The sequence below is a fragment of the Vibrio salinus genome (assembly GCF_021272385.1).
GTDB classification, from domain to species: Bacteria; Pseudomonadota; Gammaproteobacteria; order Enterobacterales; family Vibrionaceae; genus Vibrio; species Vibrio salinus.
In genome coordinates this window covers 403,440-864,812 of sequence record NZ_JAJSDZ010000010.1, presented here as the reverse complement: position 1 = coordinate 864,812, position 461,373 = coordinate 403,440, and the positions used below count along the sequence as shown (strand labels likewise).

The window sequence follows — 461,373 nt, the reverse complement described above, 5'->3', positions numbered from 1 at the left end:
TATACTGACTTCCGGAATCATAAGAAGATCTAATATCAATACAGGTTGTATCATTGGCACACGAAATTACGGATTAGGAAGAATTTTTAACAAACTGCAGGATGGCGACGGTACCGTTACCTATAAAGATGCTCATGCGAACTGGGCTACTGACGAAACGTTCGTTCGGTCATCTCATATGGGGCTACTGATGTCTCCAAAAGTCATAAAACTTACGGATCGCTTTTTTAAATTCAGCCATTTCTGATGTCACCCACTTTGATTTCACATTTTTATTTTATCCACTACAGAAAACAGTGCTGTCAAGCGGTTTTAAATTTAGTATAAAAAACTACTTTGATTCAGTACAGCAGGAGTGGATATAGTCAATAAATGCCTCTCCTGACATGGGCTTAGAAATGTAATATCCCTGAGCTTCATCACATCTATACAACTTCAATAATTCTAAAATTTCTTTACTTTCTATGCCTTCTGCAATTGTCTTCAATCCAAGATTTTTTGCCATTTGAATAATAGTACGAACAATTACAGCATCATCCTGATTTTCATTTAAATCACGGACAAATGCCTGATCAATTTTTAATTTATCAACGGCAAACCGTTTCAAATAAGCAAGGCTGGAATAACCTGTACCAAAGTCATCAATTGACAGTTTACATCCCATCAACTGCAGGCGTTTAACCTTAGCTAACACATTTTCAGCATCACGGATAATAATTGATTCAGTCAGTTCCAACTCCAGCATTTCCGGACTGATATCGGCCTGTTTAATGGCCTGATAAGCCGTTTTTTCAATGTCTCCATGAGTAAACTGAATGGCTGATAGATTAACGGCAATAACTGGATTAATAAGTCCATTTTTCTGCCATTTTTTAACTTCCTTACAAGCTTCCTGAATAACCCATTCACCAATAGGAATTATCATGCCTGTATTTTCAGCAACCGGGATAAATTTATTGGGGGAAATCATGCCAAATTCAGGATGATTCCAACGGATCAATGCTTCACCACCAAGTAGGCGTTCTGTATTAATATCAATCTGCGGTTGATAATGCAGTTGAAACTGCCCAAATTCCAAAGCCTTGTGAAGGCCAAACGCTATCATTAATGTTTCTTCAGCCACTTTATTCATTTCAGAACTAAAAAAACAATAGGTATTCCGCCCCGCATCTTTTGCCTGATACATTGCGATGTTTGCTTTATTCAGAAGGGTCTCAAAATCCTCACCATCATGAGGAAAAGAAGAGATACCAAGAGAACAGGAAAGCGTCAACTCCTGACCACCAATCTTAAAATCTTCTCGGAATATAGAAAAAATCTGACTTAACACCGGAAGACAACTTTCCTTATCGGTCAAACAGCCCAAAACGACCAGAAATTCGTCACCGCTATGTCTACATACGATTCCCTGTTCTCCTACACTCTTTTGAAGGCGTTTTGCCACTTTTTTTAACAAATCATTACCACAGTTATAACCAATTACGTCATTAACATTTTTGAATCGGTCAAGGTCTAGATTAAGCAATGTCGCAACTTTATTTTCTTTACGGCACTGATTAATAATATGATTAAGCTGGTCTTCAAGAAAACGTAGGTTTGGTAACCCGGTTAAGGTGTCGTGTTGTGACAAAAATCGAGCTTTTTCCTCAATAAGCATATGCTCATGGATATCATTAAATATCCAGACACTGCTATTCTGAGGATTAGAAGGATCAATCGCATTTCCCGTCAGTTGACACCACATGTGTTCACCACCTAATTTTGCCAACTTAATGGTGCCGGTATAAGTTTTTCCAGAGGCAAGAGCCTGATAGGCCTCCTGTCCGAAATCATTAAATGCCTCATCACTCTCGTAAAGTATACGGGTTGAACATCCCACTATACTCTCTTCCCGATAGCCAAGCATTTCTTCCAGTTTCTTATTACAGGACACGATAATTCTGTCTTTTATCCACGCCAGTCCAACCAAAGCATTATCCAGCAGGGCTTCTTTTTCTTTAATCAGACTATTCAAAACTTCTTCATGCTGTTTTCGGTCAGTAATATTTCTACCAACCACCGTCATGTAATACTCACCTTCAACCCTTGCCTGTCGGCTCGACAATTCAAGCCACTGACGTGAAAACTTACCACTATCTTTTAGGTCATCTTTCTCATCATAATGAACCTCACATGTGACATTGTCTCTTTCAGTTTCCAACAATAAGTTTTTCAATCTCGACAACACAACCTGAACCACATTGTTGTGGTGTTCTTCCAATATAACATCAATAGGCTTACCAACTAACGTATCTTCGTCGAGATTTAATAATGTTAATGTCGCTTTGTTAACGTCACAGATTTCCTGGTTCTGTATATTAATCAATAGAACAAAATCAGAAGTAAATTCAAGTAACGCTCTGAACCGTTCAATTCTCTCCACATTTCTCTTCAGTTGTGGATAATAATTTTTCCTGACCGAACGTTCTCCAAGACCGATAGTCTGTCGGCGTTGATTTGCCCATTTATCATCACATTGCTTCGCCATACAGAGCCTTAATATCTCCTATCGTCGCATAACGTGGATTGGTAACAAGACAGGCATCATTAAACGCATGCGACGCCAGAAATGGAATATCAGAAGAATTCACACCAACAAGAGAAAGCTTGCTTACAATTCCCACTCTCTTGCGTAACTCATTAATCATTGATGTAATGTGTTTAGAACACTCAGATGAAGTCATCCCTTTCGTATTTAACCCAAGAGCTTCTGCAATCTGATGATAACGCCCCCCTGCATTCGGCATGTTAAAACGAATAATATGATCTAAGAGGAGTGCATTACACTCGCCATGAGGTAACCCCAAGTATCCCCCCAAAGAATGAGCCATTGCATGTACAGCACCAAGACTGGCATTCGAAAACGCCAAACCGGCTTGCAAGCTTCCTAACAACATATTCTCCCGGGCTTCTATTTTGGTTGGGTTTACTACGGCAGTTTCAATATTGTCCCAGATAAGTTTCATTGCAGTGAGAGCATGAATATCAACAATTGGCGAACTGGCTGTAGAGACATAAGCTTCAATGGCATGGGTCAAAGCATCGATTCCTGTACAGGCTGTTAAGTGCTTGTCCAATGTCACCGTTGTTTCCGGGTCAATCAATGCAACATCGGGAACCACCGTTTTGCTTATAATTGAAGCTTTATACTTTTCTTCTGTATTCAAAATAATACAGAACTGAGATATGTCCGCAGAGGTTCCGGCAGTAGTTGGTATACATATCAACGGAGGTCCTGGAAGATCAACAGCATCAACACCTTCAAAATCGAGAATGTGCCGGCCATTAGTAATCACAATACCAATGGCTTTCGCACAATCTATGACACTGCCACCTCCAACGGCAACGATGACATCACACTCATGTTCAGTATAAAAATCAACACCACACATCACTTCATGATCTTTTGGATTAGGTGTCAGACTGGTAAAAACAACGGATTCAATTCCCATGTCTGACAAATCACGTTCAGCGGCGGCCACCCATCCAGCATTCAATACCCCCGGGTCGCTCACGATTAGAACCCGTTTTGCTGCCATATTCCGGGCATAATGCCCAACCTTGTGTCTTGCTCCCACACCAAATATAAATTCCGGAGCCACAAATTTTCTCATTTCATATAGCGCCATACATCCCCACAAAAAATATAAATCAAAGTTCTGGTATACAATTTGGTATGTAAACTAATACTGCTATCAATAAGTTTAGCTGAGTTTTCCTTTACTGCATGTAAGGGGAAGCATAATAGGAATGTGCTGGTAAAAGGCACCGCCGATAAAAATCGCGCGGCGCCACCAGCAATATTTAGAAGGTAAAAGCCAGATTCGCGGCTGCGCCAAGCTGGTGTTCATCTGCCCCACTGATCGAGATATCAAAACTCACCACATCTCCCGGACTGATACCGAGACCGAGTGTCACATTGTTATCAATCGAGTTTTCCATATCGATTTCATAACCCGCCCGAAGTTGTGCCCAGCCCCAGGCATTCCCCTCCACACCAAAACGGAGGAACTGAGTATCATCATCACTGCCACTAAACCGTTCTTGCTTGGTTGCATCAACATCGATAGCAGCGGTAAAGAAATCGGTAACATACGATCCTGATAACGTAACCTGCGTGTCCAGCTTATAGCTGTTTGCGTTACTTTGAGTTTTAAGCGTCTGACTGAATAAATCCTTAACGGCTAAACCAACCCGAAATTCATTCATTAGCCATACAGCTCCAAGATCAAGGTTCGCTCTGTTTTTCTTAACTTCACTTTTGTCATAATCATCCAGATCATAATTCTCTACGTTGGCAGTATCTTCATAAGTTTTCATCTGCTGGAATTTCGGGCTGATTCCCAATGAAAACTCCTGGCCGCTATACGCAAAGCGTTTTGCCAGAGCCACACCAAGTTCACTGTATCCAAATGCAACTACACTAATAGAAGAATTTTGATAACGGGTAGCCGTTACACCGGAACTGGAAATATTTGTTGATGCCTCTACCTCCGCAAACCCACGCCCAAAGACATTCACCGAAATTGTTTCATTTGGAATTGCAAACGCCATCCCAATACCGGCATTGGCATTTAGAGGTTCATTATTGGCAAGATCATCCAAATAACTGTTAATATGGCTCTCATTGCCGGCTCCGTTTTCAAAAGCAGAAATGGCGTCCTGCAGATCATCAACGGTATTTAATGTATCGTCTTTGTCTCGAACATTAATATTAGCCGCAGGAAGTAATAAACCGAAATCATCTTGCTTTCGGTAAACTGCCACCAACGCCGGATTGTAAAATGGCGCAAGTAAGTAGTCTGCCGATGACACACCGGTATTACCCATACCGCCCCCCCGGGCATCTGATACCCAATTCGCCGCAAATACGGGCATGGATAACGCTGTAGAAATGGCCACTGCTGATATTGTAAGTTTTTTCATTATATTGTCCTTATGTACCTACGAACCTTTTAAGCTTAGCAGATAAAACAAAGACAACGACAAAGAGCTATCCTCCATTTTTGCAATGACATACTCCCTTTTTAAAGCGTATGATAGAGGGCTTATTGATGGAGAAATTGTATGTTGAAATCACCGGAAACGTCGACCTGGCGTAATCCAACCACCTTTTTAATTATGGTATCCATTGTTGTTCCAATTGCTTTTTCAAGCTGGATGGCTTTATTAAATAATTTTGCAATTGAAAAAGCCGGGTTTACCGGTGCCGATATGGGATTACTCCAAAGTGTGAGAGAAATTCCCGGCTTTCTTGCCTTTACGGCGATTTTCATCCTTATGTTTATAAGAGAACAACGGTTTCTGCTTATTTCTCTGGCAATGCTGAGTCTGGGCACAGCAATTACCGGATTCTTTCCTTCTCTGTTCGGTTTATTATTCACAACACTTCTAATGTCTTCAGGGTTTCACTACTTTGAAACATTAAAACAATCCCTGTCGTTACAATGGTTGAATAAAGATGAAGCTCCAGAAATGCTGGGGAAAATGCTTTCAATCGGGGCTTTTGCCTCTCTGATTACTTACGGTGTATTGTGGGTGCTACTGGATTTAATAAAACTGGACTATAAGTGGATTTATCTGGTCACCGGCGGAACCGGCTTCTGTATTGTTATTGTTCTTGCTTTTATCTTTCCTGAGTTTTCATCAAAGACCCCTCAAAATAAAAAATTAATCCTGCGTAAGCGCTATTGGCTCTATTACGCGTTAACATTTCTCAGTGGAGCCCGCAGACAGATTTTCACCGTTTTTGCCGGTTTTCTTATGGTAGAAAAATTCGGCTATTCCGCTTCAGATATTACTCTGCTCTTTCTGGTTAACTATGTCTTTAATTTTCTATTTGCTAAAAAAATTGGAAAACTGATTGGCTCAATCGGAGAACGAAAAGTTCTCATGTTTGAATATACCGGGCTGACCCTTATTTTCCTTAGCTACGGGATCGTCACAAATGCTCATATTGCCGCCGGTTTGTATATTATCGACCACTTGTTCTTCGCTTTGGCACTGGCGATTAAAACCTATTTCCAGAAAATAGCCGACCCGGCAGATATGGCATCCACAGCCGGAGTTTCCTTCACAATTAACCACATTGCAGCCATTGTCATTCCGGTAACATTTGGCTTAATCTGGATGTATTCACCTCCAACGGTCTTTTTCCTGGGTGCCGGCATTGCCGTTATTTCTCTGCTCTTATCGTTCAATATTCCTCTACAGCCCCAGAACGGCAACGAAACCGTATTAGGAGCTGTAAAATAGACGATAATAAAAGCCATTAGACGAAAATCAGCTTTATAACAACTTAATTACGGAATATCAGTCAGTTAACCAAATAATAGCTGACTGATAATTATGGAAAGACTTAGTTTCACCACTGATAAACCAATCCATCACTTTTACGGCCCCATCCTGCCAGTTTTTATGTCCGAAGAGCGCAATTCTGTCAAATTTTGCATTGTATTTGACACCCAGTTTAAAATCGTCCCAGGCAGCCCGAATTTCCCACCCATCAAAATCTTCCAAATCGACTAACATTCGGACACCTTTTCCCTGAAACTTTTCTACTGCACTATCAAATAAAGGTGTAATTTCCTGATAATCCTCGTGCGTTAGTTTCCCTTTTAATGTTAATAACATAACTAATGTATCGTCAAAACGTTCCATGCCAATTGAAGCGATGTGTCTTTTATTCTCAGTCATTACCTTACCCTCCGCATATGCAAAGTGTTTATAGTAAGGATATGTCACTACGCAGGTAAAAGTGTGACACACATTCAGAAGCTGAATGTCTTATCGACTACATAACGTAGAATAGTTTAGCGCTTATTATTAAACACAACTTATCGGGTCACTTTCGTAATTTTAATATTAGACAGGCCATGAATGTCTTTGGCTGATAACCACAAATTTCCGTTTGAAGCACCAAAAACGACATCAAGTGTTGTTCTTCCATTTTCTGCAGGGACTAAACCCGATATACGGTAAGTCCCGAGATATGTCCCATCTTTGACTTCTTTCGACTTGCCACGAACCAATTTAATACTCATATCAATTTGCTGCTCGTCAGCCGTACTGAAAACCTGATTTTGTTCGCAGGGAAGCTCACACCCCATAAAAATGATAGGATTAAGCGTTCCACCCCACATTTCGATACCAACATCTTCCGATAGTGCCTTTCCCTGAGTCACCGGAGAATTTTTTTCAATAATCACACGTGCTTCATCACCAGCCACCGAAGAAAAAGCAAAAAAAGAAACCAGAAGTAGAAGATATTTCAATTTAACAGCCAACAATACTTTCCCTCAGCAATATTCTTTATGTCAAACATCTTTCGACACAATCTCATGTGCATATAAGTACAATAGTTTTACTACCAGCTCATTAAAGAAGTAACGTTTTGTCAATTGGATGAAAATGACCGGCAGAATTGATCAAGGACGCAGATGTTAACTGAGGCACACCGTAAACTTCCGTTTTCACACCATATTTTTCAGACAGTGTATCAAGAAGAATACTGAAATCACCATCCCCTGACACTAATATAACTGTATCAGCTTCCTTACCACACTCTAAGGCATCAATGGTAATTCCTACGTCCCAATCCCCTTTTGCCGTTCCGTCAGAGCGTTGGATAAAAGGTTTCAATTTAACTTCAAAACCGATCGCTCTTAGAATATTCTGAAACTGCCTTTGCTTTTCATCTCCACGATCAATGGCATAAGCAAACGCATTAACAACTTCCCTGTTTTCAGTCACCAGCCTCCAGAACGCATTGTAATCAAAATTATGCTGATATGCTTCTCTGGCGGTGTAATACACATTTTGCACATCGACTAAAATAACTATTTTTTCCATGAATACCGAAACCATAACGACCAGAAAACCAGAATAACACAATTCAGCAGCCACAGACTATTTCAGGCTGCCACAGAAATATTTAAGAAATAACAAGTATATGTTAGCTTGTAGTGATAAGTACATAATACGAATAGGGATATGGAGATAATGTATAATTTCGATGAAATCATTAACCGTAACAATACTAACAGCCTGAGTGTCGATGGATGGAGACAGTCTATTCTCGGTAACGATGACGAAATGGTAGAAAATGAAGAAGATCTGCTGCGCTTCTGGATTGCCGATATGGATTTTGCAACACCACCGGAAATCAGAGAAGCAATAAAAAGACGTTTAGACGACAAAATTCTTGGTTATACAGAAACTTATGATCCAGAGTATTACATAACACTTTATAAATGGTTTAAACGTCGCTACAACGTCACAATAAATACCAACAATATCGTTTTTTCTCCCGGAGTCGTGCCTGCATTAAATCGTTTGGTGCCATTATTAACTCAACCGAACGAAAATATTTTAATTGCTACTCCCTCTTATACCCCATTCAAAAAGGCCGGAGACAACAACTGCCGAAAAGTTTTTACTTCAAAATTAAAAAATACTGATGGTTACTACATAAATGATTTTGAAGATATTGAACGGCAACTCTCTGATCCTGACAAAAACATTAAACTTTTCATTCTTTGTAACCCACACAATCCTACCGGACGGGTATGGACAAAAGAAGAGTTACAACAACTGATAAAATTGTGTTTCAGGTACGATGTATGGGTTATTGCCGATGAAATCCACTGCGACTTACTGCGTCAGGATGAAATCTTCACCTCGGTATTATCGCTCTACCCGGATCACCCCAAAATTATCACCTGCACTGCACCAAGTAAGACTTTTAATATGGCCGGCTGCTTAATTTCACACGTTTATATCCCGAATGATGTTATTAGGAAACAATGGATAGAAAAGCATTCTGAGATTCTGTCGCCACTTAGCATTGCTGGAACTCAGGCTGCTTATACGCATTGCGATAACTGGCTAGATCAACTTAAAATTTATTTAGATGCGAATTTTAGCTTTTTACAAAATTACCTGAGAACCCATCTTCCTTTGGCTAAATTCGAAATTCCTCAGTCGACATATTTGGCGTGGATTGATCTGTCTGAATATTTAAAGAACACACCTCATATGAACAGAACCGGAGCCTATTTGGCTAAGCAATGTGGTGTGCTTGTTGAGGGAGGAGATATGTTCGTAGATAATGGTGACGGATTTATCCGAATGAATATCGCTTGCCCACGAAGTCTGTTACATAAAGGGTTAGCGAGAATAACCAAAACATTAAGTAACTAAGTTTAATCGTTCTGGTATCATACGCTCTAAAATTATCTAGCCAGATCATTAGTTAAAAAAGATATTTCAATAATCCCAATTACGACAAATGAGATCTGGCTGGATAACTTCATTTTGCATATTTTTATAATCATAATGCCCGCTTAACTGAGCCATCATCATCTGCAATGCATGCTCAGCAACTTTTTCGCTATTCTGTTTTATACACAAAATCTTATTTGGTAAAAAACCCAGCATAGAATGATCATCAAAAGTCGCAAAAATAATTTGACTTGGAATACGTGTATGTTTTTCCCGTAGATATAACAGAGCACCTTCCAAAATTGGTAACGATGAAAAAACCAGCGCAGCCGGTAAATGCTCTCCAATTTGTTGGTGTAACTTCTCCATCGCTAAATATCCGTATTCTTTAGTATTCAGGGGAACATCGAATCCCCAGAGAAACGAGGGGGCCCTGTCATGATTTCGATAAGCTTCCCAAAAACCCTGTACACGCTGATGAATAGATGGTAAATCTGGGTCTCCATATAAGAAATAAATATCTTCTTTACATACCTCAAGTAATTTATTAATCATCATAAAACTTCCCTTAAAATTATCGGAAGTCACAGAAGGAAAAGAATTTTCACCAAAATCACGGTCAAGAAAAACCAGTGGTTTCTTTTTTACTTCTGTTTGGATTAACTTCTGTCGTTCTGATGTTGTCGAAACGATAAACATACCATCAACACCTCGGCCTAATAAAACATCAGTCAGTTCCTTTTCCCGTGCCGGATCACTCTTGCTGGAAACTGTAATAAGTTGATATCCATGCCCCTGACATAAGTCGCCCAAATGTTCAGCCATTTGTATAAAATATGGGTTACTAAGGTTGGGCAAAACAAGTCCCAATGTTTCACTTTTTTTAAGTCTTAAACTTCTTGCGGCCTGATTAACCCGACAACCATGTTCGGCAATATAACATTCAATTCTTGATTGTGTTTTTTTTGCGATACGATATTTTCTTGCTTTACCATTAATTACTAACTTAACAGTAGTAACAGACACACCCAGATCAGACGCGATTTCATCGATAGTTTTACTCATAACTTGATTTATTAAGATCCTGCAAAGATGACGTGTACCTCTCGACCAACGAATGAGACACAACTTATATTCATATGACTGTATTTATTTATGACTAATTTTCCACCGCTGATAGATAATCGTTTCACGATTACTCGTATAAGTAATATGAATAACGCCCTCTCTGTATACAATAGCAGGATAAGAAAACTCACCTTTTTCGGTTTCCAGATGAGTTGGCGAGCTCCATGAGACACCATTATCAAATGAGATACTTATAGATAAAGGAGTACGTGCTCCCCAATTAGATGCCACAGGATTATAAACTAAAAATAACCGTTTTGAATCCGAAGCCAGATCAAGTCCACTATTATTATTTGGCAACGAGGTTGCGTAAGCCTCACACCAACTCCGCCCATAGTCATCAGAATCACTTCGATAAATCGCTCCCCGGGTGCTTCTCATTAACATATGAACATTCCCAGGTTTTGATTCCCATAATGTTGGTTGAATCACACCATCCCAGGAAAAAACGGTTTCTTCTTCCGTTTCCCAGAGCGCTCCTGTTTCTAACCCCTGCCAGGTATCTTTTTGTAGTTCCCTTTGTGGTGTTATGTGCTGTAAAGGAACCGGAACCTGATGCCAGGTTTGACCATTATCTGTGGAATAATCGGCAAATGCATCCCAAAGCAGCCCTGCCTCTATTGAATTAGGGGCAATCCAATTACCATTACTCAGAAGAATCAATTTGTTTTTTACTGGTCCCCGTGGGAGCTTTTCACCGGCAACCAAATCCACTGGGGAAGACCAGCTTTTCCCATAATCTTCAGAGATGATGACTTTCGTTATCCACGTTTGAACATTTTCACCTGACTTATAAAAAAGCCAAACGACATTGTCCTGAGTATAAAGAACCGGATTCCATAATGCAGAAAATTCGTCATCAACAGCTTTATAAGGTTCCGACCAGACGCCATCTGTTTCTTTAACAAGCCAGATAGCTGTATCCAAAGCGCCTTCCTTCTCACCGGCAAAAAATGTGATTAATTTGTCCTGATTTGGTAACACGACTATAGAAGAAGCGTGACATTGTTTAAAAAAAACTTCTCCGGTAGAAAACAAAGTATACTGAGCTTCTTTATGTATAAGATTATTCATGCATTATCTCCAGTTCTGTATTTGCTTTTTTTCTTTTTAAGAACCAGCGCTTAACCAATGGGCTGGTAAAAGAGACTAGCGTCAGCAAGAATAAAACCAATGAAATAGGGTGAGAAAAGAAAACACTATAATCGCCATCAGAAAGAATTAAGGCCCGTCTCAGATTACTTTCAAGCATCGGCCCTAATATGATGCCCAAAATAATAGGAGCAACACCAAACTTTTCTCGAATGAGAAAATACCCAACGAAACCTGATGCAATCATAACAATCACATCGATCATATTATTGTTAATGCTATAGGAACCAATAACACATAAAACCAGAATCAATGTATTAAGTAATGATTTAGGAATGGTTGTAATTTTAGTGAAATACCGGACACCAAAAATACCTAATACAAACATCATTATGTTGACCAATAATAATCCGGCAAAAATCATATACATATCACTGGCATGTTCAGAAAATAATAATGGCCCTGGTTGAAGCCCCTGAATCATAAAGGCACCAAGAATAATGGCTGAAACTGAATCACCAGGAATACCTAAAGTCAGCAATGGCACCATTGCCCCACCGGTAACCGCATTATTAGCAGATTCAGGAGATACTAAACCTCGCAAATTACCATTCTCAAATGTTTCACCTTTTTTAGCAGAACGGCGAGTTTCATTGTAAGCAATAAAGGCTGCGACATCACCTCCTGTTCCAGGAACCGAACCAATAAAAGTACCAATAAGCCCCGAACGCAATACAGTCCATTTTAACTTACGAAATTCTTTCAGGTGAGAGAGTGTCCTTTTAAACGAAGTTTGGAATTTTTTTGTTTCCTGAGCCTGATTATCGCCTTCAAGCATATTAAAAATGATTTGCGAAAAAGCAAACAATCCAATCAGGATAGGAACAAAACTGATACCGCCCATTAAATAAATTGAACCGAAAGTAAACCGGGAATACCCGGTAAAATTATCAATACCCACGGTCGCAATCATTAACCCAAGAACACCACCGATTAGCCCTTTAGCCAAATTTTCCGAACTGATTGAAATAATGACACTCAACCCAAAGGCAGCCAGCATAAAATATTCTGGTGCAGAAAAGTTTAATGCGAATTTAGCCAATAAAGGAGATAAGAAAGTCAAAACAAGGGCACTGGTTAACCCACCGATAAATGATGCAGTTGTGGATAAAGTAAGCGCTTTATCACCTTCCCCTCGCTTGGTTAAAGGATATCCTTCCATCGTTGTCACCATGGATGCAGGTGTGCCAGGAGTATTTAACAAAATAGCAGAGATTGAACCACCATAAACGGCTCCTACATAAATACCCAATAGCATCATAATGCCACCAGTACCCGGAAATACTAATGTTAATGGGAAAAGAACGGCAACCCCCATCGTCACCGAAAAACCGGGTAAAGCCCCTATTGCAATCCCGACTGACACGCCAAACAGTGCGGGCAATAAATTTGCCCACGATACAGCAGACAAAAATGCCTGAACAATGATATCCATGACTCACATCCCCCCATCAGTCAATGCAAACAACGGCAATGGAATATGAAGAATATGGATAAACACTCCCCATACCAGAGCAATAAGAAAAGCAACAAGTAGATAAATACCGGGACTTTTCAGCCATATTCCCACTGAATGACAGTATTCAGCGATAGAAAACCGGTTTGCATGCTGGAAATAAGGTGTAATTAACAAACAAAACACAATTGTTGAAATCAAAAAGCCAATATTGAACAGTGCTAAAACATAAATGATGCTTAATACAGGCAGTGAAAAAACACCTGTTTTAACCTCTGTTTTTATATCACCTTCTTTTAATTTTTGAACAATCACGATGACAGAAAGAATCATCAAAATACACGATAACATTTCAGGGAAAAACATCGGTCCCAACGGATCTGTAGCCGTATATTCAAACTGACCCGCATAAATAAGTACCGATGAGCTAAACACCAAAAATATGACGGCAAGAATGATACTAATCATAACAAAACCCTGTATTTCCATTCCGGTAACCCCACTCACGGGTACGGGTTACCGGAAAAATATGAATTACAATTTAATTTTCTTAACCAGCTTTTTGTAGTAGTCGTTGTCTTCACGAACCATCTGATTCACTTGTTTAACCGTCATCTTATTAACTTCGATTCCCTGATTATTCATAAACTTAACAAACCCGGGATCATTGACCGCTTTAGTAAAAATACCTGAAAGAGTTTTAAAACGTGATTCTGATACTTTTGACGGTACAGCAAGAGCAGCCCATGCACGAACTACAAACTCATGACCAAGTTCTTTAAACGTGGGGACATCCGGAAATAATGGAGAACGTTTATCACTCATAATACCCAGCAACTTCAATTCTCCAGACGCAATTTGACTACTGGCATTTCCGGGGCCAACAGTTATCGCATCTAAATGCTTACCGACAAGAGCAGCAACAGCAGGGGCACTCCCTCCAGAATATGGAACATCAATATAATCAATACCATAATTTTGTTTAATTGCCACCGATGCTAAATGCCAGATAGAGCCAACGCCAGAATTACCTACCCGCAATTTTCCAGGATGCGATTTTGCATAAGCAACAAAGTCGTTAACGCTGTTAAAAGGGCTGTCTTTCGGAACAATCAAGCCGGCAGGTTCAGAAATTGGGGCAACGATAAATTTAAATGCCTTATAATCTATCGGTGAACGATTAAGATGGGGTAAAATATCCAGCTCAACGGTTGTCATAACCATTGTATACCCATCCGGGCGAGCTGCCGCTGCCTGAGCCATTCCAGTTACACCACCAGCTCCAGGTTTATTCACCGCAATAATATTTTTATCGGTATAGTGTTTCGCGTACTCGATTAACCCCCTGGTAGTAATATCAGTCCCTCCTCCGGGGGACTTCGGAACAATAATTGTCATATCTTTAGCCGGGAATGAAGCGGCCATGGAAATACCAGACATTAACAGACATCCGGTACTAAAGAGTGCGGTAAGTATGTTCTTTGCTTTCATTGTGTAAAGCTCCATTTTGTCTTGTAGGGTACTCTATTTTTATAAGCTATTGTTTCAATTGTTATTAATAATGAATTATAGTTTCACGATTTTCTGCCGATAACTATCAGCAAGTGCCTGTAAGTGTTCCAAAAGCAGGAGGTTTGCACTGGTATAAAATTGTGCCTCATCAATTGACCGACTAAATGTCGAATCAAAAGTCCCAAGCAGCTTTTGAATGTACTTCGCAGAAGTAGGATAATTTACAAATTCATATAGTGAAGTGGCAGAAAGAAAGCGTGCCATTTCTTCTACCAGCAATGTTTGCTGAGCAAAATGGCTACATAGCCAGACATACAAATCGCAATGATAATTAGCCATCACGCCACTGTAACCGGCAGCACCAGCTTTCAATGAACTCAGTAATGTAGGCCCATTGGCATTGTAAATTTTAAAATTGCTGTTTTGCGTTAATGCTAACCGGTCGTTTAACATTTCTGTGTCACAACAGGTATCTTTAAGAAACGTAAACCTTCCGGAATCAACACACCATTTAAGAATGTCTCTATTTAATAATCTTTTCCAGGGCGAAGGACATTCATATAACCCCATAGGAATATTTTCTGGAAGCTCCGACATGATCTCTTCCATCCGGTGTATCACCGCTTGATCAGTAAAATTTTGATCGCCTAACCGATTAGTAATCAATACAACACCATCGGCTCCGGCTTCGACCATTGATTGTAGTTGTCGGATCTGCTGCGCAGGCTTATCCGCAGTATGTCCGGAAGCAACAACAGGAACACGCCCATCGACATGCTTGACAATAAACTTAACAATGTCGTGCATTTCCTGATCAGAAAGGTAATTGATTTCACTTGACTGACAAGCAGCAAATAAACCTGCTGCACCGGATTCAATATACCATTCAACCAATTTTGCTAAACTTAAATAGTCCACCTCATTGTTCTTAAAGGGTGTCAGCATTACCGGAAAAACACCATTAGGGAGTATGTTTTTTTCATTCATCTTTATGTCCTTTCCCAGCTAAAAATACCCGCATATTTTGCGCTAATGCCTGAGAAACAAACGCATCAACGACATCATCAATGTACTGTTCGTCCACATATGCAACCGTAATATGGTTGCTTTGATGACCAGCCATCAGTTCATCACGAGAAACGCCGTCTAAAACACAATTCATTAGTGGCCATTCAGAAGTAGTCGCATTCAAGCGCCGTTGAAACTCCGCTTCAGGTAGTTCAACGGCGTGTCCGGTCCCAACATGCAAAATAACATCATCATTCTGATAGTTAGCCCTTGCCCAGATAAACCTGCCCGATTTACACTGACCTGAAATAGTTGAACCTCCTTTAGGGAAGTACATGGCGGGTTGTCGGTAACCTTTAGCTCCTCGAATTCCGCCTTTTAAGTGCTCAAATGGAACTGCTCCGGAGATTTCGAAGTCCCAATAGAAGATCCCTTCAAATTCACTTCCCCAACGAATATCGTGCAACGTAGTTTCAGAAGGTAAATTTAAACTATCTAATAATCGATACAGCATTGTTTGTGGTATCGCTGTTCCCATATCAACTTCATTAATACATGGAATCGGTTTATCAGGACGTATAATTTGTCCATCTTCGTCAGGGATAGGGAAACGTGTAGCCGAACCTATTGCCCCCTCTGCAAAATCAGAAGCAGGACACAAATCTTTCAACCCTTGCTGATACTGAACCCCGACACTTGTTAGGCCAAAACGTTTTGAAATCCTTGCCATTGCAATCAACATTGCACACTGTTTCAAAACCTGGGATCTGGTCAATTCTGTCTTCTCATCTGTTCCGAAGTTAAATTTCATTCCCTGATTTTCGTACCAGTTCAAACATTCTTCGCAAAGATCATCCGGTACCTGACTCATTTCATAAAACAATGCGGACTGAGATAGACTTTCTATAGGCATCCCGATATTAACCATCATTTTTAGAGGGAAAACGCCATTCATCATGCCCATACAGTAACTATCAAATAACCCGATTATTTCTTTATTTCGCAGTATATATTTCCCGACATCCCATCCAATCCGGGCGGCTTCTGTTTTTGTCATCGGATGGGTTAATGTAATTTCTTTGAGGTAACTAATATCATGTATGATCTGACCTTCATGAAGCCAAGTACCTAAACTCTCAAGGAAGAATGCATCGTCAAAATTTTCAGACCATAAACGTGAATAATTGGTTCCTAATCCTGTTAATGTCCCAGCCATACACAATGTTCCAACGAGTCCTGGCCAGGTTCCGTCAAAATTCGCTAATAACAAGATAGGCCCCTGATGGTGTGCCAGACTTGAGGCTAAGTGATGAGAATATTGCCATGCAGTTAAAAGAACAATAACTGGCGCATTAGGATCAATACCAGAAAAAACATCACATCCTTCACGCTGACTGGCAATAAAACCATGTTTTCTTATACGATTAATATCATGAGCTCTAATCAGGGTATAACCGAATTGTTCTTTTAAAACCTGACTAAGTTTTTGTTCATATTTCTCCTGAACCGGCCAGCAATTGGTGTTAGCCGATTCACGTAAATCACCGTTAGTAACCATTAATATTTCCTTTGGTCCAACAGCTTTGGTATCTTTCTCTTCCGGTAATGAGAGCATTAAGTCCGTCATTCGGGATACTCCTTTCATGTGATTTTTCATCGTATTATTAATACAATTACCATTTGATGCTTCTTATATTTCTCCTATGAAAACATCCGGTAAAATCTGCCGTCACTTATAACTGTGTTGACACAAAGTTGTACATCCAGTTGGATGTTTAATCATTCAGCCTTCTGAAAACCCATGTCCTTATATGCTCTGAATTAACATTTTCTACAGCAAATTTTTTTCTGGTAATTGTTATCATCAAATATGCTAACTCGAGTTAGCATATTTATAACAAACTAGTAGACGAACAAACAATGAACAAAATAGCGGACTGTGAATACGGTCAATAAACAAGCAAGCAAGTTGCTAACACGTGATAGCCAGATCACGATTCTGACAAGTTATCATTTTAGAGAATATTTAAGACTGGACTTTAAATTGGAGTGATCACCTGAACGCTGTATTTATATATATTTGAGCCTACTTTCATACTTATTCGTGATTAAATAAAACGATTATCAGGTGATACAAAAGAAATACGACACACTAAAAGAATTTAATTTCAGCACGATTTTCTCTGCTATTCTTCTTATTTTTCACTTCCCCCAATGGTTTTTCTGATTTGGGTAATATTTCTTTTTCGCGGCTAACGGGGCGCTCAGCTACCGGATTATCACAAATAAGCAAATAAAATTCCTGGTTAAATTCAATAAGATCGCCATCGTATATTTTGCGACGTTTTCTTAATTCAATTTCCCCATTAACCGCAACGTAACCTTCGGAAATAGCATATTTGGCCTCACCACCACCACTGACCGCATTTGCGATTTTCAGTACCTTATACAATTCTATTGGCTGAGAATCGACTTCAATACCAATAGCTTCTATTTCAATTTCATCTGCGGAGTTTTCGTGGCTATTATCATCCTGCATGGCATCATTATCTCAAAAATACATTTAATCTGAGTGTACCTCGTTATAGAACAATATCACACAAGATATTTATCCATTTCCTGTTTTGGAACCATTCCTCCCCCTGTTGCCCAGATAACATGGGTACTTTGAGCCAATGTCGCAGGCGAGATTCCCAACGGGCGTAAATAACGGCTATGCTGACTGACAACCTGAGGACCATAAATTGCGGCAGCAGCAGAAGGTTCAACCTGAATATTTTCACATTCATTCAATAGCTTCAGCCACTCCAACATGCGTTCATCATTAATGGTATAAAAACCATCAATCATCCGTTCCATCGCCCGGCCGACAAAACCGGACGGTCGCCCAACGGCCAACCCATCTGCCGCTGTTTTATTATCAACACCAATGTCCTGAACACTGATACCATCATGCAGTCCGCTGTAGACACCGAGGAACATACTTGGAGAATGAGTGGGCTCGGCAAAAATACAATGAACATGGTCGCCAAAAGCAAGTTTGAGCCCAAAAGCCACCCCTCCAGGCCCGCCACCAACACCGCACGGTAAGTACACAAACAGAGGATGCGCTTTATCAACCACAATCCCCTGTTGGCTGAACTGCATCTTTAACCGTTCTCCGGCCACCGAATAGCCAAGAAATAAAGTCTTAGAATTCTCATCATCAATAAAAAAGCACCCAGGGTCGCACTCCGCTTGTTTTCTTCCCTGAGCAACCGCAACACCATAATCCTGCTCATATTCAATCACATCGACGCCATGTTCGCGCAATTTCGCTTTTTTCCATTCTCTTGCATCTGCCGACATGTGTACCGACACTCTGAAGCCAAGCTGAGCCCCCATTATTCCAATCGATAATCCCAGATTCCCGGTCGAACCAACAGCAATACGGTATTGAGAGAAAAAATGCCGGAATGGTTCACTGAAGAATTTAGTATAATCTTCTCCGGGCGTGAGCAGCCCTGAGTTCAGCGCCAGTGTTTCTGCATGTGTCAGTACTTCATAAATACCGCCACGAGCTTTTATCGAACCAGAAACCGGTAAATGACTATCCAGCTTTATAAACACATTCCCTAATGGCCCGTTACTACCTTGCTGAGCCAGCGCCTCACCAAGAATAGGCACACGGACCAGTGGAGATTCAATGATTCCGCCATTTTTCTCAGTGTCAGGAAATGCTTTTTTGATATAAGGAGCAAACCGGAGTAAACGTGCACTGGCATCCCGAACATCCTGCTGACTTAAACCAACGTATGGTAATGCGGTTGCCACATTGGTTTCATCCGGATTAAACCAACTCACTTCTGTCATTTTTTGCAATTCCCGGATAAGAGGCCGGGAAGAAATAAGCTGAACAAGATCCTTCTGTTTCATTTACATTTCCTTGTGTAAACTTAATTGATAAAACGATAGCTAAACTAAACAACAAAAGTGCTGGCCGATGTTGCTCTCTGTGGTTACATCAGTTAACCAGAAACGAAATCAACTGTCGTGTGTATTCTTCTCTGGGATTGACAAACATCGATTCCGTCTCCCCCTGCTCAACTATCTGACCATTCCGCATCACAATGGTATAGTGACACAGAGACTTAACAACATTTAAATCATGGCTGATAAATAAATACGTCAGCTTTCTTTTCTGCTGTAGCGACTTCAGAAGATTCAAAACCTGTGCCTGAATGGTCCGGTCAAGCGATGACGTCGGCTCATCAAGTAAAATGAATTCAGGCTCAAGTATCAGTGCCCGTGCAATGGCGATTCTCTGTCTTTGACCACCGGAAAACTCATTGGGATACCGAAACCGGGTTGTTGGATCCAGTTCCACTTCCTTCATGACACAACAAATGCGTTTATCCACCTCTTCACCGGGCAATTTCACATGAACATTCAATCCTTCACCAATCACTTCAGCGACAGACATTCTGGGATTTAATGCTGAAAACGGGTCCTGAAAAACAACCTGCATTTTGCTCCGGTAAGGCAACATTTCTTTCCGGTTCAGATTTTGTAATTCATGGTTGTTATAACGAATACTTCCCTGAGACGCCAATAACCGAAGAATAGCCATACCGGTTGTCGATTTACCGGAACCACTTTCACCGACAACACCAATGGTATGCCCTTTTTTCAGAACAAACTTCATATCCGTTACTGCTTTCACATAACCTGTTGTACGCTTAAACAACCCACCAGTGATTGGAAACCAGACTTTCAGCTTATCCACCTGAATCAAAGGTTCTGCTGCTGCACTCACTTCAACAGGGCTTCCCTTCGGATCGGAATCAATCAGTTGTCTGGTATAAGGATGCTGAGGTGCAGAAAATAAATTATGGGTTGAGTTTTCTTCAACCAGACAACCATTTTTCATCACCGCCACTCTGTCGGCTATTCGCTGAACAATACTCAAATCATGTGTGATAAAGAGCATTGCCATACCTAATTCAGTCTGCAACTGCTTAAGTAATGCCAGAATTTGCGCCTGAACGGAAACATCAAGAGCAGTTGTCGGTTCATCGGCAATCAATAATTCAGGTTCATTGATAAGAGCCATTGCAATCATGACTCTTTGCCTTTCTCCACCGGAAAGTTCATGGGGATACGCCGTCACTTTCAGCTCTGGGTTATTTATCCCAACTTTGCTCAGCCACTGGACAGCAATCTCTTCAGCTTGCCGGGGCCTGACTCCCTTATGGATAGACAATGTCTCAACTAATTGTTTTCCGACACGGTGCAAAGGATTCAGTGAAACCATCGGTTCCTGAAAGATCATGCCGATCTTTCCACCACGAATTCCTCTTAACTGCCGTTCGGAGCAGGTCAGAGTATCAACTCCATCGAACTCAACGGAGCCGGAAAGATAATGAGCGGCTCCTTTCGGCAATAATTTTAAAATAGAATTCGCTGTCACGGATTTACCAGAGCCGCTTTCGCCAACCAAGGCAAGTGTTTCCCCCTTCGAAATAGAAAACGACACGTTTTCAGTAACAGGCTGAATACCGCCATCCCGTTCAAATCCAACCGATAATTGACTGACATTAATCACTTGCGTCATAGTTATCTCCGGTTCTGGTGAGGGTCAAAGGCATCGCGCACCGCTTCGCCGATAAAAACAAGCAGTGTCAGCATCAGTGAAAGTACAACAAAAGCCGACAAACCAAGCCATGGTGCCTGTAAATTGGATTTACCCTGAGCAAGCAGTTCCCCAAGAGATGGAGATCCGACCGGTAAACCAAAACCAAGAAAATCCAGAGAAGTCAGCGTGGTTACCGACCCGGAAAGAATAAATGGCATCATGGTTAATGATGCGACCATCGCATTGGGAAGCATATGCCTCATCATGATACGCCGGTCTGAAACCCCCATCGCATGGGCCGCTTTGACATAATCAAAATTCCGGCAACGTAAAAATTCCGCCCGGACCACACCAACCAGACTCATCCAGCTAAAAAGCACCATAATCCCCAGTAGCCACCAAAAATTGGGCTCGACAAAACTGGACAAAATGATCAAAAGAAAGAGCGTTGGCATACCAGACCAGATTTCAATAAACCGTTGACCTAATAAATCAAGCCACCCGCCGTAGTATCCCTGAGTTGCCCCGACAAAAACGCCCACCGCTGAAGAGATCATCGTCAGAACAAAACCAAACAGAACAGATATCCTGAATCCGTAGATAACCCGTGATAACACATCACGACCTTTATCATCAGTACCAAGCCAGTTTACCGAATCAGGAGCAGAGGGAACCGCACCTCCGGGGATATTCAAATTGATGGTATCGTAATGAAACCGGATCAATGGCCATATCATATAGCCATGAGCATTGATCTGCTTTACCACATAAGGGTCGGTGTAATCCGCTTCAGTCTGAAACTCACCACCAAACTGAGTTTCAGGATAAGAAGTCATAACAGGAAAGTACCAGTGATTGTTGTACGAAACCAACAAAGGCTCATCGTTAGCAATAATTTCGGCAAACAGGCTGATCGTAAACAGCACCAGAAAAATCCACAAAGACCAGAACCCTCTCCGGTTCGCTTTGAAACGAGACCACCTTTCCTGATGAACAGGATGTTTAAAACGCATTCATTACCTCGCTTCAAAGTCGATACGGGGGTCAACCCACGTATAAGTCAAATCAGAAATGATGCTAAGCAGTAATCCTAATAAGGTCATAATGTATAATGTACTGAAAACAACCGGATAGTCCCTCTGAATGGTCGACTCAAATCCCAACAATCCAATACCATTCAGGGAAAACATCACCTCAATCAACATTGACCCGGTAAAAAATATACTGATAAATGCGCTGGGGAATCCTGCAATAATAATCAACATCGCATTTCTGAATACATGCCGGTAGAGAATACGATTTTCATCCAGTCCTTTTGCCCGTGCCGTTACAACATACTGCTTGTTGATTTCATCTAAGAAAGAGTTTTTAGTTAACATACTCAATGTTGCAAAACCACCAATAACCATGGCAAAAATTGGCAAAGCCAGATGCCAGAAATAATCAATAATCTGCTGGTACCAATTCAATTGCTCAAAATTATCAGACACTAATCCACGAAGAGGAAACCAACTGAAATAATTACCGCTCGCAAAGAAAAGAATCAGAATAATCGCAAATAAAAACCCGGGGATCGCATAACCAACAATAACAACGGCGCTGGTCCAGATATCGAACCGGGAACCATGATGTATCGCTTTAGTAATACCAAGAGGTATGGAGACAATATAAATAATCAACGTACTCCATAGTCCAAGAGAAATTGAAACAGGAAGCCGCTCTGTAATTAAATCAATCACATTCCCCCCTTTGAACAAACTTTGCCCAAAGTTAAACGTAATGTAATTTTTCAGCATGTCGAAATAACGTTCAGACAGTGGCTTGTCGAAACCAAACTGTTTTTTAATAGCTGCAACCACCTCCGGATCGAGTCCCCGGGAGCCTTTGTAGCCCGATTTCTCTTCCATAGAGAAATCCGTCTTTATCTCAGAACCACCACCTGAAAAACGATCCATAATACCACTGGAGTGCCCTTCCATTTGAGCAATGGCCTGCTCTACCGGACCTCCGGGTGCTATCTGAATGACAAAAAAATTAATCGTTATAATTGCCCATAACGTAGGAATCACAAGCAATAAACGTCTGAATATATATGCGGCCATCGAATCTCTCTTTATTGCCTTCTGGGGGGTAATCTTGACGCTTTAGTTTTCGATATCCACCAGGTATCCAGACCCAAATCATACTTAGGCATGATTTCAGGTCTTTCAAATTTATCCCATACAGCGACCCGGTATTCACTAAGATACCATTGTGGAATCATGTAAAAATTCCACTGAAGTACACGATCCAGTGCACGACCTAAGTATAATAGCCTGTCGCTATTCTGTTGATTTTTAACAATCCGCTGAGTGAGATAATCCACCACCGGGTCCGTTACCCCCGCGATATTGTAGGTTGAATCAAGATAATGAGAATTCCAGATGATCATCAGATCCGGACTGGGATAGGCATTTGCAGAATACCGGGAAGAGACCATGTCAAAATCTCTGTCTCTCAGACGTTTAATATACTGCGTCGTATCCACCATTCTGATTTTCATTGTGATACCAAGGCGTTTCAGATTTCGCTGCAGCGGAATGGCAATGCGTTCTGTCACCGGGCTATAGGCCAGCAATTCAAAAACAAATGGCCGTCCGGTCTTTACGTTCGTCATCACCATATTTCTGACTTCCCATCCGGCCTCTTTCAATAATTGAAAAGCCCGGCGTAACTGAGGGCGAATATGACCGCTGCCATCACTGACCGGAGGTGCAAATTCTTCACTAAACACTCTCCGTGGAATTTTATCTTTAAAAGGAGTAAGAATGTTTTTTTCTTCCTGGGACGGCAAACCTTTTGCTTCAAACTCCGTATTTTGAAAATAGCTACGGGTTCTGGCGTACTGATCAAAAAACAAAGTTTTATTCATCCATTCAAAATCCAGCGCATAAGATAGCGCTTCCCTGACCTTAGGGTTATGAAACAACGATGTTCTTGTATTAAAAACGAAACCGTTAGCTGCAGCGGGTTTCTGATGAGGGATATCTTCTTTTATAATATACCCTTTATCAAAATTAATTCCGTTATAAGAGTTGGCCCAGAGTTTTGCATTCCCCTCCTGCCGGAGATCGTATTCTCCAGCTTTGAAGGCTTCCAGCATCACCGTATCATCCCGGTAATAATCATACTGCACCTGTTTAAAGTTATGCCTGCCGACATTGACCGGTAAATCTTTAGCCCAGTAATCATTAAGAAGCTCATAAGTAACGCTTTGCCCCATTTTATAACTCATCACTTTATAAGGGCCACTGCCAACAGGTGGGACTATCAGGGGTTCATTGAATTTCTTATCTTTCCAGAAATGTTCCGGAAGTACTTTTGTATTCTCGGCCAGACTGAACAATTTATCCCGGTTGGGTGTTTTCATCTCAATCCGTACAGTCTTATCATTCAGAGCCTTCACCGATTTAACATCCTTATAATAAACTCGGTACTGAGGCACCCCCTCCGCCATAAATTTCTGAAAGCTGAACGACACATCATGAGCTGTAATCGGAACCCCATCCTGAAAACGGGCGTTCGGATTAATATCAACCTCCAACCACATATAATCATCCGAATACCGGATTACTTCCGCAATCAACGGATAATAAGTGTCGATTTCATCGTTGGGAGAGTACATCAGGGAGTCATAAAGCTCTCCGGTAGCCGCTGCCGCGACACCTCTGGATGCATAACGGTTAAAGTTATCAAATGTACCGACTAATGCGTAAGTTACTTTTCCGTATTTTGGTGCATCCGGATTAACATAATCAAAATGCCGGAACGTTTCAGAATATTTAGCTTTACCGTACCCGACTAACCGGGTGGTTTCTATCACCTTCGCAGAACACAATGAACTGATAATGAGGAGTATCATGCCAAGGGTAAGAAAACGAAATTTACGCATAAACAACCTTTGTGTCCGTTCCTGCCGATAATAGATTACCGTCACCCTTTATTAATTGGTCCGATTCCCTCTGAGATATAACACCCGATATACTGAGAACCATTTTGTTTTTCATACTCTTCCACCATTGTTTTTTCTGGCTCTTTATCCACATTACATACATAACAATAGGAGATCATATTCATGATTTCAGCTTTGTACTCAGACCAGGGACGAAATTCTTCATAAATACCAAAATTATCAATATTTCTTATTCTTTTCGCACTAGTTTCTTCTTTTAACGTTCATATCATATCCACAAAATGAAATCTTCACCCTCATTTAACCCTTCTGCCAGTAGAGTGAAGTCATCGCATCTTTCTGTATAGAGAAAAAGAAAGCGATCAACATTAATGGTAATAGCCTGTGATGCTTTTAGCGTCACAGATTTCATTGAATCAATGGAATGTAAATCAGGATGAATGGACATTCTTACATGTCTTATTAACTTTTTGATTTCCAATTAAACATAACGGTCAATACTAACACATCATAAATGTAAATAATGTGGTCATTGCGACTCATTTACTAACCACATCTATGATGAAGTGTTTTATTTTTCCTGTCGCTACGGTGACAGACATGAAGAGGACACGACATGCAAACAAATAACAACATTAATCAGCTTAAACAAACTAATGCCGTCGTACTTAGTATTAAGGATAAGCAGATGATCCTAAGAAGCATACTTTATAGCGGAATCATAATTGTCATCAGTCTGCTTACTATTCTTTGTCTCAGGTTAGACTGCTATTTCTTTGGACCGGTGATCAATGAAGCCTCCATCACCGAATGTACACAACAAATCCTTCTTGCCATCAGCACCATTGCTTTCTTTCGGGTAGCCATTGAAAATCCACAACTCAAACATGCTGCTTTGCTAATCAGCGGCTTTTTTTTAGTGCTGTCAATACGTGAACTGGATTTTCTGTTTGATTACATAAAACACGGATTTTGGGTCTACCCGGCTCTGTTGGTCACCGCGATTGCCATTTATTATGCGGCAAAAGGGGGAATGAATACCATTCACCAACTTGCCCGAATCCTTGCTTATCCCGATATGAAAGTACTGATTGTCGGTGTTATGTTATTGCTGGTTTTTTCCCGTTTATATGGCATGGAAAACTACTGGCAATCGCTCATGGGCGACGATTACATCCGGGCCGTCAAAAACACCGCCGAGGAAGGGATCGAATTGTTATGCTACTTTTTAATTACGGTGTCGGCGGTATTAACCCAATTTGGCTTAAAACGTCTTAACCAACTAAATAAAGAGAAATGCTAATGAGACTTTTTCTCATTGATTTTATACATCAGTATCTCTAGCATATGCCTCTATATCAACAAATAAAGACAAAGTAAATTATGACTAAACCAAAACGAATTCCTTATGAAGCGACGGTCACGAACGTCATGACCGTTTCACCTTCCATTCGGCGGGTAACTCTGAAAAGCAGCAATACCGAACAATTTACGTCAGAATCCAAAGGCGGCTATTTCAAGTTCGTTTTCACAGAAAGTGGTGAAACCGATATAACAGGATTAACCGAAGAGCAAAAAACCGTTCTTCGCACCTATACCATTCGAGACTACGAAGATACAACGGGAGAAATCACCGTTGATCTGGTTTTGCATCTGACGAACGATCATAACTGTGGATTTGCCTCCCGCTGGGCCGAGTCTGTGTCCGTTGGTGATACCATTTCACTGGTCGGCCCGGGGAAAAGTCCCTATCCGGATTTTACCCACGATGCCGTCTTTTTTGTTGCCGATATGACCGCGTTACCGGCACTGTCTGTTGCACTGGCCCAGATTCCATCAGACGCAAGGGGCCATGCCGTCATAGAAGTGGCAACCGAAAAAGACATTCAGTCGCTCAACCATCCTGATGGCGTAAAACTCTCCTGGGTGATATCGGATCAGAATCAATCCTTAACCAGTACTGTCAGACAGATGCCCTGGCCAGAGGGTATCGTTGATGTTTGGTGCGCCTGTGAGTTCGATATGATGAAATCGTTGCGACAGTATTTCAGAAATGAGAGGCAGGTCGGAAAAGATCACATCTACATCAGCAGCTATTGGAAAAATGGCGTATCAGAAGATGGGCACAAAGTCATTAAGAGACAGGATTTGCAAAACGAAAGCAGCTAGTCCCCTCAACTCATTCTACAGCATGAATAAACAGAGTCCTCTGAATGTGTCTGTCGGAGCAAACATACAAGGGCTGAATGCCCTTGTATGAGAGAACATAGATGTCTTTCGGCAAACATTTTTCTAACCCGAAAGCTTTACCAGAGAAGATGACCGAGAAAGGGAGCCACTAAAACAGTAACCATTCCGGCAATCATCATCACTGCGCTGGAAACGACCCCTTCAGAATCACCCAGCTGATAGGCTTTCGCTGTTCCGGCAGCATGGGCTGAAGCGCCCAGACTTGCCCCTTTACCCAGGCGGGAACGGATTGACAGGATCGTCAGAACCACTTCTCCTATCACCATACCGATGACCCCCGTCATGACCACAAACAAAGCTGTCAGATCAGCTTCTCCGCCCACGGATTTTGTCGCTTCAACGGCAAAAGGCGTTGTGATGGAACGCATTGCCAGACTGCGCTGAAGAATTTCCGGTAAGTGAAAGAGCTTTGCTAATAACACCGTACTTCCGATGGCGATAATTACTGAAACGGACACACCCACAGAAATAGACAACCAATGGCGACGAATCATATGGCGGTTATCATAAACCGGAATCGCAAATGCAACGGTAGCCGGGCCAAGCATCCACAGTAACCAATGAGAATCTGCAATGTAAGATTGATAAGGTATCTGAAAATAAACAACAATAAAAACCAGTAACACCGGAGCTAATAGCAATGGCATCAATAAAATGTTTTTTTTCTTTTTATACAGATATTTACTCAAATAATAAAACAGGATTGTCATAAGAAGACAGGACATGCTTAACCCGTAATTCGACCAGAACATAACGTCGTTACTCCATATTCTTAGCCAGAGCATGTTGATGACGGCTACTTTTACGACGGGATAACCTGATTTCAAGCAAATACACTTTATCAACGACCAAACTTGTCACCGCAATAACGGTAACGGTACTGAGAATCAGAACAGCAAGAATCCTTACACCATCCTGTTCCATCAAAGACTTATGGTTAACAACTGCCACCACAGCCGGTATAAAAAACAACAGCATTTCTGCGACCAACCAGTTTGCTCCCCGACGCAACCAGTTGACATTAATCACTTTACCAAACACAAGAATCAGCAAAATAAGCATTCCGGCCAAATTCGCAGGAATCGGCAGGTGAAAAGACTTCACCAAATAATCAGCAAAAAGCCAAATGACTGACAGAATGCCTACCTGAAGCAAAGTAGCAAACCCAATTTCTATTTTTCTCATTAGTATACGTTCCCTTTGTGAAGCTGGTCACAGTATAAATAGCCTCCAAACCATCACAAAATGAATTTTTATTATCAATTTTATGCCAAAATGGAATACCAGAATATACTGCTTTCACAGGCCATAAAATGGATATCAAAGCGCTGCGTTATTTTGTCGAACTGGTTGATCAACAGAGCTTTACACGTGCTTCAGAGAAATTATTTGTAACACAGCCAACTATCAGCAAAATGATCAGAAACCTCGAACAAACTTTTGATCATCAACTCATTCACCGGGAAGGAAGACGAATATGGCTTACGGATGCAGGCGAAATCGTGTATATCCGGGCACAGCAGATCCTTGAAATCATGGGACAACTGCATTCTGAAATGGTTGATCTGAACAAACTGGAACGGGGGCAACTTCGTTTGGGGATTCCGCCCATGGTCGGTCACCTCTACGCCGGACTCATTCGCCGGTATAAACAACTCTACCCAAATGTGGAACTCACCATTGTTGAATGCGGTGGTAGAAAAATTCAGGAAGAAGTCACGAACGGAAACTTAGACGTGGCAATAACAATGCTGACTACCGACAATAACCATTGTTTGGATAATCTGCCTCTGGAAGGATATCATGTGCATGCAATCCTTCCCGACACAAAAAAATGGCAGCAAAAAGAATCCATATCCTGGCTCGATCTTATTGATGAGCCTTTTTATATGTATACCGAAGAGTTTACTCTTAGTGATTATATTCCTCATATGTGCCATGAAGCAGGCTTTAAACCGCAAATATCAGCCCGCAGCAGTCAATGGGACTTTTTGGTCGCACTGGTCAAAAGTGGTATCGGAGCAACCTTTCTCCCTGAGCCACTTTGCCACCGTATCAGAGAAGACGGCGTACTGGTAAGACCTATCACCCCTTCCATTGACTGGCAGCTTGGAGTTATCTGGCATTCTGAACGGTATATTTCCAAAACAGCAGAGGCCTGGATACAATTGTGCAGAGAATATAACCAGAATAAAAAATAAATATACGGATTATGGCGTTTTCTGGGACAGACATTTCCTAAGGCTTATCTGACAGGCTTTCATAGCAGCACTGCCAATCAGTTCACCTAAAAGAGTATGTTTTCCGCAATAAACCACATCCGGCTTACCACGGGGACAAATTACGGCGTGACTGTCTGTTCCGGTGCCGCTTGCCGGCAAGCCGGAAACCGGACTGATAATATTTTCATCCCGGATAGCAGTCACTTTACTCTCAGTCAGCATGATCAGCGCCTCTGCCATAGCCGTATCCGACATTGGTTTGTTAATAAACAGCCAAATATTAATAGTCCCCGGTACAAACCGGTCATCCGCTTCATCTCCGACCCGGCGGACATTACTCAGCCCACAGGTAACCCAGCACTCAACCTGCACATCCGGGGCACTTGCCACACCATAGCCCAGAGACTTCATAGAAGCCGCAGTCATCATTGCGGTCACCGATCCGGGTAACCGCAACTCTCTGGCTTTCAGCCTCAAAGTTTCCTCAGGAGGAAGCCAGGGAGGAGGTGTCTGTTTGTCTACACGCAGATTCAGAAAAGAGGAGGCTTCACAAAGTCCTCCATTCAGCACAGCTGAACTTAACACCCGGCAATTTCCCTGGGGTAACAATATCAGGTAATCGTTATGGTGAATAACTTTAATCTTCAATATGTCCTCTTCGGATTCGGTTATTCTCAGGCTGAGAATCATAAAATAATAGGTACGATATGGCCTTTTATACCAAAAACTTACGAGCTCTTTCGTATTTCATCACCTCCGGATATTCATAAGAAAACACGATTATCAGCAAAAGCAGCTAACATCATTTACAATTAATAAATACACATTAAACGGCCCGGTACAGGAGAATTCAAACCGTGCACATTGCGGGTAAATACATAAAATTATTGCTACTTTTTTTTCCTGTATCCGTTGTCGCGCTGATTATCTGCCTTTTTTCAGGGCATCCGGCCGTTGAAAATAAAATGGCATCACCACAACAAGTCAGAAATGCCGTCAAACATTATTACTACATGACAAATTTGCTGTTCGCTCCTCACCCTTATATCGAATTAAAAATCAGCCAAAATAATCTGAATGATCTGACAGCGTCGGTATCGCATTTATTTCCGGATATCAATGTTGAGGGACACTTATCCGACCGTAAAGCCATACTCAGAGCCACGTATAATATCCGTAACCGCTGGTATGATTTCTATATCAATATCCAGTGTACCCTGATTCAGGAAGCAGAAAGCAGAAATCTGGATCATTGCCAGATTGGGAACTTACGAATACCCGGAATCGTATTACACCACGTACTGAATTTGTCACTGTCTGCTTATTTTGATGATTCTACAAAGAAAACCATTAATCAGTTAATTAGTAACGTGCAAATCAACAAACATTTAATACTATTAACGGCAGATAAGCATGTCCACTTTGAGCAGAGAATCAAAAATGGATTCAAAAATGCGGCATCAGCAGTAAAAGTATTCAATGCAGAAACGATAAATAGCTATGATCCCCGCCTGATTAATAATTATCTCAGAGTAATGTTGTATCCCGACTGGCCTGAACATACTGAATCTTTATCGCTCTCATTTGTGGTCCACCGGGCCTTCAGATACGCAAAGTTACGTAGTCAGAATAATGACCCCAGAATTGAAAACGATACGGCGTTGTGGGCAATCGCTATCGCATTTGCAAACCCGGATTTTGCTAAATATATCAGTGTGAATACACCAGAGCTAAGAAAAACATTGTCTGAATATCCTGATAATGTATTAACACTGAGTGGACGACCTGATTTGGTCAAGCACTTTTTGTACTCAGCGATTATAGAAAGTTTAGGAAGCCACACATTAAGTGTTCATGCGGGAGAACTAAAAGAGTTGTACGATACGAATCCTAAAGGCTCCGGATTTGACTTTTCTGACTTAGCCGCTGATATCGCCGGAGCTACATTTTCCCGGTTTATTTCCAGCACCATTGACAATGCAAATTACAGTCAGAAATTACTGGCATCAAACACCGGCGAATCCATATTTTTCCCAGATATAAACCAATTACCCATTCCTTTAAAAAGCAAAGACTTTGATATTCTGATAGGCTCAACAAAGACAAAACAGTATCAGGTCGTACTCAAAAAAATCGATTTTGATATTAACAGCTTACTTTTGTATCAGGCAGCAGGCTCATCAGCAAAGTGAATGAAAAACCTGCTAACCATTGCAGCCGGCACAATATAAAACTAATCATGATTCAAATGCGCTGAGAATCCGCCACATCCGGGATTAACACGATCCTTTAAAGTTAAGGAAGGGATATCATAATCACCCTGGCAGCAAAACGCCTGCACCTGTCCCAACCGTCGGCAAGCATTCATTTATCCAGACTGAGAGAGTTATTTAATGACCCCATTCTTATTCCCAGCTCAAGAGGAATGAAACCCACCGCCTTCGCAGAAGAAATCCGTGAACCACTAAGAAATGCTTTGTTCTCTCTGGAAACCGCAATAGATTCTCCGGAATCACTGATGACGTTCTGAAATCATTAGGTTTAGCAAGGAATGTCATCCTTTCTGTACCAGATTTTCAGTTTCTGATTGCGTCATTAAAACAGTCTGATTTAGTTGCCATGGTTCCGGCCCGTTTAGCGTTGAATGACGGCGACTTAACAATAGTTGAGTCACCGGTTAACCTGCCGGATTTCGAACTTGTTATGCTCTGGCACGAACGTTCCCACCGAGACCCGGCACATCAGTGGTTAAGAACGCAGTTCGTTCTCAGTACAGCAAACATTTAACACCATTCTGAAAAACACCTCTCCCGAAAAAAATAGTACCAGTGAAATCACTGGTACGGTTCCAGGAAGAAACAAAATAATATGGTCAAAACAGTAAACTAAGCAACTTCGTATTTTCCGATAGTATCGGTTTCAGTAGCCGCCTGCCCGAACCATAACCTGACCGCCTGACTACTCAGGACCTTCCTCTGATATTCTTGTGCTTTTTCAGATAATTCAATGCCATAAGTCTGAAAACGAATAGCCAGAGGAGCATACATCGCATCGGCAATTGACCATTCACCGAATAACCATCGGCCGGGATGCAGCGACATTTGCTCAGACCACATTTGATCGACCCTCTCAATCTCTTTCAGTGTATCCTCACTTGGCACTACTGTTTTACGTACAGCGTTACAGTTCATTGACAATTCATTACGCATACCGGGAAAGCCTGAATGCATTTCAGCCGAAACGGCTCTGGCCTTTGCTTTGTCCTCTTTATTTTCTGGCCAGGCACTGCCATTCAGGTATTCATCATTGATGTATTCCAATATTGCCAGAGAATCCCAGACAACGACTTCGTCATCCACCAGAGCAGGTACTTTCCCGACAGGAGAAATCTTTTTAATGTCCTGATAAAAATCGTCGGTAAACAATTTCAGTTTTATAACGTCCGTTTGAACATTGCATTGAAAAAAAATCAGCCACGCTCTCATTGACCAGCTTGAGTAATTTTGATTTCCGATATATAGCTTCATCAGGTTTTCCTTACTGTCATCCTATGTGATTTATGACAGAGTAAGGTATAGTAGGCGTGAAAACTAACAGATAGTTTTGATGATATACATTAATAAAAACGATGAGTAAACCGACATAAATGGATATTGAAGCCCTACGAAGTTTTCTGGCATTTGTTGAAACCGGCAGTTTTACCCGCGCAGCAAAACAAATAAACCGGACTCAGTCTGCATTCAGTGCTCAGATGAAAAAACTGGAAGAAGAACTTGGCGTAAGTCTGTTTAACCGGGAAGGTCGTTATCTGGTTTTAAGTGAAGCTGGAATGTCTCTTCGCACACACGCCGATCAACTGGTCACGTTACACAATCAGGCCCTCAAACAAGTTAAACGTTATGAAAACAAACGACCTTTCCGTCTGGGTTGTCCTGAAGACTATAACGAAATCATCTTACCTGAAGTTATAAGAGTTCTTAAACAGGCAGAGCCAACCTGTTCCATTCAGGTATTTAGCGAGCCCAGTGTCACTCTCCGAAACTTGCTCGATGACGATAAACTGGATGCAGCAATCCTCAGCCGGGCTGAAAACAGTGAAGAAGGCTACTGGTTAGCCAGAGATCAGGGAGTCTGGATTAGCAGCAAAGATTATCAGATCGATCATTCAAATCCCCTACCTTTAGCCTTATTTCAAAATGACTGTAAATATCATGCGGCGGCTGTAGACGGACTGACAAAAAATGGCACTCCCTACCAACTTCTTGCCTGTTGCAATACCTCATCGGCACAAAGAGCACTGGTAAGGTCCGGAATGGCAGTGGGTGCAATGGGAAGAATTAGTGTCACTCCTGATTTAAAAATTCTGACCGGAATGCCGCCCCTGCCAATGGTTGATATTGTTCTGGTTTCAGCCGCAGGGTCTCATCCATTACTCGATAAGGCCTGTCTGGAACGTCTGGGGGAAGCAGACTTTTCTGCAAAGTAAAATCCGGAAGTCATCACTTGAAATGTTCAATACTCTTGTGTAATTTCGATTACAAAGGGGAAAACAATGAAAGATATTGAAATTAAAGAGTATTTTGAGCAGTATATTCAGAAAATAAATATTCCTTATTATTCTTTATTTTTCATCGATGAGCTGTCTGCCACCCATATCTACGCCAATCTTCCTGAAACATGGATTCAAGATTTTCTTTCTCTGAAAATGGATATTAACAGTGATATAATAATAAAGTCTCATAAAAAACTGACACCGTTCATATGGACTGATAAAGACTTATCCAATAATAAATTAAAACATCTGGCATTAAAATATAATATCAAATCAGGGGCCACATTTATTGTAAAACTAGGCACAATTACCATTCTGTTTACTATCTATCCCAGTGACACCCCTGAATTATTCAGTAAATTTTTTGATTCTCAAAAATCTAAAATACAGTTTGATCTCCTAAATTATTTTGAACATTTCTACCGTACAAATACCAAAATAACATTTACCCTTCGGGAAAAAGAAGTTATAAATTTATTAAAAATTGGCAAAACTTATGACGAAATTTCTTTAATATTAAACATTAAAGAAAGAACCGTCCGATTTCATGCTAATAACATTACCAATAAGCTTAATACCTCATCAATAAAATACGCTATTTATAAAGCAACAAAGATGGGGCTTATTTAATTTTTCTCTTATTTCTTCTATAAAATATTACAACCTGTCAAATCTGACAGTACTTCTCACCATTAATTCGTAGCAAACTATTTCTATTCCATAACGAAATGAGTTTATTCATAATGAGAAGACAAATCTTAACCGTTATTCTGCCTGTTATTTGTGGGTTGACAGTCGCCAACATGTATTACGTTCAGTCCATTTTTCCCTGCTTTATGCACTCATTAAATATCAACTATCAGATGGCCTCGATGATATATACCATTTCCTTGCTAGGTAACCTTTGCTCTCTACTCTTTATTACTCCTCTTGGTGACTTTACAAATAGAAAGAAAATTATTGGTATCTTATACCTATTACTTATCTTATCCAGCTTTGAAGGCTATCTGACCAAAAATATTTATATGATGTATATATCGGCGTTCTTTCTCGGGGTTGGTGTAGCAATCATCCCTATCACTATCTCTTATTTGAGCCGAAAAAAAGAATATGGGGCAACTTATATTGGTAAGATTATGTCAGGAGTTCTCCTAGGTGCTTTAATGTCAAGGTTTCTATCAAGTGAGTTTGCTGCCCATTGGGGATGGCACAGTATTTATCTGTTCTCATCAGTCATGATGGTGATGTCACTTCTCTTCGTGTTGATACTTATGCCCAATGACTCGGAAGCAAAAGAAAACAACCTAAACTATATAAGTATCATAATGAGTACCTTTTCATTGATGAAAAGTAATCGAATGGTTTTAAAATACAGTATCTATGGGTTTTCAGTGATGGCAGTTTTTGCGGCATTCTGGAATAATATAACGGCCAATTTATACGATAACTTCCATCTTTCGCAAACCTATATTGGTTTATTTTCATTAACCGGGGTAGCCGGAGCGTCCGTTGCTCTCTTTTCCGATAAAATTTTGAACAAATTAAATTACAGCAGTAAGCTTTTATTCTCTGTTATGTTCCTATCATTTGTTTTTCTCATTCTATTTCCACACAACATAATTGCATTATGCATCGGCTCTGTTTTTATTGATGCCATGATACAGTTAATACATATAAATAATCAGACGAACATGTATAAACACTGCATTGGTAACGAATCCAGAGCGGCCAGTTGTTATATGACGGCATTTATTATTGGTGGTATTTTCGGAGCAAAACTATCTGCTTTACTTTATATTTTATATGGTTGGAGTTCTATCTGCTTTATATGTTTAGCTATTATATTTGTTATTTTATTATCTTTATATTCAAGTATTAAAACTTCAACACCTCAAAGAAATAACGTATAGCAATAAATCAGAAAATATCATAACCATGATATAAATAGTAATTATTTTTATATCATGGTTATACCTTCAACGTCATTTCATCATATATAAACAATGCTCTAAAGGTAAATGTTCCGGATATTCCATTACTCTGAACCCAAATTTCTCATAGGCCTTTCTGGCACTGACATTGTGATCGTAAACAAATAAAGAATTCTCTGTAGCATGCAACTCTGCCATGCCGAGATCGCTGAGATGTTTTATTAGGATAGCTACTAGCCCTTTTCCACGTTGTTCAGGGTTAACAACCAGCCTGCCTAAATGGCACCTTCCTAAACGTAAATAAAACTGCCCGAAAGCCTGTAACTCTCCCTGATCAGAGATAAGAACATAAGACTCTAATTCATCAAGCTGTATATCTTCCTGAAAGCTCTGTCTGTCATAGGGATACCGGAAATGTGGGCCTCCCCAGTCCTGCGTTTCTTTTTCATTCTGAAACCATTTCATCATTGTATTAATATGATTTTGACCCGCTTTTACAAGTTTCATTAATTCATCACCTTTGGTTGGTAAAACACTGAATCAGATTTTTTCTTCCAGACCGGCTTTACATTCCTGCGACTTTCCGGCTATGTTATATAGACCGAGAGCGACCACAATAAAAACAGCAAAAGAAGAAAATAAAACAGAATAACCGAATGATTTAAGGATCAGACTTCCCACATATGTTCCACTCCCCCCACCGCAAAAATACCAACCCCAATAATGCCTGCTGCAAAAAATCCGGTAACGAATCGCAAAGCTGTAAGCCATTTAATATCCGGAGCTTTTGCACAAAGAAATGTTGCGACAGCCAGACAAATCATAAGAATTTTCAGCACTTTCGTTTTTCCCCGGCGATCACTGAAAAAACCATAAACCGGCTGCATTACACCATATGGAATTAAATACGCAGTTAAAACTATACTGGCGGTTGCAACCGTCACTCCAAACGAATTAGATATACCCGGCAAAAGCAGTGAGGCAACCCAGTTATCAGCAGCGGAAATAAATCCGGCGAAACCCACAATGAAAAGAACGAAATAGTTGTTCATAAATATCCCACATAAATACAATTAGAAGACATGGAAAATTGAATAGCACTGCCAGAACAGACAACTGAATGTCGCTATTTTTATCCGGATATCAAATCGTTACGATTCAGATAAACAGTGATCACTATTCCGAGAATATTCCTCATTGCACTAAAAGACAATACATAACAATGACGTTTTCCAACAGAAAACCAGTTAACAGAAGAATTTTATAAAATTGGCAGTTGTAACTTGTTTTTTTGGAAAAGTAATACGGCCATTAAAACGAAAACGTCACTCAAGATTAATGATTGATAATAAACTCGTTTGTTATACCCAGGCTGAAAAATTTGACTTTCGTCACATTAATTACTAATATATGCGGAGTCGGAAAGATTTTTGACTGGTCCGGTTATTCCAGTCCTCGAATATTCGAGATTTAGTTGCTCCACGCAAACCCACGGCACTAACCTTTTATCAGGGTGGTGCTCGTCTATAGTTTTCGTGCACCATTCACATTTGGATGGAACAATGCAGAAAAAACAAACCTTAATTATCGCACAAATCTTTATCTCTCTTATGATGGCATTCCTTATGACCGGCATTTTTAGCTTACTCGAGCTCGGAATGACTCAGGCATGGTTATATACATGGATAAAACACTTCATTTTGGCTTGGCCCATAGCTTATGTGCTATCTATTTTTGTTGGTAACGTGAGCTTTAAACTTGCAAATAAAGTTACCTCATAAGGCATACTGTGCACGCTGACTGCAGCCCGACATGTAGTCAGCATTAGTACATAGCAACACTATGCCGTAGCGTTTTCCGGAAGGTAATAATGCGGTGCAATAAAAAAGCGACCTCAGTACAAGATCGCTTATTATCATCAAAATATAAAATTCACTCAGTTACCAGCACAGAGATAAACCGTCAGCGGATGATTTCGATTCAATACCGGCAACCGGAGAGTCGGTGATCAATTCAACGCCCGTATTAAGAAAATCCAGCCCTTTCGTATTTTGGGGTTTTTTACCGGTCTTAACAAATTCATCCACAGCCTCAACCCCCATGGCTGCCATTCTTAGAGGGAATTGCATTGACGTTGCGCCAATCACGCCGGACTGAACGTTTTTAACCCCTTCGCAACCTCCATCAACGGAAACAATTAAAGCATCTTTCATACCAAAACCACTCAGTGCTTCATAAGCGCCGATGGCGGCTGGCTCATTAATCGTATACACGACATTAATTCCGGTGTCTTTTTGCAACAAAGTTTCAATGGCTTTGCGTCCGCCTTCGACGGAGCCCTGAGTTACCTCATTACCGACAATACGGGAGTCCGATTCATCGCCGATATCCATCGCATTCTTAACATCAATACCAAACCCTTTCAAAAAACCCTGGTTACGGGCCACATCAACACTAATTTCATTGGCATTCAGATCAAGTAACGCAATTTTTGCGGAAGCCGCTTTATCTCCCAGTTTCGCTTTTGCCCACTCACCGATTAACTCACCCGCTTTAAAATTATCGGTAGCAAACGTAGCATCCGCAGCATCTGCCGGGCTGAGCGGCGTATCCAAAGCGATCACCAACACACCCGCTGAACGGGCCATTTCAACGACCGGAACAATTTCTGCCGGATTGCTTGGAGTAATGAGAATCCCTTTTGCTCCGGCAACCACCAAATTTTCAATCGCCTGAGCCTGTGATTGATTATCGCCATCAAAACGGCCTGCATAAGTTTTAAGTTCCAAGCCCAATTCGTCGGCTTTTTTCTGAGCCCCTTCTTTCATTTTCACAAAAAATGGGTTGCTATCTGTTTTTATAACTAATCCGACAATCGGTTTATCTGCCGCCGAAACCACTCCGCTAAACGCCAAACACAAAATAAAACTGAGTAACTTGATGAACTTATTCATATCATTTTTCTCCGGTACCAGTATGTTTATCGTTTTTAAATATAGTGTATGGCTATGGGATTTGTTTCTTTTATAAAAAATATGATTATTAATTTCGATATTAGAGTAATAAATTTGAGAGAGGTAGCACTTTTGGTGGTATTTATCGACATTTATTATCAATCAGCTAATGTTATGAAGACACTTGGCGATAACTGACATAATAAAGCCACCGGAAGTTTGTATAAGAGTATAAGATTCTGTCTCAAATGACCGAATCAATTTAACATTTCAATCAGTTGAATAAGCATACTATTATGTTAAGTGAGGAGCTTAGTAAACGATGAATATTGGTTCAAAATTCATTCTCAGTATCGTCTCTATCGCAACCCTGGCCGTTGCCAGTACCGCCATCGTCATCGCTTCTCTTTCATCAGACAAAACAGAAGATGTCCTGTTAGATGCTCGACGCGATCAGATGATTTCATTACGAAATGTTGCGACTGAAATTCTCCAACAATACTTTACGTCGCTGGAAAACCAAATCCTGAGTATTTCACAGCAACAGGCCGTAATTGATGCCACAAGAAATCTTTCATCTTCATACAAACCTTTTGCTTTCTTTGTAGGACGAAATGATCGTCAGGGACAAAAAAACAAGCTTCGCCAATATTACTCAAAAGATGTCGCAACCGAATTCAACCGCCTAAATCCTGGAACCAATCTGGATTTTAACGCAATAATAAACTCAATGGGTGATCCGGCAATAGCTCTGCAAACTCAATACATTGCAAAAAATCCAAATGCACTGAATAACAAAGACAACATGTTAGTGTCGTCGGATAAGACCTCTTATACTGCGAACCACAAACGCTATCACCCCTATTTTCAAGCATCTTTAAAACGATTTAACCTGCAGGATATTTTCCTGTTAGATGACAATGGGCATGTTGTCTATTCTGTTAAGAAACACATTGATTTTGGTATTTCCGTATCCAGTCCTCTTTTTGCTAAATCCGGTTTAGCAAAAGCCTTTCATCAGGCAAATAAACTGAAGGAATCACATTACGCCTTTGTTGACTATGAGCCATACCTTGGTTTCTTAGGACTCCCTACAGGTTTCCTGTCTGCACCTATTTACGAAAAAGAAAAACGTATCGGAGTGGTTGTATTTGCCCTCTCATCGGCAAAACTCACCGAACTGATGACCTATGGATACAACTGGAAAGCATCGGGGTTAGGACAAACCGGAGAAACGTATTTAATCAGCCGGGATCATACTCCCCGTAGTGCAAGCCGCCTCTTACTGGAAAAACCAGATGAATTTGCCAGTCAGGTACGGAAACTGAATTACCCTCAACAGGAAATTAATAAAATACTGGCTACTAAAACCAATGTTGCTTTTCATACCATCAAGTCTCAGGCAATAAATGATGCATTGAATGGTAACTCCGGTACGATCATCGAAAATAACTATCTGAATAAAAGAGTATTAACGGCTTATACCCCTGTCAATATAATGGGAGAGAAATGGGCATTATTAAATGAAATAGAGATGGTCGAGGTTACATCCAAACTTTCGGCTATACAGAAATTTATTCTGGCTTATGCCGGTCTGACAGCCGTAGTCGTTATTGTTCTTGGTGGTATTGCCGGATTAATCATTACCCGAACCATCGTTCGTCCAATCCGGGAAACAAGCCACTCTCTGATTGATATTGCAGAAGGCGAAGGTGATCTCACCAGCCGACTAAACGACCAACGAAAAGATGAACTTGGAGAACTGGCAACTGGCTTTAACCAGTTCGTCGGAAAAATCCATCAGTTGGTACAGGGGATCAAGGGAACTGTCGAAAGCCTGACAACAACTGTTGACAATATGAAGCAGGTTGCCGAAGAAGGCAGCGACAACGTCAATGCTCAACAGAAAGAAACGGAAATGGTTGTCACTGCCATCAACCAAATGGCTGCCTCTGCACAGGAAATCGCAGGTAATGCGATTAACGCGGCGGAAGTTGCCAATAATGCGGATACGGAAGGGAAACATGTCCAGACAGTAGTACAAAATGCCATTACGTCCATCGAAAACTTATCTGAAGAGATTGATCAGGCCTCCGTTGTCATTAGTGAACTGGAAGGCAATGTGGGCAACATTGTGTCCATTCTCGATGTCATAAGAGGCATTGCAGACCAGACCAACCTGCTGGCACTCAACGCTGCAATTGAGTCGGCACGGGCTGGAGAACACGGACGAGGTTTCGCCGTTGTCGCGGATGAAGTCAGGGCTCTGGCGAAAAAAACCCAAGACAGCACTGAAGAAATTCAGGAAATGATAGAGAGGCTGCAAAAAGACTCAGTTGATGCCGTCCGGGTGATGGATTCGAGCAAAGCCAATGGAGAAAAAAGTGCCGATATTGCCAGGACTGTTGGTACATCACTGCTGAAAATAGCCGAAGCCATTTCAATGATCAGCGACATGAACACCCAAATTGCCAGCGCTTCAGACGAGCAGAAAGTCGCCATTGAAGAGATAAACCGAAGCATGGTTGAAATATCACACAGTGGTAAGAAAACGCTGTCCGGTGTGAATTCCATTACCGAAAACAGCTCTGATCTGCGAGAACTGTCCAATAATCTTGAGGAAAAAATCAAACAGTTCAAAGTGTAACAAGGCAATTGTCAATGACCCGCCTCCGACATGATTGCGATAAAACACCAGTAACATGACCATTACTGGTGTTTTTTATTTGTTCAGAATACGTTCCAAACGTTCGTAGTCAGAATCATCAACCGGGTGATAAATTGTAATTCGTCCACTGCTTTCACCACTACCATGAAATAATATCTGTTTAAAAAATTTCATTTTCTTTTTCAGAGAAGCATGACAAATTTCATGATCCAATTGAGGTTTATGCACTGTATTTTTTTTCCAGGCATCATGAAATAAAGTAGATGATAATAAAAACCGCTCTATCAAATCCCGCATCTTTTTATCTGTGTACCTTGATGCCTGATTACTCCGCATTACACCTGCCAGTCGCTCGAAGAGAACGGACAATGATTGTTCGTCAGTAATATTAAGAAATTTACGCCATTTTGAACTGGTAATAGTAAGATGAATATAGTTTCTTTCCTGCACAGACAGTTCATTAACATCAACACCACACATTTTAACAAACGCCGAGTTTGCATAAATGATGTCTAAATAATCGTTCAGAACCATTGCCGGTAACGGATTGACTAAATCCAGAATACGTTGGGAATACGGAGATAGCCGCATGCAGGGAGACACCGGACAAGCTATGTTTTCTGATGCTATCAGGCGATTGACGTACTCCACTTCGTCTTTTGTTAATTGCAATGCACTATTCAATAATTCAATGGTCGTAGCGGAGATCCCTTTTGTCTTTCCTCTTTCGATCTTGCTGTACCAGACGGAACTGACGCCGGCAAGGTAAGCCACATCCTCCCGGCGTAACCCGGGAGTCCGGCTTCGTCTGGCTGACTTTGGTAAGCCCATCGATTCCGGTAAAAGGGACTCTCTTTTCCGGCGGTAGAATTCACCTAACACTTTTAGATTGTCTTCACTCATGATTATCCTGATACATCTTATACGAGTCTAAACAGATTCTTGTACGATGTTAAAAGGTTATCATAATACATGGCTATTGTTAGTATTTCATAGAGTTCTATATATGAACAGTATTCATAAGCCTTTGTCGTTATTCGGATTGTTATTACTTGTTGCCGGGCAACTTTTACCTCAAATTGATTTCTCCGTCGTTAATGTCGCTTTAAAATTGATGGGCCAAACATTACACACTGCAGAAACCGGATTAATTTTAATTGTCGCGTTATACGCTTTATGTTTTTCGACGTTAATTGCGACAGGAGCCAGATTGGGAGACCGATACGGTCGGAAACGAATTTTCCTACTGGGAATTTTAGGCTTTAGCTTTGCATCGGTCATCTGTGGGGCATCTCATCATATTCTGGCTATGTTAGCAGGACGGGCTCTGCAAGGGTTGTTTGCGGCTCTGTTAACGCCTCAGATTTTAAGCACCATTCACGCGACCCTCTCAGGGGAAAGACACAGCAGAGCCGTCAGTATTTACATATCGGTAGCCGGGTTATCCGTTGCTTTCGGACAAATGATGGGAGGATGGATCGTTTCTGCCAATCTATTTAATCTCAGTTGGCGTACAGCCTTTTTCATTAACATCCCTATCTGTCTGATTATTCTGTTTGTTGGCTATTTTTTCATCCCGGAAACGAAAGCCGATATTAAACCCAAAATGGATATTCCCGGCATTTTTCTGTTTGCCGGAGCAATGCTATGTTTACTGATCCCCATTACACTGGGGCATCACTGGCCTGTTTTATTCCTGTTATTACCGTGCCTGATTCCGTTTTCGGTATATCTGATCCGATATGAAAAACGGCTGGAAAAACAAGGAGGAAACCCTCTGATTCCTCCTTCCTTATTTATGACAAACAATGCCAGAACCGGATTACTAACCGAAATTGCAGTAACATTAACCTATTCGGGATATCTGTTTGTGACTGCGGTCTATTTGCAAAAAGCTCTCAACTTTACCCCTTTGCAATCCGGCAATACTTTTATGTACCTCGGCATAACAGGGTTTATCGGTTCACTCCTGAGCGAACGCGTTAGTCAACGCTGGGGTGACCGCCGGACATTTATTCTTGGAGCAATAGCAACTTCTCTGGGCTTTTTAACGACCATTGGTCTGTTCTGGATTTGTAAACAAACGATTACAATCCCCTACATAATGATCGGAACCGGACTTATCGGCTTAGGTAACCTCTTCATGCTAAATTCAGCATTTAAACTCACATTATCAAATGTCAATAAACATCACGCCAGCGAAGCCAGCGGCGCTCTGGTTACCGTTCAGCAAGGATTCTTTGCACTTGGCACCGCACTCACAGGAACCATCTACTCAATCATGAGTTCTTACGGACATTTAATCGCTGTGACCACGGCCATCAGCGTCCTCGTGATTATCGTGTTTTCCGTCGCAATCATTGTATTGCGACAAATCCTTCGTGAAAAAAAACAGAAAATACAGATAAACTCTGATATACCATGCACCGAAAATATTCATTAATCTGCCGGGCTTACCAGCCACAGCCCGCACACATTACGTTCTCTGAATATAGCAATCGCTTATGGGATCAAAACCTGTGATACTGGTGAATACTCTACCGGTATCAGAACCCGACCTGTCGCTTTGATCACCGGCTCACCGGTTTCTGATGCCATTTGTCTTTTAATCTCTATCCACTCTTTATCGGCAAGAAAAACAGCCCACTGACGCTCCATCGTGCCCTTATCCGGCCACTCTAACATATAGACGAATTCCATATCGTCATCGGTAAAGGACTCCCACACCGCCAAAGGACAAAAATGGTATTTTTTCATAATACGTATCGCATGATTCTTAAATCTCTCATGAAATGCTTCACGTTTATCTTTATTTACCTTGTAAATTCTTAACTGATACATGAATCGATAGTCTCCATTGAGTGTATTGCAAACTGGAACAATCCGATTATGTCTCTGTTGACACTAATAATTAATACTTCAAAATATTAACGTATTAGTTAGATTAAGATGGATAATTAAATGCGAAACGGAGAATATACCGAATTAAAAGCCTTTCAGGTTCTTGCGGAACTCAATAGCTTTTCGGCAGCAGCGAAACAACTGAGAATCACGCCATCCGCCTTAAGCCAGCTAATCAAACGAATGGAAACGAATATCGGAACCCGGCTATTTAACCGTACCACCCGAAGTGTATGTCTCACTCTGGCTGGCAAAGATTTGTATACCAGAACACGACCTGCAATGTCAGAGCTTGAATCAGCTTTAGAAGATACAAAAATGCAATCCGGAAAAATCAGCGGACTTGTAAAAATTCACTGTGCAGGAATGGCCGCCAATTCCGTACTTTTACCCATTTTGAGTGATTTTTACCAGCAATATCCAGATATCGTTCTGGACATAGTGACGGAAGATATCGTCGCCGATATCATTCCCGATGGCTATGATGTCGGAATAACACTGGGAGAAAATATTAAACAGGATATGATTGCTTACCCTCTTGGTGATGAACTCAGAATGGTGGTCGCAGCGACACCAACATATCTTGCTAAATTCGGCACACCAATAACACCGGACGATTTAGCCAGTCACCAGTGCATAAACTGGAAATATATGTCAGAAAAGATCATCTACCGATGGGAGTTTTTCCAAAATGAACGATGGCGCTCAGTTTCAGTAAACGGCCCGTTAATCACTACCAACATTGATCTGGCCATTCAGGCCGCCCTTCAACACATTGGTATTGTTTTATGGACCGAAGACAAATTAGAACGCTACTTTTCAGACGGTACGTTAGTTCCGTTATTAAGAAAATACTGTAAAAATTTTCCTGGCTGGTATCTGTATTACCCTCAGCAACACAGTAATTCCGGAGCAATAAAAACTTTTATTCAATTTATGCACAATGCCTTTCCGGTTAAATATTAATAACACGCTACTACGTACCTTTTATGGAATGCTTTAAGCACCTGTCACCACCAGATCTGACCTTTTATTCAGATGCATCATGATCAATACCGCGATAGCCATCACTCCGGCGGCGAAGAAAAAGCCCAGTTGGGTAATGCCAAAATGACTTAAAAAAGCAATAACAACATAGCTGATGCTTTGAGCTAACGTCGTAAACATTTTTAACCCACCCTCAGCCCGTCCCCGTTGGTCGATACTGATACAGTGATGCATCCAGTTAATACGGGCAATACGGTTTAATGAATTAAATGTGCCAAAGAAAAAAGTGAAGGCCAGTAACAATTGTGGACCTGGTGACAAGCTCATGCCAACAAGCATGATTGCCGCCAGCCCCATGGATCCGATCATAATAATTTGATGTGAGGCTAAACCAAGCAGCCGTCCCACTAGTAATCCGGTAACTAACGATCCCATACCAAAGGCAATATTATAGCCGGCGAACCAGTCACCAGAGATACCAGATTCAGAAAACCAGATAGGCACCAGCTTAACCAGAAAAGTTAATATTGGATAACTTAGAGCAGACAACATTAAGAAAGCATAAAAGTGTGGATTCTTAGTGAAAATTTTCCTGCTCTCCCTGATTTGAGCCATAAACGTAACGGAAAAAGACTGACGCAATTGTCTCCGATAAGACATCAAAGTATAACTGATACCAGAGATTCCTGAAGCAACGGCTGCAAAACAGGAAAACTCAAACATTCCCCATGACTCCAGTAGAACAACACCCAATGCTCCCGCACCTAATGTCGTTCCCTGCATAATCACTTCCTGTTTTCCTGAAATAGTTGCATATTCGTGCTGATGGAAATTCTCCTGAGTAAATGCATTGTTGGTCAGCCAGGCCAGATTACCAGATGTCCAAAACACCATTTGTGCAGCCGCTAACAGCCATTGAGAGGCATATCCCGCATCATAAAAAAGTGCAACCAAAGCCGCCGTACCAGACTGGCAAATCTGAACCAATATCAGTAGTTTTTTTCTCGAAATCCGGTCAATTAACGTTGAAAAAACAGGTGTCAAAACAAAAGAAACAACGGTACAGGCCAGGGCTGCCATAGCAACAAAAGCCCCCATATCAGGCGTTGATAACATTATCCAGGGAATAGCCATCAAAAAAAGACCAGACGAAATCCCATCAAAGAACAATCCCGTCAAATAAGGTTTTGTGTTGCTTTTCCGATTCAATTCCATATTTGTGTTCCCTTTATTAACCATTTGATGTTACGTTAAGACCTCAAGTTAACTTGAGGTAAAGCTTTTTTTTACTAAATTGGGAAAAGGTAAAATGAACCGGAGGATAAAACATGGAAATGACGGTTGGTGAAGTTGCTAAAAGAGCCGGTGTTAAGATCTCCACCTTACATTTTTATGAACAAAAAGGATTGATTTACAGTTGGCGGAATCAGAGTAATCAGCGTCGTTATCATCGCAATGTATTACGCAGAATTGCGGTGATCAAAGCCGCCCAAACCGTTGGACTCACTCTGGAAGAAATATCAGATTCACTTTCTGATTTACCAAAACATCAGGCCCCGACCCGTCAGCATTGGGAGCAAATGGCCTCAAACTGGAGTGCAATGCTTGAACATCGTATTAAACAGTTACAGGCACTGAAAGATGATCTGGGGGGCTGCATCGGCTGCGGTTGTTTATCGATGGAATCCTGTGCTATCTACAATCCACAAGATATCCGGGCCGAAACTTTTGCGAACAAAACACGACTAACTCATCCAGAAGACTGGTCTAAATAAGCTGCACACTGTCGTGGCGCCAGTATGTTGTTTCAACAAAAGCAACCTGCTCTTCCTGATAAAGAATTCGTCGTTCAAAAAGACACGGCGTACCTGCCGTCGCTCTCAATTTAACGGCAATTTCGCCTTCCAACCCTTTGACCATAACGGAAATCTGCTTGCTGTGTTCCAGAAGATCAAGCACAGGACTCATAATATTAAGAAGATCACAACGCGTTTCCAATTGCCTGATGAGGTCAGTACAGACGGCTTCCGCAATCCAATAAGTAACAAAACCAACAGGACGGTCATTGATTTTATGAATCAGGTCGACAGAATGAATTTTGCTGAATGGAGGCAATGCCATTATGTCATTAATGGCTTTACTTGCCATCGTGGTATCTGCTGATACCAGTTCACACTGATAACTTAACGAATCCGGTATAAACTCCGAAAGCTCTCGGAACTGATTAACAGGCACACAAACTCTGGGAGATGCGATGAACCACCCTCTCCGGTCTTCCCGGAAAATCATACCATTGGCTTCAAGAATGGATAATGCTTCCCGCAACGTCACCCTTGTGGTACCGAATGACTCAGAAAGCTGTCTTTCTGAAGGTAGTTTTTGGCCGGCTTTTAATACTCCGGAACCAATTTGTTCTACAATACTGTCTTTAATTTCAATGTACTGCATAAAAGCTCGTCATTGCACTGATATTCAGAGCCTTCACTTTACCGAAAACCGTTTGAAATACAAACACCACAATCGCAATTAATTCAGAAAACAATACCGGCCTCATTCCCCTGGCATTCAGTCCTGTACAAAAACTGGTGAGGGGGAATGGCTAATTATGATTTATGTTCACTTTAGTCTCTGAATTATGAGCACTTTTGCCAACCCTCGTCTATATTTAGAAAATGATTATAAAAAGCACCAGAGAGACAGGCTAGTCAAGATGAGAATTAATAAGCCCATCACCGATACCGAGCAAAAATTTCCAACAACAGAGACCAAATTAATTTCTGTTACTGACACACACGGAAACATTACGGATTGTAATGACGATTTTGTATTAATGAGTGGATTTACAAGAGACGAGCTCATCGGACAACCTCATAATATCATCCGGCATCCGGACATGCCGCCTCAGGCATTTGAAACCATGTGGGCGAATTTAAAAAACGGTGGCTCATGGATGGGACTGGTAAAAAATCGTTGTAAAAATGGCGACTATTATTGGGTAGATGCTTACGTTACTTCAATAAAAGAAAACGGCACAGTCGTTGGCTATGAATCCGTCCGCTCTTGTCCAAAACCTGAAGATGTTCAGAGAGCCCAAACGCTCTACAAAAGAATCAATTCGCAAAAGCGATTCAAACCCCGCAAGCCACTCGCTCCCGAAAACGTGCTTTTAATCGCTGCTCTTGTTATCACGCTCATTGTTTTTTGTCTTGGATATCAACGGGCTTCAGAGTTGATCCTACTTATCTCAGTCGTAGTTTACGCAATCTTGTCATCTCTCTACAAAAATCAAAGATTCAATTTAATTTTATCATCACTCGAACATCATTTTTCTGATGCTCTGTCGGCGGCAAGCTATACCGATTCTCCCGGCACGTTAGGTGAAATTTTAGTTTCCATCAGAAGCCAGGCCTCACATTTAAATACGGTTACCTCACGAATCAAACATGATGCAACCCGTGTCAATGAGCAAACCATCCAAGGTAAGCAGCAAACTGATGCGATGATGTCTCATTTCAATCAACAGCAGCAGGAAACTGAGCAGGCGGTCACAGCAATGAATGAGATGGCCTCAACCATCGCCGAGGTTTCCCAGCACATCAATGCCACATCAGACAATGCACAAAATGTAAATGAACTGGTATCGAACGGCAACCAAGTCGCAAATGATGCCAAAAATGCGATTGTGAAACTGAAGAGCACAGTCGATCAGATCGTGTCATCTGTAACCTCACTTTCCGGTCATACCCAAAACATTGCCACTTCAGCCCAACTGATAGAACAAATAACCGAACAGACAAACCTGTTAGCACTGAATGCCGCAATCGAAGCTGCCCGGGCAGGTGAACACGGACGGGGATTCGCGGTTGTCGCCGACGAAGTAAGGAATTTGTCCAAGCGGACACAAGAATCAACCAAAGAGATTTATTCCATTATTGACAAGTTAAAAACAGAATCCGCCCACGCCGTCGACATTGCCAGCCAGGGATTATCCGATGCCGAATCGAGCACAGAGAAAGTAGAAGCAACTTCACATACTCTACAAGAAATCACATCTGCGATACACAGTATTGCCGATATGTCATTCCAAATGGCGTCAGCGGTCGAAGAACAAAGCCATGTAGCCGAGGATGTGAATGCTCAGATCCACCGGATATCATCACATACCAATGACAGCAGTGAGGCCGCTAACCAAACAGTGGACTGTATGAGTGAACTCAAATCTATTTCAGATGATTTACATGAATTAGTTATCCGGTTTCAACAAAGCTAATTCATCTTATTAGGGTCTGTTGACCTTTTGTGGCCGATTTTTGTTCACTCTGAACGGGTTTTGATCGCGGCGCAGGGCATGTAGCTTAGTTATTCTAAGCAAATGGACTGCAACAAAGCGATGGGAAAGTTACAATCAAACTTTAAACCGACCAACCAGATTAGACAGTTCACCAGCCTTACCGTTAAGGTGCTCACTGGCAGTACGGTTATCATTAGCCAGTGAAGCTGAACTGGCACTGTGATCCGATATCACCACGATCCGGTGTGATATGTCCTGTCCAACTTGGCTCTGTTCCTCAGTTGCCGTCGCGATTAAGCTGTTCATGTCCATGATATCATTGATTGAAAGTAATACTTTCTGAAGAGCATCATGTGCTTTATTCGCTTTTTCAACCGTATCCACACTTAAATCCTCACTGGATTTCATCGCATTTACCGCCTCGTTTGAAGCAGCATTGAGATGCTCGATCATGTTATGAATTTCTTCAGTACTATCCTGAGTCCGGCTGGCCAACTTGCGCACTTCGTCAGCAACAACCGCAAAACCCCGTCCCTGCTCTCCGGCCCTGGCCGCTTCAATCGCGGCATTCAAAGCCAGTAAATTTGTTTGCTCCGCGATATCCTGAATCACTTCCAGAGATTTCGAAATATCCTGAACGTTTCCTTCCAGGTTAGCAATCACACGGCCGGCTTCCGAAATTTCCTGAGCTAATGACTGAACGGATGTCGCAGCAGACTCAACAATACCATTAGCCTCTATCGTATTCTTATCCGCTTCCGATGCCGATGCCGCTGCCTGATTAGCATTATTAGAAATTTCTGTCGCGGTTGTCGTCATTTCTGTCATTGCTGCAGCAACCTGTTCTGTTTCTTCACTCTGCTCAGCAGCAAGTTTATCGACCTGAGATGCTCTTTCGGCCATCATTTGCGTTTCACTGACAACACTCTGGCTTACACCGGAAACACTGGATATCAACGTATGTAATGTTTTAATAAATGAATTGAAATGCCCACTCAGTTCATTAAATTCCGGAATTTTAAAGTTTTCCATACGGGCAGTGAGATCGGCCTCTCCCGAAGCAAAAGAACGGATGGAGGAATCAAAGCGTTCTAAAGGATTCAAAATACTGCGGTTGACAAAGAAGACCAAAAAAAATACTAAGACAATAATGACACCACCAATCAACGCAATGTTCATCATGGCTTTATTCACCTGCTTATTGGCCTGCTTTCTTATAGTGTCAATTGCCGTGTCTATATTATCAATATAAAACCCGGTACCAATAGTCAGGTCCCACTGAGGGAAATAAGTAGATAAACTCAGCTTCGGTAGCGGCTTATCTCCCCCCGGTTTCGGGAAATAATACGTTGAAAAATCATCCGTTTTCGCATTCCGGATCAGATCACGAATCAGATAATTACCCAAACTATCCTGAAGATCCCAAAAACTGGTGCCGATGCCTTTTTCCAAAGCCCCCATAAAAATCCGGATACCCCGTGAATCATAACCAAAAATATACCCATTATCACCAAAACTTATCGCCCTGAGGATTTCCAGAGCCTCCTCTTTGCTCCCGTTTCTCTGAATAATCGGCCGCAATGCGTTTTTGGTAATATCGATATAAGATCTTAACTCTTTCTTCTTCATTTCCATCATGCTGGAACGGGTTTGATTCATCTGCAAATCACTTAGCTCATGTATTTTCTGGTTGGTAATAAACATGAGACTCATTGCAATGATAATAAGAGGAAGAATCGATAATACGTATAAACGGCTTTTGATTGTGAGCTTCATAGATCACACCCTTTCATATAACTAAGATGATCGCTCTCTATTTGCTAAAACAATATTTTTATCGAGAATCTCATCAAAAAAAGATTAGCCATCTGAATCAACACTTACTGTTTAAGTGTGGTATAGCCACGATGATTGTCAATGAAGATAACGGGTTAGCTTCGTAAAAATATCCTCATATATCATGATCAAAGTCAGGTAATTGGACATTCACCGAATTTCATGTAATGAATAAATACAATACATGCCTCATATATTGAACTAGTCTTATAATTGTTTAATAAATCAATAAATATGACAACAGGGATGAACAATGAAAAAAATTGCAGTTATCTTAGCCGGAAGCGGTGTCTTTGATGGTTCAGAAATCCATGAAGCCGTTCTAACTCTGCTCGCTATTGAACAAAATCAGGCTCAGTGGTTTTGTTTTGCTCCCAACATAGAGCAACTTCATGTTGTAAACCATAAAACCGGTGAAGTCACAGACGAAACACGTAACGTTTTAATTGAATCCGCCCGAATAGCCCGGGGGAATATCAAAGATTTGGAATATTTAAATCCGGACGACTATGATGCTCTCATCATTCCCGGAGGATTTGGGGTTGCAAAAAATCTCACAGATTTCGCAATCAATGGTCAGAACTGCACCATCAATACTCATGTCGCCACAGCCTGCCGGGCTTTCTACCATGCTCAGAAACCAGCCGGCTATATCTGCATCGCGCCAACAATTATTCCAATGATTTATGCTAATGGCGTAAAAGGAACCATTGGTTACGACAAAGATACTGCCGAAGCATTTAATGCCATGGGCGGACAACATGTTGAATGCGATGTAAATGATATTGTTTATGATGAGAAATATAACGTTTACTCAACCCCTGCCTATATGCTGGCAAACTCGGTAAGTGAAGCCGCTTCAGGAATCAATAAACTGGTCAGTACATTAATTACCAGTTTATCTTAAGCGTTATCTTATTTTTACTGGCGATTTTTTAAGGGCAATGGCTACGTGGCTGTATTTACTGGCACGTAGCATTGTTTGTGTTGGGGTTTCACCGAATAACTGCTTATAGTGTTCGTTAAATGTGCTGATATGGTAAAAACCGTATTCCATTGCCAGATCTGCAATAACCAATGGTTCCTGCGATTCGATTAGAAGACGGCGAATTTCATTCAAACGACAGTCTCTTAAATATTGTATTGGCGAAACGCCAAGCTCGTGCTCAAAACAATATTGAAGAGTCCGCCGACTGACATAGGCAATGCTGCATAATTCGGAAACGGTCAGAGGGTACCGGCCGGTTTCCTGAATATGTTGTCTGACCCGATCCAAAACCAGCCGCTTTTCCGGCCGGCTTATATTTACCTCTTGCATACCGCGTTCAACCCGCATCAATAAATCGGCGATACGGGATGCGACAATGGGTCTTAACCTTTCTATCCGTATACTTTTATCTTGCCTGGAAAGCCCCTCTGTCAGCGGACTGTTATCGTCCAGCATAAGAGATATGGTTTTCGCCAATTCATAGGAAACATAACCATCAGGCCGGGTGACCAGCCAGTTACTACAGTTTCTGAGCCAGAGTTCTTTATCTAACCCCTGTAATTCATCAGCTATCGTGTTTTTTTCCAGTACCAGTCCAAAAATATGAAAATCCGGTGGTGTTAAAAGCTCGAACTCAACACCAGAAGGACGAACCATAAGTTGTCCCTGTTCTATCTCATTGCCATTTATTTTTGGCCTTTGATCCTGAAGAGAAAAGCCTAACCAGACACTATCTTCATTAACACAACACTTCTGAAACAAGCGCCGACTGGTAAATTCTTCAAATAAATGCAAGCCACCGAGCTTTAATTCATCCAGATAACCGTAAAATGCACCACGACTGTGTTGATCATATCGTTGTTCCCAGCGAACCAAACTTTCGGCCTGCTGATTCACATCATAAGCAAAAGATTTGCACCTTTGAGGTGCATTTGAATTTCCTTCATGATGCACTTGTAAAAAATTCATAATCAGCCTTGCTCCCACATGATGCGCCCCAACTGTGCAACCCATAATTAACTAATTGTTTAAAAAGGATTAATTAATTTTGCACAAATTCGTTAATGAGTTGGAACATAACTAGCTTAGTTAATTGTTAATAACTAAGCAAACAACACGCCTAACGATTTCGAGGTGTCTATGGCATCGAATTATAAATATCAACTCGGCTCGCAAGTATACCATTTTAAAAATCTTGCGGAAGTAATGGCCAAAGCGTCGCCATTACGATCTGGTGATCAATTAGCCGGCGTTGCCGCAACCTCAGCAGAAGAACGAGTAATAGCACAAATGTTGCTGGCGGATCTTCCGCTGAAAACCTTTTTGAATGATGTGTTGATACCCTATGAAAAAGACGAAATAACCCGCCTGATTTTAGATACACACGATTTAAGTGCATTTAGCGAAATCAGTCATTTTACAGTCGGCGACTTCAGAAACTGGCTGCTGCAGGAAACCACAACTCCACTGGAACTGGAACGGGTCCGTTCGGGTATCACTCCGGAAATGGCCGCTGCCGTCAGCAAAATCATGCGTAATCAGGATCTGATTCTGGTTGCCAAAAAATGTCACGTTGTAAGCAAATTCCGCAATACGATAGGTCTGCCGGGGCATTTATCAACCCGGCTGCAACCAAACCATCCGACCGATGACCTAAATGGCATAGCCGCCTGTATATTTGACGGACTGATGTACGGTAATGGCGATGCCGTTATCGGAATCAACCCGGCGACGGACAGTGTCTCTCAGGCCGGGAAACTCATGCACCTGATGGATGAAGTCATCCAACATTATGACATTCCGACTCAGTCCTGTGTATTGACTCACGTAACCAACACCATCGAATGCATTGAAAAAGGGGCACCGGTTGATCTTGTTTTCCAGTCTATAGGGGGAACAGAAGCGACCAATACCGGCTTTGGTGTTAACCTGAATGTTCTGAACGAAGGGTATCAGGCAGCGTTGGAACTGAAACGTGGAACGGTCGGAAATAATGTCATGTATTTCGAAACCGGTCAGGGTAGCGCATTATCCGCGAACGGACATCATGGTGTCGATCAACAGACCTGCGAAGCGAGGGCTTATGCCGTAGCTCGTCATTTCAATCCATTACTCGTGAATACAGTAGTTGGATTTATCGGCCCCGAATACCTGTTTGACGGTAAACAGATTATCCGGGCTGGTCTGGAAGATCACTTCTGTGGCAAATTGCTCGGACTGCCAATGGGATGCGATATCTGTTATACCAATCACGCCTATGCTGATCAGAACGACATGGATATTCTTCTTACTTTACTTGGCGTTGCTAACTGCTCATTTATTATGGGGATCCCCGGTTCTGATGACATCATGCTTAACTATCAGACCACGTCATTTCATGATGCTTTGTACGCCCGTCAGGTTTTAGGCAGCCGCCCGGCACCGGAATTTGACCAGTGGCTGAAAGACATGCAAATCGCCCCGACTAACGGACAGAGACAGTTAAACGATGAATTGCCCTCTTCCTTTGCGCTTCCTCTTCAGAGCATTCAGGAGGCATCATGAGCAAATCAAATGTTACACCAATCAAAAAACAGTTAGTTCATGAAGATCCATGGGCAACACTAAAACAATTTACTAATGCTCGAATTGGTATTGGCCGGGTAGGAACAAGCATTCCGACAGAGGAACTTCTCCGTTTCCAGTTATCACATGCGCGAGCCATGGATGCCGTTCATGTTCCATTGGATGTGGATGCTCTGTGCGAACAGTTTTCTCAGGCACCTATTCTGCAGCCATTACTTCCTGCAGTCCGGCTTCACAGTGAAGCCAGAGATAGAATGGAATATCTGCAACGCCCGGATCTTGGCCGTAAACTCGACGAAGCTTCCATTTACAAAGTTCAGCAACTCAGAGACGACACCCGTTCACAATATGATGTGGCGTTCGTGATTGCTGACGGGCTATCGTCCTATGCCATTTCCAACCACGCCAAACCTTTTTTGGAGTTAATGGTAAAAACACTCAATGACGACCCTAAACGTGACTGGAATATAGCTCCGGTATTCATCGTTGAACAAGGCCGTGTTGCTGTCGGAGATGACGTTTGTGAGACCTTAAATGCAAAAGAAGTGGTGCTAATGGTCGGAGAAAGACCCGGTCTCAGTTCTCCGGACAGTATGGGGTTATATATCACCTGGCAAGCCGTTCGCGGCAATGAAGAATCCTTGCGTAACTGTATTTCAAACATTCGGCCAGAAGGGCTTAAGTACCCTAACGCGGTACATAAATGTTTCTATCTTTTATCAGAATCTCAACGAATTGAACTGACCGGCGTCGGATTAAAAGATCGCTCAGATGACGTTCAGTTAGAAGACACATCATCAAAACAATTTTGCTTAACCGCATCTAATTAACATTTTAAATGGACATAAAAAGAGGTAACTAATATGGAACATGAAAATCAACCGGGTCTGAAAAGGACCTTAGGAAAATTTCACCTCTGGGGGATCGCCGTAGGGCTGGTGATTTCCGGGGAATACTTTGGCTGGAGTTACGGGTGGGCTCAGGCAGGGACACTAGGATTCCTGATCACCACATTCATTATTGCCACAATGTACACGGCCTTCATTTTCAGCTTTACTGAGCTTTCAACATCTATCCCCCATGCAGGTGGACCGTTTGCGTACGCCTATCGCGCATTTGGACCTCTTGGTGGCTACATAGCCGGGTTTGCGACTCTGGTTGAGTTTGTTTTCGCGCCACCGGCAATCGCAATGGCAATCGGTGCCTATCTGAATGTTCAGTTCCCAACATTGGATCCTAAATTAGTTGCTGTCGTTGCCTACCTGATCTTTATGGGCTTAAACCTTATCGGCGTTAGTATTGCTGCTACTTTTGAACTGTTTGTAACCATTCTGGCAATCGTTGAGCTGTTAGTATTTATGGGCGTTGTCGCTCCCGGGTTCTCCGTTGAACACTTCGTAGCAAACGGCTGGGCCGGCAGCAACGAATTCTCTGGTGCCGCAGTATCCGGTATTTTTGCTGCGATTCCTTTTGCCATCTGGTTCTTCCTGGCAATTGAAGGCGCGTCAATGGCAGCTGAAGAAGCAAAAGATCCAAAACGAACCATTCCTGTTGCGTTCATTGCAGGCATTCTGACATTGGTTGTTCTGGCTGTCGGCGTTATGTTCTTTGCCGGTGGTGCCGGTGACTGGCGTGCTCTTGCAAACATCAATGACCCACTACCTCAGGCAATGAAAATGATCGTCGGCAACTCAAGTGGTTGGTTACATATGCTGGTCTGGCTTGGTCTGTTTGGTCTGATTGCATCATTCCACGGCATTATCATGGGTTATTCCCGTCAGATTTTTGCTTTGGCACGTGCGGGCTTCCTGCCTAAATCTCTGGCCGCAGTAAACAGCCGTTACCAAACACCACACTGGGCTATCATTGCCGGTGGTGTTGTTGGTATTGCTGCTATTTTCTCAGACAATCTGATTGTTATTGCCGGTCAGCCATTAACAGCAAACATTGTAACGATGGCGGTATTCGGTGCCATTGTTATGTACATCATTTCAATGCTGGCTCTGTTTAAACTTCGTCGTAGCGAACCCAATCTGGAACGTCCTTTTATGGCTCCGCTTTACCCATTTGCTCCAGCAGTTGCACTGGCACTTGCAGCGCTTGCTCTGGTTGCCATGATCTACTACAACTTCCTGATTGCAGTCATCTTTGTGGTACTGTTTGGTTTAGGTTTCATCTATTTCAAAAGCACTTACCACACTGATAATATCGGTGAAGGTAATGAAATGCTGAAAGTACAAAATGATGCGGCTTAAGGTTCTTCCTTAAATAAAATTTCATTAATAAAAAAACAAGAAGAGGACATCTAAGATGTCCTCTTCTTTTGTTATAAACGTCACTACACGGCGTCAGTACAGGACTTTAACGCAAACCGTGTAAAAACTCAGACCGGGTTAATGAATTCGATTTAAAAATCCCGCCTAATGCCGTTGTCGTTGTCGCACTGGTTGCATCCATAACACCACGAGATTTCACACAATAGTGCGTGGCATCAATCGTTACGGCAACATCGTCGGATTCTAATAACGTTTGCAGGGCAACCAATATTTGCTGAGTCATTCTTTCCTGCACCTGTGGACGCTGTGCAAAGAAACGGACAATCCGGTTGATCTTAGACAACCCAATAATTTTTCCACGAGGAATGTAAGCAACCGCTGCTTTGCCATCAATGGTTACCAAATGGTGCTCACAAGTGCTGGTGACGGTAATATCTTTTACCTTCACCATTTCACTCACATTCATTTTATTTTCGATAACGGTAATTTTCGGGAAGTTATGATAATCAAGACCTGAAAACACCTCATCAACATACATTTTTGCAATACGGTGTGGCGTTTCTTCCAGGCTGTCATCAGTCAAATCAAGCCCCAGAAGATTCAGAACTTCTCGCATGTGATGCTCAATGCTTTCTTTTTTCTCCTGCTGACTAAAATGATTCGGATTCATTGGCGTTTCCAAACCACGACGTTCGAGTGCATTTTTAACTAACAGTGCTGACTCGCTTAGATTTGACATGACTCAATATACCTCTCAATTGCAATCTGGCATTCTCTCGAATGGAGGTCAAGGATACTCGTAATTTAAAATAAATACATCCACATTTTTAAATGGGAATTAATTCTTTAAATAATTTGTTATCAATTGAAAGAATAAGGAAAGAGTCTCAATATTTACTCACAATATTCAAACCCTTTTTATTTTTCATAGGTCATTTGTTCATCAAGGTTCAAAATAGTTAAAGCGTTACTGACACTGGTGGCCAGCACGTCGATTGTCCCGGTACGTAGCGCACCTAGCAAAGCCAGAGGTTTACTACTTTCAGATGCAATAGCAACCACTTCTGCAATAGGACGAAATTCTTCAAGACCTAATCCAATAATCCGGTCGCTCATAACCGTTTTTGCTATGTCCCCCTGAATATCAAAAAAGTCGTAACCGGCAAAATCACCGATCACACCATTCTGTAATCTGGATTGAACGACTTCCTGAGGAGTAAACCATCCCAGATCAACCATATAACTGTTTTCGCTCATATCACCGATACCAACCAAAGCAACATCCGCTTTACGGGCAAGATCCAAAGTCTGTTTAACCGTTTCATTTTGCATAAATGCTAATTTTTGCTCACGGTTAACAGCATAAGCGGGCGCATATAATGTTTCCGATGAACTTCCATACTTTTTCGCAAACTGACGGCAGATATGGTCAGCATTAAATTGTCCCCCCCTAGGGTGAATACCACCAATACTGCAAACAAATTTGACATCCCGCTGAGTAATAACACCGTTATGATGAGCAACGGCAGAAACATTTCTCCCCTGCCCGATGGCGACGACCATGCCATCTTTAAGTGTATTGGATAAATAATTAGCAACCAGGCTGGCTACCTGTAATCTCTGAAGATCTTCGTTTGGCTGATCCAAAGCAATCAACGCCCGCTTAATATTAAACCGTTCAATCAGGCGCTGTTCAACTTTAGCACTGAATACAGGGTGGTATTTCACGGTAATTTCAACAATCCCTTCATCTCTGGCTTGCTTCAGAAGTCGTCCGACCTTTGCCCGGGAAATGGCAAATTTTTTTGAAATTTCTTCTTGTGTCGCCCCATCCTGATAATACGCTACCGAAATTTCAGTAAGTAAATTGGTTTCTTCAACAGAGATGTCCTGACTCATTGTATTCATAAACAGACCATAATTAGACGATGCAATAACGATATAGAAAACAGAACTAATGCTCATTGACCTAGCATATGTAATTAATCTTACGTGGCAAGTCATTTGCTCACAAGCATTACAAATAATCAAGCACTGTTAAATTTCTCATTTTCCATATTAAAAGCCAATTACACGTTTTTTCAACTAGAAATACTTGTCCAATCTTTATAATTGCGTATATCACAGCAACAACTATAAATTGATATTGACTTTTCTTCAGTTGATGCTAATTATTTATTCATCAATTACTCACATTGTGAACATATGCTCAAGTCAAGATACTCACAAGTGTTTTAATGCAGTTCATATGCTCAGAATCTGACTGAGTTCATTCTGAGCCAAATATTAAATAACGAACAAATGCCCACGAAATAGGATGAACGGATATGAGTACTAAACTAGCTCAGCTACGCAAACTTACGACTGTCGTTGCCGATACTGGTGAAATCGATGCAATCAAAAAATACCAGCCAGAAGACGCCACGACCAACCCTTCACTCATTCTAAAAGCCGCGCAACTTCCTGAATATGCAAAATTCATCGATGAAGCCATTGCCTGGGCGAAAACTCAGAGTGATGACAAAGACCAACAACTGGAAGACACAGGTGACATGCTGGCGGTTACCATTGGTAAAGAAATCCTGAAAACGATTCCTGGCCGGATTTCAACGGAAGTCGATGCAAGGCTGTCATTTGATACGACTAAGACCATTGCGAAAGCCAGAAAACTGATCAAAATGTACAACGATGCCGGCATTTCTAATGATCGGATTCTGATTAAAGTGGCTTCCACATGGGAAGGTATCCGGGCAGCAGAAACGCTGGAAAAAGAAGGCATTAACTGTAACCTGACACTCTTGTTTTCCTTTGCTCAGGCCAGAGCCTGTGCCGAAGCTGGTGCCTTTCTGATTTCGCCGTTTGTAGGCCGTATTATGGACTGGTACAAAGCGAAAGAAGGCAAAACATTTGAAGCAGCGGAAGATCCCGGAGTGAAGTCCGTTACCCGAATTTATAACTACTATAAGCAGCATGGTTATAAAACGGTGGTCATGGGAGCCAGCTTCCGTAATACCGGTGAAATTCTCGAACTTGCAGGTTGCGACCGTTTAACCATCAGCCCACAGTTACTTCAGGAATTAGAAGAAGCAGAAGGTATTGTTGAACAGAAATTAAGTGCAATAACTGATGTAAAACAAGAGCCGAAACCGATGACTCATCAGGAATTCTTGTGGGAACACAACGCTGATGCAATGGCGGTGGAAAAACTGGCAGAAGGCATTCGTAACTTCGCTGCCGACCAGGGCAAGCTGGAAGAAATGATAAAAACCAAGCTGTAAATAACCAATATCAAAAATGGGCGAACCTACGCCCATATACCCTATTTCAACGAAACAATCGGAAGACATCATGAGTCATAAACATCTTGCTAATGCGATCCGTGCCCTAAGCATGGATGGAGTGCAAAAAGCCAATTCTGGTCATCCCGGAGCACCAATGGGAATGGCAGACATTGCTGAAGTACTCTGGCGTACCCATTTAAACCATAATCCGAATAACCCATCCTGGGCAGACAGAGATCGTTTCGTCCTGTCTAACGGCCACGGTTCAATGCTTATTTATTCGCTCCTGCATTTAACCGGCTACGACCTGCCAATGGAAGAGCTCAAACAATTCCGTCAATTGCACTCCAAAACACCCGGCCATCCGGAATACGGTTATACCGCAGGCGTAGAAACCACCACAGGCCCTCTCGGTCAGGGTCTGTCCAATGCCGTCGGCATGGCCATCGCTGAAAAAACACTGGCGGCTCAGTTTAATAAACAGGGACATGACATTGTCGACCATTATACGTACGCGTTTATGGGCGATGGCTGTATGATGGAAGGGATCTCTCATGAAGTCTCATCCCTTGCCGGAACACTTGGTCTGGGCAAACTGATCGTTTTCTGGGACGATAACGGCATTTCCATCGATGGACATGTTACCGGATGGTTTAACGATGATACGCCACAACGCTTTGAAGCTTATGGCTGGCAGGTTATCCGTGACGTGGATGGGCACGATGCTGACGCCATTGATAACGCCATTCAGGCCGCCAAAGCCGACACTCAACGTCCAACTCTGATTTGCACTAAAACCATCATCGGGTTTGGTTCTCCAAATAAAGCCGGTACTCACAATTCACACGGCGCGCCACTTGGTACAGACGAAGTCGTTGCAACCAAAAAAGCCTTAGGCTGGAATTATGGCCCATTCGAAATCCCTGACGACGTTTATCAGGAATGGGATGCAAGAGAAAGTGGTGCGGCGAAAGAAACCGAGTGGAATGCCAAATTTGCTAAGTATGAAGCGGAATATCCGGCGCTTGCGGCAGAATTTAAACGTCGTATCAATGGAGACCTGCCACAAAACTGGGAACAGGAAGCCTCTAAAATCATTGAAGGTTTGCAGGCGAATCCGGCAACGATTGCTTCACGTAAAGCCTCACAAAATGCTCTGGAAGCATTCGGTACTATCCTTCCTGAGCTGATGGGTGGTTCAGCCGACCTTGCACCCTCAAACCTGACAATGTGGTCTGGATCTAAATCACTGACGAATGAAGATGCCTCAGGCAACTATATTCACTATGGTGTCAGAGAGTTTGGTATGACTGGCATTATCAATGGCATCAAACTTCATGGTGGTTTCATCCCTTATGGTGGCACATTCCTGATGTTTATGGAGTATGCGCGCAATGCAATGCGAATGGCCGCATTGATGAAGGTACAAAACATTCAGGTCTACACCCATGATTCCATTGGTCTCGGTGAAGATGGCCCAACCCACCAACCGGTTGAACAGATGGCCTCTTTGCGGACAACACCAAACATGAGCATGTGGCGACCTTGTGATCAGGTTGAATCTGCCGTTGCATGGAAATCTGCAATCGAAAGAAATGACGGTCCGAGTGCTCTTGTATTCTCTCGTCAAAATCTGACACAGCAACCCAGAACGGCTCAGCAGTTAACCGATATTTCCAAAGGTGGGTATATCATCAAGGATTGCCAGACAGCTCCTGAACTGATTTTAATCGCAACCGGTTCAGAAGTGGAACTGGCCGTCAATGCCGCTGAGGAATTAACAAAACAGGGCAAAGCCGTACGCGTTGTGTCAATGCCGTCAACGGATACATTCGACAAGCAGGATCCGGCTTACCGGGAATCCGTATTACCGTCAGAAGTCACTGCCCGGATTGCCATTGAAGCAGGCATTGCCGATTACTGGTTTAAATACACGGGACTGAACGGCAAAATTATCGGAATGCATGGTTTTGGAGAGTCAGCACCGGCAGGTGAACTGTTTAAACAATTTGGTTTTACAGTAGAAAACGTTGTCAGTATAGCAAACGAACTGATTAGTTAATTTAATACTCCAGATTTAGAGTAAACAAACAAAGCGCCACTACATGTGGCGTTTTTCCTTCCTGTATAAAAAACCAATGTCTGAATTTAAGAGCCCACGATGAAGAAAATGTCCACGCGGCGATTACATGAACGACCATATTGACTAACATTACTGCAAGCCGGCAACGCATCCGCATATCCTCTGGCATAGATAGAATCAACAGAAATGTTCGGAGCGTCAGCCAGTAAAGCCCTGACAGAATTAGCCCGGTCCCGGGACAGTTTATCGTTTAATTTCTGCCCACCGGTCTTATCTGCATGTCCATCAATCACGACTTCGATGTTATGGGATTTCACTTTTGAAAGATAATCACTCAATTTGTACAGCCATGCCCGGCTTTCATAAGAGACATCATCTGAGCCGGCTTCAAATGGAACACCTCGTTTTACTCTGACAATGGAAAAGTTGCCCGGAAGAATATCATACTCAATTCGCTGTCCTTTAAGAAAACGGGTAAGAGAATCGAGTGTCTTTTCATGATTCTGAGTTGCAGAAACGGAGGAGCGATGTGTGCTTGCTTTATTTGTGGTTGTTTCAGATGGACTGACATATTGCATTTTGGGGGCTTCTCCCCAGTCCGGATACTTAACATCCATTCGGTCTTTCGGTGCAGTATCCAACAAATTTTGGTTGAAATAGCGATCTTTCACCATATCCATCGTTCCGCACCCGGACAGTGTTAACATTAAAACATAGACAAAATATTTCATATCGATATCTCAGCACACAAGCATATTAATATTATCGGCAACTTTTGGATTTCTTTACTAAATTTTATAGACTAACAACCCGGCAGGCATCAAATTAATTTCCATCAGATACCTTTATGATTTGCCAGATAATATAAATACCCAATCAGGATACAAATATGGATAAAAATTATTTAGTTTCACTCATTCTTTTCGTCATCGCAGCACTCTTTCTCATGAGAAACATTCGTGCATCTAAACAGGCAAAGGAACATATTTTAGAAGGTGAAGCATTCCTGAAGGAAAATGGTCAGCGTGAAGGCGTGATAACCACCTCTTCGGGGTTGCAATATGAAATTTTAGAAGAAGGGAACGGGACCGGACACCCAACATTAAACAGTCAGGTAAAAGTCCATTACCACGGCACATTATTGAATGGAAAAGTCTTTAACAGCTCAGTAGAAAGCAAACAAGCAATAACTTTCCGGCTCAAACAAGTCATTAAAGGTTGGCAGGAAGGCGTCCAGACAATGGTCGTCGGACAGAAGACGCGCTTCTATATTCCTTATAATCTTGCATACGGCAAACGCCGGACAGGAATGATTCCTCCAGGCTCCCTTCTGATATTTGAAATCTCACTGTTAGAAATCAAATAGGGAAATACTCTAACCCGGCAGAGGTCACCATAATACAATCCATACCTCCAGAGTGCGCCGCCTGTTTACCCAGTTCAGTATCTTCAAATACAACGCACTCTGCAGGTCTTAACTGCATCAATTCGCAAGCTTTTAGAAATGTTTCAGGATGTGGCTTATGATTAGTTACATCACTGGCAGTGACTAACGCATCGAGTCCATCCAATAAAGCATTCTTTTCCAGCAGTTTAACTGCATTCTCCCGTTTGCTACCGGTTCCAACGGCTATCTTCTTACTCGCTTTATAACGTTCAAGAATGTCACATGTGGCCTCAATTCTGGCATTCTCATAACCTAATTCGAGAAAGGTTTTCTGCTTATATTCAGACACAAGCTTTGAATTTAACGACAAACCATACAGTAAATTAATATCATCAACAATTTTTCTGCTGGGTTTGCCCCCTCTGGAATAAAACCACTCAGAATCAAACGGGAAATGAAAAAAATGAGCAGTACAACGCCATGATTCAATATGCGTAGGCATAGAATCGATCAACGTACCATCCATATCAAAAATCAGGCCCTTATAAGGGGTAAGATTGATGGTCATTAAGAACCTTAAATATCGTCGTTTTATTTACAAAAATAAAAAAGAAAAAGTGTTAAACATTAACAGCACTCAGAATATCTTTAGGGCTATTCCAGGTATATACCCATTCATTAATGTCAATACCGCAAGGTGAATGCCATGTTCTGTCCGATTGGTGCATACCACCTAAGTCATCGTAGAATTCAATTGCCTGCTTATTTTTCGCCAATACTTCAATATAGACGCCGCTGTCAGCGAAATAGTGCTCAATCCATTTCACCATTTCTTTAATCAGCAGCCTTCCAAGTCCCTGTCCCTGATAAGCTTTAGCAACATGTAAGGACTCGATAATTGAACCTTTCTCAAAGTCATGATTTCCAAAAGCACAAATAAAGCCACACATTTCCCCGCCTTCTTCAAGGATCAAAACATGTTGGTTCATCGGTGGGTTAATCAGACGGGTTTGCCAGATTAGCATTCTTTCTTCCAGAACTTCGTCCTTCAGATACAACGGATTCATGACACCCTTATAATTCTCTTGCCAGCTGATAGCATGTAATTCTGCTATTCTCTTATAATCATTATATTCCGCTACTTTGATTTCCATTATACAGCCCTTCTAACTTCCTGTTAGTCTATTAATCCAATATTATACCATGCATTAAGGTGCCTCATAGAATAACATTTCAATTACATTTTCTTCAAATTTATTTGATAATTGCTACTAAAATTAACTATTCAGCACACAAATAATGTCGGAAAGCGAACAAAATGATCGTATAAAAGTCTCAAATTAAGAAAGAATAAAATAAAGACTGCCACTCTCACTGGTTATCACTTAACGCAGGTTCAGAACTGCAAAAAGCCTACCAGAAAGCAGGCATCAGAATGGGAAGCGATCTTTCAGATTCAATTATGATATATCGTATAAAGCGAATTATGCTCCCGGAGTGGTAACCCAGGCAGTTAATTCACGACGTTCAAGATTATAGCCGGTATCAAGATTCCAATTACAAAACATCTGATCATCGCCACCATCAAAAACAGCATACCAAAGCTTAATCAGATAATAACGGATAAAACTTACTGCCCGGTCAAACACATCATCGTATGCCATTTTACCCAATGGCGTATCCAAGCTGTTGATGTATGAATAATCCAGTTCATTCTCTCCCGGATAAATTAATCCCTGGCTTATTCCAATATGACGAGACAAGGGAAACAGATCATGGCTTTCTTTCGGAATATTAACAATCGATAAATAACTGGCATGCCATTGATTGATCTTAGGTAAACAGGCGTTAGCATAACCAGAATATACTTCCGTTAAAGCAATAGACCAGAGACTCCGGATGGTATCATCCAGTAAGTCACAAACTCGTTGGTCAGAACATAAACTAATATTTTTTTTCAGTCTTTCAGATAGCTCCGCCTGATCTAAACCAAGCCTTGACCAAATATATGTATCCTGGTTCATTTCGCATATTCGGTGCTCTTGCTTATTTTCTTTATATGGGCCAACCCGCCTTTCAACCACAGGATGTACTGTAATATCCATTATCACATGTGAAACAAAGCCAACCAGCCAGGCGAATCCTTTCTCTTTCTGAGAATCAGGTAGCATTTTTACCCTGAAAATCAAAGATCGAACCAACACTCCTACCCGTTCTGAATGCATTAAGTCAGCCCAATTCCTTTGATCCATACCTATGGATAAATAGGGATAATCTGGGCTTATTGAACCTAACTCAGCAAAGGGCAAATTAGAGACAAGATTCCGTTTGGCATGGGTTGGAAGCTCTGATAAATCATCCAGAAAATCAGACGATAGGGCTAAATTAATCGCTGTAATATGAGCAAAAGCACCAGGCATAACGTTCTCTTAAAAATACATAGGGTATTTGTTATTAATAATTATTACCGATGGTATGTAAATTATCCATTCATAGAAAGAGTACAATGAATGAATCAGCATTCAGTCTCATATTAGCTACAAAACTAGAATCTCTACGACACTGAAAGAATGGATTAGCGAAAGGAGGGAGTAATGAAAATAAGAATAGAAGGCAATAAAGAAAGTAATAGAAAGAAAAAAAGGAGAGCTAATGCTCTCCTTTTAAAAATTATTCATAAGTGTGCTATTAAAGCGCTGCTTTTGCTTTTTCAACAAGAACAGTGAATGCTGCTTTATCAAATACAGCGATATCAGCAAGGATCTTACGATCGATTTCGATTGATGCTTTCTTAAGACCATTAATGAAACGACTGTAAGACATACCATTCTGACGAGATGCGGCGTTGATACGTGCAATCCAAAGTTGACGGAATTGACGTTTCTTCGCACGACGGTCACGGTATGCATATTGACCGGCTTTAGTTACAGCCTGGAACGCTACACGATAAACACGAGAACGTGCTCCGTAGTAACCTTTAGCTTGCTTTAGAACTTTCTTATGACGTGCACGAGCTTGTACACCACGTTTTACGCGAGGCATTATGCTTCTCCTAAACTAAACAAATTAAAAACTAAAAAGAATTATGCGTATGGCAACATACGTGCAACACCAGCTAATTCACATTTTGGAAGTAGCGAGTTTGGACGTAGCTGACGCTTGTTCTTAGTAGTACGCTTAGTCAGGATGTGACGTTTAGTCGCGTGCTTAACTTTAATACCACCAGCAGTTTTTTTGAAACGCTTAGCAGCACCTTTATTGTTTTTCATCTTAGGCATGATGAATAACTCCGCATTGTTATCAATGTTAAAATTAATGTAATTAGGGCGAATAAAACCCTACCGCATAAACGGCAGGGCTGTATTACTTGCAAGCCGTTAATTACTTCTTCTTAGGGGCAAGTACCATGATCATCTGACGCCCTTCAATACGATTAGGGAAAGACTCAACAACTGCTAACTCAGCAGTGTCCTCTTTCAAACGATTGAGAACATCAACACCGATGTCTTGGTGTGCCATTTCTCGGCCACGAAAGCGAATAGTAACTTTCACTTTGTTGCCTTCTTCAAGGAAACGAGTCAGGTTGCGTAGTTTTACCTGATAGTCTCCGATATCAGTTCCAGGTCGGAATTTAACTTCCTTAATCTGGACCTGTTTTTGCTTTTTCTTCTGCTCTTTTGCAGCTTTACTCTTTTCAAAGAGGAATTTACCGTAGTCCATCACTCGACAGACTGGTGGTTCAGCGTTTGGGCTGATCTCTACTAAGTCCATTCCAGCTTCTTCTGCAATGTTTAGTGCCTCGTTAAAAGAGACAATCCGAGAATCTTCGCCTTCTGCGCCACTTAAACGAACTTCACGTACACCGCGAATTTCTGCATTGATGCGGTGCGGGTTTTGTTTGGCCGGTACTTGGCCGCGTCTTCCACCTTTAATAGTTTATTCCTCCAAATTGAGCTTACGGTCAGACACTTCGGTTTGGATATGTGAAATAAAATCATCCAATTTAAATTTACCGAGGTCTTTCCCTTTACGTGTACGCACTGCAATCTCGCCTGCTTCCATTTCCTGATCACCACAGACCAGCATGTACGGAACACGTTTCAAAGTATGTTCGCGGATTTTAAAGCCAATTTTCTCATTTCTCAAGTCCGCTTTTGCACGAATTCCACATTTTTGCAGTTTTTGCGCAACTTCTTGAGCATAATCAGCCTGTTTATCGGTAATATTGAGGATTACAGCTTGTTCCGGAGCCAGCCAGGTAGGGAAGAAGCCAGCATAGTCTTCGATAAGAATACCAATAAAACGTTCCAGAGAACCCAATATTGCACGGTGAATCATTACCGGCACCAAACGTTCGTTGTTTTCACCAACGTACGTTGCACCCAAACGATTCGGTAAGTTAAAGTCTAGCTGAACAGTACCACATTGCCATGCACGGTCTAAGCAATCATATAAAGTAAACTCAATCTTAGGTCCATAAAACGCCCCTTCCCCTTCCTGAATCTCATAAGAAATATCCATGGATTCAAGAGAAATCTTCAGTGCTTCTTCTGACTTATCCCAGATTTCGTCGCTGCCAACACGCATTTCAGGACGGGTAGACAGTTTTACTTCAATGTTATCAAACCCAAAAGTGTTGTATGTGTCATACACCATCTTGATACAGGATGTGACTTCTTGCTGGATCTGATCTTCTGTACAGAAGATATGCGCATCATCCTGAGTAAATCCACGAACACGCATAATGCCATGTAAAGAACCAGATGGCTCGTTACGGTGACAAGAGCCAAACTCAGCCATACGCAGTGGTAAATCACGATAGGATTTCAGCCCCTGGTTAAAAATCTGAACGTGACCCGGACAGTTCATTGGTTTAATGGCATAATCGCGGTTTTCTGAACTGGTCGTAAACATCGCATCTGCGTATTTATCCCAGTGACCGGAGCGTTCCCACAAGACACGGTCCATCATCAGGGGACCTTTCACTTCCTGATAATCGTATTCAGTTAATTTATCCCGGATAAACATTTCCAGATTGCGGAAGATGGTCCAGCCATTATGATGCCAGAAAACCATCCCCGGCGCTTCCTGTTGCATGTGGAACAAGTCTAACTGTTTACCAATTTTACGATGGTCACGTTTTGCAGCTTCTTCTAAACGGGTCAGGTGCGCTTTCAGAGCTTTCTTATCATGAAACGCTGTACCATAGATACGCTGCAACATTTTATTATCACTATTACCACGCCAGTAAGCACCCGCAACATTTAACAATTTAAAATGTTGGCAGAAACCCATATTTGGAACGTGAGGACCGCGACACATATCAATGTATTCAAGATGGTGGTAAAGGCCCGGATGGTCATCTTTAGAGACGTTTTCATCCAGAATTTCCATCTTATAAGTTTCGCCACGGGATTCAAAGGTATCACGCGCTTCCTGCCAGCTTACTTTTTCCTTGATAACCTGATATTTCGTTTTCGCCAGCTCTTTCATACGAGCTTCAATTTTTTCCAGGTCATCTTGAGAAAGAGGGTGATCGATATCGATGTCGTAGTAAAAACCACTATCAATAGTCGGACCAATCGCCATTTTCGCTTCAGGATAAAGCTGTTTCAGGGCATGACCAAGCAAATGAGCACAAGAGTGACGTACGATCTCTAATCCATCCACTTCGTCTTTGCTGGTAATAATTTCCAGAGAAGCATCATTTTCAATCAAATCACATGCATCAACACGTTGACCATCAACACGGCCAGCGATCGTCGCTTTTGCTAAACCAGGGCCAATGGACTGGGCCACTTCTAATACAGAAACAGAGTTATCAAATTGACGTTGGCTACCGTCAGGAAGAGTAATAATAGGCATGATATATCCTTTACAGTGGTGTTGCATACCAGGCAACACATGATTTTTTTAATTTTTCTCTAAGTTTCAAAAACTTAAAGTTATTAAATTCATTCATCCAGCCAATTTGGTACAAAATTTGGTACAAATACGGATGCATGCAAATTAAGTCCATTGTAATTAACTGAATACTTACCCTAAATTGCAGGGTTCGCGCATTGTACCCGACAAATTTACATTCGACTACCTGAAATATGTGTTTGTACCAAATAAAAAATTGACACATTTTTCTAAGCTGATACGAACCAGAGAAAAATATGATACTAAAATGAATTTTCTCCTTTGGCATACTATGCATAAGACGAAATTATAAAATTATCAACATAAAACGTAAAACGATGTCAACAAGTACGTTACTTTATGAATAACATGTCTCTCGTTCCTAGCGATAATAATGGTTTGATAGAAGTGTATCGTAATGAAGCTCAGTTAATTAGATTGAATGGAATGCCTCATGAATCAAAAATATTAATTACTATCTCGGTAAAAACTTCAGAATCAATATTTCCTTCCTTTATTTTTAAAAAATTTTCAAATTCTATTTGTTTTCTTTTAGTAGGGAATGATTTTGTTTCGGTCCAATGAGAAAATTCATTTTCTGAAGCATCTTTACATTCATAAACCTTTACATCACATAATAATACGTTGTGTGATTTATATATTTTACCATCCAATAATTCAAAATTATCTCCTTTTATAAATTTGACATCGCTTCGATTTGGAAAAATTCTTATCTCAGAATTCACTTCATTTTTTGCTAAGTAATATTTTTCAAAAAACTTGTATATAGTTTGAACTTCAAATGAAGCAAATGTTGGCCAATATGATGAAAAAGAATGTATTATAGATTTAAATTTATCTTTGCTATATTTGTCTAAAATCATATCTGCATCCCACTTACAAATATAAGAATAGCTACATTTTGAAGCACACCAGTTATAGTAATAAGATAATGAGTGAATAGATTTCTCTTCTGTACTATTATGTTCACTTCCACACTTGGACACTTGTACATTATACGAATATACAGATATTCTTGGGTGGTGTTCACTATACTCTTTCACCAATTTTAATGTATTATCATCGCTGCCATTATCTATAAATATAATCTCATCAAAAACATCTTCTATAGATATTAAACAATCAATGATTTTCTTCTCTTCATTTTTTGCTCTAATCATACATGAAACACCTTCCTGTCTATGAATACGTTCTCTTCTGAAATTATACTCAGTTCTTGCTTCAAGGTTTTCATACAAAGTGGAAAATATGGGACCCAAAACCCTAACAGGAAGTTCTATTAATGAATTAATTTTTGAAAAAACTGTCATAATTAGCTGACTCTCCTATACATAAAGTGAATAGACACCGACTCAGTAGACACTAGAGTTTGTATGCGTTCAAATTAGCCTTTTCTCATATTGATTTTCATACTCTACAGGTGATAAAAGATTATTGAAACCATGCCTGCGTTTACGTTGTAACACACTCCAATCTCTTCGAAAAGATTAATACAAGTTGCTTCATAAATCCGTTTTCCTTTTGTCCGTTGACGATAGAAAGTGAATACGGAGGCAGGAATTGCCTTCTTTTCTTTCTAATGATTATTTAACATCTGGACTACGGTATCATTCACTTATTTAATAACTACCACCAAACTCTCATTTTTTATGGCACAAGCTACTTTCTGATCGTTTACCCATATGAAACTTTTGAAAATACTTTCGTAATTTTATAAACACCATGACTCAATTCAGGTGAGAGATTAATCACATAAACGTCTTCATTAAACAGATAAAGTTCACCTCAGAATAAATGTTACTGTGTTTATTCTCGATAAAATTCATTGTGAATTGTTGTTAGGTTTATCAATTAACAGGAGTTTTATCCTTTAACCTACTTTGACATAGTTTATAGTCGAACCACAAAAGAACCTCTCAACTTTTTGGACGTTCGACACCTTAACTGAGCCCCACCAGTTTTTGGCTGGGGCTATTTTTTTACCTGAAAGATAAAAAAACCCGCGTATCGAAATACACGGGTTTTAACATCATTTAAGCAGAAACGGGATTTTTATGTCGCTTATGCTTCTGAACTTCGGTGTGAACGTCCTCCATGGCCCCGCTCTCCACGGTATGCACCACGGTTATCGCCACCACGGTTCCGGTCAAAACGACGTTCACCACGACGATTACCATTATCACCACGGAAATTACGACCACCATCACGATGTCCACGTCCATCACGACGGCCACCATCTCTGCGGCCTCTTGACTCGCGGAAATCATCAAAATCACAAACCACGGCACCAACTTCTTTCTGGCGAATACGCAATTTACGAAGCTTACGTGTTACGTCACTGGACATGGATTTTGGAAGCTGAACGAATGTATGCTCAGGCGCAAGTTTAATGGCACCAATTGAACCTTTAGTCAGACCCAGTTCATTAGCAAGTGCACCAACGATATCTTTAACCTGAACACCTTGCTCACGACCAACCTGCAACTGGTAAGTTTCCCAGTCCTGATGTTGACGGTTACCATCGCGGCGACCACCATTTTCACGGCGTTCACGACGACGCTGTTTATCACGTTCAAGCTCTGCAATCATCGGATCTTCGCCAACATAAAACAGCGGGCGTTTACCTTGCTGGCGTTTCAACAAAATAGCAGCCAGAGTAGTCGCATCGATTTCCAAAGAAGTCTGCAGTTTTTCAACCAGCTCAGAGAACTTCTCCAGTGCTTTATGTTCTTTCTCTGCTTCCAGTTCCTGACCTAATTTAATCAGTCGGGCTTCTGCCACTTTATCACGGACGGGAAGCTTAATTTCTTCCATAGAAGAGCGGGTAACGCGCTCGATAGTACGGAGCATACGAAGCTGATTCGTTCTTACCAACAGAATCGCCTTACCTTTACGTCCTGCACGGCCTGTACGTCCAATCCGGTGAATATAAGATTCAACATCGAAAGGGATATCGTAGTTAAACACGTGAGTAATACGAGGAACATCCAGACCACGGGCAACAACGTCGGTTGCAACCAACACATCAATATGACCATCTTTAATATGATCAACTGTTCTTTCACGTAAAGACTGAGGAATATCGCCGTGAAGAGCAGAAGCTTTAAATCCTCTCGCACTTAACCAGTCGGCAAGACGTTCTGTATCCTGACGAGTACGGACAAAAACAATCGAAGCATCGGTTTCTTCTGTTTCAAGAAGACGCATCATTGCTTCGTCTTTTTCAACACCTTTCACAACCCAGAACTGCTGTTCTACTTTTTCAACAGTCTGGTTAGAACCGGCTACATCAATCCGGGCAGGATCACGCAGATATTTATCCACGATGTTTTTTACCATTGGAGGCATGGTTGCTGAGAAAAGAACACGCTGGGCGGTTTCAGGAGCCTGTTCCATGATCCAGGTTACGTCATCAACAAAGCCCATTTTTAGCATTTCATCCGCTTCATCCAGAACGAACGTGTGACATTCATCCAACTGAAGACGATCACGGGTGATCAAATCTTTAACACGACCAGGCGTTCCGACAACAATGTGAGCACCGGATTTCAGTGCGCGCATCTGATCGACAATAGAAGCTCCACCGTAGATTTCCAACACTTTCAGACCATAGATGTTCTGACCAAGTGTTTTTATTTCCGCTGCGACCTGAATGGCCAACTCACGGGTCGGTGCCATAACAATAGCCTGAGGCTTATGCTGTTTGAGATTAAGTTTATTAAGTAATGGTAAGGAGAACGCCGCTGTTTTACCTGTACCTGTCTGGGCTTTACCCAACGCGTCACGTCCGTCAAGCAAATAAGGGATAGCTGCGGCCTGTATTGGCGTTGGAGAGACAAATCCCATTTCGTCCAGAGAAGAAAGAATAGCGTCATTAAGCTCTAATTCATCGAATTGAGTTACATTTTCTTGCATGGGGGTTTCCATTTTAGAGTTGTTTAACGATGGCCCCACGCGCTTTACCACTTCCAATCTAATTCTTACAGCTTCCTTTCTGATGCAGATATCTTTTAGACATCTTTCAAACGCACCAAAGCGACCAGGGACTTAACAAAGGTGGCGGATTATTCCCTAAATAGACAAGAAAAGCCAGAGAAAATTGAATTTCATCACAAATTTATTGTAACTGTAATTGGTAAGACATCAATTTATTCAATGAAATACCTCCTATTTTTGATCCTCATACGCAATAAGTTTTATAATTATCAACAAAAAATTTGACATTATCCTTAAAATCATCGCTAACCTTTTTGTTAACCTGATTACCGGAACTGTTGGTGCTGTCACTCTAAAATCTTATCAGGCTTTCCTTTCATGAAAAGCTTATCACCAAGACTCTTCCTTATATTCAGGAGGTAAATAATGCGTTGTTTTTTATCATCAATTTCATTAGCTAATCTACTCAAAAACTCTTTTATCCGAAATGATAATCAAAAAGGTGGAGAATGCATGCAGCTCTACTTTGACCTTTGCTCAAAATGCGGACTGCACAAACAATATTCACCTAATGATTACGGCTGGTACTGGATTTATGTTGGTGATTCTGAATACATACAGCAGGCGCCCGAAAAAAGATTCATCCGTGGAAAACAAGAACTCACAAAAGAAAGTCTTATGAAATTACAAACCATCACCAACTGACTTCTCAGAAAACGGGAACATCTTCTATAAGTATCTCTAACGATAAAAAACCGGCTCAGTAATTCCCACGGGATGAAGAATATACTTTCCTGATTTTACCTTGTACAATGCGATCTAATACCCGTTTTACTGAGACATTTCCTCAAAAACTATTCCCATAATGACTCCTTTTACACTTATGTTACGGGGATGGGTTTTAAGGATTTAGTTTGGAATCAACAGTTCCCATAAAAATCATAGGTTTGTAAATTTACAATGTTCCAAGATAACCCTTTACTTGCTCAGCTCAAGCAACAGATTCAGGAAAATCTTCCGAAAAAAGAAGGTTTTATTAAAGCTACCGACAGAGGTTTTGGCTTCTTAGAAGTAGACAATAAAACCAGTTTTTTCATCCCACCTCCGTATATGAAGAAATGCATGCACGGTGATAAAGTCATGGCAATCATCCGTACCGAAAAAGAAAGGGAAGTTGCTGAGCCAGAACAGCTGTTAGAGCCTTCATTAACCCGTTTTATTGGCCGGGTTGTTATGAATAAAGGGAAAATAAGCATTGCACCAGACCATCCGCAATTAAAAAAACAACCTATTAAAGCCCGAGCCAGAAAGGGACTGGATGAAAAATCACTTAAAGAAGGTGACTGGGTTGTAGCAAACTTAACCCGTCATCCACTAAAAGGTGACAACACTTTTTTCTCAGAAATCACTCAGAAAATCACTGATGCCGATGACAAAATTGCGCCATGGTGGGTCACTTTGGCACAAAATGACCTTCCAAACAAAGAGCCGGAAGGCATTGAAAACTGGGAGCAGAAAGACGATCCGGACCTGAACCGGATTGACATGACGGATACTCCATTTGTTACTATTGATGGTGACTCCACCAAAGATATGGACGATGCACTGTATGCTCATAAAAACGAAACCGGGGATTTTGAACTGATCATAGCGATCGCAGACCCGACAGCTTACATCACACCGGATGATAAAATGGATAAAGTAGCTCGTGAACGGGGTTACACTATCTATCTTCCCGGCCGTAACATTCCGATGTTACCCCGTGATTTAGCCGACGATCTGTGTTCACTGATTGAAGGTGAAGTCCGCCCAGCTCTGTGTTGTCAGGTAACAGTCAGTAAAGATGGCGTGATTAATGATGATATCCGGTTCTTTGCTGCTAATATCAAATCTCACGGACGTCTGGTATACGATCAGGTTTCTGACTTTATTGAAAACGGTAACTGTGACAGTTGGACACCAAACGACACTATTTCGGCTGTTGTTAATGATTTACAAGCCTTTGCCGCCTCCCGGGCTAAATGGCGTGAAGAAAATGCCGTGGTGTTCCCGGATCGCCCGGATTACCGGTTTGAGTTGAGTGAAGATAATGACGTGGTTGCCATTCATGCTGATATGCGCCGGAGCGCCAATCGGTTAGTTGAAGAAGCCATGATAACGGCAAACATCTGTGCTGGTAAAACGCTGAAAAAAGCATTTGGTACTGGAGTTTTCAATACTCATGCCGGTTTTAAAACCGATAAAATTGCCGATGTTCTGGAGTTAATAACCGAACATGGAATGACATCGCAGACTGCTGAAACACTTGCAACAGTTGAAGGTTTCTCAGCGCTACGTCGCTGGCTTTCTGCACAGGATACCACTTATCTTGATAACCGGATTCGTAAGTTCCAAAGCTACAGTGAAACCGGAAACCAACCTCTTCCCCATTTTGCGATGGGTCTTGAAGAATATGCTACCTGGACATCGCCTATTCGTAAATATGGGGATATGATTAACCATAGAATGCTGAAAGCACACATATTAAGTAAAGAACCGGTGCAGGTTCCTGATGATCTGGTTGGCGAAGAACTGGCTGTTCACCGTAAACACCATAAGATTGCAGAGCGTACAGTCGGTGATTGGTTATATGCACGAACTTTAGCAAATGAACCAGAGAAAGGGACAACCTATACGGCAGAAATTTTTGATATTAACCGTGCTGGTATGCGGGTCAGACTTCTGGAAAACGGAGCCTGTGCATTTATTCCTGGTCCGCTTATCGTCGATAACAAAGCCCGTATTGACTGCAACGCCGACGCTGGTACGATATCTATCGATAAAGAAGTCGTCTACAAATTAGGTGACTCTCTGGAAATCGTACTCACAGAAGTTAATCAGGAAAACAGAAACATCGTTGCAAAACCAACTCAGGTTTTCGCAGAACCACCAAAAGAAGCAGAAGAAACTTCCGCAGAAAACTCATAGTAATAAGAAATGAGTATGATATAAAAAGGGAGCAATTGCTCCCTTTTTATAACGAAAATACAAGTCAGAAAAATAACCTGATTATTACCTATTCCAAAACATTGATTTTGGATCTTTCTCTATTTCTCTGATTATTGCAGTCAAATCATCACTTTGAGACAAAAAAGGATATGGAATCCATTCTCCCTCTTTCTCATGTGGAACATTCAGACACCACGATTTCAGGGGCTCATCCCAGATGATCCGAGCCACCAAAGTAGAATAATCAGAATGACTGGAATCTAATTTATAATGATGCTTTATAAACTGAACACCGTTTTTAACTGGCTCATAACAACACTTTCCAATACCGACAGGCAATCCTTTATTCCTGTTCTGGCATAACAGCTCAGCCCTATGCTCAATTTGGCGTTGCATCAAATTAATGACGGTCATTCGAACCTCAATTAACTAAGATATTAAAAAGACTGTATCTCCACCTTCGGGAAAAAACAATCTTTTGATTCTTTCAAAATTAATCTGAGTATAAGGCATATAACGGATTAATCTCAATACAAAATATGAAATGTCTCTCATAATAATTGATGTTAAATGATTTTTATATCTGTAAAGATTTCACAAAAATGTCATCAAAATCTCATAAACTGCGACTTCCCTTAATTATATGGAGCGAATGATGATTCGTGCAGCCCTTACCCTTTTATTTGGGTCCCAACTGCTCTTTACCTTAATGTCCGCCCCTGCTCAAGCTCAGGATGAAATTATAGTCTCTGGTTCTACGTCCGTTGCCCGGATAATGGATGTTATTGCCGAGGAGTATAACAATACGCACCCAAACACCTACATAGCCGTGCAAGGTGTCGGCTCTACCGCCGGCATTACTCTGCTGAGAAAGGGAATTTCCGATATTGCCATGAGCTCCCGTTATCTTACTGAAGAAGAGCTGTCTGATGACTTAAAAATTGACCTGCTTGCCTATGATGGAATCGCAGTTGTCGTCAACCGTTCTAACCCGGTTGTCAACCTGACCCGTGAGCAGCTATTTAATATCTATAAAGGAAAAATCAGGAACTGGAAAGAGCTTGGTGGAAAAGATCAGAAAATTGCAGTGGTCACACGCGAAGCATCGTCCGGTACCCGGTTCAGCTTTGAAAGCCTGTTAGGGCTGACCAAAGTTGTCAATGATCATTTGGTTTCCGATATCAGTCCGAATATCCTGGTGGTAAACAGCAACAGTATGGTAAAAACATTAGTCAACCATAACCCGCAAGCCATTGGCTTCATTTCGACTGGCTCGGTAGATTTGTCCATTAAACCGGTGACATTTGACGGCACAGAAGCGAGCGTTGAAAATATAGCCAACGGTAAATACCAGTTATCCCGCCCTTTTCTGACACTTTACTATAAGCATAAAATTAATAAGAGCGAAAAATCGTTTATTCAATTTTTGACATCGGAAAGAGTTAGACAACTGGTTACCGAATACGGTTATATACCACGGATTGAACAATAAAGACCTTAATAAAAATCAGTTGAAATAAGGGAAGTCAACACTTCCCTTCTCCTTTTTACAGTCCCTTCCTATGGTCCACCAGAACCGGGCAATCAATGGTACTGATGAGCACTGACAGGCATAACATTCTGAAATAATTTAAATTATTCATAAAAATTTCATTGCATCTGCCGTTAGCTTACTGTTAATTTTAAGTAAAAATAATTCTAATGGAATGTAAGTATATGACACGGATCTCGTTTAAATTAAAACTATTATTGATGTCTGCACTAATGATAGTGGTCACTATCGTCACAGCTTTTTTTGCTTCCCGGTACGTTATAAGTGATTATATTGCATCGACAGACAGGCAATACATCCAAACTCAGATGAACTCGGTTAAATCGTTAGTCATCAAGTCTATCGACTCAGATATCCGGCTGGCAAACTCATCAAACTTTGGCCTTACTGATGTCAAAAAGACCATCCAAAAAACCGGTTTCTACGATGTCTATAAAGTAGCTTTCGGAATGTTAATCAATAAAACTGGAGCAGTTAATGATACCAAACTGACTGCCCCATATTTAGCCCTTGCCAAAAAAGCGCAGAAAAAAACATTGATCAGTGATGTTTTCATCAAAAATAAAAAACCTATGGTCACAATCACTGTCGGTCAGGATAAAGGCAATGCCAATATTTTCTTTGTCAATCTGGCGTCAATGCAAACCTTACTTCAGGAAATGACTGTTGATGGCTCTGCATGGAAACTGACTGACTCTGCCGGTCACGTTATTTTTTCGAACAGACCAGATAAAAAAGATTTAATACCCACATCTATGGACATTAACGTCGGCAAAAAAAACTGGAAGCTGACTGGTTACATCGATCCACAGGTCATTGCCCGGAATACTCAGGAACTCAACCACAGAATTACTCTCTTCCTGCTTATTCTTACGGTTATCATTCTGCCACTGTCACTTGTTACGATAAACCGCCTGTTCAGGCCGGTTGTTCTCCTGCGTTCCCTGATCAGCGAACTGTCGAAAGGCTCCGGAGATTTAACTCAAAGGCTGACCGTATCTTCAGAAGATGAATTAGGGGATATGGCAAATGGAATCAATAAATTTATCGAACACCTGCAGCAACTTTTAATAAAAATTCAGTTATCGACAACAAACATCGCAACAGAAATTCAGGAGCTGGAATCACAAACATTGCAAAACAGCGACGCTCTGCTTTCGTTTAAAGAGCAGGTTAATTCATCGGTATCATCGATCATTGAAATGGCAAACTCGGCTAACACCGTATTTGCCGATGCCTCCAATACCGCACAACAAACAGAATTAACCAATCGTGAAGCAACCGGCTCGATTCAGGTTGTTGAAGAAGCATTACAAAGTGTACAAACCCTATCCGATTCAATCGAAGAAACATCCGATTCCGTTAGTCAAATGACGTCTTACGCCGATAATATTGAAAAAGTGCTGAATGAAATTACCGGTATTGCAGAACAGACCAATCTGCTGGCACTGAATGCAGCAATAGAAGCTGCCAGAGCAGGAGAACAAGGCCGGGGATTTGCCGTTGTAGCCGATGAGGTCAGAGCCCTTGCCTCCCGGACGCATAAAAGTACGGAAGAAATTGTAGAAATGCTGGGACAACTCAAAAGTGGCTCTCAACAGGTTGCCAGCCAAATGTCGGCTACAAAAGATCGCTGTTCGATAACATCGGGTACCACAACCCGTGTCGTTCAATCCCTTAATACCATGGTGGAATCCATCGAAATCATCAACAATCTGGTCGCTCAGATTGCCGATTCAGCCAATAACCAGAAAGAAATTGGAGAATCGGTAGAAGGCACAATGAATGACATTGCCGAGATGGTTGGTAAACTGAGTCAGAACACACAAAACACCTCGGAAAGTACTCAGCATCTTACCCATACCAACTCAGAACTTCTTAATATAGTCGGTCAGTTTAAGATTCGTTAGCCATAAAAAAGGGGGTGAATAAATCACCCCCTTTTTTATTCTGTCGGTTAAATCAAAAATGAAGTTGTATCACGGAAATAGCAACACATCCCGGCCTTCTTACACCATCAATTTCAACCCGAATCTCACGCTCTACTTCCAATCCTTTTCTGATTGGAGTCACTTTAGTCAGGATACTTTTCGCTCTGACTCTGTCTCCACTTTTAATCGGATACGGAAAACGAACCTGATTCAAACCAATATTAACAACCATTTTCGCTGTCGGAAAAAGTGAATTATCAGGATCAACACTATCCGTTAATTTGGGTAACAAAGCCAGCGTTAAGAAGCCATGAGCAACGGTTGTTTTAAATGGTGACTCTTTTGCCGCTCTGTCCGGGTCGATGTGTATCCACTGAGTATCTTCCGTTACCTGAGCAAACTGGTTTATACGGTCCTGACTAACATCCAGCCATTCACCGGTATGAATGACTTCTCCAACTTTTTCCTCAAGCTCATCGTATAATTCCTGAGCCGCAGGTTTAAGTTCCAGAGGTTCCTCAATGTGAATATCTTCATTTACCGCAGTCTGATAAAAATCTTTACTCCACGAAAATAGATGGAAGCTAGTTGTTCTCGTCAACAGGTCTTCCCAGTACTCACGCACTGCCGGAGACATTTTCTCAACAAGAGCAGCTTGATGCTTACTTATAATTTCGCCACGTTGTTTGAAAAGTTCAACGACTTTCATCTAGACCTCTTTCTTACACATAAGAAAAGTTATGCTTTTAATTTTGAAGCAGTTCACAACTTTGTGCAATCACTTTCGAGCGTACATACGTTAACTGAAAGTAGTATTTTTATTAAAAATCATATAGTTAAAAATAAAACACCATTTTCTATTCTTTTATAAAAATAGCTCAAATTAACTATAAAACCACAAAAACAAATCATATTTATAAAAATATTGTGAAAAATAATGCGTAATTTGAGCATAAATTCATCAATTAGTTCCGGTACGACAAATTCACCCTTTACAACGTAGGGATATATAAATACTATATCGGCCTCACGGAGAGATGGCTGAGTGGTTGAAAGCACCGGTCTTGAAAACCGGCATACGTTTGTAGCGTATCTAGGGTTCAAATCCCTATCTCTCCGCCACTTCCAATTAAAATAAGCCGTTAATTATCAACGGCTTTTTTATTTTCTCATTTACAGTAACATCACCTAAACCATAAAGGTGATACGTATGTATCCACGAAAATAGCCATCTGGTATAAATTACACGCACATCCTATACCAACTCCCTCCATCAGTTAGGGTTCCAGGTGAATTGTGTGACTTATCAAAAACGAATACTGTGGTTCAGACATAACAACAATCAAAATTTAACTCTCAAAACCTTTTATTAGTCTGCAAAATTCAATTAACTACAATTTGCTTATCTATTTTTCCATAACCTTTAAAATATATATGCGATATTATTTATATCCTGGCAGAGATGAGATACCGGATAAATAAGGATCATAATAATGCCTATCACTTATATTTCTTTGCTCTCAGCAGTGCCGAGGCATTCAGCATGGCATCTCTGGTCCTGACATCCAACACTTTCATGTTTTTGAAACGCTCGGGATCTTTAATTGCAACATCATGAGCCAGAATGGCAAATTTTGCTTTTTCGATGTCTTTCTCCGTAATCCGGTTAATAACCCCATTCGCTCCCTGTGTTTCAACCTTAATTTTAATGCCGAGCGTACCGGCTGCTTTTTCTAAGGATTTAGCAGCCAGAAAGGTATGCGCCACACCGGAAGGACAGGACGTCACCGCTAAAACATCCGCCTCGCCTTCTCCCTGAACGGAAGTGCACACCTGAGAATGACCGTGATAATAATCGTTTTCGGTCACCGTTTTCTTAAGGGCAATGACAATTAATGCCGTAGTAACTGACCCGGCGATTGTACCGATGATATAACCAATTTTACCTTCAACTACCGGCAGAACAATCCAGCCTCCCCATGGCGCATGGTTTATAACGTGAAACATAAAACCAACCACATTGCCCACAACACCACCGGCGACAATAGCCGGAAGTACCCGAACCGGATCACCTGATGCGAATGGTATTGCCCCTTCGCTAATGCCAATCATCCCCATAATACCCGCGGCTTTCCCTGCCTCCCGCTCATCACGTTTAAATTTGCCGGGGGCTAAAAACGTTGCCAGAGCCATACCCAGTGGTGGCGTACATATTGCGATACCAACACCTCCCATTAACCAGGGTTGTGTATTTATCTGAGTCTGAGCAAACAAGGTGGCAACTTTATTAATCGGCCCTCCCATATCAAACGCCGTCATCGCACCAAGAACCATACCAAGCAGAGCCCTGCCTGATCCCGCCATTCCGGTCAAAAGGTCGTTCATTCCTGTCATTGCACTGGCGATTGGCTCACCAATCACCCACATCACGACACCACAGGTGACAAAGGAACCAACGAGGGGATAAATAAAAATCGAACCAAGCGAACTCATATTGTCCGGCAACTGAATTTTTTTCAGTAGCCAAACAATAAAGCCGGCAAAAAAACCGACGACAATCGCTCCCAAAAATCCCGTATTGTAATGGGTGACGGCAATCCAGGAACCAATCATACCCGGCGCCAGGCCCGGCTTATCGGCGATCGAAAAAGCAATATAACCACCCAGTACCACAGTAAACAGGGTAAGGCCGGCAATCCCCATCTGCGCAATGTCAGCCAGAACTCCGTCTTGCGGGACACCACCATGACCAGAGAACATTACGGATAACGACAATAAGACACCACCGGCCACAATAAAGGGAATCATATGAGATGTACCATACAGCAAATGCTCTTTAATCCTCCCAAAACGCTGTGCCCAGGGACCTAACGGTTCGGAAGTAAACTCAGTAAGATTGGATTGAAATGTTTCCGGACCGGGTTGGACATCAGTAAGCATCTCAAGAGCGTCTTCTTTCGATTCTGCTAATTTCAGCTTTTCAACAAAACCATCTTCAATAATTTTGGTCGAAATTTGAGCCAGTACTTCAATATGATGGTGATCGTCCCCATTAGGCGAAGCAAGCATAAAAAACACATCTGACAGTTCGTCGTCTTCTGCGCCATAGTCAATACCTTTACGACTAATTCCAACCGCAACGGTTGGCTTAACAACCGCGCTACTTTTGGCGTGTGGAATAGCAATACCATCGTCAAACCCTGTGTTACCGATAGCTTCCCGTTTCCAGATATCCGCTAAAAACTGACTTTTGCTATTGAGTTTGCCAGCGGACTCAAGCATATCAACCAACTCAATCAGCACGCCATTTTTAGTTTGAGCTTTCAAGTCCAGACATATTGTTTCCAGACCAATCAGGTTTTTGATATCCATCACTGCTTTCCAATCTTTATGCTCGAATATATGCCCACATATGCTACCAACTTATTAAGTCTGAGTGCGTATGACCGGATCAAAAATACCCAAGATATCAGCTCTGTTCCTGAAATATCCTGACCCGGTAATTATTTGCGTATCAGACCTGAATAATATGATTTGAGTCTAGATTAACCAGAGCCCACCCTTTCATATATAGGACTAAAAGTGCATTGACTAGATTAATGTAACATGAAATTTAAACTGTGATAGAGCTCTTGCGTTTATGCGGCTTAAATCAATCCAATGCGTTGTGGCTGTGTTAATATCCTCAAAAACAAAATGGATAGAATATGAAGATAGTAGCAGTAACAGCATGCCCTACCGGGATTGCTCATACATACATGGCAGCAGATGCACTCGTAAAAGCTGCACCGAAACATAACGTACAGATTAAAGTAGAAACACAAGGCGCTATGGGAATTGAAAACCAGCTCACTCCTCATGATATTGCTCAGGCAGACAGAGTTCTGATCGTATCCGATATGGAGATTGAGCAACCAGCCCGATTCGAAGGTACCCGGAAAATACAGGTTTCAATTGAAGATGTTTTGCTCAATGTAGACAAAGTCTTTCTGGTACATTGCCGCGACTAAACCGACGAATGAACGAATATCAAATTACCTTCTTTGTTGACGATACCAATGCCAGCGCTTATGTAACCCAACCACTGAACCGCGTCGTCAAAAAATTCAAAAGTTCGTTATATATTATAAATATAACTCAAAACCGTATTGCCGAGCTAACCAGGTCTCTGGCAATTATGCAGGCGAAACTTCAGCACGGCGACCTATGCCAAATTACGGCAATTGGAGTCGATGCCGAGCTGGCCTGCTTCGTTATCAAAGACATCATTACTGAGCACTTCAGAGTAGTCGGTTCTCATATCAACTATGAGTTTTCCAGCCAGTTAGCAGAACGTTTACCACAAATCTGCCCACCATGTGAGATTAAATGGCATTATGCCAAAGCGTATACTGAGCTCACAAAGTTTGACTGTTTGAAGGGATTGGCTCAGCTAATTCACCCTAAAGATCCTGATGAACTGGTTCTTGCATTCATAAAACGGGAGGAGCGCTCCTCAACTTGCATCACCCCGGGAATCGCCCTTCCTCATGTCATGTTTTCCGGAGTTAACCATATTGTTGTTGCTGTTATCGTTAATGAAAAACCGGTTGACTGGGGATCGCAAATGGGAGAGGTTAATCTTGCAATAGCACTGGTGATGCCTGATCTGTCAACCAGAGATCAAATCATTGCAGCAACAAATTTAACCCGCAACTTACTTACCGGCCAACTGGCAGAACGCTTACTTTTAACCAAGAACAGCGTAGACTTACAGGCACTTCTAATGTACGCAATGTCGAGACTGATTGCCTGATGTTCAGGCTTATGGTTAGTTTGAACCACGATATTCTGTAGGCGTTCTACCTGTACGGTTCTTAAACACCCGGCAGAAATAATTCACATCTTTAAAACCGCACCGCACCGACACATCACTAAGCTTAAAATTGTATTTTTTTAACATAAACTTAGCCCGATCGACCCTTACCCAGGTAATATAATCGGCCAATGTCATATGCCCCTGCTGACGAAAAAGACGGGATAAATGGTTAGATGAAATACTGAATCTTGACGCAATACTATCCCGCGTAAGTGGACGGTGAAAATTTTCCTGAATATAAATGCAAATACCCTGATAAAGATCCTGAACACGGCTGTGCGATTCATGTCCGGAGGAAGAATACAACATCGTTTTGGTGTACTGTAGCAACGCCTGCAGCAACAGTTTATCGATAGGCTTTTTAGTATTTTCTCTGGCTAGTGAACTAAGTGCTTCTAAGATATTATCAATAGCGAACCCGGAACGGGTCTGGATGCTGTGTTTCTGGATATCGTAAAAATTGTCTTCACCTTTATGCTTGCTCACCAAACTTAATCCGAGCTGACGGCGTCCAAAAAGAATACTTAATACAGAACAATCCGCATCCCAGTCCGGCTTATTCCAGCAGTTAGGTGGAATAAATATCGCGTCGCCTTTCTTAGCAATAATATGCGTCACTTTTCTTTCATGACTTTCAATTTCGTTGATGTATTCCCCATCAAGAACTAATTCTAAACGAGGAAAATTGACTTGATAGCTAAATTCAGGCGGTATGTGAAAGTCCCCGGCAAACCAAATATTATGAAATGGTTCCTCTTTATTTAATACTGCAGAAATTAAATCATCAAAAATCATTCAATCACACTCTGTATATACCTATATAATGCTATTTACTATAGATATACACCGGGCTGAAATTTTATGCTATTGAGCAAAATCACACTTCCATTTTAAGGTTACAAAAATCCAGCTAACGCACCAATTTTCCAGATGCTCCATCTCTTAAACAAACACCAAATTCCGATAAAACACGTCAGAAAAGCACATTTCATTCACTAAGCAGATTATTTTTAACTTTGTCAAAGAGCATCGTTTCGATACCACCAGTAGACGATCTGAATCACACTACAACTAAGCCGATACAATCTTCCAGTAAATGCATTTTTTCTTCACTACAGACTCTCCCCGGCTAATTTCAAAATACCTATGAGATAAGAATTATATTTACAGGGGTCGACACTATGTCTGATTTAACCATATCCGAGGCACAAACATTCCAAACCCAAACAGCTCATCCGGTATTCTTTTGCATGCACAATGTGATTCAGAATTACCCCTGGGGTAGTCCTACAGCTGTTAACCAGCTGTTTGGTATTCAAAATCCAACGGGTGAACCTCAGGCCGAAATCTGGATGGGCACTCATCCTAACGGATGCTCAAAAGTGGTAATCAACGGTAAAGAAACTGAACTTTCTTCCCTTATTTCCGAAGATATTAATGCCTTTCTGAGTAAAAAAATAGCAACACGTTTCGGTGCATTACCCTACCTATTTAAAGTCCTTGCAGCTGAAAAAGCCCTTTCTGTTCAGGTTCACCCAAATAAACTGCAAGCAGAGCTGGGATTTGATTTGGAAGAAAAACAAGGTATCCCCCGCACGGCTGCCAATCGCAACTACAAAGATCCAAACCACAAACCAGAATTGGTATACGCACTAACCCAGTACCATGCAATGAATGGCTTTCGGCCTATCACCGAAATTATCAGCTTCTTCTCTGACCTTGCTATCCCTGAATTGCAAGAATTAGTAGACAATTTAATAGACAACCGGACACCGGGCGGTCTGGCAGCGTTCTTTTCTGGCATACTGTCACTTCGGGGCGAACAAAAAGAAATGGCACTCGCTACTCTACTGGCAATGGCCAAGATCTCGGACCAGCCTCTTTTAAATCTAATCCTTGAGCTGGAAAAACAATACCCTGCCGATATTGGCCTGTTCGCACCACTGATGCTAAACATAATCACTCTGCAACCCGGACAGGCAATGTTTCTGGATGCAGAGACACCTCATGCTTACCTGAAAGGTACGGCTCTTGAGATCATGGCAAACTCAGACAACGTTTTGCGCGCAGGCCTGACCCCAAAATACATTGATGTGGATGAACTGGTTTCATGTACTCACTTCGACGAGAAGCCATACGACAGTCTTTTACTGGCTCCTATCAAGATCAACGAAATGTTAGAGTATCCTACCCCGGTTGATGATTTTAAATTCTCCATCGTACCGCACTCAAATCAGCTGATAGTCAGTGTCCGGACGGCAGAAATTTTATTACCGCTGGATTCAGATTTGGTTTTAACTCACACGAATGGTGAAACTTGCAAAGTAGCCAAAGGACAGTCCGTTTTCATCCCTGCCTACGCAAAAAAGTACACGATGAATTGCAAAGGCCGGGTAGCCAGAGCGTATAACTAACAATCAATACTTCTGAACTAAAAATACAAACGATGCCGCTAAACCAGTAGTTCTGCTACTGGTTATTTTATGTCGGTTAATATCAGTTCATTTATTTAAAAATACTGATTAGAGACCTATGTCACAATTAAAAACTGATGATACAAAAGTATAGTTATTGTGTTTTTTTTACTATTTATGAAAGCTTTAATATTAATTAAATTTAACCATCACTTTTAATTATAACGAGTAAAAATATGATTACGGAATTAACAAATATCGATTTAATTAAAGATAACCTTCAGGCGAATAATAAAAATGAAGTTTTTGAAGAATTAGCTCAAATGTTATTTGATAACAATCGAATCAGCAACAAAGCAGAATTTTTAACCGACATCCGTGAACGTGAAATATTGAGTGTAACGTCAATGGATGGCATCGCTTATCCACATTCGAAAAGTAAAGCGGTAAAAATACCTGCAATTGCCGTAGGCGTTAAGCGGGAAGGCATCGAATACGGCGATGAAGAAGGCATCAAACCAACAGTATTTTTTATGATCGCTTCACCAGATAACGATGCTGATCATCACATTTATGCTCTTCAGGAATTATTCGGAAAATTTAGTGAGGAGTTTATTTCAGATATTCATAACTCAAAAGACAAACACCAAATATTAAATGTTTTAATTAATTCATAAGGTACAAAATTATGAGTACACTCACAGCTCAAAATACGAGTAACAGCGATTTAAAAAAACGCCTCAGCACAATGAAAGGCCACCTTTTATTTGGTACTTCTCACATGCTTCCATTTATTGTTGCAGGGGGAGTACTATTGGCTCTGGCTGTTATGGCATCGGGTAAAGGCGCCGTTCCCGCTCACGGTTTATTAGCAGATATCTCGGCTATCGGTATTAAGGGACTGGTGTTATTCCCCATTATTCTCGGTGGGTTCATCGGTTATTCCATTGCAGATAAACCCGCTCTGGCTCCGGCGATGATATCCTCTGGTATCATGGCAGATATGGGCGGCGGTTTCCTGGGTTGTATTGTTGCGGGTTTCATTGCTGGTGGCGTGGTATTTCAACTGAAAAAGACCCCGCTTTCTGCCAACATGACAGCGCTTGGAGCATACTTTATCTACCCTCTTGTCGGCACCATTATATCCGCAGGTATTGTTTTGTGGGGCATCGGCGAACCGGTCAAAATTTTCATGGCATCGATGAACGAGTTCCTTGCATCTATGGCAGGAGCCTCTAAAGTCGTACTTGGAACCATTCTTGGTGGCATGACCGCATTTGATATGGGTGGACCAATCAACAAAGTAGCAACGCTGTTCGCTCAAACTCAGGTAGATACTCAACCCTGGCTGATGGGCGGTGTTGGTATTGCAATCTGTACACCACCTCTGGGTATGGCTCTGGCAACCTTCTTATTCAAGAAAAAATTCACAAAACAAGAACAGGAAGCAGGAAAAGCAGCAGCCATCATGGGCTCTATTGGTATCTCAGAAGGTGCCATTCCATTTGCAGCGAACGATCCTGTACGAGTTCTTCCTTCCATTGTTGCAGGTGGTATCGTCGGATGCGTATTTGGTTTTCTGACTAACGTATTGCTCCATGCCCCATGGGGTGGTCTGATTACTGCTCCCGTATCAAGCAACATACCGATGTACGTTGTTGGTATCATACTTGGATCGCTCACAACAGCTCTAATCGTCGGCTTCTGGAAACCTGTAGTAGAAGAAGATAAGGAAGCAGAACTGACCAATGCGCCTCAGCCTACAGCCGCTCCGATAGCACCATTAGCAAGTGGAGATGGCGAATACGATATCGTTGCTGTTACCTGCTGTCCGTCTGGTGTTGCGCACACATTTATGGCAGCAAAAGCACTGGAAAAAGCAGGCGCCGCGGCCGGCATCCGGGTCAAAGTAGAAACACAGGGCCAAAATGGTATTCAGAACCGCATCAGCGATCAGGATGTAGCCAATGCGAGACTGGTTATTCTGGCTCACGATATTCAGGTCAAAGATGCTCAACGCTTTGCAAACTCAAACATTATTGAATGCTCAACCAAAGAGGCAATGCGTAATGCAGCAACGCTGATTGAAGCATAAACATCCGGCGCCGTTCAGAGCCCTCTACCAAAGGGGCTCTGAATCTACCTAAGTTTCAGTCATATCATAACAAGCCGGGCTTATTTTACATTCTGAAAAACAAACTGGTTTAACTCAAAAACACTTTTGATTATGTACACCTCTTTATGTCTGGCTTGTGCTTCTAATCCGGACATAAATTCGTCATTCCAGAATTTCGGACAGAGCTTTAAGGTCTTATAGCTTTGTAACGAACCTTTTAAAACAGAACATCCTTCAGGCCAGCCTTCCGGCTTTATAAAGAACCCTTTTAGCAGACGTTTCGTCACAAACCAATAACTCGTCAGATAAGGGAGATCGATATAAACTAATGTATCAGCTGCTGCCAGACGTCGATTAAATGACTCTAAAGATCCCATTCCATCAATGATCCAGCATTCAGAAGATAAAATGGCGTTGTGTGCTTCATCGTATATCTCATGTTCAACTAACTCACTGTTCTTCTTGTAAACAATAGAATCCAACTGATGTAGTTGTATACCAGTTGCTGCAGCTAACGCTTTACTGACAGTCGACTTTCCGCTGCCCGGCTTGCCAAAAACTGCAATTCTTTTCATGTAACCTCCTTCAGTTGAGATAATTCCCACGAAGCAGATACAAAAAACCCACCTCTATGGGGTGGGTTCGGCAAATACGTCACTCAGCACAAATCCCACCATTCCTAAGGAATGATGATAATTCGGGATTGATGGTGTTTTATATTCGTATTCATACCATCATCTTCATATGTTAAAAACAGATTGTCAACGACATACTGTCTAAAAATCACTCGGCGCAATCAGAATCATAGCTCTTACCCATCAACCAGGAAATCCATCGTCTTCTTGAATTGAGAACAAACTCTTCATCTGTCTTTATACCTTCAATAACCACCCCATCTGCATTGGTATCCTGCTCACGAGTGGAAAAATGCCAGTCTTCGCTGTTAATACGCTTCCCATGAATAAGCGCATCACTAAGAGATTTACTCATAACGAATATGGTTAAGCCTTTGGTCTCGCTAATACCCAGACCTGTGTCCGATTTACTTCCGACGGCAACGGGTATTTTTACAGTACAGGTTTCTTTCCCTCCCTTGATCAGAGTATAAGTTGCATCGCCAATCCGCCCCTTAAGCCACAAAAGCTCACCTTGTGTCATTTTCTCTACAGTAAGAATACCCTGAGTTCCTGCAGGTAAAGCAACCGTGACCTGACTAAACAAAGAAAGCAAAATCAATAAGAATACTTTAAAATAACGTCGTATTTTCATAGCTGTATTTCCCCATTTCCGTACATTTTTGTCGGTTGCATTAACAGATAAAGCAACCAGAACGGCCCGATTACCGGAAGAAGAAAGATAAAGCCCCAATAGCCGGATTTATTGATATCGTGTAACCGGCGAACAATAGCAGCAAGCATTGGGATAAAACTCACGATGCTGTAAGCCATATCCGGCATCTCCACATTAAAAACAATATCGACGGCAATAAAGACGAATGTTATAAACAAATTCACCAGCATAAACATCCAGAACTCCCGGCGGCAGGAACACCCCGAGAAGTCAAAACCACGCTTAAAGGCAAGAAAATAGAACCTCATAAATGTATCTCCGTAACAAATACAATACGTGGTAATATTTTGAGAGAAAATGAAGTAACAAGCGTCCTAAAACGGGTTTCAGGTCGTCCCGGAACCGGTTTTTGTCTAAACTTTATTTTTTATTGTTTTTCATGTGGTTATCATTATCTTTAATAAGATGATCATTCTATTGTTAACATAGGACACATTATGCTCGCAATTCCAGTCCCATTTATTGTCTCTATGCTGTTTGGATTACTGGCAATAACGCTTTATTTCCGGTTTTCACATCAGGCAAAAATGGCCTGTCTTTTTTTGGGACTATGTGCCTTAACGACAGCAATGGTCGGGTTACGCTGGACTTTCCAGCTCAGCATTTTCACCATTGCACAACCCATCCTGGCCTCCATGATTCCCATCGTCGCCTGGTATACATTTGCTCATGTCAGCCGTTCACATAAACGTTTCCCTATTAAACATTACATTGTTCCGTTTTATGTCATTATCAGTGCCAGTACTCAATTCTGGCTGAAATTACCATTAGATGAAGCACTTACCTTAATTTATGTCGGATACGGTATTGCACTCATCCGCATCTCCGCAAAAGAAACACCACTGCTCAATGTATCTCTGGGTAACTGGGAGGGCGTTAAAAAAGCGGAAAATATTGCCGGATGGATGCTGATATTTTCAGCACTGACTGATACGTGCATGTCTCTGGATTTTGCCTTTAACCAGGGAACATGGTCATTGTACATTCTGACAATTGCGCACCTGATTCTTTTACCGGTATTGTCCATAGCTGTTATCATCGCGGGCATTAACATACCAGAACAAGAACAAGATCAGACAAACGAGAACAGCTTCGAAGACAAAGAGTTTAACGTACCACCGATCATGACCGTGGAACGGGCTAAGGAAATTACCGAGCTCTTAGATTCAAAAATTCGTCAGGATTCATTGTACTTAGATCCGGAGCTGACACTCGCTAAACTGACTCGTAAACTTGGAGTTCCGGCAAAGCAGATTTCAATCGCGGTCAATCAAACCCACGGACAAAACATTTCCAGATTTATCAATGCTTACCGGGTTAAACATGCAAAGCAAGCTTTGGTAACATCCCGTGCACCTGTTACTCAGATTTTCATGAACTCAGGTTTTCAAACAAAATCTAACTTCAACCGGGAATTTTCCAGAGTGACCGGCATGACGCCGACAGACTACCGAAAACACAATTTAAAACCGGATAATCACTAATATGCCTACCGGTAGTAGTGTCCGGTATGATTCAGGCAATCAAAAATTACCAGATTGCCTGATTTAAAAACACAATGGTTTAGGGTCGGTTTCTCTTCTGTTTCATTCTCACAACAGACCATATTGCCAGAGACATCCCAATGAGGTGAAACACCGTAAACTGCTCATCCAGAATTAAAATTGCAAATATTGTTGTGACAACCGGTCCAATGTTTCCGGTAAGGCTAAGTAGTGACGGCGTTAACTTTGCCATTGCCGCCCCCATAAAATAAGACGGGAGCACCGTACAAAATAGTCCGGTCGCAACACCAATCCAAATTAATTCACCGGACATGGATGAAAAGGGCATTCCCTGAAGGCTGTACTGAAACATGATAGCAGCTGCAGCACTACTCATCCCAATACTGGTAAATAAGTCACTCCCCAGTCGGGTTATCACTTTCTTGCTCAAAATCAGATATATTGAGAATATCACCGCCGAACTGACCGCTAAACCACTGCCAACCCATACCAACTGCCCTGTTTCTCTGAAATCATGTGCAATGATTAAAATTACGCCAAGATAGCCAATCAAAATAGAAGTTATCATGCGTGGAGTTGGTCGTTCTCTGAAAAAAAACCAGCTAAATATAATCACAAAAGAGGGATATAAAAAAATCAGCAGCCGCTCTAACTGAGCTGAAATAAAATCCAGAGCATAAATATCTAATGCGGACGCAAAATAATAGCCGAGAATACCCACTAACATAGCCTGCCATGCATACTGACGAACCTTAATACGGGCCTGACGCCGTCTGCACAACCAAACGAGAATAAATAAATAAAATGGCAATGAACTGGCCGCTCTCAAGCTCATAATCGCTGTTGCATCCCCCCCTGCCTGGTAAGCCAGTTTAATCAGGATGGGCTTAATAGAAAAAAGTCCGACACTAACCGAAGCATATAAAATGCCCAGTTGATACTGTCGATAAGAAGATGACGAAGAGGTGATACTGGTGTCGCTCATTTCTCTGTTCCTTATAAAAATGGCTACGAGAGAAATGACGTTCCGGCTGCATTCACTCGCAGCCGGGCACAACAATGTCTACCGACCACAGGGCATAAGAAGGAGCCAGAGGTAAGTAGTCATATACTGTGTCATGCGTTATATCCTTGAAATAGTGAGTAATCAGGCTAACAGAGTCAATTTATTGATGCAAGTCTACTTTTAACGACGCTCTCCAACACAATAAGCTAATCTAAAAGGGAGCAATCTGGCAATAATGGCTTTCTTAAACTTATTCTTTTATGGTATCTCAAAATATGGAGGTAAGTCCGGTAATTTAGCATGGCAAACGTATGAATATGACTGGCCTTTTATTGTCCCAACCATGACCGTACCACCGTTATCACACTTTTGCTTTATCTCCCGGTAAAGTGAATACGAACCGATAGATTGTCTGTCTAGCTGAGTAACTTTCCCTTCTTTAAAAGTATGACAATCCGAAGTATTCATTAACTGAAAGGTCATGTCTGACTGCATAGTATATGCAAAACTGCCACTACAGTCTGAATTCATCAAGTGATACAACATCTTAAAGGAAGAAAAGAAACGCTTTTTATTTTCAGGAAACGGCTTCTTAAGTAAATTCCAGCCAAGTCCCCGGTATACATTCTCAATATCCGAGACTTTGACCGGTTCCTGAATAAAATCAGATACCTTTTTGTAAAACTTATCATTTTGTACTGCTGATTTAAATGCACGTAACCATGATTTCTGGTCATAGTTTTTTTCAAAGGAACGGTTTGCAAATAACGTTTTCCACAAACGAGCCGAACAGCCAAAGCCACAGTAGTTATCAACCGAATAGTGGACAACCGCACCACAACCATAGACCATATCATTAACATCAGATTCAGACAGGGAATGCTGACCAGCCTGACTGGCGCAGGTATTTAATGCACCGGATACAATACGATTGTATGTCGACGCATTAATCAGATTCAGCTTGCGTAATAAATATGTGGAAAAATAATCGGCGCTGCCTTCATGAAGCCAGCCAGGACCACGGTTTGTATATAAGTCAGCATTCCACAAGTGAGACAATTCATGGGCAATAAGATGAAGAAACTTACTATTAAATGGTTTATCGGCATTAAACTCTCCGGTCATCTTCAGATTAACCTGATAATTCGTGACCTCTCCGTCTAAATCCAGATCAGTGTTGCCGGACTCCAACATCAAAAAGACCAGTACATTCTGACCCAGTTTCTGACCCAGAATTTTTGAATACTGACTGATAACACGACTGATTACATTTTCCAGCTTATTTTGTACTGATGCAGAAACTCCCGAATCGACAATGTAATCAACATCACCAACGCTCTGCAGTTTCTTTTCACCAAAATAAATATAGATATCCTTTTTTAGATGAATATTCCGAAGGCTTCTCCCCTGTTTCTCCCTGCTAAGAATGACCTTCTGCCCTTTTACTGAATTATATAAATTCAGATAACCATCCGCCTTTAATGTGTTGCCACCAGCACCAACAATCACATCTGGCCGGAAATAACCACTAAAAACTTCCCTCCCTCCATTTTTAAACAGGAAAAACAGAGGATACCAATTGGTATCCTGATAAATAACAGGCACAGTAATGGTTAATTTACGAAAAAACGCCAAATCTTTTTTGCGGTATGTATCGTAAGGACCGCTTTTCTCATGGACAAATTTTTTCTCTGTCACCCATGAGTCCCGTACAAACATTTTTCCAAATTTCACACTCTTTACCGGTATATTAAATCTATAGGTAACACTGAGCGTATCTGGCCGATTAACAATATCCACTGTGTAATTTTCTGCACAGCTTACCTCAAATGAACAAAATAAAAGCAACAACAAAGAAAAAACTCTCACCAGCCAGCTCCGGCATCTTTTAAAATCAACAACATGCCATTTTAGATTTTTTAGGTACACTCTGACCAGTTATTTATTCAACCACTTTCATTTAAGACCGGACCATTCATTAATTTAGCCATCAGACCTCCCACCCTTTTTCTCATCTCCCGCCGGTCTACAATCATATCAATGGCACCATGTTCCAGAAGAAACTCACTTTGCTGAAACTCATCCGGCAGTTTTTCCCGAACAGTTTGTTCAATGACGCGACGCCCGGCAAACCCAATCTTCGCCTTCGGCTCACCGATGTTAATATCCCCAAGCATTGCCAGACTTGCCGAAACGCCACCGAAAGTCTGATCGGTCAGTACCGAAATATAAGGCAAACCGACATTTGATAAACGATCTAAAGCGGCACTGGTCTTTGACATTTGCATAAGAGACAACAAAGATTCTTGCATGCGTGCTCCGCCACAGGCAGAAAAACACACTAAGCCACAATTGGCTTCAATCGCGGCCTCCACTGCCCTGACAAAACGAGCCCCGACAACTGACCCCATCGAACCGGCCATAAAAGCAAATTCAAATGCACAGGCAACAATCGGCAAACCAGATAACGTTCCTTTCATCACGATTAGTGCGTCCTTTTCACACGTACTCTTCTGAGCAAGAGCAAGGCGCTCCCTGTAGCGTTTTCGATCTTTAAAATCCAACAAATCCCTTGGCTCAAGTTCACTGGCAATCTCAATTCTCTCTGTAGTCACATCCAAAAACGTTTCCAGCCTACGCCGCGCTGCCATTCTCATGTGGTAATCACATTTCGGACAGACTTCTAAATTCTCTTCAAGTGTTATACGGTAAAGAATTTGGCGGCAGGATGGACACTTGGTCCAGACCCCTTCCGGAATCGGACTCTTACGTGTACTTAATCCGTTTTTTTTCTCTAGCAGCCTCTCAAGCCAGTTCATACAAAACCTTTAATAATATCCATAGTCTGATAGCGTTTGTACATTGAGTATCAGTCAATGTACTTTTTGCTCACAAACAGGCACATTTGAATGAACAACATTGTATAAACCCGATTTTGATAATAAAGTGGTAAAAATGGATTTAAAAATCCAATAATATGGGATAAAAGACGTGCTTGAGAAAATCGACCAACAATGGCTGACAACATTTCACTGTATCTATGAAAACAACAGCTTCAAAAGGGCAGCCGAATTCCTGAATTTACCGACATCCAATATCAGCAGACACATTGCATTATTAGAAGAAGCACTCGATACAAGACTTTTTGACCGCACGACACGCCGAATAGCCCCAACCGACGCCGGGGAACAGCTATATTCCCGGACACAACCGCTTATGGGAAAACTAAATGACGCACTGGAAGAAGTCACCCAACACTCACACAAAGTGACGGGACAACTCAGAATTCTGATGCCTGATTCTCCCGTTCTTGCTCAGGCAGTGGTGTCGTTTTGCCTTCGGCACCCTTCTGTTTCATTATGCTGCGATACCAGCATAAACCCCAAAGAAGACTTACTTGACGGCTTTGATGTCATCCTAAGCTTTCACCGGGGAAAATTATCAGACAGTAATTGGATCGCCAGAGAAATAAAGCGCTGGCCAAGCGCTGTTGTTGCATCCCCAAAACTCATTGAAACCTGTAAACGCCCCGTTCGGATCACAGATTTAAACCATGTCCCGTGTATCAGTAGTTTTACAGTACTTAACGGAACGCCCTGGATTTTCAAAAACACAAAAGGTGATTTGGTTACACAGAAAGTGAGGTCATCTTTTAAAGTTAATAGCGGATGTCTTGCCAAAACAGGTGCACTGGCAGGACTCGGGTTTGCCATACTTCCGGTCGAATCCTGTCAAGCTGAAATCAGTATCGGTTCTCTGGAAATCATCAAACTGGAGTTCGAACCAGCCGATTTGGTGTTGTACGCTTTTTATTCTTCCCGCAAACATTTAGCTAAAAAAATTTCAACGTTTGTTGAGCACTTACAGCAGCAAGGAAATATCAAATAAAACGAGCTTATCCACGTAATTTTCCCTAGAAAAGGGAAAGCGTCAGGCAACACACTAAAAAATAACAACATATACAGAATGACACATCCCAACTCAAAGATTAAGCAAACGTTTGCCATTTACTGACAGATAACTACAATAGCGTCATTACTTCATATATGGCCACATCATCATGAAAAAAATCATAACGTTAATATTAACTACTCTTCTCTCGGTTTCAGCCTATGCTCAGGAACGCATTGCCATTATCGGAGCGATGGATGTTGAAATTGAAGCATTGGTTCCTCAATTAAAAAACAAAGAAGACGTTACCATTGCCAATCATAAATTCTATCAGGGAGAACTTGCCGGCAAGCCTGTTGTTATAACGAAAAGTGGTGTCGGGAAAGTCAATACAGCAATCACAGCGACTCTGTTAGCAACAAAATACGACTTAAAAGACATTATATTTACCGGTATTGCCGGTGCCTGTTCTCCGGAAGTTGAACCGATGGATGTCGTGATATCTACGGCATTGGTTCAACACGACGTTGACTTAACAGCTTTTAACCGGCCAAAAGGATTACTGCCGGGCTATACATCCCGAGAATTTCTGCCAGGTAAAGCGTTGCTGAAAAAAGCCTATCAGGCATCTATCAGTGTATTGCCAAATAACAAGGTGCATGAAGGTATTATTGCTTCTGGTGACCAGTTTATTGCCAGCAAACAAAAAGTGAGTGATATTCATAAAGAATTCAATGCCATGGCCGTCGAAATGGAAGGGGCCGCCCTTGGTCAGGTCGCACAGAAATTTAAAATTCCTTATATTGTCATCCGCACCATCTCAGATAAAGCGGATGGCTCTGCCGAAGTGACATACAGTGAGTTGAAAAAAGCAACCGCGGACAATTCAGCAAAAATCACTCTGGCCTTGCTTAAAGAACTTTAAGTCTCGCCCTACCCGGATGGAACCGGTATATGGCTTAGTCTTTTCTAAGCCATATATCCTAAAAGCATTTGGTGAGAACGCTTTCTATTCTGTTGAGCATCAATCAGAAACCATATCCAGTGCCATCGGGATATCCACCATTCCACGTCGGTTTCTTACCCCTGCTGTGCGTTTAAACCCAAAACGCGCATAGACACTTTCTGCGTTCATTGCTGAGTTCACGGTAAAGCGGCCACAATTACCGTTTCTGAGAGATTCCATCTTAATGGCTTCCCATAGCCGTCGGGAGAGTCCCTCACCCTGATAATCATCATTGACAAACAAATGATACAAATGTGAATAGGCCCGAATACCGGCAACACCAATCACATCATTTTCCGGGGTAACCGCCACGACATACGCATAATTTTCAGACAAATACCTTTCTATGCTCTCCTCAGACATTGAGCCCAGCAAAACACGATGAACGGCGACATCACAAGACGGGCAAACGTACTTTTCCGTTAAAGGTACAATCAGTTCACTGATCGCTTTCGCATCATTTATTACGGCTTGTCTGATGTTGATAAGCATCATTTCTCCCGATCTATCATGAGGTTTTCTCATTCGACTGTGATTCTTCCTTTATCCAGTTTATAAAACACTGCACCGCTTTGCTACTCATCCCTAAAGGTTCAGGAAGCACCGCACAAAATGTTTTTATCACGGTCTGGCTGTCCTTCCAGGGACTCAGCAATAACCCATTTTTCAGCTCTCTTTCGACATAAACGGCAGGCACTAACGCCACTCCTAAACCAGCCAGTGCAGCCTCAATCGTCATAGAATGCAAATCATAGTAAGACCCGACGGATGGGTTGGCAATTAACACTCCGGTTTCTCTTGCATAGAGTTGCCAGGCATTGGGGTTCTGCCTTCGGTGTAAAAGAGGCATGTCATTTAAATCATGAGATGGATAAGACTGAAGTAAACAAGGACTGCATACCGGTATTAACCTCTCATCAAACAGTTCCTGAGTATGCATACCCGCCCATGCCGGATGAACATAGTGGATAGCCGCATCAAAATTGCTTTGGCTTAACACAAAGGGCTCCAGCTTTTCCGTAAGGTGGACCGAAATATTGGGGTACAAGGCTTTAAACGTTTTCAATCTGGGGAGTAGCCACCGGACGGCAAACGTAGGAATGATTGCCAGATTAAGGCTGGCACCGTCGTTGGTTTGCCCCATCATAAATTGCGAATCTCTTTCTAAACGATCCAGAATCTCTGCCACCTGGGAGGCATACCGTTGACCATTAGGAAGAAGCCGTACCCGATTCCCGGTTCTTTCAAAAAGTGAGACACCCAGAAAAGATTCTAATCGTGCAATTTGTCGGCTGATGGCACCTTCGGTTAAAGCTAATTCATCGGCTGCACGAGAAAAACTGCCATGTCGTGCTGCCGCATCAAAAGCAATAAGAGAAGCATTACTGGGGAGTTTTCTTCTCATCATGTCCTCCTGTGACAGGTTCAAATCAGTATTACATTTCATCACTAACAAGTGAATAAATTTCGATTTATAGGCGCATTTATTTCTTTACTATTACTTATAGTCATAATTTCTAAAATCATACTCAGGAGAAACCAAATGATTTATACCGTTGAATGTGATTATTCTTCAGCTGAAACGGAAGCGGCATGGAATGATTTTTATACTTTAAACAAACTTCCGGCGCTGATTCATGTCAATGGGTTTCTGACCTCACAGCGGTTTATCACGGAAAACGAGGCACACCCCGCTTATCTTGCGGTACATTCCATCCGAAACGCAGACATTTTAATCAGTGACGATTATCGCCGTAAAGGCGGGGGAAATTTTGCAAAATGGCAGGACTGTATTACGAACTGGCGACGAAATACTTACTGTGGTATTCAATTCGCGCCACCGGTGAATAACAATGAATACCTGTTGTTAAGCACAAAAAACGAACCCATTTTATCTGAATTAGGGATCAACAGTTATTTGTTACAGGCAACCTCGTTAGATAAAAACCCGGAGAAGAGGTGGCTTGCAAAAATCCATCATTCACAATGGCAAAGTGTAAACTCTTTATTTTCACAGGACACTTGTGTTTACCGGCCTTTGACAACACAACTTACCGCTGCATAACCCCGTATTATTTCGGGTAAGGAAACGATTTATGCCAAATATATCAATCATGATTCCTGAATCAGAAATGACATCCGGCATGCAGTTGGATCAGTTTGTATCAGAATGCACCAAGCTCTGCACACATGTGTTAAAAGCAAAACGAAATAACGTAAATATACAATTCATCAAAACGACGCCCGGTTTTGGACTGCCGGTAAGTATAGAAATTAAATATCGTCTGGAACCTTTTCGAACCGCTGAAATAATGACGTCATTTTTACTCGGGCTGAATTCCTGTGTTGCTAAGACGATTCAGTTACCCGCCAGAATTCGGTGTTTCGGATACGATGCCTCAAATATATATGCACTTAATTAAGGAGTATTTTGACTATGTTAGATTATTCACAAATGATGGTTGGGGATTATACGATCAGTGCATTAAGTGACGGGGGCTTAACCGCGGATGTAGCGTGCCTTTCCAATATTGAAATACAGGAAGCACACCGCATACTGGAACGCTCAGGAAAAAGTGACCCTGGCAAATTAAATATCAACTGCTTCTTAATTCAGGGAAAAGGAAAAACAATCTTAGTCGACAGTGGCGCCGGGGGTATTAATCAATGGGGCGGACAACTCCCAGATCAGTTACGGTTACAAAACATCCATCCGGATGAGATAGATATAATTCTTTTAACGCATGCTCACCCCGATCATATAGGCGGACTTTTAACTCATGAAGACAATGTCATGTTCCCAAATGCAATGTTATACATTCACCAGAATGAGTATGATTTTTGGTTAAGTGAATTTGAGTTTGATCAGGCCAATGAGAGAGCGAAGCGAAACTTCACACTGGCTCGCAAAGTTCTTGCTAACTATGCAGGCAAAATTAACACCTTTCAGAAGGGTGAAATAATTTCTGGAATAAACGCGGTTCCCCTACCCGGACATACGCCTGGTCATAGCGGTTTTTTGATTGAATCTGCAGAACAACGTTTACTGATCTGGGGGGATATAGTTCATTTCCCTGAGATTCAGATTGCCCATCCAGAGGTCACGATTGCGTTCGACTATGATAAACAGGAAGCCTCTTTAACACGAAAACAATTATTACATGAAGTGAGTCAACAACAACTCACCATTACCGGCATGCATTTGGTTCAGTCATGCTTTGCAAAAATTCATCACATTAACGGGGAATTTGTTATTGATTATCCGGTAAATGGGTAATCTGCTGACTTTCTTATCCTATTTTAAACGTATTTCTATGAGGCAGATTTGTTTCCCTCTGCCTCATAACGTCCGGATATTTAGCGGATACACAATGTCACGTTACCAAACCTGCGGTGCAATATCACACACCAGACGGATTTTGTTCCATTGCTCTTCTTCTGTCAGTTTATTGCCTTCTTCCGTTGATGCAAACCCACATTGCGGGCTGAGACATAAATTATCCAGAGGCACATATTGCGTGGCTTCTTCAATTCGGGCTTTGATCTCAGCGGTATCTTCCAACTGCGGGAATTTTGACGTGATAAGGCCAAGAACGACTTGGCTTTCTTTATTCGTCCAGTGACGAAGTGGTGAAAAATCACCGGAACGGTCATTATCGTATTCCAGGAAAAAACCATCGTAGTGACAAGCGAAAAGCGGCTTCGCTACTGACTCATAACCTCCGGAAAACAGCCAGGATGACGCATGGTTGCCCCGGCAGATATGGGTTGTAATCACCATATCGTCCGGTTTGCCCTGCAAAGCGTTGTTGATAATGTCTGAACATTTCCACGCAATCTCCCCGGCATTGATGCCTTTTTGATCAAGTTCGCGTTGTTTATCCGCATCACCAAGAAAAGCCCAGTTCGTGTCATCAAATTGCAGATAGCGACAACCAACAGCATAAAATGCCTGAATGACCTCCCGGTAAACACGTGCCAGATCCTGATAAAAATCGTCAATCGACGGATAAATATCGTGCACTCGGGATGAGCCATCATTGGCCAGAATTTCCTGCCGGACAATCATGGTTGGACTCGGAATGGTGGCCTTCGCGACATACGACTCATCGTCACCGATAAGGTTCTGTAAAAAGGTAAAGTGACCAAGAAACGGGTGATCATCATTAAAAGACAGCTGATCCACCACCCGGATATTATACGACGGGGCGGCTTTCCCATGGAAAGTCTGGTTGTATCCACTTTGCGGCACGTACCCTTCGATACCATTCAGGTTTTCAAGAAAATCGATGTGCCAGAAGCTCCGACGAAACTCACCATCGGTAACCACATGCAGGCCGGCTGATTTCTGTTTCTCTACCAGCTCCCGGATCGCCTTATCTTCGACCTGAGTCAACTGCTCTTTTGAAATACTGCCTGAAGCATAATCGCGTCGGGCCTGATGAAGATAATCAGGACGAAGATAACTGCCAACAATATCAGCGCGGAAAGGGGGACGAACAGCCATGATAGATACCTCTGAATTCATTTCAATGCCCCTTATATTAATAGACGTCTAGACATCTTTAAAATGGATATTATTTCATATTGATCATGAAATTTTTTCATCAGAAAACCGTGCCTGATACGGATCTAATTCTCTCCCGGTGGCAATACAAAGGTCGCCGTATAATTCAGGCCGTCGTCCACGAATCCACCGCCGTCCCGTGCACATCTCAAGTTCAGCGCCCTTAAGATCCGCTATCACCATGTCGTCTTCAATACTGTCCGTTTCGGCAACCCTTTCACCATACGGGCTCAAAATCATAGCATGCCCGGTACGTACTTCATTCCAATCCAGACCCACTCCATTACTGAAAATGACAAACATACCGTTATCGTGTGCCCGGGCCGGAAGCCACCGAAGCACCCACTCCTTTCCTTTCGGCCCCTGCATTTCCTTTCGCAACGCTTCCGGATTTGTATGACGGTTTATCCATAGCTCAGAATCGATCAACCCCATTGCGTTAGGACTACGGGAGTGGCACCCTCCGGTCTGATGAGGGGCAATAAGTATCTCGGCCCCTTTTAACGCCGTGATACGAGCATTTTCAACAAGATTATTATCCCAGCAGGTCAACACACCGACCCGACAACCATGCGGAGTATCAAATACAGTATAAGTGTCACCACTGCTCATATGTCGGCTCACAAACGTATGCAGTTTACGATGCGCCTTAATACGGCCATCCGGCATGGCAAACACATACGTGTTGAACAGGTTTCCGTGCTCGTCAATTTCAATAAGCCCGGCTCCGATACTTATCTTCAGATCATTTGACAGCTTCAGTAAGTATTGTGAACTCCTACCCGAAGGAACCGGTTCAGCAAGCGCTTCAATTTCGTTTTTGTTTAATACAGACACATGCCAGTAGCCGGTTATGCACATTTCCGGGAAAGCAATAATTTCAACACGGCTTGCTGCGGCTTTCCGGGCAAACTTTTCGATGACGGATAAATTGTAATGCTTGTCTCCGGCCCGATGAGTAAACTGAACGGATGCTACTCTTACGTCTTTCATTTTGCTACTCCTGTTAAAAAATGAACATCAACAGTCTAAACAGCACTTTTTATTCCGTATAATGACAAATTATCTGTTATCAATGAGCATATGGAATGAATATCGATCGGATTCAGGCATTTTGTCAGTTAGCCAAAGACGGTAATTACAGGGTTGCCGCCGACAATCTTTGCATTACTCAGTCGGCTTTAACAAAAAAAATCAAACGACTGGAAGAAGAAACCAATACCCTTTTGTTTGAACGAGGAAGGCAGGGAGCCGTCATCACGCAGGCCGGACAAGCGTTACTGTCTGACGCGCAACATCTGATAAACCGGTTTTCAGATTTTCAGAAACTTTCAGCCTGTGTATCGGAAGGATCTCGCGGTCATCTGAACATTGGATTCGGCATATCAACGTACCGGCAGGCGCCTGACGCTATCGCCCGGTTTAAAAACCGTTATCCGAACATTCATATCACGTTGAATGATATTCCATCCCTGGTTCAGAGAGAAAAACTGCTTTCCGGCGAGCTCCATCTGAGTTTCAACCGTTTGCACAATATCGAAAAGCCGCTAATGGGTATCAAGCTCTTTTCCGACCGGTTAGCGATTGCCGTTCATAAAAGCGAACAAATTGACCGGAATAACATCTGGTCATCCTTGTCTCACCTGAACTACCTGCAGCTAACCCCTTCCCGTGGACCGGGACTTCACCAGCAAATACACGCTTATCTGGCTGACAAAAAACAGCCGCTCACTGCCACACAAGAAGCCAATGACATCCTGACATTACTTGCTCTGGTTTCATCAAAACTGGGATTTACATTGATTCCGTCCAGTGCCAAAGAAATCGGCCGCCCCGACATTAAACTGATTCCTCTGAATGAAGAGCCGGCATGTTGGGATGTCGGATTAATCTGGAATACCGATAAAATCAATCCGGCCAGAGACCGGTTTATTGATAATGTAAAAACAATAAAACCAACAAATTGTTAAACACGCATGCTAAGGGTCAACAGACCCTAATGTTTGATTGAAAACTTACTAACGTGCTTCAGCAATTCTTTTGATAAAACATCCAGCTCAAGCACGGTATCGTTACAGGAAGAAACCGATTTCGCGGTATCTCTGACCATTTCAGAAATCAGCTCAACATTCCGAGCAAGCTCATCCGATGCCACCTGCTGCTCACCGGTTGCACTCGATACTTCGCGGGTCATTGATAGCGTTTTGTTGGTGCTTGTACTGATTTCCTGGAAAACATCACTCACCGAGCCAGAAATGGCCTTGTTTTCTTCAACCATAGGTAAAACTGACGAAAGTGCATGTGCAACAGCATCTGTATCTTTTTGAATAATATCAATCGTACTGGTAATTTCATCCGTTGCGGAGGCCGTCCGGGAAGCAAGAGTCCGAACTTCATCGGCAACAACCGCAAATCCTCTGCCCTGTTCTCCAGCCCGTGCCGCTTCTATTGCTGCATTTAAGGCAAGCAGATTTGTCTGACCCGCTATATCATTAATCACTTCAACAATATTTCCAATCGAATCAATTTTATCCTGTAGCTTCTTAAAATCACTGACAGAATATTCTATCTTTTCAGACATACTCTCAATCGTCTGATTTGAATCATGAATCAGAGCTACGCCTGAATTACTGGTATTATAAGAATCCTGAGAATTATTTTCGGTTTCCTGTGCATTCAGAGAGATTTCTTGAATGCAATTTGAAAGCTCCTGGATCGCTGCAGAGGTTGAAATCGATGCATCAGAAGACTTTTGAGACGATTCATTTATCACCGTAAATTCTGACATCAACTGTTTTGAAGATACATGCAAACTGGAAGAAGCCTTTTGTATACTCTCCACCATTTCCTTCAGGGATGTTTGCATAAGGTTAATGGATCCTAATAAACTGTCTTTTTTAAACGAACCTTCAATGATTTCATTTAGGCTGCCCTTAGCAATCTTGCTGGTGATTGCCACCGCATAGTCTGGTTCTCCACCTAACTTAGTCAATATCGATCTCGAAATATAAACAACAGTAAAGGCTATAATCACAATCATTGATATCGATATAAGGATAAATTTGATTGCAAAATCCCAATAAGCATTGGAGAGATCATCCATATAAACACCAATTCCCATCACCCAATTCCATTTCGGAATTTTAGCCACCGCATTAATTTTCAAAATCTGTTCTTGAGTACCGGGCTTTAAGCTTTTACTGACAGCAAAAATAAATTTCTTGTTTTGCAACTCATCCAGATATTTTTTATTAGAACTCTGAAACTGACCTATTTTCTCTTTTTTTATATGTACTCTTGCAATTGCATGCTCGTCATTTGACCATATATACGAATCACCGTATTGATACTGAGATAGAATCTGCGTAACTTTTTCTTCTGCGTTCTTTCGGGATATTTCCCCCAGACTTTCTGCCTTAATAACCGGCTCGACCTGCTTTTCAGCAAACGTTAATGTGGTTTCTAACTCATGTTTTCGGGCATCAATCAAACTTGTCCGTATTGAATAAAGCCCATAGCTTCCAAGAGAAGCCAACCCCAGAATGACAACCACAACCAGCATAATTAATTGCTGAGATAATTTCATATAAGCACCTACCACCTGATTAGTTAGGACCGTCTATGTCTAAACTGACAAATTTAACTTAGTAGTCAAAAGAATGACACAAGTCAATAATTAGGACAAGGCAATGAGTTTATTACTTTTTTATTCTTAAGAGAGGATTTATTGATAAATTAGTCAAAAATAGTGATGTATACTCCCTTTTTCAGCCAATTCAGATGAAACACCAAAAATACCCGCCACAAACAAAGTTAAAAACTTAGGTGTCGGGTTAAAAAAGTGACGTTGTATCTTATATTGAGAGCAACCCTGACGATTGTTATGCTCCACACTGAATAAAAATTCTGATGTCATAAACAGTTAACGAAAATTAACTTTCGTTAACCAAAGCGATACCATCATGACATGCCTTAGTTTTATATTCCTAACCGTGAACAAAAGTTACATAAAGTAAACCAAAATGTGTATTTACCATATATTTAATGTTCTAAATCACATAAAGTTAACTATATTGAACTTTATAATTGACCGATGTACTTATATATAGTCTTATACACACCGTAAAAACACGGTGAAAATGATACATGCAACGGTATGCAATCGATAAAAGTTACATAAAGTAAACTAAAAGGAGACAAAGGATGGTCGTATCAGAATATCAGTCATTTAATATCAATTTTACAAAACAAGATCGGGATTATTTAACTTCAAACTTTCGACTGGCAGAGACCATTGCTGATTTAATTGGTCCTCATTGTGAAGTGGTTGTTCATTCATTTGAGAGTTTTGAACACTCTGTTGTGAAAATAGTTAACGGACATCATACCGGCAGAAAAGTGGGATCTCCAATTACGGATATGGGGCTCAAAATGCTTAGTCAGTTTGAGAAAACCGGCGATATGACGCCGAAAAGCTACTTTACAACAGCAAGAGATGGCTCTCAGTTAAAATCAACGACATGTGTGCTAACAGGAGAAAACGAGAAACCAATTGGGTTATTTTGCATCAACATTAATTTATCCTTCCCGATGGCGGACATTTTAAAAACATTGGTACCCGATACTACTAACCTGATTCCGGGAACCCATGAAACATTCAGTGCTTCACCAAAAGAAGTCATCGAGAACGCAATAAACAAAGCGATTAATGATGTTGAAAATGATCAGAAAATATCTCTGAAAGGAAAAAATAAAGCCATAACTAAAATTCTGTTTAATAACGGCATTTTTGAATTGAAAGAAGCAACAACACAAGTTGCCGACCAGCTTGGTATTACACGCCATGCAATATACAAATATATTCGTGAGTTCAGAGCGTAATTTTCAGTTCATAAAAATAAGGACATACACAAGGACGACATAAATAATCAGGACATTATCAGGGATCACACTCATGAATAAGCCCGGTTTAATCCGGGGATGCCTCCACGGTTATAAAGCTGATGTGAGGCACATATAAAAAAATTATTAACACTTTTGAGTATTAAAGCTTAAAAAATACGAGCGAGCCTGATATGAACTCTACAATAACATCCATATTATCCACCCCCACCCCAAAAACTGAAAAAAAGTTTACTTATAAGGACTTCACCTGGTGCCTGTCATTATTTGGTACAGCCGTCGGTGCCGGGGTATTGTTTCTTCCAATCAAAGCCGGTTCCGGAGGATTCTGGCCTCTGGTCATTCTGGCCTTAATTGCTGCACCGATGACCTGGTTCTCACATAAATCTCTGGCCAGATTTGTCCTGTCCGCAAAAAATAATAATGCCGATATAACCGATACTGTTGAAGAACATTTCGGTAAAACCGGAGCAAATCTGATCACTTTTGCCTACTTTTTTGCCATCTATCCTATTGTCCTTATCTATGGTGTAGGAATCACAAATACGGTCGATTCATTTTTAGTTAATCAGTTAGGCATGGAATCTATACCCAGATGGTTATTGTCCGGAGGTTTGATTCTGGCGATGACTGCCGGCGTGGTGTTTGGTAAAGAACTGATGCTCAAAGCTACCTCAGCCGTTGTCTATCCACTGGTTTTCATTCTGCTGGCACTTTCTTTTTATCTGATTCCTGAGTGGAATACCTCTATGATAGAAATCAAGCCCGACTGGGCTGCAATGCCATCCGTTATCTGGCTGGCGATTCCTATCATCGTTTTCTCCTTCAACCACAGCCCGGTCATTAGCCAGTTTACCAAAGCGCAACGTCTTGAACACAAAGAGCTTGCGGTTCACAAAACAGACGCAATCACTGGTGGTTCAGCATTGATGCTAATGGGATTTGTCATGTTCTTTGTTTTCTCCGTTGTACTGTCTCTTTCTCCGGCACAACTGGCACAAGCACAGGAACAAAACATCTCCGTCCTTTCTTATCTTGCTAATGTTCAGGAATCTCCGGTTATTTCTTACCTTGGCCCTATCGTTGCTTTTGCCGCTATTACCTCTAGTTATTTCGGTCATTTCCTGGGAGCTCATGAAGGTTTAGTCGGTTTAATAAAAAGTCGTTCTGATGTTCCTGTCGGTAAAATAGAAAAAATATCCTTAATATTTATTGTTCTTACAACATGGATTGTTTCAATCGTTAACCCAAGTATTCTGGGAATGATAGAGACAATGGGAGCACCCATGATTGCAGCAATCCTATTCCTGTTGCCTATCTATGCCATGCTACGGGTACCGGCCATGGCAAAATACAAAACATCACTACCAGTACAGATTTTTACAGCCGTCTGTGGTCTGGCAGCAATCTCATCCGTTATTTATGGCGCACTTTAAGCCAGATTAAGCACCAAAAAAAGGTCAGGTTCCTTAGATGGGCACCTGACCGGGGAAGTTAAATGATTAGTGTATTTGATATTTATAAAATCGGAGTTGGTCCTTCCAGCTCACACACCGTAGGCCCGATGAAAGCCGGAAAACAGTTTATCGATGACTTACGTTCCATGGGAAAGCTTCGGGATGTAACAAAAGTTACTGTTGATATCTATGGCTCTCTGTCACTGACAGGTAAAGGACACCATACTGATATTGCCATTATCATGGGACTTGCTGGTAATACCCCGGAAAAAGTCGACATAGATGCGATTCCCGGCTTCGTTTCCCGGGTACAGGAAACCGAGCGGCTACCGGTTGGAATGCACTGTCATACCGTTGATTTTCCTAAAGAGTCCGGAATCACTTTTCACAAAACCAATCTGGAACTGCATGAGAACGGCATGAAAATTCATGCATGGCGAGATACTCAGAAGATCTATTCTAAAACCTATTACTCCATCGGCGGGGGATTTATTGTCGATGAAGAACACTTCGGTGAAAAACCCCGGTCCACAATACAGGTTCCTTATCCATTTACCTCGGCTGAAGAACTGATCACACAATGTAAATTGAGTGGTTATTCTATCAGTACGCTGATCATGGAAAATGAGCGAGCTCTGCGTTCCGACGAAGAAATCTATACCAGCTATGCTCAAATCTGGAAAACGATGCGGGAATGTATGGAACGGGGAATGAATACTGAGGGTCTGTTACCCGGACCAATGCGGGTTCCACGCCGTGCTGCAGCACTCCGCCAACAATTATTTACATCCGAAGGTACATCCAACGATCCTATGTCTGTTATCGACTGGGTCAACATGTTCGCTTTTGCTGTCAATGAAGAAAATGCAGCCGGGGGACGTGTTGTTACCGCTCCAACCAATGGTGCATGCGGTATTGTCCCTGCCGTACTCGCCTATTATGATAAATTCATTCAAACAGTTACTGAGAAAGACTATATCCATTATTTTGCAGCCTCCGGTGCCATTGGAGGATTATACAAACGTAATGCGTCAATTTCCGGGGCTGAAGTAGGATGCCAGGGAGAAGTTGGCGTTGCCTGCTCAATGGCAGCAGCCGGTCTCGCGGCTTTATTTGGCGGCAGCCCGGAACAGATTTGCATTGCAGCGGAAATTGCCATGGAACACAATCTTGGGCTCACCTGTGATCCGATCGCCGGTCAGGTGCAAATTCCATGTATTGAACGAAATGGCATCGCAGCCGTAAAATCCATTAACGCTGCCCGCATGGCACTCCGACGCTCTTCTGACCCCAGAGTTTCTCTGGATAAAATTATTGAAACCATGCTCGAAACCGGTAAAGACATGAACAAAAAATACCGGGAAACCTCTCAGGGAGGACTGGCTATCAAAGTGATATGCTGACGTCTGTGTTAACCTGAAAACAGAGCAAAAAAACCGGCTTACCTGTCTCTTATATCCGTTGATGTAAGAGACTTTTCAGAGTCAGAAAAAAACGTTTCATAAATCATTTTTGCCGCAATCTCATCACCATTGCACGCAACTTGCTTTTTCAACGGTTGATTCATCAATTCAGCTAAATAGTCGCCGAACTCTCCGGATAACCATTCATTTTTACTGATTTGTCTGCAACATGAGTGAGCCTCTAACCACTCAACAATCGACGGCTCGTCAGGGAAATCTCCACGGCAGGTAAAGACAAATGGTAACTGATATCTTACCGCCTCGACGGCCGTTCCATAGCCGGGTTTACTCACAATAGCATCAACGCATGCAACCAGATCCCGGTAGCGAATTCCTTTCAGTCGGGGAATAGCATGTAAATGGTCAGATTCAGACATAAATTCAGCGTTGATTAACCAGTGAAACCGCTCATCCCGGGAGAGTGCATCAATAGGAAGATTATCCGTTTTCATTCCCCCGAGACTAACCAGCACTATTTTCCTTTCATCCGCTTTTGTTATACCCATCTTTTCTCTTAAATCTGCCACCGGTTTTCCCTCCAACAGAATAGGAGGAATCGATTGTCCTTCCGGGAAACTGTCTAACTTCATGGAAGGCGAAGGATGCAACGTCAGATTCGTTTTAGCTTGTGAAGTACAAATCATATCGACAAATTCTCTGACTTCCTGCTGGCTATCATCCAGACATCTCTGAATCACCTTGTCCCAGGATAAAGACGCAATCGCCACAGAAGGAATCGAAGACTGAGAAGCGGCTTCAATAGCAAGGAAAGGAATATCGGCAATAACAAGATCAATATTCGATTCACTGAAAAATTCACACAGTTTGCTGACTCTCTCTGAATATGTCGAGTAAAGCGCCTGATAAGCTTTAAACGTCGCCTGAACATCATACTCAAGTGGGGTTATCTGCACCAAACCGATATCAAGATTGACTTTGTTATGAACAAAGTTACCGGTATTTAATCTCTCTTCAATAACTTCTGTCGGCAAATTACAGTGAATGTAAAATCTGGCATCAGGTAAATAAGTTAATAGCTTATTCGCAACCGGTACCACCTGAGATAAATGACCGTAACCATGTCCGGAGACACCTAAAAAAATATTTGTCATAAGCGATTATATTCACTCCCGCCAACACTCTCTGCTGCTCGGCGATGAATCCCCATCCGGTAGTCGGTTCCAGTTACCGCTTACTCATCGCCAGAGCAACCCCGGACCCGATAAATGTCACTCCCATTGTTCGCTGAATGTATTTACCGGCACGGGTACTTGAAAATAATGAAACCACTTTCTGCCCACCAAGGGCATAGATCATAAAACATGCAAACGCAATCACACAGCACACCACAACCAATACCACCGACTGAAGCAGAAAAAATTCGTCCGGTTTAATAAATTGAGGAAAAACGGCACTAAAAAAAATAATGGCTTTAGGATTTCCGGCTGTCGTCAACGCGGATTGCAAAAACATTTTAGACAAAGAAATACCCTGCAGTTTCTCATCTGAATTATCCGCCAACGGAGAAGGGGCAGACGAAAATAACATACTTAATCCAATGTACAACAGATAAGCAGCACCGCACCATTTAACTATCTGGAATGCTGTTTCCGAAGTCACTAATACCGCTCCTAATCCGGCGATTGAAATCAATGCCTGAATCAAGGTAACAGATACGTTACCCATTGCTGATGCCAGCGTCCGCTTCACTCCGTAGCACATACCATGAGTCAATGCGAGCAGCATGCTCGGGCCGGGAATAATTGAAGCAACAAATACAGTTAATGCGAAAATAAGAATAAAACTAAACGTCATGTCATCTGTTCCTTAGATGCTAAAATGAAAGTGGGAAAATAAAGGGTCTCTCCAAAAGTTTTATACTCAAACTACCTGAATCATACCTCTTCAGATAATCTGGGTACATCAGATATAAACAAAAACGCATAAAAAATCCGAATCAAATATCGGGTGATACCGCTATAGTGTTTTTTATAACGTTTCTTCTACAAGCCCTATCTGTTTTCTTTTCCTGTCCGGTGACATCACAATAATAATACCGATTAAAAATGTGCTGCATGAAAACCACTGGGCAATTGATAGTTGTTCTCCGTAAATGAAATACCCACTGACTAATGCAAAGACCGTCACCAGAAGCGTTAATGGAGCCAATTGAGTCATCGGGTATTTCATAACCATCTTATTCCACATCCAGTAACCGAAAAGAGTGGTTGGGTATGCCTGAAAAAGCACAGACAGCCACGCATCCTTATTCCATAAATTAATGGTCTCAGAAATCACTTCAGGGCCATGAATCAAAAGACTCAGAGCGATTAACGGTATGGGTGCAAACAACATTCCCCACACATTAAACGCAAATGCTTTTTGGGTTCCTGATGCCCGGACAATAGCTCCGGCTAATGGCCAGCAAACTGCCGAAATCATAATAAAAATGACACCAGCCAATGTCACATTACCATTGGTCGACAAAACGGATACGACCAATCCGGAAAGAGCAACAGCCATCCCCAGAAAAATTTTTCCGGATATAGCTTCTTTATAAAGTAGCACCCCCACCAACACAGTTGTTAATACATCCGTGTTGAGCAGTACCGAAGCCATCCCTGAAGAGAGGCCGAAGGTAATGGAACAGGAAGCCATCCCCCAAACACCGGTTCCGAAAATGATACCGTACCCAACAAGGTATCGCCATTTAACCTGAGGCCTGCGAATAAAAAATATAATTGGAAATGTTGCACAGAAAAATCTGGCAGCAGCAATTAATAAAGGATCAATTTCCGTCACGCCCAGTTTGATCATGGTGAAATTCACGCCCCATATCACCATAACACTAATCATGATAAATAAATCTTTTCCGTTCAAAACTCTTCTCCATACACTTTCATCGGCTGGCTTCAGTATCAGTTGCGAAAGAAAAACAGTACAGATACAATTTATAAAAAATAAACCAGTACAGTTTAGAATGGCAAAATACAAACAACTGACAGATAAGTTCATCAACGACATCAATTCAGGCAAATTATCGGTAGGAGAGAAAATGCCTTCCCTGCGCAAACTCGCTAAACAGCACAATATCAGTGTTTCTACAGCAGTGCGGTGTTATGAAGAACTGGAATCTCAGGGATGGCTGGTATCCCGCCCTCAGTCTGGATACTTTATTTCGTCAGGGTCGACAAATATTCAGACTCCGGAATGGCAAACATTCACAACCCAAATTCAATCCTGTAAACGGGTTCGCAAAAAACCAAGAGCCCAACCCGGACCTCTGGGAATATCAAGAATGGAACTGGATGGGAAAAGCATCACCGCACTTGATGCCAGTCTGCGCAGGGCCGCCAGAAAGGTGCAGTCTAAATTAACACTATACCCTGAAGCGCAAGGAGAACTAACACTGAGAAATGCACTGGCCTCACATTTCAGCCAGTACGGATTTCCGTTAGGAAGTGAAGAACTGGTTATCACTAACGGCTGCATAGAAGCCGTTAAATCGGCACTCAAAGCCTGCACTGAACCCGGTGATACGGTCGCAATCAGCTCTCCATGCTATAATGGCCTTCTTGAGCTTCTGTCGGAACTGTCTCTTAATATTCTCGAAATTCCTTCTTTAAACGACGGCATTGATCTTGATCAGCTAGAACAGCATCTGATCACCGGACACATTTCAGCCGGGCTTTTCTGTACCACTCATATGAACCCTCAGGGAATTACGATGTCGATGATACAGAAGAAACGACTGGCTTATCTGGCCAATCATTTTCAGATTCCAATGATTGAAGATGATGTCTATCTGGAGTTAGCGCATCATCAGAATCAACCACTCCCCGCCGCCTATTATGATACCGAGGGATACATCATATGGTGCGGGTCGGTTTCAAAAAGTCTTTCTCCCAGTTACCGGCTGGGATGGGTCAGACCGGGGCGGTATTTCCAGCAATATTTAACCCACACTGCAGAAGTTTCAACGTTAATCCAGTATCTGGTCGCAGACTTTATCCACTCCGGCGCCTATACAAAACACCTTCGCCGAAGCCAATACCAACTGATGCTGAATAAACGTGATTATATTAGCTATCTGAGTCACCACCTCCCATCCGGAAGCCGGATAACGCAACCGGAAGGCGGTCTAGTACTATGGGTTCAGATTCCAGACTTTGACGCCGATCTTTTTGGCAGGAAAGCATTTGAATCGAAATTATGCATACGGATAGGAACTCTGTTTACCGTTTCAGACCGGTACCGGGATTGTGTACGGATCAACATTGGTTTTTCTATGACCCATAACGTCAAAGAACAGTTAGATCTGCTTATCATGCTGATTGATCAAACCATCAATGCAAATCACTCGACTTAATATCTCCGGTAGCGTTAAGATAAAAACAACCAATAAAACCCAAAGAAGTATCCGGTTTTTACATTAAGAGGCATGGTGTCAACTATGAGCAAAAGCCCCACTACTCCATTTATTGAACCCGTTCCACTGTCTTTCAACGATTTCCCGGAAAGTCAATTGACGGCGGACGAAATGAACATTATAGAAGCGGATAACTCCGGACTTTATTGCCAGACAGAAAAAATCCGGTACGCAGTAAAATCCGATATGCCTCTGCATCTGAACCTCATCAGCCCCCTGCAGGATGAAGAAAACAAACAAAAGATGCCTCTCATTTTATATGTACAAGGCTCGGCATGGTTATCACAGAATCTTGAGTCGAAAATTGTTCAGCTTGGTAAAATGAGTGAACGTGGATTTATTGTTGCCATTGTACAATACCGGCCTTCAGAAGTGGCTGCATTCCCAGCCCAGATAAAAGATGTGAAAACCGCTTACCGGTTTCTTACTGAGCACGCCGACAGATACAATATCGATTCTGAACAGATCGTACTTTGGGGAGATTCCTCCGGCGGACATACCGTTACAATGATGGCGCTAACAGCTGATAACCCGGAATTTAACGATGAATGTCACGGAAAACAACCAATAAAAATCAAAGCTGTAATAGACTATTATGGTCCGGTTGACATCAGTAAAATGAATGAAGAACCGTCAACAGTTAATCACACGCAGCCAGAATCTCCGGAAGGATTACTAATAGGTGGCCTTGATGTCATTGACCACCCCGAAACAGCTCAAAAGACAAATCCGTTAAATTATATAAACAAGGAGATCAATATTCCGCCATTTCTTATTTTTCATGGTAATAAAGACAGACTTGTCCCATTCGGTCAAAGCGTAATGCTCTATAACGCATTAAAACAAGCAGAAAAAGCAGCGAAATTTTACCAGATAAAAGGAGCAGATCATGGACGTATGCCATTCTGGTCATCGTCAGTACTCAATATCGTTGAGCGGTTTATTCGAAATAACCTTCAAAATAGCCATAAAAATGACAAATCGTGAATATCGTCACAACCAATCAATTAAAATTGTTAAATATCAATCAGTTAAATATAAATCCAATGAATTATCAGCATGAAAAGACCGAATTAAAAACATAAACGTCATAACCTGACTAGACTACATATCATTCGATGACTCCCTTCACACTTAAATAACTGACAAACACATACATTACTCCCTGTAACCTCTACACCTAACATGGAATAATGACAATGAATCAAAAAACCTTAACAATCGATCATAACCGGAGTCCCGGGTTAAGTACTCTTACAAGCTTAAGAATATTTGGCCTGCCGTTGCCAATATATTGTCTATTACTGGCTACATTGCTTGTCGTTCATGCAACAAACACATTGCCTAAGAATATTGTTGGCGGTTTTGGATTTATGTTTGTTATTGGAGCTCTTTTTGGTGAAATAGGTAAACGTCTGCCTATATTTAATAAATACATCGGCGGAGCACCAGTTATGATCTTCCTGGTTGCGGCCTGGTTTGTTCATGCAGGCCTGCTGACACAGAGAGAAATTTCAGTCGTTTCTGATGTGATGAAAAAAACAGACTTTCTTGATCTGTTTATTGCGGTTTTAATTACAGGGTCAATTCTGGCTGTTAACCGTAAATTACTTCTTAAATCACTAATTGGTTATATACCAACCATACTGGCGGCAGTTTTAGGTGCTTCTATACTGGGAATAATTGGTGGACTAATATTTGGCATTCCCCTTAAAAATATTATGATGCTGTATGTCCTGCCAATCATGGGCGGTGGTAACGGTGCTGGAGCAATCCCTCTATCAGAAATCTATGCTGCTGTTACCGGAGGCTCTAAAGAACAATATTATTCTATCGCTATTGCCATCTTAACCATTGCAAATATTGTCGCAATCGTTGCCGCTGCAGTCCTGAACGGTATTGGCGATAAAGTTCCCTCAATGACCGGAAATGGTGAACTGTTACGTAAATCATCCTTTGATGTCAATGAACAAGAGGCACCTCAGATCTCATTACGTGATATTGCTGGGGGATTAATGTTAACTGCATGTGTATACACATTCTCCTCTGCCTTATCTAAGCACATTCTTCCAGGGTTTGGGGATGTTAAAATCCATACCTTTGCCTATATGGTTATTCTGGTTGCTATTCTGAATGGCTGTGGTATCTGTTCTGATGAAATGAAAGAAGGTGCCAAACGTCTGGCTAATTTCTTCTCAAAACACATGCTATGGATGTTAATGGTTGGTGTTGGTATTGCTTACACTGATTTAGGTGAAATTGTTAACGCACTGACGTTTACCAATCTGATTGTTGCAACTTTAATTGTACTGGGTGCCATTTTTGGTGCTGCACTTGGTGGCTGGATCATGGGTTTCTATCCAATTGAATCGTCAATCACTGCCGGATTATGTATGGCAAACCGCGGCGGTTCCGGTGACCTGGAAGTTCTGGCGGCCTCTAACCGAATGAGTCTGTTATCTTATGCTCAGATATCTTCCCGTCTTGGGGGCGGTATCGTGCTTGTTATTGCCAGTGTCGTATTTGGCATGCTGAGCTAAAAAATCTTACTTAAAAACCGGAGAGTAGTCAGTCATGACTGATTACTCTCCTTTCATGTATATGGTAGTAAAAATTGTAAACCATGGCATGATAAGAGGAATAGTTCGCCCCTTTATAAAAGATATGATAGTTTACTCAAAAAGCGATTTAAAAATATGGGAGGATCTTATTTTAATTACATAACAGACATTCTTCCTTCCTGAAACTTTACTAACAATATTGGATTTCAGACTTGCGAATTCTAAACTCAGTATCCCCGGTATTTAACCAATTACATCGAAATCTTTCATTTCGTCAGCGAGTTTGGCTTCTGCTTTTCATTGCTGTTATTTCTCAACTACTTCTTATTGCCGGCTATTTTCAACACATCATTACCAACGCTTTGGATCATCAGGTCAGTACACGAGCCGTTGTTCAGGCCAGAGAAATTGCCAGCGACCCACAATTAATAGAGCAAATAGAAAAACGCAATATCGCAGGCATCAGACAACAAATTAAGCGATTACAGAAAATATCTGACGCCAGTTTTATTGTGGTTGGTGATAAAAATGGAATCCGCCTGGCTCATCCAATAGCCTCCCGTGTTGGTCACCCAATGATTGGAGGTGATAACGACAAAGCATTGAAACAAGGCCTTCATTATTATTCGATTCGTAAAGGAAGTCTGGGATTTGCAATTAGGGGAAAATCTCCCGTCTTTTCACATGATGGAAAAATCATAGGTATCGTCTCCGTTGGATATCTTCTCGAAACAGTCAGCAATTGGCTCATACTATATTCCCACCCTTTTTTCTTTGCCTTATTATTTGTTCTGACATGTTCATCGGTTGGTGCATGGTTTTTTTCCAGACACATTAAAAGCCAAATGTATGGGATGGAACCAAAAGAAATTGCGCTATCACTCCGGGTACAAAATTCTGTCTTCAGCGCAGTTTATGAGGGGATCATCGCGGTAAATCAGGAAGGGTGCATTTTGTCTGCGAATCAACGGGCATTAAAAATTCTGGGGATTGCCCGGCATGCCGACAATCTTCAGGGACAACATATTAACCAATTCATTACTCCTCCGAATTTTTTTATTGGCCTAAGTGTAAATGGTGAAACGGACACATCAGAACGCTTCCATCAGGAAATTACCTGTAATGGTGAGACGTTGATAGCATCCCGGGTTCAAATCCAGAAAAATGACTCTCAGACGGGATGGGTCATCAGCTTTCTTCCTCGTAATGATCGTAACTTATTAACAACCCAACTTGAGCAAGTTCAACATCAGACAGACACCCTTCGGGTGCTGAGTCATGAGTACGCAAACAAACTTTCTACAGTTAGTGGGCTAATTCAAATCGGGGCTTATGATCAGGCACTCAACGCTATCCGCAAAGAGACCGAAACCCACCAGCGCCTGATTGATTTCATCTCAACTACGTTTCGCTCCCGTGTAGTCGCCGGACTCTTATTAGGGAAATACAGCCGGGCTAAAGAACTGGGTATCACACTTTCTTTTGACCCTTATTGTCAGCTTCACAGGGTTCCGTCTCAGTTAACAGAAGAAGAGTTGGCCGCGATTCTGGGGAACCTTCTTGATAATGCTTACGAAGCCACCTTAAAAAATCCGGACAGTAACAAACACGTATCCCTCCTCTTGACGGATGACAACGAAAATGAAATGGTTATCGAAGTAACAGATAACGGGATCGGTATCCCTCAAAAAATTTCAGAATCCCTGTTTGATAAAGGGATCAGTAGCAAAAAACAACCTGGTCATGGCATCGGACTCTATCTGGTACATCAGTATGTTAACCGCATCGGTGGCACCATTCTGATTGATCAAGCCGAACCAGCTGGCACTATTTTTTCATTATTTCTTCCAAACAAAGGTTTGAACAATGGTAATTTATAATGTGTTAATTGTTGAGGATGAATCCAGCATTGCTGAATTTCACGCAGACTACTTGCATCAAACCCGACGATTCAATCCCGTGGGTATTGCACGAACACTCGCAGAAACTCGCAAAATGATTCAATTGCTAAAACCCCATTTAATTTTGTTGGATAATTATCTGCCAGATGGGAAAGGTATTGATCTTTTAAAGGAAATGGCAGTTGCAAAGCATGTGCCTGATGTTATTTTTATCACTGCCGCCAACGATATGGAAACTGTTCGTGAAGGAATGCGATGTGGTGTATTTGACTACCTTTTAAAACCTATTTCTTATGATCGTCTATCCGACTCTCTAGATCGCTATCTAAAATATACAAGTTCAATAAAAGCCAGTGACAATATCAATCAACGACATGTGGATGAATTATTTAATTTTCAATCCAAATCAGCTCACCTACAACAATTACCAAAAGGAATTGATGAACTGACAGTTGAAAAAGTTACGCAGGCTTTTAATCAGGAGCAAATGGTTCATACTGCTGAAACTCTGGGACATGAGCTTGGGATCAGCAAAACAACCGCCCGGCGATATCTTGAATTTCTAACGGCAAGAGGCTTTTTAAATGCCATTATTCAACACGGAAAAGTTGGCCGTCCCGAACGGGTTTATCAGAAAAAATAAGGGTCAGGGTCTGTTGACCTTTTAGTGGCTGATTTTCGGTTATTATTAATTCTTTTTTGTTTTGCACATATGTGCAATCATTTCACTTTATTGTAACAAAACCTCTTTAGAGTTTATTTATAAACTTAATAGAGGAAAGCGTTGTGCAAGCCACTCATCTAGATCCAACAACAATGAAAGTAAGTGCATCTAAACGAATCCAGCATTTACTTGTTGTTGCCAGGCACGAACCGGCGAATGTATTAGCGGTTCTTCTGCTGACATTTTTTGCTTACTTAATTGTTGTTCCCGTTCTGTCCATCGCTATGGACTCTTTCACAGTTCAGTCCGGTGACAGCATGCATACGCACAGTGCGGAAGGAGAATTCACCGGCTATTATCTGACCCGTACACTCACCTCCAGAATGTCAGAATTTCTTCTTTGGGAACCCTTAAGAAATACGCTCAGTATTGCCTGTGTAACGGTTCTGGTCGCCGTGTTACTGGGGGTCACTCTGGCCTGGCTGGTCAACCGGACAGACATGGCGGGACGAAAATGGTTTGCCACCGCATTAATTGTCCCCTTCATGCTTCCTTCCTGGACATTTGCACTGGCATGGACCACCATTTTTAAAAACCGAACCGTTGGCGGTCAACCGGGCTGGCTGGAAGTGTTAGGAATTTCGACGCCCGACTGGGTTGCATACGGATTTTTCCCAATGGTCGTCATTCTGGTGATACATTACACGCCGCTGGTTATTCTCATTGTTGGTAATGCGCTGCGTCGTTTTGACTCACAATTAGAAGACTGCGCCCGCGTTCTGGGCGCCCCGCGCCGAACTATCGCTTTTTCAATCATTTTACCGCTAATGAGACCGGCACTTCTGTCCTCTGCGTTACTGATTTTTGCTGATTGTATCGGAGAATTTGCGATACCTTATATTCTGGGTTTGCCGGTGAAATTTGATACCTTATCCACCAGCCTTTACCGCTCATTAGATTCCCGCCAGAACGGCGTTGCGGCAGTCATCGCCATCGTCATTATGACGATTGGAATGATCACGCTGCTTGTGGATATGAGAATGATGAAAGAAGCCCGGCGTTTTGTGACGGTCGGAGGAAAAGGCCACATGGATCGGTGCCGGGCACTGGGTTCAATGCGCATTCCTGCCGCCGCCTTTTCTATGGCATTCGTCCTGATCGGTGTGATTCTTCCGTTAGTCACCTTATTCCTGTCGACCGTCATGGTCTTACCGGGACGCTTCACTGCAGATAACTTTACGCTCGATTACTGGATTGGCGAAAACCTCGATACACTGGCAATGCACAGCGGCATTTTGCTCACCCGTGATTTTTGGGATGCGGCATGGAATACCATCATGATCGTTGGCAGTGCCTCGGTTGTCTCCGGAATATTGGGATTGCTGGTCGGCTACTCCGTACTCCGCTGTACCATCCCATGGATTGGCCAGTGTCTTCGTCAAATCACATTCATGCCCTATCTGGTCCCGGGGATTGCCTTTGCTGCGGCTTTCTTATCCCTTTTCGCCGTATCTCACGGCCCGGTGCCGGCTTTGTATGGATTACCAATTCTGCTCATTATTGCTCTGATCGCTGAACAAATGCCTTTTGCCAGCCGGTCAGGTATTTCAGCGATGACTCAACTGGGAAAAGAACCGGAAGAAGCCGCCCGTATTGCCGGGGCTAACTGGTTCAGCCGCATCAGCCGTATTGTCGTTCCCATTCAGGCAGCGCCGTTAGCCACAGGGATTCTGCTGCCATTTATTTCCGGTATCAAAGGCGTCAGTCTGTTTATCATTCTGGCAATACCGGCAACGGATGTATTAACCACTTATTCACTTCGCCTTATTGACTACAACTATGATCAGGCCGCTAACGCTGTCGTACTGATGATTGCTCTGGTTGCATGGCTGGGAACCATTTTAATTCAGCGCATTTCCGGAACCGGTCTGGCACAAGGATTGGAGAGCTAAATATGCCAACTATTACTCTGAATCAATTACAGAAAACGTACCCCGGTGCCAAAACGGCCGCGGTCAAAGGAATCGATCTGACCGTGAAAGATGGCGAATTCATGTGTCTTTTAGGGCCGTCCGGATGTGGAAAAACGACGATTCTGCGTATGATCGCGGGCATCGAACATGCGACCGGTGGTGAAATCGCCATTGACGATAAAGTCATGGATTCCGTAGCCAAATCCCGCTTTGTCCCGCCGGAGCAGCGAGGCATCGGTCTGGTGTTCCAAAACTATGCGCTGTGGCCACACATGACGGTGGAACAAAATGTTGAGTTTGGTTTAAAACTCAAAAAGATCCCCAAGGAAGAACGCCACGCGCTTTCTCAGGACGTCATGGAAAAACTTCGGATAGCCGATTACGCTAACCGTTATCCCTCTCAGTTATCCGGCGGACAACAGCAACGCGTCGCTCTGGCGCGCATGCTGGCAGTCAATCCGGGGGTACTGCTTCTTGACGAACCCTTGTCCAATCTCGATGCCGCATTACGGCTGGAAATGCGGGCGGAATTACGCCGGCTTCATCAAACCTTCGGTACGACCATCATTTTCGTCAGCCACGACCAGTGGGAAGCCATGACACTCGCCACCACTATTGCCGTGATGAGCAATGGCGAATTGCAACAGGTTGGCACTCCGGATGACATATATGCCACACCGGGAAACCGCTTTGTGGCCGAATTCATCGGCACTCCGAAACTCAACATGATGGAACTGCATCGCTTTCAGCCACAAAACCAACTGGCGGCGCAAATCTGCCATCGCTTTGAGGATGCGCATCGGGCCCGGGTCTGCGGCATCCGTCCGGAATCGATCATTCTTCATACCACCCCAGCTCCCGGCACAACGCCCATGGTCGTCGATAACATCATGCCAACCGGCGGAAGTTGGGTTGTGGAAATCAGACAAGGTCAGACACAGTTGTTCCACTCAACTCAGATAAAACCGGATTATCAGGCTGGTGATCCGGTTTTCTGTGAATTACCCGGTGCTACCCTGCACTTTTTTGACGAAGAGGGAGAACGGTTATCGCTTTCTGAAATCCATTTTACCAAGACCTCAGCGGGGTTTCCCGGAGTGACGTCTACGCAACCTCATCAGTCGTTATCACACGTGATGTGATGTTACTGATATTCATGATTAATTAAGGACATCGTTATGAAAATGAAACATAGCCTGCTTGCGTTATCTGTTGCAGTCACAGGCTTTTCCCCCGTTTTACACGCAAGCGAGCCGTTTGATTTACAAACCCTTGTTAATGCAGCAAAACAGGAACCGGCTATCACCATTTATGCCCCTACCGGGAAAATCGTTCAACAGGCGAGAGACTTCACCAAAAAGTATGGTGTTAAGGCGGTCGGGATCAAAGCCAAAGCGCCAAATATTATTGAAATCATCAGCCGGGAATCTCAGGCAAATAACGTCAAAGCGGACGTTGCCCTGATTGAAGATGCGCCGGCCGCTCAGGTACAGCTACTGGATAAAGGGTACGTAAAAAGCTGGGTTCCGGGTGATATGACCAAAGATATCCGTCACCAGTATCAGCAACCACTGACGGTGGTCCTGGCTCCGAATGTCTGGTCTTACAATACCGCTCAGTATGACAAATGCCCGATCACCAATATCTGGCAGCTGACCGAACCGAAGTGGAAACACAAAATTGCCATGCAGGACCCTCTGATTAAGCCCCTGTATTCAGACTCCTTTAATCAAATGGCGACGCATTACGATAAACAAATGGCGGACGCTTACCAGAAGCTGTACGGCAAACCGCTCAAAACCGATGAAAGCTCTGCGACCGCCGAATTTGTCAAACGTCTGGCACAAAATGGGCCTCTGTTAACCAAATCTGACGGCGACGCCGCACAGGCCATTGGCGCGCCGGATGTCAAAGACAGCTTTGTCGGCTTAATCAGTACCGCCAAATATCGCGAAAACAAACATGGAATGAAACTGGGTATCTGTCATGACATGACCCCCTTCATTGGTGTGAGCTACCCGACCATTGGCGTGATTACCACCAAAACCAACAGCCCAAATGCCTCTAAATTATTTATCCATTACCTGATGACTTCAGAGGGGATCAAACTTCAGGGCATTGATGGCAAAATGTCAACCAACGTTAAGGTTCCCCTTCCGAAAGAAGAAGCCTCAGGTATCGAGCAATATCGTGACGAGCTGATGAAATACCAGACCGGCACATCGGTTTCCGACTGGCAAAGCCGGCAGGACTGGATGGATCTCTGGAGCATGAATTACCAACGATAAACCCATTTTTTCGCGGCGCGGAGCTTTGCTCTGCGCTGCTTAATGTAAGGAAACCCTTTTGAACTCAACAGAACTAAAAAAAAGAGAAGATGCACTAAAAAGCGTATTAACTCAGGCTGGCAACATTGCGTTAAGACATTTCCAAACCCGCCAACCCGGCAGCTATACCTTAAAAGGCAATCAGGATTTTCTCACCGAAGCCGATGCGCTGGTTGAGCAATACATCCGCAGTGAACTGCTGAAACAATTTCCGGAAGACGGATTGCTCGGCGAAGAAACCGGCGGCGCGGTTAACACTCCGCAGTTATGGGTGGTCGACCCCATTGATGGTACCGCAAACTTTGCCCGGGGCATCGCACATTTTTGTGTCTCTATCGCGTTTGTGGAAGATGGCGTGACATTACTGGGCGGCATATACAATCCGGCCACAGACGAAATTTATCTGGCCCGCAAAAACGCCTATGCACAAAAAAACGGTCTGCCACTGACAGTGGCTGACACCGGACGTTTGCAGGAAGCGACCTTTGAGCTGGGCTGGTCAAACCGGGTCACGCAGCAGCGCTATCTGGACGCATACAAGTCAGTTTTACTGATGGGTGCCAATGTCCGGCGAGGCGCCTCCGGTGCTCTGGCTCTGGCATGGGTCGCAGAAGGACGGACCGACGGTTATGCCGAACTGCATATGAATGCGTGGGACTGCTTAGCCGGCTTATTGCTGGTTGAAGAAGCGGGCGGACGAATCGGAACATTTCCGTCCAGTCACGCAGAAATCGCGCAAGGTGGTGCCATTCTGGCTTCTGCCCCCAACATTGCAGAACCGTTTGCTTCTTCGGTTTCCATCTCACTTAAGTAACACCGTATTATCAGGAACTCAACATGTCAGGAATAAAACCCGTACCTCACTATCCCCGTCCACCAATCAGTCTGATTGACAGTGACATCCCGGGCTGGGGCGTTGATATCTATATTGGTGGTTCTTCCGGCGTTGCGGACATCAGTCTGCTAAAAGAACACAACATCAAAGTCGTCATCAACTGCGCCGTCAATTTAGATATCGACTTTGTCGAAATTCCGGAAAAAACGATGTCTGATGGTTTAAATAACCACGGTGCCGCCTCCATTCGTTACTACAAACTGGGACTGATTGACGGCCCCGGAAACCCGGAATCCATGATCTTCACAGGTTACCATCTGATGCGGTCAAGTTTAAGTCAGCAAATACCGGAAAAGCCCTCTTATAAAGTGCGCGAAAAAGGCAATATCCTGGTTAACTGCCGCGGCGGACGCAGCCGCTCGGTTACTGTGGTTGCCTTATTTCTTCATCTCGAATGTCCGGAACGCTACCCAACCCTGAATGATGCCATCGCCCATATCCGGGATAAACGGCAATTACACCCGGACGAATGGTTTGAAGCGCCCAAACCGGAATTAATTCAACTTGCAGAGCGGGCCATAAAAATGGAAACTCTACTTCGTAAGGCCGGATTAGGGAAAACAGATAGCGATTAAACGGATATGAAAGATGAAAAAGAAAAAAACGTTGCCAGTGCCGCAGAAGTAGCCCGGCTGGCCGGCGTTTCCAGATCGGCGGTATCACGAACATTCACACCCGGTGCCAGTGTTTCTGAAGAAACCCGGAAACGGGTAATGAAAGCGGCAAATGCGTTAAATTACCATGTAAATCATCTTGCCCGTGGGTTATCCAATAAGAAAAGCCGACCTGTTTGCCTGTTGGGCGCGAATTTAAACGCACCCTATCAGGCCGCTCTTCTGGATGCGTTAACGCGCAAACTCCAGAAAGCCGGCAGAGCGGTCATGGTGATCAATACCTCCGGAGGTAAGGATTATGCCGATGCCGCATTGCGTCAAACGCTGAATTACCGCGCGTCAGCAACCATTGTTTTATCCGGGACACCTCAGGAATCTCTGGTGGATATCTGTGTCAACAGCGGCCAACACGTCATACTGGTAAACCGTGCCGGTCAGTTTGAAGGTGCAGATCATATATCTATTGACTACTCGGCAATCATGGCCGACGCGTTGTACATGCTGACTCAGGCCGGCTGCAAAGAACTGGCGGTGGTATCGTCTACGATTCAGTCTCCGAGTTTACTTGCAAGGGAAAATGGCTTTCTGCAAGCCGCCAGTGAAGCCGGAGTTCACTGTACGGTTCACCGCATGGGGCCAACCAGTTATGAAACAGGGGTGGAAACCGCCCGCCAGTTACTGGCGGCCCGCAACCGTCCGGATGGCGTATTTTGTGTCACGGATTTGATAGCCTGCGGGTTCATGGACTCTGCACGTCAGGAGTTTGATCTGACCATTCCCGATGACTTATGCGTCATTGGTTTTGATAACATCGAACAAGGCAGTTGGCTAAGCTACCAGCTCACCACATTCAGGCAACCTTTGGATGATATGACCAACGCCATTGTCAATTTATTAGAAAAAGAAGATGGGGACTTTCCGAGAAAAAATAAATTATTTACCGCTCCCGTTGTCTGGCGTCAGTCTGTACGTCCACCCAAAATAGAAGACAAATAACCAGAAATAGGTCTTTACCCTTTATTTTTCACCTGCTCGGTATCAAAATCCAGCAGTTGCTCAAAACTAATGGGATCAGAGATATAAAATCCCTGAAAGACCTCACACCCCATCACTATCAATGTATCCATTTGTTCCCGGGTTTCTATTCCTTCTGCCGCTAATTCATAATTATAAGCTTTCGCAATATTAATTAATGAACTTACAACCACAGTCATCGTTTTATCACTTAAACTGTTCACATAACTATGGTCAATTTTAATCTGGTCTGCCGGGATATGAGTCAGATTGGTAAATGCCGTATAACCAGTACCAAAATTATCAAGCCCGATTGAAAATCCAAGTTTTTTAATCTCAACTAAATTTGTTGACTCCAGTTCTTCAATATTCACAAAAAACGTTTCTTTCAATTCTAAACAAATCAGAGACGGATCGACTTTATGTTGTAAGAGCAATTTCCTTAGCTCATCGACAAAGGTATGATCCAGCATTTGCCTTGGCGAAATATTAATGGACAACATGAAGTCGTCATCCAATTTATCCTGATATTGTTTTAACGTCACAAACGCCTGATTAATCACCCATAAGTCAATGTTTCGTATGAGCCCATGTTGTTCGGCGACTTTGACATACACTTCCGGTGAATAACGATACAAGGTAGGAGCGGAGCAACGCAGTAAGGCTTCCGCCCCCACTATTTTCCCTGTGTTGCTGTTATAGTAGGGCAAATAGACCAGATAAAATTCATTGGCTCCTAACACCGTTCTCAGACATTGCCTGATATAGATTTCTTCTTCGTGTTTATGAAAATGTCCGAGAGAGAATTCCGCATAATGTTCCTGATGCTCCCGGCAATACTGAGCCGTGACCTGACACCGTTCAATAAATTGCTCGATCGTCGGTGTCTGATAGTGTTTTGGAATATACACAATGGTTTTATCGATAATAAACGAATCGTTTTCGGGCCGGATCAGCGCATAATTCACTTCATTTTCGGATAACTTGCACTTAACGGAATTCACGACGAATTCAGATTCACCGAGACGGTAAATCACGATCGGTGTGTCATCCCACCGCTGAGTCAGAAATTGCCAGTGTTTGTTTAATACCATTAACGCCGCCGTTGGGCCCAGTATTTTTTTTAGCTGCTCATAATTATTCAACCGGAAATAATACAGGTTGCTGGTATTGTCTTCTTCGATAATTTTTTCGTAATCTTTAATCAATCCGTTTTTATTAAAAAAATGAGTTTCCGCATCTAAATATAATGTATCGTCCGTTGACACTTTCTGATTTAAACGGCGGTCAGAACGGCGACAGAACCAAATCGCGTGCGCAAAGCACCCGAGAATCAACACAGGAAACAACACCGACATAGAATACCAGAGCAACGCCTGGGGGATGACTTTACCCTGAAACTTCAATTCTCTGACTTCAACGGTATACTGACCGTAATTTCTGACCGGAACTTCATTAGCAAGAACTTCGATAGATAATACTTTCGTAAAATCAACTTCCGTATCTTTTAAAGAACGTCCGAATTTATCAATCCACCACGAATCCACTTTAAAGTCGTTCATTGATATTGAGTGATCGTTACCGGCTCTCAGACGAACACTTTGTGACTTAATCTGCCGGGTGTCGGCCTGCGTATTTTCATTGTCTACCTTAAGGCCGGATGTGGTTTTGACCGTTACCCGGATTCGATTATCAAACCCCGGATTCGAGGAATACGCCTTGGCATCTAAAAACATCCGATGATACGGCGCGAGAGAAACGTAGGAAGCTTCCTGCGCATCATAAGGCAAGTGAAATTGAATACCGCACTTTGACTTCGTTTCAGCCCGGATATCGCAATGCAAAATGATCGGCCGGACTGCCGAATTCAGTTTTTTCTGCTTACTCCCTTCGCCAGACATCGAAAACCCGATACCGGGAGTGTCAAAAAGATCATATTCTTTCGTGTTTAAACCAGAATCAATAAAAAGTTCTGCCACAGAAAAAAATATCCCAGTAATCAGTGCGATAGAGAAGTAGAGTTTGATTAAATTTTTCGGTATTGAAACCATATTAAACACAATTACTTCTATAACTGATTATTAATAAAAGATTAGCATCGTTTATTGATAATATCGATGAATCAGAAACACATTATTCAGTTAAGACTGTGATAACCATTAAAAATACATCACAGAAACAGTCAAGCAACCGGCATTTAATTCCTGTATCACAGCCCTTTCGAGTGTAAACATCATTCCCTGCTATAATTCAGGTACGTCTTATGTAAAAACCAAATGGTCAGAGGGCTATGCAGTATATGACGATTGAGCTAACGGTATTTTACAACTACTACTTACCTAACATGGTGCTTTCATGTTAAAACGCATTCATTACATTATTTACTCTTTAATTCTCGTAGCGCTTGGGTTTGTGGTTATCGCTGAAAATATTGAGCCCGGCGTCAGGCTGGCAATTGTGATTTTGGTTTTTAGTGGCGTATGTGGCGGTTTTTTACAGGGAAATGCCATTCGTTTTAGTCTTTCTCAGAGACAGCTATCATCCTTTAAACACGAAGTACAAAATATCTTGCTCTCTTTATCCAACCGAAATGATAAAGGCAATGAAATCAAATACGGTCAGTTTTTACGTTTCAAAGAATCCATCCTGCTTTTTCAGATAGAAAGCAAGGGGGTCTGGCATAATAAAACCTTTTGGAACGTGAAAGACCTTATCCAGTCAACCTTAGACGAATACAAAGAATACGCAGAAACCGTTAACGTCAAACTCAACTATGAACTCAATGTCACTGCGCCGGTTTCAGTGAGTCCGGAAGCCTTAAATATTGCTCTGATGATTCTGTTATCGAATGCAATTGGCGTCACCCCAAGAGGGGCCTCGATTGAAATAAAAGGCGGGCCCAGTAAAGACAAATCGTCTTATCTCATTATTATTTCTGACGGAGGAAGCGGTATTCCCCGCTCTGTCGTCAACACATTTGGTAAAAAAGTGATTAACCGTTCTTCAAGTCTGATTGATTTGCATGGAATGCGTCGCTATGGAAACGGCCTCAATTTTCTCGCACGGTTGCAGAAGAAAGTGAACTTCAATATTCAACTTTATGCCGATAAAAACTATTCAGTCGCAATATCGATTCCGACTTCCAATGCAATTTCGCCGAATGAGTGATCACTGGTATGACAAATGATGTATCAAAGCAATTAGACAAACTGATCAATAAGATACAAGAAACCAGCACCTATTATCTGATGCAGGATAACCAAATTTCGTCTTCCCATAAGCTGAAAATTGCTGTTGTTATTTCTCTGTTACTCATTGCAGGTTCGCTGATATTTATGAGTTCCATGCTGACCAATCAATCGCAAACAAACCTGAGAATGATCGCCAGATATCAAATCATTTTATTGTATTCAGAAAATACGGTAAGTGTTCAAGCCGACTATAAAAAAACCACCAATACCAAGCTAGGCTGGCCGGAATTTGCCAAAAAAAATGGAGGCGTTGATAATGTCGTTTTGCTGACCCAACAATGTGATGATTCGTATCTGCCCTGGAAACCAGTAACATGTAACTTTATTTACCAGACTATTTTTAATAACGGAAAAGCCTCCGAACGCTATGGCATCGAGTTGAAGGAAAAAGGTAATGATACGATACTAGAATTGCATAATGCTTCAGCCGGTGCAACACACGGGAAACCCACTTTTTAAGTTTTCTCCCATCTCATATATTCAAGCACTATAAACCACTTGAATATATGAAATTACGATAAATATTTTTTAATAAAATCATTAATCGGTATTGGCTTACCTAATAAGAACCCCTGAAAACAATTAATATTTTTCTTCAAAAGAAAATTATATTGCGTTTCTGTTTCAATACCTTCCGCAATTAATTTTACATTTAATCGATCACTCAAATCAATAATATTTTCGAGAACATCATTATTATTTCCACTAACAATTAGGCTAATATAGCTCTTATCTATTTTAATGGTATCTACATTAACCTGATGTAAATATTTTAAAGAGCAATGACCGGTTCCAAAGTCGTCCAATGATATGACTACATCCATCTCTTTCAGCTTATCAATGGAAGCAATATAATGTTCATCACTTGCAAATTCCTGACGTTCAGTAATTTCAATAGCAGTCTGAATGTTGTTTCTCTTTAATTTTGATATCAACCGGTTGATATCATCAAATAATTGATTATCTTCAAACTGAATAGGGCAAACATTCAAACCAATGATAAACTGACGTTCGGGGGGTATCCTTACTTCTTTCAGAGATTGAATACATTTATCAACAAGTTGTGAAGTAATATCTTTAACCAATCCATTAACTTCAGCTTCATGAATAAATTCTGCAGGAGAAATGACATTTCCTTTTTCATCAATCCATCTGGCAAGCACTTCAGCGGCACAAACCTGACCATTTTTATCAAATAAAGGCTGAAGATATGGATAAAACTGAGAACGCTTTAAACCACTGCGAATTTTTCTCGCTTTTCTATCAAATAAAAATAATACCATATACAAGTAATGAGAAGAAAGTATAGAGGTTAATATCCAGAGAATAATAATTCCATCATAATTTCTTATTGTATAAGTAATAAACCTTGATAAAGATGTTTTATAATAAACTTTAAATAAACCATCTCCATCGACACTACCATCTATAAAATCCTGAATAAATTTAGTATTACTTGGACCGGCAGAAGAGAAAAAACCATTGCTGACTTTTAAATATAATTCAAAATAATCATCTTCTGTAAAATGCAGTAATTTGTAGAGATTTTCTGCGTAAATAGAAAAAGCGGCGGTCACTGAATCTTTCGTTTTAAATTGTAATAGGAAGACTTTTCTATCACCAAGACTCAGCCTTGTATTAGTTGGGGCGTAATTGGAAAATATAAATTGTTTATTTTTTTCTATCAGAAACCAACTTGGCGTTTCCACCTGTCTTGTCTGAAAAAAGGTACTGCAAAAAATAAACTTTGGATTGCTGATATTAATACTCTTTAGAGGAGGAACTAACATCACAAAATCATTCAGTGATCTTAGTTTTTTCTGACAGCTTTTAGTATCAATGACATGAGTTAATTCGCTGTTATAATAACTACTCAGTAAATAAATTATTGACGTTACCTCTTCCTTAACATGAGAGGCCGCTTTAATTTGTTCTGTCCTTATATTGCACAATGCAAAAAAAACGATTATCAGGGCACCCAATACCTGTAAAGTAGCAATAAATAATAATTTACGAAAGTTCACATGACCGTACGCTTTAATAAACCTGACTAAACGCTAACACACCGTCTTTTTTTCAACAACCAAATTTATGACAAAAATTTGTAATGAGTAATGTTTTACTTATAGATGAAATTATTACATAGAAAAACCAGCGACAAATGCCACTGGTTCCATATTTAATTCTTTTTTAATAAAGATTACAGTGGGATAGTAATATTACAATCCCATCTCAGCTTTAATTTGTTCCAACCATCCCGCAATTCGTTGTTCTGTCATTGTGGATTGATTATCTTTGTCAATTACCAGTCCAACAAACTCACCTTCATCCACCGCATTGGAAGCATTAAAATCATATCCTTCAACAGGCCAGAAACCATAAATTTCAGCGCCACAGTTAACGACATAATCGTATAGCTCACCTAAACCATCAACAAATTCATCCGGATAATTCACCTGATCCCCTAAACCAAACAATGCTACTTTTTTTCCGGACAGATCCAAACCATCGAAATTAGGTAAAAATTCTTCCCAACTCGCTTCCTGACAATCCACCGATAATCCCGGCAGCTTTCCTTCCCCCAGCGTGGGTGTTCCGAGAATCAGGTATTCATAGGCTTCCAAATCCGATGCTTCACTGCGATTTATATTTTTCGGCTTATCGGCGATGTCACCTAATGACTTTGCGATCATTTTTGCAATTTTACGGGTACTGCCTGTATCCGTACCAAAAAAAATACCAACCTTTGCCATAATCCTTCACTCCTTGAAATTCATTGTTCACTATCTATGAAGCAATCTCTGTGCCTTATGTAACATATTGATATTTAATGCTTCTTATATTTTATGTCCGATAATACCAACATTTTGTCACAAAGCTTACAAATCAATCATCGTCTTCGTCGTCATCGGGAACCCATGTCGTCGGACGGTAAATTTCAACACGATCCCCGGCACTCAACTGACTGTCCAGTGGTTTCACTTTCCCGAAAACCCCGACTTTCTGTTTATCCAGTTCAATATCGGGAAATACATTCAAAATATCTGATTTATGAATGGCAGACAGCAAAGTGGCCTCTTCTTCAACGTCAACCGGAACCCAGACTTGCTCAGACGGTAAAGCATAAACAACACTTACTTTCATGACTGCTCTCCTTCTACCGTTATTGATACTGTCTCTGCAGACTGTTTTATCATTACTTCTGCTTTCTGTTTAATCGCTAAAACCGCCCCAATAATTAAAAATCCTCCCGGTGGTAAAATAATCAGGAGCAAACCCCGGTAATCCGGTATCACCGTGACTTCAAGAAATGAAAAATAATGCCCGAGTAACAAACTTGCGTTTGAAAATAGGGTACCACTACCTAAAATTTCACGAATACCCCCCAATACCGTCAGCACCCATGTAAAGCCGATCCCCATAAAAATGCCATCAACAACAGACGGCAATATCGCATTTTTACTGGCAAATGATTCAACTCGTCCGAGAATAGCGCAGTTCGTTACAATAAGCGGAATAAACAGACCCAGCACTTTATGAAGAGGATGAAGCCATGCATTCAGAATGGCATCAATAAGCGTCACTAATGTGGCAATAATAATAACATTAACAGGAATACGGACGGCTTTACTGATAATCCCACTGGCAAGAGCACTCATCAGGTTTGCCATTATCATTACTGCTGTTGTAGCCAGCCCAAGACCTAATCCGTTTGTCGCACTGCTTGTCACAGCAAGTAACGGGCACAAAGCCAGCGACTGTTTCAGAACAATATTATTGTCCCATAACCCATTTCTGATGATCGGGGAATAACGATGTTTTTTTTCTTCAGTCATGGCTCTCTCCTTGATCTTTTTTCAGGGCTAACATTGCCTTATGAATCCCCCGGACCACACTCCTTGGTGTAATAGTTGCGCCACTAAACTGGTCAAAATCGCCACCATCTTTTTTAACGGCCCACACCGGTGTGTTTTTCAGAGAACGGTGATTAAAACTTAAAATCCAGGGACTTTTCGCCAGCTCAATCTTGTCACCCAACCCGGGCGTTTCTGAATGGCTGATAATACGGACTCCCTGAATAACGCCATCCAGATTAACACCAATAAGATAAGTGATCAGACCGCTGTATCCTTCTTCCGCCCCTTTAATGACATGATAAGTCACCTGCCCCTGTTCATTTTTAACATTATAAATATGATATTTTTGCCCTTTAAAAGACACAATATGACCGTCGTTAAAGACATCATTCGCGTAAACTTTCCCACCGAGAACCTGATCGAGTAATGCGTTCTGATCTTCAGCCAGACGTAATTCGATAACCGGTCGGGTAACGATTTCCGTCGACACCAGTAATAAGGCGGCTAAACCACATGTGGCTGCCAGTAATGCCGTCTGATATCCGATTTTATCCTTCCACTTCTCAACATATGTCATCATGACTTATTTCTCCGGAACTGAGTGACTGCCAAAGACACTTGGGCGCAGATAATGATCGATCAGCGGACTGGCTGAATTCATGATTAACACGGCAAACGCCACCCCTTCCGGATAGCTGCCAAACGATCGAATTAACCAAACCAGAAATCCACATCCGGCACCATAGACCATTTGCCCTTTTACGCTGGTTGGTGACGTAACTAAATCCGTAGCAATATAAAATGCCCCAATCATGGCTCCGCCACTTAACAAATGAACCCAAACCGGTAAAGTCGTCTGAGGATGAACGAGATGCGCAATAGTCGCCGGAATAAGAAGACCGCCAAAAAAGGTAAGAGGGATAGCCCAGTGAATGATTCCTCTGTAAATAAGATATAAGCCACCTATAAGAATCAAAATACTGCTGGTTTCTCCTAAACTGCCAGCCTGATGCCCCCAGAAAATATTGGCAAATAAAATGGGATCAGTTCTTTCTGAACTTAACGCTGTTGCTGACGTCATGCCATCAAAATGAAGCCAGCCGGAAGCCACGTTTACCAGATTATGGCTAAAATCAATTGGTGTCGGTGTCGCCCACCGGGTCATCTCTACCGGGAAACAGACAATTAACATCACTCTGGCCAGCATCGCCGGATTAAATAAATTCTGTCCCAATCCACCATAGATTTGTTTTCCGACAAGGACGGCAAAGGCACTGCCAAAAATGCACATCCAGACAGGCATAGTAGAAGGCAGGCTCATTGCCAGTAACAAACCAGTCAACGCCGACGAACCATCCATACAAGCTTTAAGGCTTTTTCTCATCACGGCCAGACACATCCACTCTGTTATTATCGCCGCAATAACACAAGACACAATCACGGTCAGACAACCCAGACCGAACTGGTAAATACCGAACAACACGGCCGGAATCAGAGTGACTATCACGGTATACATTATCCGGACACTGCTATTCTGATTATGAGCAAACGGCCCTACTGCGGATTCATAATTAATCATTTTCGGCCTCCGTACCGGTGACAATTTTCACAACTGTGTTTCTGGGTTTTCTTGGTGGCCGGGTAGGTCTGACCGGATTATCCAAAGAGACACTGGTTTCAGATTTAACCGGCACTTCTTTATCTGACATCGCACCAACAGGTCTCCGGGCAGGACGGGAAGGTCTTGCCGGACGCAGAGAAGATGTAACCTCGGGGGAAGCATCTTCAGCAACCTTATTACGCCCGGGCCTTCCAGGTCGGGCCGGACGAGCCGATTTTTTCGCTTTGGCTGCCAGTTTTTCAGCCTGCTCTTTCTCCAGACGCACTTTTTTTGCTTCTGTCAGTGCTTTCGCCCGGACTGATTTTTTCTCCTGTTGTTTTTTGGACCATATTGCTCCTTTGGCATGCATAAAATACTGAACCAGAGGAATGTGCGATGGACAAACGTAACTACAGGCGCCACATGACAAACAACTCAGAACCCCCATTTCTTCAGCAAGCGCCAGATTTGAAACCCGGGTGTGAGCCGCTAGCTGAAAGGGCATCAGGCCCATAGGACATGCTCTGACACACTGACCACACCGGATACATTCCTGATGTTTGTTCCTGTCTACTACTTCCTCCTCAGTCAGAGCCAGTATGCCACCAACGGTTTTATCAATCGGAACCTGAGGCGAAGAAATCACCTGTCCCATCATCGGTCCACCGAATATCAGCCTCTCCGTATCCGGAGAAAAGCCACCACAGTATGAAATCAATTCATTAACAGGTGTACCAACCGGGACTTCAACATTGCGAGGTTCACTAATCCCTTTCCCTGAAACGGTTACCACCCGGGTAACCAGAGGACGACGGAACCGGACTGCCTGATACACAGAACGGGCCGTAGCAATATTATTCACCAGCACACCGATCTGATTCGAACTGCCACCTTTTGGCACCTCCTTCCCGGTTAATGTTTTGATCAGTTGTTTTGCTGACCCCATCGGATAAATACTCGGGACTTTCCGGACATGGATATTCGGATCTTCTGTTGCCGCATAAAACATTTCTTCAAATGCCAAGGGTTTATTATCTTCAATTCCAATCAACACCCGTTTTGCTCCGGAAGCCTGTAAAATTAACCGGGCACCGACAATAATTTCCGAGGCGTACTCCTGCATCGTCAGATCGTCACTGGTTAGATAGGGTTCACATTCCCCGCCATTCAAAATGACCGTTTCAACCTGATTTTTTCTGGCCGACTTTAATTTCAGACCGGTGGGAAAACCGGCACCCCCCAGTCCGACAATTCCGGCTTCTCTGACTCTTTCAATAATAGCTTCAGCATCAAGACTGGCCATATTTGAAACCGGGGTGACTTCCCCCCAGGAACGATCATCGTTAGCCCGAATAACGATGGTTTCACTCCTTACTTTTGCTGGGTGGGAAGTAATATGCTCGGTAATCGCCGTAACGATGCCATTAACAGAACTGTGAACCGGAGCAACTCGCTCTGAACGGCTGACCGCAACCAACTGGCCTCTGACCACTTTGTCACCGACAGAAACCAGCGGAGTCAGCTTCGCACCATTTCTGAGTTGAAGAGAAAGATAAATGTTCCTGGGCCAGAACCCTTTATCTATGTGTTTATTGCTGGTAAGGGACTTAAAAGATTCAGGGTGAACTCCCCCGGAAAACGGCCGGTGCAATTGAAATAAAATCATAATATTGACTCCTGATAACTACACGACTGCCGTTTGTTTTGGCTTAGGCCAATACCAGGTAGACGAATCCGGTTTAACTTCTTTCATCGTCAAACCGTCCTGAGAACAGGTGGCACTGCATAACTGACAACCGGTACATATGTCTTTAATAACGGTATGCATCTGTTTAGGCGCACCGACAATGGCATCAAACGGACAGGCTTTTGCACAACGGCCACACCCGGTACACACAGACTCATCAATAAAAGCAACGTATTGTTTGTCTTCTTCGCTCATTTCAATTGACACACCGAGTAAATCTGCAACGTTCATCGCCAGTGACGAACCTCCTGGAGGACAACAATCCGGGCTTAATTCTCCTGATACCATTTTTTCAGCAGCCTGACGGCAGCCTGCCTCACCACACTGCCCGCACTGCCCGCCAGGTAAAAGCCCTTCAATCTGGTCAACAAGCGGATTACTTTCAACCCTGAAGAATATCGCTGCGAATCCAAGTGCAGCCCCCAGAACTGAGCCCATTACAATAAAAAAGATTACTGATGCCAGAATCATTGCAGCCTCCTTATGCCATTCCGGAAAAGCCCATAAAGGCCATGGATAGAATGCCCGCGGTAATAAAAGCGATTGGAGTTCCTTTAAATGCAGCCGGAACATTACTGAGTGAAAGTTGACTACGCAATCCGGCGAATAAGGTAATCACAACCATAAATCCGAATGCAGAGCCGACACTAAACATAATGGTGGATAAAAAAGATAGCTTTTGCTGAACGGCTAAAAGAGCCACCCCAAGAACCGCGCAATTGGTGGTTATCAATGGCAGATAGACACCTAATGCCTGATAAAGAGAAGGAAACGATTTTTTTACATACAATTCTGTAAACTGAACAACGGCAGCAATCACCAGAATGAAGGTGATTATCCTCATAAACTCCAGTCCGAGAGGTTGTAAAATAAAATACTCAATTATCCATGTGGTAGCGGCAGCCAAAGTCAGTACGAATGTCGTAGCGATCCCCATACCAACAGCGCTGCTAATTTTCCCTGATACCCCCATAAATGGGCATAACCCAAGAAACTTTGCCAGAACCACGTTATTCACAAACGCCGCACTTAGCAAAATAATCATTCCGTCTGTCATACACTTCATCCCTAAAATGTGCCTTTTCAGGTCTAAATGCATGAGGTATGCCAGTGTGCAACTCTGCACCAGAAAGTGACGTTAACCGCCTAATGCCATTATCAGAACATCGTTTATCAATGGTTTTCTCCTCGTTTTTCTCTTGTCACATAGTGAACAAAACCCAAATTGTCGGATTTATTTGTCCTGAATCAAACAAAACTCAATGAATATCGCCTGAAAATCTGAATGCATATTATGGAATGAGAAATGCATAGCAGTATTTACCCAAGAAACTTGCTAGGGAAAGCTAACATGGGACAACTTGATGCAATTATGCCAAACACATCCACCCCTTCTTCTTTTGGTGGGGAAGTCTTTGAACAAATTGTTTCCAACGCACCATTTGCAATTAGCATTACCGATGAATCGGGAAATATTCTCTTTGTAAATGATACGTTCTGCCGGATCACCGGATATACAGTCAACGAGTTAATTGGTCAGCATTCTTCAATGCTGTCGTACAAAGCCACACCAAGAACGGTATACGAAAACCTATGGTCTGCCATCACCTCAGGACAACACTGGCAGGGACAGCTAATAAACCGGAAAAAGTGTGGAGAACCATACATTGCCGATATGTCGATATCAAAAGTAGATGACGACAAAGGGCAGACCCGCTACTACGCCATCCATAAAGATATTACCGAAAAACATCATTTACAGACCCATCAACAAAATCAATCGATCATGTTTCAGGCGGTTTTGAATGCCGCCCCACTCGCCATTGCGTTGGTCGATCAATCTCACAACGCCATCTTTAAAAATGACCGTTTTGAAAGAATGAACCTCAGTTTGGATGAGTCTCCTGTTCAGCTTCTTTTAGATACCATTCAAATGGATTACGGCTACGACACACTCGAAGAGTTCATGGGAAATAAAACTCAAAAATACAAAGGCATCCATATCGAGAGTAAAGGACCAATGCGTGAACGTTGGTTTGATTTCGTACTGGTCAGAATTCCGGTATCCGACACAACAGCAGAAACCTATTTCAACCGCGAGCAGGGATATTACATTGTGGTTGCAATTAATGAACGGACAAGAGAAAAACTGCTCGTAGAAGAAAGAAGAATCAATGCTGTTAAGCTGATGACTCACGACAACAAATATGTTCACGCTATGCAAGAAGCCTTAATGGCAACACTTCATCAGCTTCAGGGCCCATTTAATATGATTGAGTCTGCTATAAATATTCTGAAGCGCACTAATGCAACCTGCCCGGGATTGCTTGCTATGGATGAAGCGATGAACACGGCAGTTCAGGCAATGGATGACATCAAACAGGCCGTCCCGGAAAGAACATCCGAAGCCTTCCAGCCTGTAAACCTTAACCTCGTTGTTAAAGATGCTACATCCATCAGTACGGATGAACTTCTGCTCTCTTCCATTGACTTAAATTTAAGTCTTGATGCACAGCTTCCGGTATTAAACGGTATGCCACACAGGTTGGTTTTAGCTTTAAAACAACTTCTCGATAACGCCATTGATTCCATTCAGGCATCGAAAGCAAAAGACAGAACCATACAGGTCTCAACTTATGCTGACGAACATTATGTTCACCTTGTAGTTGAAGATACCGGACAGGGTGTCGATGAATCTATTCAGTTAAAAATATTCCAGCCTTTTTTCAGTACCAAACCGAAGCATAAATCCGGTTGTCGCGGAATCGGACTCTCTATCGTTCAGCAGGTATTGAATGAACACGCCGCTACTATCGAAGTAGCCCGTAGTTATCAGCTCAAAGGAGCAAGAGTTCTTATCTCATTTCCAATGAACGAATGGTAAACAATTATGACAGTCGCTTATTCATCAATCGATTTAGAGCGTGAACTTCTTGCTGCCATGTACAACATCAGTTGCGTTCTTAACAGTAGCTTAGACTACTGCGATACCACAGATAATGTTTTAAAAATACTGCATGAAGAATGTCAGTTAAGATGCGGAATGTTAAGCATTTTAGATCAGACACGAGACATTTTATTAGTCAAATCGGTTCATTCACCTGAGCCGAATATTAATATTGAACAAAAACAGATTCATTACAAAATGGGAGAAGGAATCGTAGGAGAAGTCCTCCGTCAGGGTAGCTCAATGGTCATTCGCAATCTTGGTAAAGATATGCGCTTCGCCGATAAACTTGCGCTGTACGACTACGATAAACCTTTTATTTGTGTTCCGCTGAAAGACACCACATCCAAAGTCATCGGAGCGTTGTCTGCTCAGCCACCCAATCTGGATGACTCATCCATCACCCAGTTAACCCGGTTTCTGGATATGATCGCTAACCTGATCGCACAAAATATCCAGTTGGCGCACCAGATTGAAACCAAACAGAAGCAACTGGTTGATGAGCGGGATGGATTGCGCCGTAAAGTCCGCAACAACTATAGCTTCAAAAATCTGGTGGGTCACACGAAATCCATGCGACAGATTTTCGAGCAAATCCGGCTGGTATCGCGTTGGGACTCAACCGTGTTAGTCCGGGGTGAATCCGGCACCGGTAAAGAACTGGTTGCCAACGCCATCCATTACAATTCACCAAGAGCGGCAAATCCATTTGTTAAATTAAACTGTGCAGCGCTTCCTGATAATTTACTGGAGTCAGAACTGTTCGGGCATGAAAAAGGCGCCTTTACGGGAGCAGTAAAACAACGTAAAGGCCGCTTTGAAATGGCCAACAACGGTACCATATTTCTTGATGAAATAGGTGAAACCAGCCCGGCATTTCAGGCAAAGCTACTGCGTGTCCTGCAGGAAAAAGAATTTGAGCGGGTCGGTGGATCGTCCACCATTTCTGTTGACGTAAGGATTGTTGCAGCAACAAACCGGAATCTGGAGGAAGAAGTCGCCAACGGACATTTTCGGGAAGATCTCTACTACCGGTTAAACGTCATGCCAATGCACCTCCCAGCATTAAGGGAAAGGATTCAGGACATTCCCGAACTCACTGAATTCATGCTGCAAAAAATCGGTAAAGCTCAACAGAGAAAGTTAACCATTACAGACAGCGCTATACGTTCAATGATGGGGTATCTCTGGCCGGGAAACGTCCGGGAGCTGGAAAATACACTTGAGAGAGCTTCCGTATTATGTGAGTCCGGCGAGATTGGTGACGAGCTGATTATTTTTAATCAGGTTGATCCATTATCATTCTCAGACAAAGTGCACCCGGTCTCTCACACCCAACAACATGCGGTTGCTCCTTCTCTTTCTTCTGCTACGCCATCATCAGGAGCACCACTAGGTGAGCTTCCAAGCGTCAGCAAAGAAAAACAATTCAATGACGAACGGGAAATGGTCATCGATGCCCTCGAACGTTCAGGCTGGGTCAAAGCCAAAGCTGCCCGTCTGCTGAATATGACCCCCCGTCAGATTGCTTACCGAATCCAGATCATGAATATTGAAATGAAGCAAATCTAACAAATGCGCACGGTCACTTTTGTCGGTTTCTGAACAATTGTTGATACGTGCTCATTCTTTATTTTTATAAAAAACAAATAAAACAAATAGTTACACTCAGGTATAAGGCTTGCAGGAAGATCTGTTAATTATTTTGCGACATGGATACGTTACCGAGGTGTTTATGGAAAAAAGCACACTGAACCAATCATCAAAGCAGGAAGAGACATCCAATATTCATCATTTTTTTTCTAAACAGGTACAGGACAAAATCGCCCGGCATCCCTGTTATTCAAAAGATGCTCATCAGTATGCCCGTATGCACTTACCCGTTGCTCCGGCCTGTAACATTCAGTGTAATTACTGCAACCGGAAATACGACTGCAGCAACGAATCCCGTCCCGGAGTGGTATCCCGTGTTGCCTCTCCGGACATCGCCCTCAAACAGTTTATGGCGGTGAAAAAACGCGCACCAAATCTAAGTGTTGTCGGCATCGCGGGACCTGGCGATGCCCTGGCAAATCCTCAGGCGACATTTAAAACACTCAATGATATCCGTAATGCGGATCCTTCAGTTCAATTGTGTATCTCGACAAATGGTTTGATGTTAGAGCCGTACGTCAACGACCTGATTCAATCCGGAGTCAATCATCTGACCATTACCATTAACTGCACGGATCCCGAAATCGGTGCCCAAATATACCCCTGGGTTTATTTTGATCACAAGAGGCTAAGAGGAATCGAAGCGGCTAAAACACTCATCGGCCGTCAATTCGCCGGTCTGAAATCAGCGGCCGATGCAGGAATGCTGGTAAAAGTGAATACGGTTTTGATTCCGGGAATCAATGATCACCATATACAGGAAGTATCGAAAGCCGTAAAGGCCCACGGAGCACTACTTCACAACATTATGCCTCTGATATCCGATCCAGCTCACGGAACCTATTTTGGACTGACACATCAACGGGGACCTTCTGAAGCCGAACTGGAAAAAGCACGGGCTGATTCTGGAAATAACATGCCTCAAATGACCCATTGTCAGCAATGCCGCGCAGATGCAGTCGGAACACTGGGCGGCTGTTCCGCTACTGAGCCGGATAACAGCTCCCAACCGTCACCGGATGCCAGTCGCTACCGGATTGCTATCGCTAATAACTCAGACTCAGACATCATTCAGGTTCATTTTGGCCATGCCCGCTGGTTTGAAATTTATGAATATTCTGAAAAAGAAAAAAGATTCCACTTTACCGAGAAACGGTTTATTACTCAGTACTGTCAGGGAACTAACGAATGTAACGATGCTTTGGACGAAAAAGAACAAATTATTCGCTCGGTCTCTGATTGTGACATGGTGCTATGTGCCCGCATCGGTATTGCACCATGGCGAGATTTAGAACGGCTGGGAGTCATTCCAAATGTCGACTATGCCATGCAACCTATTAACAAAGCATTGCAGCACATAAAACAAATACACATCAAAACTCAGCCCAAAACACAGGAAGCCGCACAAGCAGGAGGCCCCCATGAAGTATGCCATAACAGATAAATGCGTTGGCTGTCATGCCTGCTTACTGGCCTGCCCTAATCAGGCCGTATATCAGGACGCCGATGATATGAATCAGTTTCACATTCATGAAAAACGCTGCACAGGATGTGCAGAACAGTTCGAGACCCCTCAATGTGCAACCATCTGTCCGGTTGAAGAAGCGATTATCGATAACCATTTCCGACCGGTAAACCCAATTGGCAGTCTGACCGGAATCAGCGCAGAACTTCGTTTTTCCGATTAAACCTCAAAAGGCTCTTTCGCACAGGTCACGGAAAACACATCCACCTGAACAGACGCTGACCAGTATCCTTCTGGCCAGCCTCCTTTCTGTTTTAGATGGCGCAGGAACTCTTTTGTGTCAGGAAGCTGATCCCATACCTGAGGTAAAAAAACCGCCCGGTGAGACGAATCGCTCAGAATCACCCCGACCCGGTTCTCACTCAGATACCGTTCCAGCGCAGCTTCCGTCTCGATATCTAACCTATGTAATGGCGAGAGTACAGAAACCTCAACCGACAAATCTTTTAATTGCGATTTTCGCAAAGGGGGAAACCGAGGGTCCTGACAGGCAGCAGAACGGGCCTTATTATAAACGTCTTCAGCTAAAGGCTGATGCGCAGCAATGCTCCCTAAACAACCCTGTAGCTGATGGTTAACTTCAAGGGTAACAAAACAGGCACCATTACGGGTGAAATCTTCTTTTAGTGAACTGGTTTCCGGTGGACGGACATATCCCCCGAAATAATCATGAATTGCCTGCCTGGCAATATTAACCAACTGATGCATATCCTGTTGGCTATAGTTCTGTTGTAATGTAACTGACATAACCCACCACCCTGGATAAATCACCGGAAGTATCCCCGGAATTATTATGTTGTAATTGTTCTAACTGGTAACCATTCTTTTTCGCAAGCAATAACAAGGCATTAATACCGGTGCAACCACATGCTTCCTGAGGGGTTATCTCTGCCTGAAAATGCGCGATTTTATGACAGGTGTGACGATCAATTCTGTTGGCCTCGGTGTAGGTATGAAAATGGCTGAGATCACTACTGATAACCAGTAATGTCTCCTCATCCCACAAGGCATCGATTATCGTTGCCAGCTCACTTGCCGAAATATCACAGACCAAAAGTGGCATTAACCGGATTTCCGGATTAAGGCACACCTGCAAAAAAGGAAGCTGAACTTCCAGACTGTGCTCCTGCTGATGTAACGAATCTGAAAACGTCACCAACGTATTCTCCTTAAGCAACTTCAGGGTATCCTGAGCAATGTCGAGATTTCCCAGAGGAGAACAAAACTGGTCACACGCCGGCACCGCACACCCTTTGAAATAAACCCGGTGAGAAGGCCCGACCAATAATACTTTCTTAATTTTATCTTTCTGCTGTCTGACTAATGCATAAGCTCTGGCTGCTGTCTGCCCTGAATAAATATACCCTGCATGAGGAACAATAACCGCACGTATTGCCCGGCATTCATCCAATACATCTTCAGATAACCAATACTCAATCTGGGCCCTGAGTATCGTAGGGTTATTATTGTAAAACTGCCCTGCTACTGCAGGTGAACGAATCGTCATAGCTCGGTCTTTTCCCATTTTCGCACTATGATTAAGTATAGAACCGACAAAGAGATGTATTGTGGAATCAGAAATAAAAAAATATAAAACAAAGCATTGGCACCTGCTTGATGATGGAAGAGTTGTCTGTGATGTTTGTCCACGGCATTGCTCTCTGAGGGATGGGAAAAAAGGCGCATGTTTTATTCGTGAAGCTTTTGAAGGTGAAATTGTCCTCACCAGTTACGGGTATGCAACCGGATTTGCCATCGATCCGGTTGAGAAAAAACCACTAAACCACTTTTATCCGGGAACCCGTGTCTACTCTTTCGGAACAGCCGGCTGTAATCTGGGTTGCAAATACTGTCAGAACTGGCACATCAGCAAATCCCGTGACCATTCAATATTAAGTGCTCAGGCCAGCCCGGAAGACGTAGCCGGTATGGCGGTTGCCCATCAGTGCAAAAGTGTCGCTTTTACCTACAATGATCCGGTTATTTTCTGGGAATATGCCCGTGATACCGCGATCGAATGCCATAATCTGGGGCTGAAAACGATCGCAGTTAGTGCAGGCTACATGTGCGAAACACCTCGTGAGGAATTCTATGCTCACATTGATGCCGCCAACATTGATCTCAAATCTATCTCTGATCATTTTTACCGAAAACTGTGCTCTGGCTCTTTGGCTCCGGTTCTGGATACCCTGCTCTATCTAAAACAGGAAACCGATGTATGGCTTGAAATCACGACTCTCCTTATCCCCGGCTGGAATGACAATCCCCGGGAAATCGAGCAATTATCCCGTTGGATTTCTGACAACCTTGGAGATAACGTTCCTCTTCATTTCAGTGGCTTCCATCCGGATTTTAAGTTGACCAACATAGACAGAACCCCGCTTGACACCTTGTTACAGGCCAGAGACATCGCATTAAAGACCGGACTGAACTACGTCTACACTGGCAACATTCTGAATGAAAATTCCGAAAGTACCTATTGCCCTCATTGCCATAACATTGTTTTGCACCGTCATCGTTACCAGCTCAGGCATAATCACATTACCCCTCAGGGAGAATGCATGCATTGCCATTCCCCAATTCCCGGACGATTCTGAATTCCTTCAGAAACCCCGAATCTTAAGATCGATAGCCTGACTGGTATGTTTTTTGATACAGCTTTAAACATTCATCGATCCGAAAGCCCAACAGACAATCTGACATAATACGGCGGTTACTTATGAATACATTTCCCTCAGGTACTGACTCCTTCGATCATCAACCCCATTCCGGAACATTCTGGATAGCGATTCTTGACGCTTATCTTGCCGGTAAAAACTTTCTCCCCCCCTATATGGGTCTGGACCCCAAAACATTTGCCCAAATTTGCACTCATTTTAACATCACCGTTCCTGAACACTTCCAACATAATACAGAGAAACGTCAGGTCATTTCCGATCTGGCTGGTCTTCGTCTCTCAGAACAGCAGGACCTGATCAATCTTTTGAACCACCACCTGCATAATAATGAACGCTTTTCAGAAAACATGTCTTCTGTTTTAAGTGCAGCCTGTATGGGAACGCAGCATTTATGGAAAGATTTAGGCATGCCGGAACGGCCATTACTAACTCAGTTATTTGACTGTTTTTATCCTGGACTTAGCACCATGAACAAGCGGAATATGCGCTGGAAACGATTTCTATATCGCCAGTTATGTGCTTCTGGTGGTGACTATGTATGCCGGGCTCCGAGTTGTGAAACGTGCACCAGCTTCAATGAATGTTTTACTCTTGAATAAGAGTAAATAAAAATCAACCGCTGGATAAATACATAAGAGAAAAGTAAAATATTAACTTACAAAACAAATAGTTAAATTAAAAATAAAACAAAAAAGTCTATAAACTACAGCTTATCACTGTCTTTGAGTTCCGTATTCATTTCATAAAATCTCATGATGATTTCCCTTACTGTGAACACTCTCAATGTCTCATTATGCAACATTATATATATTAAATGATACATTGTTTTTTTGAAGGTACCTGTAATGAGTTCTGATTATAAACTGCATGAATATTTAGATGTAACAAGACTTCAGACACTACAGGATAACTTCAGCAAATCAATGATGGTCGCGTTGGTTGTCGTCGACGAAAATGGCGTTCCGGTGACAAGGCCCAGTGGCTTTTGCAGCATGTGTGCCGAAGCCAGAAAAAACCCGGATATTGCCAAATATTGTTACGAAAGCGACAATGCCGGCGGAAGGGAAGCCATGAAATTCAGTAAACCGGTCGTTTACCGTTGCTATTGTGGGTTTATCGAATGTGCGGTTCCCATCATGGTGAACGGACGCTACCTTGGTGCTTTTATCTCCGGTCAGGTGAAAGTAGAACAAGAAAAAGAAAGCAGCATTGCCTACATTCTGGATAACCATCAGGTCTGGGAAGAGAACCCAGCACTGGTCAACAGTTTCAAAGACTGCCAGAGAATGCCATACGAACGCTTTTCCTCAATAGCCTACACACTATTAAACGTCTCTTCCTATCTGTTGGAACAGGCTCATGCGAATAACATCCAACGTGAATTACACGAAAAAGAAATTGAACTAACCGCTGAACTCAGAAAAAGTATGGCGATGGAACGCTCACTCCATGAAGCCGAATTCAAGGCATTATCTTACCAGATAAATCCGCATTTTCTTTTTAATGTTCTTAACACTATCGGACGGCTGGCTTATCTCGAAGAAGCACAAAGAACCGAAACCATGGTTCATGACTTCTCCGACATGATGCGCTATCTGCTACGCAAAAGTAATAATGGGGTCATTACATTAAGCAGAGAAATCAACTATGTGAAGAGTTATATGTCTATCCAGAAAGTCAGAATGAATGACCGCTTTGACTATTCATGTGAGATCCCGGAAAAGTACCTCAATATCGAATGTCCGTTTCTTGTTTTGCAGCCACTGGTGGAGAACTTTTTTAACTACGTTGTAGAACCAAGAGAAACAAAAAGTCTGCTTTCTATTCAGGCTACCGATGATGGCGAAAATGTGATCATTGAATTAAAAGACAATGGTGATGGAATTCCACCGGAAACCATTAACAACATATTATCCGGCCATCAGAACCGTCAGAAAGGCGGTATCGGTATCAATAATATCATGAATCGGCTGCAACTTTTATTTGGCGAACGCTCCAGTCTGGAGATCACCAGCCCGTATAAACCAGGAATGGGAACAACAATAAAACTTACATTCCCAATAGAAAAACCATAAATTATTTAATCCAATACACAGAGAAAAGTTATGTACAATATCGTCATTGTAGAAGATGAACCGATAGAGCTGGAGTCCTTACACAGCATTATTTCGCAATGTGTAGACAACGTTGTACTCTACGAAGCATCAACTGGGAAAAAAGCCATCCAGTTAATTAATGAATTACAACAGATTGACATGATGTTAGTTGATATCAATATTCCTCTGCCTAACGGTAAAGAAGTCATTGAATATCTGAAAACTAAAAATCAGGATACCAAAGTTGTCGTGACAACCGCGAATGACGATTTCGATATCGTTCACAGCATGTTCAATCTGCGCGTAGAAGATTACCTTCTGAAACCAGTTAAAAAAGATACACTTACTGATACGATCAAAAAAACACTTGGCTGTAGTGACCACGATATTGCTACGTCCAAAGCGCTAAAAAATGAAACCATATCCCTCATCGAAAACTGTGATTACACCGGGTGGCATCAATTTCTTTTTTCACATATTGACAGCGCCTGTGAACAACAAAATAAAGGGGAGGAAATCTCTGGTGAGATTGTCGATATATTGGAAATTATTAATTATCATATCTCAACGTGGGAAGGGAAATTCACTCAAATCAGCAACCACAAAATCAATCCGTTAATTCTTGAAATTAACCGTTACGGTATCAATGAAGATATATACTCCCGTTTGGTCACAACACTACTCAATATAAGCCGTCCTATTTTTGATTTCACTTTTAAATCTAAACAAAGCAATATGGATTTTATCGAACGGGCAAAATTCCATATAGAAAAGAACATCATGTCCAATATCACTCTCGATGATATTGCAGAAAAATCGTATGTCAGTTCCTGTTACTTGAGCCGTGCATTCAAGAAAAATACCGGCGTTGGTTTTTCTAATTACGTCACCGAAAGAAAAATTGCTATCGCACGCTCATTACTCCAATACAGCGATTTAAAAGTAAATACTATTGCTTTAGAGCTTTCATGGCAGGACTCAAATTATTTTTGCCGCATCTTTAAAAAAGAAACCGGCATGGCACCCTCGGATTATCGCCAGATAAAAAATAAGCCTCTCAATTAAACGTTAGGAAAAAACTCAAACCCCTTTTGTGCTCTTCCTGTGAAACAGGGCAAAAAAGTCCACCAGCCTAACAAGATAGTTTATGTCTCCGGATGGTTTCCTTAGTTATGATTAAGGAAACCATTAACCTAAGCGACGTACAGTGGACTCTTACCTTTTTAGTTCTGAATCCGTTGCCGAAGGGCACCCGGATAAAATAGCCGATCAAATTTCGGATGCGGTTTTAGATGCATTTTTACTGCGCGATGCATCGGCAAAAGTCGCTTGTGAATGCCTGTTAAAATCCGGAATGGTGATTATCGCCGGAGAAATTAATTCATCTGTAACAATCAATACCGAATCCATTGTCCGGAGCACCATCAAACAAATCGGTTATAACAGCCAAAATACCGGATTTGACGGCAATACGTGCGGTATTATTAACATGCTGGGAAAACAATCTGACAATATTTCTGAAGGCATACAAGGTAATACACCGGAACAACAGGGCGCCGGAGATCAGGGAATAACATTTGGCTATGCCTGTGATGAAACCCCTGAATACATGCCAGCCACCATTTTTTACGCGCACCGGTTAATGGAACGGCAGGCACTGGTTCGCAAAACAGGCTGTTTACCATTTTTGCTTCCGGATGCCAAAAGCCAATTAACGCTATGTTACCGGGATCATCAGGTACAACACGCCGGAACAATTGTGATATCAACCCAGCACAGGGAAACCGTCCCTCCCGAACAACTCCGCGAAGCGGTTATCGAAGAGATCATAAAACCAGTTATCCCAACCACGTGGCTGTCCGGCGACACACACTATTTGATTAACCCGGCAGGAAAATTTGTTACCGGTGGTCCCGTTGCCGATTGTGGACTGACAGGAAGAAAAATCATTGTCGATACCTACGGCGGAGCCGCCCGTCATGGCGGAGGGGCGTTTTCGGGGAAAGATCCATCCAAAGTTGACCGTTCGGCCGCTTACGCGGCCAGATACATTGCTAAAAATCTGGTTGCCGCCGGTTTAGCCTCCCGCTGTGAAATTCAACTGGCCTGGGCTATCGGTCATCCACGCCCGGTATCCATCAACATTAACACTTATGGTACGGAAAAAATCTCGCTTCAGCGTATAAACCAATTAATCACTCATCATTTTGATCTCAGCGTGTATAACATCATCCAACAGCTGGATTTACTTGCGCCTATTTACCGGCAAACAGCCTGCTACGGCCATTTTGGTCGTAATATCTTCCCCTGGGAAAGAACCGATAAAGCAGCTGAACTTCGTGAAGACGCACGAATGAACCATTATGTAACCAATACACGCCAGTAACCTAACAGGAGAAAAACTATGTCTGGACAAAGTTTGGGCTTAATAGAAACCATCGGACTGACAGCAGCAGTTGAAGCAGCAGATGCAGCAGTAAAATCCGCAAACGTCAATCTTGCAGGCTACGAAATAACTAAAGGTAGTGGCCTGATTGTCGTAAAACTGGAAGGGGAAGTCGGTGCCATCAATGCCGCCGTCTCCGCCGGTGTGGCCGCCGCGAATCAGGTTGGCAAAGTATGGGCTCACAAAGTGATTGCACGAACTGCGGACGGTATTGATACCATCATCCACTCATCAGACACCGTTCATTCGGAAAAAAACGAACAGCCTGTCATAGAAACCTCTCCGGCACCTGACATGAAAACAGACGTCATTGATAGTGTTGATATCACAGAAAAAAGCACACCTACGGCAGCTAGAAAACCGGCGACCAGATCACGACGAAAACCGGCGGCCGACGCCAAAGCGCCATCCAAACCAAACGAAGCGCAAGAAAACAAAGATACAAAGCCAGCTCCGGACAAAGACAATCAGTAATCGCTCTGATTCCTGTCGGTATATTCCTAACCCCGTCAAAACACCGGCTTCCTGTGGAGCCGGTAGATTTTTTTGATTGAAACGGATGTAATCCTAGCCCGGGACAAAAGATAAAAGGGCATTCGAAAAATAGTGAGTATCAACAAATCCAATCCGCGTTTTCCCTCAAAGTCCCAGACCGTCTATGATATGCTGTCCAACACGGCACTAATCCGTGATGTGTGTTTTTCTGGTAATTATCGAGGTAAAACACATGCGAAAGGCAAGATCTCTTATACCCTCCCAAATAAAGAAAGTTCTAAAGAAATGTTTACTCATGCAAGAGCCAGAGCTTAAACGTGCTGCGTTAGTTTTGTCTTTATCCACACTCCGGGTTAGTGAACTGGTTCAAATCACCATATCCGATCTATTACTACCTACTGGCGAGATAAAAACAGAATTACATTTAAGGGCTGCTTTATGTAAGCGAAGACGCTCAAGAACTGTATGGCTCAGTCGGCAAACAAAATTGATACTCCAAGAATGGTTAGATTGTCGCAAACGTAAAAAGTGGGCTATTACCTTTGATAATGAGTATCAGGGTTTAAACCCCAAAAGTAAGGTATTGCTGAATAATCGGGGACGAAGTTTTTCTATGAAAAGGAAAACCCGTTATAACAAAAATAATGAGCGAGTCGGTTACTTAGCTTGTGATGTTCTTGAATTATCCCTTAGAAACATTTATCAGCGTTATGGCTTTCGTGGTGCCTCTTCGCATTCTGGAAGACGTAGTTATACCAGTAATATGAATGCCGCAGGTGTACCACTGGAAACCATACAACGAGCTTTGGGACACAAAGAGCCGTCTATGTCGATTGAATATATAGATGTTTATGAGAGCCAATTAATCAAAGCGAGTAAACTAGCATTTTAAGACTGGTTAACAGGTCTTTTTGATTGACATAAAGCCATTAAAGACTTATTATTAACACTGTTAAATGGTCATTAAGGATTTAGTTATGGCAACAATTCGTCCAATTCTCGCTGATAACTCAACAAGCATCAGCGAACTTAAAAAGAACCCTATGGCAGTCATAGAACAAGCTGACGGGTTCCCTGTTGCGGTACTGAACCGTAATCAACCTGCATTTTACTGCGTCCCTGCGGATGCCTATGAAATGCTCATGGATAAACTGGAAGATATTGAGCTTGCTCAGATAGTTAAAGAGCGTGAGCATTCAGAAGAAATAGAGATCAGCATCGATGACTTATAAGTTAGTTTTCAAGGTTGAGGCAGAGAAAGAATGGCGCAAGTTGGACAGCACCATTAAATCTCAGTTTAAGAAGAAGCTGATTGAACGTTTAGAAAATCCGCATGTACCAGCGGCAAAATTAAGCAGCATGCAGAACTGCTACAAAATAAAACTGAGAAGTGCAGGATACCGGCTTGTTTATCAAGTAAGGGATCAGGAAGTAGTTATTTCAGTTGTGACAGTTGGTAAGCGTGAACGTAATCAGGTTTATAAAATCGCTGCAAAGCGAGTGTAGAGAGGGAAAATTCGTGAATGAATATGTGATTGGTTTGTTCGTGCTTCTGCTCATTCAAGCTTACCTGATGGATAGATATACTAAATCTCAACGTAAAATCAATGAGCGTTTCGAAGCTCAAATTAAAGCACTCGAAAAGCGCCTTAATGATAGTGTAGAGAATTAGGGGGAAAATGGGTATTAGGTTTTCTAATGGTATTTCGTTAAATACTCACTATTTTCCGAATACCCAGATAAACTAAATTCAGCCACCAATATGGCAATGGAAACCTAAAGACTCGACAACCTGTTTAAGCGATTCGATTTTGTCTTCTCTATTTACAGGCATGTCCCCCATCGGGTATTCACGGCCTAATAACTGGTATTTGTTCTCACCATAGGTGTGGTATGGCAATAAATGAATGGTATCCACATTTAACATTAACCTGGCAAATTCACAAATCGCCCGGATTTCGTCGGGGTTGTCGTTCACACCGGGAATCACCGGCACACGAACAATCACTTTGGTTATAAATGAAATCCGAATCAGATTTTCTAAAATAACCGTGTTATCCACACCGGTATTTTCTTTATGTATATAAGGATTTATTGCTTTGATATCAGTCAGAGCCAGATCCACCCACGGAAAAACATCTTCAATAATCTCTTTCGATGTATATCCCGTGGTTTCTATTGCTGTATGCCAGCCTTTTTCTTTGCATGCTTTGAGCAATTCTCTGGCAAATTCAGGTTGAGCAAGCGGTTCTCCCCCGGACAAGGTAACACCACCTCCGGAACGCCTGAATAAGTTCTCTTCTTTGTTTAATTCAAGAATCACCTGTTCAACCGACATGCGTTTCCCTTTCATTTCCAACGCGTTCGTCGGACAAATATCAGTGCATTCGCCACACTGAATACAGCGTTCCCGGTCAATAAAAAATGGATTATTCGGTGAAAGCGCCTGTTGTTTACATGCCGAAACACACTTACCACAGTGAATACAATCGGTTTTTTTATAGATTAATTCTGGTTGTGGCTGGTGGGATTCCGGATTACTGCACCATTTACATGATAAAGGACAACCTTTAAAAAACGGAATCGTTCTGATTCCCGGCCCATCATGCAATGAATATCGCTGAATATTAAAAAGAACACCTTCTGCATTATAATTCACGTCGTTATTCATAACACTGCTCTTTTACTGGTGAAAGGAAGAACAGGCCGTCTGACAGAGACGGCCTGTCAGGGGCTCAAATTAGAAATGCTGTTCGGTACGACTGATAATATCGTCCTGAACCTCTTTCGCTAACACGATAAACTGAGCACTGTAACCCGCAACCCTAACCACCAGATCCTGATGTTGCTGAGGATTTTTCTGGGCATCAATTAAGGTTTCCCGGTCAATAACATTGAACTGAACGTGCATACCTTTTTTATCAAAGTAGCTTCTGACCAAACCACTGAAATTACGTAATCCGGTTTCACCAGCTAACGCCGATGGCAAGAATTTCTGGTTGTATAACGTACCGTTTGACGCAATGAAATGATCCAGTTTTGCTACTGAGTTGGCGGCGGCTGTCGGGCCTTGCGTATCTTTACCCTGACGGGGTGAGACACCATCCGCTAAAGGTTCTTTAGCCAAACGTCCGTCCGGAAGGGCAGCAACATCCTTACCAAACAACACATTCGCCGATACCGGATAAACACCAGCCTGGAACTGTCCACCACGGGTATTGGTGTATTTTTCCACCTCTTTACAGTATACAAGGGCACAACGACGGGCAACATAGTCCACATCATCGATGTCGTTACCAAAGCATGGCGTATTTTCCAGAATATGACGAATTTCTTCATGCCGGGAAAGATTACCGCTGCCGGTTGCAACAGTAGCCGGTACAGAATTAAGCTGCTGATATACTTCGTTTTTAATCATCGCCGGATCCAACGAACCATTCTGGTCAATGATCCGTTTTACAACATTATAAATGTCCTGCTCACTGAGAGAGGCATTTCCACCAACGGCTTTATCACCGATCGTATGGCCAAAGTTTGCATCCAGTGCACCTTTGAGTTCACTTAATGAAATTTTACCTTCATCAAAAACATGTTTCTGCATGGCATAAACAGAATCACCACTGTCGGCGACACCAAAAGCCTGAGGACCGGTGAAATTGTATATTGCTCCACCGTCCTGAAGCGATTTGCCCCGCCCGATACAATCATCGACCATGGCAGAAAGGAAAGGCAACGGACAACGTTCAGCATGAGCCATATCAACACTGTTACAAGCTTCGACCAGATTATGAACAAAATAAGCCATTTGTTTCTCAAACGCCGTATAAAAATCTTCAATGCTGTGCCACTGAGTCATTTCACCGGTAACCGGTCCCAGTTGTTTATCACCAACCCGGCCATTATTCAGTGTAATTTCAAGTACTTTCGCGACATTAAAGAATGCGGCATCGTGCCATCCTTCCGTCCGGTGTGGCGCCTGAGGTTCGACACAGCCAATAATGCAGTAATCACGAGCATCCCGGAGCGAAACGCCACGATTTTGTAATGCCGGTATAATGACTTCATCGTTATACATAGCCGGAACGCCCAAGCCTAAACGAACCAGTTCGCATGCTCGGAACAAAAATTCGTCCGGTGTCCCCTGCCAGACACGAATAGAGAACGATGGCTGAGGCAAACGGACATGTGCTGTCGCTTCCATGCACATATAACTTAATGGGTTCGTTGCGTCCAGACCATCTTCATTTTGTCCGCCGACACACAGGTTCTGGAAGACCGCATAACCGGCAAAAGCCTGAGCTGAAATTTCATCACGGGTTTTATTGATGTCATTCAGCTTAATCCAGCAACAATCAACCAATTCCTGAGCAAACTCTTTTGAAATGGATTTATCCGCTTCCAGATATGGGTACATGTATTGGTCAAAACGTCCGGGAGAAATAGAATGACCACTGGATTCAATCTGCAGCATACTCTGGATAAACCAGAATGTCTGACAGGCTTCCCAGAACGTTGTTGCGCCGTACTCAGGTACACGCTGGCAGTTTTGTGCAATTTGTTCCAGTTCCTGTTTACGCTGAGGATCCCGCTCCTGACTGGCAAGCCGGGCCGCTTCCGCAGAATAGCGGTGAGCATAAACAATAGCTGCGGTGTAACTAATTATAACCGCATGATAAAACTGCTCTTTTTTAATGTAATCAGGTGTAGTTCTATCCAGATTTTTCAACGCAGTGGTGACTTCATCGATAACACCACGGAAACCAATTTTCAGAACTTTTCCATAATCAACACTAACGTGACCGACACCGCCAAAGAAGTAATTTCCAACCGTGAATACACCATTATTCATACTATCGTGAGTCGCCTGAGACATATACGATGCGGCCAGCTCACTCGTTGTTTTACCAGGCCAGTACTGAAACGCGTCATGCAGTTCCTGTGCAGTTTTCTTCTCAATAATAAATGGATCCGCCATACGGTGTTCCATCGTATCAAACTCTTTTTCAACCCAGTCATAGGAAAATTCCGGGCATATTTCTGTCGAACGGGGATTAATAGTCACCGCCCCAACAACCAGTTCTCCTTCCCGGATGGTAACCGGCAACTCATTAAATATCTTTTCGATGACTTTGGCCCGTCTCATAATGGCAGGCAACCGTTCATTTTCTTTATACCCGGCGGTTGCTAAAACGGCACGCTCGGATTCTACATAAGGTTTTGCCTGCAGAATCATTGTTTTGAGTCTTACAACACGATCGGTTGGATTAGAAAAACCTTTCTCTAACATAGAATTACTCCAGAAATAATTTATAGGTACGATCCTGAGATCAAACCTTAGTGAGTTAACCTTGCGGCAGTGCCGGATCCCTGATGAATAAAACGAATACCAATTAAATTGATAAAATCTCGTAACAGTGCCGGGTGAGCCATCCAGGTAGGAGCGGTAACCAGATTACCGTCCACTACCGACTGGTCATCAGAAGTCGTGACCCAGTTTCCCCCGGCAAGTTCTACTTCAGGTCTAACTGACGGGTAAGCTGTCAGCTTTTTCCCCTTCAAAACACCTGCCGCCGCCAATATTTGTATTCCATGACAAACTGCTGCCACCGGTATTGAAAAATTCGTTGCGTAATGCACGATGTGCAGAACCGCCCTATCAAGACGTAAATACTCAGATGAGCGGCCTCCGGAAAGATACAAACCGCAATATTCCTCTAACCGAATGTTGCTGAATGAAGCGTTCAAACGAAATAAGTGCCCCGGTTTCTCGGTGTACGTCTGATCGCCCTCAAAATCGTGGATGGCGGTCTTAATAAACTCACCACGACTTTTCCCCGGACAGACCACATCAACTCTAAAACCCAACATACTTAAAGCCTGATACGGCACCATGACTTCATAATCTTCTGAAAAGTCACCAACGAGTAATAGGATTTTTTTCATATGTCAGTTCTCAGAAACCAGCTGAGTCCTCTTCAATTATTCTTATCGCTTCATTTACAGCCGAAACTTCCCCGAAAATAGCCAGTGTCGTCACGTGTTGCGGACAGGTCCCACAAATTTCTGACACCACGACATCAGCACTTTTACTGGCTTGATCAGCAAAAAAGTACAATTCGGGAATAGGCAACATGATAAGTCCGACGGCATCTACCCGGATCCGGTCCAGTCGCTTACGTAAGTCAGAAGGAACCCGACGTTTAAGCATCACGAGAACGTCCGGTCCGGGAGCATTAATAATGCGAATTTTCATATCGATGTTGCCTGTATTACTTTTATTAACGAACGTTCAATGCTTCTACCATCACACAACGACGGCTTCTGGCAAATGAACGGGCGGAAGTCAGCCCTTCACCGGTCGGCCCGGCTATCGTAAAGGTGGTATGACCTTCCCCTCCAACGCCAATACCGGCATAAGACGGTCCGTTTTTTACGAAAATTGTTGTCTGAATCTGGCGGGCCATTTTCGTTAATTTTTCAACATTCATAGAGTGCATCATGGCGGTATGCCGGTTACCATGTTCCACTTTAACCGCCAGGTCGATGGCTTCATCAACATTATCAACCCTGACAACAGGAAGAATGGGCATCATCAGTTCATGAATCACAAAAGGATGAGTCCTTTCCGCTTCAATCAAAATCACTTTTATCTCAGCTGGTGCACGAATACCTATCTGCTCCAGAAGATAACGGGCATCTTTGCCGACAAACGCGGTAGCGGGTCCGGTCCCTTTGTCATTGATCACCAGTGATTGCAATTTCTGTATCAACTGAGGATCACACAACAGATAAGCCCCACTTTTTTTCATGCAGTGAATCAGATAGTCAGCAACCTCATTGACGACAATCACCTCTTTTTCCGCTATACAGGGAAGATTGTTATCGAAAGCGCACCCATTGATAATATCGCGGGCTGCTTTTTCAATATTTGCCGTTTCATCAACAACTGCAGGTGGATTTCCGGCACCGGCTCCAATGGCTTTTTTACCCGTAGACATCACCGTTCTGACAATCGATGGGCCTCCGGTTGCAACCAGCATATTGATCCGGGGGTCGTTCATCATCGCCTTGGTGTTATCAATGGATGGCTGAGTTACCGTTACAACCAAATTGGCCGGAGCTCCCAGTTCCGCTAGCTTTTTGTTGATCAGATCCACAGCGTACAGAGACACATTACGTGAACGGGGATGCGGACTGAAGACAACGGTATTCCCTGCTGCCAGCATTCCGATACTATTATTAATGATTGTTTCTGTTGGGTTGGTTGTCGGAGTGATGGAACCGATAACACCAAAAGCGGAAAACTCCATCAAAGACAACCCATTATCCCCACTTAATGCGCTTGTGGTTAAATCCTCTGTCCCTGGTGTTTTTGTTGCCGCTACCCGGTTTTTTACCAGTTTATCCTCATAATTCCCCATACCCGTTTCTTCAACAGTCATACGGGATATATTTTCCAGAACATCCTGCCGGGTAAACAACTCCCTCAGGCCCTGAATGAAGGTATCCCGATCCTGCATAGAACAATGGCGATACTGGATCTGAGCCTGCACAGCGGCGGAAATTGCCTCATCCATAGAAGCAAAAGCACCGGCAGAATCCGGTGTACAGACTCCGGCCATTGCCTGCTCAGTAACCAGAGAAGTCACCGCTCTTTCTGCCAAGACTCTGGCGACAATATTATCCAGATGGTCACCAGCTCCTGACATAGCGGGCTGAATCACTTCACTTGTTGTCGCCTTTGTATATTTACTCAGGACATTTTCTACTGCCTGAGTAATTTCAATATCGTTCATGCTACAAATTCCTTACAACACTTCACTGAATTTATGCGACACTTTCTTTTGTTAAATATATGGCGTTGTCGTAGATTTTATCGGCGTCGGATCCAATGTCGCCAGCAGGCTTATGCCAGCCTCACGGGCAGCAACGACAGCCTGACGAACCGCACCGGAATCACCAGCAAAGGTAAAAATCACTTCGTTACTGAAGCAGGTACCTTTAGCCGGACTGGAATACCCAATCGGTTCAATAACTGCGGCTTTCGCTGCAGTATCAGCAATCACGACACCAATCGCAGCAGGACAGGCACAAGTCATTCCAAAAGATTTCCCAATGGGTGCGCCAAATGCTTTATTCAGTGCGAAACTGGCCCGGGCGGTATACTGAAATTCCAGATGACCCGCTGGTGTCCCGTAAACATCACCCATGGTTCTCTCAATTTCAGACAGGGCAACCTCTACTGCACGCCGGACATCGGATACATCATCAGCACCAAACACAACCAGACAACCATGACCACCACCACCTTCTGTATCACGAGCCAGCTCGATGGCAACGATTTCACTGTTGGTTGCTTTCACAGCCTCATCCGCAGCAAAAATATGAGGGCCGGCACCGGTACGGGCACCGAGGATACCGATAGAACGATATTTGGTATCGATATTCATGACTTCATGTAACTGATGATCAACACTTGCAATCACCAAACCGATAGTATTGCCAAGAGCGGTTCCGACAAATTCCGTTAGTCCGCATCCAGGACAATTAACAGCAGCATGACCAGAGCAATCCGGGCCTTCCTGCTTATTCATAACTTCAGATATAATCTGCTCAACAAGATTATCTTTCATAGTCACTACCCTCTGTTACTCGATAGTTTTTGGAAGAATTTTTTCCACCTCAACATGTGGACGTGGAATAACATGAACAGAAACAAGTTCTCCAACTTTCGTTGCTGCAGATGAGCCGGCATCCGTCGCAGCTTTGACTGCACCGACATCACCCCGTACCATCACTGTAACTAATCCTGACCCGATTTTTTCATAACCAACCAGAGTCACATTGGCAGACTTAACCATGGTATCAGCGGCTTCAATTGCTGAAACCAATCCTTTTGTTTCAACCATACCTAACGCTTCTTGTTGCATATCAACCTCGGAATATTAGATGACAAATAAAACATAAAGGACACCATCAACAGATAAACCCTTATGCGTTTCAATTAAACATCTTCATAATATGAGGTTCCGGAAAAAATGTTTTGCCCGTAATGAGGAATCTTTTGTTTAGTAAACACCCGGCCCGGCAATAAATTACAGGTACTTACATTCCATATCACAAAACACCCACCAGCACAGACAACAAAAAAAGGATAACTGAAACGTTATCCTAAAGGTGCAGACATGCGTGCTTTCAACTAGAATTTTCGGCTAGAAATCAGGCGATAATGTGATGCTCATACGAATGAGGCAATCTGGACACTGTTTCTGCGATTTCAGCCGCATCGCCAGCGATCATTTTCTCTTCATTCGTTGGCAGAACCAGTATTACCGGTGAATCAGGTTCAGAGATAACCCCTCTTTTGCCACCGGCCACCGACTGATTTTTTTCTTTATCAATTTTCAGATTAAACACCGCAAGGTTGTCGATGACCAACTCCCGGATCAAAGCGGAATTTTCACCAATGCCTCCGGTAAACACTAAAGCATCAAGATGAGTCAGAGACGCTAAATGACCGCCCAGGTGCCGGGCCAGACGGTGAACCATGACATCAATAGCCAGAGTAGCCCTGTCATCTCCCTGTTGCCTGGCTTCCTGTAATGTCCGGCAGTCACTTGATATCCCGGACAGCCCGAGCAAACCGGATTGACTGTTCATCACCTGATAAATTGATTCAATTGACTGATTTGTACATTTGGCAAGATACGCTGCTGCACCAAAGTCGATATCACCACAGCGGGTTCCCATTACCAGACCTTCCAGTGGCGTCATCCCCATAGAAGTATCAACACTTTTGCCGTTTTTAACCGCACAAACGGATGAGCCATTCCCAAGGTGAGCAACCAGAATGCCATGATTGTCCGGGTCGAGGCCCAGCTCTTTCACTGTCTCCATAGCGATATAACGATGGGAAGTACCATGAAAACCATAGCGCCGGATTTGGTAGTCATCCCGGTATTCCAGCGGTATTGCATAAGTGTAAGCCTCGGGGGGCATCGTCTGATGAAATGCCGTATCAAACACCGCAATGTGGGGCAAATCCGGTAGTAATGACATGGCAGTTTCAATACCAACCAGATTGGCCGGATTATGCAAAGGCGCTAACTCAGATAAATGACGGATTTTCCCGATGACTTCAGAGGTAATCAAAACTGAATGTCTGAACTCACTGCCACCATGAGCAACACGGTGTCCGATAGCACATAGCGAGTCCATTAGACAAAGGGATGACATTTCCGAAAATAACGTTTCAAGTGCACATTCATGAGTTGCTTCATCAAGCGGAGCCGTTCTTTTTTCTCCTGATTCATTTTTGAAGGAAATACTTGCATTGTCTAACCCAAGCCTTTCAGCCAGCCCGGAAAGTAAAGGCATATCCTCCCCTAACGGCAGGACAGAAAATTTCAGGGAAGAAGATCCACAGTTGATTACTAAAACCCGTGATTCAGATAACATGATGACCTCGATTCCAATCGATTATAACCGTGAAGATGTAACCAGATAATAAGACTGACTAAAGCAAAACAACGTGTCACAGGCAATCGCCATATCCTGTTCAACCGTTCCGCCACTGATACCGATGGCACCTAATAACCGCCCGTGGGACCAGCAGGGCAATCCCCCACCAAAACAACAGATATCAGCGGTATTCTGCAACCCGTAAAGACTGCTTCCCGGCTGAACAAGAGGTGCCAGTTCATGTGTAGCCATTTTAAGCGCTGCTGCTGTCCAGGCTTTCTGAAATGCCAGCTTCCGGCTCACCAGAAGCGCATCATCCATACTATAAAAGTAACGCTGATTTCCCGACGCATCGACCAGACTGAAAACAATCGGTACTCCCATTTCATTGGCTTTATCGGCTGCAATTCGTCCGATGACAATGGCATCATTTAAACTGAGTGAAAATGAGCCAGATGAAGAATAATGTGCGATAGCTCGCTCAATGCATTGTTCCAGATTGTTCACTTTAGACTCCCGCTTAACTCAGTACCGGCTACCTTCCATTCACTTCTAAGGAATCAACAATTCCAACAATGGCAGCATCAACAACAGAATCTTCCGCATCTCTGGACTGCCGGGCAGAGCTACCGGTAGACACCACAACGATTTCACCGTTACCGGCGCCGACACAATCAACGGCAATCTGTGGGTTTCCCATTACCTGATTATGCTCATCGAGACGAGCAACAATCAGAAGTTTGGTCCCGATAAGTGAAGCATGCTTTGTTGTTGATACAATGGCACCAGTCACTTTTGCCAGATACATAACGCCTCCTAGTTGATTTTTCGAACAGCGATATTCCGATAATAAAGTTCATCTTTTGCCGCTGGAGTAATTAATACGTCCCTATCAATCAAAAACGGTTCATCTTTAGGATGCAGACGGACATCCTTTACCGAAATGACCCGGGACGCTGTATTCAGATTGCTCTCATGCATTCCTGAAAAAACCACCCCATAATGTTCCAGTGTCTGTATATACTGATTAAGCTGTTTTCGCAGTGCCATAGAACAGGCGGAAGCGGATAACTGATTGCAATCAGCATTCAATGTCGCTACGACAGACCGGTTCCGGTGCAAAGCATGGAAAAGCCACTCACAGGCAAGGTTATCACTCAAACACAAAGCCATCTTCGCCATACTGTTCGTCGACAACGCCGGGAAAAAGACCCCGTAATATTCTGAATTGTCATCATCCGGGCTGACAGTATCAAAAGAAACACCAATCTGTTTTGCTTCTTTCCAACGCAGACATACGGCTTTAGTCACTGAATGACTGGCAGTATAAGAAAATGTGACCGCCAGACCATAACCGGCGTGATACAGTGCTTCTAAGCAATTCAGTGTACTAACTAAACTCCGCGTATCATTTCCGGTTAATATCACTCTCATCAGTTTTGGCCGGGAGGGCTTATTATCCAGAATATCCCTGATAATCCGGTCCAGACAGTCAGACAAAGATTCCTGCCCCATCATCCCCCCTTATTTTGCATTAATTGCAATGCCTAACGGTGTGACTAATAAAGGTTCCGGAGCCACCGTCGACGGGATACCTGTAATCTGGCTGAACACACCCGCAAATTCTTTAAAACTGCTTGCCCCGCCAACCAGCCACAATCTTTCAGCAGAACGATTCACTAACCACGCAGAAACCAGACTGGCCATTTTTTCAACGACAGGAAGAATAACCGGAAACACCTGTTCTTCATTTTCAAATGTTTTTTTCATTTCTTCGGCTTCTTCATACGAAAGCCCTGTGGCTCCGGACAAAACCAACGTCATATGTGATCCCCCAGTCGGTTCATCCGCACTGAAAACCACTTTTCCGTTATGCAGAATGCTCATTCCGGTTGTACCACCACCGACATCAACCACCGCCCCTTCGCTAATATTCAATGCGGTGGCAGCCGCTACCGGCTCATCAACCACATTGGTCACTGTAAATCCGGCAGATTCAACAACATTAACGATTACCTTGGTATCTCCGGCTGAGATACCGGGAGGGATCGCTGTAGCAGCTCGTTCCAAAACACATCCCAAACGCTTTTCCAGCTTGCCTTTCAGTTCCGATACCACCCGGCTTGCTGTCAGGTAATCCACGACAACACCGTCTTTAACAACCGTTGACGGATAAGTAATACCGGTAACAGGCCGGTTATTACGATCAACAACAACCAGTGCGATATTCGCAGTCCCCAGATCGACACCAACTTTATACGGCATATGCCTACGGTGACATTCCCCGGTTCGTACCAGCTCCGCCAGTTCATGAAGACGTTGATTTTTAGTTCTGCTCATAAGCATCATCCGTTATACAGCGATACATAAAATCACCGTTTTTTACCCCCAGACCATTCGCTTCCTCAACATCGATGTGCATCTCTGCTACCGCATCAGAGCTGACCCGGACAACAACATGACGAAATATACCACCGCGGTTTCCATCGTTTGCCATGTCAATTTCCATTCCATCCGACAAACCATATAATTCAGCATCTCTCGGGGAGATATGAATATGCCGCCACGCAATGATCGTTCCTTCATTTTTTGTAACCTGCCCACGGGGACCAATGATATCAACACCGGACGACCCCTCTAAATCACCGGACATGCGCAGTGGCGCTTTAACTCCGAGCTTAAAGCTGTCCGCTACGGAAATTTCAATTTGCGTTTGAGTACGAAGCGGACCTAAAACCCGGACATGTGCAATTTCTCCTTTAGATCCCCGGATTGTCACCACCTCCTCAGCGGCAAACTGGCCGGGCTGCTTTACAGCTTTAAAACGGGTAAGTGATGCGCCGCAACCGAACAATACATCCATATCTTCCCGGCTTAAATGAACATGCCGGTTAGAAATACCAATCGGAACAGCCAGTCTGTTACTTTCTGAATACACAAGAGCGCGCCCTTTATCAGAAAATAATTCCTGCATAATTTGCTGTGTAATAAATACTGCCTGTTCCTGAGTTTCATTCATAATGAGCACACCTGAATTACCATTGATAAAATTAGAATAAGTGCTTTTCGACATGGCTTTTTGCCATTACGCAGGACTTTTTTTACCACCTGTTCAGCACAAGACAATCTTTTCCAGATCACCCGACAATCCGGGAAAATAGCCGGTTGACATCCGATACTGTCGGTTTTCTTGGGTTGGTTTCCGTGCAACCATCACTCAGAGCGGACTCAATAATCAGAGCACGTACTGATTCCAGCTCATCACGGCTTTTACCTAATTCAGTTAATGTTGACGGAATGCCAAACTGTTGGTTTAAACTGCGGATTTTATCAGTCAGTTTTTGTATCCCCCGGGCCTCTGATGACTCGGAGATACTCATCATTCTGGCGCATACGTTGTAACAAGCCAGTATGTCCGGATCATTCGTTTCACTGTTAAACTCAATCACAACAGGCAAAAGCATCGCGTTAATTTTCCCATGAGGGATGTGTAACATTCCTCCAATAGCATGAGCCATCCCATGTACCAGACCTAATCCCGCAGAGTTAAAAGCCATACCGGCCATACAGGAGGCATTGTGCATATGCTCCCGGGCAGAAATATCCTTTTCATCAACAAAAATTTTCGGTAAATAGCAAATGGTCAGAGTAATTGCCTTTTCTGCCAGAGCATTGCTAAAATCGTTTGCTCCGGTTGAAACCAATGCTTCAATGGCATGCGTCAAGACATCCATTCCCGTATCCGCCGAAATCTGACGGGGAACACTAAGAACCAGTTGTGGATCTAAGATCGCGCTATCCGGTAAAAGATCCGGGGACACTAAAGGATACTTTTGTCCATTTTCGGTATCCGAAATGACAGCGTATGATGTCACTTCCGAACCCGAGCCACTTGTCGTGGGAACGGATACCAACTCAATACAATGGTCACCATAGTGCTCTTCCAGTGTCACTTTAATACCTTTAGCTGCATCCTGTGAGGAACCACCTCCCAAAGCAATAATGACTTCCGGTTTAAATGCCTTAAACCGAATAGCTCCGTCTTTTAACACATCCACACCGGGATCAGGCTTAACATCACTGAAAATACTTACTGATGCCTCCGGCATGACATCAATCAGGTCCTGAACTTTTCCTGACGAAACCATAAAAGCGTCTGTCACAATCGCGACTCTTTTTGAACTAAAGCGCCTTAGTGACATGATGGCATTATTTCCAGAATAAACATCTGGAATAGAGAAAAACATATTTGCCATTGTACTAACTACCTTAATCTATTTTCCTACTGATAAAAATTCCGGTTTCAATTCACTCTTTAACATAGCATCAGAGACATAAAGGTGGGATAGGATAACTTGCCCGGCCGAGGGAAAATATTGTGGAAATAAACAAAGAATGACAAAAAATTACAGAGCACATAAAAGTCGGGAAAATGAAGCTAAAAAATTAATTTTATATTATTTACCCACACAATAATGTTGAGACAAATAAATACTACTAACATGACAAAATTTTATTCACCTTCATCACTATACTATGTCAGAAAATTACTTTTTTCAGATATCAGCCATAAATATTAATAACAGAGATAAAGTTATTTCAGATTAATCATCCATCTAAGGTGTTACTATGAATAATTCACTAAAAGGTCAGTGTATTGCAGAATTTTTTGGGACAGGACTATTCATTTTTTTCGGAGCTTGTTGTCTGTGCGCCGTAAAAGTTGCCGGTGCCAATTTCGGACTATGGGAAATTTGTATTGTGTGGGGATTGGGAATTGCGTTAGCGGTCTATTTAACGGCCGGTGTTTCCGGTGCTCATTTAAATCCGGCGGTAACAGTCGGATTATGGTTATTTGCCAATTTTGACCGCAAAAAAGTTTTACCCTACAGTATAGCCCAGACTGGTGGTGCCTTTTTCGGCGCGGCTATCTGCTATTTTATTTATCAGAATCTATTCATCGATTACGAAACAGCCCATCACATGGTAAGAGGTTCTGAGGAAAGCCTGTTCCTATCCAGTATCTTTTGTACTTACCCACATCCTTCAATTACTGTTTTTCATGCGGCAGCCGTTGAAATCATTATCACAGCCACATTAATGTCGTTAATTTTGGCACTGACTGACGATGGAAATGGGGTTCCCAAAGGCGCACTGGCTCCCTTACTTATCGGTATCTTAGTGGCGGTTATTGGTGCAGCAACCGCTCCTCTTACCGGTTTCGCTATGAATCCCGCCAGGGACTTCGGGCCTCGTTTGTTTACTTTTTTGGCTGGCTGGGGAAATATAGCAATGACTGGTGGAAGAGAAATTCCCTATTTATTTGTGCCTATCATTGCTCCTCTGATCGGCGCATGTATAGGAGGTGCCGGATACCGTTCATTAATTGCCAAAAATATTCCATCTGAATCAGATGAACTTGTTGAAAATATTGAAAACCAATAAAAAGATTAATTATTTTAAGATATAACTTACTATTTTCTTTATCTAAAAAACACAGGGATAATATTTACCAATAAATATTATCCCTGCTATAAATATGGCAATTTTAGCTTATATTTTCTTATCAGAAAACCGCTTCCTGAACAATTAGCAGGGAATACGGTAACACCACCAATATTCTGTTGGATAAATTCTTTTATTTTATCGCTCTGACCCGGATTCTACGACTTGGATATTCCTAAGCTCCGACGTCGTGGTTACAACCCATTCTCCAACTTCATATTCATAATATCTGGCTATCTGTGGGCATTTAATCTGAGTCAGGAAATAGATTTCACGACCAACTTCATTTAGCGTTTCAAAGTTAGCCTGCCCTTTTGCAATAATGAGATCAGCAGAACGAAAACATTGTTTAAACCGCCCAGAACACTGTTCAAGAGGTGTCCCCGGAGCATCCGTACCGTTATTGATAACCCGGGCAATCTTATCAATTCCGGCAACAACAGCATCCACCTCCGTGGCATCATTAATCACCGGAGAGGCTTTCACACCATAAGTCACATCAAGATGGTCAGGTAACTGTTCAATCAGTAATTTATCAAAAACCGTTTCACCAACATTGTCCGCTAAAAACAAGACATTTTCTGCTTTATGAACAGCATTCTTTAGCTGCTGAATCATTTTTGAATCAACTGGCTTCTCCAGCGCATTCTGGAATGAATCCATAATTTTACTGTCATCCCAGGCCGATATCAGACCAAAATCGAGAATATTGCCAGCGATGGAAAACCGGACAGCGGCATCAAATGGCATCGTCTGCTCATCGATTAGTTGCCGGATATTATCCACCATAGACAAAGCAACCATTGACGCGTTTTCTTTAACCTGCCGGTAAGGGTCCAAGACATTCATCTCTTCTCGCAATATCCGGTGAATTTTCTGTCCCATCTCCGGGGGAGATAATGACAAATCAAATCCGGATATTTCACACAAAATCCGCTTCATCACTTTTTCAAGTAACAACTCGTCATCACAAACCTGCTGCCCTGCTTCCAGAGCCTGACGTACAAAACACGGAATGCATTCTAAACTACTTCTCATCATTACTCCGAAACCAAACTTATGCGCGGACTGACATAACCTTTCTGCCACAGGTATGTCCTACATTCTTCAACACACAGATTAAAGGCCACATTTCCAAACGTGGCCTAACACATTCAGAACCGAATTACTCATCGGCCCCGATATTCTGACTGATGGTTTCTTGAACGATCATTCTGTTTCTCTGACGACACCGGCAGCGACCCATGGCCTCCTGGGGGGGCATTTCTCCCTGACTGAAATCATAAGTTCCTGTCCCTCCATTACTCTGAATAACGCCAATCCCCTGACCACATCTGCCGCCTTTTGTCTGCCCGTTTCTACGCATATGTCCGGAGCCATCACATGCTTGATCATGTCCCCGGGCCTGTCTGCCCTGTTTTAATCCCTTACCCATACCTTTGCGTTGTCCCTGACCTTGTCCCCGTTGCTGAGAACCCATTTTGTTTCTTCCAGGCATTAGAGTTTCCCCTCTTTATTTGTTGATAACGCACTATTACAGCGTTCATTACATCGACAACGATACCCCCGCCCCCGTCGGTTACCATTTCCTCTCCGGCCACAACCAGGCATTGAAAAATTCACTTGTTCAACCTGGTTTTTCTGCCACGCCCTGACAAGATCATCGATATGTCCGGCACGAAATGAGTAAACAGCGATTTCATTCATTTTTATTGCATGAAATACAGGGCGGCTAACCGCTCCACACACCAGCTCATCCACACCTAAGTCAGAAATAAACATTAATTTTTCATAGGCAGATTCACCCGACAGTTTGAATGTCTGCCGACCAATGATTTCCCGCTGCTCGTTTGTTTCAATGACAAGAAGCTGCCCTGCCACGTCGAATACCGGTGAAATACGATCATTCCAAATAGTAAATGCTGCTTTCATTTAGGACTCCGCTGTTGTTATTTTTCATATAGCAACATTCAGGCCAAATATAGCATAAGCAATTTATATTTATCATCTATCTGAAAAATAAAGATATTTTATTATAGAAGAGAATAAAGATGGAAAAGTAAAAACCTGAAATGGTTGCAACCACGCAACGATTGCAACCATTATGGTTGCGTACATGCAATATACGACAACCCATAATATGTATTCCATGCATTGGAAAAATACTGACTTATACATGACAGGGTCACAAAAAGGGTTTATTTATTTTCGACTTTCATATCAGTGGCAGGAACGCAGCAACAGGCAAGAACCAGATTGTCATCCGGATAATCTTTCCGGAGTGCCGATAACGCCGGAACCTCAGCCTGAACAAACTCTCCGGAAACCACATCCATACAACACGCGCCACAAAACCCGGCACGGCAACTATTTACGACATCAACGCCATGAGCTTCTGCCTGCTCTAACAACGTCTCTTTATTATTACCGGTAAACGTTACCCCATTGATACTAAGCTCTATACTCTTGTCAGTATCCTGATTCGTCACAGAAACAGAAAAATTCTCTTCATGATAACGATCTTCCGGTAGTCCTTTCTTCAGTAGTAGCGCTTTAGCTTTTTGCATAAATCCTTCCGGCCCACAAACAAAAACATCCCGCTGTGTAACATTTTCAATCTGCTTAATGTGGGAAAGCGATAAACGGCCTTTAATCCCATACCAACTACTCTGAGGCTGCGTCAAAGACCAGAGAATCTTTAAACCGGAATACTGATTGCTGAGTGACGTTAATTCATCCCGGCAGGGGATATCCGCTTCTGTCCGGCACTGATGATAAAAGATGACATCATCCAATTGCTTTTTATCAGCAAGATAACGAATCATCGATAACATGGGAGTGATTCCGGAACCGGCGGACAAAAAGAGCAAAGGCTTATCTGTGTGCTCTAAGTAAAATGAACCTTCAGGTATCCGTGCTTTAAGTTCATCACCAACTTTAATGTTCTCTAACATCCAGTTAGAAATCAGTCCCCGATCAACCCGTTTGACAGACACGCCAAGTTTATCCGGACGGGAAGGAGACGAAGATAAGGTATAATAACGAGTCTCGACTTTATCATTGACAGAAAAATCAATAGCAACAAACTGACCCGGTAGATAGTTCACCACGGATGGGTGACTGGTAAACCAGAATGTCACAAAATCCCGGGCAATATCCTGTCGTTCAATACAGGTCAAGATTAAACCTGTCTGTTGAACTCCTGCCTCTTTATTTAATGATGCCTTCATGGGTTCCGACATGATAACTCCTTTATAACTCTAACAATCTGGCTAATATCATATACTCAGATAAACTGAAATGCCGGATTTTATCCGTTGTTCAAATAACTTTTTATCTGACATGGTCATTCTTTCCTTGGTTTCATCCAATTTAACTGAGACAATCTCCGCGTTATTTTTTACTAAGACGATTTATCATGAAATTATTAGTTCGAAATCTTGCGCGCAGCACAGCAGAACACGAAATCCGCGCTTTATTTTCATCCTATGGCTCAGTGTCAGCCTGTAATCTGGTACTCGATCAGGAAACGGGATTATCGAAAGGGTTTGCATTTGTCGAAATGCAAAATGAAGACGAGGCCAAAGCCGCCATTGAAGCTCTGAATCTGACGAAAGTGGATAAAAGTAAAATCAGAGTGAAAAAAGCCCAGCACTGATTCCGGCTTACCCGTTGATGCCTGCCCAGATAAACAGGCATCTTAAGCGGAAAACAACGATACTACAGTCCTCCTTAGCGCGGCTGCAGATATTCAGCACTTACCCACTGATAATGACCGTTAAATAAGACTTTTGCCCAACCATCAATAATCGCAAACACTTGCACAGTTTGTCCGCCATGAAATCTGCCATGTACTTTTCCATGATGACCTGGCTCATTTCTGATATTTAACTAATTGGCTTTTACAATATACATACCTTTCGCCTGAGCAGAACGATGTGAAGCCATTAGTCAAATATCATTAAAGTAAATCGCCACTCTGCCGATATAAGGTCTAACATAAACAACGAATGTCGACCTATCCCTATTGGCCAGAAATGCCACAGGAGCGTGTCTTCAGACTGTTTTGGAATATAAATATGATTATGAAAAACAAACTATTATCCCTGTTACTGGCGCTTCCGGTTTTCTCAGCAAATGCTGACATGCTTCTAGGCGCAGATATCGAAGTCAATGCCTGGAATCAGGACTATGAGTTCAACGATCAGGGTAGCGGGGATGATGTCAATTACACGTTAGAAGCCTCTATCGAACATCCTATCCCACTCATTCCAAACATCAAATATGCGCACTCTTCTGCTGACGCCAACAACTTCAAATACACAAAACAAGATTTGACCCTGTACTACGAACTTTTGGATAATGATCTGGTCTCTCTGGATATTGGGGCCGGGCTAACCTATTTGTCGAAAGGTGAACTGAATAATCAGACATTCGAAGGTTACGTTCCATACCTCTATGCGGCAACGGAAATTGGCATTCCTGGCACACCGTTGTTTATTTTTGGTAAAGGTTCCGGTATCTCCTATTCGGATTACGATATGTTAGATGCATCCGCCGGCCTTCAGTATGAAATCGGTATGGGACTTTTTGATGTAGAGTTGCAGATAGGCTACCGGATTCAGACATTCAATCTTAAAAGTTTTGATAACCTGACAACCACCCTGGATACCGAAACTTCCGGTTATTATGCCGGTGTGAATGTGGACTTTTGACCATTGCAGAGAAATCTTAAAACTACAGTGGAATGAATTCTGAATTGATTCCACTTACAGATTATTTTCCCGCTTTTGCAGATTTCATCTGTGCCTTATGTTTTGCTGCAACTGACTGATGAACTTTACTGACAGAATTTAAAGGTCGCAGCAACAGTTTTATCTGTTTTATCTTATGGTTCTGGTTCCACCTTATGATTTCTGCTCCTTCAATATTTTCCCCAAACGTCACCAGGCAAAATTCAAGCACAGCGTGATTTGAATCGTCAAGAACGCTGGTATAACGAAACGATTGATTAAAAAAAATTTTAAACGCGCCGGACAAATACGTTAAAACGGCTTCTTTTCCCCGGTATGCTTCATTAATATTCGGAGGATACATTTCAACATCTTCCGCCAGAATATCCTCAAGCATTGAGATATCTTTACGCTCAATTGCCTGCCGCCAATGAGTAGTAGAAGACTGTTCCATTAATATTTCACCGCCGAATGTTAGAAGGAAATATAAAAACTATAGTATAAGACGACAATAAGAATAGTAATATAAGTTCATATCTGCTAAAAAAGCCCGAATATATATTCAGGCTTTTACGTTAAACAATACTTTATAAAATATAATCAGAATGTTTCTCTGTATACGTCAGCAAGTTCTTTAGTAGGCAATGGTACATAATTATTTGCCAACAACCGTTGCTGTTTATCAGCAACACTATCAGCAAATTCAACAATGTCGTTTTCTGTCATACCAAACGCATTCAGTTTCTGTTTTTCCCATATAAAATTAAACAGTTCATCCAGTTCTGCGTATACGTCTTTTTCATCGATACCAAGAATAGAAGCCACAAGACAATTAAACACTTTAATTTTGCCTTCTGGCGCCTTGTCATTATATTTTTTAAAGACAGGAGTGAAAAACTCATAATTACACTCACCGTGCGCCACGTGATAATTAGCCCCAAGCGGATAGGCCAGAGCATGAACCGCTCCGACACCGGTATTTCCGAAAGCAATACCGGCATAGTTACTGCCAATCAGAAAGTCTTCGATAATGTCAGAATAATATTCTTTCCCTTTTTCTCTTAAGACCAGGTAGCCTTTCAGAATCAGCTCTATGGCTTTTTCTGCAAATAATTCTGTATAGGGATTTGAGTTAGGAGAAACAAAGGATTCAGAAGCATGAACTAAAGCATCCAGGGTACTAAAAGCAAACACCTTATATGGCATATCTTTCAGAAGTTCAGGAATTAAAACCGCATGATCCGGTAAAAATTCGGGAATTGCCGTCCCCATTTTTGTGTTTTTGGATTTGATTTCAGCCACTGAAATCGCCGTCACTTCACTTCCGGTACCACAGGTTGTCGGTATGGCGACAAACTCTCTGGTCTTATTAAATTCAACTTTACTTTCGAACACATCAAGACAGTCATTTAAGCCGTCAAGAACCAGAAATTTTGCGATATCCATAACCGCACCACCACCGATCGCAACGACGCGGTCATATTGATATTGGGCCGCTTCTTTTATCACATTATCGATAATCTCATCAGAAGGTTCACCAGTACCGTATTTTTTAGGTGAAATAAAAATACTATTCAGATTTAATTCTTTTATAAACTTATTAAAAATGGAATCGTTAACAACGATAACGTCTTTTTCGCTAAGTTTGAACTCCGATGAAAATTCAGAGAATTTCTCAAATTTATGGATGGTAGGTTGGATTTTTATTAATTTCATAATTTCCCTTTACTTTGATAATTTCATTTTTCGCTAATAGATATATTTAACGAAATAATTTTTCTATCAGATCCTATTTGTTTATAGCGCACCTTCTGCCTTCAATGACATCCATTACAATACTGTTATCTCAAAACCACCCGGTCATGGTCATACCAACATTTTCAGGCCCAGGATAAAGTTCCGGACCAAACTGACGATGTCTAAGTTTAGGTATATAAAGCTATTTTCAGATAGGATCTAGTCTAACCTGCTAGTGGAAACAAGAAATTGATTCAAATTAATAACGCAGAATTAACCATAAAAAAACATTCAATATGAATATTCAAACTTCTAAACAAGTGAGTAATAAATAAAATGACGGGATAATACTTATTTCTCAGAATAATTCACTCACATCACTGCATCCGACGGTTCTGACACTGAATAAGAATCTGACTTTTTTGCTCTGACGTCAAAGAGCGCCAGTCAATAATTTCCTGTAATGTTCTTAAGCAACCGATACAAACATCGTTATCATCCAGACAACAATGCCGGATGCAGGGCGATCTGGGTTCCTTGTCCGTGGATTTCACATTATTCACTTATTTGCCCCTCATGATTTGATTTTGTCTTATTTTTCCGCTCTTGGTTTTCTCAGTTGCAACTTCGCGATCCGCCGGCTTAGCACATAAATCCGATTAAGCTGCTCAATCCATTCCATTTCATAACGAAACACTCTCAGACGGTTATCATTCTGCTCAACCAGTCTTTCTGCCTGATGGGCAAGAACCTCTTCCTGCAATGCATTTAATTCTCTTTTAGCACGTAGAACCTGCTCAGCCAAATTTTCATCTTTCCGGCGAATAGAATTTACACAGTCAAGCATGGCCTGATTAACCCGGCCCTGAATATCATCAAGACTACGATGCATCACAGGACTGACCCAAAGCCCGGCTTTTAATGCTTTATAAGCAAGAGGCACCAAAGATTCCGCCACTAAATCGGCAATATTTTCTAACTGTTCGGTCGTACTAATCAGCTTTATCTGCCGGTAACTTTGCTCATCCGACAACGGATGTTTCCGTAAGCGTCCAAGATACAACAATATTCCGGCGTGCAGCTTATCAATTTCATCTTCAACCTGACTGATCTGATTCAGCATACTCCGTATACGTTCTTTTTCGGCACCGGTCATTTGTCTGAATGAAAAAGAAGGTAACATGTTAATCATATTACAGACACGACGTCCTACGCGACCGATTTCGAGACTGGCCTGATCCAAGGCGATATCAGGTGTATGTAAGAATTCGTCTCCCAGATACTTAAGCTGGATATTTTGCGCTTTTTTCTGGGAAACGGATTTCGGATGATAAGGAAGTACCTTTTTTGCCAGATAGATAAACACACCAGAGAAAGGCAGCATAATCAGCGTATTGGCAACATTAAATAGAGTATTAGCATTCGCAATCTGCCTTGGCAGCTCTGCAGATAGTCTGTCAATTCCCGAATATTGAGCATAAACAGGCGAAATACCAACACTCATTTGTTCAAGTACACCGATAAAAGGTATCCAGAGAACCACTCCTATGACGTTGAACAAAATATGGATCGTTGCAGCCTGCATGGCTTCTCTGTTTTTTCCTATAGTCGCAAGAAACGCCGTCACACAGGTACCGATATTGGCTCCCATGGCCAGTGCGATTCCAGCTTCCAGAGAGATTACACCTTGTCCGGCCAGCATGATAACGATACCTGTGGTAGCAGAAGAAGACTGAATTAACGCGGTAAACACAGCTGAAATCAGGATCGCTATGAGAATATGATCCGTCTGGGAAATAATATTGATAAAGACCGGGTTTGTCCTGAGGGGCGCCATTGCTTCTCCCATCAGATTCATGCCCAAAAAAATCAATCCCAGACCAAACAGCACATTTCCATAATGTTTATACGATTCTTTCTGGGCATTAAACTGGATCAGAAACCCAGCAGCTATCATCACCAACGCAGAATGAGTGACCTTAAACGCCACAATCTGGGCCGTCACCGTCGTGCCGATATTGGCCCCCATAATGATGCCTACGGCCTGAGAAAGCGACATAAACCCGGCGGAGATAAAACCGACCAACAATACCGTGGTGACCGAAGACGACTGAATTACTGCGGTCACCCCAACGCCGGTTAACACACCGGTTAGCCGGTTTGTAGTAAGATTAGCGAGAAGCGTTTTCAGCCGGTCACCAGCCGCATTTTTTAGCGCATGGGACATTTTTTCCATGCCATACAAAAAAATGGCCAAACCACCAAGCAGCTCGCAAAACATCATAATGTAATGCATACGCGATCCCCTGATTTAGTCTCTGCTGATTTAAGCATAGACAGAAAATCGCCTTCATAGCATTACTCGATATCAATAGCTTGAATTTACGCACTTATTCAAGTTATATCCTTTTAATTCTTATGTGTTAGATATCTTCTTTTTCCGGGTTAAGTTCAAATTCCAGAATATCTCCGGGCTGACACTTAAGCGCTTCACACAATTTATCGAGTGTTGATAAACGGACGGCTTTCGCTTTGCCATTTTTCAAAACCGACAAATTGGCTTCTGTAATACCGATGATTTGAGCTAGCGTCTTTAAGCGCATTTTCCGCTTAGCCATCATCACATCCAGATTAATGTTTATTGCCATGGCTACCTCTTAAATTGTATGGCTGTTTTCTTCTGCAAGAAGGTACCCTTCTTTCATTACCCAGGAAATAATCAATACAATGCACCCGAATACTAATGTTAAAAAATCCATGTCCCCAAATGTAACCGTCAGTACCCGGCTACCGGGAGGATTATTGAACGACAGAATAACAGACATTAAAGAGTGATAAACGATGGAACCCAAGGCCCAGTAAAAAATGCAATAACCCAGCCTGTGGTAACAGATAGCATTATCGAGAGAAAAAATCACACGGTTTTCATAGTTACGGAATATACGAATCAGCACCTTTAAGGCATACATAAAGACCCCACTTAACAGCAAACTTACTACCATGGCCAGAATCCGACTTGTCATTGTAAGTGGTAGCTGTGTGTAAGTCTTTAACTCATCACCGGACAGAAAAATACCCAGTTGAGCAAGAAAATCATACGATGTTTCGATTGTTAGCCAAAATGCGCAAACTAAAATCGGCGTCAATATCAGAAGAAATTGCAATAAAATCCGGACTCGGCGGCTTTGTTTTTGAATATTTGTCATTTCATCACCTATCACCATTAACGATCGTTAATGATGATAGAGTAGAGAAAATAATACATCAACAAATATATATCGAAAAACGATAATTTTTTACCAATAAAGAGGTGTTTTCTTTTATTGAGTCAGTCAGGCCTTTGTCGAGGTCGGATCTATCACAACACGCTCAGACGCATAACGATTAGCTAAAATCGCACAGTAAAAAATCTGAATGGGGTGATAAAGCATGATTGGCAATAGAATCATCCCCAGATTTGGGTCAGTACCAAAAATGACCTTAGCCATAGGAACACCTGCTGCCAATGTTTTCTTGGTCCCGCAAAAAACAGCTGCAACTTCATTTTCTCTTTCAAAACCGACCTTTCGCGCTCCCCACTGAATGGAGTGCACCATCGTCAGTAAAACAACACAACAAATTCCTATACAAAGAAGTAACAGGCCGATGGAAAAATCACTCCAAATGTGATTCGCAACCGAATCACAAAAAGCATTATAAACAATCATGATAATGACGTATTTATCAATCTTATTAACAATGGATTTATGTCTCTGAGTAAAGCCCATTAGCAAAGGCCGTAATATCTGACCGGCAACCATGGGTAACAAAAGTAATTTTGATATCGAAACGACGGAACTCATTAAATTCAGCTCAACCCCTTCAAACCCCATAAAAATCTGTATCAGAAATGGGGTAATGAAGACACCTAAAATGCTGGACAACGAGGCATTAAAAATAGCGCCAGGCACATTGCCTTTACCAACACTGGTCATTGTCACCGAAGAGGAAATAGTACTTGGTAACACAAAAAGATAGCAAAAGCCAAAGGCCAACGCTGTCGGCATGATAGCAAGAAACCCATCACCAAAAATAACCCATAACAGCGGGTAGACCACAAAAGTCGCACACTGAACATAAATATGAAGACGCCAGTTGCTAACTCCTGACTTAATTGCTTCGGGGGACAAACCGAGCCCATGTAAAAAAAACACCAACGCAATGCCGATGCCGGTTAATTTATCCAGATGAATAAGACCATCCGTTTTACCCAACTGCTCAGATACTGTTGCAAGTAATATTGCTGCAATCAACCCCAGTAAAAACCACTCTTTCTTTATTTTTGTTGTTATATTCATTGAACTTCCTTACTCCATTTTCAAACTCATCAGGTCAACAAAAATTAAGCCAGCCGACAGATAATGTTAAATTCATTGACTACCAAAAAATCATGTTTCATGATTCACCTGCCTCTATCAGAGTATTGAGATCACCATTTGCAATGGCAGAAATATAAGTTGTGATTTTGTTGCTATCCCAGTGCCACCATGCAATTTCCTGCAACTTATCAATGGTATTCTGGTCAAAACGATACTTTAAAATTTTAGCCGGATTCCCACCGACAATACTGTAAGCCGGTACATCTTTTGTTACGACGGATTGACTCGCAATGATTGCCCCATTACCAATGGTAACACCAGGCATAATCGTGGACTTATAGCCGATCCACACATCATTCCCAACTACAGTATCCCCCTTGTATGGAAGATCTCCGGATTCAGGGGCCGACGCTTCCCAGCCTTGACCAAAAATATAAAAAGGGTAACTGGAAAAACCGGAGGCTTTATGATTTGCGCCATTCATAATGAACTGTACATCTTTAGCAATGGCACAAAACTTTCCAAGTTTCAGTTTATCGCCAATAAACGGAAAGTGATAAAGAACGTTACTCTCGAAATTTTCCGGACCATCAGGATCGTCATAATAGGTATAGTCTCCGACTTCAATATTAGGTTTCGTAATGAAATTTTTAAGAAAACCCACTTGAGGAAATCCTTTCATTGGTTCTTTATCATTAGGATTCGGACCGTTCACAGCATACCTCTCAAAATTTATCAGTGAAATCGATACTATTGACGTTGTATTATCTCTTAATATATTCACTCAAGTTGACCGGGCATATTAGTTTATAATATCTAACATTTCTCCTATTTTAGATATGGTAAAATCCTGCCCCCAGCTTTGTTTTTTATCGGTAACTAATACCGACTGAATGCCTGCCTTTTGAGCGCACTCAATATCCTTCTTCTCGTCACCGATATAGTACGTATTTCTGTTATCCATACCGTATTCAGACTGAATTTGACGGATTCCATTTGTCTCAGGTTTCCTGAAACCAACATCACACGACGTTAAAACCGAATCCAAATGAGGTGATAACGCTTTCAGATCATCCATAACAAAATGCCTTGGCATACCGTACGGAACATCCGTAAGCACAGCTGTTTTATATCCCAGACACTTTAGTTCTGCCAATGTCTTAATCGCGGTATCTTCGGTGTCGCACGCTCTTTGAAAATAGTCAAAAAAATACTGCTCAAACAAGTGTTTCTCTGCACAGAAAAGTCGGGATACTTTCGTAAGCACTTCACCCTCTTCTATTTCAAAAGTACGAAAGTGAGTCCGGGTATTATAAAATGACAGGATATCGATAGCTCTGTTTAATTCTTCAGCGTTACAGCTAATATTCAGACAGCCTAAACTTTCTTTTATTGCTTGCTCATAATGCTCCGTCCAGTTCAGTGAAATCCCTTTATATTTAATCAGCGTATTTCCCAAATCAAAAATTAATAATTTCATGTCAGTCCCAAAATACTATAAATAATTAAGTGATAAACCGACGCCGACGTCTGAAACTTCGACATACTCAGACAGCTTAATCTTATATTCCAGGCTGGTACAGTGGCATGGGTGAATTTTCGTAAGATGCTGATTTTTAAAATAGTCCATCGTTCCTTCTGACAGAATACTGTCGGCATCAAGAAGGTGAAAACCGCCAATAATATCAACCACCCGATCATCACCACAAACAACTTTGGCATATTCAATAATATTGCATATGCCTGCATGAGAGCATCCTGTAATAATCACTAAACCTAATGATGACTTGTAAACCAAAGCGGAATCATCTCTGATATAATCATCACACATTGCGTGGTTCTGTTCACACCGGCCTACCGGTTCGGTATTTTCAAAAGCAACGGTTCGGGCTATTTCACCTAAAAAAACCAGATTATCTGTAATCCAGAAAGGCTTATCGGTAAAGCGGGTGTCAAAATACCGCTGAATCTTTTTACCGTCTAGCACTGAGCCAATTTCGTCTCCGGAATACTCTTTGTAAGAAAAAACGTCAGGATGCGCAATGACAGTGGGATTCAAATAATTAATCCCTTCCGCTTTTGCCTCAGAATACAGTTTAACGAGTGGAACTAACCCGCCGGTATGATCATTATGGCCATGAGAAATAACGACATAGTTTATATCCGTTAAATTCTCATCCATTTTTCTGGCATTCCGGATAAAAACATCGGAATACCCTACATCAAACAATAATTTTGTGTCGCCATCTGTAATTAAATACGACACAGCCGGTTCGGCCAGATAGTACCGGTCAATGATCGTATTGTTATCGACCAACACTTTTAATTCCACAAAAAACCTCCGTCCCTGGTAATTTAAGCGTACTAGTTTTTACCGTTCTTAAATAAGAAAACAAATCGTGACATTCAATATATTCTGAACCAGATGATACCTTTTTTAAAAGGTTAATAATTTATCACGGAGCCACTGCCTGAAAAATTGTAACTGTTCCCGAGTATGGAAATAGTGTTCTCCACCTTTCAATACTTCTAAATCACAATTGAATTGATTTGAAAATGAAGAAATTGTTTGACTATCGGTCAGGTTATCATTTGAGCCATACAAAACTGATGTAGGTATATTCCATTCGACAACCGGATGGGATTTAACATAACAATAATAGTCCCAATACAGGGTTTCACCTATAGGAAGGGCTATTTCCTGCATATCCATAAGCTGTTTCTCTCTGATATCAAACCATTTCATTAAGTTCAACAAAATGGATTCCATATTAACGACTGGCGATAAAAACAACGCTTGGTTTAGTGCCAGCTCATTTTTGTAAGACAAAAGACTAAAATAAGCTCCCATACTACAGGCGAATACGCTGACATGGGATGACAATAATTTTGCATAGCTGATTATGTCATCAAGTTCTTTCACACAATTTTGTACTTTACACAATGTCGGGTCAGTTTTTCTTTCTCCATGCTTTGGTAAATCGAAACTCAATACCTGGTATCCGGCTATCATGGCTTCTTCTGCCAGAATACCAATCACATCATCGGCTTTATCGGACTGATTTCCGTGTACCGCTATCCATATCCGATCAGATTTTTCTCCCCACAATAATGCTGGAATATGTCCAACATTAATTTTTTCTTTTTTCAGCATACATATCCCTACTATCCGGACAGGCTTGTCAGAGACACTTTTCCATCACAAAGTTTCTAAGCTTTTGTCCCCGGATCTCAATTACCTGTTCGCCCGTCACCCAAAAACCAAAATGCTCATAAAACGGACGAGCTGTCAGACTCACGTTTGAATAATAACGTTCAATACCCCGCGCCCGTCCGACCGAGAAAATGTGCTCCATCAGGCAGCGGCCAACTCCCCGGTTTTGGTATTGATCGTGACAGAAGAAATGATCAATCAGCCCATCCGGCTGAAGATCAGCATAACCTACAACTTTACCGTCAATTTCAGCAACAAAAGGAGACAGCACTAACAGGGTGCGTTTCCACAAATCAACATCGTAAGATTCAGGAATCCAGGCTTCAACCTGTGCCTTTGAATAATCTCGGGTATTAATGTTTCTGACGGTACGAAAACAAAGAGCCCGCAACTCTCCGGCGTCAGACTCTTTATAATCTCTAATCACGATCAATGAGACCTCCTCCATTTTTATTCAGGAAGAAACACCCCGGCGAAAGCAAGGGGCCAGAACAACAGACCAACGACAATCCAGAACCAATTCAGCACCGTCAGTTTGTCGTTTTGCTCTCCGGTAGAATCACCGGAACTGATATTAATGGCCTTCTGAGCTATTTGCAGCACATACCAGATAACCGGGATGACCAGTATACCCAGCAGATCGGTATACGGGCTACCGATGTTCTTTAATGACAACCGGTCGAGAATCCGGCCAACAATCAACAAAGATACATAAGCATGGGCCGTATAAGCAGGATGCCATGAATACGGTAACTGAGTTCCCTTTAATTCCGCATCCACTTTTCTGAATAAAGAATGAGTAAAAAAGATTTGAAAGATGGCACGGGCAATTGGCCAGACCTTTTCACCGGTTTCGGTTTTATAGTTTACCCAGTTCTTATAAGCCCAGTACACCTGATATAAACCAAAGGTGGCAAAAAACAATATCGTGAATTTCCGCATGGATACCACATAAAACTTATCTGCATTAACGCTTATTTCTTCCGTCTCTGAAACTGTCATTTCCGGTTCTTCTTCTATTTGTGACATAAACGATACCTTATACAATATATACTATTTCGTTCTTCATCTTATTTGTAACCAACTGAAATATAATGATTTATTCTACTAATTTTCTGCTATAAATCCTTCATGAAATATCACATTACCTTGCGGTATATGGTGATAAAAAGGAAGAACAAAAAAACTTCAGGCGGGATACCATCAAGAATTAAACCATCCGCATTTTTAAATCCGAATCGTGGATAATATTCCGGGTGACCAACCAGACAACACCCTTTCGCATTTCGTTTTTTCAGCCTGGTCAGGCCTTTCTCTATAAGTGCTTTGCCAACCCCCCTTCGCTGATAGTCCGGATGAACAGAAAGCGGTCCGAGACCATACCAGTCTTTTGTACCATCAGACATAGAAACCGGTGAAAATGCAATATGTCCAACGACAACTCCATCTATTTCAGCAACCAGAGATAAAGCCAACGCACCAGCTTTTCTCAGAGCATTGACAATAAAATGTTCCGTGTGATTGCTGATTTCCATTTTTTTAAATGCGGCAATGGTTATCTCAGATATAACCGCATAATCCGAGTCTTTTTCTTCCCGGATCAGCATAGTTTGTGTCATTCAGATCGTGTCCTTATCAATTTTTATCGTATTTTAGCCAGCCAGTAGTTCTGTAAAAGAGAATAATTACAATGTCAGACTTATTCTTTGGCCTTTATCATATTCACTGCGAACCAGTTTCACAGATGGCCTGAATACCGCCTACGGCATAAGTCAGTAGCGAAGGATAAAGCGCTTTCAGTTCCTGATCGGACAATGCCCCCCTCGACATCGTTTTTATCCGTGACGGACGGGAAAAAATACCGACCATAACGGCTGCAGAAAAAATAAACCCACTGGCTACCTGCTCATGACTGGCTTTTGGATAACAGGTTGCCAACGCATCAATAAACAGGTAAGCCACAGGATCCATGTATTTTTTCAATACCGGCATATGACGTTCATTATGAGATATTTGAGCAATCAGTCTTGTATAAGACTGCCATCCGGGATCTTTAGAACTGGCAAGCTCAAAGTAAGGATGCATAAAGGCTTCCATGACCTGCTGAGCACTAAACTCACTAAGAGTCGTTATTTTCCTTAAAGCCGCTTTACGCATACAATTAAGTTTATCAATTCTCCGGGCGACTACCGCCTCAAATAAGGCTTCTTTTGTGCCAAAATGATAGGCAAGCAGTCCTAACCTTACCTCCGCGTTATTCGTTATTTTTCTTACAGAAACATAATCATACCCAAATTCAGCAAACAGACTTTCCGCCGAATTCAGTATTTTTTCACGAGTGTTACCGGCCATAGTTATCCTTTCAACCAAATGCGCCCTATCAAGCTGACTTATTGTACTTTTCTGAATGAAACCCGGTACCGGTGTTAATAAAAAGAGCCAAAAAACAACCATTATTTTGGTTCAAATGAGATCATTGTCACTTTTCTAACCTTATAAATGATCAAACCTAATAATAATTGGTCGGTCGACCAACTTAATAATGGAATTGACTAAATGAAACAAAAACGATTCATTGATTTATCTGTCAGTATCGAAAACGATGTTCCTGCCGATCCGCCAGGTCTCAGACCTCAAATCACTTACCTGAACCACCAGAAAAGTGCGTCTGAGATGGCGGAATTTTTTCCGGGTATCACTCCAAAAGACTTTCCTGATGAAGAAGGCTGGGCAGTTGAAGAAGTGACCCTGACAACTCACGCCGGAACTCATATGGACGCACCATACCACTATGCTTCCACCATGAATCACGGTCAGCCATCCGCAACCATCGATCAGATTCCTCTGGACTGGTGTTTCCGCCCCGGAGTCAAGCTGGATTTCAGACACTTTCCGGATGGGCATGTCGTCACAGCACAAGAAGTGGCTCAGGAACTGGATCGCATTCAATACCAACTTCAGCCTCTGGATATTGTTCTGGTAAACACCTGTGCCGGTCAGGCTTACGGTGACCCTTCTTTTCTGAGCAAAGGATGTGGAATGGGACGTGAAGCGACACTTTTCCTGCTTGAACAAGGTGTCCGGGTAACAGGAACTGATAGCTGGAGCTGGGATATCCCTTTTAAATATATGACTGAACAATATCAACAGGACGGAAACAGTCAGGCTATCTGGCAGGGACACCGGGTTGGCAGAGACATCGGCTACTGCCATATGGAAAAACTTCACCACCTGGAGCTGTTACCTTCCAGTGGATTCACTGTCGCCTGTTTCCCGGTAAAAGTACATGCCGCATCCGCAGGATGGACCCGGGCAGTCGCTATTCTGGATGAATAACACGGAGAAAATCTATGTCAATTAGTACCCTGAAAGAAAAATTATGCGGCGTGTGGGAACTGGAAAAATTTACCGACACGCTTGATGATGGCCGGGTTGTTCACACCATGGGAGAAAAAGCTTCCGGATACATCAGCTATAACGCTGAAGGATGGGTCTCAGTCCAGATTATGAGTCCTGACCGAGAGTTATTTGATAACCCGGACATCATTGGTGGTTCCCCCACACAACTTGCCAGAGCCGCAACCAGCTATTTCGCTTATGCAGGCCGGTTCGAAACCAGTGAAGCTCAACAAACGGTGACTCATTTTCTTCAGTATTGTCTTATCCCTAACTGGGTGAGTACTCAACAGCTCCGGCATGTGAAATTTGAAGAGAATGAAACCGTTCTAATCCTGAAATCGGACCCGATGGTATTCGATGGTGTCACCCATAACCCGGAACTACGCTGGCGCCGGCGTATGAAAAAATAAGGAGAAAAGCGATGTCATCTGATGAAATTTACATTGTTGCAGCCAAACGGACACCAATCGGTTCTCTGCTCGGTCAGTTCTCGGAAATCCCGGCCCCCATACTGGGTGCAACCGCGATAAAAGCCACTATCAACGAAAGTGGCCTTCCGCCCGGAAATATTAATGAAGTCATCATGGGATGTGTACTGACAGCCGGTATCGGACAAGCACCGGCACGTCAGGCAATGATACAGGCAGGGATACCTCTTTCCACCGGAGCAACAACGGTTAACAAAGTCTGCGGCTCCGGAATGAAAGCGCTGATACTTGCGCACGATACCATCGCAGCCGGTTCGGCTGAGATCATTATGGCGGGAGGAATGGAATCCATGAGTAATGCCCCTCATCTATTGCAGATAAGGCCAGGCATCCGGCTCGGCGATGCAATCACTTATGACCATTTAACCCGCGATGGTATTGATAACTATGATGGCCGGTCTCTTGGGTTATTCTCAGAAGACTGTGCCGGAAAATATCAGTTCTCCCGCGCACAGCAGGACGCCTATGCTACAGAGTCCGTCCGCCGGTCACAACATGCACAGTCTGCCAGTTTATATAACGATGAAATAGCCCCGGTCGAAATCATACAGGGGGAAAAGCCCGGGATTATAGCTATGGATGAGCTGCCTCAGCATGCGGACATTTCGAGAATACCAACCATGAAGCCGGCATTTAAACCGGATGGGACGATCACTCCGGCAACCGCTTCCGGTTTCAGTGATGGTGCAGCCGCCATTATGGTTGCGTCACAGAAAGCTATTGAAAAACATGACCTGACACCAATTGCCCGGATTGTTGCTCATACAACATTTTCTCAGGAACCGGAATGGTTCACAACGGCACCGGTAGGAGCAATTCGTCTTTTATTAAATAAAACCGGATGGACAGTACCTTCTGTTGATCTGTTTGAAATCAACGAAGCACTTGCCGTGGTTCCTCTTGCCGCAATCGAAGAACTGGATATTCCTCTGGAAAAACTCAACGTCCATGGTGGAGCCTGTTCACTTGGTCATCCGATAGGTGCTTCCGGCGCCAGAATTGTGGTAACCCTTATTCATGCCCTTCGTTCCAGGGGACTGAAAAAAGGAATCGCATCATTATGCATAGGTGGAGGAGAAGCAACAGCTGTCGCAATAGAATGTCTGTAACTCAAGTAAAATTCAGTCTCCCCAAACCGCTCTAGAACTTGGGGAGATAATCAGAACCAACCTGAGCACTCAGAATACCAGTCCGATAGTCTTCAATGCCTGTTCGCACTGAAACGCATTTTGAAACTGAATAGCAGAGATACCCACCGCTTCTGCCCCTTTCACATTGTGTGGCATATCATCAATAAACACCGTTTCTGCTGCCTGTAACTCATGGCATTCCAACAAAGAATGGTAAATTTCCGGCTGAGGTTTCAAAAAACCAACCTCTGCTGAAACCGTTGCCCCATCAAAAAGTCCCCAAAATGTATATGTGGATTTCAGATAATCCACAATTTCGGTGACATTATCCGTCAGTGCATACACACCATAACCGGCGGCTTTCACTCGCTCCAGTAAGTCCAGCGAACCATAAATCATCAATTGGGTTTGTTTGACGTAATAAAATAACCGCTGGCATTCCAGCTCAGACAAACCGACACGCTGCTGATATTGATCTTTGGCTTCAGATTCAGAGAACAACCCCCGATTTAAATCCAGCCAGATAGAATTTTGGAAAATGGATTTGGCACTCTCTTCAGGAGAGCCGGTATCTCCAAACGTTAACCGGGCGATCTCTAACGGCGACCAGCGAACCAAGACATTCCCAACATCAAAAACCACATTTTTAATCTTACCTGATTCCATACCATTCCTTCCCATATTTGATCGAACTTATATACCCAAGCAACCTGAAGATGCATGATTCAGCACCAGCCGAAACGTGCAGTTCAAGGAAGGTGAATGCCGGCATGTAAACACATGTCAAATTCACCTGACGCAGAAATGTGCGTTTCGGCTGATGCCCTGCGGGTGAGTTTGTCCGGGCTTGCTCCAGCGTTACTGATTCTCAACGTAGAATGACTATGTTTTCCCTCTTTCGTTATAAAGAAGGGGAGCCTTGTTTCAAGCCCGAACAAATCTCACTGAACACCGCATATTCAGGTTACTTGGGTATAGGATCTGTTCGAATGCAAAGTATTTTATATCAAGTTATCGGTAACTGTAATGCAGTAAGCGTCATTTCAGTTAGCAATTCCGACACCATGAATTATATTTGATAGTATCCTCAGGCAAAACAGAGTGAATACTATGTTTCTAACCCGCTTAATCTACGTCAGCACCTTATCATTAGACTGCGATTCAAATGCACTGGATGACATACTGAAAACGTCACGGGAGCACAACGAAAAGACCCACATAACCGGACTGTTAAGCCATAACCAAAAATACTTTTTACAATGTTTGGAAGGCTCAAGAGTCGAGATTAACAACACTTATCATCACATAATAAACGATCATCGTCACACCAATGTGACGATTCTGGAATACAAAGAAATTACTCACAGAGACTTCGGTGACTGGTCTATGGGCGATATTCCCCAGACTTTCCTGACCACATTACTGAATCTGCAATTTTCAGGTTCAGAAGAATTTAACCCTTATGAAATGTCTGGAGAAAGTGCATACCTGATGCTGCTGGAACTGAAAAAGAACTTACCATCAGAATAGTCAGAACAGGTATACAGAGGTCATCACACCCTGCGCTTAACAGCGGGTTATGAGCGGGCCCGGGCGTGTGCTTTGACGTATTTTTTTACCTTCTTCATCGCCATCTGACGTTTGAGAGGTGACAGGTAATCAATGAACAGATTGCCCGACAGGTGGTCTATCTCATGTTGCATCGCAATGGCTAAAAATTCATCACTTTCAATGGTTATCGGTTGACCTTCCCGGTCTAAAGCCGACACCACCACCGAGGTATAACGTTCAACCTCAGCATAATAATCAGGAACCGATAAACAGCCTTCTTCACCCAGCGCTTTATCTGAACCACTGACCACTTCCGGATTCACCAGAATAAGCGGATCATCCCGGTTCTCTGACAAATCAATAATAACAACCGCTTCTTTACGGCCAACCTGTGGCGCAGCCAAACCAATGCCATTGTCGGTCGAATACAACGTATCGAGCATGTCATCAATTAGCGTCTGTACAGTTGCAATGTCCAGTACCTTTTCTGCTTTGATTTTAAGCCTTGGATCCGGAGCGGTGATAATATCTAAAACTGCCATACTTACCTTTATAAAAACTGATTTTCAGCGAAATAGCGCGATACGTTAACACGTTTCTTTAAGGTTTGTCAGTTGGAAATGTGTCTTACTGGCCGGAAGAACACCAAAATTTTCTCGAAAGTCTAGGTATTTCAAGGGGATGAAATGACCATAATCGGAATACTGTAGCCTCAAAACCAGACCGCCTCGACAAACGAGGCGGTCTTTTTTCATCCGGCGTACTAAGACTGCCGAATCAAATGTTGAAATCCCTGCTCAGTCAGGCTGGTTTCCATCACGGAAATCACCTGTCGGCTGGTGCTCCCCGGCATCCAGTCGGATTCTGTCTTCCGGTTAAGGATCAAGGATGAAACATGCTCAATTTCATATTCAAATCCCCCACCAGTTGCCGGGATCTCAATGGTAATTCTTTCTCCGCGGTGCTCAATGTCAATCACGGTCGGATTCCACCACTTGCCATGAATCATTATCTCGGTATCCGGCCCTTTGATAATGGCTTCACGCTTCAGATTACGGGTAATGGACGCTCCAACCCGTCCGTTCATTTCACCTTCAAACAGAAACTCAACGTTTTCATCAACATCCGACGTATCATTATCTTTACTGTATTGAACAGAAGGTTTTACCCATCGTTTTTGAGTTAACGCGCATAAATCGGCATACAGCCACAAGGCATACACAGCCACATCCAGTGTCGCACCACCACACAAATCCGGATTAAAAATTTGTTGAGTTATATCGAACTCATGCCAATTACCAAAATAGGCTTGAACGGAATTAATGTCGACATCGTTATCCCGGATAAATTGCCGCAACTGACGGTAAGCTGGAAATGCCACACTTTTCATCGCTTCGACCAAAAGAAGTCCTTTTTTCTCAGCCAATGCTGACATTTCATCCCAGTCTTTGGTATTGGTAAATGCTGGTTTTTCAACTAAAACATGTTTGCCGTGAGTTAAAAACAACTCCGCCATGCTTTTATGGAAAGGATGAATGGTCGCAATATAAACTGCATCAATCTCCGGAGCCTGTGCCAAAGCCTGATACGACCCGTAACTGGTCCGGCAGCCGTACTCGCCGGCAAATCCTGCAGCCCGTTTCGAATCTCTGGCGGCGACAGCAGACAGCTCAGCGTTATCTGCCTGCTGTGTTAAATCATTAGCAAAGCGGCGGGCAATTTTACCTAATCCGGCAATCCCCCAACGTACTTTTTTATCCTTCATATTCATACCATCCTTATCAGAAGGAAAACGTCCTTCTCGGCAAAAAGCTCAACTATTAAATATAAATATCCTGTAAAAAACACTAAGGAATATCAAACATTAACAAATATTTAGTATTTAAAACTGGCTATTTAAGCCTGTCAAATGCAATCTGTTATCAATGGAGTTAATCGGAGAAAAAAATGAAATCAATTGCGATATGGGGAGCCACCGGCGCATTAGGGGCAACAATGGTTAGATATTTTGCCGGTCAGAATTTTAACGTGATTGCTATCGCCAGAAGCCCGGATAAGGATAATGTCTTAACCAACTCAGGGATCAAAACGATTCAATGTAACGCAACCGATCCGGAAGATGTCAGGATGGCGGTGAGCCTTTTGCCCGCCGGAACATGGGTCGTGTCGGCTATGGGCAGTTTTCGGGATGATGTCCCCGTCGACTATATTGGTCACCGATATTTAATCGACGCTCTGGAAAGCGCAAATCCAGATAGGTTTTTGCTAATCACATCATTAGGTTGTGGCGATTCGTGGAAGTATTTATCAGAACCAGCAAAACAAGGATTCGGGGCCATTGTCAGGGAAAAATCCTTAGCAGAAGCCTGGCTTCAAAGTAGCCGGCTTGATTTTACAATCCTACGTCCCGGTGGACTGAAAAATGGCGATGAAACACATCAGGGACAATTATCACAGGATATCGAAGTACACGGTGCGATTACCCGGGGTGAAGTCGCAAGGATCAGTCATAAACTACTCAATGATGAAACAAGTGTTGGGAAGATTTACCAGTGTGTTGACCCCAATTTAAGCGACTAACAATATATGAGAGGATGGGCTGCCCTTAACTTTTATTTTAATTGGCCAGGTTATTGATATCTGATGAAAAACACACATTATTCACTATCTGCTAATTCTCTGAGTTGATACTTATCCAACCGAAATACCGATATTTCATCCAGTTTTTTTGCGCCAACTCTCAAATAAAATTTAATGGCCGCATCATTCGTTTTGAGAGCCCACCATTCAAAACGGGCACACTCTTTTTCTTCAGCCAGCCGGGCCAGATAACAAAGTGTCTTCTTCCCAATGCCTTTCCCCTGAAACTCCGGCTCAATATATAAATCGTCCAGATGCAGCCCTCGCTTTCCGGTCGTTGTCGAAAATGTATAGTAAAAAACGGCAAAACCACAGGGTATTGTATCAAAATGCATGATCACAGCAGTAGCGACGGAATCGCTGCCGAACAGATTTGTTTCGATATCCTGTATCGTCACAGAAACATCAAACGGGAATTGTTCAGCAACCGCAAGGTCTTGAATATACTTTAGAATTAAAGAAGAATCTTCTTTCTCTGCAACTGAAAATGTTAACATCTGTCTGGTTCTCTCTACCGGTTAGCCATCGGGTGATCAGGATTCAACTGAAGTAAATCCCAACGATTTCCATATAAATCCTCAAAAACAGCCACCATACCGTAGTCCTGCTCTTTGGGCTCACGAACGAACCGGATTCCAATTGATGTCATCCTCTCGTAATCACGCCAAAAATCATCCGTGTTCAGAAAAAGGAAAACGCGCCCTCCGGCCTGATTACCAATAAAATCGTGTTGCTCTGGTTTAGACGCTCTGGCAAGAAGCAGAGAAACCCCGTGCGAATTTGGTGGCGCAACCACAACCCAACGCTTATCCTGCTCCGGTTGATAAGTATCTTCAATAAGCTCAAAGTTTAGTTTATTGACATAAAAATCAATGGCTTCATCGTAATCTTTCACAACTAATGCAATATGTACAATATTTTGCTTCATGGGATATCCTGTTTTCAGAAAATGACTCACTGTCGGAAAAAATTACAATTTCGGTTCCGGTAAAACCGGGGGCGTACTGTCCATATACGTTAAAAAGTTATCCCAGAGTTCATGGGTTCTCTGCTTGGTCAGCCGGGTTTTACACGATATGGACATCACGCCACGAATGGTTCCATCCCGCCATTGTGTATAGACAGAATCACAATGGGATACCAGATACGCCTGCCAGGCTTTCTGAGCGACTTTTATGGATGCAATTAGCTCAGGATCATACTCGTTATGTTTTAGGCTGGCCTGATAATACTGATTCAATTCTTTTTTCGCAGAATTGAGTTTAATCGAGGCACAATAATTAATATCGGGAGTGGATACCGCATTCTGACAATCCACGTGCTCTTCTTCTGCCATTGCCTGAAATGCCACAAATGCTAAGAAAATCAAAATAAAACGGTTCATGTATTCTTCCCTTATAACAATTCAATTAATCAACCAATTCAATTCCCAGTGATTCCAACAGATTTAACGCTTCATAACGTGAAAACGTTGCGCCTTTAATACGGTTTTCCAGAACATCAATAGCATAACTGACCGAATCACTAAAGTCGGCATTTTGTAAATTCGTATGCATAAACAAACTGTTCGTAAAATCACACAGCGTCATGACTGAGCCGGTAAAATCCCCTTCGCGAAAATCCACATCATGCAACTTACATTCGTCCATCACCAGTTCGTTTAATGTCAGACCAAAAAATGAAGAATCATTTAAAATGCAACGAACAAATTTCAACTCAAAATCGACGTGATAAATCGGCCATTCCGCCAATGTCCAGTTGACACCAACAAGCTTACTTTCAACAAATGTGACACCAAACAGCCGGGAATTAGGGAGAGAGAATAAACTCAGATTACACTTTAGAAACTCACAATTGATAAACTTACAACCGGCAAATCTGACGCCTGAAAAATCACAGTCCGTAAACTGGCACTCTTCAAATTCAATACCTTGGTATGAAGCATCAGAAATTTCCAGCTTTTCAAATGACACATCAAAGTATTGCTCATTATCGGATAAACCGCCCATTCTCTCTCCTTAAGCAGAAATCAACCATAACATCAGATAAAACCGGCCTCTTTTTGATTCGTTACCGGTACTGTTCGTATAAAGACAGCAGAGAAGAATCAAACAACTCTTTCATTTTTATTTTTGCATCGCGGGCAGAAATAACATCACAATTAACCGATACCGACTTGCGACCAAACATGCCCAATACCCCTTTTCTCAGTACAATCGTCAGGTCAAGAAATCCTTCATTAAGACCCACCGGCGTAAACTGATAATCCGCATAACCGCCATCCGGGGCACTTAATACAAAATTAAAACCGCCTCCTTCGCCGTGCTGTTCAAACAGTGCCAATTCCGATTCCCAGGGATAATCGTCAATCACTTTGCACGCATCTCTGTAAGTGATCTCTTTGCGGCTAAAATTCACCAGTTCAGGATTATTTCCCACCCGGTGCTGATAATAAACATCGACCATCAATAACCCTTCCTTATGTTTAATTCGGGCCAGTGTAATTCCAGGTATTGGCCGGGGACTGACGTATACCTATTTTACCCAAATTCAGACCATGAGATACACAGCACAGTGGCTGTACTCAGTTATATGCAATCGCGTTTTAGTGTACCGGATTTTACCGTTAAAAACAGGTATTCTTTACAAAACAGGAGGTTATACCCATCCTGAACATAAACGGATCTTCTGACTGCGTCTGGCGGAGCAAACAGAAAAGGGCATGAATGCCCTTTCAGACGGATGACCGGTCTCAGACCGGTCATCCCCTTATATTAACTTCACCTCAAATGCCTTTAAACTGACTGATTTGAGTTTTAAGGTTATCCATCTCATCACTAATGGTTCCGATAGCCGCCTGACTCTGCTCCAGCTGGCTGACGGTTTGTTCACTCTGAACACTGAGCGTCTCCAGATGATTGGTGATTTCATTCACGGACGCACTTTGTCTTCCGGCTTTTTCTGCAACCTGTGAGTTTGTTTCAAATAAACGCTGTAAGAAATTGTTCAGATTCTTAATCGTCTCGGCGACCTGTTGCTGATTATTAAGCGTTTGTTCGCTGTTGCTGCTTGCTTTTTTGATTTGCTCCGTCACCACCGCAGACGACTGAGTTAACTGGCTGATGATGGCCTGGATCTCTTCCGTTGAATCACTCGTCCTCTGGGCTAATAGCCGGACTTCATCCGCCACGACCGCAAACCCTCGCCCCTGCTCTCCGGCCCGTGCTGCTTCAATCGCCGCATTTAACGCTAAAAGATTGGTCTGCTCAGAGATTGATGTAATAATTTCCAGAACAGAAAGAATTTTTTCAATAAATTCATTCAGTTCTTCAAGACTGCTGGTACTTTGATGCATATCCTCTGACAGCCCTTTCAGATACGTCAGGCTGGCCTGAACATCATCACTGGCAGACTGAAGCTCTTTGTTTCCGGCCTGAGATAATTCCCCCGCTTCTGACGCCAGCTCGGTCATTTCTGTGCTTTGGAAAGAAATTTCTTTCGTTGCGCTATAAATATCCTCTACGGATTTTTTTTCTGTCTCTGCCGCTTCACGTAAAACCCGGCTTTGTTCGGAATAATCGACAATCGCATTATTCGTTTTTGATACGGCCTGATTCACCGCTTTCAGTGATCCTCCGAGGATTGTCAGTAATGAATTAATCGAATTCGCCAATGCCCCGATTTCGGCTCTGTCAACAGTCTTAACGTCGTAACTCAGGTCCATATTCTCCGCAACGTACAGTACGTCCTGACCGAAATTTTGCAACGGTTTGGTCAGAGATTTAACAATAAAGTGAATCACCACCAGTGAAATGAGAAGGAAGAGAACCACAAAAATAATGAATTGAATCAATTTACTGTATATTGGGGCCGTAATCTGATGAGCCGGTATTTCCGCAATCAAAAATCGATCCAGTGCCGGCACCCAGACAGAACCGAGATAATAGGATTGATTTTTAATTTGATATTGCCTGATGGTAATCCCTTTATTATTGCTGACCATCTGACTTAAATTGATGTGACTGATACCGTCGCCGGAACCACCCTGCCCAACCGCCTGAATTTTACCTTTTGAGGTAACAAGCATTGCCCGGCCATCTTGCCCAATTTTTAATTTTGTAATGAGTCCGATCAACCTGTCAATATTGATTCCAAGCCCGGACACACTGTATGGATTATTCGTTTGCGGATCGATATTATCGCTCCGGTAATTAATAAACATAACAAAACGACCGTTAATATTTTCCATATTCAGTTCGTATTGTTTTCCGGTAGCAAGAAAATTAGGATAAAAATTTTTAAACTGGTAATTTTTGAGTAAAACCCGCGATAATTTATTACTGTATTGAATATACTCCATTCCTTTTTGGGTCCGGACCGTATGAAAGGTAAAATCACTGCCGAACTTTTGTTTTACCGATTGCAGTTCCTGACCAATTAACGGCATCTGAGATTCATCCGCACCGGTTTGTATCCAGTTTTCCAGATATTGACTGTTTGCCATCATTTGCGAGGCGGCGATAAGCGGTTTAAGCTCCGAACTCATTTGAAATGACATACTTTTAAGGTGACCAGGAATAATTTCCTGCTTTAATTGTTTGAACCCTTCATCAATTGACGTATACGTTTGTCGGCCGACAATAATAACGGAACAGGTCACCAGTAAAAATGAAAGAACAACAAACATTCGGGTACGAATAGAAAACTTTAGCCAAGACATCTGTACTTCCTCTATTATTATTTAAATATGAGTAATTTGCCCGAGCCACTAACGCGGTCTGGGTATAAATAGTGGTCCAAACTTAAGCTTAGATAGATAACCATCTATATCAATACATTAATGCCTTACAAGCCATTTGATATTCATCTATGTGTATTGCTTCACATATACCCATATCGTAATGCCAAAAAATAAAGACATTAATATCTGCTCTGATTAACAACTTTCTGATGTCTTCATATCTACAGAGAAAATTCCTATTATTGGCGATTCCGGCTTTTCTTAATTTATTCCTCTTTTTTTCTTCGGGTTCAGCTCTGTTAAGCTGATAATCTTTACGAATAGCAAGCATGGTTACCATACTCACTGCACAGGTCAGCAACAAATAGTAACTTAGCGCCAGTCAAACACTAGTCGCACTGATAGACAGCGCCGGAGTAAAATGTCCGGGCAAAGAACGCATAAGCGATGAAATCAAGCCACTCCAACGCATTACCAATCGATGATGCAATAATTAATTTATAAAACTTTCTTTCTGAAAAAATGGGGGGGGATAAATCGGTAAACTGTCACCAGTGATTCTTTTTCATCAAAAACCCTCTCTTTCGATGAGACAACGAACACGAGCCTAGCGTAACGACTTACCTAATTCCGGACTATCAATATATTCTTCAACCTTAGTAAGGTTCAATCCCTGTAATTCAACCAATACAAAAATACACATTGCCCCAAAAGCAATAAACAATGTAAGAAAAACCAGCTCAGAAACAACATTTTCGTTCTTGGTATTTCGTGTGGGTGACAAGATAGTTAAGCTTCTGCCCTTTAAAAAGGGATATTTTTTATAAATTAAATCAATATAATTATTTCTGTAATCAGAATCAGGAACTAATTCAAAATATCTTACATCTGAAAACTGATAACTTTGGATGAATTGCTGTGAGGTTGCATTTAATTTATTAAAAGTCCGTGTTTTATCCGCATCCGAAGGGTTTAGAGAAGTGTGCTCATCAAAAGGAAATCCAACCCATACAGTCAAACTATTATTTAAGGGGATAGCAATATGCCTGTAAATTTGAATTATTTCCCCCCCTGTTCAGTGACGGCTTAAAAAACCAATTCCAGAAACCATTTTTCTCCTGATCGCATGAACGTGCTTTATATCAATAAAGCCTTTAGTGTCATTAGTGGTCAACTCCGAAAAATTATGAATGGTTTTAATTTTATACTGGAAGTAAGGTGTTATTTTCTGTAAGTACGTTATCGTTATACCCATACAAATTGTCATTACACCAATAATCGATAGTCGGTATATTAGTCTTCTACAATTAAGAATACCCAGTCGTTTCCCCATAACAACAACGCAAAGAAGCGCTGATATAAGCATAGGATCAAATAGCATGCTACACTGAGTTTTATTAATAAAATTAATTTGATCGCTAAAGAACCATTTAAAAATAACTGAAAGAATTGCCGTAACAATAAATAAGAAAAAAAACGGTTTATAGATAACTTTAACTCTAATTGAATTCACTCTTGCTTTTCCCTCTTAGATAATAACTCTGATGCATATTATCATAATCTTTGCTAAGCGATGATTATTAAGGTGTGAATTAATTCTGCGAAAAGTTTCAAAGCACGTTTTATCTTCCTGTTGTGTATTTTCAACCATTTCATTTCCTGAACGACTCTATCTCTGAATTCTTTCGCCGTTTTTTCTGAGTAAATGTATTTAAGAAAAGGGACAATACTTGGCTGATCAATTAACATCGCTACGGATTCTTACCTGAATTCCGGCTTCAGAACCGAATACGTTATTGGTGTGCAATTTTCGGGTAATTCATTCATATTGAACCAACGGAGTTCGCGGCACAACTCCGGTTCAGCAAGTACAGCGGTAAAAATAATTTGAACGACATTTTTCATAAGCCTACTCGTGTCTCCGAGCCCCTATGACACCAAACTGGCACTTAATACCACCGCTGGTTATATCGCTATTTCACTGCAATAAAAATCTCGATTTCATTCGCACTTTTATAATATTCAAAGTCCGTTGTATAAGCGCGTTCATGAGCGCAGTTTTCCGAACCAAAGTAACGCCAAACCTCTCCCCAAAGATCGATAACAACTTGTGGCATCTCACCTGTCGCCGAAAATCGCACATACTGACCAGAAACCACTCCGGCTCTGACCGAATCGGATACCTTTTCCGGCAACACTGTATCGGAACAGGCAATCACGTCAAAAGCGCCGGAAAAATCAGATTCATAGTTTGTATATACACCATACACTTTTGATTTCTCATTTAACTCAGGCATGGCATTGGCATAAAACTTCGCCCAAAGATCACCAATTTTTGCTGTCGAAGGGTTCATTTCGTCCGCATTCGTCGTGCGAATCGCAAATCCCGTCACATCGAAACCAGTCACTTCACAAATGTTCATACATTCTCCTTGTTATTATTCAGTAAAGTGGCGAACCCTTCGCATTGTGCCAGACATTTTCCCATAGGAATACAATCCCGGATGATTCCCGTTCTCATCGTCTGAAAGGGTACACAAGACCAGGCAACGTTCTTTCGAATCAGAGCTAATAGCGAGTTCTCCACGTGAGTTCCAGATTGAATTTTGACCACAAGCTTCCCATCCTCCCGTTACTGAGATGTGATTGCTTAACAGTACGGGAAAACCATATTTTGATGCAATGTCCGATAAAACCTGAGAATCCGGCGTAAAGCCATTTTCAGAGATTAGAGCGCTGACTATGTAGATATCCGCACCTGACTTTCGGGCCCGTTCAGAATGCTCTGCACTGATAAAGTCGGCGCAAATCGCTAACGCTATTTGATATCCATTCACGGTGAAAAAATAGTCACTCACACCGACTGAACAATACGCCTCCTCACCGGAATGCAAGTATTGTTTCGAGTAAAACTCAACGCTTCCATCAGGAAAGCAGATCACAGCGCCTATTGCTGGCTTTGAAGCATGGTCAACGTTTAATGGGCATCCAGCGATTACGATAACCTCATTTTCAACTGAAGCATGAGATAACGCTTCAAAGTTCGATGGTTCCGGAGAAAGAGCAAGCTTGGCAGCCAAATCCAGTTCATAACCGGTTAATGATAGCTCCGGAAAAACAACGACATCAGCATTACAATCAGAAGATTGCTCAATCATTTGAAGGTGATGTTCAAGATTCGCACGTACATCCCCCCTTGCGACGGGAATTTGAGCCAAGCTAATAGTTATACGATTTTTCAAGTTTTCTCCTTAAAACATGACTCCCGGATAAAGAGTAGAACTGTCGTAGTGCACTAAACTCGGCTATTTTTGTATAGTCTGCGTTGTAAGCCGCCGAGGTAATCTTTCTGATCAGATAACCTTCATTCAGATAGCGCGTAAAATAATTCGCCCTTAGTTGAGCGAAAGGCGTTAAATCCTCGCGGTATTCAGGTCTTGCTTTCAATTCCTGCTTGTAAAAAGGATTGTCCCTTACGATATCTGGCTTAGACTTATAAGCACATCCCGTCATACCAAATGCGATGCCCAACAGCACTATGACATTTGTCTTTTTCAAGTTCGCGGCCTGAATTACCGAATAGTATCTCATTATGAAATCAGACACACTTTAAAAATCAGTGACAACCAGCTCCTGACACCCCGTTATACACTGCCTTCACGTTCAATGACCAAAATTCTGGCCGGTCCCTGAGGATGAGCGACATGCTCAGTACCTGTTGAAGCAAAGAATATATCTCCGGTATTTAATATTGCTGATTTAACTTCGCCATTTTCTTTGTAACGCATTTCAACAATGCCATCCATAACAGCAAAGACTTCTTCACCATCATTTACATGCCATTTATAGGGTTCATCTGTCCAGTGCAACCGGGTAGTGACACCGCTCATATTGGCAATGTCCTTGGCGCCCCAGGCTCTGTCGGCAATGAATTGTTTACTTCTGATTATTTCCAACTTAATTTCCTTTTAAACAGTAAGTTATCAAGAGGCAATTTGCGATGTCACCCAATCGATGACAACACAACGCCTATTCCCTGAAAATCAGTATAAGTACAGTCAATATGATCATACGCATCCAGTTCGATAAAGCAGGTCAGCAATCTACCTGACCCATTTTTCAAAATATGCACTTACACTTATAACAACTCTAGATCCTGAACCCATTGTGCCTTAAGCGTGACCTGAATCTATTTGTCAGCCGCGTGTTGACAATTGCATTTAGCCAATAAGATTGTAGCCAAACCAATCCGGTGTAAGGCCGAAGCTTTCTTCACTTTCATGTAAGTGAATATATTTACCATTGATGCTGCCAATTTGCAGGCAATCGTCAACTTCCATGAGATTGTCTTTATGTTGGTGCGACACGTTTTGGAGCAAAGATTCTTTTGCTCTTTTTTTCGCTTCGGTTGCACTACCGGCAACAAACAAACCAAACTCATGGAGCTCATTTAATTTGTCTTTTTGGTAACCACCAAGATTGACAAAATACAATTTCTTTTCATTGAGTTGTGGTTCATTTTCCAAAGAAATCCGGTACCCGTCAGCACCTTTAATTTCTTTATAACTGTCTAAGTGCAAGCCTTTAGTACGACCAAACCAATTGGCTTTCAGTTGCTCATAGGTATTTTCGATTTTATCAGCAACAACGAATTGAATGTCGTGCAATTCTATAGTGGCTTTGGGAGCACTTCCTCCCAAATACACCATGAATAATTTATCCATCAGTTTACTTCTTATGCCGAGGTGAATGTTTAACAGCTAATGTAGCCCAACTAAGCAGTGAGCAACACTGCAACCTTATCTAACCCATTGTGCCGTAAACACACAGACCAATTCAAACTCAAAATACGTTGATTCCCATCCGGCTATTTTTTTCTGATAAATCGCCTTTGATTGGATTTTATTCAGGTGAAGCAAAATCGACCACTCTCCCCCAAACTAACTCATCACGTTTCCCTATCATAGCAATAAAAATGACATAACTTAGCTATAGACTTATCGCCCTAAAGCAATACATCCGCCCAACACTCTGTTTGGTTAGCTATGACAAGAAAATTTTCTGAAAAAGATCAACAAATTATTCAACTACTTCAACAACAAGGGTTTATAAAAAAAGAAGCGAAGGAAGTACTCAAAAACCAGGTTTACCGTTTGAGCAACAACGATATCGTAAAGATCAATAACTACGCTCAACACTTTGGAATTACGGCTAAAGAAAAACTAATCAAAGAGATACTGGAGTTACGTCGCGACGCATTGCTCGAAAAGAACAGTAATTAGAGCGGGAGACCAATTATGTTCAATTATCTGGTTAGGCATGTGCTACCGCTCTACAATACACTCTTGTTGCTTCTCCTGATAGTTCATATGCATCCTCAATACGTACCCAACCGAATTTCTCGTAGAAACTAGTATGATCTGTTGTAAGATACATACATGAATACCCCATCGACTTAACAACTTTACTGGCGTAATCGAACATAGTTTTACTAAGTCTATTTCCTCTATGCTCTGGCTCAATAAATAGGGAACTAAACCAAGGATAAAGATCGTGCCTGCTAACAAAGTCATTGATGATAAGACCAAAGCAACCAACGATTTCATCGCCATTTACAAGCACATAAAACTGTGGGATCGAATCTTCTGTTTTACCTGAATTGAGAATTGCATTTTCAAAGTAGGAATAATTTTCTTGGGAGCCCCACTTTGAATGAATGTATTTAGCACACTCAATCACGCTTTTCGGGGAATTATTAACATTATATATTTGGTACACCAGAATTCCTCTCTATTTCCACAAGGAAGACATGTTATTTTTTATCAACAAATTGGTAGCCAAAACATCCAGATCATCAAAATTTTGCATAAAAGTATGGATGTGAATCCAATCTTTGGCGCATAACAACGCCTCACTCAGTTACGTTTTTTTTGCACTATTTCGATCTTCTTCATATTGAGGTAAATCATCTGTTATTTGATACCAATTTGCACCATAATTTGTGAATATATGAGCATCAGGTTTTTGCTGAATTTCAGAATCTATTGTGCCTAATGAAAACTCAACATATTCACCACTATCATTGGATGGAACGAATACAAGACTCGACCCACAATTACTACAGAATAGCCTTTTTGTACCATTATCAGCCAAATATTCTTTAATTAATTCTTCGCCACTCAACCAATTAAAATCGGCTTTTTTTGCTTCTCCGAACGTAGCAAATGCCGCTCCATGAAATTTTCTACACATATTACAGTGGCAATGAGCCATTTTTTCTTCAACATGCGACACAGAATATTTTATCGATCCGCACAAACAGGAACCTAAGTACTTATAACGATCTTCTTTTTTATTCATTAATTATCACCTTTAGTAATTGAGAACATCGACATAATGACTCCCACGAAGCTGCTAACCTCCTGCTTCGTAGGTTAGCTAAGCCAGAGCCATAATTAGTTTGTCTGGCACTAAATTCAGAAGCTAACACGAATAACGATACCATGATTTTTATTGGGTTTGATACCCATAAATCTTTCACTCAAGTCTCAGTTAAAAAAAATAATCGTCGTGAAAACCCTATCACCTACGGTCGTATATAGCGATGATGTCTGCAATACAATCTAACCCTGTTTTTAAGAACACTTACCAACGATTACCTGGGGCAGGGATACCCAAAAAGTAGCTATTATTGCCTGTGTTAGAAAGGTGGTTGTGATCCTAAATTCAATGCTAATGGACGGCAGTCTGTGGGATGAGAATATGGTGAAAAATTAATTATTAACGCCATGTTCATTTGTTATATGCCTAGCTTTCATCTATATTTAATGCGCACCATTAATGCGCATAGGATTACTTTATGAGAAACACATATAGCACACATGCACCTAAAAAGGCTACAAACCTTAGTATAAACAGTGAGTTACTCGCAGAAGCTAAGCGCCTAAATATCAACCTATCAGCAACAATGGAAAAGGCTTTGGAAAAAGAAGTAAAACAACAATTGAAAGCCGAATGGTTAGAACAAAATGCCGAAGCTATAGAAGCTTGTAATGACTTAACTGCAAAACACGGACTATTTTCCGATTCATACCGAGTATTCTAATGTCACAATTTACGCTTTATAAAAACAACGATAAGGGCACCGCGAGCGCTTACCCATATTTTGTTGATGTCCAAAGCGAGTTACTAGATTCACTGAATACTCGCTTAGTTATTCCCTTAACTCCCATCGAGCTGCTAGAGAAAAAAGCCCCTAGCCATCTGTGTCCTACAATCCATATTGATGAAGGTGACTTTGTGATTCTTACTCAACAAATGGCTAGTGTACCAACTAAAATCCTTACGACCCCAGTCAACGAGCTGAGCGTGTTCAGAAACGAAATTGTCGCTGCTATAGACTTTTTGATTACTGGCATTTAACGCTGCAAATAACCAGTGCCAATGGAGCGCAACGGAATTTGCATTTGAGTTAATTTGCCTTGTTATGCATTTGGGTTATTCGATTTTATGAAGTATTCTTTTAACGTGTGCTTGCCATATTCAGGCGCAATCATGTCAATTGACATAACAGTCATGAAAAATTCAACTGGGCCATAAAACTTGCTTCCGGTGAATAATTTTACCAGTTTTAGAATAGCAACCCTTACCACTTCCGGGATATAAATTATATTTCGTTTACGACCCAAAATATCAAATGCTATCGATGCAATCTCATTTTGAGTGAGAGTTTCGGGACCACCTATTTCAACTTCTTTATCAGGCTTGTCGATAACATCTACGCAAAAAGTTGCCAAATCTTCACCATGGATAGGATTCGCTTTAAACTTTCCTTTTCCGAAAAGATATATTTTCCCTTTTTTTGCCATGTTAAAAAATTCTGACATATCAGAGAAGAACCCATTTGGACGAACAATACAATAATCTATCCCTGACTGTTTCAACTGCTCAACAAACAGCTCTTTTGCGTCGCATATTTTTAAATGACGTAGTTTTTCCCCATTTAGCACTGAAACATAAATAAATTTTTTAACTCCACTTTTTTGAGCTTCTTTCAGCAAGTTCATATTGGCTTGAAAGTCTACATCCATATAAGTAAGGCCATCTTTTTGTTTCGTGATACCAACAGTTGAAATAACAATATCGATGCCTTTACAGCACTCTTTGATGGAATCTGGATCAGTCAGTTCAGCTTTAAGAATTTCATTGGCCTTAATATTATTTTTCTCAAGTTTTTCTGGATTTCGAGCAATAGCTCTAAAAAAACAGGACCGATGTTGGAGCTCCTTAGCAATATAGCCCCCCAAGTAACCCGTTGCTCCTGCCAATAAAATTCTTTTCATTTGGTTACCTCTTTTTCGATGTGTCCGCTAAATTAGGGTAGAACCCGTCATCCTTGTCCTTATTCTGGAAGCAAACCTTTTCTTGATTTACTCCTCTTTACATTAGAAAAATAAACTGTTTGAGCTGGCACTTTGTCACTGTTATTTGCGTTTTTATACCTTGACATAAAAGAACGATAAATACCGTACTTGAAATAAACTCGTTGGGCATCCATCGTTTGCCCAGTGTAATTCACTTTATTTTCTCCATTGACATAAACTTTAAAAAAACCGCTTTCATCTTTAGCCCACCGGGCATGAACCTCAATTTTGTGCCATTTACCTCTGAGATTGCTTTCATCAATGAGTTTGTAGTATTTTCTTGTTCTACCATGTACTTGATCGTCTAAATGATAACCGCCATTTGAGTTTTGAAACATCCATACTGGATGCGATTTATCTTGATGGAATTGTCCAAGTGCAACTTTTGTTGGGTAAACATTCGGGTAATCTTCTGGAAAATAAATGTGCCAACCATACCAAAACTCACTTCCTGGATAATTGCTTTTATTCGCTTCGGACAACTCACTTCTTTCACGATCTCTTGCACAATCACTCCCACCAGAACCACTTCCACAGTCACCTGGTCTTACCTCAAATTTTTCAATCATTTTTGTCGGAGCAGTTTTTGTTGGATCTTCTATAATCGAGTAACCGTAATTTTTGGTATTGAGAGAACGTTTGAAGTGACTAAAATTACCTCTATCTATCGTTGAGCACGCACTTAAGGTTAGTATTAGTGCTATTAAAATAGACACATTTTGTGATATGTATGATTTTGTCATGGTAGCCTCCTAACGAATGATATGGACTCCCTCGACCTGACACTCCACGTGCCATAGTTCCTCATGACACGTTGATAATACGGAGGTGACTATGTCCACCATTCAAACTATTGGCATTGACCTCGCCAAGAATGTTTTCAGTATTCATGGCGTTGATGAATATGGCAAGTGTGTACTACGCAAAACTGTTAAAAGAAACAAATTGTTAGGGATATTCGCAAATCTACTGCACTGCTCCGTAAACACAAAACCACCTGCAAACCAAAAATGCCACGTGTTGCAAGTCATGGTTTAATTGCTTGTTATGTGCGTATTACCAATACTCTCTTTTATTCAATGCACTAACGCACTGAGTGCTACATTTTACTACCGCTAAGTCTTTTCCGTTTAATGACTGAGCTAACCAACCATGAGGATAACTTAACTCGAATGGTGCCTCTATTTGCTCTGGACTAATTTGCTGAAATCCGACTCTTGAATAGTAATTCGGATCGCCGTACGTAAACACAAAATCGATACCTTGAGAGCGAAGATAATTAAGCGCGTGATTAATGAGTTTTTGCCCAATCCCCTTTCCTTGCTCTTTTGTTTTCACGGCAACAGGAGATAGGATGAAAGCTGATTCATGGCTTGATAACACCAATTCACTAAAACAGATACTGGCTATTATTTCACCACTATCCATGGCAACAAAAGGAATAACTTTGTCTTTATCTGCCAACAACTCGGTAACTAAGTGACCTACTACTTCTCCTTCAGTTACTCCCTCGGAATCTGAGAAGACTTGAGTAAATAAGGCAATAATTTCACCCATATTTGATGAAGTAAATTGGGATAATTCCATACTAGAAATTCTCGACTATTTATCGTTCAACTGAAAGCACATAAAGCCCGCATAACCTATTTTCATGGTGTTTATTCTGCCGGATAAGCCGAAAAAGCAGGATACATGCCTAAGAAAATTTGATTCATGCGATTTTTATTTTGCTATTCCATATTGCATAGTCAATAGTGTTCTTGAACCCATTTTTTCAATTTATCTTTTTCTTCTTTTGGGAAAGAATAATTCAATTTTTCTGCAGTATCCATAGAAATTTTAGTAAAGAAATCAAAATTATTATTTAGTATATTTTTCATTTCATCTGGATTATTTCGACTGAATAATGTTGAAAAGTCCTGACGGATATCAGGTTCTACCCACTTTTCAATAAATCTTCCACCATAAAAAGTATTATAATTATTTCCATTCAGAGCATGTTCATAAAATTCTAGCATTATCAGAAGCTTATTTTTTAAATATCCATTTAAACATTGAAGTGTCACCCAATATTCACCACGCATTAGTTTCTTATATGCCCATAGGTAATGAAAGTAAAAATCGTTTACAATATTATTAAATTCATTAAATGATGGAGTGAGAAATAGCTTTGGTTGTGTATGAAGCCCACTCAAAGCAGAATGTAACTCTTTTTTATCTATTAAAACGCAAATATTTTTACTGCAAATTTCTTTTGCAATTAGTAATTGGTCATTTTTATGAAGTAACAACTCTTCATCGATGATAATGAAATCAACATCTAAGCCATTTTTAAAAATAACGCGCCTTTCCCAGTGGTTTGCCTTAGCAACTGATTCAGTAAATGTCATCCATACTTCATCAATAGATTTTAACCATGTATCATCTAAAAAAAATCATCTACATGTTTAGTAATAATAATTAAATCCAAATCTGAATACTCATCGCTTAAATTGTCATTTTTTGAATGAGATCCAATTAAAGCAAGAGCATTAATCTTCTTACAGTTAACTACATAATTTTTAATCTTATTTAGCAAGCCCGTATATTCTGAATTCATTTTTCCTCATTTTTTATCAAGATAACGAATGACATGGATTCCTCCTCCCGAGAATCTGCCACGCTTACGTGGTAATTATTAACACTGGAGGCACCATGTCTGATTATTCTTATTTTTGCGGTAATAGACTTAGCGAAAAACCATTTCAATATTCATGTCGTTGACGCGAAAGGTAAAGTAGTCCTTCATAAACCTGTTACTCGCTCTAAATCACTCACTACCATAGCAAATATGCAACCTGTGCGTATAGGACTTGAAGCGTGTGGCGGTGCACATTATTGGGCGAGAACGCTTAATCAATTAGGACATCTCGTATTATGGCGGTTAAATATGTCATTCCACATCGTACTAAAGGTAAAAATGACCTTAATGATGCTGTTTCTATTTGCCAAGCTGTCCAACACTCATCTACACGATTCGTCCCAGTAAAATCTCCTGAGCAACAAGCCATACTGTCCGTTCATCGAATGCGCGAGCATTGGGTACGCGAACGTACTGCTCTAATGAACCATACTCGTTTGTTATGAGTTGGATGTGTCAGTTATCACTTTCCCTTCTTTACTACCTTTACAGTAATACAGCACAAAACCAGACCCAGCAGGAAATAAAACTGCAAATAAGACCAATAGAACTTTATTACGAGTACGTTTTGCTGATACTGCCACAACAAACGAGTACACAATCATATGCAATACAAATAACAATACTAATGTCTTCAAAACCATCTCAAACCAACCCTCAACGGGAAGATAACTCAAAATGGCTGCCACTAAAAAAGAACCGTAACAACTAATGCCTGCATACTTCTTTATCAACTTAATTGCCCCTTAAATTCATAACGCCGCATTCAGCGGCTTGTCCGCTGCAATGCTTTGTTAGCTGCTTGTTGCTCCCGGCGCTGCCGCTCACGTTTATTTCAGTGTAAACGGGAAAACTCTAATTACCAGCGAACAGTTTTTCGGGGAGGGTTACATGAGCAACGCAATGCCGCCGCATACCACCTTAAACACTAAACGCAACGCATAGTAAAAATGCCACGCGTTGCGAATCACTCTTAAACAGTTTGTTATGTTTTTCTTCAGTGACTATTTTAGCTAAAATTCATTTGTTAACTCATGAGAGTTCGGAATATGTTCATTTAAGTACATAAATAAATCACTATACAGATCAACAAGTAAATGAATTGAATGAATAAATTTGGCATAGTTTTCGTAGTTAGGAGAGCGATCATTCAATAGCTCAACCGTAGCGCTATTAGTTTCAATTTTAAAATCTTTTCCAGACTTGTTAACCATGACATTATGTATTGTATTTCTAAAATTAAACAAAAACGATACTAGCTCTTTAGCTTCATCACGCTTTTTTTCATCCTTTAAACTAACAAATTCTATTTTAGACAATACGAAGTCAATTTTCTCCCGTGACGATACATAAGCATTGGTTTTGTTAAAAATTTCATTTTTTATAAATTCCATCGATTCACCATCGTTAGCGTTGTAAGATTCAACATACTTACTCAACTGCGATTCCAATCTTTTCATTTTTGAATTCTTACTTTTATATTGACTTTTTATAGAGTCATACGCTTTACAAACCCAAAACTCAAAAACAGAAAATGCATGAACAATGAAGCGAGTAATAAGCATATGGTTTTGATTATCAGTTTGCCAGACATAAACATCTCTTAAATCTCTATGAACTTGCTCATAATCGAAGTTAGAGTTATTTATTTCCAAGAAGTCAAAATACTTGTTTTCCTCTGTGCATTTACGTATTAATTGGCCTATTTCGTCCCTACCACTTATGTTAGTGAACTCATCATTCAAAATATAAATTAATGGTATATTAACTTCATCATTGAGATCTGAATAAAAAGTACTTCTAGAGGTGTATTTACAAAACTGTGCCCAATATAGACATCGGGACTTCAAGCTAATTAAAGCTTTTAATCTATCAAGGTTATTGGCATCTACCATGCTAACTCCGAACTAAAAAAACATAACGCTGAGAACAGTTGCAAAAATATATGGCGCTACATTTTGGGAACCAAAATTCGTGACATGTATTTTTGTCAATTGATTCGACTTGTTAAGTTTCTTTATCACCGAACCAAATATCTCGTTCAAAACGAACTTTAGATGAAAACTTTTCCAGTCCTGGATATGGAAACTCAACTTTCTGATCTGGTAGATATTGAGTGCGATAATGATGCATAGATAAATCCATATGAGGACCAGACGTGACATACAATAATCCGACATCAAGTCGATATGTAAATAGGATAAATTTACGCACTTTCTCGAAGATATAGTTAGCAGCACGATTTAACTCAAGCATTAAATCTTCAACAAGATGACAATGATAATCAAACTTATTAGCTAGGCGATTATAAACTTCAGGGTTCCATTCATTGATCTTATAAAATTTTTCGGTAATGAGCATATGCTCACCATGCTCTTTAGAATGTTCCTCAAACGTGTTCAAAAAATCCGATAGAACCCTTCTGAAATTCTCAAATGCAAACTCAAGTTCAGTATAACGATTAGGCCATACACGACTAAATAACCAGCCTCTCAATGCATCAAGTTTAGATTTCATTTCTTTCGATAGCTGAGGCTGACCACCAAAGAATACCCAACTAGTCCAATTGTTCCATTCAGTTATGTCGATGTAGTTTTCAAATTCTTCAATATATGAAACATAAACGAGTTCATCTCTTTGAACATGTTGATCATGAATAGATAGTGATTGATTTACCCATTCCTCATGTTTCGACTTGAAATCATGTAGCATTTCAACCGTATATTTATCAGGTTGGTCATCAATAATTTTATGATGAACGTTACACATAAGAACAAGATTTGCATATTTATCCCGCTGTTCTGCCGTTAAATCAGATGAACCGCGGGGGCCATCTCCACTTCTTGCAACGATATGACATGCTTCACCAACTAACGATTCATCATCTGTTAGCGTTGCGTCTATAACCAATTCCTTTTTGCAATCAGGAAATGAACAACGACTTGCAGCCTTTCCCCAAAGCATTTTTTGCGTTTTTAAGCTAATTGGCATAAATATCCTCTTTAGAAACTTAACGAATGACATGGATTCCCCCTCCCGAGGATCTACCACACTTAGGTGGTAATTATTAACACTGGAGGCACCATGTCTGATCATTCTTATTTTTGCGGTATAGACTTAGCGAAAAATCATTTCAGTATTCATGTCGTTGACGTGAAAGGTAAAGTAGTTCTTCATAAATCTGTTACTCGCTCTAAATTACTCACTACCATAGCAAATATGCCACCTATACGTATAGGACTTGAAGCGTGTGGCGGTGCACATTATTGGGCGAGAACGCTTAATAAATTAGGACATGATGCTCGTATTATGGCGGTTAAATATGTCATCCCACATCGTACTAAAGGTAAAAATGACCTTAATGATGCTGTTTCTATTTGCCAAGCTGTCCAACACTCATCTACACGATTCGTCCCAGTAAAATCTCCTGAGCAACAAGCCATACTGTCCGTTCATCGAATGCGCGAGCATTGGGTTCGCGAACGTACTGCTCTAATGAACCGTATTCGCGCCTTACTTTCTGAATTTGGTCTCATCATTCCGGTTGGACGCTCTTCATTAATGAAGCAAGTCCCTACCATACTGGAAGACGCAGAAAACGAACTTCCACACCTAGCTAGAACCGTTATTGCAGATGCTTACTACCATCTTGAACAACTCAACCAACGTATTGCGGATACTGAGCAAGTCTTCGATGCCTTTTCAAAGGTAAGTGATAACGTTCAACGTATTATGAAGGTCAGAGGAATTGGCCCACAAACTGCAACAGCTATTATGGCCTCTATTGGTAATGGCTCTCAATTTGATAAAAGCCGAGATTTTTCTGCTTGGCTTGGATTGGTTCCCAAACAATATTCCACAGGTGGCAAAACTAGATTAGGGAGAATAACCAAGCATGGCGACAAGTATTTACGTACTTTACTTGTCCATGGTGCGCGAACTGTAATTGCAAATTTAGATGACAAACAAGATAGGCTCAGTCAATGGTGCCGTGGAGTGTTAGAGCGGCGAGGAATGAATCGGGCGATTGTGGCACTCGCGGCAAAAAATGCTCGAATAATATGGTCTCTACTACACAACCAAACAGAATATGAAAATTACGTAGCTTAAATAACCATTAACTCAAGCAAAGTAACAAGAGAACACCAACCGGGTCATAGCAGACGCAATGGATGGAGATAGGTTAAGACCACTTGCGGAGAGCCTGTTAATGCGGCGGACACATTAGATGTCATCTAACGAATAAGGCACCGCAGTCGCGCAAAGTCATCAGGGTCACGATGTTGCGAATCATCGATATAAAGACCGAATGTAGAGCGGCAGTCCAAAACCATCACTTGAAATTTAGCGGATGTTTGACAACCGGGGGAATCCATGTAGCCGCGTTAAGTGGTGAGCAACGCCAACCATCAAACCTAACCCATTGTGCCTTAAACACTAAAACTAATTTGAACTCAAGTCGCCAAGCGTTGTGAATCCGCCTTAAACGCTTTGTATATTGATGCCGCCAAAACCAATTTATTGATTTAACTGGGATGCGAGCAACAGTAGCGAAAAAATAGCAAAGCTGTACCTGAGATCATTTCTAAGTTTTATCAACCTCTTATTATTCAGTTGATCCAGATCTTTACCGAAAAGCATCGGGAAAAATAAGAACATACCAAAATGGAACACTACGAACGGTGGAGCCCCTCTAGAACGCCAATGCTCATTTTCCATTTCATTCCATTCATCATAAAAACTCTTGCTGGATTTTATGAGCGGAAACATTGAAGCCAACACCGCACAAACCATCAGAGTGTTAAATAACTCACCCATTTTAATCCCTGAACTTGAAAAACAATATAACGTGGAGCTTTGCGGCAATTGTGTAGCCGCGAAGCGGTGGAGAAATTGTCCGACAAAAGCGATTTGTTAAGCAGCATTTTCTCTTTGCCTCGCTTTTCTATAACGGCTTACTGAAAAATACACGATTGAATCCACTGTCGCGCTTTCTGCCGACTTCGACGTACCCGAGCTTTGGGTACATCGTGATGTTTTCCGTCATTGCTTCATTCGTGTAGAGCTCCACGGTCTTATACCCCGCCTGCTTCGCGGTCTTTTCGACATGCTCGATCAATAGCTTCCCGATACCTCGACCACTGCAGTCGGGCAGCACGGCAACGCTCTCAAGCATAAATTTGCTGCCTTCCGGATAGGCCACCACGTAGCCCACCAAACCCGACTCACTTGTAGCAACGGATACACAACCGCTAGCGATCTGGTTCGTAAAATCAGCATGCATTGGTGCAGGTTCTCTATCCATGCGCTGCACATACTTTACGTACGCCTGTTGTGCACATAGTTGAATATCTTTTACGTCACTCTCGACAGCTGCTCGGATTTGGATTGAAGACATTACTGAAGGCTCCTGCGGATGGTTGTGTATGCCGTTTAACAATTTAATATACCGAAAAATTCCGTATAGTTTCCACCAAAAATTCGGCATAGTCTCCTTACAACCTACGAATCATATTATCATAAGATTATGTAATCATTGCTAATTAATGTATGAATTAATATGAACATCATCAGAAAAAGCGGAATGATGCCTATTAGTTAATTTTAAATACAAACTATCATTTTACTGTTTTTATATACACCGTAAGGATAAGTTTGTGAGTTCTCTCTTTTTACAATCGATAAAAGAAACCATGATTGCCCGGCATTACTCCAAAAACACCATCAATTCATACCTTTATTGGATTAAGTTCTACATCCTTTTTCATAAAAAACAACACCCGGCAAAACTAGGAGACAATGACGTAACGCAATTCCTTGAATTTCTCGCGGTAAAACGAAATGTTGCCGCAAAAACACAGGCGTCGGCACTTAATGCACTTGTTTTCCTCTATAAGGAAATAATTAAAATTCCGCTCGATCTAAACTTAAACTTTGTCCGCTCGAAACGTGATCAAAAATTACCAACCGTATTAACTACAACAGAACTTCAGTTAATAATGAACCACATTCCACCTAACTACGAATTGACCATAAAACTGCTGTACGGATCAGGTCTCAGGCTAATGGAATGTTTACGCTTGCGTTATCATGATATTGATTTTGACTATGGTGCAATTCGAATCTGGCAAGCCAAGGGAAGAACAGTACTGGAGCAAGTGGCGTAAAAAGTCCCCTTTCGTATTTAAAACTCTAAGTCAGGTCAACGCAACCGACTTAATTTGACACCAAACATTCATACCGGTATGCAGGTTTAAATCATGATGTGATTTCACCGTGATATTGGCCAGTAACTTCAATCCGTTGACAAACTGCAGTACCAGAATCTCATGGCCATTAGGGACATCCGGCAGACGGATATCGGCAATTTTGGCTGGAAGACGGTTCAGCATAGACGTTCCGTGCGGCTCATCCAGACAAACCGACACGTCTGATGCCAGAATACGGCAGCGGTACTGATCGCCCTTTTCCCCGATGACTCTGGGGGCCAGAATCGGAACACCTCCGGCATCCAGCCGGGTAATGTTATGATCAAGATACTCCGCCACTGTGGTATCAAAAATACTGCCGACTTCGCTGCCGAACACATTCTCAAAACGCGGATCAGACATCACCGTCTGCGCCGTATCACTGACTAGAATGGACCCGTTTTCAAACACCACCACATGATCAGCCAGCCTTGCCAGTTCCTGAACAGAATGCGTCACATAAATAATCGGAATGGAAAGTTCGCTACGCAGCTTTTCCAGATACGGCAGAATTTCCTGCTTGCGTTTTACATCCAGTGCCGATAGCGGTTCATCCATCAAAAGCAGTCTGGGCGACGTTAACAGTGCCCGGGCAATGGCGACTCTTTGCTTCTCTCCGCCGGAAAGCTGATGCGGTGCCCGGTCCAGCAAATGACCGATTCCCAGCAGTTCAGTCATAGCGTCCAGCGTTATCCGCCGCTCAGACGACGGCACCCGTTTTTTCCCGAACAGAAGATTCGCTTTCACCGACAGGTGCGGAAACAAACCGGATTCCTGAAAAACATACCCCATAGGACGCTGATAGGTCGGCACAAATAACCGGCGATCCGAATCCTGCCAGATATCATCACCCACAGAAAAATAAGAGTGTTCAAACTGCTCCAGACCGGCCATCGACCGCAGACAGGTGGTTTTCCCGGAACCGGAATGCCCGAAAAGAACCGTAATACCCGCGCCGGGTAACGTTAAATTCACATCAAGGACAAACGACTCATGACGAATACAGAATTTGGCGTAAATATCACTCAAAAAAGATCCTTAGCTAAACCGGTAGCGATTATTCATCCAGTACATAATAAGCAGCGACGCAAAGGAAAAGGTAACCAGTCCCCCGGCCAGAATATGCGCTTTTCCGAATTCAAGCGCCTCTACATAGTTATAGATTTCAACGGACATGACCCGGGTCTTTCCGGGAATGTTACCGCCAATCATCAGCACGACACCAAACTCGCCAAGTGTATGACAAAAACCCATGATCGCCGCAGAGAAAACACCCGGCCAGGCAAGGGGTAAAGTGACATGGAAGAACGTATCCAGTGGCGCAGCTCTTAATGTCGCCGCCACTTCCATCGGCTGACGACCAATGGCAACAAACGCGTTTTTTAAAGGCTGAATCACAAAAGGAAGAGAATGAATCGTACAGGCCAGCGCTATCCCCGAAAATGAGAAAGGCAACTGACCGATACCCACATAATTCAGTGCCTGCCCGACCGAACCGTTCGGCCCAAGCAAAATAAGAAGATAAAACCCCAGAACCGTCGGCGGCAAAACCATAGGTAAAGAGCACAGTGCTTCCACAGCCCCACGGAAAGGTCGTTTCGTAACACTTAACCACCAGCTGATTGGCACACCGACCAACAGCAAAGCAAACGTAACCAATAATGCCAGTTTCAGCGTTGTTGTTACCACAAGCCAGTCAACCATTGTTCTGCTCTCCGGACGATTTGTCGGTATTTACTGATAACCGTAACTTTTGATGATCGCCTGAGCGCGATCCGTTTTCAGGTAATCCAGAAACGCTTTGACCACTTTATTATCTTTCCCCGACGCTAACGTTACTGCATCCTGCCGGATCTCGTCGTAATCGGCAATCGGAACTTCCCAGTACGATCCGGTTTTATACCGGCCGTTTTTATACACCTGAGATTTGGCAATAAATCCCAGTTCCGCATTATCGGTCACAATGTACTGGTACGTCGGGTTCAGTCCTTTGCCCATCACCAGTTTGTCGCTGACCTGATTCCAGAGGTTCATTTTGGTCAGGGACTGTTTCGCGGCTAAGCCATAAGGCGCCAGTTTCGGGTTAGCGATAGCCAGATGAGAAAAGGCGCTGTTTTTCAGCATATCCGTTAATGTTATTCCCGCTTTTTCAGACCAGAGTACCAGCGTGCCCCGGGCATAAGTAAACTCGTGAAACCCTTTTCCGGCCGCAGTGAGTTTCTCCGGCCTGGCTTTGTCGGCAGCAAAAAACAGATCAAACGGTGCTCCGTTAATAATCTGGGCATACAACTGCCCCGTCGACCCGGTACTGATTTCAAGCGAATCCGGTGTCACTTTGCTAAAATCCTGATTCAGTGCTTTCATCGGGCCGAAAAAGTTATTCGCAACGGCGACCATTGCCGTTTCCGCCTGAACGCCACCTGCGATGATGGCGGTAACCAACCCGGCAATTATCCTTAATCGCATACTATTTTGTCCTTCATCATTCGGTTTTTACTCTGATTAATTAATTGATTGATCCACTGTTTCTGTAAATAATTTCTGGCTCTGGCTTTGTGTTTCTCCTGCAGAAATGGCCAGACCTCCTCAAACGTCGCCACTTTGGCTTCTTTTTTCTGACGATACTGAACGAGATGGAATCCGATTTCGGTTTCAATGGGGTGGCTTATTTGATGAGGTTCCAGAAGATAGAGAGCATCTGTAATCTGAGGGTAAAGTTTGCCTTCCTCACACCATCCCAGATACCCATTGTTCATGGCACTCGGGCATTCTGAATAACGGACGGCATACTGCTCAAACGATTTTGACAGCACTTTCTCGTAAATATCACCGATTCTCTTTAAGGCATTTACCCGGGTGTTTTCTTCGTATTCATCATTGATGGTGATAAGAATCTGACTCATTTCCCAGGTTGTTGAACGGGAAAACTCCAACCGGTGTTTCTGGTAGTACAACCGGGCTTTGTCGATGTCCAGCGGCGGTATGTCGGAGACCACTTCGTCTAAGACGCGGTCACACATCAGTTGATCCCGCAAAGATTGTCTCAGCCCGTCAACCGTCAGATGCTGAGAAGCCAGAGCATGTTTAAAGTCAGCCTTTGACGGGTAGTTATCGATGCATTCTTTAAACGCTTTATCCAATTCCCCCGACCGGACCGGCTCAATGGTTTCGGCTTCACCGGAAGACAGTATCAGCGTCTGAATCATGGACATATTCTGTACTTTTTCTTCCACTTCCGAGCGCTGCATTGCTGAAAGGTATTCCGGGTTGAGCTGGTAGGTTTCCGTCGATATTTTTGCCATCAGATAGCGTTTCTTCTGATCATCCATGATGTCTCTCCTTTTTTATCCGTTTCCCCTGTGTTACGGTTTCGTTCCTACGCCTGACATTCAGGTTGCACAAAAACGCCGGCATCCAGCTGAAACCTCAGAGAAGCCAGTTCCACTTCATACTTCAGTGCCCCGTTTTCCAGATCCCGCAGTGAACGCTGAATTTCAACAATGTCGCCTTTCTGAGCAATGATTTCGCCGTCCATAGCCAGACTGCGGGTCAGCTTTGCCTTATCAAATGCGTTGAACATACGTGGAATCCATGGTACCCCGGCGGGTATCAGTTCTGTATCCCGGATCCCGATAACACGGTTCACATCCGGAAAAAAGATCTGAAAAATAATCTGTGTCTGAAGAAAATACCCATAGGTTCGCACAATCCCGAGGCTTCCGGCTTCAACCAGTAATCCACCCTTATCCAGCTCAGTAAAACTGCCGTCGTTTCTGACATTACGGATAACCCGGACTTCTTCTCCGGATTCAAACCTGACCTTTCCTGTTCCTTCCATGTCTTTCTCCCTTTTAGTCCGAGCACTCCGTGCAGCCGTTACATCCACCGGCTTCAAAGGCCAGTTCCCGCCCCAGCGAAATCTGCCTGTAAGCCGTACATAAGGCCTGCTTATAGCGTTCATACTGAGGCGGACCCGACTCTTCCGGCAGCAACTTCTGATACATTCTCAGGAGCTGAACCCGTTTGATCTGAACCAGCTTCGGATCATAGGGAATTTTGAAATAATCAAGGAAATCTTCCGCTGTCGATAACGCTTCGATATCAGCCATGAAGTCTCCGGATAAAGTGACGTCCATTCACCCTCCTACGACATCTTGTTGTTCGACAAATGACATCAGGTCATCATTACCCGGAACCCGTTTACAGGTTTCGGACCATTCTCTCAATGCGTCCCGGACATGCTCACACTGAGAGCGGGTCAGTACGATGCCCATTTCCCGGTAAATCGCATTAATAGCGTGCAGACCGGAATGTTTACCCAACACAAAGTGGTGCTCCCGGCCAATCAGAGAAGGGGAAAAACTCTGATAGTTATTCACATCTTTTAATAAACCATCGATATGAATACCGGATTCATGGGTAAACGCATAAGCCCCCACAATGGCTTTCTGAGGTGAAAGTGTCCGTCCGGAAACAATGTGCAGATAATGGCAAAGTGCCGGTATTTTTGAGAGATCGACATCGGTTTCCGATTTATTCAACACCTTCAACGCCACAGCGACCTCTTCCAGTGCCGCATTACCCGCCCGTTCTCCCAGTCCCGTCACTGTAGTATTAACACTGTAAGCGCCGGCATCAATGGCAGCCAGCGTATTGGCCGTCGCCAGACCGAGATCGTTATGCGCGTGCATTTCTACCTGCAAATCGCTCTGCAGTTTCAAATCCACCACTTTCTGATAGGTAGAGATGGGGTCAAGGATGCCCAACGTATCTGCAAAACGAACCCGTTTTGCTCCGGCCAGCTGAGCAATGTCTACAACCCGGTAAAGGATATCCGGGTCAGCCCGTGACGCATCTTCCATTCCGAGACAGACTGAAAAACCGTTATCCATTGCCCGTTTAATATTTTCCTCACAACGTTCCAGCAATTTCTTCAGTGAGATGTTCAGCTTGCTCTTTATCTGCTGGTCAGAAACCGGAACAGACAGGTCAAGCCAGTCGAGACCAAGGCCGGATGCCAGGTGAATATCTTTCTCTGTCATCCGGCACCAGGCCATCGTATCAGCACTGGTTAATGAACCGGTGATAGCCTGTATTGTCGCCCGTTCTCTCTCTCCCATCGCGGGTATTCCAACTTCCAGCTCCTGAATACCCGCAGACTCCAGCATCAGTGCGATATGCACTTTTTCATCCTGAGAGAAACCGACACCGGGGCTCTGTTCACCATCCCGCAGCGTCGTATCATTCAGAACCACCGCCGGCAATGCACCTGTGACATAAGCCATACGATGTCCTCCTATGCATAACTTGGTGCAAAGACCTCAGCAGAACCCTGATTCGTTTCGTTATCCCAGTATGGCGATAACATTCTCAATCGGGTCACTATCTCCGGCAACGTATTCAGGACATGGTCAATGTCTTCATCTTTGGTAAAACGGGATAAAGAAAAACGCAATGTGCCGTGGGCTGCCGTAAACGGTATTTGCATGGCTTTCATCACATGTGACGGTTCCAGTGAACCCGACGTACATGCCGAACCGGAAGACGCCGCAATACCGGCCTGATTGAGCAATAAAAGCAACGCCTCCCCTTCTACGTATTCCACAGCAATATTGGTGGTATTCGGTACCCGGTCCGCCGGATTACCGGTGATAAACGTATTCGGAATACGGGCAAGTAACCCCTGTTCCAGCCTGTCACGTAACAGTTTAATACGGTGTACTTCACTATCGAGAGCATAGTATGCCAGCTCAGCCGCTTTCCCCAGTGCGATCACGGAAGCCGCATTTTCAGTCCCGGCCCGGCGGCCACGTTCCTGATGTCCGCCGCGTAACAGAGGACGGAACCGGGTACCCCGTTTGACGTACAGCACTCCGATGCCTTTCGGTGCATGAAACTTGTGTCCGGAAATCGACAACATATCCACATCGGTGGTGTTTACATCAATGGGATATTTCCCCGCCACCTGTACGGCATCAACATGGAACTGAACCCCGGCTTTTTTCGCCATACGGGCCAGTTTTTCAATCGGGAATAAGGTTCCGGTTTCATTGTTGGCCCACATCAGAGACACAATAGCAACATTCTCATTCAGTGCTGCTTCATATTCAGCAAGATTCAACCGGCCTTTTCTGTCAACGCTGATCCAGTGAATGCGATAGCCTTTGCGCTCCAGGTGCTGGCAAAGCTGTAATGTCGCCGGATGCTCAACCTGAGAAGTAATGATCTCCTTCTTATGAGGGAACGCTTCAACGGCCGACAAAATCGCCGTCGTCGTGGCTTCTGTCGCGCAGGACGTAAAAATGATTTCGCTGGCATACTGAGCACCAATCAGCAGTTGTACCTGTTCGCGGGCAATTTCCATTGCCTGACCAACCCGTGCACCCAACTTATGAATAGAAGACGGATTACCATAAAATTCGCCCAGATAAGGAATCATCACATCCAGAACCCGGGGATCAACACGGGTCGTTGCATTGTTGTCCAGATAAACCATGGATCCGGCAGTTTGTGTATCAGGCATCATAAGTTGCCTCCTTTTTGCTCTCTTCCGGAGCTTCCTGTACCGGGAATACCGTTACCGCCTCGCCCAGGGCTTTTGACACTTTATGTTCAACGTTAGCCAGTGTCAGCCCCGCCAGACCACAGCCGGTACAAGTGCCGGTAAGCGAAATAAACACAATATTATCTTCAATATCGACCAGCTTAATTTCACCGCCATCGGCAAGCACAGCCGGACGGACTTCATCAATGACTTTTTCCACAATAGCCCAGACACCGTCATCGGCTTTTTCGGCCACTGACTTTGTCTTAATCTGAGCCACTGTCTCAGATTGCTCTGCCGCCAGAATCACAGAAGACTCCGCTTCCGCCGCCATCTCAGCCAGACAGTCTTCCAGAACCCATTCAATTTTTTCATGACAGGATGTACAGGCACCACCGGCTTTGGTGTAATTAATCACTTCATCCAGCGTGGTCAGGTTATTGGCTTTCACCACCCGTTTAATCATCAGGTCATCAACCGCAAAGCACTTGCAAATCAGTTCCCCTTCCTCATGGTCATCATCCACGTCTTCGCCCCGGTAATCAGCGACTGCCGCATGTAACGCTTCCATTCCCATCACGGAACAATGCATTTTTTCGGGGGGCAACCCATCTAAAAATTCGGCAATATCATTATTCGTTACCGCTAACGCGTCGTCGACGGTCTTACCAATGATCATTTCGGTTAACGCAGAAGAAGACGCAATGGCACTACCACAACCAAATGTCTGAAATCCGGCATCTTCTATCACTTCTGAATCCGGGTTAATTTTTAACGTCAGACTCAGGGCATCGCCACAACTAATTGACCCCACATCGCCTTTTGCATTGGCATCTTCAACCAATTTGGCGTTTCTCGGATGAAAAAAATGTTCTTTGACTTTCTCTGAATAATCCCACATAAGTGCTCCTTACCATGTGCAGACCGACGCTCATGAATCGAATCCTTCCGTGTCGGTTTTCTGGATCGTCAACCGGGTAAATTTCTCGGCATGTAACAACGTTGTTAAATTACGTCTGCAATTGTTAAGCCAGCTTTAAAAATGTGAGGTAAGTCATTGAGTTGAGTGGGAATAACGTTCTTTGTGCGTTATTTACTTACATATCAATCCAACATTTTGTCGGTTTTATGCCATGATTGTCACATAACAAATTGTCGGATAACAGACGAATACAGAAAAGGATGGCACCGGGCCATCCTTAAAATTACTTTAATATCATGATGTTGCCGGAGAGAACGTCTGACAGTTTTTAGGACAGACCTTACTACAGGCCATGCAGCCTATGCAGTCATTTTCATTTTCTATGGTCATGACCATCATGACTTCATCGTCATCATAATAATCATCGTCATCATCTTCATCAGCCTCTTTTTCTATGAGGTTAAACACATCTCTCGAACACACCTTATAACACCGGCCACAGCCAATACAATCGTCCTGATTGATCTCCTGTATAAATTGCGGTTCCCATTCTTCGCCTCCACGGGTCAGGCTTTTAATATTACTCATACCATTGCTTCCCTTCAGTCATATATCTGATTTGTTATTCCGGGTTTACCAGTCTTCATCCATCAGTTGTGAAAGCCGCTGAGCTTTCTTCACTTCCGGTTCTTCTGTTTTCTCTTTCTGTTTAATCGCTCTTGCCAGCCATCCGGTCGGCTCACTGTTCAGTTCTTCCTTTATATCCACCAGCAGTTCATGAATACCACTACCTTCAACCACTTTGACCGGATGAATGTTCTTTTCCAAAAGCTGACGAATGGCAGAAGCGCCACAGGCATTGCAAAAAACCGCCGAACATCCGGACAGATCCGCAATCCGGGTTGGCAGTTTATCGTGTGTTGTCGCCGATAATTCTGCATATTCAATGGCTTCCATCAGGTGCCATCCTTCTACACTTACCCCATAAACCAACATGGTTTTACAACTGCCAAAATGCTGATCCACCCGTTTTCTGCTGTAAGTCGCGAACGCCACTTTCAGGGCAAAATCATCCTCTCCCGGGCCGGGCTCAATATGCAGTTTGCGTTCACTGATTTTCATGCCGCCCCCTTCTTAACAACCTCATCCGCTTCAAAACGGTACTGGCTGACGTGAGGAGAAACTTCATCAACATGATGACGGAGCAAATGATTAGCCATGGTAAACAACCGTTCCCGGCAGCCTTCATAACCAACTTGTCTGAAATCCATATTACCGAACTGATCATGGCAGGGATATCCGGCACGCAATACCGGATAATCCGGCTCAAATATGTGTGCGGCATGGGTGTTACTAATCAACAACTGAGCACCGGACTCTTTCATATCGATGGTCGATAAATCTCCAATATCAACGCGCAATGCAGGCAAAGTTTCCAACACTGCCGCGTCAACCGTGGTGACCACCTGAGTGACCGTACTCCCCATACTGCTTAATAACTGGCAATAACCGGATGCTAAATCCGGTTCAAGCGCAATACAAAACCGTTCATTGGACAATAAAAAATGACTGTCGACCATCGCATCCTGCAGACGCTCTCTGGCCCGGGTTATCCATGCCGGAACCGGCTGTTCACTCAGTTGTGACAAGGCCATGATCAATTCATCGGTCTGTTCCATTGTCATTCCCATACCAATATTAAGATACGGAATGTGAAAACGAGTCTTAAGCCATTTTGCTGTCGCTTCAAATGAAGGGCCGACCACAATGGTCAGATCGCTTTCGGACATCATTTCGACCTCAAGGACTGACGTGCCGCCCATACTGGTCGGAGAAAAATCTTTTTTGTCTAAATGCCCGTCAAGAGACAACGATAAATCTGGGACAAAAATCGCATTCAGATCAAAGGCGTCCGTATACCGCCGTAAGGTTTCAACATCTGCCGATGTACACCCGACTGAGCACAGAACATTCACCTGTTTTCGTTGCGTATGACGCTCAGACGGTTCCGCCACCAGTTGACGGATAATGCAGTCGACCGCCTGTACGTAACCGGTTTGCATTGACCCGATAAAGTCCGGCGTATGCATATACACAATACGAATGGCACTGAACTGTGGATGGTCTTTTTTAAAATCCGCTACGATCCGGTAGATATCTGTTCCCTGCATTTCCGTCAGTCCGGAAGTAAACAGTGCGATCATCTCCGGTGCATGCTTTTCACACAGCAACGTCAGAGCCTCGTACAGATTCTCATCTCCCCCCATCACAGCAGAAACATGATCAATGGCAGTATTCTGAATGGGCATGGCCTCACGCAGATGCTGAATAAGAAATATTTTAATGAATGCCCCACACCCCTGAGCACCATGCATCAATGGGATGGTTCCCTGAAATCCCATACTGGCTAATGTTGCACCCGCAGCAGGACTGGCTTTCAGAGGCTGGGAAACCAAAGGTTTATTTTGTTTTCTGACGGTGACCATAATAGATTCTCCCTCCGGTTAACCGGCATTGGTTACGGTTAAATCAACCGGTTGTTCTCCGGCTTCCCAGGGTGCATCACTGCGGATCGCTTTCCAGATAGGGCTGTTGATTGTCCGGCACAGTTCTTGCGCAAACACAATCATTCCCTTATAACCGGCGTAAGGATGATGCCGTTCCTGGTTAACATCAAGAAACGGAATTTTCGCTTTCACCGCCGTATACATATTCCGTCCACCGGCAATAAAGATATCGGCATCATACTGATAGTAAGTATCCAGAAGTTGTCTGGCTCCGCCTTCATCGAGCATCAGAGCATTTTCACCCATAATGTCCATGATTCGTTTTTTATCAGACTGCGTCGATTTTTTCGTCCCGGTTGCGACGACCTCAATACCTAATTCAGCCAGTGCCGTAATCACAGACCAGGATTTCACACCCCCTGAATACAAAAGGGCTTTCTTCCCTTCAAGCAATTTGCGATAAGGTTCCAGCAACTGCCGGGTTTTGGTTTCTTCCCTTTCAATCAGGGCTTCTGTTTCTTCTGTTAACTTAGGATCACCGATAATTTCGGCAAATGACCGTAATGCCGCAGAGGTATCTTCAATGCCATAAAAACTGCCTTCAAACCAGGGAACACCCCATTGCTCTTTTAACTGGCGGGCCACATTAACCTGAGCACGTGAACACACCACCATGGCCGCATCCGCCCGGTGCATCGTCTGAATCTGATGAAACTGGGTATCCCCGGCAAGGCAACACAAAACCCGCATACCTAATTCTTCAAATAACGGGGACACATGCCAGAACTCACCGCAAATATTGTATTCACCAATAAACACAATATCGTGAACATGCCGGCTGGGATCATGTCCCATTCTGGGTTTCTCCGGTGGCTCCGCCGTGCCGACGACCTTATCGACCATGACACTCCCCGCGATCCGGTTTCCAAGGTTTTTATTGCCATAGAAACCTGCCGCATCCACCGCAATCACCGGAATGCCCCACTTCTCCTGAGCCAGAGCACAAATTGCCTCGATATCATTGCCTTCCAGTGCGGGAACACAGGTCATATAGACAAAAACAGCCGGTGGCTGATGTTCGGTAATCAGTTGTTTAATAGCATGCAACAGACGTTTTTCTGCCCGCCCCATGATAACGTCCTGTTCATTCAGATCAGTAGTAAATCCGTAACGGAATAAGTTTTTTCCCAGAGCTCTTGTTCCCCGGTTATTCCAGGTATTGCCCGCACATCCGATAGGGCCATGTACAATATGGCCGACATCGGCAATGGGCAATAAGCTGATTTGTGCGCCATCAAAAGTACATCCACCTGCGGTTGCCCCGGGTTTGGCGCGGCTACACCCACTTTTGTTGCCTTTGTTGTGCTCGCATGCCGGTTCATCCTGCAATAGTTTGATATCAGATCGTTTCATAGCGCCTCCAGCACTTTTCCCGTCATTCCCTCTGAACAAGAACAATACTGCAAAGAATAAGCCACTCATAACAACCTGATAAATAATAATATTTAATTATAAAAATGGAATTCCTAACAAGGTATTGTCATAAATACGACAAAAAGCAGACAAAAGAAAACGCGCAGAGTTTTTGGTGTCCGGGATGATCATGTTTCAACTCAATCAGAAAAAATCAGGCAGGTGATTCGAAAAGAGCAAAAAGCGTCCTTTTTGCTCTCATTTTCCCGGAGTAATTCAGACCCGATGAATTATACTACCTGTATTTCATCACCTTTCTGCTCATTTAACACTATAGTCTGAGCTCTTTTAATGAAATTAAAATCCGTAGAAGTTGCACTGGTATAAGCCCCCATCATCCGGCTAACAATAAGGTCTCCATTCTTCAGCTTGGGTAGCAAAATATTTTCCGAAATCACATCAATACTATCGCAGGTCGGACCGGCTAATACACTGGGATAGTTTTTTATGCCTTCCCTGAGTGACACGATTGGATAGTCGGCATCATCAAACATCAACCCACTGAAAGAACCATAAATACCGTCATCAAGATAATACCAGTGTTTACCCTCTCTTTGTGCCTGACCAACGACGGACGCAATACTCATCACCGATGGCGCCACAATAAAACGTCCGGGCTCAGCTAAGACCATGACGGTTTCCGGAAGTTGTGACAACGCCTGATTAATGGGACGACAAAATTCATCAATAGGCATCACCTCTTTTGAATAACAAACCGGGAAGCCACCCCCGATATCCAGTGTACTCAATGCAGGCAACCCAATTGATACTACCCGTTGCATTAATGCATTACATGCATTTATTGCTTCAACATACTTCTTGGGATTCATTGTCTGAGAACCCACATGAAATGAAAGACCTTTGATATAAATACCCAGAGCTTTTGCCCGAAACATAATTCGGATCGCATCATCAGACTGACATCCGAATTTCTTTGACAAATCAGCAAATACATCAGCATTTCTGAAACTCAGGCGAATCAGTATCTGAACCCGATCCCGGTATGGAATAAACTTTTCCAGTTCATTTATATTATCAACCACAAACACATTGCATCCATAGGACAACGCATCCTGAATATCTTTATCTTTCTTAATCGGATGGGTATGAATAGTTTGTTCCGGAGGCACGCCTAATGACGCAACCAAGTCGATTTCACCGGTCGAGGCTAAATCAAAATTTGCACCCTCTTCTAACAGCGAGCGGACAACCGATTCATGCGGTAAGGGTTTTAACGCGAAATGTAAAATAACACCCGGTAAAGCCGCGCTTAACGCCCGGTATTGTTGTCTGACAATATTGCAATCCAGTAGCAGCAACGGTGTGCCATACTGACTGGCAGACGACTTAACCCATTGCCTTTCTTTTAAGCTCAAAGAAGAATAAGGTTTTGAAAAAACGGAATAGTCTAACGCTGTCTGTGCCATAAAGCCCTCCCAGAGTAAATCACTTTTCACTGTTATGAAAAGTTGAGCGTCAATAAGCGCGGCCTGATTACCGCAGTCAAAGTCACTCTTGGATAGTTGCTCTATTGCCTTGTCACAAACAGCCTGTGATGTACTCGGATTGGCTATCATCAAGAAGCAGGCGGATATTAATCTCAGATGATTATCCGTGCAAGAAAAAATGTATCATTTTTAAATTTAATTTAAATTTTTCTAAAAGAAAAAATAGCCGGACTCATTACAAATACTTAATGACCTGATTCTAAAAAATAATTAATATGACGCCTGTACTTAAGCCATGTTCTTTCTAAAATAGAATTAGCAATTTCAGGTTTATCCAGCATTCTGACAAAATGCTCTTCTTCTTCATTTTCAGGGTAAATATCACCGATTTCCAATCGATACATGGTTTCCCCCCAATAAATCAAAATATCCTCTTCCATATCAGAAAAAAAACCGGACTCAACAAATCCATCGGGAAAGTTTTCCCTATCTTCAAAATGGTTTTTCCCCATACGTAAACAAATATGATCCATTATCTTCACTAACTCATTAAATCCTTACTGTTAAATAACAAGTAAATGGAAACATATCCAATTAATTAAATTATTCCCGTCGACAAAATTAATTTATCAACTATTAATTAATATTAACTGAGAAATATTTTTTATCGTAAAGATAAAATTTTTTTTCTTTCAAAGAATAAATATTACAACTAAGTTCACACCAAACTTATTCTCATATAACTGGAAAATTCATGCGAATTGCCATCTTATCCAGAAATGAATCACTATATTCAACACGCCGTTTGAAAGAAGCCGGCGAAGCAAAAGGGCATCAGATTGATATTATCGATACCTTGCATTGCTATATGGATATCACCAGCAATAATCCTAAAGTACGTTATCAGGGAAAAGAGTTGCCTCAATATGATGCGGTTATCCCGCGAATTGGCTCTTCGATCACCTTCTACGGTACTGCCGTTGTTCGCCAGTTTGAAATGATGGGAACATTTTGTGTCAATGAGTCCATCGCCATTAGCCGATCAAGGGATAAACTCCGCTCTCTGCAATTACTCTCCCGCAAGGGAATCGGATTGCCAAGAACCGGATTCGCAAGCAAACCCGACAAAATTCAAGATTTAATCCGAAATGTCGGTGGTGCACCTCTGGTCATTAAATTACTGGAAGGGACACAGGGTATCGGTGTTGTTCTTGCAGAAACCAATAAAGCGGCAGAAAGCGTTATAGAAGCGTTTATGGGGTTAAAAGCGAATATTCTGGTACAGGAGTTTATAAAAGAAGCCGGTGGAGCAGATATCCGCTGTTTTGTCGTCGGTAATAAAGTGATCGCCGCAATGAAACGGCAGGCGGAGGATGGTGAATTTCGTTCCAACTTACATCGGGGAGGAAGCGCTCAGCTCGTCCGTCTGACCAAAGAAGAGCGACTTACCGCAATTAATGCCGCCAAGGCAATGGGACTGAATTTATGTGGCGTTGACATTCTTCAATCCAACAGAGGGCCTGTCGTTATGGAAGTGAATTCATCCCCGGGTCTGGAGGGAATTGAAACTGCGACAGGCAAAGACGTCGCCGGAATGATCTACGACTTCATCGAAAAAAGCGCCAAACCCAATGCGAATAAAACGCGAGGGAAAGGCTGATGTCAGATACTCTGTCAATTGCTGATGTGGATATCAAACCAGGCGAAAAGTGTCAGATTGACATCCCCGTAGCAAGGCTTTATACCGACACCGAATTATCCATTCCCGTTCATGTTCAACGAGCGGAGAAAAAAGGACCGACAGTATTTGTCAGTGCCGCCGTACATGGTGATGAACTTAACGGTATCGAGATTATACGGCGATTGATACAGCTTAATTTAAATGTCATCAGAGGTACGCTTATTTTAGTTCCGATGGTGAATGTGTATGGAGTGTTAAACCAAAGCCGATATTTACCAGACAGAAGAGATTTAAATCGTAGTTTTCCGGGGTCATTAAAAGGATCTCTTGCAGCCAGACTTGCTAATAAATTCATGACGAATATTGTCCGGCATTGTGACTACGGAATCGATCTGCATACTGGCGCAATACACAGATCGAACCTGCCACAAATCAGAGCAAATTTAAGCGATGAAAAAACACTCAATCTGGCGGAAGTTTTTGGTGTTCCTGTACTGATTAATTCGGTTCTGAGAGATGGTTCGCTGCGTGAAGCCGCGACAGAAAAAGGCACCCGAATTCTGCTTTATGAAGCCGGAGAAGCATTAAGATTTGACGAGCTGTCTATTCAGGCGGGAGTGAGAGGTGTCAAAAATATATTGATGAACCTGGGGTTATTACGAAAACATCGCAGTAAAAAAAGAAAGATAGAGCCATTTGTTGCCAATAAAAGCGAATGGATTCGGGCGGCAGGAAGTGGGTTTGTCAACGAGTTTACACACCTTGGAGAACAAGTGGAAAAAGGACAAATTTTAGCTGAAATCAACTCTCCGCTTGGCGATCTGATTCAAACCGTTATCTCAACACGTTCAGGAATCGTAATTGGTAAACAGAAAATTCCCTTAGTTCAAGAAGGCGATGCTTTATTCCATATCGCCTATTTTGGTAAAGATGAAAATACGGTGGCGGAACACATTGAATTAATGCAAGAAACAATACTCACCTGACACACAAGAGATCCGAACTTAATGAATAGACTGATTATAGGAAACCTTGAATTATGTAATTTGCCCGAACTGGGTATTTTTGAATTAGAAGTACGTGTGGATACCGGTGCAAAAACATCCTCTTTACACGTTGATAACATCCGAAAGTTCAGAAAAAAAGGCAAGCTCTACGTAGAATTTGACCTTCATCCAGATATTTACAATGTTGAGCAAGCGGTAAAATGCTCAGCACCTGTGGTTGACTGCAGAAAAATCAAATCCTCTAACGGAGAATCCGAGCAACGGTATGTTATTCAAACTATATTCGGCATTGGAGATCAAACGTGGCCAATTGAAATTACGCTTACCAACCGTCAGGAAATGAGTTATCTGATGCTTCTCGGACGAGAAGGTATGGGAGATAGGGTTTATGTTGACCCGAGCAGAGCGTTTACTTTGGTTGAAGCATCACAACAATCAGATCAGGGAAAAGAGTGATGACAGATTTTAATCAGCAGCAAATCACCGAAAACAGTCCTGAGTTACTGGCTGAGTTCATCAATGCCATAGAAACAAGTGAAGACCTAAGTTTTCTCCAGACATGTCAGGATGCGGAAATTGCCAATATTCTGGAATCGGTCAATATTCCTTACCGTCGTTCAATAATAGAAGCAATTTCGGCTGATAAATACTGGTCAATCCTCACCTTATTAAAATATGAAACCGCCAAACACATACACACTTCATTACCAGAAGATCTGGCGAGTCACCGATTATCGTTGATCACCGAAAACGATGTCATCACATTCTCAGATTTTTTACCTGCTGATTTTGTTGACGAATACCTTCTAACACAAAGCGAAGAAACCATAGCACATATCCAGCAGGCACTGTCTTACAGTGATGACCAGATTGGCCGCTATGCAGAATCATCTTTTCTGGTTGCAAACACAAAAAACAGTGTAGGCCGGATAAAAAATGAAATTATGAAAAGAGCGGACAACCCAATACGCCTGATCATTGTGATTAACTCAACCGGCATTGTCGGAATCATAACTCCGGATGTACTTCTAAGGTATGAGAACGATGTAAAACTGACGTCTCTGATTACATTAACGCCTATTTTAGACGATACCCAAAGCATTTATGACGTCAGTAAACAAGTCTCAATTGACACCAATAATCTGTGGTATCCGGTACTAAGTAGTGGAAAAGTCATGGGGATAATATCCATGGCAACGATTGCACAAACACTACGCGAACTCAGCCTTCAGGCTATCGTACAGGAAAATGTTAAAAGTGAAGAAGATTTATTTACTCCACTAAGTCTTGCAACTCGTCTGAGAGCATTGTGGCTAGTCATAAACCTCATCACAGCTTTTGCAGCCTCCGCCATTATAGGCATATTTGATAATGTTGTAGAACAGGTTGTCGCACTTGCAATTCTCATGCCAGTGGTTGCCAGCATGGGTGGTATTGCCGGAAGTCAGACACTGGCAGTGTCTCTACGGGGGATCGCTTTAAACCATTTGCATAAAAGCAACTTAAAGCTGCTGGTCAATAAAGAGTTAAAAATCGCAATAATAAACGGCAGTGTCATGGGATTGGCAATTGGTTGTATTGTTTACTACCTGTTTAACTCATTGCCATTGGCGATCATTATGTTTTGTGCTATTGCGGTTAACAGCCTGGCCGCCGCCCTGTCCGGAACACTCATTCCATTTGTTCTTAAGAAATTCCGGATAGACCCTGCAGTAGCAGGATCTGTCGTGCTGACAACCGTCACAGATGTCATCGGTTTCATTGTTTTTTTGGGTTTAGGCGCCATTTTCCTCATTTAAGCTTTTATCTGAATTAAACGTGTTCACCTTTTTGTACCACAGTTTCATAAAACATTCGGTTATTTTTTGTTCTAAAAGGTGCGCCTCTTCCGTAGGACAAAAAATGGTAATGGAAATAACCTGATGTGTCAGATCCGATGTGTGTATGTCAATAAATGGCTCGATTGACGTAGCCTCAATTTCTAATCTTTTACTGATCAAGCTGGAATAACGGGAAGCTACGTCCTTAAACGGAAGAATTAACTCATTTATTGTTTGAGTTATCGGGTCACGAAGCTCAAAAAGATTCACACTGTTATCTCGGTAGATGGAAAATTTATGCATGACATAGCGACGCATAAAATTCAGGCTAATGACTGGTTGAGTCAGTAAGGCACTATTCATAATAGTAATAGAGCGGCCTGTATAACTGTAGCCGTTTTCAAAATCTACTTCCAAGAGACGAAATTTGATCCAGTCTATATCCGCTACTTCACCGTACTGTTCATTAATTTTTATCCAGTCGCCAACACGGAACGGACGATTCATTACCCATGTAAAAAAACCTAATAAGCATTGCAGCAGTTCTTTAGTCGCAATAACAATCGCCACGGTAAACGCCGCGACCGAAATAGCAAAATTTTGCAACTCTGATAACCAGACAAAAGCAATACCAATCGCAACGCCCAGGTTACTAAGATTTCTGGCCACACTGATCCAGTTCTTTTGACGTTCTTCCAGAGGACGGTTGGTTCTTCGGATGACGGCAATCCAAACCGCTTTAATAATCCATACCCCAACAATCAGGATAATGGTTAGCACAACTTTTGGAGGAATAGAAATATCAGAAATAACCATGACCAGCACTCTTCTTTCACACATGAATTAGGGGTAGAACCAAGCGGCAATTATAGGTCAAAGTGGCTATCTGTCACGCGATAACACACCTATATTCCTGAGTAGATGGCGAATTATTTTTATGCTTTCAATAATAAATTTTTATTATCTTTCGATTTATTTAAATTGAAAAAAAGAATGTGGTGACGAACAAAAAAAGGCGCTTCACTCTTCGTGAAGCGCAATAACAAGACCCGAGCAACTTTCTACATACTGAGTCAGTGAACTACAACCACTGACACTGTGTGCTGCAAGAAAAAGGTCAAAAAATGAAAAGGAACGGAAAGGTTCGTGAAACCCTGTATCATCTTCAGAGCACACAGTAAAAACGAGATTCGGGTATTGTTCTTTTAATGGTTTTAAATCCGGCTCAGACTGGCATTGATTGGCTTCTATCCACACACCAATGGCCTCAATCTGCGCTTCATTAACACAACCTGACTGAATATCCCGCATCTTAATACTCCATCTCAGGAACAATATGATGCTCCGGCTCCAGCCCCATCACTTTCCTTAACCACGGTGGGGCCTTATATTTGATCACATCCGATAACTCCGACAGTGCCACATCAGCAGAGACCGGGGTCGTTTTCTTAATCGGATGCACATCGGCCCGGGTCACTCTGGCTGCTGCCGGACCGCCAATGGATAAAGTGAACAAAATCTGACAATCTCTGATCAGGTCAACCATATAAATGGCCCGTCCTTCCCCTTTCAGATCCGATTTTATTTCACGGACATCAATAAGCTGATGCGTTTCGTGATTCACTTCGTAAATAAGCACTCTCATACAGGACCCATAATGACCGTTGATCATTTCACCCTGATTAGAAGTGATCGCCACTCTGAGCTTAGGTCCGGTTAATGGTGGCGCTGACTTAACTTCCGGTGCACCGACATCGCTTGCTTCCGGGTTGGTTAAAACCGCCAGTGCACTGGTCACCTCTTTGCGGGTTGGCCCGTCCCCGAGGGAGCCCACCATCACCCGAAATGCTTTAGGAGAAAGGCCAACTAATTTGGCTTCAGAAAGTGGCTCACCCAGGTGCTGAATCAACAAGCCCAACAGTGAACTCAGTTCAATATTTGGTAGTAAGCGGCTGGCAATGGCTACCCGTAATGCCGCTTCCTGTGAAATTAAAGATGATTGCATCACATTACCTCCTTCCATGAGAGAGTCTGGCTATGTCAGTTAAGCCGCCTGTAACCGTTTCGCCCTGACCGTTATGGGCAGTCTGGGCTTTTCGTCCATCGGATCGATGTAATAAATCGCACCACCCGCTAAATGCACTTCACCGCCCCATTTGTCGTCATCATCAAATTCAAAGTGGGTAATTTCTTCTTCTAAATCCTTCTTTGCCAGATATAACGACAACTTCCCCAATTCATTGTACTGAATCATCACATTAGCCATAACCTGTTCCATCCTTGCAATTGTCTGAAAAACAGGCTGATACCAATGTATCAGCCTGATATATGCTAGCGAACTAAATCAAATCCAAGATCGGTTGAACCAAGCTCGATAGTTTCGCGATCCACTTTCGCCAACACTTCATTTACCAGTGTGGTCAGGACATACATCGCGCCTTCGTAACCTAACGTCGCATTACGATGGAGGTGGTGACGGTCAAAAATCGGGAATCCGATTCTCACCAACGGGACTTCAAACTCAGGTCCTTTCGCTAAGGTATCGCGTTCGATAAATTTACCGTACGAGTTACCAATCAATAGATCCGGTTTTTCAGTAAACATTAATGAACGCAGGTGCCATAAGTCTTTACCAACAAACACCTGAGCTTCTGCACCATATGGCGTTTCAGCAAGCTGAGCTTCCATTTGTTTTCTCCAACGCTTGTTGGCGTTATGGCAGAATACATGCTTAATGTCGCAGCCCAGTTCGGTCAGGAATTTACACATACCGAATAAATAGTCCGGGTCTCCGTACAGAGACACTTTGACTCCATGTAACCAGGTATGTGAATCGGTAATCATATCCACTAAACGTCCACGTTCTTTAGTGAGGGATTCAGGGATTGGCTTTCCGGTTAACTCAGCAACTTTCATGACAAAGTCATCTGTCCATTCAAGTCCCATCGGGATGTTCAGCTTAGGAACATCCTGTTTCCAGGTACCTTCAATGAATTTTTTCGTTTTCACCAACTGGTTTTGTTGCAGTAGCAGAGTCGCACTTGCATTTGGCGCATCTTTCACTTCAGAGAGAGGCGTACCGCCGGAATACATACGATATTCACCATCTGCCGGCGTATCCAGAACTTCGGACGGATCAGACAGGAACGAATAATCAACGTCCATTTCGTCCAGCATTCTCTTGATAACCCGATAATTACCCAGGTAAGTTTCAAAACCGGGAATAATATTTATTTTGCCATTACTACCCGGCGTTTTATCTTCCATGGATGATTTAGTGAAATAACTCAGGATACCTTCCATCATGTTATCCCAGCCGGTCACATGACTACCGACAAAGCTCGGCGTATGTGCAAACGGGGTCGGAACCTCTTGTGGCAGATGACCTTTTGCTTTTGCGTTACCAATAAAGGCACTCAGGTCATCACCGATAACCTCCGCCATACAGGTTGTCGAAACGGCAATCACTTCAGGTTTATACAGCGCATAGGCGTTTTCTAAACCCTGGAACATATTTCCCTGACCACCAAATACTGCCGCGTCTTCGGTCATTGAGTCAGAAACACAAGCCACCGGCTCTTTAAAATGACGGTTAAAGTAGGTTCTGAAATAAGCGACACAGCCCTGAGAGCCATGAACATATGGCAAAGTTTTTTCAAAACCAAGCGAGCATAAGACCGCCCCAAGAGGCTGACACGCTTTGGCCGGGTCAATCGTAATATGTTTACGGGCAAAGTTAAGTTCTTTGTACTCTTCGGTGGTTGTCCACTCAAACGTTTCCTTAACTTTCGCTTCGTCTACTGCATATTCAAACGCATCTTTTCTCTTGAATAACGTTTGATACTCTGGTTGCTGGAACAGCTTATAACCAGTTTTAATATCATCAACTTTTTGAGTCATGAGTCTTCTCCTGCCGTGCCACTCATCTGTGAACTTCCGGCTCGGTTAAATTAATTGGAAATCCTTTCCAACTCACATTAAGCAGATTTAGCCAGAGCTTCATCTTCAGACTGTTGAGCTAACCAGGGTGCTTTCATTTTGCTCCAGACCGGATTATTTATAGTCATATCCATATCCCGGGCGAAGATTGCAAAACCATCAACACCATGATAAGGACCGGAATAATCCCAGCTGTGCATCTGACGGAATGGAATCCCCATTTTCTGGAATACGTATTTTTCTTTCACACCAGAACCGATGACATCCGGTTTTAATGCCTTAGCGAACTCTTCCAGTTCGTAAGCACTGGCATCATCGAACAAAATGGTGGAATCTTTGATATCAGGAATCGTTTTAACGTAGTCATCGTTATGAGCAAATTCATAACCAGCACCAACCACTTCCATACCCAAATCTTCATACGCACCAATGATATGACGCGGACGCAAACCACCGACATACAGCATCACGGACTTACCTTCCAAACGTGGCCGGTATTTTGCGATCACGGCATCCCATTCCTCTTTATAACGGGCAATCACGTCTTCCGTTTGTTTCTGGATTTTCTCATCAAAGAATGCTGCGATTTTACGCATGGACTCTTCAATTTTGGTCGGACCGAACAGGTTGTACTCCATCCATGGAATGTTATATTTTTCTTCCATGTAACGGGTAACGTAGTTCATTGAACGGTAACAGTGAACCAGATTCAGTTTTACCTTCGATGTGTTTTCCATTTCAGGCAAAGTACCGTCTCCAGACCACTGAGCAACCACACGCAGCCCCATGTCTTCCAGAATAATACGGGAAGCCCAGGCATCACCGCCGATATTGTAGTCGCCGACAATCGCCACATCGTAGTCTGTGGTTTCAAATTCCGAGTCAGCATCATCTTCCAGTACATAATCACGGAACACATCGTTCGCAATATGGTGACCCAGAGACTGAGATACCCCACGAAAACCTTCACAGCGCACAGGGAAGATTTTCTTGCCGATCTCTTCACCTTTCATTCGGGCAACCGCTTCGATATCATCACCGATAAGGCCAACCGGACATTCTGACTGAACGGAGATCCCTTTATTCAGAGGGAACAGTGTTTCTATTTCATCAATGGCTGCCGACAGTTTTTTATCGCCACCGAACACGATATCCCGTTCCTGAAAGTCTGTTGTAAAGTTAATGGTTGCGAATGAATCCACACCGGTAACACCCGTGTAGTAGTTGCGACGGCCGGCACGGGAATACTGACCACAACCAACAGGACCATGAGAGATATGGACAATATCTTTTATCGGTCCCCAAACCACACCACGGGAGCCGGCGTAAGCACAACCACGAACCGTCATAACACCCGGTACCGATTTACGGTTGGAAACCACACATTTTGCACTGTCCACACTACTGTCATTCACAGTCATATGTTTCGTACGGTCTTTTTTCGCTGCTTCGGGATAAACTTCAAGAACTTCATCAACCAAAGCTTTAGCTTGTTCTATACTCATCGACATATTTTTTTCCTCATATGCGGATTTTAAGGAAAGCTCTAAACAAGCCTACTTATGCAGATGCTTCTTCTGCAGCGGTTTTACCCACGATGGATTCGTCTTCAACATCCATGATGCCGAATTCCATCAGCAGATCTTCCAGTTCATCCATCGTTGCCGGTGTTGGAATGACAAACAGCTCGTTGTTGATCACTTTCTGAGCCAGCGCACGGTATTCATCGGCCTGATTACAAGTTGGGTCATATTCGATAACGGTCATACGACGAATTTCTGCACGTTGGACTATGTTGTCACGAGGAACAAAGTGAATCATCTGAGTGCCCAGTTTTGCTGCCAGAGCTTCAATCAGTTCATCTTCGCGGTCAGTGTTACGTGAGTTACAGATCAGACCGGCAAGACGGACGGAACCGGAAGTTGCGTATTTACAAATACCTTTTGAAATGTTGTTTGCCGCATACATTGCCATCATTTCACCGGAACACACGATGTAGATTTCCTGCGCTTTGTTTTCACGGATAGGCATTGCGAAACCACCACATACCACGTCACCCAGTACGTCATAGAAAACAAAATCCAAATCTTCTTCGTATGCGCCTTCTTCTTCAAGAAAGTTAATCGCTGTAATAACACCACGGCCAGCACAACCAACCCCCGGCTCCGGACCACCGGACTCAACGCAGTGCACATCTCCGTAACCGACTCTCATCACATCTTCCAGTTCAATATCTTCGACCGAACCCGCTTCTGCCGCCGCTTCCATAATGGTGTTCTGAGCTTTAGAGTGAAGAATCAGACGGGTAGAATCCGCTTTCGGGTCACAACCGATGATCATGATTTTTTTACCCGCTTCAGCAAGTGCAGCCACTAAGTTTTGAGTTGTGGTCGACTTACCGATACCACCTTTTCCGTAAATTGCACATTGACGAATTGCCATATTGGTTCCCTCCATAGGATGTTAAAAAACAATTCCCTATATCGATTGCGAAAACCGAGCCAACTTAACAAAAAATAATTAATTCTTTAAATTCAAAAAGTTAAATTATAAAAAGCGAACAAAGAACAATAACAAATCGCACTTTGTTCGCTTTTTTACAAAGATTGTATGGTTTTACAGGCATGAGCCGACATACTCACTAATACTTGTATGTCGAAATAACGTGACTCAGATTGATGGGACGGGAATAGTAGTATCCCTGATGCAAATCGGCACCCAGTTCCAATAAATGGTCTTTAATTACCTCAGATTCAACGCCTTCAGCAACAACGGAGCAGTTAAGATCCCGGGCCAGACCAAGTACATGGCAGATAATGGACAAATTGATTTCATTGTCTGTGAAGTCTCCGACAAATGAGCGGTCAATTTTTATCTCTTCAATCGGCAACTCTCTTAAAAGAATTCATGACGAGAACCCGGTACCAAAATCATCGACACTGAATGAGAAGCCAAGGTCATTAATGATCTTCATCACCCGTTTGGCTTTATCAATATCTTCCACCATATCCCGCTCCGTAATCTCAAATGCAAAATCACCGGGCTGGATATGTTGTTCAGAAATTAACCGGGTTAATAAATTTGGGACCGCTTCGGTCTGGATATCTTTCGCTGATAAATTAATATGTATACTTCCGGTAAACCCTTCTTTTCGTAAAACCGAAAGGTCTCTGGCTGCCGCCTTGATTACCCACTCGGTAATCAGGTTAATTAATGCGCTTTTTTCGGCAAGAGGCACAAACTTATCCGGCATGATCATAGTTCCGTCACTCTGAGGCCAGCGAAGCAATGCTTCTAAAGCAGAGAGTGAATTCATTCTGGCATTCATGATCGGCTGATAATACAGCTCAAACTCATTTTCCTCGAGCGCAACACCCAAACGCTGAGACAGCTTAAGCTTCTCATAAGAGACAACACCCAGTTGTTCATAGTAAAACGTGTACTTCTGTGCGTTTTTTTTCGAATAATACATGGCCAGATCGGACTGTTTCAACAGACCTATCACTTCCTGTGTGTCCTGTGGATACTTAGCAATACCGATACTGGCTGATGTGTTCATTGAATATGTCAGAATATCGATCGGAGTTTTCAATGACTCATGAACGGTGTCCACAACAGCCAAAATTTCCTTATCATCCACACTGTCAACAATCAGGGCAAACTCATCGCCACCAAGACGGAAAATATGGCTATCATCGGGGATATTCTCCTGAATTCGTTTTGCTACAGAAATCAGAAAACGATCGCCCATGTAATGACCTAACCCGTCATTAATTTGTTTAAAGTTATTTAAATCAATCAGAAAAAGAGTAAACCGGTTGTGGCTCCGACTTTCAAGACTCTGTAAAAGATATTTACGGTTTGGCAATCCGGTCAGTCCATCGTGTAAAGACTTATGCCTTTCCTCCTGAGCAATCTGATTAAGCTTTAAAATCGCCTTAAGCGAAAGTGGAATCACCAACGACACAAATATCGCGCCACCAGATAACACAGCCGTAAGAACAATAAAAATGGGATTTAGCGTTGAGAGAAACAGAATCTCAAAAAATAAAAACAAATAGGCTGCGATAAAAAGAGGAATAAAGGCAACCAGAATCTGCCAGCCTCTTGATGGATCAAGCTGACAGATTTTCTTTGCCGGTATGAGGCTTCTAACCAGAAGCAATGTTCCGATAGCAACAAGGGCCAGCAATGTCATTTTTAATATCATATATTTACTGTGTGCTAAATGCTTCCGATTAAAGGTGACGGACAATACAAAGCCGGCTAATTGTTACGCGTACCGATTAAAATCACAATAACTATATTATAGGTGAAAACGAGATACACATCTCACTCTTAGTTAATAATGCGGATATGACTGCCTGTCGTCGATGGAATAACATCAATCCGGCAGCCAATTTGCTCTTTTAATTCATTCACATGAGAAATAATACCAATCGTTCTGCCACTTCGTTGCAACTCCAGTAACACCTGAATCGCCAGATCCAAAGCTTCGGAATCAAGACTGCCAAACCCTTCATCAACAAATAATGTATCCAGCCGTATGCCACCACTGTATGACTGCACCACATCGGATAACCCCAGAGCAAGAGCCAGTGCAGCCATAAAGGATTCGCCACCGGACAAAGTCGCCACATCACGGCTTTTACCGGTATAGCTGTCTTCAACGATCAATTCCAGCCCGGAACTTGCGTTCCCTTTATTACGATCCGTTTTACGATAAAGTAGGTATCGTCCCTGCGTCATCGTCCTTAAGCGATGCGATGCCTGAATCAGAATGTCATCCAGTAATACTCCCAGAACAAACCGGTGCAAACTGATACGGGCACTGTTTTTACCATTGGCAACATCACTTAACGTCCCCAGAACCTGATACTCTTTTTCCAGCGCTTCGTTTTTTTTCTTCAGTAACCGGATGCCTTCCTGTACTTTTTCCAGCCGCTCTTTCTCTGAATTGACGCGCATAAAATCGTCATTGGCTTCTCTGACTTCATTCTGTTTTGCATCCAACTGTTTCTGCCAGTATCCGATATCGGGTAATTCCTGTCCGGTCAGTTCGTTATCCAGATCCTGAAGTGTCGTCTTCAGGGACAACAAGCGGTTTTCATACTCTTTTATCTCCTGCTGCAATAACTCAACTTTACCCTGTTCCTGTCTGGCAGCTAAAAAGGCGTCTGTTGTCTGAAAATCACTGGTCAACAAAACGCGATTCCAGTTTTCATGTGCCTGCCAACAGCTTTGCTCCTGTAACTGATACCTTGTTTTCAGGTTTGCTAATGCCGAATCAAGCACTGAATACTGCTTTTCAGCCACTTCCCTTTGCTGTTGAAGGCTGACGGTCTGGGATTCAACATGATTAATTTTCTGATCCAATTCCTGAATCTGCGTCATAACCTGCCCGAAAGACTCCGCCGTTCCACTCTCCTTCCGGTAAACCGCGATTTTCCCTTCGAGGATAGTCAGTTCTTTTTGTACCTTTTCGGTTTCCGTCTGCCTGTCTGAATATGACTGCGTCAGGCGCTCGAGGTCCACCTGAAGAGATGATAATCTGGCCATCAAGGGAGCCATGTCCATTGATTCCATCTGAGACAGTTCCTGCTGCCGGACACGAATCAAACCGGTTAATGAGTCTGGTTCCGGTAATGTATCAACCAAAGATAACGTCTTCTCTATCTCAGCCAGCCGTTCCGATTCACTCTCCAGACGACGGCCAATATCCGTTATATTATTTTCTGTTGCAGACAATGCATTCTGTTTTTCCATCCACTGCCAGCGGGTCAGGTCAACCTGATCCTTAGTGACAATCTCACCACTGAATTCTGCCGGTTGCGGATGTTCGGTACTTCCGCACACAGGACATGGGACACTTTCCTGTAGATGCGACGCTAACTCAGCCGCCTGATTTTTTACCCAGGCTAACTCCGTTTTCAGAGCCGTATTATCCGCAGTCATGACTTCCTGCTTCAACCGGTGAGACTGAGCCTGCCCGGCCTTAAGTTCACGCTGTAACTGTTCAATAGCGCGTCTTCTTTTACGCTGCTCATCAAACCAAGCCTGATATTCCGTCAGCTCTTTTATTTCATGCCGGATAACGGGCAACCGTTCTTTTTCACGTGTTTGCCTGTCTATCTCTTTTTCCAGATGTTTTATTTCATCCTGAGCACACTGAATCTGGCGCTCAATCGTCTCTTTTTCTGTCCGGACTGACTGTAATTGTTTGTTTTGTTCACTTACCGACATTGTCAGTTGCTGCATCGCTTCCAACTGCTCTTTCTGCATTTTTAACCGATATAACGCATCCCGCCACTCCGGCAGACTCTTTTGTTGTTTTTCCAGTTCAGCGACAGATGCCCGGAGACGAGTAAGCCTGACTTTGGCATCCTGAGCATCCTGACCAGCCCGCTCCGTTTCTTTACCCAATTCAGCCAACTGCTTATTCAGTTTAAGATAATCGGAATAATGATGCGCAATCCTGTTAGCATCCATTGTCTGAGTCAGCTGAGTTTGCTTCGCCGTGATCGTTTCCTGTTGCTCTTTGTGGTCCGACAGCTGTTTTCTGACCTCAGTGACCTTCTGAAAACGCTCCAGCAATGCCTGTCTGGCAATGAAGTCGGCTTTTAGTACTTCATGCTCATTTTGTTTACCACGGAGTAACACCTGTTTCTCTGACCTCAATGACATCAAATCATCTTTTTTTTTCACCAGCTCGTCTTCGTCCGAAACCCCGGCCACTTCAAGCTGCCCGAATATTTGCTGATCAAAGGCCCCTTTCTGTTTCCGGATATCCGAGGCTTTATCCATTAATATCCGTTCGATGTCGAGATACATATGCGTTTCAAACAACTGACCTAATATCTGCTCACGGTCTTTTGAACCGGCCAGCAACAGCTCTCTGAATTTTCCCTGAGGAATGACCATCACCTGACGAAACTGCTTAACATTAAGACCAATGCGGTTCTGCACTTCTTTTTCTATGTCTTTTGGACGATTCGAAATTAGCACCGGCTCATCGTTTTTCATTTCATAAAACGTCGCTTTGTGCGTCTGTCTGGTTAACCCGCTTCCTCGTTTTTTCGGTAGCCACTGTTCCGGGGATCGGGAAATTTCATACCGGACGGAACCTAATTCAAACTCAAACGTAACGTAAGTCATGATGTCCTGAGACGCAAAATCACAACGCATCTGATCACCACTCCGGTCACTGCCGGTGGTTTCATTAAAAAGAGCAAAACAGATGGCATCCAGAATCGAGCTTTTCCCGGCACCTGTCGGGCCATTAATCATAAAAAACGGCGCAGTGCCCAGAAGAGAAAAATCGATGATTTCTTTTTTAGCAAACGGGCCAAAAGCCTGCATTTCTAAACGAACCGGTTTCACTGTTTATCCTCCTGCTCACGACGCAAATTTTTAATCACCTGCTGAATTACATCAGACTGAGCTTCTGATAACGGGTCTCCATGAATCTGTGAAAAGAAATCTCTGAACATATCCATCTCATTATGCGCCAGTTCCGGTTTTATTAACGGCTCATCCAAATCTCTTAACATACCCGGTTTCTCAAGATGCAGTACATTCGGATAAACGTCCCGGAGACGTTCCATCGGTTCCAGAATGGCGTGCTTATCAAAAAGACGAACCATGATGAAATCATCGTAATGCGGATCTGACTTCCCTGTTTCCAGTATTTGATCGAAATACCCTTCTATCACCCGCACATCCCGGCGGGCTTTAAGCGGTAATACAGTCAATTGTGGTGGCTGAGAAGGTTCTGAAAATTCCACTACGGTTACGCTTTTGCGTTGATGTTGCTCAGAAAAGCTGTACTTCATCAGAGAACCGGAATAGCGGACAGTTTCTTCCCCCCGGTACTGGGGCTGATGCAAATGCCCCAAAGCAACATAATCAAATCCCGAGAAATGTTGATAATTAACCCGGTCTGCACCGCCTATCGATAAAGGTCTTTCTGAATCGCTTTCCTCTGCACCGTCAACAAAACAGTGAGCCACCAAAACATTCGACCGCTCAGGTGATATTTCCTGTTTTATCTGCTCACACAGAAAAGCGTAAATATCATCATGCTGACTGAATGACTGAGAAAAGGTTGCTCTGGCTAACTCCGGGTCAAGAAAAGGAATGCCGTAAAAAGCGGTCTCACTTCCCTCACGATCCGTTAACACGACGGGTGTCAGATAATCCGCAGGTTCAGATAAGATATACAGACCGGACGACTGCATTTGTGAAGATGCAAACCCAAGACGCACGGCGCTGTCATGATTTCCAGGAATTACAATTAATGGGGTCTGGCAATCCCGGCATATTTTTTCTACTGCATCATTAAGTAACTCTATCGCCGCCAATGGGGGAACGGCACGATCATAAATATCACCGGCAATGACAACCGCATCAGGCCGTTCAGTTTTTATGTAGTCAATCAGCTGTTCTAATACAATACGCTGATCATCAACTAAAGAAACATTGTGAAACTGGCGACCGAGATGCCAGTCTGAGGTATGGATAAACTTCATGATATGCCTGGAAAAAACGAATCTGGGCATATCATACTGGAATTAACAGAGCAGCTAAACCAATGGTTTTACTCTGCGCGCATTTTCAATTTTCTTGGCACTAATTCCAGTCCCGGCTGATACCGCTTCGCCGTCGCATTTAGTGCAATCGCCAGTGCACTGTCGGCAATCAGCTCAAACTGTTGGGGTAATGAGTTAATTTTTATTGGCAGAAAATCAAGTAACCGGTTATCACCAAATGTTGCCAGACGAATTTTATTCATGATTTCGGGCTGATCTGACAAGACATCCAGAATGCCTTCCAGCAAAGTAAAAGACGTCGTCACTATGGCATCCGGCAGACAGTTCAACCGAATCCAATCGAGGAAAATCTGTTTGCCATCTTCACGGTTAAACTGTTTACCGTAACCGATTAACATTTTCCGTTTCCCTTTTCTGACGGCTTCTTCAAATCCCAGTTGCCGGTCAACAGAAATGCTTAAATCCGGTAGTGCACCGATCAGTCCAATCGTCTGTACGCCTTCTCTGACCATGGATTCTGTCAGATCTCGGGCTGCGCCATAATCTTCGCTCACAACACAGGAAAAATACTCATCATCCATCGGACGGTCAATTGCAATTACCGGTGTACCCTCTTTCTGCAGATCAGCATAAAAATCACTGGCATCCGGAATTGAACTGGCAACAAATAGTGCATCCACCCGCCGGGAAACTAACGTTTTTACCACTGACTTTTCCGTCTGAGCATCGTCGTCAGAACAGGCAATCAAAATTTGATACCCGGCTTTTCGTGAGTTCTGCTCCAGAAGCTTAGACAATTTCGCATAACTGGTATTTTCGAGATCTGGAATAATCAGTCCGAATGAACGGCTGTTCCCTGCCCGCAATGCCGAAGCGGCATGGTCAGGACTGTAGTTATGTTCTTCAACAACGGCCATTACCCGTTGTTGTGTTTTTTCACTGATTCTGTATTTTTGTGCTTTACCGTTAATCACGTAACTGGCTGTTGTTTTTGACACGCCCGCAAGCTTGGCCACTTCATCTAAGGTCATATTTATCACTCTTCAAACGTGCGTTGGATCATATTATTAAAACTTTGATCCTCGAATTTATTGCATTATACGCTGAACCGATTCAGTATTAAAGCTGAAAGGATTCAGCAAAATTCAAAAATGATAGCAAAATCGAGTTTTCTGTACTAAGTATTAAGAGAATCAATAAAAACGTCATTTTCATGGTTTTGCTGAATTTTTTAAATGTTTGCTGAAACGATTCAGCAAAAGATAACTGAAGTCAAAATTTCATCACTAATAAATAAGGGTTCCGGATAATAAATTATTAGAGAACGGTAGTGATTATTCTGGTTAAAACTTCACCGGACAAGGCACAAAGGGGCTACAAAATGCTACAACTAAATCCAAGTAACATCCAACTGGGCCAGGCCCATTCGAATAAGCTGGATGCTATTCGTTCAATTGCAGCTGATCTGACTACAAAAGGACTGGTCGATGCAGGATACGTAGAAGGTATGCTGAATCGTGAAAACCAAAATTCAACATTTTTGGGTAACGGTATTGCAATCCCACACGGTACAACAGATACACGTCCACTGGTAAAAGAAACCGGCGTGGCTGTTCATCACTTCGCTGAAGGCGTTGACTGGGGTGACGGTAATACTGTTTACGTGGCAATCGGTATTGCCGCAAAATCTGACGAACACCTTGGCATCCTGAAACAACTGACAAAAGTACTATCTGCTGATGGTGTTGAAGAAAAACTAAAATCTGCAACATCAGCAAATGACATTATTGCCCTTCTGAATGGTGATGTTCAGTTCGATGCGGATTTTGACGAATCCACTATTCAAACCCAATTCCCTGCAACCGGCTTTGTTCAGCTGTCTGCTGTTGCCGGTGGACTCCTGAAAAACAAAGGCTGTGCCGATTCAGATTTTATTTCTGACATCGTAGCAAAAGAACCAACCAATCTGGGGAAAGGTTTGTGGCTTGTCAGCAGTAATAAAGCGGTAAAACGTACTGGTGTATCTTTTGTATCAGCCACAGACAGTTTTGAAGTAAACGGTCAGCCAGTGAAAGCATTGCTTGCTGTTGCCGCCTGCAATGGCGCACACCAGAGCATTCTTGAAAAATTGTCTGAAATCGTATTCAAACAAGAACAAGACGCTTTAGCAAACGCAGATGCTAAACAGGTTCTGGTTAAATTTGGTCTGGCAGAAGCTGCGGCTGATGAAGCGGGAGCCAATACAGTTATTTACACGATTAAAAACCCACATGGCCTGCATGCTCGTCCGGGCGCAATGCTGGTAGCTGAAGCGAAAAAATTCGAATGCAGCATCAAAGTTGCAAATCTGGATGGTGACGGAAAAGCCGTCAATGCAAAAAGCTTAATGAAAGTTATCGCTTTGGGTGTGAAATGTGGCCACAAACTGCAATTTACCGCTGATGGTGCTGATGCAACTCAGGCTCTGGAAGCTCTTGGAGCAGCGATCGATTCTGGTTTAGGTGAGTAATATCATGACTAAAAAAGTTGTCACTATCACTTTAAACCCGGCATTGGATCTTACTGGTCACATTAATACTTTAAATGTGGGTTCAGTAAGTCTGGTCAATGAATCTGACCTGCATGCCGCCGGTAAAGGTGTAAACGTAGCTAAAGTGCTGAGCGACCTTGGCGCTGAAGTGACTGTCACAGGCTTTTTGGGCAAAGATAACCAAGAACTGTTTTGTCAGTTGTTTGACGAAATGGGAGCTAAAGACGAATTTATCCGTGTAAACGGTGCAACCCGTATCAACGTGAAGCTGGTTGAAGAAAACGGTGAAGTCAGCGACATCAACTTCCCGGGCATCAATATTGCTCAGGCAGAAATTGAGCAATTTGAAGCAACGCTTGAACGTTTAGCCCAGAACCACGATTACTTTGTTATGGCTGGTAGCCTTCCTAAAGGAGTATCACCACAACTTTGTGCGGACTGGATCGAAAAACTTCATGATATGGGTAAAAAGGTATTGTTCGATAGTAGCCGGGACGCGCTTGAAGCAGGTTTAGATGCAAAACCATGGCTGATCAAACCTAACGATGAAGAGTTATCTATCTTTGTCGGTAAAGAGTTAAGCACTATCGAGGAATGTAAAGCTGCAGCAACAACGTTAGCATCAAAAGAAATTGACAATATTGTCGTTTCTATGGGTGCAAACGGAGTGATGTGGCTGAACAATGAAGAGTGGCTACAGGCTCAACCACCACGTATGCAAGTTGTAAGTACAGTTGGTGCCGGTGACACTCTGGTGGCAGGTCTTTGCTGGGGACACATGCAAGAAATGCCGAAAGAAGAACTACTTACTTTTGCAACCGCATTATCAGCGTTAGCTGTAACGCAAGTAGGTGTAGGTATGTCTGACGCTAAAGAATTAGCAACCCTACAACAACAAGTCCAATTACTTAGCTCTGAAGCTAGTAACTAGAACAAAAGGTCATAACTATGAAAATTGCCATTATTACAGCATGCCCTAGCGGCGTCGCGAATAGCATTTTAGCAGCAGGCTTACTTGAGCAAGCATCCAAGTCTCTGGGCTGGCCTGCTGATGTTGAATGCCAGTCATCTGTCGTTGATCAAAAAACACTGACTGACGCACAAATTGCTGAAGCAGAACTGGTTGTTATTGCAGCAAGTACACCAGTGGACACCACTCGCTTTGTCGGCAAAAAAGTATACAAAGCGGACATTTCAGAATGTACGACTGACCCGGTTGCTTTCTTAAAAACCGCATCTGAAAAAGCACAGGAACTGACCAGTGGTGAAACCGTTGCCGCTGCACCGGCAAGTGCCGCTAAGAAAATTGTGGCTATCACCGCGTGTCCTACCGGTGTTGCTCACACCTTTATGGCTGCTGAAGCTCTGGAAGAAAAAGGGGCCAAGCTGGGTTACGACGTTAAGGTGGAAAGACGCGGTTCAGTTGGCGCAAAAAACCAGCTTACTGCAGAAGAGATTGAAGCGGCTGACCTGGTTATCATTGCTGCGGACATCGAAGTTCCTCTTGACCGTTTCAACGGTAAAAAAATGTATAAAACCAGTACAGGCCTTGCTCTGAAGAAAACAGAACAAGAGTTTGAAAAAGCGTTAGCTCAGGCAACGGTTTATTCTGGTGGCAGTAATAAATCAAGTGAATCAACGGAAGAGAAAAAAGGCGTATACAAACACCTTATGACCGGCGTATCACACATGTTACCTGTTGTAGTTGCCGGTGGTCTTATCATTGCCCTTTCTTTTGTATTCGGTATCAAAGCATTTGAACAGGAAGGTACTCTGGCTGCCGCATTGATGAAAATCGGTGGTGGTTCTGCCTTTGCTCTGATGATTCCGGTTCTTGCCGGTTACATCGCGTTTTCAATTGCTGACCGTCCGGGGCTTGCACCTGGTCTTATCGGTGGTTCTCTGGCTGCTTCTATCGGATCTGGTTTCCTTGGTGGTATCGCTGCCGGTTTCATTGCTGGTTACTCAGCAAAACTGATTGCTGAAAAAGTTCAGTTACCACAATCAATGGAAGCACTGAAACCAATTCTGATCATTCCGTTCCTGGCAAGTTTATTTACCGGTTTGGTTATGATTTATGTTGTCGGTGGCCCGGTTGCCAGCATCATGACAGCCATGACAAACTTCCTGCAGAGCATGGGCTCAGCAAACGCTGTCATTCTGGGTATTATCCTTGGCGCAATGATGTGTTTCGACCTTGGTGGTCCGGTCAATAAAGCGGCTTACACCTTTGGTGTCGGTTTGTTAGCATCTCAACAATATCTGCCAATGGCTGCCATTATGGCTGCAGGTATGGTTCCCGCTCTTGGTATGGGTTTGGCTACTTTCATCGGTGGTAAAAAGTTCGAAGCCAGTGAACATGAAGCAGGTAAAGCATCATTTGTTCTTGGTCTATGCTTTATCTCTGAAGGTGCAATTCCATTTGCAGCAAAAGATCCAATCCGTGTAATTCCATCTTGTATGGTTGGCGGTGCCGTAACAGGTGCACTTTCAATGCTGTTCGGTGTTCACCTGATGGCTCCACACGGTGGTCTGTTTGTTCTGGCTATCCCTGGTGCAATTAACATCCCAGGCTCAACCGGTATCACAGCTGTACTGATGTACCTTGCTGCTATCGCGATTGGTACTATTATCACCGGTTTTGGCTACACCATGATTAAACAGGGTGAAAAAGCATAATACTCATTAAATCCCGATATTGGAGTTAATTTTTTGTAACTCTCCCCATTAAGTCTATGTAACATTTGCCAGCGAATATTTTTCGCTGGCTTTTTTATTCCCGGCAGAAAACTTCGTAAAAAATAGCAAATAAAACAAAAAACGCGCTGACAACAGCGCGCTAACCAGAAATAAGTCTCTCATCTATCAGCTATTTCTTCTTCTTTGTTTTTCCCTGAACGGCCTTAAATCTGGGATTGCTTTTGCATATCACATAAATACGCCCCCGGCGTTTGACAATCTGACAGTCAGTATGACGCTTTTTGGCTGATTTTAATGAACTCAGTACCTGCATTATTTTTCTCCCTGTGCTTTTGACGCAAGATGGCCAAAACGACGGTTAAAGTTAGCTATTCTGCCCTCTTTACCTACAGCTCTTTGTTTACCGGTATAAAAAGAATGAGACTCTGAGGACACTTCAATCGCATAATAAGGGTACGTTTGTCCATCGTTCCACTCTATAATTTTATCCGTTTGCACGGAGGAACCAATCAGAAAATAATGATCAATACTGGTATCGTGAAAAACAACGGTCCTGTATACAGGATGAATATCAGGTTTCATAATCCCACCTCAAGAAATGTTATAACATAACAATAATATAATTGAGAATTATTATCAATAACCTTTTATTACCTTTATAAAAAATGATTGAAAATAACTGACCGCTATTTCGATAATATGAGACAAATCAATAAACATTCATTTCTGCACTTCTCTAACCTGTTCCTGAACTATATTCTGGTCACATAGTATGATGCTTAACAATGATGCCAATGTGATGAAAACCTTCTTATTCATATGCCTGATACTCTGGTTTCCTACCCTCTTTTTCACAGAGCCGGAAAATAGCCAGTTTTTCTACTGGAGACATCATTTGACTATACTGACCGGGTTTATCGGTTTTGCATGCATGACTGTCTCTGTCATTCTGGCACTAAGACTGAAATGGGTAGAAGACCGGATGAACGGGCTGGATAATATGTATGCCCTCCACAAAAGAATGGGAATCACTGCATTGATTTCGCTAGTGCTTCACTGGCTGATCATAAAATCGGCTAAATGGCTGATTGCACTTGATATCATTGCCCGTCGTCGTCGTGGATCTCATTTCGGATCAGGTCATGGTTTTGATGGTATTAACTGGACTCATCTTGCAAAAGAAGTCGGTGAATATACTTTCTATATCTTCGTTATTTTTGTCGCAATCAGCCTTATTCAGATAATCAGTTACCGGAAATTCAGGTTTATACACAAAATTGCAGGAGCTCTTTTTATTGCCGGTGCTTTTCATAGCCTTATCCTGATGGATTTGAAATGGTCATCTTTAAGCATTGATATCTTTATTATCTTAATGTGTCTGATCGGTACCATCGGAGCTCTAATTTCTCTCACGGGAAAAATCGGAAAAGCGAACCAGTCAGAAGGAGAAATAACGTCGTATAAAGTGTATGGCAAACCGAATGTATCAAAGCGGGTTGTTCATTTATTTGTTCGCCTCAGACAGCCGGTTCATTATAAAGAAGGACAGTTTGCCTACCTCAATTTTCACGATGGTGAAGCGCCTCATCCATTCACCATTCTGGATTATAATACCAAAACACAATCGATTGAATTTGCAATCAAAGAGCTGGGGGATTACACCTCTGATCTCATTGATACAATCAGCACCCTGAAAACGGTAACCATAGAAGGTGGTTATGGCCGTTTCCACATTCCAAAAGAAAACAAACAGATATGGGTAGGTTCGGGTATTGGCGTCGTTCCTTTCATTTCCTGGCTACAGTGGCAGAATAAACACACTGACTCAATAAAACAACACCAGTCTATTGATTTTTATTATTGCCGTCATAGTCAGAAAGAGGCGTATTTCGAGAACGTGTTACAGAAATTAGTCCGGCCTTTTCCCAATATTTCACTCCATATTTTTACCAGGGAAGAGCAGGGACGCAGACTTACGACAGAAGATATTATCCCGGAAACGTCGCTTACCGAGTCTGTTTCTGTCAGCTTTTGTGGCCCGGTCGAATTTTCACGGCAACTTTCAGAACGGTTATTTGAACTGGGACTGCCTGAACATAGATTTCACTGCGAAAAATTTGTCATGCGGTAACTATTTGATGGGATGAACTATTTTGCACACACCTTATTTCTTCCATGTGTTTTAGCTTCATAAAGTTTTTTATCGGCAGCCAGAACTAAATCAGTATAAACACTATTAAATGCCGGAACCATTCCGGCCAGCCCGATGCTGACAGTCACATGCCGTACCACACCATAATCATCCACGGTCGTATCCAGTTTTAGGACTGTCTTGCGAATTTTCTGACACAACATCCGGGCCTCCTTACTGGTGATACCCGTCCAGACAATAACAAACTCATCGCCTCCGTACCGGGCACAAATATCATCTGCCCGGTTTGCAAACCGCTTCAGTATATCAGCCACAGATTGCAAACACTTATCCCCCACACTATGACCATACATATCATTAATAAGCTTAAACTGATCAATATCGATAATAGCCAAATGCAAGAGGGACTGATGCCTCAGGCTTCGGTTCCATTCGGTTTTGAGAAATTCATCCAAAGTACGACGGTTGGGAATAGCCGTTAACGCATCCGTTCTGGCCAATTCATACGCGGCATTTTCCGCTTTTTTTCTTTCTGTAATATTCTGATGTGAAATAACAAAATAGCGGTTATCATCGAGCTGAAAGGACAATACACGCATCACAAACCAGCGCTGTGCATCAGAGCTATGGCAAGGGTATTCAAGTTCAAATTTATTTTGAGTACCATTAATAACATTCTGAATACCCGTTAATACATCCATTCCAAACTGGTCACCACTTTCGGCAACGCGGGTACATTCATCAAGATAATTCACACAATCCCAGGAGCTGGAAGAAATAACACAATCATTCTTATAGCCAAATTCCTGCCATGCCCGGTTTACAAATTTTATGTCACCAGACTCATCGATCACAGCAATATGGTCAGTAACAGAGTCAAGAACCTGCGCTAAAAATTCCACTGAGTTTTTCATCTTATCATCTCGATAATGTCCTTTTGACTTTACAGCCCAATTCTGTTCTTTTTACTTCTCGACAATAATTTATATTTTTCAGCAGGTTAAAATCATGTTGTTGTTAATCAAACAGTTATAATAATTACGTTTTCTTCCTCCTGCGAATAACCTTATTATAGATAGTGCTTTTTGTTTCATATCTAATTACATGGAATATTTACAAACATTTCGCTAAAAATTGAAATTAGATCACATAAATTGACGGCATAACTTAATAGCGCTGTTTTCATTTGCCCTGTATATAAGATCGACTGACATCAACTAGTGCATAATTTCTTATATAGCTCCTTCCAATTAAAATTGGAAAAGAAAGATGACTTCGGTCTGCCAGCGTGAATTCTGTTTCAGCTACCCTGTCTCCGATGCGAATCCGGGCTTCAATAACCGGACGGCGGGAACCGCGTTCATTACTTACCTGTTTAATTCTGACCCAACGTTTTACCGGTAAACTCAATTCTTCGCTGAGCCTGTCTTTATCACGAACTCTGAATCGTACCCATTTCTTCCCATTATGGATAAATATTTTCTGTTCAGCCGCATTCAGAGATGATGTAGCCGCCCCGGTATCCACCCGGGCCCGGTAAGATTGCTCTAAATCCAGAAAAGATACCCATTCTTTCTGTCCCAGAATCAACCGCCCCTGAACTTCTTTAATCTCTTCGATATCCGGTAAGCTGTTTCTGGTTTTAAAAGAGTCACTTTTCATGACGTTTTCTGCCTGAGCAGGATGTATCCATTGACTTGCCTCTGAATACACCAAAATCCCCGTAACCAATAGCAGTAGTAAGACTTTATAATATTTTTTGCACATGTAATCCCCGAACTTTTTTCGAACACCCTGACTTTTCAATCCCGTTAATATTACAAATAATCCTGTAAATTTATATTAGGAAGATGTTATTTATTAATCAATTCATAGTATTACAAACACAAAAAAGCCGTCTGATAGACGGCTTAACCACTAGGGTCAACAGACCCTAATATTATGTCATTTCAAATGATGAACAACCTGATTTGAACTTCCCCGCCACAACAATGACGGGTCAGCAAGTTCCTGCTCAAATTTTCCATCAACCAGAACATCAATCCATGGAAGTATCTGCTGTTGGTATTCGGACAATTCATCCAGTTTATAACCGGTCCAAAGCCAGATATCTTTACCCTGACACTCAGCATGCACCCTTTTCACCAGTTTCAGAATACCTTCAATATTGGCAGGATGAAGAGGATCACCACCGGATAAAGACAAACCACGTCTCTTGATCCGTGTATCATTCAAATCATTGATTATCTGATCTTCCATTTCACTGTTAAAAGCAAAGCCAGAATCAACAGGCCAGGTAGTCTGATTATAACATCCCCGGCACTGGTGCTCACAGCCGGAAACAAACAACGCACACCTTGTTCCCGGGCCATTGACGACATCAACAGGGTAATACTTATGATAGTTCATCGCGATACCAATACTATGAGTTAAAGATGTTTAACACGACGTTTTACTTCTTCCTGTTTACCGGTATTAAACGGTCTTGCATCCGGGCTTCCCAGATACCCACATACACGACGAATCACCGACACTTTCTCTGTATCGTGGTTACCGCATTTAGGACAAACAAACCCTTTACTGGTACAGGAAAACTCTCCGGTATAACCACATTCATAGCATTCATCAATTGGTGTATTCGTACCGTAATACGGAACCCGGTCATAACTGTAATTCCAGACATCTTCTAACGCTTCGACATTACGCTGCATGTTAGGGAATTCACCGTAACAGATAAAGCCACCATTCGATAAAGGAGGATATGGCATTTCGAAATCAATTTTATCGTAAGGATTAACTGCTTTTTCAACATCCAGGTGAAAGCTGTTAGTGTAATATCCTTTATCCGTTACACCATCAATAACACCAAATTCTTTTGTATCAATACTGCAAAAACGGTTACACAAGTTTTCGCTCGGAGTACCATACAAGCTGAATGCATAACCCGTTTCTTTTGCCCAGCGAACGGTTGCATCTTTCAGGCGACGAATGATTTCAACGCCTTCTTCACGCAATGTAGTATTGTCGTAAATATGACCACTGTTACGGTAAAGTGCATTAACGGTCTCATGAACACCGATATAACCAAGCGAAATAGAAGCACGACCATTTTTAAAGATATGTGAAACCGATTCATCCGCTTTTAATCTGACTCCACAAGCCCCTTCCATATACAAAATAGGTGCGACACGTGCTTTCACTTTTTCCAGACGACTAATTCTGGTTTCAAGTGCTCTTCTCGCCAATTCCAGACGATTGTCCAGAATTTCATAAAACTTATCACGATCCCCCTGAGCCTGTAACGCAATTCTTGGCAGATTCAGACTAACCACACCTAAGTTGTTACGCCCATCATGAACCAGTTCTCCGTGCTCTTCATAGACCCCAAGAAAACTACGACAACCCATAGGAGTTTTAAACGAACCGGTCACTTCAACCACTTTGTCGTAATTAAGAATATCCGGATACATACGTTTGGTCGCACAATCGAGAGCTAACTGTTTTACATCATAGTTCGGGTCGTCCGGATTACGGTTTAAACCATCTTTAATAGCAAACACCAGTTTAGGGAAAACAGCCGTCTTATGATTTTTACCCAGACCGGCAATTCGGTTTTTCAAAATGGATTTCTGAATCAGCTTCGATTCCCAACTTGTTCCCAGGCCGAAACCAAAAGTAACAAATGGTGTCTGTCCATTTGCTGTATGAAGCGTATTCACTTCATACTCCAAAGACTGGAATGCGTCATAACATTCTTTTTCTGTTCTGGCTAAAGCAAATGCTTCAGGATCTTTGACTTCCCACTCTTCACCAACAGCCAAATGCTTCTTATAACTGGCTTTGACATAAGGTTCCAGAATCTGGTCGATGCCATTAATGGTCGTACCGCCGTAAATATGACTTGCTACCTGAGCAATAATTTGAGCCGTAACCGCTGTTGCAGTTGAAATGGATTTAGGCGTGTCAATTTCAGCATTACCCATTTTAAATCCGCCAGTCAACATACCACGCAGGTCAATCAACATGCAGTTAAACATAGGGAAAAATGGTGCATAATCTAAGTCATGGTAATGAATGTCACCTCGTTCGTGAGCCTGAACGATGTCCCGGGGTAAAATACGTGTTTTTGCATAGTGTTTTGCAACAATACCAGCCAACAGATCCCGTTGAGTAGGAATGACTTTGCCGTCTTTGTTTGCATTTTCGTTCAGAAGATCCGCGTTGCTTTCATTGATCAACCCTTCGATCTCTTGTGTTAATGCACTTTGTTTTTCTCTGGCAATGTCTCTGTCATGACGATATTCAATGTAAGAACGCGCCAACTGCTTGTATGGGCCCTGCATTAATTCGTTTTCAACTAACGTTTGAATTTCGGCAATATTAACCTGCTCTTTATCTTCCAACTTTAACTCAACAGCAAGAGCAACATTCAGCGCATAAATGGCTGTATCTTTATCTGGTTGTTTAGCAGCGGCCTCTACAGCCGACTGTATCCTGTCCCTGTTAAACGCTGCCTTTGAGCCGTCACGTTTGATAACGATAGGTTTCACCTTTTTTCTCCTTAGTCCGCTAGTGCAAATCCAAACAACACACTATATGGGCATATTTTTAGTTATTGGTTACTATATGTTGGGTTGTAATTTAAATATATGCCACTAGGAAAGTATTGATTTAGATCAATAAACAGAATTAGAAGGTGAAGAACAACACAAACTTTATTACAAGATCCCATTTACGAAAAATAAATCACGAAATCTAAAATTTTTGTCAAGTATTCGCATTGTGCTGATTTAGTGATAGTATCAATGCAGCTAAAATTTCCCGAAAAATTTCATGCCAAAGAAACGTTTTTTTTCATTCATTATTTCCTTTTTTTATGCTATTTCTTTTTCTGCCAATGCACTATCGATAGCATCCTGGAATTTACAATGGCTGACATCTCAACCCATCCATCACTCTAAACTTAAGATCAATAAAAGATCTTCCTCGGATTTTGAACAACTCGCAACTCTGTTCAGACAGAACGACGTTGATATTCTGGCGTTTCAGGAAGTGAACGATAGTCCGGCAATCAAAAAAGTCGTTGGAAATGAATACAAACTATATTTATCGGATCGCTCAAAACCGGAATGGAGCCGGCTTCAGTTTAAAGACATCAACCAATATACCGGATTTGCGGTCCGTAAGAGCCTGTTTATTACTGACCCACCAGATATCCAGTTAATTCACAAAAGTCAACTCCGCTTTGCTTCCTACATCGTATTGAGACGAACTCAAAAACCGGATTTACATTTGCTGTCTGTCCATCTGAAAAGCGGTTGTTTCGGAAAATGGAATCCACATAAGAAGGCCTGCATTACTTTGAAAAAACAAGGAGTCGAATTAAATAAATGGATGAAACAAAGAATCATTAACCATAATGATTTTGCGATTCTGGGCGATTTCAATCATAACCTTTCTTACCCCAAAGACTGGTTATGGCGCGGTATAACTCACAATCTAAACCACCAACCTATTCTATCCACCAAAAGAACTTCGGCCGACTGCAGGCAACTAAACAAAAGAGGGAAAACGTTCCGTTATCGTCACATCATTGACCATATGATCACATCGGACAGCGTCACCATTTCTGAAACACATCAAGTTCCATATCCGGCAAAAGCACTAAAACATTACCAATTAAGCGATCATTGCTTGCTACTTGGACGGCTCAAATAACAGTCATACGTATCCGTTTATGAATAAAAAACCGTCAGCCAAATTGTTTTTTCCTGATCAGACGTTGCTTTCACTTTATGCTTTTCATGAGCAATAATCGTATAATAGTCCCCGGGATTCAGTACTATTTCGCTGCCATCTTCAAACTCAAGGATGCCATATCCGACTAGGACCAATACCCATTCATTCTCTTCCTGATCATACCATCCTTCCTCTGGAGAAGAATGACCATCGGAAATAATCCGCTCAATTCTTATATTCTTTGCAACAACAAGATCTTCAAATATTTCTTCCGGAACAGCACCGGGAAGATCAGCAAACAAATTATTCGTTTTATTCATCACGTTGTCCTGTCTGATAGGCTTAGCACACCCATTTTATCAAGCCGGTACCGCTGAAAATCTTCGGCCAGAAATAGCTGCCCGGAATAAACGCTTTCCGCTTCGCGTTTTAAATCATGAATGGATGGCGAACCGGATACCAAAGGCGAAAACCTGGGACTGAAATGTGTCAGTAACAAATTTGGAATACGGTTGTCCTGACTGAACTGAGCAACCTGACGTGCGAAACTGTGTCCGAACTCTCTGGCTTTCTCAGCCATCGTTTCCGTAAACGTTGCTTCATGCACCAGTACATCACAATTGATACACTCTTCTTTGAGTAAAGATGGCGTGTCATTATCGCCACAAATAATGATTTTTCTCGGTTTGTGAGTATGCTTTAAAAAATCACGACTGAGGATAGGTTTACCATTAAAACACACATCGGCTCCTGCCTGTAACTCTCCCCACAGAGGTCCTCTTGGGATACCTTTTTCTGCTAGTTTATCCGTATCTAAGCTTGCCACGGTGTCATTTTCAGTAAAACCATATGAGAAAGACGGAATCACATGAGACAGAGCGGTAGCTGACACAGTGAACTGACCGAAGTCAGGGAGTATATCAGTCTCAGAACAGAGATAACGGAGCTCATAAGGCAAATTCAATACCGTATGTTTCTGAGTCGCCTCTAACCATTCTTGAATACCCCTTGGAGCGACAATTGTTAGTGGCGTTTTCCTTCCGTTCATTCCCGCACTTGCCAACACTCCAGGCAAACCGTAGCAATGATCGCCATGTACGTGTGTAATAAAAATGGCTTCCAATGAGTTTAAAGACAGCCTGGAACGAAGTAGCTGGTGTTGAGTCCCTTCTCCGCAATCAATCAGATACCAACGTTTTCCTTTGCTCTCACTTAAACCAATGGCGGAAACATTCCTGTTTTTGGTCGGGACCCCTGCTGACGTACCAAGGAAATGCAATTCCATTCGTTATATCCTATTAAAGTCATCGATTCTGAATAGATTATTATCGGAAATTTTGTCCGTTTACGAAACCGTATTATGACCCGCTAGATTTAAAATGTGCTGCTTTTAGTCCAGTGTTTGTATCACCTAATAAACGGAGCACCTTTGGTGCTCCGTCAGATCTGCTTTTCGATCACTAAGAAACAATCCGTTTTCTCATATAGGAATAATACAAAATCGGAATAATCACTAACGTCAAAATCGTCGAAACAAAAATCCCGAAAATCAAACTAATTGCCAGACCGTTAAAAATCGGGTCATCCAGAATAAACAGAGCACCAATCATAGCAGCCAACGCAGTCAGAATAATCGGTTTCGCTCTGACAGCCGCCGAATGAATGACGGCCTCTGATAATGCAACGCCTTCCTGTAATTGATAATTGATAAAGTCCACCAGCAAAATCGAATTACGGACAATAATTCCCGCCAGCGCAATCATCCCGATCATCGAGGTAGCCGTAAACTGAGCGTGTAACATTGCGTGACCCGGTAACACACCAAGAATGGTTAACGGTATCGGAGACATAATGATCAATGGCACAAAATACGATTTAAAATGTGCAACAACCAGCAAATAAATCAAAATCATACCAACCGCATAGGCAATCCCCATATCCCGGAACGTTTCATAAGTAATTTTCCACTCACCATCCCAAAGAACCGAAATATTGTTCAACCCCGACGGTTGATGCACATAGTTCTGCTCAACCGGAAACGGCAGTTTGCCGATGTTTTTCCCTATTTCAAACATCCCGTATAAAGGACTGTCTAAATGGCCCGACATATCACCAACCACCATGATCATTGGAACCAGATTTTTATGAACGATGTAGTCCGGTGTCGGCTCTTTTACCACACGGGCAAATTCAGACAGTGAATATAAATGTCCATTCTGACCGGCCACTTTTAACAGCAAGAGTGAATCCATACTGGTTTTCACCACCTCAGTTGCCTGAATCTGAATCGGTACCGGATATTTACTGTGATCACTGTGCAGATACGTAACAGGCGAACCACCCAAAGCAACAGCCAGTGTATTCACCGCATCCTGGTAACTGACGCCCAGATGAGACGCTTTTGTTCTATCAATTTTAACCCGCCATTTTTCAGTCGGCGTCGGCAGATAAATATCGACATCAACAATATCCTTACTGTGCTCAAAAACGGACTTTATCGCTGTTGCAGCCTGTTTTCGCATTTCATGATCCGGGCCATAAACTTCTGCAACAATGGGCGACCAGACAGGAGGACCGGGCGGGACCTCAACAACTTTCACTTTACCGCCAAACCGTTTCGCAACTTCAACCAGTTTGGGACGGACCTCTGTGGCAATTTCATGGCTGCTTTTATCCCGGTGAGATTTATCAAACAGATTGACCTGAATATCCCCCTGATTCGCAGCGCTACGTAAGAAGTAATGTCGCACCAGGCCATTAAAGTTAATCGGAGCGGCGGTTCCGGCATACATCTGATAATCCCGGACAGTCTCTTCTTTATCAAGAACCTGCCCCATTTCGAATAAAACCCGCTGCGTTTTTTCCAGAGAAGCGCCATCCGGCATATCGAGAACGACCTGAAATTCTGATTTATTATCAAATGGCAGCATTTTCATTACAACAAGTTGTGTCAGCGGAAGAGTAAACGTTGACAGCATCAGAGCAATCACACCAAGCCCCAGTAGCCACCGGTTTCGTCTTTGCCGGGGAGATGAAACAAAAGGCCCCATTAATCGTCTAAAGAACGAAATGGATTTACTTTCATCAGATGCATGACCGGAAGTCGCCTTAAGTAACTTTCCGGATAACCATGGCGAGAAAACAAACGCTACCGCGAGCGATATCAACATTCCCATCGATGCATTAATCGGAATGGGACTCATATAGGGCCCCATCAGCCCCGTTACAAATGCCATAGGAAGCAAGGCTGCAATCACGGTCAGCGTTGCCAGAATCGTCGGTCCACCAACTTCATCTACTGCTGAAGGAATTAATTCCTTCAGCCTGACGCCCCGTTTCATCTGCATATGCCGGTGAATATTTTCAACCACCACAATGGCATCATCGACCAAAATACCTATGGAAAAAATCAAAGCGAATAAAGAAACCCGGTTAAGCGTAAACCCCCAAGCCCATGACGCAAACAGAGTAGCCATCAGGGTAACCACAATGGCCATACCAACGACGATTGCTTCCCGCCACCCCATTGTCAGCAGCACTAAAATAACAACAGCACCAGTAGCAAACACCAGCTTACCAATCAGCGTATTACTTTTACTCAGCGCGGTTTTCCCGTAATCACGGGTGATATCTATTTTTACACCGTCAGGAATTAATGTATTCCGCAAAGCCTGAAGCCGTTTTTCCACGGCAGCAGCCACCACCACCGCGTTCTCACCAGTTTTTTTTGCAACCGCAATAGTCACTGCCGGATCGACTTTCGTTTTATCACTGGTCCACACGTTGGCGGTCGGGACACCGGCCCTCAGATTAACCGAGGCAACATCATTCAGATAGACAGGAGAACCATTCATAACGGTTAGTAACAGATGCCGGACATCTCCGACAGAACTCAGATATTGTCCGGCCTGAACCGGAATCTGAATATTATGCTGAGTCACAGAAAGCTGCTGAGAACTTGAATTAGCGGATTTCAGGACATTCATCACCTGCGACAAAGTAAGACCAAAACTGTTCAGTTTGGTTGGATCTATCCGGACATCCACTATCTCATTATGTCCGCCAACCGTGTAAATATCCCGGGTTCCGGGGACACGTTTCAGCTCGGTTTCGAGTCCGTGTGCCACTTTTGTCAGACCGACTGATCCCAGTTTTCCGCCGGGATCACTCAATGTAATACCAACAATAGGTACATCTTCGATACCTTTGGGTTTAATAACTGGCTCACCAACGCCCACGCCAGAAGGCAACCAATTTTTATTGGAGTAAAGTTTATTATAAATTTTCACTACCGCATCATTTCTTGCCACACCAACCTTAAATACCGCAATGATCACAGCACCATCGGCTCGTGAAAAAGAATAAATCGTATCAATTCCCTGAATCTCAGAAATCACCTGTTCTGCAGAATTCGTCACCAGACTTTCTACCTCTGATGGTGTTGCACCGGGAAAAGGAATGAAGACATCAGCAAATGTTACATCTATCTGAGGCTCCTCTTCCTTTGGTGTTACCCATATAGCAAAAAGGCCCATCAACAGCCCGACAAGAGCCAGTAAAGGCGTAATGGCAGAGCCCTGAAACACACTGGCAATACGTCCTGATATTCCTGTTTTCTTATCCATAACAGCCTCCTCTAAAGTCGGTATGCATCCTGAAGGATTTCATCACCGGGCTCCAGGCCGGAAAGAACTTCAACATCATCACCAAATTCCTGCCCGGTTCGGACCGGATTCAACATCCGTTTCTGATCTGACAGGCGGTAAACCGAACTCAGTTCACCACGGACTACGACAGATGATTTAGGAATTAACATCAATTCATTTTGACCTATTTGTACGTTCAGTTTTAACCAAATCCCCGGAACCAGCTGTTCTGAGTTTGTCGCAGAATCCGGGATCGTTAAACGAATTTTAAAAGCATGAGTCCGTACATCGGCATAAGGAAAAATTTGATAATCAAGAGGAGATACCTTTTTACCTGACGGAAGAACAACGGAAAACTGGTCAGCAGAATGAATCCGATTCCGGTACTGTTGAGGAATATCCAGTGCAATTCGGAGAGGGTGAGTCCCGTAACCACTTAATAAAGGTGTTCCGACCGACACCGTTTCACCAAGCTCAACATGCCTTTTGGTCACAATACCATCGTAAGGAGCCCGGATATTGGTATACCCTAACGATTCTTTGGCACGTTTTACTGCCGCTTCAGCCGACTTTACGGCAGCCCCGGCACTTTTGGCACTGGCAATAGCAGAGTCCATCTGTTGACGTGAAATGGCTCCTTTAGGAAATAATTGCCTGAACCTCTTTAACTGACTCTGGGCATCATCGTTGCGGGCAATGGCCGAAGTCAAACCAGCACGGGCAGAGTCAAGAACAGCGGTCTGCTCTGTCCGGCTGATTTCCAGAAGAACCGCTCCTTTTTTAACTTTATCGTTAACATCAACATTTATGCCAATAACACGACCGGACGTCTGCGCAGCTACCGTTCCCTGATTGACTGCTTCAACCGTACCATCCAGTGGCAAATAAACAGGAACTATTTGTTTTTCAACTTTATATAACGAATCATTTTCAGCAAATGAAAAAAGCGGAGTAAGTAAAACACAGACATACCCCAGTACCCGATATTTCTTCTTTAGTAACCCCATGTTCAACTCCTCAGCTTCCGGCGGTGTTGATTATTTAACTCATTTAAACCTAGTCTATTTTTCCATAAGAGATAACTTAAGCTGCTCTTTCCTGTTGTTAACTTTTTGCACAAAATACTGAGTACCGGCTAATCCCAACAGCATTGATGCAAAAAATACCCAGGTATTCACTTCCATAAAACTCATTCTGGCCAAAGCCGGGCCGGGACAGATACCGGAAAGCCCCCAACCGACACCAAATACAACTGACCCGGCGACTAAACGGCAATTAATCTTTTTTAACGTACTAAATGAAAATGTACCGGCCAGTAAAGGACGATTTCTCCGGTTTATTATCAGCCAGAATACCGGCGTAAATACGATTAAAGCTCCCAACATGACAAACATTAAGCTGATGTCCCAATGTCCGGTCACGTCCAGAAAACCAATGACTTTCGCGGGGTTCACCATTTGGGATATCACCATACCAGCACCAAATAGCAGTCCGCACAATAATGAAACACCATGAAAAAGAAATTTTTTCATCATCCGTCCTTATAACAAATGGAGATTAATATAAGCAGTAAACCCGGCGACAAGCATAAAAATCCCGGTAGCGACAACAGAGCGAATGGAACGCCGTCCCATTCCGCAGATACCATGACCACTGGTACATCCGTTTGCCAGACGGGTTCCGATTCCCACACACAGACCGGCAATAACCAGTTGTGGCAAAGAGAGTTTTATCGCACCCAAACTGAGTTTCGGGAAATAAACGCAAGCCATATAGCCTCCGCATACAACACCGACACTGAAAAGAAGACTCCAGCTGAAACCAGGATGCTTAGGTCTCATCGAGGAAGCTAAAATGCCGCTAATCCCGGCCACCTTTCCATTAAAAAGCATTAGAATACTTGCAGACACACCAAGTAATGCGCCTCCACCTAATGCCAGCCAAATATCATTCACTCTATTTCTCCGATTCATCTCTCATTATTACTGACAAAATAATGCCTGCAGGCTTGCTATCACTTCCGATGTTTTATCACCGGCAAGAGAATAGAAAACCTGCTGAGCTTCTTTTCTGACGACCACTAAATTATGTTTTCGTAAAACCGATAAATGTTGAGAAAACGCGGAAGGACTCAGGTCTGAGCATTCCTGTAATAGCCCGGCACTCATTTCACCCTGAGTCAACTGACAAAGCACCATCAAACGTTCAGGATGAGACAGTATCTTAAGTAACTCTGATACTTCTTTCGCACTCCCTTTCATTTTCTGTACATCAACAGCCGGTTTCGCCATACAATGCCCCCTCAGCATTCATTCACTTCATCATATTCAATAGTATAATTTAGTCAAACCTAATTTAGCAAAAATAAAATTAGATTTATCTAAAATAAGTGTTACTATAATATTGAGATTATAAAGGAGGCCTCAATTATGAATATTGAAAATGCTTTACGGGTGGTGGTTGGATGTATGGTACTGCTGTCTGTCGCACTAACCTGGTATGTTCACCCATATTTTATCTGGTTTACAGTGTTTATCGGACTCAATCTAATTCAGAGTGCATTCACCGGATTTTGCCCTGCACTTTCAATTCTGAAAAAAATGGGATTTAAATAGTTCGCCGTATGAGTAAACAAGATATCCGGAGATGCCGGGCCTTTCAGTCATCTGAAATAACGACATCTCCCGTTTTCGGGTCTAATATTTTGAATGAAATTAACGGTGAGTCTTAGAACGAATATTCTCGTTACCATCCCAGAATGAAAAACAATTCCGGCCATTTTCTTTTGATTTATACAACGCGTCATCTGCCATATCGTACACCCGGTTCAGCGTTTCCTTACCCGTTGGAAAAAATGTCACTATCCCCTGAGAAACGGTAATATGATCTTCAACTGAACTGTATTCATGCCGGTAATTAATCGCCTGAATTGCCACCTGTATGCGATTGGCCGCTCTTTCGGCCTGTTTTTGATCGCAATGTCCCAGAAACACGACAAATTCTTCCCCGCCGTACCGTCCAACATACTCCCCGGCTCTAGGAAAAAGCTTATTTACCGTCTGAGCAATTGTACAAAGACACTGATCGCCTTCAGTATGCCCATAATTGTCATTGAAAAGCTTAAATAAATCGACATCAAACAAAATGACGGTCAGGGGTAAATGATGACGGCCATGAACAGACACCATTTCATGTAATTTTTCGTCCATATAGCGCCGGTTATGAACCTGTGTCAGTCCATCTTCATGAACCTGCCTCTGCAGCAACTGGTTAAGCTGTTCTAATTTTGCCGTTGTTGTCTTCAGTTCTCGTCTCATGTCGGCAATACGCTGCATTGCCAATAACTTTGACATCAGAACCAGCTTTTCAACCGGCTTAATTAAGTAGTCATCCCCCCCGGAATTAATTGCCTGAGCAATCATTTCCGGTTCGTCATGGCTACTGAGAAAAATAATCGGAACCCAGTCTTTGTACTTTGCCCTGAGGAATGTCGACACTTCGTATCCGGACATTTCCGGCATCATGACATCGAGTATAATCAACTCCGGCTCAAACAATTCATAGGACGCCAGAGCATCTCTGCCACTCGGTACACTTTGTACACTATGCCCTAGCTGTTTTAAACGAATAGCAAGCTGCATTCTGTCTAACTTAACATCATCTACTAATAATATTTTCATCCTGCAGCTCTAATTAATGCGATCGATCCATAATCATTTATGTGTACACAGGTCATATCATATCACTATATTTCTTTTACTGAATCACTGACTAGACTAAAATTACGGCTCAATATTTGAAAAAGAGTATTGTTTTTTAAAACTGAGGGAAATCATGTCTGAATCAGAACAAACTGCAGAAACAAAAATCGACTTAACTAAAATTTCACAGGAGCTTCGCCAGGTCATTAAGTTTGAAGAAATACCGGAAGCAATGCACAACATGATTGTCTCTATTCATGATGTATCAGAAGACGTCGTCAGGGAAGCCTGGGATAAATTACCCAAAAGTGCACAAAACATCCTGGATAACTTTGAGCAGTTTCATTCTCTGATATCCGTGAGTCAGGCATTTGCCGGCGTCAGCGTAATGGAAGAGTTTCCGACTCTGAATTTACCTGAAGATATGACAGAAGAAGATAAAGAAGAATACCGGGCCGAACTTTTAGATCAGGCTCTGCATAGCTGTGTAAAAGATATCGTTAAACAGATAAAGAAAGCCCGTCGGGACCCGATTCTGAAACGCGAATTCACCGAAGTATTTACAGACTGACTTTCTTTACGACCAACGGGCATCTTATTCTAAAGATGCCCGCTTCATCTGATGCCCTCCTGAGAACCGCAAATTTAATCTAAAACAAATTAACCACAGGTATTCGAACAAAAAGTAGCCATAAGGCACTATATATATTTACTCGCCTGGCATTTTATTGTGTAATCCCCACTCATTTTTAGTTCAATTAACCAGGTAGGAATAAACAAATAATGGACAACTCTTCTTCCCGCAAAGGGCCATGGGGACGACTAGCACTATGGAAAAAAATTTTAGTTGGGATGGTTGCTGGTATTGTCGTCGGCGCTCTTATGGGACCAAGTGCTGAATTGATAAAGCCAATCGGAACCCTTTTTATTAATGCAATCAAGATGTTGATTGTTCCACTTGTATTCTGTTCACTCATTGTCGGCATTACTTCAATGAAAGATACAAGAAAAATGGGTCGTATCGGTATCAAAGCCATTGTCCTGTATTTAGGTACAACAGCCGTCGCAATTGCGCTGGGACTTGCACTTTCTTCAATTATTGAACCTGGAGCAGGGCTGAACCGGGCCGTTACTGAGGCCAGCACAATCAGTAAAAGTGCACCACCTTTAGTGCAGACACTCCTGAATATTATTCCTAAAAACCCAATTGGAGCACTGGCAGAAGGCAACATTCTTCAGATTATCTTCTTTGCAATCGGCCTTGGTGTCGCTCTGGTATTAATCGGTGAAAAAGGCAAACCAGCAGTAAAAGTGTTCGAAAGTCTGGCAGAAGCCATGTACAAACTGACCGAAATTGTGATGTCTTTTGCGCCATATGGTGTCTTTGCTTTAATGGCATGGGTAGCCGGAAAATTCGGTATTGATGTCTTAATGCCTCTGATTAAAGTTATCGCTGCGGTTTATCTGGGTGCAATCATTCACGTTCTTGTATTCTACACTGGCGTTTTATCTATCTTTGGCCGACTGAATCCAATGCCATATTTACGTGGAATCACGAACCCGGCCGCCGTTGCCTACACCACATCAAGCAGCTCAGGCACATTACCTGCGACACTGAAGGCAAGCCAGGAAGAACTTGGCGTATCAAAAGGTGTTTCAAGTTTTGTATTACCTCTGGGTGCAACCATTAACATGGACGGCACTGCCCTTTATCAGGGTGTTTGTGCTCTGTTCATCGCACAAGCTTTCGGTGTTCATCTGGAAGTCGCTGATTACATTACCATCATAATGACAGCGACACTGGCATCTATCGGTACTGCAGGTGTCCCGGGAGCTGGATTGATCATGCTTTCTCTGGTTCTGACAACCGTTGGACTTCCAATGGAAGGCCTGGCTATTGTTGCCGGCATTGACCGTATTCTGGATATGGCCCGAACCACAATCAACGTGTGCGGGGACATAATGGTTTCTGTTCTGATTGCTAAGAGTGAAGGTGAACTGGATAAACAGACGTACAATTCTTAACGCCTGACATATCACACTATTTGTATTTAGATAAAAAGAAAGAGCCAACCGGCTCTTTCTTTTTTCGGTGTTGTAACCCTATCATTACTGCTGACTGATTTCATATAACCGGTGAGCCTGCTCCGTCGCATCAGCACTGACTGTCCTGAATTTCTCTGCATCCTGAGCATTCTGATCCGATATTTCCCGGATTCTTTCCGCTAACTGATCGACATTTTCTGTCACTTTAGCCTGTTCCTCCGTTGCAACAGCAATGTTAGTCGAACGTTCTTTGATATCCCGGAAGGCTTCAACAATCTGCTCATACTGAGAACGTGTCGTCACAGAGCTTTCATTGACCGTTTCAGAATATTCGCGGCACTGCTCGATAACATTAACGCCCTCTTTAGCTGCATCCTGTAATTTTTTAATCATGGTTTCAATTTCAACAGCGGATTGCTGAGTTTTAGAGGCCAGATTACGAACTTCATCCGCGACCACAGCAAATCCCCGCCCGGACTCACCGGCCCTTGCCGCCTCAATCGCCGCATTCAATGCCAGTAAATTCGTCTGTTCAGAAATAGTCATAATGACATCCAATACCTGTCCGACCTGTTGTGAATCTTCAGATAACTGCTGAATGGTTCCGGCGGATTCATTTAGCTTATCGAATAATTTACTTATCACTTCAGCATTCTGCTCAATAAAAGCAAACCCGGAATCCACCAGTTCGGTTGACTGAGTTGTTACATCCGCGACGGAACCGACATCCTGAGATACCGAAGACGCAGTTGCCGACATTTCATTGATTGCCGTAGCCAGCGTATTATTCTCATCCATAAGTTCCAGTGCACGAGCCTGCGAATTACCGCTTAGCTCGTCCATACTTTCGGCATTATGTTTAACCGCTTCAGCTTCGTCTCTGACTTTCTGAAGGATGGCAATTAAATGATCACCATAGTCATTGATTGCCACACATAAGCCGGACATCTCATCATCACTGGTAATTTCCAGCTTATGAGACGAATTCCCATCCATTAAACGTCTTACCTGTTTGGTAGTATTGTTGATCTGCCCAACCAGTTTCAGCCCTGAAAAAATTAAAACACAGACAAAGACAATGATCAGTCCGATTAAAGACAGATAAATGGAGAAAGTTAGTGAGCTAACTGCTTTCAAAGCAATCGATGCCGGTAAAATCACCCCGGCCTGCCATCCCTGATCCGGCAGACGAAAACGAACAAGCACCGAATCATCATCATTTACCACACCTTTATCAAATTCCACAGGGGCAAAATCATTCCGTTTTAAAGCCTTAACCAAAGGAGCCAAAGATGGCTGTTTAGCCGTTAAATTATCCAAAGAAATCAGGTCAATGGTTTTTCCTTTTAACTGAGGAAGAGAAACAAGCTGATTCACCTGATCGACGATAAGGCTGTACGTTCCGGTTGATTTATTCTCTTTTGTTAGCAAGGCTTCAATATTAGATAATTCAACGTCGATGGTTGCCACACCCCAAAAGCCGCCGTCCCGTTCAATTTTAACGGAACAGGTCACCATCGGAACCTTCGAAACGGGATCGACGTACACTTCAGACCAGACACATTGACCGGCCGGAGCACTTCTGACACTGGTATACCAGCTCTCTTTCTGGTAGGGACTGGCATCGGGCTTATTATAATCATCCAGTAACTGATAAGTATTTGAAGCCGTTTTAGCCCAGAACAGGGAAGCTTTTTGCTCTCCGGCAATTAATTTATCCGGTTCCGGCCAGATTCCACCACCAGCAATGCCTTTCCCGCTTTTTATTAATGGTTCAATGTGTTCGATAAAATCTTCCCGTTTTAATGGAAGCATTCCCGCTACCGCCGCTAAGCTTCTGGTGAGTGTGGCATTTTCGGTTAACTCTTTACCGATGGTTCTCCCGATTACTTTTGCCTGCAATTGGGCTTTATTAATGGCCTGTTCTTTGATTACCGGTGTAACAACAAATTTGACTACTGCAAACATTATGACAAGTGCAGCAATTAATAACGTAGCACTACTGACATACAACTTACTACGAATTAGCATGGCATTCTCCCTCGCCTACTCAAAATACATTAGAAACCTGACACATAGTCTCCAAAATTAAGCATTTTTAGTGCCAGATGGTATAAGAAAAGAAATAGAAAAGTACGCAGAATAATACTGAACTGATAATTAAAATAATAAAGATATATGAAGATTTAAAGACGTAAGAGACAAGATTGCTCCTGTCTCTTTATTTAAGAAATGATTAGATTAATGAGCTGCACCAGGATCGACGCTGTTTTTTGGTTTCGGGGCAAGCCAGATAACGCAAGCCGCCACAACAAATATTACCGCAATAATAACAAACAGTTGATTGGTCGCCACCATCACACTCTGTCCCTGAACCATCAAATTCAGAGAATTTCTGATTTGATCTATCCCCATCCCTGACGAACTCATCGTCTGAGTAGCAACTCCATGCAAATCCGTCAGCCCGGACAACTCAGAATGAACGTAACGCGTTTCACGTTCCCAGGCCGTATTGATCATAGAGGTTGCAAACGCACCTGAAAGTGTCCTGATAAAGTTCATCAGCCCTGCAGCCGACTCCATTTCCCTTGGCAAAACACATCCCAAAGCAATAGCGGTCACAGGAACAAAAAAGAGGGGCATTCCAATTCCCTGAAAAAACATCGGCCAGCTTATCTGAGCAAAAGTCATCTCCAGATTGGCAAAACTACGGACAAAGGTCCATATTCCCAACCACAACACGCCACAAAAAACAAAAGGTCTGGGGTCAAACTTACTCGACATCTCAGCAATCAGCGGCGCCAGAAAAACAGCCAGAATGCCCATAGTCGCTGTCGAATACCCAGCGATGGTCGCTGTATACCCCATTGATACCTGTAACCATAACGGTGTAATAACCGATATGGCAAAAAATGCCCCAAACCCCATTGATAACGTCAGCATGGAACTGGTAAATCCTCTGTGCCGGAATACTTTCAAATCCACAACAGGATTTTTTTCCGTCAACTCCCAAATCATAAAACTGGCAAAACCAACAGCAGCAACAATGCCTAAAATAATAATCCGGGATGATTCAAACCAATCATGATCTTTCCCTTCATCAAGCATAATCTGTAATGCGGCAACCCAGACAACCAACAATGCCAGTCCGACTTTATCTATTGCCGTTTTTTCTGTTGCGGTTTCGTATTTTTTCAACAATATCCAGCATGCATAGCCCGCCACCAGCGCAAAAGGAACTTTACAGTAAAATATGTATGACCAGCTAAACTGGTCGCACAAAACGCCACCCAATATCGGCCCCATTATCGGTGCCACCAGTGTAGTCATACTCCATATTCCAATAGCAGCATGTGCCCTATTTTTCGGAAAAATTCGGATCATTAATGTCTGAGACAGTGGCATCAACGGACCACCGGAGAATCCCAAAAGTACCCGGAATGCAACCAGAGCGGTCATTGATGTTGCCATACCACATAACAACGAAAAAAGACCAAACAATATGAAGCAGGTTGTAAATGTCCGCATCGAACCAAAGCGCTTTGCCAGCCACCCTGTCAACGGAACGGAAATGGCTTCGGCTACCGCATAAGATGTGATGACATATGTTCCCTGACTGGTTGACGTTCCCAGGCTCCCTGCTATGTTTGCAACGGATACATTGGCAATTGTCGTATCAAGGATTGCTAAAAAGTTCGCCATTGCCAGACATAATGCTCCGACAAACAGAGCACCGCCAGTCAGAGGCTGAACGTTTTGTTCTGAGACAGCAGAACTCATCGTCTCTTCTCCTTTATCCCTGATCAGGGTTTTCACCTGCCTGATATCGGGCAAATGTATCCCTGTCCACTTTAGTCTGGGTATCAATGGTGACATCCATTGACAATCCTACCTGCAGAGGGTGCTTCATAAGCTGTTTTTTATCGATTGAGATACGCACAGGCAAACGCTGAACCACTTTAATCCAATTACCGGTAGCATTCTGAGCTGGAATCACTGAAAACGCTGAACCGGTTCCCCCGGCTAGTCCGGAAACCACACCATGGTAAACGACGTCACTACCATACAGGTCAGAAGTAATTTCGACCGGCTGACCCACTTTCACATCTGTTAATTCGCCTTCTTTAAAGTTTGCATCAACATGCATGTTTCCTAATGGCACGATGGTCATTAATGGCGCACCAATCTGAACACGACGGCCGACCTGAACCTGACGTTTAGCGACGATTCCCGAAACCGGAGCCCGTATAACCGTTCTTTGCAAGTTCACTTTTGCCTGCTCATAACGTGCTTTTGCTAACAAAACCTGTGGGTTTGTTTCAACGGTGGAATTTTTAATAAGCGCTGCGTTCGCTTTTTTATTACCAATAGTTGATAAACGGTTAGCAACAGATTGATTAACTGCTGCTTTTGCTGCATTCAACTGAGCTTTTGCCTGAATGAAGGCCGCTTTTGCATTCGTCAGTTCTTCTCCGGAAACCGAGCCTGACTCAACTAAATCCTGACGCCGCTTATAGTCGATTTGTGCACGTCTGAAATTTGCCTGAGCCGATTTTAACTGCTCTTTTGCCCGGGTTTCATCCTCAAAACGAGCTTTCACCAAGGCATCGAAACCTTCATCATTTGCTTCATAGCTCTGAACATGACGTTTTGCCATTGCATAATTTGCTTTAGCCTGATCCAACGCCAGTTGGGCATCTGTGTCATCGATTGTGACCAGAATATCGCCTTTTTTAACGTACTGGGTATCGATCACTTTTACGCTGCTGATAATACCACCGACAGCCGGAGTGATTTCAGCGACTTCCGTTGCTGTATAAGCGTTATCCGTCGAAACATATCTTGACGCATAAAAATACCAGTAGGCAGAGTATCCCACAGCCAGCAGTACAATGACCAACGCTAAGATAATAAAACCTTTTTTGCGTGATTTCGTCGTTTTGACCTGATCAAATTGTTCTTCATTTAAAGTTTCTGTACTCATTGATATTAACCTTTTAAAACCCCTGACCGGGTATTTATGTAACCACCACCTAAAGCATGAATGAGTGATAGATCGAGACTAAATGCTTTTGCCTGTAAATTTGCCAGAGCCCGCTCGCTATTGAGTAATGCATCTTCGGCACTTAATACATCCAGATACGTTGCAAGACCACCACGATAACGGTTACTGGCAATCTGGTGTGATTCTTTTGCTGCAGCGACGGCTTCTTTCATTTTTTTGATTTGAGCATCAAGAGCAGTGGTACTGGTAACGACATCAGCAACCTGATGTAATGCATCACTTAAAGACTGGTTATACTGACTTACTGCCAATTCATAACCTGCTCTGGCCGAATCAAGCTGACCTTCCAGACGTCCTCCGGAAAAAATGGGCAAATAAATAGCTGGACCGATACTTCCGGCATCATTACCGGTTTTGGTTAAATTATCTAAGCCAAATGCCTGATATCCGATAAATGCAGATAATCTGACATCTGGATAAAAACTTTTCTCTGCAACACCAATTCTCTGAGCTGCAGCCTGAGCTCGCCATCTAGCTGCACAAATATCCGGCCGGTGCCCTAACAGCCCGATACCAAGATTTTCAGGTAATCCAAATGGTTTCGTCAGATTAATCTGAGGCCGAGAAATACTTCTCGCAAAATCAGGTCCGGATCCGGTCAACGCGGCAATTGCATTTTTCTGCAAAGCAATCATTTCTTTAACATTTAATAACTCAGCCTGAACATTGGCATAAGCGGCTTTTGCCCGGCTGACCGCCCCTTTTGTTTCCAACCCACTATTAAACCGGCGGGTTAATAAATCAACCGTTTTATGACGGACGCCAACAGCAGAAATCATGGTATCTTGATCCCGATACAAACGAGATAATTCTGCATACGCATTAGCAATAGAAGTCGAGATCATTAAACGAGCGGATGCTTCCTCTGCCTGAGCCGCAGCATAATCCGATGTTGCTGCTGAAACTTCATCTTTATTCTTGCCCCAGAAATCCAGATCATAAGAAAAATCAAGTGTTACTGAGCCATAATCATTCCAGTTTTCCGGTGGCATATAAGCCTGATACTGATAGCTGACTTTTGATTGTGATACCGAAGCGTTCAGCCCAACCTGAACTTTTTTTATCGCTCCGATCCTCTGGGCAATACCCTGAGCATCTTTCAGCCGAGCCTCAGCCATTTTTATCGACGGGGATTCAGCTAATGCTTTTTCAATCAAATGAGTTAATTGTGAATCACCATATCTCACCCACCAGGTATCATCCGGCCAGTCAATCGCCTGAATATCTTTAAAACTCTGCTGATAACCAAGTGAATTAATCGAGGTCACCGCCGGTTTATTGTAATCAGAGGGAAAAGAACAACCGCCCAGAAGTGATGCACCTATGATCACAATAAGGCCATTTTTAAACACAGTCGTTTTACACCCTCTTTGAAATGTTATTTTTTTCACTTAACCATCCCATAACTAAACTGTACGGTATAGTTATACTATTGACAGATGGATTCAGTCAAGAGAAACTTACCGGCAAATAAGAATGAGGTTATGCATGAGAGTAAAAACAGAAGCACGTCGACAGATAATCATTGACACAGCAAAGAAAGCATTTACTGAACAAGGCGTAAAACAAACATCAATGTCATATATTGCAGAAAAATGCGGAGGCTCCAAAGCCACTTTATACAACTATTTTAGTTCGAAAGAAGACATTTTTGCTGCTGTTATGGAATCATCTGTAACATTCGATGTCGCCTCTGCTTTTCAAAAATTATCAACAGAAACAGACCTTAAAACAGCATTATTTGATTTCGGATTTCACTACTTGCAATCTGTATTATCACCGGAGTTAGTAGCAATCAGAAGGATGGCAATGTGTGATAACAGCCAGTCGGATATTAGCCGTTATTTTTATAAAAACGGCCCTGCAAAAGGACAGGCAATAGCCGCTGAATATTTATCGAAACAAATGGAACAGGGTGAATTAATTAAATCCGATCCAATCGTAGCAGCAGCTCAGTTAAATGCTCTGTTAGATGCAGAACTTCTGGGGCCTTACGAAATGAACTTGATAGATAAACCTGACGATGAACAACTCAGACAGGTTGTTGAGACAGCCATCAACAGTTTTTTGAAAATTCATCAGAATTAACCGTCAGATGATAACGGGTTATCTGCCAGATAACCCGGATTATTTTTTAAGATCCAAGCCTCTTAATACAGTATCAATGACAAATTGCGTCGCTGCTTCAAATTCATCATCGTTCAGTGGCCGACCTTTAATCATATAAATTTCAACATCACAATCGGCATAAAACTGAGTCGTGCCCCAAATAAGAAACAACAGATACAGAGGGTCGATCGGACGAATCAACCCGTTATCGACCCACGCCTGAATGATGTCGACTTTCCCTGCAGTCCAGTTGACCATCGGTAAATTCATTGCATCACTAATGTTCTGAGCACCATTAATCAGTTCTAAGGCAAATATTTTGGATTCTTTCGGATGGGTCCGGGAATACTTCATTTTCCCGCGAATATAACACTCAATCACTTCTACCGGATTCATGATATCCGTCGCATCGTCAAATCCTTGGTTCCACAGATTTAAAATTTCTTCAAGAACCGCAAAGTAGATACCCTTCTTCGATTTAAAATAATACAACACATTCGCTTTAGGTAAGCTGACTCTATCCGCTATAGACTGTACGGATGTACCTTTATATCCGCATTTTACAAATTCATCGGCAGCCGCTGTTAAAATTCGGGCTTCGTTACGTTGGCGAATTGCGCCTGGCTGAGATTTGCGGGTACGACTTTTTTCCATAGCGGATTACATTGTCCTTTTCAATACGACTGAAGAGCCGCTAAGTAAGAAATAATCCAACATCAAAGTCAAGCAATAATAACCAAGTATTCATTTGAGTGTTATATTTGATATAGCTATTCACGGTGAAATGATGAACTTTCTGCCAGTTTTCAAGTTTTCTATGTGATTAATTGATTATTCGTACATCGGTATCCCGAATAAATTGGAATTTTTATTGAAATTTTCTGATCCATTTTACTTCAGAAAAGGATACAATCGCGACCACTTGAACAGTTGGTCAGAATTTTGCATTACGGCTACTAATCGTAAACATAGGGAAATCATCTGCTATGACGCAAGCTCCACTTTTAGAACTCCGGAAAGTAAGTAAATTTTTTCCGGGGGTTGTGGCAAACGATAACGTAAATTTAAAACTCCGGTCCGGAGAAATTCTTGCGCTACTTGGAGAAAACGGCGCAGGGAAATCAACATTGGTCAAAATGATCTATGGTGTTAACCGCCCAAGCGAAGGCGGTATTTTTTGGAACGGTGACGCAATCGATATCGTCTCTCCAAATCAGGCACGTTCGATGGGGATCGGTATGGTTTTCCAACACTTTTCTGTGTTTGAAACATTAACGGTAATTGAAAATATTGAACTGGGTCTGGACAAAGAATTTGTAAATCAGGTTAGCAACCTGCGTCAGCGGGTCATCGATATGAGCAAAAAGTACGATTTACACGTCGACCCGGACCGATACGTACACAGCCTTAGCATCGGCGAACGTCAACGGTTAGAAATTTTGCGCTGCCTGATTCAGGATGTGAAACTGTTAATTCTGGACGAACCAACCTCGGTTTTAACCCCTCACGAAGTCAAAGGACTGTTCAAGGTTCTGAAGAAATTGGCCCGTGAAGGCTGCGCCATCATGTTTATCAGCCACAAGCTGAAAGAAGTCACCGAGTTATGTGACCGGGCTGTGATTCTTCGTAGCGGGAAAGTTAGTGGCGAATGTATTCCAGCAAATGAAACTCCGAATTCCATTGCCCGCATGATGGTTGGTGACGAAACCGAATTATCAGAATTCTATCCGAAAAAAGACAACGGTGAGATTATCTTTTCAACGCAGGATCTGACTCTGCCACCGGCCCACCCGTTTGGCTGTGGCCTGACCAATGTCAATCTGGAGCTGAGGGCTGGTGAAATTCTTGGTATTGCAGGTGTTGCCGGTAATGGGCAGGAAGAGCTTCTGGAAGCCATCAGCGGAGAAGACAACCGGACCGGAAAAAACAGCATTCGTTTTAACAATCAGCCAATCGGGCATCTTGATGCCGGTCAGCGTCGGTTTCTGGGTATGGCCCATGTCCCAACCAACCGGCTGGGACAAGGTGCCGTACCGGAAATGAGCTTAGAAGAAAATACGCTCTTAACGCATTCCTCAACGTTAGTCAGAAGAGGCATGATAAGCACAAGGCGCTTAAAAGATCTTGCCTTGTCGCTTATTCACAATAATCAGGTTAAATGCCGAAATGAAAAGTCTCAGGCAAAAAGCCTCTCCGGCGGTAACCTGCAAAAATTCATAATGGGTCGTGAAATGCATCAGCATCCTCAGGTACTGATCTGCGCTCACCCGACGTGGGGTGTGGACATCGGTGCAGCCAGTTCGATACACCGCAAATTGATTGCCCTCAGAGACGAAGGCGCAGCCATTGTCGTTATTTCTGAAGACATTGATGAGCTTTTTGTCATCAGTGACCGTCTGGCAGCATTATACGAAGGTCACCTGTCTCAGTCGGTGAAGACCGAAAACACCAATATAGAAGAAATCGGTCAGTGGATCGCGGGCAGTTTCGTTAAGCATGAGGAGGTTGCAAATGCTTAAGGTACAGCCAAGAATTGAAAGCTCAAAAGCAATGGGATGGCTGTCTCCGGTTATCGCGATTATTCTTACTCTTATTGTCTCCAGTCTGATGTTTATCTGGCTTGGCGTCAGTCCGGTGAAAGCGTTTGAAGTATTCATTCTTCAACCGTTTGGTGACAGTTACAACCTTGGTGAACTGATGGTGAAAGCAACACCACTGATGCTTTGTGCCATTGGTCTTGCCCTGTGCTACCGGGCCAATATCTGGAATATTGGCGCAGAAGGACAACTTCTTGTCGGTGCTCTTGCCAGCAGTGCAGTGGCGGTTAACGTTCCCGATGATGCCGGAGCGGCTTCTCTTGTTCTTGTTTTGGTTACCGGGATAATTGCCGGAATGCTATGGGCTGGTATCCCGACTCTGCTGAACCGACGTTTTAACACCAATATCATTCTCACCACCATCATGCTCAATTACATTGGCTTATACCTTTTATTATGGGCGGTACACGGTCCTCTGACCGATCCCGACGGTTTTGGATTCCCCGAATCTAAAATGTTTCCGGATGGTGTGTTACTTCCGACACTGGTTGACAGTGGACGGGCCTCGATCAGTATCGTCATTGCCATCATTATCGCTTTGCTGACTGGTTTTATTCTTTATAAAACGCTTCCCGGATTTAAATTACGAGTCTTCGGTGAAGATGAATCAGCCGCCCGATATGCCGGATTCAGCAGTGGCAAAATTGTCTGGAGTGTTATGCTTTTTTCCGGAGCACTGGCCGGATTTGCTGGAGCTTCAGAAGTCACCGGGCCAATCGGTCAGCTAATACCATCAGTTTCCCCCGGTTATGGCTATGCCGCTATTATTGTTGCCTATCTTGGACGTCTGAACCCGGTCGGTATCATTATCTCCTCTTTCTTTATGGGTGCCCTTTACATGGGCAGCGATCTGGCGCAAATCGAATTAGGTTTACCAACTGCTGTAACCGGTCTGTTTCAGGGAACATTACTCTTCTTCCTTTTGGCCTGTGACTTTTTAATTTACTATGAAATCGTCCCCAAAAGACCACGAAAAACATCAATAAACGAAGGAACCTCAAACCCGTCTGGTGAGGTGAAATAATGGATTCAGAACTTATTTTACAAATACTTATTGCCGCGGTAAAAACCGGAACACCATTGCTGCTCATTGCTCTCGGTGAACTGATTTGCGAAAAATCGGGAGTGTTGAACCTGGGTCAGGAAGGGATGATGCTGATGGGGGCCATGGCCGGATTTGCCGGAGCCCATTTCACCGGAAGCCTGTTTATAGGTTTACTCTTTGCTATCGCATCCGGTGTCCTCATGTCCCTGATTTTTGGCTTTCTAACCCTGTCATTAAACACGAATCAGGTCGCAACCGGACTGGCTTTAACCATCTTCGGAACTGGCCTGAGTGCCTTTCTCGGTACAAGCTTAGTCGGTTCGACTCTGGAAGGATTCCCGGAACTTCCAATTCCGCTGCTGAGTGATATCCCCTTCTTTGGCAACCTGCTTTTCCGACATGATATTCTGATTTATAGCAGCTTTTTTATCGTGATTACTGCCTGGTGGGTAATGCAGAAAACTCGTCTGGGACTGACCATACGGGCTGTGGGAGAAAACCCATATTCAGCCAATGCACTGGGAATAAGAGTGGTTGCATTACGTTACTGTACAGTTATGTTCGGCGGAGCAATGGCTGGTCTGGCGGGAGCCTATATGTCTCTGGCCTATACGCCAATGTGGGTGGAAAACATGACAGCTGGCCGGGGATGGATAGCTCTGGCACTGGTTGTTTTTGCCTCCTGGCGGATCGGATATTTGGTACTAGGGGCCTATTTATTCGGCTGTACCTCCATCATGCATCTTGTCATGCAAGGCGCCGGTGTAGACATTTCACCGAACATTTTAGCCATGACACCTTATGTTGCGACCGTCGTAGTCATGGTTATTCTCAGCTCAAATACAGCCAGACAAAAACTGGCAACACCGATGAGTCTGGGCAAGCCGTTTGACCCGAAAGTACATTAATACATGGTATTGGAGCGATAAAACAGTGCAACCATCGCACCAATATCGAACAAATTTACCAAGAAGTTATCAGTATTTACTAATGGTAAAAAAACAAAATGGGCATTATCTGTAATAGGATGATTTGCGACTCACCCGTTGCAACTATCATCCGACTTACCGGTAAGCCCGAAGTTTCAAAACGAAATAAACAGAAAACGGAGTATTTCATGAAAATCAATCAGTGGTTGTCCGCAGCTGCCTTGTCAGTAGCGACACTATTCTCTGTAAGCACCCTTGCTGCCGAGCCGGTAAAAGTTGGCTTTGTATATGTCGGTCCAATCGGTGATCATGGCTGGAGTTATGAACACGATCAGGCTCGTCAGGAAGTCGAAAAGTACTTTGGAGATAAAGTTAAAACAACATTTGTTGAAAATGTATCAGAAGGTGCCGATGCTCAGCGTGTTATCACTCAACTGGCAAAAGCAGGAAATGACATCATCTTTACCACATCTTTCGGATTCATGAACCCAACACTGAAAGTTGCTAAACGTTTCCCTAAAGTGAAATTTGAACACGCCACTGGTTATAAGAGAGCAAAAAACGTAGGTACATACGCACTTCGTACTTATGAAGGCCGTTATGTATCCGGCGTTGCAGCTGGTCTGGAAACAAAATCTAACGTTATTGGTTATATTGCGTCTTTCCCTATTCCTGAAGTTATCCGTGATATCAACTCAAGCTTTCTGGGTGCAAAAAGCGTTAATCCTAACGTGAAAATGAAAATTGTCTGGGTTAACTCATGGTACGACCCAGGAAAAGAAACCGATGCAGCAAACGCACTGATTGATCAGGGTGTTGACGTCATTCTTCAGCACACAGACAGCCCTGCTCCGTTAATCGCAGCAGAAAAACGCGGCGTAATGGGTATTGGTCAGGCATCAGACATGAGCCACTTCGCACCTAAATCTCATATGTTCTCAGTACGTGACCACTGGGCTCCACATTACATCCACTCAATTGAAGCAGTCATGAACGGTACCTGGAAATCAGAAGACTACTGGGGTGGTCTGAAAGATAACGTTCTGCAAATTGCATCGATAAATCCTAATCTTCCTCAAAAAGTAAAAGATGCAATTAAAACCACTAAGGCAAAAATCATTTCTGGTGAGATCGTTCCTTTCGCAGGTCCTTTAAAAGACAATCAGGGACACGAGAAAGTGAAAGCTGGTACATCAGCAACAGATAAAGAACTGCTTGGTATGAACTGGTACGTAGAAGGTATCGACGCTAAAATTCCAAACTAAAACAATGATCTGCTCATAAATGTTTATGAGCAGGTTTTTTTGAACATATAAGTTAACCAAATGGTCAACTTCAGATAAGCACACGAACACATCGAAAGATTATATGACTCCGTGATAACTTGAGATTGTTGTTGCTTATCTGAATTCAATCCATACACTGATGAGGTAAAACATAGTGACTATAACAGAGTATGTGAATGACCAAGACCTATCATCAGGGGCAATTCCTCCATTTTCCACATAAAACCAGCACGCCTGAATCCGGCTATGAATACACAGAAAACGGGATATTAATCGTTGAAGACGGCCTGATTTCCGGCCTTTACCCGGCCGAATCCGTGTTAAAGACACTGGCACCCGACGAACAGCAATCTGTCATCCAACACGATGGCCTGATCCTGCCGGGATTAATCGATACTCATGTCCATTATCCACAAATGGAAGTCATCGCCAGTTACGGACGACAATTGCTCGACTGGTTGAATGATTATACGTTTCCAGCCGAAGCCAAATTCAGCAATTATCATTACGCGCTGCAGCAATCTGAGCTTTTCCTTGAACAGATATTTGCAAACGGGACCACCACAGCTTGCGTCTATGCCACCGTCCATCCTGAGTCCGTTGACGCTTTTTTTACCGCCAGCCAAACCTACAATGCCCGGATGATTTGTGGCAAAGTGCTGATGGACACTAACTGCCCGGATTATCTGCAGGATAGTCCGGAATCAGGTTACAACGAGAGCCGTTCTCTGATCGAAAAATGGCATGGAAATCAACGGCAGCTTTATGCCATTACCCCCCGTTTTGCGCCAACCAGCAGCCCTTTACAGTTGATGAAGGCCGGCCAGTTGAGCAAAGTGTTTCCAGACGTCTTTATACAAACGCACCTGAGTGAAAATATCGATGAAATTGAATGGGTAAAACAGCTGTTCCCGGATTGCTGCGATTATTTCCAGGTCTATGAAAAATATGGACTGGCAAGGGAGAGAGCTTTGTTTGGACACGGTATTCACCTGACGGATCGTGAAATCAATGCCGTGAAACATTCCGGCTCGGCCATCATCAGTTGTCCGACTTCCAACTTATTTATCGGCAGTGGATTGTTCCCTTACTTCAGACTCAAAGAAAACAACATACCGGTTGCAGTAGCCAGCGACATCGGGGGTGGAACAAGCCTGAACCTGTTTAAAAATCTGGCAGAACTTTATAAAATTCTGCAACTACAGGGACAAAATTTGAATGTATTTGAAAGCCTGTACCTGTGTACTCAGGGCGCGGCCTGCGCCTTAAAACTTGAAGATAAAATCGGTAACCTGAATACAGGAACCGAGGCCGATTTTATTGAACTAAAACCAGACTCAATTCCAATTCTGTCTCAGCGACTGAGTCATGCCGACAACCTGGCTGAAATGCTCTTTGCCACTATGATATTAGCGGATGAAAGGGTTATTAAACACACTTATGTCAGCGGAAATCTGGTGTATAGCCGCTAAATTTTCATGCAGGAATAATTTCTTCCCGTATGAGAGTCATTCAGAACCAGCGACGTATTATCGAGATGTTTGATCGTCGCTTTTCCTTTTAAAGTATCCGGAATAAGCTGTTTAAGATTCAACATTTGGTCCCACTCGGGATGCAGTGTATTTTCGACGGAGGTCATGCGGCCCTGAAAAATCAGCACCCCATTTTTTACCTGCCAGTCTCCCTTAGCCACCAAATGATAACCAACAGAGATAGCCGATTTTGGCATTGCCAGTTCAACATCGGCAGAGCTACTAAAAGAACCGCCTTTCTTAAACGTATGCAGAGAGGTTACATTCACCTCATACATATCAGTAAAGCTGGTATTACACTGCCATTTCCCAACCAAAAGCTGGTTAGAAGACGCCGCACAAACCGGAGTCACAACAAAGATAGAAAGCAAACAGCCAAATAATTTATTAAGACAATTTTTCATTTTTAAATAATATTAAACAACAAATTGGCTCTCTATCTTGTCAGCCTTTTACGATTTGTCAATTTTGCTTTTTTTTAATCCGGATGGGGCTTTCCCAAGTAAAAGGAATAGCAGAGCCAAAGCGCTGGCTACCAATATTCCGACCGTCAAAGGATAAGTTGTTCCATCACTCAGCCCACTGACTAACGCACTTGACAAACTGGCGAAACCAAACTGAACAACCCCAACAATGGATGAAGCACTTCCTGCATATTTGCCGCTGACCGACATAGCCAGTGCCGTCGAATTCGCTCCGACAACCGGTACCGTGGCAATACAAAAGAAGAGTGGAATCATAAATAACCACATATGTGATGTGTTTGCGATGACACATAAAATCACTGACATGATCAGAAGAAATACCAGCGTGATACGATAAACATGAAATGGAGAATGTTTTCTCATCAATACCTGATTCAACTGACCACTGCATACCATTCCCAGAGCATAAGCGCCAAATATCCAGCTATAGTGTTCCTGAGACACACCAAATATTGACATAAAAACAAATGGCGACCCGGAAATAAAAATAAACATAGTTGATAATGCAAGGCTACCGGACAGTAACGGAATGACAAATTCTTTCTTTTTAAATAATTCATAAAAAGGCGACATCACATTGCGAACATTAATTGGCACTGGCTTTTCTAATGTCTCTGGCACGGTTTTAGTACTAATTAAAAAACAGGCTACACCTAAGATAGCTAAAAACAAAAAGACAGATTCCCAACCCCATATTTTATGCAGATACGCACCAAGCAACGGCGCGGCAATAGGCCCAACGCCCTGGATCATCATCATAAGCGACAAAGCACTGGCTGATTCTCTCTGATTAAACAAATCCTGGATAATAACCCGGCTCACAACCATTCCGGCACAGCCACCAATCGCCTGAAGTAAACGAAAACCAACAAAACTCCCAATATCTGGTGAAAATATGATCAGAGCACTGGCGATTGAAAAAAGTAAAATTCCCATGAGCATCGGAATTTTTCGCCCATAGCGATCAATAATGGGAGCATACAATAGTTGACCAAAAGCCAGTCCTACAAAGTACGTTGATAAACTGTACTGAACATTACTGATTGATGTATTCAAGCTGTCAGCGATACTAGGAAAGCTGGAAAGATACATATCAGTAGAAAATGGAGCAAACGCACTGAGGATACCAAATGTGGCGACCAAAGCGAGTTTATTGATTTTCTTATCTGAAGCAGAAGTAATGGACTCTTTTGACATTAGTTTTCCTTTAAAACAACCTGAATAATGCAGAGCATAACAAAACGTCCATTTTATCTTTTTGGTAAAAAAAATCACTCTCCTTTACCAAAACATACACTTTTATATTCTTAACCAATCAGAATAAGCCATAATGCAACCAATCAATATTAAATATAGATATTGGCAAAAAAATAGATATTTATATTGTATTTCTGTTAACAACAAAGCATATAAATAAAAAAGTCTTTAACTATTTTTTATAAAAATATATTAGATATATATTTTTATATATTATTCTCAAGTCTCTTGTCATCACCTTGAATTACGTGCATTCTTCGCTTAACCATTAAATATGAACAAGGGTGAACCGTGACTAACAAACTATTAATTCCAATTTTGTCCGTATTATTTTTTAGTGCCTCAACGTTTGCAGAAGTCACCGTGAAAGTGCCCAGTGCAGTGACTATCTACGTTGCAAATGGTAAATCACCGGAACTGACCGGTGGCGTTTTCGATTCTCAGAAAACCTTACATTTACCAAATGGCACACAACAGATTTTATTCCGCTACGAACCATTCTTTTCTAAAGGTAGCAATAATATCGGAGTAGAAAGTGATGTTCTGGTTTCCACTTTTCAGGTTTCTAATCAAAACCTTCAGCTCGTTGTTCCTAAATTCCGTGGCTTAAAAGACGCACGAAAAAATATTCACTCTTTTAAATGGAGTCTGACCACTGAAAACGGAAAACAAATTGAAACCATCAATGATAAACTGATTAAAAAAGGCGTTCAGTTTGGTCGTAATTATCTGACTGAGGCATCACTTTACAACCAAAGCAATCACATTGCAGCTGTTCATGCATTTGCCCCACACACAACGTTAGCAGAAAGTCAGATACAAACATCATCTCAACAGGAACAAAGTATTAACAATACTAACCAGCCCAAACCGGTAGTTGGCGGTCCATCCGTTGAATCGATGCTTCACTACTGGTACAGTCAGGCCGATACTGAAACAAAAGTTCGATTTAAGTCGTTTATAAACAACCAGTAATTTCGGAAGCCGGTTGCTTTCGCGAAGTCAGATAATGTCTGCCTTCGCGAAATAATTATAACTTCTGGTTAAACTGGCCAATTGCATTCACCACTTTTTTAGCGCCTTCCTGTATTTTCTGTATCACTTCCCCGGCTTCATTAGACAGTTCTAATCCGTCGTGCGTTTTATCATGACCGGCATTAATCAGATTTACAGCATTTGCGGTCAGTTCCTGATTTTTGGTTACCACCTCAACAATTTCTGCCGTTGTCTTCGATGTTCTTGATGCAAGTTCCCTGACTTCATCTGCAACCACAGCAAACCCTCTACCCTGATCTCCGGCTCTGGCAGCTTCTATCGCAGCATTTAAGGCCAGTAAGTTTGTCTGCTCTGCAATGCCACTGATACTGGTCACCAGTTGACCTACCTGCTTCGATAACTGATCAAGTTGCATTATCCCTTCACTGGCTTCTGTCATCTGATGCGCTAATTCTTCAATAGTTTTAATGGTATCACCAATTACCTTATTCCCATTTTCTGCATTAGCATCCGTTTCTTGAGAAATATCATAGGCGATATCCGCAGCTTCTGAGATCGCCATTTCTCTATTAACTTGCTCGGTGATATCTGAAGCAAATTTCACGACTTTGTATAATTTCCCATGGCTATCGTGTACGGCGTTATATGATGCTCTTAACCAAACCACATTCCCGTATTTATCGATCCGTTTGAAACGATCGCTGATAAAGTTACCTGCGTTCAGATTTTGCCAGAACGCTGCATACTCAGAAGAGTTATAAAGTTCCGGTTCACAAAACATCCGGTGATGTTTACCAACAATCTCTTCTAACCGGTAAGACATTGTACTGAGAAAATTTTCATTGGCGGTGATTACGGTTCCGTCAAGATTAAACTCTATGACAGCCGATGAGCGCATAATCGCTTTAATCATATCTTCTTGTTCACGGGATGTGCCGATAGTGCGGGTTAATTCGGAAGCATAGATCAGGATATCCTCTACTTTACCGCTTAGGTTTTCAACCGGCTGAACGATGACCCGTAACCATCCTTCTGTCCCGTCTCCCTTTACAATCTGTACAGCACCTGACCAGTGCTTATACGAAGTAACGGATTGTTTTAAATTCTGATAATGTTCAGTATCACGCGCATTAGCAGGAACAAAGTCAATAAAGCGTTTACCTGTGATCTGATCGGACTGAAAGCCTAAATCTTGGCAAAAAGCACTGTTAGTGGATGCAATAACACCATCACTACTCAGTGTGATCCTTAACATATCACTTTCAAGATCCCGCATTATTTGTCGGCTGATATTCAGCTCTTTTTTAACAGACTCGTCTTCTTTCGTTGATGAACGCTTGAAAAACATATTGCTTCCTCAGTCAATGAACTAAACAGATAAAAAATAATGTAATACGAATCAATTATTGCTATACAGGTTTAAATATAGTCCGTTAAGGCTACCACATCTATGTTAAGGCAGGCTTTGCAGTCAGAACCTTCAAATTCACCGGTACTACCAATTAACAAAGATATCGGCACACAAACAAACTACTTTAATTCAAACAATCAGTTATGCATAAGCATCACAACAGACAACATCGGACTGTCAACACACATAAAAACAGATGATAATATAAAATCAGTAATCAAAACCAAATAATGTGTAACAAGATCAATTAACTACTTTTATTATTAGGTATATTCAGAACAGGGAATGGTAAAAGAGAGAAAACTATGGCTGTTTGTATTCGCGAATTCAATGATGATGATGTCATCCCATTTTTTGATGCCGTCCGCGAATCAGTTTCACACGTCTCTCCCTGGCTCCCCTGGTGCAGGGACGGCTATTCTATTGTTGATGCTCATAACTGGATAGAAGGGTCAAAATTTGAATGGAAGCAAGAAACCGACTTCCGATTTGTTATCTACAACTCCCAAAATGACGAATTCCTCGGCTCTGTCGCCATCAACGACATTGACTACATCAACAGAACAGCAACGCTCGGATACTGGGTCAGAAAAAAAACGTTACGTAAAGGCGTAGCAAAACAGGCCAGCAAACTGGCACTTATTTTTGCGTTTGACATGGTTCAGCTGCATAAAATATTTGTTGATGTATTACCAGACAATATTGCCAGCATCAATGTCGCCCGACATTTTGCCATCAATCCAATTCCGGAAAACATTACTATTACGTTTAGGGACAATCTGGTTACAGCTAACCGGTTCACGATTGAGCGAGAATTTTTCCTCGATTCTCTTTCTGCCCGCAGCAAAGAAAAGATTTAAAAAAACCAACTAGACTTAAGTAGAAAAAATAGTTGCAATCACTCTTCCGGGCACACAATGACCACATTATCCAAATTAGCATTAACGCAGAAAAGTTTTATTACTGCGGTGCAAAGACAGTCCGATGCCCTTTATTACAACCACATATCCATTGTGGTAGTCTTTCTTATGACCTCAAAATCAAAGAAAACCACCAGAGAATTTCTGGAAGCCAGTCAGAATAATAAATTGATTTCACAAATTGGCTATATCCCGGACAACTATTTCTTAGCCTATATTGCCAGACCTGTCGGCCATCAGAATAAGGCCCGGACCATTCATCAAACCATCAATGAACTATTCAAAACACTGAAAATGCAGGCCCCATCGCTGAGTAAAGACATTTCCTCAAGTATTATGGGTATTTCTGTCGTTGGTCTGGACAGCCATAACATGCATCAGGCAGTCAATCATGCCCTGCAGGCCACACTGGATGGCAGCTTAAGTAAAAAACAACGCCTTAATTTTTTTGATTCAAAATTACAACACACAATAAAACGGCAGATCCTACTGGAAGAATTTGTAAAAACAGCCATCGAAAACAACCAGATTAATGTGGTTTTTAATCCTATTGTCAGTTGCCATAGCTGGGCCATTGAGGGGTATGAAGTACTGAGCCGTTTCAACAGCGAACCTTCATTAGATACCTCAACCCGGGAACTGGTCGATATCTGCGAAGACTTAGATTTAATTACGGAACTGGACTTACTCACATACCAGAAAGCATTAGATGAATTATCCGGTTACATAAAGAACAACGATTATTTTCTCAATATTAATATTTCAACAAACACCAGACAAAACTTCACGGAGTTTTTCAGCTGCATTAACTTGCTGACCGATCAATACAAGATGGACCGGCAAAAACTGGTGATAGACCTGAACCCATCCCGATCTTCCGTTGATCTGTCCGTTTATGAGGAACACCTGATAAAACTGACGACAAAGGGGACAAAAGTGGCTCTTGCGGACTTATCATCCGGCTTTGACCTGGGTGGAGAACTGGCAAAAGAAATCTATCAGTATCTGCGTCTTGATGATCGGTTTTGTCATAAATTTCATGAATCATCTGAATACTATCAGGTTGTAAAATTACTGGTGAAACTTTGCCATGATCTGAATGTTTTTGTCATTGTCGAAGGGGTCGATAATATTGAACAGGCCCGTCTTTTAACTTATCTTGGTGTGGATTACTTACAGGGCAGCATTTTTACTTTTCCGGTAAAAAATCATGAAGTAGAAACCTTACCAAACCGAATTAACAGTGTTGTTATGGACATTCTTAACAACTCACCGTCTCAGGAGGAGCATCTCGTCCCCCGGGAAAGAAAAACGACTACATCAGATAAAACATTAGGTCAACTGGCAAGAAAAGACTTACCCCGTCTGAACCCCGGCGACAAACTCTCTCTGGTTTATCAATATCTGAAAACCCCGTCCATTCAGGTTCTACCCGTCATTGTTGATAATGTATGTGTTGGCATTATCGATCAGGAAATACTGAATCTTCATATGACTCCTGCCATGGGAACTAAACTGGAAACCGTCAGAGAATCCAGAATCTGGAACAAACCGGTCAATACATTGATGGAAACAAATGTTCAATCTGCCGAATCCTCTTTAAGCCCTCAAGATTTAATAGATCTCATCCGTAACCAGAACGATGGCTTCCCTCTAATCATCACAGATCATGGCCGCTATACAGGCATTATCAGTGATCAGGACTTCATCAACTATCTTGTCTCCCAATAACCGGAAAGCTTTATCGGGCAAAAATAGGCGACATACCGAATACTCCCTGATTCATCAGAATCAGGCCAAACAAAATGAGAAGACAACCCGCCAATACTTTTAATATTAACCCCATATATGGTGGCCGATGCGTATGTGTTTTATCCGATAGATATACCTGAACTATTTTTTTACCGGAAACCGTCATAAAAGCAATACTTGAGGTAGTAATGGCAGTTCCCACCGCCATTAGAATGCTGCTCACTACCCCGACCCAGTACATATTGGCTAAATGTGCAAAAAACAGAATCAATAATGCACCAGTGCAAGGACGCAAACCGATACTCAGAATTAACGCTAAATATTCTTTCATACCGGATGCATTATTAATTTCCTCAGAACCAGCAACATGTTTGTGCCCACAGCTACAGACTTCGTTGTCGTGCATATGAGGATGAATATGAGTCTGATGATAAAAATGCCGGATAGCCTGAACGGCAATGTAAATGCCGATAGCAATAACACCAATGGCACTTGCATAGAAGAAATGCTGAACAGTCCCGTTGAGTTGGTGCATGGTCGAATGAAACAAAAACAGAAAAACGCTGACAAGCGCAATCGCAGTGAAAGCCTGCACCAACGCAGAAACAATCGTAATAAAAAAACCGGCCTTTAACTGTGCTTTGTGGGTTGCCAGATAAGTAGATACCACCACTTTTCCATGACCGGGACCAATTGAGTGGAAAATACCGTATAGAAAACTGATTTCCATCAGTGTACGCATCGCTTCCGGATTCTGATTCACCTGATACAGTAACTGGCTTAGCTGATCAACGATAGTTCGTTGCCAGCGAACACTTTCCATCAGAATATAGGGCCACTGAGACCAAATGCCGATAAGCACCATTACCACCCCAGCACAGACAACCAGAATCGGTAACCACGAGTTTCCTACATGATGCTCATGACTATGATGGTCGTGGCTGTGGTGGTAATGATCATGATGACATTCATGGTAATTCAACTTTTCTTTCTGAGCAGACGGCATATAAATATCCAGAACAAATGAATAAGACTAAGGTTTGCAGGTCAGTTCAATGGTTTGTGTGAACAGTTGCCCCAATGTATCGTCCGGATCGGCATCCGCAGGAATCGATAACGCGTAACTAACCTGACTAGGCGTAGGATGAGGTTCTAGTAATTTGGTTTTACAATGTGAATGCAAATTGTCAGTTAAAATAACGTCTTTGCCCGTTTTCCATGACATATCAACATAATAGGTAGGATCGAAAATTCTTAACTGCAGTTTATGACCATTAAATTTATAAGGCTTTGCCAGATTTAATCTGAATGTTAACGTGGCTTTCCCGGCTTTCGTTGTCAAAACCCCACTCTTCACTTTTTCATAACGGATCGGCTTACCTTTATCATAGAAATAGGTAAAGTAATGGGTCGTGAGCATATTATTAATGACAGAAAGCGCCAGCTTTTTAAGTGTTTTATCACGATGGTTTGGCGACATATCTTCTCCATCAAACAGATAAGCCGTCGTCATCGGATCAAATGACCAAATCATATTAAACCCAGTCAGCTCCTTTTGGTTCCCTTCTATGTAGGTCTTCATATCTATCCAGGAATGAGGATGAGCTAAAACGGAAACCGGGAAGAATAAAACAAACCCAAAAACATACTTTAACCCAAATATCCGCTTAAACCGGGAAGAGAAAAACACAGTACGACCTCAATCTAAAAACTTTCTACGTTATAACATCACACGAGATAGCTTTAGTCAAAATCTTGTTAATAGAAACCGTCAGTAACTATGAATGATTCCAATAACATCAGTCGTTGTTATTAATAACAGGGTGAACGTCTAAAAAACGGGTCCACTGAGGACATTCGCCTTAAACCAAGTCCACAGGCCAAATGAGAACCCCGGAAAAATATCAATACCCAACGCCGATTTTAAAAGATACAGAATAACGAGGACAAACAGGACAACCACAGTCAGTAGACCGGCGGCAATAAGCGTTCCTAAGCCATTGGCTATCCGTTTCTCTTTGCCAGTCAGGTGGCGACGGTTTTTGCCGAAAAGAAAGACAAAATAGTATCGCCAGCCAAGCATGGGAAAAGTAATCACGCCACGGCAGTCAATCTTATGATTTCCCCAGTTACGGGCACCGATGGCATTCCGGATATGCATAAGTTGCTCATCATTAAAGCTTTTCTGTACTGAATCCGGCATACGTTCCAGCATTCTCTGAATACCGGGATCATGACGAATATCTTCAGGAATGATTTGTTTAGCGCTGTCGGTCACTCAATACCTCGGATGCTATCCATTTAAAAAACTAAATTAACGTACTAGAAAACAAAGCAAAATTCTATAATAGTTTCATGACTTATAACATAATAAAGACATCTCAGGCACTTCACGTTATCATGGGGCCGTTTTTTTATTCCGACTTATTCACATGCCATTATCTCTTTCATCTTATTTTCGCCGATTCAGTCACTCCATTAGTGGCATCGAACTACCGGAAATGTTTACGTATCCCTTCTGTTACGAACCGCATCCGCTCTGTATTAAAGCAGCGGAACAGTTACAAGAAGAACTGACCCGGAAAAATTTGCTCGACGCCCATTATAAAACTCAGAGTCAGGAAGAATATGCTGGAAAAATGTTCGGAGTATTGATCGTCAAAGACTCAAACGGTGAATTGGGTTTTCTTGCCGGATTTTCAGGTAAACTGGCCGGTTCAAACCATTATGAAGGCTTTGTTCCTCCTGTTTATGATATTCTCGATCATGACAATGTCTTTCTGAAGGAGTCGGAACATATTAACCGGTTAAACACGTTAATTTCTGAACTTTCTGCTTCTCAGGAAGAACAACAGTTACAAACCCGGCTTGAACGTTGCCGGAAGAAAGCAGAAGCAGAAATTGCCGCTACTCAGCAGGATATGGTGAAAACGCGTAAAGCGCGCAAACAGGCACGGACTGAAGCGGAAACCCTGCCATCATCTGAACGTGACATCATCATCAACGAGCTTGCCAGACAAAGTATCGAAGAAAAGAAGGCCCTGGCAGCAACAAAACAAAAATGGCAGGAACAGATAACACAATATAGTGAAAAATTAGAGCTCCATCTGGAAGAAATAAGCCGGCTAAAAGAAGAACGGAAACAGCGTTCAAACCAGTTACAGCACAGCTTGTTCTCAAACTATAAACTGCTGAATGCGAATGGGCAGGAAGCCATTCTGATCGATCTGTTCAAAGATACCCGGTCACCGGTTCCACCCGCCGGTTCCGGCGAATGTGCTGCACCTAAGTTATTGCAGTTTGCCTACCGGCATAACCTGCTCCCTGTCACTATGGCCGAATTCTGGTGGGGTCATTCTCCCAAATCTGCCATTCGTAAACACAGGAAATTTTATCCTTCCTGTCAGAGTAAGTGCTTACCGATACTCACCCATATGTTGCAAGGGCTTACTGTCGAACCTAACCCGCTACAAACCGCTCCTGTCAGCGATAAAGATATCGATATCGTTTATCAGGATGATGCCATTGTCGTTCTCAATAAACCGGCAGAGATGCTCTCTGTTCCGGGTGTTCATATTCAGGATTCAGCCTTTCACCGGTTGAAAGAACGGTTAAAAGAACAGCTAAAAGAAAGTAACGAGGGGCCGTTTGTCATTCATCGGCTGGATATGTCTACTTCGGGTCTGCTAGTCTTTGCCCTGACCAAAAGAGCAAATAAAAATTTACAGAAACAGTTCATTTCCAGAAGTGTTGAAAAACGATACATCGCAGAACTGGAAGGACTGGTGATGGATAATAACGGTTACATCCGGCTACCTCTGGCCCCGGACTTTGATGATAAACCACGTCAGATCGTCTGTGAAAAACGGGGAAAAGCAGCAGAAACTTATTGGGAAGTTATCCGGCGTGATAAAAACAGAACGAGGCTTTATCTCTATCCAAAAACAGGACGAACACACCAACTCAGAGTCCATTGTGCTCATTACCTGGGACTGAATTCCCCTATGGTAGGCGATGACTTATACGGAGATAAAGCGAAACGATTACATCTGCATGCCGAAACATTAACTTTCGATCATCCCTATACTCACAAACGGCTCTCTTTTCAGATTGATGCCGAGTTTTAAATGATCAAATGATCAGTATCATACCGTGATTATTAAACACGACAAATTTTCATCCCAATTGAATAAGGATGAAAATAATTAATGAAAGTAATTACTAGTGTATGGAACAGCAGAATTGCTGCTCAGATGAAAGGAAAAAATAATCAGCGGTAATTAAACCACGACACACTTATCATTTTCTTCTTTAGTAACATCACTCCCTTCAAAATCAACCAACCTGACCTCTAGCGTTGCTCCGAAATATTTGATAACCGTTTTCGGATCATGTCCCTCTTTAATCTGCTCACTGAACAATTCTAATAAATCTGCGATAACTTCTCTTACAACCTGTTCTCCATTATCGATGAAAAAGTTATTCATTATGCAACCTATTTGCTATATTATTCCTGTTATAAAGTAATTATTCACAGAAGATATTGATTACATCAATATTTAGCATCAATACTCAACTGATCTCAGCATATTTACTCACAAAGAAATCGATTATTCAATTAAATTAGTGACTTCATTGCACCAATGATAAACAGGTCACTGTTTACTCAATTTTAATGTAAACGTTATCATTAAAATTCACTATGCTCTGTTAATTTTTATATCATCGGAAAATGGATTAATTAGCAACGGAAACACACGTTCTACCGGACCCGTTAACCATGTCATAACACAATCAGTTTCGATAAGCAGAGGCATTCGTTCATAATATTCCCGGCACTGATCATTGGATTCAGTGGTCAAAATAATCAATTTCGTCTTGTTTTCCAGTAAAATACCAGCCACATAAAACACATCATTATTACCCGGACTGAAACAGTATTTCTCCTTTTGTCCCTGTTCATCGACCCACTCATACCATCCACTGCAGGGAACAATGACCCTGGAGTTTTCAAAACCATCAATAAATGTTGCCTTAACAGAAACCGTCTCCGCCTTTGCATTGAAAATGACACTGTTTGTCCAGCCAGGCTGTATGCCCCAAATTAAATTACCCTGCTGCAACTGACCGCTCTTTTGCATCACACAGGCAACCTGTTGAGTCGGACGCAAATCCTGATTGGTATCGGTTTGAAAAGAGATGCCAAATTTATCACGAACAATATGGCACAGAGGATCACGAATAACACTAAGTCTGCCACACATAATTCAGGCCCTTTCTTATTATTCCTCTTTTAGTATAGGTAGTGATTAGACGGTATGGTGCTATTAAGACTGGCGTTTTTTGAAAATATAACAGAGGTTATAGGGTAATATTACTTAGCTCTTTAGTGGTGCTGAGTATCATAGACGGATTTTCAGATGACAATTCTTCATAACAGCCATATCCCCATAAGACACCGACGGATTTGAGTCCATTCCGGTTAGCTCCGATTAAGTCTGCATTTCGGTCGCCCACCATCACAGAACCTGAGCCAATAGATTTATCCGATAACAACCCTGACAACTGATGTACCTTGGTAATACCGACATCGCCACCATTTATGATGTCAAAGAGATGGTCAAGTTCAAACAATGCTAATATCCTTTCAGCGAAATCCTTTCTTTTCGTTGTGCCTGAGTCATACATATCATGGGAGCTCACCTCAATTTTCATTGATTCCAATTAGGAATATAACAATTGCCCACGTTTCGTTTATACAGCGTGCCAATCACTTGTAATGTCTAACCAAACGATACGGAACAGACATGAGGCGAACTATGAAATTTATCTGTAAGAGCTGCGGTAAAGAATACCTACCTATACCTGAATTAATTAGATGCACTTGTGGCTCAGCCCTTTGGGTTAAGCCTGAATTTTCTTTTAATAAGAGTAATTTGATTAAGAATGAACTATCAATATGGCGATATTCCAAAGCTTTACCAGTAAAAAAACATGAAGTTCAGGCATCTTTTAATGAAGTCATTACACCACTGGCTGATGCCGAAATATCTGGTATTCCGATTCTTGCAAAAATGGATTCATTACAACCAACTGGGTCATTTAAAGATCGAGGGGCTGCTATGGTCATCAATTACCTGAAAAAACAAGGAATAGATAGCATTGCTGAGGATTCTAGTGGCAATGGTGGCAGTGCCTATGCTGGGTACGCAGCTAAAGGGAAAATGAAGTGCAACATATTTGTGCCCGCAGGAACATCTTTAGGAAAAACCACACAAACCAGAGTTTATGGTGCAAACTGTATTGAAATTGAAGGGACAAGGGAAGATGTTGCCTTAGCAGCAATGAACAGCTCTAAAACACACGGAAGTTGCTACGTAGGGCATAATTGGCATCCATTATTTATTGAAGGAGTGAAATCTATTGCCTATGAAATCTGGGAACAATGTGGTTATAAAGCTCCGGACAATTTTGTGGCACCAGCAGGTAATGGTAGCCTGCTAGCTGGTGCATACCTTGGCTTCTCAGAATTATTAAAAGGTAGGGAAATAGACAAGATACCTCGTATCTTTGGAATTCAAAGTGAAGGTATTAAACCGTTTGTTCAGGTATTTAATGGTGAAGATATTGAGATAACATCATTGAACACTATAGCTGAAGGTATCAAGATTCAGCACTCATCTCGCCTGAAAGAAATCATTGAATTTGTTCAGCAGTCTAATGGCAGTTTCATTAGTGTTAATGAACAACAAATCCAATCAGCAATAGAAGAAATGGGGCAGCAAGGATTTTTTATCGAGCCTACATCGGCAACTGCGTTTGCGGGTATAGCTCGACTTTTAGAAACAGGAGAGATTGGCGCAAAAGACTTAACAGTTGGTGTGATAACTGGAAATGGTCTCAAAGCGACGAACTCTATTCAGCAACTATTCAGTAAATTAACCAATTGAGGGTATTAACGATGAGGTATATACAAACCAATAATGCCCTGAAACCTTCTGGGCACTACTCTCAGGCGATTGTTTGTAATAATTTAGCTTACGTTTCAGGCCAGCTACCAATCAACCCAGATACTGGGGGAAAAGTTACAGGAGATATTGAACAACAAGCCCGCAGGGTCTTAGATAATTTGGCGATTATTCTTGAAGACGCGGGATCGAGTATTGATAAGGTTCTAAAACTCGTTATCTATATTTCAGATGTCCATATGTGGGATACCGTCAATAGTGTTTGTGGCGAGTACTTTACGATTCATAAACCAGTACGGACAATCGTACCCACCAGAGACCTTCATTTTGGGCTAAAAATAGAAATAGATTGCATAGCTCTATGTGAATAGAACATTTTAACTCTATAGCGACACTTCAGATATAGTGTTTATGACTTTCTTAATGCGCTCTAACCGAAAGTTGTTTTGCCGTACACAGATGTAAATTGGTCTATATAGAGGGGCGAGCTCACCATACTTGTATAAATGACATTCTTCTATACTCAGTGCTTTTACTACTGAAAGTGGTACAAGGGCAGGCGCAGCTCCTTGCAATGCCAAGTGAGCTGCTGCTGTATACGAGTCTAGCTCCATCACGGGGCGTATTTTCAATTCTTCCAAGATGTCTGACTGGTAGGTGTTTGCGCTGTTAGTAAGATCGGTTGTGATTAACACGCCCGGTAACTCGTTTAACGGATCGCGGCTGACAATATAATATGGCTCATCAAAAAGGTGAATGCTTAACAGACCATGACCCGGAGGCAGGTACCCTGCGCATAATCCAAGAACGGCTTTCCCCGATTTCACATTTTCCACAATTCGTGGAGTATGGTTTGTCGTAATCGTTAAATTAGGATCATCATGAAAGCAATGTGTTAAGGCGTGGCTGAAATACCCGGCAACCAGCGTTTCTGAGCAGTCGATACGTAGCAGAGAATCACTGGCTAGCACCTGCTGTTCGTATATTTGCCCGCATAACTCACTGAATGTTGGACTGATGTTCTCAATCAACACTTTCGCCTCTGCCGTCAGCATAACGTAACGGCCATCTGGCTCGACTAATTTCTTCCCCAGACGCTTTTCTAATTTGGTTATACGCTTACTGACGGCGGATTGGCTAAGATACAGTACGCTTCCCGTACGGCTCATCGTTTTCTCTTTACTCAGTACGAGAAGTGTTTCAATGCCTTCAAGCAACATATATTGACCAATGAAAAAAGAGAATGATTGTTCCAGTCTATGCTTTTTCAATATGGGTTGCAAAACAGGCCAATGGGATAGGTTCAGGTATAAACGAATAAATAACCCATAAATTATTTTATGGAAACTAAAATAATTTATAATACCTTTAACTGCATTGATTCATATTTAAATTTTACTTATAAAACAACAAAATAAATAGTATATATACTAATTGAATATAAGTTTTCTCCTCATCATAGCTAGGTTCTTTTTTGATTTTCCTGAACATCTGAGAGACTTTATCAAAACAAAAGTGCAGAGATATGGATATCAAAAAAACGATTAACACGGATGACGACGAAACAGCAGAAACGGCATTTTGTTTATAACAACGCCGTTTCTGCTGAAGTGCTTACTTTCCGTATCAATTCTGTCAGATAAGTCCGTGTTTGGGTGGTGATAGGATGACGGCATGTCGATCAGTTACCTTAACCGGAACTTATTCCTAAGCCCCAGACCGATAAGAAACATAAACAGAAAAGACAACCCACTCAGCAATGAACTCATAACGCCATACCTTGCTGACAGGTTTAGCTCTTTGCGTACTTCGGCCGCATCAAGACCAATACCACCAAGAAAGGGTATCGCCTTGCTCAGCGATACCGTTGAGGCCAAATAAAGAATATCCCGGGTATTGCCCTCCAACCGGTGACAATCTACCGTACAAGCATCTGGAACAACATTGCTTGAAAAAGGATGCCAGTTTTTTGCTTCTATTGTATTGGATTCATGCATTGTTAAAGCAATAAGTATGAAAACCACTAACAAAAAACCTAAAACAGGTTTAATAATGGACTGACCATAAGAACTGCAGGTCGAAAATAGCCAATCAAGTAAACCGGCCCCAAAAGGTTTTATGAAATGAAATATGGAAAAAACATCCGAATAAGAGGGCCAGAACCAACGGGCAGCACGCATTTCATCAGCATGAAAGCGCAAAGCAGATTTGTAGTCTTTATTATGTTCGGCAATCTCTTTTAATCTGCAAAGACGCTCAGCCTGCTTACTGGCATCGGTGAACCATTTTCGCTTAAAGGAACACTTCAGGCCAGTGAGAACAAAGTGGTTCGTGGTTTTGGTGCCAACAAAATCAGGAATAAAAGGAAGTACTTCCCGTGTTGAAAATTCCACGCTACTTTTAAAAGAAGCAAAACGAAAGCTAATGGATGTGCACCCTTCACTGATAGAAACATCCTTGAAACCGACATGTCCACCAAAATTTGCATTATCAAATGTCACCTCCCCATGACCGAATCGGGCCATCTGAAAGCTCACATTCCCATGACCAAATTCGGCACCCGTGAAGAACACATTCCCATCACCAAATTCAGCTTCAAAGAAACTTACCTCTCCGCCACCAAATTCACTATTCCTGAAACTAACGACTCCCTCACCAAATTTTATCCCCCGGAAATCGACCTCTCCACCTCCAAATTTAGAATTCGAGAAATCCACCTTTCCCTCACCAAATTCAGTACACAAGAAACGCAAATCTCCGTATCCGAATTTAGTCCCTCTGAAATCGACCTCCCCACTTCTAAATTCTGCAAAGCTGAAATCAACTTCCCCATAATTTGGAAACTCAAATCCGAAAAAAGAAACCGTTGCCCCACTGTCAAATATCACTTCTTTAAAAGAGATATCGGCTTTAGGCTGCGATTGACACCAGTCATTCCATTTTTCACGGCCACACCGCCATAGGTCTAGAGCGACTTCACCTTCAAGAATAAGATGGTCGTTACCCGCCCATTCTCGCCAACGCTCTCGGTCTGCAAACCAAAGACTCATGGCCTCATGAGTAACAATGAGATTTTGATTCTCATTGAAGTTTCTTATTGGAAGTGTCGTATCGGCTGTCATGGTATGGGCTCGGTTTACTCTCTGATTTTTATACAATCACAACAAAACTGGTCACGCAATAGATTTAGCATAGAATCATTATCTCATTGTATTAATTTTATAATTCATTGGGTTATTGCCGTCTTATAAATAGAAATTGAGACCGTTGCGGGGCTTTATACCCAAGCAACCTGAAGATGCGGTGTTCAGTGAGATTTGTTCGGGCTTGAAACAAGGCGCTGATTTGAAAACATAGTCGTTCTACGTTGAGAATCAGTAACGCTGGAGCAAGCCCGGACAAACTCACCCGCAGGGCACCAGCCGAAACGCACATTTCTGCTGGCGCTGAATCATGCATCTTCAGGTCGTTTGGGTATAAGTACGAATAATAATCATACAAATTAAGATAATTACACATATAATAAGCCTCTTTTTTGTCGGGAGAGGCCAAAATAAGGCACGACCGCCTCTTCTGAAATACAGGGACTATCATGAAAAAGCGATTTTTACTATTACTGTGTGCATCCTCTTTGTTTGGATGTGCAAATATGCATAAGTTAGACTCGAAAAATCAAGGGAAACACATAGAACTCGCGAGAGATCTGACAAGAGCGAGATCAACCGGGGTCGCGGGTATAAAGGGTTTATTCCCAATAACGTGGATTGAAGGGGTCTTCTCAGGAGAGTATGTCGCAGAAGGGCAGGATGCAGAAGGAATTTATTACTGGAATACCAAATGTTGCATTGCGATGGAAAAGAGAGGAAAAATGTTTGCATCAATGCACGGTTGGGATTGTGGTATTTGGGTTCCGAATGACAAAAATGACATAGTTAGAACCTATTACCATGATAATGAATCGCCATTTAGCTATATAGGCTGGTTTGTAGACTTCACATACCAGCAATTTGAATTATCTCTAAAGCAAGCACCTACAGAATAAAGGGAACGATTCTTTAGCGGGAATTTCTTACAAAGAGCGCATCGCCAATTTAATTCCGTCAGCCATTAATGCTTTAAAGCTCAGATGAAGCTAACATACCTACGCCAGTTGGATGATCACGCGTGCAAATGTCAACGTCAGCTATCTTGCCCAACAAATGGGCCATGCCAACATCACCATGGTCGCCAAAGTCTACGGAAAATGGCTGACGGAATCGAATAAGAAAGAATCCGATCGGGTTTGGCATGAGCTGCAAAAAGTGTCCAGTCTGGAGAAAGGGCGGTAAAGGCCGAGAGAGCCAATTTCTCCCGGCTCATTTATGGACATTTTTGACTTACGATTATTAGATGAAGTTTACCTTTCGGATAACCTCTATTTATCTAATGTCCCGTAAAGAGCTTACTAATAATAGGAGCGATTAGCGTTGCAAAGCATGTCGCAATGGCGACAAAGAATATTTGCTTATGACGACGTTGTTCTGTAAATAATTCTTGATGAGTTAAGTAAATCTTGGGGTTAATGTCAAATGGGAGTGATGGAATTTCACCAGTACCACCAGATAGATCGCCTGACTGCACTAGGGCATCCATCAATCTACCGTATTTCTCTTCAATAATCTTAGCTTTAGGGTGTTTAATACCCATCTGACTTAGATACCCGAAGTAAGGGTAAGCATATGTTACCAACGTGCTGGGTGAAACACTCTTACCACCATGCTCATTCTGGTATTCTATTATCTTGACTATTAACTTATAAAGGTCGGTTTGATCCAAAAGGCACCATGCTTTTACACGGTTAATTGAACTTAACCATACTACGCGATAAAACATTTTACCCCATTTAACCAACTTACGGTCTAAAAAATAAAACTGATATAACCCATTGTATTTAAATTGATGTTCACTGTTATGAACGGTAATAAACCAATCATCGTTATTTATTAGATCTACATTAACTCTTTCTTGCTTGGGATTATCACTAGTACCGACTTCATAGCTAACAATTCTCTCACTTATTAGAATTTCAGTGATGCTATAGCCATATGAATCTTTGTCAAAATCGAGGCATGCAAGACATATATATTTTTCACATGGTGCCTGTAAAAGTGGACTTAATTGATATTTACTCAGTTTTTCTAGGGCTCTATTTTTCAATTGAAACATATTTCCTCCAATCTCAGGCCGTTGATAACACATTAAACAATTGGCCTATCACAGTCAAAAGCATTCTCTCCCAAGGTCTGGCAAACCTTATATCCATAAATGATTAAATTAGTTATCCCTTTCTAAGAATTAGGGGAAATAGGTCAAAAATCTCTGACTAGAGAAGCTGCGAGAAATGACTCTAAGAGGGAAAGGGGCAGAATGTTTCAGCCAGAGACGGCTGAAACGAATCTGGACAGAAATGAGCTAGCGGGTCTATTTTAAGTAGTCGTTTCAAATTAGAAAAATAGGTCTTAATTCAAGATAACTGACGAATAAAACCTGTTCAGTAGGCTCAATTTAGTTTCTGTTTACTACCAATCCGTTGATAAAGATCAACTAATTTTGGCAATGATTGCTTATTTAAGGCCTACCATTACTGTACTTACTGTATGGAGGCCTTATGAAAAAATTTTTATTTATCCTTTTATTTGTCCCTTTACTGACTTTTGCTGAGCAACTGCGAATAGCTACTTGGAACATGGAATGGCTGGATCAAAACTCAGCTCGTCCAGAATCACTTCGTACTCGTGCTGATTATGCGGTTATGCACGATCTTTCAGAACAGTTGGCGGCTGATATTATTGCCTTTCAAGAAGTTGCTGATCAAGCTTCATTGACCAAAGTACTAGATAAGTACCAGTACAAAATGGAGTTCTCTACTAGAAAAGATGAGGTAGAACAAACCTCTTCACCAATGAAATGGCACCAGTTCGTCGGCTTAGCTATACGGAAAGGGATTAGTTACGAACGTAATCCAGATCTAACAACTTTAGACGTTAGAGACGACAAAAAGTTACGTTATGGCGTTGATGTTACGATACTTAAAAATAATAAACCTGTGATAAGAGTTCTTTCCGTTCACCTGAAAAGTGGCTGCTTTTACCAAGATAGGAACCATAGGGGATGTGAAAAACTGGCTGAGCAAGTTTCAAAGTTAGAACTGTGGATTGATGCTAGAGCTACCGAAAATATTCCATTCATTGTACTTGGAGACTTTAATCGTCAGCTTACAGGCTATAAGGATTGGTTTTGGAAAGAGATTGATGATGGTGACCCCGCTGGAATGAAGCTATATTCTGCTGCAGGAAAAGATAAAAGCCGTTGCCAGTCAAAAACATATGATATAGAAAATCACAGTTGGTCTTTAATGCGTTATGAAAACTATATTGATCATATTGTTCTGGATGAACAGGCAATAGAACTGATGGTTCCCGAGTCGTTCAAGCAGTTTTTATATCATCAAGATGATGTTATGAACCTGAACCTATCAGACCATTGTCCTATTCGAGTGACACTACAGCTTTAGCGAACTTTCAGTGCCCGCAGCACATCCTATCCTTGTTGTTGTGTTTCCGTTAGCTTTGAAACAGTGAGAACAGGGCTAACGGCTTTATGTTATCACTATGATATGGCCATCGTCTCTAACTGACTTTGGGGCAAAACCTTGTTAGCCAGAAACGATTTGAACACCCCACGTACCCGAACACTTCCGGCTCAGGCTTTCACTATAACTTGAATCATTCAGATGAGTTTATGAAAGCCTAATACCAAACTGTCTCACGATCACAGCTACAATCGCAAAACAAACGATGGAAATAACAGCGCAGGTTCCTAACGACACCCAGAATGAGTACCGGTTTAACAAGAAGGGAAAAATTAAAAACATAGGTAAGGTCGGCAGAACATACCAAAACGTATAATAAGCGTGATTTGCAAGTTTCTCCTGATCTTGCCCCTCGATATACATCCAGATCAGCACCAGAATAGTAACCGTAGGTAACGCTGCTATTAATGCCCCAATCCTATCACTTCTTTTGGCCACTTCTGAAACTAAAACAACAATTCCAGCAGTGATTAAGTATTTTGTTAAAATCCAAATCATGATGCGGCTCTTTCTTAGTAATCAGTAATGACAGCCCTATTTCAACCTGCCAGATCTAATTACATCTTAGCAAACCGTACATTGTTATAAGTTGGTGATATTTTTCTTGGGGCTAAATTGGGGCTTTTTTTGGGGCTAAATTAGGTCAAAACTTCCATTTCACTGTTTATCCACGGCTCTGATCCATTTGTGTGTTGTTTGACTATACTTATAACAAGTATTCAAACCAACGAGCGTTCATTATGAATACAGAAGAGTTTAATGAACTAACTGAAGAAATTAATACACTCAACTTCCCCCAACTTAAACGATTACGACACAAAATCGAATCTCTGATTTCCAGCAACCAAGTTGGTAAAGCTATTGCTGACAAAGAAGAGCATATATCACATTGTCCATATTGTGGAAGTCCTGAATTTACTAAGCATGGAACCACAGCACGAGGTCAGCAACGTTATAAATGTAAGGGGTGTTCTCGCACGTTTAATTCATTAACTGGCACTCCATTGGCGAGACTGAGAATGCAGGGGAAATGGCATCAATATTCTGAAGGTATGTGGTTAACCACTAAACTTCGGGGGGCAGCAAAAGAACTGGGTGTTAATGTCAAAACCGCATGGCTATGGCGTCATCGTTTATTAGCTGCGCCTTGTAAACATAAGCCCTCCGAGCTGCATGGGATCATTGAGGCAGATGAAACCTTTATTAATGAGTCATTCAAAGGCTCTAAGAAAATGCTTCGAGAGCCACGCAAGCGTGGTGGTGGAGACGTCCCCAAAGTACCAATATTTCTAGCATTAGATCGAACGGGCGTAGTTACTCATCAAGTATTAGAACGTGATACAAAAGAACAATTAAAACAAGCATTAATACCAGTTCTAACACCACAAAGCGTACTTTGTACCGACGGTAATATCAGCTATAAAAGTATCATAGAAGATTTACCATTTGAGATAGACCACAAACGCCTAATTACACTGGATAAGAAGAGGGTAATTGAAGGGATATACCATATCCAAACACTCAATAACTGGACGATGCGTTGGAAAGCATGGTTAGCACAGTTTCGAGGGGTTGGAACAGCTTATCTGGACAATTATTTAACTTGGTTTAGACAAATGGAATGTGCAGAACAAAATGAAAGTTGGGTAGTTTTGGCTTTATAACCACACACAAATGGATCAGAGCCTTATCCACACATAGGTAGGAGAATCAAAAAACGCCCCTTTCGGAGCGTCTTAAATTTTATTCCCAATCGAGTATCACTTTCCCAGAAGCCCCGCTACGCATGGTGTCAAAGCCTTTTTGGAAGTCGTCAATTTTGAAATGATGGGTGATAATTGGCGTCAGATCTAAGCCGGATTGGATGAGCGATGCCATTTTATACCAGGTTTCGAACATTTCTCTTCCATAAATCCCTTTGATTATCAGACCTTTAAAGATAACCTGATTCCAGTCGATTGCCATATCGGAAGGTGGGATCCCTAACAGTGCAATCCGTCCGCCATGATTCATTTCTTCCAGCATAGACTGAAAAGCCGCCGGAACACCTGACATTTCCAGACCCACATCAAAGCCCTCGGTCATATTCAGCTCTTTCATGACCGCTTTCAGATCGTCTTTGGCTACGTTAACGGCCCGGGTAACCCCCATCTTTCTCGCCAACTCCAGGCGATACTCGTTCACGTCCGTAATCACAATATGACGGGCACCAACATGTTTGGCAACGGCAGCGGCCATAATACCTATCGGGCCGGCTCCCGTAATCAGCACATCTTCACCAACGAGATCAAACGACAACGCCGTGTGAACCGCATTGCCGAAAGGGTCGAAAATAGAGGCTAAATCATCCGAAATTTCATCCGGAATTTTAAAGGCATTATAAGCCGGAATCACCAGATACTCCGAAAAGGCACCGGTACGATTGACTCCCACACCAATGGTGTTGCGGCATAAGTGAGTACGTCCACCCCGGCAGTTACGACAGTGCCCACAGGTAATGTGGCCTTCGCCCGAGACCCGGTCACCGATGCTATAACCACGAACTTCCTGGCCGATTGCCACCACTTCGCCCACATACTCATGACCGACTACCATAGGAACCGGAATGGTATTCTGAGCCCAATGATCCCAGTTATAAATATGAACATCTGTTCCGCAAATAGCCGTTTTCTTTATCTTAATCAAAAGATCATTATGGCCGATCGCTGGCATATCAACATTGGTAAGCCAAATGCCTTCCTCTGGTTTCAGCTTTGATAAGGCTTTTATTTTCATCACACTCTCAACCTGTTCGTTCAATACCGGTACTTATCGCTTACGCGATAATGCCCATGTCTTTACCAACTTCGATAAACACATCAATGGCACGATCCAGTTCTTCTCTGCTGTGAGCAGCCGACATTTGGGTACGGATACGAGCCTGACCTTTCGGTACCACCGGGTATGAAAAACCGATGACGTAAACGCCTTTTTCAAGAGCCCGGTCAGCAAATTCAGCAGCAACTTTGGCATCTCCCAGCATAATAGGAATAATCGCATGATCCGCACCGGCTAATGTAAATCCGGCCTCACTCATTCGGGAACGGAAATGTGCAGCGTTTTCCCACAGATGCGTTCTTAAATCGCCACTTTCAGCCAACAAATCAATCACACGAATAGACGCTGCCACAATGGCCGGGGCAACAGAGTTAGAGAACAGATACGGACGGGAACGCTGACGCAACCACTCAATCACCTCTTTTTTACCTGAAGTATAACCGCCAGAAGCACCGCCCATGGCTTTACCCAGTGTGCCGGTGATGATATCAACCCGGTCTATCACATTATGATACTCATGAGTTCCGCGCCCGTTTTCCCCCATAAAGCCAACAGCATGAGAGTCATCCACAACAACCAGTGCATCGTATTTTTCTGCCAGATCACAAATAGCCGGAAGGTTCGCAACAATACCGTCCATAGAGAAAACGCCGTCCGTAACAATCAGTTTATGTCGGGCACCGGCGTCATCCGCCGCTTTTAACTGTTCCTCAAGTTCTTCCATATTATTATTGGAATAACGGAAACGCATGGCTTTACACAAACGCACACCATCAATGATTGAGGCATGATTTAATGCATCCGAAATAATGGCATCTTCTTTATCCAGGATCGTTTCAAACAATCCGGCGTTGGCATCAAAACAGGAGCTGTAGAGAATAGTGTCTTCTTTGCCAAGAAATGCCGACAGCTTTTGCTCTAATTCTTTATGAGCATCCTGTGTACCACAGATAAAACGGACAGACGCCATACCGAACCCATGCTCATCCATCCCTTTCTGGGCAGCTTTAATCAGCTCGGGATGATTTGCCAGTCCCAGGTAATTATTGGCACAAAAATTAAGCACTTTCTCGCCGGAGAGAATGTCAACTTCCCCTTTCTGAGCGGACGTGATGATACGTTCTGACTTATACAGTCCTTCTTCTTTAACGGTTTCAATCTGCTGCCCGATATGCTGATAAAATGCTGATGACATAATCTGAATCCTTTATTGTTATTCTGAACGTGTAAATCTGAAGCTAAGCTCTTTATCCATATTTACACTGTAAACATTTTTAATTGTAGTCAGTGTAATCGATGGACGGGGAAGGGATTATCCCTATAATAGGAAAATCATTCGTGAATGAAATTCATAAATAATTAATATTATAAAACGGTGCCATAATCTGATATGTCTCAGACAAAATTAATTAGCTTATTACCTGATCTCGCTGTCTTCATTCTTATTGTTCAGGAAGGCAGCTTTACCGCAGCCGCCAAAAAGCTCGATAACACACCATCCGCGTTAAGTAAACTGATTACCCGGCTGGAAAAAGCCCTGTCAGTAAAGTTGTTTGAACGGACGACCCGCAGTCTGGTCATTACTCAGACGGGGCAGAAAGTCTATGAACAAAGTGTGATTATGGTGAACGCCGCCCAACAGGCAATTGAAGTATCAATGGCGGATCATCAGAAACCTTCCGGCTCACTCACAGTATCAGCACCGGAAGCGTTTTTATTCTCAGTTCTGCAACCTTTTGTTATCCCTTTCTTACAGAAATATCCGGACATTCAGCTCAAGCTACGGGCGGTTGATGGTAAAGTCGATCTGATCAGAGACAATATCGATGTCGCGTTCCGGCTGACTGATAAACCCGACGAGAAATTAGTGTTAAAAGAGATCTGTAAAACCAATTTGGTTCTCTGCGCCAGCCCCGACTATCTGAACCGTAGAGGAGAGCCGAAACACCCGGAAGAATTAAGTGAACACGATTGTCTGTACCTTGCCGAAACCGCAAAAGATAACCTCTGGACATTCATTCAGAATGACTCCATTTTTTCTGTTGAAGTAAGTGGTCGCTACGCTCTAAACCATTCTCAAATGCGGCTCAACGGAGTAAAAAGCGGGCTGGGTATCGGAATTTTTCATGACTTCGTAGTGAAAGATGCCATTGAGTCCGGCGAGGTTATCAGAATTCTTGAACCCTGGATGATACAAAGCAACTATCACGGTGCCATTGTCATGCAATATGCCCAGACCCGGTATATGCCGGTCAGGTTAAGAGTCTTTATCAACTTTATGGCATCCAGACTAAAAGAGCGCTTTACGTAAATAAACCGTAAAACGCTCTTACCGAACACATTGTATTAAAAAATTAGATGCATTAAGGAATAAGTGACTATCTTAATTTTCTGTGGAATTCGCGACGAACCATATCCACATTTTTTAACTCAGATTTAGCTTGCTTTAAATCGCCCTTATCCAGAGCCATTTCCACTTTGTCGAGAGCCACGGAAAGCTTCTGGTAACCGTCCTGAAAAGTCGCTTCTTTTTTCGGTGGATACTCCAGTTTTTTCGCCTGCTCAACCAGATCATCAAATTTCATCACGGCGGCTTTCATTTCATCAACGGAGGACGCATTAGCGGCATCCCGGAACTCCGTCTTGAAACCGTGCATGAGAACACCCAAATCATCATCATGAGCATAAATGTTTGCCGACAGTAGCGCTGCTGCAATTAGTACCAGTGTTTTTTTCATTTTTATTACCTTATTCCTTTTTTATCAGAACCCGTTAACAGGATCTGTGCTGACTGTTATAAGAATTGTTTCTGGTAGAATAGCCGATTTTATAGCTATTGTAGAACTAAATAAGGTCAAAAGCGCCATCAAACTCAGAAATTCTGTTTCTACCCCGAAGTAACAGAAAATCAAGAAACTGTTTTTCGCTGTGCGTAATAACCTGCTCAGGCGCAATGCCCACTTTCGTTAATAACTGCCTTGTCTTATCAAACTCACCAATTGATTCACAAAAATGTGCGTCTGTTCCTGTGGTAATATAGGCACCATATTGTTTTGCCACATCAATAATCTCATAACAGCGGTCAATACTTCCACGCCGGCTGTGACCCAATAGCGTACTATTATTAATTTCCACAGCCACATGATTGTCAGCAGCAGCTTTAATCACTGCGTCAAAGTCAAAATCAAAATTAGGATTACCCAAATGCCCCAACGCATCCACCAGCCCGTTACTTATGACTTTCAATAACGCATCGGTATGCTCTTTAGGCGTCGAAGGTGTAAACACCGGCTCATGAAAACTGCTTATCACCCAGTCGAGATGCTTTAGCGCATCCGGGGGGAGATCTATCTCTCCATTCACGTTTAATAAATTGGCTTCACACCCACGAATAATTCCTACACCTTCCAAAAAACGGGGCAAAATTTTCTGATTCGCAAAAAACCAGTAGTGAGGGGCTCCCGGCATGCTTCCCGCGTGATCTGTCGTACACAGGATCGACAATCCCCGGGATTTCGCTGATTTTGCATTCTCAATAATCGTACTGTAAGCATGCCCACTGGCATAAGTATGCGTATGAGTGTCGACCACTAACCTCATTATGTTTCCTCCGTCACTGATTTAAGAAAAGTTCTACGACGTAATAGCTTAGATACTATCATTTATTTATTACTGTATGAAAACACTTACAACTAACAGTCTCTAGGGTCTGTTGACCTTTGATGGTTGATTTTTGTTCACTCTGAACGGGTGTTGATCGCTGCGCAGGGCATGTAGCTTAGTCATTCTAACCAAATGACCTGCAACAAAGAGCAAAGCCAGTTCAGATGAACCCTTCGGGCAGCGTTTGATGGTGATTTATTCAGCGTTGGGTCATGATTCATGTAGATGACTACACTTCACATGCCCCGCCTTGCCTAAATCACCATCAACTCGCTGCAAAAACCATCACCAAAGATCAACAGACCCTAAGCACATTACTGAATACTGACGCAAGGACCATGATGAAAATACGCCGCTATTCACTAAGTATCCACATCGGAACTTTGTTCGTTCTGTTGACTGCTATTTTTGGCTTTATATTGATTTATATCAGCTATAACCATGCCTACCAGTTACTAACCCAGACAGCCCGGGAACTTAGTTTAGAAAACAGCCGCCACATTGAAAATCAATTTAAGCAGGCGTCCTCGCCCATTTTTACCACACTTGACCTTCTGTCATACAGCAGTCTGGTCAACGATAAAATACCCCCGGAGAAGAATGAAACCTGGCTGGCTTCCTCTCATTTTATTTTTCAGAAACATCCTCATTTAGTTGCTCTGTACTACGCCAACAATGACGGTGATTTTACGATTCTTCGGCCAATGAAAAACAATCAGGACAGGGAACGCTTTCAGGCACCAGGAAACACCGTTCTGCTGATCAATAAAACCAAAACAAACGGTCAGAATACGTTCATCTATCTCGATAATCATTATCAGGAAATTTCTCGGCTGGAAAAAAACGATAATAAATTTGATCCGACAACCCGCCCGTGGTTTCAAAATACGGAATATGACAGTGATATCAGAATTACCGACCCATATTCATTTTATTTTTTAAAAACCAAAGGGATCACGCTGTTTCGCCGGACGCCAGACGGAACACATGTTGTCGCCGCCGATCTGACGTTATCGTCCGTATCAGAATCCCTCATCAACCTTGGTTACTCAGAAAAAACGAAACTGATTTTATTCGATCAGAACTTTCACCTCCTCGGACAACACAATGCGAATGTCTCAATCAGTGATTCTGATGAAAAGAACCTTAACCGTCTGACCTCATCCGTTTTTAAACCAATTCTGAACCGGACCAGCAGCCAGATTATCTACGAATCGGTGGAGTACAAGGGAGAAGAATGGTCAGTAACGTCGACCCCTGTAATGCTGAACAATCAAGTCAACCTGATCCTTGCTGAAGCAATACCGAAAAAAGATTTGTTAAAAACGCTTCTGGAACTGCGCAATAAACAAATTATCGTTACGATAGGCCTGCTGCTAATGGGCTTTATCATTGCACTTGTGGTTGCAAGAAAAATATCCAGCCCATTAAGAAAACTGGCTACATTGTCTGAAAATATTACCCGGTTTGATTTTAAAAAAACTTACTATCCACAAAGTATCATCAGAGAAGTATCTGACCTGAGTCATTCTTTGCAATTGATGGAGCATACTCTGCACGACTTACTCAATCTGCTGAGAAAAACCGCAGAGAACTCAGATTTTAATGAACTGGCAAAAACCATTACCCGCCAGAGCTATTTAGTGACAAAAGCTGAAACCATCATTATCTACGTTTACGATAATCAGAAAAAAGAATTTGTTACCGCAGCCAATCATGCCATTATTCCTTTTAAAGTGGATATAAACCAATTCATCAATACTCCGTGGCTGAAATCTGAACTTCTGAAAGGAGAAACTGTTCATATCAATAAAAATGACAACATTATTAAAAAATTCCACAAGAATCTTTATAATTCAGATATTTATCTTTTTCCATTAATCGATAAACAAAAACAACTGGTCGGTATCCTGAATCTGGGTTACGAGCGGGCTATTACCTCTGAGCAGTCAGATAAACATGCCTTTCTACAGGAACTGCTAAGCTTTGCTCAGTTAGCCAAAGAAAAAATCGATCAGGTTCAACAACATAAAGACCTGATGAATGCTTTCATAGAACTGATTGCCTCAGCGATTGATACCAAATCCCCTTACACCGGCAATCACTGCCAACGAGTTCCCTCGCTGTCCAAATGGATCGCTCAGGCTGCTAATGAAGACAACCATTATTATCCCAAATTCCGGATGACAGACGAACAATGGGAAGAACTCAAACTGTCTTCATGGCTGCATGACTGCGGAAAAATTACAACGCCGGAGTTCGTCATTGATAAAGCCACCAAACTCGAAACAATTTATGATCGTATCCATGAAATACGAATGCGCTTTGAAGTCATCAAACGGGAACGGGAAATTGATTACTGGAAAGCGCTGAATAACGGAGGAGAACCAACACAGCTAAAACAGCAGCTTGAAGATCAGCACACACAATTAGATGACGATTTCAAATTCATCGCAGCCTGTAACACTGGTCAGGATCACATGAGTGAAGACAACGTCGTCAGATTAAACAAAATTTCTCAATATACCTGGACAAGAACACTCAGTAACCAAATCGGTATTTCTCATACAGAAAAACTTCGCCATCTGGAAGATCAGCAGCTACCGGTAAAAGAACCACTGATCAGTGATAAACCGGAACACATTATCCATTGGGAAGACGGACGGAAACCTCAGGATATGTGGCAGGAACAGTTTACCTTACAAGCCGGAGATGTACTGTTTAACCGGGGCGAAATGTATAATTTATCCGTGACAAGCGGTACGTTAACCAAAGAAGAACGCTTTATTATTAACGATCACATTGTTCAAACTATCTCAATGCTGAAAAAGCTCCCCTATCCTGCTCATTTAAAAAACATCCCGGATATTGCCGGCAGTCATCATGAACGAATGGATGGCAGAGGATACCCACGTTCATTGTCTGAAAATGAATTATCTATACAAGCCAGAAGCATCGCAATCGCCGACGTTTTTGAAGCACTGACATCAAAAGACAGACCTTATAAAAAAGCGAAATCACTCAGCGAAGCAATAGGTATCATGACATTCATGGCGACCAGCGGACACCTTGATCCCAAATTGTATTTGCTCTTTCTGGAGAAAAAAATCTATCAGAAATACGCAGTAAAATACCTTGAAGATGAACAGATAGATTGGGTTGATCAAGCCGGACATATAAGGGAAACCAAAGCATATATAAAGAAAAAAACTCACCACGATAGTAAACATGTATGAAAACCTTAGCTAAATCGTACATTTTTATCAAAAAACACATCATTTATTGATGTATGTCATTTATTGATAGAGAATGTATCGAGTCAGCATACCCAATATCAAATGACATATCGGGGGATGAAGATCGGCCTGACCTATCAATAGAATAGATAAGACCGATTTTCTGTTTAAACACCTTACTGTTACTTTTAACAAAATATAACGACCTAGCTTCTAAGGGAAAGATAATGGTAATACCAGAAAATAGTAGCATCGTGATTTTTGGTGCTTCCGGCGATCTTACTTACCGAAAGCTCATTCCTGCCCTATACCACTTATTCGCGAATCGTCAGCTTCCATCTTCTTTTGCCGTTCTGGGGGTAAGCCGAACGGAATACAGTGATAAAACTTACCGGGAGAAATTAAGAAAATCCCTCACAGAACTGGAAAAAACCGATCCTGAAACATTGGATATGTTCTGCGAACATATTCATTATCAATCGTTAAATACGTCTGATGTTAATGAGTACGAAAAATTAACCCAGCGACTTGATGAATTACACCAGCATTATAATTTTCAACAGCAGAATACGTTATTCTATCTGGCGACACCACCAAGTCTGTACGGCATTATTCCCGGATGTCTGGCAACTCATAATCTGAATGATGAAACAAACGGTTGGAAGCGCTTAATCATCGAAAAACCGTTTGGTTATGATCTTGAATCCGCAAAATCTTTAGACATTGAAATTCACAGGCATTTTAAAGAACACCAAATCTATCGTATTGATCACTACCTCGGAAAAGAAACCGTACAAAATCTGCTGGTTTTCCGGTTTGCCAATGGTATGTTTGAGCCATTATGGAACCGAAATTTCATTGACTATATTGAAATTACCGGTGCAGAGTTTCTTGGAGTAGAAGAACGAGGCGGCTACTACGATAACAGTGGTGCTGTACGGGATATGTTTCAGAATCACCTGCTTCAGGTTCTGGCTATGGTTACTATGGAGCCACCGGTTGCCATCAACGCCGATTCAATTCGTAATGAAGTTAGTAAAGTACTGAATTGTCTGGAACCGTTAACTGATGACGATCTGAAAAATAATCTGGTTCTTGGTCAGTATACCGAATCCACGGTCAGAGGACAGTTTCTGAAGAGTTACCGCGATGAGCACGGTGTTTCGGAAGATTCAAGAACGGAAACCTACATCGCGTTAAAAATGTTCATTAATAACTGGCGATGGAATGGTATCCCATTTTATGTCCGTTCAGGAAAGCGCCTCCCAACCCGGGTAACCGAAGTTGTGATTCACTTCAAGCGTACACCACATCCGGTATTTGGCAAAAACGCCCCGGAAAACAAGCTGATTATCCGAATACAACCCGACGAAGGAATACTCATGAGTTTTGGACTCAAAGAACCCGGAGCCGGTTTTCACGCCAAAAGCGTTTCTATGAATTTCCACTATGCATCACTAGAGGAAACGCAGATGTTAACCGCATACGAACGTTTGTTGCTTGATGCACTTAATGGCGATGCTACTCTGTTTGCGCGCACAGACGCCGTTGAGGCTTGCTGGAAATTCGTTCAGCCTATTCTCGATTACAAACAGGCTCCTCAGTCGCTGTTCGGTTATGCCTGCGGAACCTGGGGTCCCCAAGAAGCGGACTCTTTGCTGAAGCAAGATGAAAGAGACTGGCGCTTCCCATGTAAAAATCTAACGAATACGGATTACTGTGAATTATGATAAATTCCAACATCTTCGATACTGCTGATGATGTCGTCGAGTCATTGGCAAATGATTTAAAAAACTACAGTTTACAAAATAAGCCTGTCCATATTTCTCTGTCAGGTGGAAGTACACCCAAAATGCTGTTTCAGCGTCTTGCTCAGGTTCCATATGCCACAGATATTCACTGGGATAACCTTCACTTTTGGTGGGGGGATGAACGATGCGTATCCCCAGAGGATCCGGAAAGTAATTTTGGCGAAGCCGATGCACTACTTTTCCGTCGGGTGCCGGTTCCTGCCGGAAACATTCACCGGATTATAGGTGAGAACAAGCCTCAGGATGAAGCACCGCGATATGCAAAAGAAATGACGGATACAATACCTCAGCAGAACGACATCCCTATTTTTGACTGGATTTTACTCGGCGTCGGTCCGGACGGTCATACTGCTTCTCTTTTCCCTGGACAGACTAACTACAACGATCAAAACCTGACCGTTGTGGCCACACACCCAGAATCCGGTCAGTTCCGGGTGTCGAAAACAGCAAAAGTTATCAAAGCAGCAAAACGAATCAGCTATCTTGTCTTAGGCTCTGGAAAGCAAGACATTATTAAAGAAATTCATACTCACTCTGCAGAAGACCTTCCATACCCGGCCGCAAAAATCACATCCGAAAATGGCAAAACTGAGTGGTATCTGGATAAAAGTGCAGCCAAAAAAATTAGTTAAGGAGAAAAAACAAATGAAAGGTGATATTGGTGTAATCGGGCTGGCTGTCATGGGGCAGAATCTCATTCTGAATATGAATGATCATGGTTTTAAAGTCGTCGCCCATAACCGTACAACCGCTAAAGTTGACGATTTTTTGGCCGGATCGGCAAAAAACACACATATCGTTGGCGCTTATTCCCTGGAAGAGTTGGTTGAGAAATTAGCATCTCCACGCAAAATCATGCTGATGGTTCGTGCGGGTTCTGTTGTCGACTCTTTTATTGAACAACTTGCCCCTCTTTTAGATAAAGGGGATATTATTATCGATGGCGGAAACACAAACTACCCTGACACCAATCGCCGGGTTACCGATTTACGCGAAAAAGGCATTTATTTTATTGGTAGTGGCGTTTCCGGTGGTGAAGAAGGGGCGCGTTTTGGCCCTTCTATTATGCCGGGCGGAGCACCGGAAGCATGGGAGGCTGTTAAACCAATATTTCAGGCAATCGCAGCAAAAACGGACAATAATGAGCCCTGTTGTGATTGGGTTGGTAACAATGGTGCCGGACACTTCGTTAAAATGGTTCATAACGGCATCGAATATGGTGATATGCAGCTTATCTCTGAAGCCTATCATTTTATGAAAGATGGTCTTGGCCTGAGCTATGATGAAATGCAGGCTACGTTCTCAGCCTGGAATAACACGGAACTGAATAGTTACCTCGTCGAAATCACTGCCGACATTCTGGGTTACAAAGACGAAGAGGGACAACCTCTGGTCGAAAACATCTTAGATACCGCCGGGCAAAAAGGCACCGGGAAGTGGACTGGCATTAACGCATTGGATCTGGGTATTCCACTGACGCTGATCAGTGAATCGGTTTTTTCGCGCTGTTTATCAGCATTAAAAGACCAGCGGGTTGAAGCTTCGACGCTTTTTAATAAATCGATCAGCCAGATTGAAGGCAATAAAACTGAATGGCTAGAAGCTTTACGGCAGGCTCTTCTTGCTTCCAAAATTATTTCATACGCTCAGGGCTTCATGCTTATGAGAGAAGCCTCAAATGAAAATAACTGGGATTTGAATTACGGTAATGTTGCTTTAATGTGGCGCGGCGGATGCATAATCCGGTCTGCGTTTCTTGGTAATATCCGGGATGCGTTTGACAACAATCCAGAGCTGGCCTTCTTAGGTTCCGACCCGTATTTCAAAGCCATATTAGAAAATTGCCTTAGCGCCTGGCGGAAAATCGCGGCAAAATCCATTGAACATGGGATCCCGATGCCATGTATGACATCCGCTTTAACATTCTTAGATGGATATACATCTGCCCGTTTACCGGCTAATCTGCTTCAGGCTCAACGTGATTATTTTGGCGCACATACTTATGAGCGCGTCGATAGCCCACGGGGCAAATTCTTCCATACAAACTGGACAGGAACCGGTGGAGATACAGCCTCAACAACATATGACGTATAATGCATATTAATATAAGGAATAAGCATCTTTTTTTATAATAATATCATTAAACATATCGACATTTATTGTTAATTATGATTATAATTTCGCCTGAATTTATGAAATATATTATATTTCTATAGGTTCAGGCGATTTTTTAAGGGAGAGTTAACAATGTTTAATCATATTTTCGCACTTGCACCTAAACTGATAGAAGAAGAAAAGAAACCGGTTTCTTTAACACAACGTACAGAAACTTCGAGAGAAAAGCTTGTTCGCCAGGCACAGGAAATGTTGCCAGCTGATGAACAAGATGAATTTGCACAATATGCTGCTTAATATCATAAGGCTATTATGCAAATTCTTCTAAATCAGATGTAAGGGAATACATCGTCAATTATTATTAAAAATTCAATTTCTGTTCTACTTTCAACGTCATTTTTCCTTCGCCTTTCGCAATGAAAGCCAAAGTCCTCGTGTACTTCTTTCTTATTCATCTAAAATCACCTTTTCTATATCAAATAAAAATGTGATAAATAATCCAGTTTTATAGAAAAAACCCAAAAAAGAAAAGAGCTGAATCACAACTGCCTGTTCAGCGTTTTGATCCTCTGAATAATATCCGTATTTTAGTTGCTGAATCGATTCAGTTGCGCTTTTACTAAAATAAATAAAGGATCTACACAATGAAAATTAAACCCCTACTAACGGCTTTAGCTCTTGTCTCTCCATTTTATGTATCGTCTGCAGAGTTTGTTCTGACAGATTCAGCGACCAATACCTATGTTGCCGACTGGAACGTATCCAGCGATTCACTGGGTATGAAATCGGACACCCCTTTCAGTGTTAAAAAAACACGTCTACATGGCGGAAAACAGGAAGGTGTCGACATCATCACAGTTAATAACGGTGAAATTGAAGTCACGTTAATTCCAACCCGCGGCATGGGCATTTTCCAGGTAAAAAAAGACGGAAAACGCGTTTTCGGCTGGGATTCACCCGTAAAAGAAATTGTTAACCCGGTCTATATTGATCTGGAAAGCCGTAATGGCCTTGGCTGGCTGGATGGATTCAATGAAACAATGGTTCGTTGTGGTTATGAATGGACGGGTCACCCCGGTGTTGATGACAACGGTCAGCTACTGAGTCTGCACGGACGTGCTCAAAACACACCGGCTTCAACTGTGAAAGTTATCATTGATGATAAAGCCCCTCACAAAATAACAATTCAGGGCGAAATTTCCGAAAGAACCTTTAAAAAAGCCGAACTGGCTACTCTGACATCATTTTCTATTGTACCGGGAAGTGATTCATATTCAATTTCAGATACGTTAACGAATAAAGCGGACTACGACGACGAATACCAAATCATTTACCACTCAAACTTTGGTCGTCCGATTCTGGAAAAAGGTGCAAAAGTCTACGCCGCTGCGAGCGAAATTTCACCCTTTAATAATTATGCGAAAAAAGGCCTGAAAGACTGGCAAACCTACCTTGGTCCAACCAAAGGTTATGATGAAATGGTCTACAACTTAAAACCGGTTGCAGACAAAAAAGGGAATACACTTGCTGTTTTACATAATAAAGCGGGTAACCTGGGTGTATCACTTGCATATAATGTTAAACAGTTACCTGTTTTAACCGTCTGGAAGAATACCGATACTCTAAATCAGGGCTATGTAACAGGTATCGAACCAGGTACCAGCTACGCTTATAATACAAAATATCAACGTCCACTTGGTCTGGTACCAACAATCAAAGCGGGCGAATCAAAACATTTTGACCTTACCTACACGGTTTTAACTAATAAGAAAGCAGTGAATCAGGCCGTAAACAAAGTCGAAACCTTACTTCACAACAAACCGGTAAAACTGGTTAAAGAACCATTGGTTGACTTAACAAAAGTTGAATAATTAATGCCAGCCACATTTTTGTGCCTTGGGGAGCGGAAACGCTCCTCTTTTTTATATTGAATCTGAATCATTTTTACTTTAATTTTCCAGTCCTAAACTAAGATTGACAATACGATTTAAGCTTTCAAGAGATGTAATCCTATGAACAATAAAAAAGTAACAATACTCGATGGTGGAATGGGCCGGGAACTTGCACGTCTGGGCGCACCATTTCGCCAACCTGAATGGTCAGCGTTAGCAATGATGGAAGCACCGGATGTTGTTAAAGATGTTCATTTATCCTTTATAAATTCCGGCTCTCAGGTCATCACCACCAACAGTTATGCACTAGTCCCCTTTCATATAGGAGAAGAACGCTTTTCTTCAGATGCCCTACAACTTATCACTCTGGCAGGACAAAAAGCCAGAGAGGCCGTTGAAGAATCCCGAACAGAAACACTGGTTGCCGGATCATTACCTCCCTTATTTGGCTCCTATCGCGCTGATTTATATCAGCCGGAGAGAGTAGAAGCCATTGCTACACCGCTCATTAACGGACTCAAAAGTTATGCGGATCTGTGGCTTGCAGAAACTCAGAGTCTGATTGCAGAAGCAAAAGCTCTGAAAACTATGGTAGATAAACTTACCACTGACCACAAACCATTCTGGGTTTCCTTTACATTAGAAGACGCAGAGCCGACTGAGGTTCCAGTACTTCGCTCAGGAGAAACTGTTGTCTCTGCCGTTAAAGAAATGGTCAAAATGGATGTGGATGCAATTCTTTTTAATTGCTCTCAACCGGAAATTATTGAAGAAGCGCTGAAAGTTACCTACCAGGAACTTGAAAAAGAAGAAAAACTCAGCGTAAAACTTGGAGCTTACGCCAACGCATTTCCACCACAACCTAAAGATGCAACAGCCAACGAGGGATTGGATGAAATACGAGCAGACCTGACACCACCTGCTTATTTGGCCTGGGCCGAAAAATGGAAAGATCAGGGCGCAACCTTAATTGGTGGTTGTTGTGGCATCGGACCGGAGCACATCAAAGAACTGGCGGCTCATTTAAATAAATAATACCAATTATGTTAAAAGGTTACTTAGATAGTAACCTTTTTTGTACTGCTGTATGACGATATAAAAATGACTGCCATAATTATGGCCCACTATCCGCCAAACAGTCCCTGAATATCAAATCAGAACCGTTTCTTTTAATCCGTTCATTTAACCAACAAAATGGCTCTATACGCTATTCCAGCATTACAACTACAGTGTGACCTAATAGCCTCTCCAGTTCATTCTGGCCTTCATTCCCAAGACGTTCATCGACAGATGTATAAAGCATGTTCATAATTTTTCTGGCAAATGATTTGGATCCTTCCGCAACCACGATGTGCTGCATGACAAGACGTATTATTGAAATAAAACGCTCGTCTCTCAAAGCAAATCCCCAGCTCGTTTTTAATCCATTTACTCCATGAGAGAGATCTAAATAGCCTTTGAGCAGACTGACTATTTTTTCGCTCACAGCATCGACAAAATCTGTTTTTTTCGGGAAATGATGGCTGATTCCCGTTCTGGATATACCGGTTTGTTCACTCAGTGTTGTGTATGACATTCTGTCATAACCGATGGTTAGAATCTGTTCAAGTACTGCATCGGTAATCGCCTGGATGGTGATTTCGGTATCTTCCTTACTCCGTTTTGGCATAACTGATCTTCCATAAGACCTCATGTGATGACACTCATAGCTCTAACATCATCAAAGAAAACAATAAACTACTCAATAAACATATGCTTAAACAGTGGTACACATGAGGATAATCAATAAATTATACGTTTTCAGAATATACTGACACTGAAATTGACTTCATCAATTCTTAAAGTTTATTTATGCTATCGACGCGACAATTGTGTTTACCGTTATGAGAGACTAGTCACATACCATTTGTCTATTAAAGCATACGTAATCGTGCTTTTTTTACTGGTATTACTCTGTTTATAGACGCTACAATACCCATGATATTTATAAGAGGATTTATCTCTATGAAAAACGAAACCTATGTAGAAAATGACGTTTGTGAGGCATGCGGATGCGCAGGAGAAATGGGGTATGTCATCAAAGAAGGCGATGATGTAGCTGAAGTAACCATTACCGGAAAAGATAAAGCCGCTCTTGAACAGGAATTTGAACGTTATCTATCACTGGCAAAACAGGTCAATCCTGCTGTTCAATTTGAAAAGAGCCCGGTTAACGATGATGCGACAGAACTGACCGCAAACTTCACATTTGAAGTAAGCGCTGAAAAATTAATTTTTGAATTAAAATCCCGTTCATTGGCACGTTAATCAAAAATATTCATACCCACTGAGTACTCTTTTCAGTGGGTTACTTTTATTTTAATTGATCACACCTTCAATATCTTCCATACTGAATCAACAATAATCACTCTACGCTAGCGTGGTCGTATGCGTCTTTTCTTTTTTGTTCTGTCATTTTTTATCTTCCCACTAAATGCACAACCACTTGATAGTTATGATATTCTCAATTATTTAGACAATTATGGAAATCTGGACCTAAGCGGAAAACCCATCTCATCTATACCTTCCGGGTTGGTGATAAAAAGAGATCTGAATATTTCCCGAACCCCAATAAAAAGCTTACCAGCAGGGCTCGAAATTAACGGCAGCCTGAATGCGGCAAACAGTCAGTTAACAAGCGTACCAAGAGATCTGAAAATAAAAGGCTCCGCTAATTTCATTGGAACAAAAATCACGACCTGGCCCCGGGGTATTAAGGCAGGTGGATATCTGAATTTCACAGATACACCGCTGAAGAAACTTCCTGCTAACCTTAAGGTTAAAGGCGATTTAAGTGTTATCAGAACCCCACTGACAACTCTACCCAATAATCTGACCGTCAATGGCGACCTTTATATAGGAGGTTCCGCAATTACTACCTTTCCTGATAAAATGACCGTACGGGGAAATATTTATCTGGGCGGAAACCATATTACAAAATGGCCACAAAAACTGACTCTTGGCGGTGCGGTTGCGCCATGAGAGAACCAACTGCCCAGCAGTTGGTTTTTATGAAAAGTCCGAGTAATTATTAAGCTATCTTATTTTTGACCGGATTAGCATAACTGGCAATTAGACATTCCCTGGCACCTTCAGGCAGAGAGTCAAGCTTACTCTTCAGCGTTTTCTGAGTTTCACTGGTCACAATAGAATTTTCCTTACCAGCCGCTAAGATATTGATTGGAAACAGTTCATAAAGCTCATGGATCTGCCGGTCGATTTCATCCGCTAGTGCATCCGGAGAATCAAAATCGCCATCAATTACGTCACCAAAAGCAACATTCACCCGACCTTTAAAACCAACAATACCCTGAATGATACTTTCAATATCCTCAAATTCGGCTTTCTCATACTTACCGTTTGTTTCTTTTTCATACAGCTCTTTTGCTTTAGCTGTATCGCATGGATCGTTTTCATAGGAAATCGATACCGGCACAATTTTCAGCGACTTAATATATTCAGAGAAAGGTATTTTTTGTTTTTTCCCTTCGACATAGAACATCTTCAGAATCGCCGGATCAGTAAAATCATTCCCATCTTTGGCCCGGCCTTCGCGCTGAGCAATCCAGATGGAATTATCCGTGTCCAATGAATGTTTTATGTAACTGGATAGCGTTGCGAGTGCTTTCATCATTTCCCGCGGCCCTTTCGCAGAACGTTTTACAATGAAACTTTTGTTCAGTTTCATCAATTCCGTTGTGCAGGCTTTTTTAAGCAGGTTATCACCAATCGCAATCCTCACTGTCTTATGACCCGAAATGTGCAAGCCATAATTGACCAAAGCAGGATCCATAGCAATATCCCGGTGATTGGAAATAAATAAGTAAGGTGTATTCTTATCCAGCTTATCAAGACCGGTGTAATTAACCCCATCAGTCGTGGAGTCCAGTGTTTTGTCCAGATAATGTTTCACTTCTTGCTGAATAGCATCAACAGACGTTAATTTTGCCCATTTAAATCGCAGATATAGCTTTACAAATGGACTCAGTAACGTGGTTACCCATTTGGGTTTGTGCTCGAACCGGTGTTCGATAATGGCATTAATAAATTCATCATCATTAACCAGTCTTTCTAATGCTGCTGGAATTTCATTATTGTTATAGGGACGTATCTCTTTATACGGATCGTTAGTCGAAGTCATAAGTCATTACATAAAATAAAAAACGCGCTTATTCTACGCGTACTTGCTGTCTATCGCAGCTAACCATTATAAAATAAATCAATGGTCAGACCAGATAATTAATACTATTGTAAAATTGATTGAATAGCAGATAATCATACTTCGTCACAGTTCACACATGAAACAAATGCATTACTCAATTCAGGCAAATAAGTACACTAGCCCGTCATTAGTCATAACGGGCAGAAAAAAAACATTAAAACATTCCTTTGTTTACCTCACATCAGGCCTTATTCTCTGTCGTCTAGGTAAACTTGAATACGCTATCGAGCCTACACAGGCATTTTGGCTACCTTTTGACTGTCTCAGTGCCTGGACTGTTTTTCCTGATACTCAATACTATAAAGTTGAAATATCTGCCAGAGTGTCCACTTCCCTTCCGGATGAATCTGGCTACGTTAAAGCCGACGAGTGGCTGAAATCATTGCTGGAAAAGATCACTATGATAAAACCCGCAGAAACAATATACCAACACTATTCTTATGTTCTGCTGGATACTTTAAGGGATATCACACCCAAATTGGTCAGCACAACGTTATCGAAACGCATCTCGACATGGACACCGGATTCCTCCGTTTTTGCCAATGATGGCCGGACAAACGATATTCTTCTGGCCAGAGAAATCAAGAAAAGCATCTTATCGGGAAAAAAAGAAAGCGAAATAATTCACTCTCTTTTCCATGACTCAGAGAAGAACTACCATAAAATCCATAATAGTTATTTAGATAAGCCTGATAATACCTGAATCAAACAAATAAATAGGGTTCACTAAGATTTGGGTATAAATATAATTTATCGGATGAAATCCATTGCATTTTCTTCTATTATCCTGACAACCAGATAAGCGTAGATTTCCGGTCCTGCTACCTTGTAATCACACTTATCCGTAATTTTTTTAATGGTGGGAGCTTATTTTTTATGACGACGCTGACAATTACTCGCCCGGACGACTGGCATGTACACTTAAGGGATGGTGACGTACTTGCAGATACTGTACGGGATATCAGCCGGTACAATGGACGTGGCATTGTTATGCCAAACACAATTCCCCCGATTACGACAACACAACGGGCCAGAGAGTACCACGAAAGGATTATGAATCAGCAGCCCCGTGTCGGATTTACTCCGTTAATGACTCTTTATCTGACTGACAATACAACACCCGACGACATCAGAGAAGCCAAAAAATCCGGCTTGATTGTTGCTGCCAAATTATACCCTGCGGGAGCGACAACCAACTCCGATTCAGGGGTTACCTTCATCCAAAATATCTACCCGGCGCTGAACGCAATGCAGGAAGAAGGCATCTTATTATTGATTCACGGTGAAGTAACCAGCCATGACATTGATATCTTTGACCGGGAAAAGATCTTTCTGGCGGATGTACTGACTCCCATTGTGAATGACTTCCCTGATTTGAAAATTGTGGTTGAGCACATTACCACTCAGGAAGCCGTCCGGTTTGTTGAAAATGCCAGTCCAAATGTTGCGGCTACCATTACGGCTCATCACCTGCTATATAACCGGAATAATATGCTTGTTGGCGGTATCAAACCTCATTTTTATTGTTTACCCATATTGAAAAGAAATAGCCACCAGCAGGCTCTGATAGCGGCTGCGACTTCCGGTAATAAGAAATTCTTTCTGGGAACAGACTCTGCTCCTCATGCTAAAGATAAGAAAGAATCATCCTGTGGATGTGCCGGTTCTTATACCGCCCATGCCTCACTTGAACTTTATGCCGAAGTTTTTGAACAGGAAGGGAAGCTGGATAAACTGGAAGCATTTGCCAGCTTTAACGGCCCGGATTTTTATGGTCAGCCAAGAAATACCGATACCGTTACCCTTGTAAAAGAAGACTGGAAAGTTCCGGCATCAATGCCATTTGGCAGTGATACTGTCGTTCCGATAAAAGCGGATGAAATCGTAACGTGGAAAGTTAAATAACGCGAAATTGAAAGGGCGGATTCTCCGCCTTTTTTAGCATCTACATTTCTGTAAAAGTATACATAAAATCAACAGCCCCTATCAAAACGACATTTATTTTTGTATTGTTCCGGCGTAATTCCGGCGTAACGTTTAAACATAGTGATAAAAGGACTGGCCTGATGATAACCCAGAGTGAGAGCCACCTCTTTAACTGCACACCCTCCTCTTAACAACTCCATAGAATATAGGTATCTAACGCGTAAGCGCCACTCAGTAAAGCTCATACCAAGCTCAGTCTGACAACACCTTGCCAGTGTCCTTTCTGTCGTATGTACTCTTTCAGCCCATTGTTTTAAACCGGTATCATCCGCAGGATTACCTTCTACTTCATTCAAAATTGGAGCTAAATACTTATGGTTAGACGTTGGCACAAAATGTTGTTCAACATCTTGCAAAGATAATTGGTCCAAAAGAACACGAATTAAACGTTTATCCTGCTCTGATTCCGCCACACTAATTTTTCTCTGTCTGAAATCTTCAATAATCGCAGTCACAATTGGTGTTACTTTCATCAGGCTGGTTTTATCAGGAAATAAATCCATCAGTTCTGATGAGATATTCAAAGAACAGTATTCTATGGGTTTTCTGTTATAACTTTTGTGTAATACCGAGGCTGGAATCCAAATAGCTAAGTGAGGAGGCGCAAGGAAACGCGTTTCTTCCGCATCAATTTCTAATATCCCTCCGGAGATTAACTGAACTTGTCCCCATGAATGACTGTGCACCCGGGTTTCCGTATTGGATAAAAATTCTTCATAATTCATAAATACATCTGCGGGTGCCTGATCAATAGCAAGTTTTGGATGCAGATGTCTGACGGATTGAGGATCAGATTTAGCCATAATAAAAATAAGCTGAAATATCGTGAAAAGAATTTACTTATTTATACAGTAATTACTATTAATAATCTCCCTAATTTCAAGCACAAAAAGAGAAAACCCCATTAAGTAAAACTTAATGGGGTTTCTGTTCTTACTTGCAGCAATCCAGCTACTAAAGTGCTCCCTGCATCTTATCCCTGATAGTTCGCTGAATCCTTCAGCTCAGTCCGTTTCATCGCCTTCCTAGCGGTGTCCTTTAACTCTAACAATCCAGATAGAGACAGTTCCTTATGCGTATGACTAAAAAATGTCGTCCAAACAAAATTTTATACGCTATACCTTCCTAGCTAATCATTCGTCCTAAATGATTAAATCTTCATCCTGAAGATGACCAATCCTTGGGTCTTTCCTGTTCCTGTCAACTCCCTGTCGACACTTATAATTTATCGCACTGGTATTTTTTTTATAGTGTCAGCAGGGAAACTTTTTTACACCCAAACAGCAGGAATAAAAAAATAAATTATTATTTTCAATTGGTTAATATTGATTTCTTCAAAAAAACCGAACATTTTATTATACATTTCTCACATACCTTGTAAGAAATATCTCACACAGCAATTCCTTTTTTAACATTAGACGGCATCTTAGACTAGCTCTTACAACTCTGTTTCCGTTATCATTAGGTCTGTAAACCTATAATTTTTCAATATAATTGGATAGGGCAGAAAATATGATTTCGAAATGGGCATATCGATTTTATCAAATGGCGGAATTAGTCGGTTCCTGGAGTAAAGACCCATCAACTCAGGTTGGTGCTGTCATTGCCAAAAATAATCGGATTATTTCTGTCGGATTTAATGGTTACCCTCATGGAATATCGGATAGTGCCGATACCGATGAACGCGAAATGAAATATTTAAAAACATTACACGCTGAGGAAAACGCCATATTGTTTGCTAAACGGGATTTAGATGGATGTCATATCTATGTGACCCACTTCCCTTGCCCAAACTGTGCAGCGAAAATAATTCAAACTGGTATTACCGCGGTATACTGCCCTGAACAGGACGCTGATTTTCTTTCACGATGGGGAGAAAAAGTCAAAGTAAGCGAAGACATGTTCAAACAAGCTCACGTAGATGTTCACTGGCTTCCTCTTGCAGAGCTAAACGCAGGGAAGTAAACACGTTTCCGCTCTGCGGATCGGACAAGATATCAATTTACTAATGTCTGATCCGCACTTAAATCAACGCCACTGAGTTGTAATGTTAAATTTTTCAAACAACTCATAAAGCTGCTCCGACTTATAAGGCTTCGGTAAATAGGCGTCCATTCCGGCCTCAAAACACTTTACAACGTCTTCATCAAGCACACTTGCTGTCAATGCAATAATTGGCACAGGAGCTTTATGATTTTTCTTTTCCCATTCTCTGATTATTGTTGTTGCCGTCAATCCATCCATAACCGGCATCATGCAATCCATCAAAATAGCAGAGTATTCCAGTCCCTGAGCAACCGTATCAACTGCTTCCTGACCATTATTTACTACTGTGTATTCAAAATCAGCCTTATCAAGGAAGAAACCTGCAATTTTCTGATTCATGAGGTTATCTTCTACAATCAATATTTTTTTTACCGTAGGTTGCAGTAAACCAGACTCACTCTCTGCCTCTAAGTTGTTACTGGACATACTATACAATTGACTGCCCAATTGTTTTTTCAGAAGAAGAACAAATTTACTTCCCATAAACGGCAAAACGATGTTCCCATCCGTTATATTAATAATTTCACTGCTGACAAACAGATGATGTTGCAAGGAAATGATCTTTCTGTTTGCATTTTTTTTTCGTAACTTCTTAATTTCTGAAACATCATTTTCTGCTACATTAGAACAATATAAAACAGCATCGACATTTCCCGAATCAGAATGATGTATAAAATCATCAACATTGTTCATTTTTTCCAAACTCACTCCGTGCAAGGCACATTCGTTTTCGATTTGTTCGGAATAGGGCGAATTATTAAGTATTAACGCAAGCCGAATACTAAATTGCTGAAATGGCTCCTGATTATTTGGCTTAGGAATGGGGATAGTAAACGAAAATACACTTCCCTTGCCCTCTTCTGAATCAACGTTAATCTTTCCATCCATCAAGCCAACTAATTCATCACAAATAGTCAGTCCAAGTCCGGTACCACCGAAGCGGCGTGTAATCGACGAATCGCCTTGATGAAAAGGTCTAAACACCGCTTCAATACGGTCATCCGGAATACCTATGCCGGTATCATTCACAGCACAGGTAAGAGAGCTGCTAACATTATCGTAACTCAGAGTCACTTTCACAAACCCTTCATGAGTAAATTTAACGGCATTAGACAACAAATTCATAACAATTTGTTTGTACCGGAATCCATCGATATAAACATGAGCAGGAACAGATTCATCAATATTTATATGTAGCTCATTCAAATGACTAAGCGCTTTCGTTGATACCAGATTAACTGTGCTATAAATAATATCCCGAACATTACACAACGTTGGGGCAATGCTTAATTTACCAGACTCTATTTTTGATAAATCTAATATATCATTAATTAATACTAACAATGTCTGAGAAGACACTTCTATGTCTTCCACAATTTCTTTCTGAGCCGAATTTAAATTTTGCATTGTCAATATTTCTGCAAGACCAATAATTCCATTTAAAGGCGTTCTAATTTCATGAGAAATATTGGCCAGAAAAACACTTTTTGCTTTATTTGCAGAAATAGCTTCCTCTTTTGCTGTAATCAAGCGCTTTTCATGTTCACTCAACTGAACAATAATTGAATTTAAACCCATGGCAAACTGACAGACTTCATCGTTGCCATCTATTTTTATTAAATCAATGTTACCCGATTTATTTCTTAATTTTTGCATCGTATTCAGAATACGGGTTAATTTACCTGATATACGATAAAAAGTATCTAAGCTAACGTAAACCAATAAGCTCAATAAAAAACCAACAATGATCCTGACAGCCCAAATCTGATAGCTGGCAATCTTTGTCTGATGTTTTATTTTTTTTGAAATAAGTAAAGAATAACCGGAAAGTAATTTCAAAAGCGAATTCACTTTTTCGGCATTCATCTGAATGCCTTGGGTCAATAGTTTTGAATCCAGATTGCCATTAAGAATCACTGTACGAAAAAGATGTGCTTTTTGAAAATTTTCGCTAACCAGCAACTTATTCATCTCCTTTAGCTGTTCATCATTAGCAGAGTAATTAACAAAATTTTCCCAGTATATTTGCTGTCTTGAAATCACTTCTTTATATTCATTGCGAATATCTCCAGACACATGAGACTGAAGCTTAATCGCATTAACAAGCCAGGATTCTTTCTGCATCCAGTATAAAAACCAACTGAGTGACTCATAATTACTGCTGACATAATATAATCCGGCATTCACACTCGGAATCTGAATTTTATTAATTGAAACTAATACATCATACATTAAAGCAAACCATAACTGGGCTGAATCATTGATACTATTCTCACCAACGGAACTCAAATTTTGAACAAACAACCGAAGCTCGGTTAAATTTGAAAAATCTGACGAGAATTGTTCTAATGAAGTATCCGATCTTGTATTTTCGATCAATTGTTGAGTAGCCGTTGAAATATTTTTCATTTTTTTACGGGACCACTCACCAGTCTTCATCCGATCCGTTAATAAGCGGTACATATCACGGTTAAGTGATAGTGATTCATCAATCAATTCAATCTTATTTGCAGCAACACGATAACCAATGGACGTTAAAGATAAATGGTTTAAAATGAGATATGCTCCGACCGATACAACGATTGCTGGTATCACACAAAGCATTATTAGGCGAGTTTTTATCTTTACTTTGTTTAAAAACATAACTTCCCTGATCAACTTATCAGTGATCTCTTTTCTTCTTATAAACTATAGACTATCTTATTTTAATAGTGCATATAGATACTTTCATTTCTTAAAACGTCATGGCGGTTAGGAACATTTGAAGTCAATAAGAATAATTTGTCTATGGATATTGATAATTTTGAGCATCAATACTACGTACTCTACTGAGTTTGTGGTAGTCACTCATTCGCGGATTATACAGGAATTAACGACCAATCAGGTAAAAATGTTATACCGTGGTCTCATATCCAACATAAACGGACAGACAATTACTCTTGCCGATCTTCCACTGAACTCCAAAATAAGAGAGTCTTTTTACCTGACCCTACTCGGGAAAACACCATCACAAATGCAAGCACTAAGAGCAAGACAAAACTTTTCAGGCAGACATATTCCACCATATGAACTGAGTTCTTCCAATAAAAAACTGATTCAAAAATGGCTATCTAATAACCCAGAAGGCATTATTTACATCCCCAAAGAATGGCAAACCAGTGATCTTCGTGTGGTATATCAATTTGACTCAGAGGAGGAAGTAGAATGAGAATTACAATATTTATTCTCTTGCTGCTCATAACCGGTCAGAGTTCAGCTCAAATCAGGCTAAATGACAATGTCATTTTAAGTGGATTCGGCACGGCAAGTGCCGCAATTTCAGACTCAAGTGTTAAAGCCTACAACTACAGAAACATCGATAACCATTTATGTCTGGACTGTGATTCCACTTTAGGTCTTCAACTGGACTGGCTTATCAATAAAGATTTCCGAAGCTCCGTTCAGGTAGTGAAACGACCTCAGGACACATTTTCTGACCCGGAATTAGAATGGGCATACCTGGCTTATACCCAACAGAACTCAACATTAAAACTCGGACGGCAAAGATTACCGCTGTTTATCATGTCTGAGTATTACTACGTCAGTGCCGCCTATCCCTGGAGCCGACCTCCACAGGATGTATACGATAACATCATGGGAATCACTCATTATGACGGCATATCCTACGAATGGACTACACTAACATCCAGTGAAAGCCAGCTAAGAATCGCCCCCTTCGTGGCTATTCCACAAACAAGCGATTATAACGGATATGGTATTGATTTTTCACTAGACTTTAAAACCACACTTGGAATAACCATTGATTACACTTATCAGGATTCGGTCTTCCATCTGGGTTATATTAATACCAGTGCAACTCGTTACAATGACGTTGGCCTGCCCAAAACACACTATAGTCTGGATATGATAACCGCTGGGTTTAACATAGTGGATGGGAATATCACTTACACTGCAGAGGCTCTGTTGGATCAAAACCTATATGCAACTTGGTATTCCGGCATTTCGTATCAGTATCAAAACATACAGCCTTATCTTCAATACGGCCAAAGACGAAGGATGTTTTCCGATAATTCGATTATCGGAGGGATCAAAACCAGCATAACACCTTCCCTATTCATTAACCTTGAATGGGCATATGTTACAGGCCCTGACTCTTATCAAAGCGGCCACCTAAACGAAATGCAGCTAACCGGGGACAGAGAAACAAATGCGAATATTTATACTCTGTCAGTCTCTTTCCTATTCTAAAGAGTAAGGAATTCTACAATGTTGCAACAACTCTGACGGCCAATCCCAGCAAAATGACGCCGGACAACCGATCGATAAGCACGGCTTTTGATCTGAGTTTTTCAGTAACAACGGCAGAAGAGAGAAGCAATGTAATAACGGTATACCAAAGACCATCCACAAGAAATGGGGTAGCAACTAGAATACCCCGACTCATCCAGTCATGACCTAATGAGATAAACTGACTGAACAATGCCATAAAAAATAGAGCGATTTTTGGATTTAATGATGAAATCAAGATACCTTCTTTCGCAGATTGTAAGACAGACACTTTCTTACCTTCTTTTAGCCTGTCGGCAACACCACCTTTAGATCGAATGGATTTCCACCCCAGATAGGCCAGATAAAAAGCACCTGCCAGACTGATACTTTCAAATAGCCATTCCGCTTTATGCAGTACTATGCTCAAACCGATGACCGTGAGAAAAGCATATATACCAATACCTACGGCATGAGCCCATGCTGTTGCAAATCCATTTAAACGCCCGCCGGCCAAACTATGTTTTGTCACCATAGCTAAACTAGGCCCCGGCGACATAGCACCTAACAGGCAAACGGCAAACAATGAAAACCAGGCTGATATAGACATAAAACATCGTCCTTAATAATTACACATTAACACTCTAAAAAAACTGTCTGATCACCATATGGGTAGTAACCTGCCTCATATGTTCCAGTTGGTTTAACCGATCATGAAGGGAATAGAGCTGTTTCATTGATTCAACTTCAATATAAACCATCAAATCTGTTTCCCCACTAATACCATAACAATGAAAAACACCATCGATTAACTGAATTCGCTGAGCGTAAGATTCAAACGTTGTATTACTGGTCGATGTATCAAACTTCAGCGCTAAATAAGCACAGATAGTATTCTCAGAATCGGGCCTTTTATTAGTCACTACAGCGTGATAACCTTCAATTGTACCATCTTGCTCAAGCTTTTTTATTCGGGCAGTCACTGCTGTTCGGGATAAATTAACACTCTTCGCCAGTTCACTTACCGAAATACGAGCGTTTTGCTGAAGCAAATCAAGAATCTGTTGATCAAACCTGTCCCTCATGACCAGATATACCCTATCGAAATTATCCTTATACATATTGTCACCTATTTTGAATGAAGTTGGACAATATGGCTACCAATAATGTCATTTTGAATGGTGCATATGCTCAATAAAATGGGTAAAATTTATCCATTATTAAATATCCCGATATCCTATTATATGTCTGAATTGAAAAAAGAAATCACGCTAACTTCCGGAATAGCACAACTTTCAACAACATTAATGGGGACAGGGCTTTTTATGATACCGGCCATTGCCGCCGGAATTGCCGATCGTGGCACTCTTACCGCCTGGTTCATTCTTTTTATTGCTGTATGTCCTGTCGCACTCACTTTCGCCCAGTTAGGTAGACAATTTCCCAATGCCGGCGGCACATCATTCTTCGTTCGTAAAGCATTCAGCTCAAAATTAGAAAAGTCGGTTGCCTGGCTATTTCTCAGTGTTATACCTGTTGGTATTCCGGCGGCCGTAACGCTGGCAGCTGGCTTTCTTGAGCATCTCATTCCAGCTCCACTGAATAACCCATTAATAACTACTTCTCTGACGATTCTGGCATTACTTGTTGTAAACCTGATGGGGTCCAAATCAAGCGGACAAATTCAAACACTGATAGCACTTGGTATTTTTGCTCTTATTCTCAGTTTATGGTTCAAGGGCGAAATCGATGCTAAAGACGTTGAATTACCGGCGTTAACGACCGCCAGTATTCCGAAAATTTCGTCTGCATTAGGTGTCATGTTCTGGTGTTTTGTCGGAATAGAAGCATTTGCTCATATGGGAGAAGAATTTAAAAATCCTCAAAGAGATTTTCCGACAGCAATTATTATAGGATGTTTAATTGCCGGAGCAGCTTACTGGGCAACAACGGTCATCGTTCTTAAATTTGGCGCATTTGGTAGTGACCAATTTGAGAATACCTCTATTCCTTGGTTAAGCCATAAACTATTCGGCTCTCAGATATCTATGTTCGTTAGCCTGATTGGGTTTCTGGCTTGTTTCGCGAGCATCAATTTGTATGTTCAAAGTTTCGCACGGATGGTGTGGTCTCAGGCACGAGAGTACAAACCCCAAAGCAAACTCACTCAGCTATCACCACGCGGAGTGCCAGTTTATGCGACTTACTGCGTTATCGCCGTCATATATCTTTCATTAATAATCGGTGAAATATCAGGTATACAACTGGCTCTTTTCCTGAAAATGGCAAACAGTATCTTTGTCTTTGTCTACTTGCTTGCCATGCTCAGTGCCGTCAGATTACTGCAAGGCTTATCCAAAATTCTGGGCTATATTTCGCTAATTTTCTGTGTCATTGTATTCGCATGTCTTGGCTGGTCAGCTTTCTATGCATTAGGACTTTTTACCATCTTTATGATTCCCCCGAAAAAAATCACACACTTTATTAGTCAGAAATTTTAAGTAACCACAGTTTCAATTTCTTCTTTATATATTGAAAAACCACGAGCCTGATAATTTGCTAATGCCACGGGGTGGTCAAGCGTACAGGTATGAACCCAAACCCGTCTGGTATTTTCAAGTGACCATGCACATTCAATTGCTTTAGAAAGAAAATATCCTCCGAAGCCTTTACCGATAAAAGCACCGGCAAGACCAAAATACATGATCTCAACATTACCATCTGTGCCACTAGATAGTTCGAAATAGCCAGCGATAGAACCCTGATAATATCCAATCCAGGTTTTTAAATTTGGCTGACTGACATAATCTCTCCACTGACAGTCACTCCAGGTAAGCTTATCCGTCCAATTCCATTCCTTTCCTACGAATTCATAAAGAAAACGATTTACTTCCCAGGAATCAATTTCACATTCTCTGACCACCAAACCATTACTTTCAGGTTTAGGCTTAAACACCTGTGGAGATAACATCTCCAGATAATAAGTGATAATATGCTCAACCATAAATTTTTACTTTGAATTCCGTTTCCTGTTTTTCAATACTACCACCTACTACAGCAACACTGCCATCATCTCGCGTTTTTAATAAGGTTAGTTTTTCCAAAAAAACCAAAAAGGAAATAGATATTTCACTAATAATTGATATGAAGTAAAATACCAGATGCGTTACCTTCTAATTTTCAATCTCTGGCAAATCACAAATAAGAACCTATATGCTAAAAACTCGAAGTGCAGACCTTTTGCTGGTATTAGCAACCTTACTGGCAGGAATAGGATGGATATTTTCCAAAGAAACCATACATGAAATGCCACCTTTTGCTTTTATAGGGTTAAGATTTACCGTCTCTGCTTTTATTCTTCTCCCTATCTGTTTTAAAAACATGATTAAGGTGCCTAAAACACAATTGAGCATAGGTGCATTTATAGGAATATTACAGGGGACTTCATTATCACTGTGGATTTATGCCGTTTCTATCACGACCGAACTTGGTTCGGGTGCGTTTATCATGAGCCTGTCAATGTTATTTGTTCCATTGTGCAGTTGGTTGATTTTCAGAAATAAACCAAGTACAGCGTTCTGGTTCTCACTGCCTATTGCCGCTTTAGGGTTACTATTATTATCAATCAATGGCGGTGGCTGGAGTCTACAAGGTTCTCAGTTGATATTTCTTTGTTCTGCACTTATTTTATCTTTCCAGTTTTTAACAAACAGTCACGTTTCCAAATGGATTCCAACAGCAGTATTAACCTGTATTCAGTTTTTCTTTACAGGAATGTTCGCTCTCTTCCTTTCAAAAATAACTGAAATCTGGCCAGACCAAATCAGCGTAAGCACATGGTGCTGGTTTTTTGCCAGTGTTCTACCGGCAACCTGTGCCCGTTTTTTCATTCAAATTACAGGGCAGAAAAACACAACTTCCGCTAACGCGGCGTTAATTATGATATTAGAACCAGTATGGACGGTTGTCTTCAGTGTATTGTGGTACGAAGAACAGACATCCGCATCGAAAATAATGGGCTGCTCACTAATCTTGTCTTCTTTACTGCTATACAGGGGATGGAGCAAAATAGCGTCGATTATTAGCAATAGAAAAACGATAACCAGCTAAAATAACAGACACCAATATGTAACTAGTTTTGAGGATAAATCAAAGGAGAAAATAACGAACTTTCCCTTTTACCTATCTCAGATAAAATGAAATACAACTAATGCTGTAGATGATAGTTATCCCCAAACGCCAGTGAAACAGCTAACGTCTGGGCAAGACAAAAAGAGGCGGCCTGAGACCGGAAAGCATCCACTTTCGCTTCTTTCACTACAAAACAAACATCACTAAACGAAGCTAAAGGGCTAATCTGACTATCAGTAATGATAATTTGCTTTGTCCCTGACTGAGCAAGAATGTCACTAATCGTTGTTGTCTCTTTTGAATAAGGGGAGAAACTAATTGCAATAACAACATCTTTAGGACCAACCATACTTAGTTGCTCACGGAACATCCCTCCCAAACCATCAATTAGAAATGCTCGTTTATTCAAATGCCTGAATGCATAAGTAAGATAGGAAGAAATACTGAATGAACGCCCTAGCCCAACAATATAAATGTTTTCTGCATTGTTTAACAACCGAACCGAATTTTCCAGTAATTCAGGGGAAGTCTGAGTGGCCAATTGTTGCATTGCATTACTGTTGGCGCGGGCAAACTCTCTAAGGATATCAACAGGTGTCGCTGTCTGCATCATTTCACCATCAAGTTCTTTCAGAAGGCGAATACGATCAGTGTAGTTTGAGGTTTCCTCTAACAAGCTATTTCGAAATAATTGCTTCATTTCATTAAAACCGGAAAAGTCAAACGCACTTGCAAAGCGAATTAAAGTGGATGGAGGTACTCCAGCGTCTTTGGCGATAACAGACACAGTTTCGAATGCAATGTTATTTTTGTTATCAAGAACATAAGCTGCTACTTGCTGCAATCTTTTACTTAAATCACCGTAATTAGATCGTATTTGATCCTGAAGTTCAGATAAACTGCTTGCCGTTGCCATAATATACTCCGTTGACATCCACTGGATATTCTATTTAATTCATCTTACATGTTGAAATATTTTTTTCATTAAAATACAAAATTCATTTCACATTTTGTAAAAAAAAACATGCTAAACATGCATTTTTGAGTAATAAACAACCAAAATTATCAGGAAGACAAAGAAATGTGGTACTCAAATGAGTACCACAACAATTTCGCGCTACAATCCAAAGACCTTAACAATGGTTAAACGATGCCATACGAACCAAGAATGACAACAACGATTGTCGCCACCATTGGGAAAAGCAATGTGCACATAAAAATATCTTTATAAGAATCTTTATGCTTCATCCCACAAATGCCCAACAGTGTGATTACGGCCCCATTATGTGGTAATGAATCAAGACCACCACAAGCAACCGATGCAATACGGTGCAATGTTTCCAGACTAATCCCTAATGTATGAGCCTGCTGAATATAAACATCTCCCAATGCATCAAGGGCTATACTCAAACCTCCAGATGCAGAACCGGTAATCCCAGCCAGTAAGCTGGTAGACAATGCGAACGAAAGTAGAGGGGTACCGGGAATAGATAAAATCATTGATTTTATTAACACAAAAGCAGTCAACGATTTAATTACATTACCGAAGCCAACTGCAGCAGCCGTATTCATTATAGGCATGATAGAACTAATACTTCCTTCATTGACAGCTTCCCTGATATTGGGAATGTATTTTCTAAACAGAAGCAAAGCAACTATAATCGCCGTCGTCAAAGCAAGGATTAAACTCCACATTCCTTTAACTGACTGCAATTCAATACCAAAATCTTTTAAGTAACTGGTATCCGCATTAGGATAATAAAAGGTAACTATCAAGAAGTTGAGGACTAATACGATAATAATTGGGATAAATGACAACAATGCAGATGGAACTTCGCTATCATCTTCTTCAGTAGAAGTTTCAACATGCATCCCATAACCTTCACCATTTGTCCTTGCTGTGGCTTCTCGACGTTTAAGCCATATCATGCCAAGGCCAAACATAACTAAAGAAGCAACAACACCAAGAACAGGAGCCGCATAAGCCGTTGTGCCAAAAAACGGCATGGCAATGGTATTCTGAATCTGGGGAGAACCAGGCAACGCTGTCATTGTGAACGTAAATGACCCGAGGGCAATGGTTCCCGGAATAAGACGCTTAGGCACATCATTTTTTCGGAATATTTCGGCGGCAATAGGGTAAACAGCAAATACCACCACAAACATAGATACTCCACCGTACGTTAATACGGTGACAGCCAACACAACAGCTAAAATTGAATTCTTTGACCCAACTTTATCAGTAATCACTGTCGCAATACTCTTTGCTGCACCGGAAACGTCCATTACTTTGCCAAAAACGGCACCTAGAAGAAAAGCAGGAAAATACAACTTAACGTAATTCGCTGCACTTCCCATAAACACTTCTGTATAACTAGCCATCAAATGTGAACCAGCTGAAAATAAAGCAGCCACCAGTGCTAATACCGGCGCCAGCCAGATTACAGACATCCCCTTATATGCCAAATACATTAGCAGTGCCAATGACAGCAATATACCAAATATTCCCAAATCCACGATTTATTCCCCTGTCGAATCACTCAAAACAAAACTATCAATAATTGGAACATTTATTTCATAAAATACAAAGAAAAACTTAAAACAAGGAAATAAAAATGTGCTCTAAGTCTGAAAAATTTAATAACCAAGTTATGTTACATAGCATAATAACTAACTTATAATATTGATTATTATAAATAATATCGATTTTCATATTATTTGATCACAAATTTAAAGTAATGAAATATTCATTTTACAGTTTGAAATAAAACGAGTAAAAGTGGTAGCATAATGAAATCAAAATTTCATAGACTAACTAACCGGAGTATAAAAATGAGTGCCCGAGTAATACTTCCAAGAATAATGGAAATAGGTAAAGGTGCATCTTTACAAGCACCTTCTGTTTTGAAAACATTAGGCGTATCAAAACCTTTGATCGTTACCGATAAAATGATGGTTCAGCTGGGATATGCTGAAAACCTGGAAAATGCACTAAAAGAAGCTGGCATTACACCAAGTGTGTTTTCTGAAACCATTCCGGAACCAACAGCAAGCTCTATTGAAGCTGGTGTAAAAATGGTTCGTGAAGGCGGATTTGATTCAATCATCGCTTTGGGTGGTGGCAGCCCTATTGATAGTGCAAAAGCAATCTCTATAGTCGGCAAGTTTGGTGGCATTATCCGTGATTATAAATTCCCTCGTGATGTTTGCGAAGCTGGCCTGCCTATCGTTGCAATTCCAACAACAGCTGGCACAGGTTCAGAGAATACTCGTGTAACCGTTATTACCGATGACGAAAAAGGCGAAAAAATGATGTGTGCCGGTCTTGGTTTTATGCCAACGGCTGCACTGATTGATTATGAACTGACAGTTTCACTCCCACCACGGGTAACTGCTGACTGTGGTCTTGATGCCTTAACTCATGCTATGGAAGCCTACGTCAGCCAGAAGAAAAATGCCTTTTCTTCTATGCAGGCATTAACAGCAATGAAACTGATCGGTCAAAATCTGAGACTTGCTTACCATGAACCTAGCAATGAAACAGCACGTGAAGCCATGATGCTGGGTGCTTCTCTTGCAGGTATGGCATTCTCAAACGCCTCTGTTGCTCTTGTTCATGGTATGAGCCGTCCTATTGGTGCATTTTTCCATGTTCCTCATGGTCTGTCTAACGCCATGCTGCTTCCTGTATTAACAGAATTTTCAATTAAAGGTTCTGAAGACCGTTATGCAGATTGTGCGCGTGCACTTGGCGTAGCAGCAGCTGACGACGACGACAATACCGCATGTGATAAATTAATCACTGAACTTCGTGCCCTTAATGAAGAGCTTCAGGTGCCAACCCCATTTGCGTATGGTATTAATGAACAAGAGTATATGTCCTTACTGACAACTATGGCAGAGCAAGCTCAAGCCTCTGGTTCACCAGGTAACAATCCCCGGGTTCCTTCAATCGAAGAAATGGTCGAACTTTATAAAAAAGTTTGGACCGAAGGTGCAGAATAATTTATTCTCGTTCGGTAAATCTATCTACTGCCAAATCAGGCAGTAGATAGATTGTATACTCTACATAGCGACAACTCCTATGACCGCGACAAGTTTTAAACAGTTGCAACACCAAATTCATTTGAGATACAACGAACTCAGTACTCGCCTTCAACAAGTTGCCAAACATCTGTTAGAACACAGAAGTACTATTGCTTTCAATACATTGGCAAGTATCGCCCGGGAGGCTGATGTTCCACCATCGGCCATTGCTCGATTCTCAAAAGCATTTGGTTTCGAAAACTTCAACGAAATGAAAATATTATTTCGTCAACATACTTTGGAAGAAACAAGCAACTACAGTGAACGATTACAAGTTTACAGAAGACTTCATGGAAATCACCACGACAAATATAGCCCAAAACAGATTTTGCAAGAGTTCGCTCACTACAATACAAAATCTCTAAGCAACCTTATTTTGGACATTTCTCCTGAAGATTTAGACAGAGCAATTTCCCTAATTCAAAATGCAAACAATATTTATGTTGTAGGAAATGGCCGCTCTTTCGGTATAGCATCTTACCTGTCTTACGCCCTGAGTCATCTTGGATGCAGAGTATTGGTATCAAATGGCTTGGGAGCTATGTTTCCGGATCAGGTTCAGATGTTTGATGAAAATGATCTTGTTTTCACTATCAGTTTTTCACCTTACTCTGATGACGCTATAAATACATTAATGCTTGCAACTAAGAAAAAAATTAAACAGATCGTTATTACGGACCAACATATTAATCAGCTTACTCAGCACAGTGATGTCAGCTTCGTTATTAAAGAAGCCCAGATTTTTGATGTTTTTCGTTCTCTTTCTGCTACTCAATGCCTGGTTCAAACTCTTTCTGTTGCTATTGCTCAAAAGAATATAAACGCAGAAATAGCCAGTATGGATCAATACATCTGATTGTTTCTTTAAAGAGCCGGTAAACTTTGGCAATCGTTTTATCTATTAACAGACACATACGACACTCCTAATCAAAAGATGAACATCTATCAAACGGGGTATTTTTTCATCATAATTTCAAGAGATTAGTAAAAACATATCTTTAATGTGACAGATTTGGGCTTATTCAGTAATATAGCTTCAACTTTTTTCGATTTTCTCGGATACTACGCCTGTTTTTTTAATAAAACAGATTAGCGCATCAAAAAATAGTTCTTAAACATGAGGTTACAATAAATGGTCGATAAAATTAATCCATCGTCTAAAAGAGCAACTATTTCGGATGTCGCAAAGAAAGCAAATGTCGGTGTTGCCACAGTTGATCGCGTCATTAACCAACGAGCAACGGTAAGTGCTAAAACCACCAAAAAAGTACTTCAGGCAGCCAAAGAACTCAATTTTCGCACCACACACCTCATGAATAATGCCCTTATCAATAACGCCAGAACCTGTGTCGTAGGAGTTATTCTTCAGGGTAAAGAGTCTCACTATCTCCATTCACTGACTGAGGAAATGAAAAAAGTTTGTGAATTATATCAGGAACATTGTCGCTTGGAATTTTGTATTTTAGATGATATATCCTGCACCTCCATGTGTGAAGCCATTACCCATATGGCAAAGTACTGTCACTTATTAGGTATTCTTACTGCAGATCACCCACAAATTAATGAAACAATAAAAAAAACAACCGAAGCGGGAGTGCCAGTTATTACTCTGATAAGTGAAATCAGCTCGCAATACGTCACAACTCATATAGGTGAAGATGCCCGTAGCTCTGGCAGAACAGCCGGTTGGTATATTGCTAACCTAGCTAAAAATTCAGGTTCTGTCGGATTAATTATCAGTGATCATCGTTTTTTGTGTCAGGAAACTTACGAGGTTGGCTTTCGTACATATATCAGAGAAAAACGCCAAGACCTAAAAATTGTCGATGCGGTTATTAGCCAGAAAGACCCCAACTTAGCTCAGCAATCAACGGAACAATTATTGACTCACTACCCGGACCTGGTTGGTCTCTACCATGCTGGAGGTAATCCAGAAGGCGTAGTCAATGCATTAAAACAACATAATCAATACCAGATGTTGACCGTTATTAGTAATGAACTGACAGGTACAACATCAGAAGCATTACGAGATGGATATCTGGACATTATTTTGTCATGCAGAAAACCGGAACTTTCCCACCAGTTCATTAAATCAGCGATCAAAATATACAATAATAAAGAAAAATATATTCCTATAAGATGCGATGTTTCATCCGAAATATTATGCAGTGAAAATATTTAACAAATTTACCCTGTATCCGTAGTTTTTATAGAATTCCTACGACAGTCATTGCTGATAGCAAATGTTTTCTACCTAAAATCCCGTGCCGTCATAAATCAATTTAAGACCTGAAAGTAATAAGAAAAAATAGCAAAGGGAATATATTTTATCCTGACTGACCCGGTATAGAAGCCAAACGCCCAATTTTACACCGACAGGGGCAAAAGGCATAAGAACTAATGCCGTCGTTAAATTTGTCGAATCAAACTCACCAGCCAGAAAATAAGGAATTAATTTAAAGAAATTAACCACTCCAAAAAATACAGCCATGGAAGCGATGAGTGTGACTTTCTCTAACTTCAGCGGCAACAAATAAATACTCAATGGCCCACCACCAGCATGGATCGCAGTGCTGGAAAATCCACTAAGACAGCTCCAGAAAAAGGCTGAGCATTTACCTGATTTCCCGGATCTCTGATTTTTACTCAACTTCTCCAGCATATGTTGAATGTAAAAAATAAGGGATAATCCACCAATTAAAACTTTAAACTCACTTTCAGGCAAGCTTTGCATCATACAACCAGCGATAGCAACACCGACAACAGCAGAAGGTAATAAACGTTTCAGGAGGACATAATCAGCATTCTTATAATGTTGTTTTATCGCCAGGATATCCATAATACAGAGAATTGGCAAAAGAATAGCAGCAGCTTGTATGGGAGATATAACTAATGCCATTAATGGGACAGAAATAATACCCAATGCTCCTCCGAGTCCCCCTTTGCCGATACCAAATATAATGACAGCCGGAATTGCAGCAACGTAAAACCAAGGATCAGAAACAATCATAAGCCTCACCTTAAAAAAAAAGCACCCGGGACAGGGTGCTAAAACTCGACAAAGACAGATCGGGGGTCGACCTATTTCCAGGTCAGCATCTGTAGCCAAGTATCCAAACAAAAGGAACTTTAAAACAATGAAACAACGAAACAAAACCCTAAATGATTTCAGAATCACTACTGATTCCAGCGGAAGGATATAGAGGGTTAGCCTATATCCTTCCCCTTTCTCAATTAGCCACGGTTACGCCATAGACCAATTAAGTTGTGATAGTTAGCTTTAATCTGGTCAATGAACTGACGATCATCAACTTTACCAGCCAACCATTGGCGAGAAGGCTCACCAAATAGAGTACGACCAACAGCAAAACCTTTAACGATACTTTGACCTGCAGCGTTATTAAAGCCACGTTGTAGCTCTTCCTGAGGCGCATCCAGACCCAGAAGAACAACACCACGGCAGTATTGATCGTTTTCAGTAATTACATCAGAGACTGCAGACCAAGTTGCTTTTTCCTGAGAAGGCAGTTTCCACCAATCTGGTTTAATACCAAGAGAGTACAGGCGTTTTAGTGATTCAACATATAGTCGTCCACCTTCAGAATCCACGCCTTTTGGAAGAATGATTTCAAGCAACAACTCATGACCAGATTTACAAGCTGCCTGATACACTTCTGACAAAAGATCTTCTTGCTCTGAACGAATTGCTTCTTCATCTTCTGGATTATAGAAACACAGACATTTGATAATATGCTCTGATGGCCAATCAATTAATTGAGAGCCGATGTTACCGTGCTCCAGACGCAAAGGGCGTGAACTAGGCAATTCAATCGGACGACCAATCCACCAGCCTTTACCAGTCACTTCGTTAAGAACGTCCTGACCAAATGTGCTATCACATAGAAGACCACATTTACCTTGAAGACCTGCTTCCTGCTCAACTTCACGATGAGCCTGAAGGATCAGTTTCTTAAGTGGTTTGATTTTAGCGACATCAGCACCAGCAGCTTCACACATATCAACGAATTGTGAGCGATGGTCATAAGCCATGATGCACAAATCATCCCAAGGTGAAACTTTACGGGTTGTAACACGGTGTAGGTGGTTCAATTCTTCGTCTAAGTCAGGACGTTTCACTGATTCTGCACGTGCAATATAATTGTCTAGTTCAACTTTAGTTGGCATTGCAGGTGCGCAGCCATGGCGAGAAACAACCAGAGCACCACATGCGTTAGCATAAGCACATGCCTTTTCCCAACCTTCTTCGTTTAGATAACCACGTAGAAGACCAGACATGAATGCGTCACCAGCACCCAAGACATTAAGAACGTCAACACGAACACCTGTAACTGTTAAACCTTCATCTAACGTTTCAGGAATAGCTTCTGGATATACAGAACAACCCAGTGCACCACGTTTGCAAACAAATGTTGCATCAGATACTTTACGAACATTTTTCAGAGCCTGAACAGTATCAGTAGTTCCACCAGAAATATGGAATTCTTCTTCAGTGCCGACGATAACATCGAACAAACCAAGAACTTCTTGTAAGTCTTCGGTAACTTTATCAGAAGCGATAAAACGAGTTTCACCATCACCTAGACCAGTAAGACCCCAAAGAACAGGACGGTAATCAATATCAAGAGCAGTTTTAACACCGTTACGACGTGCATACTTAAGAGCAGTCAATACCGCTTCACGTGTTTTGGGATTTGAAAGGTGAGTACCAGTAATAGCAAGACAACGAGCCGATGCAATGTATTCTTCAGTAAAATCGTCTTTTGAGATAGCCATATCAGCACAGTTATCACGGTAGAAGATCAAAGGGAATGTATCTTCGTCTTTAATACCCAAAATAACCAATGCAGTTAAACGCTCACTGTCTTTGATAAGAAAGCTGGTGTCACAACCAACTCTTTCCAATTCTTCTTTCAGAAAGCGGCCATTATGTTCATCACCAACTCTCGCAAGCATAGATGATTTCAGACCCTGTACAGCCGTTCCGTAAGCTACGTTACCTGAAGAACCACCCAGATACTTACTGAAAGAAGTCATGTCTTCTAAACGAGAACCAACCTGTTGACCATATAAGTCAATTGCTACTCGTCCCATACAAATTACATCAAATTTTTTCTTGCTATTCACTTTTCGCTCCTCGGCGGCTACAGCCTAATGTCGATAACATGATTTTATTCATTTGTGTTGCGATTATTAGTGTACAGAAGTAATGGCCCTGCACTAATCATTTCAATAATGACTTTATACGAAATATACGTTTCAAATACAAGCAAAAAGACAATGTTTATTCCGTATTGTGATCTAAATTTAATTTTAGAACTGAAACAACAAAATAACTTTTAAAAACATGTAGTTACTACAAAAAAGCCTCGCGTGGGAAACGACAACCCGACTGCGAGGCCAAATACAGTTAAAGATATAATTCTAGTTATATTGGGGGTTCTTAGTAGTAACGGGCTTTATTTTTCAGAACAGATTGTATACGTTCTGCCGCTTCTACAATTTCTTTTCTATCAGCAACCTGCGCCGTGCCGACACGCCACCATGCTTCATATCCATCAGACATAGTCTTAGGAAGAACTTTGATGTCTATTAGTGTCGCAACAGTCTGTTTTTTCGAATCGGCAATCGCTGCAATTAACTCTTCTTCTGTTGTTACTGAATACGTTTTACAACCATAACTTTCGGCATTCTTAGCAAAATCAACTTTCACTAATGGGCCAGTCATTTTGCCAGTTTGAGGATCACGTTTCCGGTTCTCAGTTCCGAAGCTAGGAATACCGTTACCCATCTGAAGGTTGTTAATACAGCCAAATGCCGCATTATCAAACAACATAACATTGATTTTTACACCTTCCTGAATGGCAGTTTGCAATTCAGAATGAAGCATCATGTACGAACCATCACCAACCATGGCATAAACTTCTTGATTGGGATTCGCAATTTTAGCACCAACCGCAGCAGCGATTTCATAACCCATACATGAGTATCCATATTCAAGATGGTAAGTATCTTGCTCTTTAGGACACCAAACACGTTGTAAATCGCCAGGAAGAGAGCCAGCGGCACCGACAATAACAGCATTGTCATCAAACTCTTTATCCATAATTCCCAATACTCGAGTCTGACACAACTCAGTACCCAGAGTTTCGCGGTATTCTGCTAATGAAGGGTCGAAGTGACCTTTAATTTCAGGTTCAAAACCATCACCAAAGCGAACATTAAATAAACGATCAAGTTCTTTAGCCCACTTAGATTTAGCATCTGCAATTTCACCGTTATATGCTGATTTATAGTTTGCATTTTCCAGTGCTTCTTTCAGAGCAGTCAGACCTTCTTTAGCATCCGCCACCATTTTAGTTGCATCAAGCTTACCTGCATCAAATTCCGCAACGTTAATGGTTAAGAAATCAACGTTGTCATTTGCAAAAAGAGATTTAGATGCAGTTGTAAAGTCAGTGAAACGAGTACCGACACCGATGATTAGGTCGGCTTCTTTAGCCAGCAAGTTAGCTGCTAAACAACCTGTTGTACCCATACCACCTGCGTTTAACGGGTGATCGAATTTAATAGCACTTTTCCCAGCCTGAGTTTCACCAAACGGAATGTTGAATGCTTCAGCAAACTCTTTAAATGCTTTATGAGCTTCAGAGTAACGAACACCGCCACCACAAACCAACATAGGTTTTTTCTTACTTAGGATAAGTTCAACTGCGTCTTTCAGCATTCCAGAAGTTGGCAAACGACGCTCCATTCGGTGAACACGTTTTTGGAAGAAGTATTCTGGGAAGTCATACACTTCACCCTGAACATCCTGAGGCAGGCAAACAGTAACAGCGCCGGTATCTGCAGGATCAGTCAACACGCGCATCGCATTAATCATTGCCGTCATTAACTGCTCAGGACGGGAGACTCGATCCCAAAAACGAGAGACAGGTCTGAAAGCATCGTTTGTTGTCAAAGCACCATCATGGTATTGTTCAATTTGTTGTAAAACAGGATCAGGTTGGCGAGTTGCAAAAGTATCACCTGGAAGATATAACACAGGAATACGGTTCGCTGTTGCCGTCGCAGCAGAAGTAACCATGTTTGCAGCACCAGGGCCAACAGAAGAAGTTACCGCATAGATTTTTTTGCGTTTGTTCTGTTTCGCATAACCCATTGCAATATGGCCCATGCCCTGTTCATTACAGCCTTGATAAACGATCAAATCGCCTGGATCTTGTTCTAGAGCCTGACCCAAGCCAACAACGTTACCGTGACCGAAGATTGTGAATACGCCATTAACAAATTTGTCTTCAACACCATCAACTTCGATGTATTGTTGATTCAAAAATTTTACTAATGCTTGTCCTACTGTCATTCTTATGGTGTTCATAACCATTCTCACTCCGAAATACCTAAAATTGGTAGCATCCAATAAGCTCATAGAGCTGATATATCCTAAACATAAAGCAACTATATGGAATATAATTTTCATTTCAATTAAATTTTGAAATAAAAACCCCTTTTGTGATCACGTTAAAATTGTGAGGACATTCTTATGTAAAACGCCAAGGAATACGAAAAGCGGGTCAAAAACTTATTTAAATTGAAATAAAAATTTCATAGAATAAACGTCAATGGAATTTATAATCCGACAAATACAATTCCTAACGTTATTGCAAAAGCAAGCGAGATTGAGGTTAGAACATGGCAAATTTACTTTCCAAGTACCACGCACCAGATGAAAACTACTGTACTCAAAAAATCACTCCGGAAAATGCGGACTGGAGTTATGTAGGTTTTGAGGCTTACGAATTAACTGAAGGCCAAACACTAAGCATGCCAGCATCAGACAATGAATTCTGTCTTGTTCTGGTTGCGGGTAGAGCTACGATTACAACCGATTCTTGCTCATTCGAAGATATCGGTGATCGCATGGATCCATTCGAACGTAAAAAGCCTTATTCTGTTTATGTTACAAAAGGCGAAGGCTTTACCGTAAAAGCAACAACAGCTCTTGAATTAGCAGTGTGCCAGGCTCCGGGTAAAGGTACTTATCCTACTCGTTTAATTGGTCCTGATCAGGTTGGCTCTGAAAATCGTGGTTTTGGTAACAACAAACGTTATGTTCAGAATATCCTTCCAGACACAGCAGAAGCCGACAGCTTACTGGTTGTTGAAGTATTTACCGATGAAGGTTGCACAAGCTCATACCCAAGCCACAAGCACGATACGGATAATGAGCCACATGAAACTTATCTGGAAGAAACATACTATCACCGTCTGAACCCAAGTCAGGGATTTTGTCTGCAACGTGTTTACACTGATGACCGCTCACTGGATGAAACGGTTGCTGCATACAATAAAGACGTTGTTAAAGCACCGAAAGGTTACCACCCAATGGCAACAATGGCTGGCTATGATAGCTATTATCTAAACGTAATGGCTGGCCCTACAAGAAAATGGCTATTTACCTGGGAAGAAGATCATAACTGGGTTAACAGTGACGTATATAAAAACAAACACGGTGAGTAATTAACTACACTCGTTTGATTTAATAAAAAAGGCTGCCAACGGCAGCTTTTTTATTTTTCCCTGTGACTACCGAACAGGCTCACCAGCTTCATCAGCTTCAACCACCTCGGTTTCAAGCATCGCTTCATCAACCCACAGCTGAAGTGCCGACGAACTTAACACAAAATCCATATACCTCTGAGCCTCATCATTCAGCTTCACCCGGTATGTTTTAAATCTTAAAACGACCGGTGCAAACATCGCATCAACGATAGAAAATTGCCCAAAGAGCCACCCCGAGTACTGCTTCCCATTTTTAGTCATCTGCTCAGAAAAAATATCTTCAATTCTGCAAATCTCTTTTCTTACTTCTTCGGAAATATCTATCCAGCGCTCTGCCCGAATATTCATTGGAAGTGCCGCACGCAATTCTGTAAATCCGGAATGCATTTCCGCAGCCAGTGCCCGGGCAATAGCACGCTCCGAGATATCGTCAGGCCATGCTTTCCCGCCAAGATATTTTTCATTAATATATTCACAAATAGCCAGAGAATCCCAGACGACCAGGTCATCATCAACCAGACAAGGAACTTTTAAGTTGGGACAAATTCCATCAAGCCTTGAATAGAACTGAGGGGTATCCAATGGGAGCATTTTTTCAGTAAAACTGACCTTAAAGTAATTCAAAAGAAACCATGGCCTCAGTGACCAGGTAGAATAATTTTTATTGCCAATATAGAGTTTCATTGTCATCCACCAGCTCAATGTTATTGATTCTTTATTTATACGTAAAATATTGTATTAAATCCATATTAATTCCGATGATTAATCTTGTCTGAATTGTTTGACCATTCAGGAACTTTTATTAATCTGATACTTTCATTCACCATACACTTCTACCATAAACAACAAAGATAACGGCACCACTCCTCACACATTCAACGTTTGAAATAAAAGTAGCCTATTGTCACCTTTTATTCATTTGTTCATGTCTTAAACACGACAATCATCTATAACCTACTGTTTTATAATAGTGAGGTTCTCAAATTAACTGGCGTAAAGTTTGCTTATTAACCATAAGCGATGTCCATAAAACGCAGGAAAAATCATCATGCCAAAGACAGAAATAAATCAAGAAAACGACTCTGATTACTCTCCTATGACAGATAAAGAAAAAACAGAGTCGATGTTGGATCGGGTACTAGAGCTAATCGATACACATAAGAAAAATGATAAGTACTGGCTCCATTTCAAACAAAAAGCAGCAGACATGAGAAACGGTATAGGTCCGATTTCCGATGCCCAATTTTTACTTCATTGTAACGTCTACTATCTCAGAGAACTATTTGAAGACTGCAATGACTATGAAGGTCTGACCATTCTTGAACAGCTCGAGGTCGACTGCTTTTAATCAGAACATAAAGCTTTACACTATAAGAAGCAGCATTAGTTCAACTTCCAATAATATTTATTCTATTGCTGCTACTTTCGCCTTTAACTCTCCCTGAAATTATTCAATAATTTAAATAACAAAAAGAAAGTCATTGCCTGTTGGGGAAAAGATGAAGGATTCGATAAGAAAATTCTACCAAAAATTTAAAAAACTGCCCGGGTATGCACGTATTACAACCTATTTCGTTTTAACCTATGCTGTTTTTCTTCTTCTTATTGGTGTCATTTCTCCTTTAATTCTGGAAAAACAAATTCCGGAACAACTATCAACACAGACAGGACGTTCCGTAAGTCTCCAAAAGATTAGCATCAACCCATTTTTATTACGTGTCACGGTTAATAATTTCAAAATATCGCAACAAAAATCGGACTTGGCGTTTGTTCGTTTCAAACAACTGCAATTTGAACCTCTATTCTGGAAAAGCGTTTTTACGCTAACCCCAACATTAGATTACATGACACTTTCCACGCCGAAAATAAACCTTTCTTCTTATGCAGGGACGAAAGGAAACACCGTCTTTAGCTTTCAGGATATTATAAACAATCTGGAGAAACAAAAGACTTCCGATTCATCCTCATCAGCCCCTCAAACCGGTTCCGAAATTCAAAGCTCACCATTTGCGTTTAAAGCAAATAAAATAACCATCGCGCATGGTTCGGTTACCTATAACGATAAAAGTAAAAGTGTCACTTTCCAATATCCTGATATTAACTTCTCTCTAAACAATATCAATACACTTGCCCCAATTGATCGAACAGAAAAAGCAGGCACCTCAACAGACAAATTAATTGACTTCAATTGGTTTGCTCTGAGCATCAAAGGAATACAACAACATCTTATTGATATCACAGGCCGGTTTCAGCTATATCCGTTAAAGATTGATTCCGGCTTATCGGTTAAGCACTTTGGTTTACCTTCAGTCTGGCCTTATGCTCAGGACTACATTAATGGACAGCTGAAATCGGGGAAACTGGACTTTTCGACACAAATTCTAATTACAGAGAAAAACCAGACTCTCAACTTTAGTACAAAAAATGGGCAACTGGCTCTTTCTGACCTGCTTTTAAATACACACCAGTCAAAACCAGTGGTTTCACTGGCAAACCTGAAAATTGCTCAGATAAGTGCTGACAGCACAAAGAAAGCCGTTCAAATAAATTCAGTCCAAATGGATAAATTCATTATTCGGAGTGAACTAGAGAAAAATGGAATTGATCTGACTAAACTCTACAAAAAATCTTCTAATGCAACAGATGAGCCTTCCATTCCGGCCAGTTCCAATACTAAAGCAGAACCCAGCATAAGCACGGACTATCAAAAAAGCTGGCTGGTAATTTTAAATAAATTTAAAATGTCGGACAGTCAGTTTTCCGTTATCGATAATGCCATTGCGAAAAAAGTGAAATGGCATCTGAACCCGGTAAACATACAGTTAACGGATATTCGCAGCGATCTGGCGACCCCGATCAAGTACAGCGTAAATCTTGGATTATTCAGCACAACAAAAACTGAGCCAAAACCAATTGTCGGAAATATAAACGGACAAGGTTTGCTAAACAGCCAACAACAAACCATTAATGGCAATATAAAAATCACAAATATAGACCTGTCTGATATACAGCCTTACTTAAAACCTTATGTAAACATTGACTTAATAAAAGGGCAGTTTTCCACAGAAGGAAAACTTGAAGCCTCATTCACAGGCGATAATCTGAAATTTGCCGGAAATATTGGTATCAGTCATCTGCATATCAACGATAAACTTGAAAACAAACCTTTTTTAACCTGGTCAGATATGGCCATCCACAATCTGGCATACAACCAGAAAAAATCGTCTTTAAGTATTGATTCCGTCACATTCACAAAACCTTACTCTAAGGTTCTGATTGATAAGAAAAAGAATACAAACATTAACGACATATTAAAAAACAGCACTCAGGAAACGAAAGCAAAACCGGCAAGCAAAGTTCAGACAGAGTCCACCAAGAAAAAACACAACAAAGCTCAGGCAGACAAAAAACTACGCATTGCAATAAACAAGATACTTATCAAAGACGGGTCAGCATACTTTGCAGATCAATCCTTAACACCTCACTTTGCTTCGGGCATCAATAGCATCAATGGTTATATAGGTAGACTTACATCAAGTGCCAATACCGCAGCAAAAGTTGATCTGAAAGGAAAGCTGGATAAATATGCACCAATAAAAATTCAGGGAGAAATTAACCCTCTGCTGAATACGCCATATCTGAATCTGGTACTGGATATAAAAGGGGCTGAACTGACATCCGTTAACCCATATTCAGGAACCTATGCAGGATATTATATTGATAAAGGGCAAATGTCTTTGACCCTCAATTACTGGCTAAAACAGAATCAGTTAAAAGGCTCAAATCACATCTACATTGATCAGTTACAGCTAGGAAAACCGAGTAATTCAAAACTGGCAACCAGTTTGCCCGTCAAACTGGCTATTGCTTTGTTACAGGACCGTAATGGTGTCATTGATCTGGGCGTGAATGTTTCAGGGGACATCAATGATCCAAGTTTCGGTATCGGAAGTGTTGTTTTAACCGCCATCAAAAATATTATTGTCAAAGCCGTTACTGCTCCATTCTCTCTTCTTGCCAATCTGATAGGCAGTGATGAGCAGCTCAATGTTGTTCAATATGCTCCCGGAACAGCAGAATTAGAGTCAGAAGAAAAAGACAGATTAAGTAAACTAGCGAAGGCGTTAACAGAAAGACCAAAACTAAAATTAAGTGTTGAAGGTCATGTAGCAAAAAATCAGGATGCAATTGCTCTGGCAGAAATACAATTTAAGGCTCAACTACAAAAATCCAGTGGATTACCTGAGTTACCAGAAGATCTGACAGCCAGCCGTCTACCGTTAAAAGGTCCATTGATTGACAGTCTGACAGCGCTGTATATACATCAATTTGGTGATGTCGTTGATACCTTACGAGACTCAATTGAATCACAATTGAAAGAATCTGAACAGGATCTGGAGGTCAGTGATAATGAAATAGAAAAACGCCTCCATATCACAATGTATAATCAGTTGGTTAACGCTCAAAACGTATCAGAAGAAGCATTAACAAAGCTGGCATATTCAAGAGCATCAAACGTCAAAACCTATTTGGTAAACTCACAGGGTATTGATCCCCAAAGAGTATTCTTGCTTAATAGCCGCCTCGGTCAGAAAGAGGATAAAGCCGAGGCAACCATTGCACTCGATAACTAATTCCCGGGCCCTGTTAAAAGGGCCTATTTTTTGATGATTGGCTTCATACTCTTCAGATAAGAGCGGCCTGTGATTTTGGTCATCAGAATAACGGCACTCACGTGAATCAAAGCTGCAAAGAAAGTTAAATTGGCAACCGTTTCATGGAAATCTTCCAACCAGTACGGTGCAGCGTACCAGTTTTCCATCAATGCACCTGAAACCGCTAAAGCCAGAAGTCCACTCCAAAGCAGCCAAATCATTATCGCTCCAGCTGGATTATGCCCCGTATGTTCATCTTTTCGTTCATCTATAACCTGCTTTATATGCTGAATAGCCTGTGGAATTGACGGGAGAAAATTTGTTAATCTGGCAGGTGAATGAACCAGAAGTCCCCATATCAGACGGGATAGCACCAATACCCCGACGGCATAACCAACCCACTGATGGATTTCACTCCCTGCTTTAGTAATTGCATAATTAATGATAAAGAGTAAAGCCACACTCCAGTGAGTAAACCGAACCCACTTATCCCACACGAAACTGTCCATACTAACCTCTTTTCCAACTATTAGATTATTTTCCGGTTTAATACTATTCAGGTTTTCTTAAGAAAGTCTTAAGTCACTCAAATAATTTTCTCTCATAATTCAATTGGTTTTATTTACCCAAAAGAGAACGACTAACTAATATTTACCATAATAATTCTTCACCACTGGAATGCCAGAATGTACCTGATGTATCCAGTGACAACTGCTCTATCCTCTGGGACAAATTCTTCGCTGCCTCCTGTGGCGATATATTACCCCGGCCTCCGACCATATCTGTCTGAACATACCCCGGATGTAAAACCGCGACTGCAATTCCTCTGGATTTAAGATCAACAGACAAAGATTTACCCGCAGCGTTCAATGCAGCCTTCGACATACGATATCCATAGCGACCACCAGAACTGTTATCAGCAATCGAGCCCATCCGGCTGGTTATCAAAGCAATTTTGCTTCCCTTCGACAAATTCCCTAATAACCCTTCTGTCACACGTAATGCCCCCAAAGCATTAACTGTATACTGTTCCTGAATTGAATCAAAATCTAAATAGCCAAGTTGTTCATCACGAAGAATGCCGGCATTATTAATAAGTAAGTCAATCTCGCGAACACTTAGAGCATGAACTAACTGTTTAACAGAGTCCGAACTGGAGATATCAATATTACTAATAATGTCCACACCCAAGGCTTCAAGTTCTTTGCCTGGTTGCCGGCACACTGCAAAAACATTCCATCCGTTTTTGAGATATATCCTTGCCAATTCAAGACCGATTCCCCGGTTAGCTCCGGTAATAACAACAGACTGAGTCATATCTATTCCTTTTACAGATCTATTCTGGATACATTCTATTAAAGACAGTACCAATAAAAAAACCAATCATAATCGATTGGTTTTTTTAAATAATGATTCACTGATACTTATTTATTAATTGCTTTTAAAGAAAGCCAGCTCGTTTTTCAGGGTTTCCACTAACTGAGAAATTTCATCATTTGCCGTTGATGTCTGTTCCGTATTCTGAAGGTTATTTTGAACAATAGTATTAATTTCCTCCAGACGCTGAGAAATATCCTGAGTAACGGAAGACTGTTCCTCTGAAGCCGTTGCAACCATTGAATTGACATCGGAAAGCGCAGAAACTTTCTCTTTAATCAAACCAAATGCTTCTGACAATTCCTGGGTAATCTGGTGCGATTCTCCAACCAGCTCAGAATTATGAGTCATATATTCATCTGCTTTTTGAGACTGTTCCTGCAACTTCACAATAATATTTTGAATATTCACCGTCGATTGCTGAGTTTTTGCCGCAAGCGCTCTGACTTCATCAGCAACCACAGCAAAACCACGACCTTGCTCACCAGCTCTGGCAGCTTCAATAGCAGCATTCAAAGCCAGAAGGTTTGTCTGCTCAGAAATATTATTAATCACATCGACAACGGAGCTGATATTTTCCGCATGCTGTCTCAACACATTTACCAATTCAACGGATTTAGCCATTGAATCCGTTACCCTCAACGAAATCTCTTCTGAACGGGTTAATGTTCCGGTACTGGACTCTATCACTTCCATACCTGATGATGTTGATGATTCCGCTTCCTGAGCGTGATGAGCAACATCCTCTGCAGTTGCCGATAATTCAGTCGCCGCAGTTGCAACCTGTTCAATTTCAGCCAGCTCATTCTGAGCACTCTGATAGTTAGTCTTAATGACTTCAGATATTTGAGTCTGATTCACACTTAACTGACTTAATACGGAGTCAGACGATTTCACTACACCAGAGATAACCGACTGCAATTTAGTCAGTGAACTCGTAATGACATCCAATTCATTATTCGCATTTGGAATAGTAAATTTATTAAATTTACCATTAGCCATATCACCAATCACTTCTACAACATTTGGCAAATATCGTAATTCTCTTCTTAAAATAATATAAACGACAACCGACAATGCCAAACCAATAATAACTAATGCTGATATCATTAAGAAAATAAGGCTATTGGCTGTTGAGATCGCCCTATCCAAATCCAAAATCGTATACAAATCATTTCCATCACTCAATTTGTGTTTTGACACACTAAACCAGTGCCCGGACGGTGCCTGATATTGCAAAGGAACATCTCCTGCCTCTTTGTATTCAGGCCGAATCTGGAAAATGTCTTTATATAACCAGTCTTTTGCAACACCGTCAGACAGTAATACCTGACCCTGATTATCTGTTATCGCATAATTTAATCCAAAATCTGGCATTATCTGAGACAACGCAACATTGATTCCAAATACACCCACTTTTTTATTATCAAACCGGATTGCAGAACTCACTGTAATCACCAGATATCCCGCACGGGATTTATAAGGCGTACTGACATTAAAAGGAACATCGTGATCCATAACACTCAGAAACCACTCACGTCCCAGTTGTTTGGCACTGAAATTTTCCAGCCATCCCCCACCATTTAAGGTGCCGAATAGTTCACCATTGTCATTCGTAATGTATGCATCCTGAAATGCCGGATTGGTTTTTTTTACCTTCTCCAACATAGCAAGGACCTGCTCTTCATTGAAACTTTCATTAGGGTCAAAAAGAATTGAATGTGCTAACGCCTGAGACTGAGCACCTATGGAAGATAACACCGTAACATAGGATTGCTTGACAGTATTTACAAGAATACGATCGGATTCCCGGACATTATCGGTACGCCACCCAGAAAGGTATTGATAAACGCCTAAGCCGCTGAGCACGATAAGCACTACCATAATTCCTAAGAAGAATATATTGATTCTCTTAATCATAAATACTCACACTTTTCTGTTAATAAATGAAAGATCACTAGTCCTTTCTTACGACTAAATTCAAGGACGCAGGATCCCGTGAATGTCTTTATATTCCAAAGACAAAATAAAAGATAAAATCCCTGTCTTTTAGAAGACACCTCATAACAACAGTTACAGTCTAAAAACATTAGGATTTCACTCACAATAGTACATCTTAAAATAAATTTTTTATAATAAATTTAAATGAAAAATTTATTCTTGGGATACTATCAAGAAAATAAAAAAATCTTTGATATCTGGTTGATTCATAGAGTAAATCAGGCTAGGTAATATAACTAACAATAGGAAAGGTGCTTTGATGCATATCATAATATCTATCACACTATAGATGTTTACGAGTATTCGCGTTATCTTAACCTGATAGTGTTTGGAAAGAAAAATATGGGCTTCTTGTGCAACTAAATGAACTAAAAAAAGATGAACTGGTCATTGTGTGCCGTTTATATGGTGCATTATATTATTACCCCCCCAATGACTTCGAGAAAGTTCAACTGAATACTTACTTTCAACACGATGTTGAAACACCAATCTATGATATCAATGTTGTTTTAAATGCTTTCAAAATCGCTGATAAAACAAAATTGAAAAACGAATTTTCCCGATTATTCTCTTCCTCCATTCCATTTTCCGTTCCCCCCTGGAGCTCCATCTATTTAGATCAGGATTCCAATCTCAATGGTCCGTCAACAAAGAAATATTGTGACTTCATTGAACATTGCGGACTTAAACTTCGGGAAGGATTTACCGATCCGGAAGATCATCTGGGGCTGATGTTGATGGTACTGGCTATGCTCATAGATGATGATCAGGAGCAACATATTTCCGAACTATTAGGGGAGTACATCCTTCCCTGGTTCCCGTTTTTTGCTAACAGAATCAAAGCAGAAGCACGTCAGGAATCTTATGTGAAACTCACTAAAGGAACGGAGGATTTACTTAATCATCTCAGAGTTAAATATAATGCTCGGACTTTAGCTAAAACAAACTACTTCCCGGTTGACTAATTTCATTGTTTTCTCCAGAAGACAATGAACTTCAGGACACAAAGCAGTTTATTCGTTAGAATTGGAAACAAACAAATAACAGGTTAATTTTTATGCGAATTTCCGTTGATGGCGGTTCATTTAAAATCGCAATCGAGACTGAATTTGAAGGTTTAGTTGCCGAAGCAACAGAGATCTTCCACGAAACATTAAAACAAGCAGAAACGAATGAAAAAGCCATTTTGCGCTTTCTTCAAATAATTCTGGAACACAGGGATAATGATGAAGCTGTCGGTTATTCTGTTATGGGGCTACTTGGCTGGTATAACGAAATAATTGATCCGGTTGAAAATAAGGATATTGAGCTTAACCTTCCTAAAATTCTTCCACATGTCATTAATCCAGCCGGCGATCTCACTGCAAACAGCGAAACAGAGCAAAATACTTATAAGCATTAATATCAAAGCATATCGGTATATACCCAGATAACCCTAATTTTCCTGATTATATACCGACTTTTGCGTCCATTCCGGATCTGGTGTCCAGTCTGTTATCCATTCAGGAATAATTTCTGCCGGCATAGGCTTTGCGATGCCAAAGCCCTGAGCAAGATGACACCCCATCTTTAACAACTGAGTACCGTGTTCAATGCTCTCTACCCCTTCAGCCATTACTTCCAGATTAAATGCTGATGCCAAACCAATAATCCCCCGGACAATTTCCCGGTCATCAGCATCATCCAGCACATCACGAATAAAACTTTGATCAATTTTCAATAAATCAACAGGTAAACGTTTTAGATAAGTCAAAGATGAAAAACCAGTACCAAAATCATCCAGAGAAAAATGCACACCAATTCTTATACACTCGCGCATGATCGCCAGCACTTCCGACAAATCACCTAAAGCACTGGTCTCCAAAATTTCTAAACGAAGTGAAGAAGGTGAGACCATGGGATAACTATCCAGAGCCGCCGACAATTTCTGTACAAAGCTCTTCTGCTGTATCTGAAATGCATCAATGTTGACACTCACCGTAATATCTAAACCAACTGATTTCCAATCTGAAATTTGCTTTAGTACCGTATCAAGTACCCAATCTCCCAATTGAAGGCTGATAGGGTGGTTTTCAACGACAGGAAGAAACTCGCCCGGATAAACCAGTCCACGCTCAGGATGCTGCCATCGTACTAGTGCTTCAAGACCAAACAACTCTCCGGTCTTCATATTTACTTTTGGTTGATAATGCAAAGCAAACTCACATCGCTCAAGCCCTTTCTGGACATGTTCTATCGTTTCATGTTGAGTTTGAATGAACTTGTCTTTGTGAATATCAAACAAATGATACCGGTTTTTCCCCATTTGTTTGGCAATATACATCGCCTGATCGGCATGTCGCATTAACTGATCAGCGTCCACGCCATCCTGAGGGTATAATGTCACTCCTATGCTGGTAGAAACCTGTAAAGTATACCTACGTACAGACACAGCCCTCATTGCCGCTTGTAACAAGCGTTTCAGAATCAGCTCACAATCACTGTATTTTTCAATATCAACCAAGACAGCAACAAACTCATCACCACCAATTCTGGCCAGCGTATCACCGGCCCTTAACGTTCGTGCCATTAATGCAGACAACTGTACTAACAATTCATCTCCAACATCATGGCCGTAAGTATCGTTTATCGCTTTAAAACCATCTAAATCGAGGTACGCAACCGCAACTGACCGGCTGTGTCTCCGGCTTTGTATCATGGCCTGATGTAACCTGTCTGCCAATAACATACGATTCGGCAAGTTCGTTAACGTATCGTAATGGGCAATATGCTCAAGCTGCTCCTGATGATTTTTCATTGGCGTGATATCGGAAAACAATGCGACGAAATTTTTAATTTTTCCATTCACATCTAATACTGCACTAATTGTCACCAGACCAGCAAAAAACTCTCCGTTTTTACGCTTATTCCAAAGTTCACCAGACCAGTGCCTGTTGCTGAGTAATGAATCCCAAAGCTCACGATAAAATCCGTCATTGTACCGGCCGGAATCTAACACTTTCGGGTGTTTTCCCAATATCTCATGACGTTCATAGCCAGTCAGGTGAGTAAATGTTTCGTTAACATCCACAATGATTCCGGAGGGTTGCGTAATCATAATACCTTCACGAGCATGGGTAAAAACACTGGCAGCCAGTTTTAACTGATCGCCAATTTTTTTCTGTTCAGTAATATCAATCACTTCAATTACCCGTGCAGAACGTCCTTTGTAGACTATATTTTTCCCTTTGACAGAAAGCGGAAACCGGGTTTTATCTTTGCGTATAGCGGTAACTTCATAATTCCCGGTAAAACCATTGTTAATATTATCCGTAACCGTTTTAATATCGTTAGGATCAACCAGCTTAAAACAATCTGATCCAAGTAGCTCAGAATAAGAAAATCCGGTTATGTCCGTCAAACCATTATTGCACTCAAGAATTTTTCCCTGTTCATGAATAATAATGCCACCATATGTCGCCTCACTCAGCGCTTTAAACCGCTCTTCACTTTGTAATAATTTAGTTTGTGCTGTTGACATCCGGCGATTAAAACGATGAAAATAAAAAATAATAGTGATGGCTAATACCATCATTAAAAAAGCAAAAAACAGAACAGACACAACCCAGTCCGGAATATAATCCGGTTCCGGATGATATATGAATCCATTAAGATTATTCGTGTTATCCACCATGCCGGATACCACAAAAGTATTGGCCATATGCTGCCAGCGTTCTGGATTCATATGACCAATCTGTATCAGGTCGGGAATGATTAACTTACGCATCTCATTGGCTTCATAACGTAAATGATCGCGTGTCTGTTTGACTTTGTACTTTGTTTTAAGCAATTCAATGATTTCATCTGGATGCTCTAAGGCATAATGCCATCCTTTCAGTGTCGCACGGAGCATCGATCTAATCCTGGCAGGATGATAGTGAAGTTCCTGTTCTGTAGTAAAAAATATATCACTATAAAAATCAACATGATGAGATGCAGGATCTATCACATTATAAGCAATGTTATGCCTCTTTAAAAAATACGGCTCATTGGTCAGATAAGAATTGAACGCATCAACTTTACCCGTGACAAGATCATCCAGATGATAAGTACTGGGAATAATATTAAGCTGAGATAACGGCAGACCTTCATTCAGAAACATTGCTAAAAAATCAGCGTCTTCATTTTTATTTGCTAGCATGATCTTTTTACCGGCAAGATCATGAACAGAACGGATCCCTGAGCTTTTCAACGTTAGCAGAACTGAGGGGGAATGCTGAAATATAACTGCCAGAGCGACAAGTGGCTTTCCCAGCAAGCGTTGGTATAGCACCTCACTATTTCCAACACCATACTGAGCGTTTGCCGACAACGTTTCGGGGACTGGCTGACGTTGTGGATTCCCAGCTAACAACCTGACATTCAGACCTTCTTCCTGATAATACCCTTTTTCAATTGCGGCATAATATCCGGCAAACTGAAATTGATGAGACCAACGTAGCTGAATAACAATAGAATCAGGAGACTCTTCAGCATAAGACGCTGGTATCCACCATAACGTGACAACAAAAAAAGACAGAAAACAAATGCGGGGAATAAGAAAAATCATATTAATAGCGCTATGCTATAACTCCTAAATAAAACTCTTTCTAAGCCGATATATCTTTAACTTACAGAATTGCAAAAACTTTAGCTATTTTTCAATTTAAAATCAGTATATCCCAATACATTAACAATGAATTGAGCCTATTTCATTATTTATGTTTATCTCATCGTAAATAATGATATTCTCTCAACGCTATCATATACAGACATTTAATACTTGCTTAAATTCAAACGTTACTAGCAAAAGAGGATAGATTAGGAGTTTCAGAATGAAACCACTTCAGAAAGAATACCCAAAAAACATTTTATAAGTAGCTCAATATTAACTTAAATGCATATTGGTTGCTTTATAAGACTCACAGAGACAAAAGGAAAGCTATCGTTGAAATTTAGGAAAGGGTAATTTTTAATCTATGGCCTTATCTTTTATTTAGTGCTTTCATCATTAATATATATTTAAATAAAATTAACGAGTAGGTCATACCATCTTACAGAAAAAATGAATTTATAACCTATTAACTTCTATTAAAATGATCACTATGTAACAGATGCATAGGGAAATGATACTTTAAAGTATTTCCTATTCTATTCGGATTATTAATTTTAGAAATACATTCCAGTAAAAAATTTGAAAAATAATTAAGATCAACTTTATAAACAATATCAAAAACCCCTTCAGATATCTCTTCTGTTGCTAAATATCCTAATGATACATAAAAAACGATACAGGAATTATTATTTTTATAATTTTTTAATTCATAACTAATCTGCTTAGGATATTTTGACAAACAAAGTATAAAATTTAACCCTTGAAATGAATTAAGGTCTTTTGTCAACTTTCCTGTATCTGATTGGCTATACATTATTTCATTAAGACTAAATATATTATTAGACCTTAAGTGCCTTCGAAATCCTATTTCAATCATTTCTCCTAAACCATCGCTATCATTATCGATAACAACCGCAAACTCATGCGTTTCATTTGCCAATGCCAACGCATATTCTCCAGCTAATTTTCCACACTTATCACAATCAACATCAATCGTAGCTGATATATCGTTAAGCAAACCTTTTCCAAATAAATTAATAAATATCATTCCATTCTCTCTCATCCCTCTTACTTTTGAATGCAATGATTTTGGTAATGATATTAAAAGAAAAACCAATTTACTCATTTCGCACACCATATCTAACGAATCAGATATACTATGTTCATCTAAACTGTCTAGCAGAATATATTTGATTTCTGGAATTTTATATGACTTTTTAGCTCTTTCCTCAAATGCTTTTATTATATCCACATAATAATCATAAAAATCTTCTTTTACTATTACTGTTATTGTCTCACTAAAAATAATTTGTTCTTCACAAATATCATGAGTACTTTCACTATTCATCTGCATATTCCATAGTTCAGTAATAACATTGAAAATAGATAAAGCCGAGCGCTATACGCCCGACTTTCAGAGGAAAAATTAAAGGTTTGCAACGTCTTTAATGTATTGACGAGCTTTCTGGGCATATTCCAGTGGATCCGCAGCCGCAGGATCCTGCTCAGCTTCAACCACCATCCAGCCTTCGTATTGATTCTTATCAAGAATGTCAAATATCGGTTTAAAATCAATAACACCGTCACCCGGAACCGTAAAGGCACCCAGACGAACTCCGTCAAGGAAGCTGCGGTGCTCTGCAATCACCTGTGCCCGTTTTTCATCACGGATGTCTTTCAGGTGAACGTGTGGAATACGTTTCACATATTTGCTTAACACATCTGTGATGGCCTGCTGATTGCCTTCGGAATAATAGATATGACCGGTATCCAGCAGCAGTCCTACGGAAGTATCGGTGACTTCCATAAACTTATCGATTTCTGCCGGAGTCTGAATGGCGGTACCCATATGGTGGTGCAGACACACTTTCATGCCTTTTTCTGCGGCCAACTCTGACAGTTTGTTATAACCGGCTGCCACCCGTTGCCATTGCTCTTCATTAAATGACGGTTTGTCATCAAAAACGGCTTTGTCGGTACCCTGAATACTGCCACTCTGCTCTGAGCAGCCAATCACTTTCGCGCCCATTTCATGCAGGAAGTTCATATGAGAAAGGAAACCGTCAATCGTTTCGTCTTCTTTACCGTCCGCAAAGAACGTACTAAACCAGGCGTTACAAATCTGAATGCCGCGAAGCGCCAGTTTTTCTTTTAACACGGCCGGATCTTTTGGATATTTATTACCCACTTCACTGCCGGTAAAGCCGGCCAGCGCCATTTCACTGACACACTGTGCAAACGTATTATCGCCGCCTAAGCTGGGCAGGTCATCGTTTGTCCAGGCAATGGGTGCAATACCCAGTTTCACTTTATTTTTATCCATCACGCTATTCCAAAACAGAAGAGAGAATGAGTAAGACATCTGAAAAATAATCCATTCCAGATGCCATTCTTATTTAATGCTCTGAGCCTGAGCGCCGGGGCGTGTGTATTCTCCGGCGCTCATTCCGGAGCAGAAGCAAACGGTAAAATTACAGTTTGATTTCTTTACCGGTTTTCAGCGATTCATACGCTTTATCCGCAAGATAAAGTGCCTGTTTACCGTCATAACCTGTCGTCGCCGGCTCGGCTTTGCCATTCATTACGTCCACAAAGTGCGCCCATTCTGCTATGTACGCCGCTTTGTATCTTTCCAGGAAGAAGAATACCGGTTTCGCATAGTCACAACCGGCTTCTGTCCACAGCTCTACTTCGTCTTCGTTCAGGTTTTTCGCCATCAGGACACCTTTCTCTCCGTGCAGCTCCAGACGCTGGTCATAACCGTAACCGGAACGACGGGTATTTGAAATGGTGGCCATTGAGCCGGATGGGAAGCGCATCACGATAAAGCAGGTATCCACATCGCCCGCTTTGCCGATTTCCGGATCGACGATGTTAGACGCACACGCGTAGATGGATTCCGGCTCTTCACCCATGATGTAACGTGCCATATCAAAATCATGAATGGTCATATCACGGAACAGACCACCGGACACTTTGATGTATTCCACAGGTGGTGGTGATGGATCGCGGGATGTGATGATCAGCGATTCCGCTTTACCAATCTGGCCCAGACCGGCACGGTCTTTCACGGCTTTAAACTGTGGATCCCAGCGGCGGTTGAAACCGATGAACAGCGGTACTTTTTTCTCTTCAACCACTTTCAGACACTGGTCAACACGCGCCATGTCCAGGTGAACCGGTTTTTCACAGAAGATTGCCTTGCCTGCTTTTGCCGCCAGTTCAATTAACTCTGCGTGGGTATCTGTTGCCGACGCAATCAGAACCGCATCTACAGCAGGGTCTGCCATCGCTTCTTCTACCGTCTGAATTTTACAGCCGTATTTGTCCGCAATTTTCTTCGCGTTTTCAGCAAACGGGTCAACGATAGAGTACAGATTGGTTTCAGGATGTTCAGCGATGTTCACTGAGTGAACTACCTGACCAATACGTCCTGCGCCAAATAGAGCAACATTATACATAATGAATCCTTATGTTTTATTGTTAGAGGTAATACGTTATATCTTCCGGAGACCGCCGCACTGACGGCCCCCCTTATTTTTGTTATTCGTGAGGATGTCTACTTAAAGGCATCTTTAAAGCGTTGCAGTGCCACTTCAGAGTCACCGGAGGCCCACGCTTCCATACCGATATTGCCGGTATAGCCCACTTCACGGATGGCTTTGGCAATCGCCGGATAGTTGATTTCACCGGTGCCCGGCTCCATCCGTCCCGGGACGTCAGCAACCTGAATTTCACCCACATAGTCAATGCATTTTCTGACCAGCTCAATCAGGTTACCTTCACCGATTTGCGCATGGTACAGATCCAGGTTCATTCTGACGTAAGGGCTGTTTACCGCTTTCACCAGCGTGTAGGTGTCAATCGCTTTCGCAAACGGAGTACCGGCGTGGTCCACTTCCAGGTTCAGGTTTTCCAGTGTGAACACTTTGCTGGCGTCTTCACCCAGTTTCGCCAGTTTGCGCATGGTGTCTTCAGCTTTCAGCCACATCTCCCCGGTCACCACTTCCACCGGTTTCACCGGAATACCGCCTTCACCCAGACCGGTACCATGGAAGTTCAGGGCCGGACAGTTCAGACGTTTAGCCACTTCGATGGACTCTTTCGCTGTGTTCAGCAGGTTTTCAATCTCATCGTCGTCCGTCAGGTTACCGGAGATGTAGCCAGTCATTGAGTTGATTTTGGCACCGGTAGCAACGATGGCGTCGATGTCTTTGTTAGTCCAGTCCCAAATTTCTACTCCGAAACCCAGTGCGTGGATTTTCTTTACCCGCTCAATAAACGGTAAATCTAAAAACACCATTTCTGAGCAGACAGACAGTTGATAATCTTTCATTTTTTCACCTTTAGTTCATGACAACTTCGGATTGTTTTTCCGATTTTTCTTTTTCCGCTTCTTCACGGAAGCGTTTTGATCTTGATAACATCAGAGGTTCGATTTTCTCCAGTGACACACCCCGGGTTTCAGGCAGGAACCGACCAACAAACCAGAAACCGACAATACAGAACACGGCACACATAATCAGTGGGAATGAGCCATTGAATTTTTCCATCAGATAGTCGCTGCGATTCATCATCGGGAATGACTGAGTCACAGCAAAATTAGAGATATACATAGCACTGAACGCGATTCCCATACCAACGGCACGCATGCGATTTGGGAAGATTTCAGACATGATTAACCAGGCCCCCAGGCTCCAGGTCAGACCAAAGATAAAGACGAACAGAACCAGAGTAACAACAGGGAAGTAACCTTTGATACCCATGACGAACGCGGCAGACGTCAGAACCAGACAGATAGCACATCCGATGGTACCGAATTTCAGTAATGGTTTACGGCCGACTTTGTCTACCAGGAATAACGCGATGCTCACCCCGAAGAAGTTCGCTGCGCCCAGGAAGATACTCTGGAACAATGAATCCTGGATGTCGGCGTTAATGTTTTTCAGCAGAGATGGTGCGTAATACAGCAAAATGTTAATACCGATTAACTGTTGCAGGGTCGCAATTACACAACCGATTAATACGATAAAACGGGTTTTTGGGTTAGTCAGGATCTGTCTGGCATCTAAGCTGACTTTTTCCTGAGCCTGCTCCAGGTTAATGGATTCTTTAATTTCACTCAGCAGCTGTTTCGCATGATCTAAGTTAGACAAGCGGCTTAATACGCCCAAAGCTTTTTTGTCTTTATTAACCATCGCATACCAGCGTGGGGATTCCGGCATAAAGAAAACCAGGATAAGGAACATGGCAATCGGCACCATTTCAGACGCCAGCATCCAGCGCCAACCTAAAGACGTCACCCATTCTGGATCCATACCTCTGACGATACCGTAGTTAACGATATACACCACCAACTGGCCGCCAACCATTAACAACTGCTGTAAACCCAGCATACGACCACGGTAATCTCTTGGAGAAACTTCTGCGATATACAACGGTGTGATAGCCGATGCCATACCCACTGCAAATCCACCAATCATTCGGTAAACGACGAACCAGAAGAAGTTGGTTGCCAGAGCAGAGCCGACGGCCGAAATAAGAAATAAAATCGCCGCAAAAATCAATGTGACTTTACGTCCGTATTTATTTGAAATCGCACCAACGATCCACGCGCCAAATATACAACCGAACAGCACGTTAGATACGGCCCATCCGCTTTCAGCAGGGCTTAAAGTGAAATGTTTCGTTAAAGGTTCAATTACTCCAGAGATAACTGAGGCATCGTACCCCAGCATAACGCCACTTAACGATGCGATGCAGCATATAAAAGTAGCATACAAGATATTATGTTTATTCATTCTGTTTCCTTTATAAGTTTAAGCAATTGCTTTTTCTTACTTTTTAACTTGGATGAAAGGATTTTATTATTTATGTTTCACGTTTATGTACCCAACGTACATAACAGGCGAATTTCACCAATCTGTTTAATTGAGCACGCTGATCTAATAGCAACTGACGTGCCAAAAAATATCGTCTTTTTTTGTGATCCAAACGGTTACTTTTAGCATATATATGTTCACTTTAATGACACTAAATGATTACATGTAATAAAAGTGAACATGAGCATATGACAGAGTTGGTATAGTTATGAGTCAGACAGATTCAGTTATGAAAGAAAACACTGATCAAAAGTGGTATGACGAAATTAATCTGTTACCTAAGGCATGCGAAGCAGATAAAATTAACGAACAATTGTTATTAGCATGGAATAAGTTTTTAGAAGGTAGTGAACCACAGGGAATAAGAACCTTAATTCTCAATTCATGGCAACGTTCCTTACAGCATAATGTTAATCCCTTCAGTACTATCTATGACAAAACCGTGACTGAAGAAGAACTGGCTCCCATTTTATTCCGCAACCGGGAAATGATTGAAATCGCCAAAGAAGTGATGCAGGATCTCCTTGCTTACAACCCCGATGGTCATATCAACCTGACAGATTCTTCAGGAGTGACTCTTTGTTACTGTGGCCAGAATCTAACACCAATAGGTAGTATCCTCCGTGAAGATGTTCAGGGAACCAACTGTACTGCCCTGTGCCTTATTGAAAAAAAACCAGTCTATATCGTCAGTGGAGAAAACTGGAAAATAGATCTGAGAAAACGTTATATGCAATGCGCTGCGGCACCAGTAAAGAACGCCCGGGGGAAAATGATTGGCGTTCTTACTCTGACGTCAACTCAGGATAATTTCAATCATCAGACATTAGGAACGGTTCATGCGGCAGCCCGTTCCATTCGCCAACAACTTATTCTTCAGGACTTGCTTTCAGAGCAATGCTCTATTCTGGAAACATTAAATGAAGGCGTCATGGTCATTGATTCGAAGGGAATCATAAAAATAGCCAACCGGTATGCCCGCCAGGTTTTTGATGAATTTGAGCTTATTGGCAAACATATTGACCGGGAACTAAAACCGGAAGACACAACACTACTGGGAATTCCACCCTGTAATGACCGGGAAGTCATTTTTAATCTGTCCTCAAACGTTCGTATCAATTGCCTGATCTCTTTAGTTGAGAGTCCGAATGGGAACCGGGTAATCTCTTTAAAAGAAAATCAGAGAATCCGCGACATTACCCGACGGGTTATGGGGGTCGGAGCATCGTATACCTTTGAAAGGATAATCGGGCACTCAGAAAAATTACAGGAAACACTGGGAAAAGCGAAAAAAGCAAGCCAAAGCAATAGCACCGTTTTACTCACCGGAGAAAGCGGTACCGGGAAAGAGCTGTTTGCTCAGGCTATTCATAATAACAGTGGAAGACGAAACGGACCATTTATCGCAGTAAACTGCGGGGCTCTACCAAAAGATCTGGTTCAAAGTGAGCTTTTTGGTTATGTCGATGGTGCCTATACCGGAGCAAGAAGCGGAGGGGCTCCCGGAAAATTTGAGCTGGCTGAAGGCGGAACACTATTTTTGGATGAAATTGGTGAAATGCCTCTGGAAGCTCAAACCAGCCTGTTACGGGTACTTCAGGAAGGCGAAGTCATTCGTATTGGTGCAGCTAAGCCCAATAAAATCAATGTCAGAATTGTGGCTGCAACCAACTGCAATTTAATCAAAGCAATTGATAATTCCGCTTTTCGACGCGACCTATACTACCGGCTCAACGTTATCTCCATTCCAATTCCACCACTACGGGAACGTTCAGAGGATATACGGGATCTGATTGAATTTTTCTCTTCACGAATTTGTAATTCATTAAAAAAAATTCAGCCATCATTTACAAAAGAAGCTTTAAAAACACTGGCTGATTATTCCTGGCCAGGTAATATTCGTGAACTGGAAAATATCATCGAGAGGCTGATCAATCTGAACTCAGGGCTAAAAGTTGATATCTCAGATCTGCCTGAAGAATTTCTGCAGAAAGAAACCATAAAACAAACTGACAGTGACGGTATTTATCATGCAAATGATATCCTGGTGAACAAAAGTAAAAACCGTCAGTCAGAAACAAGGGCTGTTCGTTCAGGTTCTGTCAGTCTGGAAGGCAACGAAAAAACATACATTATACAACTACTAACTGAAAACAATGGAAACATCCGTAAGACTTCAGAGACACTTCAGATATCAAGAAACTGTTTGTACAATAAATTAAAGAAATGGGAAATTAATGTCTCTGATTACCGTAAATAACCACTCATATTCACTGCCGGTGAATTCAACCACCATTCTCGATTAAGGAATCACGAGCATGAATAAACCCCAATCCCCGGCACTAACATCAAGAAAAACACCTCAACAATCCCGGTCATCCGAGTTGGTTGCATCAATTCTGGAAGCTGCCATTCAGATACTAAAAAGTGAAGGTATCCGTCGTTTTACGACAGCCAGAGTGGCAGAAAGAGCCGGCGTTAGTGTCGGCTCACTTTACCAGTACTTCCCGAACAAAGCGGCTATTCTATTTCAGCTTCAGTCTGATGAATGGCAGGAAACTTCCAATCTTCTACAACGAATTCTGGAAGACCATTCTCTGTCACATGCGGATAGACTGAATAAGTTGGTTTATTCATTTATTCACTCTGAATGCGAAGAGTCTGATATAAGAACTGCACTGCATGATGCCGCGCCACTATACCGAAATTCACCGGAAGCAAAAAAAGCCAAACAATCTTCTGAGCAAATTTCACTGAAATTTCTCAAAGAATTGGCTCCTGACATCCCAGAAAGTGACAGCCAAATGATCAATGATGTCATCATAACAACGCTGGGCTCGGTTGGAAAAAGTTATTCTTCACAACCTAGATCCCCTATTGAAATGCAAGAATTCTCAAAGCACATTGCCTCAATGCTGACCGCGTATCTGGAGGAGCTTGGCATAAATATACGCTCTTCCTGACAATAATGTTTCCAGAAAATAAGCATATCCTTAAGGCTTTGCCAGAACAAACAGACAAGCAACCAGATCCAAAACAAGTGTCATTCACCTAGATAATATCCAATCAGTCACCCATAAAAATCAAAAATTTTCTTTTATTTAAAAAACAAAAAGTTAACGCACATATCAATATCATCACTTTTCTGTCACATATTTGTAAAATGCATTTGTTGAGATAATCGACTGTCAAAATTATTCAATATCGGAGAGACACCCGTGGCTGAACATTGTCCTTCTCAAACTAAAAAAGTTTTATCGGTTATCAATTTAAGAAAAGCTTACGGGCATAGACAAGAGGTCATCAAAGGTCTCCGGTTTGACCTGCATGCCGGAGAGTTGGTTGCAATTGTCGGACGTTCAGGGGCAGGAAAATCGACCTTACTTCATATGCTCAATGGTACCGTTGAAACCACTTCGGGTGAAATAATCGGTTTTCCTGATGATCCCGACGCCAAACAGGTACATCAATTATCAGGTAAAGACCTACGCCAGTGGCGGGCTGTCTGCGGCATGATTTTTCAGGACTTCTGTCTGGTTCCCAGGCTGGATGTGATTACCAATGTTCTGCTGGGACGCTTGAGTGAAACCGGAACCATTCGCTCAATGCTTAAACTATTTCCCAAAAACGATGTTGCAAAAGCAATAGAACTTCTCGAATGGACAGGTCTCATCAATCACGCTTTACAACGGGCAGAAAATCTTTCCGGTGGTCAATGTCAGCGAGTCGCGATTGCCAGAGCACTGATGCAAAACCCTAAAATTCTTCTTGCGGATGAGCCGGTTGCTTCACTTGACCCCAAAAATACTCATCGTGTTATGTCCGCTCTGAAAGAAATCAGCCAACAGAATATCGCAGTAATGATTAACCTGCATTCTATTGAATTAGTAAAACAATATTGCTCAAGAGTTATTGGTATTGCCGAAGGGCAGATCGTCTATGATGGTTCTCCCGACGGTTTAGACGACTCGGTACAACAACGAATCTACACACAACAACCAACAGCCGCTTAATCAACAGGCATTGATATTTAACAAACAAGGAAAACAGTTTATGAAACGTTCTTTTGCTTCTCTGTTGCTCGGGACTCTTATTATGGCACACAGTACCGTCAGCTCGGCTTCAGTTCGCGAGTTAAATTTAGGAATTCTGGGCGGACAGAATGCCACTCAACAGATTGGCGATAACATGTGCGTCAAATCTTATTTTGATAAAACATTAAGTGTCGATACAAAACTGCGTAATTCTTCTGACTACTCAGGCGTTATTCAAGGTCTGGTTGGTGGTAAAATCGACATGGTTCTGAGCATGTCTCCATCCGCATACGCTTCCGTTTATATTCGCAATCCTAAAGCAGTTGATGTGATGGGGATTCTGACTGACGACCATGACGAATCTAAAGGTTACCACTCCGTGGTGGTTGTCCGTGCTGACAGCCCATACCAAAAACTGACCGATTTAAAAGGTCACTCTTTCGGCTTTGCCGACCCCGATTCCACCTCCGGTTTTCTGATTCCTAACCATGAATTCAAAAAGAAATTCGGTGGCAGTAAAGACAGTGACTATAACCACTTCTTCAGTTCTACCACTTTTTCCGGCGGCCATGAACAAGACATTCTGGGTGTATTAAACGGACAATTCGACGGAGCCGTTACCTGGACCTCTATGGTAGGGGATTATAACAAAGGCTACAGTGCCGGAGCATTTGGCCGTCTGATGCGCATGGATCATCCGGACTTGATGAAAAAAATTCGTATTATCTGGCATTCTCCTCTGATCCCAAATGGGCCAATTCTGGTACGCCACGACTTGCCATCCGGGTTTAAAGCCAAACTGATAAAAGCAATCAGGGATCTGGATAAAAATCACCATGAATGTTGGGTGAAAGCGGTCGGAGGCGAACAACATATCACACCGGCAACAGAAAAAGATTACGCCAATATTGTTGAACTAAAACGCGAACTCATGAACGGCGATCGTTAAAGAAAACTAAAAAGGGAAACCCATGTCACAATCATTTGCCGAGTATTATCAGAACGTCCGTCAACGACAAAAACGGGAAAGCCTGCTGTGGTCTGGTGGTATTTTAATCGTGTATCTTTATTCCGGTTACGTTTCTGAATTCAGTTGGTCTGTCGTTTGGCAAGGTTTCCCTCATCTGTTTGACTATATTGATGAAATAATGCCAGTTCTACACTGGCCACAGCTTCTGGCTAACGGACATACAAAAGGATCACTGGCTTACTGGGGATACCGTCTCCACATTCAGTTACCTCTATTGGGTCAAACCATTGCGGTCGCCATCGCAGCAACGCTTTTGTCCAGCTTTATTGCTGCCCTTGCTGCTTTCCCGGCTGCAGGTAATACTCTGACCCATCCTGTTTTCCGTTACTCCTTGAGAAGCATTGCCGCATTCTGTCGCACGATGCCGGAACTGGCCTGGGCTGTCATGTTTGTTATGGCATTCGGCATTGGACCGATACCGGGGTTTTTTGCTTTGTTTCTTCACAGTTTCGGGTCTCAGACTAAACTGTTTTACGAAAGTGTTGAAGTTACCTCAGACAAACCGGTAAGGGGGCTACGGGCTCTCGGTGCATCCCGGATAGAAAGGATGCGCTACGGATTATGGCCTCAGGTTGCACCCACCTTTCTGTCTTATACTTTTATGAGACTGGAAATCAATTTCCGCCAGTCAACAATTCTGGGACTGGTCGGTGCCGGGGGTATTGGTCAGGAACTGATGACTTCAATTAAGTTAGATCATTTCGATCAGGTCAGCATCGTTCTTCTGCAAATTATTATCGTTATTTCTGTCCTGGATTATTTTTCCGGAAAACTGCGCCACTATTTACTGGAAGGAGCAAATCATGCTTAATCAGTCTAATATCAATCCGGGTACAACTTCAGCACAATCATTACCGGAAACGCCCCTTACTCACAACGCCAAATATTCTGCTATTTATGCCAGCAGAAGGCACCATATTATTTCACTTATTGTCATTAGCAGCGCGATACTACTTTATTATATTTTATTCTTTAAATACAATGGGATGACTTTGGATAGACTGATCGGCGGGCTAGACAAACTTGGCGATTATTTCCTGCGGATGTTTGTCTGGAAAAATGTCAGTCAGTGGCCTTTCGGCTATTATTTCAAACAGATACTTATCACTCTCGGCATTGTCTTTGCCGGTACGCTGACAGCTACCCTGCTGGCACTGCCGTTATCTTTCCTCGCATCCAGACGTGTCATGTCCACACCGGTTTTAAACCTGCTGGCTATCGTCGTACGCCGGTTGTTTGACATTATGAGAGGGATCGATATGGCAATCTGGGGTCTGATATTTATCCGGGCCGTCGGCATGGGACCACTGGCGGGTGTGATGGCTATCTTTGTTCAGGATACCGGTCTGCTCGGCAAACTCTATGCAGAAAGCCACGATGCGGTCGAAAAACGGCCGAGCCGCGGATTAAGTGCAATCGGAGCAAACGGCTTACAGAAGCACCGGTTCGGTATCTTTACCCAGTCATTTCCACAGTTTCTGGCTCTGACACTATACCAGATAGAATCCAATACCCGCTCAGCGGCGGTACTCGGTTTTGTCGGTGCTGGGGGGATCGGTCTGGTTTACGCTGAAAATATGCGTCTCTGGAACTGGGATGTTGTCATGTTTATTACCCTGATACTGGTCGTTTTGGTTCTTATACTTGATAAAATGTCAGAAATACTGCGTAAGAAGTACATCATTGGTGAAGAAGTACCGCTTTATCAGTCTGAAACTTCTAAATCTCCTCATTAGACTCAGTCTTAAAAATCATCAGTCAGGTTGATTTGAATTCATGACTCAGCCTGACTAACCTACTCCCAGACAACAGACACATATTGCTCTTTCAGGTTCAGGCACTGTTCATAATACCCGGGACCGTGGATTCCACTCATTCACAAAAGAATAATACATCACCATCTATCATTAACCTCAGCCGCTTACTCAAAACCTGAGAATTCGCTTCAGCCCAACATACCATGTCGTGGCTCAGATGCGTCATCCCAATGTTTCCAGGCTGACATTCGCGGTCAATATCCAGAATATCTCCAAAGTCATTATGGTTTTTCTTTGTTCTCTTTTTACCACCAGTTTCAGGCGGATAGTTGCAGTCAATGATAAGCCAGTCGACCGGAAAGTTTTTCAGCCATTGCATAGTCTGTTCAGGCAAACCCACCGTATCCGTCAGGTAGGCCAATCGCTTGCCTTCATATTCGAAACCATAGCCGAGGCTCAATCTGGAGTGATTCAGTGGCAATGGCGTAATGGTGATACCATACCAGTCAAACGTTTGAAACGGCTCTGCCCGGGTGGAAAAATCCAGAATACCGGGATGCTTATACAAATCATCACACCCCTGAGGGTCATCCGGAGAAATCACTCGTATCGGTTCTGAAATTCCCCATCTTAAATCAAACAAACTTTGCACATGGTCCATGTGATAGTGGGTCAGCAGAATCCGGTCAATAGAACCGGGAGGGAAGCGCTGCATCAGATCTGGCGCATTCGCATCCAGTAATAAAATTTTTCCGTTATGTTCAAGGAAAGCGGAAGACTTTTCCCGTCTCAGCTTATGATTTTTCTGCGCCTCCAGACAGGCCGTACAGTCACAGCCATAAACAGGAATCATGGCACTATTGCCCGTCCCGAGAAAAGTCAGTTTCATGTGAGTTCCCATCAAATATGCCGACGTTGTTCCTGACTCTGTCTAAGCCGGATAAACTGCTCAACGCTTTCTTCAATCGTACCGCTGTTATCAATACAATACTGCGCCATGTCTTCCCCCAGCCGGTATTCTTCCGCTCTCTTAAGACGGTTGGCAATGGCATTCCTGTCTTCTCTGCCACGGGCAACCAAACGAGACTCCAGTATCTCAGAGCTGACCTGAACAACAACCGGGATCAAACGCTCACCAAACCGGCTTCTGGCAATGCTCATATACGCACGCGAGCCGTTCACCAGAACACAGAGCCCGTTGTTCATCCAATGAATCACCTCCTGACCAATACCGTAGTTCAGCCCGTTTGCCTGCCAGCTCATGGCAAATAAATTATGCGAATCACGCACTGAAAACTCCTTGTCACTCAGAGTAATGTGATTCTCACCTCCGGCATCATACGGCCGGGTAATATAGCGGTGAGCCACCACAAGTTCCCCGGAAAACCGTTCACGAAATGCGCTGATAAGCGAGTCCTTACCCGAACCGGAAGGGCCGACAATGAAGTAGATCCGGCCCGTTTTTTTCTGAGAATGGTCATCGTACGAAGACATAATTCAGAATACCTTTTTACCTTCCCGCCACACGCCTGATACCAGTTGATGTTGATCAGCCCTGTGAGTCAGAACCAAATCGGCTCTTTTCCCTTCAGCAATGACACCCCGGTCATTGAGTCCCAAAGCCCTTGCCGGATTCCGAGTTGCCAGTTGTACTGACTGAGCAACATCCAAACTGTTTCGTTCATCCTCTGCCAGAATAAAAACCGAATCAAGAAGGCTGGCAGGAAAGTAATCCGAAGAGAGAATATCCAGAACCCCTAAAGACGCCAGTTTATGAGCAGCAATATTCCCGGAATGCGATCCGCCACGGACCACGTTGGGCGCCCCCATCACCACATTTAGCCCGACTTCGTGAGACTTTTGTGCCGCTTCCTCTGTCGTCGGAAATTCCGCAATTACCATACCAAATGCTTTGGACTCTAAAACATGCTCTGTCGTTGCATCATCATGGCTTGCCATCGGAATATTCAGATTCCGACACTGACGGCATATTTCACGCCGGTTGTGATCCGACCAACGCTCCGACTGTTCGATCTGCGACTGTTCATAAATCCGCATCTCTTCATCGGTCATATTGTATTTACCCTGATAGTAAGTACGGTACTTTTCAAGATCAACAAACTGACGTTGTCCCGGTGCATGATCCATCACTGAAACCAACTGAACCAGCGGCAAATTGACGTAACGCTCAAAAAAGCTCAGTGTGCTTTCATTAGGCACTTCACAGCGAAGATGCAAACGGTGTTCGGTACGTGTGACGCCTCTTTTCTGGCTTTCTAATACCGTATTAATAAAGGTATCCAGATTAGACCGGCGGCTTCCGTCACGAAAGTCCCCCAAAGCCACTGCATCCAGTACGGTGGTAATACCAGAACCAATCAACTGTGTATCGTGAGCACTCATTGCAGAAAAAGGCGGCCATTTCACTTTCGGTCTGGGCGTAAAATACTGCTCAAGATTATCGGTGTGCATCTCAATCAACCCGGGCACCAGAAAACCATTATCACCATCGACCGCTCCGGGGAGAAGGCTGACAGAGTCAGACATTGCAGCGATCTTACCGTCACGCAATTCCAGTGATCCCCGGACGACTTCGTCTTCCAACACCAAATTCACATTGGTCACTATCACTGGATCAGCAGAATCACATATCCTGATGCTGGCTGGTCCAGGAGCCTTTTGAGACGTGTTATGGTCTTTCTGTACCACATTGTAAAGACGATCTGCGACCTCTTTACGAATGGCTTCATCATGGAAAATACCGATAATGGCCGTTCCGCGCGCTTTTGCTTCGTTCACCAGACTGACCACAACAGCACTGTTGGTTGCATCCAGTGATGCAGTCGGTTCATCAAGCAACAGAACCGGGTAATCGACAATAAATCCCCGGGCAATATTGACCCGCTGCTGCTCGCCACCGGAAAACGTTGCCGGAGCAAGATCCCAAAGACTTTCCGGTACATTCAGCCGGGTCAGAAGCTGCTTTGCTTTTGCTTCGGCTTCCTGAGGGTTTCCTCCTCTTTCCAACAATGGCTGCATCACCACTTCCAGTGCACTGATCCGGGGAATGGTTCTCAGGAACTGACTGACCCAACCAACAGTATGACGTCTGACATCAATGATCTCTCTATCAGATGCTGAGGCTAAATCAACCCATCGTTCCAGATGCTTAACTTCAATGCTACCGGAATCGATCTTGTAGTTGGCATACAGAGCTCTGAGTAACGTTGACTTGCCTGAACCGGACTGACCGTTCAGTACGACACATTCCCCCAGCTCAACAGAAAACTGCTCACCGGACAGCACCGGTAACGTCATGCCATTCTGGTTATGAAGAATAAATGTTTTGCTGACACCGCTCACTTTTAATAGGGTTTTCATGACTGTCATCCTTAACTTTGTAATACCGAGGAAACCAACAACTGGGTGTAGGGATGCTGCGGGTCATCCAATACCTGATCTGTTAACCCGCTCTCAACAATTTCGCTGCGGCGCATCACAATCAGCCGGTGAGCAAGTAAACGGGCAACAGCAAGATCATGAGTGACAATCACAACCGCAAGGTTAAGATCGGTGACCAGATGACGGAGCAAATCCAGCAATCTGGCCTGAACCGATACATCCAGTCCACCGGTGGGTTCATCCATAAAAATCAGTCTGGGATGGGTCACCAGATTCCTGGCTATCTGCAATCTCTGTTGCATCCCCCCGGAAAAAGTCGTTGGCATATCGTCAATCCGGTCATAACCGATTTCAACCTCGCTAAGCCACCCGGAGGCCGTATCCCGGATAGCCGAATAATTCCGGGCTCCGACCGCCATTAAACGCTCACCAATATTCCCCCCGGCTGATACCCTGGCACGCAGTCCGTCCATCGGCTTCTGGTGCACAATTCCCCACTCCGTACGTTGCAACCTTCGCCTCTGGCTTTCCGCCATCCGGTACAGATCATCAATCCCATTTTCATTGTTAAGATACAGAACCTCTCCCTTATCCGGACAACAACGCCCGGACAAAGCTTCCAACAGGGTTGTTTTACCGGAACCGGATTCCCCGACAATGCCAAGAACTTCTCCCGGATAAAGGTCAAAAGACACGTTCTGAAACCCTTTTTGTTCTGCATACAGTTTTGTCAGATTACGCACCGATAACAGAGGACGTAAGGAACATTGCAGATTATTTTCACCTGACATCGCCAAATCACTCATCCGTTTTCTCCTGCTGCTGTCTGCAATAATCGGTATCTGAACACACAAACATATGTGTACCTTTGTCGTCCAAAACCACTTCATCCAGATAAGTGTCTGTTGATCCACAAATCGCACACGGTTCATCCCATTTCTGAATCTCAAACGGGTGATCTTCAAAGTCCAGGCTCTGAACTTTGGTGTAAGGTGGCACCGCATAAATGCGCTTTTCCCGCCCTGCGCCAAAGAGTTGCAGTGCCGGCATATTATTCATCTTTGGATTATCGAATTTCGGAATCGGTGACGGATCCATCATATAAACCCCGTTAACTCTGACCGGGTAAGCATAAGCTGTTGAAATACGACCAAACCGGGCAATATCTTCATAGAGTTTAACGTGCATAACGCCATATTCCTGCAACGCATGCATTTTGCGGGTTTCAGTTTCCCGGGGCTCAATAAAGCGTAATGGCTCCGGAATCGGCACCTGATAAACCAAAATCTGGTCTTCTTTCAGCGGCACTTCCGGAATACGGTGTCGGGTCTGAATAATGCTCGCCTTCGCCGTTTCTTCTGTCGTTTCCATCCCGGCTACGGAACGGAAAAAGGCTCGGATAGAAACTGCATTGGTCGTATCATCGGCCCCCTGATCAATGACTTTCAGGGTATCGTCCAGCCCGATGATAGCCGCTGTAATTTGTACACCTCCGGTTCCCCAGCCATAAGGCATCGGCATTTCGCGGCTGGCAAAAGGGACCTGATATCCGGGAATTGCCACCGCTTTTAACAACGCCCGGCGAATCATTCGTTTTGTCTGTTCATCCAGATAACCGTAATTGTAGCCTTCGGTTCCTGCTGACGTTTGCGGTTCAGAGCGAAACAGATTCATCCTTCTTTCTCCTTTTCTTGCTCATTTTTCTGCTCCCGGCGCATCCGGCGCAGCAGTTCCAGTTCGGACTGAAAATCGACGTAATGAGGTAATTTAAGATGAGAAACAAAACCTGCGGCTTCAACATTATCGGAATGAGATAAAACAAATTCTTCATCCCGGGCCGGACCATTAATGGCTTCGTCGTATTCAGCCGCCTGCAATGCCCGGTCCACCAGCGCCATCGACATGGCTTTGCGCTCTGTCGCACCAAAGGTTAAACCGTAGCCGCGGGTCAGCCGGGCCTTTTTCTCGTCATCCTCTATAAAACCGTTCACCATCTGACATTCCGTGAGTTCAATCTCCCCGATATCGATGGAAAAACCCAGTTCCTCCGGAACCAGCGACAAAGTAACAAACCCGGAACGAATTTCACCGGCAAATGGATGGTTGCCGCCAAATCCACGCTGAGTTGAATACCCAAGTGCCAGCAAAAATCCTTCATCTCCCCGTACCAGATTCTGCAAACGGGCACTCCGGTCACATGGATAATGAACCGGATTCATGGTGATGTCTTCAGGGCGCTGTCCGTTGTCTTTCTCTGAAACCATAAGGTCGAGGTTTTCCAGAATCTCCAAAACCTGAGGGCATTCATCCAGATCAACCATTTCACCTTCCGGATCATCCGGCGTTTCGCCTTCGGCAAGCAGGCTAAAATCCAGCAACCGGTGTGTATAATCATAAGTCGGCCCAAGAACCTGCCCTCCCGGTAACTCTTTGTAAATCGCTGAAATACGGCGTTCGATGCGCATCGATCCGGTATCCACCGGCAATGCAGTACTCACCCGGGGCAATGTCGTCCGGTAGGCTCTCAGCAAGAAAATGGCTTCAACCAAATCACCGGCCGCCTGTTTAATCGCAAGCGCCGCCAGATCTTTGTCATAGACTCCACCCTCAGTCATCACCCGATCCACAGATCCCGATAACTGTTCCCGGATCTGCGCTACGCTCAGCTCGGCATACTGCGTATCACCACGGCGTTTTATCGCCTGAAGCTGATGAGCCTGACGAATGGCTTTTTCGCCTCCTTTTACGGCAACGTACATAGTGCTACCTCCACTTTTGTTGTCCGGGGAAAACACATAACCTGTCGACCTGATGTAAAAATGAAATCCACGCCAAGAGGAAACGCCACCCTTTCCTGACGTTGTTCCAGATAGGAAAACAACGATTCGGAAAGCCCCCCTAAGCAAACAACCCGTTCCTGCCGTATTCCGGGGCCGGTCAGAGTAAGCTCACTTCCTTCGTAAAAACTTTCCACTTCAACGATCACGGTAGCCGACCGGTCAGGATACGCTTCATCCCCAATATCAAACTGCGGCGAAAGCCAGTCATATTCACTCTGATCCCGGGAACTAAAGACAGCAAAATCAGCTTCCTGCTGCGACATCACCACCGGTGCTGAACAATGAAAACGAATGTTATCCGATATATCAGAATCCGATTGCAATTGAGAAGAAAACCACAGCGATGTCATGGCATCCGCCATGGTCAGCAGTACCTGAGTCGTCGCTGGCATTAAGGCCCCAAAACCATCACAACGATCCAGAGTGACGATGGTTCCCGGCTCGGACATGGCCTTTAACAGCCGCCGGAAACACTGCTGGCTATCATGGACTTCATCCTGAAATGCCTGAGAAATCATATTCATAAAATTCTTTTAACCTTTACCGTTTCTATCCGTGTCCATTGTCGCTACGCGTCCCCACGAACCATTGTGAAAAAATCCACTTTACTTGAAGCAACTTCACTGGCTCTCTGATGATCACGCTGACTCTTTATCTCAGCTAAGGGCTTAATCAACCCGGACTGTATGACATCGCGGTAGGACACCTTCTGTAACAATGCATCAATTACCGCAGCCAGCTCCGCGTGAGATTTATTCCGCCCAAGTAAATAGCTGTATCCAAGCTCTCCGGAAGCCAGCCGTACAACACTCCGGGTAACCGTGACATCTCCCATATTAAAAGCGCGGCCGGTTCCTCCCATCCTTCCCGGTATCTGAACCAGACCAATCTCAGGCCGTCTTACCAACGTGTACTCAGGCTCAAGTTCAAGCGTCTGCCAGTACCGTTTCAATTCGGCAAACGAACTTTTTGCCAACACGGCCATCCAGTGTTGCCTTTCTTCTAATTCAGTCATTGAGTTAGTGCTCCATTACAAATTCAGTGATATCAGCCCGGGTCAGAGAACTGGAAAATTCCGCAACCACATCCGTACCTTTAATAACATTTCGTGTTTTTACCTTAAGCAGTGGAATATCCGGGGTAATATTCAGTAAACGACACTCTTCATTCGTCGGACTGCGGGCCCCAATCCGGGTCTCTTTTCGCTCAAGATCGATGTCAAACCCTCGCCGGATAAACAGATGTAAAGAACCTTCCCGGTAATTTTTCATAATCGGCCACCACGCCTCACAGGAAAGATAATGGTCAATAACTGATCTGGGCTTCAGGCCGATTTGTCGTAATGTTCGGATATGGATCACTTTCTGACCGGATTCAACATTCAGATAACCGGCAACCTTTGGAGAAACGGTAATTAATCGTGACGACAGAACCCGGCTTATCGGTTTTTCTCCCTGCTTCATCAGGTTTCCCGTAAAATGAGCGCCGGAAAAAAGCCGGTAATCACCGGGTGGATGCGTCACCATGTTACCTTTCCCCTGATGGCGCTGAATCAGACCGGTATTGACCAGTTCATCTACTGCCCGGCGCAATGTATGCCGGTTGACAGAAAACCGTTCGGCAAGTCTGGATTCCGGCGGTAAGTAATCACCCGGTTTCAGGTCTTTCTTCACTTCTTTTTCCAGTATCTCGGCAATGTCTAAATAAACTGGCATTTCCTTCCCGTCCTTAACCATCTGGAATATTGTCTTGTTAACTTATCTAGACAAGTTAACAGGCAGTAACCAGTGCTTTTGATTCTTATTCCCGAATGCATCACTCCTGAGATTATCACCGGAAACCTGTCACTCACTTTGACGTGATAACATGTCACTTTTGTGACAAATTTGTTCAGGAAAAACCGTCACAAGAAATCACATCAACTTGTCTAGATAAGTTTAATAGCTTGTTTTAAAAGGAATAAAATGCATTAATCAGAAGGAAATACAGAACATATATAGGTGGAAGATTCACATTTAATTAACTTAAAACCCCTCTGTTTTACCGGTTTCACAGACAGGCAGGAGCATAAAAAACAAATAAAGCCTGATGAAAAAGAAGGGAAAGTATTACGTTGAGGAAAAGCAGGGGTTAAAACCCCGTCCACTCAGTAGACAGAACCGACATAATAACTTTATCGACAAACTGACCATCACGAAACCCGGCCTGACGCATCACCCCTTCATGCTGATAGCCAGCTTTACGGTATGCGTTCATTGCCGCTGTATTCCGGGTGTAAGCCGTTAGCTGAACCCGGTGTAACCCTAAGGTCTTTATCGCGTAATGGGTCACTAACTTCGTCACCAATGTACCGATGCCCTGTCCCCAACATGCCTTATTACCAATGAGAATAAAAAACTCACCACTACGATTCAAAGTGCTTATTGAAGAAATCCCGGCATAGCCGATGAGCTGATCATCTTCTTTACAACAAATGCCAAAATAAACATTGCTACGTTCGGAATTAATACCGGATAACCAGGACGACATGTCCGTTTTGGATTGAGGATAAGCATAGGAAGACAAACTGTACCGAGTCACGTCCCGATCACATGACCATACATAAAATAGTTCAGCATCATTCACATCCAGTGAACGCAGATAAATATTTTCCGCTTCCATTAGCATAATTTTTCTCTTGTATTTCAGACTAATAATACAACACTGCCATACAGCACCGGGGTAAAAGCGATAACAGCTATATTTTTATGGAATGATTATGGAATAGAGATGTGTCAGTAAAATGACCACTTACGCATTTCATTGATTATCAGAAAGATGTAAATTCAACTTCATTTATAAATAGCTCGTAATACACATAACCTCTAAACCGGACTAAAACTGAAGACTGGATTGTGCAGTACTAATGAATTCATTCAGTACTAAGTCTTTATCTTTTATATTATTCCACTGGGAAAAAATATCTTCTTCTATGCGTACATACCCCATCTGCCAATCGGGGAAGAAACGTTCCTCACGTTCTCCTACGATAATCATGTTCACATCAGAATGACGCTCATCCGTCGAAATATTATGGTAAAGCTGATTGATGTTTGACTCCTTTCCTTCAATCAATTGATAAAAACCACCCAGATGGCATATCAAAAAACCGGTAATACCAAACTTTTTATTTTCTTCCCGGGCAACTTTTAATATGTCATAGACATTAATTTTGTCTATTTCTGAAACACTGGAATATAATAAATACTTATACTTCATTTTTAACTCCCTTATCTTTCTTCATTCTTTTTCTCTCATACATGCGTTTATCCGCCTGTTCTATGGTCTCAAAAAGGCTCGAACTCATATTTTTATGTTTTCCGACGCTAAACGAGATATGATATTTGCCTACTTCTTTCTGCTGATAGATTCGCTTTATTACCTCATCGATTTCGATATCATCACGAAATACAATGACAATAAACTCATCACCACCATAACGAAAAACTAAATCCGTTAATCGGAAGCACTGTTTCAATGCCTTAGAAAATTGCACAATCACTTCGTTACCATATTCATGACCAAATTTATCATTCAAAAATTTCATATTATCCAGGTCAAAGAAAAACAAATTAAATTCTTTTCCATCTAATTCATTTTCCAATGATTTAAGATAATTAAAATTAAAAATACCGGTCAGATGATCCGTATAACATATATCATGTTCCAGATTCACCAATCCAGTAACTACTTCCGTAAATCGCTCTAAATAGACTTTAAACTCGTCTTTATCCAATGAAGAAACATCAACAATAATGTCATAGAAGGCATCGGTAATAATATTAAATTTAATGATAATATCAGAACTAAACAGCGCAGGGATTTTACTCTGATAAACGGAACGCTTACCTGAGGTCAGATACTGTTTCACTTCATGAGAAAAGATCCTTTGCTTTAACTCATAATCACTGCAAATCCGTTTATTCATTTTAATCTCTTTAATAACCATACAGTTATTAATCATACCCATCTTTTAGGCTAGAATAAAAATGATAATAGTCAATTTATTATTTGTAATTATTCTTATTTACTATAGGTTGTTGATATTCATACTATATTATGAATCTTGCTATTTAATATTGACATATGCATTTATAAAACCAACTGTAATATATACCTTTTTATAAATATTTTCGTAACAATCTAATTTTCACATTTAATTTTAAATGTGCTCATTTGCATTATGAAAAACTAATATTACTCTTAAAAAAGACGTATTTGTTTTGTATTGAGTGTTATCTTCATTTTTTAGCAGTAAAGTCGAATAATGGTTCATTAGGCTATGGCATTATTAATTAAAGAGCGTGATATCACCACCGGTCTTTACCGGCGTGAAGCTGTATTAAAAAAAACGGAAGATTTTCTCCACAAAGAAAAAAATTCAAGCATCACTCTTTTGCTTATCGAAATTCACCGTTTTAAGCAAGTGAATGACGGTGTTGGCCCCCTTATTGGTGACAAAATTATTGCTTCAATTGCCAGGCGTATTGCAAAAGCCTCACCGAAAGACGCAATTGTCGGGCGCATGGGTGGTGATGGGTTCGCCATTGTTTTACCCACGGATAGTAAAGTAGCCTCAACTGCAGAGAAAATCATAGAACTTGTCCAAAGACCGTTGTCAGTTGGTGGTAATGTCGTTGCACTGGATTGCTCGATAGGCATCGCGCACTCGATTGAACACGCAGCCAGTGCCTATGAGCTGGTTCGGGCAGCCGATATTGCATTACATTTAGTCGCCGAAACAAAAGAAAAAATTAGCGTTTACAAACAAGAAATGCTGTTTAAAGCCGAATCCATTCACCTGTTAGAAAATGACCTTCGATACTCGGTTGTAATAGAAAAAGTTGAACTTATCCGGGCTCTCTCATCCAATGAGTTTCAGGTTTATTATCAACCTCAGGTCTCTTGTGAATCCGGTAATGTAGAAGGTGTGGAGGCGTTGATTCGCTGGATGCACCCGAAAAGAGGCAGCGTAAGCCCGGAAGTCTTTATACCTATTGCAGAAAAAATCGGAATCATTGATTTATTAGGCGCCTGGGTACTGAAAAAAGCCTGTAAAGATATCCAGATAATTCGGAACATCTGCGGTCAGGAATCGATATCTCTCAGTGTAAATGTCTCTCCCAAACAACTTGAGAATATGACTTTTTTTATCCAGCAGTTAGAAAATGCCTTAGCCGACTCCTCACTTCCTCCGGATTTACTGAAACTGGAAATCACAGAGAATGCGATTCTGAGAACCAGTGAATCAGAAATAAACCGATTACTCCATCAAGGTGTCTCTCTTGCACTTGATGATTTTGGCACCGGTTTTTCCTCAATGACCGTGATGAGAAGCTTACCTCTTGAGTCGGCAAAACTCGATAAGACCTTTGTTTCATCGCTTTTTCTGGAAGACACGAAATCATCTCAACGGGACAAAGAAATGATTCAGGCGTTCGTCGCATTATGTAAAGCATTAAACATTAAAAGCACGATTGAAGGGGTAGAAACAAAAGAACAGGCCGCATATCTTGCTTCGATAGGCAGCCACACTCTACAAGGGTTTTACTATTCCTGTCCTTTGTCATTTAGCGATCTGCAATACTACCTAACCGATAAAGGAGTGACACAATATGTCTGAACCTCTTTATACCATCAGTTATTTCAGTACCTGCGACATTCCTGGTGATCAAGAGAATACAGTTCAGGAAATCAATAATATTATCAAAACATCAAAAATAAAAAATGCCGGACTGGATGTAACGGGAGCTCTTTTATTCAGCGGTGGTTATTTTATTCAGGTACTTGAAGGGCCGGAATCGGCAGTCGAGAAAATTTTTGAATCCATACAAAATGATTTCAGACACAAAAATGTCGCAGTAATCGACAACAAACATATCCGCCAACGCTGCTTTTCCCAATGGTCTATGGCTTTGGCCGGGATCAGCAAAGAGATCCTCCCGGGACTGGAAGGCATATTGTCGGCGCCCAAAGACATCAGAAGCGACGAAAGAGGCGAAACACTGGTCAAACTACTCACGGATTTAATTATGCGATACGAATCTGAAAGCCATCTGAACTATGCCAAACACGAATCATCGTCATGATTTAATTCTCCAATCACGGTTGGTCATCTATAGGCATTTACATCGGCGGGACATGTCTGATTTGTGTTACCCGGATTTCTTTCTACACTCTAATAATAATCCGATTCAGAAACTTACCATTCTGAACATAAGAAAATCACAACCCGTTTTTTATAAAATATGCTGTTCTGCTCATCTGAACCAACAACATCGAAATAACAAGGAGCCGGTATGTCCTCAGTTAAAAGGCAAATAGATCAACAATCAAAATGCGTCACAATAGAAATTAATGGTTCATTCAACTTTCGTCTGGTAGAAGAGTTTCGGCAATGTTACACCGAAATGAAAGGATATCGTTTTGTTCTTGATTTTAGAAAAGTGGATTACATAGATAGCGCAGGGTTGGGAATGCTTCTGAATATGCAAAATTATTTGTCCTCTCAAGAGGACATGATCCGCATTATTAACGTTCTACCTCAAGTTCAGAAAATACTGGCTATATCGCGTTTCGATAAAAAATTTAATATCGACTAGCAGGAGAAGAAACAATGCATATTATGCTTGTGGATGATTCAGCCAGTAACCGGGAACTTGGCCGCATTATTCTGAGTAAAATCGCTGACGAAATCAGTATTTGCTCTGATGGTGACGATGTCATAAATACTATTGAAAAGATGACATCGATACCGGATATCATTTTACTTGATGTGTTAATGCCCAAAAAAGATGGGTTCACAACCGCCGTAGAAATAAGGAATACCTTCCCTGACTATCACATCCCTATTATATTTTTGACCAGTTTAGACGATCACGCATCATTCGAAAAATGTTTAACATTCGGTGACGACTTTATCCTAAAGCCCTTTGACAGCAGTGTCATCAAAGCCAAAGTCTTCGCACACCACCGAATTGTAAAAATGCATAATGAAGTCAAAGCCCAACGAGATGAACTCAGACAGTTTCATGACCATATCCGCTACGAGCATGCCATAGCAGAATCCATCTTTAATAACCTGAAAGAAGATATGAACGCCTATTTTGGCTGCATTTCCGGAATTGAATACGTCTCCACTCCCTCAACCTTATTTAATGGTGATCTGATTGTTGCGGCCAAGGGGCCTCATGGCAGTATTTATGTTTTAATCGCCGATGCCACCGGACATGGACTTCCTGCGGCCATTTTAACCATTCCGGCCTATCGGGCCTTTTTTACCATGGCGACAAAGGGCATTGCTCTCGGAGACGTTGTCACCGAACTAAACAACGTCATGTCGAGTTTTCTTCCTGTCGGCATGATGCTCGCAGCAAGTATTTTTGAGATAAGACCAAATGGCACGGAATTATGTTGGTGGGGAGGCGGCTTACCGGATGGGTATATCATCGACCCGGACGGCAGTATTGTGGACAAGCTTATCTCAACTCATATGCCGTTAGGGGTTTTAAAGCCACATGAATTCGAATCGGATCTCATCCATTTGACATTGCAGCCCGGCCAGAAAATCCTTTGTTATACCGATGGAGTTATAGAGGCGACGGATTCCTGTAACACACCCTATGGGCGTCAACGTCTGGAACAGTCAATTAGTAACAATAACGCATCCATTACCGCATTGTATGATGCGGTTTCCCAACATTCCGACAAGCGGATGAACGATGACTTATCTATCTTAACGATGGCGTTTCCGGTGACCAATAAATGTAACCATCAATACGAAGCCGATATAAATACGGACAATCAGGTACCTTGTTCATATACACAAGTTTTTTCTGCCGACGTACTAAAAAATATAACAGTAATGAATGAAGTTCGGAACTTATTATCCGGATTAATAAAAGGAATCCATCTTGATTTTATATGCTCTGTTCTATCCGAGCTGTTTGCCAATGCAATCGAGCACGGTTTGTTAAATTTAGACTCGTCTATCAAAGAGCAAGAGGATGGATTCTATACGTTTTACAAATTACGTGAAGAACAGATAAAAAAACTGAGTAATCACTATTGGATTAATCTGGAAGTTGATTATCAACCCGGGGACAAAAAAATCGTACTTACCGTTGAGCACAATGGCGAAGGATTCGATTATGAAAACTTTATGTCTTCTTCAATAAGTCCAGACCCATTATTATATGGGCAAGGTATTGCGTTGGTCACCCGGTTATGTGAATCGGTTCACTACTCAAATAAAGGTAAATGCGTCACGGCAATATACCGCTTAGAAGCGCATGAATGAGCCTTTATTTCCCTTTTTGATAACAATCATTACTCATTTAATTGTATATAAGCAATTTTTATCCTAAGTTTTGAATGTTGGAATTGGCTGGAAAATATAATAAGGCTTAAAGATGAATCATATACTTTCTAATTTATCAGTAACAAAGCGTCTTGTTGCAATACTCATAACCGTTTTAATTACAATGAGCCTCATCGCTGCGGATATTATTATTACGTTGAATAATAACAAGCAGGACGTCACGGTCATTAATGTGGCTGGACGACAACGCATGTTAACCAAAAAGTTCGCCAGTGAAGTGATGTTGTCTGTTTATGAAGGTCATAAATCCAATCATTCATCATTAAATTATGACAATACGATAAAGCTGTACGAAATTTCATTAAACGCCCTGAAATCCGGCGGCAGAACATTTTCAGACCTAACAATGAAAAACCCAATTGTGCTGATTAAAAGTTCGGATAGCCAGTTCTTAAATCAACTGAATGCCGTAGAAGCGTTATGGAAAAAACAAAAATCCATGGCGTTTGAACTCCTTCACTCTAAAACGCCGCCAACAGAACCGGAAGTGGACGCCTTTATGCTTGAGAATCAAAAAACTCTGGTCACGATGAACAAAGCGGTTCTCAGCTATAATCGCTTTGCAAACGGAAACGTACAAAGTTTAATTTATGACATTATTATCATCTCTCTTGCCGGTATCTTTCTGGTTTTCACCCTATCCCTCCTGATAGGCCGGAGCATCACGCAACCAATCAACAAACTGGTGGATGTCAGCAAAGCAACCAGTAAAGGCGATCTGGAAGACAGTAAACAAATTGACAATATGATTAATGCAAGCGAGCTGGGCTTGTTAGCAAAAAACATTCAGTCCATGAGGCACGCCCTTTCTTCGGTAGTAAAAGGGCTAAAAACAAGTGCGGAAAATATTACCGGCCTGTCTTTACGAGTCGAAACGCTTGCTCAGGAAGTCAATAGCAGTTATACCGAAGAGAAAAATAAGTACGACGAAATCTCCGATATTTCAGACAGTTTAGTGGCCTCTTTTGATATGGTTTCAGATGTCGTCACCCAGACTCTTGAGTCAGCCAATCAAAGCCAGAATAGTGCCAGTCAGGGTCTTGATTCCGTTAAAGAGAATTTAAAAGCCGTCGAAATGGCCTCTCAGGAATCGGTGAAAGTTTCCGACAATATACAAGAATTAAGCACGGTTGCAGAAAAGGTCTACAGCATCATCGATGTGATCCAATCCATTGCGGAGCAAACCAACCTGCTCGCCCTTAATGCCGCAATCGAAGCAGCAAGAGCGGGCGAACAGGGAAGAGGGTTTGCGGTTGTTGCCGATGAAGTACGGGTATTAGCCAGTAAAACGAATGACTCTACCGAAGAAATCAGTGGCTTACTTAACGAGTTAACCGAACGTGTGAAAACTTCGGTCGATTCCGTAGAACAACTTTACAAAGAAGTCGAAAACAGTAAAACGTGCAGTCAGGATACGGAAAAAAATATCAACCTCATTAGCACATCGATTTCCTTAACCGTTGAACAACAAAATCAGATTGCCACCTTAATTGAACAACAGTCGAATAGCATCCATGATCTGAAACAGGCTCAGGATTTTCTGACCAATTTATTAGATAACACAAATCAGAAAATTATAAGCAGCTCAAAAATAGCGATTGATATGAGTGATATGGCAAAAGGAATATCGTCTACACTGGATGAATTTTCCGTCTCTGCTAAACATATCGGCTGATCGGTCAGGTGTGGACTATCCGGTTTATTTAATAAAGCTCACCTTATGGAGTAAGCAAAATGCCAGATAGAAAAATAAAACAACGGTTCAGTACTATACTATGAATTTGTCTAATGACTCAGATATATACAATTCTATTGTTGCCAGGCAGCCAATCGTTAATAGGGACAGAAAATTATATGCATACGAACTGCTCTACAGAGATAGTACGAACAATGCTTTTCCTGAACACTCACGAAAAAGCCAGGTAACGAAGCGGTTATTAGCCGAGCAGCTATTAACCTTTCAAAAGCGTAATTTAAATAACAAGATTGGATTTATTAATTTCACTCAAAATGACATTGTTGATTTAGTACCACTGGATTTTTCACACACCGACATTGTTATTGAAATTTTGGAGACCTGTGAACCATCGGACGAACTCTACAACGCCGTTTCAAAGCTGAAAAGCAAAGGTTACCGCTTCGCCTTGGATGATTTTATACCGTCTACAGAATGGAAAAGGTTTTATCCCTTGGTTGACTACATCAAACTTGATATAAGAGAAACAACACTACAGCAATGTCAGCAAATAATACGCAACTTTTCGAAAACACATATACAGTTTATTGGTGAAAAAATAGAAACTTATGAAGAATTTAAAAAAGCAGCAGCAATTGGTTTCCATTTTTTTCAGGGCTTCTTTTACCAGAAACCGGAAATAATAAAAACACACAAACTCAGCTCATCATCTATAGATATGTTCAGATTGTGTGATCTAACTTCTAAACCCAGTCCTCTTGATAAAACAAAAATTAATGAACTGATTGTCCGAAATCCAACTTTGTCGGTACAGCTGTTAAATTTTGTTAATAATGATTCCCGCCTTGTCAATCCAATAAAGAATATTCAGCAAGCATTAGCTTATTTAGGCGATGATCGAATAAGAAAATACGCAAACTACATTTCCCTTTCCGCTCTTGCACCAGGGAAGCCTAATATCGTATATCGAAATATGCTGACACGTGCCAGATTCATGGATAATCTAACAAGATTAATTGGTGATAAAAACTTAATTGAAATGGCTTATCTGTGCGGAATGCTGTCTCTGGTAGATGGATTACTTGACATGGAACTACAGGTTATTATCAACAATATGGCTATTGATGAATCTATTTTTCAGGCACTGCTAGAACACAAAGGTACACTTAGCTTTATTCTCGATATGGCTAAAGCAGTGGAATGCTCAGACTGGCAATTATTAGACCATACGGAAAATCACCTAAGTATTGATAACAAAGATATAATGAGCTGTCTTGCAGAGGCACTTCAATGGGTTGACGAACTTCCGGCTTAGAACAGTAGATGAACCATTCCATATGGATTGACGGCATGGATAATGACACGACGGGTATCATCCGGTAAATGATTGATAACATTTTCACTCAGTATGCCGGGTTGTATCGTAGAGCATACAAACCCATCAATGCCATGCCCCCGGTGCTAACTACAAGAAACTTCTTCGCCTTTTCAGAACCAAGTAGCAAAACATCCATATAAAGCTCGTCATCATCCGCTCCGGTAAAGGGGTTACTACTCAGGAATATGTCTATAAACTTAGTTATTTCATTCCCCCATCAATGCAGAGAATGCTTTGATTCTTTCTTCTAAAAGTGGGAATTGAGACTCATGGACCTGAGACACACAAGCCCGAAGCCCTTCATTTCGCTCCGACCCCGTATTCATCAAAGAAATAGCACTGATACCAAAATACAGCAGAGTTTCCAGTAATTCACCAGAACTCAGCCCCGGGTAGGCAAACGTAAAATAAAATCCATCACCAATCGGTTTATCGATGTCCTTATCATAAACAATATAGAAACCATGCTCGGTAAACAGACGTTTCATTTCAGCCGCCCTTTTCTGATACACCTGTGTATCTTTCAAGAACGGATTCTCGCCATCATTTACTGCTTTCATCATCGCAGCCAATCCATACTGAACAGAATGTGTCACACCTGAAGATAATGGATGAAATCCACCAAATACCATCGCATGCTCAAATCTGGAATAACCAAGGGTTGGTTGAAGTGTCACAAATTCTCGTTGTGCTAAGTGCTCAGAAATGATCAAGCTACCAATTCTTTGCCCCGCATAACTAAACACTTTTGAACTGGAAATTAATAAAATATAGTCTTTCGCGTACTTAGCGACTGTCGGTTGAAATGGAGCCTGATTGGGGACCGAATAATCGCTGCGGTAGTCCATCCCCAAATACGCTAAATCTTCAACAATAATAACATCATAGTTTTCAGCGACTTCTGCAATAATTTTTAATTCATTATCATTAAAACAAATCCATGCCGGATTATTCGGGTTAGAATATAGAAGCGTTGTATATTGTCCTGTTGATAGTTTTTCTTCGAGTATATTTCTTAATACTTCGCCCCGGTAGTTGTAAACATCAAAACTATCCCAAGACTGACCGAGAGCCGTTACCTGAGCTTTCTGATTAGGGAAACCAGGATCAATGAAAAGTGTCGCACCTTCGGGACGTATTCGATTCGCTACCATAAAGGTAGCCATGGCACCCTGTGCTGAACCAACGGTTGGATAGCAATACTCGCTATTTACGTCAACATTCAAAAAACTTTTTACAAATCGGGCTATCTCTGTTTTTAGGGAAGGAATACCGGTAAGAGGGGGATAATGGGAAGCAACACCACTTTTAAGGGCCTCTATTTCAGCTTGAATACCCACTTTAGGCGCACTAATGCCTGGCACCCCCATTTCCATACGAATAAATTTTTCGCCACTCAACGACTCGATCTTATTAATAAGTCCGGAAAGGCGTCTGATAGACGCTGTTTCTAAATCAGGAATATTCGCATCCTGTAAAGCCGCTATGACATTTTCTGACGGAATAGGAGTTGAAGACGCTTGAAAATCAAATTTCATGTGGGCTTCCTTGCTTAAATCATCATTCTGTTTGACTAGATTACGATGACCGAAAACAAGAAAGAAATACTATTTTCCTTTAGGCGCTATATATAAATGCTATCACTCTGTTAATTGCTGTCTGGCGGCATGAATCGCCCTTAAAATATCAGCTGATAATGCGTGTTTCTTAGGATAAACGAACCCGATCACCCTCTCCAGATTGATATCTGACACTTTCCGGGTAACAATATCATCCCGCTTCTGCGTGGAATGGTATGGAGCTACAGAAACGCCAAGACCTGCAGCAACAAGATCGAGAGCATACTCTTCGGTTTTTACGGTTGCCCGTATATTCAATTTCAACCCTTTTTCCTGAACTGCAAATCGCCATGAATCATTGATATCACAAGGCTGACGACTGATAAAGGCGACATTATTTAATGCTTCTATCGGAATCGTTTTTAAGGCGGTAAGAGGATGTTCTTTAGGAAGAGCCAACACATAATGATCTACCCATAACCGTTGAAACACCTCATCATCGGTTGCCTGTGAAACAGAAAGAATTCGGGCATCACACGGCTCATCGATATCCACCAACGTCAATTCAATCCCTGAAACCGAATTCATTAAGGTCTTAACAATTTCACAGACTCGTTCGCTGCCAAGAAAAGGGCTCAATGCCAGCCTTAAAGGCACCCGTTCTATCCCCTTTTTAAACAACCCCTTTATATCCGTTACATCTGATAGCACATTGCATGCCTTAGGATATAAGGCTTCTCCCGCAGGTGTAGGCGTAACGCCTTTAGAATGGCGCACAAATAACTGGCAATCCAGATCGTTTTCTAACTGCTGTACAGCGGAAGAGATAGAAGGTTGAGCAACAAAGCAGCGCTTGGAAGCTGCACTAAAGCTTAATTCTTCATACACGGCAACAAAATATCGTAGAGAACGAAACAGCATATTCAGGTAATCCTTTACAACATTAAATATCCACCAGCTCAATATACACGCTATAGCCAAAAGCACCAAGACTGCTTCCGTATATAGATTTTACCTATAGGGCATCTAAATATTCACTATTATACCTGAGCCTCGTCCCTGCTTAATATCGAAAGCACAGCAACCCTTCAAGGAAAGATAACTATGACTCTTCAATTTTTAGAGACTCTGGGCGTTAATAAATTTAACGAAAGCGGCACTTATTCTTGTATCGTTTCGGGAGAAGCGAATACAAAAGGCCTAGGAAACAGTTTTAATGGCTATAGCCCTGTCGATGGGAAACAAACAGCCACTTTCACTTGTGCCACAGTAGAACAATTTAATGAATTAACAACGAATGCAACCGAAGCATTTAAAGAGTGGCGCGAAGTTCCAGCCCCTAAACGTGGTGAATTGGTTCGTATCATCGGTAACCTTGCAAGAGAATACAAGGAAGAGCTTGCTCAGGTGATTACTCTGGAATCCGGTAAAATCATGCCTGAAGCTTTAGGCGAAGTTCAGGAATGGATTGATGTGTGCGATTTTGCAGTTGGCCTTTCCCGTCAGTTACATGGTCTGACTATCGCAAGTGAAAGACCCGGACACCGCATGATGGAACAATGGCTTCCGCTAGGTCCGGTTGCCGTTATTTCTGCATTTAACTTCCCAATGGCAGTATGGGCATGGAATACCATGCTGGGTCTGGTTTGTGGCAATGCGATCGTCTGGAAACCATCAGAAAAAACACCACTTTGTGCACTGGCAGCTCAATGCATTGTGAATAAAGCATTGGAAAAATTTTCTGATGCACCTAAAAATATCTGTAGTGTTGTAATTGGTGATGCAGAAATAGGCAAAACAATGAGCGCAGATAAACGCTATCCTCTTGTTTCAGCAACCGGCTCTACCGCGATGGGACGCAGTGTAGGTAAAGTCGTTGGCGAACGTCTGGGTCGTTCTTTATTAGAATTAGGAGGCAACAACGCCATGATTGTCTCTCAGTATGCTGATCTGGAACTTGCTCTTCGTGCGATTGTATTTGCGGCCGTCGGTACTGCTGGTCAGCGTTGTACCAGTCTACGCAGACTCATTGTTCACTCATCCGTCAAAGACTCATTAGTAGAACGCTTAAAACAAGCCTACTCAACACTACGTATCGGTGACCCCCGAGCAGAAAATATCTTAGTTGGCCCACTGGTTGACAGCGCAAGTTTTGAGTCAATGCAAAAGGCACTGAAGGCAGCAAAATCTCAGGGTGGCAGCATTATTTATGGAGGCGACCGTGTTAGTGAGAATGTCCCTGAAAAAGGTTTTTACGTCAATCCGGCTATTGTTGAAATTGCTCATGATGCACCAATTGTGCACCATGAAACATTTGCTCCGATTTTATATGTCATGACATTTGATGACATTAAAGAAGCAATAGACATCCAGAACGAAGTGCCACAGGGGCTGTCTTCTGCAATGTTCACTGAAAATATGCGTGAAGCTGAGTTATTCCTTTCTCCTTCCGGCTCTGATTGTGGTATCGCCAACATCAATATCGGTACATCCGGCGCAGAAATCGGCGGCGCTTTCGGTGGTGAAAAAGACACCGGAGGTGGTCGTGAATCTGGCTCAGATGCATGGAAAAGCTACATGAGAAGAAGTACGAATACTATCAACTATGGTGGTGACTTGCCTCTTGCTCAGGGCATCGTCTTTGAATAATTACCATAAAGGATAGGTATTTCTCTACCTCTTATCTTCAAGGGGTAGAGTTTTTAATCATGAACTTATTGGATATGCATTATGAGTCCAACCATTGCTAAAGTATCAGGATGGCTTTTAGCGGGCGGTTTATTAATCTCGATAATATCCGCAATAACGAACACAATTCATGGCTACTGGGCAGGGGTCCCTATCTGGCTGACTGCATTACTATTTTTCCCTTATGCCAAACCCAGTCAAAAAAAACAGATAACCTTATTACTTTTTTTGGGTAGCATAGGGATAATAATTGGTGTCATCAATCACGTTGAATCTTCTATTTTTCTTAACGCTCTCGAAGCAAATCAAAAAGTCATCAATATGCTTATTGCGGTTGGTTTCCTTAAAATTTTTATTACCGGTACAAACAAAATAAGTAATGAACTTCCAACAGGGAAAAAGGCGTTAATCACCACATTATTAAGTGCTCACCTGTTTGGTGCCGTATTAAACATGTCATCCGTGATTATTGTTGGTGATCGTATTGCCAAAGCTAATTCACTCAACCCGGTTCAGGGTCTATTACTTCTACGTGCCTTTTGTATCTGCGCTTTTTGGTCACCCTTCTTTGCTGCAATGGGGTTAACATTAGTTAGCTCACCGGGCTCAGAATTAAGTACATTGATCCTTTATGGGATCCCGGTTAGTCTTTCCGGTATTATTGTCAGTATCTGGGAAATTATAAGACAACCTAATTCTAAGGACTTACAAGGATACCCAATAGCAATTGGGTCTTTGTGGATGCCATGCCTTCTTGCTTTTCTTGTGATTTTAGTTCATGAGTTGGCGCCTAAGTTGAGCGTTCTGACACTGGTCTCTCTTATTTCCGTTTCATTTACCCTTATTGGATTACTATTAACCCAAAAAAGGGCGGGAATGAAGTCGTTCGTTAAGCATATCGAAACAGGCGTTGCCAATTCCAGCGGAGAAGTCGTGCTGTTTGCTGCAGCAGCATTATTAGCTTCGGGTATGGCTGCGATATTAACATCGTTACAGTGGAATATTGCCCCGGCTCACTTTGGACATATAGAAGCCAGCGTCACTCTGCTGATATTAATTTTGTTAGCATTAATAGGAATGCATCCGGTGACCAGCGTTGCATTAGCGGGCAGTATCCTTGCTCCGGCCGTTAACGATCCTAACCTTCTGGGATTAACATTACTCATGGGCTGGTCGTTAGGAATAGGACTATCACCATTTTCAGGAGTACAGATCAGTATTCAATCCCGATACAACATCAGTGCACAAACATTACTAAAGCTCAATTGGCGTTATGCTCTTGTTATGTACGGTTGTTGCTATTCGATGTTGTGGTTTTATTCACTAAATCACTTATAACACTTGCTAATTATTCTTCTGTCTCTTTAAGCGATACATTCCCTGAACTTAACAGTCTTGCGGCCACTTTTATTGAAGTCTGTACACATTTTTTGGCTCTTGAAACACCTAATTTACCTTATTAAAGCCGTGGCCTGCGTAAGTTTCTGTCAAAAGGATTAATCAATTTGCTTAACTTGTCTGCTTCTTGTTTCATGACATCAACAATGACAGGCAAACGATCCTGATTCAGACGGTCGGTTAAAGTAGCAATACTTAACGCACCGATAACTTGCCCATTGCAATCAAACAGAGGTACTGCTAATCCAACAACCCCTTCCAGTAAACCACTGTTCTTTGCACAATACCCCTGCTCGCTAACCCGCAGCATTTCCGCCCTGACGGATATTTCATCATACACGTTGTATTCCCTTAATCGGGCGATGTTATATTGCAATACTTCTTCTTGTTCAGCCGGTGATAAATAAGCCAATATTGCCATAGATGCCTGGCCCACACCCAAAGCCACTCTGCCACCAACATCGTTAGTAAATGTCTGAATAGGGAAAGGCCCTTCATGGCGGTCAATACAAACGGCGTCATAGCCATTACGTACAAACAAAAAGACGGAATCATTCAAACGAGAGCCTAACCGAAGTAACACTGGCTGCGCTAATTCTTTTAATCCTCCTTTATGTCCAGCACTCGCGGCCAGCGCAAAAAATTCAAGCCCAAGGGAATAGCGTTTATCAGTCCCTTGCTCCACAATTCTTTCCTCTATCAAAGATTTCAAAATCCGGTGTACCGATGCCGGAGTCATCCCGGTTTGAGAAGCGATATCGGACATCCTCATTCCATCTTCATTATTTGCGGCCATCAGCCGAATGACCCTAAACAAACGGGCAGTTCCACCTAATGATTCCATATAACCTCCTTTTTCATCGCATCCTATTTTTGGGTTCAAAAAAGATACATGTGCTCATCAATGGTGCATGACAAGGTATTATGGTGCACCGCAGAATCGAATCAAACCCACCTGTTATTTATCATTTTTCTAACAACGAATTAATATAAATAAAACATATTTATAAATTCCGCTCAACGGAAAATTAAATAATATTTTCTCTCTGAGAGGAAAAATATGTCATAAATGGTACAGAAACTGCAGTTGATAAGACACAAACAGGGAATGGTTTACCAACATGCTCCGGTGGAAGACATGAGTACCAGCATGGTCACATAAGGAGATTCTTTATGGCTTTTTTGTCACTCTCAAATATTTATAAAAATTACAGTGGACGTCAGGTCATCAGAAACATAAATTTATCGGTAGAACAGGGAGAGTTCATTTCTTTACTTGGTCCATCCGGTTGCGGAAAAACAACCACACTGCAAATGATCGCCGGATTTGTCGACGTAACCCATGGTTCTATTACGTTAAAAGGCAAAGATATTACTCAAACAGCACCAAATCAGAGAGGGTTAGGCATTGTATTTCAATCCTATGCCCTTTTCCCTCATATGACGGTTGCTGAAAATGTCATGTTTGGTCTACAGATGCGTAAAGTAGAACCGTCGGAAAAAATCCAACGTACGGAAAAAATCCTTAAACACGTTCATCTTGAACAATATAAAGATCGATATCCACGTCATTTATCTGGTGGACAAAGACAACGTGTCGCGCTGGCTCGTGCATTGGTCATTAACCCTGATATTTTGCTCCTCGATGAACCTCTGTCTAATCTGGATGCAAAACTTCGCGAAGAAATGCAGTATGAATTACGCCGCCTTCAGTCCTCTTTCGGAACAACAACCCTGATGGTAACTCACGATCAAAACGAAGCGATGTCTATCAGTGACAGAGTTGTCGTTATGCAGGATGGCGAAATCGTCCAGGTTGATACGCCACAGAAACTTTATCAGCATCCGAAAAATACGTTTGTATCCTCGTTTGTCGGACATTCAAATCTGATTGAAGGTACCGTTACTCACACAAGCAAAGACAAAACACTTTTAGCGTTTTCTAACAACAGACAAATCTCGCTTGGAAAAAAATTCAATTTTCTCCCTAAATCAAATGTCATCCTCAGTTTAAGACCAGAAAGCCTCTTTCTTGCACCTCAGGGAAGAGGGCGTATTACCGGTCAATTAACCGAAAAATTCTTCATGGGAAGCCATTGGACGTACCTTATCAAGACGGATATCGGCCAATTAGAAGTCCTATCAACCAATAATATGCCAGACACATTAGCAGTAGGCTCATCGATAGAATTAGACTGGTCCGATAATGATTGTCGCCTGCTACCAACAGTTAAACACAGTGCAGAGGTAGCCGTATGATGACCGAAAATACGTTATCACCAAAAATAGGCATATCACGCAAGCCAGGCTCCCCTCATCTTGCGCCCTGGTTTATGTGCAGTCTTGGGACCATCATTTTTCTGGTTATGATCATTACTCCTCTGACGATTACACTCCTGTTGTCGTTTAATCACTACGACCCGGATCTGGGCGCAATTCCGGGAACATTTACATTTGACAATTTTATTAATATTTTCAATGACTCATGGTATTGGGAGATTTTCGATCGTACGATATGGGTCAGTTTTTTCGTTACCCTGATCTGTTCAGCAATTGCTATACCTGAAGCAATGATTCTTAACCGCATGAGCAGAGCCTGGCGTTCAGCCATGCTAGTCGTTATTTTGTCACCTTTATTAATTTCAGTAGTTATACGTTCTTTCGGATGGAGCCTATTACTGGCAGATAACGGGCTTATCAATCATTGTCTTGCCTTCTTTGGTGTTCCTCATATAACAATGCTGTACAGAGAACCGGCCGTAATCATCGCATTGGCACACGTCATGATGCCTTTTATGCTGATTCCTCTCTGGACCACTATTCAAAAAATGGATCCTGAAGTTGAAAATGCAGCGTTGTCGCTTAATGCCAGTCGCTGGAATACCTTTCGTCAGGTTCTGCTCCCTCAAATGATACCTGGTATTCTTTCCGGTTCGCTGATTGTTTTCGCATTAAGTGCCAGCTCTTTTGTTATTCCGGGGATTCTTGGGGGGCGTCGTTTCAAAGTCGTCGCAACCCTGATTTACGATCAATATCTTCGGGAACTAAACTGGCCAACGGGTGCTGCATTAGCTCTGATCTTATTAGTCGCTAACCTATTAATTATTGTGAATTTTAACCGCTTATTACAGCGTCGTTACAAACGCATTCTGGAGGACTAATCATGAGAAAAAACGGACCTTTATCTCTATTATTTCACTGCCTGGTAATTGTATTTATGTTAGCCCCCTTGATCATTGTTTGTCTGGTAGCGTTTACACCGGAGCCGACCCTTAGCTTGCCAACAACTCATTGGTCATTACGCTGGTTTGAAACTCTTCTGGAACACGATGAATTTATCAGTTCATTCTGGTTGAGCCTGGGACTGGCAGCTGGCTCAGCAACATTATCATGCCTAATATCCATCCCGGCAGGCATTGCTTTGGTGCGCTATGATTTCCCAGGGAAAAATGCCATTAGCGGATTACTATTTTCTCCTTTGCTCATTCCTCATCTGGTATTAGGTGTTGCTCTCATGCGGATGTTTACACTCATGGGTGTAAATGGTTCACTTTTCTGGTTACTTATCGCACATATTGTCGTGATTACGCCCTACGTGCTTAGGTTGATATTGACAGCTTTAGTTGGGTTTGATCGTTCAACAGAACAGGCGGCTCAATCACTCGGTGCAAGCAATCTGATCGTGTTTTTCAAAATAACACTCCCCATTATCGCTCCCGGAATAGCCGGCGGGTGGGCCTTAGCATTCATTAACAGTTTTGATGAAGTCACAATGTCTGTTTTTGTCACCTCACCATCGACCATCACGCTACCAGTTCGTATGTATATGTACACCACCGAATCCATCGATCCAATGATAGCAGCGGTTTCCACCGTCATGATTTTCATCACAGCGATCCTTATGTTTGTTATTGACCGTTTCTACGGGCTGGATCGCTTGTTGATTGGCAAAAATTAAGAGGTATTGGTATTTATGGACAACGTTGACACAGCCATCATACATCGCGTTCAAGAGTTAAACCGGCTGTCTATTTCATTTACTTTTGACGATCACCCTGCGACGGGATTTGAAGGCGATTCAATATTAGTCGCCATTCTCAATCAGTTCCCCTATTTACGAAAAAATGAATTTAGCCATCAACCACACAGCGGATTTTGTCTTATGGGGGCATGTCAGGATTGCTGGGTTTGGAATGAAAATGGCGAGCGAATTCGTTCATGCTCTACACCATTACAATCAGGCATGACACTGTATTCTCAGTCTCCTCTATTCAAAGGAGTAACCGATCATGACTCATAATGTTGTTATTATTGGCGCTGGTCCTGCAGGAATGTCGGCTGCTATAGCACTCGTTGAACAAGGTATACATCCTACTGTTATTGATGAAAATTCAAAGTCTGGCGGTCAAATATATCGACAACAACCGGAAAATTTCACTCGTACTAAAAAACAACTGTATGGATTTGATGCAAAAGAAGCAGAACAAGCTTTAAAAAATTGGCAAACCATAGAAGATAAAATAACGTACCTTCCTCGTCATATGGTTTGGAATGCTTCAGGCCAAACACTTTGTTTATTCGATGAGGTGAATTCCACCTATAAAGAAATTGCGTGGGATTCCTTAATAATCGCAACGGGTGCTACAGACAGAATTCTTCCTTTCAAAGGTTGGACACTTCCTGGTGTCTATACTTTAGGTGCCGCTCAGATAGCTTTAAAAAATCAGGGATGCACAATAGGCAGTGACGTTGTGATAGCAGGTAATGGTCCACTACTTTACCTGCTGGCATGGCAATATTTAAAGGCGGGAGCAAACATTAAGGCCATTTTGGATTACTCCAGTTTTGCTGATCAATGCAAGTCAAGCCTTAAACTGATACACGCCCCGAAAGTCATGTTGAAAGGATTATACTATCTGGCATCACTAAAACGTGCCGGTGTGAAAATCATCCATAATGCTCGTCTGAATGAAGCAGAAGGTGATAATAAAGTTACTGGAATCAAATGGAATAACAGCAAGGCGCCAGAACAGACACATCATATCACATGTAATGCCATTGCCTTTGGGTATGGTCTGCGCTCCGAAACTCAACTGGCAGATTTATTAGGGTGTCAGTTTCACTACCATCCTATTCATCATGACTGGTTACCGGTATTGAATGAACAACAGACTTCCATTCCTGACTTGTATATGACTGGTGACAATAGTGGAATCTCCGGTGTTTATGCTGCTCAGATAAGTGGCAAAAAAGCAGCCAATCAGATTTTAAATAAATTAGGTCTTCCCGTTTCCAATAAAAAAGCGAAAAAGCTCAACCGGCAATTAAACCACCTAAAAATCTTTTCTCATGGCTTAGCTCAAGCATTTCCTTTCCCAGAATTGTGGGCACAGGATGTTAGTGACGATACCGTGGTCTGCCGGTGCGAAAATATCACGGCAGGAGATATACGAACCGCCATAAAAACCAAAAACTGCACAGAAATAAACCAGCTCAAAGCCCACAGCCGTAGTGGTATGGGACGCTGTCAGGGAAGGGTTTGCAGCACGGCAATTCGAGAATTATTAGCTTATGAGACCAACAACAATAGCCAAAATGTAGGCAGAATTCGTTCTCAAAGTCCATTAAAACCCATTCCGATTGTCATCAATGAGGAACTAGCAGATGAAGCCCATTAATTCAGATGTCATTATCATTGGTGGAGGGATTGTAGGTTCTTCTGCAGCCCTGTTTATGAGCCAGAAAGGACTTAAGGTTACGTTATTGGAACGTGATACCTGTGGAAGTCGTTCCAGTGGTGTTAATTTTGGTGGCGTTCGTTGTCAGGGGCGTCCGGTGACACATTTACCTTTAGCCATAAAGGCCAGGGAAATCTGGCAGAATTTGGAGAACCTTCTGGGCGGCCGCTATGAATATTCAACCACAGGACACCTTAAATTAGCCCGAAATGAAAATGATATGATCATATTGAATGACTATTATCAGAAGTCATTCAACTCCGGCCTCGATCTGGAGATGCTTTCCGGTGAACAGATTAGAAAAAGATACCCATGGATAAGCAAACAGATTGTTGGAGGGTCATTTTCACCACACGATGGCCAGGCAAATCCGCGAATTTTAAGTCCTGCCTTTGCAGCCGCCGCCGCTAAGAAAGGAGCCAACGTTGTTGAACGAAACCCAGTTAAGCACATTGAATATAATGACAGCTACTATCAGGTCACGACAGAATTCGGACTCTATCAGGCAGAGCAACTTGTGATATGCGCTGGCGCGTGGAGCAACAACCTGGCAGAACAGCTGGACGAAAAATTTCCGTTAGAAAGGGGATGTCCTGCCATGGCGGTCACCGAACCAATTCCTCACTTTATTGAGCCCTGTCTGGGGGTTCAGGGAGGCGATATTTATTGCCGGCAAGTGACTCGTGGCAACGTGGTATTTGGCGGGGGCAGAGGAATCGGAATCGGTGAATCATCCTCCAGAGCAACAGGAACAAACCTGATAAATCTCATGCACCATTTATTGGCTCTGATTCCTTCATTAAAAAATACCCAAATATTACGCACCTGGTCTGGTATGGAAGGTTTTCTCCCTGACCACGCCCCCATTATTGGCCAAAGTAAAAAACACCACGGATTATTTTATGGATTTGGATTTTCAGGCGGAGGGTTTGAAATCGGTCCTGGTGCAGGAGCGGCTCTCACAGATTTAGTCTCAGAAGGTAAATCAACTTTCGATATTAATCCTTTTCAAATTGATCGATTTTTATAAGTGCTAAAAACACTAACTTTGTACCAAGGAGAAACATAATGAAAAAATGGAATAGAAAAACACTGTTAGCGAGTTTAATCGCTGGTTTTACACTAATCGGAGCATCATTACCAGCCAATGCTCAGACAACGTTATACGTTGGAATGAATGGCGGTACGATGCAGAAAATGTATGAAAACTATGTATTCCCACCATTTGAAAAAGCCAATGATGTAAAAATAATGGTGATTCCTGGCACATCGACCGATGTCCTAGCCAAGGTTCGTGCTAGTAAAGAAAATCCTGATATGAACCTGATGTTTCTTGATGATGGATTGATGTATCGGGCAATCAAAATGAATCTGTGTGACCAGATGCAACTTGACCCAAAAATAGATAAACAACTTTATCCCTCAGCTCACGTCGATAAGAATATGGCAACGGCAGTAAGTGTCGGATTGGTCGGTCTTGGTTACAATACAAAGATGTTTAAAAAAAATGGCTGGGCTGCACCAACCTCTTGGAATGACCTGGCTGATCCAAAATACAAAGGGAAACTCGTGTTTCAGTCAATACCGGCATCGACTTTTGGTATGCACTCATTCCTGATGTTTAACAAACTGCATGGGGGTAGTGTTGATAACGTTAATCCGGGGTTTAAAGCCTGGCCTGAAACCGTAGCACCAAACGTCAAAGTTTATATAGATAGTTCTTCGAAATTGTCTGAAATGGTTCAGACTAATGAAGCCGGACTGTTCCCAATCACACCGACTCTGGCTGCAGCCATGAAATCAAAAGGCATCAGTGTTGAATACGCCAATCCAAAAGAAGGTTCAGTAACGCTTCTTTATGATCAATGTGTTGTTAAGAACAGTAAAAACAGAGAACTGACCCAAAAGTTAGCCAATTGGGTATTATCCGAAAAAGCTCAATCATTAGCACTTGAGCATGCTTCTTATATTCCGGTTAACTCAGCCGTAACTGGCTCAGCCCAATCCCAAAAAGAACTGGCAAAAATAAAGCCATTCATCAAAACAGCAATTACAGCAGATTGGGATAAAATTAACCAATATCGCCCTGCATGGAATAAACGCTGGAACCGTGAAATCGAATAATACTTTATATGCCGCTGAGATTTTTCAGCGGCTATTATTTTCAAGGTATGGTTGTATTTACAACCATATTTCCGCTTAACCTACTTTTCTTTTCCGAAAACCTGATTTTCCTGTTCGCGGACACGGATAAATGTCGTACGTTTAGTGAGTTCCCGTAAAGCCGATGCCCCCAGATAAGTACAGGTAGAACGAACGCCACCCATAATATCCTGAATCGTATTATTGACACTTCCCCGGTAGGGTAATAAAACGGTTTTACCTTCTGCCGCGCGGTATTTGGCTACGCCACCGGAATGTTTGTCCATTGCGGACTGTGACGACATTCCATAGAATTTGATGTAAGTTTCCCCACCCTGAACGACAACTTCACCGCCGGACTCATCATGACCGGCCAGCATACCACCAAGCATAACAAAATCGGCTCCGCCGCCGAAAGCTTTTGAAACATCACCCGGACAGGTACAACCGCCATCACCGATAATACGGCCACCTAAACCATGGGCGGCATCGGCACATTCAATAATGGCTGACAACTGAGGGTAACCCACTCCGGTTTTGACACGGGTTGTACATACAGAACCCGGTCCAATGCCGACTTTAACAATATCGGCACCGGCCAGAATAAGCTCTTCAACCATATCACCGGTGACCACATTCCCAGCCGATATCACTTTGTCTGGGAAGGCTTCACGAACTCTTGAAACATAATCGACCAGGTGCTCTGAATAACCATTAGCAATATCAATGCAGATAAACGTTAACGCGTCGTTCATCGCAAGAATTGTTTTTGTTTTTTCAAAGTCCGCATCGGATGTTCCCGTTGAGACCATAATATGCTTAAGCACATTTTCTGATGCCCGGGAAACGAAATCATTCCACTGTTCAACGGAATAATGCTTATGCACTGCCGTCATGACATCGTGTTTTGCCAGTGCCTCGGCCATTTCAAAACTACCAACGGAATCCATATTAGCAGCAATAATCGGCACGCCAGACCATTGACGGCCACTGTGCTTAAAGGTAAACTCGCGGGTTAAATTTACTTGAGAACGACTTTTAAGGGTTGAACGTTTCGGGCGAAACAGTACATCTTTAAAACCTAACTTAAGTTCTTGTTCGATACGCATGTTGCATTTTCCTTAGCTTTCCATCTTTCATATGGTTTGTGCAACGTGAGAAGAAGGGGTTGGCAGACTCCTGCTTCTTTCGGACACAAAAAAACCGGAGCGTTGGCAGACGCTCCGGTTTTCAGCATTATAGGCTGTGATTTATTTTCGGCAAGACTGATATTTCAATTTTTTTTGTGGTACTATCTTTTAATGTGTATCTTGCAAAACCTGCCTTTTACCACAAATCATCTGGTTACATTTTCCGACATAATTATTTCCAATAATATTGCTCATTTTCGTTAATGGGCGCATCAACTCATTATAATTTTGCTAAAATTAACTATGTTTTTCCCCTTAGCAGAACTGAGTTCATGGAGAGCTGATCATCATGCGCTATTTTCTTGTGCTGATTTTCTTTGTGATGAATAACAACGTTGCATTTGGTGCTAACGGGGAAAGCTATTTTTATAAAAGTGCCAGTCTTTCCAGTGTCCCGGCTCAACCGTACCTGAAAAATAGTGATTTATGGTTCCAGACCGTTGGTTTTAACTGGCATGCACTGCCGAATCTTCATTTCAATGTCGGCTATCTCGACAGTATTCATCCTGCCCCTCACCTTCAGGATCAAACATCACAGTCGAATTATCAGGGTCTTTTTGGTGCTGCACTGATTCAACGATCTTTCGATAAGTTTGGAACGGTCTACGCGAAAGGCGGTCTTAACTGGCTTAAGGAAAACAATAACTACGGGATTGTCTTTAAAGACTCCGTAACATCGCCATTCAGCGAACTAAGCCCATATCTGAGTATTGGCGCCAGTGTTCCGGCACCAATGCAACGCAACCTGGAACTGAACGTGGAACTGTCATACCAGAATCTGCAGTTAGACGAACCGGATACTATTTTTACAATGGGCGCAAAATATCGGTTTTAGCCCCGGTGGATACTGATTATAAACAGGTAAAAATCCCGGCTCGCAAACCATCTGAAGTTGTCACACTTTATTTATGGTTTATTTTTCAGATAAATGTGTGTATGACATACCTCATAATAATTATTATTTTTCTGAGGAGACTGTAATGATTGATGTGGCTTTTTTTAGTGCAAAATCATACGACATAAAATCGTTTAACCATGTAATTGATAATAAGATTATTAATATTCAGTTCCATGACTTTCGTTTAACTGAAACAACCGCCCAAATGGCAAAAGGATGCTCGGTGGTCTGCGCCTTCGTTAATGACGATCTTAGTGAAAAAGTACTAACTCAGCTGTATGAGGGCGGAACACGTTTAATCACGATGCGCTGTGCCGGTTTTGACCGGGTTGATTTGGATGCTGCAAAAAGACTTGGCCTGCAGGTGTCCAGAGTCCCGGCATACTCACCTGAATCGGTTGCCGAACACACAGTTGGACTAATGATGACTCTGAACCGACGGTTTCACAAAGCCTACCAAAGAACAAGAGATGCTAACTTTAATCTTGAAGGGCTGGTCGGGTTCAATTTTAACGGGCGCACAGCCGGAGTCATCGGCACAGGGAAAATCGGCGTAGCGGTCATCCGGATTCTGAAAGGTCTGGGAATGAATGTGGTGTGTTATGACCCATTTGAAAACGCGGCAGCAAAAGAGCTGGGCGCAAACTACGTTTCACTGGCTGACTTATTCCAAAAAAGCGATGTCATCACCCTACATTGCCCGATGTCCACTGAAAATTATCACCTTCTGGACGAAAGCGCATTTTCTCAAATGAAAGACGGTGTGATGATTATTAATACCAGCCGGGGAGAGTTGCTCAACTCCGTCGCCGCTATTGAAGCATTAAAAAGCGGTAAAATAGGCTCGCTGGGATTAGACGTTTATGAAGACGAAAAAGAACTGTTCTTCCAGGACAAATCAAACGATGTCATCGTTGATGATGTTTTCCGAAGAATGTCGGCCTGTCACAACGTATTGTTTACCGGTCATCAGGCATTTCTGACAGAAGATGCTCTGCAAAACATCGCCCAGACGACAGCCCTGAACATCACTCAGTTCCATTCAGGGGAAAGAAGCGGGAATGAATTAATTGACTAAATTTCTCAGGTGAGGGAACAAGTCGCTTGCGACAAGTCCTCTCTCTCCATACTCTTTGGCGTCTTCATCCGCAGCTAAACTGTGGACCAGGACGCCTAATCGGGTCGCGTTAAGCAGGCTGTGTCCCTGAGCAATAAAAGAGGTGATGATCCCTGTTAACACATCCCCCATCCCGGCCGTCGCCATCCCCGGATTACCGGCACAGCAAACAAAACACTGCTCACTGTCACAAACCAGGGTACCTGCACCTTTAAGAACAACAATACCACCAAATTTATTTTGTAAATCCTGAACGGCATGGTAACGATCCTTTTCAACCTCTGAAACAGAGCATCCCAGCAGCCGGGCGGCTTCACCCGGATGAGGCGTAATAACCCGCTGAGCATCATAGGATGGTTGTCTGGCAAGAAAATATAACCCGTCGGCATCAACAACTTTAGGCAACTCACTTTCCCGAATCATTTCATATATCACTTCAGCCTGACTATCACGTCCCAGCCCCGGGCCGATAGCAACCACATTACACCAGTCAAGCCTTTTCCCTATATTGTTCACATCATCCCATCCTGAAGCCATAACCTCCGGCTTAGAAATGACAACAGGTAATACCGTATTGGGATCGGACACGGTTGAAATCATGCCAATCCCGGTTTTTAAAGCTGCAGTCGATGCCAGAACCAATGCCCCGGCCATCCCGGCGCCGCCTCCCACAATCAGCCCTTTACCATGAGAACCTTTGTGAGAAGAAGGTGCCCGTTTTCCCAAATGCATCGTCAGTAACTCTTTATCCAGAATCCAGGCACTCGGAATATGCAACTCATCAAAAATGTCTTCAACCCCCAACCCGGCAAAATGAAGCTGACCGACATAATCTCTGGCGAATCCGGTCACCAACCCCTGCTTCGCTCCGATAAACGTCACCGTATGTGCCGCTTTAACAGCTTTCCCCAACACGGTTCCGGTATCACTGCACAATCCGGAAGGAATATCGATGGCAATCACCGGCAACCCACTCCGGTTAATCAGATTGATAATCTTTCCCGTCTCCTCCCGAACGTCACCTTTTAGTCCGGTACCGAGCAGGCCATCAATAACCATATCCACATCGTCAGGAATGAACTCTCCCGGCAGAACAACCTGCCCTCCGGCACATATCCAGTGCTCATACGCAATCCGGGCATCGCCCTTTATTTTGCTTACACCACCAACCTGCCAAACCGTTACATTGATACCAACAGACTTAGCGAGATTGGCTACGATGTATCCATCACCACCATTATTTCCAGCCCCGCAACAAACCAACCAGTGCTCTGTCCCCGGGAAATGGGCCATTCCTATAGCAAAAACAGCCTGACCGGCACGCTCCATCAGATAGTACATGCGCAATTCTTTCGATTTAGCGGCTAATTTTTCTCCGGATCGGACTTGTTCAGCTGTATACAAACGACTAGGCATCACCATGGATAAATCTCAATAAATGAATAGCAATTCAGGCCGAACCAAGACATTCAGCCTGATAAATTATGAACACCGGGATGCTAACGCTTCTGCTGTCGCATCCTGAATGGATAAAAACAATGAATTAATTTTTCCCGTAGGCGTTCTCATCGGGTTTAAGGTGACATTTTGATACATAAAATCAGCTTGTTGCGTGACAGGACGAACATTTCGGCACTTAAAAAGATAAGGGCGTTGCTGCCATGTGATGAAGCTCCGGCATCCCAGATCGTAAACCGGTTTTGTCTTTAACTTAAACCATTCCGCCGGGATTTCCGGAAAGATGTCAAAAATCGTTTTGTCCAGCACGTCATGTGACTGAAAGCCACTATGATGTGTCATAAAACTATTCCACAGTTGAATATTATGGTCACGATCTAACACGATCAGTCCCAGTTCAACATTCTGAACCATATCAACCATCCAGTGGAATTGCTCAAACTCAGCCGGAAGATCCATAATTAAAAGTCCTCCATCAAATACGAGAGTTTGTGATCGAGCAATGGTAAAGACTCATCGACAAACATAAACAACAGATCACACCGGATAGATGTTCCCTCAATGTTATAACTTACTTCAAATGTCATCGTTTTAGAAAATGACCCCATTGTTGACTGAATCACGGATTCGATAGGGATATGCTGTCCGAGCAGAACCGGTGAGCTCTGAAAGAAACGAACTTCCGCCTGCTCTCCCAAACCATTTAAAAAGGCACCCACAAGAATGTTTGATACATCCATCAACAATTCCAGTTCTTCCAGATCTTCACTGTCTGCCGGAACCTTCATCAGTTTTTTCAGATCAGACACACTGGAATCGCTCAGCAAAACCAAAGCCTCTCCGGCAATGCCTTCGCCACTAAACCCCTGACAAACGCCCGAGACCTGCGAGTTTTCTGCCAAATCTTTCAGAGCCATATGCAATTCACTGACTTCAAAAATATTAACGTTTGGAAGTGGCAATTCGACAAAGACATCAAAGTGGCGTGCCAGCGCATCTGCTGCCCGGCCGATAGACACATTCGACACTTCCATGTAAATGTCTCTGCGTTTAACAACAGGCAATTCAAAAGTGACCGGGGTAACACTCGTAACCTGTTGCGGGGGTTCTATTAATTCTCTCAACACTTGTTTGAGCACTTCTTTATCCATAGGTTTCTGGATAAACGCTTTTGCGCCCAATCCTAAAACACGTTCTTTTGCTTTTGGCTGAATATCGCCTGACACGACAACAACCGGAATTTTAAGACCTAATTTTTTAATCTCTTCTAACGTGCCAAAACCATCCAGTTCAGGCATCGTCAAATCAAGAAACATGATTCTGAAGTCTTTTGCTTGCAGCTGTTCAATTGCGTCCCAGCCATGTTCTGCAAACGATATATCTGCATTTAAACTTGCCGGGAGCGATCTCGCCATCTGCTTTCTTGCTAGTGCTGAATCATCACAAATGAGCACAGGAAGAGACATTTAATCACCCCTCAATTATTCCTAACTGGCTGTAATAATCGCATATTTTTCTTATCAATGTCATAAAAGGAAAAAATAAACCCTGATAAGTAAATACGTTATTTCAGTGAGTTAAACGACCGTTAATGTTAAAACTATAGCCTACCTTAGAATAGGATGCTCAGTTCTATCAGGTAAACCATTACATTCGGAGTTAAAACCATCGTCTATCATCGCTTTTTTAATATCCTACCATAATGAAAAATGATGCATAAGACTATAACTTTGTAGAATATAACAACTATTCATCGATTATTTTTTCAATCAGATTCAAGTTTAATAAAAGATTCATTGACAAGGGGTGGCAATACTCTACTATGAAAGAGGCTAGAAAGAAGTTCTTTGTTTACAAATACGTTTCGTTGGAATACTTGTTACTCCCCCGTCGTGTCCGTACGCAATAGCAATCTACTTTTCCACGCTAGAAGCGCCGTTATCGGCTACTAAATTAAATTTTAAAGGATATATATTATGTCTAACACAGTAACAGGTACTGTAAAATGGTTCAACGAAACTAAAGGTTTTGGCTTTATTCAACAAGAAAACGGTCCTGACGTGTTCGCACACTTCAGTGCCATTCAGGGTGACGGATTCCGTACTCTTGCTGAAGGTCAAAAAGTTGAGTTCGTTATCGCTCAGGGTCAGAAAGGTCCTCAAGCAGAACAAATCAAAGTACTTTAATCTGATCTAAGTACCAGTATTTATAAAAAAGTCAGCTTATATAGCTGGCTTTTTTTGTTCCCTTCTCTATTTATCTCCTACGCTTAAAAAAGCGCTTAATTGCATAACAACAAAAATCACATAAATTCAATTAAACACATTACATAAGTTGGCAGGAGATCCATCCATGATCACACCATCACCTTCAGCAAAACAAATCCATTTTGCTGATGATGAGCTCATCATTAGTAAAACCGACCTTAAAGGTAATATTACGTACGCTAACCGGATATTTATGCAGGTTAGTAATTTTACGACCGATCAGCTAATCGGACAAAGCCACAGTATCATCCGTCACCGTGATATGCCCAAAGGGGTATTTTACGGATTATGGAAAACGCTGAAATCCGGAGAAGAATTTTTTGGATTTGTCAAAAATATCACCGCTGACGGTAATTTCTACTGGGTATTTGCCAATATCACCCCAGATTTTCTCGATGGAAAAATGGTGGGGTTCTTTTCAGTTCGAAGAACCGCAACTGAATCATCGTTAGCCATCATAAGACCTCTCTATCAGGAAATGCTTGCCATAGAGCAAAAATCTGCATCTAACGAAGCAGCCAAACGCTCCTGGGAATGGCTTTTACAGACCTTTGCCGACACCTCCGGCAAAAGTTATGAAGAGCATATCATTTCCGTTTATGAACAGTAAAAGAGGGTTCATACATATGACCAATAGCACTGTGAGTAAAAATATTCCTTTTATTAAAAATAAATTTGTCTACATCTGCATCGTTTTTATTACTCTTATATCAATGGTTTCCGTACATGAATTTTTTGAACACAGCTGGGATATCTTTGTCATATTCGCCCCTTTACTTTCTATTTTATTCACGTTTTATGTAGTCAAAGATCATCAGAAATACATCCATGCACTGGAATCCATTGAGCACATACTGAAATATGCAAAAGAAGGGAAAACCCATGTGCGGACAACTGATACCAAAGGGTTGGGAGAAATCGGATACGTTGCCTGGGAATTAAACGACTTTCTCGACATTGTTGAAACAAACTTCAAAGAAATGTCCAACAGCTTCAGTAAAGCCAGTCAGAGAAAATTTCACCGAAAAGGCCTGACAAAAGGCCTCCCGGGTGAATTCGGTACCATGATGAAAAGTGTCAACAAAGCCCAGGAAGCAATGAAAGATGCCGATTCGTTCGCCAGACAGAACAAGCTGCTCAGTGAATTACACCATTTAAACACTGGAAATCTTCTGACCAATCTTAAGAACAATCAGCAAGAGCTTTCCGTTCTTGCTGAAAAAATGGAAGAAGTGTTAGGCATTGCCAAACAAAACCGGGATGGTGCCCAAAACAGCAAATCAAGTGTTATTGAACTTCATTCATCCATGGACGATATCAATGCAAAAATGAACAATATGGAATCCACAGCCGAAAGACTGGGCAAAGAAAGTGAACGGATATCCGACACGGTAAAAATCATCACCGATATTGCCGAACAAACAAACCTGCTGGCTCTGAACGCCGCGATTGAAGCCGCCCGGGCCGGTGATGTTGGCCGGGGTTTTGCTGTGGTTGCCGACGAAGTCAGACAACTTGCAGACCGGACCCGGAACTCAACCGCCGAGATTGCCGATATTATAAACAGCCTACGGGAACAAATTCAGATAGTCGTCGAACAAACATCCGATGTTGGCGCACAAACCAAAAATGCCGGAGAGAAGATTGAAACCTTCCATACCAACTTTTCTGAAGTAGCCGATTCTGCTGATCAAACCATTAATCTAATTGGCGTATCCAAAGACCGTTCATTTGCCTCACTGGTAAAACTGGATCACGTAATTTATATGCAGAACGCCTACATTGGTTTAGAAAATAATGGCGAAGGGGAAGAGGCTCAGGCGACCAAAGTCGATCACTTCAGTTGCCGTTTGGGTAAATGGTATTACGAAGGGGATGGTCTTAATAACTATAATAGTCTGCCTGCTTATCAGAATCTGGAAATACATCATAAAGATGTCCACAGCCACATCCACCAGGCTCTGCATCTGGTACAAAATGACTGGATGAATCAAGATGACATCTTTGATCAGTTAATTCAAACGGTCAGCAATGCAGAACACGCCAGTGGACAGGTGATTGAAAATATTTCCCGTCTTGTTGAACAAAAACACCCTAACCACTAAAAAAATACCGGGTCAGAGATACTTATTCTGACCCGGTGTTATAAACTCCGTTCTCCAACACTGATGATAGCAAGACCTTAAGCCTTATACTTTCCGGCCGTCTTTTCCACAATTTTTAAAATAACCTGAACGGCTTTCTGCATACCCTCAATGGTTATAAACTCATATATTCCATGGAAATTGTACCCACCGGTGAACAGGTTAGGACAAGGTAACCCCATAAAAGACAATGTTGCGCCATCGGTTCCTCCACGAATTGGACACAACTTAGGCTCAATATCCAACTCCTGCATGGCGATTTTTGCAATATCAATCACCTGAGGGAATGGTTCGATCATTTCTTTCATATTCCGGTAACCATCCTCAATTTCGACCTCAACCCGGCCGCGCTTAAGGTTACGGTTCATCTCAGTCACCTGGTTTAGCATAAACGCTTTTCGTTTTTCTAAATTCCCGGCATCGAAATCACGCAAAATATAATGAAGTTCGCTGTGTGCGACATTCATTATTGCAGAGGATAAATGATAAAATCCTTCATAACCTTCGGTGCATTCCGGTGTTTCATCCGCCGGCATCCGGACCTGAAACTGTGCAGCAAGATTCATCGCATTAATCATTTTACCTTTTGCGGTTCCCGGATGAACCGAAACACCATAAAAAGACACTTTTGCGCTGGCTGCATTAAAATTTTCATATTCCAGTTCACCAACAGCACCGCCATCAACGGTGTAGGCCCATTGCGCCCCAAATTTCTCAACATCAAACAAATCGGCACCACGACCAATTTCTTCGTCCGGCGTGAAAGCGACACAAATATCACCATGAGGAATCTCGGGGTGAGTTTGTAAGTATTCAACCGCACTGATAATTTCAGCGATACCGGCTTTATCATCCGCACCTAATAATGTGTTTCCGCTGGCCGTAATAATATTCTGCCCATGCATACTATGAAGCTCTGGATACTGAATCGGCGAAAGCACCTCATCACCATTTCCCAGAGCGATGTCTCCTCCCTGATAATTTTCCACAATCTGAGGAACGACATGGCGGCCACAGGCATCTGGCGAAGTATCCATATGTGCAATAAAACCAATGGCGGGAACGGAATAATCGACATTACTTTTCAGTCTGGCCATCACATAACCGTGTTCATCAACCGATACGTCAGACAGCCCCAACGATTTCAATTCTTCGTACAGGTAATGAGCAAACTTTTTTTGTCCGGAACTGCTTGGACAAGTCGATTTATATGGGTTGGATTGAGTCCCGAATTGAACATACACTAAAAACCGATCCACAAGCGTTTTCATTATTATTTGTCTCTTTCTCAGTAACGGACGGATACATTAACGAACAGATAGATTCGCCTACAAAACGTTATAGTACGCCTGATGTAATATCATGATTTGTTTCAAATCAGATTTTATTTATTAACCCTTCTTGGAATCGTAGGCAGCAATAAAAGACGTCCATTTTCATGACACAAATCGTATTTTCAGGCAGAACGTTGCAAAAGCACAAATCCTCAACTATGTTTAAAGTGTCTCAAAGTTCCCTTCGAGTACAAACATAAACGCGCCATTAAGCCTCTCGACACTAACCTCTGTCGAGAGGCTTTTTTTATCTCATTTAATCTCAGAAAATGAGTATTAAACGGTATGATAATGATTGAATCATTAGACAAAAGTAGTCTTGTTTTTAATGAACAGGACTGCCATTTTCGTCATAGAACTTACTGAAATGTTCGGCCAGAACTTCTTCCGTCAGCTTACCTTCTGCTTCTAACTGTTTTAGCTTTGCAACGATTGCCCGTTGTTCTTCCAGTGAAGGCAGTTTTTCTTCTTCCACGCCCTGCTGATCTTCTGCGATCTGTTCCAGTTCTTTTTCAAAATCACTCATAAAAATGTCTCACAATGTTTTTATCACTCTGAATTTTACCCAACTCAATCGTTATATACCAGTACTCACCATTGATTGCATATCTGTCTTTTATTTGTTTTACAGGTATCATTGACCCAATGAAAAATGGATATATAGATCTGCTAATTTTATGAAAAAAAGGGAACTTTTCTAAAATATCGTTAACTAAACTGGAGAATTATTCAGGAGAAAGTGGTTTATGCCAGTACAAGCATTTACACAATTACAAAATTATCTAAACAGTCAGGTTGTCGGACAGAAAGCATTAATCAAGCAGGTATTGGTCGCGCTTCTTGCTGACGGTCACATCCTTGTTGAAGGCCCTCCCGGACTGGCAAAAACACGGGTTATTAAAACTCTGACAGGTTGTATTGAAGGCACCTTCCACCGAATTCAGTTTACACCCGACTTATTGCCTGCTGATTTAACCGGTACTGATATTTACCGTCCGGAAACCGGTGAATTTAAATTTCAGCCGGGTCCGATTTTTCATTCTCTGATCCTTGCTGATGAAATCAACCGGGCTCCGGCAAAAGTACAGGCCGCCATGCTGGAAGCAATGGCAGAGAAACAAATTACTGCAGGACGAAAAACCTATACCCTGCCAAAATTGTTTCTCGTTATGGCTACCCAAAATCCGATCGAGCAGGAAGGAACGTATCCTCTACCAGAAGCTCAACTGGATCGTTTTCTGCTGCACCTGAATGTGGACTATCCGGACGAACAGAGTGAACTAGACATATTGCGCCTGAACCGCGGTGAAGCTTCCGGGGTTAAAGCCATCAAACCGGAAAAAATTGCACAGGAAACCATTTTCAGTGCCCGCGAGCAAGTACTGAATATTCACATGGCGGAATCCATTGAAAAGTACATCGTCAGACTGGTGATGGCGACAAGAAAACCCAAAGATTATGATCAACAGTTAGCTCAGTGGTTGGAGATGGGGGTCAGTCCAAGAGCCACTATTGCTCTGGACCGATGTGCAAGAGCGCATGCATGGCTGGAAGGTCGGGATTTTGTTTCGCCGGAAGATGTCCAGTCGATGCTGTTTCCGGTGCTGAGACATCGGTTACTGCTAAGCTATCAGGCTCAGGCCGAAGGTGTTCATCCAAATCAAATCATTACCCATTTACTTTCCCTCGTCGGGAGCGCTTAGACGATGTCTCCGTTGGATTTACCTGAATACAGTAACGGTGTGAAGCTGTCTTTAAATGAGCTTCTCATTTACAAACAGCAATGCTCAGCATGGTTACCGCCTGCCAAAGGTTTATGGTCTGTCATGTCCGGTCAGCACCAGAGCCGAAGACTGGGCAGAGGAATGGATTTTTCAGAAGTCCGGCAATACCAGAATGGCGACGATATCCGGGCTATCGACTGGCGGGTAACAGCAAGAACCGGCAAACCACACACGAAATTATTCACAGAAGAGCAGCAAAAACCAGTCATCTTGTACGTGGATTTTTGCGATAGCATGCATTTCGGTTCAACACTGATGCTGAAATCAATTCAGGCAGCTCACATCGCCAGCTTAATTGCCTGGCTCTCTTTCTCACAGAAAGACCGTGTGGGTGCCATGATTAACCTCGGCCGGGAACAAATACAGATTAGGCCGAGAGGAAACCTGAAAAGTATTCTGACACTGCTGCAAAATCTGGTGGACCAACAGATTAAGTCGTTTCATGCCGCCGAACAGCAACACACTTCGGCAACGGACTGGGCTAACAGCATTTCAACATTGAATCAGTTAGTTCAAAAAGGCAGCGAAGTCATTATTATCAGCGACTTCACAAGATTCAGACCAGAAAATGAAATCAGTTTCAGCAGACTGAAGCAGCATAACAGCATTCGTATAGTGCACATTTCAGACCCGCTTGAGGAGGGAAACACATCATTTAGAGGAATTGAAACCGTTACTGACTATTTTAACACCAGATGGTTGAATTTTTCAGCTGCTTCGACACGGAATGGAATAAAAAAATCCTTTGATTCTCATAAAGATACGCTATTATTATTGTGTAGAAAATTGGGTATTCCTTACACCTGTCTGACAACGGATACCAGCTTGCTGAAACAACTAATTGGAAAATTGTAAATGTCGCAGTCATTTTCAAAATTACTAGAGTTAAACCCTATACACCTTCCGGCCGTTCCGTCATGGTGGCCGCTGGCATGGGGTTGGCTCAGTTTAATTAGTGTTACTGTTATAGTAATCCTGACTGTGACTTTGTTTATTCGTTGGCGAATCAAAAGACTCATTCCTAAAAAAACCGCACTGAAACTGTTTCATCGCGGTGAAATGACGCCTTCAGATGCCATTGAACTGGTTCGGCAAGCCGCCTTTTGCTACTACCCAAGAAAAGACATTGCCCATTTGACGGGCAATGACTGGTACTCTTTTCTGGATACGCAATACGGGAAACCACTATTCACACCAAATGCCTCTTTATGGCAGGCGGTGTTATACAAACATGAAAAAATGAATAGTGAAAATGAATATCAACTGATCGAAAGTTGTATTGCCTGGGTTCAAGAGTCTCTGCCGCCGAAAAAAAACAGGAGATAACGGCGTTTTGACACACATAGAATTTGTGTGGTGGTGGATGCTATTTTGTTTACCACTACCCTTTGTTGTTCGCTGGCTTGCAAAACCGACTCAACCACGGGCAGCCATCAAACTCAACTACTTACCACCCGCTGAAACATTAACCCATTCAACCCAGTGGTCGGCCAAAATAATAGCAACCCTGCTATGGTGCTTTCTGGTTCTGGCCGCAGCAAGACCTGTTTGGTATGGCGACCCGGTCACAACACAGCCCAAACACCGAGACATGATGCTGGTGGTGGACCTGTCGTATTCTATGAGTCAGAAAGACATGAAAGATGGCGATAAATACATCGATCGTCTTACCGCCGTAAAACATGTCCTTGACCATTTTATTGATCAACGAAAAGGAGACCGGCTGGGGTTGGTTCTTTTTGCAGATCATGCTTACTTGCAAACCCCGTTGACTTTTGACCGTAGTACCGTAAAACAACAACTGGATCAGACGGTATTAAAGCTAATTGGTACCCAAACAGCCATTGGTGAAGGTATTGGTTTAGCAACAAAGACGTTTATCGATGGTAATGCACCTCAACGTGTCATGATTTTACTGAGTGACGGCAGCAATACTGCCGGAGTTTTAGATCCGATTAAAGCGGCTGAAATTGCTAAGAAATATCACGCCGTAATATATACGGTCGGTATCGGTGCCGGAGAAATGCTGGTCCGGGACTTTTTTATGACCAGAAAAGTGAATACCGCAGCGGATCTGGATGAAAAAACACTGAAGAAAATAGCCCGGATTACCGGAGGACAATACTTCAGAGCCAGAGATAAAAAAGAATTACAAACGATCTATCAGAAAATTAATGAGTTACAGCCGGTACAAAAAGCCAGCCAGGTTTGGCGGCCTCAGGATGAATGGTTCCGTTATCCTTTAACAGTTGCATTATGTTTGTCTCTTGTTTTATTGGTTATAAGGAGGAAACATGTCTGATTTCGCTTTTCTGTATCCTCAGTGGCTGCTGGTATTGCTTCCTCTGGCAATATTGATGGCATGGGGAGCCTACCGGCCAAACCGGAAAAACCTCATTGCACCACATTTAGCAAAAGCACTTGGCGTGGAAAGAGCGAACCGCTCACCACATACTTTTCTTTTTATCGGACTCAGTCTTGCCTTAGCCATTCTTGCTCTGGCCGGTCCGAGTTTTGAAAAGGAAACAACACCAACTTTCACGAGTGCATCCGCAAGAATCCTGATCATGGATATGTCCCGGTCTATGTACGCAACAGATAATAAACCGAATCGGCTTACTCAGGCCAAATATAAAGCGAAGGATATTCTTTCCCGCTGGAAAGATGGCTATACCGGTTTGGTAGCCTATGCCGCAGATGGTTATACCGTATCTCCGCTCACTACCGATACGGCGACAATAGAAAATCTGCTACCCAGTCTCTCACCGGATATCATGCCATATCCGGGAGCAAATGCAGCGAAAGGGGTAGCTCAGGCAATAAAACTGATGAAGCACAGTCAGGAAAGCCGTGGAACACTTGTACTTCTGACGGATGACATCGACAATCAGGAAAAATCTGATATTGAATCATTACTTCATGGTAGTCACTGGAACCTGATTATCCTGGGACTTGGCAGTGCCTCCGGAGCGCCAATTCCAATGCCGGACGGTTCACTACTGAAAAACCGAAATAGTTCGACCGTTATTGCCAAATCAAACTTTAAAAACATGGAATCTCTCGCTAAATCCGTGAATGGCACATTTGTAGCTATCACTGTCGATAATCAGGATGTACAAACCGTGGTCAGACAAAGCCAGTCTTTTCTGTCGCCGGGGAAGAAACAGCACCAGATAGTCAATAACCGGGCGAATAATGGCTACTGGATCATTCCGTTTCTGTTAATTCCGGGACTGATACTATTTCGCAAAGGCGTGCTTTTCAGTCTGGTTTTGCTTTTCTTAATCGGTAATCCGATGGAAAAAGCAATGGCCTCTCCCTGGCTAAACCATGATCAGCAAGCTAAAAAGGAATTTGATGCGAAGCAATACTCTCGGGCCGCTGAGCAATTTAGCAACAATGCCTGGAAAGGCGCGGCCTATTACCGGGCAGGGAAATACCAGCAGGCTGTTGATAGTTTTTCTTCTATAAAGAACCCGACACCAGACGACCAGTACAATCTTGGAAATGCATTAGCCAAAAGTGGCCACCTGAAAAAAGCGATAGAAGAATATCAGAAAGTGCTCGCCAAGAAACCGGATCATCAGGATGCGAAGCATAATCTGGAAGTGGTAAAAAAAGCGCTGCAACAGCAACAGCAACAGCAACAGCAACAGCAACAGCAACAGCAACAGCATAATAATTCTAAAAAAAGCAACAAATCTGATAAACAGAAAAATTCATCTGAAAAACAGAAGGATAAATCCAGCCAAAACCAAAACCAAAACCAAAACCAAAACCAAAACCAAAACCAAAACCAAAACCAAAACCAAAACCAAAACCAAAACCAAAACCAAAAAAATAATAAACAGCAACACAGTCAGAAAAAACCTGAACAACCAAAAAATAACAATGAGGCTCGTAAGCAAAAAGACACGAACAACAGAGATAAATCCCTGACTCAGTCGCCCCGGAAAACACAAGACAAAAGACAGGAACGATCAAATAAATCAGCTCAGACAATAAAAGAAGATAAAAATAAAGCGGCGGATCCCGAATTGAGAAAATTACAGCAGGTTGAAAATGCCCGAGATCCAAGCCGGCTTTTAAGAGCACAGTTACTTTTACAGGCTCAACAGAAAGCACCACCAGAAAACCAAGGAAAAGAGTGGTAACCACAATGAGAAAACTGATATCCGGTATTCTAATCTTAAGCGTTACGCTGTTTGCATCTGCTGTTGTGTCCGCCCGGACAACGGCAACAGTCAATAAAACACAAATTACGCAAAATGAGGTTTTTCAACTGACCATTTCGACCGATCAGGATGCTGACCGGGATTCAGTCAGTTTCGATAAACTGAAAAATCAATTTATGGTCAGCCAACCCAGCTTTGGTCACTCTATTAATATCATTAATGGCAGCAGAACCAATAAATCAGAATGGACGGTTACTCTGGCAACCAGTAAGCTGGGAGTGGTTACCATCCCAAGTTTCAGTATCAATGGTGAAAAAACTCAACCGATTGCATTACAGGTTGTTCGGGATCAATCATCACCAAGAACCAGTGATTTAGTCGAATTTCAGACTCATATAGAAAAAAGGACTCTTTATCCAAACGAAAGCACCCTAATGCACGTAAAACTGTTTATCAAAGCCGATATACAGCAAATGCAAAATCCACAAATAACACCTCCCAGTGCGAATGGCGTTAATCTGGAACCAGCCAGCAAACCAATGCAGACACAACAGGTCATCAACGGCATTAATACGACGGTTCTGACGCAAAGCTTCAGGATTACCGCAACTTCTCCGGGTAACTATACGGTCAGGGAACCTAAATTTCAAAGCTCAATGTATTACCGTGATTATCGGGGAAACACAAAAATTGTGCCTCTGATTACCACACCCGACATTTTCAATATTCAGGTATTAGCGAAACCAAAACAATTCCATGGCACCTGGCTTCCAACCTCATCTCTTACGCTGTCCGAACAATGGCTTAACAGCCAGAATGTATCAGTACCGGAAAATAAACCAATCACGCTAAACGTTGGTGATTCCCTTACCAGATTGATTCACCTCACAGTCCGGGGCGTAGCGCAGGAAAGGGTTCCGGATATCACCTTAACATACCCGGAAGCACTTCGTGTTTATCCCGAAAAGCCAAAATATAAAAATCTGGCAAATGGCGATCTGGAAATGACACTGAAACAAGTCATTATCGCAAGCAAACCAGGTAAGTACTCACTACCAGGTGTCACTATTAACTGGTGGGATACTGCAACTAAAAAACAGCGAAAATCTTTTTTACCGGCAAAAATATTGACAGTGAAAGGCTCCGCAGCCTCTGCACCGATTGCTCAGTCAGTCATGCCAACACCACCAGCAACTGTTGAAACGGAATCTAAACCAAAGGTTGAGATCATTAACAATGCCGGATATTGGCCATATTTAACGGCACTGTTTGCCTTGTTATGGCTGGCGACGTTGTCTTTGTTTATTTTTACCCACAGAAAAACGAAACCTGTGGACGAAAAACAAGAACCGCAAAACGAAATGCCATCCACGATAAACTCATTGAGAGCAGCAATAAAAGAAAAAGATGGTATTAATATTCAGAGGTATTACGCATTGTGGAAAGCAGAACAGCATCATATCGGTGACAATGTTATAGAATTAGATCAGGCGGTATCTGCGCTATTATCACAACTCTACTCTCAGAATTCTGACGGCTATCAACCGGAATCCGTACTGGGATTACTCAAAAAAACAAACGGAAAAGTAAATAAATCGAAAAAACAAAAAACATTTCATTTCCCTAAAATGTAAGACATAAAAGGATGGTGCCAATGACCGTCAGTAAACTGAAAACAACCAGACTACTTTTACTGACCGGCCTGTCGGCATTTTTCCTTCACTCTTTCCCTGCCTTTGCAGAGGTTGACTTAGTCAAGGTCGATAAGTCTAAAAGAAGAATGTACCTTATTGAAAACAATAAAGTTACTCATGAGTATCGTATTGCTCTGGGGAAACAACCGAGAGGACACAAAGAACAGGAAGGCGACCAAAAGACACCGGAAGGGTTATATATCCTAGACTATATCGTTAAACATTCTTCTTTCTACAAAGCAATGCACATCAGTTACCCAAATAAACAGGATAGAGCCAGGGCAAAAGAGAAAGGCGTATCAGCCGGGGGAGCTATCAGTGTTCATGGCTTTATGAATGGTGACAAACGAGACCCCAGATTTGTTCAGAGTTTTGACTGGACAAATGGATGCATTGCCATCTCCAACAGAGACATGGATGAATTTCTCTCTCTTGTAAAAACCGGCACCCCAATTCTTATTGAGTGGTAGATTTTCCTGTCTTTAATACTTTTTCCTGATACATATTCTGATCAGCTCTGGCGAGGATATCATCCACACAAGTATCTTTCTCTTGATCATACAGTGCATAGCCAATACTCACGGAAGGATAAAGTTCGTGACCGTCCCAGATCAAAACGGTTTCGTCTATCGCGCTTCGCAGCTTACTGACAACGAGCTCCACTTCTTCTTTTGTAGAAACCCTATGCAATAAAATAACAAACTCATCCCCCCCGAAACGGGAAACAACATCTGACGATCTTAGATTTTCAGTAAAAATATGCGCAACATGTTTAAGCATATCATCACCGGCTAAATGTCCGAAAGTATCATTAATTTCTTTAAATTTGTTCAAATCAATATTCAGGATAGCAAAGCAGGGAATACTTCCGGAAAGACTGGGTTGGCCCATTAACTTATCAATCATTTCGATAATAAGCCGCCGGTTTGGCAGTAGTGTTAATTCATCCTGAAAAGATACGTCTCTGACATTCTGATAACTGCGATAAACAAGAAATAACAATACATAAATGACCAGAAAACCCAATATCCCAATCAAACGTAATATAAGAACTAACTGATAATCGGTGTTCGTAATATCGGAAAACTTCGCATAAATTTTCCAGGTACCACTAGGTAGGTGAACAGGAAAGGAAAGATCACTATTTTTCGCTGTTAAGGGATTACCCATAATAATAGATTGTTTTTTCTCGCCATATACATTTTGTACTATCGCCAGTTGAGCTCCTTTCACTGAATAGACCCCGGACTGACGCAATAACTTTTCATAATCCAGTACAACACTCACCCCTCCCCAATATTTTTGTTTATACGGAAAGTCCGAAAAGACCGGGTATCTGACAATAATACCTTGCCCTCCCTGTACCAAATCCACTGGAGAAGATAAAAAGACACTTTCGTAACGACGGGCCTTTAACACTGTGTGATATTGTCCGGGCACGGTCCTCAGATCAAGCCCTAAGACCTGTTCATTACCTTTTTCCGGGTATATATGAGTAATAATATCATTAGGATACAACGAAATATTACGCACATAGTAGGCTTTGGATGTTAATCTCTGAGCGATATTATACCAATTCGTGATTGCAAAATCGGGCGCAATAGTCACTAACGTTGCTACACTTTCAGCAAGGTAAGTATCACGGTAAATTGTTGCTTCTATCCGGGATCGAATCAAGGCAATCTGATAGCGAATCTCGTCCTTATCCGCTTCAACCTGATTCTGAATAAATAACCCTGTCACAAACTCCACAAAAAATATGGATATACAAAAATAAATGACAGTAAACAGTAATACATACTGTTGTCTTTTTCTTTGAATAATTTTTAACATACCGCTCTATTGCTTAGAACCAGTAAAAATTCATCTTCATAATACGGAATGAAGACCACAACATAAACACAGAAGATAAACGCAAAAGCCCAAAGATAAATTCACCTCAGAATGTTCCTGCTAATCCGAAGCCATTGGATACAAGTGTAGACGATAAAATGAGATACCGAAAATATTGATAGATTAGTAAAAAGAAATTAACTCATTGTCGGAACAGAAAAATAAACGCTATCGGAGAAATTTCAGCACGTTGTCAGAACCATCTATTTTCAACAATAAACAAAGTTGCATCAATTGCCCTAACTCACCTTCGGGAAACGTTCCTTTGCGCTCAAACCACAGTAAATACTCCTCCGGCAAGTCTATCAGATACCTGCCCGCATACTTCCCAAAGGGCATCTTCGTTCTGGTTAATTTAATCACATTTTCTTGATTTAACACTGTAAACTTCACATAAGCTAAAATGAACCATAACGTATATATACCATAAAAAGCACACTCAACCGTATATTGTCACTCCTGATAAGACTCGATCTTCATTCCATCAATAACATAAGCTGTCTCGCCTAAATCGTGATTTACCATCTCTGTTTTCAGAACCCCGGTCACATATACTGTCTGCCAGAGTTCTTTAACAGGTGCTCCGTGTTCAAAACGAACATCCACAATTTGATTCGGTGGGGGTGGTGGAACATGGATACAAGCACCAAAATATGGGACCAACAAAAACTCAGTTACCACTTCACTATCCCCTTCAAGAGGAATAACAAAACCGGGCATTCTGACCCGCTTCCCGTTTAAGTCCAGCCTGACTCCACCCAACTTTTGCTGTGGCGGCGTATCTTCATCATGATTAATAACGGCAGGTCTTGACGGTGGCAATACATTTCGATCCTCTTCCGGAATTAAATCAATCCATTCCAATTGTATAACCCCATCTTTATTTTCTGATTCCGCTCTTATCGCCCCAGAAAAAAAGGTTAAAAGTACAATGATAAAAACGCAATCGTAACGGCTTAATCCCATATACATAATATCCATTATTTTCAATTAATAGATTAGAATTAATTATATAAATGACAATGATATTACAGCCCTGCATTTTTCCTGCGTTATTTTTAAGACCCACTAAATACAATGAACATTAAACAAAGCTTCATACTTTCGTAACAAAAATGTCATTGATTTAATGAGAAATAGTCAAACTTAACATCGGTAAAAAGAAAAATAAATGACGGAATAATAGACGGAGATAATTTGTGAAAAGTAACCAAGTCATACTGGCAGGAAGCATTTTGCTTACCCTCGCTGGCACTTGTTCAGCAAACAACAATATCAATACGCCTCAGAAAAATGATGCCTGGTATAAAGAAGCCCAGAGACAAATTGCTAAGGCAAAAGCGAACAAACCTATCGATAAGCAGGCCAAAAATGTCATTCTTTTTGTTGGTGATGGAATGAGCATTGGAACAATCACTGCGTCGAGAATTTTTGAAGGCCAGCGTCAGGGAATGTCTGGAGAAGAATACCGGCTGAACATGGAAACCTTACCTCATCTTGCACTTTCCAAAACCTACAACACAGATGCACAGACTCCAGACTCTGCCGGAACCGCATCTGCTATGGTCTCCGGTGTCAAGACGAAACAAGGCATAATCAGTATTGATGATAATGTACAACGCGGCTTCTGTAACACAGGTAAAGGACATGAAGTGAAAACCGCCTGGGAAATGGCAGCAGAAAAAGGCATGTCTGCCGGTGTTGTATCAACGGCACGAATTACCCATGCGACTCCGGCAACAACATATGCACACAGTGCTGATCGTAACTGGGAAAACGATGCGTCAATGCCTAATATTGCTAAAAATCAGGGATGCACTGATATCGCTCAGCAATTGGTCCAGTTCAATAAAGGAAAAGGACTACAGGTTGTCTTTGGGGGAGGTCGGCGAGAATTTATACCAAATACCACAACAGATCCCGAAGGGAAAAAAGGCAAACGCAAAGATGGCCGCAATTTAATTCAGGAATGGAAACAACGCTATCCGGACGGACAGTATGTTTACGACAAAACTGGCTTTGACAAACTGAGCAAAAATACAACCCGCGCTTTCGGCTTATTTGAAAGCAGTCACATGAAATACGAAGCCGATCGTGACAAAAATAACGAACCATCAATTGCAGAAATGACATCAAAAGCCATCGATATTTTAAGCAAAAATCATAATGGCTATATTCTAATGGTCGAAGGTGGACGTATCGATCATGCTCACCATGCAACCAACGCATACCGGGCATTTACGGAAACCATCGCATTCGATGAAGCCATTAAAACAGCTTTAGATAAAACCAACCCTCAGGAAACACTCATCATTGTGACGGCTGACCATGCACACACCATGATCATGAACGGCTATTCTGATCGAGGAAATCCTATCCTAGGACTTTCAAAGAAAAACGGACAGTTTAATAAAGATGAATTTGGTAAACGATATACGACTATTGGCTATGGAAATGGTATCGCTGCGGTTAACGGCCCCCGCAACAATCCGACTCAGAAAGAAGTGTTAGATCCAGATTACCATCAACAGGCTCTAATCAAATTCTCCTCAGAAACCCATTCAGGAGAAGATGTTGCCATTTTTGCAAAAGGTCCCGAAGCATTTCTGTTTCAGGGAGCTGTCGAACAAAACTATATCTTTCATGTCATTAATGAAGCGTTACATCTGACAAACTAACTGACACACCAGTTAATTACCCAAACATCAAGCTCAGATAATCTTTCTGAGCTTTTTCTTTGTTATAACCTCTATTTCTCTGCTCCATTTCAAAAATATCATTTCTGAGACTCGGCATTATTTCTTAATAGTGTATTTTTAATCTGATATCGAATGAAAAATAAATAAGTCAAAACAATATAAATGAAAACAATAAGGATACAACATGGCTGAAGTCTATTTGCTTGCAGAAATAGAAGCGAAACCGGGTCTTGCTGATTCGCTTCTTTCACTGCTTGAAAACCTGGTAAAAGAGTCAAGAAAAGAAGACGGATGTATTACCTACGAGCTTCTGCAGGACAAAGAAAAATCGGAGCTGTTTATCATGAGAGAACAGTGGGGAAGCGATGCCATTCTTGAAAGACATCAACAAACGGCTCACTTCCAGGATTTTGTCCTGAAGGCACAGGAATTGAACCTGCTTGACAGACTTGATGTTAAGTCATTCTCCATCAAGGCATAAGGTTGGCCCTGGCTCTTTTTCCCAATAAAAAAGGAGTCAGGCCGCTGTCTGAACTCTCGATCTTTTTCTGTGCCGTATTCCCAATACACTGACAACCTGAATACCAATTGCAGCAAGAATCACAATAGCCATTCCGGACAAACTTAAAAAGTCAGCATGAGAAGGCGTAATAATATCACTCCACCACCCAAGAAAAACGCATAGTTCAGTCAAAAGGTAAGAGGCAACTGGCGTTAAAGTAATTACTGCACTCACCTGAACAGTTTCCCAATAACATAAAGCCTGAGCAAACGAACCGTAGGCAATGACCGTATTCAGACAACAAAAAATTGCCACCCAGACATCACTGGTTGTCATTGACATTAGTTGAGAAGGATGAGTGGCAGGAACCATTGCAATCAAAGCGAACAAATAAATACCCAGCAGTATATTTGATGAGTTCAATTTCTGGTAAAGGGATTTCTGAACCAAAGCATAAGCACTCCAGGAAAGTGCAGCGACCAACATAATAATCAGTCCGGAAAATAAGACCGAAAGATCTCCATGATAATCACCCGAAACAACCGGATGGAAGAAAATAACCAGACCAAAAATTAAAATCGCAAAGCATACCCATTGTAACGACGCAATTTTCTCTTTTAAAAAAATCATTCCGCCCAGAGCCAGAAATAAAGGCGCAACCTGCATACCCAACTGGGCCACTTCCGGCCTTAAGTAATTTAGTCCCCAGGCAAAGCAGGTATAATTAATAATAAGAAAAACACCGGTTAGTAGTAACTTAACCCAATCCATCCTGCTTAAATGTAAAAACTCGTGAAGACGCCCGTGAGCCCATTGCCAAACAAGAACAATCAGTCCTGAAACACTAAAACGCAACCAAGTCAGTGTAACAGGATCAGCAAATCCTCCAGACACTTTTAATGCGATAGGAATTAGCCCCCAGAATAAAACGGTGGTAAAGCTAAAAAAGAGACCATAACAAAAATACCGCATAGAACCAGACACAGAGAAACCTTACCTATAATTAACAACAATGCTAATAGTCGCATTCAATCCGGTTCTTATCCAATGCATAATCATTCTAAGTGTTATAAGTAAAAAGAATAAAGAGTAAAGAATGGCACCAGATATTTTTCTGCTCCCCTAACCCCGCAAACAGGTTTGAAAGTACGAAACATCACTACAGCCCAGTTGATATACTGTCGCTGGCTTCCCTCCTTTGCCCTTTTTAGAAGCAGCGATTTTATTCGCACTGACTATCACACCGGAATCGATTAAACGCCGCTTAATGGTCATTCGGTTTACTTCAACGCCAAATTTTTCATAAGCCTCAATAATATCCGAAACCAGAAATTCCTTATCCAGAAAGAAGAGAACAACAGACGTATACTCAACGGCTGCTCTTAACTTTTTCCAGGCGTGCTGGATCTGAGAAACATGATCAAACGCCAGTTCCATTTTATTATTTAGTAACTTTTCAAGAGGTACCCACTGTAACCGTGCAGAATCAATTCCGGAATTTTCAATTTGCCCAATATTCTCAGAATTCAGTAATGAGTAGTGTGAAATGCTAACACTCCATCCATCCGGATCCCGCTTCGGATTACCATCAACCAGAGGGTCACTGATAAAATTAGGAAAAGTATGAATTTTCTGTCGGCAAATTCTCCGTCTGGCAGATTCAAAATCGATATCCGCAGGTTCACCACCAGATGCAGTTTGGTCTTCATCAAAAACAATTCCGCCAGGAATCGCCCATTTACCACAATCTGGCCTTTGGGGGTTTCTCCGCTTGATAAGAAGTGTTTCAATTCCGGTCCCTGTTAAACGCAAACAGATAAGATCGATAGTTACAATCATGCCTAATAGTATCCTTATTAGAGATAAACGTATTTTAGATAAACAGTCATCATAACGTCAAGAATTAGTAACAACCAGTTACTAACTATTATTAAAAATAACAAATATACAGCTCTTGAATAAACAAGCTAATTATGACTAGAATCACGTTAAAACAGCCTAAAAAGGCATTTTTTCCAACATTGAATTGACAAAATTACAGTACTCAATTATGTTTCAGTTTTAGTTAAGAACATCTTGTTATTAATTAGTCATAAGCCAGAAGGTACACGCTATGACATTGCCTTTATTTTCAGACGTGATCGTAAAAAGTATGCTTGACCTCGATGCATACAAAATCAATATGATGCAAGCGATACACAGTCTATACCCCGATACTCTTGTCAGATATGAGCTAATAGTCCGCTCAGATGAAGACATCAGCGACTTACTGCCATACATTCAAAACGAAGTAAATCGCCTGAACGATTTGCGCTTTACTGAAGATGATATTCAGTATCTACGATCAAGTTCACCGCACTTAACCAACGCTTTTTTGCATTCGCTACGCTACTTTAGATTTTCACCTCAGCAACAGGTTGAGATCGGAATCGTTGAACAGAACCATAAACGTCAGCTTCGTATCGGCATTGAAGGGGCGTGGAAAGACACAATCCTTTATGAAACGATCGTGATGTCAATTGTTTCAGAAGTAAGAAATCGACACCGCTGGTCAAATGTCACATTAGATGATGTACTGCGGGTTCTTGAAGGAAAAGTCGAAAAACTGAAAAACACGTTAAAAGAACGAAACATTCAAAATTTCCGCCTGACAGAAATGGGAACCAGAAGACGGTTTTCCACTTCAGCTCAGGAAGTCATCATTGACTACCTTAGTTCTCACATTCCAGAGCTGATGGTGGGAACAAGCAATACGCATTTTGCCCGTCAGTTCAACATGACACCAATTGGAACCATTGCCCATGAATGGTTTATGGGACATCAGGCTCTGGTGAATCCAAGAGACTCTCAACGAGTTGCTCTTGAACAGTGGCTAAAAGCTTTTGATGGTCAACTATCTATTGCGCCAACGGATACCTTAACCATTGACGCATTCCTGCAAGATTTCAACATGCATCTGGCCAAAGCTTATGATGGTGTCAGACACGATTCAGGATGCCCTTTTGCCTGGGGTGATAAACTTATCAATCATTATAAGCAATTGGGTATTGATCCAATGTCTAAAGTCTTTGTGTTTTCCAATGGACTTAACTTCGAACAATCTCTGGAGATTTGTGACTATTTTAAAGACAGAGTCAACATTTCTTTTGGAATCGGAACATTTCTAACTAATGACCTGGGAGGATGGACCAACAATGAATGTGTTCAGTACTCTCCTCTATCCATGGTGATCAAACTGACGGAATGCAACGGAAGGCCGGTAGCAAAAATCAGTGATGAGCCAGAAAAAGCCATGTGTGAAGATGCCATTTATCTGGCAAATCTTAAACGTCAGTTTGGCATTGAGCTGAACATAGACGATTTGATTGAGCAATTAACGCAACAGAAGAAAACGAAGCGGATATATATCGCCGCGGCCTGATTTATAACTAAACAAGTGACCACTTACGGTCGCTTGTTTTTTTGATTTCATTTCCTAAAAAATCCCCTAACCCGAACCGCTCTTCTTTTCCCATTAAATGATAAAAAACGCGATTTGGTTTAAATAATTTATCCTGACAAGAAAAGTGGTTGTTTTTTACCTTACGACACCTTTATCCATCGATGGCAATCCAATTTCCAGTTATAATAAATCCTGCAAATCAAAGGAGAAATATTGTGAAAAAAGTATGGTTAACCGGGGATGCCGTTGTTGATCTCATCCCTGATAGCGAAAACAGCTATTTGAAATGTCCCGGCGGCGCACCGGCCAATGTTGCTGTAGCGATTGCCCGGCTGGAGGGACAAGCTGAATTTATGGGTAAAGCAGGTAGTGACCCCTTCGGAAAATTTTTAAAACAGACACTCTCCGATGAGGGTGTTGGCGTAACACATTTCGCTCTGGATTCTGAACACCGGACTTCAACCGTTGTCGTTGATTTAGATGACAGTGGAGAACGCAGTTTTACCTTTATGGTAAAACCCAGCGCCGACCAGTTTTTTTCTTTCGAGGACATCGCCACATTCAACGCAGGAGAATGGTTACACTGCTGCTCAATCGCACTGGCAAACAATCCAAGCCGGAATGCCACATTCTCAGCCATCCGTGAAATGAAAAAAGCCGGAGGCTTTGTCAGCTTTGATCCAAATTTACGTGAGGAAGTCTGGGCTAATCCTGATGAGTTAATCAGTGTTGTTATGGATGCCGTCAAACTTGCGGATATGGTTAAATTTTCAGAAGAAGAACTGTCACTTTTGACGAATACACACTCTATTGAAGAAGGACTAGCGGCTTTACGTCCATTTGAGATTCCGTTAATCCTGGTCACTCTCGGTGCCGAAGGTACATTAGCAACCTTTAATGGCGTTTCACAAAAAGTGCCGGCAAGAAAAGTATCACCTGTCGATACAACCGGTGCAGGCGATGCCTTTGTCGGTGGTTTACTCGCACGCTTGTCTCAGAATCAGGACTGGCAGCAGGAGTCAACCATCACTGAGGCGGTACTATGGGGTAATGCCTGTGGTGGATTAGCCACCACGAAAAAAGGTGCAATGACGGCATTACCATCAAAAGATGCTCTTTTAAGCTTGCTGAAAAACTAGATAAAAAGAGGTGAAGCATTATCAGCTTCACCTTAAAAAAACAGATTTTGTATTACTGATTTGCAAAAGGCAACCGGGCACCATTTAGATAGTATCCGGATACATTTTTCACCTTATCTCCAAGGATAAGTCGTGTGGCAGACGCTGGCGTAAATACCCGCGATGTCATTACGGCTTCTCCGTCATTAATGAAAATTTCAACGGAAGAATTATCAGCCAGAATGTGTAACCGGACCTCTTCACCGTTAACAGGTAATTCACGTAACAGATCACTTTCTCTTTGTTCGGTATTAGAACGGTCAAGAAGCAATCGCTGTTTATCCGTTTCAAACGTCAGATCACATGAGTATTTATCATCAGCGAATAATTGAATTTTCCCACCGGATTGCAAAGTGAGCATCAGCTCAAACTGCTTCCTTCCAAGATCAATTTCAGTTTCTGAACCGAATTCAATTTCATCACCACGAAGAGCTTTCAGTTCCCGGCAAGGCTTCTGAATTAATCTACCGCCAGCAAAATTCAATTCCCTCGGAAGCGAAAACTGATGAATCCATCCCTGATCACAACTTGGTTGATTAACCTCATCAGGTAACCCCATCCAACCGATCATTACCCGTCGGCTATCCGGAGTCTCAACGCTCTGGTAAGCATAAAAATCAAAACCATAGTCTAAAATCACTGGCTCTCCAATTTCTATACCACCTTCATCAGTAAATGTCAGCACAGCTATACGGTTATGATGAGGCAATGTATTCAAAGGACTATGAGACTCAATCCCCTGTGGAGAAAATGCCAGATAGAACTGCCCGTCGAATTCGAATACATCCGGACACTCCCACATATAACCATAGTTCCCGTTAGCTAACTCATCACCGTAAAGCCCATCGAACTTCCATTCTTTCAAATCTGAAGACTTGTACACCGCCAAACGTCCTTTTAATTCGTCAGTCTGGGCGCCTAGGAACATCCACCAGATACCATCCCGAAAAATGACCTTGGGGTCGCGAATATGTCCGGTAACGCCTTCCGGTGGACAAGGAATTAACGGTCCCAGTTTTTCATAGTGCACCCCATCATCCGAAACCGCCGCACATTGTGTTGTCTGTCTTATTCGTTCTTCACCAATGCGGGCATTACCGGTATAAAAAACGATAATACGACCTTCATGAGAGATAGCATGGCCGGAATACACTCCATGGCTGTCAAACCAGTCAGACGGAGTCAGGGCAACCGATTCTCTTTTCCAGTTTACTAAATCGTCACTGGACATCTGGACCCAATATTTATCTTTATGGACGCAATCGTACGGATACCACTGATAACAAAGATGATATTTCCCTTCATGGTAGATAAATCCATTGGGATCATTTAATAGCCCAACAGGGGGAGAGACATGCCAGCCAGGGCGGTATACCGATTCCGTCGGCTCAAAGCAGTTCATTGCTTTAGCGCGCAGTTGACCACCAATATCTTTTCCAAGCTCCAATAATTCTGATTCTGTTGTACAAACCGATCCTGATATTAAATGCCATTCTGTCAGAACTTTTTTCAATTCAACGTCTGCAGGAAGCTCAGCAACCAAATCCGGATTGCTTACACATAGTGCGACTTTCTTTTGGGGGAGGAGCACTCGCAAAATATTTTGAATGCCTCCGGCGAGACGTATGAATTCGTTCAAATGCATGTATTACCTATCCTGACTTTTTTGGGAACGTTTGCAAAATTAATAGAAAATGACCTTAGCTGCAACAATGATTTATTTTTTAGCCAAGATCTTGATTCAATAATGTGATGTAATACACATTATTTTAGCATGTTTCTCTATTAACATCTTTAAATGTCAGTACAAGCTTACTCATTTCTTCTCCTTTTCCTTCAATACGGTCCAGCAACATAGATGCTGAATTTTCTCCTGCTTTTTCAAAAGCATATGAAAAAGTAGATAACTGAGGATGACTGATCATTGACAGTTCATCATTACCAACCCCCAACAATTTGACCTGAACACCAATATCGATGCGCATTTCACGCAACGCATTAATGGCACCAACGGCCAGACGGTCAGTAGCACAAAAAATTCCGTCCGTTTCAGGGAAATTGGATAGATATTGTTTTGTCAGTTTATAGCCAGATTCAATGGAGAAGTCACTGTGCGCATGAAATTCTAACGATAATCGATTCATCTTCAGTGATTTTATTAAACCGGATGAACGCTGTTCATCAACAGCAATATCGTCTTTCTGCACTCCTAAGAAGCCAATATGCCGACACCCAGCATTAAACAAGCGTTGACCCGCTTCAAAACCAACCCGATAATCATCATGAATCACGCTTGGAATATTGAATAAAGAACCATCCTGACCGACAAGTACGACCGGTGCTTTAGACTGTAAAATGGCCTGTATCAATTGATCGTCTAAATGGGTCGCATAGAAAATAATGCCTTCAACCCTCTTTTGGTTAAATATTTGAATATATTCGACTTCTCTTTCATGTGCCTGATGACTGTTTGCCAGAAGAACGTGTTTCCCGGCTTTTTCCAGCGTTCTTGTTAAACCGTCTACTCCCTGGGCGGTAGCGTGAGAAGACATTCTGGGAACCACCACCCCAATTAAATTAGTGCGCTGACTTTTTAAATCCTTAGCGACCTGATTGACGACATACCCACACTCATCAATAGCCTGTAATACCTTAATTTTAGTGGTTTTTTTTACACCGTATTCATTATTAACAACTCTGGACACGGTCGACTTAGAAACACCAGCTAATTTCGCAACATCGTGTAAGCTCGCCATTCAGTTACCTTATATGTCTCAATTGCGGAATCGATACCGAATATTTTTATCCATAGCGTGATTCTACCCTTATTTTTAGTTTTTCACCCCATGCGTTAAGAGATCCAAATCACAAAAATTAGTCGATCATTTTGACCAAAGCATAAATTTTCACAAAAATCACTACTGCAAACGTTCCCAAAAACATTATAAATAACGAAACAACACAGCTAACACTAAAATTAACATTAATAGAGAATCAAAGTACCTGGAAACTCACTACCAATAATGGCTGTAGGTTACCCATTGATTCCGTTACGCAATAAGGCAATCACTTCGATGGTTGTAAGAGGTAAACAAAATGTCGGAAAAACAAACGGCTCAGCAGATATTAAAATTGATCGGGGGTGCCGAAAACGTAGCAAGTGCTGCACATTGTGCAACACGCCTGCGGCTGGTTCTGCACGATACCAGTATCGCTGATACCAAAGCAATTGAAGATCTGGATCTGGTTAAAGGTGTTTTCACAAACAATGGTCAGTACCAGGTAATCATTGGTACCGGTATTGTAAACCGGGTATTTGAAGCATTTAGTCAGGCAGCAGGAATCACAGAAGCATCAACTGCAGAAGTAGCGAATATGGGCGCCAGAGGCAACCCATTACAGGCAGTTGCCCGTACACTCTCAAATATCTTTGTTCCAATCATCCCAGCCATTGTTGCCAGTGGTTTATGTATGGGGATTCTTGGCTATCTGACAACAAATAAGTTGATTGATACAAACAACTTCTGGTATCACCTGCTTGACATGGTATCAAGTTCAGCTTTCATTATCCTTCCTATTCTGATCGGATTTGTCGGAGCAAAAGTTTTTGGCGGAAATCCAATTCTTGGTGCAACACTGGGGGGAATTCTGACTCACCCGGCACTCATGAATGCCTGGTCTATCGGCCATGGTTATCCTACCGCAGAAGTCTTTGGCTTTGATGTGGGTATGGTCGGATATCAGGGAACCGTATTCCCTATGCTAATTGCTGTCTGGTTTATGTGTAAGGTAGAGAAAGTTACACATAAAATTGTACCAAACGCTCTGGATATCATTCTTAGCCCGTTTATCATACTTGCAGTAACCGGCTTTGTGTCCATGGTTGCTATCGGACCTTTCGGACGGCTGGTTGGTGATGGAATCTCTCAGGGATTAATGTTCTTGTACACACACGCAGGACCAGTGGCTGGGCTAGTCTTTGGTGGCACCTACTCAATGATTGTTATCACAGGTATTCACCAAAGTTTCCATGCCATTGAACTTGGTCTTCTGGGCGACCCAACGATTGCAGTTAACTTTTTATTGCCAATCTGGTCAATGGCAAATATCGCTCAAGGTGGTGCATGTTTTGCCGTTATGTTCAAAAAACGGGACAAAAAAGTTACTGCACTGGCTCTTCCATCTGCCGTATCCGCCATTCTGGGTATTACAGAACCTGCCATTTTCGGTGTCAATCTACGGTATATGAAGCCATTTATCGGTGGTTTGATTGGTGGTGCTGCCGGCGGTGCTTACGTAGTATGGACAAAAGTAGGAATGACTTCCGTCGGTCTGACTGGTATTCCCGGCCTGGCAATTGTTCGTAGTGAATCGATTATGAACTACATCATCGGCTTTGGTATTGCATTTATCGTTGCTTTCATCGCTTCTTTCCTATTAACACCGAAAGAAGATAAAGCAGAAGCATAAAAATCATTCTGCAAAACACTGGGCCAGGCATTTGCCTGGCCCTTCTTTTTAATGAAGCGGATAACCAGCCCGACTACAATTTAAAACGCGAAATTTCTTTCTCAAGTTCGCTGGCCAGATATCTTAACTCATGCGCTTCGTCAACACCGGTTAATGCTTCCTGAGCCAGACCATCACTGAGTTCACGAACAGACTCGGTATTACCGTTTATATCAGCTGTTACTAAGGACTGTTCTTCTGCCGCAGAAGCAATCTGAGTTGCCATATCACTGATAAGCGAAATAGCATGACTCATTTCCTGTAAACGATCACTGGTCTGCGTAAAATCACTCACACTGGAACTCACCAGGTCATGACTTTGGGTCATTGCCCCTACCGCGCTATTTGATACTTTTTGCAACCCTTCAATTTTCGATTGAATCTCTTCTGTTGATTCATGGGTCCGTTGAGAAAGTATTCGTACTTCATCCGCAACCACAGCAAAACCACGCCCCTGCTCCCCGGCCCGCGCCGCCTCAATAGCAGCATTAAGTGCTAGAAGGTTAGTTTGTTCAGCAATACCTTTAATGGTAGATAAAATGGTGGAAATTTCATTTGTATGATTTTCCAAATCCCGGATAATAGAAGCGGAATTTTCTAATTTCTCAGCCAGTTCGTTAATAGACGTCATGCTTTTCTGCATTTGTTCGAAACCCTGATTTCCCAGCTCGACTGATTGATTAGCATTTTTAGCTGTATTTTCAGCATTATTTGCGATTTCTGCCGTTGCTGACGCCATTTCGGTAACAGCGGTAGCTACCATCGTGATTTGGTCCTGCTGTTCCTTAACTCTGTCACTTCGGCCACTTGCAGAATTAGCAGCCAGATCAGCCTTATTATTGATAGAAGACGTTACATCCTTCACTTTCGAAATCATTTCATGAAGGCTGCCAACAAACTCATTAAATTTATTTGCAAGAATTCCCACTTCATCTTTAGAGTCAACCTCAATTCTTTGGGTCAAATCACCGTCCCCTTCAGCTATATCCGTCAATGCTAATGTCACCCGGGTTAGTCCCTTAAGCTGAGCCGATACAACGAAAGAGCTGATAAACACCATCACAGCCAAAATAACCAGACCTAGCAGCAACTGCTTAATCAATAAAGCATTAATAGGTGTCTGAAGCGTAGCTCTGTCCAATACTGACACTAACATCCAGTCGGTATGGTCAATTTTTGCTGCTGCAAGAATTTTATCACGGCCATTAATTTCAACATTTACTGACATTTTATTTTCCGCAGAAGCCAATAATTTGCTCAAAGAAAGTGAAGGATCTACTTCTGATATGGACTTCAACACAAAATCTTTATTTGGATGGGCAACAATTTTCCCTTTCTGATTCATCAGAAACGCGTAACCATTCCCTGGAAAAGAAATAGAAAGAACATCTTTGGTTAGTTTATCCAGCGCCAGATTCGATCCAACAACACCAATAATTTGTCCGTCAACCCGGACAGGATCAGCCAGAGTCACAACCAATGCTTTCATCGTTACACTAATGTAAGGTGAAGTAGTAACCGCTTTGCCTTCTTTCATCGCCAACTTGTACCACCCACGAACCCGCGGATCATAACCCGCTTTATTGAGTGACGGATCCTGACGATACATTTCACCTTTTTCATTACCGTAGTAACTAAGACCGAACCCACCTGATTTCATGAGTTGCCTCAAATGGGGAACAACATCAAAATCTTGGTTTCGCTCCAGCTCATCTTTCATTCCTTCAATGGCTGATTGTTTATCGTAAAACCAGTCACTAATTCCCCGAGCATGAGCTTCTAATGAATTCTTCGTCTCGCTATTGATGGCTTTCCAGCTATTGTCTTCAAAAGAACGATAGCTCATAAAAACCAACGTCATCGCTGTAAGAAGGATGGCAACCACCATCGACAGAACAACCTTAAATTTTAGAGTTAAGCGCATAATGCTTTCCTTCATTTTCATTCTGAATATTATTGCGTTGTTTCAAGTTATATTAGCCTCAAATACTACCAAAGAATCTTTTGTTCATTGATACCTAATAGTATAGTTGATGAATATATCGTTGTTATGTAAGTAAAAAATATGCAACCACCTGCTTTTATATATCGACAGCTGTGGAAATAATTTAATCATATAAACAAAATTTAAATTCTTTTTTCTGTTTTTTATTGCTCTTTCTAAAAAATTTATAATTTGTGACTCTAAACACTCTCTATTAATAAAAAAGACTAATATTTTCGGCCACATGAATATAGAATTAAAAAATTAGTTTCATTGTTAATATATTGTGAAAATTTATTTTTATTTCAGAATAATAAAGTAATGCCTCTCAATCTATATATTCCATAATGAAATGACATTAATTTCATAATCAGGCCTAAAAAATGATAGGAATTACCGCAAGTCTCATTGGCGCTTTTTTTCAAGCATTGAATTATTTTATCACTCAAGTATCACAACGCGGACACCAATATAATGCGAAACAAATCATTATAGCGACCCACCTCGCTATGGGATTAATACTTTTAATTCCATTAATTACATTAGGCTACTGGAAATATTTTGAAGTTGAGGACATCTATTTATTAATACAGGCTAATCTTCCTTACCTTATTGGTCAGCTGTTACTTATCTTTGCAATAAAGATTAGCGATACATCTGTCGTTTCACCGTTACTGGTTCTCAAAGTACCAACGCTGGCATTCGTTAGCCTGATTCTCTTTGAAAAACATTTGTCGATTCAGCAATGGGCCTCCATGGGACTGATAGTGTATCTTGCCTACCGGATGTCCACCATGTCAGGAAAACTGGATGTAAAACCCGGGCTGTTAATTATCGGCGCTTGTATTTGCTATGGGTTCTCAGACCTTGGTATCACAGCCTATACATTACAGTTAAAAGGCACATCGGGAATAGAAAGAACAATCATTAGCATTACGATAAATTATCTGTTTTGCGCTATCTGCCTTTTACCATTTGTCCCGGTTTTTAAAGTCCCTGTCACCGGAATCTATCATATGAAATGGGCAGCGATAACCTGGATTATTGCGGCAACATTACTGGTTACCGGTTTTGCATTAAGCGGCGTTGTCGAAGCAAACGTTGCGCAATCAACCCGTGGCGTCTGGGGCGTATTTTTAAGTTATATGGCACTAAAACTGAGTGCAAACAGCGATAAAAAGATCTGGTACCAAAAAATACGCATATCCTGTTTTTCTGTTGTAGCCGTTGCGCTTTTTTATTTATAAAAATAAATAATTTTAAATATTTATACGAATTGAAAAAGATAATTAATCGTTTTCTTTTTATTCTCAGAAATAATGGGATCTATACCAATATTTAAAACATATTCTATATACAATTATCGTAAATATCAGGACATTATCTATATTGGTGTTTGAATCCGTAACGTTTTCTTTCATGTCAAAGTGCTGAGGTAGCAATATGTTATATTTAGAGTTCCTCTTCTTATTGTTAATGCTATACATTGGCTCCCGTTATGGGGGTATCGGTCTTGGGGTTGTATCTGGTATTGGTTTGGTCGTTGAAGTGTTCGTCTTCCGTATGCCTCCCACTTCTCCTCCAATCACCGTAATGTTAATTATTCTGGCTGTTGTCACCTGTGCATCTGTATTAGAGGCTGCAGGCGGTCTTAAATACATGCTTCAGGTTGCTGAACGAATATTAAGAAAAAATCCAAAAAACGTGACGTTAATTGCGCCATTTGTCACATTTACCATCACATTCATGTTAGGTACCGGACATGCTGTTTATTCAATTATGCCTATCATTGGTGACGTCGCATTAAAAAATGGCATCAGACCGGAACGTCCAATGGCAGCCTCTTCCGTTGCATCTCAGTTGGCAATTACGGCATCGCCAATTTCAGCAGCCGTTGTGTATTACTTAGCTCAGTTATCCAATATTAATCCGGACATTAGTCTTGTCTCAATTCTCATGGTAACAATTCCGTCAACACTTTGCGGTACTTTGTTTATGGCGCTGTATAGCCTGAGACGAGGTAAAGAGCTGGAAGATGATCCAGAATACCAACGCCGTCTCAAAGATCCAGTCTGGAAAGAACGAATTCTGACAACAACAGCCACTTCTCTGGATGAACACCTTCCGCCAGCGGCAAAAAACTCCGTTATGATTTTCCTTCTGGCTCTGGTAACCATTGTTTTTATTGCCATGTTCCCTGAAATAAGAACCATTGTTGATGGTGAAAAACCTATCAAGATGTCTGTGATTATTCAAATGATGATGCTGGCATTCGGTGGATTGATACTGTTGATAACTAAAACCGATCCCAGAAAAGTCCCGGATGGTGTTGTATTTAAATCAGGAATGGTTGCAGCCATCGCTATTTTCGGTATTGCATGGATGTCAGATACTTATTTTAAATACGCGCTTCCTGAATTCAGAGCAGGCATCATTGGGATGGTAACGGAATACCCATGGACGTTTGCATTGGCACTGTTCATTGTATCAGTAGTCGTAAACTCTCAGGCTGCCACTGCCAGGATGATGTTACCCGTTGGTTTAGGTTTAGGTCTGGATCCGGCGTTACTCATTGGTATCATGCCCGCAGTATACGGTTACTTCTTCATACCAAACTATCCATCCGATATCGCTACCGTCAACTTCGATACTTCCGGTACCACCAAAATAGGTAAATGGTACTTTAACCATTCATTTATGGCCGTAGGCCTTATCGGCGTCATCGGTGCGTGCTGTGTCGGTTATATGTTAGGTGAAATCTTCATTTAACTGAGATAAGTACAATGGATTCAAGAAAAGCCGGTTTTACCGGCTTTTTTCTTTCAACGTCCGGAACCCCCATAAGCAAGGTCAAAAAATCTGACCAAAATCTAACACTCCATTTACAGCACCAAGTTGAATAATGACATCAATATGACGTTTTTAACCCTCTGGTCTTCAATAATACCCGGCGTCAATATCATTTATTCCAAACGAGAATCTGGGAAGGATTTAACATGAAAAAAACAATTTTTACTATCAGTGCATTAACACTGGCACTTGCATTAACCGGTTGTGACGATTCAAAAAAATCGGCTCAGACAGAGACTCATCCTCAACCTGGAGCCGCCACAGTAACAACGCAATCTGCTACCCCAACGGATGAAACAGATGGCATGGCAAAAGTACCTGCAACAACGGATGATGCAGCGACATCTGCCAGCGATGCGGTTGGTAATGCTCAGAATGATGTAAAAAATGCAGTGAATCAGGCGGCAGAGGATGTCAATAAACTGCCAGCAACAGCAACAGGCTCGGCATCAGATACTCAGGAACAGGAAAAATAATTTTTTATCCGTTATAAAAAGTAAAAAGGTCAGCATCGCTGACCTTTTTTATTAAACCAATTCAGGAAAAACACTAAGAAGTATAAGCTAAATCAGCTTTAACTGACTCATCGTCTTTTTCAGATTCAGGACTAACGTGCGTCCAGGCTTCTGTATCAATATCCAAATCACTGAATTTAGCAGGATCAAATACCGGTTCATCCACACCTTGCTTTAGCTGATCACGATAATCGTGCAACAAGCGTAAAGCGGTTGGGAACAACATGATTAATGCAAGCAGGTTAACAATAGCCAGAATGCCCATCAACGGGTCAGAGAAGAAGAACACAGCTGTCGCACCAGGAGCTGCAGCACCGACAAAAACAATAATAACAACGGCAATACGCAAAATATGAATAGCAATTCGGCTTGATGTCATCGACGTTAACGCGTTTTCACCCAGATAGTAGTTATACACAACAGAACTGAATGAGAATAGCAAAATAGCTGCCGTCAGATAATACTGAGCCCATGAGCCAAGATGTGATACTAAGGATTGCTGCGTTAATACAACACCATCAATATTTTCTGCCCCCGGAACATAAACTTTGCCTAACAGAATAACAAATGCAGTACAGCTACAAACCAAAATGGTATCGATAAATACGGAAAGAGACTGAGTGATACCCTGTGTGACCGGATGAGGAACATCCGCGGTCGCCGCTACGTTTGGCGCAGAACCTAAACCCGCTTCATTAGAGAACAGACCACGGCGTAAACCCTGAGCCAATGCCGCACCCATACCGCCACTTACTGCTTCCTGAATACCAAATGCATTTTTAAAGATACTAACAAGAACATCCGGTAAATGAGTAATGTTCATCACGATGATGACCAGTGCAATGGCAACATAACCAACAGCCATGACAGGAACCACGACATCCGCAGTTTTCGCAATACGTTTGATACCACCATAAATGATAAACGCGACAATTACCGCCAGAAAACCACCGGTATACAGACGATCAATACCTAAGCTGTCCTGAACTGCTCCGGCTACCGTATTACCCTGGAAAGCGTTAAAACCAAGAGCAAACGATGCCACAAGACAAACAGAATACAGGTAGGCTAACCAACGGTAATCACTGCCTAAACCATGAACAATTGAACGGGCAGCACCACCACGGAAAGAATTACCATCTTTACGTTTGTATAACTGTGCAAGAGAACACTCTACAAGGCTGGTTGCCATACCAACTAAGGCAATTGCCCACATCCAGAATACTGCTCCCGGACCACCTAATGTGATAGCAACAGCCACACCGGCAATGTTACCACCACCAACTCGCCCACCAACAGATAGCAATAACGCTTCTCTGCCTGAGATTGAATCTTTATCACCTGTCTGATTTTTTTGGAATAAAACGCTAAACATGCGTTTAAAAAATCTAAATTGAACAAAATCTGTTACAACCGTGAAGAATAACCCGAAGATTACCAAAAATGGTACCAGTGACCATCCCCACGTAAGATCTCCTATCACTCCAAAAAAGGATTCTAAAAACTCCATTTGGTCTCCTTAAAATATAGAATCGTTTTTATCTGGAAGTTAAACAGTCGTTGCTTTATATGGATGTTATATTTATGTTATTTAATTTCTAAAAATTTACATTTTTCAGAAATTTCATCCACGTTAGATCCAGATAATCGGCGGATTATACTGAATTGAGACCAAAATTTAAATATTAAGTTCATTTATAAACATATTTATGCATATTGATATAATATGCACGATAAAAATCAGTAGGTTAAATTAACAATCAGAAAAATAATTAATCACTATTGTCAATCGGTTATTTTTAATTTCCACCTAAAGTCTTATATAAAACACACAATTAACAGTCCGTTTCCTAATAACGTATTAACTTATCTAAAAGAGCCCTTTAGAGCGCCTCTCTACCGGAGAAGAGACCGGTTCAGTAAAATAAATCAAGTAAACACAATAGCTTAATCATCAAATATTCATATAATGTTAACGAATATTCACATATTTGTTCGCAGTCCTCCGATATGCTGAACTATCATTAAGTTATGACTATTTCCTCACAAGAACAATTTGATAATCAGCATGAAGATTTTTATCAGCCACAACCCTCAGGATAAAGAACAGGCAGGCTTAATTAACGAGGCTCTGATTGCAGCCGGACATAATGTCCTGTATGACACCTGGTCTATGCGCTCCGGGGAAAATTATCTGAAACGTATCGAGGAAAATACCAAAACAGCAGACGTTCTGATTCTGCTTGTCAGCCGCAATTCAGCCAGTTCAAAAACTTCGATTCATGAATTCTCGGCCATTGCCTTAAACGATCTGTCCAAACAGGAACAACGGATCATTCCCGTTATCATAGATAAAGGGCCAATACCGACCTATCTCTCACAATACAAATATATTGACATTTCTTCCGATATCACAAATGGAATAAAAAGGCTGGTTGAACAGCTCGAACCGGATAAACTCATTGAAACAACTGTGCTTTCCGATGCACTGAGAGAGGAACAGCAGGTACAGGCAAGAGATAAAAAAATTAACGATCTTGCTAAAGCACTGCATGAAGGACGGCTGACTCTGGTTTGTGGAGCAGGAATATCAATAGGAGCCGGAGTTCCGGCATGGAAAGACCTTTTGATTCATATGCTAAGAGCAATGATTACCCGAATGTCCGCCTCTCACGGATTGGAAATCAACAGCGATGACGCAGACCGTTTTCATGCCAAGTATTCTCCCTCTGCTTTAGTGGTCGGTAAATACTTAAAAAATAATCTGGGTAAAGACTTTTTAAAAGAACTAAGACAATCACTTTATATCTCCAATCCGGAAACTTGCGAAGTTTTGCAGGCTATTGTTGATCTGGCCCGGCCTCAAAGGGATGGAAACCCACTCGATTCTATCATTACATTCAATTTCGACGCACTTCTGGAAGAAAACCTGGACGAGCAGAACATCAAATATCAGGCTATCTATGGTGAAGGTTTCAGAAATTCACCAAATCAGCTTCCTATTTATCACGTACATGGTTACCTGCCAAGAAAAGGGAAACTATCACCGACTATGGACGTTATTTTTAGTGAAGACGCCTATCATAGCCACTTCACAGAACCCTTCAGTTGGTCAAACCTAATTCAGCTAAACAAATTAAGCCAGAATACCTGCTTATTTATAGGTCTGAGCCTGACGGATCCAAATCTCCGGCGTCTGCTTGACGTTGCCAACAGAAAAAACACCGAAAAGCATCTCAATCACTATTTTATTAAAAAAACCCCTTCTGTTACGAAAACGAAAGATACAATGGATAAACTGGCTCTGCTGTTAGAAGAACAGGATGCGAATGAACTCGGGCTCAGTATGATTTGGGTAGAACATTATTCTGAAGTACCCTCAATACTTCGTAAAATTGCCTTAGTCAGCAGCATGCGAAGTCACCATTGACGGCCTGAGTCTGTGACCAAAGACTCAAAAGCTCTTAATAAGTCGACATAAATCACTGCACGGCCTGTTTTATCCCGGTACATTGTGCGGAATGAATATTTCATCTCCCCATATCCACACTTACTTATTGATATTTTAAGAGCTCAGCCGTCTTATTGGAGTTATTATGATAGACCTTCAGATACAGTCATCTCTTACCGACCCATCCCTGCTTGTTGATACCGCTTATATAAATGGACAGTGGTGCTCAGCAAAAGATGATGCCACTATCGATGTTATTAATCCATCCAGTAAAAAAATTATTGCAACGGTTCCCGATCTGACTGTTGATCAGGTCAGGCAAGCCATAAATGATGCAAATACCGCCTGGAAAACATGGAAATCTTCCCCGGCCACAGAACGGGCAACCAAACTGGCTAACTGGTACCAGTTAATGATGGATAATCAGGATGATTTAGCCCGGATTATGACACTTGAACAAGGAAAACCACTTCAGGAATCAAAAGGAGAAATCACATACGCAGCCAGTTTTATAAAATGGTTTGCAGAAGAAGCACGAAGAATCAATGGCGAAACTCACCCTGCGCCGACCTCTGACCGGCGTCTGATGACGGTAAAACAACCCGTTGGAGTATGCGCAGCAATTACACCATGGAATTTCCCGGCCGCTATGATTACCCGTAAATGCGCACCGGCAATCGCGGCCGGTTGTACTATTCTCGTCAAACCAGCCGACCTGACGCCTCTGTCTGCACTGGCACTGGCTGTGTTAGCAGACCGGGCGGGAATACCTGCAGGTGTTTTTAATGTAGTCACCGGCAATGCTAAAAGCATCGGAGAAACCTTCACCAGCAGTGAAATAATCCGAAAACTGACGTTTACCGGCTCAACAAAAGTCGGCAGTCTGTTAATGGCGCAAAGTGCTCCAACAGTAAAACGTCTCAGTCTGGAGCTCGGCGGTAATGCTCCATTCATTGTGTTTGAAGATGCCGATATTGATGAAGCAGTTTCAGGTCTGATGATAAGTAAATTCCGAAACGCAGGACAAACCTGCGTTTGTGCCAACCGCGTATTGGTTCATGACAAAATATATGATCGATTCACGGATAGCCTTGTCAACGCCGTCCGGACGTTAAAAGTAGGTGATGGTTTCGCAGAAAACGTTACCATTGGCCCACTGATTAATGAAAATGCAGTAGCAAAAGTAAGAGCTCACATTGAAGATTCATTGCAGAAGGGAGCATCAATTGCCTATGGTGAAATTCCATCAGGTGATGATTTGTTTGTCACTCCTACCATTTTAAGAGATGTCACAACGGATATGCTACCGGCAACTGAAGAAACCTTTGGTCCGCTGGCCCCGTTAATCCGGTTCCACACCGACGAAGAAGCACTGAAAATTGCCAATGAAACGCCTTACGGGTTGGGGGCTTACTACTATACTCAAAATCTTAAAAGAGCATGGCATGTAGGTGAAAATCTCGAATTCGGCATGATCGGCTTAAATTCAGGGGTAATATCAATGGATTCCTCTCCTTTTGGTGGGATAAAATTATCGGGTGTTGGTAGAGAAGGTTCCAATTTAGGAATAGAAGAATACCTTGAAGTGAAAGCATGGCACATCGGCAGCCTGTAATTAAAAAGGAAAATAGAATGTCAACGTTAAAAATCGCCGTCATTCCCGGAGATGGAATTGGTAAAGAAGTGATTCCGGAAGGAATCCGGGTTTTAAATATTCTTGCCAAAAAATATAAAGTCAATATTGAGTGGACTGAATTTGACTGGTCATGTGAAACCTACCATAAAACCGGCCGGATGATGCCTGAAGATGGCCTGGACACTTTACGCCAATATGATTCTGTTTATCTGGGTGCTGTTGGCTATCCGGGTGTACCGGATCATATCTCTTTATGGGGATTATTATTACCAATTCGCCGTTCATTCGAACAATACGTCAATCTCAGACCGGTTCGTTTGTTTGATGGTATCCCATGCCCTCTGGCAGACAAAAAACCCGGAGATATCGATTTTTATGTGGTAAGAGAAAACGTAGAGGGCGAATATTCATCGGTTGGTGGTATCCAGTATGAAGGTACCGCAGATGAAATCGTCTCTCAGGAAAGTATTTTTACCCGGAAAGGAACTGACCGTATTCTGAAATACGCATTTGAACTGGCATCCCGTCGTGATGCAAAACGCGTCACATCTGCAACAAAATCAAATGGCCTGTATCATTCAATGCCGTACTGGGATAGCCGATTTGCCGCAATGGGAAAACAATTCCCGGACATAGCGACAGAGCAGTTCCATATCGATATCCTTACTGCAAATTTTGTCCGGATGCCGGAACACTTTGATGTCGTTGTCGGTTCCAATCTCTTTGGTGATATTCTGTCAGATTTAGGTCCGGCCTGCACCGGCACCATCGCCATCGCGCCTTCCGCCAATATCAACCCGGAAAAAAACTACCCTTCCATGTTTGAACCTGTACATGGATCAGCACCGGATATCGCAGGGAAAAACATTGCTAATCCAATTGGTGCAGTATGGGCCGGAGCTATGATGATGCAGCATCTGGGTTATGACGCCATCCACGATGATATTCTGGCGGGTATTGAGCGGGTACTGAAACAAAAAGAGGCACTCACACGGGATATGGGGGGAACCAGCTCAACCTCAGAATTTACCGATGCCCTGATAACTCAACTGGCATAAATAAAAACAACTCATTGAAACTGAATACAAAGCGCGAAAATAACATCGCGCTTTCTTTTTCCCTTTACTGTCATCCGCCTACAAACTGCTCTCTTTCTTTTCCTGATTCGTTAACAACATATTTTCCGAACGAAATTTGTGAATATCAACACAAATAACCGGAGCCGGTAACTTCTCAGTTGTGATATAGAGATGTTGATCAATTTTATCAAAACCAATGGCTTCTCCCTGTTTCAGTTCCGGTAAAGGAATAACCGTAGGGCTTTTTTCCATCACATTCAGCCAATCCGAATTATCAGGTTTGGTATACAAATACGCGTCACCATAAGTTAAGACTGCCAGATATTTACCATCCGGCGAAATATCCATACCTGTTGGCCACTCAGTCAAACCTAATACATCCAGCAAACGAAAATACGCTTCATGAGGTTTTGGTAATGGTTTAATTTCTCCCAAACGCTTGGCAATTATCGGCTTGTCATTACTGGAAAAAACCAAAGGTAATTCATAAAGAACAGGCACTTCATCACGCTTACTGAGTAATAAAATTTTTCCACGATTCGTATCAATGGCTACAGATTCAACGTCTCTGGGGCCATCTTCATATTGAAAGTTAACTTTCCATACAGGTTTGACGACAAAAATCTGATTTGTTTTATTGGCTTTTACCGGAGGTTCTTCAATAAAAATCAGAGAAACCAACCTTCGGTTTGAATCATTATCACCAACATCGCCAATGGCGATATACGATTTACCATTGTGACGAAAAGTTGCCAAATCTTCCCAGTCCGTATTAACTTCTCCGCTAACACGAATCTCAGCCAGCTTATCGCCCTGCGCATTAATCGCAAATAAAGAAGCAGGATTCCAACTATCATTGTTTATCCAAAAAACCCCCGGACTATGGTTGGATGCCGCCAGACCACTTGCTTCACTGATATCTTTTGCCCGTATCGTACCACTCTGAACTACCCCGGGTGAATTATCTGAAGTGATTCTCGAGTGAGTACATGAAGAAATCCAGATAAAGGCCAGACTAATGCCTATGACCTTAAAAAAAACCTGCCGATAATTATCCATAGTCCCGCTGCTCAATGCTCAGAAAGGAATGAGTGTAACTTAACTCATCACCATTTTTGTTAAAAAATCTTGATATCAGGCTTTCTTCTCTTCTTGTGCTTTCTGACAGTAACCAATACATTTATCCAGCCACGCAATGATACTTTTCTGTCGCATGATCGCCCCTTCAAGAATAATATAATCCCCGAAACGATCGCTATCTGCCAGAGGAACTTCAGGGTATTGCTCAGCCGTTTTCATCAGAGTATTCATCCGTTTTGTTTGCTGCATTTTCTGACTTTCAAGAAGTCCTATCCTGGCATCCAGATCAAGAAAATTACAGAAATACATTCTGACACGAAATACGTCTTTCGCAGTTTTTCCGATCAACTCATCTTTATGCAACCAGTAAATCAAATCTTCCCGGCCTTTATCGGTGATCGAATATTGTTTTTTTTCCAGAATATCGCCACTAATCTCAATATCAAAAGTGACCAGTTCTTCCTTATGAAGTTTTTTTAATTCCGTATAAATCTGACTGTGTTTCGCATGCCAGAATTCAGCCAGTTCATAGTTAAACTCTTTACCAATATCGTACCCCGTCATCGGATGACGATTGAGCAATCCTAAAATTGCGTACTTTAGTACCCTCATTTTTATCCCTTACCTATTCGGTTGTCCGAATCATAACAAAAGGCCCAATTTCCAACAACAAACATGATTTATGACAATGATCCAGTCTCAACAAACATGTCAATATTTACATGTTCATATTTTAATAATTAATCTTTAAAACATAGGGTAGACAAATGTCATCAAACAGACACATAAACTTCCCAAATCAGGTCAAGGGGTAACAAAATGGACTATACAAAAAAAAGGTGGTCGATACTGATCGCAGCTTGTTTTATTAATTTATGTCTTGGATCCATGTATGCCTGGAGTGTGTTTGCCGCACCGATGGCAGCACATCTTGGTATGTTAAATAATATTCATTTAACGGCGCGGGATCTTGCTATCGTGTTTATCGTTGGTAACTCAGTGGGTCCCATCACAATGATTACCGGTGGAAAAATCAACGATACATTTGGTCCTAAGACCGTGATTTTTGTGGGCGGATTAATGTTCGGCGGTGGTATGTTTATGTCGGGTTTTGCAACGCATATCGATCACTTAGTCATTTCATATGGTCTTGTCTTAGGCCTTGGACTGGGAATGGTTTACGGTTCAACCATCAGTACATCGATTAAATTCTTCCCGGATAAGCGTGGTCTTGTCGGCGGTTTGACAACAGCACTTTTTGGAATCAGTTCAGTCATCGTCGCACCAATCGCAGCCGCCATTACCGCAGAAATGGGCGTTGTCGCAGCATTTAAAATTATTGGTGCCGCATTCACTATTATTGTCTGTGGCAGTTCATTTTTTATTCATAAATGCCCTGATGGCTTCAAACCTGACGGCTGGACGCCCGGAAAATCGCATGCAACAAACCAGTCTCCCGATAAAGACTGGAAAGAAATGCTTAACACACCAACATTCTACGTTTTAATCTGTCTTCTAATGTGTGGTGCTATTGCCGGACTTATGTGCATTGTATTAGCGTCACCATTAGCAAAGAGTATGGTCGGTATGTCAACAGCGGCAGCAACAGCGGCAGTATCAACCCTTGCTCTGTTTAATGTAATGGGCCGTATTATTGCCGGCTGGCTATCAGACAAAATCGGTCGTGTTAATACACTGGCCGTTGCATGTGCTTTATCCATTATTGGACTATACCTGCTATATATCACAAACATTGGCGATGTCTCTATTTTCTATACCGGTATTTCTATTATCGGTATCTGCTTCGGTGCATTTATGGGCGTATTCCCGGGTCTGACTGCAGACCAATACGGTCCGAAAAACAACAGTGTTAACTTCGGCATTATGTTTGCCGGCTTCGCTGTTGCTGGCTACACCGCACCTAACATCATGAATCACGTACACGCATCAACCAACAGCTATAAAGGTGCTTTCTTAATCGGTATCGGCTTCTGCATTGTTGGTTTAGTACTGACTTACGTTTACAGAATTATCACAAAAAAATCTAATGCAAGCTCTCTTGCAGAAACTAATTAAGAATTCAGGACAATAGCAATGCAAAGAAAATATCCCAATTTAAGCAAGCCAATCAAAATTGGTAACGTATATTTCCGAAACCGTATGTTCGGCGCACCAATGGGCGGTACTGACATCACAAAAGATTGTACCATAGGTCCAAAATCAACCGCTTTTTACGAAAACCGCGCGAAAGGTGGAGCGGCAACCGTTACCGTCAGTGAACTGGTTGTCCACCCTAAAACTGAAGGGTCTCACATGTACCATCTGGACCTTCAGACTCCGGATTCACTGGCAAGCTTCACCTACACTGCGGATGCGATTCGTCGTCACGGTGCAATAGCCAGTGTAGAACTCTCTCATAGCGGTCAGTACGCCGGTACTTATCTGGTCGATAAAGACAAAAAAGCCGGTCTGAATCAATGGGGTCCCAGTGATGGTACTCGCCCTGATGGCCGAGCAGTTAAAGCACTCACTCAGGAACTTATCGACGAAATCGTTGCAGCTTACGGTGAAAAAGCGGCTCTTGCTAAAAAAGCCGGTTTTGAAATGGTCATGGTTCACGGCGGACACGGTTGGCTGGTCAATCAGTTTCTGTCTCCCTATTTCAATAAGAGATCAGATAAATACGGTGGCTCTCTTGAAAACCGGGTTCGTTTTGCTCAGGAAGTACTGGACAGTGTTCGTAAAGCCGTCGGTCCGGGTTTTCCTATTGAGTTCAGGATGAGCGGTTCTGAGTTGTTTGATGGTGGTTACGACCTGAATGAAGGAGTAGAAATTGCGAAGCTTCTGGAAAGCCGTATTGACTTACTTCACGTGTCAGCAGGTACTTACCAACGTGGCTTCGGTGTCACTCACCCATCCATGTTCCTACCACACGGCAGCAATGTCTATCTGGCTGAAACTATTAAAAAGCATGTTAGTGTTCCTGTAGCCACCATTGGTGGTCTTAACGATCCGGCTCAAATGGAAGACATCATCGCTTCCGGAAAAGCGGATATTGTTGAAATGGCCCGGGCATTACTTGCCGATCCTCAGTTACCAATTAAGGTAATTACCAATCAGGATGACCGGATTGTTCGTTGCCTACGTTGTTTTGTCTGCATGGCAGAACGGGCAGAAACAGGAACCCGGCGGTGCGCAGTCAACCCGATGATTGGCCGGGAGATAGACGGACTGGAAATTCTTCCAGCCCGGATTAAGAAGAAAGTTTTGGTGGTTGGTGGTGGCCCAGGTGGATTGCAGGCAGCGCTGACGGCGGCCAAACGAGGTCACAATGTTATCCTTTGTGAAATGGGTGATGAACTCGGCGGAATCTTAATTGGTGAACAAGCTATCCCATTCAAATATGAAATGTATCAGCTTGGTGTCACACTGGGTAAATTATGTGAAGACGAAGGCGTTGATATCCGTTTGAATACCAGGGTAGATAAAGCTTATGCAGAAACCGTTGATGCCGATGTTATGGTTATCGCAACCGGTTCCGAAGCGTTTGTCCCACCAATCAAAGGTATCAATGGGGCTAACGTTGTCACCATTAATGACTATCATCATCACACTGATACCATTACCAATGACGTTATTGTCCTTGGCGGCGGACTTGCCGGGTGCGAAGCTGCCATTCATTTTGCCCGTGAAGGTAAAAACGTCAAACTGGTCGAAATGAATTCGGAGCTGTCCCCGGATGCCAATATCCGTCACCGCCCAATCCTACTTGGTGAAATAGAGAACTGTGGTATTGAAGTCTATAAAAACCATAAAGCAATGGAAATAAGCGACAATGGCGTGATATGCGAAACACAGAATGGTGACACAATTACACTTGATGGCACCAGCGTTCTATGTGCGCTTGGTCAGCGTTCACGCAGAACACTGGTTGACGAACTGTGGGATTGCGCACCAATCGTTCACCAAATCGGTGACTGCGTAAAAGTGTCCACTATTACTACGGCCGTCTATCAGGGCCACCATGCGGCGTTGGATATTTAGGCAATACTGATCCCGAAAAGGCCAGTAAAAAAATTACTGGCTTTTCATTTACCAACCAATTCACAAGACAGAATGATAATTTTCCTCCACGGTTTTCCAATCCACCACATTCCACCATGCCTGAATATAATCGGGCCGGCGATTTTGATAATTCAGATAATATGCATGTTCCCATACATCCAGAGCCAACACAGGCTGCCCCTGAACTGACGCAATATCCATAAGAGGATTATCCTGATTGCTGGTTGAAGTAATGAACAGCTCGCCATCCTTAACCACCAACCAGACAAATCCAGAACCAAAGGTATTAATAGCAGCCTGAGAAAATTCTTCTTTGAATGCTTCAATACCACCAAACGTCTTAACGATTGCCTCAGAAAGTGGCCCTTTCGGTTCCGGTTCTGACAACGCATTTTTCGACATGCAATTCCAATAAAGCATATGGTTATAATAGCCCCCACCATTATTTCTAATAGCCGGTGTCAACGTTGAAATTTTCGAAAAAATATCTTCCATAGTCTGATTTTCAAGATCACTTCCGGCGATCGCTGCACAGAATTTATCATAGTATGTCTTGTGATGCTTAGCGTAATGTACTTCCATCGTTTTGGCATCAATATAAGGTTCCAATGCATCATAGGCATAAGGTAACTCAGGGAATTGGTGTGACATAACGTTCTCCTTACTGTTGTTATAAATTATAATGCAAATTATTATCATTTATATTTACATAATGCAAATAAAGAAAACACATCCCATCAATCACATCGGTCTGCCATCATTGACAACATTCGTAAACTGAACAATTTCCCAAATTCCCAAAAGTCGAAAATAATTTTCAGTGTCATAGCGCCATTCATTTCACTCAGAGTTGTCACCGATATAAACCAGAACATAAAAATGCATTCGCTCTCATAAAACCTAACTCATGGTATATACTCATTAAATGACCTATAAAATCAAGGCGTTTCTATGCCCATAAGTAAGACAGTAATCATACTAAGCCTGCTGACTTTACTTTTTACTTCCGTACCGGTCAGAGCAGAAAGATGTGTGATATTGGTTCTGTCTGGAAGTACCTCAAGGGCGTTTTGGTCAGAAATAGTCGATGGTGCAGTAAAAGCTGGAGATGAGCTTGGCTATATGATTTATGCCCGGGGAACAGTTAATGACAATGATGACTCAACCCAGATTAAAATCGCTCAAAACTTTCTCAGCGCATATCACTGTGAAGGCATCGTTATTGCGCCATCGAACTCAAACGTTAATCGTTATGTTTCCAGACTGAAAAAGCAGGGGATTCCTGCCATCTATATTGACAGAGATACCGGTGGAGAAAGAGCTGCGGTAATCAAAACCGATAATTATTCCGCCGGAAAGCTGGCAGCGCAGAAATTATCCGATGTATTAGGCAAAAAAGGCAACGTTGTTCTTTTCCGGTTACAAAAAGGCGTCGTATCAACGGATGCCAGAGAGTCCGGATTTATAGAAGAAGCACAGAGAATAGGTCTGACAATTGTAGCAAGTCCTTACATCGGAACCATTGTTGGAAGTGCCAAAAGAAACGCAACATCGGCTCTCCATAAAGCAGAGAATATCGATGGAATTTTCACGCCTAATGATACAACAACAATAGGAACAATGATTGCGTTAAGATCATCAGAGAAACATAAAAATGTCGTTCATCTTGGTTTTGATAAGGCCCCATTCATTGTAGATGGCTTAAAAAAAGGGGCGCTAACAGGTTATATTACTCAGTCACCTTATCAGATGGGATATCAAAGTATTTATGCTATCAACAAAGTACTCCGGGGAGAATCCATCTCAGATGAAATCACCACCCCCGTAAACTACGTAACCCACAAAAAATAGCTATTTAATCTCAATATGTTCAATCAATAAAATAAAATACTGACCAGATGCATAACTGAAAACAGCCTCTTCCGGGCCAACGAAAGAGGCTGTCTATTTAAATAACAAAACGCTTAGTACTGAGAATTGGCCATCACCCTTTCTCCGTAAATACCATTTTTAGGTGCTGGCTTATAACTTGAGTTCGCTGCCCGTATCACACGAATCCCTTCAGCCCCGGCCTTTTGAGCCGAAATGATATCGCCATCAGAATCCCCGTAATAGATTTTGATATTGTGTTTTTTGATTGGTGCTGTTTTGGTGTAAACCGTCCGGCTTGCCCCCGCAAAGATGACCGGATGCATATTTTTGATATGAAAAGCATCTTTCAGGTACTTCGTGGTGATCTCACAGGACGATCCGGTTCTGCCTGTAATAAAATAGATATCATCGCCATGTTGCTGATGCATAGCAATCAGTTTTTTCGCAATGTCTTTTGGCATACTGAACTCATCCCACTCACAGTTCATTTTATCCCAAAATTTCTGGTTTGAAAGATAGCTGTATCCTTTTGGCGAGAACACCTGCTGCCCATGATAAAATCCCGGGGAGCTGAACAATACCGTATCATCAATATCGAAACCCACTGCCATTGGTGGCTTATTTTTTAGTTCCTGAGTCAATTGATCAACAGTAACCCAGTTTAGCGTTGCACTCTGGCTGGCCTGAATCATATCGGTGCTGCTGAGCCCGGCATGAGTACCCGGCGTTTTAGGGTCTGCAAAAACCGTTTGTGTCGCACAGGCTAATACTGCTGTTGTGCAAAGAAGAAATCGAGAAAAAGAAAGCACAGGTAATTCCTCATAATAAATGGTTAATCAATAAGTCGTATATGACGATATCATAATAACCCATTGATCTCTCCAATTAATCTTCATTCCTTGTATCAGAAAATACGGAAACATGATGTCTTTCTTACTATTTTCGCCATATTTTCAATACTCCGAAGCAGAGTTTATTACTGAATAACAGATTGACCAGTTGAATCCTTCCTCGGGTAGCATTTGATGTTTATTTTGTCGTTTAAAAAAAAACCATTCGTTTACGAATGGCTTTTAAACATCATTTGTTATATACAGGATTTCAGGCTAACCGTCTTTCTAGCGCATTTTTTCCTGAGTATAGCCGATAACCGCCTGAGCTTTGTCTTGCGTAATCATATTCGGTCCTGTCTGAATATTTTCAGAAGGTAATAACGCCGCACGATTATAGTTATGAAGAACAACCAAGGGCATGTATCCCTGAAGATATTGCTGTTGGTCAAGTGCAAACATAATCCTTCCTTTAGACACATTCTGCAGGACATCAGTTGATAAATCGAACGTACCCAGTTTTACACTGCTTCCACTTGCTGCAATTGCTTTTAACGAAGGCTCAGCACTTAATGTTGATAACGTCAGTATGCCATTAACCTCAGGATGTTCTTTGAGATAATTTTCAACGGCGGTTTCTATCTGCTGAGGATTCGATGAGACGTCTAAAACATCCCCACTACCTCCAAGGCCTTCGATAAAACCATCACAACGCGCCAGAAGCCCCACATTATCGGGTTCATGATTGACACATAAACCGTTCGTGACACCATGTTTTCCCATAAAGATACCTGCTTTTTCCGCCGCAGCATACTCGCTCTGTCCAATATGCATAATAGCACCGAATTCACTGGAGAAATCTTCTCCGGAATTAATTGAAATGACAGGAATACCTTTTTCTACAGCATTTTTAATTGCATCTGAAAGCGCATCAGCATCAGGGATAGAAACCACCAACCCATCGGGTTTACTGGCAACAGCTTCATTGATCATCTTCGCCATTTCTGCGCCACTGAATTGTGCAGGTGAACGGTAATCCAATATTACACCAAGTTCACCAGCGGCAGTCTGAGCTCCATTTTTTACGACATCCCAGAACGCGTCTCCACTTTGTCCATGAGTTACGTAAATGTATCGTTCCTGAGCCTGGGCTATGCCCATGCCAACGAGTAAGGTAAGAAATACAGCAACTATCGATTTCGCTAATTTTTCTATCACACGCATAATATTGTTTCCTTAAAATCGTGGCTTGTATCAGTTAATAAGCAATTAATTGCACTTTTAATTGAAATAAATAACAAACAATTTATAGTCCATGAAGTATGGATTATCCAACTACTCATAAGTAAAACGTTGTGTCAGTCTATCTAATTCATGGGCATCCGAATTAATCGTTTCAACGACACCTAATATCTGTTGTGTGGCCTGTCTATTGGAATCCACATTTTTAGCAATCGAATCCATCCTCGTTGCCATATCGCGGCTTGTTTTAGCAATTTCAGTAATTGCTACAACCAGTTGTTGTACGGCTTCAGAGACTTCATCGCTCCGCTCTTCAATAGTCTGTATTGACTGATGAACTTCTTCACCCAGTTCGCTGGCTTTATCAACGCCTTTCGAGCTACGCATTGTCGTTTCGGAGACCTCATCGACCTGAACCTGAATCAACTCAACAATTTCAGTAATTTGAGAAGTCGCTTTCACAGTGTGTGTTGCCAGTCCGCGAACTTCATCAGCGACAACAGCAAAGCCACGTCCGGCATCTCCTGCTCTTGCGGCTTCAATAGCCGCATTAAGTGCCAATAAGTTGGTCTGTTCAGTAATGCCATTAATCAACTCAACAACCTGATCAATACTTTTCGATTTTTCAGCCAGATCTTCCAAACTATTGTTAGCTTCCCCGACCAGAGATGTTGCATTTCCCAAGGCGCTGACAACATCAGTAATCATCTGTTCGTTATTATTTGCAATGGTATGAACATCTTTTGATAACGCCGACAGATTTTCACTGGTATTCGCCACTTCATCAGTAGTTACACTGATCTCTTCCGTTGATGATGCAAGCGTCGAACTTTGCTCTGAAACCTCAGTATTCGCTTCAGCAATCGTACAGATTGATTTATCAAGCTGTTCAGACATTTCCGTCAGACGGTGACCCGTATGCACAACCCGCCGTATGATTTCCTGTAGATCCGCTGCCATTTGATTTGCCATATCAGCAAGCTGGTCAAACTCGTCATTTCTGTCCATGTTAGGATGCAACCGTGGTGTTAAGTCACCACTGGCTATGGACTTCATTAGTTTAACCACCTGACCCAGATTCCGCCTGACTCCGATACCAATCCATGACAGCATTGCCATTAAAGTTAGGGCCAGAACAGGGGTACCGATAAGAATACTCAGCTCTGCACTCTTAACGGAATTTACCGAATTTTTCTGAGCAACAACCTGAAGATCGTGTTCCATATACTTCAGGGTATCGATGACTAATGTTCCGAATATCTCCTGTATTTTTTTTAGTTTCCCGGATTCAGTATGATAGGAAATTGCCAGTATTTTCATCGAATCAAGCTGCTGTTTAAATTGTTGAAAAACAGCCTTATTCGGAACATAAACCCGTCCCCGTTTTGCTGCTCTTTCTAATTGTTTATATTGCGAATCCAATCTGGCAACAAGCGCTTTCTCGGGGGACAACAGGAATTCTTTTTCCATCTGCCTCATTTTAGTAAATTGTCTCAAAGCACTGCGTTTACCGGTAAGACTTTCTTCCAACTTAGATCCGATTTTATCCAGTTCACTAATCAATCCGCTTTTATCGTCTCCCAGTTGTTTTTCCACCTGATGTGTTAGCTGAAGTTGCCGACTATACTTCTTCAATTCAACCTGAATATCATTCAGATATGACCGCGCTTTAGCATCTTCAATAAACTTGGCCAGTTGCTGTAATTTTATACTCTCCTGCTGTTCAACTTCAGCAAGTTTCTGGTCACCCTCCGTTTCCAGCAAAATCATTCGTAACTGAAGCTGCCGGATCTGATCTTTTCCTTCTCCGACTTTAAATACAAAATGAGAGGATTTTTGCACATTATCCAGACCTTTCCAGGTAAAAAGTGCCAAAACCATAACACCCAAAATCATAGCAACAACAATTAAAACCAGTTTAACGGTAAAAGTGGGTTGTACTTTTTTCACAACTGAAACCATACATCACCTGATATTCACTCAGACCATTTAATTGAAATTAAGTATAGTGCAAAGCTAATGATTTGCGCCCCGTATAACTTGCCCGGAGAACCAAACTGAACATTAAATAATAAAAATAAGATATTGATCTTCCTTTTTAAAAAGGCCTGATCTTACATTAATGAACATAGATGCATTTCCCGGTTCAGCACAACTCTAAGGAATGCAAATCTTATTTCCCATTTGCTATAGCAATAAATGTTGGTTAGAATTTTTAAGAGTTTAAAAGAGTAAGGAGATATTGATGATTGTCGTTAAAACCCACCCGGTGAAAGTTGAGAAATAAAAAGTTCATTCTGGATAGATCTTATTACTTTACTCCCTTCTCCCCTTCACCCGGTGTTCTATAACCGGGGGTAATTCTACTTCATTTTACCCCATACATTTCTGTCAATGTTAATGCAGATGTTTCTGTATGCAGGGCATATAAATGAATTCAAAAATATCTTTAAGACTTTTAGGCTGGCAACCATTTTTCCAGCAACAGTTATCTGTGGAAGAGTTTGAATATACGACTATCGCCAGAGTCATCTTCCATCACCGAAGTGAATACGTTCTACACACCGGGCAGGATAAAGTCCGCTTACCTGTCACGCCGTTCCTTCCCAAAATGGTCCTGGGAGACTGGCTATTACTTGATATAAACAAACATTTCTTACGGCTTCTGGAACGTAAGTCTCTGTTTAAAAGGAAATCATCAGGTACCCAGATCGGGGAACAATACATCGTTGCGAATGTAGATACGGCCCTTATCGTGTGTTCATTAAATGCAGATTTCAACCTGAACCGCATTGAACGTTATCTGGCTTTAGCTCATGAAGCAAAAGTAGAACCTGTTGTCATACTAACTAAACAAGATCTCTGTCATGACGATGTTGAAGCTAAAAAAATGGCGGTAAGGCAGTTAGACCCACTATTAATTGTCGAATCCGTTAATGCTTTAGACAAAGAAAGCTGTCAGGTGCTGTCAGACTGGTGTCATCAGGGAAGAACACTTTCCTTTTTAGGTTCTTCCGGGGTTGGGAAATCAACATTAATTAATACCTTACTTGGTGATGAAATCCAGCGCACAGGACAAATCAGAGAGGATGACCAGAAAGGACGCCATACTACCACAGCCCGGACAATGCACTTTATGTCAACCGGCGCTGTACTAATAGACACCCCGGGAATGAGAGAGTTACAAATGACCGGGTGTCAAAATGGTATGTCTCAGACCTTTTCGGAAATTGAACACCTGGCTCAGCGATGTCGTTTTAGTAACTGCCAACATTCCGGAGAGCCGGGGTGTGCTGTTCAAAAAGCCATTGAGAATGGTGAACTGGAATCCCGCAGGCTGACGAACTATTTTAAATTATTAAGAGAACAGGCCAGAAACAGCGCTTCTCTGAAGGAACAGAGAGCGAAACATAAACAATTCGGGAAAATGATCCGGACCATGAAGTCCGAATTAAATGACCGGAAAAAACGCTTTTAATTTCAACTATCTGAGCCGGAAATCTCCGGCTCATCATTCAATAGATACTGAGATCTGTTCTACAGTTTTTTTACTCTGTTTTAATCGATCTTTCCGAATATAAAGCCCATGCTGCAGATCAGAATATCAAGCCAGTAGATCTTTTACACGGAATAATTCTTACTTAACTCTTCTTTCTTACCTCATTGAGTTTCTGAGTGATCCGAATCAGGAAGCGCCGTTTGCAAAAAAGTAGCAATAGCATTTCGACTTACCGCCAACTCAACCAATTTCTGATCCAGCTTTATCAGTTCTGTTTTCAGCGTTTCTTTCACTAATGGACATCCAACAAAAATGGCCTCATCACCACCAGAAAGACAGGGAAGCATAAGTTTAATGCTGCTTAACTTAATTCCGGCCTCACTCAAATGACGAATGTGGGCAACCAGCTTCTCAGACTGCTGATTGTAGTCCCGGTAACCGGAACGAGTGCGATTAGGTTTGAGCAGACCTTCCTGTTCATAATAACGAAGCATACGCTGACTCACTCCTGTCTTCTTTGCGAGCTCACCAATTTTCATATTTTATCTCCCAGCTCTTGACCCTGACATTGCTGTCAAAGTTTATAGTATCAGAAATGAACTTCATTCAATACCGTTTCACTTTGAAAGGATATATGCAAATGGAAGAGATAAATGTATACATTATTCATGGATTTATGGCCTCCACGGAAGATCACTGGTTCCGTTGGTTACAAAACAAACTCAGACAAAGAAATATCACAGTAAAAATAGTAAACCTACCAGACTCACACTCACCGGAACCTGACAAATGGCAGGCAGCACTACGTAAAGAAATGAATATCTTAAGCAAAAATAGTATTTTTATCGCACACAGCCTTGGTTGCGTCACTCTGTTGAAATATTTACAAAGCAGCTTATTTAATGATCACATTGGTGGGATGATCCTGGTATCCGGGTTTACCGAACAATTACCATCATTACCTCAACTAAATTCCTTTGTTACGGAACAAATTCACTTTAAAAAAATAATTTCGCAGGTTCCCCGACGAATAGTGATTAACTCTGATCAGGATTCCATTGTTCCTGGCCATTTGAGCAGAGAACTGGCAGATAACCTTTCGGCCCGCCTTGTCACCATTAGTAATGGTGGACACTTTTTGTCAGAAGATGGCTACACCTGTTTCCCGAAGCTTTATAACCTACTGAAAAAAATGATTAATAACATTATTATTAAATAATATAGGATTATTACTATGCATTTAACAGGATACTTTGCAGCTGTACTAACAACCATCAGCTTTCTACCGCAAATCATACATACTATTAAATCAAAAGATACCAAAAGTATTTCTCTTTCAATGTATACACTGTTTTTAATGGGATCAATATGTTGGCTGATCTATGGTATTGATATTCATTCCATTCCAGTTATCACAGCCAATATTATTACGGTTACACTGTCCGGCATTATCTTTATGATTAAATTAAAACATACCCTGAAAAACACAGAGTAAATTGCAAAATCAGAAACTTTCAATATAACAGCTCAAATTATATTTATCTTCATTTCTAAATTAGAAAATATTGAAATTTTAATTTCAAAATAAATAAAAATGAAATAAAATATCTTGAAAGGATAATTGAAAAAATTTAATTATCCTATTTAAATACACTCTTTAATAAATATGTGATCCATACTACTGTCATTTATCTGCCTTAATAAAAAAAGAGCTATTTTTTTAAAAACTGAATTAGTTATATTTCAACCCTATTGATATTGTGGTTTTCAGAGAGCTTACAAACAAAACTCATGTTCCGATCATGAATATCTACCTAATCAATACAGAGAAGGTATCAAACAATAGCCTCGGAGGTTCACAATGAAACATGAAATGCAAAAAAATGAATCCGTAATGGAAGCCATTGAACTAATTCAGAATGCGAAAGCCGCCCAAGAAATATTAAGAACATTCTCACAGGAAAAAATTGATGCCAT

444 protein-coding genes, 1 tRNA gene and 10 pseudogenes (2 of these 455 running past the window's edge) are annotated in these 461,373 nt (G+C 42.1%); 194 read left to right on the top strand and 261 right to left on the bottom strand.

Features of this window, described 5'->3' with window-relative positions; translation table 11 throughout:
• Positions 1 to 247: the 3' end of a PGAP1-like alpha/beta domain-containing protein gene (locus tag LRQ06_RS17500; protein ID WP_232768329.1), read on the top strand. 368 nt of this gene lie to the left of the window's left edge; only the last 247 of its 615 coding nucleotides appear in the window; its start codon lies beyond the left edge, outside the window; it ends in the stop codon at positions 245 to 247.
• 84 nt (positions 248 to 331) lie between these two features.
• Here the strand turns inward: LRQ06_RS17500 and LRQ06_RS17495 are convergent, their stop codons facing one another.
• The 3 genes from LRQ06_RS17495 to LRQ06_RS17485 all read right to left on the bottom strand — a co-directional run bounded on the left by LRQ06_RS17495 (position 332) and on the right by LRQ06_RS17485 (position 4,965).
• A complete protein-coding gene (locus LRQ06_RS17495) occupies positions 332 to 2,527 on the bottom strand; it encodes a sensor domain-containing protein (protein ID WP_232768328.1) in 2,196 nt (731 codons plus the stop codon).
• Entirely contained in the window at positions 2,511 to 3,668 is a 1,158-nt protein-coding gene (ercA, locus tag LRQ06_RS17490) for an alcohol dehydrogenase-like regulatory protein ErcA (RefSeq protein ID WP_232768327.1), read from the bottom strand. The genes LRQ06_RS17495 and ercA overlap by 17 nt, the downstream gene beginning before the upstream one ends.
• 175 nt (positions 3,669 to 3,843) lie before the next feature.
• The gene (locus LRQ06_RS17485; RefSeq protein WP_232768326.1) at positions 3,844 to 4,965 is read right to left on the bottom strand and encodes a conjugal transfer protein TraF; all 1,122 of its coding nucleotides are present in this window, start codon (positions 4,963 to 4,965) and stop codon (positions 3,844 to 3,846) included.
• Between the two features lie 141 nt (positions 4,966 to 5,106).
• On the opposite strand from LRQ06_RS17485, the gene LRQ06_RS17480 reads away from it, so the two are divergent.
• A complete protein-coding gene (locus LRQ06_RS17480; protein ID WP_232768325.1) occupies positions 5,107 to 6,294 on the top strand; it encodes an MFS transporter in 1,188 nt (395 codons plus the stop codon).
• Between the two features lie 57 nt (positions 6,295 to 6,351).
• Here LRQ06_RS17480 and LRQ06_RS17475 read toward each other — a convergent pair whose 3' ends face one another.
• The 3 genes from LRQ06_RS17475 to LRQ06_RS17465 form a co-directional block, all read right to left on the bottom strand.
• Positions 6,352 to 6,735 carry a SpoIIAA family protein gene (locus LRQ06_RS17475; RefSeq protein WP_232768324.1) on the bottom strand — a complete coding sequence of 128 codons (384 nt, stop codon included), beginning with the start codon at positions 6,733 to 6,735 and terminating at the stop codon, positions 6,352 to 6,354.
• A gap of 140 nt (positions 6,736 to 6,875) precedes the next feature.
• Complete coding sequence (locus LRQ06_RS17470) at positions 6,876 to 7,325, bottom strand: Hsp70 family protein (protein WP_232768323.1); 450 nt, start codon at positions 7,323 to 7,325, stop codon at positions 6,876 to 6,878.
• 91 nt (positions 7,326 to 7,416) lie between these two features.
• Positions 7,417 to 7,890: a LabA-like NYN domain-containing protein gene (locus LRQ06_RS17465; RefSeq protein ID WP_232768322.1), complete on the bottom strand. Its 474-nt coding sequence runs from the start codon at positions 7,888 to 7,890 to the stop codon at positions 7,417 to 7,419.
• 150 nt (positions 7,891 to 8,040) lie between these two features.
• Here LRQ06_RS17465 and LRQ06_RS17460 point away from each other — a divergent pair, with 150 nt between their 5' ends.
• Positions 8,041 to 9,240 carry a MalY/PatB family protein gene (locus tag LRQ06_RS17460; RefSeq protein ID WP_232768321.1) on the top strand — a complete coding sequence of 400 codons (1,200 nt, stop codon included), beginning with the start codon at positions 8,041 to 8,043 and terminating at the stop codon, positions 9,238 to 9,240.
• A 66-nt stretch (positions 9,241 to 9,306) separates the two neighbouring features.
• Here LRQ06_RS17460 and LRQ06_RS17455 read toward each other — a convergent pair whose 3' ends face one another.
• The 14 genes and pseudogenes from LRQ06_RS17455 to LRQ06_RS17390 form a co-directional block, all read right to left on the bottom strand.
• Complete coding sequence (locus tag LRQ06_RS17455; RefSeq protein ID WP_232768320.1) at positions 9,307 to 10,326, bottom strand: substrate-binding domain-containing protein; 1,020 nt, start codon at positions 10,324 to 10,326, stop codon at positions 9,307 to 9,309.
• An 84-nt stretch (positions 10,327 to 10,410) separates the two neighbouring features.
• The gene (locus LRQ06_RS17450) at positions 10,411 to 11,463 is read right to left on the bottom strand and encodes a sialidase family protein (RefSeq protein ID WP_232768319.1); all 1,053 of its coding nucleotides are present in this window, start codon (positions 11,461 to 11,463) and stop codon (positions 10,411 to 10,413) included.
• The gene (locus tag LRQ06_RS17445) at positions 11,456 to 12,976 is read right to left on the bottom strand and encodes a tripartite tricarboxylate transporter permease (RefSeq protein ID WP_232768318.1); all 1,521 of its coding nucleotides are present in this window, start codon (positions 12,974 to 12,976) and stop codon (positions 11,456 to 11,458) included. The genes LRQ06_RS17450 and LRQ06_RS17445 overlap by 8 nt, the downstream gene beginning before the upstream one ends.
• Positions 12,977 to 12,979: 3 nt before the next feature.
• Positions 12,980 to 13,465 carry a tripartite tricarboxylate transporter TctB family protein gene (locus LRQ06_RS17440; protein ID WP_232768317.1) on the bottom strand — a complete coding sequence of 162 codons (486 nt, stop codon included), beginning with the start codon at positions 13,463 to 13,465 and terminating at the stop codon, positions 12,980 to 12,982.
• A gap of 66 nt (positions 13,466 to 13,531) precedes the next feature.
• Complete coding sequence (locus LRQ06_RS17435; protein ID WP_232768316.1) at positions 13,532 to 14,488, bottom strand: Bug family tripartite tricarboxylate transporter substrate binding protein; 957 nt, start codon at positions 14,486 to 14,488, stop codon at positions 13,532 to 13,534.
• Between the two features lie 75 nt (positions 14,489 to 14,563).
• Positions 14,564 to 15,496, bottom strand: a complete 933-nt coding sequence (locus LRQ06_RS17430; protein ID WP_232768315.1) for a dihydrodipicolinate synthase family protein — start codon at positions 15,494 to 15,496, stop codon at positions 14,564 to 14,566.
• On the bottom strand, positions 15,489 to 17,144 hold the full coding sequence (locus LRQ06_RS17425) for a hypothetical protein (RefSeq protein WP_232768314.1): 1,656 nt from the start codon (positions 17,142 to 17,144) through the stop codon (positions 15,489 to 15,491). The genes LRQ06_RS17430 and LRQ06_RS17425 overlap by 8 nt, the downstream gene beginning before the upstream one ends.
• Before the next feature lie 635 nt (positions 17,145 to 17,779).
• Positions 17,780 to 18,056 (bottom strand): annotated as a pseudogene (locus LRQ06_RS17420) (RNA-binding S4 domain-containing protein); the annotation flags it as partial.
• Between the two features lie 56 nt (positions 18,057 to 18,112).
• Positions 18,113 to 19,432 carry a D-serine ammonia-lyase gene (gene dsdA / locus LRQ06_RS17415; protein WP_232768312.1) on the bottom strand — a complete coding sequence of 440 codons (1,320 nt, stop codon included), beginning with the start codon at positions 19,430 to 19,432 and terminating at the stop codon, positions 18,113 to 18,115.
• Positions 19,433 to 19,520: 88 nt separating this feature from the next.
• Positions 19,521 to 21,110, bottom strand: coding sequence for an ABC transporter ATP-binding protein (locus tag LRQ06_RS17410; RefSeq protein WP_232768311.1), 1,590 nt, complete (start codon positions 21,108 to 21,110; stop codon positions 19,521 to 19,523).
• Positions 21,111 to 21,112: 2 nt separating this feature from the next.
• A complete protein-coding gene (locus tag LRQ06_RS17405) occupies positions 21,113 to 22,144 on the bottom strand; it encodes an ABC transporter permease (RefSeq protein ID WP_232768310.1) in 1,032 nt (343 codons plus the stop codon).
• A gap of 3 nt (positions 22,145 to 22,147) precedes the next feature.
• Entirely contained in the window at positions 22,148 to 23,233 is a 1,086-nt protein-coding gene (locus tag LRQ06_RS17400) for a microcin C ABC transporter permease YejB (protein ID WP_232768309.1), read from the bottom strand.
• A gap of 11 nt (positions 23,234 to 23,244) precedes the next feature.
• Positions 23,245 to 25,062, bottom strand: coding sequence for an extracellular solute-binding protein (locus tag LRQ06_RS17395; RefSeq protein WP_232768308.1), 1,818 nt, complete (start codon positions 25,060 to 25,062; stop codon positions 23,245 to 23,247).
• A gap of 289 nt (positions 25,063 to 25,351) precedes the next feature.
• Entirely contained in the window at positions 25,352 to 25,531 is a 180-nt protein-coding gene (locus LRQ06_RS17390; protein ID WP_232768307.1) for a hypothetical protein, read from the bottom strand.
• A gap of 168 nt (positions 25,532 to 25,699) precedes the next feature.
• On the opposite strand from LRQ06_RS17390, the gene LRQ06_RS17385 reads away from it, so the two are divergent.
• Both LRQ06_RS17385 and LRQ06_RS17380 read left to right on the top strand, forming a co-directional pair.
• Positions 25,700 to 26,386: a hypothetical protein gene (locus tag LRQ06_RS17385; protein WP_232768306.1), complete on the top strand. Its 687-nt coding sequence runs from the start codon at positions 25,700 to 25,702 to the stop codon at positions 26,384 to 26,386.
• Positions 26,387 to 26,466: 80 nt separating this feature from the next.
• Positions 26,467 to 27,252, top strand: coding sequence for a siderophore-interacting protein (locus tag LRQ06_RS17380; protein WP_232768305.1), 786 nt, complete (start codon positions 26,467 to 26,469; stop codon positions 27,250 to 27,252).
• Positions 27,253 to 27,389: 137 nt separating this feature from the next.
• On the opposite strand, the gene LRQ06_RS17375 is transcribed toward LRQ06_RS17380, so the two are convergent.
• Both LRQ06_RS17375 and LRQ06_RS17370 read right to left on the bottom strand, forming a co-directional pair.
• Positions 27,390 to 28,085 carry an LrgB family protein gene (locus tag LRQ06_RS17375; protein ID WP_232768304.1) on the bottom strand — a complete coding sequence of 232 codons (696 nt, stop codon included), beginning with the start codon at positions 28,083 to 28,085 and terminating at the stop codon, positions 27,390 to 27,392.
• A gap of 7 nt (positions 28,086 to 28,092) precedes the next feature.
• Positions 28,093 to 28,518, bottom strand: coding sequence for a CidA/LrgA family protein (locus LRQ06_RS17370; RefSeq protein WP_232768303.1), 426 nt, complete (start codon positions 28,516 to 28,518; stop codon positions 28,093 to 28,095).
• Positions 28,519 to 28,646: 128 nt separating this feature from the next.
• On the opposite strand from LRQ06_RS17370, the gene LRQ06_RS17365 reads away from it, so the two are divergent.
• A complete protein-coding gene (locus LRQ06_RS17365; RefSeq protein WP_232768302.1) occupies positions 28,647 to 29,534 on the top strand; it encodes a LysR family transcriptional regulator in 888 nt (295 codons plus the stop codon).
• A 9-nt stretch (positions 29,535 to 29,543) separates the two neighbouring features.
• Here LRQ06_RS17365 and LRQ06_RS17360 read toward each other — a convergent pair whose 3' ends face one another.
• Positions 29,544 to 30,245, bottom strand: a complete 702-nt coding sequence (locus LRQ06_RS17360; RefSeq protein WP_238484031.1) for an adenosylcobinamide amidohydrolase — start codon at positions 30,243 to 30,245, stop codon at positions 29,544 to 29,546.
• Positions 30,246 to 30,412: 167 nt separating this feature from the next.
• On the opposite strand from LRQ06_RS17360, the gene LRQ06_RS17355 reads away from it, so the two are divergent.
• The 3 genes from LRQ06_RS17355 (at position 30,413) to LRQ06_RS21265 (ending at position 32,342) form a co-directional block, all read left to right on the top strand.
• Positions 30,413 to 31,747: a YfiM family lipoprotein gene (locus tag LRQ06_RS17355; RefSeq protein WP_232768300.1), complete on the top strand. Its 1,335-nt coding sequence runs from the start codon at positions 30,413 to 30,415 to the stop codon at positions 31,745 to 31,747.
• Positions 31,748 to 31,863: 116 nt separating this feature from the next.
• On the top strand, positions 31,864 to 32,085 hold the full coding sequence (locus LRQ06_RS21070; RefSeq protein ID WP_308218847.1) for a LysR family transcriptional regulator: 222 nt from the start codon (positions 31,864 to 31,866) through the stop codon (positions 32,083 to 32,085).
• Positions 32,067 to 32,342, top strand: a complete 276-nt coding sequence (locus tag LRQ06_RS21265) for a LysR substrate-binding domain-containing protein (protein WP_373054862.1) — start codon at positions 32,067 to 32,069, stop codon at positions 32,340 to 32,342. Before LRQ06_RS21070 ends, LRQ06_RS21265 begins: the two co-directional genes overlap by 19 nt.
• Before the next feature lie 98 nt (positions 32,343 to 32,440).
• On the opposite strand, the gene LRQ06_RS17350 is transcribed toward LRQ06_RS21265, so the two are convergent.
• Positions 32,441 to 33,082: a glutathione S-transferase family protein gene (locus LRQ06_RS17350; protein WP_232768299.1), complete on the bottom strand. Its 642-nt coding sequence runs from the start codon at positions 33,080 to 33,082 to the stop codon at positions 32,441 to 32,443.
• Between the two features lie 119 nt (positions 33,083 to 33,201).
• Here LRQ06_RS17350 and LRQ06_RS17345 point away from each other — a divergent pair, with 119 nt between their 5' ends.
• The 3 genes from LRQ06_RS17345 to LRQ06_RS17335 all read left to right on the top strand — a co-directional run bounded on the left by LRQ06_RS17345 (position 33,202) and on the right by LRQ06_RS17335 (position 36,017).
• Positions 33,202 to 34,041 (top strand): LysR family transcriptional regulator, encoded by an 840-nt coding sequence (locus tag LRQ06_RS17345; RefSeq protein ID WP_232768298.1) that lies wholly within the window; start codon positions 33,202 to 33,204, stop codon positions 34,039 to 34,041.
• 66 nt (positions 34,042 to 34,107) lie between these two features.
• On the top strand, positions 34,108 to 34,737 hold the full coding sequence (locus LRQ06_RS17340; protein ID WP_232768297.1) for a helix-turn-helix transcriptional regulator: 630 nt from the start codon (positions 34,108 to 34,110) through the stop codon (positions 34,735 to 34,737).
• 98 nt (positions 34,738 to 34,835) lie between these two features.
• Positions 34,836 to 36,017, top strand: coding sequence for an MFS transporter (locus LRQ06_RS17335; protein WP_308218842.1), 1,182 nt, complete (start codon positions 34,836 to 34,838; stop codon positions 36,015 to 36,017).
• Between the two features lie 72 nt (positions 36,018 to 36,089).
• On the opposite strand, the gene LRQ06_RS17330 is transcribed toward LRQ06_RS17335, so the two are convergent.
• Complete coding sequence (locus LRQ06_RS17330; protein ID WP_232768296.1) at positions 36,090 to 36,545, bottom strand: GNAT family N-acetyltransferase; 456 nt, start codon at positions 36,543 to 36,545, stop codon at positions 36,090 to 36,092.
• Between the two features lie 161 nt (positions 36,546 to 36,706).
• Entirely contained in the window at positions 36,707 to 37,090 is a 384-nt protein-coding gene (locus LRQ06_RS17325; protein WP_232768295.1) for an MFS transporter, read from the bottom strand.
• Positions 37,091 to 37,600: 510 nt separating this feature from the next.
• Between LRQ06_RS17325 and LRQ06_RS17320 the strand changes: the two genes are divergently transcribed.
• A complete protein-coding gene (locus LRQ06_RS17320; protein ID WP_232768294.1) occupies positions 37,601 to 37,819 on the top strand; it encodes a DUF2798 domain-containing protein in 219 nt (72 codons plus the stop codon).
• Positions 37,820 to 37,978: 159 nt separating this feature from the next.
• Here LRQ06_RS17320 and LRQ06_RS17315 read toward each other — a convergent pair whose 3' ends face one another.
• Positions 37,979 to 38,992, bottom strand: a complete 1,014-nt coding sequence (locus tag LRQ06_RS17315; RefSeq protein WP_232768293.1) for a substrate-binding domain-containing protein — start codon at positions 38,990 to 38,992, stop codon at positions 37,979 to 37,981.
• A 322-nt stretch (positions 38,993 to 39,314) separates the two neighbouring features.
• Here LRQ06_RS17315 and LRQ06_RS17310 point away from each other — a divergent pair, with 322 nt between their 5' ends.
• On the top strand, positions 39,315 to 41,639 hold the full coding sequence (locus LRQ06_RS17310; protein WP_232768292.1) for a methyl-accepting chemotaxis protein: 2,325 nt from the start codon (positions 39,315 to 39,317) through the stop codon (positions 41,637 to 41,639).
• Between the two features lie 75 nt (positions 41,640 to 41,714).
• Here LRQ06_RS17310 and LRQ06_RS17305 read toward each other — a convergent pair whose 3' ends face one another.
• Complete coding sequence (locus LRQ06_RS17305) at positions 41,715 to 42,563, bottom strand: MmyB family transcriptional regulator (protein WP_232768291.1); 849 nt, start codon at positions 42,561 to 42,563, stop codon at positions 41,715 to 41,717.
• Positions 42,564 to 42,666: 103 nt separating this feature from the next.
• Here LRQ06_RS17305 and LRQ06_RS17300 point away from each other — a divergent pair, with 103 nt between their 5' ends.
• Positions 42,667 to 44,103: an MFS transporter gene (locus LRQ06_RS17300; RefSeq protein WP_232768290.1), complete on the top strand. Its 1,437-nt coding sequence runs from the start codon at positions 42,667 to 42,669 to the stop codon at positions 44,101 to 44,103.
• A gap of 59 nt (positions 44,104 to 44,162) precedes the next feature.
• On the opposite strand, the gene LRQ06_RS17295 is transcribed toward LRQ06_RS17300, so the two are convergent.
• Positions 44,163 to 44,501, bottom strand: a complete 339-nt coding sequence (locus tag LRQ06_RS17295) for an NIPSNAP family protein (RefSeq protein WP_232768289.1) — start codon at positions 44,499 to 44,501, stop codon at positions 44,163 to 44,165.
• 120 nt (positions 44,502 to 44,621) lie between these two features.
• Here LRQ06_RS17295 and LRQ06_RS17290 point away from each other — a divergent pair, with 120 nt between their 5' ends.
• The gene (locus LRQ06_RS17290; protein ID WP_232768288.1) at positions 44,622 to 45,527 is read left to right on the top strand and encodes a LysR family transcriptional regulator; all 906 of its coding nucleotides are present in this window, start codon (positions 44,622 to 44,624) and stop codon (positions 45,525 to 45,527) included.
• Between the two features lie 33 nt (positions 45,528 to 45,560).
• Here the strand turns inward: LRQ06_RS17290 and LRQ06_RS17285 are convergent, their stop codons facing one another.
• Complete coding sequence (locus LRQ06_RS17285; protein ID WP_232768287.1) at positions 45,561 to 46,763, bottom strand: MFS transporter; 1,203 nt, start codon at positions 46,761 to 46,763, stop codon at positions 45,561 to 45,563.
• Between the two features lie 113 nt (positions 46,764 to 46,876).
• On the opposite strand from LRQ06_RS17285, the gene soxR reads away from it, so the two are divergent.
• Entirely contained in the window at positions 46,877 to 47,323 is a 447-nt protein-coding gene (soxR, locus tag LRQ06_RS17280) for a redox-sensitive transcriptional activator SoxR (protein ID WP_232768286.1), read from the top strand.
• Here soxR and LRQ06_RS17275 read toward each other — a convergent pair.
• On the bottom strand, positions 47,316 to 47,996 hold the full coding sequence (locus LRQ06_RS17275; RefSeq protein ID WP_232768285.1) for a GntR family transcriptional regulator: 681 nt from the start codon (positions 47,994 to 47,996) through the stop codon (positions 47,316 to 47,318). The two genes, soxR and LRQ06_RS17275, sit on opposite strands and share 8 nt — an antisense overlap.
• A gap of 262 nt (positions 47,997 to 48,258) precedes the next feature.
• Here LRQ06_RS17275 and LRQ06_RS17270 point away from each other — a divergent pair, with 262 nt between their 5' ends.
• Complete coding sequence (locus LRQ06_RS17270) at positions 48,259 to 49,818, top strand: methyl-accepting chemotaxis protein (protein ID WP_232768284.1); 1,560 nt, start codon at positions 48,259 to 48,261, stop codon at positions 49,816 to 49,818.
• Between the two features lie 135 nt (positions 49,819 to 49,953).
• Here the strand turns inward: LRQ06_RS17270 and LRQ06_RS17265 are convergent, their stop codons facing one another.
• On the bottom strand, positions 49,954 to 51,615 hold the full coding sequence (locus LRQ06_RS17265) for a methyl-accepting chemotaxis protein (protein ID WP_232768283.1): 1,662 nt from the start codon (positions 51,613 to 51,615) through the stop codon (positions 49,954 to 49,956).
• A 313-nt stretch (positions 51,616 to 51,928) separates the two neighbouring features.
• Here LRQ06_RS17265 and elbB point away from each other — a divergent pair, with 313 nt between their 5' ends.
• Complete coding sequence (elbB, locus tag LRQ06_RS17260; RefSeq protein ID WP_232768282.1) at positions 51,929 to 52,582, top strand: isoprenoid biosynthesis glyoxalase ElbB; 654 nt, start codon at positions 51,929 to 51,931, stop codon at positions 52,580 to 52,582.
• A 3-nt stretch (positions 52,583 to 52,585) separates the two neighbouring features.
• On the opposite strand, the gene LRQ06_RS17255 is transcribed toward elbB, so the two are convergent.
• A complete protein-coding gene (locus tag LRQ06_RS17255) occupies positions 52,586 to 53,632 on the bottom strand; it encodes a helix-turn-helix domain-containing protein (RefSeq protein ID WP_232768281.1) in 1,047 nt (348 codons plus the stop codon).
• A 171-nt stretch (positions 53,633 to 53,803) separates the two neighbouring features.
• Here LRQ06_RS17255 and LRQ06_RS17250 point away from each other — a divergent pair, with 171 nt between their 5' ends.
• The 3 genes from LRQ06_RS17250 to eat are packed head-to-tail and all read left to right on the top strand — an operon-like array spanning position 53,804 to position 57,483.
• A complete protein-coding gene (locus LRQ06_RS17250; protein WP_232768280.1) occupies positions 53,804 to 55,207 on the top strand; it encodes an ethanolamine ammonia-lyase subunit EutB in 1,404 nt (467 codons plus the stop codon).
• Positions 55,204 to 56,058: an ethanolamine ammonia-lyase subunit EutC gene (gene eutC, locus LRQ06_RS17245; protein ID WP_232768279.1), complete on the top strand. Its 855-nt coding sequence runs from the start codon at positions 55,204 to 55,206 to the stop codon at positions 56,056 to 56,058. Before LRQ06_RS17250 ends, eutC begins: the two co-directional genes overlap by 4 nt.
• A gap of 33 nt (positions 56,059 to 56,091) precedes the next feature.
• Positions 56,092 to 57,483 carry an ethanolamine permease gene (gene eat, locus LRQ06_RS17240; RefSeq protein ID WP_232768278.1) on the top strand — a complete coding sequence of 464 codons (1,392 nt, stop codon included), beginning with the start codon at positions 56,092 to 56,094 and terminating at the stop codon, positions 57,481 to 57,483.
• 106 nt (positions 57,484 to 57,589) lie between these two features.
• On the opposite strand, the gene folE is transcribed toward eat, so the two are convergent.
• Positions 57,590 to 58,243, bottom strand: a complete 654-nt coding sequence (gene folE / locus LRQ06_RS17235; RefSeq protein ID WP_232768277.1) for a GTP cyclohydrolase I FolE — start codon at positions 58,241 to 58,243, stop codon at positions 57,590 to 57,592.
• A gap of 179 nt (positions 58,244 to 58,422) precedes the next feature.
• Complete coding sequence (locus tag LRQ06_RS17230) at positions 58,423 to 59,412, bottom strand: sugar-binding transcriptional regulator (protein WP_232769008.1); 990 nt, start codon at positions 59,410 to 59,412, stop codon at positions 58,423 to 58,425.
• 419 nt (positions 59,413 to 59,831) lie between these two features.
• Here LRQ06_RS17230 and tal point away from each other — a divergent pair, with 419 nt between their 5' ends.
• Together tal and tkt are read left to right on the top strand one after the other, a co-directional pair.
• Positions 59,832 to 60,782 carry a transaldolase gene (tal, locus tag LRQ06_RS17225; protein WP_232768276.1) on the top strand — a complete coding sequence of 317 codons (951 nt, stop codon included), beginning with the start codon at positions 59,832 to 59,834 and terminating at the stop codon, positions 60,780 to 60,782.
• 70 nt (positions 60,783 to 60,852) lie between these two features.
• Positions 60,853 to 62,847 (top strand): transketolase, encoded by a 1,995-nt coding sequence (tkt, locus tag LRQ06_RS17220; protein WP_232768275.1) that lies wholly within the window; start codon positions 60,853 to 60,855, stop codon positions 62,845 to 62,847.
• An 86-nt stretch (positions 62,848 to 62,933) separates the two neighbouring features.
• Here tkt and LRQ06_RS17215 read toward each other — a convergent pair whose 3' ends face one another.
• Positions 62,934 to 63,599, bottom strand: coding sequence for an OmpA family protein (locus tag LRQ06_RS17215; protein WP_232768274.1), 666 nt, complete (start codon positions 63,597 to 63,599; stop codon positions 62,934 to 62,936).
• Positions 63,600 to 63,814: 215 nt separating this feature from the next.
• On the opposite strand from LRQ06_RS17215, the gene bamJ reads away from it, so the two are divergent.
• The gene (bamJ, locus tag LRQ06_RS17210; RefSeq protein ID WP_373054861.1) at positions 63,815 to 64,234 is read left to right on the top strand and encodes a BamJ family beta-barrel-assembly machinery protein; all 420 of its coding nucleotides are present in this window, start codon (positions 63,815 to 63,817) and stop codon (positions 64,232 to 64,234) included.
• Here the strand turns inward: bamJ and LRQ06_RS17205 are convergent.
• The 9 genes from LRQ06_RS17205 to LRQ06_RS17165 all read right to left on the bottom strand — a co-directional run bounded on the left by LRQ06_RS17205 (position 64,227) and on the right by LRQ06_RS17165 (position 74,095).
• Positions 64,227 to 64,823 carry a beta-phosphoglucomutase family hydrolase gene (locus tag LRQ06_RS17205; protein WP_232768272.1) on the bottom strand — a complete coding sequence of 199 codons (597 nt, stop codon included), beginning with the start codon at positions 64,821 to 64,823 and terminating at the stop codon, positions 64,227 to 64,229. The genes bamJ and LRQ06_RS17205 overlap by 8 nt on opposite strands.
• Before the next feature lie 52 nt (positions 64,824 to 64,875).
• Complete coding sequence (locus LRQ06_RS17200) at positions 64,876 to 65,409, bottom strand: GNAT family N-acetyltransferase (protein ID WP_232768271.1); 534 nt, start codon at positions 65,407 to 65,409, stop codon at positions 64,876 to 64,878.
• A gap of 330 nt (positions 65,410 to 65,739) precedes the next feature.
• Positions 65,740 to 66,675 carry a zinc dependent phospholipase C family protein gene (locus LRQ06_RS17195; protein ID WP_232768270.1) on the bottom strand — a complete coding sequence of 312 codons (936 nt, stop codon included), beginning with the start codon at positions 66,673 to 66,675 and terminating at the stop codon, positions 65,740 to 65,742.
• A gap of 268 nt (positions 66,676 to 66,943) precedes the next feature.
• Positions 66,944 to 67,297, bottom strand: coding sequence for a 50S ribosomal protein L20 (gene rplT / locus LRQ06_RS17190; RefSeq protein WP_232768269.1), 354 nt, complete (start codon positions 67,295 to 67,297; stop codon positions 66,944 to 66,946).
• Positions 67,298 to 67,338: 41 nt separating this feature from the next.
• Positions 67,339 to 67,533, bottom strand: a complete 195-nt coding sequence (gene rpmI, locus LRQ06_RS17185) for a 50S ribosomal protein L35 (RefSeq protein WP_232768268.1) — start codon at positions 67,531 to 67,533, stop codon at positions 67,339 to 67,341.
• Between the two features lie 103 nt (positions 67,534 to 67,636).
• On the bottom strand, positions 67,637 to 68,188 hold the full coding sequence (gene infC, locus LRQ06_RS17180; protein WP_232769007.1) for a translation initiation factor IF-3: 552 nt from the start codon (positions 68,186 to 68,188) through the stop codon (positions 67,637 to 67,639).
• Between the two features lie 3 nt (positions 68,189 to 68,191).
• Positions 68,192 to 70,120 (bottom strand): threonine--tRNA ligase, encoded by a 1,929-nt coding sequence (thrS, locus tag LRQ06_RS17175; protein WP_232768267.1) that lies wholly within the window; start codon positions 70,118 to 70,120, stop codon positions 68,192 to 68,194.
• 491 nt (positions 70,121 to 70,611) lie between these two features.
• Positions 70,612 to 71,490, bottom strand: coding sequence for a glycosyltransferase family 2 protein (locus tag LRQ06_RS17170; protein ID WP_232768266.1), 879 nt, complete (start codon positions 71,488 to 71,490; stop codon positions 70,612 to 70,614).
• Between the two features lie 751 nt (positions 71,491 to 72,241).
• Complete coding sequence (locus LRQ06_RS17165) at positions 72,242 to 74,095, bottom strand: DEAD/DEAH box helicase (RefSeq protein WP_232768265.1); 1,854 nt, start codon at positions 74,093 to 74,095, stop codon at positions 72,242 to 72,244.
• A 447-nt stretch (positions 74,096 to 74,542) separates the two neighbouring features.
• On the opposite strand from LRQ06_RS17165, the gene LRQ06_RS17160 reads away from it, so the two are divergent.
• Together LRQ06_RS17160 and rnb are read left to right on the top strand one after the other, a co-directional pair.
• Positions 74,543 to 74,821, top strand: a complete 279-nt coding sequence (locus LRQ06_RS17160; protein ID WP_232768264.1) for a hypothetical protein — start codon at positions 74,543 to 74,545, stop codon at positions 74,819 to 74,821.
• 255 nt (positions 74,822 to 75,076) lie between these two features.
• Positions 75,077 to 77,083: an exoribonuclease II gene (rnb, locus tag LRQ06_RS17155; RefSeq protein ID WP_232768263.1), complete on the top strand. Its 2,007-nt coding sequence runs from the start codon at positions 75,077 to 75,079 to the stop codon at positions 77,081 to 77,083.
• An 84-nt stretch (positions 77,084 to 77,167) separates the two neighbouring features.
• Here rnb and LRQ06_RS17150 read toward each other — a convergent pair whose 3' ends face one another.
• The gene (locus tag LRQ06_RS17150; protein WP_232768262.1) at positions 77,168 to 77,518 is read right to left on the bottom strand and encodes a DUF3024 domain-containing protein; all 351 of its coding nucleotides are present in this window, start codon (positions 77,516 to 77,518) and stop codon (positions 77,168 to 77,170) included.
• A gap of 241 nt (positions 77,519 to 77,759) precedes the next feature.
• Here LRQ06_RS17150 and LRQ06_RS17145 point away from each other — a divergent pair, with 241 nt between their 5' ends.
• Positions 77,760 to 78,596, top strand: coding sequence for a phosphate ABC transporter substrate-binding protein (locus LRQ06_RS17145; RefSeq protein ID WP_373054860.1), 837 nt, complete (start codon positions 77,760 to 77,762; stop codon positions 78,594 to 78,596).
• 224 nt (positions 78,597 to 78,820) lie between these two features.
• A complete protein-coding gene (locus LRQ06_RS17140) occupies positions 78,821 to 80,566 on the top strand; it encodes a methyl-accepting chemotaxis protein (protein WP_232768261.1) in 1,746 nt (581 codons plus the stop codon).
• Between the two features lie 52 nt (positions 80,567 to 80,618).
• Here the strand turns inward: LRQ06_RS17140 and LRQ06_RS17135 are convergent, their stop codons facing one another.
• Positions 80,619 to 81,296: a MaoC family dehydratase gene (locus LRQ06_RS17135; protein ID WP_232768260.1), complete on the bottom strand. Its 678-nt coding sequence runs from the start codon at positions 81,294 to 81,296 to the stop codon at positions 80,619 to 80,621.
• Between the two features lie 322 nt (positions 81,297 to 81,618).
• Here LRQ06_RS17135 and LRQ06_RS17130 point away from each other — a divergent pair.
• Positions 81,619 to 81,709: transfer RNA gene (locus LRQ06_RS17130), tRNA-Ser, on the top strand.
• 378 nt (positions 81,710 to 82,087) lie between these two features.
• Here LRQ06_RS17130 and LRQ06_RS17125 read toward each other — a convergent pair.
• Positions 82,088 to 83,959, bottom strand: a complete 1,872-nt coding sequence (locus LRQ06_RS17125; protein WP_232768259.1) for a fructose-specific PTS transporter subunit EIIC — start codon at positions 83,957 to 83,959, stop codon at positions 82,088 to 82,090.
• A 335-nt stretch (positions 83,960 to 84,294) separates the two neighbouring features.
• On the opposite strand from LRQ06_RS17125, the gene LRQ06_RS17120 reads away from it, so the two are divergent.
• A complete protein-coding gene (locus LRQ06_RS17120; protein ID WP_232768258.1) occupies positions 84,295 to 84,597 on the top strand; it encodes a PTS fructose transporter subunit IIB in 303 nt (100 codons plus the stop codon).
• Between the two features lie 8 nt (positions 84,598 to 84,605).
• Positions 84,606 to 85,382: a PTS sugar transporter subunit IIA gene (locus LRQ06_RS17115; RefSeq protein ID WP_232768257.1), complete on the top strand. Its 777-nt coding sequence runs from the start codon at positions 84,606 to 84,608 to the stop codon at positions 85,380 to 85,382.
• A gap of 15 nt (positions 85,383 to 85,397) precedes the next feature.
• On the opposite strand, the gene LRQ06_RS17110 is transcribed toward LRQ06_RS17115, so the two are convergent.
• Positions 85,398 to 86,240, bottom strand: a complete 843-nt coding sequence (locus tag LRQ06_RS17110; RefSeq protein WP_232768256.1) for a helix-turn-helix transcriptional regulator — start codon at positions 86,238 to 86,240, stop codon at positions 85,398 to 85,400.
• 386 nt (positions 86,241 to 86,626) lie between these two features.
• On the opposite strand from LRQ06_RS17110, the gene manA reads away from it, so the two are divergent.
• The 3 genes from manA to LRQ06_RS17095 all read left to right on the top strand — a co-directional run bounded on the left by manA (position 86,627) and on the right by LRQ06_RS17095 (position 89,954).
• Positions 86,627 to 87,859 carry a mannose-6-phosphate isomerase, class I gene (gene manA / locus LRQ06_RS17105; protein WP_232768255.1) on the top strand — a complete coding sequence of 411 codons (1,233 nt, stop codon included), beginning with the start codon at positions 86,627 to 86,629 and terminating at the stop codon, positions 87,857 to 87,859.
• A gap of 236 nt (positions 87,860 to 88,095) precedes the next feature.
• The gene (locus tag LRQ06_RS17100) at positions 88,096 to 88,536 is read left to right on the top strand and encodes a PTS sugar transporter subunit IIA (RefSeq protein WP_232768254.1); all 441 of its coding nucleotides are present in this window, start codon (positions 88,096 to 88,098) and stop codon (positions 88,534 to 88,536) included.
• Positions 88,537 to 88,547: 11 nt separating this feature from the next.
• A complete protein-coding gene (locus LRQ06_RS17095; protein WP_232768253.1) occupies positions 88,548 to 89,954 on the top strand; it encodes a PTS fructose transporter subunit IIBC in 1,407 nt (468 codons plus the stop codon).
• 80 nt (positions 89,955 to 90,034) lie between these two features.
• On the opposite strand, the gene LRQ06_RS17090 is transcribed toward LRQ06_RS17095, so the two are convergent.
• The 3 genes from LRQ06_RS17090 to LRQ06_RS17080 all read right to left on the bottom strand — a co-directional run bounded on the left by LRQ06_RS17090 (position 90,035) and on the right by LRQ06_RS17080 (position 91,573).
• Positions 90,035 to 90,550 (bottom strand): P-loop NTPase family protein, encoded by a 516-nt coding sequence (locus tag LRQ06_RS17090; RefSeq protein ID WP_232768252.1) that lies wholly within the window; start codon positions 90,548 to 90,550, stop codon positions 90,035 to 90,037.
• Between the two features lie 208 nt (positions 90,551 to 90,758).
• Positions 90,759 to 91,244, bottom strand: a complete 486-nt coding sequence (locus tag LRQ06_RS17085; RefSeq protein ID WP_232768251.1) for a hypothetical protein — start codon at positions 91,242 to 91,244, stop codon at positions 90,759 to 90,761.
• Complete coding sequence (locus LRQ06_RS17080) at positions 91,241 to 91,573, bottom strand: DUF805 domain-containing protein (protein WP_232768250.1); 333 nt, start codon at positions 91,571 to 91,573, stop codon at positions 91,241 to 91,243. Before LRQ06_RS17080 ends, LRQ06_RS17085 begins: the two co-directional genes overlap by 4 nt.
• Positions 91,574 to 91,762: 189 nt before the next feature.
• On the opposite strand from LRQ06_RS17080, the gene LRQ06_RS17075 reads away from it, so the two are divergent.
• The gene (locus LRQ06_RS17075; protein WP_232768249.1) at positions 91,763 to 92,809 is read left to right on the top strand and encodes a helix-turn-helix domain-containing protein; all 1,047 of its coding nucleotides are present in this window, start codon (positions 91,763 to 91,765) and stop codon (positions 92,807 to 92,809) included.
• A gap of 79 nt (positions 92,810 to 92,888) precedes the next feature.
• On the opposite strand, the gene LRQ06_RS17070 is transcribed toward LRQ06_RS17075, so the two are convergent.
• The 3 genes from LRQ06_RS17070 to accD form a co-directional block, all read right to left on the bottom strand.
• Entirely contained in the window at positions 92,889 to 93,815 is a 927-nt protein-coding gene (locus LRQ06_RS17070; protein WP_232768248.1) for a DMT family transporter, read from the bottom strand.
• Between the two features lie 279 nt (positions 93,816 to 94,094).
• Complete coding sequence (locus tag LRQ06_RS17065; RefSeq protein WP_232768247.1) at positions 94,095 to 95,570, bottom strand: gluzincin family metallopeptidase; 1,476 nt, start codon at positions 95,568 to 95,570, stop codon at positions 94,095 to 94,097.
• Positions 95,571 to 95,782: 212 nt separating this feature from the next.
• Complete coding sequence (accD, locus tag LRQ06_RS17060; protein WP_232768246.1) at positions 95,783 to 96,655, bottom strand: acetyl-CoA carboxylase, carboxyltransferase subunit beta; 873 nt, start codon at positions 96,653 to 96,655, stop codon at positions 95,783 to 95,785.
• A 172-nt stretch (positions 96,656 to 96,827) separates the two neighbouring features.
• Here accD and LRQ06_RS17055 point away from each other — a divergent pair, with 172 nt between their 5' ends.
• Together LRQ06_RS17055 and LRQ06_RS17050 are read left to right on the top strand one after the other, a co-directional pair.
• Entirely contained in the window at positions 96,828 to 97,724 is an 897-nt protein-coding gene (locus tag LRQ06_RS17055) for a LysR family transcriptional regulator (protein WP_232768245.1), read from the top strand.
• Between the two features lie 169 nt (positions 97,725 to 97,893).
• Positions 97,894 to 98,652, top strand: coding sequence for a 5'-methylthioadenosine/adenosylhomocysteine nucleosidase (locus tag LRQ06_RS17050; RefSeq protein ID WP_232769005.1), 759 nt, complete (start codon positions 97,894 to 97,896; stop codon positions 98,650 to 98,652).
• Between the two features lie 99 nt (positions 98,653 to 98,751).
• Here the strand turns inward: LRQ06_RS17050 and LRQ06_RS17045 are convergent, their stop codons facing one another.
• A complete protein-coding gene (locus tag LRQ06_RS17045; RefSeq protein ID WP_232768244.1) occupies positions 98,752 to 99,258 on the bottom strand; it encodes a GNAT family N-acetyltransferase in 507 nt (168 codons plus the stop codon).
• Positions 99,242 to 100,141, bottom strand: a complete 900-nt coding sequence (locus LRQ06_RS17040) for a LysR substrate-binding domain-containing protein (RefSeq protein WP_232768243.1) — start codon at positions 100,139 to 100,141, stop codon at positions 99,242 to 99,244. Before LRQ06_RS17040 ends, LRQ06_RS17045 begins: the two co-directional genes overlap by 17 nt.
• Positions 100,142 to 100,276: 135 nt before the next feature.
• Here LRQ06_RS17040 and LRQ06_RS17035 point away from each other — a divergent pair, with 135 nt between their 5' ends.
• The 3 genes from LRQ06_RS17035 to LRQ06_RS17025 are packed head-to-tail and all read left to right on the top strand — an operon-like array spanning position 100,277 to position 102,010.
• Positions 100,277 to 100,798 (top strand): hypothetical protein, encoded by a 522-nt coding sequence (locus LRQ06_RS17035; protein WP_232768242.1) that lies wholly within the window; start codon positions 100,277 to 100,279, stop codon positions 100,796 to 100,798.
• 31 nt (positions 100,799 to 100,829) lie between these two features.
• Positions 100,830 to 101,156 (top strand): hypothetical protein, encoded by a 327-nt coding sequence (locus LRQ06_RS17030; RefSeq protein ID WP_232768241.1) that lies wholly within the window; start codon positions 100,830 to 100,832, stop codon positions 101,154 to 101,156.
• Positions 101,157 to 101,170: 14 nt separating this feature from the next.
• On the top strand, positions 101,171 to 102,010 hold the full coding sequence (locus LRQ06_RS17025; RefSeq protein ID WP_232768240.1) for an MBL fold metallo-hydrolase: 840 nt from the start codon (positions 101,171 to 101,173) through the stop codon (positions 102,008 to 102,010).
• Positions 102,011 to 102,112: 102 nt separating this feature from the next.
• Here the strand turns inward: LRQ06_RS17025 and LRQ06_RS17020 are convergent, their stop codons facing one another.
• Positions 102,113 to 103,261 (bottom strand): 5-methyltetrahydropteroyltriglutamate--homocysteine S-methyltransferase, encoded by a 1,149-nt coding sequence (locus LRQ06_RS17020; protein ID WP_232768239.1) that lies wholly within the window; start codon positions 103,259 to 103,261, stop codon positions 102,113 to 102,115.
• Between the two features lie 63 nt (positions 103,262 to 103,324).
• On the bottom strand, positions 103,325 to 104,293 hold the full coding sequence (locus LRQ06_RS17015) for a nitrilase family protein (protein ID WP_232768238.1): 969 nt from the start codon (positions 104,291 to 104,293) through the stop codon (positions 103,325 to 103,327).
• 95 nt (positions 104,294 to 104,388) lie between these two features.
• Here LRQ06_RS17015 and LRQ06_RS17010 point away from each other — a divergent pair, with 95 nt between their 5' ends.
• Complete coding sequence (locus LRQ06_RS17010; protein WP_232768237.1) at positions 104,389 to 105,270, top strand: LysR family transcriptional regulator; 882 nt, start codon at positions 104,389 to 104,391, stop codon at positions 105,268 to 105,270.
• A 26-nt stretch (positions 105,271 to 105,296) separates the two neighbouring features.
• Here the strand turns inward: LRQ06_RS17010 and LRQ06_RS17005 are convergent, their stop codons facing one another.
• The gene (locus LRQ06_RS17005) at positions 105,297 to 106,886 is read right to left on the bottom strand and encodes a methyl-accepting chemotaxis protein (protein WP_232768236.1); all 1,590 of its coding nucleotides are present in this window, start codon (positions 106,884 to 106,886) and stop codon (positions 105,297 to 105,299) included.
• A gap of 617 nt (positions 106,887 to 107,503) precedes the next feature.
• Here LRQ06_RS17005 and LRQ06_RS17000 point away from each other — a divergent pair.
• The 3 genes from LRQ06_RS17000 (at position 107,504) to LRQ06_RS16990 (ending at position 111,062) form a co-directional block, all read left to right on the top strand.
• The gene (locus LRQ06_RS17000) at positions 107,504 to 108,181 is read left to right on the top strand and encodes a helix-turn-helix transcriptional regulator (RefSeq protein WP_232768235.1); all 678 of its coding nucleotides are present in this window, start codon (positions 107,504 to 107,506) and stop codon (positions 108,179 to 108,181) included.
• Positions 108,182 to 108,375: 194 nt separating this feature from the next.
• On the top strand, positions 108,376 to 109,638 hold the full coding sequence (locus LRQ06_RS16995) for an aromatic amino acid transport family protein (RefSeq protein ID WP_232768234.1): 1,263 nt from the start codon (positions 108,376 to 108,378) through the stop codon (positions 109,636 to 109,638).
• 62 nt (positions 109,639 to 109,700) lie between these two features.
• Entirely contained in the window at positions 109,701 to 111,062 is a 1,362-nt protein-coding gene (locus LRQ06_RS16990) for an L-serine ammonia-lyase (RefSeq protein WP_232768233.1), read from the top strand.
• A gap of 38 nt (positions 111,063 to 111,100) precedes the next feature.
• On the opposite strand, the gene LRQ06_RS16985 is transcribed toward LRQ06_RS16990, so the two are convergent.
• From LRQ06_RS16985 to LRQ06_RS16975, 3 genes are all read right to left on the bottom strand, one after another.
• Entirely contained in the window at positions 111,101 to 112,234 is a 1,134-nt protein-coding gene (locus LRQ06_RS16985; protein ID WP_232768232.1) for a hypothetical protein, read from the bottom strand.
• A 73-nt stretch (positions 112,235 to 112,307) separates the two neighbouring features.
• The gene (locus LRQ06_RS16980) at positions 112,308 to 112,937 is read right to left on the bottom strand and encodes a LysE family translocator (RefSeq protein ID WP_232768231.1); all 630 of its coding nucleotides are present in this window, start codon (positions 112,935 to 112,937) and stop codon (positions 112,308 to 112,310) included.
• 174 nt (positions 112,938 to 113,111) lie between these two features.
• Positions 113,112 to 114,002 (bottom strand): EamA family transporter, encoded by an 891-nt coding sequence (locus LRQ06_RS16975; RefSeq protein WP_232768230.1) that lies wholly within the window; start codon positions 114,000 to 114,002, stop codon positions 113,112 to 113,114.
• A 100-nt stretch (positions 114,003 to 114,102) separates the two neighbouring features.
• Here LRQ06_RS16975 and LRQ06_RS16970 point away from each other — a divergent pair, with 100 nt between their 5' ends.
• From LRQ06_RS16970 to LRQ06_RS16920, 11 genes are all read left to right on the top strand, one after another.
• Positions 114,103 to 115,491 carry an aminotransferase-like domain-containing protein gene (locus LRQ06_RS16970; protein WP_232768229.1) on the top strand — a complete coding sequence of 463 codons (1,389 nt, stop codon included), beginning with the start codon at positions 114,103 to 114,105 and terminating at the stop codon, positions 115,489 to 115,491.
• A gap of 84 nt (positions 115,492 to 115,575) precedes the next feature.
• On the top strand, positions 115,576 to 116,538 hold the full coding sequence (locus LRQ06_RS16965; protein WP_232768228.1) for an alpha/beta hydrolase: 963 nt from the start codon (positions 115,576 to 115,578) through the stop codon (positions 116,536 to 116,538).
• Positions 116,539 to 116,750: 212 nt separating this feature from the next.
• Positions 116,751 to 118,091, top strand: a complete 1,341-nt coding sequence (gene citS / locus LRQ06_RS16960) for a citrate/sodium symporter CitS (protein WP_232768227.1) — start codon at positions 116,751 to 116,753, stop codon at positions 118,089 to 118,091.
• A 239-nt stretch (positions 118,092 to 118,330) separates the two neighbouring features.
• Positions 118,331 to 119,992, top strand: coding sequence for an ATP-binding protein (locus LRQ06_RS16955; protein ID WP_232769004.1), 1,662 nt, complete (start codon positions 118,331 to 118,333; stop codon positions 119,990 to 119,992).
• Positions 119,979 to 120,656 carry a response regulator gene (locus tag LRQ06_RS16950; RefSeq protein WP_232768226.1) on the top strand — a complete coding sequence of 226 codons (678 nt, stop codon included), beginning with the start codon at positions 119,979 to 119,981 and terminating at the stop codon, positions 120,654 to 120,656. The genes LRQ06_RS16955 and LRQ06_RS16950 overlap by 14 nt, the downstream gene beginning before the upstream one ends.
• Positions 120,657 to 120,799: 143 nt before the next feature.
• Positions 120,800 to 122,629, top strand: a complete 1,830-nt coding sequence (locus LRQ06_RS16945) for an ABC transporter permease (protein WP_232768225.1) — start codon at positions 120,800 to 120,802, stop codon at positions 122,627 to 122,629.
• A 2-nt stretch (positions 122,630 to 122,631) separates the two neighbouring features.
• A complete protein-coding gene (locus LRQ06_RS16940; protein ID WP_232768224.1) occupies positions 122,632 to 123,792 on the top strand; it encodes an ABC transporter ATP-binding protein in 1,161 nt (386 codons plus the stop codon).
• A 36-nt stretch (positions 123,793 to 123,828) separates the two neighbouring features.
• Complete coding sequence (locus LRQ06_RS16935; protein ID WP_232768223.1) at positions 123,829 to 124,938, top strand: ABC transporter substrate-binding protein; 1,110 nt, start codon at positions 123,829 to 123,831, stop codon at positions 124,936 to 124,938.
• Positions 124,939 to 124,996: 58 nt separating this feature from the next.
• A complete protein-coding gene (locus LRQ06_RS16930; RefSeq protein WP_232768222.1) occupies positions 124,997 to 125,791 on the top strand; it encodes an inositol monophosphatase family protein in 795 nt (264 codons plus the stop codon).
• A gap of 23 nt (positions 125,792 to 125,814) precedes the next feature.
• Positions 125,815 to 126,447 carry a dual specificity protein phosphatase family protein gene (locus tag LRQ06_RS16925; RefSeq protein WP_232768221.1) on the top strand — a complete coding sequence of 211 codons (633 nt, stop codon included), beginning with the start codon at positions 125,815 to 125,817 and terminating at the stop codon, positions 126,445 to 126,447.
• 6 nt (positions 126,448 to 126,453) lie between these two features.
• On the top strand, positions 126,454 to 127,482 hold the full coding sequence (locus LRQ06_RS16920; RefSeq protein WP_232768220.1) for a LacI family DNA-binding transcriptional regulator: 1,029 nt from the start codon (positions 126,454 to 126,456) through the stop codon (positions 127,480 to 127,482).
• A 14-nt stretch (positions 127,483 to 127,496) separates the two neighbouring features.
• Here the strand turns inward: LRQ06_RS16920 and LRQ06_RS21145 are convergent, their stop codons facing one another.
• On the bottom strand, positions 127,497 to 129,479 hold the full coding sequence (locus tag LRQ06_RS21145; RefSeq protein ID WP_232768219.1) for an EAL domain-containing protein: 1,983 nt from the start codon (positions 129,477 to 129,479) through the stop codon (positions 127,497 to 127,499).
• A gap of 376 nt (positions 129,480 to 129,855) precedes the next feature.
• On the opposite strand from LRQ06_RS21145, the gene LRQ06_RS16910 reads away from it, so the two are divergent.
• Positions 129,856 to 130,668, top strand: coding sequence for a sensor histidine kinase (locus tag LRQ06_RS16910; protein ID WP_232768218.1), 813 nt, complete (start codon positions 129,856 to 129,858; stop codon positions 130,666 to 130,668).
• A gap of 8 nt (positions 130,669 to 130,676) precedes the next feature.
• Complete coding sequence (locus tag LRQ06_RS16905; RefSeq protein ID WP_232768217.1) at positions 130,677 to 131,210, top strand: hypothetical protein; 534 nt, start codon at positions 130,677 to 130,679, stop codon at positions 131,208 to 131,210.
• A gap of 53 nt (positions 131,211 to 131,263) precedes the next feature.
• Here the strand turns inward: LRQ06_RS16905 and LRQ06_RS21140 are convergent, their stop codons facing one another.
• The 9 genes from LRQ06_RS21140 to rsxA form a co-directional block, all read right to left on the bottom strand.
• Complete coding sequence (locus LRQ06_RS21140) at positions 131,264 to 132,775, bottom strand: EAL domain-containing protein (protein WP_232768216.1); 1,512 nt, start codon at positions 132,773 to 132,775, stop codon at positions 131,264 to 131,266.
• Between the two features lie 195 nt (positions 132,776 to 132,970).
• Complete coding sequence (locus tag LRQ06_RS16895; RefSeq protein WP_232768215.1) at positions 132,971 to 133,504, bottom strand: flavodoxin; 534 nt, start codon at positions 133,502 to 133,504, stop codon at positions 132,971 to 132,973.
• Between the two features lie 133 nt (positions 133,505 to 133,637).
• Entirely contained in the window at positions 133,638 to 133,895 is a 258-nt protein-coding gene (locus LRQ06_RS16890; RefSeq protein WP_232768214.1) for an RnfH family protein, read from the bottom strand.
• Complete coding sequence (locus tag LRQ06_RS16885; protein WP_232768213.1) at positions 133,892 to 134,587, bottom strand: electron transport complex subunit E; 696 nt, start codon at positions 134,585 to 134,587, stop codon at positions 133,892 to 133,894. The genes LRQ06_RS16890 and LRQ06_RS16885 overlap by 4 nt, the downstream gene beginning before the upstream one ends.
• The gene (locus tag LRQ06_RS16880; RefSeq protein WP_232768212.1) at positions 134,580 to 135,188 is read right to left on the bottom strand and encodes an RnfABCDGE type electron transport complex subunit G; all 609 of its coding nucleotides are present in this window, start codon (positions 135,186 to 135,188) and stop codon (positions 134,580 to 134,582) included. Before LRQ06_RS16880 ends, LRQ06_RS16885 begins: the two co-directional genes overlap by 8 nt.
• Before the next feature lie 3 nt (positions 135,189 to 135,191).
• Entirely contained in the window at positions 135,192 to 136,187 is a 996-nt protein-coding gene (locus LRQ06_RS16875; protein WP_232768211.1) for an RnfABCDGE type electron transport complex subunit D, read from the bottom strand.
• Positions 136,180 to 137,874 carry an electron transport complex subunit RsxC gene (gene rsxC, locus LRQ06_RS16870; RefSeq protein WP_232768210.1) on the bottom strand — a complete coding sequence of 565 codons (1,695 nt, stop codon included), beginning with the start codon at positions 137,872 to 137,874 and terminating at the stop codon, positions 136,180 to 136,182. Before rsxC ends, LRQ06_RS16875 begins: the two co-directional genes overlap by 8 nt.
• Positions 137,875 to 137,892: 18 nt before the next feature.
• Entirely contained in the window at positions 137,893 to 138,426 is a 534-nt protein-coding gene (locus LRQ06_RS16865) for an RnfABCDGE type electron transport complex subunit B (RefSeq protein WP_232768209.1), read from the bottom strand.
• A 10-nt stretch (positions 138,427 to 138,436) separates the two neighbouring features.
• Positions 138,437 to 139,012: an electron transport complex subunit RsxA gene (gene rsxA / locus LRQ06_RS16860; RefSeq protein WP_232768208.1), complete on the bottom strand. Its 576-nt coding sequence runs from the start codon at positions 139,010 to 139,012 to the stop codon at positions 138,437 to 138,439.
• A 249-nt stretch (positions 139,013 to 139,261) separates the two neighbouring features.
• Between rsxA and nifL the strand changes: the two genes are divergently transcribed.
• From nifL to LRQ06_RS16840, 4 genes are all read left to right on the top strand, one after another.
• Positions 139,262 to 140,839, top strand: coding sequence for a nitrogen fixation negative regulator NifL (nifL, locus tag LRQ06_RS16855; protein ID WP_232768207.1), 1,578 nt, complete (start codon positions 139,262 to 139,264; stop codon positions 140,837 to 140,839).
• A gap of 6 nt (positions 140,840 to 140,845) precedes the next feature.
• The gene (gene nifA, locus LRQ06_RS16850) at positions 140,846 to 142,474 is read left to right on the top strand and encodes a nif-specific transcriptional activator NifA (protein WP_232768206.1); all 1,629 of its coding nucleotides are present in this window, start codon (positions 140,846 to 140,848) and stop codon (positions 142,472 to 142,474) included.
• 109 nt (positions 142,475 to 142,583) lie between these two features.
• Positions 142,584 to 143,999, top strand: a complete 1,416-nt coding sequence (gene nifB, locus LRQ06_RS16845) for a nitrogenase cofactor biosynthesis protein NifB (RefSeq protein ID WP_232768205.1) — start codon at positions 142,584 to 142,586, stop codon at positions 143,997 to 143,999.
• Positions 143,977 to 144,243 carry a 4Fe-4S dicluster domain-containing protein gene (locus LRQ06_RS16840; RefSeq protein ID WP_232768204.1) on the top strand — a complete coding sequence of 89 codons (267 nt, stop codon included), beginning with the start codon at positions 143,977 to 143,979 and terminating at the stop codon, positions 144,241 to 144,243. The genes nifB and LRQ06_RS16840 overlap by 23 nt, the downstream gene beginning before the upstream one ends.
• On the opposite strand, the gene amrA is transcribed toward LRQ06_RS16840, so the two are convergent.
• Both amrA and amrB read right to left on the bottom strand, forming a co-directional pair.
• Positions 144,240 to 144,827 carry an AmmeMemoRadiSam system protein A gene (gene amrA / locus LRQ06_RS16835; protein ID WP_232768203.1) on the bottom strand — a complete coding sequence of 196 codons (588 nt, stop codon included), beginning with the start codon at positions 144,825 to 144,827 and terminating at the stop codon, positions 144,240 to 144,242. The genes LRQ06_RS16840 and amrA overlap by 4 nt on opposite strands.
• Entirely contained in the window at positions 144,799 to 145,587 is a 789-nt protein-coding gene (amrB, locus tag LRQ06_RS16830; protein ID WP_232768202.1) for an AmmeMemoRadiSam system protein B, read from the bottom strand. Before amrB ends, amrA begins: the two co-directional genes overlap by 29 nt.
• A 61-nt stretch (positions 145,588 to 145,648) precedes the next feature.
• Here amrB and amrS point away from each other — a divergent pair, with 61 nt between their 5' ends.
• The 10 genes from amrS (at position 145,649) to LRQ06_RS16780 (ending at position 153,467) form a co-directional block, all read left to right on the top strand.
• Entirely contained in the window at positions 145,649 to 146,677 is a 1,029-nt protein-coding gene (amrS, locus tag LRQ06_RS16825) for an AmmeMemoRadiSam system radical SAM enzyme (protein WP_232768201.1), read from the top strand.
• Positions 146,678 to 146,799: 122 nt separating this feature from the next.
• Positions 146,800 to 147,357 (top strand): nitrogen fixation protein NifQ, encoded by a 558-nt coding sequence (locus tag LRQ06_RS16820; RefSeq protein ID WP_232768200.1) that lies wholly within the window; start codon positions 146,800 to 146,802, stop codon positions 147,355 to 147,357.
• A gap of 246 nt (positions 147,358 to 147,603) precedes the next feature.
• Positions 147,604 to 148,833, top strand: a complete 1,230-nt coding sequence (locus LRQ06_RS16815; protein ID WP_232768199.1) for a sensor histidine kinase — start codon at positions 147,604 to 147,606, stop codon at positions 148,831 to 148,833.
• 30 nt (positions 148,834 to 148,863) lie between these two features.
• Entirely contained in the window at positions 148,864 to 149,919 is a 1,056-nt protein-coding gene (locus tag LRQ06_RS16810) for a response regulator transcription factor (protein WP_232768198.1), read from the top strand.
• Between the two features lie 142 nt (positions 149,920 to 150,061).
• Positions 150,062 to 151,240, top strand: a complete 1,179-nt coding sequence (gene metK / locus LRQ06_RS16805) for a methionine adenosyltransferase (RefSeq protein WP_232768197.1) — start codon at positions 150,062 to 150,064, stop codon at positions 151,238 to 151,240.
• A gap of 18 nt (positions 151,241 to 151,258) precedes the next feature.
• On the top strand, positions 151,259 to 151,774 hold the full coding sequence (locus LRQ06_RS21260; protein WP_373054840.1) for a BMC domain-containing protein: 516 nt from the start codon (positions 151,259 to 151,261) through the stop codon (positions 151,772 to 151,774).
• 217 nt (positions 151,775 to 151,991) lie between these two features.
• Positions 151,992 to 152,687 (top strand): site-specific integrase, encoded by a 696-nt coding sequence (locus LRQ06_RS16795; RefSeq protein ID WP_308218846.1) that lies wholly within the window; start codon positions 151,992 to 151,994, stop codon positions 152,685 to 152,687.
• Positions 152,688 to 152,772: 85 nt separating this feature from the next.
• On the top strand, positions 152,773 to 153,027 hold the full coding sequence (locus tag LRQ06_RS16790) for a type II toxin-antitoxin system Phd/YefM family antitoxin (protein ID WP_232768195.1): 255 nt from the start codon (positions 152,773 to 152,775) through the stop codon (positions 153,025 to 153,027).
• Positions 153,017 to 153,301, top strand: coding sequence for a type II toxin-antitoxin system RelE family toxin (locus LRQ06_RS16785; RefSeq protein WP_232768194.1), 285 nt, complete (start codon positions 153,017 to 153,019; stop codon positions 153,299 to 153,301). Before LRQ06_RS16790 ends, LRQ06_RS16785 begins: the two co-directional genes overlap by 11 nt.
• Positions 153,302 to 153,314: 13 nt before the next feature.
• Positions 153,315 to 153,467, top strand: coding sequence for a hypothetical protein (locus tag LRQ06_RS16780; RefSeq protein WP_232768193.1), 153 nt, complete (start codon positions 153,315 to 153,317; stop codon positions 153,465 to 153,467).
• Positions 153,468 to 153,545: 78 nt separating this feature from the next.
• On the opposite strand, the gene LRQ06_RS16775 is transcribed toward LRQ06_RS16780, so the two are convergent.
• The 14 genes from LRQ06_RS16775 to LRQ06_RS16710 form a co-directional block, all read right to left on the bottom strand.
• Entirely contained in the window at positions 153,546 to 154,466 is a 921-nt protein-coding gene (locus LRQ06_RS16775) for a glycyl-radical enzyme activating protein (RefSeq protein WP_232768192.1), read from the bottom strand.
• Between the two features lie 69 nt (positions 154,467 to 154,535).
• The gene (gene grpM, locus LRQ06_RS16770; protein WP_232768191.1) at positions 154,536 to 157,082 is read right to left on the bottom strand and encodes a glycyl radical protein; all 2,547 of its coding nucleotides are present in this window, start codon (positions 157,080 to 157,082) and stop codon (positions 154,536 to 154,538) included.
• 47 nt (positions 157,083 to 157,129) lie between these two features.
• Entirely contained in the window at positions 157,130 to 157,738 is a 609-nt protein-coding gene (locus tag LRQ06_RS16765; RefSeq protein WP_232768190.1) for a DJ-1/PfpI family protein, read from the bottom strand.
• A 10-nt stretch (positions 157,739 to 157,748) separates the two neighbouring features.
• On the bottom strand, positions 157,749 to 158,048 hold the full coding sequence (locus tag LRQ06_RS16760) for a BMC domain-containing protein (RefSeq protein ID WP_232768189.1): 300 nt from the start codon (positions 158,046 to 158,048) through the stop codon (positions 157,749 to 157,751).
• A 25-nt stretch (positions 158,049 to 158,073) separates the two neighbouring features.
• Positions 158,074 to 159,591, bottom strand: a complete 1,518-nt coding sequence (locus LRQ06_RS16755; RefSeq protein ID WP_232768188.1) for an aldehyde dehydrogenase family protein — start codon at positions 159,589 to 159,591, stop codon at positions 158,074 to 158,076.
• A 51-nt stretch (positions 159,592 to 159,642) separates the two neighbouring features.
• Positions 159,643 to 160,428, bottom strand: a complete 786-nt coding sequence (pduB, locus tag LRQ06_RS16750; RefSeq protein ID WP_232768187.1) for a propanediol utilization microcompartment protein PduB — start codon at positions 160,426 to 160,428, stop codon at positions 159,643 to 159,645.
• Positions 160,429 to 160,443: 15 nt separating this feature from the next.
• Positions 160,444 to 160,725 carry a propanediol utilization system shell hexameric protein GrpH gene (gene grpH, locus LRQ06_RS16745; protein ID WP_232768186.1) on the bottom strand — a complete coding sequence of 94 codons (282 nt, stop codon included), beginning with the start codon at positions 160,723 to 160,725 and terminating at the stop codon, positions 160,444 to 160,446.
• A 289-nt stretch (positions 160,726 to 161,014) separates the two neighbouring features.
• The gene (tdcD, locus tag LRQ06_RS16740) at positions 161,015 to 162,253 is read right to left on the bottom strand and encodes a propionate kinase (protein WP_232768185.1); all 1,239 of its coding nucleotides are present in this window, start codon (positions 162,251 to 162,253) and stop codon (positions 161,015 to 161,017) included.
• A gap of 21 nt (positions 162,254 to 162,274) precedes the next feature.
• Positions 162,275 to 162,763 (bottom strand): GlcG/HbpS family heme-binding protein, encoded by a 489-nt coding sequence (locus LRQ06_RS16735; protein WP_308218841.1) that lies wholly within the window; start codon positions 162,761 to 162,763, stop codon positions 162,275 to 162,277.
• 28 nt (positions 162,764 to 162,791) lie between these two features.
• Complete coding sequence (locus LRQ06_RS16730) at positions 162,792 to 163,064, bottom strand: EutN/CcmL family microcompartment protein (RefSeq protein WP_232768184.1); 273 nt, start codon at positions 163,062 to 163,064, stop codon at positions 162,792 to 162,794.
• An 8-nt stretch (positions 163,065 to 163,072) separates the two neighbouring features.
• Positions 163,073 to 163,771 carry a hypothetical protein gene (locus tag LRQ06_RS16725; protein ID WP_232768183.1) on the bottom strand — a complete coding sequence of 233 codons (699 nt, stop codon included), beginning with the start codon at positions 163,769 to 163,771 and terminating at the stop codon, positions 163,073 to 163,075.
• Between the two features lie 9 nt (positions 163,772 to 163,780).
• On the bottom strand, positions 163,781 to 164,596 hold the full coding sequence (eutJ, locus tag LRQ06_RS16720; RefSeq protein WP_232768182.1) for an ethanolamine utilization protein EutJ: 816 nt from the start codon (positions 164,594 to 164,596) through the stop codon (positions 163,781 to 163,783).
• Positions 164,583 to 165,275, bottom strand: coding sequence for a phosphate propanoyltransferase (gene pduL / locus LRQ06_RS16715; protein ID WP_232768181.1), 693 nt, complete (start codon positions 165,273 to 165,275; stop codon positions 164,583 to 164,585). The genes eutJ and pduL overlap by 14 nt, the downstream gene beginning before the upstream one ends.
• A 118-nt stretch (positions 165,276 to 165,393) precedes the next feature.
• The gene (locus LRQ06_RS16710; protein ID WP_232768180.1) at positions 165,394 to 166,512 is read right to left on the bottom strand and encodes a 1-propanol dehydrogenase PduQ; all 1,119 of its coding nucleotides are present in this window, start codon (positions 166,510 to 166,512) and stop codon (positions 165,394 to 165,396) included.
• A gap of 373 nt (positions 166,513 to 166,885) precedes the next feature.
• Here LRQ06_RS16710 and LRQ06_RS16705 point away from each other — a divergent pair, with 373 nt between their 5' ends.
• Positions 166,886 to 167,701 carry an MIP/aquaporin family protein gene (locus LRQ06_RS16705; RefSeq protein ID WP_232768179.1) on the top strand — a complete coding sequence of 272 codons (816 nt, stop codon included), beginning with the start codon at positions 166,886 to 166,888 and terminating at the stop codon, positions 167,699 to 167,701.
• A gap of 198 nt (positions 167,702 to 167,899) precedes the next feature.
• Here the strand turns inward: LRQ06_RS16705 and LRQ06_RS16700 are convergent, their stop codons facing one another.
• The 4 genes from LRQ06_RS16700 to LRQ06_RS16685 form a co-directional block, all read right to left on the bottom strand.
• Positions 167,900 to 168,850, bottom strand: a complete 951-nt coding sequence (locus LRQ06_RS16700; protein WP_232768178.1) for a damage-control phosphatase ARMT1 family protein — start codon at positions 168,848 to 168,850, stop codon at positions 167,900 to 167,902.
• Between the two features lie 76 nt (positions 168,851 to 168,926).
• The gene (locus LRQ06_RS16695; RefSeq protein WP_232768177.1) at positions 168,927 to 169,259 is read right to left on the bottom strand and encodes a hypothetical protein; all 333 of its coding nucleotides are present in this window, start codon (positions 169,257 to 169,259) and stop codon (positions 168,927 to 168,929) included.
• On the bottom strand, positions 169,259 to 169,693 hold the full coding sequence (locus LRQ06_RS16690) for a NifB/NifX family molybdenum-iron cluster-binding protein (RefSeq protein ID WP_232768176.1): 435 nt from the start codon (positions 169,691 to 169,693) through the stop codon (positions 169,259 to 169,261). The genes LRQ06_RS16695 and LRQ06_RS16690 overlap by 1 nt, the downstream gene beginning before the upstream one ends.
• Positions 169,694 to 169,959: 266 nt before the next feature.
• A complete protein-coding gene (locus tag LRQ06_RS16685; RefSeq protein WP_232768175.1) occupies positions 169,960 to 171,003 on the bottom strand; it encodes an FAD-binding oxidoreductase in 1,044 nt (347 codons plus the stop codon).
• A 176-nt stretch (positions 171,004 to 171,179) separates the two neighbouring features.
• Here LRQ06_RS16685 and LRQ06_RS16680 point away from each other — a divergent pair, with 176 nt between their 5' ends.
• Positions 171,180 to 171,419 (top strand): RNA recognition motif domain-containing protein, encoded by a 240-nt coding sequence (locus tag LRQ06_RS16680; protein WP_232768174.1) that lies wholly within the window; start codon positions 171,180 to 171,182, stop codon positions 171,417 to 171,419.
• A gap of 74 nt (positions 171,420 to 171,493) precedes the next feature.
• Here the strand turns inward: LRQ06_RS16680 and LRQ06_RS21255 are convergent, their stop codons facing one another.
• Entirely contained in the window at positions 171,494 to 171,646 is a 153-nt protein-coding gene (locus LRQ06_RS21255) for an SH3 domain-containing protein (protein WP_373054859.1), read from the bottom strand.
• A gap of 194 nt (positions 171,647 to 171,840) precedes the next feature.
• Between LRQ06_RS21255 and LRQ06_RS16675 the strand changes: the two genes are divergently transcribed.
• Positions 171,841 to 172,476, top strand: coding sequence for a TIGR04219 family outer membrane beta-barrel protein (locus tag LRQ06_RS16675; protein WP_232768173.1), 636 nt, complete (start codon positions 171,841 to 171,843; stop codon positions 172,474 to 172,476).
• Positions 172,477 to 172,537: 61 nt separating this feature from the next.
• Here the strand turns inward: LRQ06_RS16675 and LRQ06_RS16670 are convergent, their stop codons facing one another.
• The 6 genes from LRQ06_RS16670 to LRQ06_RS16645 all read right to left on the bottom strand — a co-directional run bounded on the left by LRQ06_RS16670 (position 172,538) and on the right by LRQ06_RS16645 (position 177,377).
• Positions 172,538 to 172,948: a nuclear transport factor 2 family protein gene (locus LRQ06_RS16670; RefSeq protein ID WP_232768172.1), complete on the bottom strand. Its 411-nt coding sequence runs from the start codon at positions 172,946 to 172,948 to the stop codon at positions 172,538 to 172,540.
• A 146-nt stretch (positions 172,949 to 173,094) separates the two neighbouring features.
• Positions 173,095 to 174,210: a 4-hydroxybutyrate dehydrogenase gene (locus tag LRQ06_RS16665; RefSeq protein WP_232768171.1), complete on the bottom strand. Its 1,116-nt coding sequence runs from the start codon at positions 174,208 to 174,210 to the stop codon at positions 173,095 to 173,097.
• A gap of 398 nt (positions 174,211 to 174,608) precedes the next feature.
• Positions 174,609 to 174,794 (bottom strand): DUF1289 domain-containing protein, encoded by a 186-nt coding sequence (locus LRQ06_RS16660; protein ID WP_232768170.1) that lies wholly within the window; start codon positions 174,792 to 174,794, stop codon positions 174,609 to 174,611.
• Between the two features lie 29 nt (positions 174,795 to 174,823).
• Complete coding sequence (locus LRQ06_RS16655; protein ID WP_232768169.1) at positions 174,824 to 176,527, bottom strand: Na/Pi cotransporter family protein; 1,704 nt, start codon at positions 176,525 to 176,527, stop codon at positions 174,824 to 174,826.
• 127 nt (positions 176,528 to 176,654) lie between these two features.
• Positions 176,655 to 176,879 (bottom strand): helix-turn-helix domain-containing protein, encoded by a 225-nt coding sequence (locus LRQ06_RS16650; protein WP_232768168.1) that lies wholly within the window; start codon positions 176,877 to 176,879, stop codon positions 176,655 to 176,657.
• Positions 176,880 to 176,888: 9 nt separating this feature from the next.
• Entirely contained in the window at positions 176,889 to 177,377 is a 489-nt protein-coding gene (locus LRQ06_RS16645) for a DUF2975 domain-containing protein (protein WP_373054839.1), read from the bottom strand.
• On the opposite strand from LRQ06_RS16645, the gene LRQ06_RS21250 reads away from it, so the two are divergent.
• Positions 177,332 to 177,523 (top strand): hypothetical protein, encoded by a 192-nt coding sequence (locus LRQ06_RS21250; protein ID WP_373054838.1) that lies wholly within the window; start codon positions 177,332 to 177,334, stop codon positions 177,521 to 177,523. The two genes, LRQ06_RS16645 and LRQ06_RS21250, sit on opposite strands and share 46 nt — an antisense overlap.
• Before the next feature lie 40 nt (positions 177,524 to 177,563).
• Here LRQ06_RS21250 and LRQ06_RS16640 read toward each other — a convergent pair whose 3' ends face one another.
• From LRQ06_RS16640 to LRQ06_RS16600, 9 genes are all read right to left on the bottom strand, one after another.
• Positions 177,564 to 178,568 carry a bile acid:sodium symporter family protein gene (locus LRQ06_RS16640; RefSeq protein ID WP_232768166.1) on the bottom strand — a complete coding sequence of 335 codons (1,005 nt, stop codon included), beginning with the start codon at positions 178,566 to 178,568 and terminating at the stop codon, positions 177,564 to 177,566.
• Positions 178,569 to 178,665: 97 nt separating this feature from the next.
• Entirely contained in the window at positions 178,666 to 179,304 is a 639-nt protein-coding gene (locus LRQ06_RS16635) for a Vat family streptogramin A O-acetyltransferase (protein WP_232768165.1), read from the bottom strand.
• A gap of 87 nt (positions 179,305 to 179,391) precedes the next feature.
• On the bottom strand, positions 179,392 to 180,069 hold the full coding sequence (locus tag LRQ06_RS16630; RefSeq protein WP_232768164.1) for an HAD family hydrolase: 678 nt from the start codon (positions 180,067 to 180,069) through the stop codon (positions 179,392 to 179,394).
• 15 nt (positions 180,070 to 180,084) lie between these two features.
• Entirely contained in the window at positions 180,085 to 180,921 is an 837-nt protein-coding gene (locus LRQ06_RS16625) for an MBL fold metallo-hydrolase (protein ID WP_232768163.1), read from the bottom strand.
• A 105-nt stretch (positions 180,922 to 181,026) separates the two neighbouring features.
• Positions 181,027 to 181,743: an alpha/beta hydrolase gene (locus LRQ06_RS16620; protein WP_232768162.1), complete on the bottom strand. Its 717-nt coding sequence runs from the start codon at positions 181,741 to 181,743 to the stop codon at positions 181,027 to 181,029.
• 28 nt (positions 181,744 to 181,771) lie between these two features.
• Positions 181,772 to 182,236: a GNAT family N-acetyltransferase gene (locus LRQ06_RS16615; protein ID WP_232768161.1), complete on the bottom strand. Its 465-nt coding sequence runs from the start codon at positions 182,234 to 182,236 to the stop codon at positions 181,772 to 181,774.
• 17 nt (positions 182,237 to 182,253) lie between these two features.
• Positions 182,254 to 182,832, bottom strand: a complete 579-nt coding sequence (locus tag LRQ06_RS16610; RefSeq protein WP_232768160.1) for a hypothetical protein — start codon at positions 182,830 to 182,832, stop codon at positions 182,254 to 182,256.
• 110 nt (positions 182,833 to 182,942) lie between these two features.
• Positions 182,943 to 183,422: a GNAT family N-acetyltransferase gene (locus LRQ06_RS16605; RefSeq protein ID WP_232768159.1), complete on the bottom strand. Its 480-nt coding sequence runs from the start codon at positions 183,420 to 183,422 to the stop codon at positions 182,943 to 182,945.
• Between the two features lie 103 nt (positions 183,423 to 183,525).
• Entirely contained in the window at positions 183,526 to 184,155 is a 630-nt protein-coding gene (locus LRQ06_RS16600; RefSeq protein WP_232768158.1) for a TetR/AcrR family transcriptional regulator, read from the bottom strand.
• Between the two features lie 204 nt (positions 184,156 to 184,359).
• On the opposite strand from LRQ06_RS16600, the gene LRQ06_RS16595 reads away from it, so the two are divergent.
• Genes LRQ06_RS16595 through LRQ06_RS16585 form a run of 3 tightly spaced genes read left to right on the top strand, consistent with a single transcriptional unit; the run spans position 184,360 to position 186,799 of the window.
• Positions 184,360 to 185,139 (top strand): cyclase family protein, encoded by a 780-nt coding sequence (locus LRQ06_RS16595; RefSeq protein ID WP_232768157.1) that lies wholly within the window; start codon positions 184,360 to 184,362, stop codon positions 185,137 to 185,139.
• Between the two features lie 14 nt (positions 185,140 to 185,153).
• A complete protein-coding gene (locus LRQ06_RS16590) occupies positions 185,154 to 185,612 on the top strand; it encodes a lipocalin-like domain-containing protein (protein WP_232768156.1) in 459 nt (152 codons plus the stop codon).
• An 11-nt stretch (positions 185,613 to 185,623) separates the two neighbouring features.
• Entirely contained in the window at positions 185,624 to 186,799 is a 1,176-nt protein-coding gene (locus LRQ06_RS16585) for a thiolase family protein (protein ID WP_232768155.1), read from the top strand.
• A 69-nt stretch (positions 186,800 to 186,868) separates the two neighbouring features.
• Here LRQ06_RS16585 and LRQ06_RS16580 read toward each other — a convergent pair whose 3' ends face one another.
• Positions 186,869 to 187,486, bottom strand: a complete 618-nt coding sequence (locus LRQ06_RS16580; RefSeq protein ID WP_232768154.1) for an HAD family hydrolase — start codon at positions 187,484 to 187,486, stop codon at positions 186,869 to 186,871.
• Between the two features lie 444 nt (positions 187,487 to 187,930).
• On the opposite strand from LRQ06_RS16580, the gene LRQ06_RS16575 reads away from it, so the two are divergent.
• The gene (locus LRQ06_RS16575) at positions 187,931 to 188,350 is read left to right on the top strand and encodes a BLUF domain-containing protein (protein ID WP_232769003.1); all 420 of its coding nucleotides are present in this window, start codon (positions 187,931 to 187,933) and stop codon (positions 188,348 to 188,350) included.
• 47 nt (positions 188,351 to 188,397) lie between these two features.
• On the opposite strand, the gene def is transcribed toward LRQ06_RS16575, so the two are convergent.
• Together def and LRQ06_RS16565 are read right to left on the bottom strand one after the other, a co-directional pair.
• Positions 188,398 to 188,913, bottom strand: a complete 516-nt coding sequence (gene def / locus LRQ06_RS16570; protein ID WP_232768153.1) for a peptide deformylase — start codon at positions 188,911 to 188,913, stop codon at positions 188,398 to 188,400.
• A 221-nt stretch (positions 188,914 to 189,134) separates the two neighbouring features.
• Positions 189,135 to 190,142 (bottom strand): Gfo/Idh/MocA family protein, encoded by a 1,008-nt coding sequence (locus LRQ06_RS16565; RefSeq protein WP_232768152.1) that lies wholly within the window; start codon positions 190,140 to 190,142, stop codon positions 189,135 to 189,137.
• Between the two features lie 176 nt (positions 190,143 to 190,318).
• Between LRQ06_RS16565 and LRQ06_RS16560 the strand changes: the two genes are divergently transcribed.
• Positions 190,319 to 190,951 carry an NAD(P)H-binding protein gene (locus tag LRQ06_RS16560; protein WP_232768151.1) on the top strand — a complete coding sequence of 211 codons (633 nt, stop codon included), beginning with the start codon at positions 190,319 to 190,321 and terminating at the stop codon, positions 190,949 to 190,951.
• Between the two features lie 77 nt (positions 190,952 to 191,028).
• Here the strand turns inward: LRQ06_RS16560 and LRQ06_RS16555 are convergent, their stop codons facing one another.
• The 14 genes from LRQ06_RS16555 to LRQ06_RS16490 form a co-directional block, all read right to left on the bottom strand.
• Entirely contained in the window at positions 191,029 to 191,508 is a 480-nt protein-coding gene (locus LRQ06_RS16555; protein ID WP_232768150.1) for a GNAT family N-acetyltransferase, read from the bottom strand.
• A gap of 14 nt (positions 191,509 to 191,522) precedes the next feature.
• The gene (locus LRQ06_RS16550) at positions 191,523 to 191,939 is read right to left on the bottom strand and encodes a VOC family protein (RefSeq protein WP_232768149.1); all 417 of its coding nucleotides are present in this window, start codon (positions 191,937 to 191,939) and stop codon (positions 191,523 to 191,525) included.
• A gap of 42 nt (positions 191,940 to 191,981) precedes the next feature.
• Entirely contained in the window at positions 191,982 to 192,395 is a 414-nt protein-coding gene (locus tag LRQ06_RS16545) for a lysozyme inhibitor LprI family protein (protein ID WP_232768148.1), read from the bottom strand.
• A 25-nt stretch (positions 192,396 to 192,420) separates the two neighbouring features.
• Entirely contained in the window at positions 192,421 to 193,020 is a 600-nt protein-coding gene (locus tag LRQ06_RS16540; protein WP_232768147.1) for a pentapeptide repeat-containing protein, read from the bottom strand.
• Positions 193,021 to 193,081: 61 nt separating this feature from the next.
• Positions 193,082 to 193,477: a hypothetical protein gene (locus tag LRQ06_RS16535; RefSeq protein ID WP_232768146.1), complete on the bottom strand. Its 396-nt coding sequence runs from the start codon at positions 193,475 to 193,477 to the stop codon at positions 193,082 to 193,084.
• A 319-nt stretch (positions 193,478 to 193,796) separates the two neighbouring features.
• Positions 193,797 to 195,731, bottom strand: a complete 1,935-nt coding sequence (locus LRQ06_RS16530) for a methyl-accepting chemotaxis protein (RefSeq protein WP_232768145.1) — start codon at positions 195,729 to 195,731, stop codon at positions 193,797 to 193,799.
• A 109-nt stretch (positions 195,732 to 195,840) separates the two neighbouring features.
• Positions 195,841 to 196,092 (bottom strand): hypothetical protein, encoded by a 252-nt coding sequence (locus LRQ06_RS16525; protein WP_232768144.1) that lies wholly within the window; start codon positions 196,090 to 196,092, stop codon positions 195,841 to 195,843.
• A gap of 267 nt (positions 196,093 to 196,359) precedes the next feature.
• Complete coding sequence (locus LRQ06_RS16520; protein ID WP_232768143.1) at positions 196,360 to 196,770, bottom strand: hypothetical protein; 411 nt, start codon at positions 196,768 to 196,770, stop codon at positions 196,360 to 196,362.
• Between the two features lie 743 nt (positions 196,771 to 197,513).
• Complete coding sequence (locus LRQ06_RS16515; protein WP_232769032.1) at positions 197,514 to 197,657, bottom strand: NUDIX hydrolase; 144 nt, start codon at positions 197,655 to 197,657, stop codon at positions 197,514 to 197,516.
• A gap of 68 nt (positions 197,658 to 197,725) precedes the next feature.
• Entirely contained in the window at positions 197,726 to 198,175 is a 450-nt protein-coding gene (locus LRQ06_RS16510) for a GyrI-like domain-containing protein (protein ID WP_232768142.1), read from the bottom strand.
• Positions 198,176 to 198,190: 15 nt separating this feature from the next.
• Positions 198,191 to 198,994 (bottom strand): carbon-nitrogen hydrolase family protein, encoded by an 804-nt coding sequence (locus LRQ06_RS16505; RefSeq protein WP_232768141.1) that lies wholly within the window; start codon positions 198,992 to 198,994, stop codon positions 198,191 to 198,193.
• A complete protein-coding gene (locus LRQ06_RS16500) occupies positions 198,972 to 199,310 on the bottom strand; it encodes a hypothetical protein (RefSeq protein ID WP_232768140.1) in 339 nt (112 codons plus the stop codon). The genes LRQ06_RS16505 and LRQ06_RS16500 overlap by 23 nt, the downstream gene beginning before the upstream one ends.
• A gap of 86 nt (positions 199,311 to 199,396) precedes the next feature.
• The gene (locus LRQ06_RS16495) at positions 199,397 to 199,708 is read right to left on the bottom strand and encodes a cupin domain-containing protein (protein WP_232768139.1); all 312 of its coding nucleotides are present in this window, start codon (positions 199,706 to 199,708) and stop codon (positions 199,397 to 199,399) included.
• 264 nt (positions 199,709 to 199,972) lie between these two features.
• Positions 199,973 to 200,476: a DUF1543 domain-containing protein gene (locus tag LRQ06_RS16490; protein ID WP_232768138.1), complete on the bottom strand. Its 504-nt coding sequence runs from the start codon at positions 200,474 to 200,476 to the stop codon at positions 199,973 to 199,975.
• Positions 200,477 to 200,797: 321 nt separating this feature from the next.
• On the opposite strand from LRQ06_RS16490, the gene LRQ06_RS16485 reads away from it, so the two are divergent.
• Positions 200,798 to 201,034, top strand: a complete 237-nt coding sequence (locus LRQ06_RS16485; protein WP_232768137.1) for a hypothetical protein — start codon at positions 200,798 to 200,800, stop codon at positions 201,032 to 201,034.
• A gap of 31 nt (positions 201,035 to 201,065) precedes the next feature.
• Here the strand turns inward: LRQ06_RS16485 and LRQ06_RS16480 are convergent, their stop codons facing one another.
• Positions 201,066 to 201,530 (bottom strand): GNAT family N-acetyltransferase, encoded by a 465-nt coding sequence (locus LRQ06_RS16480; protein ID WP_232768136.1) that lies wholly within the window; start codon positions 201,528 to 201,530, stop codon positions 201,066 to 201,068.
• Between the two features lie 15 nt (positions 201,531 to 201,545).
• On the opposite strand from LRQ06_RS16480, the pseudogene LRQ06_RS21135 reads away from it, so the two are divergent.
• A pseudogene (locus LRQ06_RS21135) lies at positions 201,546 to 201,656 on the top strand (type II toxin-antitoxin system RelE/ParE family toxin); the annotation flags it as partial.
• 15 nt (positions 201,657 to 201,671) lie between these two features.
• Here the strand turns inward: LRQ06_RS21135 and LRQ06_RS16475 are convergent.
• The gene (locus LRQ06_RS16475) at positions 201,672 to 202,112 is read right to left on the bottom strand and encodes a GFA family protein (RefSeq protein WP_232768135.1); all 441 of its coding nucleotides are present in this window, start codon (positions 202,110 to 202,112) and stop codon (positions 201,672 to 201,674) included.
• A gap of 235 nt (positions 202,113 to 202,347) precedes the next feature.
• On the opposite strand from LRQ06_RS16475, the pseudogene LRQ06_RS16470 reads away from it, so the two are divergent.
• The 3 genes and pseudogenes from LRQ06_RS16470 to LRQ06_RS16460 form a co-directional block, all read left to right on the top strand.
• Positions 202,348 to 202,529: pseudogene (locus LRQ06_RS16470) on the top strand (IS110 family transposase); the annotation flags it as partial.
• Positions 202,530 to 202,611: 82 nt separating this feature from the next.
• Positions 202,612 to 202,857: a type II toxin-antitoxin system CcdA family antitoxin gene (locus LRQ06_RS16465; RefSeq protein ID WP_232768134.1), complete on the top strand. Its 246-nt coding sequence runs from the start codon at positions 202,612 to 202,614 to the stop codon at positions 202,855 to 202,857.
• Complete coding sequence (locus tag LRQ06_RS16460; protein WP_232768133.1) at positions 202,857 to 203,174, top strand: CcdB family protein; 318 nt, start codon at positions 202,857 to 202,859, stop codon at positions 203,172 to 203,174. The genes LRQ06_RS16465 and LRQ06_RS16460 overlap by 1 nt, the downstream gene beginning before the upstream one ends.
• Before the next feature lie 62 nt (positions 203,175 to 203,236).
• Here the strand turns inward: LRQ06_RS16460 and LRQ06_RS16455 are convergent, their stop codons facing one another.
• Together LRQ06_RS16455 and LRQ06_RS16450 are read right to left on the bottom strand one after the other, a co-directional pair.
• Positions 203,237 to 204,094, bottom strand: a complete 858-nt coding sequence (locus LRQ06_RS16455; RefSeq protein WP_232768132.1) for an SDR family oxidoreductase — start codon at positions 204,092 to 204,094, stop codon at positions 203,237 to 203,239.
• Between the two features lie 59 nt (positions 204,095 to 204,153).
• A complete protein-coding gene (locus LRQ06_RS16450) occupies positions 204,154 to 204,918 on the bottom strand; it encodes a polysaccharide lyase family 20 protein (protein WP_232768131.1) in 765 nt (254 codons plus the stop codon).
• Positions 204,919 to 205,009: 91 nt separating this feature from the next.
• On the opposite strand from LRQ06_RS16450, the pseudogene LRQ06_RS16445 reads away from it, so the two are divergent.
• Positions 205,010 to 205,159, top strand: a pseudogene (locus LRQ06_RS16445) (IS110 family transposase); the annotation flags it as partial.
• A 72-nt stretch (positions 205,160 to 205,231) separates the two neighbouring features.
• Here the strand turns inward: LRQ06_RS16445 and LRQ06_RS16440 are convergent.
• Together LRQ06_RS16440 and LRQ06_RS16435 are read right to left on the bottom strand one after the other, a co-directional pair.
• Entirely contained in the window at positions 205,232 to 205,762 is a 531-nt protein-coding gene (locus tag LRQ06_RS16440; protein WP_232768130.1) for a GNAT family N-acetyltransferase, read from the bottom strand.
• A 161-nt stretch (positions 205,763 to 205,923) separates the two neighbouring features.
• Positions 205,924 to 206,774 (bottom strand): annotated as a pseudogene (locus LRQ06_RS16435) (aminoglycoside 6-adenylyltransferase).
• 95 nt (positions 206,775 to 206,869) lie between these two features.
• Here LRQ06_RS16435 and LRQ06_RS16430 point away from each other — a divergent pair.
• Positions 206,870 to 207,298, top strand: a pseudogene (locus tag LRQ06_RS16430) (IS110 family transposase); the annotation flags it as partial.
• Here the strand turns inward: LRQ06_RS16430 and LRQ06_RS16425 are convergent.
• The 3 genes from LRQ06_RS16425 to LRQ06_RS16410 all read right to left on the bottom strand — a co-directional run bounded on the left by LRQ06_RS16425 (position 207,296) and on the right by LRQ06_RS16410 (position 209,846).
• Positions 207,296 to 207,589, bottom strand: coding sequence for a hypothetical protein (locus LRQ06_RS16425; RefSeq protein ID WP_232768129.1), 294 nt, complete (start codon positions 207,587 to 207,589; stop codon positions 207,296 to 207,298). The pseudogene LRQ06_RS16430 and the gene LRQ06_RS16425 overlap by 3 nt on opposite strands.
• Positions 207,590 to 207,868: 279 nt before the next feature.
• Positions 207,869 to 208,750, bottom strand: coding sequence for a hypothetical protein (locus LRQ06_RS16415; RefSeq protein ID WP_232768128.1), 882 nt, complete (start codon positions 208,748 to 208,750; stop codon positions 207,869 to 207,871).
• A 112-nt stretch (positions 208,751 to 208,862) separates the two neighbouring features.
• Positions 208,863 to 209,846 carry a hypothetical protein gene (locus LRQ06_RS16410; protein WP_232768127.1) on the bottom strand — a complete coding sequence of 328 codons (984 nt, stop codon included), beginning with the start codon at positions 209,844 to 209,846 and terminating at the stop codon, positions 208,863 to 208,865.
• A gap of 93 nt (positions 209,847 to 209,939) precedes the next feature.
• On the opposite strand from LRQ06_RS16410, the gene LRQ06_RS16405 reads away from it, so the two are divergent.
• Positions 209,940 to 210,965 carry an IS110 family RNA-guided transposase gene (locus LRQ06_RS16405; RefSeq protein ID WP_232768126.1) on the top strand — a complete coding sequence of 342 codons (1,026 nt, stop codon included), beginning with the start codon at positions 209,940 to 209,942 and terminating at the stop codon, positions 210,963 to 210,965.
• 408 nt (positions 210,966 to 211,373) lie between these two features.
• Here LRQ06_RS16405 and LRQ06_RS16400 read toward each other — a convergent pair whose 3' ends face one another.
• Both LRQ06_RS16400 and LRQ06_RS16395 read right to left on the bottom strand, forming a co-directional pair.
• On the bottom strand, positions 211,374 to 211,673 hold the full coding sequence (locus tag LRQ06_RS16400; protein ID WP_232768125.1) for a hypothetical protein: 300 nt from the start codon (positions 211,671 to 211,673) through the stop codon (positions 211,374 to 211,376).
• A gap of 127 nt (positions 211,674 to 211,800) precedes the next feature.
• Positions 211,801 to 212,253 (bottom strand): GNAT family N-acetyltransferase, encoded by a 453-nt coding sequence (locus tag LRQ06_RS16395; protein ID WP_232768124.1) that lies wholly within the window; start codon positions 212,251 to 212,253, stop codon positions 211,801 to 211,803.
• A gap of 259 nt (positions 212,254 to 212,512) precedes the next feature.
• Between LRQ06_RS16395 and LRQ06_RS16390 the strand changes: the two genes are divergently transcribed.
• Positions 212,513 to 213,022 (top strand): phage integrase N-terminal SAM-like domain-containing protein, encoded by a 510-nt coding sequence (locus LRQ06_RS16390; protein WP_232768123.1) that lies wholly within the window; start codon positions 212,513 to 212,515, stop codon positions 213,020 to 213,022.
• A gap of 30 nt (positions 213,023 to 213,052) precedes the next feature.
• On the opposite strand, the gene modC is transcribed toward LRQ06_RS16390, so the two are convergent.
• From modC to maoP, 15 genes are all read right to left on the bottom strand, one after another.
• Positions 213,053 to 214,132, bottom strand: a complete 1,080-nt coding sequence (gene modC, locus LRQ06_RS16385) for a molybdenum ABC transporter ATP-binding protein (protein WP_232768122.1) — start codon at positions 214,130 to 214,132, stop codon at positions 213,053 to 213,055.
• 9 nt (positions 214,133 to 214,141) lie between these two features.
• A complete protein-coding gene (gene modB / locus LRQ06_RS16380) occupies positions 214,142 to 214,807 on the bottom strand; it encodes a molybdate ABC transporter permease subunit (protein ID WP_232768121.1) in 666 nt (221 codons plus the stop codon).
• Between the two features lie 30 nt (positions 214,808 to 214,837).
• Positions 214,838 to 215,569, bottom strand: coding sequence for a molybdate ABC transporter substrate-binding protein (modA, locus tag LRQ06_RS16375; RefSeq protein WP_232768120.1), 732 nt, complete (start codon positions 215,567 to 215,569; stop codon positions 214,838 to 214,840).
• Complete coding sequence (locus LRQ06_RS16370) at positions 215,560 to 216,432, bottom strand: peptidylprolyl isomerase (RefSeq protein ID WP_232768119.1); 873 nt, start codon at positions 216,430 to 216,432, stop codon at positions 215,560 to 215,562. Before LRQ06_RS16370 ends, modA begins: the two co-directional genes overlap by 10 nt.
• A 47-nt stretch (positions 216,433 to 216,479) precedes the next feature.
• Complete coding sequence (locus LRQ06_RS16365) at positions 216,480 to 216,941, bottom strand: nitrogen fixation protein NifZ (protein WP_232768118.1); 462 nt, start codon at positions 216,939 to 216,941, stop codon at positions 216,480 to 216,482.
• A 13-nt stretch (positions 216,942 to 216,954) separates the two neighbouring features.
• Positions 216,955 to 217,239, bottom strand: coding sequence for a nitrogenase-stabilizing/protective protein NifW (locus LRQ06_RS16360; protein ID WP_232768117.1), 285 nt, complete (start codon positions 217,237 to 217,239; stop codon positions 216,955 to 216,957).
• Positions 217,240 to 218,388 (bottom strand): homocitrate synthase, encoded by a 1,149-nt coding sequence (gene nifV, locus LRQ06_RS16355; protein WP_232768116.1) that lies wholly within the window; start codon positions 218,386 to 218,388, stop codon positions 217,240 to 217,242.
• A gap of 11 nt (positions 218,389 to 218,399) precedes the next feature.
• Complete coding sequence (gene nifS, locus LRQ06_RS16350; RefSeq protein WP_232768115.1) at positions 218,400 to 219,629, bottom strand: cysteine desulfurase NifS; 1,230 nt, start codon at positions 219,627 to 219,629, stop codon at positions 218,400 to 218,402.
• Positions 219,619 to 220,548 carry a Fe-S cluster assembly protein NifU gene (nifU, locus tag LRQ06_RS16345; RefSeq protein WP_232768114.1) on the bottom strand — a complete coding sequence of 310 codons (930 nt, stop codon included), beginning with the start codon at positions 220,546 to 220,548 and terminating at the stop codon, positions 219,619 to 219,621. The genes nifS and nifU overlap by 11 nt, the downstream gene beginning before the upstream one ends.
• Positions 220,549 to 220,863: 315 nt before the next feature.
• Complete coding sequence (fdxB, locus tag LRQ06_RS16340; protein ID WP_232768113.1) at positions 220,864 to 221,157, bottom strand: ferredoxin III, nif-specific; 294 nt, start codon at positions 221,155 to 221,157, stop codon at positions 220,864 to 220,866.
• A gap of 45 nt (positions 221,158 to 221,202) precedes the next feature.
• Positions 221,203 to 221,691, bottom strand: a complete 489-nt coding sequence (locus tag LRQ06_RS16335) for a NifB/NifX family molybdenum-iron cluster-binding protein (RefSeq protein ID WP_232768112.1) — start codon at positions 221,689 to 221,691, stop codon at positions 221,203 to 221,205.
• Positions 221,688 to 223,055: a nitrogenase iron-molybdenum cofactor biosynthesis protein NifN gene (gene nifN / locus LRQ06_RS16330; protein ID WP_232768111.1), complete on the bottom strand. Its 1,368-nt coding sequence runs from the start codon at positions 223,053 to 223,055 to the stop codon at positions 221,688 to 221,690. The genes LRQ06_RS16335 and nifN overlap by 4 nt, the downstream gene beginning before the upstream one ends.
• Before the next feature lie 18 nt (positions 223,056 to 223,073).
• Entirely contained in the window at positions 223,074 to 224,489 is a 1,416-nt protein-coding gene (gene nifE, locus LRQ06_RS16325; protein WP_232768110.1) for a nitrogenase iron-molybdenum cofactor biosynthesis protein NifE, read from the bottom strand.
• Between the two features lie 290 nt (positions 224,490 to 224,779).
• Positions 224,780 to 225,976 (bottom strand): type III PLP-dependent enzyme, encoded by a 1,197-nt coding sequence (locus tag LRQ06_RS16320; protein ID WP_232768109.1) that lies wholly within the window; start codon positions 225,974 to 225,976, stop codon positions 224,780 to 224,782.
• 266 nt (positions 225,977 to 226,242) lie between these two features.
• Positions 226,243 to 226,530 carry a DUF413 domain-containing protein gene (maoP, locus tag LRQ06_RS16315; protein ID WP_232769001.1) on the bottom strand — a complete coding sequence of 96 codons (288 nt, stop codon included), beginning with the start codon at positions 226,528 to 226,530 and terminating at the stop codon, positions 226,243 to 226,245.
• A 221-nt stretch (positions 226,531 to 226,751) separates the two neighbouring features.
• Here maoP and rimK point away from each other — a divergent pair, with 221 nt between their 5' ends.
• From rimK to LRQ06_RS16295, 4 genes are read left to right on the top strand one after another with little or no spacing between them, the layout of a single operon-like run.
• The gene (rimK, locus tag LRQ06_RS16310) at positions 226,752 to 227,657 is read left to right on the top strand and encodes a 30S ribosomal protein S6--L-glutamate ligase (RefSeq protein WP_232768108.1); all 906 of its coding nucleotides are present in this window, start codon (positions 226,752 to 226,754) and stop codon (positions 227,655 to 227,657) included.
• A complete protein-coding gene (locus tag LRQ06_RS16305) occupies positions 227,657 to 228,664 on the top strand; it encodes a succinylglutamate desuccinylase/aspartoacylase family protein (protein ID WP_232768107.1) in 1,008 nt (335 codons plus the stop codon). The genes rimK and LRQ06_RS16305 overlap by 1 nt, the downstream gene beginning before the upstream one ends.
• A 21-nt stretch (positions 228,665 to 228,685) precedes the next feature.
• On the top strand, positions 228,686 to 229,141 hold the full coding sequence (locus LRQ06_RS16300; RefSeq protein WP_232768106.1) for an ATP-dependent zinc protease family protein: 456 nt from the start codon (positions 228,686 to 228,688) through the stop codon (positions 229,139 to 229,141).
• Positions 229,141 to 230,484, top strand: coding sequence for a magnesium transporter (locus tag LRQ06_RS16295; RefSeq protein ID WP_232768105.1), 1,344 nt, complete (start codon positions 229,141 to 229,143; stop codon positions 230,482 to 230,484). The genes LRQ06_RS16300 and LRQ06_RS16295 overlap by 1 nt, the downstream gene beginning before the upstream one ends.
• Here the strand turns inward: LRQ06_RS16295 and LRQ06_RS16290 are convergent.
• The 11 genes and pseudogenes from LRQ06_RS16290 to cra form a co-directional block, all read right to left on the bottom strand.
• The gene (locus LRQ06_RS16290; RefSeq protein ID WP_232768104.1) at positions 230,461 to 231,321 is read right to left on the bottom strand and encodes a mechanosensitive ion channel family protein; all 861 of its coding nucleotides are present in this window, start codon (positions 231,319 to 231,321) and stop codon (positions 230,461 to 230,463) included. The genes LRQ06_RS16295 and LRQ06_RS16290 overlap by 24 nt on opposite strands.
• 204 nt (positions 231,322 to 231,525) lie before the next feature.
• Positions 231,526 to 231,816 carry a DUF6129 family protein gene (locus LRQ06_RS16285; RefSeq protein ID WP_232768103.1) on the bottom strand — a complete coding sequence of 97 codons (291 nt, stop codon included), beginning with the start codon at positions 231,814 to 231,816 and terminating at the stop codon, positions 231,526 to 231,528.
• A 1-nt stretch (position 231,817) separates the two neighbouring features.
• A complete protein-coding gene (locus tag LRQ06_RS16280) occupies positions 231,818 to 232,510 on the bottom strand; it encodes a NifB/NifX family molybdenum-iron cluster-binding protein (protein ID WP_232768102.1) in 693 nt (230 codons plus the stop codon).
• A gap of 39 nt (positions 232,511 to 232,549) precedes the next feature.
• Positions 232,550 to 232,771 (bottom strand): putative nitrogen fixation protein NifT, encoded by a 222-nt coding sequence (gene nifT, locus LRQ06_RS16275; protein ID WP_232768101.1) that lies wholly within the window; start codon positions 232,769 to 232,771, stop codon positions 232,550 to 232,552.
• Positions 232,772 to 232,836: 65 nt separating this feature from the next.
• Complete coding sequence (nifK, locus tag LRQ06_RS16270; protein WP_232768100.1) at positions 232,837 to 234,405, bottom strand: nitrogenase molybdenum-iron protein subunit beta; 1,569 nt, start codon at positions 234,403 to 234,405, stop codon at positions 232,837 to 232,839.
• Between the two features lie 77 nt (positions 234,406 to 234,482).
• On the bottom strand, positions 234,483 to 235,955 hold the full coding sequence (nifD, locus tag LRQ06_RS16265) for a nitrogenase molybdenum-iron protein alpha chain (protein ID WP_232768099.1): 1,473 nt from the start codon (positions 235,953 to 235,955) through the stop codon (positions 234,483 to 234,485).
• A gap of 49 nt (positions 235,956 to 236,004) precedes the next feature.
• Positions 236,005 to 236,886: a nitrogenase iron protein gene (nifH, locus tag LRQ06_RS16260; RefSeq protein ID WP_232768098.1), complete on the bottom strand. Its 882-nt coding sequence runs from the start codon at positions 236,884 to 236,886 to the stop codon at positions 236,005 to 236,007.
• A 199-nt stretch (positions 236,887 to 237,085) separates the two neighbouring features.
• Positions 237,086 to 238,642, bottom strand: a pseudogene (locus LRQ06_RS16255) (putative bifunctional diguanylate cyclase/phosphodiesterase).
• A 140-nt stretch (positions 238,643 to 238,782) separates the two neighbouring features.
• On the bottom strand, positions 238,783 to 241,824 hold the full coding sequence (locus LRQ06_RS16250) for an AAA family ATPase (RefSeq protein WP_232768097.1): 3,042 nt from the start codon (positions 241,822 to 241,824) through the stop codon (positions 238,783 to 238,785).
• Positions 241,821 to 242,972, bottom strand: a complete 1,152-nt coding sequence (locus tag LRQ06_RS16245; protein ID WP_232768096.1) for an exonuclease SbcCD subunit D — start codon at positions 242,970 to 242,972, stop codon at positions 241,821 to 241,823. The genes LRQ06_RS16250 and LRQ06_RS16245 overlap by 4 nt, the downstream gene beginning before the upstream one ends.
• Before the next feature lie 68 nt (positions 242,973 to 243,040).
• Positions 243,041 to 244,024 (bottom strand): catabolite repressor/activator, encoded by a 984-nt coding sequence (gene cra, locus LRQ06_RS16240; protein WP_232768095.1) that lies wholly within the window; start codon positions 244,022 to 244,024, stop codon positions 243,041 to 243,043.
• A 350-nt stretch (positions 244,025 to 244,374) separates the two neighbouring features.
• Here cra and fruB point away from each other — a divergent pair, with 350 nt between their 5' ends.
• The 3 genes from fruB to LRQ06_RS16225 are packed head-to-tail and all read left to right on the top strand — an operon-like array spanning position 244,375 to position 248,202.
• The gene (gene fruB, locus LRQ06_RS16235) at positions 244,375 to 245,502 is read left to right on the top strand and encodes a fused PTS fructose transporter subunit IIA/HPr protein (RefSeq protein WP_232768094.1); all 1,128 of its coding nucleotides are present in this window, start codon (positions 244,375 to 244,377) and stop codon (positions 245,500 to 245,502) included.
• Positions 245,503 to 245,506: 4 nt separating this feature from the next.
• Positions 245,507 to 246,454 (top strand): 1-phosphofructokinase, encoded by a 948-nt coding sequence (gene pfkB / locus LRQ06_RS16230; RefSeq protein ID WP_232768093.1) that lies wholly within the window; start codon positions 245,507 to 245,509, stop codon positions 246,452 to 246,454.
• Between the two features lie 17 nt (positions 246,455 to 246,471).
• Positions 246,472 to 248,202, top strand: coding sequence for a PTS fructose-like transporter subunit IIB (locus LRQ06_RS16225; protein WP_232768092.1), 1,731 nt, complete (start codon positions 246,472 to 246,474; stop codon positions 248,200 to 248,202).
• A gap of 190 nt (positions 248,203 to 248,392) precedes the next feature.
• On the opposite strand, the gene ykgO is transcribed toward LRQ06_RS16225, so the two are convergent.
• Complete coding sequence (ykgO, locus tag LRQ06_RS16220) at positions 248,393 to 248,536, bottom strand: type B 50S ribosomal protein L36 (protein WP_232768091.1); 144 nt, start codon at positions 248,534 to 248,536, stop codon at positions 248,393 to 248,395.
• Positions 248,536 to 248,805 carry a type B 50S ribosomal protein L31 gene (locus LRQ06_RS16215; RefSeq protein ID WP_232768090.1) on the bottom strand — a complete coding sequence of 90 codons (270 nt, stop codon included), beginning with the start codon at positions 248,803 to 248,805 and terminating at the stop codon, positions 248,536 to 248,538. The genes ykgO and LRQ06_RS16215 overlap by 1 nt, the downstream gene beginning before the upstream one ends.
• A 190-nt stretch (positions 248,806 to 248,995) precedes the next feature.
• On the opposite strand from LRQ06_RS16215, the gene LRQ06_RS16210 reads away from it, so the two are divergent.
• Complete coding sequence (locus LRQ06_RS16210) at positions 248,996 to 250,354, top strand: ferredoxin reductase family protein (RefSeq protein WP_232768089.1); 1,359 nt, start codon at positions 248,996 to 248,998, stop codon at positions 250,352 to 250,354.
• Between the two features lie 17 nt (positions 250,355 to 250,371).
• Here the strand turns inward: LRQ06_RS16210 and LRQ06_RS16205 are convergent, their stop codons facing one another.
• The 4 genes from LRQ06_RS16205 to nrdD form a co-directional block, all read right to left on the bottom strand.
• Entirely contained in the window at positions 250,372 to 251,289 is a 918-nt protein-coding gene (locus LRQ06_RS16205; protein WP_232768088.1) for a sensor domain-containing diguanylate cyclase, read from the bottom strand.
• Between the two features lie 268 nt (positions 251,290 to 251,557).
• Positions 251,558 to 252,142 (bottom strand): ATP-dependent zinc protease family protein, encoded by a 585-nt coding sequence (locus tag LRQ06_RS16200; RefSeq protein WP_232768087.1) that lies wholly within the window; start codon positions 252,140 to 252,142, stop codon positions 251,558 to 251,560.
• Between the two features lie 177 nt (positions 252,143 to 252,319).
• Positions 252,320 to 252,784, bottom strand: coding sequence for an anaerobic ribonucleoside-triphosphate reductase-activating protein (nrdG, locus tag LRQ06_RS16195; protein WP_232768086.1), 465 nt, complete (start codon positions 252,782 to 252,784; stop codon positions 252,320 to 252,322).
• Between the two features lie 20 nt (positions 252,785 to 252,804).
• Positions 252,805 to 254,925: an anaerobic ribonucleoside-triphosphate reductase gene (nrdD, locus tag LRQ06_RS16190; RefSeq protein WP_232768085.1), complete on the bottom strand. Its 2,121-nt coding sequence runs from the start codon at positions 254,923 to 254,925 to the stop codon at positions 252,805 to 252,807.
• Positions 254,926 to 255,208: 283 nt separating this feature from the next.
• Between nrdD and LRQ06_RS16185 the strand changes: the two genes are divergently transcribed.
• Complete coding sequence (locus LRQ06_RS16185) at positions 255,209 to 256,093, top strand: endonuclease/exonuclease/phosphatase family protein (RefSeq protein WP_232768084.1); 885 nt, start codon at positions 255,209 to 255,211, stop codon at positions 256,091 to 256,093.
• 17 nt (positions 256,094 to 256,110) lie between these two features.
• Here the strand turns inward: LRQ06_RS16185 and LRQ06_RS16180 are convergent, their stop codons facing one another.
• From LRQ06_RS16180 to LRQ06_RS16150, 7 genes are all read right to left on the bottom strand, one after another.
• The gene (locus LRQ06_RS16180) at positions 256,111 to 256,434 is read right to left on the bottom strand and encodes a cupin domain-containing protein (protein WP_232768083.1); all 324 of its coding nucleotides are present in this window, start codon (positions 256,432 to 256,434) and stop codon (positions 256,111 to 256,113) included.
• The gene (locus LRQ06_RS16175; protein WP_232768082.1) at positions 256,434 to 257,399 is read right to left on the bottom strand and encodes a ribonuclease Z; all 966 of its coding nucleotides are present in this window, start codon (positions 257,397 to 257,399) and stop codon (positions 256,434 to 256,436) included. The genes LRQ06_RS16180 and LRQ06_RS16175 overlap by 1 nt, the downstream gene beginning before the upstream one ends.
• 175 nt (positions 257,400 to 257,574) lie before the next feature.
• Positions 257,575 to 260,739: an efflux RND transporter permease subunit gene (locus LRQ06_RS16170; protein ID WP_232768081.1), complete on the bottom strand. Its 3,165-nt coding sequence runs from the start codon at positions 260,737 to 260,739 to the stop codon at positions 257,575 to 257,577.
• A gap of 11 nt (positions 260,740 to 260,750) precedes the next feature.
• Positions 260,751 to 261,767, bottom strand: a complete 1,017-nt coding sequence (locus LRQ06_RS16165; RefSeq protein WP_232768080.1) for an efflux RND transporter periplasmic adaptor subunit — start codon at positions 261,765 to 261,767, stop codon at positions 260,751 to 260,753.
• A gap of 54 nt (positions 261,768 to 261,821) precedes the next feature.
• Positions 261,822 to 262,292 carry a YeeE/YedE family protein gene (locus LRQ06_RS16160; RefSeq protein ID WP_232768079.1) on the bottom strand — a complete coding sequence of 157 codons (471 nt, stop codon included), beginning with the start codon at positions 262,290 to 262,292 and terminating at the stop codon, positions 261,822 to 261,824.
• A gap of 9 nt (positions 262,293 to 262,301) precedes the next feature.
• Positions 262,302 to 262,715: a YeeE/YedE family protein gene (locus LRQ06_RS16155; protein WP_232768078.1), complete on the bottom strand. Its 414-nt coding sequence runs from the start codon at positions 262,713 to 262,715 to the stop codon at positions 262,302 to 262,304.
• Positions 262,716 to 262,742: 27 nt separating this feature from the next.
• The gene (locus LRQ06_RS16150; RefSeq protein ID WP_232768077.1) at positions 262,743 to 263,051 is read right to left on the bottom strand and encodes an ArsR/SmtB family transcription factor; all 309 of its coding nucleotides are present in this window, start codon (positions 263,049 to 263,051) and stop codon (positions 262,743 to 262,745) included.
• Positions 263,052 to 263,189: 138 nt separating this feature from the next.
• On the opposite strand from LRQ06_RS16150, the gene LRQ06_RS16145 reads away from it, so the two are divergent.
• Positions 263,190 to 263,375, top strand: coding sequence for a YgaP family membrane protein (locus LRQ06_RS16145; RefSeq protein WP_232768076.1), 186 nt, complete (start codon positions 263,190 to 263,192; stop codon positions 263,373 to 263,375).
• Between the two features lie 99 nt (positions 263,376 to 263,474).
• Here LRQ06_RS16145 and LRQ06_RS16140 read toward each other — a convergent pair whose 3' ends face one another.
• Complete coding sequence (locus LRQ06_RS16140) at positions 263,475 to 264,440, bottom strand: GGDEF domain-containing response regulator (protein ID WP_232768075.1); 966 nt, start codon at positions 264,438 to 264,440, stop codon at positions 263,475 to 263,477.
• A gap of 154 nt (positions 264,441 to 264,594) precedes the next feature.
• Here LRQ06_RS16140 and LRQ06_RS16135 point away from each other — a divergent pair, with 154 nt between their 5' ends.
• The gene (locus tag LRQ06_RS16135) at positions 264,595 to 265,032 is read left to right on the top strand and encodes a DUF3069 domain-containing protein (RefSeq protein ID WP_232768074.1); all 438 of its coding nucleotides are present in this window, start codon (positions 264,595 to 264,597) and stop codon (positions 265,030 to 265,032) included.
• Between the two features lie 212 nt (positions 265,033 to 265,244).
• The gene (locus tag LRQ06_RS16130; RefSeq protein WP_232768073.1) at positions 265,245 to 266,486 is read left to right on the top strand and encodes a dicarboxylate/amino acid:cation symporter; all 1,242 of its coding nucleotides are present in this window, start codon (positions 265,245 to 265,247) and stop codon (positions 266,484 to 266,486) included.
• An 84-nt stretch (positions 266,487 to 266,570) separates the two neighbouring features.
• Here the strand turns inward: LRQ06_RS16130 and LRQ06_RS16125 are convergent, their stop codons facing one another.
• The 4 genes from LRQ06_RS16125 to LRQ06_RS16110 all read right to left on the bottom strand — a co-directional run bounded on the left by LRQ06_RS16125 (position 266,571) and on the right by LRQ06_RS16110 (position 272,954).
• Positions 266,571 to 268,538 (bottom strand): methyl-accepting chemotaxis protein, encoded by a 1,968-nt coding sequence (locus tag LRQ06_RS16125; protein WP_232768072.1) that lies wholly within the window; start codon positions 268,536 to 268,538, stop codon positions 266,571 to 266,573.
• A 210-nt stretch (positions 268,539 to 268,748) separates the two neighbouring features.
• The gene (locus LRQ06_RS16120) at positions 268,749 to 270,287 is read right to left on the bottom strand and encodes a DHA2 family efflux MFS transporter permease subunit (protein ID WP_232768071.1); all 1,539 of its coding nucleotides are present in this window, start codon (positions 270,285 to 270,287) and stop codon (positions 268,749 to 268,751) included.
• 13 nt (positions 270,288 to 270,300) lie between these two features.
• A complete protein-coding gene (locus LRQ06_RS16115) occupies positions 270,301 to 271,491 on the bottom strand; it encodes an HlyD family secretion protein (protein ID WP_308218840.1) in 1,191 nt (396 codons plus the stop codon).
• A 5-nt stretch (positions 271,492 to 271,496) separates the two neighbouring features.
• Positions 271,497 to 272,954, bottom strand: coding sequence for an AdeC/AdeK/OprM family multidrug efflux complex outer membrane factor (locus LRQ06_RS16110; RefSeq protein ID WP_373054858.1), 1,458 nt, complete (start codon positions 272,952 to 272,954; stop codon positions 271,497 to 271,499).
• 106 nt (positions 272,955 to 273,060) lie between these two features.
• On the opposite strand from LRQ06_RS16110, the gene LRQ06_RS16105 reads away from it, so the two are divergent.
• Positions 273,061 to 273,660 (top strand): TetR/AcrR family transcriptional regulator, encoded by a 600-nt coding sequence (locus LRQ06_RS16105; protein ID WP_232768069.1) that lies wholly within the window; start codon positions 273,061 to 273,063, stop codon positions 273,658 to 273,660.
• Positions 273,661 to 273,699: 39 nt separating this feature from the next.
• Here the strand turns inward: LRQ06_RS16105 and LRQ06_RS16100 are convergent, their stop codons facing one another.
• Positions 273,700 to 274,335, bottom strand: a complete 636-nt coding sequence (locus LRQ06_RS16100; protein ID WP_232768068.1) for a TetR family transcriptional regulator C-terminal domain-containing protein — start codon at positions 274,333 to 274,335, stop codon at positions 273,700 to 273,702.
• A gap of 332 nt (positions 274,336 to 274,667) precedes the next feature.
• Between LRQ06_RS16100 and LRQ06_RS16095 the strand changes: the two genes are divergently transcribed.
• The 5 genes from LRQ06_RS16095 (at position 274,668) to guaD (ending at position 281,010) form a co-directional block, all read left to right on the top strand.
• Entirely contained in the window at positions 274,668 to 276,200 is a 1,533-nt protein-coding gene (locus LRQ06_RS16095) for an ABC transporter ATP-binding protein (RefSeq protein WP_232768067.1), read from the top strand.
• On the top strand, positions 276,193 to 277,302 hold the full coding sequence (locus LRQ06_RS16090) for an ABC transporter permease (protein WP_232768066.1): 1,110 nt from the start codon (positions 276,193 to 276,195) through the stop codon (positions 277,300 to 277,302). Before LRQ06_RS16095 ends, LRQ06_RS16090 begins: the two co-directional genes overlap by 8 nt.
• Positions 277,302 to 278,231: an ABC transporter permease gene (locus tag LRQ06_RS16085; RefSeq protein ID WP_232768065.1), complete on the top strand. Its 930-nt coding sequence runs from the start codon at positions 277,302 to 277,304 to the stop codon at positions 278,229 to 278,231. Before LRQ06_RS16090 ends, LRQ06_RS16085 begins: the two co-directional genes overlap by 1 nt.
• A 209-nt stretch (positions 278,232 to 278,440) precedes the next feature.
• A complete protein-coding gene (locus tag LRQ06_RS16080; protein ID WP_232768064.1) occupies positions 278,441 to 279,517 on the top strand; it encodes a BMP family ABC transporter substrate-binding protein in 1,077 nt (358 codons plus the stop codon).
• A 197-nt stretch (positions 279,518 to 279,714) separates the two neighbouring features.
• Positions 279,715 to 281,010: a guanine deaminase gene (gene guaD, locus LRQ06_RS16075; protein ID WP_232768063.1), complete on the top strand. Its 1,296-nt coding sequence runs from the start codon at positions 279,715 to 279,717 to the stop codon at positions 281,008 to 281,010.
• On the opposite strand, the gene LRQ06_RS16070 is transcribed toward guaD, so the two are convergent.
• Both LRQ06_RS16070 and LRQ06_RS16065 read right to left on the bottom strand, forming a co-directional pair.
• Positions 281,007 to 281,474 (bottom strand): hypothetical protein, encoded by a 468-nt coding sequence (locus tag LRQ06_RS16070; RefSeq protein ID WP_232768062.1) that lies wholly within the window; start codon positions 281,472 to 281,474, stop codon positions 281,007 to 281,009. The two genes, guaD and LRQ06_RS16070, sit on opposite strands and share 4 nt — an antisense overlap.
• A gap of 48 nt (positions 281,475 to 281,522) precedes the next feature.
• A complete protein-coding gene (locus LRQ06_RS16065; RefSeq protein WP_232768061.1) occupies positions 281,523 to 282,752 on the bottom strand; it encodes a multidrug effflux MFS transporter in 1,230 nt (409 codons plus the stop codon).
• Between the two features lie 351 nt (positions 282,753 to 283,103).
• Between LRQ06_RS16065 and LRQ06_RS16060 the strand changes: the two genes are divergently transcribed.
• The gene (locus LRQ06_RS16060) at positions 283,104 to 283,787 is read left to right on the top strand and encodes a DUF2057 family protein (RefSeq protein WP_232768060.1); all 684 of its coding nucleotides are present in this window, start codon (positions 283,104 to 283,106) and stop codon (positions 283,785 to 283,787) included.
• 55 nt (positions 283,788 to 283,842) lie between these two features.
• Here the strand turns inward: LRQ06_RS16060 and LRQ06_RS21325 are convergent.
• Both LRQ06_RS21325 and LRQ06_RS21320 read right to left on the bottom strand, forming a co-directional pair.
• Positions 283,843 to 284,277, bottom strand: a pseudogene (locus tag LRQ06_RS21325) (methyl-accepting chemotaxis protein); the annotation flags it as partial.
• Positions 284,278 to 284,379: 102 nt separating this feature from the next.
• Positions 284,380 to 285,063: pseudogene (locus tag LRQ06_RS21320) on the bottom strand (PAS domain-containing protein); the annotation flags it as partial.
• 461 nt (positions 285,064 to 285,524) lie between these two features.
• On the opposite strand from LRQ06_RS21320, the gene LRQ06_RS16045 reads away from it, so the two are divergent.
• Together LRQ06_RS16045 and LRQ06_RS16040 are read left to right on the top strand one after the other, a co-directional pair.
• Complete coding sequence (locus LRQ06_RS16045; RefSeq protein WP_232768059.1) at positions 285,525 to 286,079, top strand: GNAT family N-acetyltransferase; 555 nt, start codon at positions 285,525 to 285,527, stop codon at positions 286,077 to 286,079.
• Between the two features lie 57 nt (positions 286,080 to 286,136).
• Positions 286,137 to 287,870, top strand: a complete 1,734-nt coding sequence (locus tag LRQ06_RS16040) for an EAL domain-containing protein (protein ID WP_232768058.1) — start codon at positions 286,137 to 286,139, stop codon at positions 287,868 to 287,870.
• Between the two features lie 10 nt (positions 287,871 to 287,880).
• Here the strand turns inward: LRQ06_RS16040 and LRQ06_RS16035 are convergent, their stop codons facing one another.
• The 3 genes from LRQ06_RS16035 to LRQ06_RS16025 form a co-directional block, all read right to left on the bottom strand.
• Positions 287,881 to 288,897 (bottom strand): nickel/cobalt transporter, encoded by a 1,017-nt coding sequence (locus LRQ06_RS16035; protein WP_232768057.1) that lies wholly within the window; start codon positions 288,895 to 288,897, stop codon positions 287,881 to 287,883.
• Positions 288,898 to 288,924: 27 nt separating this feature from the next.
• On the bottom strand, positions 288,925 to 289,581 hold the full coding sequence (locus LRQ06_RS16030; protein WP_308218838.1) for a DUF1007 family protein: 657 nt from the start codon (positions 289,579 to 289,581) through the stop codon (positions 288,925 to 288,927).
• A 141-nt stretch (positions 289,582 to 289,722) separates the two neighbouring features.
• Positions 289,723 to 290,169 (bottom strand): hypothetical protein, encoded by a 447-nt coding sequence (locus tag LRQ06_RS16025; protein WP_232768055.1) that lies wholly within the window; start codon positions 290,167 to 290,169, stop codon positions 289,723 to 289,725.
• Positions 290,170 to 290,323: 154 nt separating this feature from the next.
• Between LRQ06_RS16025 and LRQ06_RS16020 the strand changes: the two genes are divergently transcribed.
• Positions 290,324 to 292,018 (top strand): RluA family pseudouridine synthase, encoded by a 1,695-nt coding sequence (locus tag LRQ06_RS16020; RefSeq protein WP_232768054.1) that lies wholly within the window; start codon positions 290,324 to 290,326, stop codon positions 292,016 to 292,018.
• A 153-nt stretch (positions 292,019 to 292,171) separates the two neighbouring features.
• Here the strand turns inward: LRQ06_RS16020 and LRQ06_RS16015 are convergent, their stop codons facing one another.
• The 3 genes from LRQ06_RS16015 to LRQ06_RS16005 all read right to left on the bottom strand — a co-directional run bounded on the left by LRQ06_RS16015 (position 292,172) and on the right by LRQ06_RS16005 (position 293,606).
• Positions 292,172 to 292,378, bottom strand: a complete 207-nt coding sequence (locus tag LRQ06_RS16015) for a hypothetical protein (RefSeq protein WP_232768053.1) — start codon at positions 292,376 to 292,378, stop codon at positions 292,172 to 292,174.
• 213 nt (positions 292,379 to 292,591) lie between these two features.
• Positions 292,592 to 293,155, bottom strand: coding sequence for an SOS response-associated peptidase (locus LRQ06_RS16010; protein ID WP_232768052.1), 564 nt, complete (start codon positions 293,153 to 293,155; stop codon positions 292,592 to 292,594).
• 97 nt (positions 293,156 to 293,252) lie between these two features.
• Positions 293,253 to 293,606, bottom strand: coding sequence for an HAD hydrolase-like protein (locus LRQ06_RS16005; protein WP_232768051.1), 354 nt, complete (start codon positions 293,604 to 293,606; stop codon positions 293,253 to 293,255).
• Between the two features lie 104 nt (positions 293,607 to 293,710).
• Between LRQ06_RS16005 and LRQ06_RS16000 the strand changes: the two genes are divergently transcribed.
• On the top strand, positions 293,711 to 294,841 hold the full coding sequence (locus LRQ06_RS16000; protein ID WP_232768050.1) for a threonine synthase: 1,131 nt from the start codon (positions 293,711 to 293,713) through the stop codon (positions 294,839 to 294,841).
• 11 nt (positions 294,842 to 294,852) lie between these two features.
• A complete protein-coding gene (locus LRQ06_RS15995) occupies positions 294,853 to 295,230 on the top strand; it encodes a RidA family protein (RefSeq protein ID WP_232768049.1) in 378 nt (125 codons plus the stop codon).
• 12 nt (positions 295,231 to 295,242) lie between these two features.
• Here the strand turns inward: LRQ06_RS15995 and LRQ06_RS15990 are convergent, their stop codons facing one another.
• Together LRQ06_RS15990 and LRQ06_RS15985 are read right to left on the bottom strand one after the other, a co-directional pair.
• A complete protein-coding gene (locus LRQ06_RS15990; RefSeq protein ID WP_232768999.1) occupies positions 295,243 to 296,079 on the bottom strand; it encodes a LysR family transcriptional regulator in 837 nt (278 codons plus the stop codon).
• A 465-nt stretch (positions 296,080 to 296,544) separates the two neighbouring features.
• Positions 296,545 to 297,981, bottom strand: a complete 1,437-nt coding sequence (locus LRQ06_RS15985) for a pentapeptide repeat-containing protein (protein ID WP_232768048.1) — start codon at positions 297,979 to 297,981, stop codon at positions 296,545 to 296,547.
• Between the two features lie 470 nt (positions 297,982 to 298,451).
• Here LRQ06_RS15985 and LRQ06_RS15980 point away from each other — a divergent pair, with 470 nt between their 5' ends.
• Complete coding sequence (locus LRQ06_RS15980) at positions 298,452 to 298,901, top strand: hypothetical protein (RefSeq protein WP_232768047.1); 450 nt, start codon at positions 298,452 to 298,454, stop codon at positions 298,899 to 298,901.
• Positions 298,902 to 299,013: 112 nt separating this feature from the next.
• A complete protein-coding gene (locus LRQ06_RS15975; RefSeq protein ID WP_232768046.1) occupies positions 299,014 to 299,187 on the top strand; it encodes an integrase in 174 nt (57 codons plus the stop codon).
• Positions 299,188 to 299,281: 94 nt separating this feature from the next.
• Here LRQ06_RS15975 and LRQ06_RS15970 read toward each other — a convergent pair whose 3' ends face one another.
• Positions 299,282 to 300,064: a hypothetical protein gene (locus LRQ06_RS15970; RefSeq protein ID WP_232768045.1), complete on the bottom strand. Its 783-nt coding sequence runs from the start codon at positions 300,062 to 300,064 to the stop codon at positions 299,282 to 299,284.
• Positions 300,065 to 300,506: 442 nt separating this feature from the next.
• On the opposite strand from LRQ06_RS15970, the gene LRQ06_RS15965 reads away from it, so the two are divergent.
• The gene (locus LRQ06_RS15965; RefSeq protein WP_232768044.1) at positions 300,507 to 301,412 is read left to right on the top strand and encodes an endonuclease/exonuclease/phosphatase family protein; all 906 of its coding nucleotides are present in this window, start codon (positions 300,507 to 300,509) and stop codon (positions 301,410 to 301,412) included.
• 225 nt (positions 301,413 to 301,637) lie between these two features.
• Here the strand turns inward: LRQ06_RS15965 and LRQ06_RS15960 are convergent, their stop codons facing one another.
• Positions 301,638 to 301,988 carry a DUF3147 family protein gene (locus tag LRQ06_RS15960; RefSeq protein ID WP_232768043.1) on the bottom strand — a complete coding sequence of 117 codons (351 nt, stop codon included), beginning with the start codon at positions 301,986 to 301,988 and terminating at the stop codon, positions 301,638 to 301,640.
• Between the two features lie 242 nt (positions 301,989 to 302,230).
• Between LRQ06_RS15960 and LRQ06_RS15955 the strand changes: the two genes are divergently transcribed.
• Positions 302,231 to 303,154, top strand: coding sequence for an IS1595 family transposase (locus LRQ06_RS15955; RefSeq protein ID WP_232766161.1), 924 nt, complete (start codon positions 302,231 to 302,233; stop codon positions 303,152 to 303,154).
• Positions 303,155 to 303,233: 79 nt separating this feature from the next.
• Here the strand turns inward: LRQ06_RS15955 and tdh are convergent, their stop codons facing one another.
• Together tdh and LRQ06_RS15945 are read right to left on the bottom strand one after the other, a co-directional pair.
• Positions 303,234 to 304,265, bottom strand: coding sequence for an L-threonine 3-dehydrogenase (gene tdh, locus LRQ06_RS15950; protein ID WP_232768998.1), 1,032 nt, complete (start codon positions 304,263 to 304,265; stop codon positions 303,234 to 303,236).
• A 40-nt stretch (positions 304,266 to 304,305) separates the two neighbouring features.
• Positions 304,306 to 305,502: a glycine C-acetyltransferase gene (locus LRQ06_RS15945; RefSeq protein WP_232768042.1), complete on the bottom strand. Its 1,197-nt coding sequence runs from the start codon at positions 305,500 to 305,502 to the stop codon at positions 304,306 to 304,308.
• A gap of 195 nt (positions 305,503 to 305,697) precedes the next feature.
• Here LRQ06_RS15945 and LRQ06_RS15940 point away from each other — a divergent pair, with 195 nt between their 5' ends.
• Positions 305,698 to 306,618 (top strand): LysR family transcriptional regulator, encoded by a 921-nt coding sequence (locus tag LRQ06_RS15940; RefSeq protein ID WP_232768041.1) that lies wholly within the window; start codon positions 305,698 to 305,700, stop codon positions 306,616 to 306,618.
• A 67-nt stretch (positions 306,619 to 306,685) separates the two neighbouring features.
• Here LRQ06_RS15940 and LRQ06_RS15935 read toward each other — a convergent pair whose 3' ends face one another.
• Together LRQ06_RS15935 and LRQ06_RS15930 are read right to left on the bottom strand one after the other, a co-directional pair.
• Entirely contained in the window at positions 306,686 to 307,045 is a 360-nt protein-coding gene (locus LRQ06_RS15935; RefSeq protein WP_232768040.1) for a cytochrome b562, read from the bottom strand.
• Positions 307,046 to 307,151: 106 nt separating this feature from the next.
• Entirely contained in the window at positions 307,152 to 307,907 is a 756-nt protein-coding gene (locus LRQ06_RS15930) for a phosphatase (RefSeq protein ID WP_232768039.1), read from the bottom strand.
• 404 nt (positions 307,908 to 308,311) lie between these two features.
• Here LRQ06_RS15930 and LRQ06_RS15925 point away from each other — a divergent pair, with 404 nt between their 5' ends.
• From LRQ06_RS15925 to LRQ06_RS15895, 7 genes are all read left to right on the top strand, one after another.
• On the top strand, positions 308,312 to 311,206 hold the full coding sequence (locus tag LRQ06_RS15925) for an HD domain-containing phosphohydrolase (protein WP_232768997.1): 2,895 nt from the start codon (positions 308,312 to 308,314) through the stop codon (positions 311,204 to 311,206).
• Between the two features lie 227 nt (positions 311,207 to 311,433).
• Positions 311,434 to 312,936, top strand: coding sequence for a glucose-6-phosphate dehydrogenase (gene zwf, locus LRQ06_RS15920; protein ID WP_232768038.1), 1,503 nt, complete (start codon positions 311,434 to 311,436; stop codon positions 312,934 to 312,936).
• Entirely contained in the window at positions 312,933 to 313,649 is a 717-nt protein-coding gene (pgl, locus tag LRQ06_RS15915; protein ID WP_232768037.1) for a 6-phosphogluconolactonase, read from the top strand. Before zwf ends, pgl begins: the two co-directional genes overlap by 4 nt.
• Before the next feature lie 13 nt (positions 313,650 to 313,662).
• Positions 313,663 to 315,111, top strand: a complete 1,449-nt coding sequence (gene gnd, locus LRQ06_RS15910) for a decarboxylating NADP(+)-dependent phosphogluconate dehydrogenase (protein WP_232768036.1) — start codon at positions 313,663 to 313,665, stop codon at positions 315,109 to 315,111.
• A 153-nt stretch (positions 315,112 to 315,264) separates the two neighbouring features.
• Positions 315,265 to 315,429, top strand: coding sequence for a hypothetical protein (locus tag LRQ06_RS15905; RefSeq protein WP_232768035.1), 165 nt, complete (start codon positions 315,265 to 315,267; stop codon positions 315,427 to 315,429).
• A 347-nt stretch (positions 315,430 to 315,776) separates the two neighbouring features.
• Positions 315,777 to 317,003 (top strand): aldose 1-epimerase family protein, encoded by a 1,227-nt coding sequence (locus tag LRQ06_RS15900; protein WP_232768034.1) that lies wholly within the window; start codon positions 315,777 to 315,779, stop codon positions 317,001 to 317,003.
• A gap of 141 nt (positions 317,004 to 317,144) precedes the next feature.
• Positions 317,145 to 318,059, top strand: a complete 915-nt coding sequence (locus LRQ06_RS15895) for a homocysteine S-methyltransferase family protein (protein WP_232768033.1) — start codon at positions 317,145 to 317,147, stop codon at positions 318,057 to 318,059.
• A 172-nt stretch (positions 318,060 to 318,231) separates the two neighbouring features.
• On the opposite strand, the gene LRQ06_RS15890 is transcribed toward LRQ06_RS15895, so the two are convergent.
• A complete protein-coding gene (locus LRQ06_RS15890) occupies positions 318,232 to 318,693 on the bottom strand; it encodes a TetR/AcrR family transcriptional regulator (RefSeq protein WP_232768032.1) in 462 nt (153 codons plus the stop codon).
• Positions 318,694 to 319,028: 335 nt separating this feature from the next.
• Between LRQ06_RS15890 and LRQ06_RS15885 the strand changes: the two genes are divergently transcribed.
• Both LRQ06_RS15885 and LRQ06_RS15880 read left to right on the top strand, forming a co-directional pair.
• A complete protein-coding gene (locus LRQ06_RS15885) occupies positions 319,029 to 319,331 on the top strand; it encodes a YfcZ/YiiS family protein (RefSeq protein WP_232768031.1) in 303 nt (100 codons plus the stop codon).
• 120 nt (positions 319,332 to 319,451) lie between these two features.
• A complete protein-coding gene (locus LRQ06_RS15880; protein ID WP_232768030.1) occupies positions 319,452 to 320,045 on the top strand; it encodes a hypothetical protein in 594 nt (197 codons plus the stop codon).
• 49 nt (positions 320,046 to 320,094) lie between these two features.
• Here the strand turns inward: LRQ06_RS15880 and LRQ06_RS15875 are convergent, their stop codons facing one another.
• The gene (locus tag LRQ06_RS15875) at positions 320,095 to 321,204 is read right to left on the bottom strand and encodes a 1-acyl-sn-glycerol-3-phosphate acyltransferase (RefSeq protein WP_232768029.1); all 1,110 of its coding nucleotides are present in this window, start codon (positions 321,202 to 321,204) and stop codon (positions 320,095 to 320,097) included.
• 157 nt (positions 321,205 to 321,361) lie between these two features.
• Between LRQ06_RS15875 and LRQ06_RS15870 the strand changes: the two genes are divergently transcribed.
• Positions 321,362 to 321,988, top strand: coding sequence for a hypothetical protein (locus LRQ06_RS15870; protein WP_232768028.1), 627 nt, complete (start codon positions 321,362 to 321,364; stop codon positions 321,986 to 321,988).
• Between the two features lie 173 nt (positions 321,989 to 322,161).
• Positions 322,162 to 323,190 carry a dihydroorotase gene (gene pyrC / locus LRQ06_RS15865; RefSeq protein ID WP_232768027.1) on the top strand — a complete coding sequence of 343 codons (1,029 nt, stop codon included), beginning with the start codon at positions 322,162 to 322,164 and terminating at the stop codon, positions 323,188 to 323,190.
• A 68-nt stretch (positions 323,191 to 323,258) separates the two neighbouring features.
• Here pyrC and LRQ06_RS15860 read toward each other — a convergent pair whose 3' ends face one another.
• On the bottom strand, positions 323,259 to 324,074 hold the full coding sequence (locus LRQ06_RS15860) for an AraC family transcriptional regulator (protein ID WP_232768026.1): 816 nt from the start codon (positions 324,072 to 324,074) through the stop codon (positions 323,259 to 323,261).
• Positions 324,075 to 324,783: 709 nt separating this feature from the next.
• On the opposite strand from LRQ06_RS15860, the gene LRQ06_RS15855 reads away from it, so the two are divergent.
• The gene (locus LRQ06_RS15855; RefSeq protein WP_232768025.1) at positions 324,784 to 325,236 is read left to right on the top strand and encodes a dCMP deaminase family protein; all 453 of its coding nucleotides are present in this window, start codon (positions 324,784 to 324,786) and stop codon (positions 325,234 to 325,236) included.
• 63 nt (positions 325,237 to 325,299) lie between these two features.
• Here the strand turns inward: LRQ06_RS15855 and LRQ06_RS15850 are convergent, their stop codons facing one another.
• The gene (locus tag LRQ06_RS15850; protein WP_232768024.1) at positions 325,300 to 327,960 is read right to left on the bottom strand and encodes an ATP-binding protein; all 2,661 of its coding nucleotides are present in this window, start codon (positions 327,958 to 327,960) and stop codon (positions 325,300 to 325,302) included.
• A 160-nt stretch (positions 327,961 to 328,120) separates the two neighbouring features.
• Here LRQ06_RS15850 and LRQ06_RS15845 point away from each other — a divergent pair, with 160 nt between their 5' ends.
• Complete coding sequence (locus tag LRQ06_RS15845) at positions 328,121 to 328,525, top strand: hypothetical protein (RefSeq protein WP_232768023.1); 405 nt, start codon at positions 328,121 to 328,123, stop codon at positions 328,523 to 328,525.
• A complete protein-coding gene (locus tag LRQ06_RS15840; RefSeq protein ID WP_232768022.1) occupies positions 328,522 to 329,565 on the top strand; it encodes a sulfate ABC transporter permease in 1,044 nt (347 codons plus the stop codon). Before LRQ06_RS15845 ends, LRQ06_RS15840 begins: the two co-directional genes overlap by 4 nt.
• A gap of 13 nt (positions 329,566 to 329,578) precedes the next feature.
• Here LRQ06_RS15840 and LRQ06_RS15835 read toward each other — a convergent pair whose 3' ends face one another.
• Together LRQ06_RS15835 and LRQ06_RS15830 are read right to left on the bottom strand one after the other, a co-directional pair.
• On the bottom strand, positions 329,579 to 330,193 hold the full coding sequence (locus LRQ06_RS15835; RefSeq protein WP_232768021.1) for a LysE family translocator: 615 nt from the start codon (positions 330,191 to 330,193) through the stop codon (positions 329,579 to 329,581).
• A gap of 34 nt (positions 330,194 to 330,227) precedes the next feature.
• On the bottom strand, positions 330,228 to 330,704 hold the full coding sequence (locus LRQ06_RS15830; protein WP_232768020.1) for an Lrp/AsnC family transcriptional regulator: 477 nt from the start codon (positions 330,702 to 330,704) through the stop codon (positions 330,228 to 330,230).
• Positions 330,705 to 330,827: 123 nt separating this feature from the next.
• On the opposite strand from LRQ06_RS15830, the gene yjeH reads away from it, so the two are divergent.
• Entirely contained in the window at positions 330,828 to 332,084 is a 1,257-nt protein-coding gene (yjeH, locus tag LRQ06_RS15825) for an L-methionine/branched-chain amino acid transporter (RefSeq protein WP_232768996.1), read from the top strand.
• Here yjeH and LRQ06_RS15820 read toward each other — a convergent pair.
• On the bottom strand, positions 332,081 to 332,587 hold the full coding sequence (locus LRQ06_RS15820; RefSeq protein WP_232768019.1) for a GNAT family N-acetyltransferase: 507 nt from the start codon (positions 332,585 to 332,587) through the stop codon (positions 332,081 to 332,083). The genes yjeH and LRQ06_RS15820 overlap by 4 nt on opposite strands.
• A 209-nt stretch (positions 332,588 to 332,796) precedes the next feature.
• On the opposite strand from LRQ06_RS15820, the gene LRQ06_RS15815 reads away from it, so the two are divergent.
• Entirely contained in the window at positions 332,797 to 333,693 is an 897-nt protein-coding gene (locus LRQ06_RS15815) for a DMT family transporter (RefSeq protein ID WP_232768018.1), read from the top strand.
• A 97-nt stretch (positions 333,694 to 333,790) separates the two neighbouring features.
• On the opposite strand, the gene LRQ06_RS15810 is transcribed toward LRQ06_RS15815, so the two are convergent.
• Both LRQ06_RS15810 and LRQ06_RS15805 read right to left on the bottom strand, forming a co-directional pair.
• On the bottom strand, positions 333,791 to 334,630 hold the full coding sequence (locus LRQ06_RS15810; RefSeq protein WP_232768017.1) for a MurR/RpiR family transcriptional regulator: 840 nt from the start codon (positions 334,628 to 334,630) through the stop codon (positions 333,791 to 333,793).
• Positions 334,631 to 334,857: 227 nt separating this feature from the next.
• Positions 334,858 to 336,231, bottom strand: coding sequence for a GntP family permease (locus tag LRQ06_RS15805; RefSeq protein ID WP_232768016.1), 1,374 nt, complete (start codon positions 336,229 to 336,231; stop codon positions 334,858 to 334,860).
• A gap of 315 nt (positions 336,232 to 336,546) precedes the next feature.
• Between LRQ06_RS15805 and LRQ06_RS15800 the strand changes: the two genes are divergently transcribed.
• The 3 genes from LRQ06_RS15800 to LRQ06_RS15790 all read left to right on the top strand — a co-directional run bounded on the left by LRQ06_RS15800 (position 336,547) and on the right by LRQ06_RS15790 (position 339,982).
• Positions 336,547 to 337,719: an iron-containing alcohol dehydrogenase gene (locus LRQ06_RS15800; protein ID WP_232768015.1), complete on the top strand. Its 1,173-nt coding sequence runs from the start codon at positions 336,547 to 336,549 to the stop codon at positions 337,717 to 337,719.
• Between the two features lie 79 nt (positions 337,720 to 337,798).
• Complete coding sequence (locus LRQ06_RS15795; protein ID WP_232768014.1) at positions 337,799 to 338,656, top strand: MurR/RpiR family transcriptional regulator; 858 nt, start codon at positions 337,799 to 337,801, stop codon at positions 338,654 to 338,656.
• A gap of 276 nt (positions 338,657 to 338,932) precedes the next feature.
• Positions 338,933 to 339,982 (top strand): LacI family DNA-binding transcriptional regulator, encoded by a 1,050-nt coding sequence (locus LRQ06_RS15790; protein ID WP_232768013.1) that lies wholly within the window; start codon positions 338,933 to 338,935, stop codon positions 339,980 to 339,982.
• A gap of 72 nt (positions 339,983 to 340,054) precedes the next feature.
• Here the strand turns inward: LRQ06_RS15790 and LRQ06_RS15785 are convergent, their stop codons facing one another.
• The 3 genes from LRQ06_RS15785 to iolD all read right to left on the bottom strand — a co-directional run bounded on the left by LRQ06_RS15785 (position 340,055) and on the right by iolD (position 345,196).
• Positions 340,055 to 340,810 (bottom strand): sulfite exporter TauE/SafE family protein, encoded by a 756-nt coding sequence (locus LRQ06_RS15785; RefSeq protein ID WP_232768012.1) that lies wholly within the window; start codon positions 340,808 to 340,810, stop codon positions 340,055 to 340,057.
• A gap of 224 nt (positions 340,811 to 341,034) precedes the next feature.
• Entirely contained in the window at positions 341,035 to 342,945 is a 1,911-nt protein-coding gene (locus LRQ06_RS15780; RefSeq protein ID WP_308218837.1) for a bifunctional 5-dehydro-2-deoxygluconokinase/5-dehydro-2-deoxyphosphogluconate aldolase, read from the bottom strand.
• Positions 342,946 to 343,261: 316 nt separating this feature from the next.
• Entirely contained in the window at positions 343,262 to 345,196 is a 1,935-nt protein-coding gene (gene iolD / locus LRQ06_RS15775) for a 3D-(3,5/4)-trihydroxycyclohexane-1,2-dione acylhydrolase (decyclizing) (protein ID WP_232768011.1), read from the bottom strand.
• A gap of 314 nt (positions 345,197 to 345,510) precedes the next feature.
• Here iolD and iolB point away from each other — a divergent pair, with 314 nt between their 5' ends.
• Positions 345,511 to 346,338: a 5-deoxy-glucuronate isomerase gene (iolB, locus tag LRQ06_RS15770; protein ID WP_232768010.1), complete on the top strand. Its 828-nt coding sequence runs from the start codon at positions 345,511 to 345,513 to the stop codon at positions 346,336 to 346,338.
• Between the two features lie 66 nt (positions 346,339 to 346,404).
• Here the strand turns inward: iolB and LRQ06_RS15765 are convergent, their stop codons facing one another.
• The gene (locus LRQ06_RS15765) at positions 346,405 to 347,064 is read right to left on the bottom strand and encodes a glutathione S-transferase family protein (RefSeq protein WP_232768009.1); all 660 of its coding nucleotides are present in this window, start codon (positions 347,062 to 347,064) and stop codon (positions 346,405 to 346,407) included.
• Positions 347,065 to 347,428: 364 nt separating this feature from the next.
• Here LRQ06_RS15765 and cowN point away from each other — a divergent pair, with 364 nt between their 5' ends.
• Positions 347,429 to 347,728: a N(2)-fixation sustaining protein CowN gene (gene cowN / locus LRQ06_RS15760; RefSeq protein ID WP_232768008.1), complete on the top strand. Its 300-nt coding sequence runs from the start codon at positions 347,429 to 347,431 to the stop codon at positions 347,726 to 347,728.
• A 151-nt stretch (positions 347,729 to 347,879) separates the two neighbouring features.
• Complete coding sequence (locus LRQ06_RS15755; protein WP_232768007.1) at positions 347,880 to 351,014, top strand: DUF748 domain-containing protein; 3,135 nt, start codon at positions 347,880 to 347,882, stop codon at positions 351,012 to 351,014.
• 23 nt (positions 351,015 to 351,037) lie between these two features.
• Here the strand turns inward: LRQ06_RS15755 and LRQ06_RS15750 are convergent, their stop codons facing one another.
• The 3 genes from LRQ06_RS15750 to LRQ06_RS15740 form a co-directional block, all read right to left on the bottom strand.
• On the bottom strand, positions 351,038 to 351,544 hold the full coding sequence (locus LRQ06_RS15750; protein ID WP_232768006.1) for a cytochrome b/b6 domain-containing protein: 507 nt from the start codon (positions 351,542 to 351,544) through the stop codon (positions 351,038 to 351,040).
• A 142-nt stretch (positions 351,545 to 351,686) separates the two neighbouring features.
• Positions 351,687 to 352,352: an SDR family oxidoreductase gene (locus tag LRQ06_RS15745; protein WP_232768005.1), complete on the bottom strand. Its 666-nt coding sequence runs from the start codon at positions 352,350 to 352,352 to the stop codon at positions 351,687 to 351,689.
• 114 nt (positions 352,353 to 352,466) lie between these two features.
• Positions 352,467 to 354,332, bottom strand: coding sequence for a methyl-accepting chemotaxis protein (locus LRQ06_RS15740; RefSeq protein WP_232768004.1), 1,866 nt, complete (start codon positions 354,330 to 354,332; stop codon positions 352,467 to 352,469).
• Between the two features lie 434 nt (positions 354,333 to 354,766).
• Between LRQ06_RS15740 and LRQ06_RS15735 the strand changes: the two genes are divergently transcribed.
• Both LRQ06_RS15735 and LRQ06_RS15730 read left to right on the top strand, forming a co-directional pair.
• Positions 354,767 to 355,378 carry a TorD/DmsD family molecular chaperone gene (locus LRQ06_RS15735; protein WP_232768003.1) on the top strand — a complete coding sequence of 204 codons (612 nt, stop codon included), beginning with the start codon at positions 354,767 to 354,769 and terminating at the stop codon, positions 355,376 to 355,378.
• 92 nt (positions 355,379 to 355,470) lie between these two features.
• On the top strand, positions 355,471 to 355,815 hold the full coding sequence (locus LRQ06_RS15730; RefSeq protein ID WP_232768002.1) for a hypothetical protein: 345 nt from the start codon (positions 355,471 to 355,473) through the stop codon (positions 355,813 to 355,815).
• 33 nt (positions 355,816 to 355,848) lie between these two features.
• Here LRQ06_RS15730 and LRQ06_RS15725 read toward each other — a convergent pair whose 3' ends face one another.
• The 6 genes from LRQ06_RS15725 to LRQ06_RS15700 form a co-directional block, all read right to left on the bottom strand.
• Positions 355,849 to 359,001, bottom strand: coding sequence for an EAL domain-containing protein (locus tag LRQ06_RS15725; RefSeq protein WP_232768001.1), 3,153 nt, complete (start codon positions 358,999 to 359,001; stop codon positions 355,849 to 355,851).
• A gap of 511 nt (positions 359,002 to 359,512) precedes the next feature.
• Entirely contained in the window at positions 359,513 to 360,394 is an 882-nt protein-coding gene (locus LRQ06_RS15720) for a hypothetical protein (RefSeq protein ID WP_232768000.1), read from the bottom strand.
• Positions 360,395 to 360,472: 78 nt separating this feature from the next.
• A complete protein-coding gene (gene iolE, locus LRQ06_RS15715) occupies positions 360,473 to 361,369 on the bottom strand; it encodes a myo-inosose-2 dehydratase (RefSeq protein WP_232767999.1) in 897 nt (298 codons plus the stop codon).
• Positions 361,370 to 361,517: 148 nt separating this feature from the next.
• A complete protein-coding gene (gene iolG / locus LRQ06_RS15710; RefSeq protein WP_232767998.1) occupies positions 361,518 to 362,507 on the bottom strand; it encodes an inositol 2-dehydrogenase in 990 nt (329 codons plus the stop codon).
• A gap of 98 nt (positions 362,508 to 362,605) precedes the next feature.
• Positions 362,606 to 363,382, bottom strand: coding sequence for a TIM barrel protein (locus LRQ06_RS15705; RefSeq protein ID WP_232767997.1), 777 nt, complete (start codon positions 363,380 to 363,382; stop codon positions 362,606 to 362,608).
• A gap of 10 nt (positions 363,383 to 363,392) precedes the next feature.
• Complete coding sequence (locus tag LRQ06_RS15700) at positions 363,393 to 364,847, bottom strand: sugar porter family MFS transporter (protein WP_232767996.1); 1,455 nt, start codon at positions 364,845 to 364,847, stop codon at positions 363,393 to 363,395.
• 289 nt (positions 364,848 to 365,136) lie between these two features.
• Here LRQ06_RS15700 and LRQ06_RS15695 point away from each other — a divergent pair, with 289 nt between their 5' ends.
• From LRQ06_RS15695 to phnE (LRQ06_RS15670), 6 genes are all read left to right on the top strand, one after another.
• Complete coding sequence (locus LRQ06_RS15695) at positions 365,137 to 367,188, top strand: sigma-54-dependent Fis family transcriptional regulator (RefSeq protein ID WP_232767995.1); 2,052 nt, start codon at positions 365,137 to 365,139, stop codon at positions 367,186 to 367,188.
• Positions 367,189 to 367,246: 58 nt separating this feature from the next.
• Positions 367,247 to 367,891, top strand: a complete 645-nt coding sequence (locus tag LRQ06_RS15690) for a TetR/AcrR family transcriptional regulator (protein ID WP_232767994.1) — start codon at positions 367,247 to 367,249, stop codon at positions 367,889 to 367,891.
• Between the two features lie 255 nt (positions 367,892 to 368,146).
• A complete protein-coding gene (gene phnC / locus LRQ06_RS15685; RefSeq protein WP_232767993.1) occupies positions 368,147 to 368,941 on the top strand; it encodes a phosphonate ABC transporter ATP-binding protein in 795 nt (264 codons plus the stop codon).
• A gap of 40 nt (positions 368,942 to 368,981) precedes the next feature.
• On the top strand, positions 368,982 to 369,911 hold the full coding sequence (phnD, locus tag LRQ06_RS15680; RefSeq protein WP_232767992.1) for a phosphonate ABC transporter substrate-binding protein: 930 nt from the start codon (positions 368,982 to 368,984) through the stop codon (positions 369,909 to 369,911).
• Positions 369,912 to 369,933: 22 nt separating this feature from the next.
• On the top strand, positions 369,934 to 370,803 hold the full coding sequence (phnE, locus tag LRQ06_RS15675) for a phosphonate ABC transporter, permease protein PhnE (protein ID WP_232767991.1): 870 nt from the start codon (positions 369,934 to 369,936) through the stop codon (positions 370,801 to 370,803).
• Complete coding sequence (phnE, locus tag LRQ06_RS15670) at positions 370,796 to 371,728, top strand: phosphonate ABC transporter, permease protein PhnE (RefSeq protein WP_232767990.1); 933 nt, start codon at positions 370,796 to 370,798, stop codon at positions 371,726 to 371,728. Before phnE (LRQ06_RS15675) ends, phnE (LRQ06_RS15670) begins: the two co-directional genes overlap by 8 nt.
• A 136-nt stretch (positions 371,729 to 371,864) precedes the next feature.
• On the opposite strand, the gene phnP is transcribed toward phnE (LRQ06_RS15670), so the two are convergent.
• From phnP to LRQ06_RS15605, 13 genes and pseudogenes are all read right to left on the bottom strand, one after another.
• A complete protein-coding gene (gene phnP, locus LRQ06_RS15665; protein WP_232767989.1) occupies positions 371,865 to 372,638 on the bottom strand; it encodes a phosphonate metabolism protein PhnP in 774 nt (257 codons plus the stop codon).
• Positions 372,639 to 372,649: 11 nt separating this feature from the next.
• Entirely contained in the window at positions 372,650 to 373,243 is a 594-nt protein-coding gene (gene phnN / locus LRQ06_RS15660; protein ID WP_232767988.1) for a ribose 1,5-bisphosphokinase, read from the bottom strand.
• Positions 373,244 to 373,246: 3 nt separating this feature from the next.
• Positions 373,247 to 374,380, bottom strand: coding sequence for an alpha-D-ribose 1-methylphosphonate 5-triphosphate diphosphatase (phnM, locus tag LRQ06_RS15655; RefSeq protein WP_232768994.1), 1,134 nt, complete (start codon positions 374,378 to 374,380; stop codon positions 373,247 to 373,249).
• A 63-nt stretch (positions 374,381 to 374,443) separates the two neighbouring features.
• Positions 374,444 to 375,130 (bottom strand): annotated as a pseudogene (phnL, locus tag LRQ06_RS15650) (phosphonate C-P lyase system protein PhnL); the annotation flags it as partial.
• Positions 375,131 to 375,141: 11 nt separating this feature from the next.
• Complete coding sequence (phnK, locus tag LRQ06_RS15645; protein WP_232767987.1) at positions 375,142 to 375,957, bottom strand: phosphonate C-P lyase system protein PhnK; 816 nt, start codon at positions 375,955 to 375,957, stop codon at positions 375,142 to 375,144.
• Positions 375,950 to 376,825: an alpha-D-ribose 1-methylphosphonate 5-phosphate C-P-lyase PhnJ gene (locus tag LRQ06_RS15640; RefSeq protein ID WP_232767986.1), complete on the bottom strand. Its 876-nt coding sequence runs from the start codon at positions 376,823 to 376,825 to the stop codon at positions 375,950 to 375,952. The genes phnK and LRQ06_RS15640 overlap by 8 nt, the downstream gene beginning before the upstream one ends.
• Positions 376,822 to 377,910, bottom strand: a complete 1,089-nt coding sequence (locus LRQ06_RS15635; protein WP_232767985.1) for a carbon-phosphorus lyase complex subunit — start codon at positions 377,908 to 377,910, stop codon at positions 376,822 to 376,824. Before LRQ06_RS15635 ends, LRQ06_RS15640 begins: the two co-directional genes overlap by 4 nt.
• Positions 377,895 to 378,515, bottom strand: coding sequence for a phosphonate C-P lyase system protein PhnH (gene phnH / locus LRQ06_RS15630; protein WP_232767984.1), 621 nt, complete (start codon positions 378,513 to 378,515; stop codon positions 377,895 to 377,897). Before phnH ends, LRQ06_RS15635 begins: the two co-directional genes overlap by 16 nt.
• 44 nt (positions 378,516 to 378,559) lie before the next feature.
• Positions 378,560 to 379,006 (bottom strand): phosphonate C-P lyase system protein PhnG, encoded by a 447-nt coding sequence (gene phnG / locus LRQ06_RS15625; protein ID WP_232767983.1) that lies wholly within the window; start codon positions 379,004 to 379,006, stop codon positions 378,560 to 378,562.
• Positions 379,007 to 379,010: 4 nt separating this feature from the next.
• Positions 379,011 to 379,706, bottom strand: a complete 696-nt coding sequence (gene phnF / locus LRQ06_RS15620) for a phosphonate metabolism transcriptional regulator PhnF (RefSeq protein WP_232767982.1) — start codon at positions 379,704 to 379,706, stop codon at positions 379,011 to 379,013.
• Between the two features lie 415 nt (positions 379,707 to 380,121).
• The gene (locus LRQ06_RS15615) at positions 380,122 to 380,658 is read right to left on the bottom strand and encodes a GNAT family N-acetyltransferase (RefSeq protein ID WP_232767981.1); all 537 of its coding nucleotides are present in this window, start codon (positions 380,656 to 380,658) and stop codon (positions 380,122 to 380,124) included.
• 207 nt (positions 380,659 to 380,865) lie between these two features.
• Positions 380,866 to 381,249 carry a BLUF domain-containing protein gene (locus tag LRQ06_RS15610; RefSeq protein WP_232767980.1) on the bottom strand — a complete coding sequence of 128 codons (384 nt, stop codon included), beginning with the start codon at positions 381,247 to 381,249 and terminating at the stop codon, positions 380,866 to 380,868.
• A complete protein-coding gene (locus LRQ06_RS15605; protein WP_232767979.1) occupies positions 381,239 to 381,958 on the bottom strand; it encodes a GGDEF domain-containing protein in 720 nt (239 codons plus the stop codon). Before LRQ06_RS15605 ends, LRQ06_RS15610 begins: the two co-directional genes overlap by 11 nt.
• A gap of 354 nt (positions 381,959 to 382,312) precedes the next feature.
• Between LRQ06_RS15605 and LRQ06_RS15600 the strand changes: the two genes are divergently transcribed.
• The 6 genes from LRQ06_RS15600 (at position 382,313) to LRQ06_RS15575 (ending at position 389,421) form a co-directional block, all read left to right on the top strand.
• Positions 382,313 to 383,653 (top strand): putative bifunctional diguanylate cyclase/phosphodiesterase, encoded by a 1,341-nt coding sequence (locus tag LRQ06_RS15600; RefSeq protein ID WP_232767978.1) that lies wholly within the window; start codon positions 382,313 to 382,315, stop codon positions 383,651 to 383,653.
• Positions 383,646 to 384,119 (top strand): BLUF domain-containing protein, encoded by a 474-nt coding sequence (locus tag LRQ06_RS15595; protein ID WP_232767977.1) that lies wholly within the window; start codon positions 383,646 to 383,648, stop codon positions 384,117 to 384,119. The genes LRQ06_RS15600 and LRQ06_RS15595 overlap by 8 nt, the downstream gene beginning before the upstream one ends.
• 210 nt (positions 384,120 to 384,329) lie before the next feature.
• A complete protein-coding gene (locus LRQ06_RS15590; RefSeq protein ID WP_232767976.1) occupies positions 384,330 to 384,632 on the top strand; it encodes an STAS domain-containing protein in 303 nt (100 codons plus the stop codon).
• A 14-nt stretch (positions 384,633 to 384,646) separates the two neighbouring features.
• Positions 384,647 to 386,329: an ATP-binding SpoIIE family protein phosphatase gene (locus LRQ06_RS15585; protein WP_232767975.1), complete on the top strand. Its 1,683-nt coding sequence runs from the start codon at positions 384,647 to 384,649 to the stop codon at positions 386,327 to 386,329.
• A gap of 112 nt (positions 386,330 to 386,441) precedes the next feature.
• On the top strand, positions 386,442 to 388,085 hold the full coding sequence (locus tag LRQ06_RS15580; RefSeq protein WP_232767974.1) for a methyl-accepting chemotaxis protein: 1,644 nt from the start codon (positions 386,442 to 386,444) through the stop codon (positions 388,083 to 388,085).
• A 100-nt stretch (positions 388,086 to 388,185) separates the two neighbouring features.
• Positions 388,186 to 389,421 carry an EAL and HDOD domain-containing protein gene (locus LRQ06_RS15575; RefSeq protein ID WP_232767973.1) on the top strand — a complete coding sequence of 412 codons (1,236 nt, stop codon included), beginning with the start codon at positions 388,186 to 388,188 and terminating at the stop codon, positions 389,419 to 389,421.
• On the opposite strand, the gene LRQ06_RS21240 is transcribed toward LRQ06_RS15575, so the two are convergent.
• From LRQ06_RS21240 to LRQ06_RS15565, 3 genes are all read right to left on the bottom strand, one after another.
• Positions 389,418 to 389,552, bottom strand: a complete 135-nt coding sequence (locus LRQ06_RS21240; protein ID WP_373054857.1) for a DUF2817 domain-containing protein — start codon at positions 389,550 to 389,552, stop codon at positions 389,418 to 389,420. The genes LRQ06_RS15575 and LRQ06_RS21240 overlap by 4 nt on opposite strands.
• Before the next feature lie 138 nt (positions 389,553 to 389,690).
• Positions 389,691 to 391,022 (bottom strand): aminotransferase class I/II-fold pyridoxal phosphate-dependent enzyme, encoded by a 1,332-nt coding sequence (locus tag LRQ06_RS15570; RefSeq protein ID WP_232767972.1) that lies wholly within the window; start codon positions 391,020 to 391,022, stop codon positions 389,691 to 389,693.
• 102 nt (positions 391,023 to 391,124) lie between these two features.
• Positions 391,125 to 391,964, bottom strand: a complete 840-nt coding sequence (locus LRQ06_RS15565) for a LysR family transcriptional regulator (RefSeq protein WP_232767971.1) — start codon at positions 391,962 to 391,964, stop codon at positions 391,125 to 391,127.
• Between the two features lie 183 nt (positions 391,965 to 392,147).
• On the opposite strand from LRQ06_RS15565, the gene amaB reads away from it, so the two are divergent.
• Together amaB and LRQ06_RS15555 are read left to right on the top strand one after the other, a co-directional pair.
• The gene (gene amaB, locus LRQ06_RS15560) at positions 392,148 to 393,692 is read left to right on the top strand and encodes an L-piperidine-6-carboxylate dehydrogenase (RefSeq protein ID WP_232767970.1); all 1,545 of its coding nucleotides are present in this window, start codon (positions 392,148 to 392,150) and stop codon (positions 393,690 to 393,692) included.
• An 81-nt stretch (positions 393,693 to 393,773) separates the two neighbouring features.
• Complete coding sequence (locus tag LRQ06_RS15555) at positions 393,774 to 395,069, top strand: hypothetical protein (RefSeq protein ID WP_232767969.1); 1,296 nt, start codon at positions 393,774 to 393,776, stop codon at positions 395,067 to 395,069.
• A gap of 121 nt (positions 395,070 to 395,190) precedes the next feature.
• Here LRQ06_RS15555 and LRQ06_RS15550 read toward each other — a convergent pair whose 3' ends face one another.
• On the bottom strand, positions 395,191 to 395,973 hold the full coding sequence (locus LRQ06_RS15550; RefSeq protein ID WP_232767968.1) for an IclR family transcriptional regulator: 783 nt from the start codon (positions 395,971 to 395,973) through the stop codon (positions 395,191 to 395,193).
• A gap of 329 nt (positions 395,974 to 396,302) precedes the next feature.
• Between LRQ06_RS15550 and LRQ06_RS15545 the strand changes: the two genes are divergently transcribed.
• Genes LRQ06_RS15545 through LRQ06_RS15515 form a run of 7 tightly spaced genes read left to right on the top strand, consistent with a single transcriptional unit; the run spans position 396,303 to position 402,991 of the window.
• Positions 396,303 to 397,388, top strand: coding sequence for an ABC transporter ATP-binding protein (locus LRQ06_RS15545; protein WP_232767967.1), 1,086 nt, complete (start codon positions 396,303 to 396,305; stop codon positions 397,386 to 397,388).
• The gene (locus LRQ06_RS15540) at positions 397,385 to 398,290 is read left to right on the top strand and encodes an ABC transporter permease (RefSeq protein ID WP_232767966.1); all 906 of its coding nucleotides are present in this window, start codon (positions 397,385 to 397,387) and stop codon (positions 398,288 to 398,290) included. Before LRQ06_RS15545 ends, LRQ06_RS15540 begins: the two co-directional genes overlap by 4 nt.
• Before the next feature lie 2 nt (positions 398,291 to 398,292).
• Positions 398,293 to 399,087: an ABC transporter permease gene (locus LRQ06_RS15535; RefSeq protein ID WP_232767965.1), complete on the top strand. Its 795-nt coding sequence runs from the start codon at positions 398,293 to 398,295 to the stop codon at positions 399,085 to 399,087.
• 15 nt (positions 399,088 to 399,102) lie between these two features.
• The gene (locus tag LRQ06_RS15530; protein ID WP_232767964.1) at positions 399,103 to 399,429 is read left to right on the top strand and encodes a (2Fe-2S)-binding protein; all 327 of its coding nucleotides are present in this window, start codon (positions 399,103 to 399,105) and stop codon (positions 399,427 to 399,429) included.
• The gene (locus LRQ06_RS15525; protein ID WP_232767963.1) at positions 399,419 to 400,807 is read left to right on the top strand and encodes an NAD(P)/FAD-dependent oxidoreductase; all 1,389 of its coding nucleotides are present in this window, start codon (positions 399,419 to 399,421) and stop codon (positions 400,805 to 400,807) included. Before LRQ06_RS15530 ends, LRQ06_RS15525 begins: the two co-directional genes overlap by 11 nt.
• Positions 400,794 to 401,897, top strand: a complete 1,104-nt coding sequence (locus tag LRQ06_RS15520) for an NAD(P)/FAD-dependent oxidoreductase (protein ID WP_232767962.1) — start codon at positions 400,794 to 400,796, stop codon at positions 401,895 to 401,897. The genes LRQ06_RS15525 and LRQ06_RS15520 overlap by 14 nt, the downstream gene beginning before the upstream one ends.
• 38 nt (positions 401,898 to 401,935) lie before the next feature.
• The gene (locus LRQ06_RS15515; RefSeq protein ID WP_232767961.1) at positions 401,936 to 402,991 is read left to right on the top strand and encodes an ABC transporter substrate-binding protein; all 1,056 of its coding nucleotides are present in this window, start codon (positions 401,936 to 401,938) and stop codon (positions 402,989 to 402,991) included.
• 80 nt (positions 402,992 to 403,071) lie between these two features.
• Here LRQ06_RS15515 and LRQ06_RS15510 read toward each other — a convergent pair whose 3' ends face one another.
• Positions 403,072 to 404,118 (bottom strand): GMP reductase, encoded by a 1,047-nt coding sequence (locus tag LRQ06_RS15510; RefSeq protein ID WP_232767960.1) that lies wholly within the window; start codon positions 404,116 to 404,118, stop codon positions 403,072 to 403,074.
• 370 nt (positions 404,119 to 404,488) lie between these two features.
• On the opposite strand from LRQ06_RS15510, the gene LRQ06_RS15505 reads away from it, so the two are divergent.
• Positions 404,489 to 405,034, top strand: a complete 546-nt coding sequence (locus tag LRQ06_RS15505) for a hypothetical protein (RefSeq protein ID WP_232767959.1) — start codon at positions 404,489 to 404,491, stop codon at positions 405,032 to 405,034.
• Between the two features lie 145 nt (positions 405,035 to 405,179).
• The gene (locus LRQ06_RS15500) at positions 405,180 to 406,175 is read left to right on the top strand and encodes a 2-hydroxyacid dehydrogenase (protein WP_232767958.1); all 996 of its coding nucleotides are present in this window, start codon (positions 405,180 to 405,182) and stop codon (positions 406,173 to 406,175) included.
• Here the strand turns inward: LRQ06_RS15500 and LRQ06_RS15495 are convergent.
• The 3 genes from LRQ06_RS15495 to LRQ06_RS15485 are packed head-to-tail and all read right to left on the bottom strand — an operon-like array spanning position 406,164 to position 409,138.
• Positions 406,164 to 407,636 (bottom strand): NAD(P)H-hydrate dehydratase, encoded by a 1,473-nt coding sequence (locus LRQ06_RS15495; RefSeq protein WP_232767957.1) that lies wholly within the window; start codon positions 407,634 to 407,636, stop codon positions 406,164 to 406,166. The genes LRQ06_RS15500 and LRQ06_RS15495 overlap by 12 nt on opposite strands.
• A gap of 60 nt (positions 407,637 to 407,696) precedes the next feature.
• Positions 407,697 to 408,134: a PAS domain-containing protein gene (locus LRQ06_RS15490; RefSeq protein ID WP_232768993.1), complete on the bottom strand. Its 438-nt coding sequence runs from the start codon at positions 408,132 to 408,134 to the stop codon at positions 407,697 to 407,699.
• Complete coding sequence (locus LRQ06_RS15485; protein WP_232767956.1) at positions 408,134 to 409,138, bottom strand: response regulator; 1,005 nt, start codon at positions 409,136 to 409,138, stop codon at positions 408,134 to 408,136. Before LRQ06_RS15485 ends, LRQ06_RS15490 begins: the two co-directional genes overlap by 1 nt.
• A 510-nt stretch (positions 409,139 to 409,648) precedes the next feature.
• Here LRQ06_RS15485 and LRQ06_RS15480 point away from each other — a divergent pair.
• The 3 genes from LRQ06_RS15480 to LRQ06_RS21125 all read left to right on the top strand — a co-directional run bounded on the left by LRQ06_RS15480 (position 409,649) and on the right by LRQ06_RS21125 (position 412,044).
• The gene (locus LRQ06_RS15480) at positions 409,649 to 409,858 is read left to right on the top strand and encodes a cold-shock protein (RefSeq protein ID WP_232767955.1); all 210 of its coding nucleotides are present in this window, start codon (positions 409,649 to 409,651) and stop codon (positions 409,856 to 409,858) included.
• A gap of 166 nt (positions 409,859 to 410,024) precedes the next feature.
• Complete coding sequence (locus LRQ06_RS15475) at positions 410,025 to 410,549, top strand: PAS domain-containing protein (protein ID WP_232767954.1); 525 nt, start codon at positions 410,025 to 410,027, stop codon at positions 410,547 to 410,549.
• A 16-nt stretch (positions 410,550 to 410,565) separates the two neighbouring features.
• Positions 410,566 to 412,044 carry a methyl-accepting chemotaxis protein gene (locus LRQ06_RS21125; RefSeq protein WP_308218836.1) on the top strand — a complete coding sequence of 493 codons (1,479 nt, stop codon included), beginning with the start codon at positions 410,566 to 410,568 and terminating at the stop codon, positions 412,042 to 412,044.
• 77 nt (positions 412,045 to 412,121) lie between these two features.
• Here LRQ06_RS21125 and pepT read toward each other — a convergent pair whose 3' ends face one another.
• Together pepT and LRQ06_RS15455 are read right to left on the bottom strand one after the other, a co-directional pair.
• The gene (pepT, locus tag LRQ06_RS15460) at positions 412,122 to 413,354 is read right to left on the bottom strand and encodes a peptidase T (RefSeq protein WP_232767953.1); all 1,233 of its coding nucleotides are present in this window, start codon (positions 413,352 to 413,354) and stop codon (positions 412,122 to 412,124) included.
• Between the two features lie 388 nt (positions 413,355 to 413,742).
• Positions 413,743 to 413,943, bottom strand: a complete 201-nt coding sequence (locus tag LRQ06_RS15455; protein ID WP_232767952.1) for a restriction endonuclease subunit S — start codon at positions 413,941 to 413,943, stop codon at positions 413,743 to 413,745.
• Between the two features lie 220 nt (positions 413,944 to 414,163).
• On the opposite strand from LRQ06_RS15455, the gene LRQ06_RS15450 reads away from it, so the two are divergent.
• From LRQ06_RS15450 to LRQ06_RS15420, 7 genes are read left to right on the top strand one after another with little or no spacing between them, the layout of a single operon-like run.
• Complete coding sequence (locus LRQ06_RS15450; protein WP_232767951.1) at positions 414,164 to 415,120, top strand: AAA family ATPase; 957 nt, start codon at positions 414,164 to 414,166, stop codon at positions 415,118 to 415,120.
• Between the two features lie 3 nt (positions 415,121 to 415,123).
• Positions 415,124 to 416,056 carry a DUF58 domain-containing protein gene (locus LRQ06_RS15445; RefSeq protein WP_232767950.1) on the top strand — a complete coding sequence of 311 codons (933 nt, stop codon included), beginning with the start codon at positions 415,124 to 415,126 and terminating at the stop codon, positions 416,054 to 416,056.
• The gene (locus tag LRQ06_RS15440) at positions 416,057 to 416,527 is read left to right on the top strand and encodes a DUF4381 domain-containing protein (RefSeq protein ID WP_232767949.1); all 471 of its coding nucleotides are present in this window, start codon (positions 416,057 to 416,059) and stop codon (positions 416,525 to 416,527) included.
• A gap of 7 nt (positions 416,528 to 416,534) precedes the next feature.
• A complete protein-coding gene (locus LRQ06_RS15435) occupies positions 416,535 to 417,503 on the top strand; it encodes a vWA domain-containing protein (protein ID WP_232767948.1) in 969 nt (322 codons plus the stop codon).
• A complete protein-coding gene (locus tag LRQ06_RS15430; RefSeq protein WP_232767947.1) occupies positions 417,496 to 419,355 on the top strand; it encodes a vWA domain-containing protein in 1,860 nt (619 codons plus the stop codon). The genes LRQ06_RS15435 and LRQ06_RS15430 overlap by 8 nt, the downstream gene beginning before the upstream one ends.
• A 5-nt stretch (positions 419,356 to 419,360) precedes the next feature.
• Positions 419,361 to 421,010 carry a BatD family protein gene (locus tag LRQ06_RS15425; RefSeq protein WP_232767946.1) on the top strand — a complete coding sequence of 550 codons (1,650 nt, stop codon included), beginning with the start codon at positions 419,361 to 419,363 and terminating at the stop codon, positions 421,008 to 421,010.
• A gap of 20 nt (positions 421,011 to 421,030) precedes the next feature.
• A complete protein-coding gene (locus LRQ06_RS15420; RefSeq protein WP_232767945.1) occupies positions 421,031 to 421,540 on the top strand; it encodes a L,D-transpeptidase family protein in 510 nt (169 codons plus the stop codon).
• Here the strand turns inward: LRQ06_RS15420 and LRQ06_RS15415 are convergent.
• The 3 genes from LRQ06_RS15415 to LRQ06_RS15405 form a co-directional block, all read right to left on the bottom strand.
• On the bottom strand, positions 421,527 to 422,903 hold the full coding sequence (locus LRQ06_RS15415; protein WP_232767944.1) for a diguanylate cyclase: 1,377 nt from the start codon (positions 422,901 to 422,903) through the stop codon (positions 421,527 to 421,529). The genes LRQ06_RS15420 and LRQ06_RS15415 overlap by 14 nt on opposite strands.
• A gap of 228 nt (positions 422,904 to 423,131) precedes the next feature.
• A complete protein-coding gene (locus LRQ06_RS15410) occupies positions 423,132 to 423,344 on the bottom strand; it encodes a DUF3820 family protein (protein WP_232764386.1) in 213 nt (70 codons plus the stop codon).
• 72 nt (positions 423,345 to 423,416) lie between these two features.
• The gene (locus tag LRQ06_RS15405; RefSeq protein ID WP_373054856.1) at positions 423,417 to 423,935 is read right to left on the bottom strand and encodes a DUF3299 domain-containing protein; all 519 of its coding nucleotides are present in this window, start codon (positions 423,933 to 423,935) and stop codon (positions 423,417 to 423,419) included.
• Between the two features lie 227 nt (positions 423,936 to 424,162).
• Here LRQ06_RS15405 and LRQ06_RS15400 point away from each other — a divergent pair, with 227 nt between their 5' ends.
• Together LRQ06_RS15400 and LRQ06_RS15395 are read left to right on the top strand one after the other, a co-directional pair.
• Complete coding sequence (locus tag LRQ06_RS15400) at positions 424,163 to 425,641, top strand: alkaline phosphatase family protein (RefSeq protein WP_232767942.1); 1,479 nt, start codon at positions 424,163 to 424,165, stop codon at positions 425,639 to 425,641.
• 205 nt (positions 425,642 to 425,846) lie between these two features.
• Positions 425,847 to 426,143 carry a putative quinol monooxygenase gene (locus LRQ06_RS15395; protein WP_232764383.1) on the top strand — a complete coding sequence of 99 codons (297 nt, stop codon included), beginning with the start codon at positions 425,847 to 425,849 and terminating at the stop codon, positions 426,141 to 426,143.
• Positions 426,144 to 426,179: 36 nt separating this feature from the next.
• Here LRQ06_RS15395 and LRQ06_RS15390 read toward each other — a convergent pair whose 3' ends face one another.
• Complete coding sequence (locus tag LRQ06_RS15390; protein WP_232767941.1) at positions 426,180 to 427,148, bottom strand: DMT family transporter; 969 nt, start codon at positions 427,146 to 427,148, stop codon at positions 426,180 to 426,182.
• 138 nt (positions 427,149 to 427,286) lie between these two features.
• A complete protein-coding gene (locus LRQ06_RS15385) occupies positions 427,287 to 428,003 on the bottom strand; it encodes an NUDIX hydrolase (RefSeq protein WP_232767940.1) in 717 nt (238 codons plus the stop codon).
• A 274-nt stretch (positions 428,004 to 428,277) separates the two neighbouring features.
• Here LRQ06_RS15385 and pncB point away from each other — a divergent pair, with 274 nt between their 5' ends.
• Together pncB and cscK are read left to right on the top strand one after the other, a co-directional pair.
• Positions 428,278 to 429,585 (top strand): nicotinate phosphoribosyltransferase, encoded by a 1,308-nt coding sequence (pncB, locus tag LRQ06_RS15380; RefSeq protein ID WP_232767939.1) that lies wholly within the window; start codon positions 428,278 to 428,280, stop codon positions 429,583 to 429,585.
• Between the two features lie 236 nt (positions 429,586 to 429,821).
• On the top strand, positions 429,822 to 430,745 hold the full coding sequence (gene cscK, locus LRQ06_RS15375) for a fructokinase (protein ID WP_232767938.1): 924 nt from the start codon (positions 429,822 to 429,824) through the stop codon (positions 430,743 to 430,745).
• A 52-nt stretch (positions 430,746 to 430,797) separates the two neighbouring features.
• On the opposite strand, the gene LRQ06_RS15370 is transcribed toward cscK, so the two are convergent.
• A complete protein-coding gene (locus LRQ06_RS15370) occupies positions 430,798 to 432,429 on the bottom strand; it encodes a glycoside hydrolase family 32 protein (protein ID WP_232767937.1) in 1,632 nt (543 codons plus the stop codon).
• A 124-nt stretch (positions 432,430 to 432,553) separates the two neighbouring features.
• A complete protein-coding gene (locus LRQ06_RS15365) occupies positions 432,554 to 433,540 on the bottom strand; it encodes a LacI family DNA-binding transcriptional regulator (RefSeq protein ID WP_232767936.1) in 987 nt (328 codons plus the stop codon).
• 340 nt (positions 433,541 to 433,880) lie between these two features.
• Here LRQ06_RS15365 and LRQ06_RS15360 point away from each other — a divergent pair, with 340 nt between their 5' ends.
• Complete coding sequence (locus LRQ06_RS15360) at positions 433,881 to 435,254, top strand: sucrose-specific PTS transporter subunit IIBC (protein WP_232767935.1); 1,374 nt, start codon at positions 433,881 to 433,883, stop codon at positions 435,252 to 435,254.
• A gap of 73 nt (positions 435,255 to 435,327) precedes the next feature.
• Here the strand turns inward: LRQ06_RS15360 and LRQ06_RS15355 are convergent, their stop codons facing one another.
• Positions 435,328 to 437,217 (bottom strand): methyl-accepting chemotaxis protein, encoded by a 1,890-nt coding sequence (locus tag LRQ06_RS15355; protein ID WP_232767934.1) that lies wholly within the window; start codon positions 437,215 to 437,217, stop codon positions 435,328 to 435,330.
• A 443-nt stretch (positions 437,218 to 437,660) separates the two neighbouring features.
• On the opposite strand from LRQ06_RS15355, the gene LRQ06_RS15350 reads away from it, so the two are divergent.
• The 3 genes from LRQ06_RS15350 (at position 437,661) to LRQ06_RS15340 (ending at position 440,603) form a co-directional block, all read left to right on the top strand.
• A complete protein-coding gene (locus LRQ06_RS15350; protein WP_232767933.1) occupies positions 437,661 to 438,524 on the top strand; it encodes a DMT family transporter in 864 nt (287 codons plus the stop codon).
• 196 nt (positions 438,525 to 438,720) lie between these two features.
• A complete protein-coding gene (locus tag LRQ06_RS15345; RefSeq protein ID WP_232767932.1) occupies positions 438,721 to 440,046 on the top strand; it encodes an anaerobic C4-dicarboxylate transporter in 1,326 nt (441 codons plus the stop codon).
• Between the two features lie 227 nt (positions 440,047 to 440,273).
• Complete coding sequence (locus LRQ06_RS15340) at positions 440,274 to 440,603, top strand: hypothetical protein (RefSeq protein WP_232767931.1); 330 nt, start codon at positions 440,274 to 440,276, stop codon at positions 440,601 to 440,603.
• A gap of 73 nt (positions 440,604 to 440,676) precedes the next feature.
• Here LRQ06_RS15340 and LRQ06_RS15335 read toward each other — a convergent pair whose 3' ends face one another.
• On the bottom strand, positions 440,677 to 442,152 hold the full coding sequence (locus LRQ06_RS15335; protein WP_232767930.1) for an alanine/glycine:cation symporter family protein: 1,476 nt from the start codon (positions 442,150 to 442,152) through the stop codon (positions 440,677 to 440,679).
• A 558-nt stretch (positions 442,153 to 442,710) separates the two neighbouring features.
• Here LRQ06_RS15335 and LRQ06_RS15330 point away from each other — a divergent pair.
• The 3 genes from LRQ06_RS15330 (at position 442,711) to LRQ06_RS15320 (ending at position 446,787) form a co-directional block, all read left to right on the top strand.
• Entirely contained in the window at positions 442,711 to 444,072 is a 1,362-nt protein-coding gene (locus LRQ06_RS15330; protein ID WP_232767929.1) for a TIR domain-containing protein, read from the top strand.
• A 166-nt stretch (positions 444,073 to 444,238) separates the two neighbouring features.
• Entirely contained in the window at positions 444,239 to 445,708 is a 1,470-nt protein-coding gene (locus tag LRQ06_RS15325; RefSeq protein ID WP_232767928.1) for an NAD-dependent succinate-semialdehyde dehydrogenase, read from the top strand.
• 17 nt (positions 445,709 to 445,725) lie between these two features.
• Positions 445,726 to 446,787 carry a tartrate dehydrogenase gene (locus tag LRQ06_RS15320; RefSeq protein ID WP_232767927.1) on the top strand — a complete coding sequence of 354 codons (1,062 nt, stop codon included), beginning with the start codon at positions 445,726 to 445,728 and terminating at the stop codon, positions 446,785 to 446,787.
• Between the two features lie 78 nt (positions 446,788 to 446,865).
• Here the strand turns inward: LRQ06_RS15320 and LRQ06_RS15315 are convergent, their stop codons facing one another.
• Together LRQ06_RS15315 and LRQ06_RS15310 are read right to left on the bottom strand one after the other, a co-directional pair.
• The gene (locus LRQ06_RS15315) at positions 446,866 to 447,867 is read right to left on the bottom strand and encodes a hypothetical protein (RefSeq protein ID WP_232767926.1); all 1,002 of its coding nucleotides are present in this window, start codon (positions 447,865 to 447,867) and stop codon (positions 446,866 to 446,868) included.
• A gap of 75 nt (positions 447,868 to 447,942) precedes the next feature.
• Positions 447,943 to 448,500 (bottom strand): PadR family transcriptional regulator, encoded by a 558-nt coding sequence (locus LRQ06_RS15310; RefSeq protein ID WP_232767925.1) that lies wholly within the window; start codon positions 448,498 to 448,500, stop codon positions 447,943 to 447,945.
• A gap of 207 nt (positions 448,501 to 448,707) precedes the next feature.
• On the opposite strand from LRQ06_RS15310, the gene LRQ06_RS15305 reads away from it, so the two are divergent.
• Both LRQ06_RS15305 and LRQ06_RS15300 read left to right on the top strand, forming a co-directional pair.
• Positions 448,708 to 449,964, top strand: a complete 1,257-nt coding sequence (locus LRQ06_RS15305) for an L-lactate MFS transporter (protein ID WP_232767924.1) — start codon at positions 448,708 to 448,710, stop codon at positions 449,962 to 449,964.
• An 18-nt stretch (positions 449,965 to 449,982) separates the two neighbouring features.
• The gene (locus LRQ06_RS15300) at positions 449,983 to 451,932 is read left to right on the top strand and encodes an oxidoreductase (protein ID WP_232767923.1); all 1,950 of its coding nucleotides are present in this window, start codon (positions 449,983 to 449,985) and stop codon (positions 451,930 to 451,932) included.
• A 60-nt stretch (positions 451,933 to 451,992) separates the two neighbouring features.
• On the opposite strand, the gene LRQ06_RS15295 is transcribed toward LRQ06_RS15300, so the two are convergent.
• On the bottom strand, positions 451,993 to 452,604 hold the full coding sequence (locus LRQ06_RS15295; protein WP_232767922.1) for a superoxide dismutase: 612 nt from the start codon (positions 452,602 to 452,604) through the stop codon (positions 451,993 to 451,995).
• 300 nt (positions 452,605 to 452,904) lie between these two features.
• On the opposite strand from LRQ06_RS15295, the gene LRQ06_RS15290 reads away from it, so the two are divergent.
• Positions 452,905 to 453,804: a substrate-binding domain-containing protein gene (locus LRQ06_RS15290; RefSeq protein ID WP_232767921.1), complete on the top strand. Its 900-nt coding sequence runs from the start codon at positions 452,905 to 452,907 to the stop codon at positions 453,802 to 453,804.
• 113 nt (positions 453,805 to 453,917) lie between these two features.
• Here LRQ06_RS15290 and aphA read toward each other — a convergent pair whose 3' ends face one another.
• The 3 genes from aphA to LRQ06_RS15275 all read right to left on the bottom strand — a co-directional run bounded on the left by aphA (position 453,918) and on the right by LRQ06_RS15275 (position 457,859).
• The gene (gene aphA / locus LRQ06_RS15285) at positions 453,918 to 454,634 is read right to left on the bottom strand and encodes an acid phosphatase AphA (protein ID WP_232767920.1); all 717 of its coding nucleotides are present in this window, start codon (positions 454,632 to 454,634) and stop codon (positions 453,918 to 453,920) included.
• A gap of 309 nt (positions 454,635 to 454,943) precedes the next feature.
• On the bottom strand, positions 454,944 to 455,879 hold the full coding sequence (locus LRQ06_RS15280; RefSeq protein ID WP_232767919.1) for a sugar ABC transporter substrate-binding protein: 936 nt from the start codon (positions 455,877 to 455,879) through the stop codon (positions 454,944 to 454,946).
• Between the two features lie 111 nt (positions 455,880 to 455,990).
• Positions 455,991 to 457,859, bottom strand: coding sequence for a methyl-accepting chemotaxis protein (locus LRQ06_RS15275; RefSeq protein ID WP_232767918.1), 1,869 nt, complete (start codon positions 457,857 to 457,859; stop codon positions 455,991 to 455,993).
• A 469-nt stretch (positions 457,860 to 458,328) separates the two neighbouring features.
• Here LRQ06_RS15275 and rsgA point away from each other — a divergent pair, with 469 nt between their 5' ends.
• Positions 458,329 to 459,375, top strand: a complete 1,047-nt coding sequence (rsgA, locus tag LRQ06_RS15270) for a ribosome small subunit-dependent GTPase A (protein WP_232767917.1) — start codon at positions 458,329 to 458,331, stop codon at positions 459,373 to 459,375.
• A gap of 182 nt (positions 459,376 to 459,557) precedes the next feature.
• On the opposite strand, the gene LRQ06_RS15265 is transcribed toward rsgA, so the two are convergent.
• Positions 459,558 to 459,935, bottom strand: coding sequence for a MerR family transcriptional regulator (locus LRQ06_RS15265; protein WP_232767916.1), 378 nt, complete (start codon positions 459,933 to 459,935; stop codon positions 459,558 to 459,560).
• 101 nt (positions 459,936 to 460,036) lie between these two features.
• Here LRQ06_RS15265 and LRQ06_RS15260 point away from each other — a divergent pair, with 101 nt between their 5' ends.
• From LRQ06_RS15260 to LRQ06_RS15250, 3 genes are all read left to right on the top strand, one after another.
• Positions 460,037 to 460,615 (top strand): RBBP9/YdeN family alpha/beta hydrolase, encoded by a 579-nt coding sequence (locus LRQ06_RS15260; protein ID WP_232767915.1) that lies wholly within the window; start codon positions 460,037 to 460,039, stop codon positions 460,613 to 460,615.
• 15 nt (positions 460,616 to 460,630) lie between these two features.
• Positions 460,631 to 460,891, top strand: a complete 261-nt coding sequence (locus LRQ06_RS15255) for a SemiSWEET transporter (RefSeq protein ID WP_232767914.1) — start codon at positions 460,631 to 460,633, stop codon at positions 460,889 to 460,891.
• Between the two features lie 366 nt (positions 460,892 to 461,257).
• Positions 461,258 to 461,373 carry the beginning of an acetaldehyde dehydrogenase (acetylating) gene (locus LRQ06_RS15250; RefSeq protein ID WP_232767913.1) on the top strand. It continues 1,258 nt past the right edge of the window, so only the first 116 of its 1,374 coding nucleotides appear in the window; it begins with the start codon at positions 461,258 to 461,260; the stop codon falls past the right edge of the window.

Excerpts from the sequence above, each read along its gene's own strand:
- LRQ06_RS17495 (WP_232768328.1), bottom strand. The coding sequence starts at position 2,527 with ATGGCGAAGCAATGTGATGATAAATGGGCAAATCAACGCCGACAGACT.
- ercA (WP_232768327.1), bottom strand. The coding sequence starts at position 3,668 with ATGGCGCTATATGAAATGAGAAAATTTGTGGCTCCGGAATTTATATTT.
- LRQ06_RS17485 (WP_232768326.1), bottom strand. The coding sequence starts at position 4,965 with ATGAAAAAACTTACAATATCAGCAGTGGCCATTTCTACAGCGTTATCC.
- LRQ06_RS17480 (WP_232768325.1), top strand. The coding sequence starts at position 5,107 with ATGTTGAAATCACCGGAAACGTCGACCTGGCGTAATCCAACCACCTTT.
- LRQ06_RS17475 (WP_232768324.1), bottom strand. The coding sequence starts at position 6,735 with ATGACTGAGAATAAAAGACACATCGCTTCAATTGGCATGGAACGTTTT.
- LRQ06_RS17465 (WP_232768322.1), bottom strand. The coding sequence starts at position 7,890 with ATGGAAAAAATAGTTATTTTAGTCGATGTGCAAAATGTGTATTACACC.
- LRQ06_RS17460 (WP_232768321.1), top strand. The coding sequence starts at position 8,041 with ATGTATAATTTCGATGAAATCATTAACCGTAACAATACTAACAGCCTG.
- LRQ06_RS17455 (WP_232768320.1), bottom strand. The coding sequence starts at position 10,326 with ATGAGTAAAACTATCGATGAAATCGCGTCTGATCTGGGTGTGTCTGTT.
- LRQ06_RS17450 (WP_232768319.1), bottom strand. The coding sequence starts at position 11,463 with ATGAATAATCTTATACATAAAGAAGCTCAGTATACTTTGTTTTCTACC.
- LRQ06_RS17445 (WP_232768318.1), bottom strand. The coding sequence starts at position 12,976 with ATGGATATCATTGTTCAGGCATTTTTGTCTGCTGTATCGTGGGCAAAT.
- LRQ06_RS17440 (WP_232768317.1), bottom strand. The coding sequence starts at position 13,465 with ATGATTAGTATCATTCTTGCCGTCATATTTTTGGTGTTTAGCTCATCG.
- LRQ06_RS17435 (WP_232768316.1), bottom strand. The coding sequence starts at position 14,488 with ATGAAAGCAAAGAACATACTTACCGCACTCTTTAGTACCGGATGTCTG.
- LRQ06_RS17430 (WP_232768315.1), bottom strand. The coding sequence starts at position 15,496 with ATGAATGAAAAAAACATACTCCCTAATGGTGTTTTTCCGGTAATGCTG.
- LRQ06_RS17425 (WP_232768314.1), bottom strand. The coding sequence starts at position 17,144 with ATGACGGACTTAATGCTCTCATTACCGGAAGAGAAAGATACCAAAGCT.
- dsdA (WP_232768312.1), bottom strand. The coding sequence starts at position 19,432 with ATGAAACAGAAGGATCTTGTTCAGCTTATTTCTTCCCGGCCTCTTATC.
- LRQ06_RS17410 (WP_232768311.1), bottom strand. The coding sequence starts at position 21,110 with ATGACGCAAGTGATTAATGTCAGTCAATTATCGGTTGGATTTGAACGG.
- LRQ06_RS17405 (WP_232768310.1), bottom strand. The coding sequence starts at position 22,144 with ATGCGTTTTAAACATCCTGTTCATCAGGAAAGGTGGTCTCGTTTCAAA.
- LRQ06_RS17400 (WP_232768309.1), bottom strand. The coding sequence starts at position 23,233 with ATGGCCGCATATATATTCAGACGTTTATTGCTTGTGATTCCTACGTTA.
- LRQ06_RS17395 (WP_232768308.1), bottom strand. The coding sequence starts at position 25,062 with ATGCGTAAATTTCGTTTTCTTACCCTTGGCATGATACTCCTCATTATC.
- LRQ06_RS17390 (WP_232768307.1), bottom strand. The coding sequence starts at position 25,531 with ATGTCCATTCATCCTGATTTACATTCCATTGATTCAATGAAATCTGTG.
- LRQ06_RS17385 (WP_232768306.1), top strand. The coding sequence starts at position 25,700 with ATGCAAACAAATAACAACATTAATCAGCTTAAACAAACTAATGCCGTC.
- LRQ06_RS17380 (WP_232768305.1), top strand. The coding sequence starts at position 26,467 with ATGACTAAACCAAAACGAATTCCTTATGAAGCGACGGTCACGAACGTC.
- LRQ06_RS17375 (WP_232768304.1), bottom strand. The coding sequence starts at position 28,085 with ATGTTCTGGTCGAATTACGGGTTAAGCATGTCCTGTCTTCTTATGACA.
- LRQ06_RS17370 (WP_232768303.1), bottom strand. The coding sequence starts at position 28,518 with ATGAGAAAAATAGAAATTGGGTTTGCTACTTTGCTTCAGGTAGGCATT.
- LRQ06_RS17365 (WP_232768302.1), top strand. The coding sequence starts at position 28,647 with ATGGATATCAAAGCGCTGCGTTATTTTGTCGAACTGGTTGATCAACAG.
- LRQ06_RS17360 (WP_238484031.1), bottom strand. The coding sequence starts at position 30,245 with ATGATTCTCAGCCTGAGAATAACCGAATCCGAAGAGGACATATTGAAG.
- LRQ06_RS17350 (WP_232768299.1), bottom strand. The coding sequence starts at position 33,082 with ATGAAGCTATATATCGGAAATCAAAATTACTCAAGCTGGTCAATGAGA.
- LRQ06_RS17345 (WP_232768298.1), top strand. The coding sequence starts at position 33,202 with ATGGATATTGAAGCCCTACGAAGTTTTCTGGCATTTGTTGAAACCGGC.
- LRQ06_RS17340 (WP_232768297.1), top strand. The coding sequence starts at position 34,108 with ATGAAAGATATTGAAATTAAAGAGTATTTTGAGCAGTATATTCAGAAA.
- LRQ06_RS17335 (WP_308218842.1), top strand. The coding sequence starts at position 34,836 with ATGAGTTTATTCATAATGAGAAGACAAATCTTAACCGTTATTCTGCCT.
- LRQ06_RS17330 (WP_232768296.1), bottom strand. The coding sequence starts at position 36,545 with ATGAAACTTGTAAAAGCGGGTCAAAATCATATTAATACAATGATGAAA.
- LRQ06_RS17325 (WP_232768295.1), bottom strand. The coding sequence starts at position 37,090 with ATGAACAACTATTTCGTTCTTTTCATTGTGGGTTTCGCCGGATTTATT.
- LRQ06_RS17320 (WP_232768294.1), top strand. The coding sequence starts at position 37,601 with ATGCAGAAAAAACAAACCTTAATTATCGCACAAATCTTTATCTCTCTT.
- LRQ06_RS17315 (WP_232768293.1), bottom strand. The coding sequence starts at position 38,992 with ATGAATAAGTTCATCAAGTTACTCAGTTTTATTTTGTGTTTGGCGTTT.
- LRQ06_RS17310 (WP_232768292.1), top strand. The coding sequence starts at position 39,315 with ATGAATATTGGTTCAAAATTCATTCTCAGTATCGTCTCTATCGCAACC.
- LRQ06_RS17305 (WP_232768291.1), bottom strand. The coding sequence starts at position 42,563 with ATGAGTGAAGACAATCTAAAAGTGTTAGGTGAATTCTACCGCCGGAAA.
- LRQ06_RS17300 (WP_232768290.1), top strand. The coding sequence starts at position 42,667 with ATGAACAGTATTCATAAGCCTTTGTCGTTATTCGGATTGTTATTACTT.
- LRQ06_RS17295 (WP_232768289.1), bottom strand. The coding sequence starts at position 44,501 with ATGTATCAGTTAAGAATTTACAAGGTAAATAAAGATAAACGTGAAGCA.
- LRQ06_RS17290 (WP_232768288.1), top strand. The coding sequence starts at position 44,622 with ATGCGAAACGGAGAATATACCGAATTAAAAGCCTTTCAGGTTCTTGCG.
- LRQ06_RS17285 (WP_232768287.1), bottom strand. The coding sequence starts at position 46,763 with ATGGAATTGAATCGGAAAAGCAACACAAAACCTTATTTGACGGGATTG.
- soxR (WP_232768286.1), top strand. The coding sequence starts at position 46,877 with ATGGAAATGACGGTTGGTGAAGTTGCTAAAAGAGCCGGTGTTAAGATC.
- LRQ06_RS17275 (WP_232768285.1), bottom strand. The coding sequence starts at position 47,996 with ATGCAGTACATTGAAATTAAAGACAGTATTGTAGAACAAATTGGTTCC.
- LRQ06_RS17270 (WP_232768284.1), top strand. The coding sequence starts at position 48,259 with ATGAGAATTAATAAGCCCATCACCGATACCGAGCAAAAATTTCCAACA.
- LRQ06_RS17265 (WP_232768283.1), bottom strand. The coding sequence starts at position 51,615 with ATGAAGCTCACAATCAAAAGCCGTTTATACGTATTATCGATTCTTCCT.
- elbB (WP_232768282.1), top strand. The coding sequence starts at position 51,929 with ATGAAAAAAATTGCAGTTATCTTAGCCGGAAGCGGTGTCTTTGATGGT.
- LRQ06_RS17255 (WP_232768281.1), bottom strand. The coding sequence starts at position 53,632 with ATGAATTTTTTACAAGTGCATCATGAAGGAAATTCAAATGCACCTCAA.
- LRQ06_RS17250 (WP_232768280.1), top strand. The coding sequence starts at position 53,804 with ATGGCATCGAATTATAAATATCAACTCGGCTCGCAAGTATACCATTTT.
- eutC (WP_232768279.1), top strand. The coding sequence starts at position 55,204 with ATGAGCAAATCAAATGTTACACCAATCAAAAAACAGTTAGTTCATGAA.
- eat (WP_232768278.1), top strand. The coding sequence starts at position 56,092 with ATGGAACATGAAAATCAACCGGGTCTGAAAAGGACCTTAGGAAAATTT.
- folE (WP_232768277.1), bottom strand. The coding sequence starts at position 58,243 with ATGTCAAATCTAAGCGAGTCAGCACTGTTAGTTAAAAATGCACTCGAA.
- LRQ06_RS17230 (WP_232769008.1), bottom strand. The coding sequence starts at position 59,412 with ATGAATACAATGAGTCAGGACATCTCTGTTGAAGAAACCAATTTACTT.
- tal (WP_232768276.1), top strand. The coding sequence starts at position 59,832 with ATGAGTACTAAACTAGCTCAGCTACGCAAACTTACGACTGTCGTTGCC.
- tkt (WP_232768275.1), top strand. The coding sequence starts at position 60,853 with ATGAGTCATAAACATCTTGCTAATGCGATCCGTGCCCTAAGCATGGAT.
- LRQ06_RS17215 (WP_232768274.1), bottom strand. The coding sequence starts at position 63,599 with ATGAAATATTTTGTCTATGTTTTAATGTTAACACTGTCCGGGTGCGGA.
- bamJ (WP_373054861.1), top strand. The coding sequence starts at position 63,815 with ATGAGAAACATTCGTGCATCTAAACAGGCAAAGGAACATATTTTAGAA.
- LRQ06_RS17205 (WP_232768272.1), bottom strand. The coding sequence starts at position 64,823 with ATGACCATCAATCTTACCCCTTATAAGGGCCTGATTTTTGATATGGAT.
- LRQ06_RS17200 (WP_232768271.1), bottom strand. The coding sequence starts at position 65,409 with ATGGAAATCAAAGTAGCGGAATATAATGATTATAAGAGAATAGCAGAA.
- LRQ06_RS17195 (WP_232768270.1), bottom strand. The coding sequence starts at position 66,675 with ATGCCTGGTGCTTTTGCTCATATTACAGCGATTAATTTAGCCCTATCG.
- rplT (WP_232768269.1), bottom strand. The coding sequence starts at position 67,297 with ATGCCTCGCGTAAAACGTGGTGTACAAGCTCGTGCACGTCATAAGAAA.
- rpmI (WP_232768268.1), bottom strand. The coding sequence starts at position 67,533 with ATGCCTAAGATGAAAAACAATAAAGGTGCTGCTAAGCGTTTCAAAAAA.
- thrS (WP_232768267.1), bottom strand. The coding sequence starts at position 70,120 with ATGCCTATTATTACTCTTCCTGACGGTAGCCAACGTCAATTTGATAAC.
- LRQ06_RS17170 (WP_232768266.1), bottom strand. The coding sequence starts at position 71,490 with ATGACAGTTTTTTCAAAAATTAATTCATTAATAGAACTTCCTGTTAGG.
- LRQ06_RS17165 (WP_232768265.1), bottom strand. The coding sequence starts at position 74,095 with ATGCAAGAAAATGTAACTCAATTCGATGAATTAGAGCTTAATGACGCT.
- LRQ06_RS17160 (WP_232768264.1), top strand. The coding sequence starts at position 74,543 with ATGCGTTGTTTTTTATCATCAATTTCATTAGCTAATCTACTCAAAAAC.
- rnb (WP_232768263.1), top strand. The coding sequence starts at position 75,077 with ATGTTCCAAGATAACCCTTTACTTGCTCAGCTCAAGCAACAGATTCAG.
- LRQ06_RS17150 (WP_232768262.1), bottom strand. The coding sequence starts at position 77,518 with ATGACCGTCATTAATTTGATGCAACGCCAAATTGAGCATAGGGCTGAG.
- LRQ06_RS17145 (WP_373054860.1), top strand. The coding sequence starts at position 77,760 with ATGATTCGTGCAGCCCTTACCCTTTTATTTGGGTCCCAACTGCTCTTT.
- LRQ06_RS17140 (WP_232768261.1), top strand. The coding sequence starts at position 78,821 with ATGACACGGATCTCGTTTAAATTAAAACTATTATTGATGTCTGCACTA.
- LRQ06_RS17135 (WP_232768260.1), bottom strand. The coding sequence starts at position 81,296 with ATGAAAGTCGTTGAACTTTTCAAACAACGTGGCGAAATTATAAGTAAG.
- LRQ06_RS17125 (WP_232768259.1), bottom strand. The coding sequence starts at position 83,959 with ATGGATATCAAAAACCTGATTGGTCTGGAAACAATATGTCTGGACTTG.
- LRQ06_RS17120 (WP_232768258.1), top strand. The coding sequence starts at position 84,295 with ATGAAGATAGTAGCAGTAACAGCATGCCCTACCGGGATTGCTCATACA.
- LRQ06_RS17115 (WP_232768257.1), top strand. The coding sequence starts at position 84,606 with ATGAACGAATATCAAATTACCTTCTTTGTTGACGATACCAATGCCAGC.
- LRQ06_RS17110 (WP_232768256.1), bottom strand. The coding sequence starts at position 86,240 with ATGATTTTTGATGATTTAATTTCTGCAGTATTAAATAAAGAGGAACCA.
- manA (WP_232768255.1), top strand. The coding sequence starts at position 86,627 with ATGTCTGATTTAACCATATCCGAGGCACAAACATTCCAAACCCAAACA.
- LRQ06_RS17100 (WP_232768254.1), top strand. The coding sequence starts at position 88,096 with ATGATTACGGAATTAACAAATATCGATTTAATTAAAGATAACCTTCAG.
- LRQ06_RS17095 (WP_232768253.1), top strand. The coding sequence starts at position 88,548 with ATGAGTACACTCACAGCTCAAAATACGAGTAACAGCGATTTAAAAAAA.
- LRQ06_RS17090 (WP_232768252.1), bottom strand. The coding sequence starts at position 90,550 with ATGAAAAGAATTGCAGTTTTTGGCAAGCCGGGCAGCGGAAAGTCGACT.
- LRQ06_RS17085 (WP_232768251.1), bottom strand. The coding sequence starts at position 91,244 with ATGAAAATACGACGTTATTTTAAAGTATTCTTATTGATTTTGCTTTCT.
- LRQ06_RS17080 (WP_232768250.1), bottom strand. The coding sequence starts at position 91,573 with ATGAGGTTCTATTTTCTTGCCTTTAAGCGTGGTTTTGACTTCTCGGGG.
- LRQ06_RS17075 (WP_232768249.1), top strand. The coding sequence starts at position 91,763 with ATGCTCGCAATTCCAGTCCCATTTATTGTCTCTATGCTGTTTGGATTA.
- LRQ06_RS17070 (WP_232768248.1), bottom strand. The coding sequence starts at position 93,815 with ATGAGCGACACCAGTATCACCTCTTCGTCATCTTCTTATCGACAGTAT.
- accD (WP_232768246.1), bottom strand. The coding sequence starts at position 96,655 with ATGAACTGGCTTGAGAGGCTGCTAGAGAAAAAAAACGGATTAAGTACA.
- LRQ06_RS17045 (WP_232768244.1), bottom strand. The coding sequence starts at position 99,258 with ATGAGAAAACCTCATGATAGATCGGGAGAAATGATGCTTATCAACATC.
- LRQ06_RS17040 (WP_232768243.1), bottom strand. The coding sequence starts at position 100,141 with ATGATGAGAAGAAAACTCCCCAGTAATGCTTCTCTTATTGCTTTTGAT.
- LRQ06_RS17035 (WP_232768242.1), top strand. The coding sequence starts at position 100,277 with ATGATTTATACCGTTGAATGTGATTATTCTTCAGCTGAAACGGAAGCG.
- LRQ06_RS17030 (WP_232768241.1), top strand. The coding sequence starts at position 100,830 with ATGCCAAATATATCAATCATGATTCCTGAATCAGAAATGACATCCGGC.
- LRQ06_RS17025 (WP_232768240.1), top strand. The coding sequence starts at position 101,171 with ATGTTAGATTATTCACAAATGATGGTTGGGGATTATACGATCAGTGCA.
- LRQ06_RS17020 (WP_232768239.1), bottom strand. The coding sequence starts at position 103,261 with ATGAATTCAGAGGTATCTATCATGGCTGTTCGTCCCCCTTTCCGCGCT.
- LRQ06_RS17015 (WP_232768238.1), bottom strand. The coding sequence starts at position 104,293 with ATGAAAGACGTAAGAGTAGCATCCGTTCAGTTTACTCATCGGGCCGGA.
- LRQ06_RS17010 (WP_232768237.1), top strand. The coding sequence starts at position 104,389 with ATGAATATCGATCGGATTCAGGCATTTTGTCAGTTAGCCAAAGACGGT.
- LRQ06_RS17005 (WP_232768236.1), bottom strand. The coding sequence starts at position 106,886 with ATGAAATTATCTCAGCAATTAATTATGCTGGTTGTGGTTGTCATTCTG.
- LRQ06_RS17000 (WP_232768235.1), top strand. The coding sequence starts at position 107,504 with ATGGTCGTATCAGAATATCAGTCATTTAATATCAATTTTACAAAACAA.
- LRQ06_RS16995 (WP_232768234.1), top strand. The coding sequence starts at position 108,376 with ATGAACTCTACAATAACATCCATATTATCCACCCCCACCCCAAAAACT.
- LRQ06_RS16990 (WP_232768233.1), top strand. The coding sequence starts at position 109,701 with ATGATTAGTGTATTTGATATTTATAAAATCGGAGTTGGTCCTTCCAGC.
- LRQ06_RS16985 (WP_232768232.1), bottom strand. The coding sequence starts at position 112,234 with ATGACAAATATTTTTTTAGGTGTCTCCGGACATGGTTACGGTCATTTA.
- LRQ06_RS16980 (WP_232768231.1), bottom strand. The coding sequence starts at position 112,937 with ATGACGTTTAGTTTTATTCTTATTTTCGCATTAACTGTATTTGTTGCT.
- LRQ06_RS16970 (WP_232768229.1), top strand. The coding sequence starts at position 114,103 with ATGGCAAAATACAAACAACTGACAGATAAGTTCATCAACGACATCAAT.
- LRQ06_RS16965 (WP_232768228.1), top strand. The coding sequence starts at position 115,576 with ATGAGCAAAAGCCCCACTACTCCATTTATTGAACCCGTTCCACTGTCT.
- citS (WP_232768227.1), top strand. The coding sequence starts at position 116,751 with ATGAATCAAAAAACCTTAACAATCGATCATAACCGGAGTCCCGGGTTA.
- LRQ06_RS16950 (WP_232768226.1), top strand. The coding sequence starts at position 119,979 with ATGGTAATTTATAATGTGTTAATTGTTGAGGATGAATCCAGCATTGCT.
- LRQ06_RS16940 (WP_232768224.1), top strand. The coding sequence starts at position 122,632 with ATGCCAACTATTACTCTGAATCAATTACAGAAAACGTACCCCGGTGCC.
- LRQ06_RS16935 (WP_232768223.1), top strand. The coding sequence starts at position 123,829 with ATGAAAATGAAACATAGCCTGCTTGCGTTATCTGTTGCAGTCACAGGC.
- LRQ06_RS16925 (WP_232768221.1), top strand. The coding sequence starts at position 125,815 with ATGTCAGGAATAAAACCCGTACCTCACTATCCCCGTCCACCAATCAGT.
- LRQ06_RS16920 (WP_232768220.1), top strand. The coding sequence starts at position 126,454 with ATGAAAGATGAAAAAGAAAAAAACGTTGCCAGTGCCGCAGAAGTAGCC.
- LRQ06_RS16910 (WP_232768218.1), top strand. The coding sequence starts at position 129,856 with ATGTTAAAACGCATTCATTACATTATTTACTCTTTAATTCTCGTAGCG.
- LRQ06_RS16905 (WP_232768217.1), top strand. The coding sequence starts at position 130,677 with ATGACAAATGATGTATCAAAGCAATTAGACAAACTGATCAATAAGATA.
- LRQ06_RS16895 (WP_232768215.1), bottom strand. The coding sequence starts at position 133,504 with ATGGCAAAGGTTGGTATTTTTTTTGGTACGGATACAGGCAGTACCCGT.
- LRQ06_RS16890 (WP_232768214.1), bottom strand. The coding sequence starts at position 133,895 with ATGAAAGTAAGTGTTGTTTATGCTTTACCGTCTGAGCAAGTCTGGGTT.
- LRQ06_RS16885 (WP_232768213.1), bottom strand. The coding sequence starts at position 134,587 with ATGACTGAAGAAAAAAAACATCGTTATTCCCCGATCATCAGAAATGGG.
- LRQ06_RS16880 (WP_232768212.1), bottom strand. The coding sequence starts at position 135,188 with ATGATGACATATGTTGAGAAGTGGAAGGATAAAATCGGATATCAGACG.
- LRQ06_RS16875 (WP_232768211.1), bottom strand. The coding sequence starts at position 136,187 with ATGATTAATTATGAATCCGCAGTAGGGCCGTTTGCTCATAATCAGAAT.
- rsxC (WP_232768210.1), bottom strand. The coding sequence starts at position 137,874 with ATGATTTTATTTCAATTGCACCGGCCGTTTTCCGGGGGAGTTCACCCT.
- LRQ06_RS16865 (WP_232768209.1), bottom strand. The coding sequence starts at position 138,426 with ATGATTCTGGCATCAGTAATCTTTTTTATTGTAATGGGCTCAGTTCTG.
- rsxA (WP_232768208.1), bottom strand. The coding sequence starts at position 139,012 with ATGACAGACGGAATGATTATTTTGCTAAGTGCGGCGTTTGTGAATAAC.
- nifL (WP_232768207.1), top strand. The coding sequence starts at position 139,262 with ATGCATAGCAGTATTTACCCAAGAAACTTGCTAGGGAAAGCTAACATG.
- nifA (WP_232768206.1), top strand. The coding sequence starts at position 140,846 with ATGACAGTCGCTTATTCATCAATCGATTTAGAGCGTGAACTTCTTGCT.
- LRQ06_RS16840 (WP_232768204.1), top strand. The coding sequence starts at position 143,977 with ATGAAGTATGCCATAACAGATAAATGCGTTGGCTGTCATGCCTGCTTA.
- amrA (WP_232768203.1), bottom strand. The coding sequence starts at position 144,827 with ATGTCAGTTACATTACAACAGAACTATAGCCAACAGGATATGCATCAG.
- amrB (WP_232768202.1), bottom strand. The coding sequence starts at position 145,587 with ATGACGATTCGTTCACCTGCAGTAGCAGGGCAGTTTTACAATAATAAC.
- LRQ06_RS16820 (WP_232768200.1), top strand. The coding sequence starts at position 146,800 with ATGAATACATTTCCCTCAGGTACTGACTCCTTCGATCATCAACCCCAT.
- LRQ06_RS16815 (WP_232768199.1), top strand. The coding sequence starts at position 147,604 with ATGAGTTCTGATTATAAACTGCATGAATATTTAGATGTAACAAGACTT.
- LRQ06_RS16810 (WP_232768198.1), top strand. The coding sequence starts at position 148,864 with ATGTACAATATCGTCATTGTAGAAGATGAACCGATAGAGCTGGAGTCC.
- LRQ06_RS21260 (WP_373054840.1), top strand. The coding sequence starts at position 151,259 with ATGTCTGGACAAAGTTTGGGCTTAATAGAAACCATCGGACTGACAGCA.
- LRQ06_RS16795 (WP_308218846.1), top strand. The coding sequence starts at position 151,992 with ATGTGTGTTTTTCTGGTAATTATCGAGGTAAAACACATGCGAAAGGCA.
- LRQ06_RS16790 (WP_232768195.1), top strand. The coding sequence starts at position 152,773 with ATGGCAACAATTCGTCCAATTCTCGCTGATAACTCAACAAGCATCAGC.
- LRQ06_RS16785 (WP_232768194.1), top strand. The coding sequence starts at position 153,017 with ATGACTTATAAGTTAGTTTTCAAGGTTGAGGCAGAGAAAGAATGGCGC.
- LRQ06_RS16775 (WP_232768192.1), bottom strand. The coding sequence starts at position 154,466 with ATGAATAACGACGTGAATTATAATGCAGAAGGTGTTCTTTTTAATATT.
- grpM (WP_232768191.1), bottom strand. The coding sequence starts at position 157,082 with ATGTTAGAGAAAGGTTTTTCTAATCCAACCGATCGTGTTGTAAGACTC.
- LRQ06_RS16765 (WP_232768190.1), bottom strand. The coding sequence starts at position 157,738 with ATGAAAAAAATCCTATTACTCGTTGGTGACTTTTCAGAAGATTATGAA.
- LRQ06_RS16760 (WP_232768189.1), bottom strand. The coding sequence starts at position 158,048 with ATGAAAATTCGCATTATTAATGCTCCCGGACCGGACGTTCTCGTGATG.
- LRQ06_RS16755 (WP_232768188.1), bottom strand. The coding sequence starts at position 159,591 with ATGAACGATATTGAAATTACTCAGGCAGTAGAAAATGTCCTGAGTAAA.
- pduB (WP_232768187.1), bottom strand. The coding sequence starts at position 160,428 with ATGAAAGATAATCTTGTTGAGCAGATTATATCTGAAGTTATGAATAAG.
- grpH (WP_232768186.1), bottom strand. The coding sequence starts at position 160,725 with ATGCAACAAGAAGCGTTAGGTATGGTTGAAACAAAAGGATTGGTTTCA.
- tdcD (WP_232768185.1), bottom strand. The coding sequence starts at position 162,253 with ATGTTATCTGAATCACGGGTTTTAGTAATCAACTGTGGATCTTCTTCC.
- LRQ06_RS16730 (WP_232768184.1), bottom strand. The coding sequence starts at position 163,064 with ATGTATCTGGCAAAAGTGACTGGTGCCATTGTATCAACAACAAAGCAT.
- LRQ06_RS16725 (WP_232768183.1), bottom strand. The coding sequence starts at position 163,771 with ATGGGGCAGGAATCTTTGTCTGACTGTCTGGACCGGATTATCAGGGAT.
- eutJ (WP_232768182.1), bottom strand. The coding sequence starts at position 164,596 with ATGAGCAGAACTAAAAATCAACGTCTTCATGAACTGGCGGAGCTGGTA.
- pduL (WP_232768181.1), bottom strand. The coding sequence starts at position 165,275 with ATGAATGAAACTCAGGAACAGGCAGTATTTATTACACAGCAAATTATG.
- LRQ06_RS16710 (WP_232768180.1), bottom strand. The coding sequence starts at position 166,512 with ATGGCAAATATGTTTTTCTCTATTCCAGATGTTTATTCTGGAAATAAT.
- LRQ06_RS16705 (WP_232768179.1), top strand. The coding sequence starts at position 166,886 with ATGAATAATTCACTAAAAGGTCAGTGTATTGCAGAATTTTTTGGGACA.
- LRQ06_RS16695 (WP_232768177.1), bottom strand. The coding sequence starts at position 169,259 with ATGCCTGGAAGAAACAAAATGGGTTCTCAGCAACGGGGACAAGGTCAG.
- LRQ06_RS16690 (WP_232768176.1), bottom strand. The coding sequence starts at position 169,693 with ATGAAAGCAGCATTTACTATTTGGAATGATCGTATTTCACCGGTATTC.
- LRQ06_RS16685 (WP_232768175.1), bottom strand. The coding sequence starts at position 171,003 with ATGTCGGAACCCATGAAGGCATCATTAAATAAAGAGGCAGGAGTTCAA.
- LRQ06_RS16680 (WP_232768174.1), top strand. The coding sequence starts at position 171,180 with ATGAAATTATTAGTTCGAAATCTTGCGCGCAGCACAGCAGAACACGAA.
- LRQ06_RS16675 (WP_232768173.1), top strand. The coding sequence starts at position 171,841 with ATGATTATGAAAAACAAACTATTATCCCTGTTACTGGCGCTTCCGGTT.
- LRQ06_RS16670 (WP_232768172.1), bottom strand. The coding sequence starts at position 172,948 with ATGGAACAGTCTTCTACTACTCATTGGCGGCAGGCAATTGAGCGTAAA.
- LRQ06_RS16665 (WP_232768171.1), bottom strand. The coding sequence starts at position 174,210 with ATGAAATTAATAAAAATCCAACCTACCATCCATAAATTTGAGAAATTC.
- LRQ06_RS16655 (WP_232768169.1), bottom strand. The coding sequence starts at position 176,527 with ATGCATTACATTATGATGTTTTGCGAGCTGCTTGGTGGTTTGGCCATT.
- LRQ06_RS16650 (WP_232768168.1), bottom strand. The coding sequence starts at position 176,879 with ATGGCAATAAACATTAATCTGGATGTGATGATGGCTAAGCGGAAAATG.
- LRQ06_RS21250 (WP_373054838.1), top strand. The coding sequence starts at position 177,332 with ATGTTTCGATTGTTAGCCAAAATGCGCAAACTAAAATCGGCGTCAATA.
- LRQ06_RS16640 (WP_232768166.1), bottom strand. The coding sequence starts at position 178,568 with ATGAATATAACAACAAAAATAAAGAAAGAGTGGTTTTTACTGGGGTTG.
- LRQ06_RS16630 (WP_232768164.1), bottom strand. The coding sequence starts at position 180,069 with ATGAAATTATTAATTTTTGATTTGGGAAATACGCTGATTAAATATAAA.
- LRQ06_RS16620 (WP_232768162.1), bottom strand. The coding sequence starts at position 181,743 with ATGCTGAAAAAAGAAAAAATTAATGTTGGACATATTCCAGCATTATTG.
- LRQ06_RS16610 (WP_232768160.1), bottom strand. The coding sequence starts at position 182,832 with ATGTCACAAATAGAAGAAGAACCGGAAATGACAGTTTCAGAGACGGAA.
- LRQ06_RS16605 (WP_232768159.1), bottom strand. The coding sequence starts at position 183,422 with ATGACACAAACTATGCTGATCCGGGAAGAAAAAGACTCGGATTATGCG.
- LRQ06_RS16600 (WP_232768158.1), bottom strand. The coding sequence starts at position 184,155 with ATGGCCGGTAACACTCGTGAAAAAATACTGAATTCGGCGGAAAGTCTG.
- LRQ06_RS16595 (WP_232768157.1), top strand. The coding sequence starts at position 184,360 with ATGAAACAAAAACGATTCATTGATTTATCTGTCAGTATCGAAAACGAT.
- LRQ06_RS16590 (WP_232768156.1), top strand. The coding sequence starts at position 185,154 with ATGTCAATTAGTACCCTGAAAGAAAAATTATGCGGCGTGTGGGAACTG.
- LRQ06_RS16585 (WP_232768155.1), top strand. The coding sequence starts at position 185,624 with ATGTCATCTGATGAAATTTACATTGTTGCAGCCAAACGGACACCAATC.
- LRQ06_RS16580 (WP_232768154.1), bottom strand. The coding sequence starts at position 187,486 with ATGGAATCAGGTAAGATTAAAAATGTGGTTTTTGATGTTGGGAATGTC.
- LRQ06_RS16575 (WP_232769003.1), top strand. The coding sequence starts at position 187,931 with ATGTTTCTAACCCGCTTAATCTACGTCAGCACCTTATCATTAGACTGC.
- def (WP_232768153.1), bottom strand. The coding sequence starts at position 188,913 with ATGGCAGTTTTAGATATTATCACCGCTCCGGATCCAAGGCTTAAAATC.
- LRQ06_RS16565 (WP_232768152.1), bottom strand. The coding sequence starts at position 190,142 with ATGAATATGAAGGATAAAAAAGTACGTTGGGGGATTGCCGGATTAGGT.
- LRQ06_RS16560 (WP_232768151.1), top strand. The coding sequence starts at position 190,319 with ATGAAATCAATTGCGATATGGGGAGCCACCGGCGCATTAGGGGCAACA.
- LRQ06_RS16555 (WP_232768150.1), bottom strand. The coding sequence starts at position 191,508 with ATGTTAACATTTTCAGTTGCAGAGAAAGAAGATTCTTCTTTAATTCTA.
- LRQ06_RS16550 (WP_232768149.1), bottom strand. The coding sequence starts at position 191,939 with ATGAAGCAAAATATTGTACATATTGCATTAGTTGTGAAAGATTACGAT.
- LRQ06_RS16545 (WP_232768148.1), bottom strand. The coding sequence starts at position 192,395 with ATGAACCGTTTTATTTTGATTTTCTTAGCATTTGTGGCATTTCAGGCA.
- LRQ06_RS16540 (WP_232768147.1), bottom strand. The coding sequence starts at position 193,020 with ATGGGCGGTTTATCCGATAATGAGCAATACTTTGATGTGTCATTTGAA.
- LRQ06_RS16535 (WP_232768146.1), bottom strand. The coding sequence starts at position 193,477 with ATGGTCGATGTTTATTATCAGCACCGGGTGGGAAATAATCCTGAACTG.
- LRQ06_RS16530 (WP_232768145.1), bottom strand. The coding sequence starts at position 195,731 with ATGTCTTGGCTAAAGTTTTCTATTCGTACCCGAATGTTTGTTGTTCTT.
- LRQ06_RS16525 (WP_232768144.1), bottom strand. The coding sequence starts at position 196,092 with ATGGTAACCATGCTTGCTATTCGTAAAGATTATCAGCTTAACAGAGCT.
- LRQ06_RS16515 (WP_232769032.1), bottom strand. The coding sequence starts at position 197,657 with ATGAAAAATGTCGTTCAAATTATTTTTACCGCTGTACTTGCTGAACCG.
- LRQ06_RS16510 (WP_232768142.1), bottom strand. The coding sequence starts at position 198,175 with ATGAACATTTGTGAAGTGACTGGTTTCGATGTGACGGGATTTGCGATT.
- LRQ06_RS16490 (WP_232768138.1), bottom strand. The coding sequence starts at position 200,476 with ATGGATAAATTATTCATGGTGTATTTGGGAGGAAGTGCTCCCAAAGCC.
- LRQ06_RS16485 (WP_232768137.1), top strand. The coding sequence starts at position 200,798 with ATGACAAGAAAATTTTCTGAAAAAGATCAACAAATTATTCAACTACTT.
- LRQ06_RS16475 (WP_232768135.1), bottom strand. The coding sequence starts at position 202,112 with ATGAATAAAAAAGAAGATCGTTATAAGTACTTAGGTTCCTGTTTGTGC.
- LRQ06_RS16465 (WP_232768134.1), top strand. The coding sequence starts at position 202,612 with ATGAGAAACACATATAGCACACATGCACCTAAAAAGGCTACAAACCTT.
- LRQ06_RS16460 (WP_232768133.1), top strand. The coding sequence starts at position 202,857 with ATGTCACAATTTACGCTTTATAAAAACAACGATAAGGGCACCGCGAGC.
- LRQ06_RS16455 (WP_232768132.1), bottom strand. The coding sequence starts at position 204,094 with ATGAAAAGAATTTTATTGGCAGGAGCAACGGGTTACTTGGGGGGCTAT.
- LRQ06_RS16450 (WP_232768131.1), bottom strand. The coding sequence starts at position 204,918 with ATGACAAAATCATACATATCACAAAATGTGTCTATTTTAATAGCACTA.
- LRQ06_RS16440 (WP_232768130.1), bottom strand. The coding sequence starts at position 205,762 with ATGGAATTATCCCAATTTACTTCATCAAATATGGGTGAAATTATTGCC.
- LRQ06_RS16415 (WP_232768128.1), bottom strand. The coding sequence starts at position 208,750 with ATGGTAGATGCCAATAACCTTGATAGATTAAAAGCTTTAATTAGCTTG.
- LRQ06_RS16410 (WP_232768127.1), bottom strand. The coding sequence starts at position 209,846 with ATGCCAATTAGCTTAAAAACGCAAAAAATGCTTTGGGGAAAGGCTGCA.
- LRQ06_RS16405 (WP_232768126.1), top strand. The coding sequence starts at position 209,940 with ATGTCTGATCATTCTTATTTTTGCGGTATAGACTTAGCGAAAAATCAT.
- LRQ06_RS16400 (WP_232768125.1), bottom strand. The coding sequence starts at position 211,673 with ATGGGTGAGTTATTTAACACTCTGATGGTTTGTGCGGTGTTGGCTTCA.
- LRQ06_RS16395 (WP_232768124.1), bottom strand. The coding sequence starts at position 212,253 with ATGTCTTCAATCCAAATCCGAGCAGCTGTCGAGAGTGACGTAAAAGAT.
- modB (WP_232768121.1), bottom strand. The coding sequence starts at position 214,807 with ATGGTTGACTGGCTTGTGGTAACAACAACGCTGAAACTGGCATTATTG.
- modA (WP_232768120.1), bottom strand. The coding sequence starts at position 215,569 with ATGCGATTAAGGATAATTGCCGGGTTGGTTACCGCCATCATCGCAGGT.
- LRQ06_RS16370 (WP_232768119.1), bottom strand. The coding sequence starts at position 216,432 with ATGGATGATCAGAAGAAACGCTATCTGATGGCAAAAATATCGACGGAA.
- LRQ06_RS16365 (WP_232768118.1), bottom strand. The coding sequence starts at position 216,941 with ATGGAAGGAACAGGAAAGGTCAGGTTTGAATCCGGAGAAGAAGTCCGG.
- LRQ06_RS16360 (WP_232768117.1), bottom strand. The coding sequence starts at position 217,239 with ATGGACGTCACTTTATCCGGAGACTTCATGGCTGATATCGAAGCGTTA.
- nifV (WP_232768116.1), bottom strand. The coding sequence starts at position 218,388 with ATGGCTTATGTCACAGGTGCATTGCCGGCGGTGGTTCTGAATGATACG.
- nifS (WP_232768115.1), bottom strand. The coding sequence starts at position 219,629 with ATGATGCCTGATACACAAACTGCCGGATCCATGGTTTATCTGGACAAC.
- nifU (WP_232768114.1), bottom strand. The coding sequence starts at position 220,548 with ATGTGGGATTATTCAGAGAAAGTCAAAGAACATTTTTTTCATCCGAGA.
- fdxB (WP_232768113.1), bottom strand. The coding sequence starts at position 221,157 with ATGAGTAATATTAAAAGCCTGACCCGTGGAGGCGAAGAATGGGAACCG.
- LRQ06_RS16335 (WP_232768112.1), bottom strand. The coding sequence starts at position 221,691 with ATGAAAATCAGTGAACGCAAACTGCATATTGAGCCCGGCCCGGGAGAG.
- nifN (WP_232768111.1), bottom strand. The coding sequence starts at position 223,055 with ATGGTCACCGTCAGAAAACAAAATAAACCTTTGGTTTCCCAGCCTCTG.
- nifE (WP_232768110.1), bottom strand. The coding sequence starts at position 224,489 with ATGAAACGATCTGATATCAAACTATTGCAGGATGAACCGGCATGCGAG.
- LRQ06_RS16320 (WP_232768109.1), bottom strand. The coding sequence starts at position 225,976 with ATGGCACAGACAGCGTTAGACTATTCCGTTTTTTCAAAACCTTATTCT.
- maoP (WP_232769001.1), bottom strand. The coding sequence starts at position 226,530 with ATGGATCATATTTGTTTACGTATGGGGAAAAACCATTTTGAAGATAGG.
- rimK (WP_232768108.1), top strand. The coding sequence starts at position 226,752 with ATGCGAATTGCCATCTTATCCAGAAATGAATCACTATATTCAACACGC.
- LRQ06_RS16305 (WP_232768107.1), top strand. The coding sequence starts at position 227,657 with ATGTCAGATACTCTGTCAATTGCTGATGTGGATATCAAACCAGGCGAA.
- LRQ06_RS16300 (WP_232768106.1), top strand. The coding sequence starts at position 228,686 with ATGAATAGACTGATTATAGGAAACCTTGAATTATGTAATTTGCCCGAA.
- LRQ06_RS16295 (WP_232768105.1), top strand. The coding sequence starts at position 229,141 with ATGACAGATTTTAATCAGCAGCAAATCACCGAAAACAGTCCTGAGTTA.
- LRQ06_RS16290 (WP_232768104.1), bottom strand. The coding sequence starts at position 231,321 with ATGGTTATTTCTGATATTTCTATTCCTCCAAAAGTTGTGCTAACCATT.
- LRQ06_RS16285 (WP_232768103.1), bottom strand. The coding sequence starts at position 231,816 with ATGCGGGATATTCAGTCAGGTTGTGTTAATGAAGCGCAGATTGAGGCC.
- LRQ06_RS16280 (WP_232768102.1), bottom strand. The coding sequence starts at position 232,510 with ATGCAATCATCTTTAATTTCACAGGAAGCGGCATTACGGGTAGCCATT.
- nifT (WP_232768101.1), bottom strand. The coding sequence starts at position 232,771 with ATGGCTAATGTGATGATTCAGTACAATGAATTGGGGAAGTTGTCGTTA.
- nifK (WP_232768100.1), bottom strand. The coding sequence starts at position 234,405 with ATGACTCAAAAAGTTGATGATATTAAAACTGGTTATAAGCTGTTCCAG.
- nifD (WP_232768099.1), bottom strand. The coding sequence starts at position 235,955 with ATGTCGATGAGTATAGAACAAGCTAAAGCTTTGGTTGATGAAGTTCTT.
- nifH (WP_232768098.1), bottom strand. The coding sequence starts at position 236,886 with ATGGCAATTCGTCAATGTGCAATTTACGGAAAAGGTGGTATCGGTAAG.
- LRQ06_RS16245 (WP_232768096.1), bottom strand. The coding sequence starts at position 242,972 with ATGAAGTTTATCCATACCTCAGACTGGCATCTCGGTCGCCAGTTTCAC.
- cra (WP_232768095.1), bottom strand. The coding sequence starts at position 244,024 with ATGACCTTAGATGAAGTGGCCAAGCTTGCGGGCGTGTCAAAAACAACA.
- fruB (WP_232768094.1), top strand. The coding sequence starts at position 244,375 with ATGCTACAACTAAATCCAAGTAACATCCAACTGGGCCAGGCCCATTCG.
- pfkB (WP_232768093.1), top strand. The coding sequence starts at position 245,507 with ATGACTAAAAAAGTTGTCACTATCACTTTAAACCCGGCATTGGATCTT.
- LRQ06_RS16225 (WP_232768092.1), top strand. The coding sequence starts at position 246,472 with ATGAAAATTGCCATTATTACAGCATGCCCTAGCGGCGTCGCGAATAGC.
- ykgO (WP_232768091.1), bottom strand. The coding sequence starts at position 248,536 with ATGCAGGTACTGAGTTCATTAAAATCAGCCAAAAAGCGTCATACTGAC.
- LRQ06_RS16215 (WP_232768090.1), bottom strand. The coding sequence starts at position 248,805 with ATGAAACCTGATATTCATCCTGTATACAGGACCGTTGTTTTTCACGAT.
- LRQ06_RS16210 (WP_232768089.1), top strand. The coding sequence starts at position 248,996 with ATGATGCTTAACAATGATGCCAATGTGATGAAAACCTTCTTATTCATA.
- LRQ06_RS16205 (WP_232768088.1), bottom strand. The coding sequence starts at position 251,289 with ATGAAAAACTCAGTGGAATTTTTAGCGCAGGTTCTTGACTCTGTTACT.
- LRQ06_RS16200 (WP_232768087.1), bottom strand. The coding sequence starts at position 252,142 with ATGTGCAAAAAATATTATAAAGTCTTACTACTGCTATTGGTTACGGGG.
- nrdG (WP_232768086.1), bottom strand. The coding sequence starts at position 252,784 with ATGAACTATCATAAGTATTACCCTGTTGATGTCGTCAATGGCCCGGGA.
- LRQ06_RS16185 (WP_232768084.1), top strand. The coding sequence starts at position 255,209 with ATGCCAAAGAAACGTTTTTTTTCATTCATTATTTCCTTTTTTTATGCT.
- LRQ06_RS16180 (WP_232768083.1), bottom strand. The coding sequence starts at position 256,434 with ATGAATAAAACGAATAATTTGTTTGCTGATCTTCCCGGTGCTGTTCCG.
- LRQ06_RS16175 (WP_232768082.1), bottom strand. The coding sequence starts at position 257,399 with ATGGAATTGCATTTCCTTGGTACGTCAGCAGGGGTCCCGACCAAAAAC.
- LRQ06_RS16170 (WP_232768081.1), bottom strand. The coding sequence starts at position 260,739 with ATGGATAAGAAAACAGGAATATCAGGACGTATTGCCAGTGTGTTTCAG.
- LRQ06_RS16165 (WP_232768080.1), bottom strand. The coding sequence starts at position 261,767 with ATGGGGTTACTAAAGAAGAAATATCGGGTACTGGGGTATGTCTGTGTT.
- LRQ06_RS16160 (WP_232768079.1), bottom strand. The coding sequence starts at position 262,292 with ATGAAAAAATTTCTTTTTCATGGTGTTTCATTATTGTGCGGACTGCTA.
- LRQ06_RS16150 (WP_232768077.1), bottom strand. The coding sequence starts at position 263,051 with ATGGCGAAACCGGCTGTTGATGTACAGAAAATGAAAGGGAGTGCGAAA.
- LRQ06_RS16145 (WP_232768076.1), top strand. The coding sequence starts at position 263,190 with ATGAATATTGAAAATGCTTTACGGGTGGTGGTTGGATGTATGGTACTG.
- LRQ06_RS16140 (WP_232768075.1), bottom strand. The coding sequence starts at position 264,440 with ATGAAAATATTATTAGTAGATGATGTTAAGTTAGACAGAATGCAGCTT.
- LRQ06_RS16135 (WP_232768074.1), top strand. The coding sequence starts at position 264,595 with ATGTCTGAATCAGAACAAACTGCAGAAACAAAAATCGACTTAACTAAA.
- LRQ06_RS16130 (WP_232768073.1), top strand. The coding sequence starts at position 265,245 with ATGGACAACTCTTCTTCCCGCAAAGGGCCATGGGGACGACTAGCACTA.
- LRQ06_RS16125 (WP_232768072.1), bottom strand. The coding sequence starts at position 268,538 with ATGCTAATTCGTAGTAAGTTGTATGTCAGTAGTGCTACGTTATTAATT.
- LRQ06_RS16120 (WP_232768071.1), bottom strand. The coding sequence starts at position 270,287 with ATGAGTTCTGCTGTCTCAGAACAAAACGTTCAGCCTCTGACTGGCGGT.
- LRQ06_RS16115 (WP_308218840.1), bottom strand. The coding sequence starts at position 271,491 with ATGAGTACAGAAACTTTAAATGAAGAACAATTTGATCAGGTCAAAACG.
- LRQ06_RS16105 (WP_232768069.1), top strand. The coding sequence starts at position 273,061 with ATGAGAGTAAAAACAGAAGCACGTCGACAGATAATCATTGACACAGCA.
- LRQ06_RS16100 (WP_232768068.1), bottom strand. The coding sequence starts at position 274,335 with ATGGAAAAAAGTCGTACCCGCAAATCTCAGCCAGGCGCAATTCGCCAA.
- LRQ06_RS16095 (WP_232768067.1), top strand. The coding sequence starts at position 274,668 with ATGACGCAAGCTCCACTTTTAGAACTCCGGAAAGTAAGTAAATTTTTT.
- LRQ06_RS16090 (WP_232768066.1), top strand. The coding sequence starts at position 276,193 with ATGCTTAAGGTACAGCCAAGAATTGAAAGCTCAAAAGCAATGGGATGG.
- LRQ06_RS16085 (WP_232768065.1), top strand. The coding sequence starts at position 277,302 with ATGGATTCAGAACTTATTTTACAAATACTTATTGCCGCGGTAAAAACC.
- LRQ06_RS16080 (WP_232768064.1), top strand. The coding sequence starts at position 278,441 with ATGAAAATCAATCAGTGGTTGTCCGCAGCTGCCTTGTCAGTAGCGACA.
- guaD (WP_232768063.1), top strand. The coding sequence starts at position 279,715 with ATGACCAAGACCTATCATCAGGGGCAATTCCTCCATTTTCCACATAAA.
- LRQ06_RS16070 (WP_232768062.1), bottom strand. The coding sequence starts at position 281,474 with ATGAAAAATTGTCTTAATAAATTATTTGGCTGTTTGCTTTCTATCTTT.
- LRQ06_RS16065 (WP_232768061.1), bottom strand. The coding sequence starts at position 282,752 with ATGTCAAAAGAGTCCATTACTTCTGCTTCAGATAAGAAAATCAATAAA.
- LRQ06_RS16045 (WP_232768059.1), top strand. The coding sequence starts at position 285,525 with ATGGCTGTTTGTATTCGCGAATTCAATGATGATGATGTCATCCCATTT.
- LRQ06_RS16040 (WP_232768058.1), top strand. The coding sequence starts at position 286,137 with ATGACCACATTATCCAAATTAGCATTAACGCAGAAAAGTTTTATTACT.
- LRQ06_RS16035 (WP_232768057.1), bottom strand. The coding sequence starts at position 288,897 with ATGCCGTCTGCTCAGAAAGAAAAGTTGAATTACCATGAATGTCATCAT.
- LRQ06_RS16020 (WP_232768054.1), top strand. The coding sequence starts at position 290,324 with ATGCCATTATCTCTTTCATCTTATTTTCGCCGATTCAGTCACTCCATT.
- LRQ06_RS16015 (WP_232768053.1), bottom strand. The coding sequence starts at position 292,378 with ATGAATAACTTTTTCATCGATAATGGAGAACAGGTTGTAAGAGAAGTT.
- LRQ06_RS16010 (WP_232768052.1), bottom strand. The coding sequence starts at position 293,155 with ATGTGTGGCAGACTTAGTGTTATTCGTGATCCTCTGTGCCATATTGTT.
- LRQ06_RS16005 (WP_232768051.1), bottom strand. The coding sequence starts at position 293,606 with ATGAAAATTGAGGTGAGCTCCCATGATATGTATGACTCAGGCACAACG.
- LRQ06_RS16000 (WP_232768050.1), top strand. The coding sequence starts at position 293,711 with ATGAAATTTATCTGTAAGAGCTGCGGTAAAGAATACCTACCTATACCT.
- LRQ06_RS15995 (WP_232768049.1), top strand. The coding sequence starts at position 294,853 with ATGAGGTATATACAAACCAATAATGCCCTGAAACCTTCTGGGCACTAC.
- LRQ06_RS15990 (WP_232768999.1), bottom strand. The coding sequence starts at position 296,079 with ATGTTGCTTGAAGGCATTGAAACACTTCTCGTACTGAGTAAAGAGAAA.
- LRQ06_RS15985 (WP_232768048.1), bottom strand. The coding sequence starts at position 297,981 with ATGACAGCCGATACGACACTTCCAATAAGAAACTTCAATGAGAATCAA.
- LRQ06_RS15980 (WP_232768047.1), top strand. The coding sequence starts at position 298,452 with ATGAAAAAGCGATTTTTACTATTACTGTGTGCATCCTCTTTGTTTGGA.
- LRQ06_RS15975 (WP_232768046.1), top strand. The coding sequence starts at position 299,014 with ATGATCACGCGTGCAAATGTCAACGTCAGCTATCTTGCCCAACAAATG.
- LRQ06_RS15970 (WP_232768045.1), bottom strand. The coding sequence starts at position 300,064 with ATGTTTCAATTGAAAAATAGAGCCCTAGAAAAACTGAGTAAATATCAA.
- LRQ06_RS15965 (WP_232768044.1), top strand. The coding sequence starts at position 300,507 with ATGAAAAAATTTTTATTTATCCTTTTATTTGTCCCTTTACTGACTTTT.
- LRQ06_RS15960 (WP_232768043.1), bottom strand. The coding sequence starts at position 301,988 with ATGATTTGGATTTTAACAAAATACTTAATCACTGCTGGAATTGTTGTT.
- LRQ06_RS15955 (WP_232766161.1), top strand. The coding sequence starts at position 302,231 with ATGAATACAGAAGAGTTTAATGAACTAACTGAAGAAATTAATACACTC.
- tdh (WP_232768998.1), bottom strand. The coding sequence starts at position 304,265 with ATGAAAATAAAAGCCTTATCAAAGCTGAAACCAGAGGAAGGCATTTGG.
- LRQ06_RS15945 (WP_232768042.1), bottom strand. The coding sequence starts at position 305,502 with ATGTCATCAGCATTTTATCAGCATATCGGGCAGCAGATTGAAACCGTT.
- LRQ06_RS15940 (WP_232768041.1), top strand. The coding sequence starts at position 305,698 with ATGTCTCAGACAAAATTAATTAGCTTATTACCTGATCTCGCTGTCTTC.
- LRQ06_RS15935 (WP_232768040.1), bottom strand. The coding sequence starts at position 307,045 with ATGAAAAAAACACTGGTACTAATTGCAGCAGCGCTACTGTCGGCAAAC.
- LRQ06_RS15930 (WP_232768039.1), bottom strand. The coding sequence starts at position 307,907 with ATGAGGTTAGTGGTCGACACTCATACGCATACTTATGCCAGTGGGCAT.
- LRQ06_RS15925 (WP_232768997.1), top strand. The coding sequence starts at position 308,312 with ATGAAAATACGCCGCTATTCACTAAGTATCCACATCGGAACTTTGTTC.
- zwf (WP_232768038.1), top strand. The coding sequence starts at position 311,434 with ATGGTAATACCAGAAAATAGTAGCATCGTGATTTTTGGTGCTTCCGGC.
- pgl (WP_232768037.1), top strand. The coding sequence starts at position 312,933 with ATGATAAATTCCAACATCTTCGATACTGCTGATGATGTCGTCGAGTCA.
- gnd (WP_232768036.1), top strand. The coding sequence starts at position 313,663 with ATGAAAGGTGATATTGGTGTAATCGGGCTGGCTGTCATGGGGCAGAAT.
- LRQ06_RS15905 (WP_232768035.1), top strand. The coding sequence starts at position 315,265 with ATGTTTAATCATATTTTCGCACTTGCACCTAAACTGATAGAAGAAGAA.
- LRQ06_RS15900 (WP_232768034.1), top strand. The coding sequence starts at position 315,777 with ATGAAAATTAAACCCCTACTAACGGCTTTAGCTCTTGTCTCTCCATTT.
- LRQ06_RS15895 (WP_232768033.1), top strand. The coding sequence starts at position 317,145 with ATGAACAATAAAAAAGTAACAATACTCGATGGTGGAATGGGCCGGGAA.
- LRQ06_RS15890 (WP_232768032.1), bottom strand. The coding sequence starts at position 318,693 with ATGCCAAAACGGAGTAAGGAAGATACCGAAATCACCATCCAGGCGATT.
- LRQ06_RS15885 (WP_232768031.1), top strand. The coding sequence starts at position 319,029 with ATGAAAAACGAAACCTATGTAGAAAATGACGTTTGTGAGGCATGCGGA.
- LRQ06_RS15880 (WP_232768030.1), top strand. The coding sequence starts at position 319,452 with ATGCGTCTTTTCTTTTTTGTTCTGTCATTTTTTATCTTCCCACTAAAT.
- LRQ06_RS15875 (WP_232768029.1), bottom strand. The coding sequence starts at position 321,204 with ATGACTTCGACTAACGATCCGTATAAAGAGATACGTCCCTATAACAAT.
- LRQ06_RS15870 (WP_232768028.1), top strand. The coding sequence starts at position 321,362 with ATGAAACAAATGCATTACTCAATTCAGGCAAATAAGTACACTAGCCCG.
- pyrC (WP_232768027.1), top strand. The coding sequence starts at position 322,162 with ATGACGACGCTGACAATTACTCGCCCGGACGACTGGCATGTACACTTA.
- LRQ06_RS15860 (WP_232768026.1), bottom strand. The coding sequence starts at position 324,074 with ATGGCTAAATCTGATCCTCAATCCGTCAGACATCTGCATCCAAAACTT.
- LRQ06_RS15855 (WP_232768025.1), top strand. The coding sequence starts at position 324,784 with ATGATTTCGAAATGGGCATATCGATTTTATCAAATGGCGGAATTAGTC.
- LRQ06_RS15850 (WP_232768024.1), bottom strand. The coding sequence starts at position 327,960 with ATGTTTTTAAACAAAGTAAAGATAAAAACTCGCCTAATAATGCTTTGT.
- LRQ06_RS15840 (WP_232768022.1), top strand. The coding sequence starts at position 328,522 with ATGAGAATTACAATATTTATTCTCTTGCTGCTCATAACCGGTCAGAGT.
- LRQ06_RS15835 (WP_232768021.1), bottom strand. The coding sequence starts at position 330,193 with ATGTCTATATCAGCCTGGTTTTCATTGTTTGCCGTTTGCCTGTTAGGT.
- LRQ06_RS15830 (WP_232768020.1), bottom strand. The coding sequence starts at position 330,704 with ATGTATAAGGATAATTTCGATAGGGTATATCTGGTCATGAGGGACAGG.
- yjeH (WP_232768996.1), top strand. The coding sequence starts at position 330,828 with ATGTCTGAATTGAAAAAAGAAATCACGCTAACTTCCGGAATAGCACAA.
- LRQ06_RS15820 (WP_232768019.1), bottom strand. The coding sequence starts at position 332,587 with ATGGTTGAGCATATTATCACTTATTATCTGGAGATGTTATCTCCACAG.
- LRQ06_RS15815 (WP_232768018.1), top strand. The coding sequence starts at position 332,797 with ATGCTAAAAACTCGAAGTGCAGACCTTTTGCTGGTATTAGCAACCTTA.
- LRQ06_RS15810 (WP_232768017.1), bottom strand. The coding sequence starts at position 334,630 with ATGGCAACGGCAAGCAGTTTATCTGAACTTCAGGATCAAATACGATCT.
- LRQ06_RS15800 (WP_232768015.1), top strand. The coding sequence starts at position 336,547 with ATGAGTGCCCGAGTAATACTTCCAAGAATAATGGAAATAGGTAAAGGT.
- LRQ06_RS15795 (WP_232768014.1), top strand. The coding sequence starts at position 337,799 with ATGACCGCGACAAGTTTTAAACAGTTGCAACACCAAATTCATTTGAGA.
- LRQ06_RS15790 (WP_232768013.1), top strand. The coding sequence starts at position 338,933 with ATGGTCGATAAAATTAATCCATCGTCTAAAAGAGCAACTATTTCGGAT.
- LRQ06_RS15785 (WP_232768012.1), bottom strand. The coding sequence starts at position 340,810 with ATGATTGTTTCTGATCCTTGGTTTTACGTTGCTGCAATTCCGGCTGTC.
- iolD (WP_232768011.1), bottom strand. The coding sequence starts at position 345,196 with ATGAACACCATAAGAATGACAGTAGGACAAGCATTAGTAAAATTTTTG.
- iolB (WP_232768010.1), top strand. The coding sequence starts at position 345,511 with ATGGCAAATTTACTTTCCAAGTACCACGCACCAGATGAAAACTACTGT.
- LRQ06_RS15765 (WP_232768009.1), bottom strand. The coding sequence starts at position 347,064 with ATGAAACTCTATATTGGCAATAAAAATTATTCTACCTGGTCACTGAGG.
- cowN (WP_232768008.1), top strand. The coding sequence starts at position 347,429 with ATGCCAAAGACAGAAATAAATCAAGAAAACGACTCTGATTACTCTCCT.
- LRQ06_RS15755 (WP_232768007.1), top strand. The coding sequence starts at position 347,880 with ATGAAGGATTCGATAAGAAAATTCTACCAAAAATTTAAAAAACTGCCC.
- LRQ06_RS15750 (WP_232768006.1), bottom strand. The coding sequence starts at position 351,544 with ATGGACAGTTTCGTGTGGGATAAGTGGGTTCGGTTTACTCACTGGAGT.
- LRQ06_RS15745 (WP_232768005.1), bottom strand. The coding sequence starts at position 352,352 with ATGACTCAGTCTGTTGTTATTACCGGAGCTAACCGGGGAATCGGTCTT.
- LRQ06_RS15740 (WP_232768004.1), bottom strand. The coding sequence starts at position 354,332 with ATGATTAAGAGAATCAATATATTCTTCTTAGGAATTATGGTAGTGCTT.
- LRQ06_RS15730 (WP_232768002.1), top strand. The coding sequence starts at position 355,471 with ATGCGAATTTCCGTTGATGGCGGTTCATTTAAAATCGCAATCGAGACT.
- LRQ06_RS15725 (WP_232768001.1), bottom strand. The coding sequence starts at position 359,001 with ATGATTTTTCTTATTCCCCGCATTTGTTTTCTGTCTTTTTTTGTTGTC.
- LRQ06_RS15720 (WP_232768000.1), bottom strand. The coding sequence starts at position 360,394 with ATGAATAGTGAAAGTACTCATGATATTTGTGAAGAACAAATTATTTTT.
- iolE (WP_232767999.1), bottom strand. The coding sequence starts at position 361,369 with ATGGATAAAAATAAAGTGAAACTGGGTATTGCACCCATTGCCTGGACA.
- iolG (WP_232767998.1), bottom strand. The coding sequence starts at position 362,507 with ATGTATAATGTTGCTCTATTTGGCGCAGGACGTATTGGTCAGGTAGTT.
- LRQ06_RS15705 (WP_232767997.1), bottom strand. The coding sequence starts at position 363,382 with ATGAAAGATTATCAACTGTCTGTCTGCTCAGAAATGGTGTTTTTAGAT.
- LRQ06_RS15700 (WP_232767996.1), bottom strand. The coding sequence starts at position 364,847 with ATGAATAAACATAATATCTTGTATGCTACTTTTATATGCTGCATCGCA.
- LRQ06_RS15695 (WP_232767995.1), top strand. The coding sequence starts at position 365,137 with ATGAGTCAGACAGATTCAGTTATGAAAGAAAACACTGATCAAAAGTGG.
- LRQ06_RS15690 (WP_232767994.1), top strand. The coding sequence starts at position 367,247 with ATGAATAAACCCCAATCCCCGGCACTAACATCAAGAAAAACACCTCAA.
- phnD (WP_232767992.1), top strand. The coding sequence starts at position 368,982 with ATGAAACGTTCTTTTGCTTCTCTGTTGCTCGGGACTCTTATTATGGCA.
- phnE (WP_232767991.1), top strand. The coding sequence starts at position 369,934 with ATGTCACAATCATTTGCCGAGTATTATCAGAACGTCCGTCAACGACAA.
- phnE (WP_232767990.1), top strand. The coding sequence starts at position 370,796 with ATGCTTAATCAGTCTAATATCAATCCGGGTACAACTTCAGCACAATCA.
- phnP (WP_232767989.1), bottom strand. The coding sequence starts at position 372,638 with ATGAAACTGACTTTTCTCGGGACGGGCAATAGTGCCATGATTCCTGTT.
- phnN (WP_232767988.1), bottom strand. The coding sequence starts at position 373,243 with ATGTCTTCGTACGATGACCATTCTCAGAAAAAAACGGGCCGGATCTAC.
- phnK (WP_232767987.1), bottom strand. The coding sequence starts at position 375,957 with ATGAGTGATTTGGCGATGTCAGGTGAAAATAATCTGCAATGTTCCTTA.
- LRQ06_RS15640 (WP_232767986.1), bottom strand. The coding sequence starts at position 376,825 with ATGAATCTGTTTCGCTCTGAACCGCAAACGTCAGCAGGAACCGAAGGC.
- LRQ06_RS15635 (WP_232767985.1), bottom strand. The coding sequence starts at position 377,910 with ATGTACGTTGCCGTAAAAGGAGGCGAAAAAGCCATTCGTCAGGCTCAT.
- phnH (WP_232767984.1), bottom strand. The coding sequence starts at position 378,515 with ATGAATATGATTTCTCAGGCATTTCAGGATGAAGTCCATGATAGCCAG.
- phnG (WP_232767983.1), bottom strand. The coding sequence starts at position 379,006 with ATGACTGAATTAGAAGAAAGGCAACACTGGATGGCCGTGTTGGCAAAA.
- phnF (WP_232767982.1), bottom strand. The coding sequence starts at position 379,706 with ATGCCAGTTTATTTAGACATTGCCGAGATACTGGAAAAAGAAGTGAAG.
- LRQ06_RS15615 (WP_232767981.1), bottom strand. The coding sequence starts at position 380,658 with ATGCTAATGGAAGCGGAAAATATTTATCTGCGTTCACTGGATGTGAAT.
- LRQ06_RS15610 (WP_232767980.1), bottom strand. The coding sequence starts at position 381,249 with ATGAAGTATAAGTATTTATTATATTCCAGTGTTTCAGAAATAGACAAA.
- LRQ06_RS15605 (WP_232767979.1), bottom strand. The coding sequence starts at position 381,958 with ATGAATAAACGGATTTGCAGTGATTATGAGTTAAAGCAAAGGATCTTT.
- LRQ06_RS15600 (WP_232767978.1), top strand. The coding sequence starts at position 382,313 with ATGGCATTATTAATTAAAGAGCGTGATATCACCACCGGTCTTTACCGG.
- LRQ06_RS15595 (WP_232767977.1), top strand. The coding sequence starts at position 383,646 with ATGTCTGAACCTCTTTATACCATCAGTTATTTCAGTACCTGCGACATT.
- LRQ06_RS15590 (WP_232767976.1), top strand. The coding sequence starts at position 384,330 with ATGTCCTCAGTTAAAAGGCAAATAGATCAACAATCAAAATGCGTCACA.
- LRQ06_RS15585 (WP_232767975.1), top strand. The coding sequence starts at position 384,647 with ATGCATATTATGCTTGTGGATGATTCAGCCAGTAACCGGGAACTTGGC.
- LRQ06_RS15580 (WP_232767974.1), top strand. The coding sequence starts at position 386,442 with ATGAATCATATACTTTCTAATTTATCAGTAACAAAGCGTCTTGTTGCA.
- LRQ06_RS15575 (WP_232767973.1), top strand. The coding sequence starts at position 388,186 with ATGAATTTGTCTAATGACTCAGATATATACAATTCTATTGTTGCCAGG.
- LRQ06_RS15570 (WP_232767972.1), bottom strand. The coding sequence starts at position 391,022 with ATGAAATTTGATTTTCAAGCGTCTTCAACTCCTATTCCGTCAGAAAAT.
- LRQ06_RS15565 (WP_232767971.1), bottom strand. The coding sequence starts at position 391,964 with ATGCTGTTTCGTTCTCTACGATATTTTGTTGCCGTGTATGAAGAATTA.
- amaB (WP_232767970.1), top strand. The coding sequence starts at position 392,148 with ATGACTCTTCAATTTTTAGAGACTCTGGGCGTTAATAAATTTAACGAA.
- LRQ06_RS15555 (WP_232767969.1), top strand. The coding sequence starts at position 393,774 with ATGAGTCCAACCATTGCTAAAGTATCAGGATGGCTTTTAGCGGGCGGT.
- LRQ06_RS15550 (WP_232767968.1), bottom strand. The coding sequence starts at position 395,973 with ATGGAATCATTAGGTGGAACTGCCCGTTTGTTTAGGGTCATTCGGCTG.
- LRQ06_RS15545 (WP_232767967.1), top strand. The coding sequence starts at position 396,303 with ATGGCTTTTTTGTCACTCTCAAATATTTATAAAAATTACAGTGGACGT.
- LRQ06_RS15540 (WP_232767966.1), top strand. The coding sequence starts at position 397,385 with ATGATGACCGAAAATACGTTATCACCAAAAATAGGCATATCACGCAAG.
- LRQ06_RS15535 (WP_232767965.1), top strand. The coding sequence starts at position 398,293 with ATGAGAAAAAACGGACCTTTATCTCTATTATTTCACTGCCTGGTAATT.
- LRQ06_RS15530 (WP_232767964.1), top strand. The coding sequence starts at position 399,103 with ATGGACAACGTTGACACAGCCATCATACATCGCGTTCAAGAGTTAAAC.
- LRQ06_RS15525 (WP_232767963.1), top strand. The coding sequence starts at position 399,419 with ATGACTCATAATGTTGTTATTATTGGCGCTGGTCCTGCAGGAATGTCG.
- LRQ06_RS15520 (WP_232767962.1), top strand. The coding sequence starts at position 400,794 with ATGAAGCCCATTAATTCAGATGTCATTATCATTGGTGGAGGGATTGTA.
- LRQ06_RS15515 (WP_232767961.1), top strand. The coding sequence starts at position 401,936 with ATGAAAAAATGGAATAGAAAAACACTGTTAGCGAGTTTAATCGCTGGT.
- LRQ06_RS15510 (WP_232767960.1), bottom strand. The coding sequence starts at position 404,118 with ATGCGTATCGAACAAGAACTTAAGTTAGGTTTTAAAGATGTACTGTTT.
- LRQ06_RS15505 (WP_232767959.1), top strand. The coding sequence starts at position 404,489 with ATGCGCTATTTTCTTGTGCTGATTTTCTTTGTGATGAATAACAACGTT.
- LRQ06_RS15500 (WP_232767958.1), top strand. The coding sequence starts at position 405,180 with ATGATTGATGTGGCTTTTTTTAGTGCAAAATCATACGACATAAAATCG.
- LRQ06_RS15495 (WP_232767957.1), bottom strand. The coding sequence starts at position 407,636 with ATGGTGATGCCTAGTCGTTTGTATACAGCTGAACAAGTCCGATCCGGA.
- LRQ06_RS15485 (WP_232767956.1), bottom strand. The coding sequence starts at position 409,138 with ATGTCTCTTCCTGTGCTCATTTGTGATGATTCAGCACTAGCAAGAAAG.
- LRQ06_RS15480 (WP_232767955.1), top strand. The coding sequence starts at position 409,649 with ATGTCTAACACAGTAACAGGTACTGTAAAATGGTTCAACGAAACTAAA.
- LRQ06_RS15475 (WP_232767954.1), top strand. The coding sequence starts at position 410,025 with ATGATCACACCATCACCTTCAGCAAAACAAATCCATTTTGCTGATGAT.
- LRQ06_RS21125 (WP_308218836.1), top strand. The coding sequence starts at position 410,566 with ATGACCAATAGCACTGTGAGTAAAAATATTCCTTTTATTAAAAATAAA.
- pepT (WP_232767953.1), bottom strand. The coding sequence starts at position 413,354 with ATGAAAACGCTTGTGGATCGGTTTTTAGTGTATGTTCAATTCGGGACT.
- LRQ06_RS15455 (WP_232767952.1), bottom strand. The coding sequence starts at position 413,943 with ATGAGTGATTTTGAAAAAGAACTGGAACAGATCGCAGAAGATCAGCAG.
- LRQ06_RS15450 (WP_232767951.1), top strand. The coding sequence starts at position 414,164 with ATGCCAGTACAAGCATTTACACAATTACAAAATTATCTAAACAGTCAG.
- LRQ06_RS15445 (WP_232767950.1), top strand. The coding sequence starts at position 415,124 with ATGTCTCCGTTGGATTTACCTGAATACAGTAACGGTGTGAAGCTGTCT.
- LRQ06_RS15440 (WP_232767949.1), top strand. The coding sequence starts at position 416,057 with ATGTCGCAGTCATTTTCAAAATTACTAGAGTTAAACCCTATACACCTT.
- LRQ06_RS15430 (WP_232767947.1), top strand. The coding sequence starts at position 417,496 with ATGTCTGATTTCGCTTTTCTGTATCCTCAGTGGCTGCTGGTATTGCTT.
- LRQ06_RS15425 (WP_232767946.1), top strand. The coding sequence starts at position 419,361 with ATGAGAAAACTGATATCCGGTATTCTAATCTTAAGCGTTACGCTGTTT.
- LRQ06_RS15420 (WP_232767945.1), top strand. The coding sequence starts at position 421,031 with ATGACCGTCAGTAAACTGAAAACAACCAGACTACTTTTACTGACCGGC.
- LRQ06_RS15415 (WP_232767944.1), bottom strand. The coding sequence starts at position 422,903 with ATGTTAAAAATTATTCAAAGAAAAAGACAACAGTATGTATTACTGTTT.
- LRQ06_RS15405 (WP_373054856.1), bottom strand. The coding sequence starts at position 423,935 with ATGTATATGGGATTAAGCCGTTACGATTGCGTTTTTATCATTGTACTT.
- LRQ06_RS15395 (WP_232764383.1), top strand. The coding sequence starts at position 425,847 with ATGGCTGAAGTCTATTTGCTTGCAGAAATAGAAGCGAAACCGGGTCTT.
- LRQ06_RS15385 (WP_232767940.1), bottom strand. The coding sequence starts at position 428,003 with ATGATTGTAACTATCGATCTTATCTGTTTGCGTTTAACAGGGACCGGA.
- pncB (WP_232767939.1), top strand. The coding sequence starts at position 428,278 with ATGACATTGCCTTTATTTTCAGACGTGATCGTAAAAAGTATGCTTGAC.
- LRQ06_RS15370 (WP_232767937.1), bottom strand. The coding sequence starts at position 432,429 with ATGCATTTGAACGAATTCATACGTCTCGCCGGAGGCATTCAAAATATT.
- LRQ06_RS15365 (WP_232767936.1), bottom strand. The coding sequence starts at position 433,540 with ATGGCGAGCTTACACGATGTTGCGAAATTAGCTGGTGTTTCTAAGTCG.
- LRQ06_RS15360 (WP_232767935.1), top strand. The coding sequence starts at position 433,881 with ATGTCGGAAAAACAAACGGCTCAGCAGATATTAAAATTGATCGGGGGT.
- LRQ06_RS15355 (WP_232767934.1), bottom strand. The coding sequence starts at position 437,217 with ATGCGCTTAACTCTAAAATTTAAGGTTGTTCTGTCGATGGTGGTTGCC.
- LRQ06_RS15350 (WP_232767933.1), top strand. The coding sequence starts at position 437,661 with ATGATAGGAATTACCGCAAGTCTCATTGGCGCTTTTTTTCAAGCATTG.
- LRQ06_RS15345 (WP_232767932.1), top strand. The coding sequence starts at position 438,721 with ATGTTATATTTAGAGTTCCTCTTCTTATTGTTAATGCTATACATTGGC.
- LRQ06_RS15340 (WP_232767931.1), top strand. The coding sequence starts at position 440,274 with ATGAAAAAAACAATTTTTACTATCAGTGCATTAACACTGGCACTTGCA.
- LRQ06_RS15335 (WP_232767930.1), bottom strand. The coding sequence starts at position 442,152 with ATGGAGTTTTTAGAATCCTTTTTTGGAGTGATAGGAGATCTTACGTGG.
- LRQ06_RS15330 (WP_232767929.1), top strand. The coding sequence starts at position 442,711 with ATGAAGATTTTTATCAGCCACAACCCTCAGGATAAAGAACAGGCAGGC.
- LRQ06_RS15325 (WP_232767928.1), top strand. The coding sequence starts at position 444,239 with ATGATAGACCTTCAGATACAGTCATCTCTTACCGACCCATCCCTGCTT.
- LRQ06_RS15320 (WP_232767927.1), top strand. The coding sequence starts at position 445,726 with ATGTCAACGTTAAAAATCGCCGTCATTCCCGGAGATGGAATTGGTAAA.
- LRQ06_RS15315 (WP_232767926.1), bottom strand. The coding sequence starts at position 447,867 with ATGGATAATTATCGGCAGGTTTTTTTTAAGGTCATAGGCATTAGTCTG.
- LRQ06_RS15310 (WP_232767925.1), bottom strand. The coding sequence starts at position 448,500 with ATGAGGGTACTAAAGTACGCAATTTTAGGATTGCTCAATCGTCATCCG.
- LRQ06_RS15305 (WP_232767924.1), top strand. The coding sequence starts at position 448,708 with ATGGACTATACAAAAAAAAGGTGGTCGATACTGATCGCAGCTTGTTTT.
- LRQ06_RS15300 (WP_232767923.1), top strand. The coding sequence starts at position 449,983 with ATGCAAAGAAAATATCCCAATTTAAGCAAGCCAATCAAAATTGGTAAC.
- LRQ06_RS15295 (WP_232767922.1), bottom strand. The coding sequence starts at position 452,604 with ATGTCACACCAATTCCCTGAGTTACCTTATGCCTATGATGCATTGGAA.
- LRQ06_RS15290 (WP_232767921.1), top strand. The coding sequence starts at position 452,905 with ATGCCCATAAGTAAGACAGTAATCATACTAAGCCTGCTGACTTTACTT.
- LRQ06_RS15280 (WP_232767919.1), bottom strand. The coding sequence starts at position 455,879 with ATGCGTGTGATAGAAAAATTAGCGAAATCGATAGTTGCTGTATTTCTT.
- LRQ06_RS15275 (WP_232767918.1), bottom strand. The coding sequence starts at position 457,859 with ATGGTTTCAGTTGTGAAAAAAGTACAACCCACTTTTACCGTTAAACTG.
- rsgA (WP_232767917.1), top strand. The coding sequence starts at position 458,329 with ATGAATTCAAAAATATCTTTAAGACTTTTAGGCTGGCAACCATTTTTC.
- LRQ06_RS15265 (WP_232767916.1), bottom strand. The coding sequence starts at position 459,935 with ATGAAAATTGGTGAGCTCGCAAAGAAGACAGGAGTGAGTCAGCGTATG.
- LRQ06_RS15260 (WP_232767915.1), top strand. The coding sequence starts at position 460,037 with ATGGAAGAGATAAATGTATACATTATTCATGGATTTATGGCCTCCACG.
- LRQ06_RS15255 (WP_232767914.1), top strand. The coding sequence starts at position 460,631 with ATGCATTTAACAGGATACTTTGCAGCTGTACTAACAACCATCAGCTTT.